The organism is Rhodococcus sp. WS1, assembly GCF_003797745.1.
Taxonomy (GTDB): Bacteria; Actinomycetota; Actinomycetes; order Mycobacteriales; family Mycobacteriaceae; genus Rhodococcus_F; species Rhodococcus_F erythropolis.
This window is the reverse complement of sequence record NZ_RKLZ01000002.1, coordinates 420,953-882,325: the sequence shown is the minus strand read 5'-3', so window position 1 is coordinate 882,325 and position 461,373 is coordinate 420,953. Positions and strand designations below refer to the sequence as shown.

The 461,373-nt window shown below is 62.3% G+C and carries 414 protein-coding genes, 3 tRNA genes and 3 pseudogenes (2 of these 420 only partly in view); 210 read left to right on the top strand and 210 right to left on the bottom strand.

The window, feature by feature from the left end; genetic code table 11:
- A protein-coding gene (locus EEB12_RS16600; RefSeq protein ID WP_181447548.1) for an SMI1/KNR4 family protein crosses the window boundary here: on the bottom strand, window positions 1-361 show its 5' end (the start). It extends 512 nt beyond the left edge of the window; 361 of the gene's 873 nt are visible here — the first part of the coding sequence; the start codon lies at window positions 359-361; the stop codon falls past the left edge of the window.
- 711 nt (window positions 362-1,072) lie between these two features.
- Between EEB12_RS16600 and EEB12_RS16590 the strand changes: the two genes are divergently transcribed.
- Complete coding sequence (locus tag EEB12_RS16590) at window positions 1,073-1,669, top strand: recombinase family protein (RefSeq protein WP_141488138.1); 597 nt, start codon at window positions 1,073-1,075, stop codon at window positions 1,667-1,669.
- A gap of 233 nt (window positions 1,670-1,902) precedes the next feature.
- Here EEB12_RS16590 and EEB12_RS16585 read toward each other — a convergent pair whose 3' ends face one another.
- Both EEB12_RS16585 and EEB12_RS16580 read right to left on the bottom strand, forming a co-directional pair.
- Window positions 1,903-2,346 (bottom strand): hypothetical protein, encoded by a 444-nt coding sequence (locus EEB12_RS16585; protein ID WP_141488137.1) that lies wholly within the window; start codon window positions 2,344-2,346, stop codon window positions 1,903-1,905.
- A gap of 53 nt (window positions 2,347-2,399) precedes the next feature.
- A complete protein-coding gene (locus EEB12_RS16580; RefSeq protein ID WP_141488136.1) occupies window positions 2,400-3,521 on the bottom strand; it encodes a transposase in 1,122 nt (373 codons plus the stop codon).
- A 631-nt stretch (window positions 3,522-4,152) separates the two neighbouring features.
- On the opposite strand from EEB12_RS16580, the gene EEB12_RS16575 reads away from it, so the two are divergent.
- Window positions 4,153-5,139 (top strand): hypothetical protein, encoded by a 987-nt coding sequence (locus tag EEB12_RS16575; RefSeq protein WP_141488135.1) that lies wholly within the window; start codon window positions 4,153-4,155, stop codon window positions 5,137-5,139.
- Here the strand turns inward: EEB12_RS16575 and EEB12_RS16570 are convergent.
- On the bottom strand, window positions 5,099-5,455 hold the full coding sequence (locus tag EEB12_RS16570; RefSeq protein ID WP_258537284.1) for a hypothetical protein: 357 nt from the start codon (window positions 5,453-5,455) through the stop codon (window positions 5,099-5,101). The genes EEB12_RS16575 and EEB12_RS16570 overlap by 41 nt on opposite strands.
- Window positions 5,456-5,602: 147 nt before the next feature.
- Here EEB12_RS16570 and EEB12_RS16565 point away from each other — a divergent pair, with 147 nt between their 5' ends.
- A complete protein-coding gene (locus EEB12_RS16565; protein WP_141488134.1) occupies window positions 5,603-5,974 on the top strand; it encodes an SdpI family protein in 372 nt (123 codons plus the stop codon).
- 44 nt (window positions 5,975-6,018) lie between these two features.
- On the opposite strand, the gene EEB12_RS16560 is transcribed toward EEB12_RS16565, so the two are convergent.
- The 4 genes from EEB12_RS16560 to EEB12_RS16545 all read right to left on the bottom strand — a co-directional run bounded on the left by EEB12_RS16560 (window position 6,019) and on the right by EEB12_RS16545 (window position 8,994).
- A complete protein-coding gene (locus tag EEB12_RS16560; RefSeq protein WP_020909655.1) occupies window positions 6,019-7,053 on the bottom strand; it encodes a MerR family transcriptional regulator in 1,035 nt (344 codons plus the stop codon).
- Between the two features lie 13 nt (window positions 7,054-7,066).
- Entirely contained in the window at window positions 7,067-7,732 is a 666-nt protein-coding gene (locus EEB12_RS16555) for a HEAT repeat domain-containing protein (protein WP_179154639.1), read from the bottom strand.
- 82 nt (window positions 7,733-7,814) lie between these two features.
- Window positions 7,815-8,285, bottom strand: a complete 471-nt coding sequence (locus EEB12_RS16550; RefSeq protein WP_020971298.1) for a DUF2269 family protein — start codon at window positions 8,283-8,285, stop codon at window positions 7,815-7,817.
- A gap of 34 nt (window positions 8,286-8,319) precedes the next feature.
- A complete protein-coding gene (locus EEB12_RS16545) occupies window positions 8,320-8,994 on the bottom strand; it encodes a DJ-1/PfpI family protein (RefSeq protein WP_020971299.1) in 675 nt (224 codons plus the stop codon).
- Window positions 8,995-9,199: 205 nt separating this feature from the next.
- Here EEB12_RS16545 and EEB12_RS16540 point away from each other — a divergent pair, with 205 nt between their 5' ends.
- Complete coding sequence (locus tag EEB12_RS16540; RefSeq protein ID WP_019745972.1) at window positions 9,200-10,144, top strand: GlxA family transcriptional regulator; 945 nt, start codon at window positions 9,200-9,202, stop codon at window positions 10,142-10,144.
- A 5-nt stretch (window positions 10,145-10,149) separates the two neighbouring features.
- Here the strand turns inward: EEB12_RS16540 and EEB12_RS16535 are convergent, their stop codons facing one another.
- Window positions 10,150-10,821, bottom strand: a complete 672-nt coding sequence (locus tag EEB12_RS16535) for a DNA alkylation repair protein (protein WP_141488133.1) — start codon at window positions 10,819-10,821, stop codon at window positions 10,150-10,152.
- A gap of 154 nt (window positions 10,822-10,975) precedes the next feature.
- On the opposite strand from EEB12_RS16535, the gene EEB12_RS16530 reads away from it, so the two are divergent.
- Both EEB12_RS16530 and EEB12_RS16525 read left to right on the top strand, forming a co-directional pair.
- On the top strand, window positions 10,976-12,346 hold the full coding sequence (locus EEB12_RS16530) for an APC family permease (RefSeq protein WP_371326911.1): 1,371 nt from the start codon (window positions 10,976-10,978) through the stop codon (window positions 12,344-12,346).
- Window positions 12,347-12,371: 25 nt separating this feature from the next.
- Complete coding sequence (locus EEB12_RS16525) at window positions 12,372-12,749, top strand: hypothetical protein (RefSeq protein WP_084324721.1); 378 nt, start codon at window positions 12,372-12,374, stop codon at window positions 12,747-12,749.
- Between the two features lie 49 nt (window positions 12,750-12,798).
- On the opposite strand, the gene EEB12_RS16520 is transcribed toward EEB12_RS16525, so the two are convergent.
- The 3 genes from EEB12_RS16520 to EEB12_RS16510 form a co-directional block, all read right to left on the bottom strand.
- Window positions 12,799-13,503, bottom strand: coding sequence for an SDR family NAD(P)-dependent oxidoreductase (locus EEB12_RS16520; protein WP_019745976.1), 705 nt, complete (start codon window positions 13,501-13,503; stop codon window positions 12,799-12,801).
- 52 nt (window positions 13,504-13,555) lie between these two features.
- Window positions 13,556-14,437, bottom strand: coding sequence for an MBL fold metallo-hydrolase (locus tag EEB12_RS16515; RefSeq protein ID WP_020909662.1), 882 nt, complete (start codon window positions 14,435-14,437; stop codon window positions 13,556-13,558).
- A gap of 128 nt (window positions 14,438-14,565) precedes the next feature.
- A complete protein-coding gene (locus EEB12_RS16510) occupies window positions 14,566-15,147 on the bottom strand; it encodes a TetR/AcrR family transcriptional regulator (protein ID WP_218775658.1) in 582 nt (193 codons plus the stop codon).
- A 77-nt stretch (window positions 15,148-15,224) separates the two neighbouring features.
- On the opposite strand from EEB12_RS16510, the gene EEB12_RS16505 reads away from it, so the two are divergent.
- On the top strand, window positions 15,225-15,908 hold the full coding sequence (locus EEB12_RS16505; protein ID WP_141488132.1) for an SDR family oxidoreductase: 684 nt from the start codon (window positions 15,225-15,227) through the stop codon (window positions 15,906-15,908).
- 25 nt (window positions 15,909-15,933) lie between these two features.
- Here the strand turns inward: EEB12_RS16505 and EEB12_RS16500 are convergent, their stop codons facing one another.
- Both EEB12_RS16500 and EEB12_RS16495 read right to left on the bottom strand, forming a co-directional pair.
- Window positions 15,934-16,338 carry a DUF4259 domain-containing protein gene (locus tag EEB12_RS16500; protein ID WP_029256654.1) on the bottom strand — a complete coding sequence of 135 codons (405 nt, stop codon included), beginning with the start codon at window positions 16,336-16,338 and terminating at the stop codon, window positions 15,934-15,936.
- A 109-nt stretch (window positions 16,339-16,447) separates the two neighbouring features.
- Window positions 16,448-17,533, bottom strand: coding sequence for a PQQ-dependent sugar dehydrogenase (locus tag EEB12_RS16495; protein ID WP_084324749.1), 1,086 nt, complete (start codon window positions 17,531-17,533; stop codon window positions 16,448-16,450).
- 178 nt (window positions 17,534-17,711) lie between these two features.
- Here EEB12_RS16495 and EEB12_RS16490 point away from each other — a divergent pair, with 178 nt between their 5' ends.
- Window positions 17,712-18,920, top strand: coding sequence for an MFS transporter (locus EEB12_RS16490; protein ID WP_179154637.1), 1,209 nt, complete (start codon window positions 17,712-17,714; stop codon window positions 18,918-18,920).
- Window positions 18,921-18,947: 27 nt separating this feature from the next.
- Here the strand turns inward: EEB12_RS16490 and EEB12_RS16485 are convergent, their stop codons facing one another.
- A complete protein-coding gene (locus EEB12_RS16485) occupies window positions 18,948-19,844 on the bottom strand; it encodes a helix-turn-helix transcriptional regulator (RefSeq protein ID WP_019745983.1) in 897 nt (298 codons plus the stop codon).
- Window positions 19,845-19,978: 134 nt separating this feature from the next.
- Between EEB12_RS16485 and EEB12_RS16480 the strand changes: the two genes are divergently transcribed.
- From EEB12_RS16480 to EEB12_RS16470, 3 genes are all read left to right on the top strand, one after another.
- Window positions 19,979-21,001 (top strand): zinc-dependent alcohol dehydrogenase family protein, encoded by a 1,023-nt coding sequence (locus EEB12_RS16480; RefSeq protein WP_141488131.1) that lies wholly within the window; start codon window positions 19,979-19,981, stop codon window positions 20,999-21,001.
- Between the two features lie 396 nt (window positions 21,002-21,397).
- Entirely contained in the window at window positions 21,398-23,233 is a 1,836-nt protein-coding gene (locus EEB12_RS16475; RefSeq protein ID WP_021333262.1) for an acyl-CoA dehydrogenase, read from the top strand.
- A gap of 35 nt (window positions 23,234-23,268) precedes the next feature.
- Window positions 23,269-23,544 (top strand): hypothetical protein, encoded by a 276-nt coding sequence (locus EEB12_RS16470; RefSeq protein WP_020909670.1) that lies wholly within the window; start codon window positions 23,269-23,271, stop codon window positions 23,542-23,544.
- 18 nt (window positions 23,545-23,562) lie between these two features.
- Here the strand turns inward: EEB12_RS16470 and EEB12_RS16465 are convergent, their stop codons facing one another.
- Genes EEB12_RS16465 through EEB12_RS16455 form a run of 3 tightly spaced genes read right to left on the bottom strand, consistent with a single transcriptional unit; the run spans window position 23,563 to window position 26,540 of the window.
- Window positions 23,563-24,267: a hypothetical protein gene (locus EEB12_RS16465; protein WP_092765683.1), complete on the bottom strand. Its 705-nt coding sequence runs from the start codon at window positions 24,265-24,267 to the stop codon at window positions 23,563-23,565.
- Window positions 24,264-25,292 carry an NAD(P)H-dependent flavin oxidoreductase gene (locus tag EEB12_RS16460; RefSeq protein ID WP_060939806.1) on the bottom strand — a complete coding sequence of 343 codons (1,029 nt, stop codon included), beginning with the start codon at window positions 25,290-25,292 and terminating at the stop codon, window positions 24,264-24,266. Before EEB12_RS16460 ends, EEB12_RS16465 begins: the two co-directional genes overlap by 4 nt.
- A gap of 45 nt (window positions 25,293-25,337) precedes the next feature.
- Complete coding sequence (locus tag EEB12_RS16455; RefSeq protein ID WP_141488130.1) at window positions 25,338-26,540, bottom strand: YbfB/YjiJ family MFS transporter; 1,203 nt, start codon at window positions 26,538-26,540, stop codon at window positions 25,338-25,340.
- A gap of 95 nt (window positions 26,541-26,635) precedes the next feature.
- Here EEB12_RS16455 and EEB12_RS16450 point away from each other — a divergent pair, with 95 nt between their 5' ends.
- The 5 genes from EEB12_RS16450 (at window position 26,636) to EEB12_RS16430 (ending at window position 30,622) form a co-directional block, all read left to right on the top strand.
- Window positions 26,636-27,556 (top strand): LysR family transcriptional regulator, encoded by a 921-nt coding sequence (locus EEB12_RS16450; RefSeq protein WP_024487721.1) that lies wholly within the window; start codon window positions 26,636-26,638, stop codon window positions 27,554-27,556.
- Entirely contained in the window at window positions 27,553-28,239 is a 687-nt protein-coding gene (locus EEB12_RS16445; RefSeq protein WP_141488129.1) for a hypothetical protein, read from the top strand. Before EEB12_RS16450 ends, EEB12_RS16445 begins: the two co-directional genes overlap by 4 nt.
- Window positions 28,240-28,335: 96 nt before the next feature.
- Window positions 28,336-28,773 (top strand): SRPBCC family protein, encoded by a 438-nt coding sequence (locus EEB12_RS16440; protein ID WP_007735601.1) that lies wholly within the window; start codon window positions 28,336-28,338, stop codon window positions 28,771-28,773.
- A 511-nt stretch (window positions 28,774-29,284) separates the two neighbouring features.
- On the top strand, window positions 29,285-29,755 hold the full coding sequence (gene sepF / locus EEB12_RS31150; protein WP_410055709.1) for a cell division protein SepF: 471 nt from the start codon (window positions 29,285-29,287) through the stop codon (window positions 29,753-29,755).
- 216 nt (window positions 29,756-29,971) lie between these two features.
- Window positions 29,972-30,622, top strand: a complete 651-nt coding sequence (locus EEB12_RS16430) for an SLATT domain-containing protein (protein ID WP_220095784.1) — start codon at window positions 29,972-29,974, stop codon at window positions 30,620-30,622.
- Window positions 30,623-30,791: 169 nt separating this feature from the next.
- Here EEB12_RS16430 and EEB12_RS16425 read toward each other — a convergent pair whose 3' ends face one another.
- Both EEB12_RS16425 and EEB12_RS16420 read right to left on the bottom strand, forming a co-directional pair.
- Window positions 30,792-31,271, bottom strand: coding sequence for a hypothetical protein (locus EEB12_RS16425; protein ID WP_141488127.1), 480 nt, complete (start codon window positions 31,269-31,271; stop codon window positions 30,792-30,794).
- Window positions 31,272-31,399: 128 nt separating this feature from the next.
- Entirely contained in the window at window positions 31,400-32,026 is a 627-nt protein-coding gene (locus tag EEB12_RS16420) for a class I SAM-dependent methyltransferase (RefSeq protein WP_172933127.1), read from the bottom strand.
- 108 nt (window positions 32,027-32,134) lie between these two features.
- Between EEB12_RS16420 and EEB12_RS16415 the strand changes: the two genes are divergently transcribed.
- Entirely contained in the window at window positions 32,135-32,380 is a 246-nt protein-coding gene (locus EEB12_RS16415) for a DUF3253 domain-containing protein (protein WP_021346052.1), read from the top strand.
- 42 nt (window positions 32,381-32,422) lie between these two features.
- Here EEB12_RS16415 and EEB12_RS16410 read toward each other — a convergent pair whose 3' ends face one another.
- The 8 genes from EEB12_RS16410 to EEB12_RS16370 all read right to left on the bottom strand — a co-directional run bounded on the left by EEB12_RS16410 (window position 32,423) and on the right by EEB12_RS16370 (window position 44,458).
- A complete protein-coding gene (locus EEB12_RS16410) occupies window positions 32,423-33,334 on the bottom strand; it encodes an NmrA family NAD(P)-binding protein (protein WP_258537285.1) in 912 nt (303 codons plus the stop codon).
- 10 nt (window positions 33,335-33,344) lie between these two features.
- Window positions 33,345-33,845, bottom strand: coding sequence for a hypothetical protein (locus tag EEB12_RS16405; protein WP_141488126.1), 501 nt, complete (start codon window positions 33,843-33,845; stop codon window positions 33,345-33,347).
- Between the two features lie 121 nt (window positions 33,846-33,966).
- Complete coding sequence (locus tag EEB12_RS16400; protein WP_003943230.1) at window positions 33,967-34,485, bottom strand: MarR family winged helix-turn-helix transcriptional regulator; 519 nt, start codon at window positions 34,483-34,485, stop codon at window positions 33,967-33,969.
- Window positions 34,486-34,691: 206 nt separating this feature from the next.
- Window positions 34,692-36,617, bottom strand: a complete 1,926-nt coding sequence (locus tag EEB12_RS16390) for a hypothetical protein (RefSeq protein WP_141488125.1) — start codon at window positions 36,615-36,617, stop codon at window positions 34,692-34,694.
- Complete coding sequence (locus EEB12_RS16385; protein WP_080910234.1) at window positions 36,614-37,831, bottom strand: VWA domain-containing protein; 1,218 nt, start codon at window positions 37,829-37,831, stop codon at window positions 36,614-36,616. Before EEB12_RS16385 ends, EEB12_RS16390 begins: the two co-directional genes overlap by 4 nt.
- Complete coding sequence (locus EEB12_RS16380; RefSeq protein ID WP_141488124.1) at window positions 37,828-40,080, bottom strand: DUF5682 family protein; 2,253 nt, start codon at window positions 40,078-40,080, stop codon at window positions 37,828-37,830. The genes EEB12_RS16385 and EEB12_RS16380 overlap by 4 nt, the downstream gene beginning before the upstream one ends.
- A complete protein-coding gene (locus tag EEB12_RS16375) occupies window positions 40,035-41,123 on the bottom strand; it encodes an ATP-binding protein (protein ID WP_003943024.1) in 1,089 nt (362 codons plus the stop codon). The genes EEB12_RS16380 and EEB12_RS16375 overlap by 46 nt, the downstream gene beginning before the upstream one ends.
- Window positions 41,120-44,458, bottom strand: coding sequence for a DUF4132 domain-containing protein (locus EEB12_RS16370; RefSeq protein ID WP_181447551.1), 3,339 nt, complete (start codon window positions 44,456-44,458; stop codon window positions 41,120-41,122). Before EEB12_RS16370 ends, EEB12_RS16375 begins: the two co-directional genes overlap by 4 nt.
- Before the next feature lie 323 nt (window positions 44,459-44,781).
- Here EEB12_RS16370 and EEB12_RS16365 point away from each other — a divergent pair, with 323 nt between their 5' ends.
- Complete coding sequence (locus EEB12_RS16365; RefSeq protein WP_141488122.1) at window positions 44,782-45,198, top strand: VOC family protein; 417 nt, start codon at window positions 44,782-44,784, stop codon at window positions 45,196-45,198.
- A 22-nt stretch (window positions 45,199-45,220) separates the two neighbouring features.
- Here the strand turns inward: EEB12_RS16365 and EEB12_RS16360 are convergent, their stop codons facing one another.
- Together EEB12_RS16360 and EEB12_RS16355 are read right to left on the bottom strand one after the other, a co-directional pair.
- The gene (locus EEB12_RS16360; protein WP_141488121.1) at window positions 45,221-46,663 is read right to left on the bottom strand and encodes an amidase; all 1,443 of its coding nucleotides are present in this window, start codon (window positions 46,661-46,663) and stop codon (window positions 45,221-45,223) included.
- A 38-nt stretch (window positions 46,664-46,701) separates the two neighbouring features.
- Entirely contained in the window at window positions 46,702-47,928 is a 1,227-nt protein-coding gene (locus tag EEB12_RS16355) for an MFS transporter (protein WP_141488120.1), read from the bottom strand.
- A 119-nt stretch (window positions 47,929-48,047) separates the two neighbouring features.
- Between EEB12_RS16355 and EEB12_RS16350 the strand changes: the two genes are divergently transcribed.
- Window positions 48,048-48,947 carry a LysR family transcriptional regulator gene (locus EEB12_RS16350; protein WP_141488119.1) on the top strand — a complete coding sequence of 300 codons (900 nt, stop codon included), beginning with the start codon at window positions 48,048-48,050 and terminating at the stop codon, window positions 48,945-48,947.
- A 68-nt stretch (window positions 48,948-49,015) separates the two neighbouring features.
- On the top strand, window positions 49,016-49,504 hold the full coding sequence (locus EEB12_RS16345; protein ID WP_141488118.1) for a hypothetical protein: 489 nt from the start codon (window positions 49,016-49,018) through the stop codon (window positions 49,502-49,504).
- Between the two features lie 63 nt (window positions 49,505-49,567).
- On the opposite strand, the gene EEB12_RS16340 is transcribed toward EEB12_RS16345, so the two are convergent.
- From EEB12_RS16340 to EEB12_RS16330, 3 genes are all read right to left on the bottom strand, one after another.
- A complete protein-coding gene (locus tag EEB12_RS16340) occupies window positions 49,568-50,428 on the bottom strand; it encodes an alpha/beta hydrolase family protein (RefSeq protein ID WP_020971333.1) in 861 nt (286 codons plus the stop codon).
- A 185-nt stretch (window positions 50,429-50,613) separates the two neighbouring features.
- Entirely contained in the window at window positions 50,614-51,540 is a 927-nt protein-coding gene (locus EEB12_RS16335) for a LysR family transcriptional regulator (protein WP_029256680.1), read from the bottom strand.
- Complete coding sequence (locus EEB12_RS16330) at window positions 51,537-52,427, bottom strand: LysR family transcriptional regulator (RefSeq protein ID WP_141488117.1); 891 nt, start codon at window positions 52,425-52,427, stop codon at window positions 51,537-51,539. Before EEB12_RS16330 ends, EEB12_RS16335 begins: the two co-directional genes overlap by 4 nt.
- 233 nt (window positions 52,428-52,660) lie before the next feature.
- Here EEB12_RS16330 and EEB12_RS16325 point away from each other — a divergent pair, with 233 nt between their 5' ends.
- From EEB12_RS16325 to EEB12_RS16290, 8 genes are all read left to right on the top strand, one after another.
- Entirely contained in the window at window positions 52,661-53,533 is an 873-nt protein-coding gene (locus EEB12_RS16325) for an ABC transporter permease (protein WP_021333244.1), read from the top strand.
- 11 nt (window positions 53,534-53,544) lie between these two features.
- Window positions 53,545-54,318, top strand: a complete 774-nt coding sequence (locus tag EEB12_RS16320) for an ABC transporter ATP-binding protein (RefSeq protein ID WP_020971337.1) — start codon at window positions 53,545-53,547, stop codon at window positions 54,316-54,318.
- 90 nt (window positions 54,319-54,408) lie between these two features.
- Window positions 54,409-55,365 (top strand): ABC transporter substrate-binding protein, encoded by a 957-nt coding sequence (locus tag EEB12_RS16315; RefSeq protein ID WP_080910228.1) that lies wholly within the window; start codon window positions 54,409-54,411, stop codon window positions 55,363-55,365.
- A gap of 50 nt (window positions 55,366-55,415) precedes the next feature.
- A complete protein-coding gene (locus tag EEB12_RS16310; protein WP_133727376.1) occupies window positions 55,416-56,513 on the top strand; it encodes a hypothetical protein in 1,098 nt (365 codons plus the stop codon).
- Window positions 56,510-57,646: a CaiB/BaiF CoA transferase family protein gene (locus EEB12_RS16305; RefSeq protein ID WP_021333240.1), complete on the top strand. Its 1,137-nt coding sequence runs from the start codon at window positions 56,510-56,512 to the stop codon at window positions 57,644-57,646. The genes EEB12_RS16310 and EEB12_RS16305 overlap by 4 nt, the downstream gene beginning before the upstream one ends.
- A gap of 80 nt (window positions 57,647-57,726) precedes the next feature.
- Window positions 57,727-58,710, top strand: a complete 984-nt coding sequence (locus EEB12_RS16300; RefSeq protein ID WP_021346084.1) for an NAD(P)H-dependent flavin oxidoreductase — start codon at window positions 57,727-57,729, stop codon at window positions 58,708-58,710.
- A gap of 843 nt (window positions 58,711-59,553) precedes the next feature.
- Entirely contained in the window at window positions 59,554-60,327 is a 774-nt protein-coding gene (locus EEB12_RS16295; protein ID WP_258537288.1) for a hypothetical protein, read from the top strand.
- A gap of 1,002 nt (window positions 60,328-61,329) precedes the next feature.
- Window positions 61,330-62,499: an iron-containing alcohol dehydrogenase gene (locus EEB12_RS16290; protein ID WP_141488116.1), complete on the top strand. Its 1,170-nt coding sequence runs from the start codon at window positions 61,330-61,332 to the stop codon at window positions 62,497-62,499.
- Window positions 62,500-62,572: 73 nt separating this feature from the next.
- Here EEB12_RS16290 and EEB12_RS16285 read toward each other — a convergent pair whose 3' ends face one another.
- Both EEB12_RS16285 and EEB12_RS16280 read right to left on the bottom strand, forming a co-directional pair.
- The gene (locus tag EEB12_RS16285) at window positions 62,573-63,259 is read right to left on the bottom strand and encodes a TetR/AcrR family transcriptional regulator (protein WP_037133561.1); all 687 of its coding nucleotides are present in this window, start codon (window positions 63,257-63,259) and stop codon (window positions 62,573-62,575) included.
- Entirely contained in the window at window positions 63,246-64,853 is a 1,608-nt protein-coding gene (locus tag EEB12_RS16280; protein WP_141488686.1) for a class I adenylate-forming enzyme family protein, read from the bottom strand. Before EEB12_RS16280 ends, EEB12_RS16285 begins: the two co-directional genes overlap by 14 nt.
- 192 nt (window positions 64,854-65,045) lie before the next feature.
- On the opposite strand from EEB12_RS16280, the gene EEB12_RS16275 reads away from it, so the two are divergent.
- From EEB12_RS16275 to EEB12_RS16230, 10 genes are all read left to right on the top strand, one after another.
- Window positions 65,046-66,995 (top strand): flavin-containing monooxygenase, encoded by a 1,950-nt coding sequence (locus EEB12_RS16275; RefSeq protein ID WP_181447553.1) that lies wholly within the window; start codon window positions 65,046-65,048, stop codon window positions 66,993-66,995.
- Window positions 66,996-66,997: 2 nt separating this feature from the next.
- Entirely contained in the window at window positions 66,998-68,188 is a 1,191-nt protein-coding gene (locus EEB12_RS16270; RefSeq protein WP_042922113.1) for a CaiB/BaiF CoA transferase family protein, read from the top strand.
- 40 nt (window positions 68,189-68,228) lie between these two features.
- Window positions 68,229-68,882, top strand: a complete 654-nt coding sequence (locus tag EEB12_RS16265) for a TetR/AcrR family transcriptional regulator (protein WP_019746026.1) — start codon at window positions 68,229-68,231, stop codon at window positions 68,880-68,882.
- A 78-nt stretch (window positions 68,883-68,960) separates the two neighbouring features.
- Window positions 68,961-69,866 carry a metal-dependent hydrolase gene (locus tag EEB12_RS16260; protein WP_141488115.1) on the top strand — a complete coding sequence of 302 codons (906 nt, stop codon included), beginning with the start codon at window positions 68,961-68,963 and terminating at the stop codon, window positions 69,864-69,866.
- On the top strand, window positions 69,863-70,999 hold the full coding sequence (locus EEB12_RS16255) for a PDR/VanB family oxidoreductase (protein ID WP_141488114.1): 1,137 nt from the start codon (window positions 69,863-69,865) through the stop codon (window positions 70,997-70,999). Before EEB12_RS16260 ends, EEB12_RS16255 begins: the two co-directional genes overlap by 4 nt.
- Window positions 71,000-71,043: 44 nt before the next feature.
- Window positions 71,044-71,436 carry a limonene-1,2-epoxide hydrolase family protein gene (locus EEB12_RS16250; RefSeq protein ID WP_223257862.1) on the top strand — a complete coding sequence of 131 codons (393 nt, stop codon included), beginning with the start codon at window positions 71,044-71,046 and terminating at the stop codon, window positions 71,434-71,436.
- A gap of 192 nt (window positions 71,437-71,628) precedes the next feature.
- Complete coding sequence (locus EEB12_RS16245) at window positions 71,629-71,808, top strand: hypothetical protein (RefSeq protein WP_029256695.1); 180 nt, start codon at window positions 71,629-71,631, stop codon at window positions 71,806-71,808.
- A 54-nt stretch (window positions 71,809-71,862) separates the two neighbouring features.
- Window positions 71,863-72,291: a hypothetical protein gene (locus EEB12_RS16240; protein WP_139148462.1), complete on the top strand. Its 429-nt coding sequence runs from the start codon at window positions 71,863-71,865 to the stop codon at window positions 72,289-72,291.
- A gap of 55 nt (window positions 72,292-72,346) precedes the next feature.
- Complete coding sequence (locus tag EEB12_RS16235) at window positions 72,347-72,859, top strand: helix-turn-helix domain-containing protein (protein WP_052741000.1); 513 nt, start codon at window positions 72,347-72,349, stop codon at window positions 72,857-72,859.
- Window positions 72,860-72,980: 121 nt separating this feature from the next.
- Window positions 72,981-73,253 carry a hypothetical protein gene (locus EEB12_RS16230; RefSeq protein ID WP_052741001.1) on the top strand — a complete coding sequence of 91 codons (273 nt, stop codon included), beginning with the start codon at window positions 72,981-72,983 and terminating at the stop codon, window positions 73,251-73,253.
- Here the strand turns inward: EEB12_RS16230 and EEB12_RS16225 are convergent.
- Window positions 73,241-73,528: a hypothetical protein gene (locus EEB12_RS16225; protein WP_181447554.1), complete on the bottom strand. Its 288-nt coding sequence runs from the start codon at window positions 73,526-73,528 to the stop codon at window positions 73,241-73,243. The two genes, EEB12_RS16230 and EEB12_RS16225, sit on opposite strands and share 13 nt — an antisense overlap.
- A gap of 435 nt (window positions 73,529-73,963) precedes the next feature.
- On the opposite strand from EEB12_RS16225, the pseudogene EEB12_RS16220 reads away from it, so the two are divergent.
- The 3 genes and pseudogenes from EEB12_RS16220 (at window position 73,964) to EEB12_RS16210 (ending at window position 76,536) form a co-directional block, all read left to right on the top strand.
- Window positions 73,964-74,929: pseudogene (locus EEB12_RS16220) on the top strand (ferritin-like domain-containing protein).
- A gap of 631 nt (window positions 74,930-75,560) precedes the next feature.
- On the top strand, window positions 75,561-76,022 hold the full coding sequence (locus EEB12_RS16215; protein WP_141488113.1) for an Hsp20/alpha crystallin family protein: 462 nt from the start codon (window positions 75,561-75,563) through the stop codon (window positions 76,020-76,022).
- Between the two features lie 163 nt (window positions 76,023-76,185).
- Window positions 76,186-76,536, top strand: a complete 351-nt coding sequence (locus EEB12_RS16210; protein ID WP_141488112.1) for a hypothetical protein — start codon at window positions 76,186-76,188, stop codon at window positions 76,534-76,536.
- 98 nt (window positions 76,537-76,634) lie between these two features.
- On the opposite strand, the gene dnaB is transcribed toward EEB12_RS16210, so the two are convergent.
- From dnaB to rpsF, 5 genes are all read right to left on the bottom strand, one after another.
- Entirely contained in the window at window positions 76,635-78,041 is a 1,407-nt protein-coding gene (dnaB, locus tag EEB12_RS16205; RefSeq protein ID WP_019746049.1) for a replicative DNA helicase, read from the bottom strand.
- A gap of 508 nt (window positions 78,042-78,549) precedes the next feature.
- A complete protein-coding gene (gene rplI, locus EEB12_RS16200; protein WP_003941243.1) occupies window positions 78,550-79,005 on the bottom strand; it encodes a 50S ribosomal protein L9 in 456 nt (151 codons plus the stop codon).
- A gap of 18 nt (window positions 79,006-79,023) precedes the next feature.
- Window positions 79,024-79,266 (bottom strand): 30S ribosomal protein S18, encoded by a 243-nt coding sequence (gene rpsR / locus EEB12_RS16195; RefSeq protein WP_003941245.1) that lies wholly within the window; start codon window positions 79,264-79,266, stop codon window positions 79,024-79,026.
- Between the two features lie 39 nt (window positions 79,267-79,305).
- Complete coding sequence (locus EEB12_RS16190) at window positions 79,306-79,830, bottom strand: single-stranded DNA-binding protein (RefSeq protein ID WP_003941248.1); 525 nt, start codon at window positions 79,828-79,830, stop codon at window positions 79,306-79,308.
- 64 nt (window positions 79,831-79,894) lie between these two features.
- Window positions 79,895-80,182: a 30S ribosomal protein S6 gene (rpsF, locus tag EEB12_RS16185; protein WP_003941237.1), complete on the bottom strand. Its 288-nt coding sequence runs from the start codon at window positions 80,180-80,182 to the stop codon at window positions 79,895-79,897.
- 210 nt (window positions 80,183-80,392) lie between these two features.
- On the opposite strand from rpsF, the gene EEB12_RS16175 reads away from it, so the two are divergent.
- From EEB12_RS16175 to EEB12_RS16165, 3 genes are read left to right on the top strand one after another with little or no spacing between them, the layout of a single operon-like run.
- On the top strand, window positions 80,393-81,748 hold the full coding sequence (locus EEB12_RS16175; RefSeq protein ID WP_141488111.1) for a glycosyltransferase family 87 protein: 1,356 nt from the start codon (window positions 80,393-80,395) through the stop codon (window positions 81,746-81,748).
- The gene (locus tag EEB12_RS16170; protein WP_029256728.1) at window positions 81,748-82,332 is read left to right on the top strand and encodes a GNAT family N-acetyltransferase; all 585 of its coding nucleotides are present in this window, start codon (window positions 81,748-81,750) and stop codon (window positions 82,330-82,332) included. The genes EEB12_RS16175 and EEB12_RS16170 overlap by 1 nt, the downstream gene beginning before the upstream one ends.
- Window positions 82,333-82,377: 45 nt before the next feature.
- Entirely contained in the window at window positions 82,378-83,157 is a 780-nt protein-coding gene (locus EEB12_RS16165; RefSeq protein ID WP_029256729.1) for a DUF4190 domain-containing protein, read from the top strand.
- A 6-nt stretch (window positions 83,158-83,163) separates the two neighbouring features.
- Here the strand turns inward: EEB12_RS16165 and EEB12_RS16160 are convergent, their stop codons facing one another.
- On the bottom strand, window positions 83,164-87,006 hold the full coding sequence (locus EEB12_RS16160) for a helix-turn-helix domain-containing protein (protein ID WP_141488110.1): 3,843 nt from the start codon (window positions 87,004-87,006) through the stop codon (window positions 83,164-83,166).
- Between the two features lie 187 nt (window positions 87,007-87,193).
- Between EEB12_RS16160 and EEB12_RS16155 the strand changes: the two genes are divergently transcribed.
- Window positions 87,194-87,493, top strand: a complete 300-nt coding sequence (locus EEB12_RS16155; RefSeq protein WP_019746055.1) for a helix-turn-helix transcriptional regulator — start codon at window positions 87,194-87,196, stop codon at window positions 87,491-87,493.
- A gap of 2 nt (window positions 87,494-87,495) precedes the next feature.
- Here EEB12_RS16155 and EEB12_RS16150 read toward each other — a convergent pair whose 3' ends face one another.
- The 3 genes from EEB12_RS16150 to EEB12_RS16140 form a co-directional block, all read right to left on the bottom strand.
- Complete coding sequence (locus EEB12_RS16150) at window positions 87,496-89,073, bottom strand: glycosyltransferase family 87 protein (protein ID WP_019746056.1); 1,578 nt, start codon at window positions 89,071-89,073, stop codon at window positions 87,496-87,498.
- 39 nt (window positions 89,074-89,112) lie between these two features.
- Window positions 89,113-91,260: a transglycosylase domain-containing protein gene (locus tag EEB12_RS16145; RefSeq protein WP_019746057.1), complete on the bottom strand. Its 2,148-nt coding sequence runs from the start codon at window positions 91,258-91,260 to the stop codon at window positions 89,113-89,115.
- Window positions 91,261-91,837: 577 nt separating this feature from the next.
- Window positions 91,838-92,257, bottom strand: a complete 420-nt coding sequence (locus tag EEB12_RS16140; protein WP_042448217.1) for a DUF5318 family protein — start codon at window positions 92,255-92,257, stop codon at window positions 91,838-91,840.
- 128 nt (window positions 92,258-92,385) lie between these two features.
- Between EEB12_RS16140 and EEB12_RS16135 the strand changes: the two genes are divergently transcribed.
- From EEB12_RS16135 to EEB12_RS16110, 6 genes are all read left to right on the top strand, one after another.
- Entirely contained in the window at window positions 92,386-93,225 is an 840-nt protein-coding gene (locus tag EEB12_RS16135) for a DUF1707 domain-containing protein (RefSeq protein ID WP_019746058.1), read from the top strand.
- Between the two features lie 20 nt (window positions 93,226-93,245).
- Window positions 93,246-94,055, top strand: a complete 810-nt coding sequence (locus tag EEB12_RS16130) for a DUF1707 domain-containing protein (protein WP_029537262.1) — start codon at window positions 93,246-93,248, stop codon at window positions 94,053-94,055.
- Window positions 94,056-94,064: 9 nt separating this feature from the next.
- Window positions 94,065-94,835: a DUF1707 domain-containing protein gene (locus tag EEB12_RS16125; RefSeq protein ID WP_021334675.1), complete on the top strand. Its 771-nt coding sequence runs from the start codon at window positions 94,065-94,067 to the stop codon at window positions 94,833-94,835.
- Window positions 94,836-94,951: 116 nt separating this feature from the next.
- A complete protein-coding gene (locus tag EEB12_RS16120; protein WP_003946014.1) occupies window positions 94,952-95,515 on the top strand; it encodes a PadR family transcriptional regulator in 564 nt (187 codons plus the stop codon).
- Window positions 95,508-96,611 carry an inositol-3-phosphate synthase gene (locus tag EEB12_RS16115; RefSeq protein WP_003945979.1) on the top strand — a complete coding sequence of 368 codons (1,104 nt, stop codon included), beginning with the start codon at window positions 95,508-95,510 and terminating at the stop codon, window positions 96,609-96,611. Before EEB12_RS16120 ends, EEB12_RS16115 begins: the two co-directional genes overlap by 8 nt.
- Before the next feature lie 144 nt (window positions 96,612-96,755).
- Window positions 96,756-97,814, top strand: a complete 1,059-nt coding sequence (locus EEB12_RS16110; protein ID WP_019746062.1) for an isopenicillin N synthase family dioxygenase — start codon at window positions 96,756-96,758, stop codon at window positions 97,812-97,814.
- Window positions 97,815-97,822: 8 nt separating this feature from the next.
- Here the strand turns inward: EEB12_RS16110 and EEB12_RS16105 are convergent, their stop codons facing one another.
- Window positions 97,823-99,940 carry an FAD-dependent oxidoreductase gene (locus EEB12_RS16105; protein ID WP_021334674.1) on the bottom strand — a complete coding sequence of 706 codons (2,118 nt, stop codon included), beginning with the start codon at window positions 99,938-99,940 and terminating at the stop codon, window positions 97,823-97,825.
- 59 nt (window positions 99,941-99,999) lie between these two features.
- On the bottom strand, window positions 100,000-101,385 hold the full coding sequence (locus EEB12_RS16100; RefSeq protein WP_084324690.1) for a PLP-dependent aminotransferase family protein: 1,386 nt from the start codon (window positions 101,383-101,385) through the stop codon (window positions 100,000-100,002).
- Between the two features lie 97 nt (window positions 101,386-101,482).
- Between EEB12_RS16100 and EEB12_RS16095 the strand changes: the two genes are divergently transcribed.
- The gene (locus EEB12_RS16095) at window positions 101,483-102,190 is read left to right on the top strand and encodes a pyridoxamine 5'-phosphate oxidase family protein (protein WP_021334672.1); all 708 of its coding nucleotides are present in this window, start codon (window positions 101,483-101,485) and stop codon (window positions 102,188-102,190) included.
- A gap of 80 nt (window positions 102,191-102,270) precedes the next feature.
- Here EEB12_RS16095 and EEB12_RS16090 read toward each other — a convergent pair.
- From EEB12_RS16090 to EEB12_RS16075, 4 genes and pseudogenes are all read right to left on the bottom strand, one after another.
- Window positions 102,271-103,507: pseudogene (locus EEB12_RS16090) on the bottom strand (DUF222 domain-containing protein).
- Window positions 103,508-103,567: 60 nt separating this feature from the next.
- Window positions 103,568-104,383: a slipin family protein gene (locus EEB12_RS16085; protein WP_020971385.1), complete on the bottom strand. Its 816-nt coding sequence runs from the start codon at window positions 104,381-104,383 to the stop codon at window positions 103,568-103,570.
- Window positions 104,380-104,850: an NfeD family protein gene (locus EEB12_RS16080; RefSeq protein WP_141488684.1), complete on the bottom strand. Its 471-nt coding sequence runs from the start codon at window positions 104,848-104,850 to the stop codon at window positions 104,380-104,382. Before EEB12_RS16080 ends, EEB12_RS16085 begins: the two co-directional genes overlap by 4 nt.
- A gap of 117 nt (window positions 104,851-104,967) precedes the next feature.
- Window positions 104,968-105,717, bottom strand: coding sequence for an IclR family transcriptional regulator (locus tag EEB12_RS16075; protein ID WP_020971387.1), 750 nt, complete (start codon window positions 105,715-105,717; stop codon window positions 104,968-104,970).
- Window positions 105,718-105,964: 247 nt separating this feature from the next.
- Here EEB12_RS16075 and EEB12_RS16070 point away from each other — a divergent pair, with 247 nt between their 5' ends.
- The 9 genes from EEB12_RS16070 to EEB12_RS16030 all read left to right on the top strand — a co-directional run bounded on the left by EEB12_RS16070 (window position 105,965) and on the right by EEB12_RS16030 (window position 115,181).
- Window positions 105,965-107,017: an NrtA/SsuA/CpmA family ABC transporter substrate-binding protein gene (locus EEB12_RS16070; RefSeq protein ID WP_021334440.1), complete on the top strand. Its 1,053-nt coding sequence runs from the start codon at window positions 105,965-105,967 to the stop codon at window positions 107,015-107,017.
- A 4-nt stretch (window positions 107,018-107,021) separates the two neighbouring features.
- Entirely contained in the window at window positions 107,022-107,879 is an 858-nt protein-coding gene (locus tag EEB12_RS16065; protein ID WP_019746071.1) for an ABC transporter permease, read from the top strand.
- Window positions 107,876-108,718, top strand: coding sequence for an ABC transporter ATP-binding protein (locus tag EEB12_RS16060; protein WP_029256741.1), 843 nt, complete (start codon window positions 107,876-107,878; stop codon window positions 108,716-108,718). The genes EEB12_RS16065 and EEB12_RS16060 overlap by 4 nt, the downstream gene beginning before the upstream one ends.
- A complete protein-coding gene (locus EEB12_RS16055; protein ID WP_141488109.1) occupies window positions 108,702-109,745 on the top strand; it encodes an ABC transporter substrate-binding protein in 1,044 nt (347 codons plus the stop codon). The genes EEB12_RS16060 and EEB12_RS16055 overlap by 17 nt, the downstream gene beginning before the upstream one ends.
- Window positions 109,742-110,851 (top strand): LLM class flavin-dependent oxidoreductase, encoded by a 1,110-nt coding sequence (locus EEB12_RS16050; protein ID WP_141488108.1) that lies wholly within the window; start codon window positions 109,742-109,744, stop codon window positions 110,849-110,851. The genes EEB12_RS16055 and EEB12_RS16050 overlap by 4 nt, the downstream gene beginning before the upstream one ends.
- A complete protein-coding gene (locus tag EEB12_RS16045; RefSeq protein ID WP_003946051.1) occupies window positions 110,848-112,002 on the top strand; it encodes an LLM class flavin-dependent oxidoreductase in 1,155 nt (384 codons plus the stop codon). Before EEB12_RS16050 ends, EEB12_RS16045 begins: the two co-directional genes overlap by 4 nt.
- The gene (locus EEB12_RS16040) at window positions 111,999-112,706 is read left to right on the top strand and encodes a class II aldolase/adducin family protein (RefSeq protein ID WP_029256743.1); all 708 of its coding nucleotides are present in this window, start codon (window positions 111,999-112,001) and stop codon (window positions 112,704-112,706) included. The genes EEB12_RS16045 and EEB12_RS16040 overlap by 4 nt, the downstream gene beginning before the upstream one ends.
- Window positions 112,707-112,748: 42 nt before the next feature.
- Complete coding sequence (locus tag EEB12_RS16035; RefSeq protein WP_141488107.1) at window positions 112,749-113,690, top strand: ABC transporter substrate-binding protein; 942 nt, start codon at window positions 112,749-112,751, stop codon at window positions 113,688-113,690.
- A 240-nt stretch (window positions 113,691-113,930) separates the two neighbouring features.
- On the top strand, window positions 113,931-115,181 hold the full coding sequence (locus EEB12_RS16030; RefSeq protein WP_141488106.1) for a reverse transcriptase family protein: 1,251 nt from the start codon (window positions 113,931-113,933) through the stop codon (window positions 115,179-115,181).
- 13 nt (window positions 115,182-115,194) lie between these two features.
- Here EEB12_RS16030 and EEB12_RS16025 read toward each other — a convergent pair whose 3' ends face one another.
- From EEB12_RS16025 to EEB12_RS16015, 3 genes are read right to left on the bottom strand one after another with little or no spacing between them, the layout of a single operon-like run.
- Window positions 115,195-115,581 carry a RidA family protein gene (locus tag EEB12_RS16025; RefSeq protein ID WP_003946047.1) on the bottom strand — a complete coding sequence of 129 codons (387 nt, stop codon included), beginning with the start codon at window positions 115,579-115,581 and terminating at the stop codon, window positions 115,195-115,197.
- A 42-nt stretch (window positions 115,582-115,623) separates the two neighbouring features.
- Window positions 115,624-116,436, bottom strand: a complete 813-nt coding sequence (locus tag EEB12_RS16020; protein WP_141488105.1) for an alpha/beta fold hydrolase — start codon at window positions 116,434-116,436, stop codon at window positions 115,624-115,626.
- Window positions 116,433-117,215: an IclR family transcriptional regulator gene (locus EEB12_RS16015; protein WP_019746079.1), complete on the bottom strand. Its 783-nt coding sequence runs from the start codon at window positions 117,213-117,215 to the stop codon at window positions 116,433-116,435. The genes EEB12_RS16020 and EEB12_RS16015 overlap by 4 nt, the downstream gene beginning before the upstream one ends.
- Before the next feature lie 195 nt (window positions 117,216-117,410).
- Here EEB12_RS16015 and EEB12_RS16010 point away from each other — a divergent pair, with 195 nt between their 5' ends.
- From EEB12_RS16010 to EEB12_RS15990, 5 genes are read left to right on the top strand one after another with little or no spacing between them, the layout of a single operon-like run.
- On the top strand, window positions 117,411-118,415 hold the full coding sequence (locus tag EEB12_RS16010; protein WP_029256745.1) for an ABC transporter substrate-binding protein: 1,005 nt from the start codon (window positions 117,411-117,413) through the stop codon (window positions 118,413-118,415).
- A 10-nt stretch (window positions 118,416-118,425) separates the two neighbouring features.
- A complete protein-coding gene (locus tag EEB12_RS16005; protein ID WP_020971398.1) occupies window positions 118,426-119,208 on the top strand; it encodes an ABC transporter permease in 783 nt (260 codons plus the stop codon).
- Window positions 119,209-119,210: 2 nt separating this feature from the next.
- The gene (locus EEB12_RS16000) at window positions 119,211-119,993 is read left to right on the top strand and encodes an ABC transporter permease (protein ID WP_258537307.1); all 783 of its coding nucleotides are present in this window, start codon (window positions 119,211-119,213) and stop codon (window positions 119,991-119,993) included.
- Window positions 119,993-120,799 (top strand): ABC transporter ATP-binding protein, encoded by an 807-nt coding sequence (locus EEB12_RS15995; protein ID WP_029256747.1) that lies wholly within the window; start codon window positions 119,993-119,995, stop codon window positions 120,797-120,799. Before EEB12_RS16000 ends, EEB12_RS15995 begins: the two co-directional genes overlap by 1 nt.
- A gap of 25 nt (window positions 120,800-120,824) precedes the next feature.
- A complete protein-coding gene (locus EEB12_RS15990) occupies window positions 120,825-121,835 on the top strand; it encodes a YdcF family protein (RefSeq protein WP_019746084.1) in 1,011 nt (336 codons plus the stop codon).
- 6 nt (window positions 121,836-121,841) lie between these two features.
- On the opposite strand, the gene EEB12_RS15985 is transcribed toward EEB12_RS15990, so the two are convergent.
- The 11 genes from EEB12_RS15985 to EEB12_RS15935 form a co-directional block, all read right to left on the bottom strand.
- Window positions 121,842-122,675: an NmrA family NAD(P)-binding protein gene (locus EEB12_RS15985; RefSeq protein ID WP_029256748.1), complete on the bottom strand. Its 834-nt coding sequence runs from the start codon at window positions 122,673-122,675 to the stop codon at window positions 121,842-121,844.
- Between the two features lie 14 nt (window positions 122,676-122,689).
- Window positions 122,690-124,630 (bottom strand): hydantoinase B/oxoprolinase family protein, encoded by a 1,941-nt coding sequence (locus EEB12_RS15980; protein WP_003946069.1) that lies wholly within the window; start codon window positions 124,628-124,630, stop codon window positions 122,690-122,692.
- Entirely contained in the window at window positions 124,630-126,729 is a 2,100-nt protein-coding gene (locus EEB12_RS15975) for a hydantoinase/oxoprolinase family protein (protein ID WP_019746087.1), read from the bottom strand. Before EEB12_RS15975 ends, EEB12_RS15980 begins: the two co-directional genes overlap by 1 nt.
- Window positions 126,730-127,010: 281 nt before the next feature.
- Window positions 127,011-127,682: an SRPBCC family protein gene (locus tag EEB12_RS15970; protein ID WP_003946004.1), complete on the bottom strand. Its 672-nt coding sequence runs from the start codon at window positions 127,680-127,682 to the stop codon at window positions 127,011-127,013.
- Window positions 127,679-130,201, bottom strand: coding sequence for an aerobic carbon-monoxide dehydrogenase large subunit (gene cutA, locus EEB12_RS15965; protein WP_060939376.1), 2,523 nt, complete (start codon window positions 130,199-130,201; stop codon window positions 127,679-127,681). The genes EEB12_RS15970 and cutA overlap by 4 nt, the downstream gene beginning before the upstream one ends.
- The gene (locus EEB12_RS15960; RefSeq protein WP_029256750.1) at window positions 130,198-130,842 is read right to left on the bottom strand and encodes a (2Fe-2S)-binding protein; all 645 of its coding nucleotides are present in this window, start codon (window positions 130,840-130,842) and stop codon (window positions 130,198-130,200) included. The genes cutA and EEB12_RS15960 overlap by 4 nt, the downstream gene beginning before the upstream one ends.
- Window positions 130,843-130,844: 2 nt before the next feature.
- A complete protein-coding gene (locus EEB12_RS15955; protein ID WP_019746091.1) occupies window positions 130,845-131,747 on the bottom strand; it encodes an FAD binding domain-containing protein in 903 nt (300 codons plus the stop codon).
- Between the two features lie 89 nt (window positions 131,748-131,836).
- Window positions 131,837-133,276: a uracil-xanthine permease family protein gene (locus EEB12_RS15950; RefSeq protein ID WP_141488103.1), complete on the bottom strand. Its 1,440-nt coding sequence runs from the start codon at window positions 133,274-133,276 to the stop codon at window positions 131,837-131,839.
- Between the two features lie 292 nt (window positions 133,277-133,568).
- A complete protein-coding gene (locus tag EEB12_RS15945; protein WP_141488102.1) occupies window positions 133,569-134,792 on the bottom strand; it encodes an aspartate aminotransferase family protein in 1,224 nt (407 codons plus the stop codon).
- Window positions 134,793-134,833: 41 nt separating this feature from the next.
- Window positions 134,834-136,312 (bottom strand): amidase, encoded by a 1,479-nt coding sequence (locus EEB12_RS15940; protein WP_020971405.1) that lies wholly within the window; start codon window positions 136,310-136,312, stop codon window positions 134,834-134,836.
- Window positions 136,313-136,449: 137 nt separating this feature from the next.
- Entirely contained in the window at window positions 136,450-137,559 is a 1,110-nt protein-coding gene (locus tag EEB12_RS15935; RefSeq protein ID WP_003946033.1) for a ring-opening amidohydrolase, read from the bottom strand.
- Between the two features lie 223 nt (window positions 137,560-137,782).
- Here EEB12_RS15935 and upp point away from each other — a divergent pair, with 223 nt between their 5' ends.
- The 4 genes from upp (at window position 137,783) to EEB12_RS15915 (ending at window position 143,200) form a co-directional block, all read left to right on the top strand.
- Window positions 137,783-138,406, top strand: coding sequence for a uracil phosphoribosyltransferase (gene upp / locus EEB12_RS15930; protein WP_019746096.1), 624 nt, complete (start codon window positions 137,783-137,785; stop codon window positions 138,404-138,406).
- A 92-nt stretch (window positions 138,407-138,498) separates the two neighbouring features.
- A complete protein-coding gene (locus tag EEB12_RS15925; RefSeq protein ID WP_141488101.1) occupies window positions 138,499-140,196 on the top strand; it encodes a PucR family transcriptional regulator in 1,698 nt (565 codons plus the stop codon).
- A 269-nt stretch (window positions 140,197-140,465) separates the two neighbouring features.
- The gene (locus EEB12_RS15920) at window positions 140,466-141,692 is read left to right on the top strand and encodes a CaiB/BaiF CoA transferase family protein (protein WP_141488100.1); all 1,227 of its coding nucleotides are present in this window, start codon (window positions 140,466-140,468) and stop codon (window positions 141,690-141,692) included.
- Window positions 141,689-143,200, top strand: coding sequence for a carboxyl transferase domain-containing protein (locus EEB12_RS15915; RefSeq protein WP_141488099.1), 1,512 nt, complete (start codon window positions 141,689-141,691; stop codon window positions 143,198-143,200). Before EEB12_RS15920 ends, EEB12_RS15915 begins: the two co-directional genes overlap by 4 nt.
- A 103-nt stretch (window positions 143,201-143,303) precedes the next feature.
- Here the strand turns inward: EEB12_RS15915 and EEB12_RS15910 are convergent, their stop codons facing one another.
- From EEB12_RS15910 to EEB12_RS15900, 3 genes are all read right to left on the bottom strand, one after another.
- A complete protein-coding gene (locus tag EEB12_RS15910; protein WP_020971407.1) occupies window positions 143,304-144,737 on the bottom strand; it encodes a uracil-xanthine permease family protein in 1,434 nt (477 codons plus the stop codon).
- Between the two features lie 148 nt (window positions 144,738-144,885).
- Window positions 144,886-146,529: a PucR family transcriptional regulator gene (locus EEB12_RS15905; RefSeq protein ID WP_019746100.1), complete on the bottom strand. Its 1,644-nt coding sequence runs from the start codon at window positions 146,527-146,529 to the stop codon at window positions 144,886-144,888.
- 102 nt (window positions 146,530-146,631) lie between these two features.
- Window positions 146,632-147,747, bottom strand: a complete 1,116-nt coding sequence (locus EEB12_RS15900; protein WP_141488098.1) for an XdhC family protein — start codon at window positions 147,745-147,747, stop codon at window positions 146,632-146,634.
- Between the two features lie 282 nt (window positions 147,748-148,029).
- Between EEB12_RS15900 and EEB12_RS15895 the strand changes: the two genes are divergently transcribed.
- The 3 genes from EEB12_RS15895 to EEB12_RS15885 are packed head-to-tail and all read left to right on the top strand — an operon-like array spanning window position 148,030 to window position 150,576.
- Window positions 148,030-149,217 (top strand): CaiB/BaiF CoA transferase family protein, encoded by a 1,188-nt coding sequence (locus tag EEB12_RS15895; RefSeq protein WP_020971408.1) that lies wholly within the window; start codon window positions 148,030-148,032, stop codon window positions 149,215-149,217.
- 43 nt (window positions 149,218-149,260) lie between these two features.
- A complete protein-coding gene (locus EEB12_RS15890; RefSeq protein ID WP_070797533.1) occupies window positions 149,261-149,920 on the top strand; it encodes a TetR/AcrR family transcriptional regulator in 660 nt (219 codons plus the stop codon).
- Window positions 149,917-150,576, top strand: a complete 660-nt coding sequence (locus EEB12_RS15885; RefSeq protein WP_046379672.1) for an enoyl-CoA hydratase-related protein — start codon at window positions 149,917-149,919, stop codon at window positions 150,574-150,576. Before EEB12_RS15890 ends, EEB12_RS15885 begins: the two co-directional genes overlap by 4 nt.
- Here the strand turns inward: EEB12_RS15885 and EEB12_RS15880 are convergent.
- The gene (locus EEB12_RS15880) at window positions 150,544-151,089 is read right to left on the bottom strand and encodes a hypothetical protein (RefSeq protein WP_258537563.1); all 546 of its coding nucleotides are present in this window, start codon (window positions 151,087-151,089) and stop codon (window positions 150,544-150,546) included. The genes EEB12_RS15885 and EEB12_RS15880 overlap by 33 nt on opposite strands.
- 97 nt (window positions 151,090-151,186) lie before the next feature.
- Here EEB12_RS15880 and EEB12_RS15875 point away from each other — a divergent pair, with 97 nt between their 5' ends.
- Window positions 151,187-151,918, top strand: coding sequence for an MBL fold metallo-hydrolase (locus EEB12_RS15875; protein WP_003946042.1), 732 nt, complete (start codon window positions 151,187-151,189; stop codon window positions 151,916-151,918).
- Here EEB12_RS15875 and EEB12_RS15870 read toward each other — a convergent pair.
- Together EEB12_RS15870 and EEB12_RS15865 are read right to left on the bottom strand one after the other, a co-directional pair.
- Window positions 151,910-153,301 carry an amidase gene (locus EEB12_RS15870; protein ID WP_141488096.1) on the bottom strand — a complete coding sequence of 464 codons (1,392 nt, stop codon included), beginning with the start codon at window positions 153,299-153,301 and terminating at the stop codon, window positions 151,910-151,912. The two genes, EEB12_RS15875 and EEB12_RS15870, sit on opposite strands and share 9 nt — an antisense overlap.
- 150 nt (window positions 153,302-153,451) lie before the next feature.
- Window positions 153,452-153,763 carry an ArsR/SmtB family transcription factor gene (locus EEB12_RS15865; RefSeq protein WP_007735219.1) on the bottom strand — a complete coding sequence of 104 codons (312 nt, stop codon included), beginning with the start codon at window positions 153,761-153,763 and terminating at the stop codon, window positions 153,452-153,454.
- A 91-nt stretch (window positions 153,764-153,854) separates the two neighbouring features.
- Here EEB12_RS15865 and EEB12_RS15860 point away from each other — a divergent pair, with 91 nt between their 5' ends.
- Together EEB12_RS15860 and EEB12_RS15855 are read left to right on the top strand one after the other, a co-directional pair.
- The gene (locus EEB12_RS15860) at window positions 153,855-154,913 is read left to right on the top strand and encodes an SDR family oxidoreductase (protein WP_042953436.1); all 1,059 of its coding nucleotides are present in this window, start codon (window positions 153,855-153,857) and stop codon (window positions 154,911-154,913) included.
- Between the two features lie 141 nt (window positions 154,914-155,054).
- Window positions 155,055-156,353: a T3SS (YopN, CesT) and YbjN peptide-binding chaperone 1 gene (locus EEB12_RS15855; RefSeq protein WP_020909759.1), complete on the top strand. Its 1,299-nt coding sequence runs from the start codon at window positions 155,055-155,057 to the stop codon at window positions 156,351-156,353.
- Between the two features lie 22 nt (window positions 156,354-156,375).
- On the opposite strand, the gene EEB12_RS15850 is transcribed toward EEB12_RS15855, so the two are convergent.
- From EEB12_RS15850 to EEB12_RS15825, 6 genes are all read right to left on the bottom strand, one after another.
- Complete coding sequence (locus EEB12_RS15850) at window positions 156,376-158,565, bottom strand: transglycosylase domain-containing protein (protein WP_019746111.1); 2,190 nt, start codon at window positions 158,563-158,565, stop codon at window positions 156,376-156,378.
- A 112-nt stretch (window positions 158,566-158,677) separates the two neighbouring features.
- Window positions 158,678-158,887: a hypothetical protein gene (locus EEB12_RS15845; protein WP_019746112.1), complete on the bottom strand. Its 210-nt coding sequence runs from the start codon at window positions 158,885-158,887 to the stop codon at window positions 158,678-158,680.
- A gap of 22 nt (window positions 158,888-158,909) precedes the next feature.
- On the bottom strand, window positions 158,910-159,746 hold the full coding sequence (locus tag EEB12_RS15840) for a carbohydrate ABC transporter permease (RefSeq protein WP_019746113.1): 837 nt from the start codon (window positions 159,744-159,746) through the stop codon (window positions 158,910-158,912).
- Entirely contained in the window at window positions 159,743-160,918 is a 1,176-nt protein-coding gene (locus EEB12_RS15835) for a carbohydrate ABC transporter permease (protein ID WP_020971415.1), read from the bottom strand. The genes EEB12_RS15840 and EEB12_RS15835 overlap by 4 nt, the downstream gene beginning before the upstream one ends.
- A 20-nt stretch (window positions 160,919-160,938) precedes the next feature.
- Window positions 160,939-162,228: an ABC transporter substrate-binding protein gene (locus EEB12_RS15830; protein WP_003946022.1), complete on the bottom strand. Its 1,290-nt coding sequence runs from the start codon at window positions 162,226-162,228 to the stop codon at window positions 160,939-160,941.
- Between the two features lie 170 nt (window positions 162,229-162,398).
- A complete protein-coding gene (locus EEB12_RS15825; RefSeq protein WP_021334409.1) occupies window positions 162,399-163,472 on the bottom strand; it encodes an ABC transporter ATP-binding protein in 1,074 nt (357 codons plus the stop codon).
- A 114-nt stretch (window positions 163,473-163,586) separates the two neighbouring features.
- Between EEB12_RS15825 and EEB12_RS15820 the strand changes: the two genes are divergently transcribed.
- From EEB12_RS15820 to EEB12_RS15810, 3 genes are read left to right on the top strand one after another with little or no spacing between them, the layout of a single operon-like run.
- The gene (locus EEB12_RS15820; protein WP_021346121.1) at window positions 163,587-164,411 is read left to right on the top strand and encodes a DUF2786 domain-containing protein; all 825 of its coding nucleotides are present in this window, start codon (window positions 163,587-163,589) and stop codon (window positions 164,409-164,411) included.
- Complete coding sequence (locus tag EEB12_RS15815; protein ID WP_141488095.1) at window positions 164,408-164,905, top strand: TIGR04338 family metallohydrolase; 498 nt, start codon at window positions 164,408-164,410, stop codon at window positions 164,903-164,905. The genes EEB12_RS15820 and EEB12_RS15815 overlap by 4 nt, the downstream gene beginning before the upstream one ends.
- A gap of 58 nt (window positions 164,906-164,963) precedes the next feature.
- The gene (locus EEB12_RS15810) at window positions 164,964-165,332 is read left to right on the top strand and encodes a helix-turn-helix domain-containing protein (RefSeq protein ID WP_003946041.1); all 369 of its coding nucleotides are present in this window, start codon (window positions 164,964-164,966) and stop codon (window positions 165,330-165,332) included.
- Here the strand turns inward: EEB12_RS15810 and EEB12_RS15805 are convergent, their stop codons facing one another.
- Both EEB12_RS15805 and EEB12_RS15800 read right to left on the bottom strand, forming a co-directional pair.
- Window positions 165,333-165,920, bottom strand: a complete 588-nt coding sequence (locus EEB12_RS15805) for an ATP-dependent Clp protease proteolytic subunit (protein WP_003945993.1) — start codon at window positions 165,918-165,920, stop codon at window positions 165,333-165,335.
- 4 nt (window positions 165,921-165,924) lie between these two features.
- On the bottom strand, window positions 165,925-166,533 hold the full coding sequence (locus EEB12_RS15800; RefSeq protein ID WP_020909763.1) for a ClpP family protease: 609 nt from the start codon (window positions 166,531-166,533) through the stop codon (window positions 165,925-165,927).
- Between the two features lie 320 nt (window positions 166,534-166,853).
- On the opposite strand from EEB12_RS15800, the gene EEB12_RS15795 reads away from it, so the two are divergent.
- On the top strand, window positions 166,854-167,648 hold the full coding sequence (locus EEB12_RS15795) for an LLM class F420-dependent oxidoreductase (protein ID WP_029537273.1): 795 nt from the start codon (window positions 166,854-166,856) through the stop codon (window positions 167,646-167,648).
- Here EEB12_RS15795 and EEB12_RS15790 read toward each other — a convergent pair.
- The 3 genes from EEB12_RS15790 to EEB12_RS15780 are packed head-to-tail and all read right to left on the bottom strand — an operon-like array spanning window position 167,570 to window position 171,881.
- The gene (locus EEB12_RS15790; RefSeq protein WP_141488094.1) at window positions 167,570-168,799 is read right to left on the bottom strand and encodes a CaiB/BaiF CoA transferase family protein; all 1,230 of its coding nucleotides are present in this window, start codon (window positions 168,797-168,799) and stop codon (window positions 167,570-167,572) included. The two genes, EEB12_RS15795 and EEB12_RS15790, sit on opposite strands and share 79 nt — an antisense overlap.
- Complete coding sequence (locus tag EEB12_RS15785; RefSeq protein ID WP_141488093.1) at window positions 168,796-170,511, bottom strand: acyl-CoA dehydrogenase family protein; 1,716 nt, start codon at window positions 170,509-170,511, stop codon at window positions 168,796-168,798. Before EEB12_RS15785 ends, EEB12_RS15790 begins: the two co-directional genes overlap by 4 nt.
- Window positions 170,511-171,881 (bottom strand): MFS transporter, encoded by a 1,371-nt coding sequence (locus EEB12_RS15780; protein WP_021346126.1) that lies wholly within the window; start codon window positions 171,879-171,881, stop codon window positions 170,511-170,513. The genes EEB12_RS15785 and EEB12_RS15780 overlap by 1 nt, the downstream gene beginning before the upstream one ends.
- 146 nt (window positions 171,882-172,027) lie before the next feature.
- Here EEB12_RS15780 and EEB12_RS15775 point away from each other — a divergent pair, with 146 nt between their 5' ends.
- Entirely contained in the window at window positions 172,028-172,906 is an 879-nt protein-coding gene (locus EEB12_RS15775; RefSeq protein ID WP_141488092.1) for a LysR family transcriptional regulator, read from the top strand.
- On the opposite strand, the gene EEB12_RS15770 is transcribed toward EEB12_RS15775, so the two are convergent.
- From EEB12_RS15770 to EEB12_RS15760, 3 genes are read right to left on the bottom strand one after another with little or no spacing between them, the layout of a single operon-like run.
- Complete coding sequence (locus EEB12_RS15770; RefSeq protein ID WP_141488091.1) at window positions 172,903-174,594, bottom strand: acyl-CoA dehydrogenase family protein; 1,692 nt, start codon at window positions 174,592-174,594, stop codon at window positions 172,903-172,905. The genes EEB12_RS15775 and EEB12_RS15770 overlap by 4 nt on opposite strands.
- 10 nt (window positions 174,595-174,604) lie before the next feature.
- Window positions 174,605-176,110: a class I adenylate-forming enzyme family protein gene (locus EEB12_RS15765; protein WP_141488090.1), complete on the bottom strand. Its 1,506-nt coding sequence runs from the start codon at window positions 176,108-176,110 to the stop codon at window positions 174,605-174,607.
- 36 nt (window positions 176,111-176,146) lie between these two features.
- The gene (locus tag EEB12_RS15760; RefSeq protein ID WP_007735239.1) at window positions 176,147-176,782 is read right to left on the bottom strand and encodes a TetR/AcrR family transcriptional regulator C-terminal domain-containing protein; all 636 of its coding nucleotides are present in this window, start codon (window positions 176,780-176,782) and stop codon (window positions 176,147-176,149) included.
- Between the two features lie 175 nt (window positions 176,783-176,957).
- Here EEB12_RS15760 and EEB12_RS15755 point away from each other — a divergent pair, with 175 nt between their 5' ends.
- The 11 genes from EEB12_RS15755 (at window position 176,958) to EEB12_RS15705 (ending at window position 189,146) form a co-directional block, all read left to right on the top strand.
- Window positions 176,958-177,938, top strand: coding sequence for a helix-turn-helix domain-containing protein (locus tag EEB12_RS15755; RefSeq protein WP_020909771.1), 981 nt, complete (start codon window positions 176,958-176,960; stop codon window positions 177,936-177,938).
- A gap of 204 nt (window positions 177,939-178,142) precedes the next feature.
- The gene (locus EEB12_RS15750; protein WP_141488089.1) at window positions 178,143-179,204 is read left to right on the top strand and encodes a phenylacetaldoxime dehydratase family protein; all 1,062 of its coding nucleotides are present in this window, start codon (window positions 178,143-178,145) and stop codon (window positions 179,202-179,204) included.
- Window positions 179,205-179,319: 115 nt separating this feature from the next.
- Window positions 179,320-179,688 carry an ArsR/SmtB family transcription factor gene (locus EEB12_RS15745; RefSeq protein ID WP_019746129.1) on the top strand — a complete coding sequence of 123 codons (369 nt, stop codon included), beginning with the start codon at window positions 179,320-179,322 and terminating at the stop codon, window positions 179,686-179,688.
- 45 nt (window positions 179,689-179,733) lie between these two features.
- Window positions 179,734-181,140 carry a substrate-binding protein gene (locus EEB12_RS15740; RefSeq protein WP_141488088.1) on the top strand — a complete coding sequence of 469 codons (1,407 nt, stop codon included), beginning with the start codon at window positions 179,734-179,736 and terminating at the stop codon, window positions 181,138-181,140.
- 114 nt (window positions 181,141-181,254) lie between these two features.
- Window positions 181,255-182,820, top strand: a complete 1,566-nt coding sequence (locus tag EEB12_RS15735; RefSeq protein WP_141488087.1) for an amidase — start codon at window positions 181,255-181,257, stop codon at window positions 182,818-182,820.
- A 73-nt stretch (window positions 182,821-182,893) separates the two neighbouring features.
- Window positions 182,894-183,517, top strand: coding sequence for a nitrile hydratase subunit alpha (gene nthA / locus EEB12_RS15730; protein WP_029256769.1), 624 nt, complete (start codon window positions 182,894-182,896; stop codon window positions 183,515-183,517).
- A 26-nt stretch (window positions 183,518-183,543) separates the two neighbouring features.
- A complete protein-coding gene (gene nthB / locus EEB12_RS15725; RefSeq protein ID WP_019746133.1) occupies window positions 183,544-184,182 on the top strand; it encodes a nitrile hydratase subunit beta in 639 nt (212 codons plus the stop codon).
- Between the two features lie 98 nt (window positions 184,183-184,280).
- A complete protein-coding gene (gene zigA, locus EEB12_RS15720; protein ID WP_141488086.1) occupies window positions 184,281-185,462 on the top strand; it encodes a zinc metallochaperone GTPase ZigA in 1,182 nt (393 codons plus the stop codon).
- Window positions 185,463-185,511: 49 nt separating this feature from the next.
- Window positions 185,512-186,426 (top strand): SMP-30/gluconolactonase/LRE family protein, encoded by a 915-nt coding sequence (locus tag EEB12_RS15715; RefSeq protein WP_141488085.1) that lies wholly within the window; start codon window positions 185,512-185,514, stop codon window positions 186,424-186,426.
- A 151-nt stretch (window positions 186,427-186,577) separates the two neighbouring features.
- Window positions 186,578-188,395, top strand: coding sequence for an ABC transporter substrate-binding protein/permease (locus EEB12_RS15710; protein ID WP_021346139.1), 1,818 nt, complete (start codon window positions 186,578-186,580; stop codon window positions 188,393-188,395).
- 4 nt (window positions 188,396-188,399) lie between these two features.
- A complete protein-coding gene (locus EEB12_RS15705; RefSeq protein WP_020909781.1) occupies window positions 188,400-189,146 on the top strand; it encodes an amino acid ABC transporter ATP-binding protein in 747 nt (248 codons plus the stop codon).
- Here the strand turns inward: EEB12_RS15705 and EEB12_RS15700 are convergent.
- The 7 genes from EEB12_RS15700 to EEB12_RS15670 form a co-directional block, all read right to left on the bottom strand.
- Window positions 189,132-190,313: an RNA polymerase sigma factor gene (locus tag EEB12_RS15700; RefSeq protein WP_141488683.1), complete on the bottom strand. Its 1,182-nt coding sequence runs from the start codon at window positions 190,311-190,313 to the stop codon at window positions 189,132-189,134. The genes EEB12_RS15705 and EEB12_RS15700 overlap by 15 nt on opposite strands.
- Before the next feature lie 8 nt (window positions 190,314-190,321).
- Window positions 190,322-190,729, bottom strand: coding sequence for a YciI family protein (locus tag EEB12_RS15695; RefSeq protein ID WP_021346141.1), 408 nt, complete (start codon window positions 190,727-190,729; stop codon window positions 190,322-190,324).
- Window positions 190,730-190,876: 147 nt separating this feature from the next.
- Window positions 190,877-191,491 carry a response regulator transcription factor gene (locus EEB12_RS15690; protein WP_019746140.1) on the bottom strand — a complete coding sequence of 205 codons (615 nt, stop codon included), beginning with the start codon at window positions 191,489-191,491 and terminating at the stop codon, window positions 190,877-190,879.
- A complete protein-coding gene (locus EEB12_RS15685; protein WP_029256773.1) occupies window positions 191,488-192,630 on the bottom strand; it encodes a sensor histidine kinase in 1,143 nt (380 codons plus the stop codon). The genes EEB12_RS15690 and EEB12_RS15685 overlap by 4 nt, the downstream gene beginning before the upstream one ends.
- Before the next feature lie 21 nt (window positions 192,631-192,651).
- Complete coding sequence (locus EEB12_RS15680; RefSeq protein WP_021334418.1) at window positions 192,652-193,443, bottom strand: ABC transporter permease; 792 nt, start codon at window positions 193,441-193,443, stop codon at window positions 192,652-192,654.
- Window positions 193,440-194,378 (bottom strand): ABC transporter ATP-binding protein, encoded by a 939-nt coding sequence (locus EEB12_RS15675; RefSeq protein WP_019746143.1) that lies wholly within the window; start codon window positions 194,376-194,378, stop codon window positions 193,440-193,442. Before EEB12_RS15675 ends, EEB12_RS15680 begins: the two co-directional genes overlap by 4 nt.
- Window positions 194,375-194,611, bottom strand: a complete 237-nt coding sequence (locus EEB12_RS15670; protein WP_019746144.1) for a hypothetical protein — start codon at window positions 194,609-194,611, stop codon at window positions 194,375-194,377. Before EEB12_RS15670 ends, EEB12_RS15675 begins: the two co-directional genes overlap by 4 nt.
- A 234-nt stretch (window positions 194,612-194,845) precedes the next feature.
- Between EEB12_RS15670 and EEB12_RS15665 the strand changes: the two genes are divergently transcribed.
- Entirely contained in the window at window positions 194,846-196,927 is a 2,082-nt protein-coding gene (locus EEB12_RS15665; RefSeq protein WP_141488084.1) for a PhoX family protein, read from the top strand.
- Window positions 196,928-197,006: 79 nt separating this feature from the next.
- Here EEB12_RS15665 and EEB12_RS15660 read toward each other — a convergent pair whose 3' ends face one another.
- From EEB12_RS15660 to EEB12_RS15650, 3 genes are all read right to left on the bottom strand, one after another.
- Window positions 197,007-203,513 carry an isopeptide-forming domain-containing fimbrial protein gene (locus tag EEB12_RS15660; protein ID WP_141488083.1) on the bottom strand — a complete coding sequence of 2,169 codons (6,507 nt, stop codon included), beginning with the start codon at window positions 203,511-203,513 and terminating at the stop codon, window positions 197,007-197,009.
- A 980-nt stretch (window positions 203,514-204,493) separates the two neighbouring features.
- The gene (locus EEB12_RS15655; RefSeq protein ID WP_370334015.1) at window positions 204,494-205,189 is read right to left on the bottom strand and encodes a glycoside hydrolase family 25 protein; all 696 of its coding nucleotides are present in this window, start codon (window positions 205,187-205,189) and stop codon (window positions 204,494-204,496) included.
- Between the two features lie 107 nt (window positions 205,190-205,296).
- Complete coding sequence (locus EEB12_RS15650; RefSeq protein ID WP_019746148.1) at window positions 205,297-206,634, bottom strand: amylo-alpha-1,6-glucosidase; 1,338 nt, start codon at window positions 206,632-206,634, stop codon at window positions 205,297-205,299.
- A 110-nt stretch (window positions 206,635-206,744) separates the two neighbouring features.
- Here EEB12_RS15650 and EEB12_RS15645 point away from each other — a divergent pair, with 110 nt between their 5' ends.
- The 3 genes from EEB12_RS15645 (at window position 206,745) to EEB12_RS15635 (ending at window position 209,925) form a co-directional block, all read left to right on the top strand.
- On the top strand, window positions 206,745-207,443 hold the full coding sequence (locus EEB12_RS15645; protein WP_046379692.1) for a haloacid dehalogenase type II: 699 nt from the start codon (window positions 206,745-206,747) through the stop codon (window positions 207,441-207,443).
- Window positions 207,444-207,515: 72 nt separating this feature from the next.
- Window positions 207,516-208,427: a cation transporter gene (locus tag EEB12_RS15640; RefSeq protein WP_084325601.1), complete on the top strand. Its 912-nt coding sequence runs from the start codon at window positions 207,516-207,518 to the stop codon at window positions 208,425-208,427.
- Window positions 208,428-208,548: 121 nt separating this feature from the next.
- Window positions 208,549-209,925, top strand: coding sequence for an HNH endonuclease signature motif containing protein (locus EEB12_RS15635; RefSeq protein WP_141488082.1), 1,377 nt, complete (start codon window positions 208,549-208,551; stop codon window positions 209,923-209,925).
- Window positions 209,926-209,974: 49 nt separating this feature from the next.
- Here the strand turns inward: EEB12_RS15635 and EEB12_RS15630 are convergent, their stop codons facing one another.
- Window positions 209,975-210,976 (bottom strand): PHP domain-containing protein, encoded by a 1,002-nt coding sequence (locus EEB12_RS15630; protein ID WP_141488081.1) that lies wholly within the window; start codon window positions 210,974-210,976, stop codon window positions 209,975-209,977.
- Window positions 210,977-211,036: 60 nt separating this feature from the next.
- Between EEB12_RS15630 and EEB12_RS15625 the strand changes: the two genes are divergently transcribed.
- Together EEB12_RS15625 and EEB12_RS15620 are read left to right on the top strand one after the other, a co-directional pair.
- Window positions 211,037-211,447 (top strand): TIGR03668 family PPOX class F420-dependent oxidoreductase, encoded by a 411-nt coding sequence (locus EEB12_RS15625; protein WP_031330968.1) that lies wholly within the window; start codon window positions 211,037-211,039, stop codon window positions 211,445-211,447.
- A gap of 144 nt (window positions 211,448-211,591) precedes the next feature.
- Window positions 211,592-212,344, top strand: a complete 753-nt coding sequence (locus EEB12_RS15620; protein WP_021332577.1) for a cyclase family protein — start codon at window positions 211,592-211,594, stop codon at window positions 212,342-212,344.
- Here the strand turns inward: EEB12_RS15620 and EEB12_RS15615 are convergent.
- The 4 genes from EEB12_RS15615 to EEB12_RS15600 form a co-directional block, all read right to left on the bottom strand.
- A complete protein-coding gene (locus EEB12_RS15615; protein ID WP_141488080.1) occupies window positions 212,341-213,873 on the bottom strand; it encodes a GGDEF domain-containing protein in 1,533 nt (510 codons plus the stop codon). The two genes, EEB12_RS15620 and EEB12_RS15615, sit on opposite strands and share 4 nt — an antisense overlap.
- A 149-nt stretch (window positions 213,874-214,022) precedes the next feature.
- Window positions 214,023-214,901 carry a metal ABC transporter permease gene (locus EEB12_RS15610; protein ID WP_141488079.1) on the bottom strand — a complete coding sequence of 293 codons (879 nt, stop codon included), beginning with the start codon at window positions 214,899-214,901 and terminating at the stop codon, window positions 214,023-214,025.
- A gap of 3 nt (window positions 214,902-214,904) precedes the next feature.
- Window positions 214,905-215,636 carry a metal ABC transporter ATP-binding protein gene (locus tag EEB12_RS15605; protein ID WP_046379695.1) on the bottom strand — a complete coding sequence of 244 codons (732 nt, stop codon included), beginning with the start codon at window positions 215,634-215,636 and terminating at the stop codon, window positions 214,905-214,907.
- Entirely contained in the window at window positions 215,633-216,559 is a 927-nt protein-coding gene (locus tag EEB12_RS15600) for a metal ABC transporter substrate-binding protein (protein ID WP_134998692.1), read from the bottom strand. The genes EEB12_RS15605 and EEB12_RS15600 overlap by 4 nt, the downstream gene beginning before the upstream one ends.
- 77 nt (window positions 216,560-216,636) lie before the next feature.
- On the opposite strand from EEB12_RS15600, the gene EEB12_RS15595 reads away from it, so the two are divergent.
- The 4 genes from EEB12_RS15595 to EEB12_RS15580 all read left to right on the top strand — a co-directional run bounded on the left by EEB12_RS15595 (window position 216,637) and on the right by EEB12_RS15580 (window position 220,058).
- The gene (locus EEB12_RS15595; protein ID WP_070796666.1) at window positions 216,637-217,314 is read left to right on the top strand and encodes an SDR family oxidoreductase; all 678 of its coding nucleotides are present in this window, start codon (window positions 216,637-216,639) and stop codon (window positions 217,312-217,314) included.
- 139 nt (window positions 217,315-217,453) lie between these two features.
- Window positions 217,454-218,233, top strand: coding sequence for a TIGR04222 domain-containing membrane protein (locus EEB12_RS15590; RefSeq protein WP_141488078.1), 780 nt, complete (start codon window positions 217,454-217,456; stop codon window positions 218,231-218,233).
- 5 nt (window positions 218,234-218,238) lie between these two features.
- On the top strand, window positions 218,239-219,153 hold the full coding sequence (locus EEB12_RS15585) for a TIGR04222 domain-containing membrane protein (RefSeq protein WP_020909824.1): 915 nt from the start codon (window positions 218,239-218,241) through the stop codon (window positions 219,151-219,153).
- Complete coding sequence (locus EEB12_RS15580) at window positions 219,150-220,058, top strand: TIGR04222 domain-containing membrane protein (protein WP_020909825.1); 909 nt, start codon at window positions 219,150-219,152, stop codon at window positions 220,056-220,058. Before EEB12_RS15585 ends, EEB12_RS15580 begins: the two co-directional genes overlap by 4 nt.
- Here the strand turns inward: EEB12_RS15580 and EEB12_RS15575 are convergent.
- From EEB12_RS15575 to pdhA, 5 genes are read right to left on the bottom strand one after another with little or no spacing between them, the layout of a single operon-like run.
- Entirely contained in the window at window positions 219,987-221,093 is a 1,107-nt protein-coding gene (locus tag EEB12_RS15575) for a Glu/Leu/Phe/Val dehydrogenase family protein (protein ID WP_019746163.1), read from the bottom strand. The two genes, EEB12_RS15580 and EEB12_RS15575, sit on opposite strands and share 72 nt — an antisense overlap.
- 24 nt (window positions 221,094-221,117) lie before the next feature.
- Window positions 221,118-222,527, bottom strand: coding sequence for a dihydrolipoyl dehydrogenase (gene lpdA, locus EEB12_RS15570; RefSeq protein WP_141488682.1), 1,410 nt, complete (start codon window positions 222,525-222,527; stop codon window positions 221,118-221,120).
- A gap of 14 nt (window positions 222,528-222,541) precedes the next feature.
- Window positions 222,542-223,765, bottom strand: a complete 1,224-nt coding sequence (locus tag EEB12_RS15565; protein WP_060938770.1) for a dihydrolipoamide acetyltransferase family protein — start codon at window positions 223,763-223,765, stop codon at window positions 222,542-222,544.
- Window positions 223,762-224,766, bottom strand: a complete 1,005-nt coding sequence (locus tag EEB12_RS15560; RefSeq protein ID WP_141488077.1) for an alpha-ketoacid dehydrogenase subunit beta — start codon at window positions 224,764-224,766, stop codon at window positions 223,762-223,764. The genes EEB12_RS15565 and EEB12_RS15560 overlap by 4 nt, the downstream gene beginning before the upstream one ends.
- A gap of 2 nt (window positions 224,767-224,768) precedes the next feature.
- Window positions 224,769-225,896 (bottom strand): pyruvate dehydrogenase (acetyl-transferring) E1 component subunit alpha, encoded by a 1,128-nt coding sequence (pdhA, locus tag EEB12_RS15555; RefSeq protein WP_097386605.1) that lies wholly within the window; start codon window positions 225,894-225,896, stop codon window positions 224,769-224,771.
- Window positions 225,897-226,050: 154 nt separating this feature from the next.
- Here pdhA and EEB12_RS15550 point away from each other — a divergent pair, with 154 nt between their 5' ends.
- Genes EEB12_RS15550 through EEB12_RS15540 form a run of 3 tightly spaced genes read left to right on the top strand, consistent with a single transcriptional unit; the run spans window position 226,051 to window position 227,715 of the window.
- Window positions 226,051-226,521: an Lrp/AsnC family transcriptional regulator gene (locus EEB12_RS15550; protein ID WP_020971454.1), complete on the top strand. Its 471-nt coding sequence runs from the start codon at window positions 226,051-226,053 to the stop codon at window positions 226,519-226,521.
- Window positions 226,522-226,567: 46 nt separating this feature from the next.
- Window positions 226,568-227,392 carry a DUF692 domain-containing protein gene (locus EEB12_RS15545; RefSeq protein ID WP_141488076.1) on the top strand — a complete coding sequence of 275 codons (825 nt, stop codon included), beginning with the start codon at window positions 226,568-226,570 and terminating at the stop codon, window positions 227,390-227,392.
- Window positions 227,389-227,715, top strand: coding sequence for a hypothetical protein (locus tag EEB12_RS15540; protein ID WP_019746170.1), 327 nt, complete (start codon window positions 227,389-227,391; stop codon window positions 227,713-227,715). Before EEB12_RS15545 ends, EEB12_RS15540 begins: the two co-directional genes overlap by 4 nt.
- Here the strand turns inward: EEB12_RS15540 and EEB12_RS15535 are convergent.
- The 11 genes from EEB12_RS15535 to EEB12_RS15480 form a co-directional block, all read right to left on the bottom strand.
- On the bottom strand, window positions 227,704-228,498 hold the full coding sequence (locus EEB12_RS15535) for a family 1 encapsulin nanocompartment shell protein (RefSeq protein ID WP_020909834.1): 795 nt from the start codon (window positions 228,496-228,498) through the stop codon (window positions 227,704-227,706). The genes EEB12_RS15540 and EEB12_RS15535 overlap by 12 nt on opposite strands.
- On the bottom strand, window positions 228,495-229,553 hold the full coding sequence (locus tag EEB12_RS15530; protein WP_141488075.1) for a Dyp-type peroxidase: 1,059 nt from the start codon (window positions 229,551-229,553) through the stop codon (window positions 228,495-228,497). Before EEB12_RS15530 ends, EEB12_RS15535 begins: the two co-directional genes overlap by 4 nt.
- Before the next feature lie 68 nt (window positions 229,554-229,621).
- Window positions 229,622-230,578 carry an SMP-30/gluconolactonase/LRE family protein gene (locus EEB12_RS15525; RefSeq protein ID WP_141488074.1) on the bottom strand — a complete coding sequence of 319 codons (957 nt, stop codon included), beginning with the start codon at window positions 230,576-230,578 and terminating at the stop codon, window positions 229,622-229,624.
- 33 nt (window positions 230,579-230,611) lie between these two features.
- Window positions 230,612-231,568: an alpha/beta fold hydrolase gene (locus EEB12_RS15520; protein ID WP_141488073.1), complete on the bottom strand. Its 957-nt coding sequence runs from the start codon at window positions 231,566-231,568 to the stop codon at window positions 230,612-230,614.
- Between the two features lies 1 nt (window position 231,569).
- Window positions 231,570-231,944 (bottom strand): nuclear transport factor 2 family protein, encoded by a 375-nt coding sequence (locus EEB12_RS15515; RefSeq protein WP_021332592.1) that lies wholly within the window; start codon window positions 231,942-231,944, stop codon window positions 231,570-231,572.
- 65 nt (window positions 231,945-232,009) lie between these two features.
- The gene (locus tag EEB12_RS15510) at window positions 232,010-232,690 is read right to left on the bottom strand and encodes a HEAT repeat domain-containing protein (protein WP_046379705.1); all 681 of its coding nucleotides are present in this window, start codon (window positions 232,688-232,690) and stop codon (window positions 232,010-232,012) included.
- A gap of 295 nt (window positions 232,691-232,985) precedes the next feature.
- Window positions 232,986-233,834, bottom strand: a complete 849-nt coding sequence (locus EEB12_RS30860) for a recombinase family protein (RefSeq protein WP_258537320.1) — start codon at window positions 233,832-233,834, stop codon at window positions 232,986-232,988.
- A 273-nt stretch (window positions 233,835-234,107) separates the two neighbouring features.
- Window positions 234,108-236,696, bottom strand: a complete 2,589-nt coding sequence (locus EEB12_RS15500) for an AAA family ATPase (protein ID WP_141488072.1) — start codon at window positions 236,694-236,696, stop codon at window positions 234,108-234,110.
- Window positions 236,696-236,878, bottom strand: a complete 183-nt coding sequence (locus EEB12_RS15495; RefSeq protein WP_141488071.1) for a hypothetical protein — start codon at window positions 236,876-236,878, stop codon at window positions 236,696-236,698. Before EEB12_RS15495 ends, EEB12_RS15500 begins: the two co-directional genes overlap by 1 nt.
- Window positions 236,879-237,567: 689 nt before the next feature.
- A complete protein-coding gene (locus tag EEB12_RS15485; RefSeq protein WP_141488070.1) occupies window positions 237,568-237,873 on the bottom strand; it encodes a hypothetical protein in 306 nt (101 codons plus the stop codon).
- A gap of 78 nt (window positions 237,874-237,951) precedes the next feature.
- Window positions 237,952-238,473, bottom strand: a complete 522-nt coding sequence (locus tag EEB12_RS15480) for a hypothetical protein (protein WP_141488069.1) — start codon at window positions 238,471-238,473, stop codon at window positions 237,952-237,954.
- Window positions 238,474-238,728: 255 nt separating this feature from the next.
- On the opposite strand from EEB12_RS15480, the pseudogene EEB12_RS30850 reads away from it, so the two are divergent.
- Window positions 238,729-239,216 (top strand): annotated as a pseudogene (locus EEB12_RS30850) (recombinase family protein).
- A 784-nt stretch (window positions 239,217-240,000) separates the two neighbouring features.
- Here the strand turns inward: EEB12_RS30850 and EEB12_RS15465 are convergent.
- Window positions 240,001-241,221 carry a hypothetical protein gene (locus EEB12_RS15465; RefSeq protein WP_141488067.1) on the bottom strand — a complete coding sequence of 407 codons (1,221 nt, stop codon included), beginning with the start codon at window positions 241,219-241,221 and terminating at the stop codon, window positions 240,001-240,003.
- A gap of 231 nt (window positions 241,222-241,452) precedes the next feature.
- On the opposite strand from EEB12_RS15465, the gene EEB12_RS15460 reads away from it, so the two are divergent.
- Together EEB12_RS15460 and EEB12_RS15455 are read left to right on the top strand one after the other, a co-directional pair.
- Complete coding sequence (locus EEB12_RS15460) at window positions 241,453-241,668, top strand: antitoxin VbhA family protein (protein WP_141488066.1); 216 nt, start codon at window positions 241,453-241,455, stop codon at window positions 241,666-241,668.
- Window positions 241,665-241,850, top strand: a complete 186-nt coding sequence (locus EEB12_RS15455) for a hypothetical protein (protein ID WP_141488065.1) — start codon at window positions 241,665-241,667, stop codon at window positions 241,848-241,850. Before EEB12_RS15460 ends, EEB12_RS15455 begins: the two co-directional genes overlap by 4 nt.
- Window positions 241,851-242,514: 664 nt before the next feature.
- Here EEB12_RS15455 and EEB12_RS15445 read toward each other — a convergent pair.
- Window positions 242,515-244,185, bottom strand: a complete 1,671-nt coding sequence (locus EEB12_RS15445; RefSeq protein ID WP_141488064.1) for a HEPN domain-containing protein — start codon at window positions 244,183-244,185, stop codon at window positions 242,515-242,517.
- Between the two features lie 234 nt (window positions 244,186-244,419).
- Between EEB12_RS15445 and EEB12_RS15440 the strand changes: the two genes are divergently transcribed.
- The 4 genes from EEB12_RS15440 (at window position 244,420) to EEB12_RS15425 (ending at window position 248,074) form a co-directional block, all read left to right on the top strand.
- On the top strand, window positions 244,420-244,791 hold the full coding sequence (locus tag EEB12_RS15440; protein ID WP_141488063.1) for a hypothetical protein: 372 nt from the start codon (window positions 244,420-244,422) through the stop codon (window positions 244,789-244,791).
- A gap of 545 nt (window positions 244,792-245,336) precedes the next feature.
- Complete coding sequence (locus EEB12_RS15435) at window positions 245,337-246,116, top strand: hypothetical protein (RefSeq protein WP_141488062.1); 780 nt, start codon at window positions 245,337-245,339, stop codon at window positions 246,114-246,116.
- A gap of 410 nt (window positions 246,117-246,526) precedes the next feature.
- A complete protein-coding gene (locus EEB12_RS15430; protein ID WP_141488061.1) occupies window positions 246,527-247,090 on the top strand; it encodes a hypothetical protein in 564 nt (187 codons plus the stop codon).
- Between the two features lie 183 nt (window positions 247,091-247,273).
- Entirely contained in the window at window positions 247,274-248,074 is an 801-nt protein-coding gene (locus EEB12_RS15425) for a hypothetical protein (protein WP_141488060.1), read from the top strand.
- A gap of 437 nt (window positions 248,075-248,511) precedes the next feature.
- Here the strand turns inward: EEB12_RS15425 and EEB12_RS15420 are convergent, their stop codons facing one another.
- The 3 genes from EEB12_RS15420 to leuS all read right to left on the bottom strand — a co-directional run bounded on the left by EEB12_RS15420 (window position 248,512) and on the right by leuS (window position 253,566).
- A complete protein-coding gene (locus EEB12_RS15420) occupies window positions 248,512-248,871 on the bottom strand; it encodes a hypothetical protein (protein WP_258537321.1) in 360 nt (119 codons plus the stop codon).
- Window positions 248,872-248,934: 63 nt separating this feature from the next.
- The gene (locus EEB12_RS15415) at window positions 248,935-250,440 is read right to left on the bottom strand and encodes an MFS transporter (RefSeq protein WP_029256798.1); all 1,506 of its coding nucleotides are present in this window, start codon (window positions 250,438-250,440) and stop codon (window positions 248,935-248,937) included.
- A 279-nt stretch (window positions 250,441-250,719) separates the two neighbouring features.
- Window positions 250,720-253,566, bottom strand: coding sequence for a leucine--tRNA ligase (leuS, locus tag EEB12_RS15410; RefSeq protein WP_113683369.1), 2,847 nt, complete (start codon window positions 253,564-253,566; stop codon window positions 250,720-250,722).
- A gap of 101 nt (window positions 253,567-253,667) precedes the next feature.
- On the opposite strand from leuS, the gene EEB12_RS15405 reads away from it, so the two are divergent.
- Window positions 253,668-254,162 (top strand): SdpI family protein, encoded by a 495-nt coding sequence (locus EEB12_RS15405; protein ID WP_029537295.1) that lies wholly within the window; start codon window positions 253,668-253,670, stop codon window positions 254,160-254,162.
- Window positions 254,163-254,167: 5 nt separating this feature from the next.
- A complete protein-coding gene (locus tag EEB12_RS15400) occupies window positions 254,168-255,127 on the top strand; it encodes a DUF1648 domain-containing protein (protein ID WP_258537322.1) in 960 nt (319 codons plus the stop codon).
- On the opposite strand, the gene EEB12_RS15395 is transcribed toward EEB12_RS15400, so the two are convergent.
- On the bottom strand, window positions 255,096-255,791 hold the full coding sequence (locus EEB12_RS15395) for a FadR/GntR family transcriptional regulator (protein ID WP_141488059.1): 696 nt from the start codon (window positions 255,789-255,791) through the stop codon (window positions 255,096-255,098). The genes EEB12_RS15400 and EEB12_RS15395 overlap by 32 nt on opposite strands.
- 162 nt (window positions 255,792-255,953) lie before the next feature.
- On the opposite strand from EEB12_RS15395, the gene EEB12_RS15390 reads away from it, so the two are divergent.
- Window positions 255,954-257,123 (top strand): MFS transporter, encoded by a 1,170-nt coding sequence (locus EEB12_RS15390; RefSeq protein ID WP_141488058.1) that lies wholly within the window; start codon window positions 255,954-255,956, stop codon window positions 257,121-257,123.
- Window positions 257,124-257,127: 4 nt separating this feature from the next.
- Window positions 257,128-258,108 (top strand): bile acid:sodium symporter family protein, encoded by a 981-nt coding sequence (locus tag EEB12_RS15385; protein ID WP_003942582.1) that lies wholly within the window; start codon window positions 257,128-257,130, stop codon window positions 258,106-258,108.
- On the opposite strand, the gene EEB12_RS15380 is transcribed toward EEB12_RS15385, so the two are convergent.
- From EEB12_RS15380 to EEB12_RS15370, 3 genes are read right to left on the bottom strand one after another with little or no spacing between them, the layout of a single operon-like run.
- Entirely contained in the window at window positions 258,101-258,319 is a 219-nt protein-coding gene (locus tag EEB12_RS15380; protein WP_141488057.1) for a hypothetical protein, read from the bottom strand. The genes EEB12_RS15385 and EEB12_RS15380 overlap by 8 nt on opposite strands.
- 55 nt (window positions 258,320-258,374) lie before the next feature.
- Window positions 258,375-258,980 carry a YqgE/AlgH family protein gene (locus EEB12_RS15375; protein WP_020909845.1) on the bottom strand — a complete coding sequence of 202 codons (606 nt, stop codon included), beginning with the start codon at window positions 258,978-258,980 and terminating at the stop codon, window positions 258,375-258,377.
- A gap of 53 nt (window positions 258,981-259,033) precedes the next feature.
- Window positions 259,034-259,729 (bottom strand): TetR/AcrR family transcriptional regulator, encoded by a 696-nt coding sequence (locus EEB12_RS15370; RefSeq protein WP_020971476.1) that lies wholly within the window; start codon window positions 259,727-259,729, stop codon window positions 259,034-259,036.
- 134 nt (window positions 259,730-259,863) lie between these two features.
- Here EEB12_RS15370 and EEB12_RS15365 point away from each other — a divergent pair, with 134 nt between their 5' ends.
- The 4 genes from EEB12_RS15365 to EEB12_RS15350 are packed head-to-tail and all read left to right on the top strand — an operon-like array spanning window position 259,864 to window position 264,435.
- Window positions 259,864-260,805, top strand: a complete 942-nt coding sequence (locus tag EEB12_RS15365; RefSeq protein ID WP_141488056.1) for an NAD-dependent epimerase/dehydratase family protein — start codon at window positions 259,864-259,866, stop codon at window positions 260,803-260,805.
- Between the two features lie 54 nt (window positions 260,806-260,859).
- Window positions 260,860-261,483 carry a TetR/AcrR family transcriptional regulator gene (locus EEB12_RS15360; RefSeq protein ID WP_021342287.1) on the top strand — a complete coding sequence of 208 codons (624 nt, stop codon included), beginning with the start codon at window positions 260,860-260,862 and terminating at the stop codon, window positions 261,481-261,483.
- On the top strand, window positions 261,467-263,104 hold the full coding sequence (locus tag EEB12_RS15355; protein ID WP_141488055.1) for an acyl-CoA dehydrogenase family protein: 1,638 nt from the start codon (window positions 261,467-261,469) through the stop codon (window positions 263,102-263,104). Before EEB12_RS15360 ends, EEB12_RS15355 begins: the two co-directional genes overlap by 17 nt.
- Before the next feature lie 23 nt (window positions 263,105-263,127).
- Entirely contained in the window at window positions 263,128-264,435 is a 1,308-nt protein-coding gene (locus EEB12_RS15350; RefSeq protein WP_136473374.1) for an MFS transporter, read from the top strand.
- Here the strand turns inward: EEB12_RS15350 and EEB12_RS15345 are convergent.
- On the bottom strand, window positions 264,419-265,870 hold the full coding sequence (locus tag EEB12_RS15345) for a CCA tRNA nucleotidyltransferase (protein WP_019746191.1): 1,452 nt from the start codon (window positions 265,868-265,870) through the stop codon (window positions 264,419-264,421). The genes EEB12_RS15350 and EEB12_RS15345 overlap by 17 nt on opposite strands.
- Before the next feature lie 111 nt (window positions 265,871-265,981).
- On the opposite strand from EEB12_RS15345, the gene EEB12_RS15340 reads away from it, so the two are divergent.
- The 5 genes from EEB12_RS15340 to EEB12_RS15320 are packed head-to-tail and all read left to right on the top strand — an operon-like array spanning window position 265,982 to window position 274,380.
- Window positions 265,982-266,569 (top strand): NUDIX hydrolase, encoded by a 588-nt coding sequence (locus EEB12_RS15340; RefSeq protein WP_019746192.1) that lies wholly within the window; start codon window positions 265,982-265,984, stop codon window positions 266,567-266,569.
- On the top strand, window positions 266,566-268,920 hold the full coding sequence (locus EEB12_RS15335) for a DUF6049 family protein (RefSeq protein ID WP_070384690.1): 2,355 nt from the start codon (window positions 266,566-266,568) through the stop codon (window positions 268,918-268,920). Before EEB12_RS15340 ends, EEB12_RS15335 begins: the two co-directional genes overlap by 4 nt.
- Window positions 268,917-272,936, top strand: coding sequence for a lipid II flippase MurJ (locus EEB12_RS15330; RefSeq protein WP_141488054.1), 4,020 nt, complete (start codon window positions 268,917-268,919; stop codon window positions 272,934-272,936). The genes EEB12_RS15335 and EEB12_RS15330 overlap by 4 nt, the downstream gene beginning before the upstream one ends.
- A gap of 47 nt (window positions 272,937-272,983) precedes the next feature.
- Window positions 272,984-273,610, top strand: a complete 627-nt coding sequence (sigM, locus tag EEB12_RS15325) for an RNA polymerase sigma factor SigM (RefSeq protein WP_141488053.1) — start codon at window positions 272,984-272,986, stop codon at window positions 273,608-273,610.
- 53 nt (window positions 273,611-273,663) lie between these two features.
- Entirely contained in the window at window positions 273,664-274,380 is a 717-nt protein-coding gene (locus EEB12_RS15320) for a hypothetical protein (RefSeq protein ID WP_141488052.1), read from the top strand.
- A 9-nt stretch (window positions 274,381-274,389) separates the two neighbouring features.
- On the opposite strand, the gene EEB12_RS15315 is transcribed toward EEB12_RS15320, so the two are convergent.
- Entirely contained in the window at window positions 274,390-274,956 is a 567-nt protein-coding gene (locus tag EEB12_RS15315; RefSeq protein WP_020971485.1) for a helix-turn-helix domain-containing protein, read from the bottom strand.
- Between the two features lie 98 nt (window positions 274,957-275,054).
- Here EEB12_RS15315 and nox point away from each other — a divergent pair, with 98 nt between their 5' ends.
- The 4 genes from nox (at window position 275,055) to EEB12_RS15295 (ending at window position 279,086) form a co-directional block, all read left to right on the top strand.
- Window positions 275,055-276,266 carry a 4,4'-dithiodibutanoate disulfide reductase gene (gene nox / locus EEB12_RS15310; RefSeq protein ID WP_141488051.1) on the top strand — a complete coding sequence of 404 codons (1,212 nt, stop codon included), beginning with the start codon at window positions 275,055-275,057 and terminating at the stop codon, window positions 276,264-276,266.
- A 131-nt stretch (window positions 276,267-276,397) separates the two neighbouring features.
- Complete coding sequence (gene trxB / locus EEB12_RS15305) at window positions 276,398-277,405, top strand: thioredoxin-disulfide reductase (protein WP_019746199.1); 1,008 nt, start codon at window positions 276,398-276,400, stop codon at window positions 277,403-277,405.
- 38 nt (window positions 277,406-277,443) lie between these two features.
- Window positions 277,444-277,767, top strand: a complete 324-nt coding sequence (gene trxA / locus EEB12_RS15300; protein ID WP_003942530.1) for a thioredoxin — start codon at window positions 277,444-277,446, stop codon at window positions 277,765-277,767.
- Between the two features lie 128 nt (window positions 277,768-277,895).
- Window positions 277,896-279,086, top strand: coding sequence for an N-acetylmuramoyl-L-alanine amidase (locus EEB12_RS15295; protein WP_020909860.1), 1,191 nt, complete (start codon window positions 277,896-277,898; stop codon window positions 279,084-279,086).
- A gap of 20 nt (window positions 279,087-279,106) precedes the next feature.
- On the opposite strand, the gene EEB12_RS15290 is transcribed toward EEB12_RS15295, so the two are convergent.
- The 4 genes from EEB12_RS15290 to rsmG all read right to left on the bottom strand — a co-directional run bounded on the left by EEB12_RS15290 (window position 279,107) and on the right by rsmG (window position 282,854).
- Window positions 279,107-279,790, bottom strand: a complete 684-nt coding sequence (locus EEB12_RS15290; protein WP_029256811.1) for a hypothetical protein — start codon at window positions 279,788-279,790, stop codon at window positions 279,107-279,109.
- Window positions 279,791-280,045: 255 nt separating this feature from the next.
- Window positions 280,046-281,086, bottom strand: coding sequence for a ParB/RepB/Spo0J family partition protein (locus EEB12_RS15285; protein WP_019746202.1), 1,041 nt, complete (start codon window positions 281,084-281,086; stop codon window positions 280,046-280,048).
- Window position 281,087: 1 nt separating this feature from the next.
- Window positions 281,088-282,092, bottom strand: coding sequence for a ParA family protein (locus tag EEB12_RS15280; protein WP_020909862.1), 1,005 nt, complete (start codon window positions 282,090-282,092; stop codon window positions 281,088-281,090).
- Window positions 282,093-282,173: 81 nt separating this feature from the next.
- On the bottom strand, window positions 282,174-282,854 hold the full coding sequence (gene rsmG / locus EEB12_RS15275; protein WP_019746204.1) for a 16S rRNA (guanine(527)-N(7))-methyltransferase RsmG: 681 nt from the start codon (window positions 282,852-282,854) through the stop codon (window positions 282,174-282,176).
- Window positions 282,855-283,567: 713 nt separating this feature from the next.
- Here rsmG and EEB12_RS15270 point away from each other — a divergent pair.
- Window positions 283,568-283,834: a hypothetical protein gene (locus tag EEB12_RS15270; RefSeq protein WP_133728209.1), complete on the top strand. Its 267-nt coding sequence runs from the start codon at window positions 283,568-283,570 to the stop codon at window positions 283,832-283,834.
- Between the two features lie 177 nt (window positions 283,835-284,011).
- On the opposite strand, the gene EEB12_RS15265 is transcribed toward EEB12_RS15270, so the two are convergent.
- The 7 genes from EEB12_RS15265 to rpmH form a co-directional block, all read right to left on the bottom strand.
- Complete coding sequence (locus tag EEB12_RS15265; protein ID WP_141488050.1) at window positions 284,012-284,497, bottom strand: DUF6301 family protein; 486 nt, start codon at window positions 284,495-284,497, stop codon at window positions 284,012-284,014.
- A gap of 257 nt (window positions 284,498-284,754) precedes the next feature.
- The gene (locus EEB12_RS15260) at window positions 284,755-285,081 is read right to left on the bottom strand and encodes a hypothetical protein (protein ID WP_141488049.1); all 327 of its coding nucleotides are present in this window, start codon (window positions 285,079-285,081) and stop codon (window positions 284,755-284,757) included.
- A 122-nt stretch (window positions 285,082-285,203) separates the two neighbouring features.
- Window positions 285,204-285,767 (bottom strand): protein jag, encoded by a 564-nt coding sequence (locus EEB12_RS15255; protein ID WP_003942504.1) that lies wholly within the window; start codon window positions 285,765-285,767, stop codon window positions 285,204-285,206.
- Between the two features lie 20 nt (window positions 285,768-285,787).
- Window positions 285,788-286,894, bottom strand: a complete 1,107-nt coding sequence (yidC, locus tag EEB12_RS15250) for a membrane protein insertase YidC (RefSeq protein WP_019746208.1) — start codon at window positions 286,892-286,894, stop codon at window positions 285,788-285,790.
- Window positions 286,895-286,898: 4 nt separating this feature from the next.
- Window positions 286,899-287,279 carry a membrane protein insertion efficiency factor YidD gene (yidD, locus tag EEB12_RS15245; protein WP_007729147.1) on the bottom strand — a complete coding sequence of 127 codons (381 nt, stop codon included), beginning with the start codon at window positions 287,277-287,279 and terminating at the stop codon, window positions 286,899-286,901.
- Window positions 287,276-287,656, bottom strand: coding sequence for a ribonuclease P protein component (rnpA, locus tag EEB12_RS15240; RefSeq protein WP_019746209.1), 381 nt, complete (start codon window positions 287,654-287,656; stop codon window positions 287,276-287,278). The genes yidD and rnpA overlap by 4 nt, the downstream gene beginning before the upstream one ends.
- 26 nt (window positions 287,657-287,682) lie before the next feature.
- On the bottom strand, window positions 287,683-287,826 hold the full coding sequence (gene rpmH, locus EEB12_RS15235; protein WP_003942540.1) for a 50S ribosomal protein L34: 144 nt from the start codon (window positions 287,824-287,826) through the stop codon (window positions 287,683-287,685).
- Between the two features lie 780 nt (window positions 287,827-288,606).
- Between rpmH and dnaA the strand changes: the two genes are divergently transcribed.
- From dnaA to EEB12_RS15155, 16 genes are all read left to right on the top strand, one after another.
- Window positions 288,607-290,169 carry a chromosomal replication initiator protein DnaA gene (dnaA, locus tag EEB12_RS15230; RefSeq protein WP_003942491.1) on the top strand — a complete coding sequence of 521 codons (1,563 nt, stop codon included), beginning with the start codon at window positions 288,607-288,609 and terminating at the stop codon, window positions 290,167-290,169.
- A 584-nt stretch (window positions 290,170-290,753) separates the two neighbouring features.
- On the top strand, window positions 290,754-291,938 hold the full coding sequence (gene dnaN, locus EEB12_RS15225) for a DNA polymerase III subunit beta (protein WP_007729165.1): 1,185 nt from the start codon (window positions 290,754-290,756) through the stop codon (window positions 291,936-291,938).
- 44 nt (window positions 291,939-291,982) lie between these two features.
- Complete coding sequence (gene gnd, locus EEB12_RS15220; protein WP_141488048.1) at window positions 291,983-292,891, top strand: phosphogluconate dehydrogenase (NAD(+)-dependent, decarboxylating); 909 nt, start codon at window positions 291,983-291,985, stop codon at window positions 292,889-292,891.
- Window positions 292,892-294,121, top strand: a complete 1,230-nt coding sequence (gene recF, locus EEB12_RS15215) for a DNA replication/repair protein RecF (RefSeq protein ID WP_141488047.1) — start codon at window positions 292,892-292,894, stop codon at window positions 294,119-294,121.
- Complete coding sequence (locus EEB12_RS15210) at window positions 294,114-294,659, top strand: DUF721 family protein (RefSeq protein WP_003942471.1); 546 nt, start codon at window positions 294,114-294,116, stop codon at window positions 294,657-294,659. The genes recF and EEB12_RS15210 overlap by 8 nt, the downstream gene beginning before the upstream one ends.
- A 124-nt stretch (window positions 294,660-294,783) precedes the next feature.
- Window positions 294,784-295,695 (top strand): metal-dependent hydrolase, encoded by a 912-nt coding sequence (locus EEB12_RS15205; protein WP_007729174.1) that lies wholly within the window; start codon window positions 294,784-294,786, stop codon window positions 295,693-295,695.
- Window positions 295,695-296,816 (top strand): PDR/VanB family oxidoreductase, encoded by a 1,122-nt coding sequence (locus tag EEB12_RS15200; RefSeq protein WP_024487650.1) that lies wholly within the window; start codon window positions 295,695-295,697, stop codon window positions 296,814-296,816. Before EEB12_RS15205 ends, EEB12_RS15200 begins: the two co-directional genes overlap by 1 nt.
- A 27-nt stretch (window positions 296,817-296,843) precedes the next feature.
- On the top strand, window positions 296,844-297,767 hold the full coding sequence (locus EEB12_RS15195) for an alpha/beta fold hydrolase (protein WP_020967979.1): 924 nt from the start codon (window positions 296,844-296,846) through the stop codon (window positions 297,765-297,767).
- A 197-nt stretch (window positions 297,768-297,964) separates the two neighbouring features.
- Window positions 297,965-300,001: a DNA topoisomerase (ATP-hydrolyzing) subunit B gene (gene gyrB / locus EEB12_RS15190; protein ID WP_003942515.1), complete on the top strand. Its 2,037-nt coding sequence runs from the start codon at window positions 297,965-297,967 to the stop codon at window positions 299,999-300,001.
- 86 nt (window positions 300,002-300,087) lie between these two features.
- Window positions 300,088-302,619, top strand: a complete 2,532-nt coding sequence (gene gyrA, locus EEB12_RS15185; RefSeq protein ID WP_019746215.1) for a DNA gyrase subunit A — start codon at window positions 300,088-300,090, stop codon at window positions 302,617-302,619.
- The gene (locus tag EEB12_RS15180) at window positions 302,619-304,037 is read left to right on the top strand and encodes a DUF3566 domain-containing protein (RefSeq protein ID WP_141488046.1); all 1,419 of its coding nucleotides are present in this window, start codon (window positions 302,619-302,621) and stop codon (window positions 304,035-304,037) included. Before gyrA ends, EEB12_RS15180 begins: the two co-directional genes overlap by 1 nt.
- Window positions 304,038-304,112: 75 nt before the next feature.
- Window positions 304,113-304,186, top strand: a tRNA-Ile gene (locus tag EEB12_RS15175).
- 176 nt (window positions 304,187-304,362) lie between these two features.
- Window positions 304,363-304,435 (top strand) — tRNA-Ala (locus EEB12_RS15170).
- Between the two features lie 270 nt (window positions 304,436-304,705).
- On the top strand, window positions 304,706-305,815 hold the full coding sequence (locus tag EEB12_RS15165) for a hypothetical protein (RefSeq protein WP_003942559.1): 1,110 nt from the start codon (window positions 304,706-304,708) through the stop codon (window positions 305,813-305,815).
- Between the two features lie 62 nt (window positions 305,816-305,877).
- Window positions 305,878-307,542: an alpha/beta hydrolase gene (locus EEB12_RS15160; RefSeq protein WP_020967982.1), complete on the top strand. Its 1,665-nt coding sequence runs from the start codon at window positions 305,878-305,880 to the stop codon at window positions 307,540-307,542.
- Between the two features lie 127 nt (window positions 307,543-307,669).
- Window positions 307,670-308,947, top strand: a complete 1,278-nt coding sequence (locus EEB12_RS15155) for a lipase family protein (protein ID WP_042950194.1) — start codon at window positions 307,670-307,672, stop codon at window positions 308,945-308,947.
- A 57-nt stretch (window positions 308,948-309,004) separates the two neighbouring features.
- Here the strand turns inward: EEB12_RS15155 and EEB12_RS15150 are convergent, their stop codons facing one another.
- A complete protein-coding gene (locus EEB12_RS15150) occupies window positions 309,005-309,457 on the bottom strand; it encodes a hypothetical protein (protein ID WP_241841061.1) in 453 nt (150 codons plus the stop codon).
- A gap of 90 nt (window positions 309,458-309,547) precedes the next feature.
- On the opposite strand from EEB12_RS15150, the gene EEB12_RS15145 reads away from it, so the two are divergent.
- Window positions 309,548-310,075: a peptidylprolyl isomerase gene (locus EEB12_RS15145; RefSeq protein ID WP_007729190.1), complete on the top strand. Its 528-nt coding sequence runs from the start codon at window positions 309,548-309,550 to the stop codon at window positions 310,073-310,075.
- 17 nt (window positions 310,076-310,092) lie between these two features.
- Window positions 310,093-311,037 carry a rhomboid family intramembrane serine protease gene (locus tag EEB12_RS15140; RefSeq protein WP_141488045.1) on the top strand — a complete coding sequence of 315 codons (945 nt, stop codon included), beginning with the start codon at window positions 310,093-310,095 and terminating at the stop codon, window positions 311,035-311,037.
- A 31-nt stretch (window positions 311,038-311,068) separates the two neighbouring features.
- Here EEB12_RS15140 and EEB12_RS15135 read toward each other — a convergent pair whose 3' ends face one another.
- Entirely contained in the window at window positions 311,069-311,596 is a 528-nt protein-coding gene (locus EEB12_RS15135) for a lipoprotein LpqH (RefSeq protein ID WP_021332617.1), read from the bottom strand.
- Window positions 311,597-311,900: 304 nt separating this feature from the next.
- On the opposite strand from EEB12_RS15135, the gene EEB12_RS15130 reads away from it, so the two are divergent.
- Complete coding sequence (locus tag EEB12_RS15130) at window positions 311,901-313,244, top strand: MFS transporter (RefSeq protein ID WP_003942551.1); 1,344 nt, start codon at window positions 311,901-311,903, stop codon at window positions 313,242-313,244.
- Here EEB12_RS15130 and EEB12_RS15125 read toward each other — a convergent pair.
- Complete coding sequence (locus tag EEB12_RS15125; protein WP_141488044.1) at window positions 313,235-315,100, bottom strand: helix-turn-helix domain-containing protein; 1,866 nt, start codon at window positions 315,098-315,100, stop codon at window positions 313,235-313,237. The two genes, EEB12_RS15130 and EEB12_RS15125, sit on opposite strands and share 10 nt — an antisense overlap.
- Before the next feature lie 113 nt (window positions 315,101-315,213).
- Here EEB12_RS15125 and EEB12_RS15120 point away from each other — a divergent pair, with 113 nt between their 5' ends.
- Together EEB12_RS15120 and EEB12_RS15115 are read left to right on the top strand one after the other, a co-directional pair.
- A complete protein-coding gene (locus EEB12_RS15120) occupies window positions 315,214-316,581 on the top strand; it encodes an FAD-binding oxidoreductase (RefSeq protein WP_024487653.1) in 1,368 nt (455 codons plus the stop codon).
- A gap of 106 nt (window positions 316,582-316,687) precedes the next feature.
- Window positions 316,688-317,536, top strand: a complete 849-nt coding sequence (locus tag EEB12_RS15115; RefSeq protein ID WP_141488043.1) for a TauD/TfdA family dioxygenase — start codon at window positions 316,688-316,690, stop codon at window positions 317,534-317,536.
- Between the two features lie 7 nt (window positions 317,537-317,543).
- On the opposite strand, the gene EEB12_RS15110 is transcribed toward EEB12_RS15115, so the two are convergent.
- Both EEB12_RS15110 and crgA read right to left on the bottom strand, forming a co-directional pair.
- Entirely contained in the window at window positions 317,544-318,035 is a 492-nt protein-coding gene (locus tag EEB12_RS15110; protein ID WP_020905623.1) for a PH domain-containing protein, read from the bottom strand.
- Window positions 318,036-318,142: 107 nt separating this feature from the next.
- Window positions 318,143-318,406, bottom strand: a complete 264-nt coding sequence (gene crgA, locus EEB12_RS15105) for a cell division protein CrgA (protein WP_019746229.1) — start codon at window positions 318,404-318,406, stop codon at window positions 318,143-318,145.
- 102 nt (window positions 318,407-318,508) lie between these two features.
- On the opposite strand from crgA, the gene EEB12_RS15100 reads away from it, so the two are divergent.
- Window positions 318,509-319,222 carry a DUF881 domain-containing protein gene (locus tag EEB12_RS15100; protein WP_020905624.1) on the top strand — a complete coding sequence of 238 codons (714 nt, stop codon included), beginning with the start codon at window positions 318,509-318,511 and terminating at the stop codon, window positions 319,220-319,222.
- Between the two features lie 22 nt (window positions 319,223-319,244).
- Window positions 319,245-319,910 (top strand): aminodeoxychorismate/anthranilate synthase component II, encoded by a 666-nt coding sequence (locus EEB12_RS15095; RefSeq protein ID WP_003942537.1) that lies wholly within the window; start codon window positions 319,245-319,247, stop codon window positions 319,908-319,910.
- A gap of 57 nt (window positions 319,911-319,967) precedes the next feature.
- Here the strand turns inward: EEB12_RS15095 and pknB are convergent, their stop codons facing one another.
- The 7 genes from pknB to EEB12_RS15060 form a co-directional block, all read right to left on the bottom strand.
- The gene (pknB, locus tag EEB12_RS15090; RefSeq protein ID WP_007729221.1) at window positions 319,968-321,893 is read right to left on the bottom strand and encodes a Stk1 family PASTA domain-containing Ser/Thr kinase; all 1,926 of its coding nucleotides are present in this window, start codon (window positions 321,891-321,893) and stop codon (window positions 319,968-319,970) included.
- The gene (locus EEB12_RS15085) at window positions 321,890-323,248 is read right to left on the bottom strand and encodes a protein kinase domain-containing protein (RefSeq protein ID WP_020905625.1); all 1,359 of its coding nucleotides are present in this window, start codon (window positions 323,246-323,248) and stop codon (window positions 321,890-321,892) included. The genes pknB and EEB12_RS15085 overlap by 4 nt, the downstream gene beginning before the upstream one ends.
- Window positions 323,249-323,251: 3 nt before the next feature.
- Window positions 323,252-324,718, bottom strand: coding sequence for a peptidoglycan D,D-transpeptidase FtsI family protein (locus EEB12_RS15080; RefSeq protein WP_007735774.1), 1,467 nt, complete (start codon window positions 324,716-324,718; stop codon window positions 323,252-323,254).
- Window positions 324,715-326,166, bottom strand: a complete 1,452-nt coding sequence (locus EEB12_RS15075) for an FtsW/RodA/SpoVE family cell cycle protein (protein ID WP_141488042.1) — start codon at window positions 326,164-326,166, stop codon at window positions 324,715-324,717. The genes EEB12_RS15080 and EEB12_RS15075 overlap by 4 nt, the downstream gene beginning before the upstream one ends.
- Window positions 326,166-327,590, bottom strand: coding sequence for a PP2C family protein-serine/threonine phosphatase (locus EEB12_RS15070; RefSeq protein WP_141488041.1), 1,425 nt, complete (start codon window positions 327,588-327,590; stop codon window positions 326,166-326,168). The genes EEB12_RS15075 and EEB12_RS15070 overlap by 1 nt, the downstream gene beginning before the upstream one ends.
- A complete protein-coding gene (locus EEB12_RS15065) occupies window positions 327,587-328,051 on the bottom strand; it encodes an FHA domain-containing protein FhaB (RefSeq protein WP_003943418.1) in 465 nt (154 codons plus the stop codon). The genes EEB12_RS15070 and EEB12_RS15065 overlap by 4 nt, the downstream gene beginning before the upstream one ends.
- Before the next feature lie 186 nt (window positions 328,052-328,237).
- Complete coding sequence (locus EEB12_RS15060; RefSeq protein ID WP_020905627.1) at window positions 328,238-329,656, bottom strand: DUF3662 and FHA domain-containing protein; 1,419 nt, start codon at window positions 329,654-329,656, stop codon at window positions 328,238-328,240.
- Window positions 329,657-329,910: 254 nt separating this feature from the next.
- On the opposite strand from EEB12_RS15060, the gene EEB12_RS15055 reads away from it, so the two are divergent.
- Window positions 329,911-329,996, top strand: a tRNA-Leu gene (locus EEB12_RS15055).
- 52 nt (window positions 329,997-330,048) lie between these two features.
- On the opposite strand, the gene EEB12_RS15050 is transcribed toward EEB12_RS15055, so the two are convergent.
- The gene (locus tag EEB12_RS15050) at window positions 330,049-330,390 is read right to left on the bottom strand and encodes a hypothetical protein (RefSeq protein ID WP_141488040.1); all 342 of its coding nucleotides are present in this window, start codon (window positions 330,388-330,390) and stop codon (window positions 330,049-330,051) included.
- 1,179 nt (window positions 330,391-331,569) lie between these two features.
- Between EEB12_RS15050 and EEB12_RS15045 the strand changes: the two genes are divergently transcribed.
- Window positions 331,570-332,466 (top strand): hypothetical protein, encoded by an 897-nt coding sequence (locus tag EEB12_RS15045; RefSeq protein ID WP_141488039.1) that lies wholly within the window; start codon window positions 331,570-331,572, stop codon window positions 332,464-332,466.
- Between the two features lie 287 nt (window positions 332,467-332,753).
- Here the strand turns inward: EEB12_RS15045 and EEB12_RS15040 are convergent, their stop codons facing one another.
- The 3 genes from EEB12_RS15040 to EEB12_RS15030 form a co-directional block, all read right to left on the bottom strand.
- The gene (locus tag EEB12_RS15040) at window positions 332,754-334,355 is read right to left on the bottom strand and encodes an AAA family ATPase (protein ID WP_181447562.1); all 1,602 of its coding nucleotides are present in this window, start codon (window positions 334,353-334,355) and stop codon (window positions 332,754-332,756) included.
- Window positions 334,356-334,503: 148 nt separating this feature from the next.
- On the bottom strand, window positions 334,504-336,612 hold the full coding sequence (locus EEB12_RS15035; RefSeq protein ID WP_181447563.1) for a DUF262 domain-containing protein: 2,109 nt from the start codon (window positions 336,610-336,612) through the stop codon (window positions 334,504-334,506).
- A 311-nt stretch (window positions 336,613-336,923) separates the two neighbouring features.
- Window positions 336,924-338,363, bottom strand: a complete 1,440-nt coding sequence (locus EEB12_RS15030) for a phytoene desaturase family protein (RefSeq protein WP_141488036.1) — start codon at window positions 338,361-338,363, stop codon at window positions 336,924-336,926.
- Between the two features lie 556 nt (window positions 338,364-338,919).
- On the opposite strand from EEB12_RS15030, the gene gltB reads away from it, so the two are divergent.
- From gltB to EEB12_RS15015, 3 genes are all read left to right on the top strand, one after another.
- On the top strand, window positions 338,920-343,518 hold the full coding sequence (gene gltB, locus EEB12_RS15025) for a glutamate synthase large subunit (RefSeq protein WP_080909352.1): 4,599 nt from the start codon (window positions 338,920-338,922) through the stop codon (window positions 343,516-343,518).
- Window positions 343,511-344,962 carry a glutamate synthase subunit beta gene (locus EEB12_RS15020; RefSeq protein WP_020968013.1) on the top strand — a complete coding sequence of 484 codons (1,452 nt, stop codon included), beginning with the start codon at window positions 343,511-343,513 and terminating at the stop codon, window positions 344,960-344,962. Before gltB ends, EEB12_RS15020 begins: the two co-directional genes overlap by 8 nt.
- Before the next feature lie 184 nt (window positions 344,963-345,146).
- Window positions 345,147-346,043 (top strand): cutinase family protein, encoded by an 897-nt coding sequence (locus EEB12_RS15015; protein ID WP_181447564.1) that lies wholly within the window; start codon window positions 345,147-345,149, stop codon window positions 346,041-346,043.
- Here the strand turns inward: EEB12_RS15015 and EEB12_RS15010 are convergent, their stop codons facing one another.
- Complete coding sequence (locus EEB12_RS15010; RefSeq protein ID WP_134998636.1) at window positions 346,044-346,604, bottom strand: DUF732 domain-containing protein; 561 nt, start codon at window positions 346,602-346,604, stop codon at window positions 346,044-346,046.
- A gap of 212 nt (window positions 346,605-346,816) precedes the next feature.
- On the opposite strand from EEB12_RS15010, the gene EEB12_RS15005 reads away from it, so the two are divergent.
- Both EEB12_RS15005 and EEB12_RS15000 read left to right on the top strand, forming a co-directional pair.
- A complete protein-coding gene (locus EEB12_RS15005) occupies window positions 346,817-347,689 on the top strand; it encodes a hypothetical protein (protein ID WP_141488034.1) in 873 nt (290 codons plus the stop codon).
- A 150-nt stretch (window positions 347,690-347,839) separates the two neighbouring features.
- Window positions 347,840-348,565 (top strand): hypothetical protein, encoded by a 726-nt coding sequence (locus tag EEB12_RS15000; RefSeq protein WP_046377663.1) that lies wholly within the window; start codon window positions 347,840-347,842, stop codon window positions 348,563-348,565.
- Window position 348,566: 1 nt separating this feature from the next.
- Here the strand turns inward: EEB12_RS15000 and EEB12_RS14995 are convergent, their stop codons facing one another.
- On the bottom strand, window positions 348,567-349,469 hold the full coding sequence (locus EEB12_RS14995; protein ID WP_020968018.1) for an SDR family NAD(P)-dependent oxidoreductase: 903 nt from the start codon (window positions 349,467-349,469) through the stop codon (window positions 348,567-348,569).
- A gap of 361 nt (window positions 349,470-349,830) precedes the next feature.
- Between EEB12_RS14995 and EEB12_RS14990 the strand changes: the two genes are divergently transcribed.
- Window positions 349,831-351,450, top strand: a complete 1,620-nt coding sequence (locus tag EEB12_RS14990; RefSeq protein ID WP_092765199.1) for an ABC transporter substrate-binding protein — start codon at window positions 349,831-349,833, stop codon at window positions 351,448-351,450.
- A gap of 83 nt (window positions 351,451-351,533) precedes the next feature.
- Here EEB12_RS14990 and EEB12_RS14985 read toward each other — a convergent pair whose 3' ends face one another.
- Together EEB12_RS14985 and EEB12_RS14980 are read right to left on the bottom strand one after the other, a co-directional pair.
- Window positions 351,534-353,846 carry a transketolase-like TK C-terminal-containing protein gene (locus EEB12_RS14985; RefSeq protein ID WP_141488033.1) on the bottom strand — a complete coding sequence of 771 codons (2,313 nt, stop codon included), beginning with the start codon at window positions 353,844-353,846 and terminating at the stop codon, window positions 351,534-351,536.
- A 292-nt stretch (window positions 353,847-354,138) separates the two neighbouring features.
- Window positions 354,139-354,459 (bottom strand): UBP-type zinc finger domain-containing protein, encoded by a 321-nt coding sequence (locus EEB12_RS14980; RefSeq protein ID WP_019746256.1) that lies wholly within the window; start codon window positions 354,457-354,459, stop codon window positions 354,139-354,141.
- Window positions 354,460-354,485: 26 nt separating this feature from the next.
- Between EEB12_RS14980 and EEB12_RS14975 the strand changes: the two genes are divergently transcribed.
- From EEB12_RS14975 to EEB12_RS14950, 6 genes are all read left to right on the top strand, one after another.
- Window positions 354,486-356,081, top strand: a complete 1,596-nt coding sequence (locus EEB12_RS14975; protein ID WP_020905652.1) for a Na+/H+ antiporter — start codon at window positions 354,486-354,488, stop codon at window positions 356,079-356,081.
- Window positions 356,082-356,263: 182 nt separating this feature from the next.
- Window positions 356,264-357,883, top strand: coding sequence for an ABC transporter substrate-binding protein (locus tag EEB12_RS14970; protein ID WP_020968021.1), 1,620 nt, complete (start codon window positions 356,264-356,266; stop codon window positions 357,881-357,883).
- A gap of 92 nt (window positions 357,884-357,975) precedes the next feature.
- On the top strand, window positions 357,976-358,932 hold the full coding sequence (locus EEB12_RS14965; protein WP_141488032.1) for an ABC transporter permease: 957 nt from the start codon (window positions 357,976-357,978) through the stop codon (window positions 358,930-358,932).
- Complete coding sequence (locus EEB12_RS14960) at window positions 358,925-360,019, top strand: ABC transporter permease (RefSeq protein ID WP_020968023.1); 1,095 nt, start codon at window positions 358,925-358,927, stop codon at window positions 360,017-360,019. Before EEB12_RS14965 ends, EEB12_RS14960 begins: the two co-directional genes overlap by 8 nt.
- A complete protein-coding gene (locus EEB12_RS14955) occupies window positions 360,016-361,113 on the top strand; it encodes an ABC transporter ATP-binding protein (RefSeq protein ID WP_141488031.1) in 1,098 nt (365 codons plus the stop codon). The genes EEB12_RS14960 and EEB12_RS14955 overlap by 4 nt, the downstream gene beginning before the upstream one ends.
- Window positions 361,113-362,102: an ABC transporter ATP-binding protein gene (locus EEB12_RS14950; RefSeq protein ID WP_141488030.1), complete on the top strand. Its 990-nt coding sequence runs from the start codon at window positions 361,113-361,115 to the stop codon at window positions 362,100-362,102. Before EEB12_RS14955 ends, EEB12_RS14950 begins: the two co-directional genes overlap by 1 nt.
- Here the strand turns inward: EEB12_RS14950 and EEB12_RS14945 are convergent, their stop codons facing one another.
- The 4 genes from EEB12_RS14945 to lysX form a co-directional block, all read right to left on the bottom strand.
- Entirely contained in the window at window positions 362,103-362,702 is a 600-nt protein-coding gene (locus EEB12_RS14945; RefSeq protein ID WP_141488029.1) for a histidine phosphatase family protein, read from the bottom strand.
- A 5-nt stretch (window positions 362,703-362,707) separates the two neighbouring features.
- Window positions 362,708-364,117, bottom strand: coding sequence for a GGDEF domain-containing protein (locus tag EEB12_RS14940; RefSeq protein ID WP_141488028.1), 1,410 nt, complete (start codon window positions 364,115-364,117; stop codon window positions 362,708-362,710).
- Window positions 364,118-364,195: 78 nt separating this feature from the next.
- The gene (locus tag EEB12_RS14935; protein WP_092765205.1) at window positions 364,196-365,086 is read right to left on the bottom strand and encodes an alpha/beta fold hydrolase; all 891 of its coding nucleotides are present in this window, start codon (window positions 365,084-365,086) and stop codon (window positions 364,196-364,198) included.
- A 13-nt stretch (window positions 365,087-365,099) separates the two neighbouring features.
- A complete protein-coding gene (lysX, locus tag EEB12_RS14930; protein WP_019746266.1) occupies window positions 365,100-368,456 on the bottom strand; it encodes a bifunctional lysylphosphatidylglycerol synthetase/lysine--tRNA ligase LysX in 3,357 nt (1,118 codons plus the stop codon).
- An 88-nt stretch (window positions 368,457-368,544) separates the two neighbouring features.
- Here lysX and EEB12_RS14925 point away from each other — a divergent pair, with 88 nt between their 5' ends.
- Window positions 368,545-368,772: an RNA-binding S4 domain-containing protein gene (locus EEB12_RS14925; RefSeq protein WP_003943569.1), complete on the top strand. Its 228-nt coding sequence runs from the start codon at window positions 368,545-368,547 to the stop codon at window positions 368,770-368,772.
- Between the two features lie 15 nt (window positions 368,773-368,787).
- On the opposite strand, the gene rraA is transcribed toward EEB12_RS14925, so the two are convergent.
- Both rraA and EEB12_RS14915 read right to left on the bottom strand, forming a co-directional pair.
- Window positions 368,788-369,264, bottom strand: a complete 477-nt coding sequence (gene rraA, locus EEB12_RS14920) for a ribonuclease E activity regulator RraA (protein ID WP_003943552.1) — start codon at window positions 369,262-369,264, stop codon at window positions 368,788-368,790.
- 30 nt (window positions 369,265-369,294) lie between these two features.
- Entirely contained in the window at window positions 369,295-369,918 is a 624-nt protein-coding gene (locus EEB12_RS14915) for a TetR/AcrR family transcriptional regulator (protein WP_020968028.1), read from the bottom strand.
- A gap of 124 nt (window positions 369,919-370,042) precedes the next feature.
- On the opposite strand from EEB12_RS14915, the gene EEB12_RS14910 reads away from it, so the two are divergent.
- From EEB12_RS14910 to EEB12_RS14900, 3 genes are read left to right on the top strand one after another with little or no spacing between them, the layout of a single operon-like run.
- Window positions 370,043-371,236: a phosphotransferase family protein gene (locus EEB12_RS14910; protein WP_141488027.1), complete on the top strand. Its 1,194-nt coding sequence runs from the start codon at window positions 370,043-370,045 to the stop codon at window positions 371,234-371,236.
- Complete coding sequence (locus EEB12_RS14905) at window positions 371,233-372,396, top strand: hypothetical protein (RefSeq protein ID WP_134998631.1); 1,164 nt, start codon at window positions 371,233-371,235, stop codon at window positions 372,394-372,396. The genes EEB12_RS14910 and EEB12_RS14905 overlap by 4 nt, the downstream gene beginning before the upstream one ends.
- A 51-nt stretch (window positions 372,397-372,447) precedes the next feature.
- Window positions 372,448-373,383, top strand: coding sequence for a tyrosine-protein phosphatase (locus tag EEB12_RS14900; RefSeq protein WP_141488026.1), 936 nt, complete (start codon window positions 372,448-372,450; stop codon window positions 373,381-373,383).
- Between the two features lie 10 nt (window positions 373,384-373,393).
- On the opposite strand, the gene EEB12_RS14895 is transcribed toward EEB12_RS14900, so the two are convergent.
- The gene (locus EEB12_RS14895) at window positions 373,394-373,969 is read right to left on the bottom strand and encodes a hypothetical protein (protein ID WP_047889517.1); all 576 of its coding nucleotides are present in this window, start codon (window positions 373,967-373,969) and stop codon (window positions 373,394-373,396) included.
- Window positions 373,970-374,119: 150 nt separating this feature from the next.
- Here EEB12_RS14895 and EEB12_RS14890 point away from each other — a divergent pair, with 150 nt between their 5' ends.
- Window positions 374,120-374,584 (top strand): GNAT family N-acetyltransferase, encoded by a 465-nt coding sequence (locus EEB12_RS14890; RefSeq protein WP_141488025.1) that lies wholly within the window; start codon window positions 374,120-374,122, stop codon window positions 374,582-374,584.
- Window positions 374,585-374,766: 182 nt separating this feature from the next.
- Here the strand turns inward: EEB12_RS14890 and EEB12_RS14885 are convergent, their stop codons facing one another.
- Complete coding sequence (locus EEB12_RS14885) at window positions 374,767-375,663, bottom strand: oxygenase MpaB family protein (RefSeq protein ID WP_141488024.1); 897 nt, start codon at window positions 375,661-375,663, stop codon at window positions 374,767-374,769.
- A gap of 170 nt (window positions 375,664-375,833) precedes the next feature.
- Between EEB12_RS14885 and EEB12_RS14880 the strand changes: the two genes are divergently transcribed.
- Window positions 375,834-376,292 (top strand): hypothetical protein, encoded by a 459-nt coding sequence (locus tag EEB12_RS14880; RefSeq protein WP_019746277.1) that lies wholly within the window; start codon window positions 375,834-375,836, stop codon window positions 376,290-376,292.
- 154 nt (window positions 376,293-376,446) lie between these two features.
- Window positions 376,447-376,830 carry a helix-turn-helix domain-containing protein gene (locus tag EEB12_RS14875; protein ID WP_141488023.1) on the top strand — a complete coding sequence of 128 codons (384 nt, stop codon included), beginning with the start codon at window positions 376,447-376,449 and terminating at the stop codon, window positions 376,828-376,830.
- Here the strand turns inward: EEB12_RS14875 and EEB12_RS14870 are convergent.
- The 3 genes from EEB12_RS14870 to EEB12_RS14860 form a co-directional block, all read right to left on the bottom strand.
- Window positions 376,776-378,224 carry a histidine-type phosphatase gene (locus EEB12_RS14870; RefSeq protein ID WP_141488022.1) on the bottom strand — a complete coding sequence of 483 codons (1,449 nt, stop codon included), beginning with the start codon at window positions 378,222-378,224 and terminating at the stop codon, window positions 376,776-376,778. The two genes, EEB12_RS14875 and EEB12_RS14870, sit on opposite strands and share 55 nt — an antisense overlap.
- Window positions 378,225-378,602: 378 nt before the next feature.
- Window positions 378,603-380,252, bottom strand: coding sequence for a class I adenylate-forming enzyme family protein (locus tag EEB12_RS14865; protein WP_070384746.1), 1,650 nt, complete (start codon window positions 380,250-380,252; stop codon window positions 378,603-378,605).
- Window positions 380,249-381,202, bottom strand: coding sequence for a cyclase family protein (locus EEB12_RS14860; RefSeq protein ID WP_070384747.1), 954 nt, complete (start codon window positions 381,200-381,202; stop codon window positions 380,249-380,251). Before EEB12_RS14860 ends, EEB12_RS14865 begins: the two co-directional genes overlap by 4 nt.
- A gap of 115 nt (window positions 381,203-381,317) precedes the next feature.
- Between EEB12_RS14860 and EEB12_RS14855 the strand changes: the two genes are divergently transcribed.
- Together EEB12_RS14855 and EEB12_RS14850 are read left to right on the top strand one after the other, a co-directional pair.
- Window positions 381,318-382,244: a TetR family transcriptional regulator gene (locus EEB12_RS14855; protein ID WP_029254130.1), complete on the top strand. Its 927-nt coding sequence runs from the start codon at window positions 381,318-381,320 to the stop codon at window positions 382,242-382,244.
- 22 nt (window positions 382,245-382,266) lie between these two features.
- The gene (locus EEB12_RS14850) at window positions 382,267-384,018 is read left to right on the top strand and encodes an oleate hydratase (RefSeq protein ID WP_306294060.1); all 1,752 of its coding nucleotides are present in this window, start codon (window positions 382,267-382,269) and stop codon (window positions 384,016-384,018) included.
- A gap of 7 nt (window positions 384,019-384,025) precedes the next feature.
- Here the strand turns inward: EEB12_RS14850 and EEB12_RS14845 are convergent, their stop codons facing one another.
- On the bottom strand, window positions 384,026-384,403 hold the full coding sequence (locus EEB12_RS14845; protein ID WP_003943558.1) for a DUF5313 family protein: 378 nt from the start codon (window positions 384,401-384,403) through the stop codon (window positions 384,026-384,028).
- A 30-nt stretch (window positions 384,404-384,433) separates the two neighbouring features.
- The gene (locus EEB12_RS14840; RefSeq protein ID WP_133728244.1) at window positions 384,434-385,405 is read right to left on the bottom strand and encodes a GlxA family transcriptional regulator; all 972 of its coding nucleotides are present in this window, start codon (window positions 385,403-385,405) and stop codon (window positions 384,434-384,436) included.
- A 71-nt stretch (window positions 385,406-385,476) separates the two neighbouring features.
- On the opposite strand from EEB12_RS14840, the gene EEB12_RS14835 reads away from it, so the two are divergent.
- The 3 genes from EEB12_RS14835 to EEB12_RS14825 all read left to right on the top strand — a co-directional run bounded on the left by EEB12_RS14835 (window position 385,477) and on the right by EEB12_RS14825 (window position 388,872).
- Window positions 385,477-386,793: an MFS transporter gene (locus EEB12_RS14835; protein WP_141488021.1), complete on the top strand. Its 1,317-nt coding sequence runs from the start codon at window positions 385,477-385,479 to the stop codon at window positions 386,791-386,793.
- A gap of 78 nt (window positions 386,794-386,871) precedes the next feature.
- Window positions 386,872-388,425, top strand: a complete 1,554-nt coding sequence (locus EEB12_RS14830) for a succinic semialdehyde dehydrogenase (RefSeq protein ID WP_141488020.1) — start codon at window positions 386,872-386,874, stop codon at window positions 388,423-388,425.
- A gap of 3 nt (window positions 388,426-388,428) precedes the next feature.
- Complete coding sequence (locus EEB12_RS14825; RefSeq protein ID WP_019746286.1) at window positions 388,429-388,872, top strand: SRPBCC family protein; 444 nt, start codon at window positions 388,429-388,431, stop codon at window positions 388,870-388,872.
- A 55-nt stretch (window positions 388,873-388,927) separates the two neighbouring features.
- Here the strand turns inward: EEB12_RS14825 and EEB12_RS14820 are convergent, their stop codons facing one another.
- From EEB12_RS14820 to EEB12_RS14810, 3 genes are read right to left on the bottom strand one after another with little or no spacing between them, the layout of a single operon-like run.
- Window positions 388,928-390,289: an MFS transporter gene (locus EEB12_RS14820; protein ID WP_019746287.1), complete on the bottom strand. Its 1,362-nt coding sequence runs from the start codon at window positions 390,287-390,289 to the stop codon at window positions 388,928-388,930.
- Window positions 390,290-390,349: 60 nt separating this feature from the next.
- Window positions 390,350-391,087 carry an SDR family NAD(P)-dependent oxidoreductase gene (locus EEB12_RS14815; RefSeq protein ID WP_019746288.1) on the bottom strand — a complete coding sequence of 246 codons (738 nt, stop codon included), beginning with the start codon at window positions 391,085-391,087 and terminating at the stop codon, window positions 390,350-390,352.
- Between the two features lie 15 nt (window positions 391,088-391,102).
- On the bottom strand, window positions 391,103-391,861 hold the full coding sequence (locus tag EEB12_RS14810; RefSeq protein WP_258537323.1) for a GntR family transcriptional regulator: 759 nt from the start codon (window positions 391,859-391,861) through the stop codon (window positions 391,103-391,105).
- Between the two features lie 396 nt (window positions 391,862-392,257).
- Between EEB12_RS14810 and EEB12_RS14805 the strand changes: the two genes are divergently transcribed.
- The 4 genes from EEB12_RS14805 (at window position 392,258) to EEB12_RS14790 (ending at window position 397,772) form a co-directional block, all read left to right on the top strand.
- Window positions 392,258-394,438, top strand: a complete 2,181-nt coding sequence (locus EEB12_RS14805) for a thiamine pyrophosphate-dependent enzyme (RefSeq protein WP_029537334.1) — start codon at window positions 392,258-392,260, stop codon at window positions 394,436-394,438.
- 62 nt (window positions 394,439-394,500) lie between these two features.
- Window positions 394,501-395,778 carry a dihydrolipoamide acetyltransferase family protein gene (locus EEB12_RS14800; protein WP_141488019.1) on the top strand — a complete coding sequence of 426 codons (1,278 nt, stop codon included), beginning with the start codon at window positions 394,501-394,503 and terminating at the stop codon, window positions 395,776-395,778.
- A gap of 32 nt (window positions 395,779-395,810) precedes the next feature.
- Window positions 395,811-397,211, top strand: coding sequence for a dihydrolipoyl dehydrogenase (gene lpdA / locus EEB12_RS14795; protein ID WP_141488018.1), 1,401 nt, complete (start codon window positions 395,811-395,813; stop codon window positions 397,209-397,211).
- A gap of 102 nt (window positions 397,212-397,313) precedes the next feature.
- Window positions 397,314-397,772: a VOC family protein gene (locus tag EEB12_RS14790; protein ID WP_256065320.1), complete on the top strand. Its 459-nt coding sequence runs from the start codon at window positions 397,314-397,316 to the stop codon at window positions 397,770-397,772.
- Here EEB12_RS14790 and EEB12_RS14785 read toward each other — a convergent pair.
- Complete coding sequence (locus EEB12_RS14785) at window positions 397,729-398,709, bottom strand: proline dehydrogenase family protein (RefSeq protein ID WP_141488017.1); 981 nt, start codon at window positions 398,707-398,709, stop codon at window positions 397,729-397,731. The two genes, EEB12_RS14790 and EEB12_RS14785, sit on opposite strands and share 44 nt — an antisense overlap.
- A gap of 115 nt (window positions 398,710-398,824) precedes the next feature.
- Between EEB12_RS14785 and EEB12_RS30845 the strand changes: the two genes are divergently transcribed.
- Window positions 398,825-399,229: a hypothetical protein gene (locus EEB12_RS30845; protein WP_242459737.1), complete on the top strand. Its 405-nt coding sequence runs from the start codon at window positions 398,825-398,827 to the stop codon at window positions 399,227-399,229.
- A 9-nt stretch (window positions 399,230-399,238) separates the two neighbouring features.
- Here EEB12_RS30845 and EEB12_RS14770 read toward each other — a convergent pair whose 3' ends face one another.
- From EEB12_RS14770 to EEB12_RS14755, 4 genes are all read right to left on the bottom strand, one after another.
- Window positions 399,239-400,054 (bottom strand): siderophore-interacting protein, encoded by an 816-nt coding sequence (locus tag EEB12_RS14770; RefSeq protein ID WP_141488016.1) that lies wholly within the window; start codon window positions 400,052-400,054, stop codon window positions 399,239-399,241.
- Window positions 400,055-400,198: 144 nt separating this feature from the next.
- On the bottom strand, window positions 400,199-401,437 hold the full coding sequence (locus EEB12_RS14765; RefSeq protein WP_141488015.1) for an HNH endonuclease signature motif containing protein: 1,239 nt from the start codon (window positions 401,435-401,437) through the stop codon (window positions 400,199-400,201).
- Window positions 401,438-401,529: 92 nt separating this feature from the next.
- Window positions 401,530-402,147: a response regulator gene (locus EEB12_RS14760; RefSeq protein WP_019746299.1), complete on the bottom strand. Its 618-nt coding sequence runs from the start codon at window positions 402,145-402,147 to the stop codon at window positions 401,530-401,532.
- The gene (locus tag EEB12_RS14755) at window positions 402,144-403,346 is read right to left on the bottom strand and encodes a sensor histidine kinase (RefSeq protein ID WP_141488014.1); all 1,203 of its coding nucleotides are present in this window, start codon (window positions 403,344-403,346) and stop codon (window positions 402,144-402,146) included. The genes EEB12_RS14760 and EEB12_RS14755 overlap by 4 nt, the downstream gene beginning before the upstream one ends.
- Window positions 403,347-403,460: 114 nt before the next feature.
- Between EEB12_RS14755 and EEB12_RS14750 the strand changes: the two genes are divergently transcribed.
- The 3 genes from EEB12_RS14750 (at window position 403,461) to EEB12_RS14740 (ending at window position 405,796) form a co-directional block, all read left to right on the top strand.
- Window positions 403,461-404,507 (top strand): ABC transporter permease, encoded by a 1,047-nt coding sequence (locus tag EEB12_RS14750; protein WP_181447565.1) that lies wholly within the window; start codon window positions 403,461-403,463, stop codon window positions 404,505-404,507.
- Window positions 404,504-405,244: an ABC transporter ATP-binding protein gene (locus tag EEB12_RS14745; protein WP_141488012.1), complete on the top strand. Its 741-nt coding sequence runs from the start codon at window positions 404,504-404,506 to the stop codon at window positions 405,242-405,244. Before EEB12_RS14750 ends, EEB12_RS14745 begins: the two co-directional genes overlap by 4 nt.
- Window positions 405,245-405,355: 111 nt before the next feature.
- Window positions 405,356-405,796, top strand: coding sequence for a PAS domain S-box protein (locus EEB12_RS14740; RefSeq protein ID WP_003943598.1), 441 nt, complete (start codon window positions 405,356-405,358; stop codon window positions 405,794-405,796).
- Window positions 405,797-405,802: 6 nt separating this feature from the next.
- Here EEB12_RS14740 and EEB12_RS14735 read toward each other — a convergent pair whose 3' ends face one another.
- Complete coding sequence (locus EEB12_RS14735) at window positions 405,803-406,429, bottom strand: TetR/AcrR family transcriptional regulator (RefSeq protein WP_019746303.1); 627 nt, start codon at window positions 406,427-406,429, stop codon at window positions 405,803-405,805.
- Between the two features lie 51 nt (window positions 406,430-406,480).
- On the opposite strand from EEB12_RS14735, the gene EEB12_RS14730 reads away from it, so the two are divergent.
- On the top strand, window positions 406,481-407,452 hold the full coding sequence (locus EEB12_RS14730; RefSeq protein WP_141488011.1) for a sugar nucleotide-binding protein: 972 nt from the start codon (window positions 406,481-406,483) through the stop codon (window positions 407,450-407,452).
- On the opposite strand, the gene EEB12_RS14725 is transcribed toward EEB12_RS14730, so the two are convergent.
- The 5 genes from EEB12_RS14725 to EEB12_RS14705 all read right to left on the bottom strand — a co-directional run bounded on the left by EEB12_RS14725 (window position 407,399) and on the right by EEB12_RS14705 (window position 412,543).
- Entirely contained in the window at window positions 407,399-408,691 is a 1,293-nt protein-coding gene (locus tag EEB12_RS14725) for a YcaO-like family protein (RefSeq protein WP_141488010.1), read from the bottom strand. The two genes, EEB12_RS14730 and EEB12_RS14725, sit on opposite strands and share 54 nt — an antisense overlap.
- Window positions 408,688-410,028: a YcaO-like family protein gene (locus tag EEB12_RS14720; protein ID WP_141488009.1), complete on the bottom strand. Its 1,341-nt coding sequence runs from the start codon at window positions 410,026-410,028 to the stop codon at window positions 408,688-408,690. The genes EEB12_RS14725 and EEB12_RS14720 overlap by 4 nt, the downstream gene beginning before the upstream one ends.
- Window positions 410,021-411,436, bottom strand: coding sequence for a CocE/NonD family hydrolase (locus tag EEB12_RS14715; protein WP_261989822.1), 1,416 nt, complete (start codon window positions 411,434-411,436; stop codon window positions 410,021-410,023). The genes EEB12_RS14720 and EEB12_RS14715 overlap by 8 nt, the downstream gene beginning before the upstream one ends.
- An 11-nt stretch (window positions 411,437-411,447) precedes the next feature.
- On the bottom strand, window positions 411,448-412,260 hold the full coding sequence (locus EEB12_RS14710) for a hypothetical protein (RefSeq protein ID WP_141488007.1): 813 nt from the start codon (window positions 412,258-412,260) through the stop codon (window positions 411,448-411,450).
- A gap of 94 nt (window positions 412,261-412,354) precedes the next feature.
- Complete coding sequence (locus EEB12_RS14705) at window positions 412,355-412,543, bottom strand: streptamidine-related RiPP repeat protein (RefSeq protein WP_181447566.1); 189 nt, start codon at window positions 412,541-412,543, stop codon at window positions 412,355-412,357.
- 92 nt (window positions 412,544-412,635) lie between these two features.
- Between EEB12_RS14705 and EEB12_RS14700 the strand changes: the two genes are divergently transcribed.
- The 5 genes from EEB12_RS14700 to EEB12_RS14680 all read left to right on the top strand — a co-directional run bounded on the left by EEB12_RS14700 (window position 412,636) and on the right by EEB12_RS14680 (window position 417,506).
- Complete coding sequence (locus EEB12_RS14700) at window positions 412,636-413,895, top strand: MFS transporter (RefSeq protein WP_141488005.1); 1,260 nt, start codon at window positions 412,636-412,638, stop codon at window positions 413,893-413,895.
- A gap of 84 nt (window positions 413,896-413,979) precedes the next feature.
- Window positions 413,980-415,047, top strand: coding sequence for a FecCD family ABC transporter permease (locus tag EEB12_RS14695; RefSeq protein WP_069146710.1), 1,068 nt, complete (start codon window positions 413,980-413,982; stop codon window positions 415,045-415,047).
- Window positions 415,044-415,838: an ABC transporter ATP-binding protein gene (locus EEB12_RS14690; protein ID WP_020968054.1), complete on the top strand. Its 795-nt coding sequence runs from the start codon at window positions 415,044-415,046 to the stop codon at window positions 415,836-415,838. Before EEB12_RS14695 ends, EEB12_RS14690 begins: the two co-directional genes overlap by 4 nt.
- A complete protein-coding gene (locus EEB12_RS14685) occupies window positions 415,835-416,815 on the top strand; it encodes an ABC transporter substrate-binding protein (protein ID WP_141488004.1) in 981 nt (326 codons plus the stop codon). Before EEB12_RS14690 ends, EEB12_RS14685 begins: the two co-directional genes overlap by 4 nt.
- Window positions 416,816-416,819: 4 nt before the next feature.
- On the top strand, window positions 416,820-417,506 hold the full coding sequence (locus EEB12_RS14680) for a SagB family peptide dehydrogenase (RefSeq protein WP_031332647.1): 687 nt from the start codon (window positions 416,820-416,822) through the stop codon (window positions 417,504-417,506).
- Between the two features lies 1 nt (window position 417,507).
- Here EEB12_RS14680 and EEB12_RS14675 read toward each other — a convergent pair whose 3' ends face one another.
- The 4 genes from EEB12_RS14675 to EEB12_RS14660 all read right to left on the bottom strand — a co-directional run bounded on the left by EEB12_RS14675 (window position 417,508) and on the right by EEB12_RS14660 (window position 421,216).
- A complete protein-coding gene (locus EEB12_RS14675; RefSeq protein WP_019746316.1) occupies window positions 417,508-417,801 on the bottom strand; it encodes an SHOCT domain-containing protein in 294 nt (97 codons plus the stop codon).
- The gene (locus tag EEB12_RS14670) at window positions 417,798-418,250 is read right to left on the bottom strand and encodes a DUF6325 family protein (RefSeq protein ID WP_020968058.1); all 453 of its coding nucleotides are present in this window, start codon (window positions 418,248-418,250) and stop codon (window positions 417,798-417,800) included. The genes EEB12_RS14675 and EEB12_RS14670 overlap by 4 nt, the downstream gene beginning before the upstream one ends.
- 3 nt (window positions 418,251-418,253) lie before the next feature.
- Complete coding sequence (locus EEB12_RS14665) at window positions 418,254-419,903, bottom strand: MFS transporter (RefSeq protein WP_020968059.1); 1,650 nt, start codon at window positions 419,901-419,903, stop codon at window positions 418,254-418,256.
- 65 nt (window positions 419,904-419,968) lie between these two features.
- The gene (locus EEB12_RS14660; protein ID WP_141488003.1) at window positions 419,969-421,216 is read right to left on the bottom strand and encodes a hypothetical protein; all 1,248 of its coding nucleotides are present in this window, start codon (window positions 421,214-421,216) and stop codon (window positions 419,969-419,971) included.
- 18 nt (window positions 421,217-421,234) lie between these two features.
- Between EEB12_RS14660 and EEB12_RS14655 the strand changes: the two genes are divergently transcribed.
- Window positions 421,235-421,822: a DinB family protein gene (locus EEB12_RS14655; RefSeq protein WP_141488002.1), complete on the top strand. Its 588-nt coding sequence runs from the start codon at window positions 421,235-421,237 to the stop codon at window positions 421,820-421,822.
- A gap of 1 nt (window position 421,823) precedes the next feature.
- On the opposite strand, the gene EEB12_RS14650 is transcribed toward EEB12_RS14655, so the two are convergent.
- Window positions 421,824-422,003, bottom strand: a complete 180-nt coding sequence (locus tag EEB12_RS14650; RefSeq protein ID WP_141488001.1) for a hypothetical protein — start codon at window positions 422,001-422,003, stop codon at window positions 421,824-421,826.
- 1 nt (window position 422,004) lies between these two features.
- On the opposite strand from EEB12_RS14650, the gene EEB12_RS14645 reads away from it, so the two are divergent.
- Genes EEB12_RS14645 through EEB12_RS14630 form a run of 4 tightly spaced genes read left to right on the top strand, consistent with a single transcriptional unit; the run spans window position 422,005 to window position 428,984 of the window.
- Window positions 422,005-422,640 carry a TetR/AcrR family transcriptional regulator gene (locus EEB12_RS14645; protein ID WP_141488000.1) on the top strand — a complete coding sequence of 212 codons (636 nt, stop codon included), beginning with the start codon at window positions 422,005-422,007 and terminating at the stop codon, window positions 422,638-422,640.
- A 25-nt stretch (window positions 422,641-422,665) separates the two neighbouring features.
- Window positions 422,666-424,363, top strand: coding sequence for an AMP-binding protein (locus EEB12_RS14640; RefSeq protein ID WP_141487999.1), 1,698 nt, complete (start codon window positions 422,666-422,668; stop codon window positions 424,361-424,363).
- Window positions 424,360-427,557, top strand: coding sequence for a carboxyl transferase domain-containing protein (locus EEB12_RS14635; RefSeq protein ID WP_141487998.1), 3,198 nt, complete (start codon window positions 424,360-424,362; stop codon window positions 427,555-427,557). Before EEB12_RS14640 ends, EEB12_RS14635 begins: the two co-directional genes overlap by 4 nt.
- A gap of 56 nt (window positions 427,558-427,613) precedes the next feature.
- Window positions 427,614-428,984, top strand: coding sequence for a sulfatase (locus EEB12_RS14630; protein ID WP_020905704.1), 1,371 nt, complete (start codon window positions 427,614-427,616; stop codon window positions 428,982-428,984).
- On the opposite strand, the gene cysC is transcribed toward EEB12_RS14630, so the two are convergent.
- From cysC to EEB12_RS14590, 8 genes are all read right to left on the bottom strand, one after another.
- Window positions 428,981-430,861 carry an adenylyl-sulfate kinase gene (gene cysC, locus EEB12_RS14625; protein ID WP_084325545.1) on the bottom strand — a complete coding sequence of 627 codons (1,881 nt, stop codon included), beginning with the start codon at window positions 430,859-430,861 and terminating at the stop codon, window positions 428,981-428,983. The two genes, EEB12_RS14630 and cysC, sit on opposite strands and share 4 nt — an antisense overlap.
- Entirely contained in the window at window positions 430,861-431,775 is a 915-nt protein-coding gene (gene cysD / locus EEB12_RS14620) for a sulfate adenylyltransferase subunit CysD (protein ID WP_019746328.1), read from the bottom strand. The genes cysC and cysD overlap by 1 nt, the downstream gene beginning before the upstream one ends.
- Window positions 431,772-432,581: a trehalose 2-sulfotransferase gene (gene stf0 / locus EEB12_RS14615; protein ID WP_019746329.1), complete on the bottom strand. Its 810-nt coding sequence runs from the start codon at window positions 432,579-432,581 to the stop codon at window positions 431,772-431,774. The genes cysD and stf0 overlap by 4 nt, the downstream gene beginning before the upstream one ends.
- Window positions 432,582-432,703: 122 nt before the next feature.
- Window positions 432,704-433,645 carry a copper resistance D family protein gene (locus EEB12_RS14610; protein WP_141487997.1) on the bottom strand — a complete coding sequence of 314 codons (942 nt, stop codon included), beginning with the start codon at window positions 433,643-433,645 and terminating at the stop codon, window positions 432,704-432,706.
- A 4-nt stretch (window positions 433,646-433,649) separates the two neighbouring features.
- Complete coding sequence (locus EEB12_RS14605) at window positions 433,650-434,168, bottom strand: copper resistance protein CopC (protein ID WP_029254160.1); 519 nt, start codon at window positions 434,166-434,168, stop codon at window positions 433,650-433,652.
- Complete coding sequence (locus EEB12_RS14600; RefSeq protein ID WP_020905708.1) at window positions 434,168-434,836, bottom strand: YcnI family protein; 669 nt, start codon at window positions 434,834-434,836, stop codon at window positions 434,168-434,170. The genes EEB12_RS14605 and EEB12_RS14600 overlap by 1 nt, the downstream gene beginning before the upstream one ends.
- A gap of 52 nt (window positions 434,837-434,888) precedes the next feature.
- Window positions 434,889-435,404, bottom strand: coding sequence for a hypothetical protein (locus tag EEB12_RS14595; protein WP_019746333.1), 516 nt, complete (start codon window positions 435,402-435,404; stop codon window positions 434,889-434,891).
- 14 nt (window positions 435,405-435,418) lie between these two features.
- Window positions 435,419-436,072, bottom strand: coding sequence for a DUF6474 family protein (locus EEB12_RS14590; protein ID WP_003944178.1), 654 nt, complete (start codon window positions 436,070-436,072; stop codon window positions 435,419-435,421).
- A 124-nt stretch (window positions 436,073-436,196) separates the two neighbouring features.
- Here EEB12_RS14590 and EEB12_RS14585 point away from each other — a divergent pair, with 124 nt between their 5' ends.
- Together EEB12_RS14585 and EEB12_RS14580 are read left to right on the top strand one after the other, a co-directional pair.
- Window positions 436,197-437,753: a TM0106 family RecB-like putative nuclease gene (locus tag EEB12_RS14585; protein WP_141488679.1), complete on the top strand. Its 1,557-nt coding sequence runs from the start codon at window positions 436,197-436,199 to the stop codon at window positions 437,751-437,753.
- A gap of 138 nt (window positions 437,754-437,891) precedes the next feature.
- Window positions 437,892-440,219: a putative bifunctional diguanylate cyclase/phosphodiesterase gene (locus EEB12_RS14580; protein WP_141487996.1), complete on the top strand. Its 2,328-nt coding sequence runs from the start codon at window positions 437,892-437,894 to the stop codon at window positions 440,217-440,219.
- A 55-nt stretch (window positions 440,220-440,274) separates the two neighbouring features.
- Here EEB12_RS14580 and EEB12_RS14575 read toward each other — a convergent pair whose 3' ends face one another.
- Window positions 440,275-441,042, bottom strand: a complete 768-nt coding sequence (locus EEB12_RS14575; RefSeq protein WP_020905712.1) for an SDR family NAD(P)-dependent oxidoreductase — start codon at window positions 441,040-441,042, stop codon at window positions 440,275-440,277.
- Window positions 441,043-441,200: 158 nt separating this feature from the next.
- On the opposite strand from EEB12_RS14575, the gene EEB12_RS14570 reads away from it, so the two are divergent.
- Genes EEB12_RS14570 through EEB12_RS14560 form a run of 3 tightly spaced genes read left to right on the top strand, consistent with a single transcriptional unit; the run spans window position 441,201 to window position 443,927 of the window.
- On the top strand, window positions 441,201-441,791 hold the full coding sequence (locus EEB12_RS14570; RefSeq protein ID WP_141487995.1) for a hypothetical protein: 591 nt from the start codon (window positions 441,201-441,203) through the stop codon (window positions 441,789-441,791).
- A complete protein-coding gene (locus EEB12_RS14565; protein ID WP_020968069.1) occupies window positions 441,784-442,434 on the top strand; it encodes a DUF6308 family protein in 651 nt (216 codons plus the stop codon). The genes EEB12_RS14570 and EEB12_RS14565 overlap by 8 nt, the downstream gene beginning before the upstream one ends.
- A gap of 35 nt (window positions 442,435-442,469) precedes the next feature.
- Window positions 442,470-443,927 carry an HNH endonuclease signature motif containing protein gene (locus EEB12_RS14560; protein ID WP_141487994.1) on the top strand — a complete coding sequence of 486 codons (1,458 nt, stop codon included), beginning with the start codon at window positions 442,470-442,472 and terminating at the stop codon, window positions 443,925-443,927.
- Here the strand turns inward: EEB12_RS14560 and EEB12_RS14555 are convergent.
- The gene (locus EEB12_RS14555) at window positions 443,905-444,456 is read right to left on the bottom strand and encodes a GNAT family N-acetyltransferase (RefSeq protein ID WP_141487993.1); all 552 of its coding nucleotides are present in this window, start codon (window positions 444,454-444,456) and stop codon (window positions 443,905-443,907) included. The two genes, EEB12_RS14560 and EEB12_RS14555, sit on opposite strands and share 23 nt — an antisense overlap.
- Window positions 444,453-445,136, bottom strand: coding sequence for a TetR/AcrR family transcriptional regulator (locus EEB12_RS14550; protein WP_141487992.1), 684 nt, complete (start codon window positions 445,134-445,136; stop codon window positions 444,453-444,455). Before EEB12_RS14550 ends, EEB12_RS14555 begins: the two co-directional genes overlap by 4 nt.
- Before the next feature lie 102 nt (window positions 445,137-445,238).
- On the opposite strand from EEB12_RS14550, the gene EEB12_RS14545 reads away from it, so the two are divergent.
- The 5 genes from EEB12_RS14545 to EEB12_RS14525 are packed head-to-tail and all read left to right on the top strand — an operon-like array spanning window position 445,239 to window position 450,897.
- Window positions 445,239-446,429: a lipid-transfer protein gene (locus tag EEB12_RS14545; protein WP_007735955.1), complete on the top strand. Its 1,191-nt coding sequence runs from the start codon at window positions 445,239-445,241 to the stop codon at window positions 446,427-446,429.
- 42 nt (window positions 446,430-446,471) lie between these two features.
- Window positions 446,472-446,903 carry an SRPBCC family protein gene (locus EEB12_RS14540; protein WP_019746343.1) on the top strand — a complete coding sequence of 144 codons (432 nt, stop codon included), beginning with the start codon at window positions 446,472-446,474 and terminating at the stop codon, window positions 446,901-446,903.
- A 7-nt stretch (window positions 446,904-446,910) separates the two neighbouring features.
- On the top strand, window positions 446,911-447,786 hold the full coding sequence (locus EEB12_RS14535) for a MaoC/PaaZ C-terminal domain-containing protein (protein ID WP_141487991.1): 876 nt from the start codon (window positions 446,911-446,913) through the stop codon (window positions 447,784-447,786).
- Between the two features lie 41 nt (window positions 447,787-447,827).
- Window positions 447,828-448,694, top strand: a complete 867-nt coding sequence (locus EEB12_RS14530; RefSeq protein WP_007735961.1) for an SDR family oxidoreductase — start codon at window positions 447,828-447,830, stop codon at window positions 448,692-448,694.
- Between the two features lie 4 nt (window positions 448,695-448,698).
- A complete protein-coding gene (locus EEB12_RS14525; protein ID WP_092765635.1) occupies window positions 448,699-450,897 on the top strand; it encodes an acyl-CoA dehydrogenase in 2,199 nt (732 codons plus the stop codon).
- Window positions 450,898-450,916: 19 nt separating this feature from the next.
- Here EEB12_RS14525 and EEB12_RS14520 read toward each other — a convergent pair whose 3' ends face one another.
- From EEB12_RS14520 to EEB12_RS14500, 6 genes are all read right to left on the bottom strand, one after another.
- A complete protein-coding gene (locus tag EEB12_RS14520; protein ID WP_141487990.1) occupies window positions 450,917-452,329 on the bottom strand; it encodes an amidase in 1,413 nt (470 codons plus the stop codon).
- Window positions 452,330-452,419: 90 nt separating this feature from the next.
- Entirely contained in the window at window positions 452,420-452,578 is a 159-nt protein-coding gene (locus tag EEB12_RS30510; RefSeq protein ID WP_181447567.1) for a hypothetical protein, read from the bottom strand.
- A gap of 144 nt (window positions 452,579-452,722) precedes the next feature.
- Window positions 452,723-453,373 (bottom strand): sterol desaturase family protein, encoded by a 651-nt coding sequence (locus tag EEB12_RS14515; RefSeq protein WP_141487989.1) that lies wholly within the window; start codon window positions 453,371-453,373, stop codon window positions 452,723-452,725.
- Window positions 453,370-454,092 carry a FadR/GntR family transcriptional regulator gene (locus tag EEB12_RS14510; RefSeq protein WP_019746349.1) on the bottom strand — a complete coding sequence of 241 codons (723 nt, stop codon included), beginning with the start codon at window positions 454,090-454,092 and terminating at the stop codon, window positions 453,370-453,372. Before EEB12_RS14510 ends, EEB12_RS14515 begins: the two co-directional genes overlap by 4 nt.
- 54 nt (window positions 454,093-454,146) lie before the next feature.
- Complete coding sequence (locus tag EEB12_RS14505) at window positions 454,147-455,118, bottom strand: ABC transporter substrate-binding protein (protein WP_141487988.1); 972 nt, start codon at window positions 455,116-455,118, stop codon at window positions 454,147-454,149.
- A 53-nt stretch (window positions 455,119-455,171) separates the two neighbouring features.
- The gene (locus EEB12_RS14500) at window positions 455,172-456,062 is read right to left on the bottom strand and encodes a helix-turn-helix domain-containing protein (protein ID WP_198538398.1); all 891 of its coding nucleotides are present in this window, start codon (window positions 456,060-456,062) and stop codon (window positions 455,172-455,174) included.
- A 152-nt stretch (window positions 456,063-456,214) separates the two neighbouring features.
- Between EEB12_RS14500 and EEB12_RS14495 the strand changes: the two genes are divergently transcribed.
- On the top strand, window positions 456,215-457,228 hold the full coding sequence (locus EEB12_RS14495) for an ABC transporter substrate-binding protein (RefSeq protein ID WP_141487987.1): 1,014 nt from the start codon (window positions 456,215-456,217) through the stop codon (window positions 457,226-457,228).
- 12 nt (window positions 457,229-457,240) lie between these two features.
- Here the strand turns inward: EEB12_RS14495 and EEB12_RS14490 are convergent, their stop codons facing one another.
- Genes EEB12_RS14490 through EEB12_RS14480 form a run of 3 tightly spaced genes read right to left on the bottom strand, consistent with a single transcriptional unit; the run spans window position 457,241 to window position 461,224 of the window.
- A complete protein-coding gene (locus EEB12_RS14490; protein ID WP_021332692.1) occupies window positions 457,241-458,692 on the bottom strand; it encodes an amidase in 1,452 nt (483 codons plus the stop codon).
- A 33-nt stretch (window positions 458,693-458,725) separates the two neighbouring features.
- Window positions 458,726-459,988 (bottom strand): amidohydrolase, encoded by a 1,263-nt coding sequence (locus tag EEB12_RS14485; protein ID WP_141487986.1) that lies wholly within the window; start codon window positions 459,986-459,988, stop codon window positions 458,726-458,728.
- Window positions 459,989-460,015: 27 nt separating this feature from the next.
- Window positions 460,016-461,224, bottom strand: coding sequence for an MFS transporter (locus EEB12_RS14480; RefSeq protein ID WP_020968083.1), 1,209 nt, complete (start codon window positions 461,222-461,224; stop codon window positions 460,016-460,018).
- Between the two features lie 99 nt (window positions 461,225-461,323).
- Here EEB12_RS14480 and EEB12_RS14475 point away from each other — a divergent pair, with 99 nt between their 5' ends.
- Window positions 461,324-461,373 carry the 5' end (the start) of an Lrp/AsnC family transcriptional regulator gene (locus EEB12_RS14475; RefSeq protein ID WP_019746357.1) on the top strand. 970 nt of this gene lie beyond the right edge of the window, so the window shows 50 of its 1,020 coding nt (coding positions 1-50); its start codon is at window positions 461,324-461,326; its stop codon lies off the right edge, out of view.

Genomic DNA, 461,373 nt, shown 5'->3' with positions numbered 1-461,373 from the left:
CACACCAGGCACTTATCCGAGCCCACGACTCTCCCACCGACGTCGGCAGTACCACCTCGGATGGCACCGACTTCTTCCGCGAGGCCCGCGACTCTTCCATGGTGCGGCGGTAGTTTTCATCGCGGTAGCGCTGGGTTTCCATCGCAGCGTTGATGAGTTCGATCAGTTCCTCGTCTGGGAGGAGCACTGAAGTTGCCGCAGTCGACAGCTTGTAGGGGACAAACCGATCCGCTGCAATACCCAAACTGCAGTGTCGCGCACGTACGTCTGGCCGTTCCCTGTAGACCCCTCGAGCAGTGGCAATCATGTCTTTGAAGGCGGAACTTTCGTCGGGCGCAGACCCTTTGTACACCTCAGTCATGTTGTGCTCATTGTCGAACGTCGCTATCCAGGAAAACATGTGCTCCACATTTCCGAAGGGGTGAGCGCGACTGAACCAACCCGTTTCGCGCTCGTGCCTTCTTATTTGGAAGACGGGAATTGAACAGAGTCATTTAGACAGAATCATGCGTGTTCTCGCCGCGCGAGATTCCAACCCGCCCCTGAAACGAGTGCTCCGCCTGCGGCCCCGAAAATGGGTCCACCAATGATCAGCCCCACTATGAATCGGTAAACCGAGACCTTGTCGATCCGTATCGATCGGAAGTCATTTGGCTGGTAACTGGCCGTATAGATCGTGAGCGGTTGGGAGTAGTACCACCACAACACCGCAGCACCTATTAGTCCACACGTTAGGCCGAAACCGGCAAAGACCAGCACTGTCACGGCCACCGGCCGGGGTGGCGCTTTCACAACTTCTCTTCCAGAGTCACATACGCACGCTACCCAACGAGAATCTCAACCATCACCTCCTCATCCAAATCCGCTGAGCGCCCTCCTGCGGGTTTGGGTGTGCGTTTTGACCATCCGTCATACCGGACGATCACAAACGAGCTTCTGTGTGAGATTGACGTGGCGAAATTCTCTCGATCTTGTCCGATATAGGTATCCGTTGGATCAGTCCGGTATGGCATAGTTTCTAGCGGACAGTTTGTGTCCGGGACGTCGTGAACGGCGAAGATCGGGAGCGGGAATGAAGATCGGCTACGCACGTGTGAGTACGGCGGCCCAGGATTCGTCGATTCAGGTCGAGCTTCTTGCCAAGGAAGGCGTCGATCGCGAACGGGTCTATGTCGATCACGGAATCAGTGGCAGGCAGACCCGGCGCCCCGGACTCGATAATGCGATCAACGCCGCCCGCGAAGGTGACGTCTTCTGCGTGACCAAACTCGACCGCCTCTCCCGATCGGCGAAAGATCTCCACGAGACGGTCGGGCGCCTTGCAGCCAAGGGCGTTGCGTTGTCGATCGACGGGAAGATCTACGACCCTGCCGATCCGATGGGCAAGATGTTCATCGGTGTCCTTGGGCTGATGGCCGAATTCGAGTCAGACCTGATCCGGAGCCGGACCAGGGACGCCGTGGCTGCGGCTGCTGCAGCCGGCAAAATGAAAGGTCGTCAGCACAAGCTCACCCCGGAAGAGCGTGCATACCTGCTGCAAACCTATGAAACCGGGCAGTTCAAGATCGAAACACTCTGCCGGAACACCGGTTTGAAGCGGTCGGCGCTATACGCGAATATCGAGTTGGCGCGCACCGAACGGGAAACCGAAATGCTTCCGGCGCTCTGAAAACTAGCCGGAAGTCAGTTCGTCACGTCAACGCTCGGCAGATCTCGTCGCGTTCCCCGTGCCAGGTAGCTCTGTGTAAACGTGTCAAAAAATCGACAAGGGCACAGTGATAGAGAACTCGGCAACAGTCGATGTAAAAGCAGTGGCACGGGGTTTTGCGAGACTCCCCTGGCTGGTCACCCTGTGGGACCAGCCGGCGACGTTCGTGTCCGAGACCGATTATGAGGTTGAGGTCAGGCGGGAGTGATCGTGTAGTTGCCGAGCACATCGCCAACGGTCACGAAATATGTCCGTTTGTGTTCATTGGTCGTGTAGATGTTGCAGGAGAACTTGATCCCAGGTTTCGCCGGAACGCGCGATTGAAGACACTGTGCCCTGTCGACGGGAGCTGGCGCTAAGTCTGCGACCGCTTGTGCATACACCGACCTCTCGACTTCGCGTAAGTCCAGTTCGAGCGTTGCGGTAGGAAGCGGGTAGTCGATTGCGTAAGGATTCGGAGTAGGAGGCGGTTCATTGGGATCGTCTTGAGCAGCTGGACCTTCGGATCCGATCACGACGATCTCGCCGGGCGAGGGGCTCTGCTCGCTCGATCTTTCGCTCAAGGCAACGATCCCCACTGCGACAAGAGGTGCGGCAACGTAGCCGGCGACAATCGCAAGCCTGACACGGGATGGCATGTTTCTTCCTTTTCGCTGCCAAGGTGTATTGCTTCTCTGAAACTGGTGCGCCTTTACAGGCTGTGACCGATCCAGCGCTCGTACTGGTCTGCTGGGGCCAACTTCGGAAAGAACTCACGGCGAAGGTCAGTGATGAGTTGCAGATAGTCGGATCCATCGGTGAGTGCAGCGGTCCGCAGACTGTGGAACACAGCCGAAAGCGGCTCTTCCATGGTTGCGTTGGTTAGCGCATTGAGGGCGATAAGCGCAGCACTAGCCGCTCTCTCTCCGCTCTCGTCCGTCGTCCATAATTCGATACGGGGCTCGGCCTGAAAGACTTCCCACACATGAGTGCTGGCCCGATCGTCGAACGGGTACGGCAATGGATCAGCGTTGTCCAACGCATCCAGCCCGGCGCGAATCCACTCAATGTGGTCGATGCCGGCGATCGTGTACGCACGACGCGCTGACCATGCCGCGATTCGCCGCAGTTTCGGTGCTCGACATCGGACAAGAGCGTCGACGAGCATCCTGTCGTGACCTGCGAATTCCTGGGCGTAGCCGTGCCTTCGGAGTGTCTCCGTGGGTGGACGTCCACCCCATCGGATCGCTTCTTCCTTCGCCCACGTCGCCATCTGCTCATAGCCGTACCTCAGATAGAGGGTCGCATCTCCCGCCGGATCGGGATCCCAGAAGTTCCGAACCGGGTGGGTCACGATCTCGTCGTTCCAGGCGGTGTCGGTCTTGTGAAGTCTGCGCATGGCAGCGGGCTGGGTCACCTTCCACACCTGCACCAAATATGATTCTGTTGGTTCAGTTACGGTGAGGTCCCATTTGAGGTCGCGGCCGCGTCCCGATACGCGGAACATGTTCATTCCCTTGGTGATTGGGACTTTCGCGAAGTCCGGCAGCAGGTCTCCATCCGTGGTGATGACCCGGAAAGGTCTGCTGATTTTGACCGTCGCTTCTTCCACCACCTCCCACTCCACGGAAGAAGGATCGAGCTCGCCAGGCTCGTCGTCCAATACCTCGATAGTCAATGAGACTGGGCCGTACGCGATCCCTGTCATGATGGTGACAAAGTTTGGTCCTACCTCGATCACGCTGCCAGTCTCCGACGGCTCGTACGTCTCGGCAGTCTGCGATCCGACGACGAATTGATGGTGATCGACAACAGCGGTCCCGGTCTGTTTCACCCTTGGAATCTATCGCAAAGTACACGATGCGACACCGGCCCTCCGTGGCGAAGTTCCGGGATGCGGCAAGCGCTGGGGAGTCTGGGGGTATACGAAAAAACGAACAATTCCGAGGTCGATAGGCCGACTGGGCGACCTTGGTGTTCCATGCCGCTGTTACTTCCTAGCCCGGATCGGCCTTGCCATAGATTTACCAAGTAGGCATGGTCTCCGCGATTTACAGCAAGTTTTGAAAGGAACCGGGTTGAACATAGTGAACGCTTTTCCGCCGCCGTGCGTGCTCGTCGGGGGTCGTGACGGGGGCGTCGAGGATCGGATCACAGCGGCGGTGTCGAAGTATACCGAGAGCATTACGCCTGTACGGAACACGCCTCGATGGAAAACTTGGGACTCGATCGTCGCAATTGGAAATTCGCCCTTTCTGCCTGCGCTTCCCGACTCGCGCGAGCTACGCGTGGTTCAAATCGGCGGGCGGGCGCTCGGAAGCTTCCGCGGGTCAGCTGGCAATAGGTCCGGCATCTCCGGTCCTGCTAGTTCTTTGTTCGAGTCCTACAGTGTGCTCCGAACTGAGCTCAAGCCCGGGCATGAGCTGCTACCTCCTCGAGGATTGGGCGAGGAGCGAGCGAATCTCGTGAAACGGCACATCATTCCGCTCCTGCCGCAGTACCCACACGAACGAGCAGTGTTGCATCGGTCTTACAGCATCGAGGACGTGGAATGGGAACCGCTTCTAGAGAACGCTGATGGCGAGGCGATCGCGGTCATCTATCGACCTCATCGTGGTGCCCGCGAGGTGTGGTACTTCCCCGAGGAAGCTGATCAGGCGTTGGACGCGATTCTTCGTGTGGCCTTTACCGAATGGAATGCACAAGACCCGAACCGTTTTCCCTCGTCGCCGAGCTGGACGTCCGACGCACGGTGGATGTCCGCGGACCAACAGCAGCGCGTGCTGACGTTACGGAACGAAATCGATTCTGCAAGAGAACAGATCGATCACTTGGCCTCTGCAATCCGAGAGTCCGAGGTCAAACTTGACGTACTGAGTGGTGATGTTGAGCAATCGCCTCAGCGAAAGCTGCTGATGGCCACAGGTGATGAACTCGTCGAAGCCGTGGCCTACGCGCTCAAGGCATTCGAATTCGATGTTGTCGATCTTGATGCACTCGTGAGCGAAGGAGTGGCGAAGACCGCCGACCTCTTGGTGTCCGAGGACGACTGGAGTGCGATCGTCGAAGTGAAGGGTTACGCAAAGGGCGCGAAGTCGAACGATCTCATGGATGTGATGAAACACCGCCGGGCTTACGAGCGTCGGCACGGGTGTGATGCAGGAAGTATGTGGTACGTAGCCAACATCTTCCGTACGCAAAGTCCCGAAAGCCGACCCGAAATCTTTGCTGGCGCGGACGACCAACTCGATTCATTCGCTGACCCTGATGGTTTGGTAATTGACACTCGAGAACTGTTTGATCTGGTCAAACAAGTCGAGTCGGGTGCCGTGTCGCCCGCGGCGGCACGAGCCGTATTGAAGAACTCAACCGGACGGTTCTCCTGTCACACGGAACTCCTGCAGGGCAATCTCATTCAGGATGGCGCCCCTCGCGTTGTCTCCGAGCTGTAGATTCCCGATCAAGATGGGTTGCAGCCTTTGTGTGGGCTGTGACGGTGTCTTCGATGCGGGTTGCGAAGTCGACGTCTTCTCTCAAGGTTGCTGATGCGTTGGCGGCTCCGATGGTGCCGGCGCACAGGTTCCATGCGAGTCGGTGTGTTGTGGAGGTGTCGGTGAATTCGCCTTCGGTGATGGCGGTATCGATGATGTCGCTGATGGCGTCGACCCAGTGTGCGAATGCTGCGCCGTTGTTGATGGTCGGTTCGAGGGTGAGTTTCATGCCGGCCCGCAGGTTGGTGTCTTCGCCGATGTGCTGTGCGAGCGACATGAAGATCGCTGTCAGCTTCTCCCCTGCCGTGCTGCTCGGACTGGCCGCCAGTACGTCGCTGATGGTTTCGGCGAGGGTGTGCTTCCCGGCGGCACCCCAGACTGGAATGTCCGCTGCGTCAACATCTGCCGATTGGGGGCTGGACGGATGGAATCGCCTGACTTACTGGGTCTGACGGTCTCACTGACGTCGTCGACGCTTATCCTCGCGTTCGTTGCTGGGCTCATGCCGCGACTCGTCGGTGATGAACCGAATCCCGTTGTCGGCATACGGACCAAGTCGACGATCGCGAGTCCAGAGGCGTGGCAGTTGGCACATCAGAGTGCGCAGCCGCTTCTGCGCCGGACGATGTGGACTGCCGTAGCGGGACTGTGCATGCAGGTCGCCATCGGCGTCGTGACAGGTTTCGGATCTGTGGTGTCGGCTGTCACCTCAACAGTCGTGTTTCTTGCGGTGCTCCTTCTCCTGCTCTTTGCAGGAGTGAAGGGCAACGCCGCGGCGAAGTCGTTGCAGCGTTGACCGCCTGACCCCGCCGCTGTCAGACGCGCCTTGGATCTCGGCTTTCAGTCCCCGATACGCGGTCGTTCGCGCCGACGTGGTCCTCGATCGCGCATCTCTAGAATCGCTGCTGCCGTGGACGCGACCGTCTTGTCGTCGTCGTGGGTGATCCGGGCGAGCGCTTCGCGTGCTGCCGCGCCGGGAATCTCGGCGAGCGCCTGCGTAATTCGCAACCTCGTCGGGGCGTCGTCAGTGCCGTCGAGCCTTGCCTGCACGGCATCGACGACCTCACCGCTTGTCGGTGAGTGCTCCGCGAGAAGACCGAGCACCTCGCCTGCCTCGACGTCGCGGCGCCCGTCGGCGACCATCTCGAGGAGAGCGGGCATCGAGACAGCCTCTCCGCGAGATCCGAGGGCGAGAGCGGCGTCGGCGCGGACTATCGCGTCCGAATCATCGAGAGCTCGCTTCAGAGACCGAGTTGCTTCCTCGGTGTTGATCCCGGATATGGCCGACGTCGCGCGACGTCGAACCTCGACGTCCTCCGATTCGAGCCCCTTCGTCAGACCTGCAAGGCCCGCACCTTCGGTCCTCGCCAACGCCCACTGCAATGCTCCCGCCACGTTGGCATCCCTCTCCGACAGGATGGCCTCGACGAGTGCGTCCACGGGCAATGCCGCATTCGCGTCCTGCGACAGAATCGCTTGCTGGCGGTGGGCGGCGAACTCGGATTCGAGTGCACGCAACAGCGAGACCATGCGCAGGACGTCGTCCCACTCCGAAGGGGCGGTGGCGTCGACCCTTTCGAGTTTGGTCAGCAATTCCTCCTCCGCCGCGATCCGTTGCCGAGTGTGTTGCATGAGTTCACCCACCAAATCGGCCGGTGCGAAGTCTGGTTCGTCCAGTGCACGCTTGGCCTCGTTCAACGAGAGCCCCAATGTCCTCAGGCTCTCGACGTGGAAGAGGCGACGGATGTCGTCAGCGGAGTACTCGCGGTAGCCGCCGGACGTGCGGCCCGTCGGCTTCACCAGCCCCAAAGTGTCGTAGTGACGCAGCATCCGTGTGCTGACACCACAACGCCGCGAGACCTCGCCGATCAACATCTGTCTCCCCTTCCTACGCGTCCGGGCCGATTGCCGCGACGCGCTTCGCCAACTCGTGTGAGAGAGCGAATCCACCGTCGGGGTCGTGCCAGAGTTGCTTTGTAGCATCAGCATGCGCTCGGACACGCGGATTCGGGCTCGTACCGGCCGCGTCGAGCACCGGGAGCACAGCCTCGCCGAGCCCGGTCAGGGCGCGGCTCAGACTGAGCTGCATCTGCAGTTCACCCCGACCGAGTTCTGTGGCCAGATCGGCCGCGAGTGCGCCCTCGTCTCCCGCCGGCACGAGAGCCACAGCCGCGCGCCACGCACTGCGCGCAACCTCGTCGTCCTGGTCGTGGACCAGCGCAGAGACCTCGGGCCACGCGATCGGATCGCCGATCTTGGACAAAGTGTGGAGCGCCTGACTGCGGGCTTGCGAGCCATCGGACCCGAGCTCACGGATCAGCCTCGGCACCGTGATTTCGGCCGGCAAGCGGCACAACGCCCAGGTCAGCATGTCGCGGACGAAGAAGTCCGGCTCGACGGCGCACCGATCGATCAGGGCATCCGTCAACTGAGGATCCGGGCGTGTGCCGACCGCAAGCGCGGCGCGCAGTCGAACCGAGGGATCTGCTGCGGCCACGGCGTCGACGAGGTGAGCATGCTGCCCACCGTGGTTGGTTGTGTTCACGACAACCACCTCCTTCACCGACCAGTGGAACCCTTGTCACTGTGTCAAGGTCAAGCGTCACTGCCTCCGACACGTGAAATGTCGCCTCGGATCACACGCCGGTTGTCGATCCTGGCCGAAAGATCATCAGCACGACGACAACGACCCAGAGCAGATTGAAGATTCCCGTCGCAGTGCCCAGCCGACGGGTGAGCCGCGTTGCGACATCCACAACGGACCCGGTTCCTTCGATCGCCGCCATTGTCAGCCGTTGGGCGGGAAGCACGACCGCGGTGAGTATCACGGCGGCAACGACGGTGAGTGCGATCGAGGTGAGGATCCACACGTCACCGAGCACTCCGAGATTGACGGCGGTGGCGACACCGAGCATCGGAACGACAATGCCGATCGTGGCATACACCCGAACGATGCGATGCAGCATGCCCGTCGTCGCAACACTGGCGCTGTCCGGATCGGCGAGCGCGGCGCGGCTCGCCACCGGGAACATACTCGCCGCCACAGCGACGGGGCCGATGGCAAGAATGGCCGCAATCACATGGAGGGACAGCAGGATTCCGGTCATGGGATTTCTCGCGTTTCGGTACGCACAAGCGTATTCACGCGGCGTCCGGGGCGAAGGTGACTACAGGCTCGGCGCCCTTGGCCGACCACACCGTTCCACGACGCTCGTAGTCAAAGAGCGCTTCGACCTCGAGACTTATCCGGGGCCCGAGGCATCGTTCCAGCAGATACAGGCCCAGGTCGAGACCGGATGTCACACCGCCGGCGGTGATCAGGTCACCGTCGTCGACGATTCGCGCCTGGATCGGAATTACACCGCCGGCCGCCAGTGCGTCCACGGCAAGATGGTGCGTCACGGCGCGGCGCCCTTCGAGAAGCCCCGCCATCGCCAGCGCCAATGATCCTCCACAGACGGTCGCAACGAGAACACCAGGATCGTCGAGTGCACGGCGCATCATGACAGGCAGTTCGGTTTCCGTTGTGGCCGCGAGCCTTTCCGGCAAGCTGGAACCCGGCTGGTCCGCATTGGGTTCGAAGAGACCCGATGCTCCGGGAACGACGATCAGATCCGCGTGTTCGACATCGAGGGTTGCAGTGGCGGTCATCTCGAGTTCACCACTTCCGCTCACGACGGTCCGAGGCCCCTCCGCGCTGACGAGTTCGACACTCAACGCCCCACCGCTGGCGAGACCCCCGGCGTAAAGCACCTCGTACGGACCCACGACATCCATGGGATCGAATCCGTCGAACAACACGATCTGCGCGTGCACTGCAACCTCCGATTTTGTGCGACGCGCTCCTGTGCACGTCGCTGTTCCCACGACAGTAGGAGGAAGTTGACCTCTATGGCGACGGCTGAAAGCCAACCTTCGACGGCTTTCAGCCAACCTCACACATTCTGTGAAATACCAGTTGAGAGGATATTTCAAGACACGAGATCACCGAATCTCGCGCCACATACGCTACGTTTCAGACATGCATGACGTTGCAGTTCTCGCGTTGCCCGGGGTGGTGCCGATGGACCTGGCGGCACCCCTCGAAGTCTTCGGACGATGCAGGCTCCCCTCGGGTGCACCGGCCTACCGGACCTCCGTGTGCGCGCTCACCGAGGAGGTGGAGACCGGAACGTTCACGATGCGAGTACCGCACGGACTCTCACGTCTCGCCCAGGCAAGCACGATCATCATCCCGGGCACCGCCGATCTCGACGTGCCGATCGACCCCGAGATCATCGACGCCCTCAGAACTGCCGCGGATCGCGGCACGCGCATCGCCTCACTGTGCGTCGGTGCATTCACACTCGCCGACACAGGCTTGCTCGACGGACTTCGCGCGACGACGCACTGGGCGGCTGCGTCGGAGTTGGCCCGCCGGCACCCGGCCATCGACGTCGATGCCGCTGTTCTCTACGTAGACAACGGGCACGTCCTGACTTCCGCCGGCGCCGCGGCCGCACTCGACCTGTGTCTGTACATGGTCCGTCAGGACTACGGGTCCGCGGTCGCCGCCGACACGGCGCGGCTGAGCGTGATGCCGCTCGAACGTGCCGGAGGGCAAGCACAATTCATCGTCCACGAACCTCCCGTGCCCAGCGGGACAACCCTTCGGCCGCTACTGAACTGGATGGAAGAGAACCTCGGGGAGCAACTCGACATCACGACAATCGCAGCCAAGGCAACGATGAGCACTCGCACGCTCAACCGCCGCTTCCAGGAACAAATCGGTACGACGCCGTTGCAGTGGCTCCATCACGCGCGGCTCCGTCAAGCGCAATTTCTGCTCGAGACCACCGACCACTCCATCGAACGTGTTGCGGGACAAGTCGGATTCAATGCCGTCACCACGTTCCGCGAACGCTTCCGAGACTTGGTCGGCACCAGTCCACAGCGATACCGGACGCAGTTTCGAACGTCGCGCTAGCTGACCTACTTCTCGCTCTGTCGACGCACCATCTCCGAGATCCAGATCGGCGCAAACGGCGAGGTGCAGTTCGGGGGAGTCGGGTAGTCCTCGAGCACTCGCAGACGCTCACCAATGCCGATTGCGCGGGCCCGGTACTCGGCATGTTCGATCCCGATCTGGGCCAAGCAGTGGTTCATCGCCCATTGCAGGCGATCAGGGGCATCCTTCATCTCTGCCTCGATGACGTCGAGCAATCCTGAAAGATCCAGGCCCTCGGGCTTCTTCGCTACGCGCTCGGTAGTCAGGGCCCAACCGGCGCTCGCAACCACGGGATCGGAGTCGGCGGTCCAGGCCACCCGCAAATCCTCCGCGTGCGGGTTCTTCTTCACCACGTAGTTGACGAGCCAGTCATGCACCTTGGGAGTACGAGCCTCACGCAACATGACGTCCAACTCGTCACGCTCGAACGCCTTCGGACGACAGATCAAGAGGGCAAGCAGCCTCGCTGCGGTATCGCCCGTCGCCCAAAGTTGTTGTGCAAGTTCCTGCTGAGTTTTCAGTCGCTTCGCGACTGCCCGCAGTTTTGTCAGGTTCACACCGTGATCGTCACCGTGCTTCTCGTTCACTGCGCGCACCTTCGGATCCTCGAGCGCAGCCAACTCGTCCAGCACCGCGGCAACCGTCGATTCAGCCACGCCGTCCTCCAGTCACTACTTCTGCGATTCACCTACTGCAAGTCACCTACAAGGAAAGCACGGGACGGCACGCGCCGACGCATCCACGTCCGACCCGTGTTTGAAACTTAGACCAATGGGTACATGTCTGCTCCTGAGGTGGCGGCACGTCACCATGAAGACAGGACGAACCTTGCATATGCGACGCGCCGCGGGTGCCGAGAACGTGGACGAAACCGCAGGCGGAGATGAAGGCGGCAGTAAGAACGTTCTCACTCGGGCTATAACCGGCCCACTCCTTTTCGTGTTCATCCTCGGAGACGTCCTGGGCGCCGGTATCTACGCATTGGTGGGCGTCATCGCCGGTGAAGTTGGTGGAGCCGTCTGGGTACCACTGCTCGTAGCGCTCGTCATGGCATTGCTGACAGCAACGTCGTATGCCGAACTGGTCACCAAATATCCGCGGGCGGGCGGTGCAGCAGTATTCGCCCAACGGGCGTATCGGAAACCGCTGATCTCATTCCTCGTCGGCTTCTCGATGCTGGCGGCCGGTGTCACGAGTGCAGCAGGACTCGCCCTCGCATTCTCGGGTGACTATCTCAAAGCCTTCATCGACGTCCCGACCGTTCCAGCCGCGCTCGTCTTCCTCCTCCTGGTGGGGCTTCTCAATGCCAGAGGCATCAAGGAGTCGATGCGCGCAAATGTCGTCATGACAGTCGTGGAGGTCACCGGCCTCGTCATGGTTGTCGTCCTCGCCTGCGTAGTTCTCGGGCACGGCGACGGAACCTTGAGCCGTGTCGTGGAGTTCGACGACAGTCGATCGCCTGCACTCGCCGTGTTGGCAGCGGCGCTCCTCGCGTACTACTCGTTCGTCGGCTTCGAAACCTCGGCGAACGTCGCCGAAGAAGTGAAGAACGTGAGCAAGGTCTACCCACGCGCACTGTTCGGAGCCCTGTTGACGGCGGGCGCCGCCTATGTCCTTGTCGGCCTGGCTGTCTCGGTGGTGCTGCCCGCCGACGAGCTCGCCGCGTCCTCCGGCCCCTTACTGGCAGTGGTGTCAGCCGCCGACGTCGGTGTTCCGCCTCGCCTGTTCAGCCTGATCGCTCTGGTAGCCGTCGCCAACGGCGCACTGCTGACAATGATCATGGCAAGCAGGCTGACGTACGGAATGGCGTCGGAAGGGTTGCTCCCCAGCGCATTCGCGCGCGTGCTGCCGCGGCGCCGGACCCCCTGGGTGGCGATCATCGCAACCACAGCCGTTGCCATGGCTCTCTGCGTCACCGGATCGTTGTCAGCCCTGGCAGAGACGGTGGTACTCCTGCTGCTTTTCGTATTCATCAGCACCAACATCGCGGTCCTGGTTCTGCGTCGTGACGCAGTGCAACACAGTCATTTCCGGACACCGATCATCTTTCCGATCCTCGCCCTCGGTACGTGCGTTGCGTTGCTCACCCAGCAGAGCGCCGCAACGTGGTTGCGCGCATCATTACTCTTGGCGGTCGGAGTAGTGCTGTACGCCCTCTCCCGCCGTCGATCCACGAAGTAAGGTGCGATGTTCGAAAGGGGGTGTGATGACCGACAGTTCTGACACACCAGATGTAATTCAGCGTCGAGAGCAGAAAATCAACAGGCGAACCCTGACGTACGGCCTGTCCGTCGTTCTGGCTACCGCGGCACTGGTTGTCGCGATCGTCTGGTTGGGCTCCCGGCGGGGCGAATGCTTCGGTACCGACACCTTGCTGTGCTCACAGAAAGATCGCCGACTGGCCGTCTTCGTCCCGAGCCTCATGCTGCTACTCGGCTCCGTAGGCGCGTTCTTGCGAGCCTCCCTGCGATTGCACCGTCTGCGGCGCCTCTACATCCGGCCGTACATGGCGTGGCTCCTGACGGGGCTCACCCTGGTGTACCTGGCGGGAGCCTTCATCTTCATCGAGGGCAATATTCTCTGAATACATCTGTTCGGCAATCGGATTCACAGACCGAAGCGGTAGCTGTCGTTCAGAATCGTGTGTCGTCGATGGCAGTAAGGACCACTTCTCGAACCGATGACGAAGACGACAGATTCGAGATGGAGCGCACGGTATCCACGACGTCGTGCACGGGAACCAGAGACCCATCTCCGCGGGCAGCAGCGATGTCTCGGGGCACATCGAGTCCATCTTCCGTGTTGAGATATCCGAGGTGAAGGACCGTCACTGCGAGTCGGTCCTTCCGGTAGCCCTCTCTCAACGCGTCGGCAATGCCGTTGATCGCGGACTTCGATGCGCCGAACGCAACTTCCGGCCTACCGCTTCGCGGGAGCCCCGAGGTAGAACCGGTCAAGAAAATCCGAGGCCGAGGACGCCCGATCATCCGTGGGATCAGGCGCTTCGACAAAAGGATCGTGCCGGTGATGTTGGCGTTGATCATTTCCAGCATTTCGACGTCGGATTGATCTGTGAACACATAATCGGAAGTGAAGGCGTCCCCTTCCCAGATTCCGACGTTGCAAATCAGGGTGTCTACACCTCCGACAAGCTCCTGGTCGATCGAGTTCGCTGCCGCAACAGGGTCGGTCAGATCTGCTTCGATCCACTCGGAGACGTCGAACCCGTCAGGGCGCCGACGAGAAATACCGACAACGTCGTGACCATCGCTCCTCAAGCCCTCGATCAATGCACGACCAAGTCCCCGGCTCGCGCCGACAACAACTACCCTCGCCACAATTGCACCCTTCTGCCCGCTCTGTTCACATCCAATGGATGACACGACACATTCATGCACGCCGAAATACGTTGCCCTCGAGCGTGACAACGGCACCGGCCGCAACGAGCCGCTGAAGGTGCAGCTGCGCAGTTCGTCGTTCGACTGCATCGACGTACGGCGCGTTGACGTGCGGACGGTAGACGAGGCGATGCGCGACGATGTCTTCCAACTGCCTTGGTTCACCGAGAAATTGGACGAGTCTTTCTTCGCGGCTGAGCAGTTTGTCGCGGTAGGCGGTCAGCCGGCGACGGAACTCGTCGCTGCCTTCGACGACGCCCTTTTGATGGAAGGTGCCGTACCACCGAGCGTCGATGCCCGCGGCGCGGTCGATGGAGGCGAGGAAGTCGTCGACGCTACTGCCCAGGTCGCCGTACATCGGGCCGAAGGAGGTGAGATCGATGTCGGCGACATAGAAGAAGCCGTCGGGCTCGATGAGGAGGCCACAATGTCCGGGAGTGTGACCAGGTAGGTGAATGACCGTCGCCGTGCGGTCTCCGAGGTCGAAGACGTGGCCGTCGGCGATCCCGGAAACGTCATCGTGCGTCGGGGGAATGCCGTACTGCGCTGCTATTGAATGTTCGACCTCCGCTCGCTCCTCGGGGCGGAGGCCGTAATTTGTGAGCATCGTGTCAAGGGAGGCGACCGACGGTGCGTCGAGGTTGTGCGCGTACGTCGGTGCTTGAAAATGCCGGAGACCGGCAACGTGGTCCTCGTGGCCGTGACTGATGAAGACGAGGTCTGCGCCCACGGGATCGCGGTCGAGGGAGAGGGACGGGTCGATCACCAGCGTGCGTTCGGATCCGTGCACGACCACGGTGTTTCCGAAGGGGACGGTCCCACCGTTCTCTGGTACCAGCACCGAGACTTTGCCAAATTCTGTGGGTGTGAACATCTCTCGCTTCTCCCTGCGGCCATCGGGTAGTGACGTTGCAGATCTCGAAGCAATCGAAGGTATCGCTGACAGAGACCTCAGTCAGTATGCATGGCCGGGTCAGCGGGCCGTACGCGGATCATCCTGGACTACCCGGTGAGCTCGTCACGAGCAGCGACAAGGACTTCCTCGGAGAGGGACGATCCCTTGGTGGCTCGCGAGAGGACCAGAGCGCCGATCATGGTCGAGAGACGCACCAGCCCGTCATGCTCCTCATCCGCGAGCGCCTCGGCAAAATCACCGACCCCCTCGACATACACCCGACGGGCCTCACTGTCTGCCGGCTCGCGTGCCATGTCGGCGGCGAGTGCAGCAGCGGGACATCCGTCTGCCGGATTGTCGCGATGCTCCACGGAGAGGTAGTTGTCGATCAGGGCTTGTCGAGCCTCGTCACGCTGGCCAGCGTGCCTTTCGAGACCTGCTGCGTGCAGCTGCGCCAGTTCAGCGAAGGCATGGGTGGTCGCTTCGTCGATGAGCGCGTCCTTGGACGCGAACTGCTTGTAGAAACCACCGTGGGTCAGCCCCGACGCCTTCATCAAGTCAGCGACGCTGAGGTGAGTGCCCTTCTCTCGGAACAGACGAGCTGCGGTTTCCACGACGCGCCGACGGTTCTCTTCCGCTTGTTGCTGCGATACGCGGCCCATCACAACGCCTTCCAGTTTGGATTTCACTTGACATCTATCCTAGCCCACACTTAGATTTGATTCATAATCTAAATGTCACCGACAGTCACAACCCTGGGAGAATCATGGACCTGAACAAGACGGTTGCGGTCGTCACCGGAGCCAATCGCGGACTCGGCCGCCATCTGGCAGCAGGGCTCGTCGAGCGCGGCGCGAAGGTGTACGCGGCTGCCCGCAATCCGGAAACTGTCGATCTGCCCGGCGTCATCCCCCTGAGGTTGGACGTGACGGACGCCGAATCGATCACCGCCGCAGCGCAAATCGCATCGGATGTGACCTTGGTGGTCAACAACGCCGGAATCTCTACCTCGGCACCCTTGATCGGGGGCGACATCGATGACGTTCGCCGCGAGATGGACGTCAATTTCTACGACCCGCTTGCCGTGACCCGGGCGTTTGCTCCGGTCGTCGAAAACAACGGAGGCGGAACAGTACTCAATGTTCTTTCGGTGCTGTCCTGGTTCCATCCGGCTGCGCTCGGGTCTTACGCGTCATCGAAGGCAGCGGCGTGGGCGATGACCGACGCCGTTCGAGAAGAACTGGCGCCGCGGGGAATCGCCGTCTCGGCACTGCACGTTGCATACATGGATACCGATATGGCTGCGGGCGTACCGGCCGAACAGAAGATCGATCCGGCCGATGTCGCCGCGCAGGCCCTGGACGGCATCGAACGTGGGCTGGCTGAGATCCTCGCCGACGACACCACCCGATACGTCAAGGGGAGTCTGTCGTCTTCGAACTCCGAGTAACCAAGGGACTGTTGACGAGTGACACTCATCCCACCGTTTTGAGACTCGCCAATCTGCCCAGGATCGGTGCCCGCCAAGCCGCGAGGTCTTCCGGACCGTTTTCTTCCCACAACTCGTACAACTCCGACGTGTCGCTGTCTGCGACGGCACGCTCGAGTGCGGTGAGGACCCATGCCTTCTGCTCCGGACTCAAGCTTCCGGCGTACCCGGCGGCATCAATCTCGGCCAGCTGCACAGGCGCCGGTGCAACCCCGTGCGCAACCGCAAGGATCTCGGCGACGGCAATAGCTGTTTGAGCATCATCGGCATCGAGGTAGCCGTCGTCGGGGTGGCGTGCGTAATCGTCGATATCGTAGTCACCCGCCTGTACCGCGCTGAGCAGGTCGCCCGCTACGTCGTTGTCGAAAGGTCCTGAACCCCAAGTCCCCATGCTGTCTCTCCGATCCGTACCCGCGTCATCTGTCGTAACGATATTAGTGAATCACCGGCTTCGGCGAGGATCCTCGGGCTGGAAGTACTGCGTTCGCCGGAAATCGACATCAGCGCAACGGCACGCGAATGATGCGGTCATCACCGGGGTTGGGGTCGCCGCGTCCGTCGGTGTTGTTCGTCAGTATCCACAGCGACCCGTCCGCTGCGACTACAACATCACGGAGGCGCCCGTATTCATCGACGAATTGCTCGTCGGCGGTCGCGGGATCGGTCAAGGGCACCGTGCGGAGTCGCTCACCACGAAGATTGGCGATGTAGATCGTGCCGTCGTGGATGGCGATTCCGCTGGGACTGGCATCGTCAGGTGACCATTGTTGGAGCGGGTCGATGAATCCGTCTTCACCCGCAATCCCTTCGACCTCGGGCCACCCGTAGTTTCCGCCTGCTTCGATCTTGTTGAGCTCGTCCCAGGTGTCCTGCCCGAACTCGCTGGCGTACATCGTGCCGTCCTCGGTCCAGGCAATGCCCTGGGAGTTGCGGTGGCCGTAGCTGTAGACAAACGAGTTCGGAAATGGATTATCTAGCGGCACATCGCCATCCGGAGTCATTCGAAGGATTTTCCCGGACATCGAGTCGAGGTCCTGAGCCCTGTCTCGACTACCGGCATCACCGACGGTCACGTACAGCATCCCGTCCGGGCCGAACGCGATGCGACCACCGTTGTGGTAGTTGGCCGAAGCGAGCCCGTCGAGAATCGTCTCGGCCGGCCCGAGCGCGAATTCCCCCGGAGCACCGATGATGTCGAAGCGTTCGATCCGGTTCTCCCCGTTCGCGGTGAAGTACGCGTACAGGCGGTTTTCACGTACTGCGATCCCTAATAAACCGCCCTCACCTCTGGGGCTGACGCCGTCGACGACTCCCACCTCGCGGCTGTTTCCGCCGGCGTCGAGTTCGAGGATTCGCGCGCTGTCGCGCTCACTGACAAGTGGTGTGTCGCCGTGGAATGCGATCGACCAGGGCGCGTCCAAGCCGTCGGCGACGGTCTCGGGTTCACCGAAGGCCGCGGCGGGCGCCGATCGTGTTGTCGTGCTTGCCTGCGGACGGGGCCCTTCAGGATCCTCGCTACCGCAAGCCGTCAGGAAGGCCGAGACGAGCACGGCGGCGCCCAGTCCTCGGATCTGTCGTCGTGTCATGGGCGCGTCTCCCGGGTTCAGGCAGTCTTTGCGCCGACGGTAGCGCGCAATCGGCCACACCGGGAGTCCCTTCGAGTACCCCCAACGACCGGGACTCCCTCGCAGGCGACAGGCGTGATGCCCTGGACGGGTGCGCCACGACATGCGCGTCGTCAACAGAAAGAGAACTGACCACCTCATGATTTCCGCCCCGACCGTCGAAGAAACCGGCCGCCTGCCGCTCGTGATCTACGTGCTGGCCGTCGGAGTTTTCTTGATGGGTACAACCGAATTCGTCGTCGCCGGCATTCTTCCCGAGATCGCGGGTGACCTCGGTACGTCGATCGCGAACGTCGGCCTGATGATCACCGTCTTCGCGATCGGAATGATCGTCGGCACGCCGGCGATGGCGATCTTGACACTCAGGGTTCCTCGACGCGTGACCTTGAGCTCGGCGCTGGTTGTTTTCGCGATCGGACACGTCATCGTCGCGCTCTCGTCCAACTTCGGACTCATTCTCGGCGCCCGCTTCCTCACAGCCGTGGCGACGGGCGCATTCTGGGCAGTCGCCGCAGTGGTCGGAGCAAAAGCGGCCGGCCCGGCGTCTTCCTCGCGGGCGCTCGGCATCGTCTTGGGCGGAGGCATGCTCGCGAACGTCATCGGTGTTCCGCTCGGCGCTCTGGCTGGTCAGAGCATCGGGTGGCGTGGTCCTTTCTGGGCCCTCGCCGCCCTCGCACTCGTTGCCGCGGCCGTCGTCCACCGATTGGTACCCGCCGACACCGACTCCGGTGCGGTGCCGTCCTGGCGAGCGGAGATCGCGAGCCTACGGGACGGACGCATCTGGCTCGTTCTGTCCGGTTGCGCCGTCGTGTGCGGGTCGTCGCTGGCGGCGTACAGCTTCATCTCTCCGCTGTTGACCGAGAACACGGGACTTGCTGCGTCGGCAGTGCCGCTAGTGCTTGTCGGCTACGGACTCGGTGCGTTCGTCGGCTCCAATCTCGGCGGTCGACTCGGTGCGAAGCATCAGTACGGGGTCTTGTTCGTCTCGGCAGCGATGACGTTTCTCGTACTCGGGGCGCTCTGCCTCTTCTCGCACAACGTGATCGTGACGGTGATTCTCGTAGTCATGCTGGGACTATTCGGCATGTCGACCAATCCCATCCTGATCGGGATGGCTGTGCGTTATGCCGATCAGGCGCCGACGATGGCTTCTGCTCTCAGCACCTCGTCGTTCAATCTGGGCACGGCGGTCGGCTCCTGGATCGCCGGGTTCGCGTTCGCCTCGAGTCTCGGTGCCACTGGGCCGGTGTTGGTAGGCACCGGCGTTGCCGCTCTCTACTTTCTGCCGCTGATGATCCTGTTGCGCAAGGAACGCACGAAGCGCACCGCCGCCGAAGTCGTCAACTGACGACCCGATCAACCGTCGCGCAGTTCGTCAGCCGTCCGTCAGCGACCGCTCCGACACGTGAGGCGCAGAGTCCGCATTCTCACTGGCTGCCAACGAGGCGAGTAACTGCATCCGTTCCGCGGACGGCGATCCCGGCTCTGCGGTGTAGATCGTGAGCGTCAACCCCGGCTCGGCGGCCATCTCCAAACCTTCGAAGGCAAGCGTCAGCTCCCCCACGGCGGAGTGGTGAAAAGTCTTGAATCCGGTGCCGTGATGGCGGACGTCGTGCGCGCCCCACCGACGCCGGAATTCCTCACTCCGAGTGCTGAGTTCACCGATCAGATCGTGCAATTCCTTGTTGTGAGGATCTCGCCCAGCCTCGGTTCGCAGAATCGAGACAGTCACCTCGGCAAACGCGTTCCAGTCCGGATAAAACTCGAAAGCCCTTTCGTCGAGGAACGTGAAGCGCGCGATGTTCGGGGGCTGCCCCGGCATGTCGTAGAGGTCCTTGTAAAACGCACGCGCGAGTGGGTTGACCGCAAGAAGATCCATGCGACCGTTCCGCACGAAAGCGGGTCCTGCGGTGACTGCGTCGAGCGCCCACTGCAGGCTCTGATGGGGCTTCCAGCCCTTCGTATTTCGCCGACGCGGGGGCCTGGCTACCGGGCTTGCCGCGTGCGCGAGATCAAAAAGGTGGGCGCGCTCGGCGTCGTCGAGTCGTAGGGCCTTCGCGATACTGTCGAGTACACCTGGCGATGCGCCGCTGATCGCTCCGCGCTCTAGCCTCGTGTAGTACTCGACGCTCACTCCGGCGAGGGTTGCCACTTCACTTCGACGCAGACCTTCCACGCGGCGGTTCGATCCGGCCGGAAGTCCAACTTGTTCGGGCGTGACTCGGGCGCGCCGCGAGGTCAGGAATTCGCGTACTTGCGCTCGATCGTCCATGCCATCGAGGGTAAGTCAGTGACCGGTAGCGAGGGAGTCCCTCGCAGTACCACTATCGCGCGGGACTCCCGCACGCCGCCAAATCGTGATCAGGTTGAAGTGACACGAAGAAACCGATGGTGAGGAGCCACGTCATGCGCGCTGTCGTCATGCATGCCCCCGGCGATGTCCGGGTCGAAGAGATCGAAGCGCCGGTGATCGTCGAACCGACCGACGCGATCATTCGCGTTACAGCCACCTGCGTCTGCGGTTCCGACCTCTGGCCTTATCGCGGCATCGAAGAGCTGAATGGCCCGACGCCGATGGGACACGAATACGTGGGCGTCGTCGAACAGGTCGGCCCCGAGGTCAACGACATCGAAGTTGGGGACTTCGTCGTGGGCTCGTTCGTCGCGTCGGACAACACCTGCGAAATCTGCGAGGCCGGCTTTCAGTCTCGCTGTATCCACCAGGTCATGATGGGCTCGGTCGGCACCCAATCCGAATACGCTCGCATCCCGCTCGCGGACGGCACCCTCGTCCCTGTCCACGGAGAGCCGACCGAGCGGCAGGCTCGCAGCCTCCTTGCAGCCTCCGACGTACTCGGCACCGGTTGGTTCGCCGCCGTAGCTGCGGAAGCCGGACCTGGCAAAACAGTCGCCGTCGTCGGCGACGGCGCAGTCGGACTCCTGGCGATCCTCGCTGCCAGACAACTCGGCGCCGAGCGGATCATCGCTATGTCACGTCACGCCGACCGGCAGGCACTCGCCACGCAATTCGGCGCCACCGACATCGTCGAAGAGCGGGGCGACGCGGGCATCGCGAAGATCAAGGAACTCACCGGCGGCTACGGCGCCCACTCGACCGTCGAAGCCGTAGGCACCCAAGAATCGATGATGCAGGCTATCGGAGCTACCCGCCCCGGCGGACATGTCGGCTACGTCGGGGTATCCCACGGCGTCGAACTCGACGGCATGAACCTGTTCTTCGCGACGGCGAGCCTGCTCGGCGGTCCCGCGCCGGTCAGGCGATTCCTACCCGAACTGATCGAGCTCATCATGACCGACCAGATCGACCCGGGCATCGTCTTCGACCTCACTCTCCCGTTGGAGGACGCCGCCGCCGGCTACCAGGCGATGGACGAGCGGCGCGCCACCAAAGTGCTACTCACCCTCTGACCGATACCAAAGGCTCACGAGACAGAACTGGGCTCTCCACGCCGATCGAGGAACGTCTCGGCTACCAACGAGAGGCGCTCGTGGTTTACCGAGCAGCATGTTCACTGATCACTGCGAATGCGTTTGACGCCGAAGGCGAGGATGGGCACTTCGATTGGTGCGCAGCTGCTTTGACCCAAGAGGATGCTACGCGACTGATATGCACCCCACCAGCGGAAACCGATTGTACGAGTGAATGTTTCAATGAGAGCGGCTCGGCGCTACTTTGTAGCAACGAAACTCGTCTCTACCTACGGTTGCGTACTGAATTCCTTGTGGGGCAGGCTTTCTTGTGTACTGCTGACGAGCCGTATCTGCTGACGAATCGTATTGCTGACGAACCAAGGTCGGAGAACAATGGGTCACTACAAAAGCAACGTGCGTGATATCGAGTTCAATCTGTTCGAGGTGCTCGGGATCGGCGAACTGTTGGATGCCGGCGCTTACGGAGACCTCGACACCGACACTGTGCGCAACATTCTTGCGGAAGTAGCGAGACTGGCAGAAGGCCCGGTCGCCGCGTCCTTCGCCGACGCGGATCGGAACCCTGTCGAATTCGACGCACCCAATCACGCAGTTGTGGTCCCGGAACCTCTACGCAAGACGGTCGAGGCGGTGAACGAGGCCGGTTGGTCGCGACTCGGCCTACCAGAAGGCATGGGTGGTGTTCCTGCTCCGGCACCGTTGGTCTGGGCGATCGGCGAAATGTTGGTCGCGGCAAACGGATCCGCAAGCTTTTTCAACATGGGTCCACTGATGGCGAGCGTGCTCTACACCATCGGAAACGAACAGCAAAAACACTGGGCCAAAGAAGGATTCGAGCGCGGATGGGCCGGAACGATGGTGCTCACCGAACCAGACGCCGGATCCGATGTAGGCGCAGGCCGAACAAAGGCGATCGCGCAGGACGACGGCACCTGGCACATCGAGGGCGTCAAGCGGTTCATCTCCGGCGGCGACGTCGGAGACACGGCCGAGAACCTCTTCCACTTGGTGCTTGCCCGGCCCGAGGGCGCCGGTCCAGGAACCAAAGGTTTGAGCCTGTTCTACGTTCCGAAGTCCCATTTCAACTCGGACACACTTGAACTGGGAGAGCGCAACGGTGTGTACGTCACCGGCGTCGAGCACAAGATGGGCCTCAAGTCTTCCCCAACTTGCGAGCTCACCTTCGGAGCGACGGACGTTCCTGCCGTCGGCTGGCTCGTGGGTGATGTCCACAACGGTATCGCCCAGATGTTCCAGGTCATCGAGAATGCTCGAATGATGGTGGGCACCAAGGCTACCGGAACACTGTCCACCGGCTATCTCAACGCCCTCGAGTACGCAAAAGAACGAATTCAAGGCGCAGACCTCACCGAGCTGACAAACAAGACCGCGCCCCGTGTGGCCATTACGCACCACCCCGACGTCCGACGCAGCCTGGCGATGCAGAAGGCCTACGCCGAAGGCCTCCGAGCGGTCTACCTCTACACCGCTGCACACCAGAATGCCGATGTCGCCGAGTTGGTTTCGGGTGCGGATGCCGAATTGGCGGCGCGGGTCAACGATCTGCTGCTGCCGATCGTCAAGGGCGTCGGCTCCGAGAAGGCCTACGAACTGCTCACCGAGAGCCTGCAGACCCTGGGCGGCTCCGGTTATCTTCAGGACTACCCCATCGAGCAGTACATCCGCGATGCCAAGATCGACACCCTGTACGAGGGCACCACGGCGATCCAGGCGCAGGACTTCTTCTTTCGAAAGATCGCACGCGACCGCGGCGTTGCACTCGCTCACGTAGCCGGTCGCATACGAGAGTTCATCGACAGTGAGGCCGGGAACGGTCGACTCAAGGCCGAGCGAGTCCTACTCGAGACCGCCTTGACCGACGTGCAGGAGATGGCCGGGACGCTCACCGGGTATCTGATGGCTTCCCAGGACCAACCCTCCGAGTTGTACAAGATAGGCCTCGGCTCGGTGCGCTTTCTGTACGCGGTAGGCGACCTGCTCATCGGATGGCGCCTGTTGGTGCAAGCGGAAGTCGCGTTGGCAGCCTTGGACCGTGACGCGTCGGCAAAGGACCGATCGTTCTACCGGGGCAAGGTGGTGATCGCGTCGTACTTCGCCAAGAACATCCTGCCTATCCTGGCGTCGACGAAAGAAATCCTGGGTTCCCTCGACAACGAGATCATGGAACTCGAGGAAGACGCATTCTGACAACGTGCCATAATGAAAGCAGCCCTGATACGTACATGCAGAACTGCGTGTGGACGGTCTCGTTGCTCGATGACGGTCAGTGCCACCTCGCGCTCGACGCTGGACCACGGCCAAAGGGCAAGAGTGCAGGAACCAGTCCCCTGATCGCCGGCGAAGTCCAGGACGAGCTGGCCGGCGGATTTCCCTTTGTGCACTGGCCCATCGAGAAGGACCGACTCTTGATGCCGACATTGCGTGGCGGACGCGCGGTATGGGTGGTTCGCAGCGCTGATCGCATTGTCTCCGAGATGGGCGAGCTCTGCCCGAGATGAAAATGCTTGCTGCGTGATTCAAACGTGGTCGTGAACCGGCGACGGAATCTTGTTGGAACGATACGAGTCTCCGCTCCGGTTCGGCCGCCAGAGACGCCAGTGTTTCGCGGACAACCGGAACGGGAGATGGTCTTGTAGGTGACGAGCACCGGACGACAACCGTTCGTCTGCAGGCAGGTTGAGCCACAGGGACAGTGAGGATGCGGCGTTGCCGAGGGTTGCGCGTATGCCTGACTCGCCGAGAATCCGGCCGTATCCATCCACGGCAAAACGGCCGAACGTGTCGGGGGTGATGTCGGGGTACGGCGCGCGGGTGTTGGGGTCGATCAGGCGTACGGGCGCGCTGCAGGTCAGCGCCGCCACAGAACGTCCGTGGGTTGTGACCGCATCGCAACCAACGAGGGCATCGAGCGCTTCGTTGACAGAACCAGGTGGGACGTTCCATTCGGTATGGGTTTGCGCTTTGTAGCGGGGCCCACCGAAGAGCTCGGTAGCGAACGATGACAACTGCGTGGTCGGCTCGGATGGCCCACTCTGGTAGATCTCGAACGTCCACGACGGCAACGACACAGGTTCGGTGCAGGATTCCAGGAACGTCTGCAGCCGCTGAAATGCAACATCGGGACGCTTGACTCGAAGCGAGTGTGCACCACCGGCGGACCCGGGCAACCCGTCGTATGTCACTACTTCCGGCAATCCGGCTTCCGGTGTCCGCGCCGTCACAGGTTAGCCAATCGCGAAAGCACTACCCCGGCTGGCTCCTCCGTCGCGTGGCGATAGCCAGTGCCGGCCCACAGGTGCATTCGCTCGGGATCTGCCTGCGCAACAGCGGCTTTACGCATCGGGTTGGTCAGGTGATGGATGGCCGGATACCCGATGGGCGCTTGTGCGTCGTAGCGATCGATGAACTCGTTCCGAAGTGCCCGTGCAGGACGTCCCGTGAAAGCTCTTGTGACGACCGTGTTCCCGCGTGACGTGTCGGCCAGAGCTGCCTTGTGCGGAGCCGAGGCACCACTCTCCTCGGTGCGCAGCAGTACGGTACCGACGACTGCCGCGTCCGCTCCGGCACGTAAGGCTGCAGCGACGTCGGCGGAGGTCGCCAGTCCACCGGCCGCCAATAGCGGAACAGAGGTGCGATGACGGATTTGTGCGATCAGTTCGGTGATCGGTGTTTCTGCCGGAACCTGCAGGGGAGTGAGCGTTCCGGAGTGGCCGCCGGCAGCCGACGATTGCACGACAAGCAGATCGGCACCGGCGTCGACGGCAAGGAGCGCCTCTGCCTCCGAAGTCACAGTGAGGACGACAAGTGAACCGGCAGCGCGCAGCGCCTTGATGACGCCGGGTGTGGGAAAGCCGAAGGTGAAGCTGACCACCGGAACCGGGCTGGCCAGGAGCAGATCGATCTTGTCCTCGAAGTAGTCGTCGTCTTCGACCGGCTCACCGTCAGCCAGTGTGATGCCGTAGCGATCCGCATCGACCTGGATCGCCCTGGTATAGGCACGGTAGGCATCGACGTCGACAGGCACCGGGTTGGGCGCAAAGACGTTGACACCGAACGACACTCCCTCGGCGCGCACGGCGTCGATCTGGTCGGACAGAGCCTGAGGCGTCTTGTACCCGGCGGCGAGGAAGCCGAGACCGCCTGCGCGAGAGGCAGCAGCAACAAGTGCCGGTGTGGAAGCGCCGCCGGCCATGGGGGCTGCGATGACAGGGACCTTCAGGTCGAGATCGGTTGTGAGTGCGCTCATTCGAACATCTCCAGTCCTACGTCGGGTAGTGCTCCGGCGGTTTCGTCATCTGACATCAAAAACTACCTCCTCAGTCGAGGTGGCCGTCCGAGGGTCCGCATCGAGATCGGAAGGGAATCGGAACCGCAAAACCGCGGCGGCCACTGCTGCGCCCAGAACGACGGCCGCACCCAACAGCAGAGCGTCGCGATACCCGTCTCGCAGCAACGGAGTGACAACGAGTGGGCCGAGAATCTGACCGACGCTGTATCCAGCGGTCAGCAACGCCACGGCGCGTGGGAACTGCAGGTGCGCGCCGATTGCCAACACAATTGACCCGATACCAAGGAAGGTGACACCGAACAGGAAAGCTGAAATCAGTGCGGGGCCGACGCCTCCGATCACAGCAGGAAGCGCTATGCCCACCGCCTGAATCAACAGGGCAACGAGAAGCAGAGTCGGCCTCGACCAACGCAGGCTGAGCCAAGCCCACAGGGCGCACGAGGGAAATGCGGCCAGACCGACCACTATCCAAGCGCCGCTGCCGACCCATTCTGGAGCGGCGAGATCGATTGCGGCAACAAGGAACGTGCCCGCGATGATGTAGCCGATGCCTTCCAGGAAATAACTGATGAACAAGGCAGTGAACCCGCGTTGGGAACTGGGAGTTCCCGGCGCGTCCGGTGTGATGGTCGGACGCGGTTCCGGCGTCAATCCCCAGGCTGCGACCGCACACACCACTGCAAGGGCCGCAGATGCCAGCCAGGCTGTACTCCAGGTACCGATGAAGCGGACGACCAACACGAGGACCCCGGACAGGGCGATACCCAACCCAACTCCACCGAATCCCCATCCGGCCAAGAATTGGGACTGCCCCCGAAGGTGCGCGTGCAAAGCGCTGACGGCGATCATGAATACGAGGGCACTGGCAATGCCTGCGACGAGCCGCAGGGCGAACCAGATGGATCCGTCGTGGGTAGTGGGCATGAGCGCCAAAGTCGCGATGAGGACCACCAACGACGTACGCATCACCGCTGCCGAGCGCACCACGCCGGGAATGAGGATTCCCGCGAGCGCGCCGATCAGGTACCCGACGTAGTTGGCCGTCGCCAGGGTGGCGCCGAGCGAGGCGGATAGACCGGCCTGCGTGTGCATCAACGGCAGGATCGGTGTGTAGACGAATCGACCGATTCCCATGCTCGCCGCCAGCGCAGCGGCAGCTTGGACAGCGTGCGCTCGCGGGGAGACGCCGTTGTGGATTGTGGTCATGGTCTTATCGTGTGCCCCCGCCGCGCCGGACCGCCACGACCGCTTTGCTCCTGACTGATAGGCACAACCTCCCACCGCACGTAGCATGAAGGATCGTGGAGCTGCGTCAGCTGAGATATTTCGAGGTCGTCGCCGAGGAACTGCACTTCGGCCGAGCCGCGGCGCGGCTACTGATAGCCGGGCCGTCATTGTCGCAGCAGATCATGGCACTCGAGCGCGACCTCGGCGTCAAGCTGTTCGTCCGCGACCGCCGTTCCGTCGCTCTGACGCCAGCCGGCGCGGCCTTGCTCCCTGATGTCCGTGCGCTACTCGAGAGTGCCGAGAATCTGCGACGCCGCGCGGAGCGTCTGTCCGGAGCGGAGCCCGTCCGGATCGGCTACGTCAATTGGCTCCCCACGGATCTGATCGCGCGCACTTCAGGGGTCGCGCAACTGCACGTCGACGCCTGGGTGGTGCCTTCGCACGCGCAGGCCGCGCGGGTAGCGGACGGCAGCCTCGACCTGGCGATCGCCTGGGTGCGGAAAACCGATGTCGCCCAACATGCTCTGAGCGCAAGACTGCTCGGTGCGGATCGGCTGTACGCGGTCTCCACCGGAGAGGACACCACACCGGTGCGGGCACGCGACGTCGTCGTACTCGTCGACGACGACACCACCTCCTGGTATTCGTGGAACGTCTACGCCGAAGAATTCGCTCGCGATACCGGCGCACAGATCCTGCGCATCAACGACGGTGGTATCACCGGTCCGGCATTCTTCGATCACGTCCGTGCCGTCGGCCGTCCGGTCGTCAACTCGCCCAAAGGGCAGACCATCACGTTGCCAAGCGATCTCACTGCACGTCCGGTGATCGACCCCGCGGCGATCTGGACGTGGTCACTCCTGTGCCGCGAGAACGAAACGCGCCCTGCAGTTCTCGCGGCCGTCGACGCTCTCACCCGCGGCGTCACTGATCTCGAAATCCACGAAGACGGGATATGGCTACCCATGGACGATCCTTACCGGAGGATTCGATGACACGACGCGCTATTCGAGTTTTCTGGGGACGACGGCCGGAATCGGTGCAGGCCGTGGCCTCCCGGTGGCGTCGGACGTTGGAGCAAGTCGAATCCCTCTTGCCCGAGGTGGTCGGCGGGTCGTGGCAACAGATCCATTCCGCTGGACCTGCTACTGCCGTGACCGTCGACCAGTTGGCACAGGTCCTCGAGAACGCGCAGGCCGCCGAAGACTGGTCGGATCGTCTGGGAATCGGATTGAGGCTCGCATCCAGTGGAGGGTCCGATTGGGGGCTCGAACTCTCCGGGTTGGCGGGCGGCGAACCTGAAATCGTCCTTCAGTCGATGATTATTGCCGTCAGCGCGCCGGACGCCGCCGAAGTTCCTGAGACAGAACTACTTCGGATGCTCGCCGCGGTGTGGGAACCGGATTTCGGAGACGTCACCGACGACAACGTCCTCGACGCTCTCGAAGACGAGTCCGACTATCGCGTCGGTGATCCCGTGATCGGCCGAGTCGGCTACCTCTCGTCCGCTCGCGCTGACGCGATCCCGGGTGACCTCGCAGCAGGCGTTGCCGCGTTACCGGGCGGCGTGTTGCTACAGATCGGGGCCATCGATGGGGTCGTTCGGGCGTACGAGCGCCTGCGCGAGACCGGCGCACTCGACCCGCTTCCGCGTCCACTGGACCGCGCAGTCTTCTGAAGGTGGTTACCGTTTGTCGAGTTTGGGTAGCCCGGGCGTCGGAACGAACTCTCACCGCGGCACTACCGCCGAAAAATGAACCGAAAGGCCCACCGCATGGTTGACGTCACCCGCAAATTCACCGCCGAGGTACCGATCGAAAAGGCTGCGGCGTTTCTTCGCGACTTCGCCAATGCGCCGACGTGGGATCCGGGCACCGAGAGCTGCACACAGATCTCCGACGGTCCTGTCGGCGTCGGAACCCAGTGGCACAACGTGTCCAAGCTGTTCGGCGTCACCACGGAACTGACGTACACGCTGGTGACCGACGAGCTGAATCACGTTGTTCTCGAAGGAAAGAACAAGACTGCCACCAGTACCGACGACATCACCTTGACTTCGGTGGGTCCGAACTCGACCGAGATCGAATATCACGCGAACGTCGAGTTCAACGGTGCCGCCAAGATTGCGTCGCCTCTCCTGAAGGCGGGATTCGAAGCCAAAGTGGCACCAGAGACGGTGAAGAAGATGACGGAAGCCCTCGAAGCGCTCTGAGCACCACTGCACAGAGTAGATACGCAGCAAATTGGCTTTACTAGGGCGTTTTGACTTGACGCAATCGAGCCCCGACTGCGTACCGCTGACGAGCCGAGGGATTTCGTTGTGGCAACGCCCCGGGGAGATCGCCGGGTTTCACTCAGCCAGGTCTGGGCAGCATCGCGACTGTGCGACGAATAGGGCGGTGCACCGCTGGCCGCTGCGCCGCGATCGATGACGAGAATTCAGATATTCAAGACAATTGGGGCACGTCTGAAATCCACCGCAAGGATGGCTTGGGAAATCCGATCCACGGACGATGGCGGCACACTGCGCAGGACCGATTCCGAAAAGCTGCTCGGCCATCGGTCCAGCCCTCGCCATACGTCCCCGGGGATCAGGCTCTGCGCACTTCCACTGACCTAGCAGGCTAATCGCATGTCAACACCGGCCGGATCATGCTCGCGCCTGAGAGGTGCGAAACGCAGGTCGCGGGGACGTCTGAAATGTAAGACGCTACAGTTTGTTGGTGTGTAGCGATAGTTCAACGGTGGCACTCCTGAATACGATAGGTGTGGCGCTACTTTTGTTGATCGCAGCGCTATTTATTGTCCTGACCGTGCATCACAGTTCGGGGATCCGCTGGCGCCGCAAACCCACACCCACGCTTGTCTCCGTTGACGGGGCAGGCGAATTACATTTTACACTGGAACGTGCCGTGGCGTTGAATGCATATAAAGTCAACGCACGGAATAATCCGAATATCCGTCTCAAATCTGCAGTACGATTGAGGCCACCAGACTTTCAAGCTGCGACTCACGCAATTTTGCATCACTTTCGGGGAGGACGCGTCATTTCCCTGGACGTTGGCGGAATGGACGCCTCACAAGCGGCTCAACTAGTCAACTTTTGCAGTGGGATGACCGCTGCGACTGACGGGTGGATATTTCAACTTTCCGCCGAAGTTCTTGTCCTGTCGCCATCCGGAAATCGGCAATAATCGAATTCCGAGAGAAGACATTGAGATCGCAAACAGAGGAATTTTGTGCACGGGGATAACGAACAACTACTGACCTTGAATCATCAGATTCGCCTCACAGAACATTCACTGAGAGTGGCGCAACAACGCCGATTCGGATCGACCTTCTCTATGATATTTGGACCAGTACTGGCGATACTGCTTTACGCAACACTCTGGATCCCATGGATTCCCAGGATGGTCCTTGTTGCAGTTTTTATACCAACCGTTCCGATAGTCGCTGCATTCTGTGTCGCTGCATACAGGCTCAAACGTAATCCCGGAGGTCTCGTCGAGCCCGGCACCCACGAACGCTTGACGGAAGGCGACCTCCAGCTTGAACTAGCTCGTCAGCGAGAAACTCGAAAGTTGCTGCTGGCAAGCATCGACGTTCCGACAAGGGTTCGCAGGATCACCTATAAAGAGGATGCTTACGCCGATATCGATCGACTTCGAGATGAGAGCAATCGATATAGAAAAGTCAACAACGGCCTGCAAGGAGTCCTAATTATCGGATCCCTCGCTGCAACTGCAACATCCGGAATCGCGGCAGAATCGATATCTGTGCGCTGGGTAACTCTCGCCTTGACCTTCACTGTCGGGATGTCCAGCGGTTTTATGGGATACTTCAAGTACAAGGAACGCAGTTTCTACCTTCAGCAAACTGCAGATGCAATCGAAAACGAATGGGAAGCATTCGAAATTGGAGTTGGCCGTTACAAGAGAGCAGGCAGCGAAGAGGAAGCTCTCTCAGAATTTGTCGAAGAAGTTCATCGCCTTAAGTCCGAACAAAAGAAGCGTCAACAGAATTTAGAGCAGCCACCAGAATCACGTAGCTCTAGCGAATAGGTCGTGCAACGCCCTTCTATGATAAATTTTAGAAATGACGCCGTCCAGGGCGTGGATACAGACCCCTAAAGATGCCGACGCTTCGCACTGCAGACGAATTATCGAAATAGCTGTATTTTCCTAATCGACAATCATGCGACAGCGATTTCGATTCGCGCTTCGGATCAGCTCACTTATCGCGCGGCTGCGTAGACCCTCCGCTCGCGCCACCGTTGCGAGCTTCGATGGCATCGATGGACTTCGTGAACGACTTTCCCAGCACTTGGGTGCCGACGAGTCCGAGTACCGACGCCAGGAGCTTTCCCTTGAGGTTCTTGCCGTCCCGGACCACGACGGCATCGACATCGGTCAGGCCCGTCGGCTGCCGGGTCAGCGTGTAGGTATGGCTCGACGCCCCGCCCCACAGGTTGGAGTCGGTGGTTGTCATCACGACGCGGTGCGGGTCGGTCCAGTCGTAGTGCAGGCGCTCCCAGATACCACTGGAGCCCTCGGTGACATCAGCATCGTGGGGTCCTTGTTGGTGCACTTTCAGGTAGCTGTCCGCACTGCGGCCGAAGATTTCCTCACGGCCCGGGCCGAAGTCGGTCAGGCCGGCAAGGACCTGTTCGGGCGTCGCAGTAGTCGTCTTGTGAAGATGGATCGTGGTCATGGCGCCTTCTTTCAACTGTGGATGATCCAGTGCTGAAAAAACGGGGGAGTGACTCATCCAGCACACCACTCACACGAAATGAATGAAAGAGAATTGCTCGCCCAGTCTCGATCCGCTGTCTCGATCCGCTATTCGACGCCGCGCCGGCTGGCAGTGATTGCGCCGTGCGGCCTGTAGCCGCTCCCCGTCCGGGTATGGGTCTCGATCACGTCGAAACCCGCTGTGACCAGCACCTCGGCAAGTTCGGTCACCGGCCATCGATAACCAGTCGTCGCGGCATGATCAAAAGGCTCTACGGTTGCGCCTTCGAAGAAGCCCACCAGCAACCCACCACCTGGGCGGATCACGCGCGCGAATTCAGCGAGCGGTGCCTCGATATCTTGCGGGTGATGGTGAATGAGCGAGTACCAGGACAGCACGCCGCCCAGTGAATTCGTTTTCGCGTCCAATGCCTCGAAGCCCCCGACCTCGAAGGAAAGATCCGGGTATCGGGTGCGGGCTCGTTCGACGAACTCGGGCACGAGATCGATCCCGCTCACAGCCAGCCCGCTCTGGGCCAGGAAGTCTGTCCACTGCCCCGGCCCGCACCCGGCGTCGAGTACGGGGCCGGTCAAAGTGGCGGCCCAGCTGGTCACCAGGTCCCGATCAGATACGTGCGTCGAATCCATCGAGCCGAAGAGGTCCGTGTACTCCTGGGATCTGGCCGAATACGACTTTCGGACTACGTCGCGGCGCGTTGCACTCGAATTCTCCACGCCGTCAATAATTATCGATGTGCACCATTCCTTCGCCACAACTCGCCGAACCGAAGGTTCATACTCTGTTGAAGGCCTACGGTCACGACCGGAAACTGAGGTCATACGGTGGAAGAGAAAGAACTGGCGGCGAAGATCCGCGAACTACTCAGTGCCCGATCGGCCGAGTCGAGCATCTGCCCCTCCGACGTGGCCCGCGCAGCGGCACCCGACAATTGGCGTCCGCTGATGGAACCCGTCCGAGAGGCTGCCCGCCACATGGTGGCCCACGGCGAAGTACAGATCACCCAGGGCGGCGAAGTCGTCGACCCGGAATCCGTACGAGGTCCGATCAGGATTCGGTGGGCTCGTTGATCAACCGCGTGACTTCTGGCGGCACTGCTCTCGCAGCGTGAATCAGCGGAAACGGTCCAGATGCTCACGCAGGAACGCATCCAGGCTTCGTGGCTCACGCCCCAGGACACGTGCCACCGTGTCGGTGGGTGACTCCGGGCGCGAGACGGCAAGTTGCTGGATCTCCAGAATGTGCTCGGCCAGCCACGGAGGCATGTGGGCATGATCGACGAGGTTTTGCCGCAGTTCGTGCGGTGGCAGGTCGATATATTGGACGGGGCGATCGAGCATGCGGGTCAGAGAATCGGCGATGCCGCCGTAGCCGACTGCCTCGCTACCCGTCAGGACGTAGGTACCGCCGGCGAGGTCGGCGCGTGTGAGCACGGCCGCGGCGACGTCACCGATATCTCGGCAGTCGATCCAGTTGCACGGCGCGTCCCGCATCGCGCCCAGAATCACCCCTTGCGCAGCCACCGCCGGAGCCAGGAGCAACAGATTCTGCATGAACGCATAGGGGCGGAGCAGAGTGTGGCGGATCCCGGATGCGCGCAGGTGTTCGCCGACGGCATGGTGGCCACGGGAGAGAGCGATGGGGGAGTCGGTCGCGGCGGCGGGATCGGAGATCTTGACGATGTGTTCGACGCCGCTCTCGGCGGCGATGTCGATCACACGCGTTTCGAGCTCGACCTGTTCGAGTCCGTTGGCCATGGCAAGGAAAAGTTGTTCAGCCCCTTCGAAAGCCGTGCGTAGCGAAGTTGAGTCTGCGGCATCGGCCCGCACTACTTCGACCAAACCGTCGGCCAAATCGCCGAGGTGGGCGCGCAGCCTGTCCGGGTCGCGGGACAGCGCTCGGCTCGGCACACCCGAGGATGCGAGACTGCGTAGCAACGCGCCGCCTGTGGTTCCGGACGCTCCCATGATGACGATCATCGTGTTCCTTTCGGTCTTCCCCGCGAAGCCGGGGATCTTTGACATGTGTTGTCTGTCAGGGATTCTGACGGCGCCATCGCCAGCTGACGATGACGGCAGCGACAGCGGCAGATATCGGTAGATCGAGTTGCAGGCGAGCAAGCCAAGCAGTGTCGACCACGCTCGTGTGAGCTGGTAGCCAACGGGAGGCGAACCACCCGACGAGGCCTGCAATTGCAGCGGCTCCGACGGCAAGAATTGCCGCCACCATGACGCGAGGCAGAGCCGTGGTCCACGGTCGTGACCTCCCGCGACGCTGCAGCCAGGAGCCGATCAGCAACGCCACCACTGCCGACGTGCCCGCAATGGACGTAAATGCCGCCATCGTGAGGCCCGATTGGCCGGATGCGACTCCGCCCGCACCCGCCATCAGCGCAGGGGCAAGGTAGGCGACCAGCACCTCTCTCCACAGGGTGAAAGGTCGTGCGGCGCGACGATCGGCAACCGGGTCGAGTCGATTGGAATCGGTTATCTCCCTTTTGTTTTCGCGACGGATCGGCGGGGTGTGTCCCGACATGAAGGAGACCAACTTTCCGTTTATAATTAGGTGGCTAACTATTTGGGCATGGAAGGAGAAGCCTCTGTCGAGAATTGACGACGATTCGAATCGCTACGCGACGGCTTGGAATCCCAGCCGACTACTCCGCAGTCAGCGCACCGATACCGCGAACGACCCGCGAGAGCAGGTCCAGAAAAACCGCACGCTCGTCGACAGTGAGCTCGTCGACCATTTCCTCGAGACGAGCAAAGTGTTCGGGCGCCATGTCACGTAAACGCTGAGCGCCGCGAGCAGTCAGGACGACCACCGCACCACGCCCGTCCTCGGCGGACGGACGCCGAGCGACCAAACCCTCCTGCTCGAGGCCGTCGACCAGCCCGGTCACCGTGGCTCGCGAGACGCCGAGATCAGCGGCCAGTCGCGAGGGAGATTTCTCCCCGTCGTGGTCTTCCAGATCCGCAAGCAATCGGTAACGGCCGGTCGACAGTCCATACCTCGCGAAGTGAACCTCGGTTGCTCGACCGAGCCGCGCGCCCGCCGAGATCAGCCGCACCGCAACCAGCACCGCCTGCGGATCGGACCCGAGGCCGTAATGCTCCAACTGCCGCCGCGCCTGATCCAACGTGGGTGAGTCGTGATCGGTTCCGTCCACTGCCATGCAACTAATATGGCACCTAACTACATTCTGGTCAACCCTTCACCAGAGCGAGTGTCAACGCTGCCGAAGCCGTGCGCGAGTTGCAACAGGTCCAGATCGGCATGACTGCGAGCCAGAACCTGTATACCCATTGGCAGCCCCTCAGAATTGAAGCCTGCAGGCAGGCTGATGGCCGGCAGGGTCGCAGCGAGGCAAAGCCGGGTGTCTCAACGTGATTCGATGGCCGTGACGATCCGGATCACAGCATGAACCCACGCATCTGCCGACGTCTCCAGCTCACCGAACGAAATCGCATCGGCTACGCACTCCAAGGCTCGCGCCGTTGAAGCCATACCGACCATGACTACCCCCGCTGCACAACGACGAAGCGCAGAAATAGTAGGCTCAGCCGCATTTCTCAGCCCGCGGTGAGCGATGTCCGCGAGTACGGATAGAGCTCCCTCCAGCGCACTGTCGATGGCGTCCACACCGCCCGTCGCAACTGCGCGAGTCATCGTCGCACTGCCGAGGCCTTCTTCGAGATCGGGAACGATGACGCCGAGGTCGCATGCAACAGCGAATGGTGTCATCCACAACGCACCGGCTCGGACAGTCAGCCGACCGCTCACGGCCCTCGGCCGGGCCGACATTGCCCGGACCATCGCGTCGATTGCACCGGGCGCATGCGCTCGATGTACGACGCTCACCTGCGCCAGGTTGCCACGCCCATCTCCGACCCGCATTGTCCACATCTGTTCTGCAGGAGCGTAATCGGTGCTGATTACAGAATCTATTCGCATCACACCGACGCCATCGGTAGTCAGCCGGGCTCGGGCAAACGACGGCGGGCGCTCGATGAACCGGCGATGCATCTCGGCGTAATCGTCCACCACGTCAATCGATTTTTCCCACGCGTCGACGCCGAGAGGGAGAATGGAAGTACGCCCGATCCCTTTACGCCCGAGGCGGATTCTGTGGTTGGCACGGCGAACCGCTGATTCTGTGAGCACTGTCGATGAAGCCAAAGCGGCGACCGTCGAACCGGCAATTCGGCGAGTCGAGATCGCATACCCGGAGAGTGCCTCGTCGGATTCACTCGACCAATCGTGACTCATGAGAAAAACTGCATCCGAATCTGGTTCGGCGAAGTAGATATCGGCGGTAGTCGAATCGCCAGTCGCCGTCACCCTCGCGCCGAGGCTGATCAGACGTGAACGACGCAGCGGAGTTTCACCGGGAGTCTCGGTCCCTAGTGCTGTCCCGGCAAGCGATGAATCGACCGATTCACCGAGTTCGACCCTCGCATGAATCTCGGCGATGATCATCGCCACTCGTGTGCGACTGTGCCCGGCATGCCGCATCGAATAGGCCTCGATCTGGTCAGTCAGTTCTATGCACGCATCGGCCAACCAGATTGCGGAACCTGCCTCAATGGCGCGCGTGTCTCTGACGGCAGTGGCGTGTTGCACCGCCGTTGTGGTGGACAGACCGTCCACGAGGATCGTCCGCGCCAAGGCCCTTGCCAGAGCACTTCGATCAGCATCTCGCACGACTGAACTCCGACCCACGTGCACATGGTCGGTTCCGGATTCGTCCGCCGCCCGAACCGCCCACACGGCAAGTGCTATCGCTTCTGCCGTCGTGTGCGCAGATGCCGAAGAATGGGCGTGACTCAGTTCGTGTGGGACCAAGAACCGGACCGTGCAATGCGGGAGTTCGACTCGCACAACAGGATCTGCACCTCGAGCTCGATGCACTGTTGCCTGGTAGCCCTCCCGCCTGGTCCGATTCGCCCGTGCCAGTACCGCCGCTCCGAGAAATGCCTCCAGCGCCTCGTCATCGAATTCCCCTGGTGTCCAGTCTATGTGATCGAAGCTCGACTCGTGATTCGCCCGATAAACGAGAACAAGACCGACACGGTGCCGGCACACCGAGCTTGCGCCACACGTGCACGACGCTTCCGAGAATGGAACGCCGGCAGGAAGACTGGTTTCGACACCGTCGCCGTACCGGACGAGGATCCGTTCGCTCGTCACCAAGAGTTCAGGCGTTTCCTCGGCGAACATACGCGCGGCTCGCTTGACGAGCCCGCGATTAGCGACCAGCGCAAGCGCATCGTCGGTGAGCGCAGCCAGATCAGGCCGGGACGTCATCGAATACAACCGGCCACGAATTCGGCCAGCCCTCCGGGAGTCATCGCACCGACGTGCACACCCAATCGCGTCAAGCGACGGGCAATTTCACGGTCGTAATCAGGGTCACCAGCATCGTCGAGCGCAGCAAGCGCCAGGACACGCACACCATTGTCAGTGAGACCGGCAACGCTCCGGACGAACCGATCCGGTGCACTTTCGTACAGATCGGAGATGATGACAACAATCGTTCGTTGCGGCGTATCCACCAGTTGCGCGGCATAATCGACGGCCTTTGCACCGTCATTCCCGCCTCCCAATTGGACGCCCATCAAGAGCTCGACCGGGTCGAGAACCTCGGACGTGAGATCGACGACATTGGTGTCGTATGCAATGAGGTGAGTCCTCAATCCGGGGACATTCCAGAAACATGCAGCGGTGATCGCCGAGTGGATGACAGAGTCGATCATCGATCCGGACTGGTCGACCAACAGAATCAACGTCCACGTATCCGTGTGCCGACGAGTTCGCGAAGTGAACAAAGGCTTTTCGATAGCAATCTTGCGTGTTTGCGGTGACCAATGCTGCAGATTAGCGCGAACCGTTGCCTCGAAGTCGAAATTGCGCGAATTACGAAACGCTGTTCTGTGTCGGCTACGTTTGCCGTGGAAGGTCCTGCGGACGTCCACCGAGAGCCTCTCGATCAACTCGCGTACGACATTGTCGACAGCCTTTTTTGCCATCGCCAGAACTCGGGGATCCATCAGGTGTTTGGTACGCAGCACTGCTCGAAGCAGAGTCACGCTGGGCTCGATACGCTGCAACGCTTCCAAATCTGTCACCACTTCGGTGATTTCGTATTTCTCCACGGCGTCGCGTTCGAGTCGATGAACTGTCTCGCGAGGAAAAAGACGATGGATGTCGTCGAGCCAGTCCACGGCCGTCACCGTCGTTTCGCCGAGCCCATTGGGGCGGTACCGCCCATCCTTGCGACTCGGCGGAACCGCACCCGGGGAACCGGGCGTATCTCCGCCACCCGGGTTGTCTCCAGTCGTTACGGAGTCGGTCCCCTGCAGTCGGGAAGTTCCAGCGCGAACGCCCTGCGCGCTGCGAGCCGGGTCACGGCCGTACAGCCACTCCAACGCGTCGTCGCGTTCAGCCGCATCGCCCGTTGGATCACCGAGTACTCCGGCCGACGCATCACCCAGAATCAGCCGCCATCGTTCGATGTTCATCGCATACCGATCTGGGCAAGCGCGTCGTCCACCCGGGCGTCGAGCTGCCTTCCGACATCCAGGGAGTTCACGACTGCAGCCTCTGGTGTCGACGTTGTCAGGCGGCGCGCGATGATGTCGCGTTCACGGGGAGGGAAGAATTCGAAGGACTGCCGTAGCGCGGGAAGTGCTGTCAGGAACTCGTGTTCGGACAGTCTGCTCACGATTTCATCGACGGCGGTCAACACTGTGTCGCTGGATTCCGCGTCCAGAAAACGCTCACGTGCTACTCCGAACAGTCCGCACAACCAATCACCGAGGTGTTCTGCAGGAATCGATCGAACGGCGTCGACTGCTGCATCGGGGGGAATTCGATCCCAGGACGTTCCCAGGGCCGATCCCCTGATGTCGACCGCGGCACCATTGTCACGAGCCAGAGCGGTCAGTTCGTCGGCCGGATCAGTCGAGAGGATCTCCGTCGCATACTCCATCGCATCGGATAACGCTGCGAGAGCAGATATCCGGAGGAGATCAGCGCCACCGGTCGTGACCCGAACTCGGTGCGCCAACGCAACGACCTGCGACGACGCCGAATCAATTATCGCCCCGAGCAGGGTGGACCCTCGGCTCCCGAAGAGTGAATCGTGCCGCCACAGGTCCAGAGCGGCTCGAAGCAGCAGGCCTGTGCCCCCGAGATCTCCTACGCCCTTCAATGATTCGGATGCGATCGACTCGGTTCGGTCAGCCACCGAGTCGAGTCCACAAAGAACTGCATCGAACAGAATGTGTGCAAGACGCTCGACATCAGCCGCAGCCGAAGTCAGCGAAGATTCCAGGGTGGCCCCAGCTGCCTCTACCAGAGTGTGGCCTTTGGCTGCAGCCTCGACCAGCACCGGGAGGCGGTCTGCGGAGTCGACAATCATCCACCGTTCTGTCGACACCACTGCAGAACCACTGCCTGGACCTGCAGTTCGCTCGAATCCTGGCACTCCCAGCACACGCAACTGATGTAGTGCACGACTACGCTGACGACTACGCTCGTCGGCCAAGTCGAGTACAACAGGGCCAGGCAAGAGGTCGAACTCCTCGAGGAGCATATCGACGTGATAAACCAATCCCGGTACCGGTGAATCAGGGTGTAGCGTGCCCCGCCGATCACCTCGCATCGTGCGCATACAGGCCGAGATGACGGGGTCGGGTTCGGGCCCCAGAGGTTCCCCTGCGAGTGTCCAAGGCAGCGGCGACGCCAACGCCTCACCCACCAATGTACTTGCTGCAGCATCTAATACATCTCGTCGCGTCGGCAGCGTGTGACCACGGATAGCGGCGAGTCCGAGGATCTGCGTACGGAATCCGATGAAATCCGTTGTCGAGACGCGTTGATTCCGGGATCGCAAATCACGGACGATCGCCGCGGCTGCAACCTCCCCGGCCGATGCCGTTTTCTGCCAGAGCTTCTCGTACCACCATGGTGATTCCAGGTCGAGACGACTGTAGGAATAGGGGACCAGGTAACTGCCGATGTCGACATCAGGGCCCGCGGTCGGAACGGCGGGCCAGGATCCGTCGGTCGGTCTACCGCGAGCCAGTTCGGACATGATCGCCGGCCGATGACGCCCGCCGCAGATGACAACGACAGCACCGCTTCCGGGGCGCTCGCGAGCGGCCCGTATCCACGATGCCATGTACTGTTCGCGCTCGGATACTGTGGCGTCACCTACCCGGATCGCATCGAAGTAGTCGTCGAGGACGGCAGTCAATTCCTCGACAGTGAGCGTATCGGCGCGCGACTCGACGACGTGATCCCACATCGCGTCGACCGTGTCCAGTCCCAGTCGGGCCGCCAATACTGTTGCAGCCACACTGTACTCGTCCGGCGGCCCGTCGAAAGCGGGGTGCCAGGCGGGAAGATCGATCAACCGAACCTCCGCCGACACCTTGGAGGCCGACCGAAGGGCGATCCATTCTGGAGACCAATCGGTGAAGGCAGCCCATGTCACACGTGTGTGCGCTCCTCGTCGCACGTGGGAGTACAGCGCGATCGGTAACTTGTGATCGAGTCTCAGTTCATCGATTCGATCGGTGAAGTCTGCGGGTCCCTCGATCAAGACATGCGTCGGCTGCAGGCGTTCAATGGTCTCCGCCACGATCCGAGCACACGCAGGGCTGTGGTGCCGAATCCCGATCACCACGACGTCGCGACCAGCGTCCACCACAGCGACGCTCACGGTCCGGTCAGACGTGCGTGCGCCCGGCGTAGCTCTTGCCATGCCGCACTCGTCCGCTGCGACCCTACTTTCTCGACGTAGCGGCGCAACCGGGCAGCATCCTCACTGTTGTCTTTCGTCGCCGTACCGGCCAGGGACTCGGCGAGGTCGGTGACGGTACCGGCGTCTCCTCGCAAGAACCACCCACGAATACCGGTGGCATGCGCAAGGGACACCGCTTCAGCCGTGCTCATCACCGATGACAGTCGCTCGACCGGCGATCCGTTCGCGGTGAATCCTGTACGTAGGTCACGAAACAGCGTGACCAACAACTCGGACACTGCCGGATCTTGTTCTGCGGCTACACCGGAAGCACGCAGCAAGGCCGCCGATTCTGTTCGCACGAGTTCGACTTCGGTGTCGAAATCGGCGATCGGGTGCACGGTCTCGAAGTTGAAGCGCCGTTTGAGTGCGGCGCTCATCTCGTTGACGCCACGGTCGCGGGTGTTTGCGGTGGCGATCACATTGAAACCCTCACGGGCATAGACCATTGCGTCGTCTCCGGAAAGTTCCGGGACTGCCAGCACCCGTTCGGACAGCAACGACAACAGAGTGTCCTGCACTTCGAGCGGACACCGCGTGACCTCCTCGAACCGCACGACGCGTCCCTCGGCCATTCCACGCATCATCGGCGCTGGAACCATCGATCGAGTCGAGGGGCCTTCCGCGACGAGCAGTGCATAGTTCCACGAATACCGGATCTGATCCTCGGTCGTGGCGGCACCGCCCTGGATCGTGAGGGTCGAATCCCCGCTCACGGCAGCGGCGATGAGCTCTGACAGTAGCGATTTGGCAGTACCAGGTTCTCCGACCAGCATCAATCCACGTGTCGTCGCCAAGGTGACGAGTGAGCGTTCGACGAGCGATGCGTTGCCTACGTATTTCGGCGCTATTCCCAGCTCGACGTCGCCCATGACGAACGTCCGCGCCGACGTGAGGGTTAGACGCCACCCCGGTGGTCGCGGCCCAGTGTCTTCTTCGGCCAAACGCGCAAGTTCCTCGGCAAACCGCTCCTCAGCCGGTGGGCGCTGGACTCGTGAAGTCACGAGGCGAACCCTGCCAAGTCTGCGATGAGTTCGGAGACCGTCGCACGATCGACATCGTTCAAAGTCCCCCCACGGAGTTCCACCGAAACGAGCTTCTGATCGGGGTACCCGTTGTAAGGGTCTCCCGTCCCCATCCCGGGCTCCAACCCCAGCAGAACAGACACGTCATCGCTGAGCTGGTACAGCAGGCCTTGTCCCCAGGAAGCTGGGTTCTCCCACACCGGTTCCCATCCTCTGTACGTCAACCGCAGTGCCTGACTGGGGCTGGCGGTTACTCCGGTGAATCGACTCAGACCACTCCCGTCGACGTCATCGGGTAGCGGATCGTGGACAGCACGACCCAACTGTGGGAAAGGCTGCAAGATTTCGTAGTCGGCGAACACGTCGGACCACGCGCCCACCGTATCGGGTATGTGCGCGGGGTGTACTAGCCCGATACGGCCCTCCGGTAGCTCGACGGTCTGGTCGTCGATGTCGGCCAAGGTACTGTCCTCCGCGACCCGGAACACGACTGTAGGCAGACCGCTGTCATCGAACGATGCCCACAGCAGTCGCCGTGCAAGGTGAATCAGCAGCGGATGGCCGAGCACGAAGTCGTCGAATTCTGTCCTAGTCCAGCGGCGCCCGGTAACCATCGAACGGTTCAGGCGTTTGATCTGCTCGGCAGCAACAGCTTTCGTTTCTCGCTTAAGCTCGGTGAATCGCTTCTTCGCACTCTCGGCGAGAACAACGTCGTCATTTCTGGTGGGTTTGGGCAGTCCTGACGTCTTCTTACCTCCTCCGTCGAGCACATAAGGCACGAGAGCCTCCGTGAAACCGACGGTGAACATCCGCGTCCCGTAGTCGAAGTTCATAGTGCCGTCCGGCGTCAGATCGAGATCAGGAACGATCCGGTCGGCCAGCTGTTCTCGATCGAGCCCGAGACTGTCGGCCAACTCTGCGACGCGTTGTGCCGCTCCGTTCTTCAACGACTTGAACTTCATTTTTCGGGAGATGTGATCGAGTTCTGTCAACGCGCGGGCTGACCCATGTGCAGCCAGTGCATCGAGACCGAGTTGTGCTCGTGCTGCACCATTCTCACCTGGCCACCGTCTGACGAGGGGTGCCAATCTTGCCACGGTCGAATCGTCGCCGAGCCAACCCAGCGCAAGAATCACCCAGTTGTCCTTCGACGGAGCGCCGGCACCCCACCATCGTTCGAATAGTTCCCACGCGGCCTCGGCGAGCGACGATCGGTCACAGTACGCAGTTACTACATCGAGTCCGGCGTAAGGAGCGTCCGCGGTTCCGATTGCGCACATCGTCAGGATCGTCGACACCGCCGACGTCGGCAGTGCGGCTGATCGATTCTCGTTCAGAATCAGCGGAAGTGAAGAGACATCCACCCAAACCGGAGTTTTCGGTATCCGCTTGGGCAACATCTCGAGCGGGTCGAGATCGACAATGCCGGCGACTACCTGCCCGGCTTCGGGGCCGTACCGGTTCGCTCCGTCCACCACTGTCTCGCGTGAGGTTGTTCTGGCGAGCGCACGCAGGGCGGCGGCAGCATGATCACGTTGAGCACCTGCCGGACCCACTGCGTCTGGAACGAGTAGTGCCACTGCATCTTCAGCGTGTCGAACCAGCCACGCCATCGCAGGTTTGCGGAGATTCTTCCTGGTGGCGAACATCGTCGCATGCACGCGCGCGACATCGATATCGACATATGGCATCAAGTATGGCGCCGCGGCACCTGGATGAGCGCGCGTGAAGCGAAGCATCAGCGGCAGCGCATCGAGTTCGTAGCGAGCGACAACCCGAAGTGGATCCTTGAGCGAGGTTCCGGGCCAGTCCGTCAGGAACGGGCGCGCGATTTCGTCTGGGGCCAGTAGAAAAATCACCCAGGTGTTCCAGTCATGGGTGGAACGCGGTGATACATCCTGCACATACTGTTTGTAATTTTCCCACGTGGTGTAGGAGTAGTCGCTCGGAGTGTTCTTGATTTGTTCGAGTTCACCTGGAAGCCAGACTATTCGGCTGATTTCAGGAGCAACGAGTTCACCGATCACCGCGACCTCGAGCGCTTTCTTTCTGTTCGACCATGGCGGCGCGACGAGAATGGGCGGAAGATCCGTGGCCTCGGGCGTCGGCGTCGACAATTCGGCGATCCTTCGCCTTGCAGGCTCGGGAAGTGTAGGCGACAGCTCGGCGGCGATGTCGGGATTCGCCCGCACGTGACGGTCCAACAGGTCGATATCCCTCTCTGCCAATATCTTCAATGCTCGACGTGGGTAATGTTGCATTGCGTGTAGGACCGCGGGCAACGCACTCTTCACGTGGCGACGTTCGACCAGAGCAGTGAAGGCTTCGTCGGTGGGTATCGCCGAGAGCGCCCAGAGGATTCGGAGCAGTGTCGCCTCGTCCCTCATGTGTCCGTACTGGTTTGGTTTGTCGAACGCATCGACCAACAGTCCGGTAAGACCTGCACCTATGCCGTCAACTACTGCGGCAACCATCGCGTCGTCCTCGAGCCAACTGCGCATTGCGTGTGAGTCGGCGACCCGTTCGAGCTGCTGTACCGTGTTCGACGAAACCGTCAGCTGAGTGTTCCAGTGATACCACCGAGCGCGCATTCCCATGATGAGTTCTTCCGACCATCCTTCCTCGGTCGGAAAGATGTACGACGCCGTCAAACGGCGGGTGCTGTTGGTGCGCATCGACGACGCCACCTCTCGGGCTGCGGCGTAGTCCTCGTCAGAGGCTGTCGCCAACAGACCGCGCATACGGTCGAGCATGTGCTCTCGGACCACTTGCGCATCAGGTTCGTCCGTCCGCCCGAGCTGCTCGCGCAGTACATACTCAGGCATCTTGTATCCCGCAGCTGGCGACTCACCGCCGATGTTCGCCACTACAATTACCGCGTCGGGTCCCAGCTCTGACACAGGCACCGAAACATGAACGAACCGCAGGTCGGCCCATTCCAAGAGTGCTTCGACCGCGAAGACCAACCCGTGCCGTGCCACCAACCCGTCCACGAGAAGTGTCGATTGTTGCCGGTCATTATCTGCGTAGCGGCCGAGTATGCAGTACAAAGCAGCTGCACCGACAGCGGAGATCTCACCGGCTTGATACTTCCGGGCGGCGAGGGTGAGCTCGTCAGGATCAGGATCATTGACCAAATACGCTGAACTGAATTCGCCAAACTGGTCGTCGCTGTCGAATTGTCGATCGAGTTCGGCACCGGCTGCGGGATCGACAGGTGCCACGTCGGCGGCAAAACCGCCGCGCCGAGGGTACTTCATCGGCAACCACGACGCGGGCGGCACGGCAGTAGATTCGGTCGTGGTGTGGTTCACGCGTCTCCTCGAGATCCCGGCCCGGTCGGCGGGCGTAGCCAGAATGATAGCGATCCGAACGATCGGCTTGTTCGACATTCCCGAACGCGGCCCCCGACAGCGGTTGCGGTGACGTCCTCCTGCACATTGGCACAGGGCCGAATACGGGATCGACGCTACAAGCGACTGGTCGAGTATCTGCTGCTGCTGACAATCGAGCCGCCGACGGACCGGTGGACTGCCCACGTCGCACGCGGAAATAGCGGCGAGTATCTTGGTTCCGAAGAATGCCGCAAGCTTCCTACCTCCCGACACTCGATTGTCTTGGGCGTTAACATCGACAGATGCGCACTCGAGTCGATCTGACGATGGATTGCACAGACCCCGACCGCTTGGCTACGTTTTGGAAGATAGCCGCTGGATACGTCGATGAGCCACCACCGCAGCCTTTTTCGACCCGGGAGGAGTGGCTGGCCACTTTCGACGACGAAGGCGACGGGATGGGCGGCGCTTGGTTGCACCACCCGCTCGGAGTGGCTCCCCGACTCTGTCTACTACAGGTTCCTGAATCCAAGGTCGCCAAGAACCGATTGCATCTCGATCTCCGGGTATCCGGAGACGGGACCCCAGTTGAGAAGTGGGCGACAATCCTTCGCGAGGTCGAACGACTACTACGCGCGGGCGCCTCAGAATTGGAAAGATTCGAAGGTCACCATGTGCGCATGGCCGACCCAGAGGGCAACGAATTCTGTGTGGCGTGATTCACCCGCCTGCCCGAGATTCTCACGAGAAGGCCTGGCAGTCCGGGTGATTGCCGGGATAGGGCAGAACCTCCTCGAGGGCGAGCCCTATGGCAAAGGCCGTGTGGTCGTCGTACGGCCGCGTAACTATCTGTGTACCGGTAGGGATTCCGTTCCGAGCGAAACCGGTGGGGATTGTCAGCACCGGGCAGTTGCTCAGGATGTTGAAGGTGATGGCCGGTACGGCCTCGAGATAGAATCCCAATTCTGTTCCAGCCACATTGATTCCGTGCCCGACGTAGTCATCGCCGGCAAGAAAGCCGTCGGTCACCACTGCCGGAGTGATCAACGCGTCATAGGTGTCGAACAGGGATCCGATCGACGAATACGGTTCGGCTTCGATCGCGAGTCCGTCGAGGAAAGTCGCGTCACCACGGGTGCGGCGTGCCCATCGGGCGAATTCCTTCGCGTACTCCGTGACCTTGTCGGGGTGCGCGGACGCTTCGGCGGAGATCGATGCACCGAACACGTGATCGTAGTGAATGGCGGCCGCACGCATGATTGCAGCGCGTGACAGGTCGACTTCGATGATCTCCGCGCGTGCGCCCAGCGCAGTGAGGGTGTCCACCAACTTGGCGGTGTTGGCGGCAACGTCCGGATCAACCGGCCAGTCACCCAACGCCGGGATCACGGCGATACGCATTCCTGTCAACGAATGCGTTGCGAGGCCGGGCAGCGGCGATGCCGGCACATGCGAGGCAATGTCAGTGGAAGTCGGTCCCGCGATGACCGACTGCATTGTGAGGCAATCACTTACGGTGCGAGCCATCGGACCGCAGTGGCAGTAGCGATCGAGATTGAAGGGCGGATCGACGGGGACACGGCCGTGCGGTGGCTTGAACCCGACAATTCCGTTGAGAGACGACGGAGTTCGGATCGATCCTGCAACATCGGAACCGGTAGCCAAGTGCGTCATACCGGTGGCAAGTGCGACTGCCGATCCACCGGAAGACCCGCCGGAGGAGTATTTCGTGTTCCACGGATTGCGAGTGACGCCCCACAACTCGGACTGTGTGAACGCGGCCGAGGAGAATTCGGGTGCCGTCGATCGCGCGTGGACGATGGCACCGGCGTCGACGATCCGCTGCACGAAAGTCGAAGTGTGGGTGGCGATCAAGTCCTCATAGACCTTGGACCCTTGAGTCCACGGTTGGCCTTGTACCGGTTCATCCTCTTTCACCACAACGGGAACACCGGCGAGCGGAAGGCTGACATCCGAACCGCGGGCGTAGTGGCGTTCCGCTGACTTCGCTTGTACCCGTGCAGTATCGAAGAAAGTGTGTCCCACTGCATTCAAGGTCGGGTTGAGCGCCTCGATACGTTCGATGGTGGACTCGAGCACCTCCACCGGCGACAGCGATTTGTCCCGGTAGCGTTCGAGCATCTCGGTCACATCCATGAAGGTTGAAACGGGTGTCTGGCGCATATCTGTGGTCCTGCCTCTATGAAGGTTTGTGTAGGCGGCTAGGTTGTCAGTTCGTGCTTTGCCGCGACGGGATTGCGGAATGTGGCGAGCAGCATTGCGAGAGTGGCGATTCCCGCGGCTATCCAGAAGACCGTTTCGGAACCGGAGTGGTCATGAATGCGTCCACCCGCGAACGCGCCGAGGGCGATGCTTGCATTGAAGACTGCAACCCACAGAGCCGCAGCGGCCTCTCGGTGAACGGGAGTGGCTTGTGCGATCCATGTTTGAGTACTCACCGATACACCACCGTAGAAGAGGCCCCAAGCCGCCATGAACAGAGCAGCTGTGATCAAGGTAGTAGCCGAGATCGGGAACAGGGCAAGGGTGATCGCTACTCCCGCACTGAGGATGACGACCACAGTCTTCGGCGACTTGGTGGCAGATGGCCCGGCTATGAAGTTGCCGACAACGCCCAGAGCCCCGTAGATCAAGAGCATCGTGCCGATCTGCGCAGGGTGCAATCCTGCGAAGAACTCCAGCCCCGGACGCACATAGGTGTACGCCGCGAAATGAGCGGTGACGATGAGCGCGGTAATCGCGATTCCGACCCGGACTCCCGGGTTCCGAAAAGCCACCGCGAGACTCCCGAGCGACAAAGCTTGATCAGCTGGCATCACGGGTAGGACAGCGAACATGGCGAGCGCGATCAGCGTCGCGGCGCAGCTGAGAGTCCAGAATGCCACGCTCCACCCGGCCGCTGCTCCGATATACGTCCCTGCAGGGACACCGAGAACTGAGGCAACCGCGATTCCGCTGAAGATGATCGTGGTCGCCAACCCGACGGATCTGGAACCCACCAATTTGGGTGCCAGGCTAGCGGCGAGTGCCCAGACTCCGCCCATGCTCACACCGAGTAGGACGCGAGCAACAGCGAGTACAGCGAAGCTTGGTGCGAGAGCCGTGAGGGCGTTCGCCGCGGCGACTACAAGCATCAGAACGATAAGCGTCGACCGACGATCGAAGCGCCGGGTCACGATGGGCACGAACGAGGCAGTGGCCGCTGCCACCAATCCGGTAATGGCCAGTGAGAGCCCGATGGTCCCTTCGCTTTCCACCAGGTCAGCACCGATCGGGGTGAGTAGCCCGACCGGCATCATCTCTGCCGCGACAACGATGAAGGTGGACGCTGCGATCAGGGCGACCGCAGCCCAGTGGTTCTCGATGGTGTGTTCGTGGGTTGAGGACGTGGGCGCGGGGCTGTTCTGCCCGGGCGCGGAATGTGGCATGTAACCAGAGAAGCTCCCGCACGCCCAAGGATCAACGGCGAATCGCTCATCCAACCATTAGCTCAATTCATCGATGAGCCATGATGGAGTGGTCGAATGAGTCGAAGGTCGGAGTGAAAATGTCGGAGCCTCCGATGCGTGAGATCGAGTGTTTCCTCGTTCTCGCTGAAGAACTGCACTTCGGTCGCACCGGCGAACGACTGTTCATCTCCCAGGGCCGAGTCAGTCAGCTGATCAGCGGGTTGGAGCGCCGTATCGGCACCAGCCTGGTAGCGCGCACCAGTCGCCGCGTACACCTGACTGAATTCGGTGCCGAGTTTCTTGCGTCGTTGGCTCCCGCGCATCGTGCGCTTGTCGGAGTAATCGAGGACGCTCAGTCACGAGCACGCAACATGCCGACGCCGCTTCGGGTGGGTTTCCAAGGAGCAATTTACGATTCGATCGCGGCTGCTGTCTCTCGCTTCGAGATACAACATCCGCAAACTTGCGTGACCATCAAAGAATTACCCCTGGGTGATCCGTTCAGTGATGTACTCGCCGGGCGAATCGATGCGGCAGTGGCACTTCTCCCCGTAGATGAGCCCGAGCTGACAACCGGGCTCGTCTTTTCTCGACAGCCCCAGACCCTGGCCGTCTCAGTCCATCACCCGTTCAGTGAACTGGGCGTGATCGACGCCGAGCAGTTGGCGCAGATCTGTCTCGTACCCATCACCGGCCCCGCCCCCGACTATTGGCAGCGTGTGAATTCCCCGAGCACGACGCCAGGCGGAGCCACGATTCCCGCGCAGGGTGGGGCGAGCACCGTTCAGGAAGGCCTGTCGCAGGTCGCATTCAGTCAGGTCGGCCTCATCCTCTGCGCAGCAACCGCTACATACAGCCAGCGCTCGGACATCACATTCGTACCGATCAACGGATTACCCGAATCTGCTTTGGGTCTCGTGTGGCGTACCGATCTCGAAAGCCCACGACTTCGCGCTTTCGCGAAGGCGATCGAGGAAGCACACTCCTGCCCCGCCTGACGGCGATCAGCCAAGTCGCGGAAGGACTCCGGGGCATTGGGATGCATCGTGTGTGAGATGATCGCGCCATGTCTGCGATCACCGACTACTTCACCGCGCGCACGGATGAGCATGCCACCTCTGCCCTCGAGGGACTCGTCGACTTGGAACCAGAGGCGATGGAGGCGAACGCAGCTTCTCGCCCGCGGATCCAGTTGGCTGCGAGTGGGACTCCAGTTCTGCAGGCGAAAGGCGTCGATCCAGTTGTCGCGCTCGGCCGACTGGAAGCAGCCCTCACCGCTCGCCCCTACGACGAAGTCGCAAAAGGTCCACGCTGCGGGAAACTCGTCGCAATGAGCGACGACGGCGACACCCTCGTGCTCACGGTTACCGACGAATTACGCGATGCCCTAGCGGAATTGAACGCTGAAGGTGTCGCCGCCACTGCGGCGGCCTGGGCGATCGACGAGACGAGTAAACCGTCGGAGGACTCAGTGCCGTTCCTGACCGCCTTCGCCGAACTAGCGACCAGAGCTGTGGCTCAGGGCGAACGGATGTACGGCTACGTCGTCATCTGAGCTTTGCGACTCCGCCGACCTGATTGGAAGGCTGTTCGTCTTCGACAACTCCAGATCTGACCGTCACCCCGGGATCTGCATGGCCAGATCGTTGCGGTCGAAGTCGGAGAACTGCTGGGTGTCAGTGCAGTATCCACAGCTCGCTCCGAAGAACTCGGTGCGGGCGTTCGGATCGTCGAGTAGCCAGTACCGCAGCCACGCCGTGCTCGGCCCGCGCATATCGCCGCCGTTGATCGCCGTACCGAAGTGCGTGGCGCCGCGCAGTTCCAGATACTCGGCAGGCACGTGGTCTGCGTCCTCGTACATCGCCCGCACGATCGCCGGCCAAACGATTGCGTCGGCCTGGCCGGCCAGATAGAGAACCGGCTCGTCGATGAGATCGACATCATTGAGCGGGCCAGGCTGGATCGCGACGGCGGTGTCGACGCGGTCGTCGATCGCCGCATTGATCGCCGCAGACCCACCCTGCGAGTGCCCCACCGCACCAATGTGTTCCAGGTCGACTTTGCCGTAGAAGACGCTCGACGGGCTGGCCGCCTTGTCCGCGATGAGGTCGATTCCCGACCGCATGGTGATGGCGAAGTTGCTTGCCGGTGTATTGGCGGCGACCACGATGAATCCGTGGCTGGCGTAGTGGCGCAACAAGGAGGTGTACGCACCGGGGAGCACACCGGTCCCGTTCCCCCAGATCACAACAGGGTGCTTCTCGCCGCGCGCGCCGAGCTGGCGCGGGTAGTACAGAGTGTGTACCAACCCGATCGAGACATTCGGCGTGTACGGCCCTGCACTCGCCCAGTCGTGCCCGACGCTCGGGATGCCGGGCGTATCGGCAGCCGCTGTTCCGGTTGCGCCCGTGAGTCCTAGCGTCGCGCACAACGCAACCGCCGCTGCAGCATTCACGAAATGTTTCAGAGACTTTCGCATGAAAGTCAACCTTTCGAAGTTGATCCGGAATGACGTGTATTACATATTCACGGGAAGGCAACCCGTCGGCTTTGTCCCAGGAAACGGACTATCCCAGAAGTGTTGTGTCTGTAGACAAAAATCATCGTTCTCGGCGTATGAGCAGCCGTCGCGAATACGCAAAGTCCCAGAGAGATCGACTCCGCCTACAGCTTCCGCGCCGATTGCTCGGCACACAGCCGTAGGAAATGTTCGACGACCTGCGTGTTCTGGCCGTCCTTTGCCACGGCTGCGATCGTCCGTGGCGGCAGTTCGAGTATCTCGCCCACAGTGCAGCCCCGTTCGGATGCTCGCTCAGCACTGGAGAGTTCGAGGATGACAGCACCGATCCCTTCGTATGCGAAATCCGCGAAGGCATCGCGATGCTGTGACCTCATCACGAAGGCGTGGTCGATTCGCGGTTCGATCGAACGCAGATGGCGATAGACATCGGAAGTTTCGAACCGCGGTGCGACGACCAAGCCGATGCGCATGAGGTCCTCGCCGATGAATACCCCGCCCACCGGTGGCGGGGTGCCGGGCGGGCAGACAAGGCGCAACTTGTGGTCCGGAAGGCGCACCATTCGAGTCCCGGGAACGCCGGTGGGCGGGGACTCCATTATTGCCACGTCAGCGGTGCCGGCCATGACCGGGTGAAGCGCATCGGCCACAGATGACCCCGGCGGAACCGAGATGGTGATTCTCAGGTTCGGCACCTCCGAGCGCAGCGCTCCGAGCAGCACCGCTGTCGGATCGTCCGCAAGGCTCGCTGTCGTGGCAACACTGAGGTGGGGGACTGCTGACAGTAAGAACTCGCGCTCGACCACTAATCGGTCGAGCGCGGCCAGCGCTTCGCGTGCTGGATCAATGAGATTCCGTCCGCGCGCAGTCAGCGTCGCGCCGGCCCGGCCCCGATTGAAAAGTCGTCCTCCGACGCGTCTTTCGAGTCGCGCAATTGATTGAGAGACGCTCGATGTTCCTGTGAACTGGTTTGCCGCTGCTGCCGTGATACTGCCGTGTTCGACGACCGCGAGGAAGTCTTGTAGCTGCCGCGGATCGATTCGCGGGGGCGCGGACTCTCCGAAGTTGCTCATCCGGCGTTCCCCATTCCACCTTCGTCACGTAATCGGCTGGTCGTCTCGATAAACGCTTGTGCCGCAGGCGATGGCGTCGAACCGTGGAACATCCAGATATCACGAGTGAGCGGGGGCCGAGTACGACACAGCACCACACCTTCTCCGACTGTATCGGCGACAGATTCGGGAAGGAAGGCGACGCCGACTCCCGCGCGTACAAGTGGGATCATCGAGGCCACAGAGATAGTCTCCGCAACCACCGCCCCGTCCACAGTGCCTTCGCCCAAGCGTTCCGCCAACAGGCGCCGAGTGACATCGTCACGCGGGCTGGCGATCAATCCGATTCGCAACAGATCCGTCAACGCCGCTACCCCCTCGCCTTCACTTCGTGCGGCGGGCACCAGCGCAACGATTCGTTGCCGGCCGAGAAGGATACGTTCAACACCCTCGTCGAACACCTCGTCCACCCCGAGGCCTATATCAGCCTGACCCGAGGCGACCACCGTTCCGATTCCGTCGGTGTCGTTGCTGAGCATCGTCACCGCAACATTGGGAAACTTGCTTTTGAACGCACCGAGGGCCGTGGCCGCCGGATCACGCGCCAATGTTCGTGGACATACGACCGTCAGCCGACCCCGCTGCACGACGTTCAATGGATGCAAAGCGTGATCCAAATCCCGGTATGCCCGAAGTACTTGGGCCGCCGGACCTGTCAGATCGCGTCCAGCGTCGGTCAGGGTGACTCCCCGCGAGCCACGGCGGACGAGCGTCAGGCCGCACTCTTTCTCCATTCTGGCGAGAGCCTCCGAGATTGTCGGCTGGCTGACCCCCAGTCCGCGAGCAGCAGCGGAAATGCTGCCCCGATCAGCAAGGGCGAGAAAGTATTCCAGATGACGCCGGTCCATTGGGATTCCCTTCTCATGGAAGTCCGCGTGCGCGCCCGATTCTGCGCCCGTCAGCCATAGGTAAACCCTATGGCATACCTCTCGAATGTGGCGTAGACGGGAAGAAGAATCCCGTGATCTGCTTCACATATGAACGCAGTGAGCAACAACCCGGGGAGCTTCGACCAGACGCACCCGTCTGCTTTTGTCGAGCACCTATCGCCGCCTGTGAGCACTACGGAGAAGGCGCCGAAATGACCGAAACCATCACCGCAAGTTCGCCATCCGGTGCTACGTCACCCCGTTCCGCGAGTCGGGCACGCTCTGAGCCGAAGCCCGCTCGACAGCGTCGATCCGGCACGCGACGCACCATCGGGGTACGACTGGCCCAGGCCGCACTGCTTTTGGTCCTACTCGGAGCGTGGCAGCTCGTCGCATCGCAAGGTTGGATCGAACCAGTTCTGGCCAAAACGCCAGGCGAAGCCTGGAACTACTTCACCGCAGCAGTGCAGTCGGGGGAGATTTCGACGAACTTGCGTGCCACGATGGCTGCCGTCGTGATCGCTTGGATCCTCGCTAGCGCGGTCGGGGTGGCGGTAGGGCTCTCTCTCGGACTACTTCCGACCCTCGAACGCATCATGAGTCCGTTTCTGGATGCGGCGAATGCCATGCCACGTCTTGCGCTGGCACCTCTGCTTATCGTCATCTTCGGGATCACGATGACGGCGAAGGTCGCTCTCGCGTTCACACTCGTCTTCTTCATCGTCTGCTCGAGTGCACGAGCCGGTGTGAAGTCAGTGGACGACGAATGGCTCCGACTTTCCACTGTCCTGAATGCCAGTAAGACACAGGTGTTCTGGCACATTCTCCTCCCCGTCGCGACACCTGGCATTTTTGCCGGTCTTCGGTTGGGGCTGATCTATTCACTGCTTGGCGTCGTGGGTTCTGAACTGATCTCGTCACGGGACGGGCTGGGCCAGCTTGTGTCGATCTACTCGGCCCAGTTCCGGATGGAAGCGGTCTACGCGATCCTCATACTTCTCGCAATCGTCGCAGTCGTCCTCAACCAGGCCATGAACTTCGCCGAGCGCTACCTCCTTCGGTGGCAGCCCCCGGCTCGACGATGACAGGAATCATCATGGATACCAACGTGATTACACCCGCAGTCCAACTCGACGGACTGACGATATCCTTCCCCTCGCCCGACGGGTCGGCGAAAACTGTGGTCGATAATCTCGACCTCACAATCCCTCGCGGACAGTTCGTGAGCCTGGTCGGCAGGAGTGGTTGCGGCAAGACCACCCTGCTCAACGCGCTCGCTGGATTGGTGGACGCAACAGAAGGGAAGACCGAGGTCCTCGGCACAACGCCATTCGACGCTCGTTCTCGGATGGGCTTCATGATGGCCCGAGATGCGCTGTTCCCGTGGCGAACAGCGCAGAAGAACGTGGAGTACGGTCTCGAATTGAGGGGAGTACCCAAGGCGGAGAGACGAACTCAATCCGCGCGCTGGCTTGCGGCCGTTCAAATGTCCGAGGCGTCACGGCTGTGGACTTGGCAACTCTCCCAAGGGATGCGCCAGCGTGTCGCGTTGGCCCGAACGTGGGCTCTGGATCCGGACATCTTGTTGATGGACGAACCGTTTGCCGCCCTCGATGCGCAGACCCGAGTCGAAGTACAGCGAGAATTCCTCGAGCTTTGGCAATCCCAGGTAGGCCGGACGGTCATCTTCGTAACCCACGACCTCGGCGAAGCCATCTGTCTCTCCGACCGCGTTCTGCTGCTCGGGGCCGGCCGGGTGATCGACGACGTCAGCATTGACATCGAGCGCCCCCGCGAACTCGAAACCCTCACCGCCGAACCTCGATACATCGAAATCTTCAACCGGCTGCGTGGTCAGCTCGACCACTGATGTGCCCCGCCAACTCAGCTTGATTACTGATGTGCCCAGCCAACTCAGCTTGATTTCTGATGCGCCCAGCCATCAAGGAACAGGAATCCCATGAAACTTCGACCTTTTGTCGGCACAGTCATTGCAGCGTCCCTACTGCTTTCCGCGTGTGGAGGGGGAGGGCGTCCGAACGACGGTAGCGTCGCCATCGGGGTCTACCCTGCGAGTGCTTTGTCCCTACCTGTCTACGTCGCCGTCCAACAAGGAATGTTCGACAAGGAAGGCCTCCACGTCGAGCTCATCGACGGAAAGAACGGGCCCGAACTCATCAGCGGTCTCATCGGCGGTACAACCGATCTCGCGGTCGGAGCACCCGGAACCGTCGTTCCGGCCATAGAGCAAGGGCAGAGTCTGCGGCCACTGTCCCCGTACGGGTCGATCGATCTTGCCATCGCCGTGACGAAAGACAGCGGCATCACCACCATCGAGGATTTGCCCGGCAAGCGGATCGCCATACCGTCACGTGGCGGCGCAGCCGAGCAATTCGTCAATCAGCTTCTCGCAGAACGAAACATCGACGCATCCACGGTGCAATTCATCGCAGCGGCACCCACCGCGAGTCAGATACCACTCGCACGAAAGGGCGACATAGATGCCGCCGTTCTCACCGCTGCCAGCCAGGCCGTATTCGATGCTCAAGGAATACCGATGACGGCGATTACAGAAGTAGACCCGGTGGCCTCTGACGGCGTGAGTTCATACGGCCTGGGCACGGTGCTCGTCACGACAGCCACATTCGCTGAATCCGATGCTGCTGCCCCCGTGTGTGCGGCGCTCGAGGCCGCAGCAGGGTGGATAGCCGATCCTGCAAACGAGCAAGCAGGAGCTCAACTTCTCACCGAGCGAATGAATGTTCCTGCTGACAAAGCCAACCAGGTGTGGGCTTCACAGAAGAGCCTCTGGCCTGTGCAGATTTCGGCCGACCGATGGACCCAGAACGTCAGATGGGTGAACAACCAGACCTCGGGCAAGTCCGACGCAGACGTTCCTTTCGACCCCCTCTGCTGACCAACGCCCCATACACAATCCAGTTCGTCTACTACGAAAGAGAAGAAACGATGACACAACTCGCTGACCAGTCAACACAATCCGAGTCCCAGCACGATCGCCGGCAGCTCACCGAGGCTTGGTCTGCAGTCACCGACAGCCTTGCGACATTCGGTTCGACAGCTGCCGCCACAGGATCGCCGCTGGACAGCGCCGAAGGCGTACGGCACGCACTTCGCCTGTTCGGATACCTCGCCGAGATGAATATCGAACGCCAAGACGTGCTCCGACCTGAACTCTTCACTCTGATGTCACCGATGCGAAAGTTCTGGGGAGACGGCATCGACGTCGACTACTGGACTGCGATGATCGACCCCAACGAGACATACCGTATTCACGGTAACCGTGGCACAGTGCCGTACGTCGCCGTCCTCGCCAATCGCGTCGGTGCGTCTGGGACCGACCGGGTCGCCGACAACATCGTCATCGACGACAAGGTGTGTGACGCGGACGGCAACTTCGAGATCTTCGTCGCACAAGAGCTGGAGGGGCGCAGCGGCATTCGGCTGGATGAGCGCTGCTTCGACGTTGTAGTGCGTGTGTATCACAAGACGCGTAACGCGGAGATCGATCCCGTTCTCCACATCGAGCGCCTCGGTCCGCCGCCTGGTGCACGCCCCGAACTCGACACGGCGTGGCTGGCCCAGCGCCTCACGAAACTTGCTCGTGGCATGGACGTGAGCCTTCGACGCAGTCTTCAGCTCATCGAAACACTCAGTCAGTCTCCCAACGAGATTCGCGTGACCTCGGAGCAACGAGGGTGGGGAGACTTCTACGGCACCAGCTCCAACCAATACATTGCCGGCTGGTGGTCACTGAAAGACGCTACTGCCGTGGATATTACATTTACTCTCCCGGACTGCACCTACTTCGGAGTGATGCTGTATAACCACTGGTTCGAGTCCTTCGAGTACCGCGACCACACCGTCAACCTCAACGACGCACACTTCGAGCGCAATGACGATGGAACCGTGACAATCCGCATCGGGGGAGCAGAAGGTGACAGAAATCGATTGAACCCCTGCAACCACACCGAAGGCATCCTGTTGGCGCGCTGCCTGGAACCTGCTGAGGATGTCACTTCGCCTCATGTGGAGATCATTCGATGACCCACGAAGTAGACCTGCCGTTGGCAGGTGTCCGAGTAGTGGAGATCGGTCAACTGATCGCAATACCCAGCGCCGGGCAGCAGTTGTCCGATCTCGGCGCCGAGGTCATCAAGCTCGAGCCCCCTGGCGGTGAACCGGCCCGACAAATCGACGCCGATTACGCACGCGGCATCTTCTACGGGTACAACCGTGGAAAGCGTTCAATCTGCCTCGACCTCAAAGACTCCGCCGATCTGCAGCGAGCTCGGGATTTGATCGCGTCGAGCGACATCTTGCTGCACAATCTGCGCCCGGGAACGCTTGATCGACTGGGATTCTCCTCTGCCGAACTCCAACGTCTGCGACCGGAAATCATCAGCGTATCGGTGAGCGGGTACGGGGCGGAGGGCCCGTCCGCCACCCGCGCCGGGCTCGACATCGCTGCGCAAGCAGAGAGCGGACTGATGTCGGTGACGGGTGAGGCGGAGGGCCCGCCACAGCGTGTGGGCGCACCGGTCATAGATCATGCAACGAGCTACGTCGTCGCCCAAGCGGTACTGGCAGCGCTACTGCGGCGCGATCGCACCGGCAAGGGCTCCTCTGTCCGAGTTTCCCTGCTCGACGTCGCAATCCACTTGCAGACCGCCAACTGGATCGAGTGGCAAGTATCAGGAAAGTCTATGAGCCGCAAAGGGAACGGACAACCAAGCGTCGCACCTGCCGCAGACGTCTTTCGTGCCGTCGATGGCGAGCTGGTGATCAGCGGCTACCAACCACGAGCCTGGATCGAACTGTGCAAGGCGATCGACTTACCAGAGTTGGCCGACGACCCGCGGTTCTCTACCAACACACTGCGCGTGGAAAACCGTGCAGTCCTCGTCGCCACGATCGAGAAGCAGCTGTGCCACCGCAGCGCCGCTGAGGCGGTAGAGCATCTCACCGCAGCCGGAGTGGTTGCAGCGCTTGTGCGTGACTACGACCAGGTAATCTGCGCCGACGATGTGATTGCGAACCGTACCTTCATCCCCGGCACCAACGAACGTGGCGAGCAATATTTGACGCCTGCCATGCCCTATCGCGCCGAACCTCCGATGGCACGAACTGATCCCTCGCAGGTCCCGGCCTTGAACGAGTGGGCGTCGTCGATGGGCTGAATGCGTCACTCTGGCCGAAAACCACTTGGCAACAACGTAACTGACAAACCGATATCCATGCATCATCGAGGAGATGTCCAGTGCTGACAACCGCATTTACCGAGACGTTCGGAGTTCGTCACCCCATCGTCCAGGGCGGCATGCAGTGGGTGGGGAGAGCAGAACTCGTAGCGGCAGTTGCAAACGCCGGCGCGCTCGGCATGCTCACTGCTCTGACACAGCCGACGCCTGACGATCTTGCCCGAGAAATTTCCCGCACGCGCGAGCTCACCGACCAACCGTTCGGAGTCAATCTCACAATCCTCCCGACGATCACACCTCCGCCTTACGATGAGTATCGCAACGTGATCATCGACTGCGGAGTGAAAGTCGTCGAGACAGCCGGATCTTCTCCCGCACCCCATCTGCCGCACTTTCACGCCGCCGGCATCAAGGTCCTCCACAAGTGCACCAGCGTCCGCCACGCGGTCAAAGCCCAGGCCCTCGGCGTCGACGGCATCAGCATCGACGGGTTCGAATGCGCCGGGCATCCAGGGGAAGACGACGTACCTGGTCTCGTTCTCATCGCTGCAGCAGCAGAGCGGATCAGCATTCCCATGATCGCGTCCGGTGGATTTGCCGATGCGCGGGGATTAGTGGCCGCCCTGGCGCTTGGCGCCGACGGCATCAACATGGGCACTCGGTTCATGTGTACCGAGGAGTCCCCGATTCACCGCAACATCAAAGAGGCGATAGTTGCTGCCTCCGAGGTGGACACCGAGCTGATTTTCAGGTCACTGCGCAATACCGCTCGCGTAGCACGCAACAGCATCAGCCAAGAAGTTGTCGAAATTCTCTCCAGTGGTGGCAAATTCGAAGACGTTCGACATCTTGTTGCCGGTGCGCGAGGCAGAGCGGTGTTCGACAGCGGCGACCCGGAGGCTGGCATCTGGACGGCGGGGACTGTGCAAGGACTGATTCACGACGTCCCCACTGTGGGTGAATTGGTGGAACGTATTGTCGCAGAGTCCGAAGCACTGATTGCCGGACGGCTTACCGGCCTCCTGGATCCTGTCAGCGCCTGACGCTGTCCGAACCCGCTGAGCGCTACAGTCGGCCAGTCCTGCGCGCATGATCGCTGCCGTTGCGCTCGCCGACCCGCATGCCGCCGATACCTCGTCCTCGATGCGTCGTGCGGTGACGGTGAGCTCTTCCGGATCGCCTCGCGGCTTGTCATCGCCGTTCGATCGTTTCGGGTGCATCCGGACGATCATTGACGTCAGGACGAGGAAAGGAGGTGTACTCCGAATTGCTTGCGGTCATCAGAGTGACAACCGCAAGGATTTCGATCGGCACCGAACACGATCTACTCGATGTTGTGGCCATGGGGCTACCAAAACATCACCGTCGGCCCACAGCAGCTCCCCCCCATTACGTCCCCCGACATTTCTTGGCTTCGACTGCATACAGCAAGGACGAGAGCCCGGCGCGCCCGTCCCGACTGTGCGATCGTCGAAGTCGTCTCACAACCCTTTCAAGGCACCTAGTCCCTATGGCGCCACGATCCCCGCAACAATCTTGCGCTTGACCGAACACTGAAGTCCCACGAGCCCGATAGCGTTCGCGATAGAATCCGATATTTCGCTCGCATCGTCCCGGGGCACACCGAAGGGGAATCAAGAGCATGCATGCGGTAGCGACCCGGAGGGCGAAATTCGTTGCAGCGGGATTGATCATCGCTGTGGCTACTGCTGGTGCTATCGGTGTATCGAAGATCTTCGCTGCACGCCCATCCTCTGCGAACGTCGAAGAGACCATCACGGAAGCGGAACGTGGACGGCACAATCCAGCGTGTGAACCCATCCCGTCGAGGCCCGATGTAGCTGCGTTGCGTCGCTCTTCTGACGCGTCGGTTCGTTTGAACGAACGTGGTACAGACTGCTGCGGAGCTCTTGCGAGTCAACGGAGCGGCTTGGGGGCCCCAAGTCGCTGTCGGTACTGAGCTATCCATTGATGAAGCTTTCGAGAACGCCGGTTCGATTCCCGGAGATGCGATAGTCGCAGAAGCGGAGTGGCTTCGTCAGGCGCAACGAGATGGACTCTACGACGACGCAGATCGTTCGCTCGATTCGCTTGTCCGACACATCGAGTCGACAACCATCACGGACGTCGACCTCGCCAGCCATCTGGGGCCGAATTGGCCCGCAGTAATCGATGTCGTCGGGACTGTCGCCGCGATCGGGTTCGAGGAGTACGCGAGCAAGGTGCGCGCGTCACCCCCGATGAGAGCAGCTGACGCGCTCGACCTTCGATCCGCGTTGCGGGGGAACACGGTAGCCCTCGGCCTGGAGGCGGAGTGGGACGGCGCTCAGGAGTTGGTCGCTCTCTACTTTCAAGGATGCACTTCGGCCGCGCTGAGCCGGCGAGAAGCGAACCTTTCGGTCGAGGATTACATCCATGATTGGGACCTGGCGGAGGCTCTGGCACGCGACGCCGTAGCTGCTGCTTTCGCAGCAGATCTCACGAGCAACGAGAACCGTGGACGAGTCGAGATCTTGGCACAAGGTCTTCAGATCATCCAGGCGCCAGACGAATTGGGTCCAAACGACCGGTTGACCCGATCCGTGGATCCGAACGAAAACTTGCATCCGGACGAGGTCGCGCTTCTCGAACTGGAAGATCCATTGATCGAGGGCGAGTGACACGACCAGGACCTCCGGCGAGTGTGGCGCGGCAAGCAGAAGGGCGGTTGCCGATGTGGCACCGCGCTCTTAGAACCGAAGTGACGCAACATCATCGTGCTCTGCTCTTCGGTGCCCCCTTGCTCACGCAGACAACGCAGCACCTCCTTTCGATACGCACGTAATCGAACCCCGAAAATCATGTCCTCTAGCTGACGGTCCATCCAGTCGAAGAAACAGTTCGCGTCGTGCGACAGCAGCGGATTTACCGTGGGTATGCCCAGTCTCGAAGCCCCAGCAGAAGCCGAGGGTCTCGACTAACTTTGCCGGACCGACTGCAATGGTCAGCTTCGGCGGAGTGAATCTCGGAAGAAGAAACCTTCGTCCCCGATATGCCAAGTCCCTTTGCAGCCGGATCGACCCGCGGCACGCCTCGCGATAATTGTTCACCTCAGTGCCGCTGTTCCGACCAAGGAAAGTTCGAGGCGCTTCTCCACGGCGAAGTCGATGCATGTCGCGCCGTCGACACCATGCACCTGAGTGTTGGGAAGGGTGCCGCACTGGATTCGGCGTCCGTCACCAGAGTGTCAGTGATGGCTACATCATCCCAGTACTCAACCCTCGCGCCATCACGCAATTGGTTCCAGAAACAGACAATCGGCCGTTAGGCAGTTCGATAATTTGCGGATCGAATCCACCGTAACCGATCCTTGTCTGGCGCTGGAGATGCAACAGCGCTCTTCATCTAAGCCGTGGGGATTGATAGATAGATGCAGATCAAGCCTGCAATGTCTCCCATGAACTCACCTCGCCCCATGGTTTCGCCAGCCAAGCACACAATCGATTGTGGCGTGCGCCACAAATCTCCTATAGGGTAACCACTGTTAGCCTGCGACGGGGTGCGAGACATTTCCCAGCGCCGGATCCACGCTCTATCCCACTCCCGAACAGACCGAGGGAGAGCTGAGCGCTCTTGACGACGTCGTGGTGGATTGAGGATCAAGAAAGAAAGATGGTATTGCCGTGCAGTCATCACTTGTCTCTCTGCCGTCCATGGAGAGAGTCCGCATTGGCGCTCCGGTCGCGGAGGCCGCAGCCCAGGAAGCAGAATTGCTCGGGGCGAACCGCGTCTTCGTCGTATGTAGCGGGACGCTCAACTCGCAGACAGACGAGATCGCTCGGGTGATCGAGGCACTGGGTGATCGATTCGTGGGACTGTTCGATGCGGTTCGACCCCACGTACCGCGCGAAGACGTCATTGCTGCCACCCGAGTTGCTGCCGACGCCGATCCGGACATGCTGTTGTGCGTGGGCGGCGGATCGGCGACGGACCTGGCGAAGATCCTTGCAATCACTCTGGAGCACGGAGTTCGCGAGGCATCGCAAATGGACGCCTACCACCTGCAGGTCAATCCCGACACATCGGTGACCGCCCCCACCTTCTCCGCCCCGAAGATCCCGGTAGTGGTGGCGCCCACGACCCTGGCGGGAGGTGAGTTCAACGCGTTGGCCGGGTCGACGGATGAGAAGAGCAACGTCAAAGAGGGTTACTTGCATCCGGCGATGACCCCGAAGGCTGTCATCCTCGATCCTGCACTCACGCTGCACACGCCGGAGTGGCTGTGGCTGTCGACCGGGGTTCGCGCACTGGACCACGCCTTCGAGACCTTGGGCTCGCTCGAATCGAACGGGTACTACGACGGGATGGCGATGAATGCCATACGACTGCTCTCCGAGGGACTCGTCCGAGTGAAGGAAGACACCGACGACGTGGATGCCCGTCTGATGTGCCAGGTCGGTGCGTGGTCGTCAATGGTCGCGATCGTCGCAGGCCTCGACATGGGCGTCAGCCATGCCGTCGGGCATGCACTCGGCGGTTCGTTCAACGTCCCACACGGGTACACCTCCTGCGTCATGGCGCCTTTCGCGCTCGAGTACAACCGCGAGGTCAACGAGCATCGCCAGGCGCTGATCAGTGCGTCCTTGGGTGCGCCGCAAACGCCGGCACACGAGTTGGCGGACTCGCTGATCCGGCGACTCGGCATGCCGAGATCGCTGGGAGAGGTCGGGCTGACCGACAACGACCTCCCCAGCCTGGCTACGTACACGTTCAAGGACATCTGGTGCGGGACCAACCCGAACCCCATCGCGAATCCTGACGCGTTGGTTCCTTTGTTGCGGCGGGCACTCTGATCGAGCCCGAAAACAGGTGATCCCCCTCCACGTCGGGTGGAGGGGGATCACCTGTTTTCGGGCTGAACGGGCGTCACCGTCGGCTGGACGTACCGCCGGTACCACTTTGCGTTCCGGGACGGTGACGGAGAATTCCGACGACGATGTAGTCCACGTAGGTTGCCACCAGCGCCTCGATATCGTGGTCGTCCCGGAGCCACCAGCTCACACCATTCATGAGGTCGAGCACCGCAACAGCCGCACGCTGTGGGTCGGCGATCTCGAACTCTCCGGCGCGGACCCCGGCAGCAATCACATCGCGCACACGCCTCTGGTAGTACTTGCGGTACTCGAGCACCCTCAGACGGTGTTCGTCGGTAAGCGCCGAGATCTCTCGAAGGCTGACCAGATGCTCGACCCTGTTCATCGCTAAATACCGTAGATGAACATCGATCAGCGAGGTGAGTCGCTCGGCCGGTGTTCCAGTCTCGTCGAGGACAAGTAGATGCTCCTCGACCGGGTCCCTGGTCATCTTGAGCGCGATCGCGTAGAGGATCTCCTCTTTCGAGCTGAAGTGGTTGTAGAGGCTCGCGCCCTTGATTCCTACCGAATCTGCGATGCCACGCATGCCTGCCGAGTGGTAGCCCTGATCAGCGAAGTATTCGGCCGCCGCGGCCAGTATGTCGTCACGTCTGCTTGGAAGACCTTCAAGCCGTGGTCGACCGGATCCGGGTGTCGCGCTGCTGGCAGGATCGATGTTCAGCGTTTCAGTCCTTTGCATACAGGCGGCGTAGTTCTCTCTTGAGCAGCTTCCCCTGAGGGTCTGTGGGCAGCTCATCCACAATCGTGATCGCCTTTGGAACCTTATAGCCTGCGAGCGCGGCCTTGCAGTGGTCTCGCAACTCCTGGCCGGTGAGATCGCTGCCGTCTACGACGATGACGAAGCCGGTGACCGCCTCGGACCAGTAGGCGTCCGGAAGTCCCACGACGGCGGCGCGCGACACCTCGGGGTGGGCTTGTAGTACGCGCTCGACCTCCTGCGAGGACACGTTGTAGCCGCCCGTCTTGATCATGTCCTTGCTGCGATCGAGGAAGAACATGTTGCCCTCCGAATCGCGACGTACGATGTCGCCGGTGTGGACCCAACCACCGTCGAGGACAGCTGCGGTTTTCTCGGGATCCTTGTAGTAACCCAGCATCACCGACGGCGTGCGACAGAGGAGTTCACCTCTCTCTGCTTCATTTCCGTCGACATCGACCACCTTGACCTCGAGATGGCCTACAGGCTTGCCGATCCAGGTCGGATCCTGATCGGGAATGTCCTCGAGTCGCTTGAACCAGCCGACGGAGCCCAACTGCGTCAACTCGGACTGACCCCAGTAGGTGCCCCACACCGATGCGGGCGCCGCGTGGTGCCATGCGTCCACCGTTCGCGGCGAGACCTGACCTCCGTAGGTCAGGCAGCGCTGGATGGTCCCGACAGTCTCAGGACCGAAGTCAGGATGATCTGCGAGCGAGATGAAGAAGGTCGGGGTTTGAGCCAGGACGGTGATCTGCTCCGTTTTGATCATGTGCAAAGCGTCGGCAGGCGCGAGGCTGGCCGGGAGCACGAGCGTCGCTCCCAATAGCAGGAGCGAGGTCAGGGAGCCGATTCCCGCAATAGTGTGGAATGGCATGACGTAGAGCCAGACGTCATCGTCCAGGCATCGCAGTCCCCATGTGTACGCGGGTGCGGTGGAGACCAGGTAGTTGCGATGCGGCAGCATGACGCCCTTCGGAGCCGCCTCGGTTCCACTGGTGTACACGATCATTGCGAGATCGTGCTCGTCCACATCACAATCCGGTTCTGTCGGCGACGAGGACTCGAGGAGTTGATCGAAGCAGTGGCCGCCGAACTCGTCCGTGCTGTCGAGAACAACGATTTCGGGGCGGGTACCGAGTCCAGCCAGCGCTTCTTCCAGTACCGGCAGGAATTCCGCGGCCACGACCACAACCGCGGGCTCGAGGTGCCCGATCTGTTGAGCCACTTCGTTCGGTCCGAAAAGGACATTGATGCCGGAGTACACCGCCCCTATTTTGAGAGCACCGTAGTAGGCGACTATCGACTCCACGCGATTGCGGGCCATCACGGCGACCCGGTCACCGCGGGAAACACCGAGTCCGAGGAACATGTGGGATGCCCGGTTGGCATCCTGATTGAGCGCACCGTAGGTGGTCACGGTGCGTCGACCACCTGGGGCATACGACACGATCGCCGGCTTCGAGTATCGACTCTGCGAGTGGCGGCGTAGCTGGTCGCCTAACGTCGCTCGCCCTAGCGGTGACGACTGGGTCGCTGTGAGGGATCGGACAAGCGGACCTGAACTCCGTCGCATATCAGTGGCATCCGATTCGACACTTGTCGACAGATCCATGGTTCCTCAACTTCCTGAATGCTTACCGCGGTTAGTATGATGTGGCTCATACTGTCATCGGCATCCTCGCGGGTCAAGCGAAGTTTTCAAGCAATAATCGGAATATTAAGATCGCACTTGGTTGTGTCGCTAACGACTGTTAGCCTGCATGGCATGACTATCGTCACTGACCTGGACCGTGACCACCTACGTTCGGCGGTGTTACGGGGCAATGTTCCGACCATGCTCGCCGTGTTGCTGGAGCTGACCGCCGATGAGCGGTGGGTGGCACCCCGCTATCAACCCACGCGCAGTCGGGGCATGGATGACAATTCCACGGGAGGACTTCCGGAGGAGGTTCAGTCCGAAATCCGGAGCGCGTTGATCGACGCAGTGGAACGCTGGTGGACGCTGGACGAGCCGTCCCGGCGGACGCTGGACAGCTCGGAAGTAGAGCGAATCCTCAACTTCACCTGCAGCGAGACCGTACCGCCGGACTTCGCGCCGATGATGGCGGAGATAGTCAATGGTCCGCAGATCAAGCCTGCCACCGCCAAGTGCGACGAGCGACTCCACGCCATCGTGATCGGCGCCGGCATCGCGGGGATGCTGGCCTCCGTCGAGCTCAGCCGCGCTGGGATCCCTCACGTGATCCTGGAGAAGAACGACGACGTCGGCGGATCATGGTGGGAGAACCGCTATCCGGGCGCAGGAGTTGATACACCGAGCCACCTTTACTCGATCTCGTCGTTCCCTCGTAACTGGTCGACCCACTTCGGCAAGCGCGACGAGGTTCAGGGATATCTCGAGGACTTTGCGGAGGCCAACGACATCCGGCGCAATGTCCGCTTCCGTCATGAGGTGACGCGCGCCGAGTTCGAGGAGTCGAAACAGAGTTGGCGTGTGTCCGTCCAGCGACCAGGTGAGGCGCCGGAGACCCTCGAGGCTCCCATCCTGATCAGCGCGGTCGGTCTGCTCAATCGTCCGAAGATCCCGCATCTACCGGGAATCGAGACCTTCCGTGGTCGCCTCTTCCACTCCGCCGAGTGGCCGAGCGAGCTCGACGATCCCGAGTCGCTCCGCGGAAAGCGAGTGGGCATCGTCGGTACCGGAGCCAGTGCTATGCAGATCGGGCCGGCCATCGCGGATCGTGTCGGATCGCTGACGATCTTCCAGCGCTCACCACAGTGGATCGCACCGAACGACGACTACTTCACGACCATCGACGACGGCGTCCATTGGCTGATGGACAACATCCCCGGCTATCGCGAGTGGTACCGGGCGCGTCTGTCGTGGATCTTCAACGACAAGGTGTACTCGTCCCTCCAGGTCGACCCCAACTGGCCAGAGCCGAGCGCCTCGATCAATGCAACCAACCATGGTCATCGCAAGTTCTACGAACGCTATCTCCGCGATCAGCTGGGTGATCGAACAGATCTGATCGAGGCATCTCTTCCGGACTATCCGCCCTTTGGTAAGCGGATGCTGCTGGACAATGGCTGGTTCACGATGCTTCGTAAGCCCGACGTCACACTGGTGCCCCACGGAGTCGACGCCCTGACACCTTCTGGACTCGTCGACACGAACGGCGTCGAGCACCAGCTGGACGTCATTGTCATGGCGACGGGTTTCCACAGTGTGCGCGTTCTTTACCCGATGGACATCGTCGGTCGATCCGGCCGGTCCACCGGAGAAATCTGGGGCGAGCACGACGCGCGCGCCTACCTGGGGATCACAGTTCCTGACTTCCCCAATTTCTTCGTCATGACCGGACCGAACACCGGCCTGGGACATGGGGGGAGCTTCATCACGATCCTGGAATGTCAGGTCCGCTACATCATGGATGCCTTGAAGTTGATGCAATCGGAAAACCTCGGCGCGATGGAGTGCCGGGCCGAGGTCAACGATCGATACAACGAGGCCGTCGACCGACAGCACGCACAGATGGTCTGGACCCATCCGGCAATGGAGAACTGGTACCGAAACCCGGACGGTCGCGTCGTGTCGGTCCTTCCGTGGCGGATCAACGACTACTGGGCCATGACCTACCGAGTCGACCCGGCAGATTTTCGTACCGAGCCGGCACGCTCCGAGTCGGTCCCGACTCCGACCGCGCGAGGGTGATCATGCAGGACGAAGCCACGGGCGGAGTGCACGGCGGGCCGCTGTCGGGTATCCGGGTCATTGAAATGGAGGCCATAGGGCCGCTACTGCACGCCGGTCTGATGTTGGCAGATCTTGGCGCCGATGTCGTGCGCATCGTGCGCCCCATCTCGATGGGAGCAGATGACGGAATCGACGATGCGAATGCGGGGATGCTCCGAGGGCGGACCGAACTCACTGCAGATCTGACCAAGACCGAAGATCTCGCCAAGGTGCGCAGGCTGATCGGCCGAGCGGACGTCCTGATGGAGGGCTCTCGGCCCGGCACGATGGAGAAGCTCGGCCTGGGCTCCGAGATCTGCCTGCAGGACAATCCGGGGCTGATCTACGGCCGAATGAGTGGCTGGGGCCAGAAGGGACCGATGGCCCGAGAAGCCGGGCACGACCTGAACTACCTTGCGCTTTCGGGCGCGCTCGAACAGCTCGGACCGGCTTCCGGGCCGCCGTCACCGCCGCTGAACTACGTCGGGAACTTCGGCGGCGGATCGATGTTCCTGCTCGTAGGAGTACTTGCCGCGCTGCACGAAAGAGAACGCACTGGCCGAGGCCAGGTGGTGGATACAGCGATGGTCGACGGCGCCAGTTCGTTGACTGCGCTCGTCCGATCGTGGCAGCATGCCGGCCGCTGGTCAGCCCGTCGTGGAACCAACCTCCTCGACGGATCTGCCCCGTTCTACCGCGCGTACGAGTGCGCAGACCACAGGTACATGGCGGTAGGGGCCCTCGAAGACGTGTACTACGACCGCTTCGTGTTCGGACTCGGATTGGATCCCGCCTCGTTGCCGAATCGCTGGGACCAATCGAACTGGGACGACTTGTCCGAACGCTTCGGCAGAACCTTCGCCACACACGATCGCGACGCCTGGGTCGAGGTCTTCGACGGCCTGAACGCTTGTGTCACACCCGTGCTCACACTCCACGAGGCAACACTCCACGACCATGCAATACAGCGGACGGCCTTCGTCGATGCAGGAGGCTTTTCGATGCCCTCCGCCGCACCACGGCTGGACTCGTCACAGGGAGCAGCCCCACCACGGAGAAACGACGAACTGGACGCAACCGTGTCGCGATGGGAGATCGCCTCAGAGCACCACGGGGGCAATTCCACTCGACATCGGTCCACTCGCATGGCTGTTGGTCCACAGACGTGGTGAGCGAGAGAACCGATGGCGCCAGGCGGGCTACGATTTCGGTATGCGCAGGCTGGCTGGATCGTTCGATCGTGACCTCCCCGGGTTGCCGCGTGGCCGCGGCCGACTGGCTGTGGACGAGGTCCAAGACGCGCAACGCGATCGCATTCTGCGTGCGGTGATCTCGTCGACTGCGGAGAAGGGGATCGCCTCGACCACGATCGCCGACGTCGTCGGGCGTGCCAGGGTATCTCGCCAAGCTTTCTACAAGCAGTTCGAGAGCAAAGAAGCGTGCTTGGTCGCAGCGATCGACGCAGGCATCGAGGTGATCGTCTCCAACATCACCTCGACACAAAGCTCGACCACCAATTTGTCTCTACACGAACAGCTTTCGGCTGTAATCGAGAAGTATCTCGAGACGTGTTCGTCCGAACCGGAGTTCGTGCGAGCTTGGGTGGTGGACCTACCTGTGGCCGGCCCGGCAGGGGTGGCGAAGCGCAACGAGTACGTGGAACTGCTCGCCGATGCATTGCTCGTCGGCTACTCGTCCAAGTCTTCAGAAGCCCCGGGGCGTGAAGTGTTTCTCGCGGCGATCGGCGGTTGCAACGAGTTGTTCTACCGCCAGGTGGTTGACGGGTCGAATTCGTACATGAATCTTCATGCGCCGATCATGTCCTTCCTTGAACGGGTACTGGATCTCTCGTCCGACCCTTCGTAGTCCGGTGTTGACAAGCCAAGGGTAGATCGCCATGCTCATTCATAAGTACTGCTGCGTACTTATGAGTGAGGAGTGGTCATGCGAATTACGAGTGGACTGACACAGCGTCCGATCGGACCGCCCGGCCGGGTAGCGCTCCGTCCGCGGCGAGTCGATTTCGACTGGGAGAAAGCGCCTTTGGTGTGGTTGCCGAACGAGCCGATCGCCTCATACCTCCTCGGCTCGATGAACCTCGTCATCCCGGAGGGCGAACGGATGATGATCCAGGCCTTCGAGCAGGCTCTCCCGGACGTGCACGACGAGAAGCTTCGCGAGGACATGCTCGGTTTCATGGGCCAAGAATTGCTGCACGCAGAGGCGCATGACGAGGTCATGAATCAGGTGTTCACACGGCACGGGATCGACCCGGCCCCGTTCAACCGCCAGATGCAGTATTTCTTCCGTAGAACTTTGGGCATCGGTGACGACTCCGATCCGCAGGCCATCCGGCAGCGTCTGATCGAGCGTCTCGGGATTTGCGCGTCTTCGGAGCATATGTTCGCGTTCGTGGGCGACTGGGCGTTGAACGCGGACTTGGAGAAATTCGGCGCGGATCCGCAGATGCTTGACCTCTATCGGTGGCATGGGGCCGAAGAGGTCGAGCATCGTGCCGTGGCACACGAGGTCGCCACGTACTTCGGAGTCGGCTACTTTCGCCGCTGTATCTCCATGATCATCACGTGGCCAATCTTTTTGGGGTGGTTGCTCCGTGCTGCGATGTATCTGAGTCGCAACGACCCCAACACGCCGAACATCGGTTATCCACGATTGCTACTGGAATTCGTCCGCGCCGGACGCCGCGGACTGGTGCCTGGTGTATCGAAATGGTTCTGGAGCGGTGTGTCGACGTTCGTGCCGGGATTTCACCCCGACAGTGTGGGGTCCACCGCCCAGGCCCTCGCCTACGTCGCGCAATCGCCAGCGGCCAAGCGGGTCAACACATGACACCCAACGCGCCCGAACTCACACAGCGGTGGCCGGCCCCCCGCGAGATCCCGGTCGACCTACGTCGCGGCAAGCGCCGCGACTCGATTCTGCGCATTCTGGACGTCCTGGTCTCCACGCAGGTCAAGTTGGCGGTCTTGATTCATCGCGACGAGCCACCGGAAAACCGGATCGACGAGTACAAGACAACGCTCACGGTGTCGGAGCGCACGACGGTGGCCACCGACAACGACGTGGTCAGTCTCGAACTGCGAGCACCTGACGGCAGCGACCTCGAACGGTGGTATCCCGGGGCACACCTCGACCTGTACCTGCCCTCGGGACGGATACGTCAGTACTCGCTGTGCGGCGATCCCGCCGATCGACGCTGCTACCGGATCGCGGTACGCCGGATTCCTGATGGTGGCGGCGGATCGAACGAGGTGCACGACGAGTTGCCAGTCGGTACCGTCGTCGGCGTTCGCGGTCCACGCAACGCGTTCGGGTTCGTCGAACCCGGGCGAATCGAGCGCGGGAAGCGCGTTCACTTCGTGGCGGGTGGCATCGGCATCACACCGATACTGCCGATGGTCCGCGAGGCGGAGCGCATGGGCCTGGATTGGTCGCTGATGTACGTCGGTCGCGAGCGCCGCACACTACCGTTCCTCGAGGAATTGTCGTCGTTTGGTGATCGGGTCACCATCCGCACCGACGACGAATACGGCCTACCCGCAGCGAACGATCTTCTCCCGCCGAATGTCCGCAGCGGCGACGCGATCTACTGTTGCGGTCCGGTCCCGATGATGGACCTGATCACAGCTTGTGTGCGCAACGAGCCCGGTGTGGAAGTGCACGCCGAACGCTTCTCCGCCGCACCGGTCGTCGATGGACGACCCTTCCGCATCCAACTGGCTCGCACCGGTCAGGTCATCGATGTCGCCGCCGACCAGACCGCACTGGACGCGGTCCTGCGTGTGAACCCGAAAGCCCCCTATTCATGTCGTCAGGGCTTCTGCGGCACCTGCATGGTCCACGTCAGCGACGGCGACGTCGATCATCGTGACAATTCGTTGAGCCCAGCCGAGCGCGCCGCCGGCAAGATGCTCCTGTGCGTTTCGCGGAGCAACAGTCCCTGCCTGACGGTCACCACATGAATCCACCGATGAGAAAACACAATTCCAGACGACCGGAGTACCTGTTGAACGACGATCAACTGACATCGCGGGTGGTGGACCTGCTGATCGCACTGGAGGAAATGGACGCCGATGCCGTGCGCGCACTCGTCGATCCCGACATCGAATGGCGCAACACCGGCCTGCCCAGCGTGCGTGGAAGCAAACGCGTCGAACGGGCGCTCACGATCGTCTCTCGCCTGATCACCAGGTACGAGGTCGTGGAAGTGCTCACGATGACCACCGACCACAACACCGTGTCCTCCCGGCGAAGAGAGATCATCCGCATCGGATGGTTTGCCATGCACCTCGACGTAGACGGCCACTACACATTCGCAAACGGCCTGCTTCGCATTTGGGACGACCGCTTCTCCTACCGCCGACTGCTCCGCGGATTGCGATTCGGCCCAACCACCTGAAGTAGCGACGTTTTGTGTCGCATTTTGCCGGGGAGTCCTCACCAGATGCTGAAATCTCCCCCCTGCGGCCTCTCGACTACATCCTCGGCTCAGGAGTTCGGCTGCTGGTGCGGGCAACTCTCACCGAGTTCACGGTCGCGTATGTGACCGGCTCGTTGTGCCGTTGGACCGCAACGGGATTGGATACCGCTGATGGATGCACGACAATTGTTCGCCCTCGGCGCGCTCGGTACCGGGATGTTGTCGCTGGCCTTGCAACTGACCGCGCTGTGTCTCGGCGCCGAGGACGCGGAGCGGTACGTCTTTGTTCGCGCCGCCAATGCCACCGCGGTCCTCAGCCTTGCTCTGCTGTCCGCCGCGTTTGTCTTCTGACCGACGGCTGGATGACTTTCCGGGCGCAACATGTTCACGAACGAAGGAGTTTCGGTGAATCCACCCATAAACCACTACCGCCGGCGATCGGTGAAATCGATCCTCTTCGGCGGAGTCGTTGCAGCACTGCTGCTCTCGGGATGCACGATCAGTTCAGCAGGCCCCACTACCGAAGGCAGGCAGTCGTCGAAGATGCCCACCGACTCCGAGCAGATCACCACGGTGATCCGATCTCACCTCGATGCACTCCGTACCGGCTCGACCGAGAGCGCTGCTGCCACCGTCTGCGCCGAGAAGCAGGTATCAACCACGACCACTGGAAAGGTGTTGCCGGCAATCACACTCGATGCAGTCGAGTACGTCACCCTCCAAGGATCGACAGCCACAGCGACCGTACGCGGACATCTCGATGACGCTCCGGAGACCTCGATCGGCAAGGTCGTGTCGTTGACCTCCACCAGTGGCCACTGGCTCATCTGCTAAGCCTGCACCGCTTCGGCAAGCACAGGATAGGAACGAGAGAATTGAGGTAGCGGTGATGGTAGGCCGTGCGACGGACGAGAACGTCTTTCAACTCCGGTTGAACGAGCTTTTCTCCGGCTCCGATCGGCGCCTGACGAACACCGCTGTGGCTAACGGCCTTCTCGCACGGGGCTACCGAATCTCGACACCGTATCTCTCACAGCTTCGACACGGCGTCCGCTCGAGCCCATCGGATGAGGTGGTGTCAGCGTTGGCCGACTACTTCGATGTCCCTCCCGGCTATTTCTTCACCATCCCCTGGTCCGGCGATCGCGCGCGCATTCACGACGAGGACGCGGAGATAGTCGCTCATCTCGCCGACCCGGAACTGAGACAGTTGCTCCGGGCCGCGAACGGACTCTCGGCGACCTCACTTGAACTGTTGTCGAATCTGGCTGCCGCACTACGTATCTCCGAAAGCCGTCGGAAGACGCCCACACGGACTCAACGTCCTACACCCGATCGACCGAAAACCGGCACCACGACCGCGGCGAATCAATCCCACCGATGTGATCTGACCCCCAAGTAAACCCATAGGGTTGCCGACTATTTGCCAAATGGCGCTCACTGGCACGCCCCCTCCACCTATTTTGGTTTCGAGACACCGGATTCGGCCCCTGACTAGATCCGAACGAAGAAAGGCCCTTTCGATGACACGTGCACTCAAGATCGTTGCCGCTCTGGCCATCCCAGCGGCTGCTGGAGCTGTGGCGGTTGCCGGCGCAGGATCTGCCTCGGCGTCGACTCCGGTATCGGGAGACGGTTACGTCGGAGTCATTCTCGATCACCACGAGACGGTCGTCGCGAGCCAGATCAAGGCGGGCAATCTGATCAACGCCGCATTCGGCGACGCCTGGACTGTCGGGTTTCCGCACGATTCCATCTGGCACACCGGAGCATGGACCCCGGGTCAGTCCTCATGATGCTTGTCGTCAACACGAGCCTGGAATTCCGAGAACTGTTCGTCGAGGTTTTCGACCTTCTCGTCCGACATCTCCGTGACGTGGTCGGCGAAAGCTGTCCCGGCGACTGCGCCGCCGGTCCCGGGCACCGTGACCGTCTCTCTTGATCCAGGCTCGTATCTTTTGTCCATCTCGTCCGCGAGTTCTTTCGCCCCGTCAGCGGTGTCGGGACTTGTTTCGGATCCAGTCGCACCCTCTTGGCCGGCATCAACGTGCCCGGAACTTTCCACGTTCACTGGTATCCCACTCTCTGCATCGACACCGACCGGTCGTCGCTTCAGGCAACCTGCCGACACTCGAACGGGTTGCTCGGCAGCCTGTTTCGTCGACATATCAGTTGCGGGGTCACGACGCATTAGAGGTACCCCGTCCGCCGCACGGCGAATCCGGAGTGTTGGTCCGCGGTATCCAACGACCTACACGCGCGGTGGTACAGGACTGCGAGATCCTCGCGGACGAATCAGGCCGCCCCACCATGAAATCGGCCCCCGCCACCCTTGGCCCAATTACTCGTCGATGCGGTTCGACATCCGCAGCGAAGTTGCGGTGGTTACTAGGAGGTAGGTCGGGGTAGCCCGCGTATCGGCGGTGGCTCCGCGGTCCGCGGAGCACTCGTCGAGCACAAGCTGAACATCATGTAAAGCACGCACCGACGAAGGGACGACCCCGATATGAGCAACTCCGAAACCACGTCCGCCTTGATCAACCAGCTGCGCATCATCCTCGGTCTGACACATGCCGAGATCCAGGTCGCCGAAACACGCGTCGCTCAGGCCAGAACCGAAGCGGTTCGACGCGAACTCACGGAAAACGCAGAGAACGGTCGAGAAAGGGCCAGTTCCATCGAGTCCACGATTCGCGATCTGGGTGGCGTTCCGGAATCGGTCGGTCCGTTCCTCGGACGAGCGACAGCAGGCGTGAAAGCGATGGTCGAATAGGCCCAGCCCTTCGACGAAGCTGTACTGGGAGACCTTGCGCTCGAACATCAACTCCTCGACCGCTCCCGCTACCTCAAGGCCCTGGCCACTGCCGGCGGCGATCAGACCGTCGCGGCGTTGGCCGACCGCCTCATCACTGCACACTCCGCGACTGTGGACTGGCTGACCACCGTCCTTGCCGAGGAGGCACTCGGGGGGCCGGCAGCTTTGCGTCGCACTCCCTTCCAAGCGGCCACCGGAGCAGCCATTCGACTGGTCAACGTTCCGGTCTCCTGGTCCACCCGCAGTCTCGACCGTGCCATCGACGCTGTTCGCACGTCGCCGCCGGTATTGGGTGAGCTGATCAGCTGGGGCGCATATGCCGGTGACGTGACTGTGAAAACACTGTCGGCCAGTAGGGATGCGGCCATCGCCACGGCTGAGAAAGTCACTCGCCGAGAAGGTGCTGACGGTGCCGCGGATGTCTTTCGTTCGGTACGGAAGTCGAGTGGGTTACTCGACCCCGCTGAACTTCCCATCGAAGACTTCGACGAACTCAACGTCGCCCAGGCCGTCTCCGCGGTCAAGGAACTGACCGACGCCGCACAGGTACGAGACATCGTTGCGTACGAGGAAGCGCACAAGAACCGACACGGCGTCGTATCCGCTGCACAGGCAAGACTTGCGGCGATCGCCCAGGAAGTCGTCGGAATTAACTGACCTTCGTATCCGCCTGAGGAGGGCGAGAGAAAACAGCCTCTGCATTGCTTCGTGTCCCGCGAAGAACCGAGCAGGGCCAGACCGCCCCGAACACAACTACAAAGCACTCCCGAAATCGGCGATACGCGTTCATCACGACAGGCTCCGGGCAAAACGGGGCGGTGGCTGACCACGCATCGAAGTCAGCCCCCGCCGCCGTTTCTGCAGTTTAGGGCTGTCAGCGCAAACTCACCATGGAAGAACGCGCCTGTGTGCTCGAAATCTACGAGACGCGGCAGTTTCAGAATCGAAACACATTGCAAGAATACGGGTTTGAAGCAATCGCCGTTGTACGCGAACCTCGAACTTGCTGGGCGCAGCGGCAGTCGTAAGCCCGCACGAACTCGACCGGCAGCTGACAGCATCTCGACACCGGCAATTCCCGTTTCGCCCCAACCACATGGGGTTGGCAACCGTCGTTGTTCCTGCCCCGATGCTGCGTTGTTCGCGACAGAGACACTCCTCGAAAAAATCTGGCACTCTCAGTTGCAGAGTGCTAATTCGTGTGGTTATCATGTTCTCGCACAGTAAGTTCGGTCGACCGCCACAGTGGCGGGGACCTTTCGTTTCACGACATGGGAGGTGTGTTGCTGTGCTTCGTTTCGATCCTTTCACCGACATCGACGCGATCACCAAGTCCGTCCTCGCCGCGGGAACCGGCAACGGACGCAGTCCACGGTTCATGCCGATGGACCTCTACAAGGTCGAGGACCAGTACGTCCTGCACGCCGATCTTCCCGGCGTCGATCCCGGCTCGGTGGACGTTCACATCGACGGCTCGACCCTGACGTTGACCGCGCATCGCACCGCCCTCGCCGAAGAGGGTGTGAGTTGGCTGGCGAGTGAGCGTTTCGCTGGAACATACAGACGGCAACTGTCCATCAGCGACGACATCGACGCCGAACAGATCGTCGCCTCGTACGACAACGGTGTGTTGACGGTGACGTTGCCGATCGCGGAGAAGGCGAAACCGCGGCGGATCGAGGTCTCCTCCGGACCGCCCTCACGTACCGAAACCATCGAAGCGACAAAGCAGGTGCAGGTCGAAGCCTGATCCGCCTGGCCCGAACACCGCTTGATGGTGGGGTGACTCCCGAGGACACGCGATGGGTTCTCGGGCCTCACCCACCATCGTTTCGATCTCCCACTGCACACCCGTGGCACACACCGGTACATCCACCACACGAAAGAATCAGCGCGAGAACCCTTTAGCCGTCATGACTGCATCAACCATCCCCCCGCACGAACAATCCGACAACACCGGCAACACCGAATCCCGCCCGCACACCTCGCCCGATTGGTGGGATCACCACCGTCCGATCACCAGCGACGAATACAGCGACATGGCGTTGATGCTCGGTGCCCTCTCGATCCTGACGTTCTGGATGTTCGGCCTCGGCATCCTCCTCGGTGCCGCCGCCATCGGAACCGCACTGGCAGCGCGCCGACCCGACACCCCCGGACACGGTCCGGGCGACAACACCGCCGGCGTGGTCGGGATCCTCACCGGCATTGCCGGAATCGCCTTCGGCATCGTCTTCCTCACTGCAGCACTACCCCACCTGTAGACAAACCGAATTTTGCACTAGTGGAATCGAATTGGTGCTTGTAGCAGGATCTCACAAGATCTGAAATCCGTCCCACCTTCAGGCGATGGCGGCAGCAGCTATCCCCGCGCCATATCGACGAACTTCGAGAGGTGAAGCTGGTGCGCCACAGTGATTGTCGCGGTCGGGCCGTTACGGTGCTTACCCAGAATCAGGTCGGCTTCACCGCCACGGGGATCGTCTCGCTCGGTCGCGTCGGGGCGGTACAGCAGAATCACCATGTCGGCGTCCTGCTCAAGTGAACCGGACTCACGAAGGTCGGCGACCTGGGGACGCTTGTCGGTTCGCTGCTCGGGACCACGGTTGAGCTGACAGATCGCGACAACCGGAACTTCGAGCTCCTTCGCCAAAAGCTTTAGGCTACGGGAGAATTCGGAGACTTCCTGCTGACGGGACTCGACCTTTTTACCCGAGCTCATCAGCTGGAGGTAGTCGATGACGATCAGGCGAATGTCGTGTTTCTGCTTGAGCCGCCGCGCTTTTGCGCGAATTTCCATCATGGTGAGGTTGGGGGAGTCGTCGATGAATAGCGGCGCCTCACTGATCTCACTCATGCGACGCGCGAGCTTGGTCCAGTCGTCGTCGGTCATCTTTCCGGAGCGCATGTCGCCGAGCTTGATCTTTGCCTCTGCGGACAGCAGACGCATGACGATCTCGGTTTTGCTCATTTCCAGGGAGAACATGACGCTGGCCATGCCGTGGGTAATGGAGCACGAACGCAAAAAATCCATTCCAAGCGTCGATTTGCCCACACCAGGTCTAGCCGCGACGATAATCATCTGACCAGCGTGAAGACCGTTGGTGATCTCGTCGAGATCCTTGAATCCGGTGGGCACACCGAGGGAAATTCCGCCGCGGCTGGCGATGGAGTCGATCTCGTCCATCGTGGGCTGGAGGAGCTCGGTGAGGGGTACGAAGTCCTCGGTGGTTCGACGCTCGGTGACCTCGAAGATCTCGGCCTGCGCGCGGTCGACAACCTCGGCCACGTCCTGGCCCTCGGTGCCGGCGTAGCCGTACTGGACGATGCGAGTACCGGCGTCGACCAGACGACGCAGCACGGACTTCTCGGCCACGATCTCGGCATAGAAGGCGGCGTTGGCGGCTGTGGGCACTGTCTGGGTCAGCGTCACCAGGTAGGCAGCACCACCGATACGGCGGAGCTCACCTCGACGGTCGAGCTCGGCGGAGACCGTCACCGGGTCGGCGGGCTCGCCACGGCTGTAGAGGTCCAGGATCACGTCGTAGACGGACTGGTGGGCGGGCCGGTAGAAGTCACCCGGACGCAGTACCTCGAGGACGTCAGCGATGGCGTCCTTGCTCAGCAGCATGCCGCCGAGCACCGACTGCTCGGCAGTCATGTCCTGAGGTGGCTGGCGTCCGAACTCCTGGTCGGGCTCGGCCTCGGGAGGGCCCGGGTAGTCCGGCCCCGAGAAGTCGGAAGGTCCTCGATCATCTACAACAGCCACAAGCGAGACCTTCCCGTAAAACACTCGACGACACTGCCAGAAACCGCAGCGCCCTCATCATTTGTACCTGCCCCCACCGACATCCCCTAGCCGCATTCGGCCGGGCTGTAGATAGACGCCGAGATGACGTTAGGGACTAGTAGGTCCGCATACAAACCGGACTGTGGATAAAGCTGTGGATGCTTTGTGGAAACTCCCGCCCCACGGTGTGCACCGCCTGTGGAGCATTTGGGGACTACTTTGCCTAGTAACTACAAAAGACCAGGTAGATGGCTATCCACAATTTCACAGGCCTGTTGATGAAAATAGTTTTTCCACAGTCGGCGCGTCGGCGTGTCGGGCGTGTTGCCTCGCCCGATTCGTCACTGATCACCAAGTCGAACATCACAGTGTGAGAGTTATCCCCAGGTCCGATTCGGGACGCTGCCAGGCGGCACACCGCACCCCGAAACAAAACGTCGGGCCCCGCACACCGAAGTGTGCGGGGCCCGACGAGACGAACAGTCGACTATGCGCCGACGACGTTCAGGTTGAACTTGGCAACCACATCGGGGTGCAGGTTCACGACCACGGCGTGCTTGCCCGTGTTCTTGATGTGAGCCTTCGGCAACACGATGGAGCGCTTGTCGACAATCGGTCCACCGGCAGCCTTGATCGCAGCAGCGACGTCAGCGACGGTAACCGAACCGAAGAGCTTGCCCGAGCCACCGGCGGTCTTGACCGTCAGCGTTACGGACTCGAGGCCCTCGATAGCTGCCTTGAGCTCCTTGGCGTGATCCAGGCCGCGCACAGCGCGCGCTTCCTGTGCACGACGGATGCCCTCGACCTGCTTCTCGGCGCCACGGGTGGCGACGATTGCCAGTCCGCGGGGGAGCAGGTAGTTACGGCCGTAGCCGTCCTTGACCTCCACGGTGTCGCCAGGCGCACCGAGGTTGTCCACGTCAGCGGTGAGGATGAGCTTCATGTTCTTTCCTCCCTTTCCTTAGCGAGCCACGGTGGCGTAAGGCAGCAGTGCTACCTCACGTGAGTTCTTGACGGCAATGGCAACGTCGCGCTGGTGCTGGACGCAATTGCCGGTGACACGGCGAGCACGGATCTTTCCGCGATCGCTGACGTACTTACGAAGCAACGTCGTGTCCTTGTAGTTGATCTGCGTGTTCTTCTCTTTGCAGAAGGTGCAGACCTTCTTCTTCATAACCTTGTCGCGCAAGGGCGGCTTCGGCATGTCTTTGCTCTTTTCTGGATGTTCCTGATCAGGTACGGATCAGAAGGGCGGTTCGTCGCTGCCCGCACCACCGAAGGAGCCCGAAGCCTGAGGCGCACTGCCCCAAGGATCGTCTCCACCCGAAGGTGCAGCGCTCGGACGTCCGCCACCCGATCCGCCGGAGGAACCGCCGAAGTTGCCGCCTCCACCGCCGCCACCACGGTTGGCCTTGTTGACCTTTGCCGTGGCGTACTTCAGTGAAGGACCGATTTCATCGACTTCGAGCTCGACGACAGTTCGCTTTTCGCCCTCGCGAGTTTCGTACGAACGCTGCTTGAGCCGGCCGCTCACGATTACTCGTGAACCACGGGTCAAGCTCTCCGCGACGTTCTCGGCTGCTTCGCGCCAGATGTTGCAACGCATGAACAGCGCATCGCCGTCTTTCCATTCATTGGAATTACGGTCGAAGGTGCGGGGCGTGGAAGCAACCGTGAAGTTTGCAACCGCGGCACCCGCCGGGGTGAAACGAAGTTCAGGATCAGCCGTCAGGTTTCCGATGACGGTGATGATGGTGTCGCCAGCCATGTGGTTCCTCCTGCATTGATGTAAGACCGTTGGGCGCGAGAGTAGAGCTCGCTACCGACAGTAATTACTTGTTGTGGCGCAGAACCTTCGTGCGCAGAACCGACTCGTTCAGACCGAGCTGACGATCGAGCTCAGCGACGGTGGCGGGAGTGGCGTTGATGTCGATCACCGCGTAGATACCTTCAGCATGCTTCAGGATCTCGTAGGCGAGACGACGCTTACCCCAGACATCGACCTTGTCGATCGTGCCGCCGTGCTGGCGCACAACATTGAGGAACGTATCCAGTGAAGGAGCGACAGTGCGCTCGTCCAGGCTGGGGTCAAGGATGACCATCAATTCGTAATGACGCATAAGACCTCATCACCTCCTGTGGACTAAGTGAAAACGGCCACGGACTATCCGTGGCAGGAGGGTCGTTGCGTCAGCAACCCTCGTAGGTTACACGAGGGGCCTTGACCAGGGAAATCGTCCCGGCCCTCCAGGAAGACCACCAGATCGATGCGCGACGCGTGGCGCAGACGCATCACCCCGCGAGCCACTGCGCCCCCTAGGGTGAGAATCATGCGAACAGACCGCAAGACCCCGGCGTCGATCCTGGCGTTGGTCGTCGGATTGTGCGGGCTGACGATGGCGCTGGGCTATTTCAACAAGGCCAGATGCGGCGGTGCACCGTTCGCGCCCGACGGCCGAAGCCTGAACTTCGACGTCAACAAGAACATCGACGTCTGCTACTCCGATATCCAGTTGCTCTGGCTCGGACGAGGAATCGATCAACATCTGTTCCCCTTTGTCACCGGAGGGATAACGCCCGAAGGATTCCTGACCGGCGGAACCGTCGAATACCCGGTGCTCAGCGGAATTCTGATGTGGCTGGGCGGTATCGGCTCACACACCGACACCGATTTCCTTCTGCACTCGGCACTGATCCTGGCTCCTTTCGGACTGCTCACGGCGTGGATGCTCGGCAAGATGAGCGGCGCGTACGCGCTCGTGTGGTCGGCGACTCCGCCCCTGGTTCTGTACGCATTCCACAACTGGGAGCTCCCGGTGGTGGCCACCAGCGTCGGCGCGATCTTCCTGATGACGTTCGAGCGGATTCCACTGCGAACTCGCGCGGTTCTGGCGGCCGTCATCCTGGCGATCGGTTTCTGTTTGAAGCTGTACCCGGGAATGTTCGTGCTGCCGCTCATGGCCTATGTGCTCCTACGCGGCACCGAAGGCAAGCGCTACGACGTTCGTGGGGCGCTGATGACGGCGGGCGCGGCGATCGTCACCGTCGTCCTCGTCAACCTGCCGTTCGCCCTCATTTCCTACGAAGGCTGGCGCGCGTCGTTCAGCTTCCAGGAGAAGCGAAGCGCCGACATCACCACCAACTCGGTGTGGTTCTGGGGGTTGCGCCCGTTCTACGGTTTCGGAGTTCGCGAACTCAACGCCGACTACGACGCACTGGTGAGCATCCTGTCTCCGGTCATGATCCTGTTGTCGTTCGCGCTCGCGATGTGTCTGGGTTGGCGACGATACGTCCGCGACGGCTACTTTCCGTGGATTGCAGTCAGTGCCGCGATGTTGTGCGGATTCGTGTTGCTGCACAAGGTCAATTCACCGCAGTACACACTGTGGATCCTGCCGTTCCTCGTACTGTTCAAGATCCGGTGGTTCTGGATCGTCGCCTATCTGATCGCCGACGCGGCGTTGGGTATCGGCATCTTCCGGTACTTCTACCAACTGGACATGAATCTCGATCCGAGCAAGTACGAAGCCGTCGTCCAGGCGAGTGTGTGGGGCCACGTCGTCCTGCTCGCCGTGTTCTTCTTCTTGTTCCTGCGAGTCCCACTGCGGTATCCGCTTGCCGGTGGGACCGATCAGATTGCGAACTCCGACAACAACCTTCCGACTCACTCACGGGAGCACGCCTGATGACTGCATCATGGTTCGAATCACCGACGCTGACCGGTGATCGTGTCCGACTCGAACCCCTGGGCGTCGCGCACACCGACGCTCTGCTCGCGGCGGCCGACGACCCGGCGATCTTTCGTTGGACCGCATCGCCCATCACCGATCGGGAACAGGCACAGACGTACATCGCTGCAGCAACCGACGACCCGAATCGGATCGCCTTCGCGCAGGTGAACATCGCGACGAACGCCGTGGTCGGCACTACGTCCATGTACCAGATCGACCCGGTAAACCGCAGTCTTGCAATCGGATACACGTGGTTGTCGCGATCTGTTCAGGGAACCGGGATCAATCCCGAATCGAAACTGCTCCTGCTTCGTCACGCCTTCGACCAGCTCGAAGCCGTACGCGTCGAGTGGCACACGGACGAGTTCAACGAACAGTCCAGGGCAGCGATCGCAAAGCTCGGCGCTCAGTTCGAGGGCCTGCTGCGCAAGCACCGACGCCGCGTCGACGGCAGTTGGCGTACAACAGCGCTGTTCGCGATGACCGACGACGACTGGCCGACCATCGCACCTCAGCTCGAGACACGTACCCGAAACTAGCGATCACCTGCACTCTTCGGCCAAGTCCATGCCAAGATTCACCTCATGAGCGATCAGGGTGGGTACGGGTACCAGGGCAATCAGAATTGGCAACCGGCTCCGTACGGGCAGCCCGATCCGTACGGCAGGCGCCCGACGAACACACTCGCGGTACTCGCCCTCGTCTTCGCGTTCCTCATCGCGCCGTTGGGGATCGTCTTCGGGCACATCGCTCGCGGCCAGATCAAACGGACCGGCGAAGAAGGCGACGGACTCGCCCTTGCCGGACTGATCATCGGCTACATCTTCACCGCACTCGGCATCCTGGCCGTGATCGTGTGGATCGCGTTCTTCGGGCTGCTCGCCGCCGCTTTCGGCAACGCCGCCGATGAAGCGAGTTCGCGGAGTTTCACCTACACGACGCCGTACTCGTACTCCACGACCACGACTCGGGCACCGAGTGCACCCACCACAGCGCCGAAAACGACGACGCCACCACGCGTCACAACCTCGATCGGTCCGGCGCCGACCGTCTCTGGCACCGACCGTCAGGGTTTCATCTCCGGCGGCCCCAGTTGCAACTCCACCAATCCTGCCGTCGCCATCGCCGTCACGACCGGATCACGAATCGTCATCTGCGAAACGGGAGTCGGCCGCTACTACTACAAGGGTCAACGGCTGAGCGACGGCGCCACCATCGAACTCGACGATCCGACGCCCACCGGCAACGGATTCACCGTCACCAACAAGGACGTGACATACAAGCTCACCTCCGCCGGACTGGTGATCACCGGCAGCGGAGGCGAGCTGGGTCGGGAACCGGCGCTCGAGTTCTGGATGAACTGACCCACGTCAGCCGGCACACGGATCCTGATAGGGAACACCGGGCAGGTAACGCTCCCATTCGGCTTCCGTGATGGGAGATCCTGCGGTGCGGCACAATCGATCAACGACGCTGTCGGGGTCGATTCCCCACAAGCGAACGGTCTTGTCCGACCCGCTGCCCGCGATCATGTCACTCGCGCCGGCGAACTGAGCGTCGTTGACGCGACCCGGGTAGGCGGACAGCGTCGCAAATCGTGTTGACCGCGAGGGCGTCTCGATATCCCAGAGCCAGACGGTTCCGTCGCCGACACCGGCAGCGAGCCGATCACCGGCGCGGTTGAACGAGATCGAATAGATTGCGCCCTCGGGACCGAGAAGACGAGCGAGCTCCTCGGGTGCCGACGGTGTGCGTACGTCCCACACGGCGACACTGTGATCCGCACTTCCGGCGGCCAACAACGTCCCGTCGGCACTGAAAGACACTGCTAGTGCGTAACTTTCGAATCCACCCACCGTCGCCGCTACCCGGGGCGACGCTGGGTTCGACACATCCCACAGATCCACTTCGTTCTTGGCGTTCGCGATCGCCAGTATGTCGGCGCCCGGTTGAAAGGCCATCATCTGCGGGTAAGAGCCGACATCGGTCGACGACAGCAGCTTCGGTTCCGATGGATCGGAAACGTCGACCAACGCAATGCTGTTGTCGTCCTGCGAGGACACCGCCAGCAGATCTCCGGCGGGATTCAACGCGACGACCGCCACGATGCCCTTCACGTACACTGCGGGTTCGCTGTAGATCCGTGGCGACGCCGGATCACTCAGGTCCCAAAGATATGCACCGCCGCCGCCGGTGCCGCTCACAGCCAGGTTCCCGTCTGCCGACACCGCCGATGCACCGCTGAAAGAGTCGGCCCCTTGCGGTTTCAACTCCGGCATCACCGCGGGGCGATCGAGATCCTCGGTGTTCCACGCCAACATCGCGCCACCCCTGGCGCCGACGCCGGCCACCAGACGCGAACCGTCCGCGGCAAAGGGACTGGTGAAAATCGTGTCCCGAGCTCCCGCCCAGACCGGACCCGGCAGAGCCCACACGCGAGTCACACCGTTGAGTCCTCCGGTGACCAGGTTGCGGCCGTCGTCGCTGTAGTCGACGGTGGTCACCGCCCCACTGTCCGGAAGTGTTTCGATCAATGCCCCGGTTCGTGGGTCCCACACGCGCACGGAGTTGTCGGAACTTCCTGCGGCAAGACGTGTTCCGTCTTTGCCGTAGTTGAGTTCGTTGACGTAGCTGGAAAATCCCGTCAGTGCTGGCAGGGGAGTGGGGCGCACCGGATCTCTCATGTCCCACCGAACCACCTCCCTGCCAGTGGTTCCCGCCGCAAGCTCGCGTCCGTCCGGACTGAAGGCGACGCCGAGGTAGTGGACGGTGGTGCCGTTCGGCTCGGTCGCGAAGATCGGCGCCGATTCCTCACCCCACTTTGCGACGTCCCACACACGAAGTGTCGATTGACGCCCGCCCGCCACGAGGAAACGTCCGTCAGGACTGAACGTCGCGGTGACGATGCCGTCAGCTGGGTGCGGAAGAGCAGGCAAAGCAACGGCATTCGTGGAAACGTCGATGTTCCATCGCAGGACGTCAGGCGTCGAGGTACCGGCGACCAGCTTGGTTCCGTCTGGACTGAACTCCATGTCCTGCACTACGCGTTCACCGTCGACGGGAAGAGTTCCACGGACCGGATTCTCGGGATCCGACACGTCCCACAGCGCAGCGCCGCCGGCGCCACCGGTCGCAAGCAGCCGTCCGTCCGGGCTGTAGGCGACGGCAAAGAGGGCCGTGCCCTCCGAGACTCCGAGGAACTCCGCCTGCGGAACAGCTGAGGCCACACCGTCCACCATCGGATAAAGTCTGACCTTCCCATCCGAACCACCCACCGCCACAACAGTTCCGGCTGGGTTTATCCGGGCCTTCATCGCGCCGGGCGGTCCGATGATGCGAGTAGCCGAATGAACGCCCGACGCATCCAGCAATGCCGAGCGGGCTTCGGTCGTTTCGTTGACCGCAAATGCCGCCAGAGCAAGCTGCGACGCCAGCGACGGATCCCGCTCGCGCATCCTGATCGACTCGGTGGCCACCTGACGCGACATCGCCTCGTCGCGCGCGGTATCTGCTTGGACGCGTTGACGATTGGCTCCGATACCGGCGACGGTCGCAACCACCGCCAACACCAGAGCGATCACCGACGCAGCCGCCAGCGCAGTCACGAGCCGTCGCAGCACGCGTGTACGTCGGCGATCGGCAAATTCCTGCTGATCACGATGCTCGATGCTCGCAGCGAGGTACTCCCGCTCGGTGGCGTTGAGGTCGGCGGCGCGGGTCCGACTCGGTTCCAGTGAGAGACCGAGTTCACCCGAGTTCAGCCATTCTTCCGTCAGGTGAAGACGTGCGGGTCCGAGCAGCGCGCCGGGGTCGCGTCCACTGTCTTCCCACACCTGCGCCGCGTAGGTGAACCGGCGATGCACCGCCAGGCCGGCGCGGTCCGAGTCGATCCAATCGCGAAGCCGACTCCACGCTGACAGTAAGACCTCGTGCGAAACCTCGACCGTCTCTTCGTCGACGGTGAGAAGGCGCCGTAAGGCGAACCGGTCGATGACGGTGTTCACGTCGTCGACGTCGTCACCGAGGAAGAGTTCGGTGCGCGGTGCACGCCGACGCGTCTGCGTCACTTCGTCGACGTTGACCAATCGGAGGAAGATCCTGCGCGCCAACTGCTGCTGCCGCTCTGTGAGCTCGCCGTAGACTTCCTCCGCGCTTTGCTGGACGGCTCCGGCAATCCCGTCGGTGGCGTAGTAATCCGAGACGGTCAGAGTTTTACGCGTCGACCGTTGCCAGGTCCCCAACAGTGCGTGTGACAGCAAGGGCAAAGCTCCGGGGTCGCTCGCCGTACGCGAGCCGCGTGGTGTCAGCTCGGAGACCAGAACCTGAACCAATTCGCTCTGCACGGTCATCCCGGCCTTGATCGCCGGCTCGACGATCACCTCGCGCAATTGTTCGTCGGTCAGTGGCCCGACCACCATCGGCGAATCGTCGAGCAGCGGCACCAAAAGCGGTTCCTCCGCCGCGAGCCCGTAGAAGTCGGCGCGCATTCCGATGACGGCGATGGTGTTCTCACCGAGTTCCGCGAGAGTCCGCAGTATTTCCTCGCGCCGATCACCGTCGCACTGCGTCCACAGTTCCTCGAACTGGTCGAGGATCAAGACGGTTGGTTCGTCGGAAATCGACGACGGAATTCCTCCCGTACCCGGCTGCAGGATTTCCACCCGCCAGCCGTCGAACCGCGAATCGCCCTCGGCAACCTTGGGGGCGAGCCCGGCCCGCAGCAACGACGACTTACCCGATCCGGAAGCACCGATCACCATGAACTGACGGCGGCCGACACCTCGTATCGCCGACGCCACCCGTTGGGCCAAGTTGGCAGTGAGTTCGTCTCGACCGAAGAACCACTCGGCGTCCTCTTGTCGGAAAGATTCGAGACCTCGATACGGAACGGTGGCGTCACCGCGTCGTCTGGCTGTCAGCTGCCTCACTCGTTGCACCGCACCGATCCAGCGCTGCCGCTCATCCTCGGAGTCGACACCGCAGGCCTCGAGGAGCGCAAAAAACATCGGGGTACTCGCCGGCGTCGGCAGGTGTTGGCCGGCGAACCATCCGCTGACGGTTCCGTGCAAACCACCCGAACGCTCGACGGCTTCGCGGACCGTCAGTCCGGCTGCCTTCCGCAACGCCGTGAGCGCCTCAGCAAACTGTCCACGCGACTCGATCTGGCCCGGATCGACCTGATTGTGCCTACCGGCTTCCGCCTTCGAGTTCATAGCGACGCACTCTATCGGAGCAGGTAGGGGATTTGTCCGTTGTATGGACTCTGTATCGAGAGAGTTGCGCCCGTTCCACTGAGTCGCCTCGATCGAAATACTCGTTCTCAGTCGCGCCCCATCTCAGCAGCCCTTCTGCAAATACGGCAGTCGACGTCCATTCCCTCCGTCGAAAGGCGCTACTCGCATGTCTTCAATCGGCATTTCTCCGAAGATCGAGGCAAACGTGTCCCGAGTCGGCAACCCCAAGCACGGCAAGCACAAGCCGAAGCTGAGCGTCCGCGAGATCGAAGTACTTCTCGCCTGGCTTCGTTCGGATTCCAAGTCCGAGGTCGCCGAGACACTCGGCCTACGCGTCTGCACCGTCAACACACACATCACTCGGGTACGCACGAAGTACAGCGACGTCGGGCGGCCGGCTCCCACGAAGGCAGCGTTGTTCGCCCGCGCGGTCCAGGACGGGTACACCACCCTCGACGAGTGGTGACCTCAGACCGCGACGGGTTCCGGTTCCTTCGCCTTGGACGGCTTCAACCAACCGGGTAGCCAGGCAGGTTGTTTGTCCGGAGCCTGATCGAGAACACCGCCCGCCGGATCGTCGATGAACCCGTACCGCACGAGATCCTCCGACGGCCGGTAGATCTGCCGAAGCACCAGCGCGCACAGAACGAGTACCGCGATGTCCCGGATCACGACGGTTCCGGTGAACCACTGCTCGGGCAGCCCCTTGTTGGACACCCCGAGGTAATACATCATTCGAGGAACCCAGACCAGGGCGTCGATGGTCATCCACGCGAGCAGGAGTCTGCGGTGCGGCAAGGCCAACACGGCCAGCGGCACCAGCCACAGAGAATACTGCGGGCTCCACACCTTGTTGGTGAGAAGGAAGCCCGCCACCAACAGGAAACACAACTGCGCAACGCGCGGACGACGCTGCGCCGTCAGGGCGACGTATCCGACACCGATGCAGACGGCCACGAACAAAAGCAGAGAGACGGCGTTGAGATTCGACGGTGACTCGCCCTGTGCGAGAGGACCGTCGAGGCCCTTCCACGACGTGAACGACGCGATCACGTTGTAGAGGGAATCGGGATCGGCCCCGCGCTCGGAGTTGAGCCGGAAGAACTCGTACCAACCATGCGGGTACAGCGCGGCGATGGGCAGGTTCACCGCAAGCCATGCCGCGACGGCACTGAGTGCGGTCACCAGCCAGTCCCTCGTCTTGCCCGCGCGCAGACACAGGACAAAAAGCGGTCCGAGTAGGAGCAGCGGGTAGAGCTTCGCGGCGCCGCCCAGGCCGAGCAGGATTCCCGCGAGCACTGGCCGCTTGCGTGCCCACGCCAACAACCCGCCGGCCGCGAACGCGGTCGCCAGAGGATCGAAGTTCGTGAACACGTGCACGATCACCAACGGGGAACACGCGATGAGCGCACCGTCCCACACTCGTCGTCCGGCCAGCAGGGTGCTCGCCCACACGGTGACCAGCCACGCCAACGCCAATCCGAACGCCACGACGTTGAAATAGAGCGCCACCTGAATCGCGCCCGGCAGCCAGGTGATCGAATCCCACGCCTTCGCGACTTTCATTGCGCCGTACTGATAGAGCCCCGAGATGACCGGATACTCCATGTACCGCATCTGGATCGAACCGTCGCCGCGTACTTCTTCCCACGACGTCTTGTACGGGAATGCTCCCTGATCGAGGCGTTCGGCCCCGTACAGCGGAACGGTGTCGGAGTAACACATCGCCACGTACTGACGGCTGCCACTCCAGTCGAGGCCGACCTGCCCGCTCTCGCCGACCGGCGCCTGCTGAATACAGCCGGCCTTCGCGAACCAGCCGAAAGCCAAGAACACCACGGCGAGCAGAAGGATCACTCGCATCGGGGTGAAGAAGCGAGTGCGTCCGATCAGTGCGTGACGACCTACCGGACCGCCGATGGTTCCCGACAGCGCAGACACCATCGCGTCGTTGCGACTGGGAACGTCCCGCCAATCCGCCGAACGAAGATCTTCGGCCAGCGGAGCGGGGGAGGTCGGTTCGGCATCATCAGCATTCGCGGCCACTCCGCGAGGTTACCGTCTTTCGAACCGACCACCCTCCAACTACTGGCCGGGGCTCACACCTGCCGGTTCTTCCTCGGTGGTCTCGCCTGCCCCTGGTACCTGCGGCGTGGTTGTCGTCGGCCGGGAGATGCCCGGAATCGGGATGGTGATGCCCGGCAGAACCTCGACCTGCGTCGTCGTCACCACGGGCGGCGGAGTGGTTTCCGTCGTCGTCGGTGCGGTGGTCGGCGGCGCCGACGTCTTGGGCGGTGCAGGTGCCGTGTACTCCGGAACACCACCGGCTTGGCCGTTGATCTTGCCCGGCGTCGGGAACTTCTCGTTGTCGGTGCCGTCGAGGGCGCCGTCCATCGTGTCCTTCCAGATGTCCGAAGGCAGACCCGAGCCGTAGATCATCGCGCCGCCCGAGTTGGTGATCGCTTCACCGTCGGGAGTTCCGACCCAGACCGCGGTCGAGAGTGACGGCGTGTAGCCGACCATCCATGCGTCCTTGTTGGCTCCGGTGTCACCGAGCTGCGCGGTACCTGTCTTCGACGCCGACAGACGTCCGCCGGCCAGGTTGTGACCGCGCGAGTACGCCGCGATCGGCTGCATCGCAGCCGTCACGTTGTCCGCCACGGCAGCGTCGATGCGGTCCTCACCGGCGGGTGCGCCGCGGTCCAGCAGCACGGTGCCGTCAGCCGCGACGACCTTCTGGACGAAGTGCGGTGCGTGATACGTGCCGGATGCGGCGAGCGTCGCGTACGACGACGCCATGTCGAGCACGCGGGCCTGGTACTGGCCGAGCACGATGCCGTTGTTGGGACCGGAACCGTCAGCCTCGGTGAGCGACGGGCCGACGCCCGGGATGTCCTTCGGGATGCCTGCTTGGTGTGCGATGTCCGCGATTGCCTGCGGGCCGTTGCCGTCGAGGCTGAGCATCTGGCGGTAGAAGCTGGTGTTCAGCGAACGCTTGAGCGCCTCTGCGATGGTGCAGGTGCCGCAGCTTTCACCTTCGACGTTGCCGATGGAGATGCCGTTGACGGTCAGCGGCGAGCTGTCGTACATCTGCGAAAGCGGGATCCCCTGATCCAGGGCGGCTGCGAGACCGAACACCTTGAACGAGGAACCGGTCTGAAGTCCGGCATTCGCGAAGTCGTATCCCGCGCCGTCCTCACCGCCGTAGTACGCCTTGACGGCTCCGGTCTTCGGGTCGACCGATACAACGGCGGTGCGCAGGTTCTCCGGCTCACCCTCCATGTTGGAACGGGCTGCCTCGACCGCTGCGGCCTGAGCCTGCGGGTCGATGGTCGTGGTGATCTGCAAGCCCTCGGTGTTGAGCAACTGCTCGCTGATTCCAGCGTCGCCGATCTCCTTGAGCACCTGACGCTTGATCAGGCCCTCGGGTCCGGTCGAGCCTTGGCTGCTGTTGTCGACCTGGGCGAGCGGGATGTAGGCGGGGTACTGCATCGGCGTGCGCGCGGCCTGATCCAGCGTGCCGGCGGACACCATGCCGTCGAGCACGTAATCCCAACGGGACTTCGCGCCGGTCGGGTTGGTCTCGGGATCGAGGAGCGACGGAAGCTGAATCGACGATGCCAGGACGGCGCCTTCTTCGATGGTCAGCTGGTCGACGGGCTTGCCGAAGTAAGCCTTGGATGCTGCGCCGATGCCGTATGCGCCGCGACCGAAGTAAATGGTGTTCAGATACGCGGCGAGGATGTCGTCCTTGGACCACTCGTTGGCCATCTTCGAGGAGATGACGAGCTCTTTCATCTTTCGCGTCAGCGAACGCTCCGAGCCGACGAGCGCCTTCTTCACGTACTGCTGCGTGATGGTCGAGCCACCACCGGCACTGTCGCGACCGAGGACGTTGTCTCGGGCTGCGCGTGCGAAACCGGAGATCGAGAAGCCCGGGTTCGAGTAGAAATCGCGGTCCTCTGCGGCCAGAACGGCGTTCCGAACGTGAAGCGGTACCTGATCGAGCGAAACCTCGACGCGGTTGCCGTCCGGCGGGACGACAGTACTGATCACCGTGGTGCCGTCGGCGGCGAAGACCGTCGCCACCTGATTGGTCTTGAGGTCACCTGGCTTGGGGACGTCCTGCACGATGTACGCCGCCATGAAGGCAAGGACGGGCAGAACAAGACCGAGCGCCACCAAGACGTAGGCCGAGCGGCGAACTGTGCGCCACTTGGACTTCTTCTTCACGGTGCTCTTTCTTCCCTTCGGGGGTTGTCCGTCGTTGCCACCGCCACCGGAGCCACCTGTCGGCGGCTTCGTCGGCGGAGGCCCTACCGGCGGGCGGGTGCCCGCGTTGGTACGGGTGGTCGCTGCTGCTGCCGCGACGCGCTGGGTCGGTTCGTTTGCCTGAGCGCCTGCGGCGCGATCTCGAGGCGGCGGGCCGGCAGATCGGCCTTGCGGCGGACGACCCTGAGGAGGGGGACCGGCGGGGCGGCCCTGAGGAGGCGGGCCCGAAGGTCGGGCTTGCGGCGGACGACCCTGGGGCGGGGGTCCCATCGGACGGCCTTGCGGCGGACGACCCTGAGGGGGCGGACCCATCGGAGGGCGTCCCTGCGGTGGTGGACCCTGCGGAGGTGGACCCATCGGACGTCCCTGCGGCGGACGACCCTGAGGAGGTCCGGCGGGACGGTTGGGACCGACGGGACGGCCACCCGGGTTGTTGCCTCCCGGGTTGTTGTTGCTGGGGGAACTCACGAATCAAATCTCCAGTGGTCACGGACCGATCACGTGCAGACTTCGATCGGGCCCTTCTTCGGGTGTGGCGTTACTCGCTGGCGGTGCGCCGGCTTGGTGGGCGTGCTCGCCGCGGTCGCGGCGGCGCAGGTACTGCGCCGAGCACATAGGACTGCACCAAGTGGTTCCAACTGCAGGTACGGCACACCTCTACAACGTGCACCGTGAACTCCTCTGCTGTTTCCGCAAGCCGAGCGAGCTCGTCCGAGGTTCGGGCCGATCCCGAAACCTGACCGAGCTTGTCGCCGAACACCCAGGACACGAGCGTCAACTGTTCCTTGCGGCAAATGGGGCAGACGACGTCGCTGCCCCGGCCGTGGAACTTCGCGGCTCTGAGTAGGTACGGATCGGCGTCACACACTTGCTTGACGTCGGTCCTACCCGCAGACACTTCGGCCAGCACAGACCGACGCGCGAGCGCGTAGTCCACAACTTGCCGCTGTATCCGCACCTGACCAGCGTACGTGCGTCCGTGCCGCCACGGACGGTTCGGGAGGGTCACGATGAACACATTTTGCGGTCCGGACGCATGGCGACCAGCCATTACGATCACTTCCTGTGAAGTCTTCCCGTTCCCCGATGACGCGTGCTCGTGATCTTGATCGCGTCGAAACGTGCAATGTGTTGGACGCCGCGTACGCCGAAGGGCAGTTAAGCGCGGAGGACTACTTCGAACGGACCGAAAAGGCGAGGTCCGCGAAAACCCTGCTCGAGCTCGCGCGCCTGGTCAACGATCTGCAGGTGCCGAAGATCGATACCACAACGGCGCCTCGGACGTCGGTGACGCGCAAGGCCGTGTACATCGGTGGCGCTGCTCTGATCGTCGTCGGCGCGGTCGCCGCGGTGGCCTGGAGTCGCTCACCATTGACGCCTTCGGAAGACATCACCGCCAGTTATGCCAGCACTACTTCCCTCGCGCCACCGTTGCCGACCACCACCCTGGTGCCGGAGCCGACCGTCGAACCGATCCTGATCGCACACATCGACACATTGACTCCCGAGGGTATCGGCGCATTTATCGAGAGGTATCGAGAAGAGTTCGGCGACATGTTCATCGATGACGCCAGCTTCCACGGCGACTACTCCGTGGTGAGCCGGGCGGTCCCCGACACTCCAGCCCTCACCGAGTCCATCAGTTTTCGCGACGGCTTCGAGCGGGAAGCGACATCCATTCCGCGGCGAACGGGCCAGCCGACCTTCGATCTCGGTTCCATCCAGATCGACAAGCTCGCGCCGTACATGGTGAACATCGGCGGCTACATCAATGTGCCGGACGCCGCGATCACGCACTTGATCGTGGACGTGAACTACGGCGTACCAAAGATCAGGATCTACGGCGATAACGGACTTGGCCACAAAGGCCGCATCGAGGTCACGCCATGGGGCGAGATCTCTCGTGTGTACCCGTACGAGAACTAGGGTGGGTGGGTGAGCGGGTCATGACTTCTAACTCTTCGCGTACGCGAGCGCGTGACGTCGATCGTTCCGATACCTGCGCTGTGCTCGATGCCGCCCTGTCCGACGGCCAGATCACGGTCGGCGAGCACGCGACGCGAACGGCGTCGGCCATGACCGCGACCACCCTCGGCCAGCTCGACCTATTGGTCCACGATTTACAGAAAGCGACGCTGCGGAACGCCGTCGCGAAAGTTCGTCGTATCGACAAGATCTGGTACGTCGCGGCCGCGTCGGTTGTCCTCGCGGGCCTGGTCGGCTTCCTCACCGTGTCCGCCGACGATTCGTCTCCGGCGCCGTTGCCGGTTGTAGCCCAGGGGGCCGAACCACTTGCCCCCATCGTGGGTTCGACGTTGAACACGGTCACCGCAAGCGGAATACGGGAGTTCATCACCCGGTACAACAACAAGTTCGGCACGACGGTGATCGATTCTGCGAGCTTCTTTGACGGCCATGCAAGCGTCACTCGCGCAGCCGCTATCTCGCCGAACGTAAAGGAGGACATCGACTTTCGAGGCGGTTTCACACCACGTGACAGCACGTCGACTCGAGCAGCCAGCACTGTCACCTTCGACCTCGCTGCCGTCGACATCGACAAACTCGCCGGATATCTGGCAGGAGCGTCCGCAAATCTCAACGTCCCCGACGCCGAGATCACACATATCAGCATGAGTTCGTCGAGCCAGGAACCACGCATTTCCATCTACGCCAGCAACAACCTCGGCGCGAGCGGCTCAATGGATTTGACCCCGGATGGACGCCCGATCCTCTTGTCTCCCTTCACTCCTCGATAGGCCCCGGACATGCCGAACGATCTGACCAGGACCACCCGTGCCCGCAATGCCGATCGCGAGGCCACCTGCGCAGTGCTGGACTCGGCCTTCGCCGACGGGCAACTCACGGCGACCGAGCACGACGAATTGACCGAACTCGCCGCGGTGGCTGTCACTCTCGGCGATCTCGAAGATTTGACGTCCGATCTGCAGACCGAAGCGTCTCTGCCTGTTCTCCGGAAAGAACCTTCGCTCGACACGCGTTTGATCGCCCTTGTGATCATCGCTCTGTCACTGGTGTCGGCAATCGGCTTCGGAATCAAATATGTGGCGTCGGACGTCACGATCTTCTCCAGCCCCGAGCCACAGTTGCACACCGTCGACGGCCTGGGTGCGATGTTCCGTGCCATCGAAACGGAGTACGGCAGCGGACTGGTCGACGAGATGACCATCTATCCCACTTACGCACGCGTAATTCGCGCCGATCCTGCCGCGCCTCGCAAGGCCCTCGACAGCTACTACCGAGGCGACCTCGAGGACCCGACTTCGGGAGGATCGCGCGAACCCGACGTGGCACAGATCGACGTCACGCAGCTCGATCCTCGCATCGTGATCGCCCTGCTCGACGGAGCCGGAACAACGACGTCGGTACAAAACCCGACCACGCGATACGCCTCTGTCGAGAGCACCGAAACCGTGCCGACCATCGAGATTCATGTCCGCAACGACCTCGACGAAAGCGGGTCCCTGACCGCTGCCCTCGACGGGGAAATCATGTCGATCAACCCGTTCACCCCCTGATCTAGCCGTGACACCTTGGTACACGTATCGGGCCGCAGTGTGGTTTTATATATCGGCGCGATATAGTTGGTTATCGCATCAAGCGGTTAGGTTCAACGACTCGGGAGGTTTGTCAGTTGCTCGAACTCGCAATCCTCGGGCTGCTCCTCGAGTCACCGATGCACGGATACGAGCTGCGTAAGCGGCTCACTGGTCTGCTCGGCGCATTCCGCGCGTTCTCGTACGGATCGCTGTACCCGGCACTGCGGCGCATGCAAGCCGACGGATTGATCTCGGAAGACGTCGACACTGCCACCGGCACGCTCAAGCGTCGGGCGCGTCGCGTCTACCAGCTCACTCCGGAAGGTCGGCAACGGTTCACTGAACTGGTCGCCGACACCGGGCCGCAGAACTACACCGACGACGGTTTCGGCGTTCACCTCGCCTTCTTCAGCCGCACCCCCGCAGAAGCGCGGATGCGGATCCTCGAAGGCAGGCGACGCCAGGTCGAGGAGCGCCGTGAGGGGCTCCGCGAGGCCGTCGGTCGGGCCAGCGGATCGCTGGACCGCTATACCCGTCAGCTCCATCAGCTCGGACTCGAATCGAGTGAACGCGAAGTGCGTTGGCTCAACGAATTGATCGCAGCCGAGCAATCGACAACAGGAACATCCCGGAAAGAAGGAGAACCCGACCATGGGTGAGAACAGCACCGCGGTGCGCGTAGCCATTGTGGGCGTGGGTAACTGCGCCTCGTCCCTGGTTCAGGGCGTCCACTACTACAAGGATGCCGACGAGACCCAGACGGTCCCCGGCCTCATGCACGTCAAGTTCGGTAAGTACCACGTCCGCGACGTGCAATTCGTCGCTGCGTTCGACGTCGACGCCAAGAAGGTCGGCTTCGACCTCTCCGAGGCGATCCTCGCGAGCGAGAACAACACCATCAAGATCGCCGACGTCCCGCCCCTGGACGTTCCCGTTCAGCGTGGCCCGACCCTCGACGGCATCGGCAAGTACTACGCCGAGACCATCGAGCTGTCCGACGCCGAGCCCGTCGACGTCGTCAAGGCACTCAAGGACGCTCAGGTCGACGTCCTCGTCTCCTACCTGCCCGTCGGTTCCGATGACGCTGACAAGTTCTACGCACAGTGCGCGATCGACGCAGGCGTTGCATTCGTCAACGCCCTGCCCGTCTTCATCGCTTCCGACCCGGAGTGGGCTGCCAAGTTCAAGGACGCCGGCGTCCCGATCGTCGGCGACGACATCAAGAGCCAGGTCGGCGCCACCATCACCCACCGCGTGATGGCGAAACTGTTCGAAGACCGCGGCGTCGTGCTGGACCGCACCTACCAGCTCAACGTCGGTGGAAACATGGACTTCAAGAACATGCTTGAGCGTGATCGCCTGGAGTCCAAGAAGGTTTCCAAGACCCAGGCCGTGACGTCCAACCTGACCGGCGCACTTGCCGGCAAGGTTCACGACCGCAACGTCCACATCGGTCCCTCGGACTACGTGGAGTGGCTCGACGACCGCAAGTGGGCATACGTCCGCCTCGAAGGCCGCGCCTTCGGTGACGCTCCCCTGAACCTGGAGTACAAGCTCGAGGTCTGGGATTCGCCCAACTCTGCCGGCATCATCATCGACGCCGTCCGCGCAGCCAAGATCGCCAAGGACCGCGGCATCGGTGGACCGGTTTACCCGGCTTCCGCTTACCTGATGAAGTCCCCGCCGGTCCAGATGGCCGACGACAAGGCTCGCATCGAGCTCGAAGCGTTCATCATCGGAGCCGACGAGGCCTGATTTAGGTTCACGCTGATTCGGGGTCTTGCGCCAACGGCGCAAGGCCCCGATTCTGTTATCCGCAGGGTGTTTCCGCATCCGCGCGGGTAATCACGCCTGCGGCTGCCGAATCGCCGCGCGGGTCCGGGTGCCGATCAGCGTGGAATGATGGACATCAGAACCATCACACGGATCGAGGACCCCATGTCGATTACGTCGCTGCCAGTGCTCGATCTGTCGCTTGCGCAGAACCCCGACACCGCCGAGCAGTTCCGCACTCAGCTCCGCGAGGCCACCCACGAGGTCGGATTCTTCTACCTGGTCGGCCACGGAATTCCCGACGAACTGCAGCGACGCCTCCTCGCCGTCGCCCGCGAGTTCTTCGCACTTCCGACTGCCGAGAAGCTCGCGATCGAGAACGTCCGCAGCCCGCACTTCCGTGGGTACACCAGGCTCGGCGGCGAACTGACCGAAGGCAAGCAGGACTGGCGCGAGCAGATCGACATCGGCGCCGAACAGCCCGCGGCCGAGCGCACCGACACCTCACCGGCCTGGGAGATCCTGCAGGGTCCCAACCAGTGGCCCGACGCCCTTCCCGAACTCCGCGACGTCATCACCGAGTGGAACGACACACTCACCTCGATCGCATTGAGCCTCTTACGCGAATGGGCGGTAGCCCTGGGCCAGGATGCGAACATCTTCGACGACGCGTTCGCTCACGATCCGTCGATCCTCATCAAGGTGGTGCGTTACCCGGGCCGCCCGAAAGGTGCCGGCTCCCAGGGCGTCGGCGGGCACAAGGACGCGGGTGTACTGACACTGCTCTATGTCGAACCGGGCAAGGGCGGTCTGCAGGTCGAGCACGACGGCGATTGGATCGACGCACCGCCGATCGACGGGGCGCTGGTGGTCAACATCGGCGAACTTCTCGAGGTCGCTACCGGCGGCTACTTGAAAGCGACTGTGCACCGGGTAGTTTCACCCGAGGGCGACGGTGAACGTATCTCGGTGCCGTTCTTCTTCAACCCGAACTACGCAGCGCAGATCCCGGAGTTCGACCTACCACCCGAGCTGGCGGCGCGCGCCACCGGCGTCACCGTGGACGCGAACAACCCGATCCACGATTCCTACGGGGCGAACGCCCTCAAGAGTCGACTACGCGCGCACCCCGATGTCGCGGCCCGATGGTGGCCGGACATCGTTGCGGCACAAAGCGCTACCTAGGGGATGGGTCAAAGATCCATCGCAACTTTCCACGCCGTGTGCATCGCACCTTCGATGTAGTCGACGTTCACCGCGTCACCGACCACGTGCACGTCGGAGACGACGCCGATCAGAGCGTCGGCCAGCGGCGCTTGCGCTGACACCCCCGATGCGACGACAACCATGTCGGCTGGAGCGGTCAGTGTCTTGTCACTGGAACGGAATTCGACGTGCTCCTTGGTGATTCGCTGCACCGTTGAATTGCGGTGAATGTCCACACCGACATGCTTGGCGTGGCGCACAGCCGTCCAGCGGCGCGGCATCGCCATCGGAATACCCAACTGCTGGCCTTCTTCGATCAGCGTCACATTGCGACCTCGCTCGGCCAGGAACTCCGCAAGCTCGAGTCCGACAAGCGAACCACCGATCACGACAACGTCCTTACCCATGGGCAGGAACTTGCGGGTCACAGCTCGGATCGCCGCGGGGCTCTTGGTGATACCGGACAGCTTGCCCAACTTGGCCATCGTCCGCAGGAACGGCGGCACCTGTGAGACGTCTCCCGCTCCGGTCATCAACGCGCGCAACGAATCACCGGTGTGCACGTGTGGGAGATCACCGCCCGGAACGCTAGGCCGCTCACGAACTGCACCGGTGGCCACGACTACGGCGTCGGGGTTCAATGCCCGGATCGAAGCAACCGAGGCTTCGGTCTTCAGTCGAACATCGACACCGAGACGCTCGATTTCCACTTTCAACCAGCTGAGCAGACGCCCGTTGTCCGGGGTAGTGAGGCTCGAGAACCACAGGGTGCCGCCGAGACGATCGGATTTGTCCAACACCGTGACTCGGTGCCCACGTTCAGCGGCCACGCGAGCCGTTTCGAGACCACCGGGGCCCGCTCCGACCACAACAACGTGTTTCGGGGTGCTGGTCCGAACGAAGGGGAGCAGCGCTTCGTTGCCCAGGGCAGGGTTCACCGCGCACAGCGGGGTCTCGTCCCAGAAGTTCTCCTGCACGCAGACGTAGCAATTGATGCAAGGCCGAACCCGCTCGGGTACACCGTCTTTGAGTTTGTTCACCAGCTGTGGATCGGCCAGGAGCTGGCGGCCCATCGCGGCGAAGTCCGTGCGACCTTCCGCGATCATCTTCTCGCCGACCTCGGGGAGCATACGTCCGACCGTGATCACGGGGATCGATATCGCCTGCTTGATTCGCGTTGCATTGTCCGTGTAGTAGCCAACCTTGTCGGGCAGGGGGCCGTCGGTGAAGTTGGCAAAAGCATTCAGCGCGGTACCGGTGACGTGAATGGCGTCAGCGCCGGCCTCTTCGAACATCTTGGCGGCCGCAGCAGCCTCGTCGACGGTCAGCCCGTCGGTTTCGCCGTACTCTTGACCGGCCAGACGCACGATGACGGCAAGCGCACCGCCGACCTCCTCCTTGACCGCCCGAATGACCTCACAAGCCAGGCGTGCACGGTTCTCCATGGAACCTCCGTACTCATCGCTGCGCTGATTCGTGTACCGACTCAGGAACGCTCCGAGGACGTAGTTGTGGGCACAGTGAATCTCGACGGCGTCGCCGCCCGCCGCCTTCACTCGTCCGGCAGCCTCGGCGAACATGCGGACGAGCCAATCAAGATCTTCCTTGGTGGCCTCGTGGTAGGTCGCCCTCTTGCCCTCGTTGATGGCAGCCATCTTGCCCAGTTCTTCGGGCGTGCAATCGGCCATCGCACTCATGTCACCCGGCGGCTTCGGTGTGGACGGGACCAGCTGCGGTCGGCCGTCGAGGGTATCGATGCGCGCCACCTTGCCGTGGTGTGTCATCTGCACACAGAGCTTGCTGCCTGCGTCGTGCACCGCGTCGGCCAGCGCTTTGAGTCCGGGGATGAACCGGTCTTCGGAGAGCCCCGGTTCCTTGCGGCTGGTGCAGCCCAGCGGGTACGCAACAGCGCAGCAACCGGTGATGATCAGACCCGTTCCACCGGCCGCACGAGCCACGAAGTGGTCGATGTCGCCCTTTTCGATTTCCCCGTCTTCACACAGGTTCATGTCCATCGCAGGGAGAACCACGCGATTGGGCACGGTCATCGGGCCGATGGTGCCTGGTGCGAGCAGGTGCGGAAAGGTCTGGCTTCGGATCGTCACGAGCAGACGCTAGAACTGGACCACGCCCATCCGTTGCCGCACTCCCGATCAACGAGACTTCACGCGCTGTGACGTGCGAGGCACTCGGCTATCACCTCGAGCGCATATTCGAGGTCCGCGGATTCCACTCGCCCGTAGCCGATGACCAATCCGCCGGGGTCTCCGTGCGTTCGGGTGGACTCGACCAGGGTGGGCACTTCGACGCCGAGTTCAAGTGCCTCGCGAGCGACGGTGGCTGCCAGATCCGCGTCGAGCATGAGCGTCGTGTGCATGCCGGCGCCGAGTCCGCGCAGTTCACCGAACGATGACAGTGCTTCCTCGACCGCCCGATCGCGCTCGCGGTACCTGCGCCGGGCGGTACGTACCGCTCGATCCCATTCGCCGTCACGGAGCAGGGACAAGAGTGCTTGCTGCAGCGGAACCGACGGGAAGTCGCCGATTCGCTTGCGGTGTACTGCTATGCGGTCGACCAGGTCGAGGGGAGCTACCAACCAGCCCAATCGAATTCCGGCGCCGAGCGTTTTGGCAACCGTTCCGAGATATACCACCCGATCAGGAGCCAACTGGGCGAGCGCAGGCAAAGGCGCTACGTCGTAACGGAATTCGGAGTCGTAATCGTCCTCGAACAGGACGACGTCGCGGGCGCGTGCGAACTCGATCAACTGGTTGCGCCGACCTACCGGAAGCAGCCCACCTGTCGGATACTGATGGGACGGTGTCACATACACACCGCGGACGCCCTCCGACGCCGTTTCGAGTTGGTCGACACAGAGACCATGAGCGTCGACGGGCACGTCGAGTAGCGACCATCCACAGGCTGTTGCGGCCGAGGACGCATACCGGTACCCGGGATCTTCCATCGCCAGAACAGCACCACGGGTACGCAGAGCCGACAGGGCGAGGCCGAGACCATGCGTGGCACCTGAGGTGATCAGGATTCTCTCGGGTTCAACCGACATTCCGCGGGCTCTTGCCAGCAATTCCGATAGTGCCGAACGCAATTCGTAGTCACCCGCAGGATCGGGATCCTCGAATGGTGGCGGTTTGGACCCGACGTCACGCCACGCCCGCCGCCACGCTGCCGATGCACGCGGCGGCGTCCACGGCACGCCTGGCCGGAGCTGCACCCTGGGCGACATCTTGTCGGCGGTCTTCTTCGGTGTAGTCGTGGGAGTGACCACGGGAGAGGGCGCCTCGGCAACGAAGGTGCCCGAGCCGTGCACAGCGACAAGCCAACCCTCGGCAATCAACTGCTCATACGCCCGTTCCACGACGCCCCGCGCCACCTCGAGCTCCGCCGCCAGCTTCCGGGAACTGGGCAACCTCAGTCCCACTGACGCCTTACCACTGCGGATATCAGCTCTGAGGTGGTCGGCAATCTGGATCGGGAGCGCCCGCCGATCTGTCCGGTCGAGGACGACGGCTACCGCCGAAGGAAGAAACATTCAGAACCCTCTCGGAAGTGAAAAATCGAAGTGGCCTATCGAAGTCTCCACTGATTGGACCATGACTTGAAGCCACTTTGCCACCAGCATTGTCTGCATGACAGATTCCGTTGTCTTTGCTGCCCCTGCTCCTGCCCCCACTGCACCTATTCCGCTGTCCCCGACAGCACGTACGACGCACAAGCGCGCCCGCCACCACGGCGTCGCAGAACGCGCGGCACTCGTCGACGTCTTGCAGTCCGCGAAGCTGTGCCACATGGGCGTGAACGTCGGCGGAGTTCCCATGGTGTTTCCCACCGCGTACGGGTTCGACCTCGACGGCCCTGACCGCGGCGGGTCTATTTATGTTCACGGCTCGGTGGCCTCGCGAAGCTTGGCTCCCGACAGCGAAATCTGCATCACCATCACGATCCTCGACGGGCTCGTGTTGGCGCGGTCGGGCTTCCACCACTCGATGAACTACCGCAGCGGCGTCATCATCGGATCACCTCGAGTCGTGACCGACGGCGACGAGCGAGTGAAGGCTTTGAATCTGATCGTCGACCAGGTGGTTCCCGGACGTTCCCAACACTTGCGGGATCACACGCGCAAGGAAATGGCGGCAACCATCGTTCTTGCACTGCCGTTGTACGAGGCTTCCGTCAAGGCCCGCACCGGCGGCCCCGGCGACGATGCCGCCGACATTGGTGTCGAAACCGTTTGGGCTGGAGTAGTTCCCGCAGCTACGCACTTCGGTGAACCGATCCCGTCCGAGGATCTCGACTCAGGTGTCGCGCTTCCGGACCATATCTCGACGATGCTCTGACCGCACACGCGAGTCCGACAAACGCAGCTCGCACCGGGGCATGGCTATGCCCCGGTGTGTACGTATTCAGTTGCGCCCGTTCAGGCTGCTGTGGGTGGGCTGTTCCCGCCGATCGGCTGCTGGAACGGATCGATCGACATCGGTGGATAGAACACTGTTTTTCGATCCGGTCCGATCTCCACCCGCCACTCCGTGTGGTGCATCGTCCGGTGGTGATGACCGCACAACAAGATCAGATTGTCGAGATCTGTTGGGCCACCATCGTTCCAGTGAACGATATGATGGGCATCGCACCACCCCGACGGAGTCCCGCATCCCGGGAACGCACACCGCCATCACGAACTGCCAACGCCCGCCGCTGCGGCACCGTTGCTGTTCTCGCTTCCTTACCGCAGTCGAGCGGAACACCATTTTCATCCAACAAAATTCGGGTGACGGTGCAGTCGCAGGCCAACATCCGGGCAGTGTCGATACTGATCGGCCCTCCCAATCCGTCCACGCAAACACCAACTCCTCAGTGGACGGCAACAGGTCTTTCAGAACTTTCAGGTCCGTCATGTCTTTCGCCGATGCGGTCACCGTGATGTGCGGTTTCACCCCGCCCTCGATCGGACCCAACCCCGCCCGCTCATACCGGCGCAACAATTCACAAAACCCGTCCGCACGCCGTAATGCCGGAGTACGCGTGTCCTTCACACCGTCCTTCTCCGGCGTCGGCGCCGACAAACTCGACAACAACGTGATCAGACGGGCCCCGTTCACAGCATCCAGATCGCCCTTCACAGTTACTCTGCCGTACAGGCCTTTCGAGGCGTAGAACTCGTTGCGCTCCGAATCTTCGCCGACCGGAACACCGTCCTCGCGTTTTCCGTACTGCTTCTCGATCCGCCGAATCGCTGCCCGCACCGCATCACAATCGGCAATGTTCTTCGACGCCAACCCCAACAGAATTCCGCGAGCCTTGTCCACATCTGCCAGGGTCATGTTCTTCGGTGGATGCTGACAAAACGACGCCACCTGACGGGCTTTCAACGCATCCACATCACCGCGGTGAAACGCATCCGCCACCACGGGTTCGAGCATCAACAACCGCGCCAACCCGACCAGCAGACTGCACTCACCGATCTCCAAATTCGTCGAACCATGCAACCACTGCGCGATCGCCCGAAAACCCTTCCCACCGAGAACCTCACGGGAAAACATCTCCACGATCAGCAACACCATCTGCGACTGCAACTCGTGCCGGGCGCGCACCAGATCGAGAACCTCACTCTTGAGGTCCTCGCCATCCAGCTGCCACGCATCCCGACTGTCCATGCAGCAATCATATTCGAACACAGTTTCGAATACAAGAGAATATCGAGATGAAACTAGCTGCTAATCAACAACTTTCGCATTCCAGACAGAACGGGCATGTTCTTGGGTGGCTGTGGAAACCTCCGCTTGGCCGCCCATGAAGGGCCGGACAAGATCCAGCGGCAAGGGGAAGACAACGGTGGAGTTGTTCTCGCTACCGATCTCGTGAAGTGTCTGCAGATATCGCAATTGCAGGGTGGTCGGATTGCGGCTGATCACCTCGGCCGCCTCGGCGAGCTTGGCCGAAGCCTGAAACTCGGCGTCGGCGTTGATGATCTTGGCTCGACGTTCACGTTCGGCCTCTGCTTGCCTGGCGATGGCGCGCTGCATGTTGGCTGGAATCTCGACGTCCTTGATCTCGACGGTCGTGACCTTGACGCCCCACGGTTCGGTCTGCTGGTCGATGACTTTCTGCAGATCCTCGTTGAGGCGTTCACGTTCGGATAGCAGCGAGTCCAGCTCAGCTTTACCGAGGATGGAGCGCAGTGTGGTCTGGGCGATCTGTGAGGTGGCGGCCAGAAAGTCCTCGACTTCGACTATCGAACGGTCAGCGTCGACGACCCGAAAGTACGTGACGGCGGTGACCTTCACAGGAACATTGTCGCGGGTAATCACTTCTTGGACCGGTATTTTCAGCGTGACGGTTCGCAGACTGACCCGTTCCATACGATCGATCGCCGGCACCAGAATCACCAGGCCTGGGCCTTTCAAGGTGATCAATCGGCCGAGGCGGAACACCACCGCGCGCTCGTACTCGCGCAGAACTCTCACCGACATTCCCACAAGGACTGCAATCAGCACGACAAACACGGACAACACGACAAGCACGGTGGTCATAGCGGCAGCTCCCACGGTTCACGACGGCGCACTCTCAGAGTCAGGCCTCGTACCTGCTCTACGACGACGGATTCGCCCACGGCAGGCACAGAGTCGTCGTACCCGAATTCCATTCGAGCACTCCATAATCCGCCGTCAAGCTCGACCTGCCCCTGCACGCCCGTCCAACTGCGAACGGTCGCGTCGGAACCGACAAGAGATTCCGTCCCGGTACGCACGGGAGCGCGGCGCGCGGTAAGCGCTTTTCGACTCGCTACCGCCACCACGCCCAGGCCGACTACCGCGACCCCCGCCGTCACCGGGATCGCGATCAATTGCCCGATACCGTCGGATGTGAAAAGCATCCAGACGCCGGCACCGATCATGAGTGCTCCAAGCACACCGAGCACCCCCGCGGTTGGGGCATGCGCCTCGACCACGATCAACAGGACGCCCAGCACCAGGGCAACGACACCGATCGTCGTCATCACTCGTCTCCACGCTCGCGAGGACGCGGTCACGTCGCGTAGCCATTGTGCGATCGCGCCCTCGGCTTCAACGGTAATCACGTTCGGCCGGATCTGCCACAAGCACTTCACGCCAGTTCAGAGAAGCACTTCACCGATCTGTCGCGCAGTCACCTTGGCAAGGTCGGCGAGGAACGGAATCCGTTCGTCGATCATCAGCTCGACCGGACCACGAAGCCCGAGAGCGTAACGCACAGTGCCGGATCCATCGATGATCGGAATTCCGATCGTTCGGTAATCCGGGGTCAACTCCTCGTCGTTGAATCCGTATCCTCGCTCACGAGTCAGTTCCAATTCCCGGCGGATACCGGCAACATCGGTGATCGCACGCTGAGTGGTCGCTTCACGTGGCAGCGCAGCGAGCTCGGAATCGTCGACATCGGACCACGCCAGAAACGCTTTCCCGAGTGCGCTCGCATGCAAGGGAAGGCGGACACCCTGGAGCACGTGCCCGTCGGCCTCGCGCCACCGACTGAATCCGAGCAACACCACCTCACTTCCACTTCGCACTGCCAGGGAGGCGGATGCTCCTGTCGTCGCGGCCAATTGCTCCAAATAGGGCTCGGACAGATAGATCCGATGCTGCCGGTAGGAGACCTGTCCGTAGGCCGCAAGCGCCGCGCCGATGCGATACCGACTGGTTGCGTCGTCCTTCTCGAGGAACCCCGCGTCGACGAGCGACTGCAGCAATCGATGCGTGGTGCTGACCGCAAGCTCTTGTCGCCGCGCAACTTCCGAGACTCCCAGTTCTTCGCCACTGCGAAAACATGTGAGCATGGTCAGGGCACGGGTTACCGTCTGAACTCCCGCGCCGCGTGCGTCCGTCACGAACGATCCTTTCGCTGTGGCCTGATCGACCTGAGAATCGGACGCTAACACGGACCCAGCAGTCCGGCCATCCTTTCCGTCAGGTGGAAAGGAAGCAGACGCGGACCCACAAAAGCCCAGATGAACAGACTTCCGATGTTGTCAAGATTTCCAATCTACAGAAAACAAACGGGGGTAAAACAGACACGCACCCAATAGCGTCATCGTCGTCAGTTCTGACGAATCAACGCCTGAAGGAGCCACATACATGTCCCGCTTCCGCCGACTGCCACGAGCTGCCGCTGCGCTCGCCATGATCCCGCTGGCCGGGTTGGCGGTGGCGTGTGGGTCTTCCGATTCCGACAGCGCCGCAGGCAATTCCAGCGCCGACTTCACGCTCAAAGTCTTCGATCCCGGAAACTCCGGTGCCATCGCCGTCGGCAAGCGTGACGGAACCTACGACGAGGCGCTGGCACCGCTGGGCGCAAAGATCGAATGGGTCAAGACCACACCGGGATTCAGCTCCAACCTCAAACTGTTCAACAGCGGAGAACTCGACATCCAAACCGGCGCATACAGTCCCGTCGTCGGCGCACTGTCCAAGGACGTGGGTGTCCGCATCTTCGCCACGTCCGACCCGTACAACAAGGACCAGGCCGGCATCATCGCCACTCCGGAATCCGGAATCAAGACCGTCGCAGATCTGGCCGGCAAGCGCATCGCCGTCAACCCTGCAGGTAAGGGCGAGTACATCACGCTCAAGGCCCTGACACAGGCCGGAGTGCCGATCGATTCCGTCGAACGCGTTCCGCTGCAACAGGCTGACGCGGCGTCGGCGTTCTCCACCGGGCAGGTCGACGCGTGGGCATCGTTCCTGATTCCGTATCAGGAGGCGAAGGCCAAGGGCGCGGTCGAGATCGCAACCGAGGCGAGCATCGACTCCGTGGACAGCACCATCATCGCCGGCCGCACCGCAGTACTCGAAGCCCATCCCGAGGTTGTCCAGAAGTTCCTCGAGGTCACCCAGGAACTCACCGCGAAGCAGCAGGCCGACCCAGCAGCCTTCGAGAACGTCTTCGAACAGACCGGTCCGCGTGCACTCTCCGGACAGCGACTCGACGACGCGATCACCCTCGGCGGCCAGATCACCAACTTCCGCTACCCGACTGCAGCCGACGCTACCGACCTCGAATCCATCTCCACGCTGTTCGCCGAGAACAAGGTGATCCAGCAGCCCCTCGAGGGCAGCGACGTGATCTTCGACCTCCAGGGTGCTGTGGCAGGTTCGGCAGCGGCAGCGCCCACCACCGAGGGGAAGTGACCCGATGGTGACGCTGACCCGGCCCGCACGAACGGCGTCGCCGTCGGTGGAGCATCCGCAACTCGAAACGCCCCGCTACCGGCGCAATCGCAGCAGGCCCAAGTGGGTCTCGATCCCCCTCCGCTTCCTCGTGCCCGCGCTGCTGGTTGCCGGATGGTGGATCGGATCCGCTACCGGACTGATCCGCGAAGAGATCCTGGCCGGACCTCCGGCGGTGTGGACGGCATTCGCCGAGCTGTACCAGTCGGGTCAGTTGGTCGACTTCGGTCTCGCGTCGCTTCAACGTGCTGCACTCGGTGTTTCGGTCGGTGTGATCGTCGGATTGGTGCTCGGGGTTCTCTCCGGTCTCTCCTCGCTCGGCGAAGAACTGATCGACTCGACCATGCAGATCAATCGCGCGGTCCCGTTCCTCGCGCTCGTTCCGTTGTTCATCGCCTGGTTCGGTATCGACGAAACTTTCAAGGTGGTCCTGATCGCGGTCGCGACCGTCGCCCCCATGTACGCGTACACCTACCTCGGTGTGCGCGGGGTCGATCGCAAGATGGTGGAAGCGGCACAGGGTTTCGGACTGACAGGTTGGCGACTGGTGTTCGGAGCGATTCTTCCGACCGCCCTCCCCGGCGTTCTGATGGGGCTTCGAATCTGCCTGTCGCTCAGCATCACCGGATTGATCGCAGCCGAGCAGGTCGGCACACGTGAGGGCATCGGATACCTCGTCACCCTGGCGCAGGAATACAACCGTACCGACTACATGGTTCTGTGCATCGTCATGTACGCGGCGCTGGGTCTCATCTTCGACGCCGTGGTCAGGCTGATCGAGCGGTACTCCATGCCGTGGCGGAGATTGTCGGTGGCGCGGTGACGAACACGACCGTCGGCTCGCTGCCTACCTCCGAAGCACCTCTGCCGCCGTTGGCAACGCGTGAGCGGACCGGCACCACTGCGGCCGAACGACGAGCCGGATCACCGGTGGCAGTCTCACTCACCGGAGTGCGGAAGTCGTTCGGTGACAAGACTGTTCTGGGAGGTATCGACCTCGAGATCACACGCGGAGAGTTCGTCGTTCTCCTCGGCCCCAGCGGCACCGGCAAGACGACCCTGTTGCGAGTGCTCTCCGGTTTGGAAGCACCGGACAGCGGCGAGGTGCTGGTTCCGCGCGACCGCACGGTCGTCTACCAGGAACCGCGATTGATCCCGTCGAAGCGAGTTCTGGCCAATGTCACAGTCGGACAGAAGCGGTCACGTCAGGTGACCGACAATGCACGCAACGCACTCTCCGAGGTCAACCTCGCGGACAAGCACCGTGCCTGGCCGGCCACCCTCTCCGGCGGCGAGGCCCAACGCGTCGCATTGGCTCGCGCTCTCGTTCGCGAACCTGAACTATTACTGCTCGACGAACCGTTCGCGGCCCTCGACGCTTTGACCAGGCTCCAAATGCAAGACTTGGTAGGCGATCTGGTCGCCCGCCACCGTCCGGCTGTACTACTCGTCACGCACGACGTCGACGAAGCCGTACGACTTGCCGACCGCGTGCTCATCCTCGACAAGGGCGGGTTTGCCGTGGACGTCGACATCGACCTGCCACGCCCCCGCGATCGGAACGATCCCGAATCTTTGCGCTACCGAGCGAGTTTCCTGAAGGAACTCGGTGTCGGCCGCACCTTCCCCGACGGACAGGACAGTCATGACATTGATCGCTGATTCCGCAATCGACACACTCTGGTACACCCGCTGCCCCGTTCCCACCGCCAGCGGTCTCGCCAACAGTCTCGGTTGGCTCGGCCGGACGGCAAACGAATCCGGAGTGCGTTTCGGCGTACTGCAAGATGCCGGACCGGAATTGGCAGTGCGCCATTTCGATCACCATCTCTCCGGACTCATTCGCGAAGGCGGCAACGTCCCCGCACTGGCTGCGCGTGCCAGTGGTTCTCCGACGAGGCTCATCGGGCTCACCTGGATCGACGAGGCCCAGGCAATCCTGGTGCGCGGAGACTCCGACATCCGCGAAGCAGGTCTTCTGGCCGGCGCTCGGATCGGTATCCCGGCCTGGGCTGCGGATCAGGCCAGGAGCTTTCCTCGCGCCATGGCCCTGCACGGCTTCGCCTCCGCACTTCGACTGGGCGAGTTGAGTTTTGCCGACGTCACCCTCGTCGAGGTTGCGACGACCGCAGCCCCCGAGGTCCGCACCGCCTCGTCCACCCGCAACACGACGTGGGGTGTCGAATCCCTGCTCCGCGGCGACGTCGATGCCATCTACGTCAAGGGTGCCCGCGCCCAGGAAGTTGCCCGCGAACACGGCCTCGCCGTTGCCGTCGATCTCGATTCCACTGCATCGCTACGTGATCGCGTGAACAACGGCACCCCACGACCAATCACGGTTCATGCCGACCTACTCGAACAGCGCCCGGACATCGTCGTCGGTTTCCTCGCCGAGAGCCTGAGAGCGGCGGACTGGGCCGCAGCCAATATCGACGAGGTCCGAGCCGTGCTGCAGACCGAAACACAGTCCGGGCCCGAAGGTGTGGTGGCAGCGTACGGCGAGAACTTCCACACCGGACTGCATTTGAGCCTGTCGGACGAGCGTGTGGACCTGCTCGGCGTGCAGAAGCAATTCTTGTATGCGCACGGCTTCCTTGCCGCCGACTTCGACCTGCAGTCCTGGGTGGCGCACGAACCACTGGAACAGGCACGCGCACTTGTCGCCGCGCAGAAGGGCACAGAAGAATGACGGACGTCTACTGGGAGCTGCCCTCGCGTGGTGACGGACGCCGGGCCGTGGCCGCGCTGAACAGTCGCGGCGGCTTTGGGCCACAGCGACCGACTACCGTCGCGACCGATGTTCGCCCCGGAAACTTCGGGCCCTTCGACGAATTGGCACAGATCGTTCTCGCAGTCGAACTGTCGGGCGTCGACGGCGTTGTCGCACCGTACGATCCGAATGGCGAAGAATCCTGGATCGTTGCTGCCGCCGCCCTACGTCAGACGCGTCATTCGCGAGTGGTCGTGGAGTTTCACCCCACTTTCGGCACCCCCGTCTACGCCGCCAAAATGTCGGCGACACTTCAGCGCCTGTCGGCAGGTCGTCTCGAATGGCGAGTGAAGGTAGAGACGGACCCCGAAGACGCCGCTGCTCGCGGAGACGTGGTTCGAGGAGCCGACCGCTACGCGCGCGCCGCGGAGTTCCTGACCGTCGCACGCGGTGTGTGGAACGAGGAACAGATTCTCCCCGGCGGATTCGGCGGCACGGGTTACGACTTCGACGGCGAGTACTACGACGTACTCGGCGGCGGATTCCGAGGCATCTTGTCGGGGCTCCGTTTTCCCCGAGTACATCTGACCGGAGACTCACCGGAAGCTCTGGAACTCTCGGCCCACCATGCCGATGTCCATCAGTTCACCCTTGCCGGTGACGAGTTGTCGACACGGATCACCACCCTCGATGACCGAGCATCCGAACTCGGCAGGACCGTCGAGAAGGTCCTGCTCATCCCGATCATCGCGAGGGAGACAGCCGACGAAGCCTGGGCTCGCGTCGAACGGCAACTGAGAGAATCCGATTCCGCTGCACTCGAGATCGATCGGGGCGGCATCCTGTGGTCCGGATTCGACCGCATCGGCTACGAGCACAGTATCGGCCTCGTCGGAAGCTACGAGGAAGTGGCGCAGCGATTGTCGTCGTATCGCGATCTCGGCGTGGACGGTTTCGTCCTGTCAGGTCGACCACACATCGAAGAGTTGCACCGGGCGGGCGAGCATCTCCTCCACCTGGTCGATCCCGAGGGTCGGATCCGCAAGGAAGAGAAGGCCACCAGAGAAGAGAAGGCCACCGCATGAGCATCGATTTCTATTGGCGGATCGGGATGGAAGGCGACCACGCGTCGCTGCGTACTCCGCGTCGCTACAACCGCGGCGATGCCGGTGGATACGGGCCGGGCAACATCGCTCCCGCGATCCGCGGCGGCGAGTTGGACGGATACAGCTACATCGACCACATGGCCGCGGTGGCAAAGGCTTCCGAGTCTGCGGGCTTCCTCGGTGGACTGCTGCCGTCCTTCCCGATGACCGAGGATCCGTGGGCGACCGCAGCAGCGTTGGCCGCCGAGACCACCACGTACCGTTTCATGGTCGCGTTCCAACCAGGGTTCCTTCACCCAGTGCAGGCCGCGCGGATGTCGGCGAGTCTGCAGCGAGCAACTGGCGGACGTCTGGTTTACAACATCATCAGTGGCGGAGGCGGAGCGCCTCAGCTGTGGTGGGGCGACAAGGTCGACCACGACGATCGCTACACCAGGACATCCGAGTTCCTCGATGTCCTCAAGGGTGTGTGGGACGGCGAACCTTTCGACTTCGACGGTCGCTTCTTCCAAACCCACGGTGCTGCACTGCCACCCGGACTTGCCGGCCAGCCGTTTCCCGAGGTGTACTTCTCCGGATCTTCGGCAGCAGCCGTCGCCGCCGCCGGACTGCACTCCGACTATTACCTTTCCTGGCTGGAACCGTACGCCGATCTGAGAGCCAAGATCGACGGCGTGCGGGAGAATTCGGCCAAGCTGGGCCGCACCCCGAAGTTCGCCGTACGCATCGACGTCGTTGCCCGGCACACCGAAGAAGCCGCCTGGGCCGAGATCGAGAAAGGCTGGGCCTTCGTCGACAAGGGGGCCGCCGACCGCGCAGCGCAGGGTGATTCGGTGGGCGCCGCCCGCATCAAGGGGTGGGTGCCCGAACACATCACCGGTTACCGAGATCTGGAAGTGCAGCCCAACGTGTGGTGTGGCTTCAGCCTCATCCGCGGCGGACCGGCGTTCGGACTGGTCGGCAGCTACGAACAGGTCGCCGAAAGACTCGACGAGCTCCGCGAACTGGGCGTCGACGCCTTCATCCTCGCGGGTAACCCGCATCTCGAAGAGGCATACCGCGTCGGCGAAGAAGTTCTTCCCCTCCTGCAGCGCACCCCGATCACACCTTCTGGACTGGAGACTCGATGACCACCACCGAAACTCGACTCGACGCCGATACCGCAGCATTCGTCGAAGAAGCGCGCAAAGCAGCAGACAAAGCATTCGACGTCTTCCGCAAGACCGGAACGGTTGCAGCCAACGGGACCGTGAACTTCGTCGAACGCGTACCCGGCACCGAAATCGCGGTCGCCCTGAACGACCCGGGACCGTGGGCGGACGATCCGTCGGTGTCACCGGTTGTTGCTACGTTCGATGGAGAGGTGCTGTCCGGCAACGGATCGGCCGGTTTTGTCACCGGCTACGCGTCAGTGTTCCGTGAGCATCCGGAAATCACCAGCGTTGTCCACATCCACACTCCGTGGCTCGGCGGTTGGGCCCAGACCCATCGGACGTTGCCCATCCGCTATGCGGCTTCGCAGAGGCTGACGCTCTCCCGAGAGATTCCGCCGCACATCGATCGATCCCGGTCTGCAGGCGAGTTCATTCTCGAGCGTCTCGAACACGATCCCGATCTGGTGGCGATCTTCGAAGCCAACGGCGGGGTCAACGTCATCGGCCGCAGCGGGTTGCTCGACCTCGCGAAGTTCGTCGTCCTCCTCGAGGAAGGCGCGCAGTTCCAGGCGATCGCCGAAACCCTCGGCGGTTCAGTCGAATTCGATCCGTCCAACCTCACGGTCCAGTGGGGCCGTAGCGGACTCGCCGACGAGGCGCGTCGACGCGGCCTCATCTAGCCACCCCCCATCACTGATTCAGAACAGGAAAGCGTAGATCTCATGACCGTTCGCGTCGGATACTTCCCACACAACAATTCACTGTTCGTTTTGCGCCACACCGGAATCCTCGAACGTCGTCTCCCGGACGTCGAGTGGGTGGACCTGCGTGAGCTTCCCGCCAAGCCTGCAGTGAACCCGGAAAACGCCTTGCCGACCCTGCACTCGGACTGGCTGTTCGAGGAGGGCGGATACGATGTGATCGGAACCGGATTCACGCCGCCGGTCACCGGATTGGCTCAGGGCCGCGATCTCGTCTACATCGGAATCTCCGGCCCCCGCGTGGAGAACGGGCGCCTGGTAGTCAAGGCAGAGTCCGAGATCAACACGGTAGAGGACCTGCGCGGCAAGCGCGTCGGCATCGCGCACGGATCATGGCAGACCACACTTTTGTTGTTCGCCTTGGATCAGGCGGGGCTGACCTGGTCCGACATCGTCCCTGTCGACACCGACGTGCGCGGTGGTGGAGCGGACCTCGTCGACGGCACCATCGATGCCTGGGTAGGGGCGTACCCGGGGCTGACCGACATCGAAGCGAACCACGAACTGCGCACGCTGATCGCCACCGACGGACTCTTCAGCCACCCCTCACTGTGGTTCACCCGGCGCGATTTCGCGGATACCAACCCGGAGGCCCTCCAGGCGATCATCGAGGCCCTGCAGGAATCCGACGCCTGGATCGAAGCCAACCCCCGCGAAGCCGCGCAGATCTTCGTCGACGACATCGAGAAGCGTGGCGGGTCCGCGAGCATCAATGCCTGGGAAGCTGCACTGCGCGGACGTCCTTTCGGTGTCAACCCGGTCACCGACGAGTTCCTCGACGAGCAGCAGCGCGCGGCCGATCTCCTGCTGAGCAACGGACTACTGCCGCAGGCGGTCACCGTCCGCGAAGCAGTCGTGCCGTGGATCAGCGAGTTCGTCGGTTCGGATCGTTCGTCGATCTGAGGGCCCACACCTGACAGATCCGCTTCACACGTGACAGATACCGAACGGTCTGCCATTGTGAAGAGATGCGGCGGCGCGTGGGTGAGAGTTGGTCCACGCGACCAGTCTCAGGGGTAACCCCTGGGTCGGCCAGAAGAATTGGATACTGCGTCCACCGGCGTTCGGCACGCTCCGCGTGCTTGCCGCCGCACCGGACAAAGGATTTGGTCACCCCGCCCCGTCGCATCCCGGAGTCGAATCATGCGTGACTTCGAGCTCGATCCCGAGTTGGCGCGTCGTCTGGCCGTTGCGGCTGCTGACGCTCCGTGGACCCTCAGCGGCCTCGAGGAGGCATTCGGAACCGTCTTCGGCGTTTCCCCGACGCTCCTGGCCGTGCGCGTTCTCGACCTCATGCCCGCCCCACCGTTCGAACCGCAAACGCTGTACCGATTGCTTCGCGAACTACCTCGCCTGCGGCCTGTTCCTCTCTCACTGGACACCAATGAATCTTCGGTGTGGCGGTTCGACGTTCCCCGCTACAACACCAGTGTGGACCTGGCTCGTTCACTGGATCTGACGATCTCCGAACTCGAGTGGTTTGCCGACCGAGGGGAATGGCTCCGCACGAAACCCCTACCGCTACGCCACTACCGGCCCATGCAGATCAGCAAGAAGACCGGCGCTCGCCTCCTCGAGGTACCGAAACCTCGATTGCGCGAAATTCAGCGCAAGATTCTGCGCCGCATACTCGACCTGGTGCCCCCACACGACGCGGCACACGGATTCGTCCGTGGTCGAAGCCCTCTGACTTTTGCAGCGCCGCACGCACAGTCGGAAATCGTGATCGGTGTGGACCTCGCGCAGTTCTTCCCCTCGATCAGCGGCAGCCGCGTCCACTCCGTCTTCACCGCCCTCGGCTATCCACCCGCAGTGGCGGGAGTTCTCACCGGATTGTGCACTGTTGCAACACCTGCCGATACCCTGCGCGGCCTACCGTATGCACAGGCATCACAGCTACGCACCGCGCATCTTCCGCAAGGCGCGCCAACTTCGCCTGCACTGGCGAATCTCGTCGCGCGCAAACTCGATATCCGCTTGAGTGGACTCGCACAAGCGAACTGGCTCACCTACACCCGATACGCCGACGACCTCGCCTTCTCCGGAATTGAAGTAGCCGACGTCGGAACCCTCCTCTGGAGCGTCGAGCAGATCGCCAGGGACGAAGGGTTTGCCATCCATCCACGAAAGACCAAGGTGATGCGCCCTCATCGACGCCAACACCTCACCGGGCTGGTGATCAACGACCAACCGTCGTATCCACGCGACGACTACGATCGCTTGCGTGCCCTGCTGCACAATGCCGCCAGTACTTCTGCGCAGGAACAGAATCGGGACGGTATCGAGAACTTCCGCGCCCACATCTACGGCCGGATCGCGCACATCGGCGAAACCAGCACTACGCGCCGACGCACATTGCTGCGCCTGGCTGAACGTGTGGATTGGGACGGCTAGTGCCCGCGAGCAGTCAGACCCGCGGTGTGTACGCCATGCATTCGACCTCCATGTGCGCACCCAGCGCCAGTCCGTCTGTTCCGAACGCACTGCGGGCCGGCAGTCTCGACGCCGGGAAGTACTCGAGGTAGACCTTGTTGAACTCCTGCCAACGAGACATGTCGTCAAGCATGACAGTGCATTTGAAGATTGCTTCGACGCCGGAACCGTAAGCGATCAGCGAAGCCACGATGTTCTCCATGGTCTGTCGAGCCTGCGCTTCGAAGCCGTCGGCCAAAGTCCCGTCCGGGAGCATGCCGATCTGACCCGACAGATACAGAACGTCTCCGACGCGCACTCCGGTGGAGAACGGCGTATCGAAAGCGGGTGGGATGAACTCGACGGTCTGAGATGAATCCATTAGATCTCCTCGGAGTTGGAATATGCGTGACGAGTTGGTGTTTCAGCGCACTGGGCGGGCACGAACATCGGCCAGGAAGTGCGCCACCAACTCGTTCCACGTGTGTGGGTCCTCGAAGTAGGGGGAGTGGCCGCGGTCGGCAAGTTCGACCACTTCGGCGTGGGGCAGGAACTCGGCGGCGCTGCGAATCCGCTCGGGTGTCATCAAATCGTCCAGCTCACCCGCGATCAGCAGAACCGGCGCCGTCACCGCGGCAAGATCGCTCGGCGAGTAGTTGTGGGCCTTGAGAATTCGGAAGAACTCGGTGTCAGGTGGGCGATGACCGAAGGTGCCGAGAGCTTGGTACAGGTATGCCCTCGCCATGTCCAAGCTCGGCAACCGTCCGCCCACAGCGGGGTGTTCCCCCAGTGGCCGCGCCGTGACGGGCGCCGCGGTGAGGGGAGGTGCGCCGTCCGGACCGAATCCGACGGGAATACCGCCGGTCGTGCAGGCCAGGACTACCGACTCCACCCGCTCCGGAACAGCGATCGCGGTCCCCAATGCGGCCCAACCGCCCATCGACTGGCCGACCACGTGCGCTCGATCGACCTCCAACAGGTTCATGATTTCGATCAGATCCGAGACTGCCGCTACCGGGTCGTGGTTGCCCTTTTCGTTGGTGGACCGGCCGAATCCTCGCTGATCCCAGCTGATTACCCGATAATGCTGAGCGAAGTACGGTAACTGTTGGTACCAGACCGCGGCGTTGCCGCCGAGACCGTGCGTGAGAATCAGATCCGGGCCTTCGCCGGCAGTCTCGTACCAGACCCGTTCGCCGTCTGCGACGGTGATGAAGCCCTCGGTCCGTGAAATCATCCTTCTTCTCCTGTGTCGGACGGGCGCTTGCCCGAAGTGTGGTCAGTGAGGAGTTGCTGCACTTCATCGGTGGCCCGAAGCAGGTGTTCTTCGACCATTCGCGTCGTTTTCGCATCGAAGTCGGTATCGAACCCGATCACCGTCAACGCGCAGAGCGGAGATCCCTTGCGGGAAGACACTGCACGCGAGACCGAACCGATGATGTCCTGAGATCGTTTGTGTACAACGGCGAATCCGGTTTTCTGCGTCTCGGCTATGTCGGCGAGAAAGCCGGTGGGGCCTTCCAGTGGATAGCCGCTCTTCTCCACCATCGCCAGGTAGGGCGCCCGGGTGTTGTCCTCGAGTGCCGCGACCAACGCGAGCGGACCCGCGAACCGGTGCGGCGGAAGCAGATCCCCGAGCATCCGAGTGATCATCTTGAGTCTCTCGGGACGCAGCGCCGCGATGATCCGCGTTCCGCCGCTCTCGAGAACCTGCAGATTCACCATCATGTCGGTGCTCTCGGACAGCACCCGCATGGTCGGATCGCACAAGGCCGCCAACGAGTGCGCTGCCGCTTCGTGGGAAACCTGCAGTGCAGCCGGGCCGGGGAGATAGCGACCGTCGTAGCGGAAGACCCAACCACGGTTCGCGAGTTCTCCGAGCACTCGGTGCGCAGTCGGGCGGAGCATCCCGACTTCTTCTGCCAGTTCGCTGAGCTTCATCGGCGTGGTCGAGCGCGCGATGGCCTCGAGTAGATCCAGCGCTTTGTCGACGGCGGACGCAGAACCCTTCGTCATCCGATCCCCTCCCGGTGCCGTGGATGTACCCGGCGATCCGAAATCTCGTGTTCTTGGAAAACCCTTGGCATTCGTCTTGGAAATTACTATAGTCACAACAATCGTTCCGGCGTACGGAATTCTTTGAGCGTCTTCACCTTCCCACCGGATTACCGGCAAGGAAGTCATATCTTTCCCAGCGAGAGGCTTTCGGACATGACGGTTGGACATACCCTTCGGTCGACACCACGGTTCAGAGTTGTTGCCCTAGCTGCGGTCGCGACCGCAGCATTGGCACTGACCGGCTGCTCGAGCGACGCCACGGCCTCCGACGACGGGGGCACCCAGACCACCACGATTCGAATCGCACCTCAGCCGATCGCAGACTTCGCACCGATCTGGCTCGGAATGGAGCAGGGATACTTCACCGACGAAGGACTCGACATCCAGCTCGTCGAGGGCGGCGCCAGTTCCTCGGCTCAAATTCCGTTGCTGCTCAGCGGAAATGCAGATATGGCAGCCACGACCGCCGCCGCCGCAATTCAGGCACGCAGCCAGAACATGCCCGTCACCATCGTCGGAGGGCTCACGAATTTTGCCGCGAGTGACGGCGTCGACCAGTCCGGCCTCGTTGTCGCCAAAGACAGTTCCATCAGCGGCTTCCGTGACCTCGAAGGCAAAACCGTTGCGATCAGCGGATTGAAGTCCGTCAGCGAGGCAGTCATCTCTGCTGCGGTGGAGAAGTCCGGTGGAGCAGCGGACAAGATCTCGTTCATTCAGGCGCCCATGCCCAACCTCGGTGACCTTGTTTCCACTGGCGGAGCCGATGCGGCATTCCTCATCGATCCGTTCCTGAGCAAAGCAACCGACTCGGGGCTGAAGATCCTCGGCCACCCCTTCCCCTTGGCCGCGCCCGGTGTGCCAGGGACCTCGCTGGTCGCTTCGGAATCGTTTGTCGACGCGAACCCGGACTCACTCGCCAAATTCCGTACGGCGCTTGCCAAATCCGTCGACTACGCCAATCAGAATCCGGGCGCCGTCAAGGCTGCACTCTCGACACAAGCCAAGATTCCGCTCGAAATGCTGGCCAACAGCAAGAATCCTCAGTTCGTCGCAGTAGTGGAACCGGGTGCTCTCGGCACGGAGATCGAACTGCTGGTCAAGTACGGGGTACTGACGGATTCGGTCGAGGCCGATTCCTTGCTGACCCCGGCCAACTGAGTTGTCCGCCTTGACAACCCTGCAGACTCGCCGCAGGCAGGTTCTGCTCGGTCGGCTGCTGACGCTCTTCGCGTTGGCAGCCGCCTGGCAGATCTTCGGAATGCTCGGCGACGAGGACGTCAAAGGTATTCCGAAGTTCAGCGACGTGGCAGTGGCACTTGTGAACGAACTCGGCACGTCCTCGTTGTGGACATCACTGGGACAAACGGTGACCACCACAGCGATCGGATTGGCGCTGTGCCTGGTCATCGGGATCCCGGCAGGACTGCTGCTCGCCGCGCACCCGTTCCTGACGGTCTCCTCCCGTTTCGTCATCGACTTCTGCCGAACCGTTCCGCCGCTCGCAATCATTCCGCTCTTTCTGCTGATCATGGGCCCGACGCAACGGATGGCGGTGGCACTGATCGTGGCAGTAAGTGTGTGGCCGATTCTGCTCCAGACGATTCACGGTGTGCGCAACGTCGACCCGGAACTGCTGGCGACCGCACGCTCCTTCCGACTTCCGCTGTGGCGCAGACTCGCTCTCGTCGTCGCACCGGCGTCGATGCCCTACATCTTCACCGGGATTCGCATCTCGGCAACACTGAGCTTGCTGCTGACCATCGGTGCAGAATTGATCGCGGGCGTGCCGGGACTCGGTAAGGAGATCTTGCTGAGCCAATCCGTCCCCGATCGAATGTTCGCACTGATCATCGTCGCCGGACTACTCGGAATGCTGCTCGCCTTCGCCGTGATGGCGATCGAGAATCGTTTACTTGCTTGGCATTACATCCCGAGGAGGATGACGACGTGAAGATGATGTCAGGACTTCGACTCCTCGCGTGGGAGTTGTGGCTGCCGATCTTGATCGTCGTCGTATGGTACTTCGGTTCGGAGTCGAGCAAGTCGCCCTACTTCCCGCCACTGTCGCGTATCTGGAAAGCGTTTGTGGACAACTGGTTCGGTCCGGGATTCGCCCACGACGTCGTACCGAGCTTGACCAACCTTGCCTTCGGTCTTGCCGTGGCACTGGTGGTCGGCATCGGCGCCGGTCTCCTGCTGGCACTGTTCCCGCTGACTGCCGATATTGCCGATCCGTTTCTCCAGTTCTTCCGCGCCATTCCGGCGCTGGCCGTATTGCCCGCCCTCTTCATCGTTTTCGGAACCGGTTCGACGGGTAACGTTGCCGCCATCGCCTTCGGTGCGGTCTGGCCGATACTCCTCAACACCCTCGACGGCATTCGCTCCATCGACCCGAGTATCCGATTGGTGGCGCGCAGCTACCGGATCCGTACACCCCTCCTGGTGACGCAGGTACTCCTCCCCGGAGCGATGCCACAGATAACGGTCGGTATCCGTACCAGTCTCGCGATCGGTGTCGTCATCATGGTCGGCAGCGAAATGTATGTCTCCACTGCAGGAGTCGGCCACTTCGTGATCGTCGCGCAACAGACATTCGCCATCGCGGACATGTGGTCCGGAATTCTCCTGTTGGGAATCATCGGATACGTGCTCAACCTCGGATACGGCGTGATCGAACGATGGTTGCTCAGATGGCAGCCGCGGACCCACGACGCTCTCGCAGTGAAAGGAAACTGATGTCATCCACAGAATCTGCGGCATCGATACCCGCAGTCGAACTGAGCGGCCTCGGGGTGACCTACGGCGGCCCCACCGGCCGCGAAGTGCTCCGCGGGATCGACCTTACGGTCGCACCGGGAGAAATCGTCTGCATCGTCGGCCATTCCGGCATCGGCAAAAGCACGCTGATTCGTTGCATCGCCGGTCTGCAGAAGCCGACCACCGGTGAGGTCCGCATCGCCGGGATCGCGATCGATGCACCGCCGGCCACTCTGGCTCTCGTGTCACAGGACTACGGACGCACACTGATGCCGTGGCTTCGAGTGGGCGAGAACGTTCGCCTGCCGCTGCGGGGCAACGGTCTGGCGCGGAAGGTTCAGAACGAGAGGGTTACCGATGCACTCGCCGTTGTCGGTCTAGGTGGTGCTGCGCGTTCCTACCCCTGGCAGTTGTCCGGCGGAATGCAGCAGAGGGTAGCGATAGCTCGCGCTCTCGCCTATCGGCCGCAGGTACTCCTCATGGATGAACCCTTCGCGTCGGTCGATGCGCAGACCCGCGCGGAACTCGAAGACCTGCTGCTGACGCTTCAACGTGATCTTGGTATCACCGTCCTCCTGGTCACCCACGACGTCGACGAGTCGGTGTACCTGTCCGATCGAGTGGTCGTACTCGGCGGAACGCCGGCATTGATGCAGGACATCGTCGACGTCCCGTTGACCGGAGCTCGAGATCAACTGACCACCAAGGCGGACCCACTGTTCATCGAGTGCCGTACCAGGGTGCTGTCCGCGATCCAGCAGTCCAAAACGGTGGCGCCCGTGTAGTGGGCACCTCGCCTAGTCTGGCTCCGTGATCCTTCTCCTCATCGGCCTCGCGCTGCTCGGATTCTGCGGCTACCGGTTCAGGCAGGATCGGCGGAGGCTGAGCAACGGCGTCTATCTACTTCTCGGAGTGATCTTCACCGGTCTGTGGATGCTGCAGTCGGGTGCACCGGGGACGGAGATCCCGTCGTTCGTCATCGCGACGATCGCTCTGCTCTCGCCGTTGCTGGTGCTCCTGCTTGCAGGATTCCTGATCGTCAACGGGGTCACGATGCTGCGGCGCGAGGGATTCAGCGTGGCGAACCTGCTCTCCCTCGTCGCCGGACTCGGACTGCTCGTTCCCTACGTACTGCTCGCATCAGCGTTGCTGACGCAGAGATATTGGCTCGCAGTCGTTCTCGGATCGTTCAGCCTGGTCGCGTCGTACCTGGGGTTTCTGTTCACGAGCTTTCTGCTCTACTCCTACGTGTACGGACGCCAGAAGTACCAGCCCGGGATGGACGCGATAGTGGTGCACGGCGCCGGGCTTTCGGGTGCCGACGTGACGCCCCTGCTGGCCAGCCGTCTGGACAAGGCCGCGGACGTCTTCCGCGCCGAGGTCCGCGAAGGACGTTCACCGCTGTTGGTCGTCAGCGGCGGGAAGGGATCGGACGAGGTGGTCAGCGAGGCTGAGGCAATGTGCGTCTACCTCGTCGATCACGGGATCCCGCGCGAGAACGTGATGCTAGAGGACCGTTCGACCACCACGCTCGAGAATCTCGAGTACACCAGGGACCTTCTCCGAGCCGACACCACGAAGCCTCGAATGGTTCTGGTCACCAGCAACTTCCACATACTCCGAACCGCAACGTTTGCCCGAAGCCTCGATCTGGACGCAGAAGTCATCGGTTCCCACACCGCCCGGTACTACCTGCCGAGCGCTATTCTGCGCGAGTTCGCCGCCGTCACGGTGGAACACAAGTGGCTCAACGGAACGGTCTGCCTGATACTCGCCGCCCTGCCCCCACTGGTTGTCTGGGCGGCAGGAGGCATTGCGTAGCAAGCCTCACCGAATCAGGCTCTCGACGCCCATCGGTCGGCGACCCAGAAGCAGTTCCACGGCAGCACTGCCTGCAAGGAAGTCGTGGTGGTTGTAGAACTCGAACATCGCCGCCAATCGTGAGCTGGCGTTGACGTCCAGGCCGCTGCCGATCTGTTCACGCCATTGATCCACGCTGATCTGTTCTATCGCGACGGTACGTGACGTCTGCTTCTCCACCATCTGTGCCACCTCCATGACGCTCAGAGCTTGCGGGCCGCCCACCTCGTACGTCGCTCCGTGATGCTCGCCCGGGCCCTCGCTCAGGACGACCGCGGCAACAGCTGCCACGTCCGCCAAACTCACGAACGAGAACCTCGTGTCCGCGCTGTACGGCACGACGATGGTCTCTGACCGACCCGTGAGTACTGCTTCGAAATTCTGCGCGTATGCACATGGCTGCAGCACAGTCCATTTCAAGGGCGAACGATGCAGTTCGTCCTCACACCTGGCTTTGTCCAGGTGATGCGGCATTGACGGGCTGAACGGCCACGCCACGGAGTGATAGACAAAGTGCTCCACCCCCGCCGAAGCCGCTGCCGTCAGCGCATTGCGAAGCAGCGCCGGCTCGTCGGGATGGACGTTCGGGGCAATGAAGTACACCCCTCGGCACCCGGCGAGCGCCTTGCGCAGCCCTCTTCCCGTTTCGAGTTCTACCTCGAAGTCCCCGTCGACACGCGCCTTTCGCACCAGTCGCCGAGCTGTCACGCTCTGCGGCAGTGCAGCGACGACTGCCTCACCGGTCTTACCCGCGGCGCCGATCACCGCGATGTCGGCGCCGCGAGCAATTCCGTTCTCCATGAGAGTTTTCCGTCCTAGACGTAGTCGTAGACCGCTGAGGTGGCGCCACCGGAAAGCTGCGCGTAGCCCGGACCCCGATCGAAGAAGGGTTCGTTCTCACCGCGCTCCGAGCGCAACTGATCCCGTAGCTCCGTGGTAGCAGCCTCGTCGACCGACGGCTCGTCACCCTCGATCACGACAACACCGTAGTCGTCGCGTGCACCCTCCACGGAAACCTTGCGCCACTGAATGTCTCGCAAGACCTCTTCGATCGGGCGCTCCAGTGGATCTCCCCAACCGCCACCACCGGTGGTGCGAATCCGTACGACCTCGCCGGCCTTGATCGGCTCGGCATCGGTCAGAGCGTCGAACTCACGCTCGTTCGGTCCACCCGGATCCAGGACCACGGAGAACGGCCGACCGGCCTTGCCGCCCTTGACTCCCCAGCAGGCGAGGATCGAACGATCCGCAATGGACATGAAGTGCGCATCCTTGAGCATCCGGATGTGCTTCTCATATCCCAGGCCGCCGCGGTAGCGTCCGGCTCCGCCGGAATCCATGGCCAGACCGAGCTTCTCGACGATGAAGGGGAAACGGCTCTCGGTGAATTCGGTCGGCAGGTTCCGTGAATCGGGAACGACGTGAATCGTGTCCTCACCGTCGGCGTAATAGCGTCCGCCCGAACCGCCGCCGAGCACCTCACGCATGAGGTACGAGTGACCCTCGAAGTCTTCACCGTAAACACCGGTGTACCTGATGGTCTCCTGGTCGGCGGGCATGTTGCCGTCCACAGCCTTGGCGACGACGCCGGCCAGCACTCCGAGCAGACGGAGGATGACAAAGGTGCGAGCGTTGGTGGGGGCAGGGAAGATCGGGGTGATCAATGTTCCCTTTTCGGGGAACTTCATCTCGATCAGCGGTACGACGCCCTCGTTGACATCCAGTTCGGCCATGCGCTCCGGGGTGTCCGCGAGGTTACGCAGAATCGGGGCCAACCACTTGATGAGGAAGTTTCCGTCCGCGTAGTCACCGCAGTGATTGATCGGGCCCTTTGCCTGCGGTCCGGTTCCGTTGAAGTCCAGGATGAGTCGCTCGCCGCCCTCGTCCTCCGGCCGCGTCTTCGTGAGCGTGATCCGCTGGATGTGGAGCATCGGCTCGTCGACGCCGTCGTGCTCGGCGTAGTCCTCCCACGTGTACTCACCGACCGGGATCTTGCTGAGGATCTCGCGGCGGTACGTCTCGGTGGTCGCGTCCATCATCGCGTCGAAGCACGACTCGACGGTGTCGACGCCGTAGCGCTCGAACAATTCGGTGAGTCGACGCGCCCCCATCAGGCACGCCGAGCACTCGGCGTCGAGGTCAGCTGCGAGAGCGTCCGGCATGCGGGAGTTACGCGTCATGATGCGCAGCGCCGCCTCGTTGGGAACTCCCTGGTCCCACAGTTTGATCGGCGGAACCATCAAACCCTCTTCGTACACCGTGGTGGCGCCGGACGGCATGGAGCCGGGGCAGCAACCGCCGATGTCGTCGTGGTGACCGAATGCCTGAACGAACGCAACAACCTTCGGCTCGGCATCGGGAGTGACGCGGGCGAAGACAGGCACCGTGACGCAGAGGTCGGGGAGATGGCCGATGCCACCTTCGGACAGGTAGACGTCGTTGTGGAAGTACACGTCTCCCGGCTTCATCGTCTCGAGTGGGAAGTCCCGGGCGATCGGATGAACCAGGGCGGAATACGAACGGCCCGTGAGCTTGCGGAGGTTCCGGTCGTGAATACCCGCGCGGAAGTCGTGAGCGTCACGGATCATCGGCGAACGCGAGGTGCGCGAAATGGAGGTCTCGACCTCCATTTCCACGCTGGCGAGGTAACCGGCGACGATCTCGACCAGAATCGGATCAGGTGACGCACCGTCGGTAGCGGTGAGTCGGTACGGCTTGGCCGCGGTGGCAGCAGCAGCATCGAGAATGGCGGTCATCACTTCACTCCGTTCGAGTCGGAAGACTTCGAGATACGAATGTTCCCGAAGGTGTCGATACGTGCCGAGAATCCGGGGTGGATCGGGACAGTCGAGCTGAACTCCTCGATCACGGCCGGTCCTTCGATGACGTCACCCGCACCGAGCAGCGTGCGGTCGTAGGTAGCAGTTTCGACCCAGCTGTCGAAATACGATTGCCGCGAACCGGTTCGGGCGGTGTCGGCGCCAGTGCCGGCGGGGATCTCCTTGAGCGTCGGACGCTTGATCGGGCCGATGCCACTCACGCGCAGGTTGACCCATTCCACGTGCTGCGACGGGTCTCCCCGGAAGTCGTAGCCGTACAGTTCGCGGTGCGCCTGATGGAACGCCTCGGCCGCGTCGTCCATGATCTGCGCCGTGACGGTACCTTCCGCCACCGGGACGCGTACCTCGAAGGCCTGACCGAGGTAACGCAGATCCGCAGTACGGGAGTACTTGCGCTGCGTCTCGTCGAAACCCTCTTCGGCGAGCGCGATCTCGGCTTCGCCGGCCAACGCGTCGAACTGGCTCTGCAGGTCTTCAGCCTTCAACCGGTCGTGACGACTGACATGCGTCTGGACGTAGTCGTTGCGGACATCGACCGTCAGCAGACCGAACGCGGAGACGTTACCCGGATTGAGCGGGACAAGAACGTCTTTCAGACCCAGGATGTCGACGAGACGGCAGGCGAGCAGGGAGCCGGAGCCGCCGAACGTCACGAGGGTGAAGTCGCGAACGTCGAGGCCACGCTTGACCGTGATCTGACGCAGGGCGTTGGCCTGGTTCCACGCCGAAACCTCGAGGACACCGACCGCACACTCCTCGAAGCCCAGACTGAGCTGTGTTGCAAGCTCTTCGAGGCCCTTGCGTGCCAGTTCTGTGTCGAGGGGAATTTCGCCGCCGAGCAGATGGGGTGGGATGCGCCCGAGCAGGACGTGCGCGTCGGTGATGGTCGGTTCGCTGCCGCCCTTGCCGTAGCACAACGGTCCGGGATCGGCGCCCGCCGACTGAGGGCCGACGCGGAGGGTGCGTTCCGGCGTCATCCACGCGATCGAGCCACCTCCGGCGCCGACGGTCACGACGTCGATCATCGGGATCTTCGAGGGGTAGTTGCCTACTCGCCCTTCGGTGGTCAGCGCGGGCTCGCCGCGAACCACGACGGTGACGTCCGTCGATGTTCCGCCGCCGTCACAGGTCAACACCTGCTCGACGCCGGCCGCATCGGCGATCAGCGCAGCACCGAGAGCTCCGGCAGCCGGTCCCGACAGGACTGTCGTAATAGGCTGGTGAACAACCTCTTTGGCTGACAGGACACCGCCGTTGGACTTCATGACGTAGAACGGTATGTCGCGGGGTTCGCCGTCGGTGGTCGAGAACTCACGCAGACGATTCGCGATGTTGTTCACGTAGTTTCGGATGTTCGGCTTGACCGCGGCGTCGACGAGAGTGGTGATGGACCGCTCGTATTCGCGGTACTCACGAAGCACCTGGCTCGAGATGCTCACCGTCGCATCGGGGAAGACCTCGAAGAGGATGTCGCGAACGCGCTCCTCGTGCGTCGGATCGGCGTACGAGTGCATGAGGCAGACGCCGATGGTCCGGATGCCGCGGTCCTTGAAGAACTGCGCTGCGCTGCGAACGCTCTCTTCGTCGAGCGGACGAATCTCGCTGCCGTCGAAGGAAAGCCGTCCACCGACGGTGCGTACACGATCGGCGGGAACGATGCGTTCGGGCTTGACCCAGAAGTACGAGTTGCCGTAGCCGTCCGGCACCGACTGACGAGCGATTTCGAGAACGTGCTCGTAGCCTTCGGTGGTGATGAAGCCGAGGTTCTCGACCTTGCCTTCGAGCAGCTTGTTGGTCGCAACGGTCGTGCCGTGGCTGACCGCACCGATCGAGTCGCCGCTCTCGCCGAGCTTGGCGAGTACCTTCTCGATACCGGCGAGAAAGCCCTCGGCGGGGTCCGCCGGGGTGGACGGGGTCTTGGTGGTGACGATGGCGCCGGTTTCGTCGTCCACTGCCACGATGTCGGTGAACGTTCCGCCGGTATCGATACCGACCCGAATCTTCCTGGGTTCCACGCTTCCTCCTGAGATCTTTGGCTCGTCTCGTCTGGTACCGATCGACGGTTGCGGCCTAGCCGGTGAGTGGCTCGTACCTGACGTGTAGTGCTATTCCACAGGTTCGGAAGGGCGGATTCTTTGTCACAATTCGCCGAATCGGGGGGCCAAGGTTCGGCGCACGATCACGAGCGGATCTTCGCCGGCGCCCCCGTGGGTTACGCGGACGTGAAAAACGCCCCGAACCTGGTCGGTTCGGGGCGTTTCCCTCATCGTGAATCAGCTGTTGACACCTGAGTGAACTACTCGCGACAACCAGAACGCGCCAGGAATCCGCCTATAGCAACACCTGACAAAGCAATGGCTGCGCCGACGACGGCGCTGACCATCACCGTGCGAGCATCTGTGCCGCCCGCTGTCGGTGCAGCGGCCGGAAGAACCGCCGGTGCCGCGACAGCTCCGGAGACTACCGGCGCGCCTTCGACCGCCACTGCCGGTATTGCCGCCGCCACGGCGGCAGTGACCTTCTCGGGGATGCCGTTGGCAATGACGCCGTCGATGCTCTTGAAGAACACCCCGGCCATCTTCTTGGCTACACCGGTGATCATGCGCTGCCCGACGCCGCCGACCATCCCGCCGACCACGGCATCGGCGTCATACGAAAGCAGCGTGCCACCCTCGTTCTCCGTCAAGGTGACCGTGACGTCCGCCTTCACCGTGCCGGGAGCACCAGCCCCCGAAGCCGTCATGACAAACGAATTGGGCCGATTCTGTTGCGACAGAACAACCTCGCCGTCGTAGACGCCCTTGATCGACGCAACTCCGGCCATGATGGAGAGCTTGTAATGATTGTCTGTGAGCTGCTCGAGCGACTGCACACCGGGAATGGTCGCGGCCAGTACACGACCGTCCTGGAGCTTGTCGTAGACCTCTTCGCGAGGTGCCGTCAACTGCGCGGTGCCGGCGATTCTCATGAATTCTCCTCTGATGACGAACCCGCATGTGCGAGTCGAAGTTCGAACAGTTCGGACGGTGAAATGGGCATGGACGTGATCGAGATTCCTTCGGCGTCCTCGATGGCGGCCGCGATGACGGCGCTGGTGGGGATCACACCGGCCTCACCGGCACCCTTCATTCCGAGTGGGTTGAGCCCTGACGGCGTGACGGTGTGATCCATCTCGAGCGAATCCGGCATCTCGGTGACGAACGGCATCAAGAAGTCCATGTACGACGCGTTGAGCATCTGCCCGTGCTCGTCGTAGACGATCCGCTCGTAGAGTGCGCCGCCGATACCTTGCGCAACTGCGCCCATGACCTGGCCTTCTACGATGCGGGGGTTGATCACGTTCCCGCAGTCGTGGATGACAACGTAACGACGGACCGTGATCTCGGCTGTCACGGGATCAGTTTCGACGATCGCCGCGTGCACTCCCGAAGCGAAGGTGGAACTGGGCGGCGAGTAGTAGCCTGTTGCTTCCAGACCGGGCTGCTCACCCTCGGGAATCGGCGGCTTCGACATGTCCGTGTCGGTCTTGGCGAAACCGGTGGCCAGCTTCGACTCACGGTCGAACGCATATCGTAGCGGGTTCGACAGCACGGCAACAACACTCAGCGGTACGGACGTACCTTCCACACCGGCTTCGGTGCCGATCTTGCACACGTGGCCTTCCCGGAGTTCCAGTTCGGTTTCCGGCAGATCCAAGATTCCGGAGGCGATCTTCTTCGCCTTCTCCGCGACCATCTGCGCCGCGACATGGAAGGCCGAACCCGACATGACCGCACCACGCGAGGCGAAAGTGCCTACGGCATAACCGAACCGGCGGGTATCACCCGTGACGATCTCGACGTCGGAGACCTTGACTCCGAGATCGTCCGCGACGATCTGGGCGAAGGCGGTCTGATGGCCTTGGCCTTGCGTCGTCAAGCCTGTTGCCGCCTTGACCTTTCCGGACGTCTCGACCACGACGTGTGCACCCTCGTAAGGCCCCGGGCCGGTTCCCTCGACGTACGCACCGATACCGATGCCGACCGACCGCCCTTCGGCGCGAGCCTTCCTCTGGTACTCGGGAAATCCGTCCCAGTCGATGAGCTTCTTGAGCTTGTCGATGCCTGCCTGGTAGTCGCCCGTGTCGTAGATCAACGGGCGTCCGTCCTGGAACATCAGGCCGAAGTCGTACGGCATGTCCTCGGGGCGAATGAAGTTCGCCTCCCGCACCGCGATCTTGTCCTTGTTCAGGTACTTGGCGATGGCGTCCATGGATCGCTCCATAGCGAACACGGCCTGCGGACGTCCGGCGCCGCGGTACGGGGTCACTATGACCGTGTTGGTGTACAGCGAATAGGCGTTGACCCGGAACGACTTCGGCTTGTACGGCCCGAGAACCTGCGTCGCGGTGTTGATCATGACGATGATCCCGTACGGCAGGTAGGCACCGTTGTCGTGCCAGAACGTGAAGTCGAACGCCAACAGACGACCCTCGTCGTCGAATCCGATGTCGACCTTCTGGATCTGCCCACGCTCGTGCGCGCTCGAGATGAAGTGCTCACGGCGATCCTCGACCCACTTCACCTCACAGGAGATGCCGGCCTGGCCGAGGCGTCGAGCGGCCCACGTGATCATCACTTCTTCGGGCCACGGGTGAACGATCTTGACGCCGAATCCACCGCCGACGTCAGGAGCGATGCAGTGAACCTTGTTCAGCGCCATCCCCAATCGCGCGGCGATTGCGGCGCGGGCGGACGTGGAGGTCTGGGTGGAGGTCCAGAACGTGAGGGTGTTCTCGTCGCCGTCCCAGCGCGCGTAGACACCCTTGCCCTCCATCGGCATGGAAGCCGAACGCTCGATTTCGAGATCCAGCGTCAGTCGGTGCGGCGCGGCGGCCAGTTCGGCATCCAGATCTCCGAACCCGTGCTGCAGGTGAGCGGCGACGTTGTCCGGAACGTCGGCGTGGACGGCGTTGGCGGCGGTGCGAGCGACGTCGATCCCCACTACAGGCTTCAGCGCCTCGTAGGTGACGTCGATCTTCGCGCAAGCGTCCTCGGCGATGTACCGGTTGTCGGCGACCACCATGGCGATGGCTTCGCCGACATGCTTCACCTCGTCCTTCGCGAGGGGATACCCGTTGCGCGGAGCGATGATTCCCGGATGCGGAATGAGCAGTGGCAGGTTCTCCGCCATTTCCGGCGTGTCGGCCAGGAGATCTTCGTAGGTGTAGATGGCATGCACACCAGGCACTTCCAGCGCCTGGTCGATGTCGATGTCGATGATTCGCGCATGAGCGTGCGGCGACCTGACGAATGCCGCGATCAGCGCGTTGTGGCCCAGATCGTCGAGGTATCGCCCCTGACCGCTGAGCAGACGCGTATCTTCCTCGCGCGGAATCGGTTTACCGAAGAACTTGCCGTCGTCGGCAACCGAATGATCGGCCGTCGAATGATCGGAAGCCGGGTGCTTCGCCCCGTTGCGCTTTGCTGGTTTGACCGGAGTACTCATGCCTTACCCGCCCGTCCTCCGACGGGATTCGTCGTTCCCCGCACCTTGCGATCCAACGCCTCCCGAGTGGACGCGTCGTCGATTCCGAGCGGGAACTGCCCGGCCCGTTCACGCTTGATCTCGGCTGCGCGCAGAACCGACGCCCTGATGTTCTGGTATCCCGTACAACGGCAGAGGTTTCCCGCGATCGCGTCGGTTGCTTCCTCACGTGTGGGATTGGGGTTCTCCTCGAGAAACGCCGCGATGGTCGTCACGAATCCCGGTGTGCAGAATCCGCACTGCAGACCGTGACAATCCTTGAACGCCTGCTGAACCGGATGCAAAGTACCGTCCGGCTCGACGAGGCCTTCGACGGTCGTGATCGATCGACCTTCGAGGCTGGCAGCGAGGACGAGGCAGGACCGAACCGGCTTTCCGTCGAGCAGCACGGTGCATGCACCACACACGCCGTGTTCACAACCGACGTGCGTGCCCGTCTTACGGAGGTGGTGACGAATGGCATCCGAAGCCAAGGTGCGGGAGGGAAGAACGACGGTGCTCGTCACCTCGTTGAGCGTGAACGTCACGGCCACATGGTGCTCACCGGTGTCTGCTGCCAACTCGGCAAGTTGATCATCGATGGAGCGATCGTTTTTGGACATTGTCACCACTTTCCTGCCAGTACTGCGTTCTCACTGAGAGCATCCGTTGCCGCCGCGAAGCCGACCCGCGCCGTGAGCGCGGACACCAACTGCGAGCGGTACGCCGCCGTCCCGTGAATGTCTGCCTCGGTATCTATCTGCGCGCGGGCGCATTCTCCGAGAGTGCGCCATCGCGGGTCTCGCTGATCCGTCGCGGACGCCCCCGCCAGCACGTCCGTGTAGTCCACGACCTGCCCCAGCTCTCCGGCGGACACGTACGTCATGTGCGCTTCGGCCACCAGACCGTCGACCACGCGAATCCGGGCGACGACGCCGACCAGTGCATAGTCACCGTGACGACGCGCGATCTCGTCGATGGCGGTCCCCACTCCGGGTTCGGCGCCGGGCACCGACACCGACACCGCGATCTCGTCCGATTCCAGGCTCGACTCGAGAGGACCGGCAAAGAGATCCGTCGACGCGATCTCGCGGGTGCCACGCACCGACTGGACGGTCACGCTGCCGCCGAGCAGTGTCAGGACTGCCGGCATCTCCGCCGACGGGTCGGCATGGACGATGGAACCGACGCTCGTCCCGCGGTTACGGATCGTGGGGTGCGCTACCAACTGCAGAGCACGGTTCAGTAGAGGCTGAACTCGACGAGCACCTTCGTCGGCCGCCAGCACCGAGTGCGTGGCCAGGGCCTGGAACCGCACTCCTTCGTCTTCGGACGAGGTCACCGAAGCGAGGTTCGGGATCGATCCGATGTCGACGATGTGGGCGGGCGCGGCGAGGCGCATGGACAGCAGCGGCACAAGCGATTGCCCACCGGCGAGCACCTTCCCCTCGTGAGAGACCTCGGAGAGGATTCGGCACGCGTCCTCGACCGAGGACGGTCGGTGATAAGTCAGCGGCGACGGTTTCATTACTCAATCCTGCCTCTATGAGTCACTTCACGTTTTGTGCAGATGTGACAACGGTCACGGGTCATACCTGGCATACATTCAACTTGGCATCACGTGAGCTGCGCCACGGGCTCTTCCCGTTCGTCATCTGACGTATCCGGACCCGTCGTGGAGCCCGGTCGCCTGCCGGGCTCCGGCCTGTTCAGTTCGGGGTTCCTGGACCCGACGAACTGGCAGAAGTGGTACATCACGATCAAGACGATGGTGCCGAGCGCGATGCCTCCGAGTGAGAACGTGTCACTGAACTTCAGAGCCGTGTCGCCGATACCGATGATCAGACCGGCGGCGATCGGCATCAGATTCAGCGGATTCCCGAAGTCGACACCGTTCTCTTTCCAGATCTTGGCGCCGAGCAGACCGATCATGCCGAACAGAACCACAAGAATTCCGCCGAGAACGCCGCCGGGAGTCGCCGCCATGACCGCCCCGAACTTGGGGGAGAAGCCGAGCAGGATCGCGATGACACCCGCGATCACGTACGCGGCGGTCGAGTACACCCGAGTGGCCGCCATGACACCGATGTTCTCGGCGTGTGTCGTCGTGGGAGAGCCGCCTACTGCGCTGGCGATGGCGGTGGCAAAACCGTCACCGGCAATTGCGCGTCCGATGTACGGGTCGAGATCGTCGCCCGTGATCTCGGCGACGGCCTTGACGTGACCGGCGTTTTCCGCGACCAGTGCGATGACACCGGGAAGGACCAGAACGATGAACGTGAGGCTGAACGAGGGAGCGTGGATACCGACGATTCCGTTGGCTTCGTCCGAGAACGGCGGCAACCCGAACCATGACGCCGAGTGCACCGAATCCCAGTTGACACGAAAGTGCTCGGTGGGTGCTCCACTACCGCCGGCGGACGTGATCGGACCGGAGACCCGGTCGAGGACCCACGAGAAGATGTAGCCGAAAACCAGCGCGACGAGAATGGCGATACGTCCCAGGAAGCCGCGTAGCGCAACGCTCATCACGATCAGGGCAACCATCACGATCAGTGCCACCCATTGGTCCTGCGGCCAGTACAACCCCGCGACAACGGGCGCCAGGTTGAAACCGATCAGCATCACCACAGCGCCGGTGACCACCGGCGGTAGCGCTTTACTGATGACGCCACCGCCGAGAAAGTGGATGGCGATGCCGACGAATCCCAGAACCAACCCCGACACCAGAATCGCACCGGTCACTTCCGCCGTCGTTCCACCCTGAGCACGAATAGCGGCAACGCCGCCGACGAAGGCCGCCGACGTACCGAGGTAACTGGGGACGCGTCCTTTGACCACCAGGAGGAAAAAGAGCGTACAAAAGCCCGACATCATCACGGCAAGTTGAGGATTGAGCCCCATGATGATCGGGAAGACGAACGTCGCGCCGAACATCGACACGACATGCTGGCCACCCAACCCGATGGTTCTTCCCCAACTGAGTCGCTCGCCGGGAGCGACCACTTCACCGGGTCCGATGTTCTTTCCGTCTCGGTGCAACGTCCAGATCGGCATGACGAGACCTTTCGCGAAGGAGGAAGGTGTTCGAAATGCTTTGTGCCCCAGCTCACAAACACCGTGTCTGGAGTGAAACGCTAATGCAGCAATCAGATTTGGACGTGATGACAATCTGCCAGAACCCACTCGCCGAGATTGGCAACAATGGTGGCAGATGACGCGGGCAGGGGTCATCGTCAGTGCTGGAGACAGTTTCGACCGAAATGAGGACCGCGCCGCGAAGGGTCCAAACATTTTCTTCGGCTCAATGATTCCGTAACACGATGTCTGTCAACGGAAAACGAGGCACCTAGCCCAGGGCTGCGAGGATCCCTGCTGCCATCTCCGCGACCTGATCGTCGGTCATGACGAACGTCGGCGAAATCTGCATCGCACCCTGACCCGCCGCGCGACCCGAAATACCGTGCTCACGCAACGTCTTCACGAACGGCAACGCCTCCGCCGGATCAGCCAACTGCACCGCAGCGACCGCACCGAGCCCACTACGAACCTCCGCCACTCGCGGATGCTCGGCCAACGGCTGCAGATGCGTATGCAACGACGCCTCCAGACGCTTCGACTCCCCAAGCAAATTCTCACGCTCGAGAATGTCGAGGTTCGCCATCGCCGCCGCAGCAGCACCGGCATGCCCGCCGTACGTGTAACCATGACGCCACCACGAACCCGCATAGAACGGCTCCGCCACCCGCGGCGCGATGAACACCGCACCCATCGGAACGTAACCGGACGTCAAACCCTTTGCCGTGGTCATCATGTCGGGCTGCAAATCGAAACGGGTGGACGCGAACCACTCGCCGCCGATACGACCGAAACCGGTCACGACCTCGTCGACGACAAACAAAATGTCGTGCTCGCGGCAGATGTCGCGCACCTCGGCCAGGTACCCCTCCGGCGGAAGATACACCCCACCGGCACCGATGATCGGCTCCGCGAAGAACGCGGCGATCTTGTTCGCACCGATCCTCTCGATCAACTCGAGCAGACTCTTCGCATCATCCCAGCCGACCGTGGCCGCATCCGCCATCAGCTCGCCGTAACCCTCACGGTTCACCGGAATACCCGCCAGAGCCGTTCCCGCAACATGCATTCCGTGGTACGCCTTCTGACGACCGACGATGATCACCTTCTCCGGCTGCCCCACCTCGTGCCAGTACCGGCGAGCGAGCTTCGCCGCAGTGTCCACCGAATCCGAACCACCCGAAGTGAAAAAGATCTTGCTCCCGGCAACCGGCGCGATCTTCGACAACCGCTCCGCCAACACCTGCGTGGTCTCGGGAACAAAATCACCGAAGTTGGAGAAATGAGCGATCTTCGACAACTGAGCCGCCACCGCATCCGCGATCTCCGTGCGCCCGTGCCCGACATTGGTGAACCACAGGCCCGCCGTCGCATCCAGATACCGAGTGCCCTCGCGGTCCCAGATGCACGCGCCCTCACCGCGAGAGACGACAAACGCGCCGTTCTTCTCCACAGCGCCCATGTCCGCGAACCCGTGCCACAATGCCGAAGCCATCGTCGTTCTCTCCCAACTGGATACGTTCGAAATAGATTAGGTCAGTTCACGCGGAGTGCGGGAGGAAGAACCCGCTCGACCCACTGGGTTGCCTGCTCGAATGCGTAGGCGAGTTGGAGTACGTCCACGTCGGCTCCGTGCCGACCGATGATCTGGATACCCATGGGAAGCGAACGATCGTCGAAGCCGACCGGCATCCCCGCAACCGGAACCCCGGCCATCGTCCAGGGAACAACCGTCTCCATCCACCGGTGATACGTGTCCATCGACCGCCCGTCGACGGTCTCGGGCCAGTGAGTGTTCTTGTCGAAAGGAAACACCTGAGCACTCGGCGCGAGAATGTAGTCGTAGGTTTCGAACATCTTGGTAATGGCCGACAGCCAGCCGTTGCGGGCCTCCGCAGCCTTGGTCACGTCGAGTGCCGAGAGGGTGACCGCATGCCCGAGTTCCCACAACAGTTCGGGCTTCATCAACTCACGCAAACTCGGATCGTTGTACTGATCGATCAAACCGAGCTGCGCCCACCAACGCCATCGCAGGAACAGTTGCCAGATGTCCTCGGGTTTGAAGTCAGGAAGCGCAGCCTCGACGCGGCACCCCAACTGTTCGAAGACCTCGAACGAGGATTCGCACAACTCGAGAACTCCAGGTTCGGTTGCCAGGTAGCCGTTCCAGTCACCGACCCATGCGATCCGAGAGCCCTTCAGATCCCGTGCGAGGCTTTCGGTGAACACAGCGGGATTCTCACGAATCCCCAACGGTGCATAGGCATCCGGTCCCGCCATCGTGGAGAGCAGGTGAGCCACGTCGGTGACGGTTCGGCCCATCGGACCCACAACAGCGCCCTGAGCGATGAATCCCGTCTCCGGTATCCGACCCCAGGAAGGTCGAAACCCAACAACGTTGTTGAACGCCGACGGGTTTCGGAGCGAACCCATGTAATCGCTTCCATCAGCCACCGGCAGCATGCGAAGCGCCAACGACGCTGCGGCGCCTCCGCTGCTACCGCCGGCAGTGCGCGAATTGTCGTACGGCGACACCGTCGTACCCCACACCGGGTTGTACGTCTGCGATCCGAGCCCGAACTCCGGTGTGTTCGTCTTGCCGATCACGATGGCACCGGCAGACTTGATCCGCTTGACGAACAGGTCGTCCTCTTCGGCGATTCGATCCGCGAACATCGGCGACCCGGACGTGAACGGCAGACCCTTGGCTGCCGAAAGATCCTTCACCGCATGCGGAAACCCGTGCATCCAACCGAGATACTGCCCACTCGCCAACTGCGAATCACGCTCGCGCGCCTCCGCCGTCAATGCTTCCCGATCCCGCAATGCGACGATCGCGTTCACCGCCGGGTTATGAACTTCGATCTGGTCGAGGTAGCTGTCCATCACCTCGACACACGACACTTCACGCCTGCGTATCAGACCACTGAGCGTGACCGCATCGGCCATGACGAGCTCGCGATTCTCGGGCGCACCGGAAACGCTCTCGTCGACAGGGTCAGCAGCATGAACCATCGTGAATCCTTTCAAGCAGTGAAGTGGGTTGCGCCGGCAGAATCTCGGTCGGATTCGCCGCCACCGGCAACTGATTCGAGGACGAATTACCGGTGGCGGCGCGCGACTGTCGAAGTTTCCAGCGAGGTTCTTACCGGCTACTGACCGAGATCGACGATGGCGGCGACAGGGCCGCCACCCTCGGGGCCCTGATGCGCTGCCGAGACCGAGACGAACACTGCCGGATCACCGGTGACAGCTGCCGTGACTCCACCTACGCACGACTTGATCTGGCGGTGCCAGTGCACATCGGAGTCGTCGAGCATCGCATTACGACGGCCGCGGACCGTTCCGTCCTGGCTGGCCTCGCACTTCAAGAACACGTTGACGAGTTGACCGTCCAGGTCGCTCGAGTGCGGCCGCTCCGGAAGTTCGAGTCCGGCGTCACGGATCGCCGCCCAGATGCCGTCCTGGTCGAGCGGATCCTTCATCACGCTGTGGCCGATCCGGTAGCGTCCGCCGACGCCACGTGCGTTACCGACGACAACGATCTGAGCACGGTCCAACTCGACGCCGGACGAGCAGGATGCAACAGAGGAGAAGAGCTCGCGGCTGTGCATGACATCCTCGTCGGTCGGCATGTCGATTTCGCCGAGTGCAACCGCGATTCCGAGCGCCGTACCGCCGTTGGACAGGTCCATCGACTCATGAGTCTGTTCGGTCCACACGGTCTTGCCGCGACTCTTGGCGTCACGGATGGTGTGGATTGTCAGCAACGGAGTCTTGGTCTGTACGTAGTGCACGTCGGCGGGATCGGTGATTCCGGCATCGGCCATCGCATCTTTCACTGCCGCAGCTACTTTGGTGATCATTGCGGTACGACCGATGTCCTCGGGCAGCAGCTGCTCACTCATGGCGACACCCACGGTCAGTCGCGGCTCGTCGGTCTTGGTGACCTTGTCTGCCGGTACCGTCGCGAAGATCGTCGCGTGCGGGCTGATCACACCGTCCGTGCCGCCTGACCAGACGATCGGCACCTCCGCCACCTCTTCGGGGCTGCGATTACCCTTGGCGGAGAGAACCTCTCGAAACGCTCGGTCCGCGATGATTCGCGTGTAGTCGTTGACGCCGCCGTTACCCTCGGTTTTGCCGATGACTGCAATGACGCGGTCGGCCTCGAGGACACCGTCGTCGATCAGCTTGGCGAGCTCACTGGCGTCGGAGACGCTGTGTAGCGGAACCTTACGGACCTCGATTGCTTCGGGCATTGGCATCTCCTTGTATAGGGAATCGTGGAGGCAAAATTGGGCCTTGACAGCTCCTGGCGCCCAGCCCAGCCGAGCGGTTCGGAACTGCCATGCCGACCACGCTATGACGACTCGAACCCTTCGGCATCGTCAATAGTTGCCCAAACGAAAACCGCGATTGGTTATTTCGACTCCAATTCACCGGTTGTGCGCCGCCCCATCGGTTCTCACTTACGATTCGACCATGGACACCACTGTTGTCGACCATCCGCTGGCGGCATCGCTGCTCACGACCATGCGCGACGCTCGCAGCGACAACGCAACTTTCCGGTCCGCCTTGCGCAGACTGACCCATATGTTGGTCTACGAGGCCATGCGCGGCGCAGAAGTGGAACAGTTCGACATCGAGACGCCAGTTGCTCCGACGCTGGGAGTGCGGCTGGCAAATCCACCGCTCCTGGTACCGGTCTTGCGAGCGGGCCTCGGCATGGTCGAGCAGGCGAGTGCCCTTATTCCGCAGGCAGGTGTCGGTTTCGTGGGAATGGCACGAGACGAGAAGACACACCAACCGGTTCCGTATCTGGAGTCCCTTCCCGCTGATCTGTCGGGCACCCCCGTCTACGTCCTCGATCCGATGTTGGCGACCGGTGGATCCATCATCCGCACAATCGATCTGCTCATTGCACGCGGAGCCACCGATGTGACTGCAATATGTGTCGTCGTGGCTCCGGAGGGGATCGAAGCACTGAGGAACTCCGGACATCCAGTCAGGCTCCTCACTGCGAGCATCGACGACGGCCTGAACGAAAATGCTTTCCTGGTACCTGGACTCGGAGACGCGGGCGATCGCCAATTCGGACCACGGTAGTTGGCAGACATACGGAGAACCACTCATTTCGAGAGGCTATTTTCGTCAACTGTTGACAATGTTCGTCGCGTGATCGAGCGTAGTCTCGCGACATGGATAGATCTGCCAAATATTCGAGCGAAGAGCTTCAACATTTGCCAGAAGGTGGCGACTACAGACTGACGGTTCGGGATGTCCTCGAGCTGCCCAGTCTGCGTGGAGCCGAAATCCTTGCCGGGCACGGGGGCTTGCGCCACCTCGTTCAATCGGTGAACGTGATGGAAGTACCGGACATCCTCGCTTGGGTGAAGCCGAACGAACTGTTGGTGACAACCGGGTTCCCGCTGCGTTACGGGCGAACCGGAGAGCTTCTCGACGATACAGATCTCAGCGACCTCGTCGACGGTCTCGCACGCCGAGGAGTCGCGGCACTTGCCGTTAAAACGGGCCGCTATCTCGACGAACTGCCGGAAGCCATGCTGCACATGGCAGAGCAGCGAGGGCTGCCGTTGTTGGTTCTTCCCGTCACCGCAGGATTCGACGAGGTGATCTCGGAGGTCTTCACCAAGTTGGTGGCGAAGCAGTCTGCGGCACTCGACATTGCCGATCGTCTTCACCGCTCGTTGACGTCGATCGTCTTGGAAGGTGGCGATCTACCCCAGATTGCCGCGGAATTCGCCGCGCTTTTCGACGTCAGCGTTCTCATCTGCTCGCCGGACGGAAGAGTGTTGACGGAGGCCGGAGATTCAGCCGCGCTGAACGCGCTTCCGTTGTTCGAAAGCACCGGTCGGTTCCTGACCGAACGGGTCGCTGTCGGTTTACAGAACGCGCCCAAAGGATTTCCTGGTCAGTTGGCGCTCACCCGGGTGGTGGCCGGCGGCACCGACCACGGCCGAATGGTCGCGTACGCCGGCACCCACGAACTCGGCGCGGTTGTCGTCCAAGCGCTGGAGCGAGCGGCCACCGTTGCTGCGCTGGCCGTCACCAAGCAGCTGGCAGTTGCGGCAGTGGAATCCAAATTCCGCGGCGACTTCCTCCGCGACGCACTGATAGGTGAAGCCGGCTCGCCGGCGGAAGTGAGCGCGCACTTCACCCAGTTGGGGTGGGATGTCACTCGTCCACTTGCCGTAGTGGTTGCAGAACTCGACGTCGATCACCCGGAATCCCAGCACGCGAATTCCACGCGCACGGACCAAGATCGACTCAGCGACGGCTGGCAACAAGTGGTACGCACCCACGAGCGGACGGCACCCTCCGTCGGGTTTCGACACGAGGTGGTCACGCTTTTCCCCACCAGCACCGACCGTGCGGTTCGGGACATCGAAGGGTTGGTGCGCAAGGTTGCCGGAGATCGCACCAGCGGCCGCCGCTCCTTCAGCACGGGGGTGAGCCGGGTGATCTACTCCCTGGCCGATCTACCTGCTGCCTACGACCAAGCCTGTACGGCCGTGGTCGTCGGCCGACGTATCAACGGGCCGGGCCAGATCGCGCACTTCGACGAACTCGGCGTACACCGACTCCTCTCGCTCCAGACGGACAAGAGCGAACTGCGTTCGTTCACCGATGACGTTCTGAAGTCCCTGTCGGCGGACAACGCCGAAGCCGCAGATTTGCGTCTGACACTCCAGACGTTGCTCGACTGCAATTGCAATGTCGCCGAGGCGTCCCGGGCACTGCATATGCACTACAACACTTTGCGATACAGAATCGGAAAGCTGGAGAGCGTCGTCGGATCGTTCACCGACGACCCCGTCCTTCGATTGAACGTCTCACTCGCCCTGCAGGTCATGAAGATGCACGAGATGAGCTGACAGAACGCCCCGATTACGGTTCGATACAACCGCAATCGCGCCATGCGTTGAGCGTTCGTCACTTCTTACCCACCACTGATACCCGTCATCGGCAAGGTTACCCATGTGCCGTTGACCGGTGCGCGCTTACGGTTCGAATGACGGGCCGCACATACCTCCTTCAGTGGCCCTGGCCGATTTCTCGGTCCAGCGGACCGGAGTCGACCGAACTACGGAGGCCTCAACCACCAACTGGCTCAGCCAATTACACCAGAACACGGCGGTGCGACATGAACTCGACTTCGAAGCCTCACAACACAAGTGCTCGTAGTGGTCCGTTACACAACGTGATTGTCGTCGACCTCACGCGCGCACTCGCGGGTCCTCACGCGGCAATGATGCTCGGCGATCTGGGTGCCGACGTGATCAAGGTCGAATCACCTCACGGTGGCGACGACACCCGTGGGTGGGGGCCGCCTTTTGTGGAGCCACCGCTGGAACCACCGAACACGCAACGGGAATCGACGTACTTCCTCTCCACGAACCGGAACAAGAAGTCGATCACGCTCGACCTCAAATCCGACAGCGGGCGCGCAACCCTCGAAGATCTTGTCTGCCGCGCCGACGTTCTCATGGAGAACTTCCGCACCGGAGTTCTCGATCGACTCGGATTCTCCACCGAGCGGCTGGCCGAACTCAATCCTCGACTGATCGTCCTGTCCATCAGCGGTTTCGGCCACGACGGCCCGGAAGGTGGCCGCGCCGGCTACGACCAGATCGCCCAGGGGGAAGCCGGACTCATGTCGCTGACCGGCTCGAGCCCGGACGACGTTCAACGAGTCGGAGTTCCGATCGCCGATCTTCTCGCCGGAATGTACGGGGCGTTCGGTGTCGTCGCGGCCTTGAAGGAACGCGAACAGACGGGGAGAGGCCGTGTCGTTCGAACGTCGCTCTTGGCCAGCGTGGTCGGCGTTCACGCGTTTCAAGGAACGAAGTGGACCGTCGCCGGCGAGGTAGGCACAGCGCAAGGCAACCACCATCCCTCCATCGCACCGTACGGACTCTTTCGTACCGGCGATGGCGCAGTACAGATCTCGGTCGGCAGCGAAAGCCTGTGGAGAAGATTCTGCGAAGGGTTCGAACTCGATCCCGACGCCCCCGGTATGGCAACAAACGCCGAACGCGTCGAGAATCATTTCCAGGTCGTCGAATTGATCGAACGTACCTTCAAACCGTATTCGCGTGACGAGCTTCTGACCGAACTCGACCGCATCGGAATACCGGCAGGACGGGTTCGGACGATCTCCGAAGTGTACGAATGGGAGCAGACCCGATCACAGGGATTGCTCGTCGACGTCGACCACAGCACGCTCGGAAACATCACACTGCCCGGTCCACCGCTACGATTTTTCGATCCGGACGGAACCGAAGTGACGGAGACCCGCCACACTGCACCTCCGGTTCTCGGTGAAGACACTGACGAAATCATGTCGTGGCTACAAGGATTCACCCGATGAACCGCCTGACGGCTCGCGACTTGCTCGACCTGGTGATCGATGCCGGCACCTGGGAATCGTGGGATACCCCTCCGATTCCCGTCGCGACCGACTCCGACTACGCCGAAGCACTTCTGCGGGCCCAGGAGAAGACCGGGCTCGACGAGTCCGTCCTGACCGGAAGCGCCTCCGTCCGAGGCCGCCGTGTGGCAATCATCGTCTGCGAGTTCGGTTTTCTCGGTGGTTCGATCGGCGTGGCGGCGGGAGAACGCCTCGTCGTCGCCATCCGTCGAGCCACCCAAGAGCAGCTGCCCCTTCTTGCGCTTCCCACGTCCGGGGGAACGCGTATGCAGGAGGGGACGACGGCGTTTTTGCAGATGGTCAAGATCACCGCGGCGCTCATCAAGCACAAAGAAGCGCACCTGCCCTACATCGTCTATCTCCGAAACCCCACCACCGGAGGCGTATTCGCGTCCTGGGGATCACTCGGTCACGTGACGATCGCGGAACCGGGGGCCCTCGTCGGATTCCTCGGCCCTCGAGTGTTCGAGGCCTTGTACAACTCACCTTTCCCCGCCGGTGTCCAGACAGCGGAGAACCTTCACGAGCACGGACTCATCGATGCAGTGAGGCCGCCAGACCAGCTCGCCGAAATCGTCGAACGCGCATTGCGCATCATCACCGGGGCGCATCGTGGGTACTTATTGCCCAGTGACCCGTGCTCGTACGATTGCCCACCCGATACGTCGGCGTGGGAATCCGTCGTCGCATCCCGACGCGAAGACCGACCGGGGATACGGGAAGTGTTGCTCAATTCCGCCTCGGACATGCTCCCGCTCAACGGAACCGGCCAGGGCGAGAACGATCCCGGCATCATGCTCGCGCTGGTTCGCTTCGGCGACATGCCCTGCGTCCTTCTCGGACAGGACCGGCGCGGACAGACTGCTCACTCCCCACTCGGCCCCGGCGCTCTGCGGGAGGCTCGGCGAGGTATGCGGCTGGCCGCAGAACTCGACCTGCCGCTGGTGACGATCATCGACACAGCGGGCGCGGCACTGTCGAAGGAGGCCGAAGAAGGCGGACTTGCGGGCGAGATCGCTCGGTGCATAGCCGACATGATTTCACTCGAGGTCCCCACCATTTCCCTCCTGCTCGGGCAGGGCACGGGCGGCGGCGCCCTGGCACTGATTCCGGCCGATCGAGTGCTGGCGGCCCGCCACGGTTGGCTCTCGCCCTTACCTCCCGAAGGTGCGAGCGCGATCATGTTCCACGACGTCACGCACGCGCCGGAGATGGCGGCCGGTCAAGGGATACGGTCCTTCGATCTGCTCACGGGCGGCATCGTCGATCGGGTCATCCCCGAATTTCCCGATGCCGCGGACGAATCCGCCGCCTTCTGCACTCGCGTCGGAGCGGTACTGCACTACGAGCTGAGCGTGCTCAGTGCTACCGATGCGACTGAACGGCTCATCACCCGCACCGAACGCATCGACCGTATCGGCCTGGTCGAAGCCAGCACTGCCGTCTGATCGATCAGCACACAGAACACAGAACACGCACACACCGCGAAAGGCCGGACATCCTCCAAGGAGGATGTCCGGCCTTCGGCAATCGAGCACACTCAGCCAAGTGTCACGTGAGCTGCGGGGCGGGTTCTTCCCGTTCGCCGCCGGGAGCCTTCGAATCCGGCTTGTTCGGTTCCGGATTCTTCGCATTCAGCTCCGGGTTCTTCGAACCGATGAACTGGCACAGGTGGTACATCCCGATCACGACGATGGTGCCGAGCGCGATGCCGCTGAGCGAGAACGTGTCACTGAACTTCAGAGCCGTGTCGCCGATACCGATGATGAGGCCGGCCGCGATCGGCATGAGGTTGAGCGGATTCCCGAAGTCGACGCCGTTCTCCTTCCAGATCTTGGCGCCGAGCAGACCGATCATGCCGTAGAGCACCACGGTGATTCCGCCGAGAACACCGCCGGGCGTCGCCGAGATGACGGCACCGAACTTGGGGGAGAAGCCGAGCATCATCGCGACGATGCCCGCGACCGCGTAGGCGGCGGTGGAGTACACACGGGTCGCTGCCATGACACCGATGTTCTCGGCGTACGTCGTGGTGGGCGAACCGCCGACGCTGCTGGCGATGGCGGTGGCGAAACCGTCACCGGCGAGCGCGCGTCCCATGTACGGGTCGAGATCGTCGCCGGTCATCTCTGCGACTGCCTTGACGTGGCCGGCATTCTCCGCGATCAACGCGATGACACCGGGAAGGACCAGGATGATGAACGTCAGGCTGAACGACGGAGCGTGGATGCCGACGATTCCGTTGGCCTCGTCCGAGAACGGGGGCAGGCCGAACCACGACGCCGACTGCACCGAATCCCAGTTGACGCGGAAGTGCTCGGTGATCTGACCGGTGCCTGCGTCGTACGAGGTGATCGTGCCCGAGACCCGGTCGAGGATCCAGGAGAGGACGTAGCCGAAGATCAGCGCCAGGAAGATGGCGATGCGCGCCATGAAGCCACGTAGCGCGATACTCATGACGATCAGGGCCACCATGACGATCAGAGCCACCCACTGGTCCTGCGGCCAGTACAGCCCCGCGACGACGGGTGCCAGGTTGAATCCGATCAGCATCACCACTGCGCCGGTCACCACCGGGGGAAGAACCTTGAATACGACCCGGCCACCGAGGAAGTGGATCGCGATACCGATGGCTGCGAGGACCAGTCCGGACACCAGGATCGCGCCGGTCACCTCTGCGGATGTTCCGCCTTGGGCACGAATGGCGGCGATACCACCGACAAAGGCCGCCGACGTACCGAGGTAGCTGGGAATGCGCCCCTTGACCACCAGCAGGAAGAAGAGCGTACAAAAGCCCGACATCATCACGGCAAGTTGAGGATTGAGCCCCATGATTATCGGGAAGACGAACGTCGCGCCGAACATCGACACCACGTGCTGGCTGCCCAGCCCGATGGTTCTTCCCCAGCTGAGCCGCTCGCCGGGAGCGACCACTTCACCCGGTCTGATGTTCTTTCCATCTCCGTGCAACGTCCAAATCGGCATGATGGGACCTTTCGTGCAGAGGAAGGTGTCCGAACGCTGAGTGTGCTCCAGCTCACAAAACACCGTGACTGGAGTGAAACGCTATTACAGCGCAGGGGTATCGACGTGATGACAATCTGCCAGAACCCACGGACCCGGATTGGCAATATTAGTGATTGATGCCGCGCATCGCGGTTATCTTCAGTGCTAGAGACAGATCCAGCCGGAGCTCGGGTTGCGCCGTGAAGGGTCCAAGCATTTTCTCCAGCTTAACGACCCTGTAACGCAGTGTGTTGTAATGGAAGTGGAGCTTGCGCGCTGTCTCGGCGATGTTGATGTTGGTCGCGAGCAAGACTTCCAATGTCTTGCGCATGTCCTGCGCTTCGGCAGTTTCCTCCGTCAGTTCCCGCAATGTCTCCCGCGCGAACGTCTCCAGCTCGTTTTCGTCCTCGACCAGACTGAGCAGTCTGTACACACCGAGATCGTCGAACTGAGTCACGGTCCACGGACCGGAGATCCGGCGTCCGACGGTCAGTGCGGTGCGCGCCTGACTGTAGAGCGCGGGGACTGCGTCGATCGCCGCTGTCGGCCGGGACACCCCGACACTGAACGGCCTTCTCCCGCCGCCACCTTCACCGCGAACGACCGTGACGAGGTCCCGCACCAATGCCATCGTGTCGGTGCCGACGCCCATGACGATCACCGTCTCGCCCGTCAGCGCGGTCACCGCCGCACCGGGATCGCGGTGGGCGATCGCCCCGGAGAACGCCATCGCCTGGCGATCGACGACAGGCAGCCGAGCGGGCGCCGCAGAGGCCGGTTCGTCGATCGGGTCCGGCTCGATCGAGACGATCACCAGCGGGCGATCGAAGTCCCAACCGAACGTCTTGGCGTGGGAGACAACGTGATCGTGGTCCCCGGCCCGGCCGAGGAGCAGGTCGTGAACGAAGTTGGCGCGATGGCGTTCTTCCACCGACGCAACGGCCTGCTCACGGGTGATGACCAACGCGCACACCGACGCCGCTCGCTCGACCAGGTACTGGTCGTAACTCGTCATCACGCGCTCACCGGTGAACAACGCGAGACGCCCGTGATCGATGTGATTGGCGGAAATCGCGGACACCGCGATGAATTGACCGTCGAACTCGTGCAGACCCAACCCGCCCTCGACGGTGTCGGTCCGCAGACGACCGGTGGAATCGACGGCGGGACAGGCAGACAGATGCTTGCGCTCCGCGGCATCCCCGGCGCGGCAGATCTCGCGTCCGTCCGAGGTGGTGATCAGGGCGGCGCCCTTCATCTCCCGTGCGATGACCTCGGTCAATTGTGGGAGGCCACCGCCGCCCATCACGACGTCGACCAGCAGCCGTCGCAAGCGCTCGGCCCCGAACATGGCGTCGATCTGGGCCGACTCCGTCTGCTCACGGTCTCTCGCCGCAGGGTGATCGCACGCACCGTGAAAAACCAGGAGCGGGAAGCCGGCGCTTTCGGCCGCGTCGACCAGTTCCGGCGCGAGAGTGTCCCCGTCTGCGCCGAATTGGACGGCGAGCGCTGCAACTCCGCGCGTCGACAACCGTCCGACAAATGCTTTGAAGGTTTCGGTGACCCGGGCGAGGGTTTCCGGCGTGGTGATCAGCAACTGTCCGTGTCGCAGCCACGGTCCGATGTCCGGAACCGCCATGAATCCCACCCGGGCTACCGTCGGGTCTTCGGAGCCGCCGGCGACCTTTCGAACACCAGGAAGGAGCGGGGTTCGAAGAAGTTCGGAGAGAACAGCATTCACCTCGGATGCCGGTACGGCCGGGTTTGCCACTTGGCAGGCACCTCGATTTCATTCGGATCACGGAAGATGGTTCACGAAAGAAACGATCCTATCCCCACCGAACACAAGATGTCCGAATTCAGCGCAGTCGACTCAGGCCGTTCGATGCAGGGCGGTCGGATTCTCCTGAGGTGGCGGGTGGATCGGCCCCTGCAGATCCCGCAGTTCCAAACCGGATGCATTGCGCAGGGTCTTGGTCATCTCGGCGAGGATCGACACTGCAGTCTCCTCCGGCGTCCTGGCGCCGAGATCCAACCCGATCGGTGAGTGCAGACGCCCCAACTCGGCGTCGGTAACGCCTCGCTCCTTCAACAGCGCCACCCGACGCTCATGCGTCGCACGACTTCCCATCGCGCCGACGTATGCAGCCGGCGAACGCAGAGCGATCTCGAGCAAGGGGATGTCGAACTTCTCGTCGTGCGTGAGCACGGCCAGGACGGTTTTGTTGTCGATCGGTGCGGTTTCGAGGAACTTGTGTGGCCACATGACGACCAGATCGTGGGCGTCGGGAAAGCGCGCCCGTGTCGCGAAGACCGGCCGTGCGTCCACGACGGTCACTCGGTAACCCACAAAGGCGCCCAAAGTACACATCGATGCCGCGAAGTCGATGGCCCCGAACACGTACATCCTCGGTAGTGGCGCGAAGATCTCGACCAGCAAGTCGTGCTGCGAATCGATGAGGGTTCCCGCCGGCGCGACAAAGGCTACGGACTCACCGGTGTCCATCGTGCGCAACAGGATGGAGACCTCGTCCTCCGTGGCATCCAGATCCCCGCTGCGTCGGCCGTGCTCGACGACGAGATGCCGCGCCGGCGCTCCCGGACGCACTTCGGTGACCACGACGACGGGCGTATCGGCCTCGATTCGTTCACAGACCTGACCGAACTCGGCGAAATCGGCTCCGACGGCCTGGACAAACACTTCGATGGTTCCGCCGCAGGTCAGCCCTACTCCGATGGCGTCGTCGTCGGAGACGCTGAAGACCTCGACGCGGCTGGTGCCGTCGGCGAGAACCTCCTGGGCGATCTCGTACAGCGCACTCTCGATGCACCCGCCCGAGACGCTGCCGACCACCTCGCCGGAGCGTGAGACGGCCATAGAAGCACCGGGCATGCGCGGTGAGGATCGCCAGGTACGGACAACCGTCGCCAGTGCAAAATCCTCGCCGCGGGCGTGCCACTGCGCCAGCTGAGTGGAAATGTCGCGCATCGCCTCGCCTCCCGCTTGCATCGCCGTCCGTAGAGAGTTCACGGTATCGGCCCACCGCAATCCTGCCTGTCACACAATGCGCCTAAATCCGGGCCCTGCAGTTGTGCAATGTCGCCGTCGCATCACCGTGCGCTCTCGACCAGTGTTGTCACCGAGCCCAGCCGAAAGCAGGCCTGACCTTCATTCTTCCCCTCTCCGACGATCACTGCAGCGGTAATTCACGCAGATGGTGCGACGGATCGAGTGGGCGACGTTGCACACCACAGAACCGAGGTTTCTCCCATGGACCAATTGCTCAGCGGTATCAAAGTTCTCGACCTCACCCGCGCTCTCGCGGGCCCTCTGTGCACGTCGCTGCTCTCGGACTTCGGCGCCGACGTGGTCAAGGTCGAAACCCGTGGCTCCGGCGACAGTTCGCGTCAGTGGCCGCCGTTCGACGGCGATCGAAGCCTCTACTTCGCTTCCGTGAACCGCGGCAAGAGGTCGATCGCCATCGACATGCGCAGTGACCGCGGGCGGAAACTGCTTCGCAGCCTGGCCCTCGACGCGGATGTGCTGGTCGAGAACTTCCGTCCGGGAGTGCTGGCCGACATGGGGCTCGATCCCGATTCGCTCGAGCAGGAGAATCCGGGTCTCGTCGTGATGAGCATCAGTGGTTTCGGCCCGGTGGGCCCGGACCAGTTCGCGCCCGGACTCGATCAGGTGGCCCAGGGCATGTCCGGGTTGATGTCGGTCACCGGCGCCGGGGAACAGACCCCGATGCGGGTCGGTATCCCCATCATCGACACGGTCTCGGGCATCTACGCGGCGCTGGGTATCACGGCGGCGTTGGCTTCGCGCGGACGCGACGGTCGTGGGCACCGCGTGCAGACCTCGTTGCTGGAATCCGCGATCTCGATCATGACCTTCCAGGCGCAGGACTACCTGAGCACCGGGCGGGTGTCGACGCCGAACGGCAATACGCACCCGACGATCACGCCGTACGGCGCTTTCGACACTGCCGACTTCCCGATCAACATTGCCACCGGCTCGGACAAGCACTGGATCGCGCTGTGCTCGGTTATCGGCGACCCCGATCTCGCCTTCCGTGCCGAATATGCCACGGGTAAAGAACGTTTGGCGCACCGAGACCAACTGACCAAAGAACTCGAGGACCTACTGACCACGAAGGGCGCCGCACAGTGGATCGCCGAGATCCGCGGTGCCGGAATCCCCTGCGGCCCGATTCATTCGATCGATCAGGTGTTCTCCGACCCGCAGGTCGAGGCATTGCAGATGGTCGAGCAGACCCAGAGCGCCGACGGAACATCGATTCCCGTTGTCCGCGGACCGTTCTGGGTGGACGGCAAGACCCTTCCCGTCAGGAATGCGCCACCCATGACTCTCGGCGGTGACGCCGACGGCGTACTCACCGACTTCGGCCTGCGCCCGGAGGAGATCGAGGATCTTCGCGCAAATTCGGTGATCTGACCGCACACTAGTAACAGAGCAGACGCTCTGTTACTGTGCGTTCATGCCTCGGCCACGCGTCCACGATCTCGACACGCTGCTCGACGCTGCCGAAAAACTTGCCGCCACTGCCGGGCCGAGCGCTGTCACGGTCAGGGCGGTCTCCGACGCCACCGGTGTATCCAACGGGGCGATCTATCACGCATTCGGCTCTCGCAGTGGACTGGTCGGTAGCGCGTGGCTGCGTGCCGCGCAACGATTTCTCGCGCTTCAGCAATCGAGAGTGGACGACGCTCTCGCGGACCCCGCGCCGACCTCCGCGGTTTCCGCCGTCGTCGCAGCCGCCGAAGTTCCGGCCGTCTTCGCGCTCGACTACCCACAATCCGCGTTGCTGCTGCTGACGATTCAGCGCGACGAACTGCTCGGCACCGACGTCCCCGCCGACATCGCCGAGAAACTCACACAACTCGACCGGTCTCTGGTCGAGTTGTTCATCCGGTTGTCGACCGCGCTCTGGGGCCGCAAGGACGGCCGAGCCGTCGAAGCAATCGAAGCCTGTGTTGTCGGCCTGCCTACCGGGCTGCTCATTCATCCCGCCAAACGCGCCGACGGTTGGCGAGTCCCCGACGCCGCAGCACGCGCGCGGTTGGATGCCGCCGTTCGAGCGGTTCTGCATCTCGACCCACCACTGCCCAAGCCCCGCAACAGGAAAGGCCAATCATGACCGCAACTCTGCGCTTCGAAGACAAGATCGCCGTTCTCGATCTCGGTGAGGACGAGAATCGATTCTCGCCGGATTGGCTCGATTCCGTCGACAAGCTACTCGACCAGGCTTTAAGCGAAGGCGCACATGCCCTGGTCACCACGGCGACGGGCAAGTTCTACTCCAACGGACTCGACCTCGACTGGCTGGGCGCGAACGGCGACAAGGCGAAGTGGTATGTGCAGCAAGTCCAGTCGCTGTTCGCTCGGATGCTGACGTTCCCCATGCCCACCGTCGCGGCGATCAACGGCCACGCCTTCGGAGCCGGCGCCATGCTCGGCATCGCGCACGATTACCGCGTCATGCGCGATGATCGCGGCTACTACTGCTTCCCGGAGGTGGACATCAACATCCCCTTCACCGAAGGAATGGCAGCTCTCATCCAGGCCAAGCTCAGCCCGGCGTCGGCAATCGTCGCCATGACCACGGGGCGGCGATACGGCGGAAGTGACGCATTCGCAGCCGGTTTGGTGGACTTCACCGCTTCCGTCGACGCTTTGACCGCCAAGGCCATCGAAATGGTTGCACCGATCGGCCCGAAGAATGCGGGCACGCTGGGGGCAATCAAGTCGACGATGTTCGCTTCAGTGGTCACCGCTCTGAACACCGACAGCTAAGAGCGCTGGACTGCGTTCTCGCAGAGCCGCTTCCAGATCATCGGCAACACTTTCGGGATCGCGGCCTTCTGTGCTCAGAACCACGTCGACCCCACTGAGCGTCGGCATCGAACCGGCCAGCAGTTGTGACGCTTCCACCAGACCGTCGAGCCCGGCCCAGCCGGTCGGTTCACGTTCGACGATTCTGGTGCGCAACGTATCCGGATCGGCCTCGAGGCGCGCCAGCAGGTGCCCCTCGGCGCCGGTCGCGGCCAGCAAGGCATGCCCGTAGTCGTCGTCTTCGACGGTCGCCGTGAGGAAGAGGAGTTCGTACCCCGCTTCCCGGAACGACGCGCACAACATCCCGACGTGTGCGATTGCCCGCTCGGTTCCCAGCGGCGGGTAGCACCGCTCGAGTTCGTCCACCTCGATCATCGCGTTGCTCACCCCGGCCTCGCCGAGTCGATCGTGAAGCGCGGTCAGCACGGAACTCTTCCCCGCGCCCGGCGGGCCTGTCAGCAGTAGTACGAACACGTCCTCCACTATTCCAGAGCCTTGTGCAGGCGCGGAGCGGCGAGAAGGCTGGAGAAGACAGATTGACGTGCACAACAGCCCTGATCGGAGCACAGCGATGACCACCACGATCACCGAAATCGCGCCGGACATCTACCGACTGTCGACCTTCGTGGACGAAGCGAACCTCACGATGAACCAGTTTCTCGTCGACGGCGAGGAACCCTTGCTCTTCCACACCGGGCAGCGAGCGTTGTTCACCTCAGCTTCCGACGCACTCTCCACGCTGATCGACATCGACCGTCTGAAATGGATCACGTTCGGTCACGTCGAGGCCGACGAGTGCGGGTCCATGAACTCCTGGCTTGCGGCGGCCCCCGAAGCACAAGTGGCGCACGGCGCGATGGGGTGCTTCGTTCAGGTCAACGATCTGGCCGATCGGGCGCCACTTCCCTTGCAGGACGGCGACGTACTCGAAACCGGCAGCCGCCGAGTCCGGCACATCGACACCCCACACGTCCCGCACGGTTGGGACGCGGGCCTGATGTTCGAGGAGACGACGTCCACGCTGTTCTGCGGAGACCTCTTCACAGCGTTCGGGCACCACCCCGCGACTACCGAGCACGAAATCGTCGGTCCCGCTTTAGAAGCCGAGGACTTGGGCCACGCCACCTGCCTCACCCCGGATCTCGAACCCACGATCCGCGCCCTGGCCGACCTCGAGCCGCGGATTCTGGCTACCATGCATGCACCGACGTACTACGGCGACTGCGTCACCACGCTTCACGACCTGGCCGACTCGTACGCAACACGTTTCGCAGCCGAAACCGAAAGATGGAAGTCAGACTAGAGCTTGCGCATTCGACGTGATTCGCGCCGCCACGGACAGCGCAACATGCTCGTGGAACGGCCGCGCCACCACCTGCACTCCGATCGGTAAACCGTTGCGGGAGAGTCCTACCGGAACCACGACCGACGGAAGGCCGAGCACACTGATCGCCCGGCAACTCGCGAGCGCGTCCATCCACGTGAGTTCGCGACCGCCCACCTCGAAGCTCTCCACACCGAGCGGCGGAGCGAGCACCGACGCAACCGGCAGAATCAGGACGTCGCCCATCTCGTCGAGGAAGTCGGCGATCAACATCGCACGATCCGCCCACAGCGCTTCCACCTCGGCGGAACTCCGATCATGGCCTGCGGCAAGCATGGCGGTGATGTCCGCGTCGAAAGAGTGCGCTGAACCTGCGGCGAGAGAGTGGATGTCCGCGTGGGTCTCGACCGATCGCAACGCGCCGAAAAGCGCGTTGGCCCGCGGCAGAGCCAGACCGTCGTACTCGCTCGCGTCCAGACTGTTCGCCGCCGAGCGAACCGCCGCCAGGATTTCTTCGTCGACAGGCATGGTTCCCTCGCCGGGTGCCCAGCGGATGTCGAGGTGTTCGACGTCGACCGAGTCCGGCTCGGTCCACGCGAGATACGGCTTCGACAGGACGCGCAGCGCAAGCGTCGCATCACCGAGGTTGCGGGCCAGTGGGCCGATGGTCTGGATCGTGCCGTGCATCGTCATCGGATTGGCGAGTACCCGTCCATCCGAAAGCACGCCGGGGTATTGCCCTTCCGGGTCGATACGGCCGAGCGTCGGGCGAACCGAAATGAGGCCGGTGCAGTGGGCGGGCCAACGCACCGAGCCACCAAAATCCGTACCGAGTCCGAGCACGCTCATTCCGGCAGCAACCGACGCGGACTCGCCGCCACTCGATCCGCCGGGGGACCGGACGACGCCGTCCGGTCGCACCGGGCTGGCCGTGGTTCCGAACAATTCGTTGCGCGTCAGGCCGCACGCGCCGAATTCCGGGGTGTTGGTCTTGCCGATCAGAATTGCGCCGGCAGCCTTGAACGCCGCAACGGCCGGGGCGTCGACGGCCGGGACGTTGTCCGCCAGAGTGCGAGAACCGGCGGTGGTACGCACGCCGGCAGTAGCGATCAAGTCCTTGACCGTGAACGGAACCCCGGCAAGGGGACCGAGTGTCTCGCCGAGAAGGCGACGTTCGTCCAGGCTGTCTGCGGCCGCACGCGCGTCCTCGGCGCACACGGCGACCAGTGCGTTGAGCTCGCCGTTGCATTCGTCGACCCGTGCGAGATGATCTTCGACGACGGTCCGCGCCGACGCCTGACCCGACCGCACGGCTTCGGCGATGGATCGGGCATCACGGCCCACCCAGCTCTCACGACTCATCGCATGCCTCTCCTCGCCGGACTCCTCTGCCGAGCGTAAGGACCGCGAGCAACCCGAGAAACGACCACAATGCACATACCGACAGCTCCGGCGATGTGAGGTTTTGCCACAACGTCCGCGGTTCCGGAGGGATCGGTCAGGTGCTGGTACCTACAAGCCCTGCCTGATGAATGCAGCAAGCTTCTCGATCTGTTGCTCGTTTCGTTTGTAATGCCTCCACTGGCCGATTCGTGTGGTGGTGACCAGATCCGCAGCCTGGAGTGCGGCCATGTACTGAGACGCAGTCGATTGCGACACCTTCGCCCTCGCTTGTATGTGCTTGAGGCACACTCCGACCTCCTCGGCAGGCTCGAGCTGAGGGGGAAAGCTCCCGGGGTCTTTCAACCACTGCAGGATTTGTACACGCATCGGGTTGGCCAGCGCCTTGAACGCCGTTTCCCACTCGGTTGTTGCGTCTTCCATGCTCGAGATCATACCGCTAGATCGCGAAATGCCGATATATATGGTTCACTCTCTATATCGCAACATCGCGATATTCCAATGGGAGGCTGAAATGGTGCATCACAATAAAGTCGCACTCGTGGTCGGAGCCCGAGGTGTGATCGGTGGGAACTTGATCGATCACCTCGAATCAACCGGCGAATGGAAGATCATCGGACTCTCGCGCCGAGGCGGCACGAACACCGACCGGGTCGAACACATCGCAGTCGACCTGCTCGATCCTTCCCGGACTGCAGCGGCACTGAGCGGACTGGACGACGTCACCCACGTCTTCTACGCCGCCTATCAAGACCGCCCGACATGGGCCGAGCTGGTTCCGCCCAACTTGGCGATGCTGGTCAACACTCTCGACGCCATCGAACCCGTTGCCGGCGGACTCGAGCACGTCAGCCTGATGCAGGGCTACAAGGTTTACGGGGCACATCTCGGACCGTTCAAAACTCCGGCCCGCGAGAGCGATCCACCGCACATGCCACCCGAGTTCAACGTCGACCAACAGCAGTTCCTCGAACGCAGGCAGCTCGGCAAGTCGTGGACGTGGTCGGCGATCAGACCCTCGGTCGTCTCCGGATTCGCGTTGGGCAACCCGATGAACCTCGCGATGGTCATCGCCGTCTACGCGACCATCTCGAAGAAACTGGGTGTCCCACTCCGATTCCCCGGCAAACCCGGCGCGTACACCAGCTTGATCGAGATGACCGACGCCGGACTCCTGGCCGAGGCAACGGTCTGGGCCGCGACCAATACCGAGTGCGCAAATCAGGCGTTCAACATCAACAACGGCGACCTGTTTCGCTGGCAGGAGATGTGGCCGAAGATCGCAGCCTTCTTCGACATGGACGTCGCACCTCCGCTCCCGATGTCCCTCGATGTCGCAATGGCGGACAAGGAGTCGGTGTGGGATGAACTCGTCGAGGAACACCAACTTGCTCGGACCCCGTATTCCGATGTCTCGTCCTGGGGGTTCGGCGACTTCGTATTCGGATGGGACTACGACTTTTTCGCTGACGGATCGAAAGCTCGGCGGTTCGGATTTCACCGCCACGTCGACACCGAAGCGATGTTCCTCGACATCTTCGCCAATCTGCAGGCTCGGAAGATAATCCCCTGACTACGAACATCGTCACTTCGGATCCTACGAACACTGTCACTGTCGGACCCCGGGACTACCGTCGTAGGCGGGGTTTGAAAAGCAGGGGTTTCGGCGAGTCGTCGGTAGGGCCCATGCGCCCCCCGGACCAGAGGAGCGACGATGTCGGACAATACTTTCGATCTGGAAATCCTGAGTGCCTGGACTACTTTCGAGACTCATCTCGCTCGCTACATCTCCGTGATGGAGGACGACGACACTCTCGTGGTGGAGTCGCATTACGACAGCATGGACGAACTGGCCGACGCACCCGCGTGCATCCAGTTCTTCGCGTGGAATCAGACCTCCGTGCGCTGTGAAGTCCCTTCCAACAGGTTTCTGCATCCACTGCGGATGCTCGAACCGGAAGACCATTCAGCGCTGCTCGACATGGGGTTCAGCGCTCCCGATCTGTGCGAGCACGAGCCCGAGGGCAACGGGTCCATGTCCTTCTACATCGACGTCGACCGCACTCGTCCCGAGGAACTGGTGACAAAGGTGTTGCGTGTCTTCCGCGAGATGTGGAGCATTGCGCACCCGTCGTTCCTGCGTGCCAGCACCAGTGGACGCGAGTCGACGCCGGCGTTCGCCACGACGCCGTCGCACGCTCCCTCGGGTTCGGGTGACATGCTGCGAATCCTGGTCGACGGGGCCGTCGAACGCCTTCTCGGCCATCCACCCAAGCGTGACGACGACGGCGACATCCCGCTCGTCCGCGGTGAGCAGGTCACCTATGTTCGTGTCCTCGAGGACGACGAGTACGTGGAGGTGTTCTCGCGGGTCGTGCATTCGGTGGAGAACGTCGATAACGCTGCTGTTGTTCTCGCCCAGCTCAATCGGCAGTGGCCGACCATCAAACTCATTCTCGTCGAGCAGAGTGTGCTGGGCGTGGTCCGCGTAGACGGCGCACCCTTCGTCGCCGAGCACCTCCTGCGGGCTCTGCGCTCGTTCGCCGAATTGGCCGAAGCATCCGACGAACTCGCCGAAGAACTGGGCGGGCAACCCATTCGCGCTACCGGAGACACCGCCTTCAACGACGGGATGGCCTCCGAGCACGAAGATCCCGGTGCCGAATACGAGTCACACGAGTGCCACGAATTTCCTCCGGCACTCATGGCGCTCCTCGAACTCGACGCCGACGGAACGGGCGAGCTCAGCGCCGAAGAGGTTGCCGTGATCTGTGAGCACGACCGCGACACCATTCTCGACTACCTGAGGATCAGCCAGGAGCAGGAGACGGCGTGGCACGAGGCGTTGACCGAGTCCATCCGGCGCAAGGACGACGACACCGACCTGTGTGCGGGCGAAAAGCGCGCGTGGACGCACGCGATCCGCAACCTCAGGCGCGGACTGCGCGTCGTTGTGCTTCCCGCCAAGGATGCAGCGCCGACCCAGCTCGGCCTCTTCGACGATCAGGCCTGAGAGCCGGAAATCGAGCGCTGTGTCAGCCCGGTAGCGGGATGACGATGCCAGGCAAGATCTCGATCTGACGCGGCAACTGGGGAAGCTGCGGCACTTCGATCGGCGGCAGGCCGGGCACCTCGATGGGTGCTGGGGGAGCGGCCGCGCCCGTCGTGGGCGTGCCCGTCCCGTCACCCGAGGTCACACCGGAGTTGGCGGGAACGCCGGCCTGCCCGCCGATGGGGTCGGGCCACGGGAAGCTCTCCCAGTCGGAGCCCTTCAGGGCGCCGTCCATCGTGCTCTTCCAAATGTCCGCAGGCACTCCGGAGCCGTAGATCAAACCGCCGTAGGAGTTGGTGATGGCCTGCGCGTCGGAAGTTCCGATCCACACCGCGGTGGACAGCGACGGCGTGTAACCGACCATCCACGCATCCTTGTTCTGGCCCGTGTCACCCAACTGCGCGGTACCGGTCTTGGCAGCAGACGGGCGTCCACCGGCGAGCGCGTGACCGTTCGAGTACGACGCGATCGGCAGCATTGCCTGCGTGATGTTGTCGGCAACGGCAGCATCGAGACGACGCTCACCGGGAGAGACCGGGCGATCGAGCAGGACTTCACCTTCGGCCGTCACGACCTTCTGGATGAAGTGCGGCTGCTGGTACACACCGGAGTTGGCGAGCGTCGCGTACGCGGATGCCATGTCGATAACACGAGACTGATACTGGCCGAGCACGATTCCGTTCTCCGGCGGGCCACCCTCCTGTGTGAGCGTCGGGTAGTCGAGTCCGGGAATCTGTTCGGGGATGCCGGCCAGATGGGCGGCGTCGGCGATCTTCTGGGCACCGTTCTCCATCGAGAGCATCAACCGGTAGAAGCTGGTGTTCAGCGAACGCTTGAGTGCCTCGGCGATGGTGCATCGACCACAGGATTCGCCGCCGACGTTTCCGATGGTCACACCGTTGATCGTGAGCGGTGAACTGTCGAACCGTGCGGACAGCGGAATGTCTTCCATCAATGCTGCGACCAGGCCGAAGACCTTGAACGCTGAACCGGTCTGCAGCGGCGCCTGGGCGTAGTCGAATCCCGCTCCGTCGTCACCGCCGTAATAGGCGTCGACGCCACCGGTCTTGGGGTCGATGGACACTACTGCGGTCCGCAGGTCTTCGGGCTCACCCTCGAGATTCCGCTTGACGGCGCCCAGCGCAGCTTCCTGCGCAACCGGGTCGATGGTTGTCGTGATTTGCAGACCAGCGGTGTTCAGCGTCTGGTCGCTGATACCGGCCTCGGCCAGTTCCTTGAGTACCTGAGTCTTGATGTGGCCTTCGGGTCCGGGCGCCTGGTTCAGATCGGTCGGCCGATTGGCGGGGGCGACAGCCGGGAACTGCATCGCGTCGCGATCCGTCTTGGTCAGGCTGCCCAGTTCCACCATGCCGTTGAGAACGTAGTCCCAGCGCGCTTGCAGCGCGGACAGATTGGTCTCGGGGTCCAGGAACGACGGGCTCTGGATGACGGAAGCGAGAACTGCGCCTTCCTCGACGCTCAGCTCACTGACCGGCTTGTCGAAGTACGCGTTCGACGCGGCGGCGATGCCGTAGGCACCGCGACCGAAGTAGATGGTGTTGAGATACGCGGCAAGAATGTCGTCCTTGGACCATTCGCGCGCCATCTTGGCGGAGATGACAAGCTCACGCAGCTTCCTGTCGATACTGCGCTTGTCACCGACCAAGACGTTCTTCACGTATTGCTGAGTGATCGTCGAGCCACCGCCGGCGCTTTCCTTGCCCATCACGTTGTCTCGGGCAGCGCGAGCAAATCCGGAGATCGAGAAGCCGGGGTTGGTGTAGAAGTTGCGATCCTCCGCCGAGAGCACCGAATCGCGGACGTGAATCGGGATGGCCGACAACGCGACCTCGGTGCGGTTTCCCTCCGCCGGCACCACCTTGCCGAGCACGGTCGTGCCGTCGGCCATGTAGATGGTGGACACCTGATTGGTCTGCATGTCCGAGGGGCGCGGGACATCGGTCCGGCTGTACGCGACAGCAAAAACCGACGCAGGCACGATGATCATCAGGAGCACGAGAACGTAGATGGTCCGCCGGACGTACCGCCACTTGGAGCGCTGCTTCTTCTCCGGCTTGGCCGACTTGCTCGACCGTGGGGAATTAGCCGACTTGCCCGATCGAGCCGACGACTGATCGCCACCCGTCGCACTCGATCTGTTCGATGGACTCACTCAACACTCCCGGTCGTGGATCCGGACTTACCGGCACCATTCCACCAGGGTGATATCTCGATCAGATAACTCCCGGCAACTGCGATACCGAAATGTCACCCTACCGGGCTGGCTACTCGCGACGTTCTGCTCGGACCGCGTTCCGATATCCGCGGAACGCCAGCCCGAGAGCGACGACGCAACCGAGCAGCACCAAAGACGGCATCACGCCGGGGTCGCCCTTGACGATCGCGACCACAGCGCCGATCAACGCCATGAGGGCGAAGACCGAGATGAAGCCGGCGATCAGCTCCATGCGCTGGGCGCGCGAAGCCCGCCTCATCGAAACCGCGCGCAGGCGCGCATCACGACTTGACGCCGCCTGCGGTCAGACCGGCGATGATGCGTCGCTGGAAGATGAGAACCATGATGACCAGCGGGATCATCACAAGGGTTCCGCCGGCCATGATCGAGGTGTACGGCGTGACGAATGGGTCGGTTCCGGAGAATTTGGCCATCGCCACCGTGACGGGCGCGGTTTTGTCACTAGAGAGTTGCAGCGAAAGCAGGTACTCGTTGACCGTTGCGATGAAAGCCAAAATCGCGGTGGTGAACAGGGCCGGCGCGGCGAGCGGCAGCATGATCAGACGGAACGCCTGGCCACGGGTGGCGCCGTCGATACGCGCCGCTTCTTCGAGCTCCCACGGAAGTTCGGAGAAGAACGACGTCAGCGTGTAGACCGTCAGCGGCAGCACGAACGAGATGTTCGGGATGATCAGCGCTTTGTAGCTGCCGATCCAGCCGATGTCGGTGAACAACTGGAACAGCGGGGTCACGAGAGCGACGACCGGAAACATGGACGCGCCGAGGATGATTCCGGTGACGAAGTATTTGCCACGAAAATCGAATCGCGAGAGCGCGTAGGCGGTGAACACACCGATGACCAAGGCGATCAGCGTGGTCGCACCCGCGATGATGAGGCTGTTCATCAGTGCCCGGGTGAAGTTCACCTTCGCGTCGGGATCGAGCGCCGCGGTGAAGTTCGACAGCGTGAGATTGGTGGGCCACAGCGACGTCGAGAACGTGTCAGCCGGGTCGCGCAACGCCGTCACGATCATCCAGTAGCAGGGAGCGAGTCCCCACACGATGATCAGTACGACGCCGATGTAGGTGCCGATCTTGCCGCGTAGTGCCTTGTTCATACCGGCTCCCCCTTCCGCTGCTTTTCCTGCGTGCTGACCGCATTGGCTCCGAGGAATCGGACCAGGATGAAGGCCACAGCGAAGATGATGAGGAACGTGATGGTGGACAGGGCCGACGCCGAATTGGCGCCGACGCGCATCTGATCGACCACCAGAACCGAGATGGTGGAGGTGGCGGGATTGGATCCCATCATGATCGCGGGCAGGTCGTACATGCGCAGCGCGTCCATCGTGCGGAAGAGCACCGCCACCATGAGTGCGGGCTTGACCAGCGGAAGCGTGATCATGCGGAATCGCTGCCAGGCCGTCGCGCCGTCGACCTTGGCGGCCTCGTAGACGTCGGCGGGAATCATCTGCAGACCCGCGAGAATCAGCAACGCCATGAACGGCGCGGTCTTCCAGACGTCGGCGACGACGATCGCGAATCGTGCCGGCCAGGGATCCGCCGTCCACAGGATGTTGGTGCCGAGGATCTTGTTGGCAATGCCGTCGTTGGCGAAGATGAAGAACCAGAGCTTCGCGGTGACGGCGGTGGGGATGGCCCAGGGAATCAGCACGGAAGCGCGGAGCAAACCGCGGCCGCGGAACGTCTTGGCCATGATCAGCGCCATCGACAGACCGATCACCGTCTCGAGCAGAACGGTGACGACGGTGAAGCCGAACGTATTTCCGATCGACTGCCAGAACTGCGATCCGAGCGTGCCGGGCGGGCAGGGAATCGAGCCGTTGGCGGTGTTGCAGGACTGGGTGATCCAGTTCTTGTAGTTCTCGAACCACGTGAACTGACCGGTGACGAACATGCCGGTCTCGGGGTCGAGCTTCTTGCCGTCGCTGTGCATCGACATCCAGATCGCTCGTCCGAGCGGATACAGAATGATGACGGCGAGAACGATCAGCGACGGTGCGACGAACGCCCACACCGGAACTCGTCGACGCTTCTTCGGCTTGTCGGCCGACGCAGGCGGGGGCGAGGTCGGTGGGGGTGGAGTAGCTGCAAGGTCAGGCAGAACCTTGGTCAGGGATGTCCCTGCTGCCTCGGATGCCGACGGCTCTTCTAGCGGTTCCGGTGCACGGTGTCTCCCACCAACGCCCGAACGGTCGGGACCGGTTGAACCGGCCCCGACCGTGGGGTTGGTAGGCACAGCCGCGGAAGGATCCTGCGGTTCTGCCATTGCTTATTGCTCCTGGTAGATCAGTTACCGGCGGTTTCGATGCCGGCCTTGGTGTCCGCCAAAGCCTGCTCGACGGTCTTCTCGCCGCGAATAGCAGCGTAGGTGTTGTCGGAGATCGACTTCGACACCTGCGTGTAGTACGGCGTGACGGGGCGCGGCTGAGCGGTAGCGAGTGCTTCCTTCAGGGTCGCGAAGTACGGGAACTGGGCGAGCACTGCCGGGTCGTCGTAGACAGCCGAGAGGACGGGTGCGCCGCCGACCTCGGTGAAGTACGTCTGCGACTTCTTGGTCTGCATGAACTCGAGGAAGTCACGAGCCGTTGCCGGCGCGTCGGAGTACGCGCTGATGCCGACGTTGTAGCCGCCGACGGTCGAAGCGCCCGGTCCGTCGACACCCGGAAGAACGGTGTAGCCGTACTTGCCGGCAACCGAGGTCTTCTCACCGTCGACCGAGAAGCCGGACCACGTGCGCATGAAGAGTGCCTTGCCGTCACCGAACGCGGTCTGCGACTCGCCCTCGGAGTAGGTCAGTGCTTCCTGCGGGATGGTGTTGTCGGCGAAGTTGTCGACGATCGACTGAACGCCTGCCTTCGTCTTGTCGTCGATGGCCGGGGTGAGTCCGTCCGGGCCGACCCACGGGCCGTCGAAAGCGTTGGTGATCTCGGTGGTGTTGACCGTCAGGCCCTCGTAGTTCTTGAACTGACCGATGTAGCAGGAGATGCCGGCTTCGACAGCCTTCGGGCAGTTTTCCTTGAGCTCGGCCCACGTGGTGGGAGCCTTCTCGACGAGGTCCTTGCGGTAGTACAGGAACGCGGCGTTGGTGTTCTTCGGCGCTGCGTAGAGCTTGCCGTTGTAGGTGCCCGAAGCGACGGTCGACGGCAGGAGGCCGGACTCGTCGATCGCGAGGTCACCCTCGAGCGGCAGCAGCCAGCCGTTTGCGGCGAACTGAGCGGTGTTGACGACGTCGACGCCGATGAGGTCGTACTCGTCGCTCTTGGCCTGCATGCGCTGGGTGATGTCGTCGACCTGCGCGTTGGCTTCCTTGGCCAGCGGCTTGAGCGTGACCTTCTCGTCCGGATGCTCCGCATTCCAGTCGGTGATGATGTTTTCGAGCGCCTCGTTCAGGGCATCCTGCCCCTCGACGATCGTGATGGGTCCGCGGCCTTCGCTCGAGGACGATCCCCCGGATGCGGCCGTGGTGCTGGTTCCGCTGTCCTTGTCCGAATCGGACGAGCAGCCTGCCAGTACCAGCATGGACGCTGCCGTGGCTGCAATTGCAGCGCGGCGCATCGCCTTCGAGTTCAGAACCATGGATTCGCTCCCCGTATGTGTATGACAAATAGACGGTCACCGAGAGCCGGCTCACGGCATGCGCCATGGGTGCCGGCTCCCGGCATCGGCCCCTACTGTGGCACGAGACACCCCTACTTGTGGGTATTACGCCGAACCTGAATCGGTCATGTGTCGTTTGACAGGTCCACCTAACCCAGGCGACGCCCGTCGGTGGTGGCAAAAATGTGCACCTTCTCAGGGTCGACGCGCAGGTTGACTCGCTCGCCCTTCTGCGGCGGGTTGCGCCAGTCACCACGCGAAACGATCTGCTGCAACCGTCCGCCGATCGTGGTGCGTCCGTAGACGTAGGCGTCGGAACCGAGTTCCTCGACGACGTCGACCTCCATCGGCAGGCCTTCGGCGGCGATCTCGAGGTGCTCGGGGCGAATACCCAGAACAACCTCGGTTTCGACGACACCGTTCATCGTCTCGCGCGGAACGGGAACGATCCCGCCACCGAATGCGACGCCGCCGTCGACGACGGGGAGGGTGAAGAGGTTCATCGCGGGTGAACCCATGAAGCCGGCAACGAAGACGTTCTTCGGCTTGTTGTAGAGCTCGCGCGGCGAGGCGCACTGCTGCAGGATTCCCTTTTCGAGGACTGCGACGCGGTCACCCATCGTCATGGCCTCGACCTGGTCGTGGGTCACGTAGACCATCGTCGTCGCGAGGCGTCGTTGCAGCTGAGCGATCTGCGTGCGCGTCTGAACACGGAGTTTCGCGTCGAGGTTCGAGAGGGGCTCGTCCATGAGGAAGACCTGCGGCTGGCGGACGATGGCGCGGCCCATCGCCACTCGCTGACGCTGGCCACCGGACAGCGCCTTGGGCTTGCGGTCGAGGTACGGCTCGAGATCGAGCATCTTCGCGACCTCTTCGACGCGGGCGCGGATCTCCGTCTTGTTGGTTCCGGCGAGCTTGAGCGCAAAACCCATGTTCTCGGCCACCGACATGTGCGGGTACAGCGCGTAGTTCTGGAAGACCATCGCGATGTCGCGCTCTTTCGGTTCCTGACCGGTGACGTCGCGGTCGCCGATGAGGATGCGCCCGCTGTGGACGTCTTCGAGCCCGGCGAGCATGCGCAGGGTGGTCGACTTTCCGCAGCCGGAGGGTCCGACGAGGACGAGGAACTCGCCGTCCTCGATCTCGAGGTCGAGCTTGTCCACTGCCGGGGTGTTCGATCCGGGGAACAGGCAGGTGGTGCTCTCGAAAGTCACTGAAGCCATGACGGGGTTGATCCCTTCTACCGGCAGGAACGTGCCGGACGATCCAAGTTGAGGGTGAGCGTGTGCGCTAGCAGCATAAACGTCCGTGTCGGCGCGCGAGCGTAGTCTTTCACGGTGAGTTCGGAGAAGATGCTGACCCGCATCGGTGCGCTGCTTCGCCAAGCGGAGTCCACCGACAATCCACACGAAGGTGAAGCCTTCATGGCCGCCGCGCAGCGGTTGGCCACCGGTTCCGCGATCGACCTGGCGGTCGCGCGGGCGCACACCGCGTCCTCGGAAAAACGTGCGACACCCACTCAGCGGCTCATCACCATCGGCGAACCGGGCAAGCGCGGGCTGCGAACGTACGCCCAGTTGTTCATCGCGATCGCCGCTGCCAACGACGTACAGTGCGACATCGCGCAGACGTCGGCCGTCATCTACGCCTACGGCTTCGCCGGTGACATCGACGTGTGCGAAGCGCTGTACTCGAGCCTGCTCTTCCAGATGGTCCGTGACTCCGACGCGTACGTGCGCTCCGGGGCGTACCGCGGCGAAACATCCGTGCGGACCGTCGTCGAAACTCGTGGACGACGACGCGTCAACACGCAGGTCCGCAAGCCGGTGGCCGGAGTGACGGCGCGCCTGAACTTCCAGATGGCGTACGCGTCCCGCATCGGCGCTCGGTTGGCCGAGACGAAGCAGGAGACGGAGAAGGCGGCGATCGCAGAATCTGCCACGTCGTCTTCGGAAACCGCACTCGTGCTGCGCAACAAGGAAATCGAGCTCAAGGACTACTACTCGTCCAACTCCCAGGCACGTGGGACGTGGCGGGGCGGTGGCCGCGCGAGTGCCGGACATTCCTCGCATGCTCGACGGGCGGGTGATCGGGCGGCGCGCTCCGCACGTCTGGGAAACCTTCCGGAGATCGGCGGGGTGCGCGGGCAGCTCGACTCGTGAGGGATACGCAGCGGAACGCCGTCTACGAGGCAGAGACGTTGGTGCGCACCATGTTCGATCGCGCCGACGAGCGCGGACTTCGGAGCGTCGAGGTCATGGGTTCCACCATCACGTTGCCGGTCGAGCGCAAATTCGGTTCCGTCGAGTCGGTCCAGGCGTACTGCGATCAGCTACTCGGGCTGAACTGGGTACTCGCGACCTGGCCTCGCGCAACCATTCCGGTGTCCGTACGCTCCCGCGCCGGCAATGCCGCCGCTCACTACTCGAACGACGTCATCGCCGTCCCGGACGACCGTGACGGCCGGTGGGCGCTACGCGAATTCGTTGTCTTGCACGAACTTGCGCACCACCTCGGCGACCCCGCTTCCGACGAGGCCTCCCACGGGCCCGAGTTCGTCGACCGCTATACGAGCCTGGTCGGTGAGATCATCGGACCCGAGGCGACCTTCGTTCTTCGAGCGATGTTTCTTGCTGGTGGTGTTCGAACGGACTAGATGTCAGCCCTCGGTGAACCGGGTGGTGTGCGAACCGGTCGGCTGGAATACTCGGCCTATGGATGCGCCGCGCAGACTGGTCCTGGTCAAGGGTGAGTCGGAACTCCCCGATCCAGCTGTCGCCGTGCGCAAACCCCCGCTGATTCGTGAAGCCTACGGACGAGTGCTGAGGGAGGTCCGACGCGATCAGGACCGAACTCTCGACGACGTAGCCGCAAAGGTCGGGATGTCGAAGCAGTACCTCTCCGAGATCGAACGGGGCAAGAAGGAACCGTCGTCGGAAATTCTGCGCGCCATCTGCGAAGCGCTCGGGATGCCGCTCGAGCACCTGCTGTTCCGAGCGGGCAACAGGATCGTTGCGCTCAACTCCCTCACCTTCGGACATTCTCCCGCCCCGATCTCCGGTCCCGTCCTGATGGCAGCCTGATCAGTTCCCTTCGATGAGGGTGTCAGCCAGTCCGTAGGAGATAGCGTCGTCGGCAGTGAAGATCCTGTCTCGATCGGTGTCCTTGCGGAGCCGCTCGACGCTCTGACCGGTGTGCTTACTCAGAATCGCCTCGGTCTGCTCCCGGATTCTCAGGATCTCGGCTGCTTGAAGCGCGAGGTCCGAGATGGTGCCGCTACCTTGCGTCGACGGTTGATGCAGCAGCACCCGCGAATGGGCAAGAACATGCCGATGGCCCGGAGTACCTGCGGCCAGAAGCACTGCAGCAGCCGAAGCCGCTTGACCCATGCAGTACGTCGAAATCGTCGGTTTCAAGAACTGCATGGTGTCGTAGATCGCGAGCATCGCCGTGGTGGAACCGCCGGGAGAGTTGATGTACAAACCGATTTCGCGATCCGGGTTGTCGGCTTGCAGATGCAGCATCTGAGCCATCACGACATTGGCGACGCCGTCGTCGATCTCTGTGCCGAGAAAGACGATGCGTTCGTTGAGCAGCCTGCTGAAGATGTCGAAAGATCGCTCACCCGTTGGTGTTCGCTCGATGACACTGGGAATCGTGTACTGGGACATGACGTCACAATCCGATCTTGGGGAAGGTGGCTTGCGGTGCGATCTCGGCGAAGGACGTCACGACGCGGTCGACGATTCCGTACTCGCGCGCCTGCTCGGCGGTGAACCAGCGATCCCGATCGCTGTCGGTCTCGATCTCTTCGACGGTCCGGCCCGTTTCGGCGGCGAGGATTTCCTGCGATTGGCGCTTCATCAGCTCGAGGCTCTCGGCCTGGATCGCAATGTCCACCGCAGTGCCACCGATACCCGCCGAAGGTTGGTGCATCATGATGCGGCTGTGCGCCAGGCTGATTCGCTTGCCGTGGGTGCCGGAGCAGAGAAGCACCTGGCCCATGCTGGCCGCGAAGCCCATCGCGACCGTCACGACGTCGTTGGGGATGAGCTTCATCGTGTCGTAGATGGCCAGCCCGGCAAACACCGATCCGCCAGGTGAATTGATGTAGAGCACGATGTCGCGCTTGGGGTCGGTGGTGGCGAGGAGCACCAGTTCCGAACACACACGTTCGGCCATGGCGTCGTTGACCTCGCCGGTGAGCAGAATGGTTCGCTGTCGGAAGAGCCTGTCTGTCAACAGGTCACGGTAGCCGGTATCGGTGGGCGCTTCAGTAGTCATGAATCCATTCCTACCGGCGCGGCGGTGCCGGGACCCCGCCTGTCTGCTGTGGGCAGACCACCCCTGTTTTTACCCGCCCCCCTTTTTTGCCCGCCCCCTGTTTCTGCCCGCCCCCTGTTTCTGCCCGCCCCCCTTTTTGCCTGCCCCCCTTTGTGAGCGAACGGCACGTTCAGTCGATCTAAGGCGCCGAAAGTACCGTTCGCTCGAAAAGGGGTGGGTACAAGAGCGGGCAAACCCGTCACCGACGGCGGCGGTAGCGGTACCGCGCACACCCGGCCATGATGGGAGAAGACAACCATTCCTCTCGTCAGGAGCGTGGCATGACTCGTCCGGTACGCATCGGTGTTCAACTCCAACCCCAGCACGCACCCGATTACGGGTTGATACGCGACGCCGTCTTGCGGTCCGAGGACGCCGGGGTGGACATCGTCTTCAACTGGGACCACTTCTACCCGTTGACCGGCGATCCCGACGGCGCCCACTTCGAATGCTGGACCATGCTCGGCGCCTGGGCCGAGCAGACCGAACGCGTCGAAATCGGCGCCCTGGTCACCGGTGGTGGCTACCGCAATCCGGATCTGCTCGCCGACATGGCGCGAACCGTCGACCACATCAGCGGTGGGCGCCTGATCCTCGGCATCGGTGCCGGCTGGTTCGAGAAGGACTACGACCAGTTCGGATACGACTTCGGCACTCCCGGTTCACGGCTGAAACTGCTGGGCGAATACCTCCCCCGCATCACGGGCCGCCTGGCGAAGGGCAACCCGCCGCCGACGCGCAACATCCCGGTCCTCATCGGCGGTGGCGGCGAGAAGAAGACCCTGCGCCTGGTCGCCGAGTACGCCGACGTCTGGCACAGCTTCGGTGACCGCGAGACACACCTGCGCAAGTCAGACATCCTCTCCGACCATTGCGCCGACGTAGGCCGGAACCCGCTGGAAGTAGAGCACTCGGTTCCGTGGCCTGGGCTCGAGAATGCTGCTGACCTGGTCGCCGACGGTGTCTCGCTCTTCACCGTCGGCGTCAGCGGACCGGACTACGACCTCACGACGCTTGCCGAGGCCATCGCTTGGCGCGACGACAACACACCGCCTGCGTTGAGCGGGCTGGCCTGAGCGGTACCAAGGACTTCGTCGTTGTCGGCGCCGAGAACGGGCGGCGCCGACGTCAGACGTGGCCTCTGGCCGGAGAAGTTGACCGGAAAGGCCACTTGCTTCAACGGTCCGAGCGTCGGATGGTCGACGGTTCCGACCATTCCGAGCGCGGCGGTGTGGGGATCGGAGTAGATCTCGTCGAGATGGCGGATCGGTGAGACCGGTACGGCGCGTTCGGCGAGAAGAGCGCACCAGTGTTCGACGGTCTCCGATGCGAAGGCGCTGGTGAGTTCTCGTTCCAGACTCTCGCGGTTCTCCACCCTGTCGCGGTTGTGGGCAAAACGCGGATCGGTGACCAGTTCACTCCTTCCGATGGCCTCGCACAGCGACGCCCACATCCCGTCGTTGCCGACAGCGACGACGAAGTACCCGTCGCTGGCAGGAAATGCTTGATACGGAGCAAGATTCGGATGACCGGAGCCCAACGCAGTCGGGCGCTCACCGGTGGCGAAGTAACTGGTCGCCCAGTTCACGTGCATCGCGAGTTGGCACTCGTACAGCGACGTGGTCACGTACTGTCCGCGTCCGGTCCGGCCTCGCTCGACCAATGCAGCCAGGACACCGACCAGTCCGAAAAGCGCTGCGCCCAAGTCTCCCAACGCAAACCCGGATTTCATCGGAGCACCACCCGGTTCACCGGTGAGCGACATGAGCCCACCCGCGGCCTGCGCGATCATGTCGTACCCCGGTTCGTCGCGCAGCGGTCCTTCTTCACCGAAGGCAGAGATGTGCAGGGTGATCAGATGCGGGTATCGCTCGGACAGTGCCTGGTAGTCGAAGATCTTCTGTAATCCGCTGCCCGGCTTGAAGTTCTCCACGACTACATCGGTCTCTTCGAGCATGCGGTGGATGATCTCCTGTCCGTCGGTGGACTTGAGGTCGATCGTGACCGACTTCTTACCGCGGTTGATGGCGAGATAGTAGGCGGCATCTACCCCGACGAAGGGAGGCCCCCACGAACGCGTGGGGTCGCCGCCTTCAGGGTGTTCGATCTTGGTGACGTCGGCACCGAGATCGGCAAGCGACATGGTTGCGTACGGCCCGGCAAGGATCTTCGACAGATCCAGAACACGGACACCGGCGAGGGGTGTGGGGCCTGTTGGAGAGTTCACCGATGACCACCTGCTACAGAGAGGAACTCGGCTACGACGTCACGTGCATCATCCAGCTCGACGTCACCGCCGTCGGTGATCACGTCGAGATTGCCGAGTGCAGCCGACGGCACCTTCCCCGCAAGACCGGCCAGGTAGGAATTAGCCACCAGCAGTGACCGGTACCCATTACCGTGTCGGATGCCGTGATCCGCAAGATCGAAAAGCAGGGTCGTCATGACGGCACGAGCGAGCTCGTCGGCATACTTTGCGCTGGCGGCCTGGGCGGCATCGTCAGATCCGGAGATCAGACGATCTCCTTCCTCTACCAGTTCCTCCCAGCGCCGCAACAGAACTCCGGCCCCGGCTTCGCAATCCGGTCCGACGGTGGACAGGATGTCCGTCATCGCTCCCGCGACCGAGCGGTGCGAGTTGAACTTGCGCAGGCACCGAAGTACGTCCAGCGCAATGACATTGCTCGAGCCCTCCCAGATCGAGCCCAAGTGGGCATCCCGCACGAGTCGCGCGTTGGCCCATTCCTCGATGTAGCCGTTTCCTCCGCGCACCTCCATGGCCTCGCCGGTGACCACCCGCGCGCGTTTGCAGACAAAGTGTTTGGCGATCGGTGTCAGTACCCTGATCAGTGCGCGCGCCTGTTCGTCGCCGCCGTCTGCTGCCTGAAGACACTGTGCGCTGTACGCGACCAGGGCTAGCGAAGCCTCGGCATCGAGTGCAAGGGGAAGAAGCGTCGCCCGCATCAGCGGCTGGTCGAAGAGCTTCTTACCGAACACGACTCGGCCCTTCGAATGTTCGACGGCTTCGCGGACTGCTCGGCGCATGAGAGCGCTCGAACGCATCGCATTGGAGAGGCGAGACGTGTTGACCATCTCCGCCATCTGGCGGAACCCTCGATCGAGTTCACCGACCTGGAGTGCGTGCGCGCGGTTCAGCGTCACCTCGCCGCTCGGCATCGAACGCGTACCCAGCTTGTCCTTGAGACGATCGATCGTGAGGTTGTTGCGCTCGCCGGATCCCACGGTCTTGGGCACCATGAACATTCCAACTCCACGCGTCGAACCATCTTGTCCGCCCGGGAATCTCGCGAGGGTGATGATCACATCGGCATCCGGGTTGGAGGCGAACCACTTCTTGCCCGTCAGAACCCATCCGTCACCGTCGCGCTCGGCGCGTGTTTCGGTGCAGGCGATGTCGGTGCCTGCCTGAATCTCGGTCATGAACATCGCACCCGTCTTCGCCTGCTCGGGGTCCGTCGACGTCAACGCGTCGATCCAGGGCGAGAACACGGCCGGATCACCGAACATACGCAGGGTCCGCGCGGCAGCATCTGTCATCGACACCGGGCAGGCCAGCCCGAACTCTGCCTGCACGAAGATGTACGACGCGAGATACTTCGCGAGTGGCGGATGCACGGAGTCCCATCCGTGCAACCCTTTTCGGTGCGACATGGCGGACAGGCCGTACTCGTTGTACGCCGCCCGGCACAGTTCCAGGTAGGCCGGGTGATAGGAAATCCGGTCGACGCGGTCACCGGCCTTGTCGAATTGCTGCAGCACCGGCGGGTTCTTGTCCGCGATGTCGGCAAGCTCGGACAAACGGCCGGCGGCATCTCGGCCCAGCCGGTCGAGCAATCCGTTCAACGTCTCTCGGTCCGCCCCGGCGGTCCATCTGTCCACTACCGCTGTCAGAGCGGGGTCGGTGTGTGCAAAGTTCATCAGTGGTCAACGCCTTTCAGGGTGGAAACATCGGTCATGTTCGAGGAGCTCGTCGAATCCGGCCCTTGCGCGTGCAGCGCACTCCTGCGCAACAAAGCCGTCATACAGACAAGGGAGAGAACGACATACACGAGCCCTAGAGCGACGACCGGCCAGATCGAGTTGGTTCGCGTCAGCAGATACTGGCTGACCATCGGGGCCGTTCCGGCAAATACGGCTGTCGACAATTGGTACGACAGAGAGATGCCGGTATACCGAACATTGGTGGGGAAAACCTGCGCCAGGATGCCGGCCAACGCGGCGTAATACATTGCGTGAGGCGCCGTCGCGAGGACCATACCCAGAATCGCCAAGGGCACGGAGCCCGTCTGAACCAGCACGAACATCAGTGGTAGGAGCACGATCTCCGGAAGCAGCATCCAACGGACCGCTTTCGACGGATCGATCCGCGTGGCCAGCACAGCACCGAAAGGCTGTACGAGCGCCTGGGCTACCAGTGCCACGGTGATCACGAGGAGAAAGTCACTGCGCTCGAAGCCGAGATCCGTTGTCGCCCAGGAGAGCGCAAAGGTTGTCTTGACGTACGTGATGGCAACACCGGCAACCACAGCGCCGACGCCGAGAGCAAGTTCGACGGGATGCGAACGCAACACTTCGACCAGCGGCATCCGTGTACGTTCCTGTGCCGCAACAGCCTTCTTCATCTCGGGTGTCTCGGAGATGTGCAACCTGATGTAGAGAGCGACGATCACCAAAGCTGCGGATCCGAGGAACGGCAGACGCCAACCCCACGACTCGAACACGGAATCCGACATCAACGTCAGGCCGAGGAAGGCCAGCGTCGCGAGCAGGTTGCCGACCGGTGAACCCTGCTGCGCAAACGCACCGTAGAGCACCTTTTTCTTCGGGGGAGCGAACTCGGTGGCGATCAATACGGCGCCACCCCATTCGCCGCCCATGGCAATGCCCTGGAGAACACGCAGTGCCACAAGCAGTATCGGTGCCCAGATCCCGATCTGGGAGTACGTAGGGAGGAGACCGACACCGACAGTTCCCAACCCCATGAGCGCGAGGGTGATGATCACGGCGTTCTTGCGACCGAACTTGTCTCCGAAATGACCGAACACCACTCCGCCGACAGGACGAGCCACGAATCCCACGGCAAAAGTCGCGAAGGCTGCGAGTGTTCCCACCGCCGGCGACGCATCCGGGAAGAACAGCGGGCCGAGCACCAAGGCAGATGCGGTTCCGTAGATGTAGAAGTCGAACCACTCGATAGTCGTTCCGACAAACGCCGTGATTCCGGCCTTGCGTGCCTGTTTGGTGTTGTATTCAGGCGGATTGGTGTCTTGACCTGGGTGTTGATCCACGGTTCTCCCTGATTCTCGCGTCGGGCATCACCAAGGGATGCAATGTGAGGCGTGAATCACTATCGTCCGAAATCCATGTAGAGTCCAAGACTTAGTTCGACACATTTTTGTGGAAGAACCACATAATGAAACCCGGGAGGAGCGACATGGAATTGCGTCAGCTGCGCGCGTTTCTCGCAGTCGCCGACGAACTTCATTTCGGCCGGGCCGCCGAGCGACTCCACATCGGGCAGTCCCCGCTCAGCCAGACCATTCGGGCGCTCGAGCGCGAACTCGGCACCGACCTGTTTGTCCGGACCACCAGATCAGTGCAATTGACCGCAGCCGGCGAAGCCTTGGTCACGCCCGCACGAATCACCGAAGCGCAGATCGCCGTCGTACGAGATATCGCATCAGCGGCGTCAACCGGGGAAACAGGCCGTGTCACGGTGGGTTTCGGCGGAACGGGCGGCTACACGGTGCTGTCGGCCCTCACACGATCGCTGGCCGACTCCCATCCGGGAATCGAACTGGACCTACGGCCGCAGATGTACTCGGGTGAGGTGCTCGACGCTCTCCGACGCGGAACACTCGACATGGGCATAGTCGGCCTGCCCATTCCGCGCGGATTCGAGACTCACACTGTGCGCGAGGAAACCTTGATGGTCGCGGTCCCGGCCAGGCATCACCTCAGTACCAGGGACTCGGTGTCACCGGAAGACCTGGCAACCGAGCGATTCGTGATGTATCCCGCCGAGCACGGCTCGGTGGTGCGCGATGCGACGTTGTCCGTCTGCGCCACAGCAGGTTTCACGCCCACCGTCGCGCACGAAGCCCCCGATCCGTACAGCCTGTTGGCCATGGTCGGAGCGGGGGTCGGGATCGCCGTCGTCGTGGAGTCGACGGCGCATCTGTCCATGGACGGGGTCGTGTACCTGCCGATCGCCGGGGCCACGCCCACGCTGAAAATCGCGATGGCATGGCGACCCAACAATCCGACACCAGCAGTACACACCGTCACCAGGGTACTGAGGGAGCAGCCTTAGGCTCTCGCGATAATTCCCGCGAAATCTGTTCCCACAGGCAGAGTTCCGTACTCGTGACCACGGTCGGCGCCGAGGCGAGCGGCAATGAACGCATCGGACGAGGCGGCCGGGGAGTGGCGCACCATGAGCGAAGCCTGCAGCGCCAACGCCATAGCCTCGACGACGGTCCGAGCGCGGAACTGAGCGTCGGCGGGTGCCATCGTGGCGAGCTCACCGAGTTGGCGTCGTACCCGATCGAGGTGCTGATCGAGGACCGGGTTGTTGCCGCGAGCGAGGTTGACCTCGTGGTCGAAGGCGGCAACGGAATCGGGTTCACGGGTCATGGCGCGCAAGACATCGAGTGCGATGACGTTGCCCGACCCCTCCCACACGGCCATGACGGGCTGCTCACGGTAGCGACGGGCAAGCGGGAAGTCCTCGGTGTAACCGTTACCGCCCAGGCATTCGAGTGCCTCGTAGGAGTGGTGCGGGCCGCGCTTGCAGATCCAGTACTTCGCAACAGCCGTCGCGAGTCGGCGGAACGCCTTTTCCTGCTCGTCCGCGTCCTCGTCCTGCGCGCGAGCCAATCGCAGTGCGGTGATGGTGGCGGCTTCGGATTCGAGAGCCAGATCGGCAAGCACCGAGGTCATCGCCGGCTGATCTGCCAGGACGGCACCGAAAGCGCTGCGGTGCCGTGCATGCCACACCGCTTCGGCGACCGACTGACGCATACCTGCCGTGCTGCCGAGGATGCAGTCGAGTCGCGTCTGGGACACCATTTCGATGATGGTCCGCACGCCACGACCCGGTTCGCCGATCATGGTGCCGACGGTGCCGTCGAGTTCGATCTCGGACGACGCGTTGGACTTGTTGCCCAGCTTGTTCTTCAGACGCTGGATGCGGAAGATGTTGCGTGTGCCGTCGGGCAGGATGCGGGGGAGAAGGAAGCAGGAAAGTCCCTCACCGGCTGCACCTTCGGCCTGAGCAAGAACCAGGAACGCGTCGGACATCGGCGCGGAGCAGAACCACTTGTGTCCGGTGAGCAGGTAGTCCGCACCCGGGCCGCCACGTCCGGCCGGCTTGGCGATGGTCGTGTTGGCTCGCACGTCGGAGCCGCCCTGCTTTTCCGTCATGGACATTCCGAATATCGCGGATGCCTTTCCGGGAGCATCCAACTCGGGGGTGTAACTCCGAGAAAGGGCTCGCGGCGTCCAGAGAGCGGCCACGTCCGGTTGCAGCTCGAGCGAGGGGATCACGGCGTGCGTCATGGAGATTGGGCACGCGTGGCCCGGTTCGACCTGGGAGAAGAGCATGAATGCCGCGGCCCGAGCCACGTTGGCACCCGGCTTGGGGTCAGCCCAGGCAGAGGTGTGCGCACCGTGCGCTACGGCAGCAGAGATGATCCGGTGATACGACGGATGGTATTCGACCTCGTCGATGCGGTTTCCCCAGCGATCGAAGGTCTTCAATTCGGGGATCACCGTGTTGGCCAGCTCGGCGTCGTGCTGGAATCCAGCACTGCCGACCAGTTCACCGATGTCGGTGAGTTCACTGGTGGCCCAATCCGCGTCGTGGCGCGCGACCCCTTCGGCCAGGACCGTATCGAGCAGGAACTCGTTGACGTCCGTGCGCGGTACCGACTGGTTGAGCACTGCATGGGTGCGATGCGGAGCCGGGTGGGTGACGGTCTTCTCGGAAATATCAGTCATGACAGGCCTTTCAGCTCGCTGCGCGGATGAGGTGCTTCTGGATCTTGCCGGTCGGTGTACGCGGAAGAATGGTCGCGAACACCACTTCACGCGGAATCTTGTAGCGCGCCAACTTGTCCGAGAGGTAGTCCTTGATGTCGTCGGCGCTGATGACATCCGGTTCACGCCAGACGACGTGTGCGACGACGGTCTCGCCCCATTCTTCGTTGGGTCTTCCGACAACGGCGACGTCGACGACGTCCGGGTGGCCGGAGATCACGTCCTCGACCTCCTTGGAGTAGACGTTCTCACCGCCCGTGATGATCATGTCCTTCGCGCGGTCGACGATGAAGAGGTAACCGTCCGCATCCTTGCGCGCCAGATCGCCGGTGCGATACCAACCTCCGTCGGCAAAAGCAGCCTTCGTGGCAGCGGGGTCGTCGAGGTACCCCTGCATGACGGTGTCGGCGCGCAGCCAGATCTCACCGATCTGATCGGGCTCCGCGTCGGTGCCGTCATCGGCAACCAGGCGCAGGTCGACGCCGGCCAGCGCGACGCGGCCGATCGAGCCCGCCTTGCTCAACTGCTCCTCGGGGTACAGCACAGTGCCCACCGGCCCGGTCTCGGTCATGCCGTAGACCTGCCGGAATTCGGTGGTGCCGTACGACTCCACCAGTCGCCGAGCGACATCCGCGCCGATCGGTCCGCCGCCGTACAACCACGCACGAACGCTACCGAGGTTGTAGTCGGCAAAGTTCGGCACGAGGTTGAGTGCAGTGGTGTAGATGACCGGCGGGCCGAAGCAGAGGGTAATACGTTGTTCCTGAACAGTTTCCAGGAATTTGACGGGATGGTACTCGCGCAGCAGCACGACGGTTCCGCCCATGTAGAGCGTGGACATGAACCAGTTGTTGAGCGGGGAAGCGTGCCAGATCGGGACGGCCATGAGCAGGCGCTCGTCCCGAGTCGTCGACACGGCGAGGGCCGCGGTGACGGCAACACCGACGACGTTGCGGTGGCTGTGGACGCATCCCTTGGGCGAGCCGGTAGTCCCCGAGGTGTAGAGGATTTCAGCCGGATCGTTCTCGTCGATGTCGATACCGTCAACGCCCTCTTGGCGGGTGATGGCGTCGTCGAAGAAGTCGAAACCGTCTGCGACAGAGTCCGTGCTGATCAGCTTGGCCGTTGTCTCCAGTCGACCGACAACCGGCGCCAACTCACCGTCGAAGACGCACACCGACACCTTCGCGTGTCCCAGCACGTAGGCAACTTCCGGAGTCTGCATCTTGTGGTTGATGGGGACCACGACGGCGCCCAAGCGCCAGGCACCGAGCATCGCGTACACGAATCCCGGAGTGTTGTAACACATCAGCGCGACGCGGTCGCCCGGCTGCACGCCCAGCGACTGCAAATAGCCTGCGGCGCGTCGACTTCCGTCCTGAACCTGGGAGTACGTGTGATCGTGACCGTCGAATATCAGGAAGGGTTTGTCCGGGGTCTTGGTGACGTTGCTGTCGAATACGCGAACGATGTTCATCGAAGTCCTTGTCGGAGAATCACGCTCGAAGAGAGTTCATTCCATCGAGCTGTTGAGTACGGCGTCGGGTATCTGGAGAGTGGCGAAGATGACGGCGACCGCCTCCTCGAGGGAGTAACCGAAGCTCTCGCCGGTGGCAGTTTTCTGAATGACGAGGCCGAAGATCGCAGACCAGAAGGCCTTGGATTCGACGTCGATGCCCGCGCGCAGCTGCCAGCCGGTGCGGATCAAGGTACGGAGGAGGGCTGTTTCACCCGAGGAATGCAGAGTGCGAAGCGTCTCGGAGATCAGATCGCGGAGTTCACCACGGCGACCCGTCATCATCATCGCTTCCACGAACAGTTCGACACTGGGAGCGCCCGAGCCGAGGAGTGATCCGACCAGCTTCTCGGTGTAGTCACCCACGGTGTCGGCGTCGGCGGCGTCGACCTCGGCACGCTTGCCTGCGCGCAGAACGGCTGCACACGCCACCTCGACGAAGAGCTTCTCTTTTGAGCCGTAGTAGTAGGTCACCTGGTTTGGATGGGCGCCGGCGGCGGTGCAGATCTGCGCGATGGACACGCTGTCGCCATGTTCGAGGAAGAGCTCGGTTGCAGCGTTGAACAGTGCCATGCGCGTCTGCTTGCCCGACTCACGCGTCGCGCGCGCTGCGGGAACTGACTCGGTGACCATCACGAACTCCTACTTGTTTGTATGACAAACAATAACTCGGCGTTGTTTGTATGGCAAACAATTTCTCCCGACGTGATGACATGTCGACTCCTATCGACATGTCCGATGTGCGGGATTACTCTCTGAACATCGAGCACCCGAGAACTTCGGCTTTTCTGCGAGGAGGCGCCCTGCAATGCTCGCGCGATCCGGCTTCTCCCTGCCCACACGCACGACTCTCACGGGCGACTGGGCAGATTTATTGCGTGAGCATTTTGTCGCGCTCGACGTATCCGATATCGAAGACGGCGATGGATTCAGCGGGGCCGTGCACTCGGCCCAACTCGCACACGTTCGGGTGTCCGCAGTTCAATCGATGGAACAACGAATAGTCCGTAGCAGCAGCCTGATCAAGAGTGACGGTGCGGACTATCTGCAAATTGGCATGATCCGCCGCGGTAGCGCGGTAGTGCGGCAAGACGACCGCGAATGCGTCCTGCGACGTGGCGACTACGTCCTGTACGACACCACGCGCCCCTTCGATTGGCAGATCGAGGGACACGCACACGACGGCATCTGGGGACTCGAGGTGTTCACCTGGCCACGGTCATACCTGTCCCTCAGCGACGCGGAGGTCACGAGCTTGACAGCCATTGCCTTCGACGGACACGCGGGCCTGAGTGGCCTGCTGGGTCGCTTTCTTCACGATCTTGCCTCCGTCCGCATGACGTCCGACGCGAGCGGAGACGAGGAGGAAGTCGTCAACGAGATCGGCAGCCTGGTCAAGTCGGTTCTTCACGCAACCGCGCGTCCGATCGTCTCCCGGCGAACTGGCCTGTACGAATCCGCTCTGTCGGCCATAGACGCCCGCCTCGCTGACCCGGCCCTGTCTCCGGTGGACATCGCGGGATCAGTCAAAGTCTCCATTCGCCAGTTGCACCGAGCCTTCGCCGAACACGGCACAACGGTGTCGCGTTCGATTCGCAGCCGTCGACTCGACGGTTGCCGTCGTGAGATCGTGCAACGCCACGGCGTAGAGCGGTCGCTGACCCAGATTTCTCACCGCTGGGGATTCACCGACCTGGCCGCCTTCAGTCGCGCATTCAAGGCGGAGTTCGGGATCAGCCCGCGGCAATACCGGTCGCAAGCAGTGGCCCCCACAAGCACTGCCCGCTGATCTGTAACATCCTCGGACACTTACCCATTCAACATGATGTTCAAAACGTTCTGTCGCCGACGCCTATCCACAATTCTCGGCGCGGTAGGCCAAGTATCGGGCGCTGACGGCCAAGTTTGCTCGGCCTCGCGGGCGTAGATTTTCGGCACGGCGTTGCCAAGTGCCAGGCACCCGATCCGACCACCTACATCACAGGGAGCACTCATGGAATCTGCAATCGGTGAACATCTTCAATGCCCGCGCACGCTGACCAGGCGCGTTCCGGATACCTATTCGCCACCATTTCCCATGTGGGTCGGGCGTGCGGACGACACATTGCACCAGGTCGCGATGGGCTATCTCGGCGTGCAGTTCCGCGGCGAGGATCAGCGCTCGGCTGCACTGCAGTCCATGCGGGATATTGTCGCCGGCTTCGACTTGCCGGACGGACCGGCACATCACGATCTCACTCACCATGTCGACAACCAGGGCTACGAGAATCTGATCGTGGTCGGGTACTGGAAAGATGTTTCATCCCAACATCGTTGGAGCACATCAGCTCCGGTGGCCTCCTGGTGGGAGTCCGAGGACCGCTTGTCCGACGGATTGGGGTTCTTCCGGGAGATCGTGGCACCGAGAGCCGAACAATTCGAGACGCTCTACGCGTTCCAGGACGATCTCCCCGGAGTGGGAGCCGTCATGGACGGTGTCAGCGGCGAGATCAACGAGCACGGCTACTGGGGTTCGATGCGCGAGCGCTTTCCGATCTCTCAGACCGACTGGATGCAGGCCTCGGGCGAACTACGGGTCGTCGCCGGTGACCCCGTCGCAGGTGGACGCGTAGTAGTGCGGGGGCACGACAACATCGCACTGATCAGATCCGGGCAGGACTGGGCCGACGCGGAAGCAGACGAGCGCAGCCTCTACCTCGACGAAATCCTGCCCACTCTTCAATCGGGCATGGACTTCCTCCGCGACAACGGCCCGGCCGTCGGGTGCTACAGCAACCGTTTCGTACGCAATATCGACATCGACGGAAACTTCCTCGACCTGAGCTACAACATCGGTCACTGGGCCTCACTCGACCAACTCGAGCGGTGGTCGGAATCCCACCCGACCCATCTGCGGATCTTCACGACGTTCTTCCGGGTCGCCGAGGGCCTGTCGAAATTACGTCTCTACCATGAGGTCTCGGTATTCGATGCCGCCGATCAGCTGTACGAGTACATCAACTGCCATCCCGGGACCGGGATGCTGCGCGACGCGGTGACCACCGCCGCGCACTGACCGAAGCCGCCGGAAAACTTCGGCCACGTTCTTTCCCTCGGAGGCAACTCGAGATATGTTGACGAGTGTCGACATATCTCAGTAGAGGCCATCGAGGAAGCGCGGACAGCACACAGTGACTACTCAACGAAACGAAGAGTTGGCGTTTGCTGTGCTGGCCGACCAGGTGCGCCGACAGATTCTCGACACTCTGGCTACCCACGGCGAATGCAACGCAGGCTTCATCAGCGATCAAATTTCGACGGTCGGTCGCACCACGGTATCCACACATCTCAAGGCGCTGCGGCTGTCCGGAGTTATCGTCGAACGCCGTCAAGGACGTCATCGCTTGTTTTCGATCGATCCGTCTGGGCCCGCCAACGATGCACTCCAGTTCCTGCGCGACGTCCTCGGGCGAGCGCTGGAAGCGGGTTCGAATACCTCCGAGTTGCCGACCACGGCGACTGAGGATTCCGACGCGGCTTCGGTGCGTCGCCGGGCTTGAGGCCCTGTTTGAGCCCCAGCATCTATTTCAGGCAGGAAGTAGAACGTGCCAGGTCTCTCCGTAACGGCACAGATCGTGACGACGGACCCACCAGGGTCAGCCTTCGAGCGCTTCGAAACGGGGCAACTGCTCGAACTCGAATGTGAGCAACTGACGGTCGGGGCCGCCGTCGCCATCTCCCTTCCCGTCGGCGACGGCGCACGCGCAGATGTAGCCGGAATGCCGATCACTCTGTTGGGGTACGTCGCCGGCGTGAAGCGGGGCCGATCGGTCGTAATCGTGCACCACCAACCGTGGCGCGGCCGTCTGACGATCCGGTTCTTTCCCGACGGCACCGGCACCCGACTCGTTCTCGAGTCCAGCCTCGATCAGGACGGCATTTCCTGGCTTGCCAACAAGCGCGGATTCGCTCCACCCGAACCTCCGCGCTCCGACCGACATCGGATCGGACTGCTGGTCAGCAAATCCGGCTCGGCGGCTGTATTCGCCCAGGCCACAGAAACACTCGCTGCCCTGGCGGTGGAAGAGATCAATGCCGACGGCGGTGTCGGCGGCGTTCTCGTCGACTTGGTGATCGGCGATGACGCTTCCGACTCGGCGGCCGGAGCGGCGACCGCACTGCGATTGGCGAAAAGCGGATGTCGCGCCATTTTTGCGTGCGTGACGTCGTCGACCTTCAATGCCGCCGCATCTGCGTTGCAAAACACCGGTGTGTTGTTGGTGCACACAGTTCTCAACGAAGGAGGTCGATCGCGTCCGGGGATCCTTCGATTGGGTGAGCGGCCACTAGACCAGACGCGAGCTGGCATACCCGCAATGATGTCCGAGACCGGTTCTCGCACTTGGTTCCTGGTCGGTCAGCAGTATTCGTGGTCGTTCGGAGCACATTGGGCGGCCCGGCGTGTGATCGCCGAATCCACAGGTTCGGTGGCCGGCGAAGTCTACGTACCGTTGGGAACAACCGACTTCTCACGGATCATCGAGTCGATAGTCGACTCCGGGGCCGAACTGATTCTTTCCACCCTGGTGGGCCATGACGAGGTCTTCTTCGAACGGCAATGCGCCCAGCACGGACTGCGGGCCACCACGCGGACGTTTGCGCTGGTCCTCGACGAGGCCACTCAGCAGCTCATCGGCAATTCCGATGCCGACGGAGTCTGGGCGGCATTCGGCTACTTTCAATCCGCAGCCGGCGAGCACGACCTCGAAAAGCGATACAGCGCAAGCTCGAACGAACTCCTGCCTCCGCTCAGTTCCCTGTCGGAGACAACGTACGAAGCGATCGTCGCTTACGCACGCGCAGTCGAACGAACGTCGGCGGGCGATCCGGAAACAGTACTTCGGCAGCTTGTCACAACGTCGAAAAGCTCGACGGACACCGGCGTTCCACTGCATCGGCCGATTCTGATCGCTGAATCACGCCATGGGCGTCTGTACCCCCGCTCTCTCTGAGCGCCCGTAACCCGAACTTAACGAGTCAATATGTCGATACCTATTGACGCAATTATGGATCTGGCCCTAGCCTGAAAGACAAGTGAAGCCGATCACATCAGGAGCACACTTCTCATGGCGACAATCCGACCTGACGACAATGCAATAGACACCGCTGCAAGGCATTACGGCATCACTCTCGACCAATCAGCCCGGCTCGAGTGGCCGGCACTGATCGACGGAGCACTGGGCTCCTACGACGTCGTCGACCAGTTGTACGCCGACGAGGCAACCCCGCCGACCACGTCACGCGAGCACGCCGTGCCAACTGCGAACGAAAACCCCTTGAGCGCTTGGTATGTGACCACAAGCATCCCGCCGACGTCGGACGGCGTCCTGACCGGCCGACGCGTGGCGATCAAGGACAACGTGACCGTGGCCGGAGTTCCGATGATGAACGGATCTCGGACGGTAGAGGGATTCACTCCGTCTCGCGACGCAACTGTGGTCACTCGACTACTGGCGGCCGGTGCAACCGTCGCAGGCAAAGCTGTGTGTGAGGACCTGTGTTTCTCCGGTTCGAGCTTCACACCGGCAAGCGGACCGGTCCGCAATCCATGGGACCCACAGCGTGAAGCAGGTGGATCATCCGGTGGCAGTGCAGCTCTCGTTGCAAACGGTGACGTCGATTTTGCCATCGGCGGGGATCAAGGCGGATCGATCCGGATCCCGGCGGCATTCTGCGGCGTCGTCGGACACAAGCCGACGTTCGGGCTCGTCCCGTATACCGGCGCATTTCCCATCGAGCGGACAATCGACCATCTCGGCCCGATCACACGCACGGTCCACGATGCCGCACTGATGCTCTCGGTCATCGCCGGTCGCGACGGTAACGACCCACGCCAAGCCGACAGCGTCGAAGCAGGTGACTATCTGTCCACCCTCGACTCCGATGTGGATGGTCTGCGAATCGGGATCGTTCGAGAAGGTTTCGGGCACGCGGTCTCACAGCCCGAGGTCGACGACGCAGTCCGCGCAGCGGCACACAGTCTGACCGAAATCGGTTGCACGGTAGAGGAAGTAAACATCCCGTGGCACCTGCATGCTTTCCACATCTGGAACGTGATCGCCACGGACGGTGGTGCCTACCAGATGTTGGACGGCAACGGATACGGCATGAACGCCGAAGGTTTGTACGATCCGGAACTGATGGCACACTTTGCTTCTCGACGCATTCAGCACGCCGACGCTCTGTCCGAAACCGTCAAACTAGTGGCCCTGACCGGCCACCACGGCATCACCACCCTCGGCGGCGCGAGCTACGGCAAAGCCCGGAACCTCGTACCGCTCGCCCGCGCCGCCTACGACACTGCCTTGAGACAATTCGACGTCCTGGTGATGCCCACACTGCCCTACGTCGCATCCGAATTGCCGGCGAAGGACGTGGATCGTGCAACCTTCATCACGAAGGCTCTCGGGATGATCGCCAACACGGCACCATTCGACGTGACCGGACATCCGTCCCTGTCCGTTCCGGCCGGCCTGGTAAACGGGCTTCCGGTCGGAATGATGATCACCGGCAAGACCTTCGACGATGCGACGGTCCTCCAGGTCGGGCGCGCATTCGAAATGCTTCGCGGCGCGTTTCCGGCTCCTGCCGACCACATCTCCGACTCCGCACCACAACTCAGCCTCACCTAGTCCTGTATCCGCACTTGCACAACAAATTCCACCGATTCACACATGATCAGCCCGCATAGAAAAGGTGAACCAGATGTCAGTAACGATCGACCACACAACGGAGAACGCCGCACCGGCCCAGGCGCCGGTCTCCGATCGCGCGTGGGCCCTGTTCCGCGCACTCGACGGTAAGGGATTGGTACCCGACGGTTACGTCGAGGGATGGAAGAAGACCTTCGAGGAAGACTTCAGTCCAAGGCGCGGAGCGGAATTGGTCGCGCGGGCTTGGACCGACCCCGATTTCCGGCAGCTGCTTCTCACCGACGGTACCGCCGCGGTTGCCCAGTACGGATATCTGGGCCCCCAGGGCGAATACATCGTGGCAGTCGAAGACACCCCGACCCTCAAGAACGTGATCGTGTGCTCGCTGTGTTCATGCACCGCGTGGCCCATCCTCGGTCTGCCGCCGACCTGGTACAAGAGTTTCGAATACCGTGCACGCGTGGTCCGCGAGCCACGGAAGGTTCTCTCCGAGATGGGAACCGAGATCGCGTCGGACGTCGAGATCCGCGTCTACGACACCACCGCCGAAACTCGGTACATGGTCCTACCGCAACGTCCCGCAGGCACCGAAGGCTGGAGCCAGGAACAACTGCAGGAAATCGTCACCAAGGACTGCCTGATCGGCGTCGCAGTCCCGCAGGTCACCACCGTCTGACCACCCCGACAAGAAAGAAGCACACCATGGATGGAGTACACGATCTTGCCGGAGTTCAAGGCTTCGGCAAAGTCCCGCATACCGTCAACGCCGACATCGGCCCCACCTTCCACGCCGAGTGGGAGCACCTGCCGTATAGCCTGATGTTCGCCGGTGTCGCCGAACTCGGGGCCTTCAGCGTCGACGAAGTTCGATACGTCGTCGAGCGGATGGAGCCCCGCCACTACATGATGACCCCGTACTACGAGCGGTACGTCATCGGCGTCGCGGCACTGATGGTCGAAAAGGGAATCCTGACGCAGGAGGAGCTCGAAAGCCTTGCAGGAGGACCGTTCCCACTCTCACGGCCCAGCGAATCCGAAGGCCGACCGGCTCGCATCGACACAACCACCTTCGAGGTCGGTCAGCGAGTACGTGTGCGAGACGAATACGTTCCCGGGCATATTCGAATGCCTGCTTACTGCCGAGGACGGGTGGGGACCATCGCTCACCGGACCACCGAGAAGTGGCCGTTCCCCGACGCAATCGGTCACGGCCGCAACGACGCCGGCGAAGAACCCACCTACCACGTGACGTTCGCTGCGGAGGAATTGTTCGGCAGCGACACCGACGGCGGAAGCGTCGTTGTCGACCTCTTCGAGGGTTACCTCGAGCCTGCGGCCTGATCTTCCAGCATTCCAGGCGGCGGTCACGCGATCGCAGCGGTTCGCGTGACCGCCGCCTGATCACAACGATTCACTCATTCGGAAGGACACTGGAAATCATGGTCGACACACGACTTCCGGTCACGGTGCTGTCAGGTTTCCTGGGCGCCGGGAAGACGACGCTACTCAACGAGATCCTGCGCAATCGGGAGGGCCGCCGGGTTGCGGTGATCGTCAACGACATGAGCGAAATCAACATCGACAGTGCAGAAGTCGAGCGTGAGATCTCGCTCAGTCGCTCCGAGGAGAAACTGGTCGAGATGACCAATGGCTGCATCTGCTGCACTCTGCGAGAGGATCTTCTTTCCGAGATAAGCGCCTTGGCCGCCGATGGCCGATTCGACTACCTTCTCATCGAATCTTCGGGCATCTCCGAACCGCTGCCCGTCGCGGAGACGTTCACCTTCATCGATACCGACGGCCATGCCCTGGCCGACGTCGCCCGACTCGACACCATGGTCACAGTCGTCGACGGCAACAGTTTTCTGCGCGACTACACGGCTGGGGGTCGCGTCGAAGCCGATGCCCCGGAAGATGAACGAGACATCGCGGATCTGCTTGTCGATCAGATCGAATTTGCCGATGTCATCCTGGTGAGCAAGGCCGATCTCGTCTCGCACCAGCACCTGATCGAATTGACCGCGGTCCTACGATCTTTGAACGCAACTGCTGCGATAGTTCCGATGGCTCTCGGCCGTATCCCACTCGACACGATTCTCGATACCGGCTTGTTCTCGCTCGAGAAAGCTGCTCAGGCCCCTGGATGGCTACAAGAACTCCAAGGTGAACACACCCCCGAAACCGAGGAGTACGGAATCGGTTCGGTGGTGTACCGCGAGCGCGCGCCCTTCCACCCACAACGCCTGCATGATTTCCTGAGCAGCGAGTGGACCAACGGAAAGTTACTTCGGGCCAAGGGCTACTACTGGAATGCCGGCCGGTTCACCGAGATCGGGAGTATTTCTCAGGCCGGTCATCTCATTCGCCACGGATACGTCGGCCGTTGGTGGAAGTTTCTACCCCGTGACGAGTGGCCGGCCGACGACTACCGTCGCGACGGAATCCTCGACAAGTGGGAAGAACCTGTCGGTGACTGCCGACAAGAACTCGTCTTCATCGGCCAATCCATCGACCCGTCTCGACTGCACCGAGAACTCGACGCGTGTCTACTCACCACAGCCGAGATCGAACTCGGGCCAGACGTGTGGACCACCTGGAGCGACCCCCTGGGCGTCGGCTAAACCGACCAGACCGTTTGATATTGGTCCGATTTGCCGTAAGTTGTGCGCAATGGGGCTATCACGCAACCGAACTCGGGCGTTGTTGATCGTCGCGGCAATCGCAGCCGGGACCGCTGCCGCGGCGACGCCGGCGAAGGCCACCTGGACAACCGCGCCGATGTGCGGCGATTGGCAGGTCGAGACCGTAGCCCAGGGGTTGGAACAGCTCGAAAACCTCGAGACCGATGACAACGGCGGGTTCTACCTCTCCGGCGAGTCGAAGATCTATCACGTCGACGCCGAAGGACAGGTACGAACCGTCCTCGACGGCATGGCTGCTCCTGGCGGTTTGCAGCTCGACGGTTCGAGGCTGTCCTTCCTCACCAGACAGGACGGCAAGCTGTGGCAACTGGACACCACGACGGATCAGCTGTCCGCGCCCGCCGACTTCGCGGGCAACGGCTTGCTCCGCCTACCTGACGGCGATCTTCTGACGACGTGGGTCGGAACGGAGGGCGGCCAGTCGAAGGGCGTGTCGCGCTATCAACATGACTCCCGAACCGTCGTACCCAATTGGGCCGCAGTGCCACGTTCGGAGGGGCTCGCGCTCAGTCCGGATCATCGAGCCGTGTACACCGATGATCTGTTCACAGGTCAGATCATTCGAGTCCCTGTGGATACCCCTGATGCGTGGGCCGTTGTCGCAACCGTCCCGAGCCCGGTACCCGGTCTCGACGATCTGACCATGTCGCGGGATGGGATGCTCTACGTCGCTGCTCACCTCGAGGGCGCGATCTATCGTGTAGATCCCGAGACCGGGAAGTCCTGCGTCGTCGCTTCGGGTCTGTCGGGTGGGTGGACCGGGCCGAGTTCAGTGCGTATCGGCCGGGACGGCGACGGCCGGGCGCTCTACGTCACCGGCTTCGACGGGACACTGCGCCGCCTGGTACCTCCGGCGGGCGTCGAACTCGCACCGGTTCGGTAACTCCGTTCTCTTCGAGACGGGATTCTCCGACCTGGCGATACTTAAAATCACGCTGATTTGAAGGCATGCCCGCAGCGCAGCGGCCGCTTGTCCGAAAACTGTCAACAGTTCTACACGGAGAAATGGCTACCCTTAGGTTTACGCTGCTCGCATGTTTTCTTCCGTCGCAGCGAAGATCCGCCTGGTGGTGGCACTGCTCCTCACTGCCCTCCTGGCGTTGACTCTGTCATCGTGCTCGAGTGGCTCGGATTCGTCGGCAGCCCCCACAGACCTGTGTGCACCTCCAGGAGTGGGAGCCGCAACCGCGGCGCCCACCAATCTGGATGCGGCAGCGGGTGCGGGCGCCGAAGACCGCTACACCACGGCCACCGTCACCCCGGTCGATCGGATCGACACCTCGAAGCTGAACTTGATCAAACCCGGGGTCATCACGGTCGGCACGCTCGGTGACGCGCCCCCGAGCATCTGCGTCAACTCCGAGAATCAGTACACCGGATACGACAACGAGCTGCTGAAGGCCGTCGCGGACAAGCTGGGCCTGAAGGTCGAGTTCGTCGGCACCGAGTTCGCCGGGCTTCTCGCCCAGGTTGCCGGTCGACGCTTCGACGTCGGCTCGTCGTCCATCACCACCACAGACGACCGTCGCAACACCGTCGGCTTCACCAACGGCTACGACTTCGGATACTTCTCCCTCGTCGTGCCTAACGGCAGCCCGATCACCGGCTTCGGAGACCTGGACGCATCAAAGCGCATCGGCGTCGTGCAGGGAACCGTGCAGGACGACTACGTCGTGAACACTCTCAAGCTCGATCCCGTGAAGTTTCCCGACTACGCCACGGCGTACGCGAACCTCAAATCCGGACAGATCGACGCCTGGGTAGCTCCGTCTCAGCAGGCCGAAGGCGCAATCGCTCCCGGTGACCCGACCTCGATCATCCAGAACACCTTCTCGGTCAACAACTTCGTCGGCTGGGCGGTGAACAAGGAAAACCAGCCGCTGATCGACGCCCTCAACTCCGGCCTCGACGCAGTCATCGACGACGGAACCTGGTCTCAGCTGTACGCCGACTGGGTACCGCGCCAACTCCCTGAAGGCTGGAAGCCCGGATCCAAGGCCGCGGCCACTCCGGAACTGCCCGACTTCGCAGCCATTGCCGCGGAAAACGCAGCAAACGGTGACGGTGGCGATACTGCGTCGTACCAACCGAAGTCGACGCTCGAACAGCTCAAGGACACGTTCTTCGACTGGGATCTGTACAAGAAGGCATTCCCCGATCTCCTCAAGACCGGTCTTCCCAACACCCTGATCCTTGCGCTCGCGTCTGGCATCATCGGCACGGTCCTCGGCATGCTGCTCGCTGTCGCCGGTATCTCGCGCACCCGTTGGCTGCGCTGGCCCGCCCGCGTCTACACCGACATCTTCCGTGGCCTGCCCGCCGTCGTCATCATCTTGATCATCGGGCTCGGCGTCGGACCGATCGTCAAGGGAATCACCGGCAGCAATCCGTACTGGCTCGGTGTCGCGGCGCTGTCACTGCTCGCGTCGGCGTACATCGGTGAGATCTTCAGATCCGGTATCCAGAGCGTCGAGTCCGGGCAGCTCGAGGCTTCACGCGCCCTCGGCTTCAGCTACCGCAAGTCCATGTCGCTTGTCGTCATCCCGCAGGGTGTACGACGCGTTCTGCCGGCGTTGATGAACCAGTTCATCTCGCTGATCAAGGACTCGTCGCTGATCTACTTCCTCGGTCTCCTCGTCACCCAGCGGGAACTCTTTGCCGTCGGACGTGATCTCAACGCCCAGACCGGCAGCCTGTCCCCGCTCGTTGCGGCAGGCTTGTTCTACCTTGCTCTGACCATCCCGCTGACGCACCTCGTCAACTACATCGACAACCGGCTCCGGACCGGACGCGCCGACACTTCAGGCACGTTGGATCCGCTCGAGCAGGCCATCGTCGTGGAAAGGGGCTGAGGACATGACCACCAGCTCTGAACTGAAGTCCGTATCGCTCACCGGCAAGGACCTGCATCTGTCCTTCGGCACAAACAAGGTGCTTCGCGGCGTCAACCTGCACGTCGACGCCGGAAACACCGTCACCGTCATCGGGCCCTCCGGTTCGGGCAAGTCGACGCTCCTGCGCGTGCTGAACCGTCTGCACGAGCCTGAGCAGGGTGACGTGCTGCTCGACGGGAAGTCCGTCCTGAAGGACAATCCCGACGAGCTTCGCCAGCGAATCGGCATGGTGTTCCAGCACTTCAACCTGTTCCCACACAAGACCGTCGCCGAGAACATCGCGCTCGGGCCGAACAAGCTCAAGGGGTTGTCCAAGGAACAAGCTCGGGCGCTCGCGCTCGAGCAGCTGGATCTGGTGGGGCTCAAGGAGAAGGCGGACTCGCGGCCCGGCAACCTTTCCGGTGGTCAGCAGCAGCGCGTCGCCATTGCCCGCGCCTTGGCGATGAAGCCCGAGGTCATGTTCTTCGACGAGGCGACGTCAGCTCTCGACCCCGAACTGGTCAAGGGCGTTCTGGCGTTGATGGCCGATCTCGCGAAGTCCGGTATGACCATGGTCGTCGTGACGCACGAAATGGGCTTCGCGCGTTCCGTTTCCGACAAGGTGCTCTTCATGGACCGCGGCGCCGTTGTCGAAACCGGTACTCCGGAACAGCTTTTCGACGATCCCGAGACCGATCGACTGCAGGCGTTCCTGTCACAGGTTCTCTGACCCAGGACGCTTCAGAGATCGACGGGCGTTGATCCTCGACGCCTGAAGCATCAGATGGTCACGTTCGGCGAGGTTGGATGCCTTGTGCGCTGCATCGGCATACAACCTCGCCGCCGTCTCCAGGTCTCCGTCGCGTTCACGGAGATAGGCCTCGACTGCGGCATGGCGCGGAAGTGAATCGTCCAGCGCTGCAAGAGCTGCCAAGCCGGCGCGTGGCCCGTCCGCCTCGCCGACCGCCACCGCTCGGTTGAGCCGGACGATCGGGCTGTCGGTCAGGGCTGCGAGTTCGTCGTACCACTCCACGATCTGCACCCAATCGGTCTCGTCTGCTGTGAGAGCGTCGGCATGAAGTGCCGCAATCGCGGCCTGGGCTTGGAACTCGCCCAGTCGGTCGCGAGCGAGGGCTCCCTGAAGGATCACGACCCCTTCCGCGATCGTCTCGGTGTCCCACCGTCCGCGGTCCTGCTCGGCAAGCGGAACCAGGCTGCCGTCTGCGGCAGTGCGCGCGGCGCGGCGAGCGTGATGAAGCAGCATCAGAGCGAGCAACCCCGCCACCTCGGGATGATCGATCGCAGCGGCGAGCTGCCGGGTGAGCCTGATGGCCTCGGCAGCCAGGTCGACGTCGCCGGAGTACCCCTCGTTGAAGACCAGATAAAGGACACGTAGAACGGTGGCGACATCGCCGGGTTGCTCGAACCGGACGCCGGAGACCGTGCGCTTGGCTCGGCTGATGCGCTGAGCCATCGTCGCCTCAGGCACCAGGTAGGCCTGCGCAATCTGGCGAGTGGTCAGCCCGCCGACAGCGCGCAGCGTGAGTGCAACGGCGGACGACGGCGTCAACGACGGGTGAGCGCACAGAAAGTAGAGCTGGAGTGTGTCGTCCACGCCCGGCACCGACCCGCTGACCGGCCGCTCGCCTGGCTGCTCGTCAACCAGAACCTCCCGCTTGCGACGAGCCGCATCCGACCGGATCCCGTCGAGGAACCGCCGCCAGGCCACTGTGACCAGCCAGCCCTTGGGGTCCCGCGGCGGGTTGTCCGGCCAGGCCCTCACCGCCTCGAGCAGAGCGTCTTGCACGGCGTCCTCGGCCGACGCGAAATCTGCTCCGCGGCGGACGAGGATGCCGAGCACGCTCGGAGTCAGACGTCGAAGCAGCGCGTCGTCCATGAGAGTCGTCAGTCCGTGATGGTCGGCGGCTCGGTCAGGAACGGGCGCAGTTCGAGCCATTCGTGAATCGGCTTCCCGCCTGCGCCGGGCGCGGCCGAGAGCTCCCCGGCCAATTCGACGGCTCGGTCGTAGTTGTCGACGTCGATCACCATCCAGCCGGCAATGAGGTCCTTGGTTTCCGCGAACGGGCCGTCGGTGACCGGCGGGCGACCCTCACCGTCGTACCGGACAAAGGTGCCCTCAGGAGCGAGAGCCTGACCGTCGACGAACTCGCCCGCCTTCTCGAGCCGATCCGCGAAGTCCTGCATGTACTTCACGTGGGCCGTGATCTCTTCCGGTGTCCACTGGTCCATCGGCACGTCGTTGACTGCAGCCGGAGCGCCGCGGTAGTGCTTGAGCAGCAAGTACTTGGCCATCGTGAATCTCCTCTGTGTCGGTGCCACCCATTCTGGTCGCACGTCACTACAGGGACGAAGCAAGTCGGGGATTCTCGACATCGCAGGGCCTTCGGCCCTGTGCGCCTTTTTGGTAGTGCCCGCAACCAGAAAGGCGCACGGGAGGCCCTAAATCCACCCCTGCCGGCGGGCGATCACTGCAGCTTCGTGCCGATTGGCCGCACCGAGTTTGGTGACAGCTGACGACAAATAGTTTCGGGTGGTACCCGCAGACAGGTGTGCCCGGGAAGCGATCTGCTCGATGGATGCCCCGTCGGCCGCGTATTCGAGTACGTCCGCCTCGCGCGGAGTAAGCGGTGAGTCGCCGGCGCCGATCGCCTCGGCAGCCAACGACGGGTCGACGTACCTCCCACCGGCATGGACGCTGCGGACCACCTCGGCGAGCGTCGCCGCAGGCGTCGTCTTCGGTAGAAATCCGCGGACACCTGCTGACAGTGCCTTCTTCAAGTACCCAGGACGCCCGTGGCTCGTCACGATGATCGAGACGCACCCCGAGACCGTCTGCGCAATCTGTTGCGCCGTCTCGATGCCGTCGATACCCGCCATCTGAAGGTCGAGCACGGCTACGTGAGGTTGATGCTTTGCAGCAGCGATCACGGCATCCTCGCCGGATTCGGCTTCTGCCACGACAACGATGTCGTCCTCGAGCGACAACATCATGGCCAGAGCCGAGCGGATCAGGTTCTCGTCGTCGGCCAGCAGTACCTTGATCGGCTCGGTCACCGAGACTCCTTCGTTCGGGACGGAAAGTGGGCGGTGAGGGTGAAGCGATCTTCGTCCTGCACGGTTTCGACAGTTCCTCCGACGGCGCCGACGCGCTCGCGTAAGCCGTTCAGGCCGGTTCCGTTGTTCGGCTCTGCGATCCGTGCGCCGTCGTTGGCAATCACGACGCCGTCCGCGGACACCTCGATGCTGCAATTCTCGGCACTGGAGTGCCGGAGAATGTTGGTCACGCCTTCACGGACGACCCACGCGGCGGCCTCGGCCAGTTCCACCGGCAGTTGATCTGCCGATCCACGTATCGCGGTGGAGATTCCGGCGGCCTCGAGCAGAGACTGCGCACCAGCCAACTCGGACGCCAAGGCGATGGACCGGTATCCCCGAACCAACTCGCGCGCTTCGTCGAGAGAATCTTGCGCAAGTTCGCGCACTTCGTCCATCTGCGCGGCTGCACGATCGTCGCCGCGTCGTGAAAGTGTCGCTGCTAGTTCGCTTTTCACCGCAATTGCAGACAGTGCCCGCCCGACGACGTCATGGAGATCGCGTGAAAATCGCAACCGCTCCTCGGCGACGGACAGGGCAGCGGCAGCTCCGCGAGCCTCGTCCAATTCGGTGACCATGCGAAGCAGCCACACCGACATGTAGACGGTCAGCCCCATGAAGGCGGCGACGATTCCGACGGACACGCCGCTTTCCGGACCCGCAAGCAGTCCCAATACGACCCCGGCAGCCACCGAGCCCACGATCAGCCAGCGCAACGACGTCAACCCTGCAAGGGGCACGACAAGGATTGCCGCGAGCCAGAAGTACGGGCCGTTCTCGGCATTGCTTCCCAAGGCGATTCCCGCCGAGCAGAACGCCGACAACGTCATCACGGCAAGAGGAATCTGGACGGGCTTGGCCACGACTCCACCCAGATCTGGCATCCGAGACACGGCGATGACGCACGCAACGGCACTGATCCCGAGGAAGACACCCGACAGGTACCGATCCGCAACGATCTCGGTGACCGCACCGAAGCCACCGAAAACCACTGCGACCATGATGAACGATTGCCGCGTGTAGAGGCGAACCTTGTCGACGTTCGACGCGGTTCGCCACGTCCGTCTCGGATTCCAGCGTCCGAAGTTCTGCGCGATCATGCCCACTACCTTCTCAGAGTTCTACGAACGCGGTTCCCAGCGGAAGTGGACGTTCGCGATCAGAACCGAACCGACGATCCACGCCAGCATGACCAACAGCGGTTGCCCAGCCGAACCGAAGGTGTCGACAAATCCGGCCGCCGCACCGGGCGCATCGCCCAGATCAGCCAGTTCGCCAGTGGTCCGCCCCAGCCATCCGAGATTGAGAAGGTCGACTACTGCGGCCAGCGGAGTGAAATCGAGAATGCGAGCAACGTTGTCCGGCACGACATTCCTGATCGAGGACATACCTGCCGTCGCCAGAATCAGAATCGGCATGCAGGTGATCTGCGCCGCCTCTGCATTTCGCGTGACAGCCGAAGTGATCAACGCCAGCGCCGTGAAGAGCGCGGCGCCGCCGATCACCGCGACCAGCACCAGCACCGGATTGACCGGAGCACTACCGCCCAGAACCATCACAGCGATTCCGATGACCACCGTCAACAGCGCGGTGAGAACCCACGACGGCACTGCCGGGCCCGCCAGGATCTCGGCGTCGCTGCATTCCCCGGTCCGTAGTCGCTTGAGAACCAACTCGTCACGGCGCGTCGCGTACACCGACAGCAGGTTGTAGAAGACCACGAAGACGAGAAGGAACAGTGCAAATACCTCGAGGCCTGCCGACACCGACTTGTCCGACAGCCCGCCGTCTCGCGACAGGTACAGCATTCCCACGGGAAAGATCAGCGGGAGGACGATTGCATTGAAGAGCAACAGTCGATTTCGTCCCAGGAGCGTGAACTCCGAACGAGACAGGGTTGCGATGCGGTTCATGCCGACGCTCCTTCGAGAGTTGCGTGATGATCGAATTGGTCTGCAATGGAGAGGAATACTGTCTCCAGGGACGCCGCCCGGGCATCCAAGCCGGTCAGCAAGACATCATTGTGCTGCGCCCACAGCAGCAGTTCCGTCAGCGTCTCCTGGACGGTGCGAGTGGTGATCAGCACCAGATCGTTTTCGACGCGCACCTCGGCGCCGGCCAGCGCTGGGAGCGGAAGGCCTGGGCGGTGCAGTTTGATCTGGGCGGGATGATCTGCGACGACGTCCGCCACGGTTCCGCTGCGCACGACCGATCCACGGTGCATGATCGCCAATTGGTCGCACAAGGATTCAGCTTCGTCGAGATAGTGCGTCGTCAACATGATGGTGACGCCCGACGCTTTCAAGTCAGCGATCAATTGCCAAGTGTTACGACGACTTTCGGGATCCAAACCAGTAGTCGGTTCGTCGAGGAACAGTACGAGTGGCCGGCCGATGATCGCGCACGCCAGATCCAGTCGGCGCGCTTCACCGCCCGAGAGGAACTTCACGCGGGTATCGCCACGGTCACGCATGTCCACGCGCTCGAGCACCTCGTCGACGGGAAGCGGATTCGAGCACGTTCCGGCCCACATCGCCAAACTCTCACGAGCAGTCAGGTCTTGGGGAAGCCCACCCTTCTGGAGCATGATGCCAAGCGACGGTCGAATCTGCTTGCGGTTGCGCACCGGATCCATTCCCAGAACGCGCACCGTACCGGCGCTGGCTCGTGAAAGGCCCTGAATCACTTCGAGAGTGGATGTCTTGCCGGCACCGTTTGTTCCGAGGAGGCCGAACAGCTCGCCTTCCTGAACACTCAGATCCAGATTGCGAACAGCATCGAACGCCTCCTTGCCGGAGCCGTAGCGCCGCGACATTCCGACTACGTCGATCACGGGATCGCCCTTCATCGCTGCGCCTCCTCTCGGTTCCAGCTGCGCAGTCCGATCGTGAATCGAATGCCCGCGTAGACCGCGAGAGCGGCAACAAGAATCCAGGACACCGGATTGGAGCCGATGATCGCGAATACCCCTCCGATGATCGCGATGTTCACCACGATCACAACAAGTTCGCGGCCCATCGTGGGTGCGGGTCCGATGTCCATCAGGTCCGTCAGGAGGCTTCCCTCATGTGGTTCTCTCATGCCTCCAAGCCTCGCGGGAAGTCCGCGACGAAAACAGTGCACCGCGTCATCACCTGCGGTGACACCGTCATGGATCGGCGATGACAAATGTCATGCGACGTCCCCGCGGGGACGCGTCGTAAATTGCAGGTAAGGGTCGCCTCGTTGTTTTGCCGTTCATTTTTACGTTCCTTTACCCTCGCTTAGAGCTTCTACGGTTCCCGAAGTCCGTACATCGAATCTCGGGAGTTCACGGTGGCTATCAAGCCTTTGGCCTTGTTCGTCAAACACGACGGCGTGTCTGCACGCGCGTCGATCACCTGCCAGTACAAGTGCGGAAACGCGTGCTCTCATGAGGTCCCCAACACCTCGGGCGGCGAATACTTCCGCGATATCGCACGCACGGCACTGACTCGTCGCGGCATGCTCCGGGGCAGCGGCATGGCAGTGCTCGCGGTGGGAGCGGGCAGCGCCCTCGTCGCGTGTTCGGACGAATCCGCAAGTGCCGAACCGGGAACCGGATCAGCGAGCGGCAGCAGCGGCGGAACCACACCAGCGGGGACGAACTTCGACGCCGTCGCGCCCAACAAGGAAGACAAGGTCACGGTCCCTGACGGATACGATCAGGCCGTCGTCATCCGTTGGGGTGACGCCGTTCTCGCCGGAGCCCCGGCATTCGACTTCGACAAGCAGACTGCGGCAGCACAGGAACTGCAGTTCGGATTCAACAACGACTTCGCCGGATTGCTCCCGGTCGACGGGCAGCCCAACACCTACCTCCTCGTGGTCAATCACGAATACTCCACCGAGCCGGCGATGTTCCGCGGCTACGATGCGGAGAACCCGACCGAGGAGCAGTTCAAGATCGGCCTGGCCAGCCACGGACTGTCGGTCGTCCAGGTCAAGGGCGAATCCGACAACGGCAAGCTGGTACCGGAGATCGGATCGAACAACCGCCGCATCACCGGAACCACGGAGTTTGTCGTGACCGGCCCCGCTGCAGGTAGCGACTTCCTCAAGACGAGTGCCGATCCCACGGGAACCAAAGTGCTCGGCACCCTCAACAATTGCGCTGGCGGCGTCACACCTTGGGGCACAGTGCTTTCCGGCGAAGAGAACTTCAACCAGTACTTCGCGAATGCCGAGGGTGTCACCGATCCCACGGTGGCAGCACGGCTGAAGCGCTACGGTCTGGCCGGAGCCGCTTCCGAGCGCAAGTGGGAACGCTTCGACAAGCGGTTCGATCTGGTCGCAGAACCCAACGAGGTCAACCGATTCGGATACGTCGTCGAGATCGATCCCTGGGATCCGTCGTCGACTCCGATCAAGCACACAGCGCTCGGACGTTTCAAGCACGAAGCCGCCACCATTTACATCACGTCGGACGGCACCGTCGTTGCATACAGCGGTGACGACGAGCGCTTCGACTACATGTACAAGTTCGTCTCGAGCCGAAAGATGCAGGACGGCAAGAGTCAGGCAGCCATGCGCCACAACATGACTCTGCTCGACGCCGGAACACTGTACGTTGCAAAGCTCAGCGGAAACTCCGCCGGCGAGATCGACGGAACCGGCAAGCTCCCGTCGGACGGCACGTTCGACGGAACCGGCGAGTGGGTAGCCATCCTGCGCACCGGCGAAGACGGCAAGGGCGAATCGCTGGTAGACGGTATGAGCGCCGAAGAGGTCGCCGTCTTCACCCGCCAGGCCGGTGACAAGGTCGGGGCAACGAAGATGGACCGCCCCGAGGACTTCGAGGCAAACCCGAAGAGCGGCAAGGTTTACGTCGCACTGACCAACAACACCAAGCGCGGAGTCGACGGTGGCGCCGTGGCCGACGAGGCGAACCCGAGGAACAACAACAAGAACGGCCAGGTCCTCGAAATCACCGATGACCACGCCGGCACCACCTTCGGCTGGAATCTTCTTCTCGTCTGCGGAGATCCGGCCACAGCCGATACTTACTTCGGCGGGTTCGACAAGAGCAAGGTCAGCCCCATCTCATGCCCGGACAACCTTGCCTTCGACCCGCACGGCAACCTGTGGATCTCCACCGACGGCAACGCACTCAAGTCCAACGACGGACTGTTCAGCGTTGTCCTCGAAGGCGAAAACCGCGGTGAAACAAAGCAGTTCCTCACCGTTCCCGTCGGCGCCGAAACCTGCGGCCCCATCGTGGACGAGAAGCGCGTCATCGTCTGCGTCCAGCACCCCGGCGAGACCGACGACGCCACCATCGAAAGCCCCGCATCCCATTGGCCCGACGGTGGCTCCTCCCAGCCTCGCCCGTCGGTAGTTGCAGCCTGGAAGAAGGACGGATCTCGGCTCGGCTCGTAACACACACGAAAACGACTGTGGGGCAGATCGCATAATCTGCGATCTGCCCCACGTCGTTTACCTCAGATTCTCAAGAGAATCAGTTGTCACCATCCTCGCGACGCTTACGCGTCAGGAGAACAACACCCGTTCCCAGCGCCAGCAGCAGAACCAAACCGCCTGCCGCGAGCAACCCGGTGTTCACGCCACTCTCACCAGCGCCACCACCCGAGTTGATCGTTCCACCCTGAGGAGCAGACGTCGGCGGCTTCGGCTGACCCGGCTGACCCGGGTTTGCTGTCGGCGGCTTCGGCTGTCCCGGAACCGTGCTCGGAACCGGCTGACCCGGAACCGTCGGCGGTACGACGATCGGAGGCACAACGACGATCGGGGGAATGATGATCGTCGGTGTAACCGGCACCGTCGTGTTCGGAACCGTCGTGGTCGGCGGAACTGTCGTGACCGGCGGCGTTGTCGTCGGCGGCGTCGTTGTCGTCACGCCACACGGATCCACAATCTCCTCCGCGACAACTTCTTCTGTCGTGGTCTCCTCTGTGGTGGCCTCCTCCGTGGTGGTGGATTCCTCCGTACCGGTCACATCAGCGTCACCGGCAGTGGTCGCGCTAGCCGTCGTCGTCGCAACCGTTGTGGTCGGAACCATCCGCGTGGTCGTCGTCGGAGGAACACAGGGCTCCGTCGTGACCGGCGGCGTCGTGGTGGTGGTCGTCGGAGGCACCGTGGTGGTGGTCTCCGGCGGGTCCACCGGGTGTTCGGTGCAGAGAGCGTCGCCCGGGACACAGTCCACCGGCGGGTTCTCGCCACCAACCACCAGGTAGTTGTTCAGGACGCCCGGAGTGAATCCGGGACCTGACAACGTTCCGATCTCAGGATTGACCTTGACGGTGTACGTCACCGTCGCGCTCTCACCCTTGGCCAGCTTTCCGGTGACCGTGAAGACGTTGTCGACGACACCCGAAACAACCAGCGTGGAAGTAGTAGCCGGATTCTTCGTCATTACTGCATCGTCGAGAACATCGGTCAGATCGTCGTAGAAGCTGATCTCACCATCCGCGGTGCCCACATTCTTGAACGTGAGCGTGTACGTGATCTCCTGGCCGCCAACCACACGGTTCGTGGTGGACGGGTCAGAGGACTTCAGTACCTCGATTGCGGGAGTGCCATCAACCGGGTGTTCGGTCGTGACCGGCGGAGGAGTGATCTCCGGACCGGTCGGCGGCTTCGCAGTACCGGTGACCTTGTTGTTGATCAGAACGCCGCCGGCAACACCGTCGTTGATCTTCACCTGATAGGTCAGAACAACCGACTTACCGGCCTCGAGTGCACCCGTCCAGGAGAGCGTGGTGCCCTCGAGGGTCGGCGCAGTCGCGTCGACACCGTCGACAGTTGCCTTGAGCGAACCGTCCACCAACGCCGCGTTGTCGAGAACCTTCGACAGATCATCGGTCAACACCACCGGATCAAGGGTCGTGTTACCCGTGTTCGCACCGGTCACCGTGTACGTGATCGTCTGACCAGCAGCAACATTGGTACCCGAGGCCGGATCCGCAGTCTTCGCGACCGTGAACCCCGGAACCTTCACCGGGTGCTCGGTCGTCACCGGCGGAGGAGTGATCTCCGGACCGATCGGCGGCTTCGCAGTACCGGTGACCTTGTTGTTGATCAGAACGCCGCCGGCAACACCGTCGTTGATCTTCACCTGATAGGTGAGAACAACCGACTTACCGGCCTCGAGTGCACCAGTCCACGAGAGCGTGGTGCCCTCGATGGTCGGAGCAGTCGCGTCGACACCGTCGACAGTTGCCTTGAGCGAACCGTCCACCAACGCGGCGTTGTCGAGAACCTTCGACAGATCATCGGTCAACACCACCGGATCAAGGGTCGTGTTACCCGTGTTCGCACCGGTCACCGTGTACGTGATCGTCTGACCAGCAGCAACATTGGTACCCGAGGCCGGATCCGCAGTCTTCGCGACCGTGAACCCCGGAACCTGAACCGGATGCGTCGTGCACAGCTGAGTCGCCGGATCACACACCTCCGGAGGATCAACCGGAGGAGTCGTACCCGGAACAACGAAGTTGAGCACCGTGTTGTCGGCATTCGCCGCAACGCGATCGGCATCAGCCTTGACCGTGACGGTGTACGTCACCGTCTTGCTCTCGCCGGCCGCCAAGGTCCCCGTCACCGAGAAACCATCCGTGCCGACCATCGCAGCAGTCAACGGAGCATCAGCACTCAAGCTGCCCGCAACCAGATCAGCATCGTCGAGCAGACCACGCAGATCGTCGAAGTGCGCGACCTCACCCGCACCGTTACCGGTGTTCGAGAACGTGAGCGTGTACTTGATGTCCTGACCGGCAACAACATTCGAACCCGACACCGGATCAGAGGACTTCACCACAGCGATCTTCGGAGACACCACCGGATGCTCGGTCGTCACCGGCGGAGGAGTGATCTCCGGACCGGTCGGCGGCTTCGCAGTACCGGTGACCTTGTTGTTGACCAGAACGCCGCCGGCAACACCGTCGTTGATCTTCACCTGATAGGTCAGAACAACCGACTTACCCGCCTCGAGTGCACCCGTCCAACTCAACGTCGTACCCGACAGGGTCGGAGCAGTCGCGTCGACACCGTCGACAGTCGCCTTGAGCGAACCGTCCACCAACGCCGCATTGTCGAGAACCTTCGACAGATCATCGGTCAACACCACCGGATCAAGAGTCGTGTTACCCGTGTTCGCACCCGTCACCGTGTACGTGATCGTCTGACCAGCAGCGACATTGGTACCCGAGGCCGGATCCGCAGTCTTCGCGACCGTGAACCCCGGAATCTGAACCGGATGCGTCGTGCACAGCTGAGTCGCCGGATCACACACCTCCGGAGGATCAACCGGAGGAGTCGTCCCCGGAACAACGAAGTTGTTCACGAACACCCCACCGACCACATCGGCATTGACCTTCACCGAATACGTCACCGTCTTCGTTTCGCCGGCCGCCAAGGTCCCCGTCACCGAGAAACCATCGCTGCCGACCATCGCAGCAGCCAACGGAGCATCAGCAGTCAAACCACTCAATGCACCCTTGTCCACAACCTGACGCAGATCGTCGAAGTACGCGACCTCACCCGCACCGTTACCGGTGTTCGTAAACGTGAGCGTGTACTTGATGTCCTGACCGGCAACAACATTCGAACCCGACACCGGATCAGAAGACTTCACCACAGCAATCTTCGGAGAGACCACCGGATGCGTCGTGCACAGCTGAGTCGCCGGATCACACACCTCCGGAGGATCAACCGGAGGAGTCGTCCCCGGAACAACGAAGTTGTTCACGAACACCCCACCGACCACATCGGCATTGACCTTCACCGAATACGTCACCGTCTTCGTTTCGCCGGCCGCCAAGGTCCCCGTCACCGAGAAACCATCGCTGCCGACCATCGCAGCAGCCAACGGAGCATCAGCAGTCAAACCACTCAATGCACCCTTGTCCACAACCTGACGCAGATCGTCGAAGTACGCGACCTCACCCGCACCGTTACCGGTGTTCGTAAACGTGAGCGTGTACTTGATGTCCTGACCGGCAACAACATTCGAACCCGACACCGGATCAGAAGACTTCACCACAGCAATCTTCGGAGAGACCACCGGGTGTTCGGTCGTGACCGGCGGAGGAGTGATCTCCGGACCGGTCGGCGGCTTCGCAGTACCCGTGACCTTGTTGTTGATCAGAACGCCGCCGGCAACACCGTCGTTGATCTTCACCTGGTAGGTCAGAACAACCGACTTACCCGCTTCGAGTGCACCCGTCCAACTCAACGTCGTACCCGACAGAGTCGGAACAGCGGCAGGAGCACCATCGACCGTCGCCTTCAGCGAACCGTCCACGAGCGTCGCGTTGTCGAGAACCTTCGACAGATCATCGGTCAACACAACCGGATTGAGCGTCGTCTTACCTGTGTTCGCACCCGTCACCGTGTACGTGATCGTCTGACCAGCATTGACGCCCGTACCCGGCGCTGGATCCGCAGTCTTCGCGACCGTGAACCCCGGAACCGAGTGATTCGTCTCCACCGAAGGAGGAGTGATCTCCGGACCGGTCGGCGGCTTCGCAGTACCGGTGACCTTGTTGTTCAAGACTGTGCCCGCGGCAACGCCGTCGTTGACCTTCACCTCATAGGTGAGAACGACGGACTTACCGGCTTCGAGAAAACCAGTCCACGAAAGGGTGGTGCCCGACAGAGTCGGATCAGCGGCAGGAGCACCGTCGACGGTCGCCTTCAGCGAACCGGGAACGACAGCGGCGTTATTGAGAACCGCACCCAGATCATCGTTGATCTTTACCGGATCGAGCTTCGTCTTACCGGTGTTGGTTCCGGTGACGGTGTACTTGATCGACTCGCCGGCCTGAACCGTCGAACCGGAAATCGGATCAGCAGTCTTCTCCAATTTGAAGCCGGGAACCGAGTGATTCGTCTCCACCGTAGGAGGAGTGATCTCCGGACCGGTCGGCGGCTTCGCGATACCCGTGACCTTGTTGTTCAGAACCGTGCCCGCGGCAACGCCGTCGTTGACCTTCACCTGATAGGTCAGAACAACAGACTTACCGGCCTGGAGATCGGCGGACCACGACAAAGTGCTGCCCGACAAAGTCGGAGCAGTCGCAGGAGCGCCGTCGACGGTCGCCTTCAGCGAACCCGGAACGACAGCAGCATTGTTGAGAACCGCACTCAGATCGTCTTTGATCGTCGCGGGAGTCAGGGCCGTCTTGCCGGTGTTAGCACCGGTGACCGTGTATGTAATGGTATCGCCGGCCTGAACCGTCGAACCTGTCGCGGGCACAGCGGTCTTCGCGACTGTGAACCCGGGCATGGGATGCGTCGTGCAGAGATTGGTTGCAGGATCACATGTTGCGGGAGGAGTTGTTGTACCCGGAACGAGGTAGTTGTTCAGGACTTTGTTACCACCGTCTTTGACCGTGACGGTGTATGTGACTGTCCCTTTGCCGCCGGCTGGCAATGTGCCGCCGACTTTGATTTTGTCGGCGCCATCCAATGCAGCGGTGAGTCCGCCTGTAGCAGCACCGACCGCAACCGTTCCGTCATCAATGACGTCGGCGAGGAAGTCCGTGTAGTCGATCGTTGCCGGCGCAGTGCCGGGATTCTCGAAATTCAGAGTGTAGGTGATTGTTTGGCCGATATTGACCGTCTCACCGGTAGGTGGTGACGACGACTTCTTCACAAGAACCGGGGTGTTGATGATCTTGCAGTACGCGTTGTCACCAGGTGCCAATGCTGTCTGCGCAACTCCACCAGCTTGAAGATTCTTGGCCACACCATTGACCTGGCAGTCCCACTTCGTCGCGTAGTTCGCGGTCTTGGTCGCCGAAGTAGTGGGCTTCTCCCAGAACGTGACGGGGGTAGGCGTCGTGTCAGCGAGGAGCATCCTCCAACCGGTGGAAGCGGTGGTTGCTGTAGCCCCCGTATCGGTGCTCTTGAGCACCTGTCCGCTCGCGGCATTTGCATCGGCGAAAGTACCGGTGCTTGTTCCGATGGTGAAGTCATCGCCGGGGCTGACCCGGGTGAGTTCCTTGTCGATCTTGACCCTCGGCAGCAAAATGCCGAACGCAACACCCTGCCGAGACGTGTCAGCTGTGGTGTTTCCGAAAGTGCCGGCGAAGGAAGTCGGCGCTGTCGCCGCCAGTACTACCGTTCCAGGTGAGTAATTCTTACTGAGGTCGTTGTCCCACCACGAGTTGCATCGAACCGAAGTCGTCCCCAGCCCGGTGAGACCATCGGCTCCACCGACAGTGCCGTTGCACGCCCGAATCGGCGGCCAACCTGGAGTGTTCACACCCATGGTGCGATCGATCAGGCGGAAGTTCTTGTCCGACTGGAACGACAGGAATTCTTTGTTGTTTGCGGCAACAGGGTCCGTCGATTCGGCATCCGCGACAACAAGTCCGTAGTTGTTAACAGCGCCGTTCGGCCCATTCATGACAATATTGTCGAGCTTGACGGTTCCGCCCGACTGGACCCGATTACCCCCACTCATTGTTGGAACCGTTTGGTACAAAGCAGGTTTGACCGCAGACGGCAATCCACTGTATGCGACGTCGCCGAGCGCGGAAAGGCCCTGTAACGCCGGAAGCGGGTACGCAGCTACACCCGTGTGCGGCTTTGTCGTGGATCCGTCGATCGAGTTGACCAGCTTGGCATTGAAGCTGATGGAGTAGATATCCGTCAGCTTGACTGTCATCGGCTGTCCCGCTGCTGAGGTTGCGGCAGCCTGGTTGAACGTCGACATATCGATCCAGCAGATGTTCTGCGAGAGATTGCCGGTGTTGGGCGCACTGAACGCACAGCCCGTGGGCGGTTGCTCGTCCGGCAGGACAGCAGCGCGAGCCGGCGTCTGAGCCTGAACGGGACCGCCGAGCGTTGCGGCCGGCTGCGCTGACGCAGCTACTGCCGTCGCGCCGGAGAGGCCGAGAATCATCGCGATGGCGGTCCACACCACCGTCCACGCTCGCACCCAGGGCGGGAGCCCTGCGGTGAATAGGGCCGACCTTGTCGGCGGTATGTCGTTAGGCATTTCTTACTCCCCAGGATGTGCCTGATCGATGTTCGGTGGACGGAGATGCGAGAGCGCTGGCGCGAACTCCCGATTGATCGGTTGGTTCGGGTCGATCCGCCTGTTTTCGGCTGATCGACCTCACACCGGACGCTGTTGCCGGTCCTGTCATTCGAGCTCCTCTTGGGAAACACCTGCGTGTTGGAAGAGCCGCCCTGAACAGGACCTTGGCCCTCGAAATCCGTGCAAATCGAGAGCAACCTTCCAGTTATCTCGATCAAGATAACAGATAACCGGGAGCTTGCCCATCGAAAGTCAGACAAAGCAGACCGATCGACGTTTTTGTTCGTAGATCGGACAAGCTTCGAGGAGCAGCGTTGTTCAAGCGGACAATTCAGCCCTCGGAGTACGGCACCGCTCCGAACGCGATGGCATTCGGCGTTTCCGCTGACCAGATCGGGTGACGACCAACTTCGAGGGCGACAAGGAATCTGGACAACTGCCCAATATGGATAAGGCCTGTTGGATGCGCCACAGCGCCTCGAACCATGAGCGGAAACTCCGTACTGAATGGAGTCCAATCGCCCGTGCAAGCACGTAGAAATTTATCGAATTGGTCCAGACCGCACCCGGCGACGGCTGCCGGTAACGAAGCACTCCGGCGCTCCGATAATTGGGTTGCGAGGCGCCATCTTCGACCGAAACCGGGTCGGCGCCTTCGATCCAGACCCAACTTCAAGTCCGTTTTGTAGCTTTTCGGTTGGAGCAGTCCTGCTCATTTTCTGCCATAGCTATTTTCTGATCCTGCTCAGCTAGTCGAAAGTTCAGCGACCGTGGCTACCACTCGGCAGAATTCTCGTAACTGACGAGCAACAACCGGACTAACCAGCCAAGCGTCACAAGAGTGCCAAAAAGGGCCCTTCCGCGTGCCTCGAGGCAAATGCATCGAGGGCGAAAGGGCCCGAACCGGGCACCACGGAGCCAAGGGCCCCCGCCGCAAACTAGCTGCTGCCGAACCCCACACTGTTGGCGTAGCGATCGAAATCGCCCTGCGCCCCGCTGTAAACGTTGATATCGGTGTTTCCGGTGATCCCGGGGATGCGTCCGGTGCTGGTGTACTGCCAGAAGGTCCAGTTGGACCAACCGCCGGGCAGCGGGCCCGGAGCGTTCTGCCCGTTGTAATCGGCGATCCACAGCGGGTAGTGGTTGAACTCGGTGGTGTTGGCCATCTGAGTGCGCCAGAAGTTGGGATACGTGTAAATGATGGGCTGCCGCCCGGTGAGTGCCTGGACTGTATTCAGGTAGCGATGAGTCCAGTCGATGACCTGACCGGCGGGAAGTCCCTTCGCATCCTCTAGATCCAGAACGGGCGGGAGGTCACCAGGTCCGTTGATACCCAGGACGATCGCCGAATAGAAGGCAGCCTGGGCTTCGGGGGACTGGCGAACATCTGCGTAGTGGTAGGCCCCGCGCGAGACGCCGGCAGCCCGCATGACCAGGCAATCCTGGATGAAGTACGGATTGACGTAGTTGAGCGACTCAGTGGCCTTGACCATCGCGAACTCGTGCCCTGACGCCTTGACCTGGAACCAGTCGATTCCGGTTCCGTCCACGTGCTGCCACGACGAGACGTCCGGGCCGCGGGGAGCGTCGGCAGCGGCGAGGCCAGGTGCCGTGATCGCGATGGCAGCTGCCATCGCGATCGGGGTGAGCTTGCCCAGTGTCCTGACGATCCGTCGCTCGACCATTTCCCGAGAGTAAGGTCGACTAGTCCGTTTTGTCCGCTAATTCAGGGAATGTTCACTCAACCGAGCCAATCGAGAACGGCCGCCGCGGTCCACGACTGTTGCATACTGCCCAGCGGCTCACCGGTGAAAGGCTCGTAGTACTCGGCAAAGCTGCCGTCACTGGCCTGCCGCAACCCCTCCGAACGCAAGACGTGCGATCGCTCGGCCCACCCCCGACGCGCGAACGCCCACGAGAACAACCACGTGATCACCGGCCACACTGGGCCACGCCAATACTCCCGAGGACGGAAATCGCCGGAAACCGGAGACGTCGACGGTGGGACGGCAAATCGCATGTCCGGGTGACCACAGAATTTGGGCCCCTCGAAAGTACGCAACAGAGCGCGCTCGGCATCGCGGCTCAGGCCGCCGCACAGCAACGGCGCAAACATCGCGATGGTCTCGGTATGAACCCATCGTCCGGTGCGAAGATCGAAATCCTTTGCTGCACCCGATCGTTCATCGGTGGTGGCAATTACGCCCTGCCGGAATCGATCTGCCCAACCGCGCAGATCACGGACGTCGGAGTTTGGTCGCGAATGCTCCTCACCGATAGTTGCCAAAACGTCACATGCCATCGAGAAAACCGCACTGACAAACACGTCCTCCACGGCAAAACTCATGGCAGTGGCGAGTTGAGAATCCTCGTACCTCACGGCCTTCATCTCTTCGAGAAGCCAAAGGTAGCGGTCGTATTCGTGATCCGTGGGTCGCTGAGACAAGTCGGTCACCACAGCGAGATCAGCGCGCTGATACGCAGGCACTTGTCCCGCAACAACATTCGCGTACGCCAGATCCCATCGCGGAGAATTGTCCATCCCCGATTCCCACCCGTGATAGAGCGCGATGCGGCCGTTGCCGTCGAGATCGCGGGCCTCCGCCAACCAGCGGTGCCACCGAACCAGATCGCTCCAGCGCCGGTCGAGGAACTCTTCCGCGACCGCACGCGTCGTACGTCCGTGCCGACGCGAATGATCGAGAATCCGCTGCACCGCAATCGCGTGAACGGGGGGTTGGGTGATTCCCGATGTAGCTGTACCCAAAGGAGCATGCGCTGCCAACGCATTGACATCCCACCGCGTCGGGCCGGGGAAGTAGCCGTCGACACCGTTCGCGAACACGATGTGCGGAATCATTCCGTTCTTCCACTGAGCCGAGAGCAAGGTATCGAGCTCTACTACCGCCCGTTCGACGCTGAGCGGCGCCAAACCTACCGCGACGAACGCGGCGTCCCAGCTCCACATGTGGGGATACAGCTTCGGGGCAGCGCTGGTCATCGTGCCCAGGTCGTTTCCGCGCAGCAGGTAGGCAGCTCGGGCGGCGAGCTGAGTCGGGGTAAATCCGCGGTCGGCCATAGATGTCTATTTTGCGACGCGCGGCGCCTTTGCGCTCATCGAGCACGAATCGGGCGCCGTAACCGCGATAATGTGGCAACACCGTCAGGCGATCTCGAAGTGGAGGGCTTGTGCGCGAGAAGATCAAAGCACTGCTGTTCGACGTCCAGGGCACAGCGACCGATTTTCACAGCACCCTGTGCCGAGAGGCCCGTCGGATCACCGACGCCGACGTCGACTGGCCAAGATTCGTCAATCTCTGGCGCGCTGAGTACTTCGCGAACACCTCCGAGGCCGGCGACGCCACAGGCGAATGGGTGACAGTACATTCGGTGTACCGCGAGGCTCTGCGCAAGCTGTTGGCCCGCGAGAGCATCGAACTTTCCGATGCCGAACAGGAAGAACTCACCACCGCCTGGAAATTCCTGGACCCGTGGCCGGACACCGTCGCCGGCCTGACAACCCTGCGCCAGCAGTACACAATCGCTGCCTTGTCCAACGCCGATGTGAATGCCGCAGTCAGCATCTCCCGGCACGGAAATCTGCCATGGCATGCCGTCTTCACCGCCGAAATGGCCGGTGTCTTCAAACCAGATCCGAAGATCTACCACCTGGCTGCTCGATACCTCGGGTTCGACCCGGCCGAGATCATGATGGTTGCCAGCCACAAATATGACATCCGGGCGGCCAAAGCTCTCGGGTTCCGCACAGCCTTCATAGCCCGACCACTCGAATTCGGAGCCAGGGGCAATCCCGATGTGTCATTCTCCGACGAGTTCGACATCAACGCCGAGGACTTTCTGGATCTGGCAGCACAATTGGTCCACTGATGCCGTGCCTGCGCGTCGTTGCTGGTATTCCTACGTGAAGGAATATCGAAACGGACAGGCGGTTTGGATTTCATGGGCACCAAGGAAGACAGCGCTACCCGCGAACGCAAGGCCCTGCGGTACTCCCTCGTGGTCGCAACGGCGTTGGCTGTGCTCGCCGCATTCTGGGGCTGGATCTCGCAGTCCCAGGTGATCCTGCTCGACGGTGTGTACGCCCTCATCGGAATGGTGTTGACGGCGCTGTCGCTGCGGGTCTCGCGGATAGCCGACTCGGGCCCCACCGCACGCTTCCCCTTCGGTAAGGAGGCATTGATCCCGGTAGTCATCGCTGTCCAGGGCATGGCGCTACTGGCGACGCTCGCCTACGCCGCAGTCGAGGCAGTTCGTGTCATCCTCGCGGGCGGGGCCGACGTCACCGCGGGGTCGCTGGTGGCATACGGCGCTGTCAGCGCAGTGGTGTCGATCATCATCTGGCGCTACGTCGGACAAGTCGACCGCACATCTGATCTGCTCGTCGCCGAAGCCAGGCAATGGGGAGCGTCGGCTGCCTTCAGCGCGCTGGTCGCAGTCGGTGCTGTCGTCGCAATGATCCTGGGCCGCACCGATTTCTCCGACGCCGACCGATATGTCGACTCCGTCTTGGTCCTCCTCGGCTGCGCGATGTTGGTCCCGCAACCGTACGCACTTCTGCGAACCGCACTGATCGAACTCCTCGAAGGTGCTCCCGGCGAAATCGTTCAGGCCCGCGTGCACGAAGCCATCACCGCCGTCCGCGACGAATTCGGTTTGGACGAACCGACTCTCACCATGAGCAAGGTGGGTCGCAAGCTGTATATCGAAGCGACGTTCATGGTCGCGCCACACAGCTGGGACATCGACGGTGAAGACGCAGTTCGACGCTCGTTCGCCAACAGCCTCGCCGATCTCCCCTACGAACCATGGCTCAACATCGAACTGACCACAGATCCGGCGCTGATGCTCTAGAGGCGGAATCTCCTCTCGAACAACAGAATCGCGACGGCAGGCTCAGCCTCACCTTCCCCCAAAAAACCCTTGACTCGAAAGTATGTTCGAGTACGATGGGAGATGGAACGGGGGGGTTCGCATGACGATCGACATCACCGACGACGCTGTCACTGCCGTGGTCAACAGCTCCGCTGTGGGTGTGCGCGGACGATTGTGGCGGCTGCACCCCAGCAACGTCCGCGAGATCGCCATCACCGCGTCAGCGGAAATCCTTCGCCTGGAAGCCATTCGAGTGGCCGCCGTCGACACCCTGACGTTGAACCCGGACGAACAAGTACTCTGCTACCGCGGCACCGGACAATGGCTCGCGAACCACACCATGCTGCAAATCTCCACCGGCAGAAGAATCGCAACCCTAGGCAAAGCCCTACGGTCATTCCCCGAGATCGAAGACCAATTCGACTCCGGCGAACTCACTTTCGAGCACGCAGCACTGATCGTGGCGTTCTGCGAATCCCCACCCAAAACAATGCCCGACGCCGCGCTACCGTACTGCCGCGACACACTCCTCGCCGCAGCATCCGGAACCGAAGCAACCACCGTCAAACTGCGCTACGCCATCAGCGTCCTCGAGCACATGTTCGAATCCGACGACATACCACCAAGCGAAGACACCGATCGCAACGAACTGCGCATCTCCCCAACCCTCAACGGAAGAGTCTCCGTCCGAGGCGATTTCGACGGAGTGACCGGCGAGATGCTTCTCTCCGCCCTCTCCAGCCTCTCCATGCCCACCCCCGCCAAGGACGGCACACCCGACAAACGACCCGCCGCCACACGCAACGCAGACGCCATGGCAGAGCTGATCCGGCGCTACCTCGACAACGCTGCCACCGGCATCGACGGAGGCCAACGCCCACACCTGAACGTGCACATCAACGCCAAAGACCTGGCCTACCACCGTGAATGCGCCGGGACAGCCGGTGCCACAACAGGTGATGGCTCAACACCTGGCCCGTCCGACAGTGACGACCTCGACACCCTGGACCTTGGCATGCCGGATCTCGACAAACAAGATCTCGATGTCGGCCACATGCCCTGGATGGGACCACTGAGCGTCGGCCGCACCCGCATGATCGCCTGCGACTGCATGCTCGGCGCCGTCCTCCTCGACGAAAACGGTGCCCCACTCGACGTCACCCCACTCAAAAGGCTTGTCACCGCGGCACAACGCACCGCCCTGATCGCCCGCGACAAAGGATGCGCCTTCCCCGGCTGCGACTGCGTCCCCGCCTGGACCGACGCCCACCACATCAAACACTGGGCCAAAGGAGGACCAACCGTCATGGACAACCTGGTCCTGCTCTGCCGAACCCACCACACCCTGATGCACCGAAAACCCGGATTCACCGGACAATGGGAAATCCAGGTAGGCGCTGATCACCTGCCCTGGTTCATCCCACCGCCAGGCATCGACCCCGACCAGAAACCCCGTCGCTCCACCACACGACGCTGAACCCGGAGGTCACCGAGCAAACGCCTCGGTGACCCATTCCGGCATGCTCTCAATTGCCCGCCCACTCCAAAAGATCTTCGGCGGTCCACGTATTGATCACCCGATCCGCTTCGACGCCGCACTTTTCGGCCCGGTCACAGCCGTAGCCCTGCCAAGCCAGCTGACCGGGGGCATGGGCGTCGGTATCGATGGAGAAAAGACAATCGAGATCGCGGGCCAACTCGATCAAACGCGAAGGCGGGTCACGACGCTCCGGTCGGGAGTTGATCTCGACGGCGGTCCCTGATTCTCGGCAGGCCTCGAACACTTCCTCCGCATCGAACTGCGACTCGGGCCGGGTTCCGCGAGCACCCTCGACAAGACGCCCAGTGCAATGCCCGAGAATATCGACACGCGGATTTCGCACTGCAGCAAGCATTCTGCGGGTCATCGCCTCGCGCTCGGACCGCAGCTTCGAGTGCACACTCGCCACCACGATGTCGAGTTCGTCGAGTAGATCGGGATCCTGATCGAGTGAACCGTCCTCGAGGATGTCCACCTCGATTCCCGTGAGGATGCGGAAGGGAGCCAGTTCGGCATTCAACCCGGCTATCACGTCGAGTTGAGAACGTAGGCGCTCCGCGGACAGCCCGTTGGCAACAGTGAGGCGAGGCGAATGATCGGTGAGGGCGCAGTAGTCGTGGCCGAGTGCTGCTGCGCGTCGCATCATCTCTTCGATGGGGCTTCCGCCGTCGGACCAGTCGGAGTGTGTGTGGAGATCGCCGCGCAGGGCTTGGCGCAATGGGCCGTCGCCGATGGGCTCGGCCTGCCCCCGCAGTTCCTCGAGATACTCGGGGACGCCGTCGTACGACTGGGCGATGATCATTGCCGTCTTGGGCCCGATGCCGGTGAGAGCCTTCCAACTGTCGGCCTTCCGGCGAGACTCCTTCTGCTCGTCGGACAATCCAGCAAAGACCTCCGCAGCTCGGCGATAGGCCTTGACGCGGTGCGTTTCAGCGCGTGATCGTTCGAGCCAGTAGGCGATCTCCCGAAGCGCTTCATCCGGTTCCATGAGACCACTGTTCCGTCAGCAGCGGCTCGCGGCAAGCCTTGATCCCCTTACGCTGTGAATATGGACGACCCGAGAGCACGATTCGAAGCCGCGCGGGTGGCTCACCTGGCAACGGCAGATGCGGCCGGCGTTCCGCACATCGTGCCGCTGGTATTCGTTTTGGTCGGCGACACCGTCTATTCCTGCGTCGACCACAAACCGAAGACCACCACCGCACTTCGCAGGCTCCGGAACATCACCGAGACGGGGCGTGCGAGCCTGCTCGTCGATCATTACGACGACAACTGGTCCGCGCTCTGGTGGGTCCGCGTCGACGGACGCGCGGAGGTCCTCGGCCCCGGCACCAAGGAGTCCGAGAGCGCAATCGATGCTTTGGCCGCAAAGTATCCGCAGTACGTAGATCACCGACCGCACGGACAGGTGATAGCCGTCCGCGATGTGGAGTGGTCGTCATGGTCCGCAGCAGCCTAAGGTTCTGTCCTAGTGTTCAAGGAGCGAAAGTGATTGCAACACTCTCAATTCGGGCAAATTGGCGGGGGATCGATGAAACGACGACAGTTACTTCAGCGCGCAGCCACAGGCCTGGCGCTGGTAGCGGGACCTCAGGTGATCGACATGGGTAGCAGTTCCGGAAGCAGCCAAGACGCAACAACCCCGTTGGATGAGCTGTTGCAAGTCGTTTCGCTCTCCCACGTGAACGACCCCGCGACCACGCCGATTTTTCCCGGCGATCCCGCGTTCACTCTCGACACAGCGGCAACCATCGCAGACGACGGCTACTACCTCCAGTACGTCAAGGAGGGTGAACACACGGGCACACATTGGGGCGCACCCGCGCACTTTCAGGAAGGTGGACTCACAGCCGACCAACTCGATCCGGCCGACCTCTTCCTTCCCGCAGTGAAGATCGACATCCGGGACAAGGCTGCCGCCGATTCGGACTATGCGCTCACGGTCGCGGACCTTCAGGAGTGGGAAACGCGCAACGGCAAGATCCCCGATGGAGCGGCCGTAGTTCTCTGGACCGGTTGGGAATCGCGCTGGGGTAGCGAAGAATATGCCAACGCCGATGCCGAGGGTGTCACCCACCAACCCGGATTCTCGGTGGACGCGGCGCAGTGGCTGATAGACACCGGACGCTTGGGCACCCGCGGAGCATTGGGAACCGACACCTTCGGTCCCGACCTCGGAAACGACGAGACCTACCCCGTCTCGACGCTCCTGTACGACAAGCATCGAATCAGCCTGGAGAACTTGAACAATCTTGCCGCCCTGCCAACCACCGGGGCGAGCATCCTTGTCGGTGGCGCGATCAACAAGGCCGGATCGGGTTCACCGGCAACGATCTTCGCACTCTTACGGCGCTAGTCTTCGCGGCGATCGCAGTAGACGACAACGGCGCCCTTCCCGCTTCTCTTCGCCTCGTACATCGCCGCATCGGCTCGGCGGAGAAGAGCGTGTGCACTCAGCGGCTCGTCCGCCAACTCGAACTGCGCGACACCAACGCTCGCACCCACCGACACCGATGTGTCTGCAGTCTGATCAGAACTGAGCGCGTCGACGATCCGGCGGGCTACGACGACGGCGTCGTCGATCGGGCCCTGCAGAAGCACCGTGAATTCGTCGCCGCCGAATCGAGCGACAAATGCACTCTCGGGAACCGCTTCGCGCAGACGCGCCGTGAGGGCAACCAGCAACCGGTCACCGGCCGGGTGCCCGTAACGATCGTTGACCTGTTTGAAGTCGTCCAGATCGACAAGCATCAGCACCCAATCGGAGTTCGTGAGGCGGTAGTTCTCGATGGCGCTCGCGAAGTGTTCGTCGAATGCGGCCCGGTTGGCGAGCTCGGTGAGTGGGTCGTGATGCGCTCGGTACCGGAGCTCGTCCTGCGCAGCGGAGATCTGTTGGAGGAGCGCGTCGTTCTCGAGGAGCGTGAGTATCTGGCGCACCAGCGCGAGAACCAGCACGCCGACGCCGAGTATCACGACCACGGCATCGAGGTTGCCGACGATCAGTGCCTGAACAGTCACGATCGTCGCGATCACCGCGATCAACAGATACGGCAGCAGCAACTGAGTCCGATCACTTCGCCACTGCTGTGGCGCGTCGCGGTTCCGAGGCTCGGTTCGCTTCGTCAGCGCCGCCAGGGCGATCAAAGGCGGCCCCGCGATGAACCCGGCATCGGCGATGGTCGGCATACTCTCGGCGCCGATCGCGACCAAGTACGCGTACAAACTGTCCGAAAGGGAGAGCATCACCAACCCGCACCCGAGGAACGTCAGCGGTTCGCGGATCTCGGCAACGGCCTTCGGCCCGATGACCATCAGCAAGACCATCGCGATCAGAACGAAGTCGGTGATCGGATACATCACCGCGACAAGAAACCCGAGAGATCCCGTCGGACCGGTATGAACGACGGCGCCCAGGGCGGTCGTCCACGTGAGGATGAACAATCCACCGACAACGACAAGACCGTCGAGCGTCAGCACGAGCCAGAGATGGATCGGGCCGATCGCCTCACGCCGGGGAGACTCACGTACCAGCGACAGAAGCGCCGGTACGGCAAACACCGGGAACATGAAGAAACCGATGTCCGCGATCGACGGCGACGGAAGTGGTACGTGGAGAACCGAGCGGTAGAACGCCCAGAAGAACATTCCGAGGGTCCAGCCGGCCATACCGAGAGCCATCAGAGTTCGCCAACGACGCTCGACTCCGTGATGGCGCCGCGACGTCCACCAACAGACCGCAGTCGCAGTGGCGCCGCCGACGAGCTGGGCGACATCGTCCACCAGAACCGAGGTTCGTGGGCTGAGCAGCCCGGATCCGGCGAGGACGATGACCGCAACAACGACGCCGAGAACCAGCCACGTGCGTCGTGCTCGGAACAGCGTCATCGAAGGGCCCATCGGTGTTCAAGGCGTCACCACCGATTGTCTTGCAGCCGGCATCGTTGCGGCCGGAATGTTTGTGGTGACGAATGCCCGTACGAACCTACCCGATTTGGTAGCGGATTGTTAACTGGACGAACGATCAAGACCGCCCGTCAAGCCGCGGCGCTGTATTCCGCTCGGGTCCTACGCCGCTGCGAAGTCCATTTCGCGATCACCCCCTGCGACGGGCTGAACAGGTACACCAGGGCGAATAGGATGCCCTGCGTCATCACAACCATGCCCCCGGAAGCTGTGTCGAGGTAGTAGCTGACGTAGATACCCGTAATCGCGCAGATTGCGGAAACCACCGGAGCTATCACCAGCATCCGCGAGAACTTGTCAGTGAGAAGGTAGGCCGTCGCGCCGGGGATGATCAGCATCGCCACCACCAGCACGACTCCGACAGCTTGCAGCGCCACAACGGACGTGAGTGCGAGGACGCCGAGTAGCAGCGATCCGAGACGCTTAGGCGAAAGACCTATCGCGTTGGCATGGATCGGGTCGAAGGCGAACAACGTCAGATCGCGACGCTTGATCAACAGAATGCTCAACGCCAACGCGCCGAGTATCGCGACCTGCAGAAGATCGGACGAGCTCACCCCCAGCAGGTTGCCGAAAATGATGTGGTTGAGATCGGTCTGGCTGGGGGTCACCGAGATGAGAACCAAACCGAACGCAAAGAGAGTCGTGAAGACGATACCGATCGCGGCGTCTTCCTTGACGCGGCTGGTGTTACGGATCAGTCCGATCAGTGCGACGGCGATCAGCCCGAAGATCAAGGCCCCGATGGCAAATGGAGCGCCGACGACGTAGGCGAGGACAACACCGGGCAGGACAGCGTGCGACACTGCATCACCCATCAGTGACCACCCGATGAGCACCAACCAACAACTGAGCACCGCGCAGACAACCGCCGCCACAACCGCAACGGCCAACGCGCGCACCATGAATCCGTACTGGAGAGGATCAAGTAGCAGTTCTACGAGGTTCATCGATCAGGTCCTGTCCATCACGTCGAGACCGAAAGCCAGGGCGAGGTTTTCCGGTTGAAGCACGGTGTCCGGGTCGGCGTGCACCAGGACCTTGCGCATGAGCAGTACCGCCTCGTCGCAGAGTTTCGGCACGGCGTGGAGGTCGTGAGTCGAGACCAAGATCGATCGGCCGTCGGAAGCCAACTCTCGTAGTAGCGTCGAAATCGTTGCCTCGGAACGCTTGTCGACGCCGGCAAACGGCTCGTCCAGCAAGAGTATCGACGCGTCCTGTGCGATACCGCGTGCGACGAAGGCGCGCTTCTTCTGACCACCCGAGAGCTGACCGATCTGGCGATCCGCAAATTCGGTGAGTTCTACTCGCTCGAGGGCCTCTGCCACCGCCTCGCGATCTACACGCCGCGGACGTCGCAAGAACCCGAGGTGGCCGTACCTGCCCATCATCACGACGTCACGGACACTGATCGGGAAGGTCCAGTCGACGTCTTCACTCTGCGGCACGTATCCGACGCGCCCGCTCTTGCGCGCAGCGGCTGCGTCGAGACCGGCGATTCTCACAGAACCGTTGTCCGGCTTGATCATTCCCATGATCACCTTGAACAGGGTCGACTTTCCTGAACCGTTCATACCGATCAATCCGCAGACGCTTCCGGAATTCAACGTCAGATCGACATGGTCCAGTGCGTGGACCTCGCCGTAGTGAACGCTGACGTTTTCGACGCGAATGGCTTCGTTCATGATTTACCGCCGGTCAGACCGCCGAGGATGACGTCGGTGTCGTGGCGAATCATGTCCAGGTAGGTGGGCACGGGACCGTCGGCTTCGGACAGCGAGTCGACGTACAGCGTCCCACCGAATTTCGCACCGGTCGCCCCGACAACCTGCTGCATGGGGGCATCCGAGACCGTCGACTCGCAGAAGACCGCGGGAACGGAATTGGCCCGGACGAAGTCGATCGCGGCGATGATCTGCTGCGGCGTCGCCTGCTGCTCGGCATTGACCGGCCAGATGTAGGCCTCGCTGAGTCCCGCGTCCCTGGCCAGATAGGAGAACGCACCCTCGCAACTGACGAGTGCGCGCTGACCTGCGGGCAATGCCGCCAGCCCACTGACCAGGCCGTCCTGCACTGCTTGCAGTTCCGCCTTGTACTTCGCGCCGTTCTCCGCAAATGCCGAGGCGTTGTCCGGGTCGAGGTCGCTGAAAGCATTCACCATGTTGTCGACGTAGATCTGCGTATTCAACGGAGACATCCATGCATGCGGATTGGGCTTGCCCGCATACGCGTCACCGGCGATCGGAATGCCTTCGACACCGTCGCTGACCACGACGTGTGGCACGTCCAGACCGTTGACGAATTTCGCGAACCACGCCTCGAGGTTCATGCCGTTGTCGAGGATCAGATCGGCTTCGCTCGCCCGCCGAATGTCTCCGGGCGTCGGCTCGTAGCCGTGAATTTCCGCCCCCGCCTTGGTGATCGACTCGACGCGAAGGTGATCGCCGGCAACGTTCTGGGCGATGTCCGACAGCACGGTGAACGTGGTGAGCACCACCGGGCGGTCGTCATCGGAGCCGGAATTCACCGCAGAACAGCTGGAGAGAAGCAGGGCGGCGAGGGCGGCAATTCCCAGGCGGCGGAAGTTCTTCGCGTCGCGAGTCGTCATGGTCGAACTCTAATATGTGGGTAAACAAATACACAAGTTCGTATAGCCGAACAATTCACACTCGATAGGCTCGGACCATGCGTCCTACTGCCTTGATCACCGGTTCCAGTCGCGGCCTCGGAGCTGCCATCGCACGCGAACTGGCGCCGACACACGACCTGCTGCTCGGTGCACGATCCGCGCAGGCCCTCGAACCGATCTGCGCGGAACTACCCGGATCGACGCCCCTACCCCTCGACCTCACGGACTACGACGCCGTCGCGGTCGCCGCCTCGTCCATCACGACGCTCGACGTGCTGGTACACAACGCCGGCGTGGCCGATATCGGAACCATCGAGGAATCCTCGGTCGATCAGTGGCGACGCACCCTCGAGGCAAACGTCATCGCCGTCGCCGAACTCACTCGTGTCCTCCTTCCTGCCCTCAGGGCAGCCGGTGGCCACGTCGTACTGATCAATTCCGGTGCCGGACTGCGCGCCAACGCCGGCTGGGGCTCGTACGCGGCCAGCAAGTTCGCCCTGCGCGCTTTCGGAGACGCACTGCGCCTGGAAGAGCCGTCCTTGCGGGTCACCTCCATTCACCCCGGTCGGATCGACACCGACATGCAGCGCGACATCGTCGCCGGCGAGGGCGACGAGTACGACCCGGAACGCTTCCTGAAGGCCTCCACTGTGGCGCGTGCCGTACTCACTGCCGTCGAAACACCGTCCGACGCACACCCCACGGAGATCGTGCTTCGACCTACCGGCCGGTAAATCCCCAGTTCGCCGGTAACGGAATGATGACGATGGCCACCCGGATATCGCTTTTCCCGGTACTGGCCCGATACTGACATCAGTTGTCGGACAAAGAGACTGGACTGGTTCTCAGGAGTTCATCGAGAGGTGGTGTGCGATGCATGATCATACGAATACGTGGGGAATTTCCACCGAGGCTTTCCTCGGGTGGTACGTCGCCGCTGCCACCGGAGCGGTGGTGATCGCACTTGTGATCAGAGGCGTCGCCATGCGCAAGCCCACACCTGCATTGCGCACACTCACACCACCGGAGATGGGTGTACTGACCAGCGACGAGCGTGCGGTACGCGCTGCCGTGGCAGAACTCGAGAGTGCTGCATATTCTGCCGGCCAGGGTCAGCATGACCGCTTCACCCGCATCGTCCGCCAGCGGATCGACGACGCCGGTGGAACTGCCGTGCCCTCCCGGCTCGTGCCGACACTTCCGCTGCCCCTGTTGGAGCTTCGTAGCGACCTGGTGCAGGCCGGCTACCTGAACGGCAATCGTGAACACACTTTGACGCGATTGTCCGTGGTACCGGTCGTTATCGTCGCCGTGGTCGGCACGATCAGGACCGGATTCACTGTCGTGAACGAGAACCCGGAGGGATACCTTCCGCTCGTTGTCGTCTGCCTCGCCCTGATTGTCGTAACCCTTCTCCGCCTGAGCCGACGCACTCGTTTCGGCCAGGTCGAATTGAGTCGCTTGAAGGACGAATACTCCTACCTCACACCGAATTTCCAACCGTCGTTTGCCACCTACGGGGCGACGTCGGCGGGTATTGCCGCGGCACTCTTCGGTCCGGGCCGCGACGGCGGTTGGGCACCCGGATGCGGCGGCGGGTCTTCACCGTCCAGTTGCTCGACCTTCTCGAGCACCGTGAGCTGTGGGGGGTGAGTGCGGTGAACAACTACTACTCAGCCGACACGTGGGGGATCCCCAGCCAGACTTTCCTTCAGTGGTACCTGGTGGCGGCTGCCGTCGCGATCGGACTCTCGCTGTACAGCCGAATGACTGCGCGCCGGTCGCCCGTGGTCGTCGACTCGGTCCGTCGGCCGCTCACTCCTCCCGAGATCGGTGCCTTGACCAGTGACTACCAAGCGGTGCTGGCGTCGATGGCTATTCTGCGCAGCGCCGAACTGATCAGCACCGAAGGAAAGACCAAGCTGGCACTCACTGCGGAGGACAAGAGTCGTCTCGACTGGTTCACCCGTACCGTGCACAAGCGGCTCGGCAACGGAAAGGTCCCGCTGCGGCAGGTGCGTCTGATGGGACGGCTGAACGTCGCACTCGCACAACTACGTACGACGCTGATCGACGAGGGATACTTGCAACGCCCGCAGGACGGGCTGACTGCTGCCTTTCGGACCGTTCCGATCCTGGCGGTAATTGGTCTCGGCGTAGTCCGTCTCGTCGCCGGCATCGCCGGCGGTAAGCCGGTCGGGTTTCTGCTCCTCACCATCATCGTTCTCGCGCTGATGATTCCACTTCTCCGCATCAAGCGTCGTCGGACAGCTTTGGGCGACAGCGAGCTTCGACGCCTCAAGCACGAAAACTCGTACCTCTCACCGAAACTGCGGCCCGCGTACACGAGCTACGGTCCCTCGCTCGCCGGGCTCTCGGCGGCGCTCTTCGGTTCGGGAGCTCTGGTTCTGATCGATCCCGCGCTGGCGGGAGCAGTGGCTGCGGGCGCCGCGTACAGCCCGGGCGGCGGGGGTTCGAGCTACTACAGTTGTGGCTCCTCATCCGGATCGTCCGGCTCGGACGGCGGTGGCGGCAGCGGTAGCAGTTGCGGCGGCGGGGGGTGTGGGGGATGAGCACGCATGCAGCCGACACGTGGGGGATCCCCAGCGAGGATTTCCTCTACGGCTACATAGCCGTATCGGCCACGCTCATGGTTCTCACTCTGGGGTGGCGTCTGATGATCCGGGCACGCCGGCACGGGTACTCAACCGAGCACGGGTATTCCGCCGAGCAACTGACGCCTCCGGAAGTCGGAATGCTCACCGGCGAGTCACGCGCCATCGCAGCATCGTTGGCAATCCTGCGTAGCGCTGATCTGATCACCACCGACGGCGCTGTCCTGCGCCCGTTGGGCCCTGGCGACGAAACCCTGGACTGGTACACCCTCACCGTGTACCAGCGCCTGGCCCAGCAGGCTCTACCCCATCGTCGGCGGCAACTCGCCGAGCGCATGACGGTGGAAACAGCTCGCCTACGAAACTCTTTGGCGGACCGGGGATACCTGACCTCCGACAGCACCAGGCGTTCAATCTTTCTCTCCACAGTTCCGTTGAAGATCCTGGTGGCCGTGGGTATCGTCCGCGTTGCTTTCGGACTGCACAACGACAAGCCCGTCGAGTTTCTGATTCTCGCCGTACTCGTCACCGGGTTCAGCATCCCGCTGCTCGGGCTCAACTTCGATCGCACCACCTCGGGCAGTGCGGCACGTTCGGAACTGACCACGGCACACGCCTACCTGTCCCCGCGCAACAAGCCTGCCTTCTCCGCCTACGGCCCACGCTTGGCGGGGATGTCCGCCGCTCTCTTCGCCGGTTCGGCGATGCTGATGATCAATCCCGCCTTGGCCTCCGCCGCCGGAATCGGTGCCGACGGCAGCGGAAGTAGCGGGGGTTCGGACGGTGGCGGTTCAGACGGGGGAGGCGGCAGCTGCAGCGGGGGTGGCGGATGTGGCGGCGGCGGTGGTGGATGCGGGGGATAGCCGCGTCCGGGCGAGCAGAAGCGCTGCGGCCTCGGTAGTGATGCCACGTTCCTCGCTCAACGAATACACCTCGTCCAGAGTTCGACCGATCCCTCGGGTTCGTTCGACGACATCGTCTTCGTTCCACCCCAGGACTTCTCGCCCCACCAGGTGAAAGGCTCCGCCTGCGTTCGCGACGAAATCAGGGGCACAGAGAACCCCGCGGCTCCGCAGAACCTCGCCCGCAGCGGCATCGGTCAAGATGTTGTTTGCTGCGCCCGCCACGGCCAGAGTCGGAATCGACGCAGCAGCAGCGGAATCGATGATGCCTCCCATCGCACAGGGAGCAAAGAGGTCACACGACGTTCGAAGTACCTCGTCCGCAGGAACGATCGTGTGCCCCGCAAGAGAAGCCGCCTCGAGGCGCTGCGGGTCCGTATCGGCAACAAGCAGGCGTGCCCCAGCCTGCGCCGCGAGACGCACAACATCTCCGCCGACGGCGCCGAGCCCCTGAACCAGCACCTTTCGGCCGTCGAGTGTTCCGAGTCCACGACGACGCGCCGTGGCCTTCATCGCTTCGAACACGCCCAGAGCCGTGGCGTGCGCGCTGGAACCGGCGCCACCATTGTCGACCGAACGCCCGAAGACGTACTTGGTGGTGCGACTGAGCTGATCCATGTCGGAAGAGTTGGTGTTGACGTCAGGACCGGTCCAGTAGTTTCCCTCGAGCTTGTCGATGTTCTCCGCGTGAATGTCGAGGATACGAGACCAAGTCGCCGAGTCGATCCGATTGCGCGGTGCGGGCAGTGCTATCACCGACTTCCCGCCACCCATCGGCAGGTCGGAGACCGCCATCTTCAAAGTCATTGCGCCGGCCAACTTCCCGGCGTCCGCCAGCGCGTGACCGATCGAGGGGTAATGCGCCGCCCGCGTGCCACCCGACGCCGGTCCCAGACGGGTGGAGTCGATTCGGATCACAAAGGTCGTGCCGGTCTCCCGATCATGTCGGGTGACGGTCAGTTCACCGTCCCAGCGCAGTTCGTCGTCGATGCTCATTGCAGATCCTCTTCTGGTCATGGTTCAGCTGTGCGCGTGCAGTGGTGTTCCCGCGAGTGCGAGCATGGCCTCGCCCAACGCCTCGTTCTGGCTGGGGTGCGCGTGGATGAAACGCCCCACTTCATCGGGAAGTGCTTCCCAGGCGACGGCCAACTGCGCCTCACCGATCAGTTCACCAACCCGGTCGCCTACCAGGTGGACGCCGACGACGGGACCTCTGGTTCCGCTGCGAATCACTTTGATTCCCCCGGTGGTTCGCAGGATCTGACTCTTGCCGTTACCCGACAGGTCGTAGACGACGGTGGAGACGTCACCGTACTGCTTGCGCGCCGCCTCTTCGCCGAGTCCGACTGATGCAACTTCGGGATGTGAGTACGTCACGCGAGGAATCAAGTGTTCGGCGACCGGTATCGGATCCTTCCCGGCGATCTGTTCAGCCACAAAGATCCCTTGTTGGAAACCTCGGTGCGCCAACGCAAGACCGGGCACGATGTCGCCGACCGCGTACACACCGTCCACGGACGTACGGAGGCGTTCGTCGGTAACGACAAAACCCTTGTCGAGGCTGATTCCGTTTTCTTCGAAACCGTTACCGCCCGTGCGGGGTCCGCGGCCGACGGCGACCAACAGTAGTTCGGTATCGGATATCGTTCCGTCGCCTAGTTCGACGCGGACCGAATCGGCTGCTTCTTTCGCGGAAACGATCTTTGTGTCTGTCTTACAGACGATTCCGCGTTTCCGGTAAGCCCGCTCCAGCTGCTTCGACGACCACGGGTCCTCCGCGGCGATCAGTCGCGGGAGTGCCTCGACGATCGTGACTTCGGCGCCGAACGAGCGCCAGAGGCTCGCGAACTCGACGCCGATGACACCGCCACCGAGCACTGTCGCGCTGGTGGGCACCCGGTCGAGTTCGAGCGCCTGGTCACTGGTGAGGATCCGGCGGCCGAGTTCGATGCCGGGCAGTTCCCGCGGATACGATCCGGTGGCCAGTACGAGTGATGTTCCGGTATAGCGGGTTCCGTCGACGTCGATGCTTCGCCCACCGACGTACGTTCCGTATCCGTTGACGATAGTGATCTTGTGTTGCGCCAACAAACCTTGCAGACCGCTGTACAGCCGCTCGACTGTCCCGTTTTTGTAGTCGTGCACCTGCGCGATGTCGATGCCGTCAAAAGATGCTCGGACTCCGAATTGCTCACTGGTGCGTGCCGAGTCGGCGACCTCGGCGGAATGCAGCAGCGCCTTGGTCGGGATGCATCCGCGGTGCAGGCACGTTCCGCCGACCTTGTCCGCCTCGATCAGCGTGACCGACAATCCGAGTTGGGCGGCGCGGATGGCGCAGGCATAGCCGCCCGATCCTCCACCGAGGATCACGACATCAATGTGCTGTTCTGCAGTTGTCATCGGAGCCTTGGTCATCGGAGGCTTGGTCATCGGAGGCTTGGTCATCAGAGCCTTCCCAGGACGCGGATCGGGTTCTCGATGTAGTCACCGAACAGCCTCAGGAATCCACCGGCTTCGCCTCCGTCACAGACGCGGTGGTCGAAGCTCAACGAGATCTGAGTGACCTTACGGACGGTCAACTCGCCGTTCACCACCCACGGCTTGTCGATGATGCGCCCGATCCCCAGAATTGCCGCCTCGGGGTGATTGATGATCGGAGTCGATCCGTCAACCCCGAATACCCCGTAGTTGTTGAGCGTGAACGTGCCGCCGGTCAGGCGGGCGGGTTCGAGTTTGCCGTCGCGCGCAAGGTCGGTGGTCACCCGAAGTGCTTGTGCGAGTTCGACGGTGCTCAGGGCGTCCGCATTTCGAATGACCGGTACCATCAATCCCTTCGGTGTCTGTGCGGCAATTCCCAGGTGGATGCGGGCGTGTCGAACGATCTCGCCTCGAGCAGTATCGACCGACGAGTTCAGTTCGGGGTACTGCGCCAACGCCGCGATGGTCAGCCGAGCCAGGAGCGCCATCAGGCTGATCTTGTCGGAATCGGGCAGTGACTTGTTGATCTCGGCTCGCGCCGCCAACAGTTCGGTGGCGTCGACGTCGACCCAGGTTGTCGCGTCAGGGATCTCACGGCGGCTGGTGGACAGCTTGTCGGCCACCACCTTGCGAAGCCCCTTGATCGGGATGCGTTGGTCGCTCACGTGCGACGTTTCCGTCTCCGGGCCGGTGTTCGACCCGGCCTCGACGTCAGCGCGCGTTATCACCCCGCCGGCACCGGATCCGGAGAGCAAGGAGAGGTCGATATCGTTGTCAAAGGCCAGTTTACGAACGATTGGTGAGATCACGCGTACCGCCGAAGGAGTCCGACGTCGGCGTCTCGGTGCATCCTCGCTGGTGCCGTAGCCGATCAGGACATTGCCCGAACCCGCGCGTTCCTCTTCACGGTAACGCTCGTGGTTGGCCGAAACGACCGCGTCGACACTCTCGCCACCACTCACAGTGATCAACGGCGTGCCCACCTTCAAGGTGTCGCCGTCCTTGCCATGTAATTCGACGACGGTCCCGGCGAACGGGATAGGCACGTCCACAGCAGCTTTCGCGGTCTCGACCTCGACGACGATCTGATCGATGGTGACCACGTCGCCAACCTTGACGTGCCACTCCGCAATATCGGCCTCGGCCAGACCTTCACCCAGGTCGGGGAGCATGAATACCTGATTGCTCATGCCGTCACCGCCCAACGGGTGTCCGGGGCGTCGTTCCACTGCAGACGGTCGACGGCGTCCAGGACCCGGTCGACGCTGGGCAGGTGGTGACGCTCGAGCTTCGGCGCGGGGTAGGGGATGTCGAATCCGCTGACCCTGAGCACCGGAGCGTGGAGATGGTGGAAGCATCGCTCCTGCACGCGAGCAGCAATTTCCGCACCAACACCGGCAAAGCCCTGCGCTTCCTGGATGACGATGCAGCGTCCGGTCTTTCGCACCGACGCGGTGACCGTCTCGTCGTCGAACGGCACTATCGACCGGATGTCGATCACCTCGATGTCGCGGCCCTCGGCCGCAGCAGCCTCGGCGGACTTCAGTGCAACCTCCACGGACGGACCGTAGGCAATGAGCGTCGCGTCACGACCGGGGCGCCGGACGACGGCGCGCCCGATCGGCTCCCGTGCGGTCAGTTCGACATCGGCTCGCGAGAAGTACAGCTTCTTGGGTTCGAGGAAGATCACCGGGTCGGGGTCCTCGATCGCCGAACGTAGCAGTGAGTACGCATCTTCCACCGTGGATGGCGCCACGACCTTCAGGCCGGGCGTGTGTGCGTAGTAGCCCTCGCTGGAATCACAGTGATGCTCCACCCCGCCGATACCGCCGGCAAAAGGAACACGGATGACTATCGGAATCGACAGTGCACCCTTGGTACGGTTGCGGATCTTTGCGACGTGGGAGGCGATCTGCTCGAATGCCGGATAGGCAAACGCGTCGAACTGCATTTCCACGACCGTACGAAAACCAGCCATGGCCATGCCGATTGCGAATCCGATGATGCCGGACTCGGCGAGGGGAGTGTCGAAGCATCGGTCGTCGCCGAAGTCGCGGGTGAGGCCGTCGGTGACGCGGAAAACGCCGCCCAGGGTGCCGACGTCCTCACCGAAGACGACAACGTTGTCATCCGCAGCCAGAGAGTCCCGTAGCGCGGTGTTGAGGGCCTGAGCCATCGTGAGCATGGGCATGGTCAGTGTCCCCCTGTGTCAGCGGCTTCGGCGGCAAGTTCGGTTTCGAGTTGGGCTTGTTGCTCACGCAATTGCGGTGTCTGCTCGGCGAAGACGTACCGGAACAGATCGAGCGGATCGTGCGGGCGGTCGACGTTCATGCCGGCGCGAAGTGTGGCGGCCTCGGTTTCTGCCTCTGCGGTCAGTGATTCCACGAACGCGTCGTCGATCAGATCGTGTGCGCGCAGATACTTTTCGAGACGCGGCAACGGGTCTCGCCCTAGCCAGCTTTCCACCTCGGCGCTGTCGCGGTAGCGGGTGGCGTCGTCGGCGTTGGTGTGTGCGTCGATGCGATAGGTGTGTGCCTCGACGATCACCGGCCCGTTTCCGCTGCGGACGAAGCGCGCCGCCTCGTCCATGACGGCCATCATCGCAACAGGATCGTTGCCGTCGACCTGCTCGCTGCCGATCCCGTAGCCGACACCCTTGTGCGCTAACGTCGGTGCTGCGCTTTGACGTGACAACGGCACGCTGATCGCAAATCCGTTGTTCTGCACCAGAAAGACGACCGGCGCCTTGAAGACGGCGGCGAAGTTCAGCGCTTCGTGGAAATCACCCTCACTGGTGGCCCCGTCGCCGCAGAGCGCCAGCGCGACGGTGTTCAGGCCCCGTCGGGACTCCCCGTAGGCCACCCCCGCTGCATGCAGCAATTGCGTTGCCAGCGGGGTGCACTGCGGCGCACTGCGCAGCGCTACCGGGTCGTACCCGCAGTGCCAGTCGCCGGCAAGCATGCTCAGAATCTGCACCGGATCGACACCCCGAGCAGCCAACGCCATCGAATCCCGATAGGTGGGGAAGAGCCAGTCACTCGGCTCCAGACTCATCGCTGCCGCGATCTGGCATGCCTCCTGCCCTCGCGAGGACGGATACACGGCCAAGCGCCCCTGTTTGGTCAGCGCCGTCGCCTGCTGGTCGAAACGTCTGCCCAGGAACATCTTTCGATACATCTCGATCAGGCGATCGTCGCTCGGTTTTGCGTAGCGGGCCTCGCTGCGCGTCAGTTCTCCAGCAGGGTCGAGGTACTGCACCGCGGAATCGGCCGGCAGGAACTTTTGATACCGCAGTTCCCCCAAGGGCTCGACAAGAGTCACTTCTACCTCCAGAAGACGTTGTGTCCATCAGTATTCGCACTTCGGCGACGTAATGGCAGAAGGCGTCGAAGATTCAAGACAAACGGCCTATCATGAGGATTCGGGCAGCGATATGTCCATCAACCGACTCGACTACCGAAGCAGGAATGGACAGATGGCCACCGAACCGCACGCTCTCGATGCGATCGACCGCCGCATCATCGCCGAACTGGTCGCAGACAGTCGCATCTCCATGCGTGCACTGGCCGAGAAGGCGCACATATCTCGCGCTCACGCCTACGTCCGCATCGAAAGGCTCGAGGACGCCGGAATCATCACCGGATTCACGACGCGGATCGCCCATGAGAAGGCCGGACTCGGCTCCTCGGCGTACGTGGCGCTCTCGATCAGGCAGCACTCGTGGCGAGGTCTGGCTGCGTCGTTGAAGGCACTGCCGTTTGTCGAGCACTTCTCCCTCCTCGGCGGCGACTTCGACGTTCTGGTGCTGGTTCGAGCCCCGGACAACCAGGAACTACGCCACACCGTTCTCGAAGAACTCCAGGGACTCGACGGGGTTCTCTCGACCAAAACGTGGCTGATCTTCGAAGAAGGCAACGGTCCGGGACCCAACTGGTTGCCCGGCTGATCCGTCTATAGTCGCCGTTAGCAGTTGCACATGGGAGGTGACTCGAATGACCCTGTACGGCCTGGGAATCGGTTGGCGTCCCGAGGTATCCGGAATCATCGCGCAGCTAGACGGCCTGGCATTCTGCGAAGTCATTGCCGAATCCATCGGAACCGAGATACCGCCGCACCTCGGTTCGCTGGGAGTTCCGGTGATCCCGCACGGAATCTCGCTCTCCCTTGGCGGGGCCGAGGCGGTAGATCAGGCTCGGGTCGATCACCTTGCGCATACAGCCCAGCTACTGGACGCCCCCTTGGCGAGCGAGCACATCGCATTCGTGCGGGCGGGCGGCATCGAGGCCGGGCACCTGCTCCCACTACCACGCACCTACGAAGCCGTCGACGCCTTGGTACGCAACATCACCCGGACTCAGGACGGTCTACCGGTGCCGTTTGCCGTCGAAAACGTTGCCGCCCTTTTCGACTGGCCCGACGACGAGTTGACCGAAGGGGAGTTTCTCTCGGAGATCGTCGACCGCACCGGGGCTCTGCTGGTTCTCGACATCGCGAACGTCTATGCCAATGCCCTCAACCGAGGGCGTGATCCCTGGGCCGAGCTGAGCCGGCTACCACTCGAGCGAATCGCATACTGCCACATCGCCGGTGGCAGCATCAGCGACCGCAAATACCACGACACGCATACCGATCCTGTGCCCGAAGCCGTGCTGGAACTCCTTGCGCAGTTCACCGCCGCCGGTCACCATCCCGCGATCATGCTCGAGCGCGACGGAAACTATCCGCCGGCACTGGAATTGCTCGACGAGCTCGATGCCATCGCCGACGCAGCGGGTCTGGATCGCATCACCGCGGGCACCGATTGGTCACGCACATGAGCACGCTCGGTGAGCGTCAAGAAGCGCTTATTCGCGCTCTGGTGGCGGGTGGCGAACTACCCGAAGGCTTCGACAAAGACGATGCTGCCGTTGTCTCGACGGCACTGCTCCGAAAGCGCGCAGGAGAAGTGGCGCACCACCTTCCGGTCGTGCGCCACACTCTCGGCGATCGCTATCTTCGGTTGTTCACAGCGTGGGCCGACGGACGGCCGAAGACGTCTTCGCACGCGGACGCCCAGGCTTTTGTCGCCCACCTCCAGGACATCGGCGAACTGCCTCGCTCGCCCTGGCATCAGAGGTTTCGAAGGCTCTTACGCAAGTGAGACAACGGCTTCGCTGGTGTACATGAGGAACGTCATCGATTCCTGGAAGTACAGCTCGACGGAGTTCGCATCGTGCGAGAGGTAACCGATGGACAGGTCCTGGCCCAGATGCAGTTCGTAGTCACCACCACGCGTCGACAGCAGGAAAGCGCCGTCGATGGCCGGGGCCCAGATGATCTCGCCGTCGAGAACGCGTCGCAGGTGCTCGCGGATGGGGTAGCCGTGATCGGAGGTCTCGTTGATCGCGGTGAACGCGTCAGCGTTCAGGAGCAATGAGTACGGTCCGTTGACACCGGCCAGGCGCAGCGACGTGATCGCCTGGCTGATGGCTTCCGGGTAGTCCTTGGCGTCGATGGGGAGCTTCAATTCCGGGTTGGAACCGCTCGCCCGCACGCCGGTAATGCTGGCTGCGGGGTATCCCTCGAAGATGGCGCGGTCCTCGGCGAACGCGATCTGCTTGGCGGCATCCTTGACCGGCTGCCAGTCGGAGTCCTTGGCGCCGCGTTCGACGTCGTCGATGGCCTGACGGCTGACGGTGAACGGGACCCGCAGTTCGATGACCGGCTGCGACTGACGAGCGTGTGCGATGACGCCGTCGGCCAAGGGATTGATCGGCACCTGATGTCCGAGCGGGATGGCCGCAAGATCGTCACCTGACGGGCCCTCCACGTCCACCACACGACGACCGGCGACGTGGCGCTTGAAGGTACGGCTCGCCTCTTCTTCGATCTCGGCCCAGGCTGCTGCCGAAATGGGTGCTAGGTCGCGGTGCAGGTTTGTCATTGCTGGGCACTCCTTTTGAGGCTGCCGATTCCGAGAGAACCGTCAGAGATGGGCGCTGTGAACGTCGCTTCGGGAACGAGCCTGGTCGGCAAGTCCGGGGGATCGTCGAGAAAGTCCGCCGTCGGAACGAAGAAATTGATTCCGGTGACGGCGGTGGAGAAATCGAGAATGCGGTCGTGATTGCCGACGGGATTCCCGATGAACATGTTGGTGAGCATCTGCTCGGTGACCGTCGGCGACGCCGAGTAACCGATGAAATAGGTACCCATCTCAGCGGAGCCGACGTGGCCGAACGGCATGTTGTCGCGCAGAATCTGGATCTGCTCACCGGATTCGTCTTCGATGACGGTGAGTGCGGTGTGGGAGTTGGCCGGCTTGGTGTCGTCGTCCATCTCGAGATCTTCGAGCTTGGAGCGTCCGATGACGTTCTCCTGCTCCTCGACGGGCAGGGAGTTCCACTCCGACATGTCGTGGAGGTACTTCTGGACGATGACGTAACTGCTGCCCGCGAAGTCCGGATCCTCGTCACCGACGGTGACCGCGACGTAGGCGGCCTGCCCGGACGGGTTCTCGGTGCCGTCGACAAAACCCATGAGGTCGCGTTGTTCGAAGTACTTGAACCCGTGGACCTCGTCGATCACCGACGCGGCGCCGGCCAACCTGTTGGTCACGACCGTGGCGAACTCGAAGCACAGGTCCATTTGACGGGCCCGGATGTGGAACAACAGATCGCCAGGTGTGCGGGGAGCGTGGTGTTTGTCACCGGTCAACTCGACAAAAGGATGCAATTCTGCCGGCCGTGGACCCTCGAACAGACGGTCCCACGCATCCGAACCGATGCCGACGACGGCGGCCAAGCCACCGGCGGGAACCCGGAATCCGATCGAGCGTTGCAGTCCGGAAATATCGGCCAGAACGTCGTGAACTGCCTGCTCACCACCCTCGTCGATGGTGAAAACCAGGAAGATCGCAGCTTCGGTGAGCGGGGTCAGCAACGGCTGCGGTATCGCGGGAAGGGCCACTTCGGCCTCGTCGATCTCACTCGTTTCCGCCATGCAGACCAGTATGGACGATTCCGGCAGTCCCGGCATCAGTAGTGGGTAAGACGAGTGAAGGTGTCGCGTTACGGTGTCGCGGCCTGGGCACCCGCATCGAAGCCAGCCGGAATCTCGAAGATCTTTCCGTCGAACCCAGCGCGGTAGAGATGCCCGGCCGCGAATCCGGAAGTGCCACGCCCGTAGGTCAACACACTCGACGCCTGCAGTCCGCTGGTGAGCGAGCAGTACTGGCCGGGTCCGTCGATCCGCCACACCTCACCACTGATGTCCGTGGGAACGATTGCGCGATCTCGCGAGTCCAGGGTCAAACCATCTGGGGCAGAGAAGGTTTCGAGACCGCCGAGATCGACCAACGATTCCGAATACCCTGGATTGTCGACGGAGATGCGGCTGACACCCGGGTTTGCGAACGTGCGCGAGACGTAGAGCCAGCGATTATCGGCGCTCAGGGCTGCGCCGTTTGCACTCGGGAAGGTCGCCCACGCCGGGTCGACGGCACCGCCTGGACTGACCTTACCGATCAACGAACCGAAATCGTTGGTGGCATAGATCGTTCCGTCGTGCGCGACGGCGAGGCCGTTTGCAGCGCTCAGACCACCGGCGATCGGCGTCACGGCACCCGAGTTTACGTCCACCCGCGCGACCGACGCAGCACGCGTCAGATCGCCAATCAGCACGCTGGCGTTTGCTCCGGTTCCCACCAGCAGTGAACCGTCCGGGCTCCACGCGAGTGCGCCCGCACCGCCGGGAACCGTCGCGATCGGAACTGCGGCCTGACCAGGCGCGTCGACGCGGAAGATTCGACCACTCACCAGGTCTGTCGTGTACAGGCGACCCTGCCCGTCCACGGTGACACCCTCGAGGGCCGCGCCCGGAATCTGGGCGCTGAGGATTGCGGGGGACGAGCCAGGGCAGGGCGGCGCGGCCGCGGCACCGGACACACCCAGAGCCAGAAGCGAACCGGCAACAAGAGCACCGGTGATACCTACCCGAATACCGCGATCGAAGATCCTGGTGCGCATCTGCGCAACGCTAGACCTTCGGCCCGATTTCGCCTAGAGCGACCGAAGGAAAGAGATCAAAAGTTCATTGACCTCGGTAGCACGTTCCTGCTGTACGCAGTGCCCCGCGCCGCCGAGAAGGTGCACACCCCGCAGGTCGGGGACGGTGTCCTTCATGCGGTCCAATGCCTTGGGGCCGCTCATCGCGATGACCGGATCCTCGGCGCCCGCGACGAAGAGCGTCGGGACGTTCACGTGCGCGCCGTCCAAATCCGCACTGCGTTCCCAATTGGCGTCGTACGCTCGGTACCAGTTCAAGCCGCCTGTGAAACCTGTTGCAGTAAAGGCCTTTACATAAACATCCAGATCGTCCTCGGTGAGCCACGACCACGGCAATGCAGGCGCCTCGGGCAGTACGTCGAGGTAGCCGTTTCCTTCGGCCGGGTTCTTCCAGACGTCGAGGTACCGGTAAGCCCCGGAGAGGGCATGGAAAAGCCGCTGAAGAAACTCACCTGGACGGGCGTCGAGTTCGCGCTCCGCGACACCCGGTTCCTGGAAATAGTGAATGTGCAGAAAATGTTTGCGCGCCATCGCGGCGTAGATGGTCGAGGGTTTTGCGGGAAACCGGTCGGGCGCATAGGGGACCGCCAACGAGACAAGCCCCGCAACACGATCGGGATGGCGCAGAGCGGTGGTCCACGCGACCGGCGCGCCGAAATCGTGGCCGACGAACACCGCTTTGTCGATTCCGAGAGCGTCGAGTAGATCGATCAGCCGGTTCGCGACGGCATCGTTGGTGTAGTCCTCGACCGCTTCGGGGCGGGTAGTGCCGCCGTAACCGGGCATGTCGAGTGCGATCGCCCGAAAACCCGCTTCCGTCAACGCTGCCGACTGATGCCGATAGCTGTACCCGAGGCCGGGAAAGCCGTGACACATAACCACAGCTGTCCCCGAACCGGAATCGTCAATCTGCCAACGGAATCCGTCGACATCGATCGTCTTGACCGTCATGTCAGGCGGTGATCATGTCTTCCTGGTTCCAGAATGCACGCATCGACAGGATCTTTCCCTCGTCGTCGAAGGTCATGACGTCGATGGGTGCGATGGTCAGGGTCTGCTCGCCGAGCTTGGTGATCAGCGAGAAGTGGAATGCCGCTTCGTTTCCGGCGATGCGGAGGGTCTGAAGGTGAGCTTCCTGGTCGAAATTCTCGATCACGGAGTAGAACTCGAGAATGGACTCGCGGGTGGTGCGCACGTCGGTACCAACCGGGTCTTCAACGGTTGCACCCTCGGCATACAGGGCCACAACCTGGGCGGCAGTGCCCGTGGCAACTGTCTCGATGTAGGCGTCGACGGTCTTGCGGATTACCTCTGCGGACGGTGCCATGGTCTACCCCTCGTAGTTAGAACAGGTTCTAATTCTGAGGATAACCTACGTCTCTGGTCCACGGGTCAGGTTTCGAGCACCTTGCGCAGGCGAGCCTTCTTCCGGTTCTCCCGGACGATCCAGACGACATCGGCGTCGTCCGACGCCTCCAGGGAGACGAATGCCGGCAGGGCATTCTCCGGATCAGCCGCGACCGCGACGCTCCAGCAGTATCCGAGCGCCTGCCGGAGAGTACGTGTGTCGGCGTCACGACGGGCATCAGCTGGTTGCGAGACGATCCACTCGGTAGCGTCTCGGCACACCTGGACGGCCAGCGCAGCGTTGGTCCTGTCCTTCAGCAACCGTGGCTCGCAGATCCCGGCAGCCGCTGCGCGCAGCGTCAATGGATGGGTGGAGCGTGCCCACTGCTCGATGATCGCCCGGAACAATTCCGGATCCGTGTCGCCTATCGCTTGAACGGCCATCGCGGCAGCTTCACGTGCACGCCACGAAGCACTGGTGGTCGCCTCCGTCAGACTGTCCAGAACAGCCTCGTCGCGTGAACGAACAAGGATGAATCCGAGCCCGACGATCCCACAGCAGCGGATGTATTCGTCTTCGGACTCCACCGCCTGCAGGATGTCGTCGTCATCGGCGCCGCGCGCGAACTCGAGCATGAGCGCGAGGTTCGCGCGCGGGCCGGGCAATCCTGAACGCTCCTGCAGATAACTCCACAGCTCATCGCCGTCCAGATCCGCGAACGTCATGGGAGTCCTTTCGTCAGTACACCCAATCCTGTCAGCCCGGATCTACACGCGCAGCATTTCCGATCAGTGAGCCGGGAGAAGGGACGTCTCCTGCTGCACACCGTCTTCTGCGCCGATCTGGACGATGTTTCGCGGCAGGAAAACGGCAGCGATCGCACCGAAACGCCGGTTCCAACGAAGTGTTCCGCGAAATGATCACTGAGCCAGGCGATCACATCCTCAAAGCGACAGTCGGCCGGCGCGAGCAGTTCGCTCGGGAATTCAGCCTCCCGATCGACAACGCAGCGAACACCGCCTACACCGATGCAGTAGACGAGCTTTTGGAAATCGGAACCGAGGATGCGGCATGAGTAACGCCAAGGACCGGATACGCGGAAGCGCTGAGCGCGCAAAACCCAGCCATCATTGGCATCGCCGAAAATGCCATCACCTCAGCCGAATTCAATGACACTCCCACTGTGCGCCGACTCGCCTGGACCCTGTGGCGAGCACCATCGGAGCCGCTCACGGCGCCGCTGCACTGCACATCGACATCACGTCCCGCATCGAGGACCTCGTCGCAGCGCACCTGCACGGCACACTCGGTTGACCGCATTTCATGCCAGAATGCGAAAACCACAATGGAATTCGAGAGACCGCGTTTCTGCAGAGTGTTTCGATTGAACTGTCCAGTCGCGTAAGTCTGCAACAGGTACGCGCGCTCTTCCGGCGTGAGCTTGTGCTGACGACCCTTCATCTTTCCGGCAGCCGCAGCCGCAGCATCCCGCGTTCTCGACTGGATCGGGTCTGACTCGAATTCGGCCATCAATCCGAGGACGCCGATGAACATCTTGCCCATCGGATCGGTGGGGTCGTAGATCTTCCCGTCGATCGACAGCGCAACACCCTTATCCGCCCGTCGCCCCACCGTTTCGTGAAGGCCCTTCGCTGATCGGCAGAGTCGGTCGAGTTTGGTCATGCAGAAGACGGCGCCTTCGCGGGCAGCGTTGATCGCGTTGTCGAGTTCGGGCCGCTGAGTCTGTCGGCCACTGATTCCGTGATCGGCGCAGACGCTGTCTCGATCGACTCCCTCCTTGGCGAGAAGCTCGACCTGAATCGACGAATCACGAGCCGCCGTACTGACCCGTGCGTAGCCGACCTTCATTGCACTCCCGATTGTTGCCGCTCACAACGTCCTGCACACGAATCGTCCGCTAGAAACGATGCCATACAGGATTCTTTCAACGGACAGTAGAAATGGACGGAACGCGCCGAAATTTCCCCGGGTGAATCGCACGCAGGAGTGTGTTTGCGATCGTCCGGTATGAACGATGGTCAAAACGCACACCCAGACCCGCAGGAAGCTGTTCAGCCGCTTTCGCTTGACTAGCTCAGTTCGGAGAGAGGCGGGCTGCCGCCGCGCATGAACAGCGGTCAATTACGAGATTTTTCCTTCGTTCAGTTGTTTCAGCTCCTGGAGCTCGACCCATCGCTGCTCTAATCCTGCAAGAGTCGGGCTGACACCCTGAGTGATGAGCGCTTGGGAGTGAGCGTCGATGTACCGGCAGGCTTCTTCGAACACTTCGCTGACCTTGGGGATGATTTGTCCGAGCTTGTCGATGTTGATGCTGCCGAGTGTTGTCATCTGAACATTGGCCTGATATCGCCGAGTCACTCCCTTGAGTAACTCCTCCTCCGTGAAGACCTCACACCAGGAACGAAGATGGCTGTACCCAGTGTGCACCAGCGCATCTCGCGCTTCACCATCCAACTGGTTGGCAGCCTGAATGGTGCTGTTGATCCTCTTCTTGATCGCGTTCAAGGTGTCAATGCGCGGTCCGGTGGCACGAAACACTTTGCCTTTGCCGATCTCGTCGGTGATCTGGAAGTATGCGCATCGCTTGGACTTCTCGAACAGTGCGAGGAGCGTCGTGGCGAACAGAATGTCATGAGTAAAGACGATGACCTGGTTTTTGTCGGCCAGACGAGCAATACGCTGGGCAACTTCTTTAATCCGTCGATGATCGAGGCTTGAGACTGGATCGTCGAATACAACTGGTGCCGTGATGCCCGCGAGACGTGCCTCGGCGAGGAAGTCTGCGAGCGCCAGCACTTTCTGCTCGCCCTCGGACAGCACCTTGGACGGCTTGTGCTTGCCACTGAGCACCTTGCGGCGATGCGCCTTACCATCTCGGCCGAGGAATTGAACCTTGAGCGAGGGTGCGCGGAGCGCTTCGCACTCCTCAAGGAACAGTGCATCGAAGCTCTGATTGATGAGTTGGCCGCTGGCGGTCTTGGCTAGCTCGGTCACGGATCGGCCGAGGCCCGGCAGTGGGCGTTTGAGTGTCTTGAGTCGATCGGCCTCCTTGGCGTTCTTGACCTGTGTCTCAATCTGCGACCAGGACGTACCCAGTTCGACAGCGTCTTTGAGTTCGAGCAGTTCAGCCTGCTTTTCGTTTAATGCCTCGGTTCGGCCCGCTTGCAGGGCTTCGAGTTCCGAGATGCTGTTGCCCACGGAAGTGAGCGCTGTGTCGACGTCGGCGCGGGGTTCGGCCACGAGGTCGTCAATCTGGATGCTGATCGACTGGCCTGCGGCGACTGCTGTGGCGACAGTGCTCCGTGCCGCTTCGATCGCTTCAATTTGAATGAAGTATGTCGGGCGCTCGCTTGGATCGGCGTCCTCGTACTGCTGGATGAACGTTGTCATCTCGTTGCCTTGGAGCGCGGCGGCGTCCCGCTTGTAGCCATGGAGCGTTGTTTCGGTGGCGCCGAGATCCGCCGAAATCTTGTCCTCCAGGTACGTCGAGTAGCGTGTGAGCAGATCACGCGCCGGATCGAGTAGTGGCTGGCGGCAGTAAAGGCAGCGGTCTGCATCGTGTGCCTGAACCTCGACGAGATGCTGGCGGTAGGTCTCGCCCGCGTTGATGAAGTCGTTCCACGTGTCGTCGGGATCAGCAGGCAGATCCGCAGCCGCGAAAAGTTCACGGCGGAAAGTCTCGTAGTCGACCGTGAGCTGAGCGCGCTTCGCCAGTGCCTCGTTGTACTTGGCCTGTTCGAAGCCATGCAGGGCTTTGGCTGTGGTCACGGCCTCCGACAGAACTCGCTGCTCGCTCTTGAGGCCAGCGATCTGGGCACCCATCGTGTTGGCGCGCAGGGCCGCAACACCTTGGGTCAGGGCATCGAGCTGTTGATCGACTTCATTACCGCTCTTGGCTTTGGTCTTGAGGTCGGCGAGATCGGTTGAAGCACCAAGGGTCTCGATCAGAGGGTAGATTGTCGACCCACGCTCGAACCTGGAAAACAGCCCCAATCCACTCGTACCGAGCTCGGAGATAGCCACGTCGATCTGCGCGGTTACCGCCTGAATTGCGGTCGTGACGTCGTTGAACAGCGCCAACGAGGCCGGCGTGTAGACGTAGTCGAGGTCTTCGTCGACGTGGGTACGCACAGCAGGGCTGTCGAAGATCGACATGCGCGTGAACGGCGACACGCCCAACTCGCCCGCCCAGGTCAGAGTTTGGTCGTCTTCGCCTAGTTTGAATTCGAGCTCGGCGGACTGCGCTTCCGAGGAGTCGGTATCGATGTTGCCTAAAATCGTGTCGGCGGTTCGACTGTTGGCCAGAGCCTTGAATATGCGCGAGTAGCCCGTCTTGCCGGTGCCGTTCTCGCCGTAGAGGATTGTCAATCCCTCATGGGGCTCGATCACTACGCCCGCCATCAGCGCGTTGACACCACGCACTTCGGAGAGCCGTGTCAGCGACAGGGGCGGAGCCAGTTCGTCCTGGCGAGCCTCAACCTTGAGCGGCGGAACGCTCGGAAGCTCGCGCTTGTCGAGCGTCTTCTCCTGCCGGAATAGCAGGTAAGCCTTCTCGACCACCGAGGTTCCGACCGGGCGTCCGGTAGCGATCACTTCGGCGACTAGCAAGCGCACCCATTCGTCATTGTTGTTCGCCCATTCGGCGAGTTGCGCCCGTGGGTCAATCAGCTCGGTCGGCTCATCGACTTCGGCTTCAGCTGGCCTGGCCATTAGGCCTCCCCATCTTGCGGTGCATAGTCGCGATTTCGTCCGATCAGTCGGCCCTCCGACGGTCCCAAGGATCCGATCAGCGGTGCGTGGAAGTCACTGTGAGATCGATGCATGACATTGCCCTGCCTCGCCGACGCAGCATGACGCCCCAACAGCTCGATCCAGGCCGGGATAACACGCATCCAACAACCCTACCGTGAGGTCTGTTAATTGCGCCGTGGCCAGTACACTTCGCCGATGGTCAAAACGCACACTCAAAGCCGCAGGAAGGCGCTCAGCCGTGATCGCTGGCGCGGCGCGAAACTCACCGACAAACGAGGGTTCGGGAAAAACTATTGAGCCGGAATCTGCGACGCTCTCTCCGTGGTCACGTCAACCCGTCGACGGGGGATCGGCGCACGCCGTACGCACATGCTTGACTTCTCTGCACTTGGATGATGTCGAGCTGAGATAGCTTGGGGGCGTAAGATGTCGAGGTTCGTGCGGTTACTCGACAATGAGGTCGTCCAGCGAATGAGCAGCTACAGTCGCCACTATCATGTTCCCCCTGATTGTTTCACCTTCCGCAGTCAATTGGGCTGTCGAAAACGCGTCGGCGTGGAACTGGGCAATCCTCATGATTCTCCTGGGTGGACTTATCCCCGTGGCGATCGATGCCATCACTAAGTAGCGCAAGCACTTCGCTCGCAAGAAACAAGCCTGCCCAAACCCGGTGGCGCTCGGCCTCGTCGGTGTCCCCCCAGATCACCGACAAGGCACGTGTTCGGCGCACTGCTTGTGCGTCTACGTTTTCGTTGTGTCGTGGGTGCACCGGCGGTTGATCGCTGATTCCTCGGTTAAATAGATTGCAGCTGAGGTCCTTTCAGCGGCTTTAGCTACCAAAGCCTGCGCTGCCCGCGGATGGAGGTTCGGTTGTCGTTTCGTCGCCTTCGATCGGGATGTTGACGATCGGACCGAGCGATGCATCCGCGTTCACATCGACGGCCAAACGTGCGGCCTCACTGCCGTCGCTCTCGCGGACCACGATATGGTGCCGGCCAGGTTCGGCGTCGCCGGGAATAGTGACGTCCGTCGTAACGGTGCCGGAGTTGGCAGCGGTGACGGCGGTGAGAAGGACGGGATCGGATTCGAAATAGATGGTGTAGCCGCGACCGTCCACAAGCCCTGTGATGTTCAATCGCAGCGCCTGTCCCCGGGCGTATCCAGGGGTTGCGTCGGGGGATCCGTTGGGGAGCAGCCGTAGTCGCAGTGGCGGTCAGTCCTGCCAGCTCTGCACCACTTCGTTGTTGTCGTTGACGATGCCGGCGAACCAGTTCGTTCCCGGTCCGGAGGCATCGAGCCCACCGCAGCGGCCCGACAGTACATGTTCGTAGGCCGCGTAGGCTTCGGTGCCGTCGAAGACATCGTTACCGTTGATGTCGAAGCGATCTTCGTCAGCGTAGAGCGGGCCGGGCTGGAATTTGGTCAGAGCTGCACTTTTCAGTGCGGCGTTGTTCAGTGTTATGCGCACCGACACCGACGTTGCACCCGGGGTGAGCGCAATCGGTTCGCGGTAGCCGAGCAGGCTCTCGATGCTGGTCAGCCGCTTCCCGCTGGCGGTGATCTGAATGATGTCGAGCGCATCAGGCGCCTGCGTTGCACTCCGGTTGGCCATATTCATCCCGACTTGGCATTGAACGAGCGTCAGAAACAGGTCGTACATCCTCAGTCGATCGCCCGATACTGCCGCCTGATCCAGGCTGTAGGTCGCGGTGACCGACTCGCCGACGCCGTACACGTCATTGACGGGCTCAATTTTCGGTTGTGGCCTGCAACGCCTTCGACATGTACTCGACCTCGCTCGTGGCATATCTGTCGGAAAACTGTAAATAGTGCAGTGCCCGACAGATGCCGTTCGGTTACGCAAGGGTGTCGAGCGCAGATCAGAACCCCGCCCACCAGATCGACGCCCTGACGCGGGTGGGGATCGACGCCCAACATTCACACCGGTCACGCGGGCGGCGCGAAAGCCTCACGTCCGCAACTTGATGCGGTGCTGACCCGACTATGTAGCGATGACACGTTGGTGATCACCCGACTGGATCGGTTGGGACGATCGGCGTTACATCTGATCACTCTCGGCGCCGAGTTACGCGAGCGCGGGATCGGATTGAAGGTCTCGAGCAGAGCATCGACACCGCCACAGCGGAAGGGCGAGCGATGTTCGGAATGCTGTCCGTCCTTGCGGAACTCCAACGTGAATTGATCGTGGCCAACACTCGGGACGGCTTGGCCGTTGCGCGGGTGCGCGGCAGATGGGGCGGCCGTCCGTCGAAGCTCGACGATGATCAAATCGCACTCGCCCAGCAGCTCTACGACGCGGGGGGAGAAGACGGTCGCGCAGATCGCGGCGATGTTGAATGTTCCCCGCACTACTGTCCCTTGGTATCACAGTGCAAACCAACGGATGGTTTGATTCATAAAATGTTCGACGTCGATAATTCGCCGGAGTTGATGGTGATTAAGCGAAGTCAGAACTGATTCCACCATGTGGCAAATGCGTTCCAGGCTGTGCTGGTCCACCCCCAGACGGGAGGCATGACAAACAGGTCAGGTAGGTATCCGATCGATGTTTCGTCTCCTCAGAGTGGATTCCACCAGGCGGCCAGTGGCAGCAAGAATGCGTACCAGAACAGAACTTCTTCGGGAAAATCAGGTAGGGGTCCGATCATGCATATTTCCTTCCCTGGCTTACTTCGTTCATCGCGCCTGATAGTGGCGCGTTACGGTGCAGGCGCTGCGCACAGGAGCGGTGCGCTTGAGAGGTGGGAAGCGGCTGGGGTCTGGGGTGGCCGATATATCGTCGAGGGGAAATCTCTACGCTTCCGGCGGGACACACCGCTACTCCGCGGGACGGCTCCGGTTCCGTGCCCCTTCGAAGGCGCCTTAGGGATCGCCCGGGCCAGCGGAAACGGCTTGTGAAACACCAAGTCTGGCTACTCCACCGAGCTGCCTCGGCGGCCGTGCCGAACGCGCTACTGAACAACGGGCCGGCCTGACAGGATCTCGTAAGGGCCCCGTTAATACCACGTCGATCGCGACAAGCAACGGCAGGTTGTGCTCCGAAGAGCAGCGCGACTCCGATTCCGGCGACGATCGATGTTCGTCGGTCGATGGCCAACTGGGCTGGAAGTACGTGCCTGAACATCGAGCGGGACGTTCATGGGCCTGCGATGAGACTGTCCCGGCGGACCCGCCGCACGGAACTCCTACGTAGCTAGATCGAGGAGCTGAGCTCTTCCCCGTACGTTTCGCATAGTCGCTGTCAGGAGTCCTTGGGTTCCTTGGGTTCGGGCTCGGCCCACGCGGCGACGTTGGCGGCACCTCGTGCCAACTGCCGTCGCCCGGACGTCAATACTTCAGACGTCCGGTCCTTTGCCGCGACGAATACATCGGCGATCCGCGCGTGTTCAGGGCTGTCCCACTGCGTAATCTGCAGGTTCCGAGCCTGGATGAACTGATCCAGAATTTCGCGCAACGCGTCGCGGTGCCGGCCAAGACCGCGGGCGGCAATCTTGTGATGCGCTTCGCTCAGGCGCAGCACGGCATTAATTTCCAAGACCTCTCGCATCCGCGCAACTACCTGTACGTCGGCCTCATGCTGCTCGCGGAGGGTTGTGCGCGCGCTGGTGATGGTTTGGTCCACGTGCTGCGGCTCAGTGTTTCGCACCTGTTCCAGCCTGAGCTTGTGCCACTGAAACAGTGATTTCTGGGCTACGACCAGCAGTTGCAGGGTCTCTCCGAGTCTGTTTTTGTTCAACAGCTGCTCAAGTTGCTCGGATCGCTTGCCTGGGCCAGCGCGTCCGTCCAGCGTTTCCAACTGTTTGACGGCATGGACCCGAAGTCTCTCAATCCCGACTTCCAAATCTGCCCCCAGCGAGGCGATCGATGACCAATCTGTGTTGGTCAATGCATGCCCCGACGCCAGGTCCCGCACTTTGGCCGAGAGGAGACGGTGCTGTCCGTACACGTCCCCGATCCGATGAGCCTCGGCCAATCGGAGTAGCTCGTCCACCTTGTCTTCGATCACGTCCAGGTGCTCATGGACCTGGTCGAACTGGGCGCTGATCGCCGCTTCTAACGCGGCGATCGCAACCATCTGCGGTCCTACCCCCGCCACCATCGCGCCGGGGTTCGCGATCCGCGCGTTGGAGATGATCTTGCCGCTTTGTGGATTACGTACCATCTTGTGATAAGTGACGGTTGCCCCGGATTTCGGCCGAGCGAACAGCTCGTGGTATCGCTTGCCAACCGCGTATGCGGCTCCGACCGCGCGGCCCCCGAATGCCTGACTGGCCATCTTCGGCAACATTGTGCCGGAGTCGATCGGGACAGGTGAGAGCGCTGTGTCCCACTCGAGCGCAAAGGCCGCAATGGCATCTTCGGTACCGACAAGCGCGGTACCGAGCTCGTCGTCGATGACCATCAGCTCCATCGAGTCCTCGATGCCCAGCCCGTCCGGCTCGATCGGCGACAGGTCACCCACGTGCGACTCCTTCCACCCGCCCATGCGAATGCATATTCACGTTCTTCTCATGGCATTCTGCCTTGCTCCACTGACATCGCCCGTACGAGCTCCGCCAGAACAGCCAGGGAACCGGTTCCGACTGCCTCCGTGGGGCCCGGATGCCGCAGGAAAATAGCAATGATCAGGTAAATAGTGAATAGATCCCTTCTGTGTGACCGCACTGTCCCCTGCGACGGTGAAGGAGCACCGATGAGCACCGCATCCAACCCGCAACCACGCCTGACGGAAGCCCAGATCGACCGCGCGATCGCCGCCGCCACAGCCGGTCACCGCATGGCGGGCATGGAGCCCACCGCCGCGGACATCGCCATCGGACGCCGACAACTACGCGGAGAAATCACCGGCGACGAAGCCGTCGAACTTGCCCTCGCCGCAGCATTGAACGAACGCAAGGGGCGCCCATGACCGCAGCACGCAAATCCGCCTCTCGCGACATCGAAGAATCCGTCAAGTTCGCCGCAGCGGGAATTCGCCTGGCCGGCGGAACTTTCACCCCGGCCGATGAAGCGGCCGCTCGCCGGGTCGCTTCCGGAACTCGCACTCAGGAAGGAGAAGTCGCCGCGCTTCGCCGCGAACTGGGGTACTGACTTCCCTTGCCGCGGAAAACTCCACGGTTTCGTTCCTGGAATGACTATTACATCGCCGGAACAACTGTTCTACGCAACAAACTGACCAGCGCAACCGAACCTTACGGAACCACAGATCCCGACAAGCTCCGGCTGTTCGAAGAGCGCGCCGCGTCTGTGCGCCTGGTCGCAGCCAACTCGACCCCATTCGCGGTTCATTCGACACAACCAACTCAAAGCCATCCACCGAGCACTCTTTCAGGACGTATACGACTGGGCCGGAGAAGAACGCACGGGCCCGCCCAGCGAGATGCGTAAAAGCGCGGCCCCGCCGTCGGCCATTACCCGCCAGGCGATCCTCGCGCCCATGGTGAACTACGGCTACTACCCAGCCCCGGCCATGCCTGATGCCGCCAACCTCCAATTTCGTCGACTCGCCAAACACGATCGCCTGCGCGGCCGAAACCGCGAAGAATTCCCACCGGTCTCGCCGAACACTGGGGAGAAATCAACACCATCCACAACGAAAATTATCTCTAGTCAGTTCATCGGTGATGCGGTCTGTACCCGCAGTTCCTGTCGTGGACAGTGTCGTCGACGTACCACGATGTCGCTGATCTTGGTTAGCGTCAGACGACCGTCAACTTGTCCGACTGGTGGATTGTGATCGAAACGTCATGTCCGGTCAGAATCCCAGGAGAACCCTGCGACTACGTAATCTGGATTCTGACTCGCTCGTTAGGTGTGGACTTTCGAGCACTGCGCGGAAAGCCGCGATTCCCAGAGCGACTGTTCGTTGCGCTTGATTGACAGCATCGGTGTGCGTGAACTTCTTCGCACCAACCTCGACTGAGCCGTGGACTACCTTGCTGCGGCTGTTATATATGTCGCGTAGTTCCTTGAAAAGAGCCTCGCGACTGGCCATGTCGCTAGGTTCGAGAAGCACGGACATCGCACCGGTCACCTGGAAACTAATCTCAGGGGTCGCTCCGAACAATCCCTCCCAGCACACGACCGCGTCAACCAAGGAATCGACAGGGTCATCGCGTTCCGCGGCGGCTCGCAGCAGCCTTCGCATGGGGAGGGATAGATTCTCAGGCATGGCCATGACTCTCGGCAACCAGATGCTCAACGCATCTGCTATCTTGCCGTCGAGTTCGTGTGCCGATGAATTGTGAGGCAGGTTGGTTTGCAAGGGCTCTGCCGTCCCGGTCATGGGATTCGCGATCATCGTGAACGTCGCGTTCGATGCGAGTGCGTCGTCGACACCCGATGACAGGAGAACCGAAAATCGAAGACGCTCAAGTTGGGACGCTAAAAATCTTCGGTGTGTTTCGACTATCTCGGTATGTTCGGCGGAACGCCCAACGAACGTGATATCGAGAGTGTCGTGGTGGTTGAAGGGCTGGACCTTGTTGTCAAGGTATCGCAGTTCGGTGTCGATCTCCGCAATCATCCAGATCTGTGTTGTCCCATTCAGGCATCCAGGGTCGAGAGGCGTCGATCGGCGAAGTCGGATACCTTCGAGTCCGATTGCCTCGACGCTGTCCTCCAGCCTGAGCCCTGCCAACCCGACGTAGGTGGCCGTTGAGACGGTTTCACCGGCGGACAGATTGCGAGCCAGTTCCAGCAACGCAACAGTGGAGTTCTGTACCGCCTCGACCGCATCGTTGGCTGCATACTTAGTCACTACTGCACTGTGGAGGATGTCGCCCGGGATGTCGTGAAACTTGAGCGTAGAGCGGTTTCCATCGGACCACAGAGGAAACAGAGCGGCCCAACGCGGGTTTTCCTTGTCCATCTGTGCTTCGGGCCCAGTCGCGGTGGAGCATGCGACGGCCTCCTCGAACATTCGCCCAAGTGGCTCGTCATCGGTGAATCGGCTGAAGAGTGAATCGGCGATGGGGTGCGCGTCGAGGACTGCGGCGATGTGCGTGGTTCCTAGGAGACGAAATCCCAGGAAGTCGCGTGCAAGAATCCGGAAGGCGGCCTCGACTGTGCCATCATCGGTAGTTTCCGGCACCCGGCCGCCGCAGCGCTGGTGCCAGTCGTTGGCCCGCGACGTTCCGAGGCCGGCGACATATCCAGCAAGCTGCCGGGCAGTGGTGATCCGTCGGTCATTACTGTCGGCGATCTCCTGCATCGAGATCATCAGTGCACGGGCTTCCGAAATCACGGACCGCTGCGCATCAGTGGGAATAGAGTGGTCTATTCCCCACTTGCCGTCGAACGCGCAGATGAAGTCGAGAAAGTCGGTTCCATAGGCCCGAGCGAGGTCAAAGTAGGCCAGACGAAAGTCGACCCCCTGGGCTTCGAGGAAGTGTCCCCAGTCGGGAAAGTCGGACGGGTGCGTCATGGCAATACAGTCTCACGCCCCGATTCTCTGCCGTCACGCGCGTGACGACGGCTGATGCTGGTAGGTCACAGTGACTTCCCCCGACCTTCGTGTGGGTCGGGCGGTTTCGTTCTCGATGAGAGCTTTCGCGCTTTGAGGGTCTTGCTTGATAGAGTAGCGAGTGACCCAAGTCCTTATTGTCGTGGCCGTGCACGCTATGTCACTGAGGCACCTACCTGAGTTCGGAGCAAGAACGTGGTCGACAACAGTCATATTCTTTCGGCTATGCATGCCCTTTTCGAGGCATTGGGGCCGCCAACGAGCCGCCCCCTATCGCCCAGTGAGCGCACCGATATGCATCCCGAGCGGTTTTACGAGGGCTTCCATCCGGTCTTCGAGCTGATGGAGACATTTGGACCAGGGGATGCCGGTTACACGCATCAATTTCCACGGCGAGGCGGCCACTCCTCCCTGCCAGTATTTGTGGAAAACGGCGGCATCGTTGTGATCGAAACCTACTTTCATAAGGGTGATATGACCATCGAACGGCTGGACTATGGAATAACGCCTGAGCCGGTATTCAAGGCCTTGTACGCCTTGCTCGAAGGCGCTGAAGTGCGCGACTAGCAAATCCTGCACGACACACGCCGTCCCGACGCATCGTTTGAGGGTCGGGGCGGCGTCGTTTGCAGGAACACTGAGGAGTGAGTGCTGTCTTCGTGAAGGCGTTTCGCGGGGGCGCAGTCACCAACTTGCCTTATCCCACTGCCAACTGTCACGTTGCAAGTTCGATAATCGACACTTCGTTAATGCCAATGCAGTTGACATCGCGTCCAGCAGCCCGAAGCCCTCGGTGAGCTATGGCCGAGCACATAACAGTATTTGAGGCACCGACAGTAGATGCATCAATGGACCCGTGCTCGGGGAACTCTTCACGCGAATAGCTCGTTAAGAGGTGGTTATGTGCGCAATCAATACTTAAGTAGTTCGACGTTCGGATGGCGAGTTTTCTCAATTTCCGCTGCGTGGGCAGTGGTTAATCCCGTCCCAGGCGCTGGAGGAGTAGAACGACGGAGGAGCTAGAGATGGTCCGACAAGCTAGGCGAGCTAAGGGCGAGTCCTGCGAGGAAATGTGGGCACGATCGGTGGTAGAGGCGCATGCTCACGTAACGTTGGATCTCAATGACGACGGGTCTGTAAACGAGATGGTCGACTACAAGGTGTTCGATCGCCCTTCTACTGACCCTACCCGACAACAGTTGGGAATCCTGGAAGTTGGCACGATCACTAATAGTGACTTCAAGGAAAGTGAGGCGACCTTCAAAAAGGAACTCGGCGATGGATTTGACGATTCATCGCTGGAAGGAACGTGGTTGGTCTTTCTCACCTATGGGGCGCGACTGAAGCCGGTTCGGGAACGATTGGTGCCGGCTCTCAGGGCTCTCGAGCAGCAGGACATTGAGACACTCAGGCCGGGATACCAGAGGGACCCCCACCTTCAACAGCTCGCGCTGCAGCTGGCGGAAGTGGGCGGTGTGATCAGTGTGGAGCGCCATCGCGACCCATGTCCAGCTCAGGTTTTGTGCAGCTTCCAGTGGGGCACTGTCGGGCCAACCGATCCTCTCGTTACGTTGGTGATGGTCGAAGAATGGCTCGCTCGTTCTGACAAGGATCAGAAGGGGATTCGTCGGAAGGTGGGCTTGCGGGACGGCCAACCCTATGGTGGTCTCTTCCTCCGGATCGAGAAGGTACCTTCACCAGTGGTTGGCACGGCGTTCTCAAATGACTACCAGCAGTACACCGAACCTTTACGGGCGCGTCAGCTCCCTCCACGCGAACCTACGTTGCCGGCGGAGATTACGCATCTGTGGTTGATGGCAGAGGACGGATTCGGATGGTACTGGGATTCCGTGCGATGGCACGTTGTCGAGCCTTCGGAGGGCGAGGCGTAGTCTGCGACGAACTGAGCACGGCGCGCTCGCAACCCTGTCCGCAGCTGGAGCCGGGCGCTCGTGGTGCAGTCACAATGCGCTCACTGTTAGCTGGGCCAGCCACACGACTTTTTTGCTTGTCACCGCCGCTTGCCGGAGTTAGCTCGCCACCAAGGCAGGGGTAGTTGGGGACCCGAGAGAGCGGAAACTGGGAACTGCGGCGGTGGCAGGCACACTGCTTACGCCTTCGCGGAACCGAATCGAATTGCTCGCAAAAAAGTCGTCGGACGATAATCCTGCGCACCGCACGTCTCGGCATCCAGATCGATGAAAATCACAAATCTCATTGATATTTTCACCAGGCGCTCAACTTGGGGTCCAATCAGCACCATTTCTCAACTTCGCTGGCTCGAAACTGATAAACCAACAACATGTCAGAGACAGCCGCCCGGCCGTGGTTCGCCTTCGGCGAGCCTGAGTTTCTACCGTTCGATTGGGTTCCCTCGATCACCGCAATTGAGAACATCGAGATTCGGTTCCCTGGCCTCGACGTCGTCGCCCAGTTTGATCCGTTTCACATGTACTACGGCAAAGGCGATCTAACTCGCGGCAACTGGGATTATGTCTGGATCAGGTGGATGGAACGTTGCGCCGAGCGGTCCGGGATGATCTCGCAAACGTCGGAATGGGAGGATCCCATCCTTCCCGACGATTGGCGCCCGTCCTATGGCGAATGGATGAGCTTGGCCTCGGCGTTCAAGGAGCTTGACCTTGAACAAGTGCACGAGGACTTCCAGCGTACGTTTTATCGGGTCGGACTCTCCGAACTGAGTTCTGCCTTGGGATCCAGCGAGGTTTTCCACTCTTGGTTCGCGGCTTGGTGCTCTTACCTGGTCCTGACCTACAGGAAGAGTATCGACTCGACCTACTGGTTGGACATCTTCACGCCTGAACTCCATACTGCACACGACCCTGACGCCACATCTGATTCATAGATTCAGTTATTTTGTTGAGCAAACTCAACGCCGCTAATCGCCACTCCGACGTACAGCAGGGTAACCGACAAAACCTGCCACTGAATAACGGTAAGTCGTTCTGGATGATCCACATCCTGTCAGGAAATTCAGCTTTCCAATGGTGTTTGCCGGCGAATCCTGCACTATCGCTACCATCCCAACGTGAACGAGAAACAACACAGGGCACCAGCAACTGAAAACCCACCGGGCGGGATTCGCGCGATCGAACTTGTCGTGCTCGGCACTTGCGTGCTTGTGCTGATCGCAGGATCGGCAGCGGTTGGAGTCCTTATTTGGCCCCAACTGAATCCCAAAAGTTGGACCGCCAGCGGTTGGGCCGCAAGCGGCGCTTGGTTTTCTGGCGTAGTGACAGCTACTTCAGTCTGGTTCGCCGTCAAGATGTCACGAGAAGCCCAGAGCTCAGCGATGCGGTCACTAGGCATCCAACTGGCCGAAGATAGTCGGCGAGAACAACTCGGTGCGGTGGGAAACGTCTGGTCGAGCCTGCGCGCGCAAAATGAACTCGTCAACGAGATCACAGACCGATGGTACGACTACGCACAGGCAGATGCGGCCGCCAACACAAACTCGCTTAACCCCGATTCAGATGCACCAGACGACAGTGTGAGCGCGATGCGCGCCGAGAAACTTGTCGAATTTCATGCAGTCCAACAGAATGCGCTGAAACTGGCAGCATCAGTGAAAGACATCTTTTTGGAAGCGATGTGGACGGTATCAGATCCGCAAGTACGTGCGGATCTCGACAAATTACACAAGTCATATCGACAGCTGAGCACATGGATCGAACGCACCTATATGAACTTCCCCAATTTTCATCCGATTCTCGATAGTTCAACCGGCGAGATACTGACACCTGTTGAGATTACCGAATCGATTCAAAGGAACAGCCATCAACTCGTGGTCAGCGCCCAACAGCGCCTCGGACGCTCCTCCCAGACGTAATCAACGCGGCGATCGCGTCAATCAACACGATTCAACCGGTTGACGGAAAAATGCTGTCTGGTCCGCTTTCTACGATTTCCCAAATGGCGCCGCATGTCGTTCCGGTTGGACAGACAAGATAATCGGTCCACCACAGTTTTTCAAGGAGTCAATGGTCTTGTGTCGCACATGATGTACACCTGAAACGAGGGTGCAAATAACTTCCGAGATGGAAACACCAGAACACAATTCGTGTTCTTCTCCGAACTCGCCCGCCGCGCCGGCTACGAACTCGACATCACGCAGTTCACCGAAAACGGTTGACTGCGAGCAAAATTCGTTCACGCTCGCTCCTACCACACGAGCAGACCGCCTGGACGTATTGCTGGACAAAGCGCTCATCGACACCCGGCCGCAGGTTTCGGCGGAGTCCGCCGAAGGCGGTGAACTCGGCGACTTTACGCGCACCGCCCGCCTGGCTTTCCCGGCACCGCCGACAATTCCGGATCCGTGTCGCCTATCGCTTGAACGGCCATCGCGGCAGCTTGACGTGCACGCCACGACGCACTGGTGGTCGCCTCCGTCAAGCTGCGGAGAACGGATCTCTCATGCGAACGAACGAAGATGAAACCAAGCCCGACGATCCCACAGCAGCGGATGTATTCGTCTTCGGACTCCACCGCCCGCAGGATGTCGTCGCTGTCGGCGCCGCGCGCGAACTCGAGCATGAGCGCGAGGTTCGCGCGCGGGCCGGGCAATCCTGAACGCTCCTGCAGATAACTCCACAGTTCATCGCCGTCCAGATCCGCGAACGTCATGGGCGTCCTTTCCTCAGTACACCCAATCCTGTCAGCCCGGATCTACACGCGCAGCATTTCCGATCAGTGAGCAGGGAGAAGGGACGTCTCCTGCGCCGCGCCGTCTTCTGCGCCGATCTGGACGATGTTTCGCGGCAGGAATACAGCTGCGATCGCACCGAGAACTGCTGCAGCAGCACCGATCAGGAACGCGATACGCATGCCCTCGTCGGTGTAGAACACAGCGCCCTCCATCGCCATCGCGATGTGCGAGTTCAAGACCGTGAAGGCGATGACGGGAAGCACTGCGGGGAAGATGCTCTGGAAGACCGCGACCATGCTCGCCGTGGTTGCCTGCAACTGCGGCGGCACTGCCTCGATGAGCAGGTTCGGAATGGAGGCGTAACCCATACCCATACCGACACCGAAGATTCCGGCAAAGATGATGAGCAGCGGCTTGTTGTCGTGAATGGTGGCCGTCAAGGTGAATCCGACTGCCATGAGTATCATTCCGATGATCATCAGCAGACGGGGTCGAATGTTGCGGCCGACCAGGAAGCCCACGATCAAGCCGCCGACCACCACCATGCCGCCAAGGGGCGCCTGGAAGATCGCGAATCCCTCTGCTGTCACGCCGAATCCGTATCCCAGGCCGAGAACTGCTGGCGTCATCACCATCATCGGCAGCAAAATCGTGAAGACTCCCGACGCGCCGTAGCAGAACCCGGCACCGACGGCGGTGAGCATCACCGAACGCTTGCCGAAGTAGCGCAGGTCGATCAAGGGCTCACGGATGGCTCGGGCAGAGGCAACCCACGCCGCCAGCAGTGCGACGCCACCGATCAGATAGGCCAGCGTCGAACCGTTCTTCCAGCCCCAGGTCGGTCCGAAGCTGACGCCGATCAGAATTCCGGCGATGCCCGATCCGAGTAGTACCGCACCGATCAGGTCCAGCGAAGAACGCAGTCGTACAGCTGATTCCGCCGTCGAAGCGAAGATCATGCCGCCGAGCAAAACCAAACCGATGACGAAGAACCAGAAGATGCTCCGGAACCCGTGGTTGTCGATCAACCAACCGGTGAGGAACGGCGCCGGAATAGCGATCAGGCCCATGCCGGAGGTTGCAATACTGACAGCCAGCGCAACGGTTTTCGGCGGAAAGACATCTCGAATGAGGGAGTAGCTCAGGAAGAGGCAGGGAACGAGCAGACCAGTCAGGGACCGGCCCAGAATCAAGACTGCATAGCTCGGCGCAATCGCCGAAATGAAGGAACCGACCGCCGCGCCGGCGACCGCAAAGAGCAGGACTTTTCGTTTGCCGTACATATCTGCGAGCTTGCCGAGCAGCGGAGACGCGACCGCCCCCAGCAGCAGGAACGACGTGAGCAGCCAAGCGCCCTGCGTTGTTTGATAATGCACCGAGATGGCGGGCAGCGCCGTGGAAATCATCATGTAGCTCACCGCGAGCATTTCGAGAAGAAGAACGATCGACGCCAGCGAGAACACCAGTCGCGGAGTCCACCGCTCCGGTATCGACGTCGATTCGGGCAGACTGGGAGAAGAACCGTCGCTGTGGACATGAGACGCCATGGCTGAAGAATCCTTTCGGGACACCTGCGAATTCGATTGACCCCCTGCCGAATACCGTCGGCCGGGGCCTTGCGGGGAAGTGCAGTGGAACGACAGCTACCGTTCTCGGCAACGTGTTACCTGCATCACAGCCCTCGCGTCGAACGCGCGCTACAGAATGTTCCGCGGAGCGGGACAATCAGGACAACGACTGATTGGCACCCCGGATACAGCCCCAGATACGACTGTGCGCCGTTTCGGTAGCGGTAACTACCAAAACGGCGCACGTGCGCGAAGCGCCTACAGAACTATGTTCACCATCTTGCCCGGCACAACGATCACCTTGCGCGGTGCGTTGCCCTCGAGCAGAGCGACGATCTTCTCGTCGGCCAGGGCGATCTCCTCGACAGCCTTGCGATCGGCATCCGCCGGCACGCTGATGCGGCTACGAACCTTGCCGTTGACCTGGATCGGGTACTCGACGGTGTCCTCGACGAGCCACTTCTCCTCGACAGCGGGGAAGGGGCCGTGTGCAAGAGATTCCGTGTGTCCAAGACGCGACCACAGCTCTTCCGCGAGGTGCGGCGCCAGGGGAGCGAGCATCAACACCAACGGCTCGACGGCAGCACGGGGCGCGCCACCCGGGAACGCCTTGGTGAGGTGGTTGTTGTACTCGATCAGCTTCGCAGCGGCCGTGTTGTCGCGCAGCGCGGTGTAATCCTCGATGACACCGGAAATCGCCTTGTTGAGCGCACGCAGCGTTTCCTCACCAGGAGCTTCGTCGGTGACACGGGGCTTGCCGGTCTCCTCGTCGATGACGACGCGCCACACTCGCTGCAGGAATCGAGCAGCACCGACGACGTCCTTGGTCGCCCACGGACGCGAGGTGTCCAGCGGACCCATCGACATCTCGTACACACGCAAGGTGTCTGCACCGAACTCGGCGCAGATCTCGTCCGGCGCAACGGCATTCTTCAGGCTCTTGCCCATCTTGCCGTACTCGCGGTTGACCTCGGCGCCCTCGTAGAAGAACTTGCCGTCACGCTCGACGACCTCTTCTGCCGGCACGTAGACGCCGCGGGCATCGGTGTACGCGAATGCCTGGATGTAGCCCTGGTTGTAGAGGCGACGGTACGGCTCGCTCGAGGACACGTAGCCCAGGTCGAACAGAACCTTGTGCCAGAAGCGCGAGTACAGCAGGTGCAGCACCGCATGCTCGACGCCGCCGACGTACAGGTCGACTCCACCGGGATCGTTGGGGCCGTGCAGTTCCGGACGCGGACCCGTCCAGTACGCCTCGTTCTGCGGATCGCAGAAGGCGTCCTGGTTGGTGGGATCGATGTAGCGCAGCTGGTACCACGAGCTACCTGCCCACTGCGGCATGACGTTGGTGTCGCGGTGGTAGGTCTGCAGACCGTCGCCGAGATCGAGCTCGACGTTGACCCAGTCGGTCGCCTTGTTCAGCGGGGGAGAGGGCTCGGAGTTGGCGTCGTCCGGATCGAAGGACACCGGTGCGTAGTCCTCGACCTCCGGAAGCACCACGGGCAGAGCCGAATCCGGCAGGGCGTGTGCGTTGCCGTCCGCGTCGTAGACGATCGGGAAAGGCTCGCCCCAGTAACGCTGACGCGCGAAAAGCCAGTCGCGCAGCTTGTACTGGATAGTGCCCTTGCCCTGGCCGCTCTCCTCGAGGCGGCTGATGACGGTCGCCTTGGCCTCGGCCACGTCCAAACCGTCGAGGTAGTCGGAGTTCACCAGCGGGCCGTCACCGGAGTACGCAGCCTCCGAAACATCGCCACCGGCAATAACTTCGAGAATTTCCAGTCCGAACGCGTTCGCGAACTCCCAGTCGCGGTGATCGTGTCCTGGAACTGCCATGATCGCGCCGGTGCCGTAGCCCGTCAGAACGTAATCGGCGATGAAGATCGGGACCTTGTGGCCGTTGACCGGATTGACGGCGTAGGAACCGAGGAAGACGCCCGTCTTCTCCTTGTTTTCCTGACGCTCCAAGTCGGTCTTGGCGGCAATCGACTTACGGTATGCAGCAACAGCTTCCGCCGGCGTCGTGGCACCGCCAGTCCAGCGTGCGTCGACACCGTCGGGCCACTCGTCCGCGACGAGCTTGTCCACCAAGTCGTGCTCAGGAGCCAGCGTCACATAGGTGGCGCCGAACAGCGTGTCGGGGCGCGTCGTGAACACATCGACGCCGTACTGGCCTGCGGCAAAGGTAACTTCGGCGCCATAGGAGCGTCCGATCCAGTTGCGCTGCATGGCCTTGACCTTGTCCGGCCAATCCAGGTACTCGAGATCGTCGACCAGGCGATCGGAGTACGCGGTGATGCGCATCATCCACTGCTGGAGGTGCTTACGGAACACGGGGAAGTTTCCGCGGTCACTACGACCGTCGGCGGTGACTTCCTCGTTGGCCAGCACGGTGCCCAAACCGGGGCACCAGTTGACCATCGAATCCGACTGGTAGACAAGGCGGTACGAGTCGACGACCTTTGCCTTCTCGGCGACTGTCAGCGACGCCCACTCGCGTCCGTCTTCCAGAGCACGCTCACCGGAATCGAACTCGGCTTCCAGCTCGGAGATACGACGGGCCTTGCCTGCAGCCTTGTCGTACCAGGCGCCGTGGATCTGCAGGAAGATCCACTGCGTCCAGTGGTAGAAGTCGACGTCCGTCGTCGCGAGGCTACGACGCTCGTCGTGCCCCAGACCCAGGCGTCGCAGCTGGCGCTTCATGTTGGCGATGTTGGACTCGGTGGTCGTCCGCGGGTGGGTACCCGTCTGCACGGCGTACTGCTCGGCCGGGAGACCGAACGCGTCGTAGCCGAGGGTGTGCAGGACATTGCGCCCCTGCATGCGATGGAAGCGTGCGAAGACGTCCGTAGCGATGTATCCGAGCGGGTGACCGACGTGCAGGCCCGAACCCGAGGGGTACGGGAACATGTCCTGAACGAAGAGCTTGTCGGCGGGAACACCGTCGGGCGAGGAGAGCGGACCGACCGGATTAGGCGCGTTGAACGTGCCGTCCTCACTCCAGCGGTCCTGCCAGTGCTGCTCGATCTGGCCGGCGAGCTCCGCGGTGTAGCGGTGCTGCGGAGTTGCGTCGGCTGGTGAATCGGGGGACTGCGGAGACTCGGTCACTGTGGTCGCTATCTACTTGGCTGACGGAAATACCGATAACCAGGGTAGAGCCTGTGCGACCCGGGCATACCATCAACTCCACTCGCGCCTATCCTGTATGGGTGATCGTTGTCGCTGTGGTGCTATTCGTGCTCGCTGTCGCCGTCGGTGGAGTTGGTGTCGCCGGTCTGATCGGCAAACTCCCGCGCAACCGCTGGGCCGGTGTCCGCACCGAGGATTCCCTGCGGAGCGAGGAGTCGTTCGCCCTCGCCAACAAGGTGGCAGGTCCGACCATGCTCGCGGCCGCTGGAATGTTGGTCATCGGCGGAGTCGCAGCTCTGACCATCGGCGGAGTCTTCGGCATTGCCGTCGCGATCATCGCCGTCGTCGTCGCCGTCCTCACTGCCGGTTTCGGTGGAGGCATCGGCACCCGCGCGGCCGCCGCGCTCCCACAGCAGAGCGGATGCGGTAACGACTGCAACTGCGGCGGCCACTCCGAGCCTGCCGCAGACGAGCCGGTGGCGGAGACCCCCGAGGCCAAGGCGAACGCTGCCGCTTGCGGTACCGCTTCCTGCGGTGCCTGCGCGCTCAAGGATGCTTGCCAGCCGGCTCATTGATTCACGTGAAACATCGCGTGGTCGACCCGGCCGGGGTCGTATTCGGGCTAGTGGTTCCGCTGCTGTGTGCGGTCTTCGACTTCGTCCTGACAAAACTTTGGGAGCCTCGCCTCCCGGAACAGATCGCGACTCACTGGACCACCACCTCGCCGGACGGCTTCTCCACCCCGTCGGCCAACGCATGGACCATTGCACTTTTGACACTGCTCTTCGGTGGCGGCCTGAGTGCGATTGCTGCTCTTGCTCCCGCGATGTTGATGATGCGTCGCTTCATGTTGGTTGTCGGGCTGAGCGTGGTCGGGCTCATCACGACAGTGAACTTCGCTTTGCTCTACACCCAACTCGATGTCGCCGATCCGTCCACGACGTCACTCCCGCTGTGGTCTATCGGTGTCGGCTTTGCAGTCGGCGGGGTGCTGGGGTGGATCGGCGCCTCGTTCCTGCGTGACTACCGCGTCCGCACTCTTGCCACGATCGAACCCTCGGCCGGGTTGCCGCGAAGCAGCTGCCCTCTCCCCATCTCCGACGACGTCGGATTCAGCACCAAAGGCTCGGTGATCCTCGCTGCGATCACTCTGGCGCCCGGAGTCATCATGGCGTTGGCGATGCGGTCACTCTGGCCGCTGTTCATCTTCGGGGCACTCGGACTGCTCGTCGTCAGCCTGGTTCGCTTCCGGGTGATCGTCGACGAACGGGAAATCCGGGTGATCAACATGGGGATGGCTGCGATGACCTACGGCATCGAGGAAGTTGTCGGAGCCGACGTCGCGGAGATCAAACCGTTCGCGGACTTCGGCGGCTGGGGACTCAAGACCAAGGGTCGTCGTAACTACGGCGTCGTCACCCGCACCGGGCCAGCGGTGGTCATCACGTTCGCCGGTGGCGACCGACTCACGATCACGACACCGAAGGCCGAAGACATCGCCGGGTCCCTCAATCGATTGGCCGACGCCCGGACTCGGTAACCGCCGAACCTGAACCGATCGCTTCCTGAGTCTTCTCGAGATACCCGCATGCCGCCGCCCTGGCTTTGATGACATCGCGCTCGGCGATGGCTTCGGCAACTCCCTGATGATGCGAAGACGTCAGCGACGGCGGATGAACGCCTTCGGTCACCTCGTAGGTGGCGCGGACCGTTTCGAGGATTCCGGCAAACAGATCGGTCAGAACCGGATTGTGAGCGGCATCGACGACGGCAATGTGAAACGCAAGATCGACGTCGACGAAGTTCTCGGCCGGCACGTCACGCTTGGCGGCCAGCTCACGAAGTATCCGAACGTCGTCGTCGCTACGACGCTCACACGCCAACCGGACCGCTTCCATCTCGAGCGCACGACGCACTTCGAAGACGTATTTCATCTCGTCCACGGACGCGTGTTTGCCGAGCAGTCCGCCGATGTCGGTCCGTGCCCGAACGAAGGTCCCTGATCCGCGACGGATCTCCAGGACTCCCGTCGACGTCAGTGTCTTGATCGCTTCGCGCACGGTGTTCCGGCCGACGCCGAGAACACTCATCAGTTCCGGCTCGGTGGGAACACGGTTCCCGACGGTCCAGGCGCCGTCGGAGATCTGCGCGCGCATCCAATCGAGGGATTGCTCGTACGCGGACTCCTTGCGAACAACGGTCATCTACTCATCCTCACAGCATTCGCGACGATCATTCCACTCACCTACGATACGTAGGACGACCCATGTATTTTCGAACTCTGTCATCAGGAGGGGCTTCCCACGTCCGCCACAGCTGTCGCCACCGAAGAACGCACACGCCGCACCAATCGACACTTCTACGGCGTGGGCTACGTCCTCACCGTGATCCTTCTGGGCGCGAACGTGCCCACCTCCGTCTACGGGCTGTACCGGACCGAGTTCGGATTCACGCCAACCATCCAGACGCTCATCTACGGCGTCTACGTCGCCGGCCTCGTTCCGGCGTTGCTGTTCTTCGGACCGCTGTCCGACGCCCTCGGCCGACGCACCGTGCTTCTGACTGCACTCGCGCTGAGCGTCGTCGGCACGCTCGTTCTGGCCTTCGCCGACGCGACGGTGTGGTTGTTCGTCGGACGCGTTGCTCAGGGAATCGCGGTGGGCGCGGCCAGTGCGGCGGGCAGCGCCGCATTGGTGGAGCAGGAACCGAAGTTCGATCACCGCCGGGCAGCGCTCGTATCGACGGTGACGGGCGCGTTGGGTGGTGCACTCGGACCGCTCGTGTCCGGTGCGATCGCCCAGTACCTTCCGCAACCGCTGCGGTTGCCGTATCTGATCTTCCTCGTCGCGTTCATCCCGGCACTGATCGTGTTGCTGCTGCTGCCGCGGATCGGGGACATCACACGCCCGAAGCGGTTCTTCCAGATGCCGCATGTTCCCGCCACCATTCGAGAAACATTCTGGCTCAGCTCACTCGCCGTCGCGCTGTCGTGGGGCGCAGTCGGACTCTTCCAGTCGGTGGTCCCGTCGTGGATGACCAGCCTGCTGAACATCGACAACCTCCTACTCGGCGGCGGGGCCGCTGCACTGGTCATGATCTGCTCGGTGATCGCGCAGCTCGGCGGGAGTCGTATGGACCCGCGGACGTCCGTCACCGTCGGCCTGGGAATCCTCGCTCTAGGAATGATCGGCCTACTCGTGGTCGACCTCGTCCCCAGCCTTGCGCTGCTGGGCGTCATCACCGTGGTGGTCGGCGCCGGGCACGGTCTGGCGTTTGCCGGCGGCATGAAACGCGTCAACGCCGCCGCCCGAATCCACGCCCGCGAGAGCCACGGCGGAGTCCTGGCGGCATTCTTCACCGTCAGCTACGCGGGACTGGCGATCCCGTCGATCATCGCGGGTATCGCCATCACCATCCAGGGAATGCAGACGGCCATCATCGAACTGTCGATCGTCGGGACGCTCCTGTGCCTGGCCGTGATGGGCTTCAACCTTCGTGGGGCTCGAGAGCCCGTCGACGCACGCCGTTATCCTTAGCCAGGTGAAGTTTCTCAGTAGGTTCTACATCGACGGGTTCATCCTCGGCATCATCATCGCCGGCGTGCTCGGAAGTGTGTTCCCGGTATCGGGTACCGCGGAGAGCATTCTGAACTGGGCCACCAAGATCGCCATCGGCTTCCTGTTCCTGCTCTACGGCGCACGGCTCTCGCCGCAGGAAGCGTGGAAGGGCGTCAAGCACTGGCGACTGCACACTGTCGTCCTTGCCGCGACGTTTGTGCTCTTCCCGCTGATCGGCCTTGCGCTGCGATTCCTGTCGCCGACCCTGATCAGCGACGAGCTCTACACCGGCATCCTCTACATGTGCCTCGTTCCGTCGACGGTTCAGTCGTCGATCGCGTTCACTTCGATCGCCAAGGGAAACGTCGCCGGCGCGATTGTCAGTGCGTCGTTCTCCAACCTGATCGGCGTCTTCGTCACCCCGTTGCTGGTGGTTCTGCTGATGAATACAACGGGCCAGGCGACGGTCGACTTCTCGTCGATCCTCGACATCGTCGTGCAGCTGCTGATCCCGTTCATCGTGGGCCAGCTGATCCGCCCGCTGGTGATCGGATGGCTGCAGAAGTATGCCGAGCCCACCAAGTACGTCGATCGCGGATCGATCCTCCTCGTTGTCTTCGCCGCCTTCAGCGAGAGCATGAAAGAGGGGATCTGGAGCACCATCACGATCTGGCAGATCGTGATCCTCACAATCGTGTGCTGCCTGATCCTCGCGCTGGTTCTCGGCGTGACCACTCTCGCGGGGCGCAAGCTCGGGTTCGACCTTCCCGATCAGATCGTCATCATCTTCTGCGGGTCGAAGAAGTCCTTGGCGACAGGCCTACCGATGGCGGCTGTACTGTTCGCGGGCCAGCCCGTCGGCCTGATCGTGTTGCCGCTGATGATCTTCCATCAGATCCAACTGATCGTCTGTGCTGCGATGGCGCAACGCTTCGCGAATCGTGATCCGGTGAGCGTCAGCTAGCGAGCAACTCGCCTCGGGTCGCGTCGACGCAGCCACAACCGCCCTGCAGTTCAGCACAATCGATGGACAACGCATGGCGACTCGATGCCAGGTCGACGCAGTTCACGCCGGTGCATTCGAGTGATCCGTCCGCATGTCGCAGCAAAGAATCGTGGCAGTGATCGACATCCGAAACACAATCCTCGCACTGGATCTGACGCTCAGCGATCATTGCTGTCACCTCTCTCGAAAACGATGACACAGGAATATCATCGACCTCCGACAGATCAGTTTCGTTCCACTTCGATGGGATGGCTGGCCAGCATTGCCACGGGGAGCGGTTGGCGTCGTAGCACCCGTGCCCAAACATCGACTCGGGGCGGCGTCAGCACATCGGACGGCAGTGAGCTGATCACCATCCAGTCTTCACGTTCAAGTTCCGAATCCAGCTGCCCCAGAGTCCAACCCGAGTAACCGGCAAAAATGCGAATCCCTTCGACCAGAGGAGCGATGACCTCCGGGTCCGAGTCCAGATCCACCATGACAACTTTGCCGTCCACCCGCCGCAGGCCGGCGACGCCGTCGATCCGTGCACCGTTGCGAGCGATACCCAGGCAGAGCGCGGAGTCACGCTTGACGGGTCCACCGATGTACAGGGCGGAAGGATGCGCGGTCAGCGGTGACCACTGCGGCAACACGTTCTGCACGGCCGTCTCACTCGGCCGATTGACGATGACGCCAAGGCTCCCGGCGTCGTTGTGCTCGATCATGTAGATGACGGTGCGGCGAAATGCAGGTTCCGTGAGATCGGTCGACGACACCAACAAACTGCCCGGACGAACCTCCGGTTCTATCCAGGCCATTCGATCCTCGGGTTCTTCTGCGTGCGCCACAAAGACATCATCTCACCGACAACTGCGTGCGGAGGAACGAGACACAGGCGTGTTCAGGTCAGACCCGCCACATCGGCAAGTAGTGCCAGATGCCGCTCGAAAATCTCACTCGCATCGGTGAAGGTATCGCTTCCGTACTGCCCGAACACCTCGAAGTTCACCGAACCGAACAGCGATACCCAGACGAGAGTTGCGCGCACCGCAGCATCCGGCGGCAGGTCGGTGCCCAGTTCTTTCCGCACTCCCTCGAGGTCCGTTGCCAGCGTGTCACTCAGGTCCGGGCCCTCTCGCACCGTGAGTGCACCCGCGCGATGGGCGGCGTCGATGATCCCGATCAGCCGGGTCACGACGAGGGTGCCAGGGCCGGTGGTCTGCTCGCCCGGAGCGTCGTAACCGGGGACGGGGCTGCCGAACAGCAGACCGTATCGAGCCGGCTCCCGGATCGCCCAACTCCGGACGGCACGCCCGAGAGCAATGAACTGTCCGCGAAAATCTTCTGCTGCAACGGCATTCACGGCGGAGTCCACTTCCGCGCCCAGTTCCGTGTACCCGTCCACCACCAGCAAGGTCAGCAGTTCGTCACGACTGGCGACGTAGCGGTACACCGCTGAGGACACGACTCCCAGATCACGCGCGACGGCCCTCAAGGACAACGCGGCGGCGCCGACGGCAGCAAGATGCTCGCGTCCGATCCGGGTGATGTCCTGCAGCGTCTGTTCGCGCGCCCGCTCACGGGGAGTCCCAACCATGAGTCCATCTTGCCCCATGACCGAGAGCACTATCAACAAAAGAGAGCACTGCTCTTGACAGCACTGAGGCGCGGGTGCATTCTTGAAAACGAGAGCAGTGCTCTCAGTTCACCCGAAACGAGAAGGAGCACACCATGTCGAACCTCGAAATCGTCACCGGAGCAGGACCCGTCGGATCCGCCGTCGCGCTACAGCTCGCCGAGCAGGGAATCAACGTCCGGCTCCTGACCAGGTCCGGCAGCGGGCCCGAGCACCCGCTGATCGACCGCCGACGCGTCGACGTCTCGGATTCCGAGGCCCTGCGCTCGGTCAGCGAGGGCGCCACGGCCATCTACCACTGCATCCACGCCGCCTACAACGCAGCCGATTGGGAGCGGGAACTCCCGGCGGCCGAGAAGGTTGTGCTCGACGCAGCCGCATCCATCGGAGCCGTCGTGGTCTTCCCCGAAAGCCTCTACGCCTACAACTCCGACACCCTGATGACCGAATCCGATCCACGCAACGCCACCGGCGGCAAGCGCGGAGTGCGCACCGCGCTGCTGCGTGCTCGCGAGGCCTCCGCAACACCCACCGTCAGCGTCGTGGCCTCGGACTTCTTCGGCCCCCGCGTCCGCACCGCCCACGCCGGCGAGCGCATGGTTCCGAAGGTCATGGCAGGTAGGAAGATTCGTGTCATCGGTTCCGCAGACCAGCCGCACTCCTTCACCTACATCCCCGATCTCGCGGCGGCGATGATCGCAGCAGCACACAACCCCGAACTCTGGAACTCCGTCATCCACGCACCCACCGGCCCCGCGCTCACTCAGCGCAAGATCGCCGAGGCCTTCGCTCGAGCCGCCGGGGCGTCCCCCGCCAAGGTGGGTGTCCTGCCCGCCTGGGTGCTCGACGCCGTCGGCAAGATCAACACCGACAGCCGCGAACTCGCGGAGATGAACTACCAGTTCACCAAGCCGTTTGTCATGGACTCGAGCGCCAGCGAAGTGCTGCTCGGACTCTCACCGACGCCGCTCGATCGGGCCGCCGAAGAGACCGTCGCGTGGTGGCGCGCGGAACAGGCTCGCACCGCTGCTGCCTGAACCTGCAGGTGGGGGCTCTTGACGCAAGAACGGAACGGGTGTTCACTTCTTCACATGGCCTATCGCCGCACTCCGGCAGTACAAGAAAGACTGGACGCCCAACGCGCCCGACTGCTCGACGCGGCCACGACGGCAGTGGCAACCCACGGTTATGCGGGCTGTTCCATCGCCGCGGTGGCCAAGAACGCCGGCGTCGGCACCGGGACGCTGTATCGACATTTCGACGGCAAGGGTGAATTGTTCGCCGAAGTGTTCCAATCTGTCTGCAGCCGTGAGGTATCCGCGGCCCGGAACGCCGGAGACAATGCCCGAAGTCTGGAAGGCAACCACCGCTCCGCGGTATCGGCGTCGGTTCGCACCTTCGCCGAACGTGCCATGCGTGCACCGGTTCTCGCCTATGCACTGCTGGTGGAGCCGGTGGATCCACTCGTCGACGAACAGCGACTCATGTTTCGCGAATCGTTCCGCGATTGCCTGGCCACCGCAATCCGCTCGGCCGTCGACACCGGTGAGATACCTTCGCAGGACGCCACTCTGACGGCAGCGTGCATCGTCGGGGCAATCGGCGAGGCCCTGATCCTTCCGCTGCGCGGCGGCACCACGGATCCCACTGCGATCGATGCCATCCTCGCCTTCACCCTTCGATCGTTAGGGAGTTTCGATGACACCCACGCATGAAGTCACCAATCAGGTACCGCCCCTGATCGATTACGACGCAGCCGAATACGCGCCGATCCTCGAGGCACTACACCGCGAGGGAGCTTCGGACGCAGCCGAAGAGGTTCATCGCGTCGGGGTCCGCGCCGGCAGCGCGCAAGCCCAGGAGTGGGGCGACCTGGCCGAGGAGCACCCACCTGTCCTGAGAACCCACGACCGCTACGGCAACCGCATCGACGAGGTCCGCTACAACCCCGCCTATCACCAACTCATGAGCACCGCAGTGGAATTGGGACTGCACGGCGCTCCGTGGGTTGACCCGAATCCACACGCACACCTCGTCCGCGCCGCGAAGATGGCCGTGTGGGGTCAAACCGACGCCGGCCACGGCTGCCCCATCTCCATGACGTACGCCGTGATCCCAGCGCTGCGGCACAACGCGGATCTTGCCGCTCAGTACGAACCCCTCCTGACCACCCGCCACTACGATTCGGCGCTGAAAGCTCCCCTCACCAAACCCGGATTGATCGCCGGAATGTCGATGACGGAAAAACAGGGCGGTTCGGACGTGCGTGCCGGAACCACAAGGGCAGTTCCACAATCCGACGGTAGCTATCTCCTGACAGGCCACAAGTGGTTCACCTCCGCACCGATGTCGGACGTGTTCCTCGTCCTCGCCCAGGCGCCGGGCGGTCTGTCGTGCTTCTTCCTTCCTCGGGTCCTGCCGGACGGCTCGCTCAACAACATGTACCTGCAGCGTCTGAAGGACAAGTTGGGAAATCATTCCAACGCGAGCAGCGAGGTCGAGTACCACGACGCTCTCGCGTGGATGGTGGGCGAGGAAGGCCGGGGCGTGCGCACCATCATCGAGATGGTCAACATGACCAGGTTGGACTGCACGATCGGCACGGCCACCGGCATGCGCGTCGGCACGCTGCAGGCAGTTCACCATGCGAATCATCGAAGTGCGTTCGGCGCCAACCTGATCGACCAACCTTTGATGCGCAATGTTCTCGCAGATCTGGCGGTGGAATCGGAAGCGTCCACTACCGTCGCGATGTGGCTGGCCGCTCTGACCGACCGCGCAACGTCGGGCGATGCCCACGCGAGCGCCCTACGACGCATTTCATTAGCCGTGAGCAAGTACTTCGTCTGCAAGCGCGGACCGATCCACGCTGCCGAAGCACTCGAGTGTCTGGGCGGAAACGGATACGTGGAGGAATCCCGGATGCCGCGCCTCTATCGCGAGGCTCCGCTGCTCTCGGTGTGGGAAGGGTCGGGCAACGTCGCGGCGCTCGACACTCTGCGGGCGATGGCGAAGCAACCCGAAACGCTGCAGGTGTTCTTCGACGAACTGAAACAAGCGAGTGGCGTGGACGCCCGCTTCGATCAGACCGTGCGGGATCTCGAGGTGGCATTCGGCGATTTCGACGACATCGAATACCGGGCGCGAAAGATCGTCGGTGACATGGCACTCGCACTGCAAGCCTCGCTGCTGCTCCGCTACGGGCACCCCGCGGTGGCCGACGCATTCTGCGCGAGTCGGCTCGGAAATAGCTGGGGGAGCGTGTTCGGAACCCTGCCGAGGGGGATCGACATCGCGCCGATCCTCGAGCGGGCCACCGTCAAGATCGGCGCCTGACCCACCCACTACAGTTTCCGCTTATGAACCGAGCCTCGAACCGCCGCGAGGCCTGGCAGCGCGTACTGCACACCCTGCGTGAATCACCCGGCCTGGGAAGGCTGGCGCTCGTCCGCTTTTCCAGCCAGTTCGGCGACGGAATGTTCCAGGCCGCGCTCGGCGGCGCAATCCTCTTCAACCCGGAACGTGAAACCGATCCGGTGGCGATAGCGGCCGGCTTTGCCGTACTGCTCCTTCCCTATTCGGTGATCGGCCCCTTTGCCGGCGCTCTGCTGGATCGTTGGGACCGCCGCCTGGTGCTCCTGTGGGCGAGCGTGCTCCGCGGGCTCTTCATCCTGACCACCGCGGTGCTGCTGGTCGCCGGCGGCGGTGACACTCTGTTGTTGACGTGTGCGCTTGCTGCGATCGGGGTCAGCCGCTTTGTCGGGGCAGGCGTATCCGCAGCCCTGCCGAAGGTCGTCCGACAATCGTGGCTGGTGGCAACCAATTCCGTTCTCACAACGGCTGGTTCGGTGGTAGCCGCTCTTGGTGCTTCGGCAGCGGTGGCGATCATCGGCGTGATCGGCGCGGGGGATCGAGCGTCAGGCGCCGCCGTGGCCATCGCAGCACTGGGATCGGTGATCGCAGCCCTCGCCGCGGCCAGGTTCACCGCCCGCTCACTTGGTCCAGTGGCCGACGAAGTGATTCGTGCCAGCGCCGTCCGTTCGGTAACGGCCGGACTGCGCACCGGGGCAACCGCTGTCTGGGAGGCGCCTGGCGTCACCACGGCAATGATCGGGATCGGAGCGCACCGCATCTGCTTCGGCATCAACACCCTCATCATGGTGCTGGTCCTACGCGACACCTCGAACGGCTCCCAATTACCTGGAGGGATGGCCGGATTCGGCGTCGCCGTCGGTGCAACGGCCATCGGAATGCTGATCGCGGCATTGATCACACCGTTCCTCATCCCGCGGATCGGTCGCTCACGGACGATCACGTACGCCCTGGTGTGCGCGGTGGCCGTCCAGCTCGTCTTCGTAACCACCCTGACGCAGGGATCGCTGCTGATCGCCGCCTTCCTGCTCGGCATCGCCGGGCAGTCCGTGAAACTCAGCGGCGACGCGGCCATGCAGATCGACATCGACGACGACCGTCGTGGCCAGGTATTCGCCTTGCAGGACACCGTGTTCAACGTCGCGTTCATCGGTGCGATCGCGGCAGCGTCGACGGTGATCGCACCCGACGGCAAGAGCGTCGGCCTGGCCCTTGCCGGCGCGGGTGTCTATGCCGCCGGATTGTCAGCGGTGCTGATCAACCGCAAGAAACGAGAAACTAGCCCTGCTGGGTAGCCCACCATTTCAGCAGTTCAGCTTCGGCCTCGTCACGCTCGAGCGGGCCGCGATCCAGACGTAGTTCCTTGAGGAACGTCCATGCCTTGCCCACCTGCGGGCCGGCCGGGATGTTGAGCAGTTCCATGATGGCGTTGCCGTCGAGGTCCGGACGCACGCGAGCGAGGTCTTCCTGCTCCGCGATGCGCGCAATCCGCTCTTCGATGTCGTCGTATGTGGCCTGCAACTGCGCGGCGCGGCGCTTGTTACGCGTGGTGCAGTCGGCCCGGACGAGCTTGTGCAGCCGGGGGAGCAGCTCGCCCGCGTCGGTGACGTACCGCCGCACCGCGGAGTCGGTCCACTGCCCCTTGCCGTAGCCGTGAAAACGCAAGTGCAGGAACACGAGCTGCGAAACGTCGTCGACCATCTGCTTCGAGAATTTCAAGGCACGCATGCGCTTGCGCACCAGCTTGGCGCCAACCACCTCGTGGTGGTGGAAGCTGACGCCGCCGCCCGGTTCGTTGCGCTTGGTGTCCGGCTTGCCGATGTCGTGAAGCAGTGCAGCCCAACGCAATACGAGGTCGGGATCGCCTTCTTCGAGATCGATCGCCTGCTGGAGCACGGTGAGGGAGTGCTGGTAGACGTCCTTGTGTTGGTGATGCTCGTCGATCTCGAGCTTCATCTGCGGAACCTCGGGCAGCACGTATGCAGCCAGTCCGGAGTCGACCATCATGTTGATGCCGTCCACCGGGTACATCCCCAGCATCATTTTGTTCAGCTCCACCTGCACACGCTCGGCGGTGATCCGCTCGATCTGCGACGCCATCTCCTTGATGGCCTCGAAAACGCGATTGTTCAACGTGAAACCAAGCTGCGAGACGAACCTGGCTGCGCGCAGCATCCGCAGCGGATCGTCGTTGAACGAGTTCTCCGGCGCCGACGGCGTATCGAGTTCCCCGGCCAGCAGGGCGTCCATGCCGTTCAGCGGATCGACAAACGTGTAGGAACCGTCCGCGCCGATCTTCATCGCCATCGCGTTGACGGTGAAATCGCGGCGCACCAGGTCGTCGGCCAACGTCGTTCCGTACTCGACTATCGGATTACGTGAGACACGGTCGTAAGCGTCGGCCCGGAAGGTCGTGATCTCGATCTCCTGGCCGTGCTTGATGGCGCTGATGGTCCCGAACTCGATGCCGGTGTCCCACTGCTTGTCCACCCAGCCCTTGAGCAGAGCCTGAACCTTCTCCGGCCTGGCGTCCGTCGTGAAGTCCAGATCGCCACTGAAGCGGCCCAGGATCGCGTCGCGAACACTGCCACCCACCAGGAACAGCTCGTGACCGGCCTCGGCAAAACGCTCACCGAGCGGGTTCAACACGTCGGACAACGTGCCGAGCGTTGCAGTGGCGTCGGCAAGCAGTCGTAGGCGGCGATCAGCGTCGGAGGTAGGGACAGTCACGTGAAAGGAGCTTACTTAAGGTGCGCAAATAGCAGAACGCGCATACGAACGCGATAGACCGCTTTGCGCGGGTTACCGGGCAACGCTGGAAGGCCAACTAGTATCGATGAGGTGTCTGGTGCCGAACGAACAAACAGGAGTCGCCGCAACCCGCGGCGTCGACCTGCCGTCGGCAACCCCGATAAACCTTTGATGCGAACCGTCCGTGAAACTTCTGCGGGCGGCTTGGTCGTCGACGGCTGGGGCGGACCTCCCGAACGCCTCTGCGCTGCACTGATCGGCCGAACCGACCGCCGCGGACGCCTGCTCTGGTCGCTACCCAAGGGCCATATCGAGCAGGGTGAGACGGCCGAACAGACCGCAATGCGTGAGGTCGAAGAAGAAACCGGTATCCAGGGAACCGTCCTGGCACCGCTGGGCAGCATCGACTACTGGTTCGTGACCGAAGGTCGGCGCGTCCACAAGACCGTGCACCACTATCTCCTCCGCTTTCTCGGCGGTGAACTCTCCGACGAGGACATCGAGGTCACCGAAGTCGCCTGGGTACCGCTGACGGAACTGCACAAGCGACTCGCATACGCCGACGAGCGCAAGCTGGCCGAACTTGCATCGCAGATGATCGCCGAAATGCCGCGACCTGAAATGCACCGACCTGAAATCCCGCGAGTACAGCACCCGAAGGAACCGGACGCCGGATGAGAATGGCTCTGCGGCGGGCCGGTGTGGCCGCTTTGGTGATGGCCGCTGTCGGTTTCGGGCCCGCGACGACGGCCGTCTCCTGGGCCGCTCCGTCCAGCCAGCCCAGTGAGCGCGCCCCGGCGCGAAACACCAACGATGCCAAATTTCTGCAGCTGACCATCGACTCCACCGCACCGACCACCGTGACGACAACCAGCGACCGCAACGTCGTGGTCAAGGGCACGGTGAAGAACGTCGGTGACCGTCCCGTCGAGGACGTCGGAGTGAGGCTGCAACGCGCTCCCGCGATCGACTCCAGTTCGGACGTGCGCGCAGCACTCGATTTCGACCAGGCTGTTTTCGACACGGTCGGCGAATTCGACACCGTTGCCACCACCCTCGACACCGGCCAGTCCAAGCAGTTCACACTCACCTTGCCGCTCCGGAGCACAACCGGGTTGTCTCTCGACATCACCGAACCGGGCGTCTACCCGATGCTCGTCAACGTGAACGGCACCCCGGAATACGGCGGGGCCGCCCGACTCGACGACGCACGCTTCCTGCTCCCAGTGCTCGGTGTGCCGGCCGCGGCCGAATCGAACGCCACATCCGGAACACCCAGTTCGTCGGCGACGGCCGTCGTTCCCCCCGACACGTCCGCCCCGATCGGCGTCACGCTCATGTGGCCGCTGGCCGACGCGCCACGACTCGTCGGCGGAATCCCGGGCGCGGTCAACGAGCCCGTGCGCCTGATCGACGACGAACTTGCCACCGAACTTTCCGACGGCGGGCGCCTGGACGCGTTGGTCGATGCGGTGGAGAACGCCACCAAGCCCGAGAGCGATACCGATCGCCGCGTCACGGATGCGCTCTGCCTGGCAATCGACCCCGACCTTCTGATCACCGTCGAGAACATGACTCGCGGATACCTCGTGGCCGACAACTCGTCAGATCCCACCGGACCGTCGCACGAAGGCCGTGGCAGCGACGCCGCCAACCAATGGCTCGGCCGGGTGAAGACCCTCGCGTCCTCGATGTGCACGACGGCGGTTCCGTTCGCCCAGGCCGATCTCGCCGCGGTCACCTCGGTGGCCAATCCGGAGTTGACGGCTACCGCGCTCGCACGCCCGGCAGACATCGTCGACAACATCCTCGGCGTGACGTCACTGCGAGATTTCGTCTGGCCGGATTCGGGTGTCCTCGACTCGGCCACCGCAGAGGTGCTGAGCGTGAATCCCACCACAGCGATGGTGGCTGACACCTCCGTCGACTCGGCAGCCCCGCAACTGTCGTCGCGGATAACCGGCTCACTCGACGCGCTTGCGTTCGACACCTCGGCAGCCGCAGCCTTGGCCGCCACCGGCTCGGAGCCGCAGGTCCCGTCGTACATCCCCGACGACACCGCGCCGACCATCGACATCGAATCGCGCAGCGCCCGGCGCCAGGACGCGCTGGGAGCGATGGCCTGGGCCGCGCTGACGCCGACTTCTCTGCCGCGCAATCAGATCTTCGCGCCGCCGCAACTGTGGACCGCGGACAGCAACGACGCCACCGCCGTGCTCTCGATGCTCGCGACCCTCATTCGCTCCGGTCTCGCCTCACCTCAGGCCCTGCCCGCACTACTCGGCAGACAACCGGGGGCCACTGACGCCGCCACGCTCGACTACCCGGACCGAGCCACCCAGGACGGTCCGCAGACGTCCGTCGTCGAGACCGCAACCACCCAACTTCCGCGTATCGACGGGCTCGAAGCATCGCTCGTGGACGATCCGGCGGCTTCGCTCACCCCCCGGGGATTCACGGCACCGCTCCGCGAAGATCTACTTCGCTCGATGACCTTGGCGGATCGCCGCAACGTCGCCTCCGCATCGGTCAATCGGGCGGAGCGCGCTGCGACCATCCGCGCCGACAACGTCACCGAAGCCGTCGACGGGATGTACCGGGCCGTCAGCGTGGTGTCTCCGGGCGGCGTCTACACCCTCGCGTCGGGGCAGAGCCCGCTCCTGCTGGTGGCGCGCAACGAGCTGCCCATCGCCATCAACGTCGACCTGCGTGTGGAAGCCCCTCCCGAGATGCAGATCAGTGACATCGGTCCCAAACAGCTGCCACCGCGAGGTAGCCGACAGTTGACTGTGCCCGCGGAAATGAACGATTCTCGCAAGCTGGAAGTCAACTTCTCGCTGACCACGACAGATGGCCGCCAATTGGGTACGCCGACCAGCGTGACCGTACGGTCGAATGCGTACGGTCGTCCCCTGGCCGCCGTGACGGCGACAGCGGGAGGGTTGCTGCTGTTCCTGGCAGGGCGACGGCTGTGGCATCGATTCAAGGGTCAGCCGGACCCAGCAGATGAAGGGTACGAACGCTCATGACCGGGAATCCACCCGAGGAGGGTCGCCGCTCGGCGATCACCCGCAAGAGTGCCACGACCCGTTCGCATCCTCGGATGCCACCGTGGGAGCGCGGCTACCCGATTCAGCCGGTCAACCCCGACGCACGTTTCGACGACGCACCCACCATGACCATCCCGGTGATCCGCGACTATCCCAGATATCGCGAAGCCGAGATGGAATTCGCCGATCGGCAGGCGACCAAGTCGGACGAGTTCGACACCGACGCGCACGCCCTGGTCGGTGATCGTAAGGAGACGAACTCCCGCCTCCTCGCGGCGACGGGTTCCATCGCGATCGCGACGCTGACGAGCCGCATCACGGGGTTCGCCAAGCAGTTGATGATCCTGATGGTCCTCGGCCCGGCCATCGCCAGTTCGTTCACCGTGGCCAGCCAGATCCCGAACATGATCGCGGAGCTCGTCTTGGGCGCCGTTCTGACCGCGATCGTCGTCCCCGTGCTGGTCCGCGCCGAGCGGGAGGACGCCGATCACGGCGAAGCGTTTGTCCGACGCCTCTTCACGGCGTCGCTCGTCCTACTGGGCATGGCCGCGCTGCTCGCGACCCTGGCAGCACCCGTACTCACCAAATACGTCTTCCTGTCCGAAGACGGCAAGGTCAGCACCGACCTGACCACGGCGCTGTCGTATCTACTTCTGCCGGCGATCCTGTTCTACGGGCTGTCGGCACTGTTCACAGCGTTTCTGAACACCAGGCAGATCTTCAAGCCCGGAGCCTGGGCTCCCGTACTCAACAACGTCGTCGTCCTCGTGGTGCTCGTGATCTACCGCCTGACTCCGGGCGAGATCTCGCTTGATCCGGTCTCGATGGGCGACGCAAAGCTGCTCACCCTCGGTATCGGCATCACCATCGGCGTCATCGTGCAGGCAGCCAGCCTGATCCCCGCGCTTCGCCGCGAGAAGATCTCGCTCAAGCCGCTGTGGGGTCTCGACGATCGCCTGCGCCAGTTCGGCGGCATGGCCGTCGCCATCGTCTTGTACGTCCTGATCAGCCAGATGGGCATGATCTTCGCGACCAAGATTTCCTCACATGCCGACGAAGCCGGCCCTGCCATCTACAGCCAGGCCTGGTTGCTCCTGCAGCTCCCGTACGGCGTGCTCGGAGTGACGGTTCTGACCGCGATCATGCCGCGCTTGAGCCGCAACGCTGCGGCCGACGACACCCCGGCCGTCGTGGACGATCTGTCGGTCGCGACACGTCTGACCATGATCACGCTGGTTCCGATCATCATGTTCCTGACCTTCATGGGTCCGCAGGTCGGTGAAGCGCTCTACGGTTACGGCCGCTTCGGACCCGAACAGGCCGAACGACTCGGCACTGCCGTGAGCTGGTCGGCATTCACGTTGATTCCGTACGCGCTGGTCCTGATCCAACTTCGTGTGTTCTACGCCCGCGAACAAGCCTGGACGCCGACGTGGATCGTTCTCGGCATCACTGCAGTGAAAATTGCATTCTCGGCGCTCGCTCCGGTCTTCGCCTCCAACAGCGATCAGGTCGTGATCCTCCTCGGTGCGGCCAACGGTCTCGGATACATCACCGGCGCCGTCATCGGCGGATACCTCCTGCACCGCAGCCTCGGAAACCTGCAGATGGCCAACGTGGGCAAGACAGTCTGGTCCGTCGTACTCGCCTCGCTGGCCGGTTCGCTGACCATGCTCGCGGTCGACCGCGTCCTCGGATTCGATCAACTCACCGAGCGTTTCGGCGGACCCGGCTCGATGGTTCGCGTCGCCGTCGGCGGCATCCTGATGCTCGCGATCACCTTCACGATTCTCTACTTCAAGAAGGTTCCGGAAGTCCTGTCGGTAACGGTTGCGGTCTCCCGCAAGATTCGTTCACTGACAGGTCGCGCCGAACCGGACACACGTAACAACACCGACGACGACGTCACCGAGCTGATTCCTGCAATCAGAACGGAATCAAACGAGCAAGAACGACCGGGTGCGCTCCCGTACCCTGGTCATGGGCGTACAGGATCGCAACCCGCGCGTATTCGGGGACGGGCTATCGATGGAGAAGGAGCGAGGGTGAGCGACGACAACGTTTCCGGCAACAAGAGTGCCGGGACTTCTGCCGTGAAAGCGTCCGAACAGAAGTCAACGGCATCGTCGGGCACACCTGCATCCACGAGTTCCTCCGCATCTGCCGGCCAGAAGCCACAGCAGGGTCAGAGGCCACAGCAGCCCGCGCAGCGGCCGGTCCAGAAGCCACAGCAGGGCCAGAAGCCACAGCCGCCGGTGCAGAAGGCCGCACCGCCGGTGCCTCCGGTCAGTGTGTCGAAGACACCTTCAGCACCTGTGTCGAAGACACCTTCAGCTCCCGTGTCGAAGACACCCGCGTCGAAGACGCCTGCTTCGGACAAGAAGGCACCCGAACCTCAGAAGACGGCTGCAGCTCAGACACCGCCGCCCGCTGCGCCTCGCACACCTGCCGCCGGATCCGCATCACGACCGGCCCAGCGACCGATGCCCCGTGGACCCAAGCTCATACCGGGCGCATCTGTCGCCGGCGGACGCTACCGTCTGCTCGCGCCGCACGGTGGAACCCGCGGACTGCAGTTCTGGGAAGCTCTCGACGTCAAGCTCGACCGTGAAGTAGCCCTGACGTTCGTCGACGCCGATCAACGCGGTGACGACGACAGCCAGTCCGGACCGCAGGCAGTTCTCTCGCGCACGCTGCGCCTGGGAAGGATCAACTCGCCCGGTCTGGCTCGCGTCCTCGACGTCGTCCGCGGAAGTTCGGGCGGCATCGTCGTCGCCGAATGGACTCCCGGTCGCTCGCTGCGTGAGATGGCCGAGACCACGCCGTCACCGATCGGTGCAGCCCGCGCCATCCGTGCCCTCGCGGCCGCTGCCGAAGCTGCTCACCGCACCGGCGGTGCGCTGTCCATCGATCACCCGGACCGCGTTCGCATCAGCATCAACGGTGACGCCGTACTGGCGTTCCCGGCGACGCTTGCCGACGCCGATTCCACCAGCGACGTCCGCGGTCTCGGCGCCATGCTGTACTCGCTCATCACGGCGCGCTGGCCGCTCGCCGATCCGTCCGCCGGTCCCGTCGGTGGTTTGCTTCCCGCCGGCCGCGGCGCCGACGGCAACATCGTCGAGCCTCGGGTCGTCCGTCCGGAGGTTCCGTTCGACATCTCGGCCGTGGCAGTTCGAGCGTTGCAGTCGGAGAGTGGAATCCGCACTGCTGCCACCGTGCAGCACATTCTCGATCAGGCGTCCGTCGTCAACGACAAGACGGAAATGATTCCGGCACTTCGTCTCGGCCACCGCGAACAGGGTGCGTCGGGTCACGCACTGAACGACCCTGAAGCCATCGAGGCCGAGAAGAAGAAGTCGACGCGGATGCTCGCGGCACTGACGGCGCTCGGTGTCTTCACCGTGATCGTCCTGATTCTCCTTGTGGTGTGGGTAGCGAGCTTCCTCTCGGGCGGCAGTAACGACACCCCGCTCAGCGAGCAGAGTTTCGGCTTGACCACCGAAGCTACTGCGCCCGAGAACAATTCACCTGCCCCCGCACCGGCGGCCGCAACCGTGCCGGTAGCCGCCTCGGCCGTAACGGTGTTCTCGCCCCAGGGCACACCTGATCAGCCCGCAACGGCGAAGAACGCCATCGACGGCAATCCGGCCACCGCATGGTCGTCGGACTCGTACTTCCAGCCCTTCCCGTCCCTGAAGAACGGCGTCGGCCTGATGGTGACGCTCGCCGATGCGGCCAACCTGAAGAACATTGCGATCACGTCCGATTCGCCCGGAACCGTCGTTGAAATCCGTTCTGCCCCTTCTGCGAATACTTCGCTGGATCAGACCAAGGAAATCGGATCCGGTGTACTGAAGAACGGTGTGACCGACATTCCGCTCTCGTCGGACGGCTCGGGTCAGTATGTCCTGGTTTGGATTACGCAGCTCAGCACCGAATCCGGACAAAACCAGACATCCATCTCGGAGATTGCATTCACTGCTGCAAAGTGATCGCCCTTGGCCCTTCTGAAACCTACCGACTGGGCTAATATCCGCCCGTGCACAGTTATCGGGGGGGCACCGGGGGCGGAGCCGGAAATTTCGAATCCAGAAGTTTCGAGAACAAAAATCTCGAGGCGACGGATTTCGAATTGTTGACCGCTCATGTCGCGGGCGATCCACACGCGTTCCGTGAACTACTGGTCCGGCATCAGGATCATCTGTGGCACGTTGCCCGGCGTACAAGTTACTCGGACGAGGACGCGGCAGACGCACTCCAGGAGGGTCTGTTGTCCGCGCACCGCAAGGCGGCGAAGTTCCGCGGCGATGCGGCGGTGCGTAGTTGGCTCCACACCATCGTGGTCAATGCCTGCCTTGACCGGATCCGACGCAACAAATCGCGGGCCGCGTTCTCTCTGTCTTCCGAGAATGCGGAGGAACCCCGTGATCACCGCGATTACGCGGCGGGAGTGGACATGAGCCTGACCGTCGAACAAGCGCTGGCATCGCTGCCTCCTGAGCAGCGCGCTGCCGTCGTCGCCGTCGATGTCGAGGGGTATCCGGTGGCCGAGGCCGCCGAGAGGTTGGGCGTGCCCGTAGGGACCGTGAAGAGTCGCTGCGCCCGCGCGCGCAAGCGCCTCGCCGCCCAGTTGGAGGACTTTCGCGAAGGCGGGAACCATTCGTGAACCGGCCGCGTCCTATCTTGTAAGCGTCCACACCGACTGCCGAGGGAGGGTTCATGACAGATCCGTCTGTTCGCGTTCCGTCGCCTCCGTTTTCGGAGGACCTCTTGGCGGATCTTCACGCCGGGGTTCTCGATCCCGAAACCAGTGCAGCTCTGTGGCCGCTGGTACACGCAGACGCCGACGCCCACGCATTTGTCACTACTCTCGACAGCGTCACAGCATCACTCGCGACACTGAACTCGCGCGAGGCCTCTCACGAACGGATTCCGAATTCGCTTGCCGAGCGAATCAATTCGGCACTGGATCTACAGTCCGGTCAGGTCGAGCCGTCAGCAGAGACAACCGTCGTGCCGTTCCGGCGACGCCCACAAGCGTGGCTGCTCGGTGCCGCAGCAGCCGTGTTGGCGGCCTTCGTGATCGTTGTGATCGGAACCCGAGATTCCGAACCTGCCGAAAGCGTTGTCGCTCAACCAAGCATACCGGTGACATCTGCTGTCGACGATCCGGATTCGGCGTCCCTGCTTTCACTCATCGGATCCAAAAACCTTGGACCACTGGATGATCCGTCCAAGCTTGCCGGCTGCCTGAGCGCCAATGGCATCGACGAGGGCAGGCCGGTGCTCGGCTCGGGTGAGGTTCGCATCGACGGTGCACCTGCGATAGTCCTCCTCTTCGCGGGATCGCAGCCGCGTCAGATCACTGCACTCACTGTTGGCATCAACTGCAACGACGGGAATCCGAATACGTTGTCGGTCAAGAACATCGGCTGACGTCGACGGTCAGCGCGGTGTTGCTGCGGGTAGCAGGAGCTCGAGAATCCTCCCACGCAATGCATCCGTATCGTCCTCGACCGCTATCAGACTCGAAAACATCGCTGCCCCGGCCGCCAATACCAGCACGGCCTTGGCATCGAGCAGTGCCGATTCGGGATCGTCAGCATTTTGAAGGAAGAGTTGTGTGCTCGGCCCACTGAAACCGCGCCACAATTCGTTGCGTAGGTCGTCATGGTCGCGCAGCGCAGCCAGCAGTCCCGGCGACGCAGCACGAACCTCGGGCCGCGAGAAGAGCTGAGCACTTCCCTCCACCACCCAACGGATCCAGCCGTCGCGATCGGTGCCCTCGAACGGTGTCAGGTCAGGTGTTGCACCCAGGATCGATCCGAGAACTAGATGTGCCTTCGACGGCCATCGTCGTGACATCGAGGCTCGGCTGACCCCTGCCCGTGCCGCGATCGCCCGGAGACTGAGTTGCTCCCATCCGACCTCGAGGAGCATCGCTCGGGTGACCTCGAGGACTGTGTCGTCGATGCGTGGGTCTCGTGGGCGACCTGATCCTGTGGCGTTCATCGTGTCGAATTGTCGGACAGATTGGGAGTAGGCGCTATATCGTCGTAGTTACGAGTCCACTGGCATCGTAAAGATCAGGCCGTCGCAGGAAGTTGAAAATGACCACAGCGCCCACACCGTCGATATTCGAACCCGCACGTCTCGGCCCTCTGACCTTGCGCAACCGCATCGTCAAAGCTGCAACGTTCGAGGGCGTCATGCCCCGGGGAGCGGTCTCGGACGATCTGATCAACTTCCACACCGAAGTGGCTCGGGGCGGGGCCGCGATGACCACCGTCGCCTACTGCGCCGTCTCACCAGGTGGACGAGTCCACCGCGACACCCTTGTCATGGACGAGCGCGCACTGCCGGGACTACGCAGACTGACCGACGCCGTCCACTCAGAAGGCGCGCTTGCCGCGGCGCAGATCGGCCACGCGGGACTGGTTGCCAACACGCTTTCCAACAAGACGAAGACCCTGGCGCCGTCGACCCGGCTGAGTCCGCCCGCAATGGGCCTCGTCAAAGGCGCGACACTTGCCGAACTCCACGGTGTTGTCTCCGACTTCGAACGGGCCGCCCGCGTCGCAGTGGACGCAGGATTCGACGCCATCGAGGTCCATCTCGGTCACAACTATCTACTCAGTTCGTTCATGAGCCCCAATCTGAACAAGCGCCACGACCGATACGGTGGCAGCGTCGCCAAGCGCGCCGAGTATCCGCGTCGAGTCATCGAAGCGGTGCGAGTGGCCGCTGGATCCAGCGTGGCGGTCACCGCGAAATTCAACATGTCCGATGGGGTGCCGAAAGGTCTGTGGCTCGACCAGAGCCTGCCGATCGCCCAGATCCTCGAAGCCGACGGCCACCTGGACGCGATGCAATTGACCGGTGGCAGTTCACTTCTCAACGGAATGTACTTCTTCCGCGGCGAGGTCCCACTGGCTGAGTTTGTCGCCTCCCAACCCAAACTCGTCGGGTACGGGCTGAAGTTCTACGGTCCCAAAATCTTTCCGACGTACCCGTTCGAGGAGGGTTTCTTCCTGCCCTTCGCCCGTCAGTTCCGACAGGCGCTGAGGATGCCACTGATCCTGCTCGGCGGCATCAACCGCGTCGACACCATCGAGCACGCACTGGATGAAGGATTCGAGTTCGTCGCCATGGCGCGCGCACTGCTCAGGGACCCACAACTGGTCAACAAATTTCAGGCCGAGAGCGTCGACCAGGGTCTGTGTATCCACTGCAACAAGTGCATGCCCACCATCTACACCGGCACGCGCTGTGTGGTTCGGGACGCGCTGGTGGTTCGGGAGGCACCGCGCCCCGCCCAGTGAGTCCCGCGCTGTGAGCTGCCGGCTGTGAGCCACTTTCCAGCGGAGTGCGGGAACAACACCCCTTATCCTGGTGTTGATCGGTACGGCTCTCCAAGAAGCGGAGGGTCTGCACTCACTATTGGAAGGCTCGCATGACCACCCAGCTGGAAACCACGCCCGCGGTCCATGACGTCATCATTGTCGGTTCCGGACCGGCCGGCTACACCGCTGGTGTCTACACCGCGCGCGCTGAGCTCCAGCCCCTGCTCTTCGAGGGAACCCAGTTCGGTGGCGCCCTCATGACCACCACCGAGGTCGAGAACTTCCCCGGATTCCGCGAAGGAATCATGGGCCCCGATCTGATGGAACAGATGCGCGAGCAGGCACTGCGCTTCGACACCGACATCCGCACCGAGGACGTCGAGGAGATCGACCTCAGCGGCCCGATCAAGACCGTCGTCGCGAACGGCGAAACCTACGCCGCGCACGCGATCATCCTCGCCATGGGCGCAGCAGCCCGCTACCTGGGCATTCCCGGTGAAGAACGCCTCCTCGGCCGCGGCGTCAGCGCCTGCGCCACCTGCGACGGCTTCTTCTTCCGTGACCAGGACATCGTCGTGGTCGGCGGCGGCGATTCCGCGATGGAAGAAGCAACCTTCCTCACCCGCTTCGCTCGCTCGGTCACCCTGGTGCACCGCCGCGAGGAGTTCCGCGCCTCACGGATCATGCTCGAGCGCGCCAAGGCCAACGAGAAGATCCGCTTCCTGACCAACGCCGAGCCCGTCGAGGTGCTCGGTGAGAACAGCGTCACCGGCCTCGTCGTGCGCGACACCGTCACCGGTGAAACTTCCACACTCGAGATCACCGGCATGTTCGTCGCCATCGGCCACGACCCGCGCAGTGAACTCGTCAAGGGCCAGGTCGATCTCGACGACGCCGGATACGTGCGCGTCGCTCCCGGTTCCACCGCGACCTCCGTCGACGGCGTCTTCGCCGCCGGTGACCTGGTCGATCACACGTACCGTCAGGCGATCACCGCTGCCGGCACCGGATGCTCCGCAGCAATCGACGCCGAACGCTGGCTGGCCGACCGCGGCGACATCACCGCCAACACGCTCGACGCAGCCGGCCACACGGTCGACGTCGTCGGCGCTCCCTGATTCACCAAGCTGTCGTACCCAACCCTCGAGGAGTAACAGTGTCGAATACCGTCACCATCACCGACGATTCCTTCAAGCAGGACGTCCTGGGCAGCGACAAGCCCGTTCTGGTCGATTTCTGGGCAACCTGGTGCGGCCCGTGCAAGATGGTCGCCCCGGTCCTCGAGGAGATCGCCGGCGAGAACAGCGAGAAGCTGACCGTCGCGAAGCTCGACATCGATGCCAACCCCGCGGCCGCGCGCGATTTCCAGGTCATGTCGATCCCGACGATGATCCTGTTCAAGGACGGCAAGCCGATCAAGACGATCGTCGGCGCCAAGGGCAAGGCCGCGCTGCTCAAGGACCTCGCAGACGTTCTCTGACGGCTGGGTGAGCATCGTGGATTCTCGCAATCCACAGAATTTCTGAGATAATCGATCGATGTGCCTGATCGGGTCTACGACCAGGCACATCGATCGAATTCGTTAACCGATCCGAGAGGCTTTCACGCATGCACAGACTCCGACACGGCGATCACGGCCCGGCCGTCGCCGAGATTCGGGGCACATTGACGAAGCTGGGATACCTCCATCACGGAACTTCCGGCATTCGACGTGAAAGCGCCGACGGTGCCCACTGGGTTGCACCCGACGCCATCTTCGATCATCAACTCGACAGCGCCGTTCGTGCCTTCCAGCAGCAGCGTGGGCTTCTTGTCGACGGCATTGTGGGCCCGGCAACCTATCGGTCACTTCGTGAGGCCTCGTACCGCCTGGGTGCCCGTACGTTGATCTACCAGTTGTCCGCGCCGCTGTACGGCGACGACGTCGCAGCGCTGCAGGCAAAACTGCAAGATCTGGGCTTCTACGCAGGCCGGGTCGACGGTTTCTTCGGTCCGCAGACCCACGAATCTCTCTCGTCTTTCCAGCGCGAAATCGGGATCGCTGCCGACGGTATCTGCGGACCACAGACACTCCGTTCGCTGGAACTTCTGGGAACCCGCGTCACCGGTGGTTCCCCACATGCGATCAGCGAAGAGGAGCTGGTGCGGCGCAAGGGCCCGCAGCTGGGCGGTAAGCGCATCGTCATCGATCCCGGCCTCGGCGGGCCGTCGACGGGCAACATCGTCAACGGCATCTCCGAAGCTGACATCCTCTGGGATCTGGCCATGCGCCTCGAGGGGCGGATGGCTGCAACCGGGATGGAAACTTTCCTCTCCCGCCCGCACAACGCCGATCCCACCGAGGCCGAGCGCGCACTGACATCCAATGCGTTCGACGCGGATCTGATGATCTCCCTGCGTTGCGACAGCAACTCGAGCCCGTCGGCAAACGGCGTCGCGAGCTTCCACTTCGGAAATTCGCACGGTTCGGTCTCGATGATCGGGCAGGTGTTGACCGGTTTCGTTCAGCGCGAGATCGTTGCGCGAACTCCGTTGCGGGACTGCAGAACTCACGGTCGGACGTGGGAGTTGTTGCGCCTCACCAACATGCCGACAGTGCAGATCGATCTGGGCTACCTGTCCAACGCGTCCGACGTTGCGGTACTGACGAATCCGCGAATGAGGGACACCATTGCCGAAGCCATCTTGATCTCGGTCAAGCGGCTGTACCTGCTGGGTCAAGACGATCAGCCGACCGGCACCTTCACCTTCGCCGAGCTTCTCGCAGAAGAACTTTCGGTAGCCGACCGCATTTCGTAGGTCCTGCGGTCGGCACCTGCTCACACTCTGGCGAGCTCGCTGATCTCCACCATTTCGAGAGCTGCGGCCTTCAGTAGACGGTCGAGGGCTTCTTCGACGTCGACTTTCCATTCGTGATCTCGATTGAGTTCGAGACGAAGCCGCGGATAGCGATGGTGCGGTGCCACGACCTCGAAACCGTAGTCCTCGAGGAACTCGGCACTGATCATGCATTCTGCGGGTGAACATTCCAGAGCGGCAGTTGCACTGGCCACGTCGGAAGCAGGTCCCAAGTCGTCGCTACGGATACCGAATGCCTCGAGCGCACGAACTCCTCGTCGAACCAGATCTGTCACGACAGCGGCCAGCAGGCTTGGCCCCAGTTCTTCCTCTACGCCCGAGGGCTCGAGGCGAAGGCTTGTCAGAAGCACTGCGTCCGAGCTGACCGGGCTGGTCGGAAACAGTTGCGCGCGCGGGATCATGCGGGGAGGGGCGTACAACGCACTTCCGAGCGGCTTTCCGTCGCGGACGGCGACCTGTCCGCACGAACCCCACTCGAGCATGACCATCGACAGCCAGGCTTCCTTCTCGAATTCCTGATCGCAGAATCCTCGGGCATCGTGAAGCGCGCCCGGGTCCATCTCCCAGAACACGCATCGACGCGCATGGGCGGAAAGCTGATCGAGGCTGTCGAGCGTGAGAGAGGTGATGACGTGAGTCGACACTGACTAACTCACTCTCCGTAGGTCCCCGAAGCGGTTTTGATGTTCGCCCGCCGCTTTTTTCTTCTCCAGGATAGGCCAGCTGTACCGAGTCGGCAGTGGCGCGAGAGTTGATCGCTCTAATGTATTGCTGTTCAACATCTTTCGTCCTGGTTCAAGATTTCGAGAAGCTCGGACCACCTATTTTCGTCACAGTGACGAAAATAGGTGGTGTGCCCGGTCATCGTCATTACGTCACCAAACGGGCATCCGAGTTCACTACGTCGATTTCTGCGCTTCCATCATTCCGACGATGCGTTGTAGGTCGTCGACCGAGCCGAATTCGACCACAATCTTTCCCTTCCGCTTGCCCAGACTGACAGTCACCCGGGTGTCGAACGAGTCCGACAACCGCTCGGCCACATCCTGCAGACCCGGCATCACGATGGGCTTGCGCTTCTGCGGGGGAGCGATCTCGTTGTCCGCCCGGTTGGCAAGAGTGACGGCTTCCTCCGTCGCGCGAACCGACATTCCTTCGGCGACGATGCGTGCCGCCATGACTTCCTGAGCGTCGGCACCCGCCTCGAGGGACAGCAGTGCGCGAGCATGGCCGGCCGAAAGTACTCCAGCCGCAACGCGGCGCTGAACCGCCACCGGCAGCTTCAGCAGACGAATCATGTTGGTCACGACGGGACGCGAACGTCCGATCCGATTGGCCAATTCTTCGTGGGTTACTTCGAACTCCTCGAGCAACTGCTGATACGCCGCTGCCTCCTCGAGGGGGTTCAACTGCACTCGATGGATGTTCTCGAGGAGCGCGTCGCGCAACATCGAGTCGTCATCAGTTTCACGAATGATCGCCGGAATCTTCTCCAGCCCGGCTTCCTGGCTCGCGCGCCAGCGACGCTCACCCATGACAAGTTGGTACTTGTCACCGTGACGACGGACCACGATCGGCTGCATCAAACCGAATTCACGGATCGAGTGAACCAACTCCGCGAGTGCTTCCTCGTCGAAAACGCTGCGAGGCTGCTTCGGGTTCGTCTCGATCAGGCTCGGTTCGATCTCGAGATAGACCGCGCCGGTCGGCTCGAGTTCGGTCTCCGGCTCAGCTTCCACCGGAGCCTTCGCAGCCGTCGCCTTGGTGGCTTTCGGCGTTTTCGGAGCTGCCTTCGTCGGTGGGGGAGGGGAGGGGTTGCGCTTGTCGACGCCGATTACGACGTCCGCTGCAGCCGATCCCAAACCCGGTGCCGTGGCCGGCCCAGTGGGGATGAGAGCAGCCAAGCCGCGGCCCAATCCACCTTTGCGTGCTTGACTCATCTCACTGCTCCTGGGTCGTCGTGGTGGCAGAGCGGGCGGCAAGTTCGCGTCCGGCGTCGAGGTAACTCATGGCGCCGCGTGAACCGGGGTCGTAATCGAGAACTGTCATTCCGTATCCGGGAGCCTCGGAAACCTTCACACTGCGGGGAATCACAGCGCGCAGTACGGCCTCGCCGAAGTGCTTGCGTACTTCTTCGGCGACCTGGTCGGCCAGCTTGGTGCGCCCGTCGTACATCGTCAGTAGGACCGTGGAGACATGCAGATCCGGGTTCAGATGAGCCTGGACGAGTTCGATGTTGCGGAGCAACTGACCGACCCCCTCGAGGGCGTAGTACTCGCACTGGATCGGGATCAGGACTTCCTTGGCAGCAACCATCGCGTTGACGGTCAGCAGCCCCAGCGAGGGCGGGCAGTCGATGAGGACGAAGTCGACGTCGAGCTCTGCGAGCACCTTGTCGTTGAGCGCGCCTTTGAGTCGATTCTCGCGGGCAACCATGGAGACCAATTCGATCTCGGCACCCGCCAGATCGATCGTCGCCGGGATGCAGAGAAGGCGCTCACTGTGCGGGCTGGTCTGGATCGCCTCCGGGGCCTTCACTTCGCCTATGAGCAACTCGTAACTGGAGGGGGTGCCCGAGGTATGGACGACTCCCAGAGCCGTGCTGGCGTTGCCCTGAGGGTCCAAATCGACCACGAGGACAGTGAGCCCTTGAAGAGCGAGCGCCGACGCAAGGTTCACCGTGGTCGTTGTCTTACCGACGCCGCCCTTCTGGTTCGCGATGGTGATCACGCGGCGGAACGCCGGCTTCGGCAGCGTCACCGAATGGGGGTGAAGCACCTGGCTCGCTCGATGCGCGGCCGCCCCGATGGGAGTCTCCTCCGAGGAGATCGCCGCGTAGGGGGCGGTGAAATTGTCGTCGTCGTCGTTGACGATCTGATCCGCACCCGCGCCCGTGTGCTGCTTCGGTGTTTCACGTGAAACGGCGGATTCAGATCGACCCGACATTGACTGCTCCTTCGATTGGGAATCGATCACTAGGTGCTCTCATCATCTGTACATTGCTCTCGATTGCATGCGTGTAAATCATCAACGCTGGCGACGCTTCGGGAGACGTTCGGCCTTCACCACCACGGTGGGGGTGCGGAGAATCTTGGCTCCACATTCGAGTATTTCCAACTTACCTGCGCCCAATTTAGTGAGCGCCGTTCGGTCCCGCTCGATCTCCTCGGCAGCGCTCGAACCCTTGAGTGCCAGCATCCGACCGTGCTCGTGAATGAGTGGGAGGGACCACCGTGCAAGCTTCTCGAGAGGCGCCACGGCCCGCGAAGTGACCACGTCCGCACCGCCCGCTTCCTTCACAACACCCGATTCCTCGGCTCGCCCTCGGACAACCAATACGTCCAATCCGTTGGACTCGATGAACTCCGCGAGGTACACAGAGCGTCGAAGCAACGGTTCGACGAGAGTCACCTTCAAGTCCGGGCGGGCGATCGCGAGAGGGATTCCGGGTAGGCCGGCACCGCTTCCTACGTCCACAACCGACTCACCTTCGGCGATCAGTTCACCGATCACTGCGCAATTGAGAAGGTGACGCTCCCACAGTCGGGGAACCTCACGGGGACCAATGAGCCCGCGCTCGACACCATCCGTTGCCAGGGATTGGTAGTACCGTTCCGCGATCTCATATCTGTCACCGAACACTGCGCGCGCAGTCTCTTGTTCGTCCCAGTCAACCGACGCCGCACCATTCTGTTCCACGTGAAACATCCTCCCGCGTAAACCGCGAAATCAGCAATCAAGACCGAAATCATTATCCGCTCTGGAGCCGACATGTGTTCGCTTCTGCACACCGACTCGCTGTGAGTCTGCCGACTCGTTCATTCTTTGGGAAGTATTCCGCCCAAAATTCAAGTGGGGGAGGGGAGGGGTTCACGTTCCACGTGAAACATTGCGCTGATAATTCGCCGAAATCTGACCCGTTTCACGTGAAACATAGCCGGAAGGTCGCATGGAGATAGTAGGTCGATTTTCAATATCATCACAGTGACGAAACTGCCGTAGGTAGTTGCATGGATGGAATTCGGGCCCAAAATGGGCAATTTTTTACGAAAAGTGGTTGTAGAGAATTGCTGCCGTCGGACAGCCGAACGGACTCGGTCGGTCTGACGCAATCTGTTGTTCGACGCGGATGAGCTTCGAGTCCAAGTCCCGGACAGCATCGTTATCTCACCGCCGGTTGTTGCGAGCCATACATCCGGCGGCTTGACACTCCTGTTGCGGGACACCGGAGACTTGGCATCACAAACCGCGAATCCAAGGAGCTTCGCATCACAGGATGCGCATGGCGAGTTCGCCTTCGATGTGGATACCGGTGTCGGCGGGAAGATCAAAGTCGAGCAGGGGACCTGCCCGATGCGCAGGATGAATTCCTGCGCCTGGACTCGAAAGCGCTGCAGGCTCTGCGCGATTAAGATCCGCGCTTGGTGCAGGAGTTGTTGGACGGCAAAGACTACGACTACCCGTTGGTGCATACCGAACCCGGAACCAACAAGATCATCGCTTACGAGTTCGATCCGGGCACCGCGAAGTCCTTCCACCTCTTACAGCCCGGATCCGCCCTCATGACGAGACCAGCAGCAGGTGTGGGCGCGACGCCGATCGCGCACACCCCGCGAGTCAACCGAACTCAGGGCGGTCCCGTGATTACCCCGACGCGGTCCGCAGTCTATGAACCGGAGCCCGTGTAGATGAGGTCGATTCCGGTTTCCTTGGCAAAGTAGTCGCCGCCGATCTCACCCCGAAGCCCGCAACAGCATCATCGACTTTGCGTGGCGACGAAGCCCATTCGATGTGAGTGGTCCGATTCGTGTGAGGAGTGCGCAAACCTGTTCCCACACCGGATGCGATCTCGCCGCCCTCGATCGCTAGTCCTCGTCCTCCGGTTCGGGCTCATCCATCCATGCCTGATACTTCGGACTCTTCAGAGCGAGGTGGATTGCACTGAAACCCCGGTGCAGTGTGATGACCGCTTTCGGCAGATCCCACCGGATAGTTGCCTCAGGTCCGGGATCGGCGCTCGTGGCTGTCCCCAGGAGTGCGGTAAATGCAACATCGAGGTTGATGAACCCCTCGACCAGCAACGGGCGAACTTCTGCCTTGGGAATACCTAGATCTGCCAGGTCCGAGACGAAGATTGAGATGTAGTGCATCGAACGGTTCCGCCTGAACATGTTCGCCTTCGGCCGACTGACATGAAGGTTCGTTCGTATCGAGCCGCCACCTTGCCTGAGTTCGACGAGTTCCCATCCAGCCTGTGCGCAGAAGGGTTCCAGGTCGTCGATGGCCCAGGTCCAGTCGAATTCTGCGGCGAGGCGGGCGATCCGGGTGGCGCCTTCGATGTCGACGTGCATGTGCGGATGCTGGTCCTTCTTGATCGTTGTTGATGACGCCCCAATCCGGGGGTCGTCGAAGTGAGGGCTGGCGGGTTGTCGGTCATCGGATGCCAGCGCCGAAGGTAAGGACCTTGCCAGCAGGCCTGACGACATCAGGTCGGTGATCCATTGTGGCGGGCAATCTGGGGCGGAGATCGAGGGCTCGGGGCAACAACCATCGATCCGGTTTCACGTGAAACGAAGGCCGGCTATTCGGTCTGGGGGAGGGGAGGGGCTCACATGTAGTACGGCATGTTGTCGATCGAATATCCGAACATGCACAGTGCACCCCCGACGAACAAGAAGGCAATCGCGAAGCTGAGCGTGACCGGTCGCCCGGATCGCCATGCCAGTGCAAGTGGAATGAATACGACGGCGACTACTCCCAGCGGCAACAACCAACAGAGCCAATACTTCAGACCGCCCGGCGGGAAAGACTGGACTTTCATTTTCTGCTGCAGTTCGAAGACCACGGGCCAATAACTCAGGCCACACACGAGCATCCCTATCAAGGCCCCAAGGGTCATCAATCCGAGAGGGAATCCGGAGCGCTCGTTGGACATGTCGACAACGATAGGCACCTGACCTTCACCGTGCCGCCGGATTCGGTTTCACGTGAAACACCTCTCGTACGCGAAAGCGGGCCCCGGAAAATCCGGGGCCCGCATTCGATCAAGGGGGAGTGTCAGTCCTTGAGGACAACCACTCGACGAGACGGCTCAGCGCCTTCGCTCTCGCTGGAAACACCGGCGACCTTGGCGACAGCGTCGTGCACGATCTTGCGTTCGAACGGCGTCATCGGAGCAAGCTCTTCGCGTTCGCCGGTCTCGAGAACACGCTGTGCGGCTTCCGCACCGAGAGCACTGAGTGCCTCGCGCCGGCCCGCACGCCAGCCGGCGATGTCGAGCATCAAGCGGCTGCGCTCGCCGGTCGACTGTTGAACAGCCAGACGAGTCAGCTCCTGGAGAGCATCCAGAACCTCACCCTTACGTCCCACAAGCTTGGTCAGGTCGTCGCCGCCGTCGATGCTGACGATCGCCCGATCGCCCTCGACGTCAAGGTCGATGTCTCCGTCGAAATCGAGCACGTCGAGCAACTGCTCGAGGTAGTCGCCGGCGATCTCGCCCTCTTCGATCAAATCGTCATCGGAATCGTCGATGTCTACATCCACATCGGTAACCGGCGCAGTGGTCTCGGTGCTCACGTCTGCGTTCTCTCCATCCACAACGATGTCAGCTTCACTGGACATTGGTCGTTCTCTTTCCTGGATCAGCGCCGTTTATTGCGCTTGGGGGAGTTGCCGCGGTTGCTCTGTGGCCGGTTCTGTTTCGGTTTCGAGGTAGAACCACCACTGGAACCCGAGGGCTTCGGCTGTGGCTTCTTGAGCGAAACTTCCGGGGCGTCACCGTCGTCGTCGGCTGAATCCGCGGTCTTCAGCGCAGCCGGGGATCCCTTCTTCTTACCGGGATCGGGACGGGCACCGGGCTTGGGCGCATTGTCGTTGCGGCGAGTGATCGCTTCCTGCTTCTTCGCTTCTTCTTCGGCATCGATCTTGCGGAAGACGAGGTGCTGCTGACCGTAGGTCCAGATGTTGTTCGACACCCAGTACAGGAGGATCGCGATCGGAAGGAACGGTCCACCGACCAGAACACCGAGCGGGAAGACGTACAGCGCGAGCTTGTTCATGATCGCGGACTGCGGGTTCGCGGCAGCTGCTTCGCTCTGACGGGCAACCGAAGCGCGTGAGTTGAAGTGGGTCGCGATGCTGGCAATGATCATCAACGGAGCGGCCACGAGAATGATGTTCAGGCGTGACGGAAGCTCGGGAACGTTCTCGGTGACATAAGCCTGAAGCTGCGCAACCGGCGTCGTGATCGCGGCCGAGATGGGCGCGCCGAACAGACGAGCATCCAGGAACGACTGGACGTCAGTGGCCGAGAAGACGTAGTTCGGGGTGTTGAGGTTGTCCTCGGCGCTCATGCCCAGCTGGCCCATGCCGGTGCCGGTGCGGTTGAACGAGCGCAGGACGTGGAACAGACCGATGAACACCGGAGCCTGAGCCAAGACCGGGAGACAGCCCATGATCGGGTTGAATCCGTGCTCCTTCTGGAGCTTCTGCATCTCGACGGCCTGGCGCTGACGGTCGCCCGAATACTTCTTCTGCAATGCCTTGATCTGCGGCTGCAGTTCCTGCATCTGGCGGGTCGTGCGGACCTGCTTCACGAACGGCTTGTACAGAACCGCACGCAAGGTGAACACCAGGAACACCACGGAGAGCGCCCAGGCTATTCCGTTGTCCGGGCCGAGAATGAACCCGAAGACCTTGTGCCAGACCCACAGAATCGCGGATACCGGATAGTAAATGAAATTGAGCACGGCTCTAAGTACTCCTCTGTTCGTCCGTCGGACTGTGACACGCTGCGCGTGCTTCCGGACAGCTATGGCGGCTACCCGCATCACGGTCACGACGGGCAGGGACAGGGTCCCACCCTCCAGAATGCCAGGGGGCACACTTCGCCAACCGCACCACAGTCAAGAAAAGGCCTTTGATCGCCCCGTGAGTGCGCAGCGCTTCGACCGCGTATTCACTGCAGGTAGGGGTGAACCGGCAGGTCGGCATCCTCAAGGGCGACACATACGTCCGGTACAACTCGATACAGAAGATGAGAACAGTGGCGGGAGCGCGACGCACAGCCTTCAACACCGTGATGACACGGGAGGCTCTGGGAGTCTCGATCTGCTCAGAGAGCGGAGTACTCATGGCTCTTCACTTACCGACACCAATAGGTTCATTTTGGTCAGGCCCCCACGCAACTGCTTGGCCAGTTCGGCTGAACTGGCGGTAGCTGCGCCCGGAAGTGCGCGGATAACCACGTCCGTCTCCGGCGAAACCTGCCCGACGAAATCTGCACAGATATGACGAAGCCGGCGTGCGACTCGATGTCGAATCACCGCCGGCCCGACAGCCTTGCTCACGATCAGCCCGAAACGGGGACCGTGATTTGTTACTACCAGCGCCTCTACTTGCTCGCGATCGAACGCGTGCACGACAAGGTCGCGTCTTCCCATACGACGCCCGCGTCGCACCGCCACGGAGAAATCCGCGTGACGACGCAACCGAGACGGCTCAGGCAACACCCCGAGCTCCTGAACTCGAAATCAGATCAGGCGGTGAGGGAATCGCGGCCCTTACGGCGACGCGCCGAAACGATTGCACGACCCGCACGGGTACGCATACGAAGACGGAAGCCGTGAACACGCGCGCGGCGGCGATTATTCGGCTGGAACGTCCGCTTGCCCTTGGCCACGGTCAACACTCCTCGAAGTTCATTGACGCCTCCCGGCGTCATTCAGTGATCGACGCCTTACGGCGCCTTTGGATCCAACAGGTACAGAACAATCAACTTCACTCGTTGTGGCTTGGAAGACCGATCCGACCTGACATATGTAGCCAGCACGAAGCGATCACCACCAGCGGGTGACCGTTCGAGGTTACTTACCACCGTTGCCAAGGTCAAACCAGCCCGATTCGGAGCCCTCCCGCGGCAACCACGGCGACACGCCGATACTTCCATAATTCCGCAGATTCCATTCGCGGTGTGCATACGGCCGTGACCTCGAGCGCGGCAGCAAGTGTGACCTTGGCAACAGTTCCGCTACGGACTGCAGGTGACCCGAAGGCAACCCGGACAGTTCCACCGGCGCATGCTCTCGACAAGGCCTCATCAGCACATACGGGCACGAGCGCCGGACGCGACCCCGAATCCCGAGTTTCCACATTCATCCACAGGGCTGTGAGTGTTGACGCATCCCCGACACCAAGTGGCGAACGCCTCGAGTTCCGACAAAGTTGCAGGTAGATCAATTTCTCGATCACTTTGACGAATTTGGTTGACGAAAAAACCGACTCAGTGCAGGTTTGTCCACATCTGTGGATAATTGTGTGGAAACACAGCCCAGGTGGCATATTCGTAGCCTGTTACGGGGTTCTCACCCCGGGTGGTAATCCACCGAATCATTCGACGCCGCAGCCATACGCTCGGCAGCTGCAGCACACCCACTGTCGGCGAAACACGGGAAGGAACCACGTGAACGACGATCCCAACGCGCTCGCACGGGTCTGGGTCGACGTGGTTGCAGAACTCACGAGTGATGACCCCGGAAGTAATCTTCCGGCTTTGAGCAGCAAGCAGAAGGCATTTGTCCGTCTGGTGAGGCCTCTCACACTTGCTCAGGGTTTTGCACTCCTCTCGGTTCCATCGCCATTTGCTCAAGAGACGATCGAGCGCGATCTACGCGAGCCGATCCTGCAGGCACTCGGACGCCACCTCGGCGGCCAGGTCGAGGGACTCGGTGTCCGCATCGCACTCGAAGACGATGCCGACGCACCCGCCGAACCGGTCGAGGAGCGCACGGGCAGCCGTCAGTTCGAGTCGGTCAACTCATCGGGCGCATACCGTCGGCGCAGATTCACCGAAGGCGACGGAGAACCTTCGGACTCCGAGACTGCCGAGACCGAAGAAGTCGACGACGACCGCGAAGCACTCGCGAGCGTTCACGAATCGTGGCCGTCGTACTTCACGAAGCCGCCCGCTACTCCTTCTGCTTCTGGGTCCGGCGCGAACAGTCTCAACGCGAAGTACACCTTCGACACTTTTGTGATCGGATCGTCCAACCGATTCGCTCATGCCGCTGCCGTCGCGATCGCGGAGGCGCCGGCGCGTGCGTACAACCCCTTGTTCATCTGGGGAGCTTCGGGCCTGGGCAAGACGCACCTTCTTCACGCCGCCGGCCACTACGCACAGCGACTGTTCCCCGGCATGCGGGTCAAGTACGTCTCGACCGAAGAATTCACCAACGACTTCATCAACAGTCTTCGTGACGACCGCAAGGTCGCGTTCAAGCGTCGATACCGGGAAACGGACGTCCTGCTGGTCGACGACATCCAGTTCATCGAAGGCAAGGAAGGTATCCAGGAGGAGTTCTTCCATACCTTCAACACCTTGCACAACGCGAACAAGCAGATCGTCGTCTCCTCGGACCGTCCGCCCAAGCAGTTGGCAACCCTCGAGGAGCGTCTGCGGACGCGCTTCGAATGGGGCCTGATCACCGACGTTCAGCCGCCTGAGCTCGAGACGCGTATCGCGATTCTGAGCAAGAAGGCGAGGATGGATCGCCTCGAGGTCCCGCACGACGTCCTCGAGCTGATCGCCAGCCGTATCGAGCGCAACATTCGTGAACTCGAGGGCGCGTTGATCCGCGTCACCGCTTTTGCCTCGCTCAACCGCCAGCCGTTGGATCTGACGTTGGCCGAGGTGGTCCTGCGCGATCTGATGCCCGATTCGTCGAGCCTCGAGATCAACGCGGCGACGATCATGGCGGTGACGGCCGAATACTTCAACATGTCGATCGACGACCTGTGTGGGCCGGGTAAGGCCCGGCCGCTCGCTCAGGCCCGCCAGATCTCGATGTATTTGTGCCGTGAGCTCACTGATTTGTCATTGCCGAAGATCGGTCAGACGTTCGGCCGTGACCACACGACGGTCATGTACGCCGACAAGAAGATCCGTAAGGAAATGACGGAACGCCGCAAGGTGTACGACCAGGTTCAGGAGTTGACCGCAAGGATCAAGCAGCGCTCCAAGCGCTGACCTGCACTTATTTCGATCGATGCCGCTCGAGGCAGAGGTTCCCTCGAGCGGCATCGGTGTATTCGAAGGGTTCCACGTGCGGTCCCCTCGAGGGCGGTTGTCCACCTCGAGGGACGACACGCCGGAGTCGGACACGCCGATGAGAACAAACTCTTCGTTTCTTGTGAAAAGTATTCACATCTGTGGATAACTGTGTTGATAACTCCGAAAGTCTGTGGAGTTCTCGAGGAGGAATCCGAAAACTTTCAGAGAGTGCACAGAGGGGGTCGATTGGTCCTCGAGTCTGTCCTCGAGAAGTGCACAGGCCCTCGAGGGGACCTACCAGCGTCGACAACCGTTGCTCCACAGATTGCACAGGACTTATTACTACTACTGAGAATTTCCTAGGAAAAGCTCTTTGAAAATAGTTCTGGGGACAACTCCTGTTGAGAACCTCGCCTCAGGCTGCGCTCGTCCCGGCTTCGGCTTTCCACTTGCGCCCTCGAGGGCATACGGTGGGCATCGCTTGGTCTGTGTCAGACTTCAAGTGAGCTGATGCAGATCCGCAGCAGACGAACATGCCTACCGAGAGGAATAACCCGGCGATGGAGCTTGGAAGCCTGAAGTTTCGCGTTTCCCGGGAAGAGTTCGCTGATTCAGTAGCGTGGGTTGCTCGTAGCCTGCCCTCGAGGCCGCCTGTGCCGGTTCTCGGCGGAGTTCTTCTCGACGCAACCGAAGCCGGCCTCACCGTTTCCGGGTTCGACTACGAGGTATCTGCGCAGGTCCGCGTCTCGGCAGATGTCACCACTGCAGGTCAGGCACTCGTCTCCGGACGCCTCCTTGCCGATATCACCAAATCGCTTCCCAACAAGCCGGTCGATGTGACCCTCGAGGGCACGCGCGTGCTCATCTCGTGCGGAAGCGCCAAGTTCTCCCTGCCCACGATGCCAGTCGAGGACTACCCCCAGCTTCCGACGCTTCCGCAGCAGTCCGGGTCCATTCCCGTCGACCTGTTCTCCGAAGCCATCAGCCAGGTAGCCGTTGCAGCGGGCAAGGACGACACCCTTCCGATGCTCACGGGTATCCGTGTCGAGATCGAACAGAATTCGATCGTCCTCGCCGCTACCGACCGCTTCCGTCTCGCCGTTCGTGAACTCGAGTGGACTCCGGCAAACCCTGACGTCCAGGCTGCTGTTCTCATCCCTGCGAAGACTCTGTCCGAGTCCGCGAAAACGCTTGCCGGCAATGCAAATTCGCCGGTCGAGTTGGCTCTCGGTTCCGGTACGACCATCGGAAACGACGGACTCCTCGGCATCGTCAACGACGGACGCCGCACCACGACGCGCCTCCTCGACGCCGAGTTCCCGAAGTTCCGTCAGTTGCTGCCTGCTCAGCACACCGCGATGGCAACGGTCGAGGTCACGCCTCTCATCGAGGCCATCAAGCGTGTAGCACTCGTCGCCGAGCGCGGCGCACAGGTTCGCATGCAGTTCTCCGCTGACGGTCTGCTCCTCTCTGCGGGTGGCGACGACGCCGGCCGCGCAGAAGAGACACTCAACGCGTCGTTCCAGGGCGAAGCACTCACCATTGCGTTCAACCCCGGTTACCTGATTGACGGGTTGAACTCGCTTCACAGCGAAAACGTTCTGTTCGGCTTCACCACTCCCAGCCGTCCGGCTGTTCTTCGCCCCGCGGCCGAGGAAGAGCCCACGGCAGACGAGTCCGGTAACTTCGCTGCGCCCTCGAGCGAGTACACGTACCTGCTGATGCCGGTTCGCCTCCCGGGCTGAGTGGTACCCCGCACTTCAGTTCGCGCCTGACCAGGGAGAACAGTATGAAGATCGGACTCGTAGGTCTCGGCAAGATGGGTTTCAACATGCGTGAGCGCTTGCGCGCGCATGGCCTCGAGGTGATCGGATACGACCCTCGACCGGAAGTCACCGATGTCGGGTCACTTGCCGAACTCGCTGCTTCCCTCGAGGGACCTCGAGTCGTCTGGGTGATGGTTCCGGCCGGTGAAATCACCCAGAGCACCATTGCCGATCTGGCGGATGCCCTCGAGGGTGGCGATCTGGTCATCGACGGTGGGAACTCGCGTTACACCGACGATGCTGTCCATGCCGAGCTTCTGGGCGCCCGTGGGATCGGTTTCCTCGACTGCGGTGTCTCCGGTGGCATCTGGGGCCGTGAGAACGGCTACGGCCTGATGGTTGGCGGATCCGAGCCCGACGTGGCGAAGGCAATGCCGATCTTCGACGCCCTTCGCCCCGACGGCGACGCTGCAGACGGCTTTGTCCACGCCGGTCCCGTCGGTGCTGGTCATTACGCGAAGATGGTGCACAACGGCATCGAATACGGCCTGATGCAGGCGTATGCCGAGGGGTACGAGCTCCTCGAGGCGGAAAGCCTGATCGCGGACGTTCCCGGTGTGCTTCGAGCCTGGTCGAAGGGAACCGTCGTACGTTCGTGGTTGCTCGATCTGCTTGTCGACGCCCTCGAGGAGGATCCGGAGCTTGCGCAGATCACGGGCTATACCGAGGATTCCGGTGAGGGCCGCTGGACGGTAGAGGAAGCTATCAAGCACGCTGTCCCTGCTCCCGTAATCTCCGCTGCTCTGTTCGCGAGATTTGCTTCACGACAGGATGATTCACCGGCCATGAAGGCGGTGTCAGCCTTGCGTAATCAGTTCGGTGGTCACGCGGTCAAGAGCGCTTCGCCCAAGAATTCGGCTTCTGGAAGCTAAGTGTTCGTTCGTAGATTTTCGCTGCGGGACTTCCGATCCTGGGATTCGCTGACGCTGGACCTCACGCCGGGAACAACTGTCTTCCTCGGTTCGAACGGGCACGGTAAAACCAACGTCCTCGAGTCACTGGGGTATCTGTCCACGCTGTCCTCTCATCGAGTGTCCACGGATGCACCGATGATCCGCAGCGGTTCCGCCAGTGCTTTTGCCGGTGCAACGGTGGTCAACAACGGGCGCGAACTGACCATCGACGTCGAACTGATCGAGGGAAAGTCCAACCGCGCCAGGATAAATCAGTCGCCGACGCGTCGTCCGCGGGAAGTACTGGGAATTCTGCAGTCGGTGATGTTCGCGCCGGAAGATCTGTCGTTGGTTCGCGGTGATCCTGGTGATCGTCGGCGCTATCTCGACGAGTTGTTGACGTCGCGGATTCCCCGAATGGCTGCCGTCCGTGCGGATTACGACAAAGTGCTGCGTCAGCGCTCAGCCCTACTCAAAACTGCTGGTGCGGCTTTGCGCCGCGGTTCTCGTGGTGGCGAGTCCGACAACGTCCTCTCAACCCTGGAGGTGTGGGACGGGCATCTGGCCGCTCACGGCGCACAATTGTTGGCCGGGCGCCTCGAGTTGGTCCATGATCTGGCGCCCCACCTGGCGGAGTCGTATCGTTCCATCGCACCCGAGTCCCGGCCGGCGTCGATCCGATACAAGAGCAGCCTGGGTTCGTCGTTGGATCCCGAATTCACCGATCCTGCAAGGATTTCCGGAATCGACGACGTTGCATACCTCGAGGAGAGATTCCATCTCGAGTTGGCACAGATGAGGTCGAAGGAAATCGATCGCGGAGTGTGTCTGGTCGGTCCGCATCGGGACGACCTGGAGCTGGTTCTCGGCGACAGTCCGGCGAAAGGTTTTGCCAGTCATGGTGAATCGTGGTCGTTCGCGCTTTCGCTGAGACTGGCAGGTTTTGCCCTGTTGCGTGCGGACGGCAGCGACCCGGTCCTGATGCTCGACGACGTATTCGCGGAATTGGACCGTCGTCGGCGTCGTGCGCTCGCCACCGTTGCGGCTACCGCAGAACAGGTGCTGATCACGGCCGCCGTTCCCGAGGACGTACCGGACGAACTCGAGGCGGCCAAGTTCGGCGTCGTAGCCTCCGATACCGGAGACGGTCGGATATCCCGGATAGTGCCCGTAGGCTCGACGGATCAGGAGGTCGAGTTCGATGACTGAAGACAGCAGCGCGGCCCCGGAGCCCGAGCTCAAGGGGATCGATCTGGCGCGCCGTGCCCTCGAGGAGGCACGCGCGACAGCCAAAGCCAACGGCAAGGCCGTCGGGCAGGGGCGCTCGTCGCCCAAATACGGAAGTGGCCGCCCGCGTCGACGCAGCGGTTGGTCCGGCCCCGGCCCGGATGCGCGGGACCCTCAGCCGTTCGGCGCTCTCACCAGCGCTATCTCCAAATCGCGTGGGTGGTCCCCCAAGGTGTCCGAGGGCACGGTCCTCGGTCGGTGGCCGCAGGTCGTCGGTGAAGACATCTCCGCGCACGCCGAGCCGATCTCTCTGAAAGAAGGTGTTCTCAGCATCTCCGCCGAGTCGACGGCGTGGGCTACCCAGTTGCGCATGATGCAGTCCCAGATTCTGGCCAAGATCGCTGCTGCCGTCGGTGACGGCGTCGTGAAGACACTGCGCATCACCGGTCCGAGTGCGCCTAGCTGGCGCAAGGGTGAAAGGCATGTGAAAGGCCGCGGACCTCGCGATACGTACGGCTGAGGAAAACTCAACCAGGACCTGGTTCTACCTATTACTTCGTGTTACAGTTAAAACTCGCTAGTGAGTGAACTGTGTCACAAGGCTGTCGTTCCCTACCGATCGGCAGGCATGAAGGAGTAGCTAGATGTCGCAGAAGATATCGACACCCGCTTCGTCGTTCGCCGAGCCGGATCACATCCTGTTGCAGGCTCGCAATGTCGAGTTCGACTGGTCCGATCTGCCCATGCACTGGATTCCGGGCGATCCGTTCAGCACACACGTTCTCAACGTGCTTCACCTTCTCCTCCCCGCCGGTGAGGAATGGTTTGTCGAGACTTTCAAGGAAGCTCTTCCTCTGATCGAGGACGAGAAACTCCGTGAAGACGTCGTCGGATTCATCGGCCAAGAGGCGATGCACTCCAACGCGCACTCGGGTGTCCTCGTCCATCTCAAGGAAAACGGCCTCGATCCGACGCCGTACACCCAGCAGATGGAGTGGGCATTCTCGAAACTGCTCGGACCGCGCCCGATGACAGGTCTGCGCGCCGAGAATCACCTGGTGGAGCGCTTGGCGATCATCGCGGCCATCGAACACATCACTGCTTTCCTCGGCGACTGGGTGCTCAACGCCAAGGGGCTCGACAAAGCCGGCATGCACCCGACCATGCTTGATCTTCTTCGCTGGCACGGCGCAGAAGAAGTCGAACACCGCGCCGTCGCGTACGACGTGATGCGCTACTTCGACAAGCGTGAGACCCGCCGGATCCGTACCCAGATCCTCGTCACGCCCGCAATCGTGTGGCTGTGGATTCGTGGAACCCGGTTCTTGATGCGCAACGATCCCGAGCTTGCCGCTCAGGCTCCCAGCCGTCGACGGCCCCACCTGTCCGATTTCATCGCGGCCGGAAAGCGTGGCACAGTTCCCACGTCGTTCGAGCTGGTCAAGCGGATGTCGACGTACTTCAGCAAGTCCTATCACCCCAGTAACGAGGGCTCGACCGCCCAGGCGGTGCAGTACCTGGCGTCGTCACCCGCAGCTCAGGCGGCTGCACGGTGATTTCACTCTCGAGGGTCAAGGACGTCATCTCCGGGCACGACGGGTTGCCGCGTTTTCCGGCGCCACCCGATTTGTCCGGAAAGAACCGTCCCGACCGTGCCATGCGCATCACGGAGTTATTGGCGGACAAGTACCTTCGGGTGTTGACGGCCTACGACTACAACCCCGAGATCGCTGGCCACAACCCCGACACGGCCATGAACATGGTGGTCAGTACGCGTGAGGTGGTGGCGACCGACGAGAACGTCGTTCGCCTGCGCTTCGAATCCGCCGACGGTTCACCGATTCCGCCGTGGCATCCGGGTTCGCACCTGGACTTCCATCTACCTTCGGGTCTGCGGCGTCAGTATTCGCTGTGCGGCGACCCTGCCGATCGCACGGGATACAGCGTCGCGGTTCGTCGGATCCCCGACGGCGGTGGCGGTTCCATCGAGATGCACGCTCTCCAGCCGGGTGAGCACGTCACGGTACGCGGCCCTCGGAACGGCTTCCCGTTTGTCGGAGAAGGCAGCGCGCTGTTTGTTGCCGGCGGCATCGGTATCACGCCGATCATCGCAATGGTCCGTGCGGCAAGAGAATTGGGAATGGATTGGTACTTCGTGTACTCGGGCCGCTCGCGTGAATCCATGCCGTTCCTCGACGAGATCGCGAGCTGGGAACCCGAGCGTGTCTTCGTGCGCCCGGACGACGAGTTCGGATTGCCCACCACCGCAGACCTTCTCGGACGAGCACCAGTCGGCGGCGCCGTGTACTGCTGCGGCCCGACGCCGATGCTCGACGCCGTTCGCCGCGGATTCCGCGATACACCCTCCACCGCTTTGCATTTCGAGCGGTTCGGGGCTCCGCCGGTGATCGACGGCAAGGAATTCGAAGTGCAGCTGGTCAATTCGGGTCAGGTGCTCACCGTGCCCGCCGACGAGTCCGCGCTCGACGTCATCAAGAAGACATTGCCCGGTGTCGGGTACTCGTGTCAGCAGGGTTTCTGCGGAACCTGTCGTGTGAAGGTACTCGCGGGCAAGCCCGATCACCGTGAAAGGCGTCTGACCGACACCGAACAGGAAACGGAGATGCTCATCTGCGTATCCCGTTCCGATGGTGGACGTCTCGTTCTCGATCTCTAGATATTCCCGACTCCGAAGGGTTCGACAATGTCGAAGCACTCTCCTGTCCATGCCGTGACCGCGCGTCGCGTGACCAACGGTTCCGTCAGCCTGGCAGTGTTCGAGCAGGGCAAGGCAGACGGCGAGACCATCGTCCTGGTGCATGGTTGGCCCGACACCCATGAATTGTGGAACCGCATCGTGCCTTTGCTGGCAGACGACTTCCGCGTCGTCAGCTACGACAGCCGCGGGGCCGGTGAGAGCACCATCCCCTCGAGGGTGCAGGACTACCAACTGAGCGCACTGGCCGGCGATCTTTTTGCCGTCATCGACGCGGTCAGCCCGGGCAAGCCGGTGCACGTCCTGGCACATGACTGGGGATCCGTGGAAACGTGGGAAGCGGTCTGCGAGCCGGGTGCCGAAGAGAAGATCGCGTCGTTCTCGTCCATCTCGGGCCCCAATCTCGATCATCTCGGCAAGTGGATCCGGGCGAGCGTGTCCAAGCGTCGTTTCCTCGGCCCGGCGGCGCAGGGAATTGCGTCGGCCTACACCGTTCTGTTCCAGATTCCCGGGCTGTGCACCCTCCCGTTGCGTCTGTGGTTCTCCAAGCACTGGCCGGCATTTCTGGGCTTCTTCGACGGTCTGGACCCTCGTGTGGTCAACACCGCGCCCACCATCGCCGACGACATGGTGAACGGACTCAAGCTTTATCGCGCGAACATCCGGCCGTCTCTCGGCAAGCCGCGGGATCGGTACACGGACGTGCCTGTTCAGCTCATTCTGAACAAGTACGACAAAGCCGTTCGTCCGGTGGGATACGAAGACACCGAAAAATGGGTCTCCGACCTGCAGCGACGTGAAATTGCCGCGGGACACTGGTCGCCGTTTTCACATCCGAGCGAGGTTGCCGAACATGCGCGGGCATTTATCGCGAGCCTGAGAGAGCGTCGCTCGGAGAAGCAAAGTTCCTAGCGTTTCACCTTCAGGGGATCGTAAAAATTCGTCTGCGGCGCAGCCAGGGGTGTCATTGGCCGCTTCTAGTCGGTGCTTACCAGTAAGATGGTCAACGGTAACTAGCGGCAACATTCTCGAACCCGCTCCGACGACACCCGCAAGGGCTTGCTGACGGCTGCGCTCGAGTATTGACGGAGAAGGAGAGCTACCCACCCGTGGCTGCCCAGAAGTCAGATACAAGCACTTCCAGCAAGGACTACAACGCGTCGTCCATCACCGTCCTCGAAGGACTCGAGGCGGTACGTAAGCGTCCAGGCATGTACATCGGTTCCACCGGTGAACGCGGCCTGCACCACCTCATTTGGGAGGTCGTCGACAACTCGGTCGACGAGGCGATGGCCGGACACGCCACCAAGGTCGAGGTCACCCTCCTCGAAGACGGCGGAATCCGCGTCATCGACGACGGCCGTGGCATCCCGGTCGGCATGCACGCCTCCGGAGTTCCCACCGTCGAGGTCGTGCTGACCCAGCTGCACGCCGGCGGCAAGTTCGACTCCGACTCCTACGCCGTCTCCGGTGGTCTGCACGGCGTCGGTATCTCGGTGGTCAACGCGCTCTCCACCCGGCTCGACGTCGACATCAAGGTCGACGGCTACCGGTGGCAGCAGACGTACACCGATTCCAAGCCGGGAGAGCTCGTACAGGGCGACCCGACGAAGGAGACCGGCACCACCGTCAGTTTCTGGGCTGATCCCGAGATCTTCGAGACCACCCGCTACAACTTCGAGACCGTTGCGCGTCGTCTGCAGGAAATGGCCTTCCTCAACAAGGGCCTGACCATCACGCTGACCGACGAGCGCGCCGAGGTCATCGACGACGAAGCCGCCGAGGTGGCCGAGGCTCCCAAGTCTGCTGCCGAAGAAGCCGAAGAAGCTGCTCAGGCAGCGCCGCGTAAGTCCAAGACCCGTATCTACCACTACCCCGGTGGACTCGAGGACTACGTCCGGCACATCAACAAGAGCAAGACCCCGATCCACAACTCGGTCGTGGGATTCACCGCCAAGGGCACCGGCCACGAGCTCGAGGTCGCAATGCAGTGGAACTCCGGCTACTCGGAGTCCGTGCACACCTTCGCCAACACGATCAACACCCACGAGGGTGGTACCCACGAAGAGGGCTTCCGCGCCGCACTGACCGCAACGGTCAACAAGTACGCGCTCGAAAAGAAGCTGCTCAAGGACAAGGATCCCAAGCTCACCGGTGACGACATCCGTGAAGGACTCGCGGCCATCATCTCGGTGAAGGTCGGTGAACCCCAGTTCGAGGGTCAGACCAAGACCAAGCTCGGCAACACCGAGGTCAAGTCCTTCGTACAGAAGGCGTGCAACGAGCACCTCGCGCACTGGTTCGAGGCGAACCCCGCCGACGCGAAAACCATTGTGAACAAGGCTGTTTCGTCGGCGCAGGCCCGCGTTGCCGCACGTAAGGCGCGTGAGCTGGTCCGTCGCAAGAGTGCGACCGACCTCGGTGGCCTGCCAGGCAAGCTCGCCGATTGCCGCTCCAACGATCCGGAGAAGTCCGAGATCTACATCGTGGAGGGCGACTCCGCAGGCGGCTCGGCCAAGTCCGGCCGAGACTCGATGTACCAGGCGATCCTCCCGCTTCGCGGAAAGATCATCAACGTGGAGAAGGCGCGTATCGATCGCGTCCTCAAGAACACCGAAGTCCAGTCGATCATCACCGCGTTCGGCACGGGCATCCACGACGAGTTCGACATCGCCAAGTTGCGCTATCACAAGATCGTGCTCATGGCCGACGCCGACGTCGACGGTCAGCACATCGCAACGCTGCTGCTCACGCTGCTGTTCCGCTTCATGCGGCCGCTCGTCGAGCACGGCAAGGTCTACCTCGCGCAGCCGCCGCTGTACAAGCTCAAGTGGCAGAAGGGTGCGCAGCCGGAATTCGCGTACTCCGACCGCGAGCGCGACGCGATGGTCAAGGCAGGCCTCGAGTCCGGCAAGAAGATCAACAAGGACGACGGCATCCAGCGCTACAAAGGCCTCGGCGAGATGAACGCCAAGGAGCTGTGGGAAACCACGATGGACCCGACGGTGCGCGTTCTGCGTCTCGTCACGCTCGACGACGCGGCTGCTGCCGACGAGCTGTTCAGCGTGCTGATGGGCGAAGACGTCGAAGCACGACGCAGCTTCATCACCCGCAATGCCCGGGACGTTCGTTTCCTCGACGTGTAGGCCTGCGGCCCTGTGAGCGGTTGCGGAGTCCCCGGACTCCTTTTCCGCGCACAGGGGCTTGCCCCCTCTTTTAAGAAAGTGAGCTCATGACCGACACCACGTTGCCACCGGACGGTCCGCAACACGACCGGATCGAACCGGTCGACATCCAGCAGGAAATGCAGAACAGCTACATCGACTACGCCATGAGCGTCATCGTCGGTCGCGCTCTGCCGGATGTCCGCGACGGACTCAAGCCGGTGCACCGCCGCGTGCTCTACGCGATGTACGACAACGGATATCGCCCAGACCGCGGATACGTGAAGTCTGCCCGACCGGTCGCCGAGACCATGGGTAACTACCACCCCCACGGCGACTCCTCGATCTACGACACGTTGGTCCGTATGGCCCAGCCGTGGTCACTGCGTTACCCGCTCGTCGACGGTCAGGGAAACTTCGGATCCCGCGGCAACGACGGCGCAGCCGCCATGCGTTACACCGAGTGCAGGCTCACGCCGCTCGCGATGGAAATGCTGCGCGAAATCGACCACGAGACAGTCGATTTCACCCCGAACTACGACGGCAAGACGCAGGAACCGACGGTTCTGCCCAGCCGTATCCCGAACCTTCTGATCAACGGTTCCAACGGCATCGCCGTCGGTATGGCCACCAACATTCCGCCGCACAACCTGCGTGAAGTTGCCGAGGCCATCTACTGGGCGCTCGAGAACTTCGAGGCGGACGAGGAAGCCACCCTCGCGGCCGTCATGGAGCGCATCAAGGGACCCGACTTCCCGACGCACGGGCTCATCGTCGGTGGACAGGGCATCCAGGATGCCTACACCACCGGCCGTGGCTCCGTCCGTATGCGCGGCGTCGTGGAGATCGAGGAAGATGCCAAGGGCCGCACCACGATCGTCATCACCGAGCTGCCCTACCAGGTCAACCCGGACAACCTGATCACCTCCATCGCGGAGCAGGTTCGTGACGCCAAGATCGGTGGCATCTCCGACATCCACGACGAGTCCTCGGACCGCGTCGGCATGCGCATCGTCGTCACCGTCAAGCGTGACGCCGTTGCCAAGGTCGTGCTGAACAACCTCTACAAGCACACCCAGCTGCAGACCAGCTTCGGCTGCAACATGCTCTCCATCGTCGACGGAGTGCCGCGCACGCTGCGCCTCGACCAGATGATCCGTCTGTACACGACGCATCAGCTCGAGGTCATCGTTCGTCGTACCAGGTACCTGCTTCGCAAGGCACAGGAGCGCGCCCACATCCTGCGCGGTCTGGTCAAGGCGCTCGACGCTCTGGACGAGGTCATCGCCTTGATCCGTGCGTCGCAGACCGTCGACATCGCTCGCGCCGGATTGATGGAACTCCTCGACGTCGACGAGATCCAGGCCGACGCCATCCTCGGCATGCAGCTGCGTCGTCTGGCCGCCCTCGAGCGTCAGAAGATCGTCGACGAATTGGCCGAGATCGAACTCGAAATCGCGGACCTCGAAGACATTCTGGCTCGCCCGGAGCGTCAGCGCGCGATCGTTCGTGACGAGCTCAAGGAAATCGTCGACAAGTACGGCGACGACCGTCGTACCCGCATCATCGCCGCCGACGGAGACGTCAACGACGAGGATTTGATCGCCCGCGAAGACGTCGTCGTCACGATCACCGAGACCGGTTACGCCAAGCGCACCAAGACCGATCTCTACCGATCACAGAAGCGCGGCGGCAAGGGTGTTCAGGGTGCCGGCCTCAAGCAGGACGACATCGTTTCGCACTTCTTCGTCACCTCGACGCACGACTGGCTGCTGTTCTTCACCACGAAGGGCCGCGTCTACCGCGCGAAGGCTTACGAGCTGCCCGAGGCGAGCCGTACCGCTCGCGGTCAGCACGTTGCCAACCTCCTGGCCTTCCAGCCGGACGAGCGCATCCAGTCCGTCATCCAGATCAAGACGTACGAAGACGCGCCATACCTGGTGCTCGCCACACGCAACGGTCTGGTCAAGAAGTCCAAGCTCACCGACTTCGACTCCAACCGCAGCGGTGGCATCGTCGCCATCAACCTGCGCGGTGAAGACGAACTGGTCGGCGCTGTTCTCTGCTCTGCCGACGACGACCTGCTTCTCGTCTCGGCACAGGGCCAGTCGATCCGCTTCTCGGCCACCGACGAGGCACTGCGTCCGATGGGCCGCGCCACTTCCGGTGTCCAGGGCATGCGTTTCAACGGTGACGACGAGCTGCTCTCGCTCAACGTCGTTCGTGAAGGAACGTTCCTCCTGGTCGCCACCTCGGGCGGTTACTCCAAGCGAACCGGCATGGAGGATTACCCGGTGCAGGGTCGCGGCGGCAAGGGCGTGCTCACGATTCAGTACGACAAGAAACGTGGCACTCTGGTCGGTGCGCTCATCGTCGACGACGACGACGAGCTGTACGCGATCACCTCGGGCGGCGGCGTCATCAGGACGGCTGCCAAGCAGGTTCGTAAGGCGGGACGCCAGACCAAGGGCGTGCGTCTGATGAACCTCGGCGAAGGCGACACATTGCTCGCGATTGCGCGCAACGCCGACGAGCCCGAAGAGCTCGCTGCAGAGACCACCGACAACGCAGACAATGCCGATGGAGCTAAGGAGTCCTAGTGAGCACTCCCAACCAGCCGGGCAGTGACCAGAAGAGTGAAAGCACTTCAGGTTCGACGCCACCGAAGCCGGAGCAGGCAACTGCTCCGGCGGGGCCGCAGACCTCGAAACCTGCAGCTCCAGCGGACGGCGGACCCAAAGCTTCCGAGGCAGCTCCGGCGCCCAAGGCACCGGAGCCGCCTCGCGGCCCGTCGGATTCGGCCCAGAAACCGGCGGCTGCGGCTCCCGACGCCGCGGGTGCGGCCAAGGGTCAGGCTCCTTCCGCTCCTTCTGTGGCTCCGGCTGCGCCGGTAACCCCGGCGAAGGGTGATGGTCAGGCTCCGCCGCAACCGGTCGCCAATCAGGCTCGTGGCAGCCAGGCACCGCCGTGGCAGCGGGGACCCCAGCCGTCAGGCCAGCCTCAGGGGCAGACATCTCAGGCGCCGAAGGCTCCTGCTCAGAACCCGAGTGCTCAGAACCCCGCTGTTCAGAACCCGGGCAAGGCTCCGGCACCGCAGAATCAGGCTCCGCAAAGTCAGCCGCAGACCAACATCACGCGCCCGGCCGGCGCTGGTGCTCCTGCAGGTCGACAGGCAGCTCCTGCTGGGGGTAAGCCGCCTGCGGGTCCGCAGCGTCCTGCTGCGGCCGGCCCGGCACAGGGTGGTCCGGCACAGGGTGGTCCGGCCAAAAACCCCGCGCAGGGTGGTGCGCCGAAGGGGCAGCCGCAGGCGGGTCGCCCCGCTGCCGGTGCACAGACAGGTCGTCCTGCCGGCAACCCGTCGGCGCGACCTGTCGTGACGGGCACGGCGGCTGCCGCAGCTACCGGTGGCGTCGCCGGCGCAGCGGCAGCCAAGGCTGTTGCACCCTCGGGCGCAAATCCCAAGGCTGCAAATGCCACGGTCGCCAATCCCACCGTCGCTAATCCGAAAGCAAAAGCCGCCGCGATCGACGGGCCGACTCGGCACATCGATCGCAAGGATCTGCCGAAGGACATGCCTGACCTCTCCGAGGCCAAGCATCCGTTGCCTGCTGCGGTGAAGGGTGAGAAAACTCACGCCGTATCGGCCTCGGTCGTGGACGGTGCGCCACTGCGCGCAACGGTCCAGATCCGTCGTATCGACCCGTGGTCCACGCTCAAGATCACGTCCGTGATCTCGGTATCGCTGTTCTTCGTGTGGATGGTGGCCGTCGGACTGCTCTACGTCGTTCTCGACGGCATGGGCGTCTGGGATCGCCTGAACAACGCGTTCACCGACATCGTTGCCGACGGCGGCTCCGACGGTCTGGTGACGGCCGGCCAGGTGTTCGGCTACGCCGCGCTGATCGGTATCGCGAACATGGTGCTTTTCACGGCACTCGTCACGATCGGATCGTTCATCTACAACCTCTGCAGCGACCTGGTTGGTGGCGTCGAGGTAACTCTCGCCGACCGCGACTGACCTGCGAAAACATTGCTCCGCCGGGCCCGTTTTGGTGTCAGCGGCCCGGTGGGGTAATCTTTGGAATCGGTTCAGGGGCCTATAGCTCAGGTGGTTAGAGCGCTTTACTGATAATGAAGAGGTCGGAGGTTCAAGTCCTCCTAGGCCCACTCCCATGTGCCGAAGAAGGGTTGCTGGAATGAAGGTTTTCCTGCTTGTCGGGGCCGGAATTCTGGTAGCTCTCGGGGTCACCAAGCTGATCAAAAGTCAGCGCGGAGACAAGGTTTGGCACGATTTGGAAACAGGATAGAACCTAGGTACTCTGACTCCGGTCAGAAAACCGAACGGGGCCTTAGCTCAGTTGGTAGAGCGCTGCCTTTGCAAGGCAGATGTCAGGAGTTCGAATCTCCTAGGCTCCACAGTAAGAAAACACCCTCCCGGGATCCGGGAGGGTGTTTTTGTATGCCGATGTGCCGATGTCCGGCCAGCCGGTGCCCGACTCGTGGCCCTCCCCTTTTGAGCGAACGGCACTTTCGGCGCACTGAAGGCGATGAACATGCCGTTCGCTCGGAGTGGGGTGGCCAGAACAGCGCCCACTATGGACCGTTCGTCCCGAATTCTCCGGAAAGTCTAGTGGTCATAACCAGCCGGGCGTAGCGTGAGGAGAACCCAATTTCAGGAGGTTCGTAGTGCTTCACAACGACATTCCCAGCCACGGTGAAATTGCCGCACTCGCGGAGGTGGAAGGGCCCACCTGCATCACCATCGTGACTCCGACTGAAGATGCGCCGCAGGATCATGACAAAGCGCGCATCGCCTTCAAGGACCAGGTCCGCTCGGCGCTCGCATCGGTGGAGGATCCGGCCGAGCGCAAGCTGTTCGAGGCCGAATACGCAGAGCTCGACGACGACGACGATTTCTGGCGCTTCCAGTCGCGCTCATTGGTCACGTACGCGACGCCGGAGCGTCTGGTGACCTTCCGCCTCCCCAACCGTCTGCAGGCGCTCGAAACGGTCAGCGATCGGTTTCATCTCAAGCCACTGCTCCGTTCGGTGACCTTCCCCCAGACGGCGTTTGTTCTCGCTCTCGCCGAAGGTTCGGTGCGATTGATCGAGATCGCCGCCGACCAACCGGCCGACGAGGTTCGTGTTCAGGGAATGCCGAAGAACGCTGCGGATCACGCGGGTAAGTCCTCGATCAACAGCCGAACGGAAGCCGGTCGGCTCTCGGGTTCGGACAGCCGAAAGCTGCGCGTCAATCAGTACGCCCGCGCAGTCGATCACGAGGTCCGTGGTGTCCTCGCCGGCCGCGACGTCCCCTTGATCCTGGCCGCTGCGGAACCCATCGCGTCGGTGTATCGCTCCGTGAATTCGTACCGTCACCTGGTCGACAAAACCGTCGAGGGAAATCCGGAAGCCTTGTCGACGCAGGAGGTGGCGGACGGATCGCGACCGGCGCTCGACGATTTCCACGCCGAGCAGTTGGCGGCGGTGCGGGACACCTTCAATGTGCGCACGGAACAAGGTCGCACTCAAACCGACGTCGCCGACGTGGCAACGGCCGCGACGTACGGACAGGTCGACACCGTTTTCATCGACATCGATTCCGTTGTACCCGGAAGTCTCGATCCCCAGACGGGCGCTCTCACGACCGGTGAGTCGACCAACGGAAGTACATACGGGGTCGTCGACGAGATCGCTCGTCGTGCGCTCCTGACGGGTGCTCGGGTCCTCGCTGTTCGCGCCGAGGACATTCCGGGCGGCGGCGCAGTTGCCGCGATTTTGCGCTTCGCCCCGTAAACAGACTGGACGCGTGTGCGCTTCGTGACCTGATTCGGGCACGGGGCGCATACGATTCCGGCATGAAACGTGTGTGGGAACGGCTGCGCCTCTACTGCAAGACGCTGCACCCGGTCGGGCTTGCCTTTGCTCTGGTCTTCTTCACCTGGTCGATGAGTCCTTCCCTGTTGCCGCGCGCGTGGTACTTGCAGGGCGTTGCGACGGGCATCTCGCTCGCGATGGGATACGGCGTCGGCGTGACGGTTGCCTGGATGATCCGCAAGTGCGGCGTCGAACCGCAGTGGTCGGATCGCACCAAGAAGATCGGCTGGCGAGTCTTGTTGGCCGCGGCCGTCATTCTGGTTCCGACGTTCTTGGTCCTCGGTTCGTGGTGGCAGCAGATCGTTCGCGATCTTGTCGAAGCTCCTCGCACCAATCAGGCGAATTACCTTCTGGTGCTGCTGATTTCGCTCGGAATCTGGTTCATCCTGCTCGAGGCAGGCCGTGGTCTTCGTTTCACCACCAACAAGCTCACCGCCGTCGCACTTCGGTTCGTTCCCCTCGAAGCGGCGAAGGTCGGCAGCTTGATCGTCATTTTCGCCCTCGGCATCTTCATTGTGAACGGTGCGCTGTACAACGGGTTGATTGCCTTCGCGAACTGGAGTTTCTCCGGTGCGGATCACGAAACACCGGACGGCATCGAACAACCCTTGATCGCTGAGCGCAGTGGTTCACCGATGTCCGCGGAGGCCTGGGATTCGCTCGGCCAGGAGGGGCGCACCTTCATGGGCAGCGGTCCCACCGCGGCCGAGATCACTGCATTGACCGGACGTGAAGCGAAGCAACCGATCCGGGTGTACGCCGGACGCGAATCCTCGGACTCGATCAACGGTGTCGCACAGCGGGTCGTCGACGAGTTGGAGCGCACCGGCGGATTCGACCGCGGAACCCTCGCGGTTGTCACGACCACCGGCCGCGGTTGGGTGAACGAGGACGTCGCGTCGGCGTTCGAGTACGTCGAGGGCGGGGACACGGCGATCGCGTCGATGCAGTACTCGTTCCTTCCGAGTCCGTTGGCCTTCATCGCCGACCGTGAGACGCCGATGATTGCCGGTCGCGCACTCTTCAACGCGGTGTACGCCAAGTGGATCGACCTGCCCGTGGAGACGCGGCCCGAGCTGGTTGTCTTCGGTGAGAGCCTCGGCTCCTACGGTGGCCAGGCCGCATTTGCCGGCGCTCAGGACATGATGACGCGCGTCGACGGCGCACTGTGGGTCGGAACCCCCAACTTCACTGCTCAGTGGCAGGAAATCACGGACAGCCGCGACTCGGGCTCACCGGAGATCCTGCCGGTGATCGACGGTGGCCAGGCAATTCGGTTTGCCGGTGATCCGGAAGATCTGGAGCTGAAGTCCGACTGGGACGACGATCGCATCGTGTACTGGCAGCACGCCAGCGACCCGATCACATGGTGGTCCTTCGACCTGCTGCTCAACAAGCCGGATTGGCTCAAGGAACCGCTGGGTCGCGACGTGGATCCGGGAATGACGTGGGTACCTCTCGTGACCTTCTGGCAGGTAACCCTCGACATGGTCTTCTCGGCTGACGTCCCGTCCGGGCACGGTCACAATTACGGCGAGGATGCAGCGGACATGTGGGCCAAGATCCTGCACCCCGAGGCGTGGACCTCGGCTGATACCGACAAGCTTCGTTCGCTGCTGACCTCCAATCTGGAGCCCACGAAGTAGTCGTAAAGGGTTGTAAGTCAGCCTGTTAAGGCGAAAACCTCACGAAAAAGTGTTACGTGAGGTATGTGTTACTCTGCGTTCGCTGTGTGCCAAGCCACAGCGCAAGCGAGCGTGGGGAGATCGAAACGTGAAGAGCAGAGCATGGTGGGCGGCCGGGGTTTCCGTCGCGGCACTGGTCATGGGTGCTGTGACGGCCCCTGCCGCAATGGCGGAGCCGGCGGATTTCTACACGCCGCCGTCGGAGCTTCCGGCAGGTGCCAACGGAGATCTCATCAAGAGTGAGCCGTCACCACTGCTGCTGAGCGTGCCCGGATCGAACGGTGCGTGGCCGGCAACCGCCACCAAGATCATGTACCGAAGCGAGGACGCCAAGGGTGCTCCCGTTGCCGTGACGGGGACCTACCTCGAACCGTCGAACCCGTGGACCGGGCAGGGGGCGCGTCCACTGGTTGCCGCAGCGGTAGGAACGCATGGGCAGGGCGATCAATGCGCTCCGTCCAAACTGTTCAACACCGGTATCGAGTACCAGTTCCCGACGGACGTCATGGTCGGCTACGAGTCCATCTGGGTGAACACGTTGCTGCTCAACGGCATCGCCGTCGTAGTCACCGATTACGAAGGCCTCGGAACTCCTGGCGATCACACCTACGTCAACCGCGAAGCCGAAGCGCATGCGGTTCTGGACTCGGTGCGTGCCGCTCAGCAGCTCCCGAACACGGGCATTCCCGCCGACGGCCCCGTCGGACTGTGGGGTTACTCGCAAGGTGGTGGAGCTGCCGCTGCCGCAACGGAATTGAAGCCGTCGTATGCTCCCGAGCTCGATCTCAAGGGCACGTACGCAGGTGCACCGCCCGCCGATCTGGCGGCGACGCTGCAGCAGGTCGACGGCACGTTCCTCACCGGAGTGATCGGCTACGCGCTCAACGGGATCCTTGCGCAGTACCCCGAGGTTCAGCCGCTGCTCGACGCCGAGATCAACGATCGCGGCCGACAGATGTTGGCCGCCACCAAGAACCAGTGCGTCGCCGAAAGTGGATTGCAGTTCGGCTTCCAGCAGTCGTCGAGTTTCACCAATTCCGGTGAATCACTCTCCGCAGTTCTGGCGCGTCTACCCATGGCGCAGGCAATCCTCGACGAGCAGAAGATCGGCAAGCTGACGCCGGAGTCGCCCGTACTCATTCAGCATGGCCGCTCCGATGACATCGTTCCGTTCGGCCAGGGACAGCAACTGGCGCGAGACTGGTGCGGCAAGGGCGCGACGGTGCAGTTCTCCGTCAACGAACTGCCCCCGATCATTCCGGGCATGGCAATCAATCATGCGACGCCGTACCTGGTGGGTACACCCGAATCCGTCGGGTACATGATCGATCGCTTCAACAACGTCCCGGCACCGTCCAACTGCTGAACGTGAACATCGAAAAGCCCCGGAACACAATCTGTTCCGGGGCTTTTCGTGTGTCGACTAAGCGGTCTTCTCGGTCGAGTTCTCTTCGAGCCGAGGGGGTGCGGAAGCGACCGGCGGATGCTCGCGTCGGCGGCTCTTGAAGAACACCGCGCCACCGATCACCGCGACACCGGCGATGACGAACACGGCGACGCGCTTGCGGCCGCGAGGCTTCTCGGTGCGTTCCGCGGACTTCGTGGGGATAGCCTTTGCGCGCTCTACGCCCTTCTTGGCGAGGACTTTGCCCTGACGACCCAGGAACAACCCGACCTGCCCGGCGCCGCGAGCGACCGATGTGGCGACCACCGCGGCGATGCGGCGAGCGTTGTCGGCTGCCTCGGACTCCTTGATACGAGCCGCTGTCTCTTCGAGGTAGGCGGCAGTCTCGTCGAAGGTGTCCTCGACGCGGGCGCGCGCGTGATCGAAGGTGTCGGGCAACTGCGTGCTGAGGGACTCGGTCACTCGTGTCATGACTTCACTGTGCCATAACAGTGAGGCGGGGACAGGGAGAGTTTTACGGGGCGGCATCCGCGAGAACGCCGGCAATGGCACGATGGTGGTGTGACTTCAACTCATCAGACCGCAACCGCAACGCTGCACACGAACCGCGGCGACATCAAGATCGCTCTGTTCGGCAACCATGCGCCGAAGACCGTCGAGAACTTCGTCGGCCTCGCCGACGGCTCGAAGGAGTACACCACCGCAAACGCCGCCGGCACCAAGACCGGCCCGTTCTACGACGGTGCCATCTTCCACCGCGTCATCGACGGCTTCATGATCCAGGGTGGCGACCCCACCGGAACCGGCACCGGCGGCCCGGGCTACAAGTTCGGTGACGAGTTCCACCCGGAACTGCAGTTCGACCGCTCCTACCTGCTGGCCATGGCCAACGCAGGCCCGGGAACCAACGGCTCGCAGTTCTTCATCACCACCGGCCCGACGCCGCACCTGAACCGTCGCCACACCATCTTCGGTGAGGTTCTCGACGACGATTCCAAGAAGGTTGTCGACGCTATCTCCTCCACCGCCGTCGATCGTGGCGATCGTCCGGTCGAGCCCGTCGTGATCAACAGCATCACCATCTCCTGAACAGGTAAAACAAGCAGATGACGAACCCCGGTTGGGGCGGCGGTGCGAGTGAGGGCATCCCGCCCCAACCGCGGTGCGTCCGCCATCCAGATCGACCTACCGCACTTTCCTGTAATCGTTGTGGACGTCCGGCGTGCCCGGACTGCCTCCGCGAGGCGGCGGTGGGATACCAATGTGTTGACTGTGTAGCTGCCGGCCAACGCGATGTCCGCCCCGTTCGGGGCGTCGCCGGAAACACCGTGAGCCCCGCCCGTGCGGTCCCGGTCGTGACGTACACCTTGATGGGGCTCAACGTCCTGGCGTTCCTCGCCACCTTCGCGCAGTCGCGAAGCATCATGAACAATCAGGTCGGCTCGTCGATCTTCGCGAACTGGGCACTCAATCCGGGTCTGGTCGCCAGCGGTGACTGGTTCCGGCTCATCGGCTCCGGGTTCTTGCACTTCGGCATCTTGCACCTCGCGGTCAACATGTACGCCCTCTACATCCTGGGGCGCGACACCGAAATCGTGATGGGCCGCTCCCGGTACGTCGGCATCTACCTGGTTTCGCTCCTCGGCGGTTCCGCCTCGGTGATGGCGTTCCAGCCGGTGTTCTCCTCGCTCACGGCCCTGTCCTGGACCGCTGGAGCGTCGGGTGCAATCTTCGGCATCATGGGCGCACAGGCCGTCCTTCTACTGCGTTTGCGTCGAAGCCCGGTCCCGATCATCTCGGTGATCGCGATCAATGTGATCATCAGCATTTCGCTGCCCGGGATCTCGTTCTGGGGTCACGCGGGAGGTCTGGTGGCAGGTGCCGCAACGGCCGCTGCCTTCCTGTACGCCCCACAATGGTTGGGCGCCGGTGAGAACCGCGTGAAAGCAGTGCGGATCGGCTGGATCGCTTTTGGTGCCGTCACTGTGGTGACGTTGGGAGTCATCGTGCTCCGCGTCGTCCAACTGCGCGAACAGCTGGGAATCAGCTAGCAAGAATCCTAGGGCCCAGCCGTTCTATGGATCAGCCGCCGATGATGGACTCGCAGGCGAACGTGATCTCGAAGCTCGACGTCTCCATCGGGTTGCCCTTGTCCCGGGCGCCGATTCCCTCGCCCGTCACCACGAAGGTATTGCCGTCCTGCTTGGCACTGGCAGATCCGCCAGGCAGTCCCGGCGCGAATCCGGCGGTGTACGGCAGACCGTTCGATCCACCCTCGCTTCCGGCGATTCCAGCAGTCTGAACCGTGCCGGATTCATCGATGATGGCTGAGACGGTCAACATGCCGTAGGTGGCATTTTCCGCGTCGAGCAGTGTCATAACTGTCGTGCCGCCGTCCTTTGCGCACTTCGTCTCGAATTTGGCGTCGAGCGTCTTCCCGCCGACGGTGGCCGAGGATGTAGCGGACGAGGCGCCGGCAGCGCTCTTGTCGGAGTCGGTCTTGTCGGAGTCGCTGCCGCAGGCGGAGGCGAATAGTGCGACCGCCGCGATGGTGGCAGCGACTGCGGTGGAGGACCGGCGGGTCATCGTGGTCCGAACCATCTTCGTCATGTTCTGTCCTTCAAGTCACGCGGTGCGTCCGCACTTGCTCTGGCTATTTCGCCGATAACACTAGCCAGTGACTCGGTGCTCATAGCGCTAAACCCCCAGCTCAGGCGGGTTTGTCGCCTTCGACTGTTCAGGGACGTTCGTCAGGCTGCTGCGGGTCATTCGCCGGATCGTTGGGAGTAAACGCACATGCAGGGACGGCTTCTGTAGAGATTGTCCACATAGGTTGAGGACATCGGTACTTCTACTGTGGCTTGAGTCACTTCGTAGATAGCAACGCTGACCTTTTCCGAGGAGTACCCCTGCCATGACCTCCACCGATAGCACCACCACTGACGGTGGGGTTGCGCCGAGCGAGATCGAATCTCGCGTGGTGAAGAAGGTAGCGCGCCGGCTGATTCCCTTCCTGATCCTGCTCTATTTCGTGAACTATCTGGATCGTACGAACATCGCCTTCGCGAAGCTCACCATGAGCGCCGACCTCGGGATGACCGAGACGATGTTCGGGCTCGCATCCGGTCTCTTCTTCGTCGGCTATCTGCTGTTCGAGGTGCCGAGCAACCTGGCCCTGCACCGCTTCGGCGCCCGGCTGTGGATCGCGCGGATCATGCTCACCTGGGGAATCCTCGCCGCTGCGCTGGCATTCGTGCCCAACGTGGGCAGCCTCTATTTCCTGCGCATTCTGCTGGGAATCGCCGAGGCCGGCTTCTTCCCCGGAGTTCTTCTCTACCTGACCTTCTGGTTCCCGAAGAAGTACCGCGTACGCCTGATGGGCTTGTTCCTGCTGACGCTTCCGCTCTCGTCGGCGCTCGGTGCCCCGCTCTCGGCTGCCATCATCCAGTACGGCGACGGCTTGTTCGGGTTGGCCGGCTGGCGCGTGATGTACCTGATCGAGGGTCTGCCCGCCGTGATCTTGGCGTTTGTCGTCTGGTTCTACCTCACCGACCGTCCCGCCGACGCGAAGTGGTTGACCCTCGAGGAGCGCACCTGGCTGATGAAGTCCATGGCCGACGAGGAGAAAGAACTCGGCGACGCCGGTCACCAGTCTGCCGGCAAGACCCTGCGCGATCCCCGCGTCATCGGTTTCGGTCTGGTCTACTTCGGAATCACCTACGGCCTTTACGCTTTGAGCTTCTTCCTACCCAGCATCGTCGCGGGATTCAAGCAGACGTTCAACACCGATTTCTCGCTCGTCGAGACAGGCCTGATCGTGGCCGTCCCCTACGCGATCGGCGCTGTCGCGATGGTGCTGTGGAGCCGCCATTCCGACAAGACCGGTGAACGGATGTGGCACGTTGCTGCCCCGACGCTCCTGGGTGCGGTATCCATTCCGATTGCGCTGTACCTGGATTCACCGTTCACCGTCATGATTGCGGTCTCGCTCACCGCCGTCGGCGTGCTCTGTGCGCTCCCCGTCTTCTGGTACCTGCCCACCACGTTCCTGACGGGTGCCAGCGCGGCCGCGGGTATCGCCATGATCAACTCGATCGGCAATGCGTCGGGCTTCGGTGCTCCGTACATCACCGGCTGGCTCACCGATGTGACCGGAAATGCCAAGGCAGGCCTGTGGGTGGTAGGCGCCGTGATGCTCTGTGCCGCAATTCTTGTGGTGGCACTGGCCAAGCGATCGAGCAAGCCCGCTCAGATCTGACCGAGTTTCCCCGCACTGGCACGCAGCCGGATCAGGAGCGCAAGATCGAGCGCCTGGTCCGGCTGACGCCACTGCGTACCGATCAATCGGTCGATCGATTCGAGGCGTTGGTACAGAGTGTTGGCGTGAATCGCGAGCGCGGTGGCGGTCGCAGAATGTTTGCAATTGTGCGACAGGTACGACGCGAGGGTGTCCAGAAGTGGAACGCCGCGTCGTTGCTCCTCATCGAGGAGAGGACCGAGGGACCGCTGCGTCAGCGATTCGAGTTCTTCGCGTCCGGTGCGGCTGAGGAGAATTCGGTAAATGCCGAGGGAACTTGCCGGTTCCACGTGGGAAGCCCGCCCGAGCGTCTCGAGGACGTCGACGGTGTGCTGTGCCTCGACATAGGCTCGCGCCAGACCTTCCGCTCCCACCGCGGGATCGGCGATTCCCACTGTCGGGTTCTCCGCCGGCTGCACCCACGCCGCCGCAACTTCTGACGGTGACATTCCCGGAATCAAAGCGATGACCCGTGAACCATGCTCGGCAACAACAGTTCCCGAGGGAAATGCAATTTCCTCGATACTGCGACGTGTACGGTCTACGGCGTCGGCCGGGCGGGCCACCACGACGGTGTACGAGCGGTCGGGGTTTAGTCCAGCCAGGCGGAACTGACCGGTGACTTCGGCCGGCGTCGGCGCAGGCCTGGTGATCAGATCGACCAGAAATGCATCGCGTGCCCGACGGGTAGCTTCCCTGGCCGCCCGTTCGCCCACCAGCGCAAGCGCAATGGCCGGGGCTGACCTTTCGAGTGCCAATCTCATGGCGGCGGTGGGTTCCTGGCGCGAGAGCAGGAACAGGACTCCGAGTTGGTCACCGGCACTGCGTACTTCGGTGGCGAACAGGAACTGCTCACCGACGATCAGCGTCACCTCCTGCTCGCGTCGGTCAGCGGCAAAGATGTCGAAGACCCGATTCACGCTCTCGCTCACCCGTTGCAGTCCCGGTGGGATCTCCGACGTTCCGGTCACGAAGAACACCGGTGAACCCGTCGACGCGGAGGTTTCTTCCACGAGTTCGCGAACACCGCCGCCGCGCAGGACAACTTGTGTGAGCGATCGGTCCCAGGTCAGGGTCTGTTCGAGAAGTGCTGTGCGCTCGGCAAGTTCGGTGTTCGCTGCATTCACTTCTGCAACCGTCGCGCGATAGCGTTCGAGAGAGCGGGCATTCTCGATGGCTACCGAGGCATGAGCTGCGAGGGCGGACAGCAACGCAACTTCCTCGTTGCCGAATCGACGCTCCTGACGCTTGCACGCGCACAGGGCACCCAGGATCTTGCCGTTCAATGTCAGCGGCACGGCCAACAGGCCGCGCATGTTCTCGGCTCGCGCTGCGTCGTCGGCGGGTCCGATATGTGCAAACGAGGGATCGTTGCGGTAGTCGGGAGACCAAGCAGGAGAGGAGTTCTCGACCACGCGACCGATGAGGCCTTCACGGAACGGAACCGTCAGGCCGAGCAGTTGCGAGGTGTACGCCCCGCTCGTGACTTCGATGATCAAGATGTCGTCGTGGATCAGTGCAAGGTACGAAAGGTCTACCCCGAGTAGCCGTTTGGCCTGATCTACGATCTCCTGCAGAAGGGCGTGATGATCGTGCATCGTGGTCAGCAGCGACGCGATGTCGTTGAGTGCGCCCAGCTCGGTGGCACGTTGTCGGCGCTGAGCCAGGAGACTACGCAGTTGAAGCGCCGATCGGGCTTCTCGCTCGATTTCCGCAGCGGCCTCGGGGCCTGAGCCTGCGGCCAACTGATCGCGATGTTCGATCAGTTCCTCAGTGGATGCCTCGGCCAGGAGAAGCTGTAGCCAGTTCTCGTGCATCCGCACTCCCTTGTCAGGCCAACGATGAGTATGGAGAGAATGTCCATACTGTTTCCGGTTTCTCGGAGTAAATCTACATGGGGTGGTGTAGCCGCCGTCACTATCGTGGAGGCATGACACTCCTCGAGGCGCTCGGCTCGCAGATCGATGCGGATCGACTGATCACCGACCCCGACATCATGGCGAGCTACATCCACGACGACGCCGAGTGGGCTCCCTACGAGATGCCCGTCGCCGTGGTCCGTCCGCGCACAGCCGAGCAGGTACAGACAGTTGTGCAGGCGTGCATCGCCCACGGTGCGCCCGTCGTCACGCGCGGCGCAGGCACCGGTCTGTCGGGTGGAGCCAACGCAGTCGCCGGCGGCGTCGTGATCGCCTTCGACGCGATGAACGCGATCAAGGAGATCAACACCCTCGAGCGTTTGGCCGTGGTCGAACCCGGGGTAGTCAACGATCACCTCCGCGACGCGTGCGCCGAGCACGGCCTCTGGTATCCGCCCGATCCGGCGAGCGCACCCTGGTCGACGATCGGCGGCAACGTCGCGACCAATGCCGGGGGCCTGTGTTGCGTCAAGTACGGCGTCACCAAGGACTACGTGCTGGGCATGCAGGTGGTTACCGGAACCGGTGAGCTGGTTCGGCTCGGGCGTCGAACTGCCAAGGGAGTGGCTGGGTTTGATCTCTCCGCGCTCATGGTCGGCTCCGAAGGCACTCTCGGGGTGATCACCGAGGTAACCGTCAAGCTACGTCCTCAGCGCGATCCCGAGCGCACCATCGTCGGATACTTCGACTCCATCGTTGCTGCGGGCAAGGCAGTCGAAGCCGTCGCGGCAGACGGGCTCACGCCGTCGGCCCTCGAGCTGATCGATCGACAGTGCCTGCTTGCCGTCGACGCCTGGAAGAACATGGGCCTCTCGGCCGACGCCGAGGTGGTTCTGCTCGGCCGCATCGACACACCGGGTGAGATCGGCGACGCCGAAGCCGAGCGAATGTTGGCCTGTTTCAACCGTTCCGGGGCAACCTGGAGCGCCAGATCCACCGACCAGGAGGAGGCTGACGCTCTGTTCTCCGCCCGGCGTCTGGCATACCCCGCCCTCGAGCGGCTCGGCCCGGTGCTCACCGAGGACATCTGCGTCCCCAAGGCAGCGGTCCCGGAGATGCTGGCACGGATCGAGGCCATCTCGGCCCGGCACGACACTCACATCGCGAACATCGCGCACGCGGGTGACGGCAACCTGCATCCGCTGCTGATCACGCCACACGACGACGAAGCGGCGCGGAGGCGTGCTCAGGCGGCTTTTGCCGAGATCATCGACAATGCCCTCGAGTTGGGCGGAACCGTCACCGGTGAACACGGCGTCGGCCTACTGAAGATGGGTGGCCTGGCACAGGAACTGTCACCGGCCGTCGTCGCGATGCATCATGCAATCAAGGGCGCACTCGACCCTCACGGAATCATGAACCCGGGCAAGGTGATTTGAAAGGCTGGCTCCGTAACCGAATCGGTTTCCGGAGTTACGCCGTCGAAATGACGAGTTCCTACGCTCGAGTTGAACCGTTTGGCGAACTCGACGTATGGAGTGATGAATGTTCTCTTCCGATTTGACGCTGGCAAGTGTTGTTCCGCGGCGCGTGGAGACGGTCGAGGCCGTCCGGGCGGCAATCGCACTGGACGGCGCCGCGGTCTTCGGTGGGCTGCACACCGAGGAAGATGCCATTGCGTTCGCGTCGAAGTTGCTCGGTGAGAAGTGCATTCGCGTCGGCCGCCAGTTCGAGGCGAGCGCCAAAAGTCAGGATGCCGAAGCCGCTGTCGTCGACACCCAACCGGTGGACGAACGCGGGCGCAAGCGCTCGTTCGGTATCTCCGGCGAGCGGATGACCGCCCACAACGATGGTTTTGCTTTCGGCGATTACGCTCCCGATTACCTGTTTCTGTGGTGCAAGCGCCCGGCGTACCCGAGTGGCGGCGACTCGTTTCTCATCGACGCGGTCAAACTGACGCGATTGCTCGCCTTCGATCCCGCAACAGCGGAGCTGGCCGAATTCTGTTGGAGCACAGACATCGACCATTCGGAACCGAACTTCCCGCAGAGCACATTTGCGCCGATCGCCCGGACGGTGCCGAGTGGACGCAACCAGGTTCGGTACCACCCGTACCTCGCGCCGATCGCCGGTGAATCGGAAGAAGCGCAGTGGCCGCTGGTGAAGCAGTGGAGTGAGGCCGTGATTCACGTGCGAGACAGCGGGCCGATGTTCCGTGCCGAAGCCGGCGAGATGATCTGCATCGACAACTACCGGGTGCTTCACGGCCGCGACGGGTACACCGACCCCGGCCGTGAGCTGTACTCGATCTGGGGATGGTCGAGCGACGCCGTCGCGGTGCCGCAGCAGGCACTCGACATCGTGCAGCCGGACCTCGCGGCACTGGCCATGTAACCCGCGCCTACTTCTCGGGCGGCACCAAACCGTGGACGGTAAGCACGTCCAGGACGTCCTCCGGCGTCGTACCGAGATCCCAGCGTCCGAAGATCAACAGCTTCTCCGTGTCGGTGGGCCGGTCGACGATGTCGATCTCGAGCATCGGCACGCGTCGACCCAGACGCGGGTAGCGGACGAGACGCACGCGGTCGATCTGTTCGCGGGTGAACGTGTGGCGGGCGCGCAATCGCTGCACCGCGATCGACTTGGTTCCTGCGTTGTCGATCACCGCCAGGCGGGGGCGCTGACGCAGGGCGAGGCCGCCCATCACGAACAGCCCGATCACCGCGAGGGCGAGCAGGAAGCGTCCGGCCGGCTCCGTGGGCGCGATTATCGAGGCGATCGCGAGGGCAATTCCGCCGCCGAACATCGCGTAGACAACACCCATCGGAGTGGCCCACGAGACGACCTCTGTGGCGTTGTCACGAGGCTGTGGATGAAATTCATCCTCGAGCATGTGGATAACTTCCTAGGTTGTCCACAGGAGTTATCCACAATGGGGATGAATGACACCCATGTAATTGAAAGACGGTCACGATCCGAGTCGAATCAGATAATCGCTGGTCAGCGCCATCTCATGGTCATCACAAGGCCCACAACCATGAAGCCGAAGCCGACGAGGAAGTTATAGTTTCCCAAGTCGTTCATCCACGTGATCGAATCCGCGGCCAAGTAGTACACAATCAGCCACGCCAGGCCGAGAAGCATGAATCCGAGCATCACCGAGACGTACAACGTGCTCGACGGACCCATCTTCACCTTCACCGGAGTGCGGTTTGCTGGGTTGACTGTGTAGTCGTTCTTCTTACGGACCTTCGACTTGGGCATGGCGTCCTCGCTCTACGGTGTGACCTGCATGTGTTACCTACACGCTAACGTAGCTGTGTCCAGTTGGTCACCGGCCGACCTGCACAATCCGGGAGGAGCCACGTGTCTTCGGGTGAATCTTCACGAACCGTCTGGCACATCGGTGTACTTGCCGTCTGCCTGGTAGCCGGTCTGATGGTTGCCACGGCGCAGAGATCCGCCGAGGAAAACCAGCTTCAGGTCACCGAAAGCACCAGGCTCTCCGATCTGGTCCGCAGTGCCCAGGCCAATGCCGAAAAGGTTTCGGCCGACCGGGACGAACTTGCCGCTCAGCTCGATTCGCTGCAGGAAGACGCCGCTCGGTCCGACGCCGGCGTGGCCGCCGCTCTCGGTGACATCAAGAACATCTCCGCCGACGCGGGACTGACGGAGATGACCGGCCCCGGCGTCGTGGTCACCATGACGGACGCCCCGCGCAACGCCGAAGGCAAGTATCCGGTCGACGCCACCCCGGACGACCTCGTCGTGCATCAGCAGGACGTCCAGAGCGTGCTGAACGCACTGTGGGCCGGCGGGGCCGAAGCGGTGGGCATGCAGGACCAACGGATCATCAGTACGTCGGCGCCGCGGTGCATCGGAAACACCCTCCTTCTTCACGGCCGTACCTACAGCCCGCCGTACGTGATGAGCGCGATCGGCGATGTTGCGCGCCTCGAGGCGGCACTCGCTGCCGAACCGGGCATTCGGATCTACAAGCAGTACGCGACCCGCTTCGGCCTCGGGTACACGCAGGCGACACCGTCGCAGATCACGGTCCCCGCCTATACCGGCGGATAGCACGGGCGTTTACCCTGCTCTCATGAGGATTCTCGTCGTCGACAACTACGACAGCTTTGTGTTCAACCTGGTGCAGTACCTCGGCCAGCTCGGAACCGAAGCCGTGGTCTGGCGCAACGACGATCCACAACTGACGGCAGACCTCGAGGGTGCAGTAGCGCAGTTCGACGGCATTCTCCTGAGTCCGGGCCCCGGAACTCCGCAGCGCGCGGGAGCGACGATGGATCTGGTGAAGGTCTGCGCCGACACCAAGACCCCGCTGCTTGGCGTCTGCCTCGGACATCAGGCGATCGGTGCGGCTTTCGGCGGAACCGTCGACCGCGCGCCCGAACTGCTTCACGGCAAGACGAGTCTGGTTCACCACAAGGACGTCGGCGTCCTGGCCGGACTGCCCGATCCGTTCACCGCTACCCGCTACCACTCGCTGACGGTTCTCGAGGACACCATTCCCGAGGAACTCGAGGTGACCGCCCACACCGAGAGCGGCGTCGTGATGGCGATGCGCCACCGCGAACTGCCGATTCACGGCGTCCAGTTCCACCCCGAGTCCGTACTCACCCAGGGTGGACACCGGATGCTCGCGAACTGGCTCGCAGTCTGCGGTGAGGCGCCGCCGGAAGGGCTCGTCGCAGCCCTCGAGGCCGAGGTCGCGTCGGCGCTCGGCGGCGCATTGCCCGCAATTCTCTGACACCTGTCCACAAAAAAGTGCCTCCCGGAAATCTCCGGGAGGCACTTTTTCACTTTGCTAGCGGCCGGGGATTCCGAGCGCTCCGACGCTGACGGTGATGACTGCGTCCTTGGAGATCTCCGAGCCCGGAGGCTGCGTCTGCGAGACGATCTTGCCCACCATTTCCGGGGTGAGCGTCGTGCTCTGGTTCTGCACCAGCTGCGATGCAGTTCCCGCCCAGCCGGCTGCGCGAAGCGTGCTCAACGCCTCCGACACCGTCTTGTTGGTCAGATCAGGCATCGCGACCTGGTTGCCGTTGGACACTCGTAGCGTCACGGTCGAACCCTTGGTGGCCGACGTGCCACCGGTCGGGTCGGTCGAAACAACCTGTCCCTTCGGCAGACCCGAATCGATCTCCGTGATCTGGACGACGAACCCGGCACCTTCGATGTTGGGCCTCGCCACCTCTTCACGCTGACCGGTGACATCCGGGACACGAACCTGCTCCGGTCCGGTGCCGACGGTGATCGAGACCGCGGAATCGAGAACAACCGACACTCCGACGGCCGGGTCCTGATTGACGATCTTGTCGACCTCGGCGACGGTCGATGCCGCCTTGCCGATGGTCGGATCAAGTCGGAGTCCGACGGAGTTGAGCTTCTTCTCGGCGTCGTCCTGGCTCAGGCCAGTCAGGCGCGGGATCGCGACCTGCTCGGGGCCGGTGGACACGTCGATGGTGACGGTGCTGCCCTTCTCGATACGCACCCCGGCAACCGGACGCGTCGTGATGACGTTTCCGGCGGCGATCACCTTGTCCGTCTTCTGCTGACGCTCCACCTGGAATCCGGCGTTGGTCAGCGTCGCCTCGGCGACGTCGGCGGGCTGGTTGGTCAGGTCACCCGGAACGGTCACCATCTCGACCTTCGGCGAGTTCACCCGAATGAGAAAGAACGTCACCAGACCGATCACCAGAAGCGCCGCGATGCCCATCAGGGCGTAGCGTCCGCCCTTCTTCTTGGCAGGCGGCTCGGCGGCGCGAGTTGTCCTCGCAGCAACCGGCTCGACCGGATCGGGAGCAGTGCGGTAGTTCCCGGTGTCGGAGCCGACGGCGCCGAGGATGGTGGTGCGGTCCTCGTCGTTCATCACCATCGGCGCACTCGGACGCTGACCGCCCAGGACACGCACCAAGTCGCTGCGCATGTCGCCGGCGCTCTGGTAGCGGTTGGCCGGGTTCTTGCTCATTGCCTTGAGAATGATCGAATCCAGCTCGCGTGGAATGTCGGGATTGATCTCCGACGGCGTCTGCGGATCTTCACGAACATGCTGGTACGCCACGGCGACCGGTGAATCACCCTTGAAGGGCGGCTCGCCCGTCAGAATCTCGAACAGCACACAACCGAGCGAGTACACGTCCGAACGCGCGTCCACCTGCTCACCTCGCGCCTGCTCCGGCGAGAGGTACTGAGCGGTGCCGATCACGGCGGCCGTCTGCGTCATCGGGCTCGACGCGTCGGAAATGGCACGGGCGATACCGAAGTCCATCACCTTCACGGCGCCGGCACGGTTGATCATGATGTTGGCGGGCTTGACGTCGCGGTGCACGATGCCGTTGCGGTGGCTGAAGTCCAAAGCGGCACAGACGTCCGCGATCACTTCCATCGCCTTGCGCGGAGCCATCGGCCCGGTGCTGCGCACGATGTCACGCAACGTGTCGCCGTCGACGTACTCCATGACGATGTACGGCAGCGGCCCGGCGTCGGTCTCGGCTTCACCGGTGTCGTAGACGGCCACGATCGCCGGATGGTTCAGCGCGGCAGCGTTCTGCGCCTCACGACGGAACCGCAAGTAGAACGTGGGATCGCGCGCGAGGTCTGCACGCAGCACCTTGATCGCGACGTCGCGGCTGAGTCGGAGGTCGCGCGCCAGGTGAACCTCGGACATTCCGCCGAAGCCGAGAATCTCACCCAGCTCGTAGCGGGAGGAGAGATTGCGGGGTGTCGTCATTGGTCTTGTCCTAGCGGTTCTTCAGCGTCTCCGGGATCCGCCAACGGCTCAGTGGTCGTTGTGGTCGTCGTTGTCGTCGTGGTGGTGGTTGTGGTCGTCGGAGTTGTTGTTGTCGTGGTCGGCGTTGTTGTGGTGGTTGTCGGCTCGGTCGTGGTTGTCGTCGGCCGAGTCGTCGTTGTTGTCGGCTCGGTGGTCGTCGTCGTCGGCCGAGTCGTCGTCGTGGTGGGCTTGGTCGTCGTGGTGGTCGGCAACGTCGTGGACGTGACGACGGGCGGCGTCGGGTCGCTCGGACCGTCGGTCGCGATCCAGACTCCGCCGATGATCAACGCCAACAAGATCAATCCGCCGCCGGCCCATGCCACGGCCTTCTGCCCACTGGTCATTCCGCCGGCTGCCGCGTCGTCCGCTACAGCTGCGCCCGTCACCGGGCCCGCGTACGTCGGCGGCATGACCTGCGTGGCACCCGTAGCCGGCAACGCGCTCGCGGCACCGGTGGCGAGCAGACCGGGCGGCGGTGGACGCCTCCCCGCCCGAACGGCTGCAACGGCGTCGGCGAACTCACCGCCACTGGCGTAGCGGCCGGCCGGATCCTTGGTCAACGTGATGTCGATGAGCTCGCGGATGTTCGCCGGCAGGTCGGCCGGCATCGGCGCCGGGGTTTCCTGCACGTGCTTCATCGCGACGGTCAGCGCGCCGTCACCGGTGAACGGGCGTCGACCCGAAAGTGCTTCGTATCCGACGATTCCCAACGAGTACACGTCACTCGCCGCGGTCGCGTCCTGACCGAGAGCCTGCTCGGGCGCGATGTACTGGGCGGTACCCATCACCATTCCCGTACGCGTGACAGGAGAATTCTCGACGGCCTTGGCGATGCCGAAGTCCGTGATCTTCACCTGGCCCGTCGGCGTGATGAGGATGTTGCCCGGCTTCACGTCGCGGTGCACGACACCGGCGTCGTGTGCGACCTGCAGGGCGCGGCCGGTCTGCTCGAGCATGTCGAGGGCATGCGGAACCGCCAGGCGGCCGACGCGTGCCAGGACGGCGTTGAGCGGTTCACCGTTGACGAGTTCCATGACCAGGTACGCCGTGGAATCGCCCGAGCTGTCGCGGGTCTCGCCGTAGTCGTAGATTCCGGCGATACCGGGATGGTTGAGCTGCGCGGTGGTGCGGGCCTCGAAGCGGAAGCGCTCCAAGAACTCCGGATCGGAAGAGAACTCGGACTTGAGTACCTTGACGGCGACGCGACGGTTGAGCCGGGAGTCCGTGGCTTCCCACACCTGACCCATCCCACCGGTGGCGATGAGACGGATCAATCGGTAACGATCGGCGATCAAAGCGCCGTTGTTCAACGCCACGGTTCAGCCCCCTTGGATTCCGGCTGCGATGACTGCACGACCGATCGGCGCAGCAACCGAGCCACCGGTAGCGGCAAGTCCGCGGTCACCACCGTTCTCGACGATGACGGCCACGGCGACCGTCGGATTCTGCGCCGGTGCAAAAGCGATGTACCAGGCGTGCGGCGGAGTTTCCCGCGGGTTCACGCCGTGCTCGGCGGTACCGGTCTTGGACGCGATCTGAACCCCGGGGATCTTGCCGTCGCCGCCTGTGAAGTTCTCCGAGCCGATCATCAGATCAGTCAGCGTTGCGGCCACTGCCGGCGAGATGGCCTGACCCATCGACACCGGTGACGGCGTACTGAGATCGGTCAGATCCGGTGCCTGCAACTGGGAGATCAGGTTGGGCTGCATCCGCACACCGCCGTTGGCGACGGTCGCGGCGATCACTGCATTCTCGAGCGGGGTCACCGCGACGTCGCGCTGGCCGATGCTGGTCTGGCCGAGAGCCGCGTCGTCGGAGATGTCGCCGACCGTGCTGTCAGCAACCGGCAGCGGGATCGCCGGAGTGTTGGGCCCGATGCCGAAAGCGCTGGCCTCGTCCTTGATGGCGTCCGCGCCGTCCTTGATGCCCAGTTCGACGAAAGCCGTGTTGCACGAGCGCGCAAACGCGTCGCGCAACGACGCCGTCGGGTTGGGGCCGCAGGTGCTGCCGTTGTAGTTCTCGAGGGTCGTGCTGGTGCCGGGCAGCGTGATCTGCGGAGCCGCGGTCAGCTGGTCGTCCGGCGTCGCACCGTTGCCAAGAGCTGCGGCCGTGGTGAGCACCTTGAACGTCGAGCCGGGCGGGTAAGTCTGCGAGATCGCGCGGTTGACCAACGGATCGTTGGGATCGGCGTTGAGCTCGTCCCACGCCTTCGTGGTTTCGGCGCCGTCGTGGCTGGCAAGCAGGTTCGGGTCGTAGCTCGGCGTGCTGACCATCGTCAGGATGCGTCCGGTGCTCGGCTCGATCGCGACGACGGAACCGGTGTAACCCTTGCTGGTCAGCTGGTCGTACGCCACCTGCTGCATGGCCGGATTGAGCGTCGTGACGACGTTGCCGCCGCGCGGATCGCGTCCGGACACCAGGTCGAAGAAGCGCTGACTGAACAACCGGTTGTCCGAGCCGTTGAGAATCGGGTCCTCGGTGCGCTCGAGGCCGGCGCTGCCGTACTGCATCGAGTAGAAGCCCGTGACCGGTGCGTACGGGTACGGATTCGGATACTCGCGCAGGTACTTGTACCGGTCGTCGGTGGCGCGGGAGGCGGCAAGCACCTGACCGGAAGCCGAGATCTGACCTCGCTGGCGTGAGTACTCGTCGAGCAGCACCCGCGAGTTGCGCGGGTCGGCTCGCAGGTCGTCAGCCTTGATGACCTGTACGTACGTGGCGTTGGCGAGGAGCGCGACGACCATCACCATGACGGCCATCGCGACGCGGCGCAGTGGAGTGTTCATACGCGCGGCATCATCTCGGTATTGGCGTCAGCGATTGGGGGCGGACCTTTCTTCTTCGTCACTACCGGCGCACGAGCCGCGTCCGAGATCCGGACGAGGATGGCCAGCAGTAGATAATTCGCGAGCAGCGACGAGCCGCCGTACGACATGAACGGTGTTGTCAGACCCGTCAGCGGGATCAGCTTGGTGACGCCGCCGACGACGACGAAGATCTGGATCGCAATGGTGAACGACAGACCGGCGGCGAGCAGTTTGCCGAAGCTGTCGCGCACTGCCAACGCCGTACGCAGGCCGCGCACGATGAGAAGCAGGAACAGCATCAGCACAGCGGCCAGGCCGATCAGGCCGAGCTCTTCGCCGATGGTCGCGATGATGAAGTCCGTCTTCGCGAACGGCACCTGGTTGGGGCGGCCGCTGCCCAGACCTGTTCCGGCGATACCACCGGTGGCGAGGCCGAACAGCGATTGCGAGATCTGATAACCGGTGTTGGCGTAGTCGCCGAGCGGATCCAGCCAGGTGTCGACGCGCACGCGGACGTGGCCGAACATCTTGTAGGCGAAGAAGAATCCGATGGCGAGCAGTCCGCCGCCGATCACCAGCCAGCCCACACGCTCGGTCGCGATGTAGAGCATCACCAGCACGGTGCTGAAGAGCAGCAACGACGTACCGAGGTCGGTTTCGAAGACGAGCACACCCACCGAGACGATCCAGGCGAGCAGGATCGGGCCCAGGTCGCGGGCACGCGGAAAGTCCATGCCCAGGAAGTGTTTACCGGCCGAGGTGAACAGGTCGCGCTTGGCGACGAGCACGGACGCGAAGAAGATGATGAGCAGGATCTTCGCGAACTCACCTGGCTGAATGCTGAATCCGGGCAGGCGAATCCAGATTTTTGCGCCGTTCACGCTCGAGAACTTCGCCGGCAGGATCGCGGGAATCGCCAGGAACACCAGGCCCGCGAGGCCAAGCGTGTAGCTGAACCGCGCCATCAGGCGGTAGTCCTTCAAGAACACGAGCAGCAACACGAAACCGGTGATCGCCAGTGCAGTCCACATGACCTGCTGGTTCGCATCCGGTGACGGTGCCTCGAGGCCGTTGTAGAGCGCTGTCTGTTCGTCGGCGAGGTCGAGTCGGTGGATGAGCACCAACCCGAGGCCGTTGAGCAGGGCGACGATCGGCAGCAGCAGCGGATCGGCGTACGGCGCATACCGCCGAATTGCCAAGTGCGCGATCAGGAACAAGCCCGTGTACGCGAGCGCGTACTTGGCGAGGTCCAGCGTGATCTTCTGTTCCTGGCTCGCCTCGACGAGCAGAAGCGAGACCGTCGTGATGATGACGGCAAAGCCCAGGAGCAGCAGCTCCACGTTTCGGCGGGTCGACTGGACCGGCGCCGGGGCAAAACCTCCGGGCGGACTCGGAAAAGCCGTCCCCGCAGCTGCGTTGGACGACATCAGTTGACCGTCCTGCAAGTCTGACCGGGAATGTCGGTCGGCGTAGGCGTAGTCGTGGGTGCTGCCGTCGTCGGCGTGGCCGGCTCAGCGGGCGGTGCGGGGGGCGGAGTGGTCTCCGGTGCCGGCGGGGGAGTGGGCGCGGCCGTCGTCGTCGGAACCGGCTCACAACGAGGAAGCAGATCGCCGCCGATGAGACGGATCATCTGGCTCTGCGCATCTTCACGCTTGCCGGACGGCAGCCCGGCGCGCACCTGCTCCTGCGCCGACGGCTGCAGATCGGTGACCTCGAGGATGTTGCAGTTGCTGGGAATCGCGTCGGGGGAGACGAGGGTGAGGACGTCGTCGTCGCCGACGCAACCCACCAGATCCGCGTCTTGCAGCGAGTAACCGAGCACCGAACCGGGGATTCCGCGCAGCACCGTCACGCGGCCGTTGTCTTCGCCGACGTAGTAGTTGTTGCGGATGACGGCGCGGCCGATCACGGCGCCGACGCCGACCAGCGCGATCAGCACCACGGCGAGGACCACCCACCACAACCGGTTCCGCTTCTTCTTCGGTTCCGGTTCGGGTTGGGAGACAACTCGCTTGGGCGTCGCGCGCGGCGGACGCATGGCAGCGGCGCGGCCGGCAGCGGTGTTGGGGGGAGGGGAGTCCTCTTCCTCTTCCGTCGACGCGGCACCCGCGACGATGGGATGAGACTGGCCGTAGTCGAGGTCGATGACATCGGCGACGACGACGGTGACGTTGTCGGGACCGCCGCTGCGCAGCGCCAATTCGATGAGACGATCGGCGCACTGCTCCTGCGAGCCCTCGCGCATCGTGTTCTCGATGGTCTCGTCGCTGACCACGTCGGAGAGGCCGTCGGAGCAGAGCAGGTAACGATCGCCGGCGCGGGCTTCGCGCACGGTGAGCGTCGGCTCGATCTCGTTGCCGGTCAACGCCCGCATGATCAGGGATCGCTGCGGGTGCGTGTGTGCCTGTTCGGCGGTGATCCTGCCCTCGTCAACCAGTGACTGAACGAACGTGTCGTCGCGGGTGATCTGTGTCAGGTGGTCGTCGCGCAGCAGGTAGGCGCGCGAGTCGCCGATGTGCACGAGGCCGAGCTTGCTGCCGGAGAAGAGGATCGCGGTGAGCGTGGTGCCCATGCCGTCGAGTTCGGGTTCTTCCTCGACGTGATCGGCGATGGAATCGTTGCCCTCGCGGGTGGCTGCCTCGAGCTTGCCGAGCAGATCCTCGCCGGGCTCGTCGTCGTCGAGATGCGCCAGAGCGGCAATCATCAACTGCGACGCGACCTCACCGGCCGCGTGTCCGCCCATACCGTCGGCCAAAGCCAACAGGCGTGCACCGGCGTACACGGAATCTTCGTTGTTGGAGCGCACGAGACCGCGGTCGCTGCGCGCCGCGTAGCGGAGAACAAGGGTCACGGGCGTAGCTCGATTACCGTCTTGCCGACGCGAACCGGGGTGCCCAGAGGCACGCGCACCGCAGTGGTGACCTTGGCGCGGTCCAGATAGGTGCCGTTGGTCGAACCGAGATCCTCGACGTACCAATCAGCTCCGCGCTGCGAGAGCCTCGCATGGCGCGTCGACGCGTAATCGTCGGTGAGAACGAGCGTCGAATCGTCGGCGCGGCCGATCATCACCGGCTGTGAGCCCAGCGTGATGCGGGTACCGGCGAGGGCGCCCTGCGTGACCACCAGGTACCGAGGCACCTTCGCCTTGCCCAGCGAGGGCAGGACCTTTCCGGCGCGGGTGTACCGCGGCGGAACCCTGACCCCGGAGCCGGCATAGATGTCGGAACGGAGAGTGCGGAGGACTGCCCAGACGAACAGCCACAGTAGGAGCAGGAAGCCCGCCCGTGTGAGTTGCAGAATCAGGCCCTGCACGGCTGTCCACCTCCTTCTATGGCTCGAGCCCCGCCGCAGCGGGGTTCGAGCATTGTCGACTGGCAGCATCATAGGGGGCTCTGGGCCCCGAAGATCACGATACTGACAGCCGCGTGACGGCGGCGCGCCGACGGACCGCCGAATGTTCGATTGTTATCGGAAAAATCCTGGCGTCCGTTTCTCAGCTCAGAGAATGCGAACCAGAATCTCCGAGTGACCTGCTCGAATGATGTCGCCGTCTGCCAGCTGCCAGTCCTGGACCGGTGCTCCGTTGACGGTGGTGCCGTTCGTGGATCCCAAATCGGACAGCATCGCGGTGCGGCCGTCCCAACGGATGTCGATGTGGCGACGTGAGACGCCCGTGTCCGGGAGGCGGAACTGGGCTTCCTGGCCGCGGCCGATGACATTGCTGCCGTCGCGAAGCTGGAAGTGGCGTCCGCTGCCGTCCTCGAGCTGCAGGGTTGCCGTCAGGCTCTGGGCCGTCGGTGCGTAACCGCCCTGCGGCTGGGCGTAGCCCTGCTGCGGGTAGGCCTGCGTCTGCTCGAAGTTGCCGCCCTGCTCGTAGCCGGCCTGCTCGTACGGCTGCTGTGTGTACGCCTGCTGGTCGTAGCCGCCCTGCTGGTAGCTCTGCTGGTCGTAGCCCGGCTGATCGTAGGACTGGCCGTTGTACGGCTGCTGGTAACCCTGCTGGTCGTAGCCGCCCTGCTGGTAACCCTGCTGGTCGTACCCACCCTGGTACGCCTGCTGGCCGTAGCCCTGCTGGTCGTACGGCTGCTGCTGGTAACCCTGCTGGTCGTAACCGCCGCCCTGCTGGTCATAGCCCTGCTGGTCGTAACCAGCCTGCTCGTACGGCTGCTGCTGGTTCGGGTACGCCTGCTGGTCGTAGCCACCCTGCTGCTGGTTGTAGCCCTGCTGGTCGTCGCCCGTGCGGTAACCGTCACCGCGGTCGTAACCGTTCTGGTACGGCGCTTCCTGGCCCTGCGGAGCGGCGTAACCGCCGTCGTCGTGGGAGTACCCGTTCCGTGCCGGCTGCTGCGGTTCGGGCTGGCGACCCGCCGGTTCGCGGCTTGGTTCGTAGCCTGAGTTCTGCGTCATGGGGCCGGCTCCTGGTTGTGACGGGACTGGATTGGAAACAGGGGGAACAATCGGTGCGGGTCGCTGAGGCGGCCGTTGTGGAGGCCGCGACGAAACCTGCGGAACATGCGACGGCGGTGATGCCTGCTCGGCGTCACCATCCGGGTCGACGGTTCCGCGGGTGCGGAACTGACCGGTGTGGAGCGTAGGCGAAGGCTCGAAAGTGACCGAGATGTCGCCGTACGTCTGCCAACCCTGATCGCGGATGAAATCCTGCAGGTGTCGGCTGAAAGCTTTTGTCGTCAGTTCGCGATCGGCGGCCAACTCTTCGTGATCGGAGTTGTTGATGGTGATCACGTAGTTGTTGGGGGCGAGAAGGATTCCGCCGCCGAGGTGCTCGACGCGGTCACGTGCCTCCTGCTGGAGCGCCGCCTCTACTTCCTGCGGCACAACACCACCACCGAAGACCCGCGCGAATGCGTCGCCGACAGCTCCTTGGAGCTTTCGTTCGAAACGCTGCACGATGCCCATCGGGCCCTCCTCTCGCCTCGCATCTACGACGGCAAAATGCTCGGCAAGTAGCGCCGGCACCGCCTTGTCGCGTGTCGTCCAAACTGCTGTACAGGTTCCACGGTACTGTCAAATGTCGCTTCGGCAGTACCTGGCCGCTGTTTCAGCATGGTATCGGTTCTGGGCTTTCGGGTGCTCGGTGTTCATCGATTCGTGCCCTGAACTGCACGAATAGAACTTTCAAAGTTTGTCGTGATAATGTTTCGGCGTTGCTCGGGCGAGTGGCGGAATGGCAGACGCGCTGGCTTCAGGTGCCAGTGTCCTTCGGGACGTGGGGGTTCAAGTCCCCCTTCGCCCACCACAAGACGAGGCCACGAACTCATAAGAGTTGGTGGCCTCGTTTTTGTTGTCGGCTAACTGGTCGCAGCCTGAATGAATCTCAGAACGAAGTCCAATGCGGTGCCTGCAAACGAGTCGTTGACTGTTTGAGGGGCCGCGGCGGGCGCAGTGATGTGAGGGTTCATCATCCCTGGCGGCAGTGTGCCGGGTGGGAGATTGATGATGGCGTTGATGTCGTAGATGGTGTTGTCGGGACCGTTGGTCACCGCGAAAGAGATACTGCCGAAGTCGGCGACCGGGCCATCGGCTGATGCAGTACCAACTGCGCTGCCGAAGGTGATCGCGGCAGCGAGCGCGCCGACCCCGAGGGCGGCGGTGGTCCGGGACAAACGAGTAGGCGGTTCGAGTCCATTCACAGATGTGCTCCCTTTCGTGGTGACAGCATCCGTGCATGGGATGCCAAGCAGCCAGGAGATTGCAACCACTATCGAGGAAGATAACGGACATTCACCCCATGTCGGGGTGGTTCGACACCGATTGCTTGGCCAACGGATCTGAGTCGATTCTCAAGTCGACCGAGGACTGCGCGCGATTTTTCGCGTGAACGAAGGCCCGGTATCGACCGGTGATCTCCGAATCATCCATCGCGGCAGGCTGATTGAACGACTCGTTGGCTCTGGGTACCACGCTCGGCGCGGCTACGTCAGGCCTGGCGCCGGCCACAATGTTCTCGTCATCGCGCGCTCCGATCTGTTGTCCACTTGCGAGAGGTGCCTTTCCCGAACCTTAACGGGAGGGGCCGACCGACTGTGGCCGGTCGCGAGCGCCCCACCGAAAAATACCGCGCGAATACTACGATAATCTCTACTTATAGTAGTATCCGGTGACAACAACGAAGGACAACCCAAATCCTGAAATTGCTTTCGCCTGATTTGTTGTCTTCGGGCGCTTATTTCTCGGTTCGCTTTTGTTGGAACCTTCGATTGCCAATCTTTTACTTGATATAGCGTGAACAATAATGTGAAAATGGAGGCTAAATAGAGAATATCGAGAGAATTCCGATGAGGATAGGAACGAGAGATCCGTTGTCGTCACCGAATTATCTTTCGCCAGAGTTTGCCGAATGATGGGGTAGTAGTTCGAAAATTGCCACTATGAATGCCATCAAAATATACAGCTAGCATCTCGACCAGATCGTTTACTTGCGAGGAGTCGCTCGCAGTCCTACTGGCACACCCAGCCTGCGTCTCCAAAGATTCTGCTCCGCCGGGGAAGTTGGTGCCGGCGAAGCAGATAGATGAGCCGGGGGAAACCGTGGAGGAGTTCATCGGCACCTCGAGGAACTGCACTGGATCGGGGTAATGAAGCGAGATCCGATCACTCGCATCCATTACATGACCTCGGATTTCGAATCTCAGATTCTCAGATCGAGAGCCGCAGTGGCTGCGCCCCGCGGGTGACTGTCATGTCGCCGCATCTCGACTTCGCCGAGTGCGTCGAGCGCGCGGCGCGTGATCTCCGAGTGGGTATGAAGCCGTGCAGCAGCTGCCTCGTCGCCGTCCGATTGTCGCCGTTACGTCAGGAGAACACAGCACATGGACTCGTACAGTTATAGCTTCACCGAATATGCCGACAGAGTCAGCGCATACAACCGCATCGATGCCGACTACGTTCGCGGCGAATATCCCTATATTCTTGAGCGTGGCCAACTCTGGCATCGCGCGCAAACCACGAGTGCGCTCAGTACGACTTTGTGCAGTTGCCGAGATGGGCACAGCGTTCTCGTAGAACTCGTCCCCGAACCCGCAAATCCCTTCGACCCAACGGCTGTCGCCGTCGACTTTCGTGATTCTTCCGTCGGCTACCTAGGCCCTACCTTTGCCGCCTACTGGCACCCGGTCATCCTGGCGCTCATTGTAATTGGACGCCATGCCCTCGCCCACGGTGTTGTCGGCCGCGACGGCGATAGACCAAGCGGACGGCCCTCGGTCATCCTGGACTTGCCGCAATGGGAGGGGTGGGAGTCGGTTGCCGCGGACGCGGACTACGACAACGGTTTCGACGCATTGTGGGCGAATCTTTCCGAAATCAGCCGCACAGTCCTGCTCGATACTTACGGGTCACACATCAATTCCGACGTTTACTATGAGCTTCGCAGCAACGCCCATCTGATGCCCGATTGCTGCTGGAATGGTGAACGCCATGCGGTTCCATTCCCGATCGTGCATGCGATACGTCAGGAAGCTAACCGGGAGAAAGTCTTCCGGCGGAAGCGGCGAGACCAAGCAAAGCAGGACAAGTTCGACGAACGGATCGCGCGTCGGCAACGTGCGTATGAGATGCGCACCGCGGGTGAGACATTCACGGCTATCGCCAAAGAGTTCGGCGTATCCAACCCGACGGCATCGGCCCTGTACCGCGAATACCTTGCAGATGCCGAGAATGCTTCGTGTGATCGATTGAGAACACCCGGATGTGAACCATCACCATAAGAAGCGAGTCAGCCGGAGGTCGTCAACGCTCGAGGTCAACGCTCGACTTAGCGGGTCGAGAAGTGCACAGCAAGCGACGCGCGCTTGAGTTCCTGGCGGAACGCCGCTTGCTCTTTGTTCCGTCGTGCTCATCCACGGTAAGCACTCGTCGGGCCCCGGCTTTATCCGCGTCGGTGGCGGTGCCGCCAAGTCCGAACTGAACACATAACCGATCCGTAGAACAAAGAAGCAGCGGGCGGCCTCCTGAAATTCACATCGAGTTTGGGAAACCATCCGGCACGCTTGGGTCAGCTGTGGATTGATCCGAAAATGTCCTCGTGCAGTTCGGAGTAGACAGTCAAGCCTGGTCGTAGGCGGGGCGCGAGATATTGTTCCGCGAATGCTCTTGCAGTGGTGCCGGCCCCCAGAATTCCAAGTTTCTTGCGGACATCTGTATAGATCAGTCCGGCGGCTGCCTTGATGTCATCGGCATCCTTGTTTCGATTTACTGTCTCGGTCAGGCGTGTTGCCCTGGACGCAGCTATGAATGGTTTCGCCTCTGGCTGGCCTAAATCATCACACAGAGCGTCGAGAACCTCCTGGTCGTAAAGATAGGATTCAATGTGTCTCCTTCGCAAGACCCGTACCCCCTGTGACTGCCATTCCTTGACTTCGATGTCACTGGCGAGATCACGGTCGCGGACACGGATGACCTCAGTCCCTTCTGCGATGGTCTGGAGGGCGGAGGTGAGTCCGATCTTGTCTGTCTGCGTGTCATGACTGTTGCCTACAGATATAAAGTCAGTGTCGGGATGCGCGTTGGCGAAGATCGCGCGGTAGCACTTGGCATCGAATCCGTCTGCGCTTCCTTCGCACAGCACTAACTTGTTAGGGGCCACTAGAGAGGCCATGTCGTCCAGTGCGACAACCAGTGTCCGCTTCCAGAATTCACGGGTCGGCTTGACAGGTTCCATGACGGCAGGTCCGTCAAGATTGTGAGGCCCAAAATCGAGAAAGACCACTTCGCCCGGTGCCTTCTGCGCAATCTTCACAGCCTCGCTCATCAAGCCGAGGCTGTGAGAGGCCAGATAGAGTTGCGATTGAGCGGGAATCAAGGCTAGCAACTCCTTGAGAAGTAGACCTTGTGCCCTGGTCCCGATGTGAACTTCTGGCTCGTCGATGCACCAGATCGCCTCTCGGTAGAACTCAGCCTTGATCACTGCATCGAGGAGAAGATCGAAGACTGCCTTTTCGCCAGCGGAAAGGTTCACATAGGGAAAGTCACGCGACGATCCCTTGGCGAACTCGAAAGAATGGCCTGGTCTCAGTCCGCCAACCCTCGTCAGCGTGAGGTCAGGGAACACTCGGAGTAGCGCATTCCTTAGACGTCCAGTCAATCGCTCTTGAATCTCTCCCTTTGTTGCAGAGTCCGGCGTGCTGTTGTCGTAGATAGCGGAGAACGTCTGCCAGAGGAGACGTTGGTAGTTCTCAGAGACGGACTGATCTGCGTCCACTGCGCGGCGAGCGTGCCCGCCATTTTCTGTAGGTGACGGCTGCTGAGTTACTTGCTGAACGTCGAATTCGACCTCGTGCCTGTAAGCGGTTCTAAAGTAGACGGAAGACTGCTGCAGCTGTGATTGATCTCGGGGGCCTCCATGCAGATTCACCGTTACCCTGTCGTACCAGATTGAGGTCTCGTTGGTACCTGATTTCGCGTTGTAGACATCACTTCCGTGAGCAGTGCCCCATGCATGCAGGCGATACCACGTCTGGATCCCATCAAAGAATGACGACTTTCCGACACCATTCGGTCCGGCGAGCACGATGAGGCGCGCCGCCTCGGGTAGTCCTTGAACGGTTAGGTCTGTAAACCTGCGGAAGTTACGAAAATGAATCGACTCGATTCGCACTCGACATCCTTTGTAGATCGCAATTCGGACTTATGTAACGTCTGACAACGTCCTGGCAGTCTAGGGCGTATCGGACGAGCCTCGTAGATACGCTTGCATGGTGACACGGTCAGTGTCAGGTTTTGTTCAACCGCGTCCTCATTGATTTCTATTTAACCGGCAGAACGATCCCGTTTTTACGTGCCCCGAGTCTGCCGTCGACGGTCGACCCGACGACGCCGGGAACCGTGGTGTCGCCGCCGTTGCTCGGAAACAGTCGTGCAGTGATAGCCCCCGACGAGGGGAGATCGTGGGCCGGGTATTGGAGGGATGGGATCTGACGTATTTCACGGATAGTCAGGAAGTCCCCGACTGGGAGGTCTTCGAAGGCATTCACGATGTGCTGTCCGATGTCGCGCCGCTTGCGAGTAGGGGTGGGGCGGGGAGAAATCGAGTTGTTTGTGGGTGTGGGTGTATTCGCGGGAGCCCGGTCGCGATCGGGGGTGAGATCGCGGTCCGCATCGGTGATGCGCCGAACCGTTCCTGCCGCTGCTGATGGGCGGGGCCACATGGCGGCGGCAGCTCGAGCCAAGCTCTCGGAGCGATATTGGATCTGCGGTGTGGTCCAGTCGAGAGGCAGCGCCCGGTTAAGGGTCAACGCCGAGTGCGCGAGCAGATGCTCGCGCTTCCTCGTCCAGGATCCGTTGGACAAGCTCGAGTTGAGTTTCCCGGTGATCAGGGTGAGGTTTCCGATCGTGTGGAGCACGTTACTGCGTTGGTCGTCCTCGGTCGCCGCTGTAGCCGAATCAGCCGGGAGCGGCCAATGTTCGCGCCAACTCTGTGGCATCAGATGCTCGATGGAGAGCTTCGAGTTGGCGGTCACAGGCTCCGTGCGGTCGGTGGTCAGGTGATTCTCGAACGCGAGCAGTAAGCGTTGGAGCCGGTCACGCTTGAACAGTCGGTACAGCGGAAGAGTCTGAAGTGCTTCCGCCAGTTCGCTGTCGCTAGGCCACAGCCCCGATTCCGAATTCTGTTCGACTAGGAAGCGCTTGACCACTTCGTGTGCCGGCTCGCTATGAGGAGAAAGTCGACGTAGAAGTTCCAGGAACAGTCTGTTGTAGTTTTTTGGAGTGAGGCGGCAGATAGCGCGGCGCACCAGATATGCCTCGAGTAAGACCAGTGACTGCATGCGGTCGTCCCCGTCCGTGTGGGCGAACAACCACAACAGGACGGAGGTGAGGGTCTGGGTGTCGACGATCTCGAGTCGAGTCAGGATCCGTTGTTCCGCGGAGGTGCCGATGGCCCCGGAATCGAGCTCGTCGTAGATCTGCGCGTACCGGGCGAGATCAGCCAAGAATTCCTCGGCTCGGTCGGCATCACCCCCGAAGTAGGTACGCGAGACTGCGAACAGTTGGTGGGATTGGACCTCACGGCGCAGCAGAACGGTGAGAAAAAATCCGACATAGATATCCAGCCGGGGGCGCATGAGCCGGCCGAGGCGCACATTCTTCTGCCACCGGGGACCTTCGAGCGGTTCCCAGAATTTCTCGTAAAGCGGCTCGATTGGGCGACCGCTATCCTGCAGTGTCCGGAACAGCGCATTCTTGATCAGGTCGGACGCGCGGAGTGCTGTTCCTCGCGCATTGAGGGTTTCGAAGATGACTTGCGCGTTGTCGTCGACTCCGAGATCGATCACCACCACTTCCAGATACTCGAGCATGACCTCGGCGAGGCCGTCAAGAACTGCTTCTACGTCGTTGCTCTCGGTGTTTGCGGTGAAGACATCGATTTGTTCGCGGAAGAATAGGTATGCCGAGGCGATCCGCGGTAGCGCTGGATCGTGGGTGCTTTCGCGATATGCGCCGCGCATGACGTCGGTGTAGGCACTGCGGTCGCGGTTGGTCGGCCACAGCTTGAACTCTTCGTCAGGGTTGTCGACGTAGTCTGCATCGTTGACCAGTGTTTTGGTCAGGCGGCTGAGTAGGCGCGTCTTGATGCCGGCCGCGGCGTAGCTGTCGCGGAGTGCTGCGATGAGAATTTGCAGTGTGGTCAGTCGTTGTTGGCCGTCGATAACCTCCCGAATTTCGAGGCTACCCAGCGCACCAGGTTTCTGCTCGAGCACGATGGCGCCGAGAAAATGCGGGTGAGTTTCTTCGTCTTCGCGTCGGTCGAACGTAGTTACGACGTCCTCCCACAACGGAAACCATTGTTCGTCTGCGTCCCAGACGTATGGGCGCTGGAATAGCGGCACGACCAACCGCACGTCGCTGCGAAACACTGTCTTCAGTCTGCGCGGATGTGCTTCCACTGGCCCTCCCTGTACACATTTCAGCCATCTATTGGAAGCAATCGTCACATGCCTTTAGGTGGTGACTGAATTCGGCTATCTGGGAGGAGTTCACGCGAGCTGGGATTCGAGACCTTTGATAGGACCAATGCTGATTTTGGTGGATCCCGAGTCCCGGCCCTGGATGTCGCTCTCTCGTTGCCACTGGGCGCCGTACTTCATTGTTTCGTCCGTGTTTGCCGGCTGGGTCAGGGACTCCTCCGAAGGCGTTTGTCTGAAATGTCGTCCCCATCGGGGACGCCTCAACCCCGCGCCTTCAGCGCCGCCCGCGCCGCATTGAACCCACCCATCCCGTGGACCCCGCCGCCCGGGGGAGTTGCGGACGAGCAGAGGTAGACGCCCGGGGCGCCGGTGGCATAGGGGTCCAGCCCGAACCGGGGGCGCGCGATGATCTGCCGCGCCGTGTTCGCGCCCGCGGAGATGTCGCCGCCCACGTAGTTGGGGTTGTACGCCTGCATCTGCGGCACATTGCGCACGTGGACGCCCACGATCCGGTCCCGGAATCCCGGCGCAAAGCGTTCGATCTGACGTGTGATCGCATCGGTTGCGTCGCCCGGATATCCATGCGGCACATGCGCATACGCCCACACGGGATGGATGTCTCCCACAGATCGGGAGGGGTCGGCCAAGAACTGCTGGCCCAACAGAATGAAGGGCTTGTCCGGCATCTGACCCCGAACGGTCTGGCGTTCCACGGCAGCAGTTTCCGAAATCGTGCCGGACAGATGCAGGGTGCCGGCCTTGCGGGCGTGCGGATTCGTCCACGGCACGACGCTTCCGTCGGAGTCACCACGCACGGCGTAGTCGACCTTGTAGGCGGCGGTGCCGTAGCGGAATTTGCGGTAGGCCCGGGCAATGCGGTCGGGCTGCCGGCCGTCGAGCAGACGACCGGCCGCGTCGGGGGCGATGTCGAGCATGACGATGTCGTAGTCGGCGATCTGGGAGTAGTTGGTGACCCAGTTCCCGGTTTCTATGGTGCCACCGAGGCTGCGCAGGATCGACGCGAGGGCGGCTGCAATTGAGCCCGAACCACCTTGCGCGACAGGCCAACCGTGAGCATGAGCGGCCGCAGTGAGCATTGACGCGACAGCGCTGGACAGGGGAAGGTCCAACCGCCCGAACATGTGCGCCGCGACGCCACCGAACAGCGCCCGCGCTTGTGGGGTCTTGAACATCCGAGCGAAACCCGTCGCGGGAAGCAGAGCGCCCGTCCCGAAACGGGCGAGCATCAGCGGGTGCTTCGGGACGTGGACGATCGGCTTGAAAACGTCCTGCACCAACTCGTCGAAGTTCTCGGATAGGTATCCGAAGACGTCGAGCCAGCGCTTACCGTCGACACCCAATCCCTCAGCGGTCCGGTTGATGTCACGCCACAGAACCCCGGCGGTGCCGTCGTCGAGTGGATGGACCAGATCGATCTCGGGCCACAGCCACGTCAGGCCATGTTTGGCGAGGCCGAATTCGCGGTCGAGGGCCTTGAAGTAGGGAGAAGCCAAAGCGGTGGGATGGAAGGCGGAGCAATCGTCGTGGACGAGTCCGTCGACTATGTATTCGCTACTGCGGGTACCGCCGCCGATCTTGTCCGCACCCTCGATGACATGGACGTCGATTCCGGCGCGGGCGAGTTCGATCGCCGCCGCGAGACCGTTGGGACCACTGCCCACCACTACTGCTGTTGTCATTTGCTCTTCGCCACCCGTCTTCTCAGGTGTGAGCCTACGGAAATTACAGCGATGGCATTCTGCGAGCAAACAATTCAGGCCTAGACCTTGGTTGATCGATCAACTTTTGTTACAGTTCGAGGCGCACTGGCCGCAGCTGATTCTTATCGCTGCGGCCAGTTGTTGCATTCATCGCCCATCGCGCCTGTTTCCTGCGGATTCGGTATCCTGTGAATCGGAACTTCTCTGCACAGACGCAGCTCCGAAATCTGTCGAGGGGCCTTCTGGCTCCCTGCATCGCCGCAGTTCAGAGCAATTATAGGGCTACCTTAGTTGCGCCCGTGCCGGGGTTCTGAATTATCGTTTTCGTTACACGGTTGACTCACAAAAGTTTCAACCGACCGAAGACTCACGTCGCCGGGTGCCAGAACGCACACCATCGCGTCTGCGCAGGGCGGCTACTTCGGTGGTACCGAACACATCGTCGTGTCGGTGCTTTGAAGGACTTGCATTGCAAGTTGATGGCCATCAGCGCTGCTGGTCGTCGGTGCATCTTTATGGCATACGAAGGCTGGGTATGAAGCAACTTCCAGGCCCCCAGGGCCTCTATCACCCGTCCAATGAGCACGACTCCTGTGGAGTCGCATTTGTTGTCGACATGCATGGTCGCCGCAGCAGGGACATCGTCGAAAAGGCGATCACCGCTCTGGTCAACCTCGAGCATCGCGGCGCTGCCGGATCAGAACCCAACACGGGTGACGGTGCGGGCATTCTGCTGCAGGTTCCCGACAAGTTCTTCCGAGCTGTCGTGGACTTCGCGCTGCCCGCCGAAGGCGCATACGCAACCGGTATCGCATTCCTCCCGCAGGGCGACGCCGATGCACACGAGGCTGCTGCTGCAGTCGAGAAGATCGTCGTCGAAGAGGGCCTGAAGGTTCTCGGCTGGCGCGAGGTCGGAACCGACGACTCCTCGCTGGGCGCACTGGCGCGCGACGCGATGCCGACGTTCCGTCAGATCTTCATCGGCTCCGAGGATGACAAGTACACCGGCATGGACCTCGAGCGTCGTGCATACGTGGTGCGTAAGCGCACCGAGCACGAACTCGGCTCAGAAGGCGCCGGCAAGGGTGGCCCGGGTAGCGAGACCGTGTACTTCCCCAGCCTGTCCGGCCAGACGTTCGTCTACAAGGGCATGCTCACCACCCCGCAGCTCAAGGGTTTCTACCTCGACCTGCAGGACGATCGTGTCGAGAGCGCACTCGGCCTGGTCCACTCGCGCTTCTCCACCAACACGTTCCCGTCGTGGCCGCTGGCGCACCCGTTCCGCCGGGTCGCTCACAACGGTGAGATCAACACCGTCACCGGCAACGAGAACTGGATGCGCGCTCGCGAGTCCCTCATCGACAGCGACGTCTTCGGCGGCCGCGAGAACCTGGACAAGATCTTCCCGATCTGCACCCAGGGCGCCAGTGACACCGCTCGTTTCGACGAGGTGCTCGAGATGCTGCACCTCGCCGGCCGCAGCCTGCCGCACGCAGTTCTCATGATGATCCCGGAAGCCTGGGAGAAGCACGAGAGCATGGACCCCGCTCGTCGGGCGTTCTACGAGTACCACTCGGCTCTCATGGAGCCCTGGGACGGACCGGCGTCGGTGTGCTTCACCGACGGCACCGTCATCGGCGCCGTGCTGGACCGCAACGGTCTGCGTCCGTCGCGTCTGTGGATCACCGAAGACGGCCTCGTCGTCATGGCGTCGGAGGTCGGCGTTCTGCCGATCGATCCGTCCACCGTGGTCCGCAAGGTCCGCCTCCAGCCCGGCCGCATGTTCCTCGTGGACACCGCGCAGGGCCGGGTCATCAGCGACGACGAACTCAAGTCCGAACTCGCTGCCGAGCACCCGTACCAGCAGTGGATCGACGAAGGTCTGATCCACATGGACGACCTGCCGGACCGCCCGTACACATACATGTCGCACGAGCGCGTCGTGCTGCGTCAGCAGCTCTTCGGTTTCACCAGCGAAGAGGTCAACCTGCTGGTCAAGCCGATGGCACTCTCCGGTGCCGAGGCACTGGGCTCGATGGGTACCGACACTCCGATCGCCGTGCTCTCGTCACGTCCGCGGATGCTGTTCGACTACTTCTCGCAGCTCTTCGCTCAGGTCACCAACCCACCTCTCGACGCGATTCGTGAAGAGGTTGTCACCAGCCTCGGCGCGACCATCGGCCCCGAGGGCGACCTGCTGCACCCGAATGCGGACTCCTGCAAGCAGATTGCGCTCCCGCAGCCGATCCTGCACAACGACGATCTGTCGAAGCTCGTTCACGTCAACGACGACGGCGAATTCCCGGGCTTCCGCAGCGTCGTGATCCGCGGCCTGTACCCCGTCAAGGAAGGCGGCGACGGTATCCGTCGTGCGCTCGAGGGCATCAAGTACCAGGTCTCGCAGGCAATCGAGGGTGGCGCACGCATCGTCGTGCTCTCGGACCGCGAGTCCACCGAGGACTACGCGCCGATCCCGTCGCTGCTCCTCACCTCAGCCGTGCACCACCACCTGGTTCGTGAGAAGTCGCGCACCAAGGTCGGCCTCATCGTCGAGGCCGGCGACGCCCGCGAGGTGCACCACATGGCGCTCCTCATCGGCTTCGGTGCCGCAGCGGTCAACCCGTACATGGCTTTCGAGACCATCGACGAGTTCCTGCAGAACAAGGAACTCGAGGGCCTGACCCTCGAGAAGGGCATCGCGAACTACATCAAGGCAGCCGGCAAGGGTGTCCTGAAGGTGATGTCCAAGATGGGCATCTCGACGCTCGCGTCGTACACCGGTGCTCAGCTGTTCCAGGTCATCGGCCTCTCGCAGGAGCTGACGGACGAGTACTTCACCGGTCTGCAGTCGCAGCTCGGTGGCATCGGCCTCGACCAGATCGCAGCCGACGTCGAAGCGCGTCACCGCATCGCGTACCTCGATCGCCCCGAAGAGCGCGCTCACCGCGAGCTCGAGGTCGGCGGCGAGTACCAGTGGCGTCGTGAAGGCGAGTACCACCTGTTCAACCCGGACACGGTCTTCAAGCTCCAGCACGCAACTCGCACAGGTCAGTACGAGGTGTTCAAGGAGTACACGACAATGGTCAACGACCAGTCGGAGCGCCTTGCCGCTCTGCGTGGTCTGTTCGACTTCAACATCGGCAAGCGGCCGTCGATCTCGATCGACGAGGTCGAGCCGGCCAGCGAGATCGTCAAGCGTTTCTCGACGGGTGCGATGAGCTACGGCTCCATCTCCGCCGAGGCTCACGAGACTCTCGCCATCGCGATGAACCGTCTGGGCGCCCGCTCCAATTCCGGTGAGGGCGGCGAACATCCGTCGCGCTTCACGCCGGACGAGAACGGCGATCTGCGTCGCAGTGCCATCAAGCAGGTCGCGTCGGGACGCTTCGGCGTCACCTCGCACTACCTGAGCAACTGCACCGACATCCAGATCAAGATGGCGCAGGGAGCCAAGCCCGGTGAGGGCGGCCAGCTTCCGGCTCACAAGGTGTACCCGTGGGTGGCCGAGGTTCGGCACTCCACGCCTGGCGTCGGGCTGATTTCGCCGCCGCCGCACCACGACATCTACTCGATCGAGGATCTCGCTCAGCTGATCCACGACCTGAAGAACGCCAACCCGCAGGCCCGCATCCACGTGAAGCTGGTCTCCGAGGTCGGCGTCGGAACCGTCGCGGCCGGTGTCTCCAAGGCACACGCCGACGTCGTTCTGATCTCCGGTCACGACGGTGGCACCGGTGCCACCCCGCTGACCTCCGTCAAGCACGCGGGCGCACCGTGGGAGCTCGGCCTCGCCGAGACCCAGCAGACGTTGCTGCTCAACGGTCTTCGTGACCGCATCGTCGTGCAGGTCGACGGCCAGCTCAAGACGGGTCGCGACGTCGTCGTCGCTGCCCTGCTCGGCGGCGAGGAGTTCGGTTTCGCCACCGCACCGCTGGTTGTCTCGGGCTGCATCATGATGCGCGTCTGCCACCTCGACACCTGCCCCGTCGGTGTCGCGACGCAGAACCCGTTGCTGCGTCAGCGTTTCAGTGGCAAGCCGGAATTCGTCGAGAACTTCTTCATGTTCATCGCCGAAGAGGTTCGCGAGCTTCTCGCCGAACTCGGTTTCCGCACGCTGCTCGAAGCAGTCGGCCAGGTCGACATGCTGGACACCACGCGCGCTCTCGATCACTGGAAGGGAAGCAAGGCAGGCAATCTCGACCTGTCGCCGATCCTGACCCAGGTCGAGTCCGCGTTCATGGACCAGGACGTCCACTGCACCGGCACACAGGATCACGGTCTCGACAAGGCACTCGATCAGCAGTTGATCGTCTCGGCCCGCAACGCACTCGACAAGGGTGAGGCGGTCTCCTTCGAGTCCGCAATCACCAACGTCAACCGCACGGTCGGCACCATGCTCGGCCACGAGGTCACCAAGGCGTTCGGTGGAGAGGGCTTGCCCGAGGGCACCATCGACATCACGTTCACCGGTTCCGCCGGTAACAGCTTCGGTGCTTTCGTGCCCAGCGGTATGACCCTGCGCCTGCACGGCGACGCCAACGATTTCGTCGGCAAGGGCCTCTCGGGTGGACGCATCGTCGTACGCCCGCCGCTCGATGCAGCGGAAGGCTTTGTCGCCGAGGACAACATCATCGGTGGCAACGTCATCCTGTTCGGCGCCACCAGCGGCGAGGCTCTGCTTCGCGGTGTCGTCGGCGAACGCTTCGCAGTCCGTAACTCCGGCGCCACTGCCGTCGTCGAGGGTGTGGGCGATCATGGTTGCGAGTACATGACGGGTGGAAAGGTGGTCATCCTCGGAGCCACCGGACGTAACTTCGGCGCCGGCATGTCCGGTGGCGTCGCGTACATCTACAACCCCGACAAGGCATTCGAGAAGAACCTCAACACCGAACTGGTGGACCTCGAGGATCTTTCGGGCGACGACTTCACCTGGTTGAAGAGCGTCATCGAACGTCATCGCGACGAAACCGGCTCCGAGGTTGCCACGCGCATCCTCGGCGACTGGTCGCAGCAGGTGGGTCACTTCGCAAAGGTGATGCCCCGCGACTACAAGAAGGTTCTTTTGGCCATCGCGGCCGCAGAGAAGGATGGCAAGAACGTGGACGAGGCAGTTATGGAGGCAGCTCGTGGGTGATCCAAGCGGCTTCCTGAAGCACACGTCGCGCGAACTTCCGGTTCGCCGGCCGGTGCCGTTGCGCCTGCTCGACTGGAAAGAGGTCTACGAGGAGTTCCCGAAGGAAACCCTCCAGACCCAGGCCAGCCGTTGCATGGACTGCGGAATTCCTTTCTGCCACAACGGTTGCCCTCTCGGAAACTTGATTCCCGAGTGGAACGACCTGGTCTTCAAGGACCACTGGCACGACGCCATCGAGCGTCTGCACGCGACCAACAACTTCCCGGAGTTCACCGGTCGTCTGTGCCCCGCACCCTGTGAGGCGTCCTGTGTCCTGGGCATCAACCAGGATCCGGTCACCATCAAGCAGGTCGAGGTCGAGATCATCGACAAGGCCTTCGACGAAGGGTGGGTCAAGCCGGTTCGCGCCGCGCATGCCACCAACAAGAGGGTCGCAGTTGTCGGCAGTGGTCCGGCCGGTCTGGCTGCAGCGCAGCAGCTGACCCGCGCCGGTCACGCAGTGACGGTCTTCGAGCGGGCAGACCGCATCGGCGGCCTGCTGCGCTACGGCATCCCCGAGTTCAAGATGGAGAAGCGGCACATCGACCGCCGTCTCGAGCAGATGGAAGCCGAAGGCACCGTCTTCAAGACCAACGTCAATGTCGGCGTGGACATCACCGCGGACGAGCTGCGCGAGCAGTTCGACGCAGTGGTTCTGGCCGGCGGCGCCACCGCAGCTCGCGATCTGCCGATCCCGGGCCGCGAACTGGACGGCATCCACCAGGCGATGGAGTTCCTGCCGATCGCCAACCGTGTGCAGTTGGGTGACCTCGACGCTCCCACCATCACCGCTGAGGGCAAGAAGGTTGTCATCATCGGCGGCGGCGACACCGGCGCGGACTGCCTCGGTACCTCGCACCGTCAGGGCGCAGCCAGCGTGCACCAGTTCGAGATCATGCCGCGTCCGCCGGAGACTCGCGCCGAGCAGACTCCGTGGCCGACGTACCCGCTCATGTTCCGCGTGGCTTCGGCTCACGAGGAAGGCGGCGAGCGTCTGTTCTCCGTCAACACCGAGAACTTCGTCGGTGAAAACGGCAAGGTCACCGGACTCAAGGCTCACGAGGTCGAGATGAAGTCGGGTCGTTTCGAGAAGGTCGAGGGCTCGGACTTCGAGCTCGAAGCCGATCTCGTGCTCCTGGCAATGGGCTTCGTCGGTCCCGAGAAGCCGGGTCTGCTCACCGATCTCGGTGTCGACTTGAACGAGCGCGGCAACGTCGCCCGCACGTCGAAGTGGAACACCAACGTCGACGGCGTGTTCGTGGCCGGCGACATGGGCCGCGGTCAGTCCCTGATCGTCTGGGCCATCGCCGAGGGACGTTCCGCAGCAGCCGCTGTGGACACCTACCTCGAGGGTGTCACCGCCCTTCCGTCACCGATCCACCCGACAGCGGCTCCGCAGCGCTAGAGGCTCTTACAAAGCCGCACCCCATCGCATTCGGTGGGGTGCGGCTTTGTTTCTGCAAGTAGTTCGCACGATCTGTAACAAACCTTCATCAATCGTGCATCGGACAGACACAACGCCCAGACAGTATGATTCCGGAGCATCGATAGTGGTGTATGGGTTGCTTAAGTTAAATCAGGGGAGTTTCATGCGTGCGAGGCGTCTCGTTTCGGTGTTGTCGGCACTAGCTGCGGCAGTAGTGGTACCGGTTGTCAGTTCTCCCGTGGCGTCGGCTGATCCCTGCCCCGGTCTGTACGTCGTGGCCATTCCGGGAACCTGGGAGCCTTCGGGTACTTCTCCCGGTGCCGGCATGCTTGCCCCGGTCACCAACGGCCTTCCCGGTTCCGTACGCACCGATTACGTCACGTACTCGGCAACGGCCTTCCCGTGGGAGTCCAACGTCTACGCCAAGTCGAAGCAGCAGGCTGTCGACAACGCCCGCGGCATGATCGCCGCGATGGCCGCCTCGTGCGGTGACACCCGCTTCGCGATCGTCGGATACAGCCAGGGCGCCGACGCGGCAGGCGATCTCGCAGCCGAGATCGGAACCGGCATCGGCGTTGTTCCCCCGGCTCGCGTCGAGGGCGTCGGCCTCCTGTCAGATCCCCGCCGCTCCGAGTCAGACGTCCTGATCGGACCCGCTGTCGGAGGCAACGGAGCCAGCGGCGCTCGCATCGGTGGATTCGGTTGGCTGTCAGGCAAAACGGTGACGCTGTGCGCCGTCGGTGATCTGTACTGCTCGACGCCCAAGGACGATTTCGTGATGCGTCTGGCCGGGTTCATGGCTCAGGTTTCCGACCCCACTCCGGCAAACGCTCTCTCGCTGCGCGACGAGGCCGCCGTGATCGTCAACGATCTGGTCACCGCTGGCGGACTCCCCGCACTGATGGCTCAGCTCGATCCAGGCGCGAACTCGCGGCGCGTCGATCAACTGGTCGCCTTCTACGGCTCGCAGGTTCACACCGACTACACGCGTTACGTCGTTGATGGCGCAGGCAATTCGGCTACATCCTGGCTGCACAACTGGTTGGCAGGAAAAGCCTGATCAGCAGTACGTCTGCTCCGCGGTGTCGACGTAGATCTCGGCGATCCGCTGCGAAGACATCGGCGTGATCTGTGAGTACACCTCGCCGACGGAGTTGAACTCCGCCAGCACCTCGGACCGCGGCATGCCGTCGGCCAGAGCCTTGCAGGTGCCGTCGGCGTAGAGGATCTCTGCGGAATCCATTCCGGCGGGCGGGATCCCGGCCAGACGTAGTGCAGCGATGTACCGCTGTCCCTTCTCGCCTGCGTTCGCAACGATCTCGTCCGGTGACCGGGCGTCGATCGGTGAGTTTGCCGGTGGCGCTACCTGTGGCGCTACCGGAAGCGACACCTGCGGGGGCGTCGATTCGACGACGCTCGGCGCTGCTTCCGCAGGTTCGGCGAGTGGGCTGGTCGGCAATTCGGGGAGCGAACTGGGAGCAGTCGAACTCGACGTTGCCGCCACCGTGGTGCTGGTGGCAGCAGAAGTGGATTCCGCTGCGTTGCTGTCGGATTGGCTGCTGCAGCCGCTGAGGAGTAGGCCCGCTGCCGCGACGCAGAGGACCAGTCTGTTCGTGTTCATCACCCGTGAGTGTTACACACCGTACCGCTTAGTTTGTCCGTTTTAAGGAAACTCCCTTTTGCCCTGTTTTTAAGTCGAAGTCCTGTGATATACATCTGTTCAGTTGTTACTTGTGAGTAGGAGCACACCGCAAGACCTTGTCGGCGGCGGTCGAAACACAAGCAATGACTGCGAGTTTCGTCCCCCATCACATAAACGGCAGGGAGAAATCAGTGCAGAAATCTCACAAGAACGGCAACAGACGTCTCGTCACGCGCGTGGCCGTTATTGCAGGTACCGCAGGTGCAGTGCTGGCTTTTGCAGCGCCGATGGCCTCGGCTCAGGACCCGGTCGACAATTCGGTACCGGGCGCCGCAGTGTGTCCGGCTACTGCCGAATCCTGTGTGTCGGTGGTGGTTCAGAGCGGAACCTTCGACAACAACGGCTTCAACCTCCCGATCGGAAAAGGCGACATGATCATCGCCGCCGAGGCCGGCTCCGGTGAAGGTGAGTCCACCGTTCTTCTCCCGCGCGACGACGGACACAACGGTGTCTACTCCAAGCCGCTGACGGTTCCCGGCGGCGTTCTGGGAATCGATCTTCCGTTCGGCAATCTCTTCGGCCTGGCCGCAGTAACGGCCGAAGTGGAGGCAACGGCTGCGCCGACTCTCAACGGAATCATCACCGACATGGATCTGAGCATCCCGGTGCGGATGAAGATCAACAACGCGTTCCTCGGTGACAACTGCTACCTGGGTTCCGCGGCGGCACCGGTGAATCTCCGTCTCGCGCCTGACCCGTCAGTGGTACCGACCTACACGGTGCTGCCGTCGACTGCGCTGAAGGTGAGCCCGGTCGGGAACGAGGCCACCGGCTTCGCGCTGCCCGCTGCCAGTGGTTGCGGACCGTTCGGAGTGCTGAATCCGATCGTCAACTGGCGAGCAAAGGTACCGGCTACGTCCGGAACCTCGCTCAGCACGATCTCCGACGCCTACCTGTATCCGGGAGGGCTCACCGGTAGCGATCCTCTCGACGATCTCGGTGGCGGAACAGGATCCAGCGGTTCCAGTGGCTCGAGCGGTTCGTCCGGAAGCTCCGGTTCCTGAAAAATCGGAAGCCTAGACGCAGCGGTGGTGACGGAATGTCACCACCGCTGCGGCGTCCGACCTGTAATAACCTGTGCCTCAGGGTGGGCGAAGGCGGCACTCCATCAGGAGGACCTGCGCGGCCACGAAATCACAGGGGAGTCCTCAAACATGTTTCGAGACAGCGTTCTTGCCGGTCCGGTCCTGCGTCGAGGTGTGACGGCGCTGGCAGTTGCAGCCGCGGCCACCATGTTTGTCGGCACCGCAGCAACGGCGGAGCCGGCAGCAGTTGTCGGTGAGGTGTCCGCGGACTCCATCGCGGCAGCCCGTGCGCAGGCCATCGGAACGACGGTCACCGTCGTGGGAACCGCGACTACGCCGTCCGGAGTGTTCGAATCCAGCTTCTACGACAAGGGCTTTGGTCTCCAGAGCGGCAATTCGGGCATTTACATCAGCGATCCGAACAACTCCGGGATTGCTCTCGGCGATCAGGTTCAGGTCACCGGAGTCCTCGCGGATCAGGAAGGCCTGCTCGTCGTCCGCCCGACTGCCATCGAGGTAATCGGCACGACCACTCAGATCAGCCCGGCGCGATTGCCCCTCAATGCAATCGGTGAGGGCAGCGAAGGTCGTCTCGTGACGGTGTCCGGGATCGTGAGCGGACCCGTCGTCGACGATCTGCCGTACGGTCACAAGATCCTGGTGTCCGGCGTCGACGGAAACACCGTCATCTTCGTCAACACCCAGACCGGAATCGACGTCGATGCCGTCGCCGTCGGACGACCGATCACCGTCACCGGTTTCAGTGGCCAATACGCCAGCACCTACGAGGTTCTTCCCCGTTCGGAAGCCGATGTGCAGCAGGGTTTCACGGGCAGCCTGAGCTTCGGCAGCTGACCTAGATCTCGAACCGAGCTCCGACGCGCATCGACCCGGGAGACAACCGGCTGATCGTGCGTCCGAGCTTGGCTTCGACGGTCACGGGCACCACGGCCTTGTTCGTGCGAACTGCTTTCACGATGGCACTGGCCACGCGGTCGGGGGTGAAGTTGCGCTTGCGGTAGAAGTTGTCGACCTTGGTCTGATTCTCGAGTTGTTCCTCGGCGGTGGTCCCGGCGAACTCGGTGGTCTTGAGGATGTTCGTGTGCACGAGGCCGGGGCAGATGGTGCTGACGCCGATGCCGTGTGGAAGCAGCTCTGCCCGTAGGCAATCCGAGAGCATGAATACCGCTGCCTTGCTTGTCGAATACGCGGTGAGGGCCTTCTGGGGTGTGTAGGCGGCAGCCGAGGACAGGTTGACCACGTGTCCGCCGGTTCCCCGGTCGATCATCATCGGGGTGAATGCCCGGCAGCCGTAGACAACTCCCCAGAAGTTGATGTCCATGACGCGCTCGAACTGGCGCTGCTCGGTGTCGGCGAATGTCCCGGAGAACCCGATTCCGGCGTTGTTGACGACGATGTCCGGCACGCCGTGATGCGCCGCGACTGTCTCCGCGAATCGGATCACGGCCTGTTCGTCGGACACGTCGACCTGGTAGGCGTGCGAACCGCCACCGAAAACCGCTTCGGCTCCGCTGGCCTGAGTGGGTGTGTTGATGAGCGCCGCAGTGTCCTGCGCGCTTTCGAGGTTGATGTCGGAGACGACGACGATAGCTCCCTGGGCCGCGAAGGCGAGGGCCGTTTCACGCCCGATGCCGCTGCCTGCACCGGTGACAACTACGAGCGTGCCGGTGAGGTCGCGTAGTCGACGCTGCAACTTCGTGCCGCGTCGCCAGCCGGTGACGTCCTTCAGTAGCCCCATTGGTTGCCCTTTTCGTGTGTACGTTTGCGGCGTGTGTCTCTAGCTGACTTCCCCTCTGCGAAAGGTATCCGATGAGGGAGCTTCGTGTCGTACGAGTCGTTAGAGTGCGCACATCTGCAGGCTGCACTGGCCGCGGCTGCCCACTCCTCGACGGTGCTCCGGCGGTTCACCCGTTGAGGACACTCGAATCGGAATGAATTCCTGACCTTCGCTAACGGCCTGACCTGCAAATGTCGCTCGAAAACTGAACAATCTTCTCGCTACATTCCACTGAGCGGGACCTGCAACTAATCGCTGTGCCTTACGTCACAAACTGTCTCGACAATGCTTCACATCACAGTTTCTGACCTGGAGGTTTTGAATGAGTCGCAGTTCTCGGCGCGGTCACCGCAAGGTTGCCGCCGTCGCGCTGGCTGTCTCCGCCGGCCTGTTCGTCTCGTCGTGCGCTGACAGCGGGAACGGGGGTGGGAGCGGCGACGCACCGGATTCCGGTTCAGGGTTGTCCATCGGCCCGGTCAACGAGCAGTCCGACGAGGGTGACGCGGTCAAGGGTGGCACGCTCACGTTCAGCGGGTATTCCGCTGTCACGAATCTCGACCCCGCGAAGACGCAGATCGCCGGTTCGGTCGCTGGTTCGGAGCTGGGCGCCATCTACGACACCTTGCTGCGCTACGACCCGGCGTCGAAGGAATTTGTTCCGAAACTCGCGGAGTCGATGGAACCGAGTTCCGATTTCAAGACGTGGACTCTCGAACTGCGCGACGGTGTGAAGTTCAGCGACGGGACTCCGGTGGATTCGGCGGCCGTTTCGGCGAGCCTCAATCGCTACGTCACCAACAAGGGGCCGCAGTCGAGCCTGTACGCGTCGAAGGTTGCGTCGGTCGACACCCCGGACGCGTCGACGGTCGTCTTCAATCTTGTCGACCCGTGGACCGGTATCGAGTCACTGCTCTCCACCGGACCCGGCATGATCGTCGCGCCGAGCGCCCAGCAGGGCGATCAGTTCACCCCGATCGGCGCGGGCGCGTTCACCCTCGAGAAGTTCGCTCCCAACGAGGAATTGATCCTCGACGCTCGGGAAGACTACTTCGACGGTGCCCCGAACGTGGACAAGCTGCGGTTGATCAGCATCGTCGGTTCACAGTCCACCACCGAATCCCTCAAGAGCGGCGGCACCGACGTCGCGTACATGCGTTCGCTTCCGAACGTCCTGGATCTGATCGACTCCGGCTACCCAGGCTTCGTCGACATCCCTTCGCTGTCGTACCTCTCGCTCGTCAACACGGCTCCCGGTCGTCCCGGTGCCGACGTGCGGGTGCGTCAGGCATTGGCGCTCGCGACCGATCCCGTCGCTCTCGACAACCGACTCAACGAAGGTAAGGGTCTACCCGGCCAGGTCATCTTCCAGGACACCTCTCGCTGGCACAACGACGTCGCTCCGATCGGCGTAGACACCGCCAAGGCGAAGCAGCTTCTCGACGAGGCCAAGGCCGACGGTTTCGACGGCAAGATCACATACCTGACGCTGCAGGAGAATTCGGCGCAGGCGATGGCTCTGGCGTTGCAGTCGATGGCCAACGCCGTCGGATTCGATTTCCAGATCGAGTACGTCAACTCGGTTGCCGACGTCGTCAAGCGTTTGTACGCCGACCGCGACTTCGACATGGCAACAGGTTCCGCCAACCTCGCGGAAGCCGATCCGTTCGAGCGTCTGTACTCGAACCTCAAGACCGGTGGGCGAAACAACGCCGCGAGTTTCTCCGACCCCGAGATGGATACGCTGCTCGACCAGCTGGGTGTAGCGACGTCGAACGACGCGAAGATCGAGGTGCTCGCCAAGATCCAGGAGCGCGCCAATGAGGTTGTGCCGTGGCAGGTTTACGGCAACACCCCGTGGCTCGGTGTGTGGGGGCAGAACGTCCACGGCATTCAGCAGAGCCTGGACGGAATCATGTTCTTCGACAAGGCCTGGAAGAACTGAAGGCCTCTGAAGAACTGAAGAACTGATCAGACCCGAGAAGCGTCCCCGCGGGGACGCTTCTCGGCATCAGAGAGTGTGGCCGATCAAGAAGTGAGATCGAGGGCGGCGCGAACGATGCTGTCGGAGTCGAGGCCGTGGTACCGGTAGACGTCTTCGAGTGAACCGACCTGACCGAACCGGCTCACTCCGAGCGCAGCCCCCGGAACGTTGTTGATTCCCGTCAGGAACGCGAGGGTGTGCGGGTGCCCGTCGAGAACGGTCACCATCGGCGCGGACCGGCTACTCGGAAAGACCTGATCCAGGATCCACGACGGACCGTCCGCGAGACCGCGCCGAGACTGGAGCGCTTCGAAGAGCAATCCGGGGCTGGTCACGCACACGACGTCGGCGGAAATGCCTTGCTCGCCCAGTCTTTCGGCTGCGACAAGCGTTTCGGTGACGGTGGCACCCATACCGACCAGGGTGATGGCCGGATCAGGGTTGTGCCGCAGCGTGTACGCGCCGGCCACCACCTGACGTCGACGGCGTTCTCGCGCAGCCGGATCGGTCGGCACCGCGGCCAAGGCCTGATCGACCGGACGGGTCGACAGACGCAGATACGACGAGCTGCCGTCTGGTCGGCCGAGGCGTCCAATGCTGTCGAGGAGCGTCCACTCCACGTCGACGGCGAATGCCGGTTCGAAACTGACGCATCCCGGCTGTTCGAGTCCGATGGACGGGGTCTTGATCGACTGGTGCGCACCACCTTCGGCTGCCAAGGTGACGCCCGACGGAGTGCCGACCATGATCGACTGTCCACCGGCGTAGATGCCGTACGACCACGGTTCGAGTGCCCGCTCGATGAAGGGGTCGTACATCACGCCGATGGGGAAGAGCGGCTGGCCCCAGCGGCTCCAGGTTGCACCGAGTTCGCCCATCAGCCCGACCAGGTTGGTCTCGGCGATACCGAGTTCCATGTGCTGACCGGTGGGCTTCTCACGCCAGTGCATGATCGTTTCGGCGTCGTCGGCAAACCAGTTGTGCCGCTCGTTGGGGGACCAGACCCCGACCTTGTTCAGCCACCCTGCCAGGTTGGTGGTGGAACTGACGTCCGGGCTCAGTGTGACAACACGTTTCGCGGCGTCCGGCGCCTCTCGGCTCAGGTCGAGTAGCACCCGACCGAGAGCTGCCTGAGTGGTGGATGTGCCGGAGGGGGTACGGCCGATGTCTTTCGGAACTGCCGGGGGCATCAGATGCTCCACCTTCGGGCGAGCCAGGCGCTCAGCGGTTTCGGCGCAGATGCGGCCAGACGGGCCGTCCGCCTCGAACCGTTCCCAGGGCTTCGACGGATCCATGCCGAGTTCCGCCGCCAGAATCTCGTACTGCTCGGTGGTGAGCAGCGACGAGTGGTTCTGCGGATGGCCCTGCGTCGGCAGGCCCCTGCCCTTGATCGTGTACGCGATGATCACGGTGGGACGGGTGTCGTCGATCTGCGCGTACGCCTCTCGCAGAGCGTCGAGGTCGTGTCCACCGAGATTGCGGATGGCCTCGAGCACCGTGGCGTCGTCGAGGTCGTTGATCAGCAACGTGATCGCGTCGGCGTCCGCCGCGTCGCCAGGCAGCCTCAGACGGACCTCGTCGGCCGTGCATCGCAGCAGACGCTGATACTCCGGATTCGGCATGTCCAGGATTCGTTCGCGCAACGCGGTGCCGCCCGGCCGGGTGAACAGTGATTCCAGGAGCGCGCCGAATTTCACGGTGATGACCTGCCAGCCGGCGCCCGAGAACATGCGCTCCAGGCGGGTTGCCGCGATGTTCGGCACCACCCGGTCGAGTGATTGGCGGTTGAGGTCGACGATCCACACGATCTCACCCAGTTCGGCAACCGAATGATCGAGAACTGCTTCCCACACCGCGCCCTCGTCGAGTTCGGCGTCACCGACAAGGGAGTACTGACGCCCGGTTCCGGCGCCGCCGAGGGAGGCGTCGACGTATCGGCGTGCGATGGCGCCCCAGATGGGAGCCGTCGCACCGATTCCCACAGATCCGGTCGAATAGTCCACCGGATCGGGATCTTTTGATCGACTCGGGTAGCTCTGCAGGCCCCCGAACTCGCGCAGCGTTGTCAGGTACGACTCGTCGAGTTCACCGAGCAGATAGTTGATGCCGTGGAGCACCGGAGCCGCGTGCGGCTTGACGGAAACCCGGTCGCCGGAACGAAGTTGGCCGAACCACAGCGACGTCATGATCGAGACCATCGACGCGCACGAGGCCTGGTGGCCGCCGACCTTGAGCCCACTGGGATTCGGACGGACACGGTTGGCGTGATGGATCATCGCGGTCGACAACCACAGAACGCGCTTCTCGATCTCCGCCAGTGGCTCGGGAGCGTTCTGGTTGATGCTGGGGCTGTTCACGGCCGGTCCTGCCTTCAATAGTTGACATCGATCGCCACACCGCCTGTACCCCAGATCATGGGGCGGACGATGTGGTTGTGATGTTTGGCAGGACTTCCTGAGGCCGAACCGTTCGGCGCGGCAAAGTCCAGCCGCACCTGTCGATCTGTTGTGCAGATTCTGCGTCAAAGTCCATCATCGGCATACAGATTGGGCAATAGCTACCCAGTGGATTGAGCAATGTGCGCAACACCGAGGCCTGTGCGCCGTGCGAGGTGGGCACTATGCGCAGTGCACTGCGAGTCGTGCGCGCTCAATCCATCAGATCGTGGACGTAGCACCAGCGCCAGGATTCGCCGGGCTCGTGCGAGCGCATGACCGGGTGCGCGGTGTCGCGGTAGTGGTTGGTCGCGTGCTGATGGGGGCTGGAATCGCAGCACCCGACGTGGCCGCAGGACAGGCACATGCGCAGGTGAGACCAGTTATCCTCGCCCAACTCGGCGCACTCCTGGCAGACGCCGGGTGTCAGCGCCGCCGGGTCCGTTTCGGGCGCATTGGTTAGTTCCTCGCAACCGGTCGGAGCGGGTGCGGGCTGCTGTGTGCGAGCTGCTGCTCGCTTCAGGATTTTCTTCATCGCCTTCCATACTGCATGCTGCCAGAGTGAACGGCATATTACTGGGGGTTGTAGTAGCGGCGTTGCTGGTGGCGGCGGTCGCGCGAAGGTTCGGATTGTCTTCGCCGCTGATCCTTGTCCTGGTCGGTTTGATCGCCTGCCAGATACCCGGTGTTCCGGAGTTGGAGCTCGATCCGGACCTCGTCCTGTTCGTCGTGTTGCCTCCACTTCTGTACTCGGCGGCGCTGGACAGTTCATACCTGGCACTGCGGTCCAATCTGCGTCCGATCGGATTTCTCGCAGTGGGGCTGCCCCTGGCGACGACGGCAGCGGTGGGCTTTGTTGCCTACCTGATCGTGCCGGAGTTCTCGATTGCGGCCGCACTGGTTCTCGGCGCCATCGTGGCGCCGCCGGACGCGGTGTCCGCGAGCGCAATCGGACGCAAGCTCGGTCTGCCGCGCCGAATCATGACCCTGCTGGGCGGGGAGAGCCTGCTCAACGACGCCACCGCTCTGACGGCCTACAAGGTTGCTCTCGCCGCGGCGGTGGGTACCGGTGCGACACTGATCGGCGGCTTCGAGACCTTCCTCGTCGCAGCGGTCGGTGGAACGGTGATCGGCCTCGCGGTGGGCTTTGTCATCTCGAAGGTTCGCGGCAAACTCCAGGATCCGGTGATGGAGAGTGGAATCGGATTGGTGGTGCCGTTCTTCACCTACCTGGCTGCGGAAGAGGTCCACGCGTCGGGCGTCATCGCGGTCGTCGTAGCCGGATTGTTCCTCGGCCAGCGCTCGACCCGCGCGAGTTATGCGACGCGCTTGCAGGACACGGCAGTGTGGAAGGCCGTCGACCTGATCCTGGAATCGTTCGTCTTCCTGTTGATCGGGCTCCAATTGCCCAGTGTTGTCAACGGATTGCAGGGGTACAGCACCTCGATCGTCGTCTGGGCGTCGATTGCCGTGCTCGTGACCGTCGTGGTGGTGCGGATCGCCTGGGTGTTCCCGTTCACGTACGTACCGCGTTGGCTGTCGCCCCGTATCCGAGCGAGGGAGCCGGAGATTTCGGCGCGGGCAGTGTTCGTCGTGTCGTGGGCAGGTATGCGAGGGGTCGTGTCGCTGGCTGCTGCCTTCGCCATTCCGTTGACGGTCAACAGTGGTGAAGACTTCCCGGGCCGTTCGCTGATCCTGTTCCTGACGTTTGTCGTCGTGGTCGGCACGCTGCTGCTGCACGGCCTGACGTTGCCGTGGGTCATCCGCGTCCTCGGTGTGCAAGGAGACGAGGAGCAGTCCGACGCACGCGCCGAGGCGGCGGCTCAGGACAAGGCTGCGCGCGCCGCTGCAGCGCGTCTGGACGAATTGGTCGGAGCCGACGCCGACGACGTCCCTCAGGTTCGGAATCGTGCCGCAGACATTTTGCGGAGCTGGAACACCCACCGCGCGAACTCGGCGTGGGAGCGACTGGGACGCAGCGACGAGGATCTGGGGGAGAGCCCGTCGAACGCCTTCCGCTCGCTGCGCCTCGAGATGATCGATGCCGAGCGAGGTGTGTTCATCGCCGAGCGCGATGCCGGCCGGATCGACGACGAGGTTCTTCGCAAGGTACTTCGAGAGCTCGATCTCGAGGAAGCCACGCTCGACCGGGACTAGACCGGCTGGTCTGATGTCGGTGAGGGTAATCGCTGGCCAGGGTCGGTTTACCTGGCCGTTGAGGCCTGCAACTTAACCGATTCCACTGAGCGAGACTCGATCCAATTTTCTGTGCCTCCCGTCACAGACTGTTTCGTGTTCAACATCACGTCACGGTCTTACCCCGCCTTGGAGGCATTCGAATGAGTCGTAGTTCCCGCCGCGGAAGTCGCAGATTGGCTGCGGCTGCGCTGGCGATCACCGCAAGTATGTTCCTGGCGTCGTGCGCCGACAACGGCTCGAGCAATGGCGGCGGCGAATCTGCTGATTCCGGTTCCTCGCTGAAGATCGGCATGGTCAACGAGCAGGCCGACCCCGGCACTCCCACCAAGGGCGGCACGCTGACGTTCAGCGGCTACTCGGCGGTCACGACTCTCGATCCCGCGAAGGCTCAGGTTGCCGGCGCCACCGGTGGCAGCGAGCTCAGCGCCATCTACGACGTGCTCATGCGCTACGACCCCATCGGGCAGAAGTTCGAGCCCAAGCTCGCCCAGTCGCTCGAAGCGAGTTCGGACAGCAAGACCTGGACGCTGAAGCTCCGCGACGGTGTGAAATTCAGCGACGGAACAGCTTTCGATTCCAAGGCAGTGGCGGACAGCATCAACCGCTACGTCACCAACAAGGGACCGCAGTCGAGCCTGTGGGCTTCCAAGGTTGCCTCGATCGACACCCCTGACGCGACGACCGTCGTCTTCAACCTCGTTGATCCGTGGACCGGCATCCAGTCGATGCTCGCTACCGGACCCGGCATGATCGTCGCCCCGAGCGCGCAGCAGGGTGACCAGTTCACCCCGATCGGTGCCGGCGCCTTCACCCTCGAGAAGTTCGCTCCCAACGAGGAACTGCTGTTGGCTGCTCGCCCCGACTACTACGACGGCGCGCCGAACATCGACAAGCTCAAGCTGATCAGCATCGTCGGCGCTCAGCCCACCGCTGAAGCCCTCAAGACGGGCGGCATCGACGCCGCGTACATGCGTACGCTCACCCCGATCCTGGATCTGATCGAGTCGGGTTACCCCGGCTTCGTCGACATCCCGTCGCTCGGTTACATCGCGAACGTGAACATGGCCCCGGGTCGCCCGGGCTCGGATGTTCGTGTCCGCCAGGCGATGGCGCTTGCCGTCGATCCGGAGACGCTCAACACCCGCGTCAACAACGGCAAGGGACTGCCCGGCCAGGAGATCTTCCAGGACACCTCGCGCTGGCACAACGACGTCGCACCGATCGGCGTCGATCCCGCCAAGGCGAAGGAACTGCTCGATCAGGCCAAGGCCGACGGCTACGACGGAAAGATCACCTTCCTCTCCATCCAGGAACCGTCCGCCCAGGCAACGGCTCTGGCCATCCAGGCAATGCTCAACGCTGTCGGATTCGACGCTCAGATCGAATACGTCACCGGTGCAGGTGATCTGGTCAAGCGGATGTATGCCGATCACGACTACGACATGAGCACCGCAGCACTGAGCCTCGCCGAGGCCGATCCCTACGAGCGCCTGTACACGGGCATCAAGTCCGGCGGCCGTAACAACGCCACCGGCTACTCCGACGCCGAAATGGACGCTCTCCTGGACAAGTTGGGCGTCGCAACCACCGACGACGACAAGAAGGCAGTCCTGGCACAGATTCAGGAACGCGCCAACGAGACCGTCCCGTGGCAGGTGTGGGGCAACGTCGCCGCACTCGACGTCTGGAACCAGAACGTTCACGGTCTCGAGCAGAGTCTCGACGGAATCGTGCTCTTCGACGGAGCTTGGAAGTCCTAGAGAGCCTGAAGTCCTGGAGAGCTTGAACCAAGACCTGAAATCAGAGGAACTGCTGTGTATTGCGAGCTCGCTGTCCGAAGGAGACGAAATCGATGAACATCGGCGCAATAGGTAAGAAATTGGGCCAGCTCGTCATTGTGATCCTGATCGTCAGCTTCGGAACCTTCGTGCTGGCATCACTGATCCCCGGCGATCCTGCTGTCTCCGTTCTAGGTGAAGGCCGAACGCCCGCCGAGTACGAGGAAGTTCGGCAGCAGCTCGGGCTCAACGATCCACTCCTGGTTCGCTATTGGGACTGGCTGACCAGCGCTCTCCAGGGCGACCTCGGTAATTCGCTTGTTCCCCCGCAGCAGGACGTTCTGACTTCGATCGGCTCGGCACTGCCCGTCAGCGTTCAGTTGGCCGTGATGGGTCTGGTCATCGCACTCGTCGTCGCCGTGCCGCTCGCACTCTGGTCGGCGCACCACGAAGGCGGCGTCATCGACCGCGTCATCAGCGCCGCGACGTTCGGTGTTCTTTCCGTCCCGAGCTTCCTCGCCGGTCTGTTGCTGATCATGGTCACCGTCAATTGGCTCGGCTGGTTCCCGCGATCACAGTGGGTGCGCATCGGGGACAGCCTCTCCGGAAACCTCTCACACGCAATACTCCCGGCTATCACCATCAGCCTCCTCGAGATGGCGATGTTCACTCGCGTTCTCCGATCCGATCTGGTGACGACGCTCCGTGAGGATTACATCCTCGCTTCGAAGGCGAAGGGAATGCCCACGCTGCGAGTGCTTTTCAGTGACGCGCTCCGACCGTCGTCGTTCTCGCTCATCACGATGATGGGTCTGGCTCTCGGCGGCATGATCGGCAGCACCGTGATCGTCGAGACGCTGTTCTCGTTGCCCGGAATGGGCACGCTCATCGTCCGCGCAGCGCAGCAAGGTGATTCGCCGATGCTGCTTGGCGCGGTGGTCGTGATCGCGGTCATCTACGTCCTCGTCAACAGTGCGATCGATGTTCTGTACACCTATCTTGACCCGAGGAGTCGTCGTGTCCATGTCTGAAGTGACGCCAGACGGAGCGGCCCCGTCGCCGGCCCCGTCCGAGGTGATGACATACCGGCAGCAGACAGTCCTGCTGGCTCCCGGTCCCGTCGAGACGTTGGAACAGCCCAAGAATCTGGTCCTGATCGGATCGATTCTCACGGTGATCGGCGTTGCGCTGCTCGGCACCGCACTCTTCGGTTCGGCCATCATGATGACCGTCCGCATCGTGCTCGCGCTCGTTGCCCTGGTTTTCCTCTTCAAGGGTCTCGGCAAGCTCGGTACGTCCAAGTGGGGCAGTCAGTTCGATCTCTCGTACTGGTTGGCATGCATCTGGCTGGCCGCGCTGATCCTGGCCGCGATCTTCGCACCGCTGCTGCCGCTCGGTGAGTACAAGGACACGGTCAAGACCTTGGCCGAGCCGGGCTTCGCCTCGCCGAGCTTGCTCTCCGATCACCCGTTGGGTACCAACAACTTCGGTCTCGACCTGCTTGCCCGCGCTTTGTTCGGTGCCAGGGCATCCTTGACCGTGGCCATCTGCGCCGTACTGATCGGCATGATCATCGGCGGCACCATCGGCGTCATGGCCGGTTACTTCCGCGGCAAGGTCGACGCAGTCGTCGGAATCCTGACCAACTCGCTGCTGGCCATTCCTTCTCTGGTGCTGTTGATCGCACTGGCCGCGGTGCTCACGTCGAACCTGCGCAACATCACCCTCGCACTCTCGATTCTCTGCATTCCCAGCATGGTTCGAATCGCCAGGGCCAACACCATCGTCGTCGCCCAACGGGAGTTCGTGCTTGCCGCGCGGGCCATGGGCGCCACCAAATGGCGCGTCATCTGGCGCGAGTTGGTTCCCAACGTCCTCGTTCCGGTCGCCGCGCTCGGCCTGGTGGCCGTCTCCGGCCTGATTGTCGCGGAAGCATCACTCAGCTTCCTCGGACTCGGTATCGCACAACCTGATCCGACCTGGGGCAACATGATTGCGGAAGGCCAGGGCGGGATCGTGGAGAAGCATCCGTTCATCGTTCTGGTTCCCGGCGTCTTCCTCTTCCTGACGGTGTTCTCCTTCAACCTCATCGGCGAGAAGTATCGGAGTAAGCTGTGACCACTTCAGTTCAGAACGGCGTTCCGCTACTGCAGGCGGACAACATCAGGACCGTATTCGCCACTCCGCGTGGCCAGTTGCGAGCAGTCGACGGTGTCTCGATCCACGTTTCCGCCGGTGAAACTCTCGGTATCGTGGGTGAATCCGGTTCCGGCAAGTCGGTTCTCGGACGCACCATCATGGGTCTGCTGCAGAAGGGTCCGGCTCTGGACATCAGCGGGACGGTGACGTTTGCCGGCCGCGACATGTCGACCATGAAGAAGTCGGAGATGAAGCACTTCTGGGGACCCGAGATCGCCATGGTCTTCCAGGATCCGATGACCTCGCTCAATCCGTTCAAGCGCATCGGTACCCACATCACCGAATCCTTGAAGTTCCACCTGGGTCTGAAGAAGGACGCGGCCCGCGATCGCGCTGCGGAACTCCTGTCGATGGTGGGTATCCCCGAGCCCAAGCGTCGGCTCGATCAGTACCCCCACGAACTTTCGGGCGGTATGCGTCAGCGTGTGGTCATCGCGATGGCCCTGGCCTGCGAGCCGAAACTGCTGATCGCGGACGAGCCGACCACAGCTCTCGACGTGACCGTGCAGAAGCAGATCCTCGACCTGCTCGCCTCGCTCAACGACAAGCTCAACATGGCCGTCATCCTGATCAGCCACGACCTCGGTGTGGTCTCGGGACGATCGGATCGCGTCGCCGTCATGTACGCCGGGTCCGTCGTGGAAACGTCGGCCACCGAAGAGTTGTTCACTCGTCCACGCCACCCGTACACCGAAGCGCTGATGGCCGCGATTCCGCGACTCGAATCGCCGACGCACACAGTGCTGCAGACAATTCCGGGTGGACTGCCGGACATGACGAAGCCGATCACCGGCTGCCGCTTCGCCGCTCGCTGCCGGTACGCCCAGGACGACTGCCTGACCGGCGAACCGGCTCTGGCTCCCGGTGGTCTGGGAGACAACACAACCGAAAGTCACACGTTCGCGTGCCACTACCCGGTCGACACCCCTGAAGGCACAACGGCATTGGTCGCCAACGAGAAGGGCGGCACTACCGCAGCGGGCCTGACGCTCGCGGTGAAGGAGATGGTCTGATGACTGCAGCAACCGAAACCAGAAAGCCCGAGACGGTGGACGCGGCCCTGACGGTCGAGGACCTGGTTGTCGAATTCAACGTCGGCAAGGGGCAGACCGTTCATGCCGTGTCCGGGATCAGCTTCACCGTCGCTCCGGGTGAAACATTGGGCGTTGTCGGTGAATCCGGCTGTGGCAAGTCCACAGCGGGCCGGGCGATCATGCAGTTGCCCTCACCGACGTCGGGCTCCATTCGCCTCGGAGAGACGGAAATGACGGCACTGGGCGCGGAAGAACTGCGTCGCAGTCGCACTCAGTTGCAGATGATCTTCCAGGACCCGATCTCCTCCCTGAACCCTCGTCGCAAGGTCAAGGCTCTCATCACCGAGGGTCCGTCGATCTGGGGCGGAAAAGACAAGGCCGCCATCGAAGCTCGGGCACGCGAGGTTCTTGCCGAGGTCGGGTTGGACGCGGACATGGTGTGGGACCGAACCCCGCGCGAACTCTCGGGCGGACAGTGCCAGCGTGTGTGCATCGCCCGTGCATTGATGCTCGACCCCAAGGTCCTGATCTGTGACGAGCCGGTCTCGAGCCTCGACGTCTCCGTGCAGGCGCAGATTCTGAACCTGCTCGAGGATGCGAAGAAGCGTCACGGGCTGTCTTTGCTGTTCATCGCGCACAACATGGCCGTCGTCAAGAACATCAGTGACCGCGTGATGATCATGTACTTGGGCCGCGTCTGCGAAATCGTTCCCGCAGAAGACATGCAGAACCGCGCGCTGCACCCGTACACGCAGCTACTGCTGTCGTCGATTCCCGATCCTGATGCCACCGTCACCGCAGCGCAGAACGTCGAGCAGAAGGTCATCGAACTGCCGTCGCCGCTCAATCCGCCCAGCGGCTGCCGGTTCCGTACTCGGTGCCCGCTGGCCACGGATCTCTGCGCCGAGGAAGTTCCCGAACTTCGTCTCGTCCAGGGCGGTCATCAGGTGGCGTGCCACAACGTGTGACTACACGCGAAGCATGTTGCGTACGTGACCGGTTTCGTTGATCGACCCGACCCTGCGGCTTCCGTCCCGGGAAACAAGAATTCGCGTGACGGACACGTACTCGATCGGGAAGGTCAACGGACGCTCCAGCCCGAGTAGTTCCTGCAGAACGATATTGATGACGCCGCCGTGGCAGAAGATCGCCACGGTGGCGTTGTTGTCGGTTGCGGCTACGACGTCGTCGATCGCACCGAGGACTCGCGCACGAAAAGTGTCGCCGTCCACCGACTCGGGTAGCCATCCGGCCTTGATACGCGCATACGTTTCCGGTGCGCGTTCCAAGACCTCGTGCATCGGGATGTAGTGGGGCTGCTCGTAGTCGTACTCCGCCAGACCCTCGAGCTGGTTGACCGGAAGATCCAATGCCTGCGCTACCGGGTCCGCGGTCTCGAGTGCGCGCTTCTGCGGGCTACTGAAGAGCCCAGTGATCCGGTAGGGGGCCAATGCCGCAGGCAGCCGAAGTGCCTGCACGCGACCGGCGTCGGTCAGTGAGGGATCGGCGAAGCCTTCGGTGACCTCGGCGAGTTCGGGGAGCGCGTGTCGGATCAGGAGTAGTTGCACCCACGTCACCTTGCCATGTACAGATCGACGGCCACCACGAGGTTTCGGCCTTCGCGTTTCGCCTGGTACATGGCGGTGTCGGCGATGTCGAGCAGAGCGTCCATCTCGGCCATGGCCTGATCTACCCAGGCGACTCCGATACTGACCGTTCCGGCGAAGCCGCGGATGGATCGGGAGTGCGCCTCCTGCCTCTGTCTGATGCGTTCTGCCAGGGCAATTGCTTCCTCGAATGTGCAGTCGGCCGCGGCGACGGCAAATTCCTCACCGCCAAGTCGACCGGACAGTCCCAGTCCTTCGGTAGTGGCGAGGAGGGTGTTTCCGAATTGTTCGAGGACCGAATCTCCGGTGAGGTGGCCGAGGTTGTCGTTGATCGATTTGAAGTGGTCGAGATCGAGCATCATGACGGCGATCGATTTTCGCGCTGTGTGTTGGGTGTCGAGGAGTTCCTGCGACTGGGTCCAGAACGCATGTCGGCTCAGCGTTCCGGTCAGGGCGTCGCATTCGGCGATGCGTTGGAGTTCACGTTCAGCGCGTCGTTGTGCGCCCGTGGCGACGGCTACGGCGATGGGGGAGAGCGCCATCAAGATGACGGAGATTCTGGTGGTCACACCTTCGCTGAGCAGATGAACCGGATCGGCCAGGGCCAACTGCCCCTGGCCCGCCATGATCAGCGCCCACGCGCTCCACCCAGCCGCGAGGAGCGAAGTGCTGAACAGCGAGACGCGCATCGCGCACCACAAGAGTGCCGGCATCGGAAGCAGCAATGCGAGGGCTCCCTGCACTTCGAGGGCCAGCGGGAGGCAGGCGAGGAGGGCTGCCAGCGGCAGAAGGATCTGGGCGACCCGTCGAAGTCGCAGATTCTGCCGCACGGACGGCCCGAACGTACGACGGACGTGGTCGAACGGAGGTGCGGAAAGAAGGATGGGCAGCACGATCAGATAGGTGCACAGGTCGGCGAAGAACCAACCCACCAATTCCGTTCCCGCACCGCTTCCTTCGTGGAGTTGAGTGCGCAGCGCGCTGGCGGACCCAGCCGTGAACGACGCCAGAACCGAGACGACGAAGATTCTGGTCGTGTACTTCGTCTCGGAGATCCGCCGCGGAAAACAGCCGAGCAAGTTCGCGGCGATCAATCCTGTCGTGACGCCGACCAGATTGATCGCATTCAGTTCGAAGGCCCTCTGCACGGGGCTTCCGGTCGCAAGATCCGCCGTCAGCAGCGCGGCGCCGCCGACAGCGAGTCCGATCGGCGCAAACGAGCGTGGGTTACGAAGGAGAATGCCCAGAAGGATCGCGTTGGCGGGCCAGAAGGTCGACAGAAACCCGGGCGGACGGGCGGCGATGCCGGCGAGTGCGACAACGAGTATGGCGACGAAGATCAGCGACGAGCGCACCCGGGTTGTCGAACGATCCATGGCCAGCCTGTCGTAGAAAGCAGAAGCTGTCCGAGCCTAGCAATGATCCGGCTACTGTCCGAGTTGTACGTTGAAGTGTCATTCCCGAGGGTTCGGCTGCGTGAGGCGCCGAATCAAGTTCGCCAACTCCTCGGGCTGATCGATCATCGCGTGGTGATGCGCCGGGCGCAGGACGTGAAAACTCCCGCCGAGGTAGGTGGCGAGTTTCTGCTGCTTTGCCATCCAGGCGATGGACCAGGGAGTGGTGTGGCCAGTGTGTGCAGCGACGACGCTGAGGTCGATGTCGGGCAGTGGGTGCTTGCTCGAGCGTCGTAAAGCGGTGAGCTCCAGCGCCATATCGGTGTACGCGACGTATTCGATCATCGCCGCCTCCAGATAATGAGGTTCGCGGTAGATCTTCCTGACCCATTCGAGGGTGGCTTCGGACGACCCGCTCGGCGGCACGGACTGGTTGAGGATCTTGCGCGTCGTGGTGCCGAGGAGTCGTTGGAGCCCGGTGGTGCTGAACGAAGCCGCGGCGGCCCGGGAGGCGATGAGCAGCAGGTCACGGGGGAAAAGACGTTTCGGTTCTTTCTCGGCACTGGAATCGAGGAGCAGCATCCCCGCCACCCGATCGGGGAACAGTCGCGCGAAGCCTTCGGCGTAGAAGCCGGCGATGGAGTGGCCGACGACGACGGCCGGACCAGTCAGTCCCAGAGTGTCGAGCACGTCGCGGATCCGCTGAGCTTCGCCGCGGACGGTCGGCACGTCGGAAGACGGCTCGCTGAGTCCGAAGCCCGGGCGATCGAAGCGGACGACGGTGTGGTCCGACTGGAGATGACGCGCGCAGTCATCCCAGTCGAACCAGTTGCCCGCCAGTCCGCCGCACAGGACGACGACGGGGCCGTCGCCCTCGGCAAGAACATGCAGTCGGCTCTCGCCGACCTGCAAGATCTCGCCCGGTGGTTTCACGTGGAACAATTCCGGCACGTGAGAATCCGGACTACTGACGCGGTTTCGCGAGGGGGAAGGCCAGCGTCTCGCGGATGCTGCCACCCGTGATCAGCATGACGATTCGGTCGACGCCCATCCCGAGACCACCCGTCGGCGGCATCGCGTGTTCGAGGGCTTGAAGGAAGTCCTCGTCCAATTCCATTGCTTCTGGATCACCGCCGGCCGCAAGCATCGACTGCTCGGTGAGCCGGTTGCGCTGATCCACGGGGTCGGTCAACTCGCTGTACGCGGTTCCCAGTTCGACACCCCATGCGACGAGGTCCCACTTCTCGGCAACGCCGGGGATGCTGCGATGCGGCCGGGTGAGCGGCGACATCGAGGTGGGGAAGTTCGTGTAGAACGTGGGGAACTCCGTGTAGTCCTCGACCAGGTGCTCGTACATCTCCTGCGCGATGGCGCCGGTATCCCAGCTGGACTGGTACGGGATCTCGTTGGCGTCGCACAGCTTCTGCAGGTCTTCGAGACTCGTCTCGGGGGAGACGTCGACACCAAGCTTTTCGGCGACGGCGCCGTGCATCGTCTTCACCGGCCACTCGCCGGAGATGTCGACCTCGACCAATTCGCCGTCCGGGCCGGGTCGCATGATGATTTCGCGCCCGAACGCTGCGACGGCCGCCGCCTGGATTAGCTCGCGGCACATCCGCATCATGCCCTCGTAGTCGCTGTGCGCCTCGTAGGCCTCGAGGATCGTGAATTCGGGATTGTGTTTGAAGTCGACGCCCTCGTTACGGAACACGCGGCCGATCTCGAACACCTTCTCCATACCCGCGACGCACAACCGCTTCAGGTACAGCTCGGGTGCGATGCGGAGATAGAGGTCGAGGTTGTACGCGTTGATGTGTGTCAGGAACGGAGCGGCGTTCGCGCCGCCGTGCACCTGCTGCAGGATCGGGGTCTCGACTTCGAGGTATCCGCGACCACCGAGTGAATCGCGCAGAGACTTCACGACGGCGCTTCGAGCCTCGAGCAGTTCGCGGGCCTTCGGGTTGAGGGCGATGTCGAGGTACCGCTGGCGGACTCGGGTCTCGGGATCCGAGAGGCCCTTCCACTTGTCCGGCAGCGGGTGCAGGCACTTGCCGTTCATGCGCCACTCGACGGCGATGAGCGACAGCTCGCCCTTGCGGCTACGCCCGATGGTTCCACTCACTTCGATCAGGTCACCGAGATCGAACTCGGCAGCGAACTCCGCCAACTTCTCCCGGCCGACGTTGTCCTGGTCGACCAGAACCTGGATGTCGCCGGACCAGTCGCGCACGTCCGTGAACACGACTCCGCCGTAGTCGCGAACCCTCAGCAGGCGTCCCGCGATGCGTACGCGGGTGCCCTCCGGCGACTTCGCTGCGGCGGCAATCGTATGCGTCGGCGGATAGGCGACGGGGTAGGCGGCGATCCCTTCGTCGGCGAGTTGCGCGAGCTTGTTCATGCGCACCCGAACCTGCTCGGGTCGACGCGGACCGTTGGTGGTGAACGACGGCGCCGAGTCCGGCGGACTGCCGTCGGCGTGCAGCCCTTCGGAAGTCACCAGAGCTGCCGGCACCGCCGCATGTGTTCCGGTGTGCTTGACGACCTGGCTCGACTTGCGTCCGAAACTGGGCAGAACCACAAAGCCTTCGGCGATGGCCGACGCGAATCCGACGCGCGGCAGCTCACGGTTGTCCTCGAAGCAGAGGAAGCGCGGCTCCCAATCCGGCTGGTACTTCACGTTGGAGCGGTACAGCGCTTCGAGCTGCCACCAGCGGGAGAAGAAGACGAGCACCGAGCGCCAGATACGGAGGATCGGCCCGGCGCCGATGCGCGAACCTTCCTCGAACACCGAGCGGAAGACGGCGAAGTTGAGCGAGACCCGCACGACGCCGATCTCGTCGGAACGTGTGGCCAACTCCGAGACCATCAGTTCGACGACTCCGTTGGGTGCCGTCGGCTTGCGACGCATCAGATCGAGCGAAACGCCGTTCGGTCCCCACGGCACGAGCGAAAGCATGCCGACGACGCTTTCGTCCTCCGTGCCTTCGCCCATGACGGCTTCGACGAGGAGGCAGTCGCCGTCGAGGTGATCGCCCAGTCGGCCGAGTGCCATGGAGAAGCCGCGCTCGGTGTCGGTGTCACGCCAGTCGTCCGCGCGGATGATGACGGCCGCCATGTCCTCGGGCGGGATGTCGCGATGGCGTCGCATCCGCACGGTGACGCCGTGGCGCCTGACGCGGGTGACGGCCTGGCGTACCGGGCGCATGTCGCGTCCGTTGAGGTTGAACTCGCGGGTGCGCAGGATCGCTTCGTCGCCGAGTTGCAGGACGCTCAAGCCTGCCTTCTTGTACGCCGTCGCCCCGGTTTCGCTGGCGCCCATGACGGCTGTCGCCCAGCCGTACTGCGAGGCCAGGTCCTGCCACGCTTCGATGGCGTGCGGCCACGCTTCGGGATCGCCGATGGGATCACCACTGGCGAGGCAGACGCCGATTTCGACGCGGTAGGTGATCGCGGCCTTGCCGCTCGGCGCGAAGATGACGGCCTTGTCGCGGCGGGTGGCGAAGTAAGCGAGGGAGTCGTCGGCGCCGAAGTTCTGGATCAACCCGCGGATCGCGGACTCGTCGTTGCCGGTGAGGGCGTTGTTGGAGCGTTGCGCGCGGAAGAGCGTCATAACTGCGGCGAGTAGTGCGATGGCGCCGAGGAGACCGAGGACCGTGTTGACGAAGACGCGTGGATGGCCGTCGAACACCTCGTTGTCGACCGAAGCCGCAGCGGTGACGCGGTTCAGGGCCCAGAGGAATCGCTGGTTCTGCGGCAGGTCGCCCGGGAAGAGTTCGACAAGGCCCCAACCGATCACGGTCGCGACAGCCATGCCGCCGATCAGTACGCCGAGCGCTTTCCAACCGGCGCCGCGTCGTACGCGTGTGTAGAACTCGGGCCTCGCGGCGATGAGGATTCCGATCACGACAAGCAAAACGACAGCGGCGACGGCGTTGTTCGGGTTCTTGTCGACGATCGTGGAGGCGATGTTGGTGAGTGTGATCAGCGCGAGGTAGATCGTCAGCAGCCACCAGGCGATGCGCTTGCGACTCGCGAGGGCTGCGGCGAGCAGGGCGACGACGAGCGCCCACGACAGGCTCGTATCCGGTGCGTCGAAGTAGTAGCTGTCGATGTATTCGCGTGGGACGCGGAGGATGTGCCGCAGAACCGGCGAGATGCTCCACAGGAACACCAGTACGGAGAAGACTCCGAGGATCAATCCCGAGATATGGGGAACCTGGCTGAACCGCCCTTTGCGGAATCGACGTGCCTGGCGCGGATTTTCGGGTGGCGATTCCACCAACTCTGCAGTGGTGTCCGATACCTCGGTCAATGGTGCCATCGAGCTTCCTCTCCTACCGGTCGATCAGATCCTCACGCTAAGTGTGGTCTGTCGTGTCCAGTTTTGTGGGAGGAGGAAGATGATTGACATGACCGACAACATTCCAGCAGTACCCATCCGCGACGAAATGATTCGGCTCGGTCAGTTTCTCAAGCTCGCGAACCTCATCGAATCGGGCGCGGAGGCCAAGGAAGTGATCGCCGACGGCATGGTTTCGGTCAACGGTGAGGTCGAAGATCGTCGGGGCCGCCAGCTTCGTGACGGCGATGTCGTCGAGATCGGCGGGATGGCCGCCAAAGTGGAAGCCCCCGCCTGATCCCGCGACTTCTGACTAGCTTTCGCGAACGACGACGCCGTCCTGGTCGCTGTAGACGATCTCGCCGGGGTTGAAGGTGACGCCGCCGATTTCGATCGGCACGTTCTTCTCGCCCGAACCAGTCTGAGTGCTCTTGCGCGGGTTGGTACCCAGTGCCTTGACGCCGATGTCGAGGGTGCGCAGGATCGCCGAGTCGCGGACAGCTCCGTTGACGATGACGCCGGCCCAGCCGTTGTCGACGCCGCGGCCGGCGATGATGTCGCCGACCAGGGCGGTGTGGATGCTCGCGTCACCGTCGACGACGAGGACTCCACCGTTGCCCGGTTCGCTGAGGGTCTGCTTCACGAGCAGGTTGTCCTGGAAGCACTTGATGGTCGTGATGGGGCCGGCAAACACTTCACGTCCACCGAACTGGGTGAACTGCGTGTCGCAGCTACGGATGTCGGGTCCGATCTCGTCGGCAAGGTCAGCGGTCGCTACAGGCTCGGTCATGCCCCACAGGATAGTCGGCAGGGTTCGGGCCTAGTTGTCGTCGGGGAGTATGCCGTTCAGCACTATGTCGGCAAGAGAATCGGCAAACGGTCCCGGGTCCGAGACGTCACGAACCGACAGCGCGAAGATAGCCGCGCCCGCCATGATGTCGAGGAGAGCGTCGGCGTCGACGCCACTTCGGATGTCGCCGCGCTCCCTCGCCGCTTCCAGTCGACGGTTCAGCTCGACGCGGACTCCGGCCAGTTGCCGCACCACGAGAACGTCGCGTAATTCCGCGTTTGTGCGCACTTCGCTCATCAGTCCGGGCGCCGCGGCCCGGGTGGCGGGAGCGGCGAACAGTGCCACCGCGCCCTGCACAAGCGCGCGAATCTGATCCGCGATCGTGCCCTCGGCGCCGAGTTCGGTGTCGATGTCCGCGCCTTGTTCGACGTCGAGCACGGGGTAGATCGCGTCGTTGACGATGTGTGCCTTCGACGGCCACCGACGGTAGATGGCTGGACGCCCGACTCCCGCGCGCGTCGCGATGGCGTCGATGGATGTGCCGGCGTACCCCTTTTCCTCCAACAGTTGCCTGGTCGCGTCCAGTACTGCGTCGTCGATTGCAGGGTTTCGCTGCGGGCCCAGGCGGTGCTGAGTTTCGGAATCTTTGGACATTTTGGGCAAATCCCTTGCGGTATCGCTGTGATGGCCGTTACATTCTGTCACGGCTTTAGTCGATACATATTGTATCGACTATCGGCACGTGCGCATCGGCGCCACCGAACCACGAGGAGTGGTGATGAACCTTCGAACCGAAACAGAAACCTCAGGCGGAGATCCCGACTACGCCGAATTCGCCAGGCCCGGCGAATCCCGCAACGACCCGGCAGAGATGCGACGCAGCCTCGAAGGCTGGCTCGCGAGCGTGCTGTGGCGAGGCTCGAAACCTTCCGTGACCTCGGTCGAGGTGCCCGCCGCGAACGGCATGTCCAACGAGACCGTGCTGTTCGATGCAACGTGGATCGAGGACGGGATTCGAGCCGAGCATCGCCTGGTCGCCCGTATCGCTCCGCGAGACAGTGCGGTGCCGATCTTCCCGTCGTACAACCTGGACCAGCAGTTTCGGGTCATGAGCGCCGTCGCAGCTCATACGTCGGTGCCGATCCCGCGCGTGTACTGGTCCGAGAGCAACCCGGACGCGCTCGGCGGCGAGTTCTTCGTGATGGAACGGCGCGAGGGCGAAATCCCGCCAGACGTCATGCCGTACACGTTCGGATCCTGGCTCTCGGAGGCTTCAGCGGACGACTGTTCTCGGCTCCAGCAGTCCTCGGTCCGAGTGCTGGCGGAGTTGCACACTATGGCCGATCCACACCTGGCTCTCCCCGAGTTGTGCCGCGATGGTACCGAACCGACTGGGGCAGAAGCACTTCGCGCGCACCTCGAGGACCAGCGACGCTATTACGAGTGGGCAACAGCCGACGGACCAGGATCTCCGTTGATCGAGCGCGGCTTCGACTGGATCGAAGCGAACTTTCCCGTCGATGCCGGTTCCGCAGTGCTCTGCTGGGGTGACTCGCGGATCGGAAATGTCATCTACCGCGACTTCGAACCAGCGGCGGTCCTCGACTGGGAGATGGCCACACTGGGGCCGCGTGAGCTGGACCTCGGCTGGATGATCTTCCAGCACAGGTTCTTCGAGGATCTCGCTGCCATGGCCGGCCTCCCCGGAATGCCGGACTTCCTTCGTCGCGAGGCCGTGGCAGAGGCCTACGGCTCGCTTTCCGGCCACCAGGTTGCGGATCTAGATTTCTACATCGTGTACGCCGCGCTGCGGCATGCGGTGATCATGTTCCGAGTCCAAAGTCGCGCAGTGGCTTTCGGTCAGGCCGAACTCCCCGACAACCCGGACGAGATGATCCTGCACCACAAGACACTCGAAGCCATGCTCGACGGCACCTATTGGGAATCGCTCGCTACAGGAGATGCACGATGACACTGTCCCCGCTCGACGACTACCCGGTACATCAGATCGCCGAGACTATCCGCCACGTGGGCACCTCGGATCGAAACTTCTACGACCGCTACTACTTCAACTGCCATGCTGGCGTCGACGGCGACAGCGAGCCGCTGTTTCTCATCATCGGTCTCGGTCAGTACCCCAATCTTGGTGTGTGCGACGGCTTTGCGGTTCTTCGGCGCGGCGACGACCATATCGTCTTCCGGGCATCCCGCGCCTTGGGTGACGATCGTATGGACCTGTCAGTAGGCCCGTTGAGGATCGAGATCATCGAGGGTCTGCACCGTCTGCGGGTGGTGTTGGACCCGAGTCCCGAAGCGCCGGACCTGAGCTTCGACCTCACCTTCGAGTCCGACGGCCCCGCCAATCTCGAGGCCAGACATTTCCATCGCCAGCTCGAACGAGTCACCTTCGACACGCAACGATTCGTGCAAACCGGAACATGGTCCGGATCCCTGACCGTCGACGGCGACGTCATCCCGGTCACCCCGGAGACGTGGCGGGGTAATCGCGATCGATCCTGGGGTGTTCGACCGGTCGGCGAGGCGGAACCTCCTGGACGCAAGGCGGATCCGCCGATCGCCGGTAGTCAGAACTTCTTCTGGATCTACTCGATCATGCAATTCGGGGACTTCACCGTCGTCACGGTCGTTCAAGAGGATCAGCAGGGACGCCGAATTCTGGAGGATGCGACACGCGTCTGGGCGGATCGTTCGCGCGAGCCGGAGTGGTTGGGTCGACCGGACCACCAGCTCACCTTCATTTCCGGCACCCGCGAAGTGAAGAGCGGAACTCTGTACTTCCGGCGTCCCGGTGCACCAGGCGAATCCGACCACATCCTGGAGATAACCTGCGAACCGATTCTGCCCAACTACATCGGTGTCGGTACGGGCTACGGACTCGAGCAGGATTGGCGCCACGGGATGTGGCAGGGAGAACTGGTGGTTCAGGGCCTGCGAGAGAAGGTTTCGGACATCGAACCGTGGAAGAAGATGCTGTGCCCGGTCGATAATTTGGCCCGGTTCACCCTTGTAGAAGACGGCGTAACTCGCACCGGGACAGGACTGTTCGAGGTAGCAGTCATCGGACCCCATCAGCGATACGGGTTCACCGGAATCGGTGACGTCGCACCGTAACTCCAGCTCACCAAACCGCAAATCCCAAACCACAGAGAGAGACACTGCCACATGTCCACACGCTCACGAATGTTGTTCGCTCGCACTGCGAAGGCCGCCGCACTTGTTGTCACCGGAGGCCTGTTGTTTGCCGCTCCCGCCACGGCCATCCCGCTCGACTTGGGCTCTCTCAACACGGGATCGGTCGATCTCGGCTCGCTCGATCCTGTGCTCGCGCCGACACCGAACTTGGCCTCCGTGGCCAACTTTCGCGACGTCGCCGGCAATGACGGTAGGGGATACGCCACCGTCGACGGCTCGCACCTCAAGCGCGGCGTCATCTACCGGTCCAATGCGCTGACCGCGACCAGCGATGCAGACAAGGCGACGCTCACCGGCCTCGGACTTGCCGACGCCTATGACCTCCGCGGTTCAACCGAGATCTCCAACCCGTTCATCGGTGGCGCGGACAAGCTCCCGGACGGTGTGACGTACACGAACATCCCCATCGAGTTCAAGGATCTCACTCAGCTCGCCACAACGATCAAGTCGCCGGAAGAGGCCAAGCAGTTCTTGGTCGACACCAACCGCAGTTTTGTCACCGACCCTGTGCGCCGCGCCGGCTTCAAGCAGGTTCTCTCGGACATCGCTGCTGGTGACGGGGTGCAGTTGTTCCATTGCACTTCAGGCAAGGACCGCACGGGTTGGACCGCGATGTTGTTGCAGTCCATCGCGGGTGTCCCCGCCCAGACGATCATGGACGACTATCTGTTGAGCAACACCTACCTTCAGGCGACCAACGAGAAGATCCTTGCGCAGATCTCTCAGGCTCTGAGCCCGCAGGTAGCGACCAATCTCGAGCCGGCCCTCGGTGTCGATGCGTCGTACCTGGAAGCTGGACTCGCGCAGATAGCCAGCGATTACGGAACCGTCGACGGTTATCTCACCGAAGGTCTCGGACTCACTGCGGACACGATCGCACTTCTGAAGGCCAGGCTCGTCGACTAGTTGCGCGCCGCTAAAACGCTTGAACGAACGAGTACCAGTCGCCGTCGAACTCCTGGTATCCGATCTCGCCGTCGCGGCGGGGCTTGCCGAGATATGGTGCGCCGTCGGGTAAGTACGCCAATCCGATCGAATCGATCAGACCGCCCTCGATGTGGAAGCGGCACCCGTTGCCGACGGGCCAGACCTGCAGGACCCGGTAGACGCCAATTGTTTGGTTGTCCAACGACTTCTGGCAATCCGCGGCCACTGCTTCGAGCGAATCTTTCGACAATGCAAACGCAACACGAGAAGGGACGGACAAGGTCACGAGCGCGCCGGTGACGAGGACTATCACCGGCGCGATCGTGCTCAACCGGAGCGTTTTGTACTTCATCCAACCAATCAGGCTGAGTATCAACCACACTCCACCCAAACCGAGTAATACCGAGGCGGCGAGCGCAAAGAATGGAAAGTACACAACCGGCGGCATGAAGGACCACACGATGACGCCGCATGTGAGAGCGACAAGTACTGCGGTGACAATCGCTGTCACCTTCCACCAGGATGCCGGACTTCCACGCTCAGTTGTCGGATCACCGTCAGTCATCGGATCACCCTTGCACAAGGCAGTAATTGTGGGGTGGCAACGAATGGAATTGTTGCCACTGGTTTACGTCGAGGCCGTCGTGCGTTGAACCGAGAATTGGTCACTTTCAGCGCCGGCTATCTCTCTGATGCCGGAGGGTATGGTCGGATTGTGAACCAGGATCTGATCATTCGCCGCTACCTACCCTCGGATGAGGATGTGGTCGTCGACCTGTGGTCGCGCGCTGCCCGTGAAGCCCATCCGTTCCTTACGGGTGAGGGAACGGGCGAACGGGAGCAGAAGATGCGAGAGGTCTATCTGATTCAGGCCGACAATTGGGTGGCTGAGCACAACTCCGAAGTTGTTGGCCTGTTGGGAATGATCGGCTCCGAGATCGGGGGACTGTTCGTCGCGCCGGCGTCGCAAGGGTTGGGCGTCGGTCGGGCGTTGGTCGAACACGCCGCAACCATGCACGGCGAGGTAACGCTCGAGGTGTACACCCTCAACGATCGCGCCCGCAGGTTCTATGCGCTGATGGACTTCGAAGAAGAGGGGCGCCGACACGACGCCGAGACAAACCATGAATTGATCACCCTGCGTCGTACTGGTCGCGACTCCTCCCAAGCGCCGGCATGAGAAATACGGATCAGCCCAGCGCAGGGTGCCAGGAGTTCCACCACTCCACGATGGGAACCAGCCAGGGAGTCCAGATCTTCCAACTGTCACCGAGTCCGTACGGCGGTATCGGAATCATGACCATCGCCTCCTGAACGTCCCGCAGACAAACTCGTCCGTGAATCTGATGTATCCCAACGCACCTACGCTTGGGCCTGCTGGTCTGCCTGCAGGTGCTTGACCGGGCATCCCGTGGGGAAGGTGCCGAGGTCTTCGACCTTGTAACCGTTCGGGTAGCTGCGGATGTTGGGCAGCTCGCGGGCGAATTTCCGCTTCGTGCGCACCGGGAAGAAGCGCAGCAGACGCGCACGGACCTTCAGCGCACCGCGCGAGACGACGCGCATCGCGGTGCTCGGGTGCTTGTAGTGGAAGGCGTCGAGTAGGTGGTCGTCCATGAGGGCGAACGCGAATCCCTTGACCAGAGCCTTCGGCGCCAGGTTGTTGGGCGGGAAGGTGCACATCAGGTCGAGGGTGGAATCAGCGACGGCCCGCGCTCCGGAGTCGAATGAAAAGTGTTCGCGCTCATAGTCGTCGAGAAGTTTGACGAACCCCTCGTAGGTGTCAGGAGTGTCCTTGATGTTCATGTACCGACCCAGGTGGCGGTAATAGTTCGTCGACCCGACGATCTCGTTGTCGGTCATCTTCCGCCAGCCGTACTCGTCGAGCCATCTGACCGGCGTGACGACAAAGGTGGCCAGAACGTAGAGCATGTTGTCGTTGGAGATGTCGTAAGAACCGTGCATCTGATTCATTCGACGCACGCTCTTGCGGCCTTCCGTACTGCTGAGGCCGTGCTCGAGGATGGCATCGAGGATCAGGCTGGTGTCGTCGTAGCGCTTTTGAACCTTGTCGGTGAACTCGCCCGTCGAGAAGAGGAGCTTGCCGATGGAAGGGACCGCGTACGTGCGAAAAAGGGCGAAGCTGAGCGCCTGATTGATGTCCCAGGGAAACTCTTGCGCCGCGAGAATGCGCGACATCTCTTCGTAATCGGTTTCGGGATCGAGTCGATCCGTGCGACTGCGGAGGTCGTAGCGCTTCATCTGAACACTCCCTGGGACTGGTCTGCGCGCTGCAGAGGTAGGTGTGAGCTGCACCACCGACTGTAGTTCTGACAACACGCGTTGTCTAGGGGTGTGAATAGTCGACTTTCCATCGTTTCGGGCGTTGTACCAGGGGTATCCGGAAAGTGTTGTCGACCCGAGGAGCAGCTATGAGCGTCACACGCACGGCCGGGGTTTTTGCGGCCATCGGATTACCGATTGCCGCGAGCGTCATGTTCGCCGGAGTCGCCTCGGCTGATCCGCCCCACCCTTTCGGCGGCGCAGCCGTCACCATCGGGTGCCCGAATCAGGGGTCACTGGCCTCGTTGACCGGGCTCACCGGCCAGTCCGGACCAGAGTCCAATCCGCCCATCGCCAAGGGCGATATTCGCTTCGATTCGTTCCCGGCAGCCGCGCCCATTCCGGCGGCGGGTCAGGTGACCGTTGCGTGGGTCAACACCGACACGGGTAAGTCCGGAATCGTCGACCTGGTAGGGGCGTACCCGTATCTCTCTGCGACGGTGAACACCGGCGTCGGCAATGTCGTTGCGACGGCGTTCGGTTCGATCAATTGGGGCAGTAGTCCCATCTGCCAGTCGAATCCGACGATCGGCAGGTTTATAGCCTGATCTTCGGCCCCTGATCGTCACAGCCTGAACGGGCACAGGGTTGGCGGTATCGCGTGATTATCTGTCATCTCGGAGATACCGCCGTGTCCGTCCCATCCCATATTCTGAAACGTGTTAGTTGAAAGCATATTTCAGGGATGGAAAAGGTGGCGACGTGAACGGGTCGAGCGCGCGTCAGTTGATGAGCCAGATGCTCGTCGAAAAACGAAACAGTCTTGCGCCCGAAAAGGTCGGCATGCGCTGCGAGGGTGCTCGCCGCATGCACGGCCTCAGTCGGCGTGATGTCGCGCAGATAGCCGACATCAGTTTCAATCACTATCAGCGGCTGGAACAGGGTACGTCCGTTGGTGTTTCGGCTCCGGTCATCGTACGTATCTGCGACGCCTTGTTGATGGAAGACGACGAGAAGGCGCGCATGCTGGCGTTGCACCAGGCATGGGCGCGCCCTCGTCGACCGCTGGCTGGATCCCGAGTTGTCGGCCCTCAGGCCGCCGGTGAAATCTCCGGTAGGCAGCGGGCGAGTTCGTCCGGCGTGTAGAAGAAACTCCCGGCGCTCACCGGAGCGCACGGGGCAGCAAATGCTGTCTCACGCTCGTTGTAGAGCATTCGGACCAGCCGCTCACCGTCCGGTCCGGCGTAGACGTCCCACTGCACGTTGGCGGCCATCGGGCTGACATTCGCTCCGCGCCAGGGGTTGTTCGCGTAGGTGTAGAGATCACCCTCGGCCTGCGAGACGGTGCTTCCCGGCAGTTTCAGGAGCGCAGCGAAGGGGATGATCGTTTCTGCGTGTGCAAATCGGAAGTCCGCTCCCGGCACGGCGGCGTCGCCGGTGTGTTCCTGCAACCCGCGCAGGAACTCGTGGCGCAGGACGGTTGCCATCCGGTAGGTGACGTCTTCACCGGTGAAGCCAGGACCCTTGGCGTAGAAGTCCTCGGCGTCGTTCGTGTACGCGAGCCACTGAGCGTCGTCGGAGTCGATGAACCGCTCGAAATTCCACTTGCCTTCTTCGGCCATGCCCGGAGTGATGATGTACGTGTTGTACAGCATGTACGCGGCGTCGACCTCGTTGTCGATCGTGCTGGAACCCTTACCGCGGTCGACGAGTGAGAACTCGCCCGCACTCAGCCGGTTCACGAAGTCCTCCGAGTAGAGCCTGAGCATCATGTGCCGCGAGACCTCGCGGGTGCGGGGAAGATCGGCGATCTGGTCGTCGACGGCTTTCAGTCGAGGATCGGACTCTTCGTAGTCCTTGTAGTCGGCGTTTGCATCCGAGTCGTGGAAGTAGAGAAGGTCGGCATCCGTGGTCACCGGCGCAACATCGCCGGCGACGGCCGGAAACGCACCGGTCAGGCCCTGAGCGAAGTTCTCGGCGCTGTCCACGGCACGGTCGACGCCCGACGAAGTCAAAGTGATGGTGCCCTGTTGCGCTGCGATGGCGTCGAACAATTGCGGGAGGCGCTCGGTGACGCGCGCTCCGAGCTGCCGATGTTCGGCCACCCCGAGTCCGCTGAGGTTGCCGTACCCCAGCTTCTTGTTGGCGGCCATGAGATCACGAAGCGCCGGGCCGAACTCCTTGCCGACGGGAGTCAATGCGTTCTCGGCTTCGGCGATTTCCCACAGCTGCAGGCTCAGGTCGTCGTACTTCAGGCTCGACAGTGCTCTGGAGCCATGGCGCGCAACGCTTTCCGTGTACACCGGGATATATCCGGTCGGCGGCGCCTGATAGTCGGCGATGCGCTGGCCGGGAGTGTAGGGCGTCTTGGACGTGAAGCCGCCGTCGCTGACGGTCGGTATCTCTGTCGAACCGGAACTCGAACCGGCGTCGAGCGAACCGAACGGTGACGCCGTGGCGATGGACTGAACGCTGCTGGTGACAAGCACGAGTCCGACAGCGCCGGCAGCGGCCAGCACGCCGAAGCGTGAGCTTCGCATGGTGAGTTGATCCTCTCCGTCGGTGCCGAGGTGACACGACGGAAGGAAAGTTAGAACAGCTAAGCGTCCGAATTGCACCTATTTGCCCATGTGCAGATGGACGCGGGGTTACAAGTTTCGGATTCGCGGAGCTCAGGAGGGTTTGGCGGCAATCCCGATCGACACGGAGAGCGACAACGCGATGAGGGTCATGGCCAGCCACTGGTAGCTCTTGGGCGTGGGCTGCTTCTTACGTCCGAACTTGCTCACTGATGTCTCCCGTTTGTCCGTGGGTACTCAGCACATATTACTGTTCCATTACCCCGATTGCGTGGTCGACCTAAAACTGTGCGCGATCAGACAGCAGGCGGACCGTGAAGTCCGCCCGCTGCCCTGTGATCAGGAGGTCGTGCGCAGCTCCCGTCGCAAGATCTTGCCCGTGACGGTCTTGGGCAGTTCCTCCACCAGCACCACGGAGCGTGGGTACTTGTACGCCGCCATCCGCTGCTTGCAGTGATCGATCAGATCTTCCGGGGTGACGGACGCCCCCGCGACGAGGCTGACAAACGCCTTCACCGTCTCACCGCGGTATTCGTCGGCGATCCCGACGACTGCTGCCTCACGGACTGCGGGGTGCTCGGCAAGAACGTCCTCGACCTCGCGTGGCCACACCTTGTAGCCGGACGCGATGATCATGTCCTTCTTACGGTCTACGACGTAGAACCAGCCGGCTTCGTCCATGAAACCGACGTCGCCGGTGTGGAACCACCCGTCGCGAATGGCCGACGCACTCTCCTCCGGCTTGTTCCAGTAACCGCGCACCACCTGTGGACCACGGACGACCAATTCGCCGATCTCTCCGATCGGCAGGACCGCACCGCCCTCGTCTTCGATGCGGACCACGGTGTTGGGTACTGGAACGCCGACGGACAGTGCCCCGGACGTGGGGTCGACGGGGGTATCTGCCCCGACGGGAACGGCGTGAGTGGGCGACGTGGTCTCGGTCAGCCCGTAGATGTTGTGCAGCGCAGCACCGGTCATGGCGCGGACTGCCTCGGCGGCTGTCGGCGAGATGGGTGCGCCGCCGGAATACAGCAACCGCATGGAGGTGAAGTCTTCGGGCGCGCAACCCGGAGTGTTGAGCAGTGCGGTGAACGCAGTGATGGCGCCGACTGTGAATGTCGGGCGGTGCTCACGAATCGCGTCGAGCATCACCTCGGGCTGGAAGCGATAGGCCAGCACCAGCGGCATTCTCGCCAGGACGGACACCGCGATGTGACCGATCAACCCCGTGATGTGGAAGAGCGGTGCTACGCCGAGAACCGTGTCTTTCGGGGTGAGCCCCAGCCAGTCACGGTAGACCTGGGCGTTGAAGGTCATGTTCGCGTGAGAGGTCATCGCTCCCTTCGGCGGACCTGTGGTTCCCGACGTATAGGTCAGTACCGCAATGTCTTCCGGTGCAGCGTCGGTAGTGATCGGATCGCCGAGACGATGCTGGTCGATCAGCGTCGCGAGATCGTCGGTACCGAGGTCCTTCTTCACGATTCCGTCGAAAATCCTCGGATCGTTGCGGCTTTGGTACTCGAGTTCCGAGGTGGTGATGACACGCCTGACCGGCGAGTCGGAGACGACGTTGCGGCCGACGGACTCGTAGAGCCCCTCGAGAGCGATCAGAACCGCTGCTCCGGAATCTTCGAGTTGGTATCCCAGTTCTCGTTCACGGCTCATCGGATTGATTGAGACTGCGACGCCGCCGGCTTTCCAGATTCCGGCGAGGGCGAGCACGAATTGCGGAACGTTCTGCAGGAAGAGTGCAACACGGTCTCCCTTCGCCAGACCACCTGCTCGTAGTGCGCGGGCCAGGGCGTCACTCTGCTGATCCAGTTCAGCGAAACTGAGTTGACCGTCGAAGTACTTCACAGCCGTGGCGTCCGGATCAGAGCGGACCGCCGCTGCCAACATTTCGAGCATTGTGGGCTGTTCGACGTCGATGTCGGGGGGAACGTCGTTGCGGTACAACGCCAACCAAGGGCGATCCTCGTATGTCATTTGATGGCAACCGGATTCACGGGAGAGCCGCTGGCCTTGGCAACCTTGAGCGGTGCGGCGACGTACAAGAACGTGTACTGGCCGTCGGACGCGCAGTCCGCGGCCAGCTTCTCCAGATCGCAGATCTCGGTGAACACCACACCGAGATTGCGCATCAATGCGTTGTGGAGAACCAGTGCCACACCGTTTTCGGGGTCGGTGGTGACCTCGTTTGCAATGGTGTCGGTGACGAGGTTCGGAATCTCCATGTCCTGGAACCACTGGACGAGTTCGGGGCTGTAGATCAAGCCGGGCTCGCAGAAGCCCTCGTAGAAGGCTTCGCCCTGGTCGAAGAACAGCTTGAGGAAGTTGGTGCGGATGACGAGAATGTCACGCTTCTCGATGGTGACGCCCTGCGCTTCGGCACAGGCCAAAAGATCATGGTGCGTGAAGGTTTCGGCCTTGTCGAGGTTGTCCTTGCCGCGGAACTTCGCCATGTCGAGAAGTACTGCGCGTCCGACGACGCCGCGGTCGGCAATCGGTTCGACGCTGGCCTTCTCCAGGCCGCCGACAGTGGTATCAGCCGAGTATCCGTTCCACAGGGCGCCGTCGTACCAGACGTGGCCGAGTGCGTCGTACTGCGTCGAGCCCTGCAGGAACGCGTCGATCTTGTCGTCCGCGTAATGCAGGCCACCGGGGAAGTTGGGGGCGTCGTCGCCGTCCCAGCTGCTCTCGTCGAAGATCTGTGTGCGCTCGGCGGGGCTCCGTCCCGGCCAGACCGGATCCCCCTTGGGATCGCCGATAAGACGTTGGAGTGTGAACACGGAACCCTGCTTGATGGTTCCGACGCCACGAAGCACCTGTCCGGCGTCGAGGTAGTTCAGTGAACCGACCTCGTCGGACTCTCCCCACTTGCCCCAGTTGCTGGGTGCGTCGCGCAGGAGTTCTCCAAGATATGGCGCCTCGGTCATGGTGATTCGATCCTCTCGCTACCGACACCGAACGATCGCTCGGGCGGAGCTGGGTCTTTGTGATCCACATCATGTTCAGGCCGATAACTAGTAGTCAACACGTTCATAGATTTCCGTGGTCATCGCATTGTTGGAAATCCTATGTTCGGCAATACTGAACACTGTGACCGAATTTGAGAATGCTGTCCTGATCGGGGCGTCGATCCGGCAAGCGCGGCGTCACAGCGGGCTCTCGCTGCGTGAATTGGCCAGGCGTCTCGATGTCAGCCCGGCGACACTCAGCGCTGTCGAGACCGGAAAGACCAGAGTCAGCGTCGACAGGTTGGCGGCAATCGGCGGGATTCTCGGAGTGCGTTTCGACGCTCTGCTCCCGGCTGCGATAGTGCGTCCGCCGGAACAGCCGCGATGGGGAGGCGACGACGCCGACCCGGACGCACATTTTCGCCCGAACGAGTGGCGAAGGTTCGGTCCGAGTTCGTTCGATCCGGTGTTGGCTGCCGCGCTCGCGGAGATGGTGAAGACCGGATATCACGGCGCTGCGATGCGTGAAATCGCCAAACGTGCGCAGATGAGTGTTCCGGGTCTGTATCACCACTATTCCAGTAAGCAACAGATGTTGGCCGAAATTCTCGACCTCACCATGGCTGAACTGAACACGAGATCGTTGGCGGCTATCGAAGAGGGCGAAAGTCCCGACGAAAGATTGGCTTTCCTTGTCGAATGTGTGACCTTGTTCCATATCTATCGGCGTGATCAAGGATTCCTCGGCGCCAGCGAAATGCGCAGTCTCACAGCCGAAAACAGGTTGCGCATCACGGAATCACGCAACTACCAGCAATGGTTGATGACGAAGCAAGTGGACGACGGAATCGCCGCCGGTGTGTTCGAGACGGATCGGCCGCGACAGGCCGCGCGTGCGATTGTCGTGATGTGTGTCTCTGTCGCGCAATGGTATCGGCCGAGTGGGCCGCAAACGCCCGAGGAAATTGCACGTGACTACGTGCGTTTTGCGCTCGATCTGGTGCGCCTTCAGCGACCGTGACGGACGTCATCCGGTTCGGGTGATGCGCCTGCGGGCAAACGGGTCCATGCTTGGAAGGTATCCGTACCGCGACTCGAGTAAGGAACGAAACCCAATGTCTTCCAATCTGTCTCACAAGGCCTACATGATCGGTGCCGGCATCGGAAACCTCTCGGCTGCCGTCTATCTGATTCGAGACGGTGAGTGGAACGGTGAGGACATCACCATCATGGGCCTGGACATGCACGGAGCGAACGACGGCGAATCCGCCGCTACGTTTCAGCACCAGTACGGCCATCGCGAACTCGGTAACGACGCGGGTTTCATCAACCGCGGCGGCCGCATGCTCAACGAGGAAACCTACGAGAACCTCTGGGACATATTGAGTGCGGTTCCGTCGCTGGACAACCCGGGAAAGTCGGTGACGGATGACATTCTCGACTTCGACCACGCGCACCCCACGCATGACGTCGCACGGTTGATCGACCGAGACGGTATTCGCAACAAGGGCGAGAACGATTACAAGCACATGCAATTCGACAACAAGGACCGGTACTTGTTGACGAAGCTGATGACGATGCCGGAGTCGGACGAGGCAAAACTCGACGACATCAGCATCGAGCAGTGGTTCGAGGACACTCCGCACTTCTTCACCACCAACTTCTGGTACATGTGGGAGACCACTTTCGCTTTCAAGCGGGTGAGTTCGGCGATGGAGCTTCGCCGGTACATGAACCGAATGATTCTCGAGTTCAGCCGCATTCAGACGCTTGCGGGTGTCACCAGGTCCCCGTACAACCAGTACGAGAGCATCATCTTGCCGATGCGGACCTTCCTCGAAGGTAAGGGCGTGAAGTTCGTCAACGAACTGAAGATCACGGAGTTCGTGTTCAAGGACACCCCGCTTCGAGACGAGATCATCGTGACGGGACTCGATTACGAGAACGTCCGCACCGGCGAGAAGGGCCGAATCGACGTGGCGGAAGGCGATTTCGTCTTCGACACCAACGGCAGCATCACCGACAGTTCGTCGATCGGCGATCTCGACACCCCGATCGTCGAAGACATGAGATACGCACCGAGTGCGCTGCTGTGGAAGCAGGCCACCGAGCATTTCTACGATCTCGGGAATCCCGACAAGTTCTTCGGGGACCGGGCGCAGAGTGAGTGGACCAGCTTCACCGTCACCACTTCGTCACACGAGCTCATCAACGAGATTTCCCGAATCACCAAGCAGCTCCCCGGAAATGCACTCAACACGTTCGTGGACTCGAACGTGCTTCTGTCGATCGTGGTTCACCATCAGCCGCACTACCACGCGCAGAAGGAGAACGAAGGAGTCTTCTGGGGTTACTGTTTGTTCCCGCGCAAGGACGGCGACTACGTGAAGAAGCCGTTCATCGAGATGACCGGCCGGGAAATGCTGGAAGAGACTCTCGGGCATCTCGAGGCACTCGACGAGAGCGGTGCGCTCGCCGCGCGCCGACAAGAGATTATGGACAGCGTCGTGAATTCGATTCCCAGCCACATGCCTTACGCCAGTGCGCTGTTCAATCGGCGAGCCGTCGGCGACCGGCCGCTGGTGGTGCCGAAGCACTCCAAGAACCTGGCCTTCATCAGTCAGTTCGCGGAGTTGCCGTTCGACATGGTGTTCACCGAGCAGTACTCGGTGCGCTGCGCTCAGGTGGCCGTCTACAAGTTCCTGGGGATTCCGGAAGACAAGCTCACCAAGATGCATCACTACGAGAAGGATCCGAAGGTCCTCGCCAAGGCCGCAGTGACGATGTTCCGCTGAGGGGTGCTCAGCGACCGTGCCGCTTCTCGTAGTCCTCGCGAGTGCGATCGGCACGGCGCTGGGCCTTCTCGTCGAGCAATTCGGGATCGAGTCCGTGGCTCAGCAGGCGGTGACGGCGGTAGATGGTCCCGAGCGCCACGACGAAGTACGCGAGCGGGATGAGCAACAAGGCCATCATGGCCAAGGGAATCCAGATCGGTCCCGGAATCAACAGGAACAGCAGAAGAATCAGCGTCGCCGGCACGGTGAAACGAATGATGTAGCGAGCCTGTGCACCCGGTCCGACCAGATCGTTCCGCACCCAGTCCTGGTACCGGTCGGGGAGCGTCTTCCCCAGGAGGTATCCGCAGTACTGGGGAAAGTTCGGGCGAGTCTGTTCGGCCATGGCCTCCAGGATAGTGCCTGGTACTGCCGCTTACGCCGGTGCCTTGAACGTGCGTCGGTAGGCGCTCGGTGAAACGCCGAGCGCTTCGTTCATGTGTTGACGCATCGATGTCGCAGTCCCGAAGCCGGTTCGAGCTGCAATTGCATCGATCGACAGATCGGATTCCTCCAGCAGCTCGCGTGCCCGATCGACGCGTCTGCTGGTCAGCCAGCGGTTCGGTGTGGTTCCGACTTCGTCGCGGAATCGACGGCTGAAGGTGCGGACGCTCATGTTGGCACGCGTCGCCAGGTCTGCCAGCGTGATCGGATCGCCGAGATGTTCGAGGGCCCAGTGCCGAGCGTCGGCAGTCGATTCCGAAGGCTTGTCGGCCAGTGGGCGGCGGATGTACTGCGCTTGGCCACCGTCGCGCCACGGCGGTACGACGCAACGCCTCGCGACGGTGTTCGCCACTTCCATGCCGTGGTCGCGCCTGACGATGTGCAGACAGAGATCGACGCCTGACGCCACGCCGGCCGAGGTCAGGATGTGGCCTTCGTCGACGAACAGCACGTCGGGATCCACGTTCACCTTGGGATAGACACGCTGGAAATGGTCGGTGTTGCGCCAATGCGTCGTGGCGCGGAGTCCGTCGAGCAAACCGGCCGCGGCGAGGATGTACGAACCGGTGCAGATCGAGACCAGCCGGGTCCCCGGGCGGATGCGGTCGAATGCTGCGGCCAATTCGGGGGAGAGATAACCCTCGTCGAAGGCCGGGCCCAATTCGTACGACGCGGGGATGACGACGGTGTCGGCGGTGGCGAGCAACTCGCTCCCATGGTCGACCGAAATGCTGAAGTCAGCGTCGGTCTGCACGGGATTGCCGTCGACGGTGCACGTCAGGATCTCGTACAGCGGCCGATCCTCGACGTCGAGGGCACGCCCGAAGATGCGCGCGGGGATCCCGAGTTCGAAGGGAATGACTCCGTTCAGAGCCAGTACGACGACGCGATGCGGACCAGACATGGCTCGATCCTTTCATATATTGGCAATCTGGCCACTGTTCTCGATCGAATCCGAACTGCAGAATTCTCTCTGTGACTTCTGAGACCGCTCTCCCCGAATCGGGCCCGCAGCAGGTGAGCCCCCCGCGCTTTCACCGCGCATGGTCCGTCGCGATCGTGGCATTCCTGGCATTGGTCGGTGCGGCGAGCTTCCGCTCTGCCCCATCGGTGCTGATCGATCCGCTGCACGAGGATTTCGGGTGGTCGCGCGCCAGCATCTCGGCCGCCGTCTCGGTCAACCTGATCCTGTACGGGCTGACCTCGCCGTTCGCCGCCGCCCTGATGGAAAGGTTCGGTATCCGGGCGGTCGTCACCTCGGCGTTGGCGCTCATCTCGCTCGGCAGTGGTCTCACGATCTTCATGACCTCGAGTTGGCAGCTCATTCTGCTGTGGGGTGTGTTCGTCGGCCTCGGTACGGGTTCGATGGCGCTGGCGTTTGTCGCCACCGTCGTCGATCGCTGGTTCGTCGAAAAGCGTGGTCTCGTGACCGGCATCCTGACGGCCGGTGGTGCTGCCGGTCAGCTGGTGTTCCTGCCCGTCCTGGCGAAGCTCGCGGAAACGTACGACTGGAAGAGCGTCGCCTTCACAGTTTCGTTTGCCGCACTGGCCGTCGTGCCGTTCGTTCTGCTGTTCCTGCGTAACTATCCGTCAGACGTGGGAACGACGCCGTACGGCGCGCCCGCCGATTACGCCCCACCCGCCAAGCCTGTCTACCAGCGCGGCGGCGCCGGAGGCCGGGCGATCTCGGTGCTGGTGATGGCGTCGAAGACCAAGGTGTTCTGGCTTCTCGCCGGTACCTTCGCGATCTGCGGCGCGAGCACCAACGGCCTGATCGGAACGCACTTCGTCCCGGCGTCGCACGATCACGGAATGCCGATCACGACGGCCGCGTCCCTGTTGGCGTTGATCGGAATCCTCGACATGGTCGGCACCATTGCTTCGGGTTGGTTCACCGACCGGATGGACTCGCGAAAACTTCTCGGCATCTACTACCTCTTCCGCGGAATCTCGCTGCTCTTCCTGCCGCTGCTGCTCGCCAACACCGTGAATCCGCCGATGATCGCGTTTGTCATCTTCTACGGGCTCGATTGGGTGGCGACGGTTCCGCCGACGGTCGCGCTGTGCCGTCAACACTTCGGCGCCGATGCCCCCATCGTGTTCGGTTGGGTGCTGGCATCGCACCAGATCGGTGCAGGTCTGGTGGCCTTCTTGGCTGGCCTCGTTCGTGATCAGATCGGCTCGTACGACGCTGCATTCTTGGTGGCCGGCGCGCTCTGCGCGATCGCTGCAGTCATGTCGTTGTTGATCGCAAAACGTCCGAAAGAGGCAGTATTGGTTGACTCTGTCTGATTCGGCACTGTGATCGGTACCACCGACGGGGTAAGTTGTGTGTAACTCCAAGAACTACTCACCAGTAGGGGTACTGAAATGCCTGCTCCGTCCGCTGCGACCTTCTCGCGGCTCGCCGATCTGATCGCCATCGACAATGTTGCCGATCGCCCGACGAAGTCCATCACCGAGGTGTTCACCGGCAAGGAGCTGGCGACCATCCCCGTTGGCACCGCCGACGACGCACTTGCGGCCATCGCCCGTGCGCGCGTCGCCCAGAAGGAATGGGCCAAGCGTTGCGTCCTCGACCGCGCTGCCGTCTTCCACCGCTACCGCGATCTCATCCTGGAGAACCGCGACGCCCTCATGGACATGGCTCAGGCCGAGACCGGAAAGTCGCGTACCGCAGCTCAGGAAGAAGTCCTCGACATCTCGATGACGTCGCGTCACTACGCACGTGTGGCTCCGAAGCTGCTGCGTCCGCGTCGCGTCTCCGGCATGCTTCCGGGTCTGACGAAGACCGTCGTCCGCTACCAGCCGAAGGGTGTCGTCGGCGTCATCTCGCCGTGGAACTACCCGATGACGCTGGCCGTGTCCGACGCCATCGCCGCGCTGCTCGCGGGCAATGCCGTTGTCCTCAAGCCGGACAGCCAGACGCCGTACTGCGCGCTCGCCTGCGTCGAACTGCTCTACAAGGCGGGACTGCCCCGCGACCTCTTCGCCGTGGTTCCCGGACCGGGCTCCGTCGTGGGCACCGCGTTGGTCGAGAACACCGACTACCTCATGTTCACCGGTTCCACCGCGACCGGTCAGCTCCTCGCCGAGCAGGCCGGCCGCCGACTGATCGGCTTCTCCGCCGAACTCGGTGGCAAGAACCCGATGATCGTCGCGGCCGGCGCAGACCTGCGCGAGGTCACCGACGCCGCTGTGCGTGCGTGCTTCTCCAACTCCGGTCAGCTGTGCATCTCCATCGAGCGCATCTACGTCGAAGAGTCCATCGCACCCGAGTTCATCCGTATGTTCGGTGACCGCGTCAAGAAGATGAACCTCGCCGCTGGTTACGAATTCGGAATCGAGATGGGCAGCCTCGTCTCCGAGGCCCAGGTCAAGGCAATCTCCGCGCATGTCGACGACGCAGTGGTCAAGGGCGCCACCGTCATTGCCGGTGGCAAGGCCCGCCCGGACATCGGACCGCTGTTCTACGAGCCCACCCTGCTCACCGGGGTTCCCGAAGACGCAGAGTGCTACCGCGACGAGACCTTCGGGCCGCTCGTCTCGATCTACCCCGTCAAGGACGTCGAAGAGGCCATCGCTGCGGCCAACGACACCGAGTACGGCCTCAACGCCAGTGTGTGGGCGGGAAGCAAGGCTGCCGGCGAAGCTATCGCAGCGCGCATCCACGCCGGCACCGTCAACGTCGACGAGGGTTACGCACCCACCTGGGGCAGCACCGCAGCACCGATGGGCGGCATGGGTGTCTCGGGCGTCGGTCGTCGTCACGGCGCCGAGGGGCTGATCAAGTACACCGAGCCGCAGACCGTTGCCACCACCCGCGTCATGAATCTCGGTGGACCGCGCGGACTTCCGGCCAAGGTGTGGGCAAAGCTCATGCCTCACGCCATCAAGATCATGTCCTGGGTTCCGGGCCGGTAACGGGTGGAAACCGCCAGCGCGTACATCGAGGCAACTCCGGTATCGGTGTGGAAGGTTGTCAGCGACATCGAAGGTATGGGTCGCTTCAGCCCTGAAAACACCGGCGGAACATGGACTTCCGGAACCCCGGGCACCGTGGGCGCAAAGTTCAAGGGCACCAACAAGCACGGCCTGATTCGGTGGAGCACGCACTGCACGGTGGTCGACGTGGTCGACTGCCGGAAGTTCTCCTTCGAATCGGACGAGCCGAAGGCTCGGTGGACGTACGTGCTCGAGCCTTCGGGAACGGGCACCGTGCTTACCGAGACTCGTGAAATCTATGCGACGCCTGCGCTTTACGTCCGCATGATGTCGGGTAGCGGCCTACTCGGTCGGGGTCGAGATCAGCTGATGCAGACCGGAATGGAAACCACTCTGGCGCGCATCAAGGCGTTTCTGGAGAGCTAGAAACATACACAAGTGGGGCTGCACTCGATTCGAGTGCAGCCCCACTGTTTTGTCTCTATCTGTTCGACAGCTCGCCGATGTCGGAAGTCGACACCCGATTCTCGTTCTTGCCGGCATTGCGGAAAGGCATGCCGACCGTACGGAGGTCGATTCCCTTGGTCTCCTTCATGATCAAGGCGGCAATAAGGGAGAGCAGGCACAGTGCTCCGACGTACACAGAGAACACCCATCCGAGATCTCGCGAGGTCAACCAGGTGTTCAGGTATGGCGCAGTACCGCCGAAGATCGCAACGGACAGCGAGGTAGCGAAGCCGACTCCCATCGCGCGTGCACGGGTCGGGACGAGTTCGGACATGAGCGCCGGATACATCGCGGACGCGCAGCACCATACCGCCAATCCCATCGCCTGCGTCACGAACAAGGTCCACGGCTGGGCGGTAAGGATAGCCGCGATCGGCAGTACGAGGACAGCGCCGGAAATGCCGAAGGCTGCCGCCATGGTACGCCGACCGTACTTGTCCGAGAGGTGACCCGAGAGTGGAAGTAGTGCCAGCACAACGAGTTGGGCAAGCAAGCTTGCAATGAAGGCTCCGTTGGGATCCATTCCCTTCGCTGAAATTGCATACGCTGACGCGAAGGTGGCCCAAGTGTAGTAGGCCGCGTTCTGCCCCGCAGACAGCATGAGAATCAGCACACCGATCTTGACAATGTCCTTTCGTGCGATCGGAGGTGCCGTAGCTGCAGAATCCGAATTCTCTTCGAAGTGAGGCGATTCGGATGCTGCACGACGCAAGAACAATGCGTAGAGACCGAGTACGGCCCCGATGGCGAAAGCAATTCGCCATCCGTATCTGCTCATGTCGTCTTTTCCGAGGATCCCCGTCAACAATGCTGCGACGAGAGTCGCCAGCATTACTCCGAAGGTGACAGCCGTGAATACCGAACTGCCCCAGAGCCCTCGGCGATCTCGAGGCGAGATCTCACCGACGTAGGTGTAGGACACGCCGGCCTCCCCTCCATGCGCGAGGCCCTGCGTCAGACGTGCAATCAAGAGCGCGAGCGACGCCCACACCCCAATGCTCTCGTAGCTCGGGATCAATGCAATTGCCAGGCTTGCAACGGCCATCAGGCACATCGTGAGCACCATCGTGAATTTTCGACCCTTGCGGTCCGCCAGGCGCCCGAAGACAAGGCCACCGAACGGCCGCGCCACGAATCCGACTGCGAACACCGCAAGTGTCGACAGCAGGGCAGAAGTGGGATCGCTGTCATCGAAGAAGTTCGAGGCCAGGTATGTGGAGAAGATTGCGTACAGAGTCCAATCGAACCATTCGAGGATGTTTCCGGACACGGCTGCCCGGAGCGAACGGGCGCGATCTAGTGCGGGGGTTTGTTCCGGAGGTGCAGAGCTGTTCATGTGAGCCTTCTCGAGATGTCAGTATGTTTGTCGTTCAACAAGTTCGCTGGATATGGGCGTTCAGCCCATATGGAGTCCGCCGTTCACATGAATCACTTCGCCGTGCACGAAACTCGCGGCTGGACTGCACAAGAACCCGACCACGGAAGCAACCTCGGCGGCGCGGCCGAATCGGCCCATCGGCGTCGAACGGATGAGGTGGTCGTTTTGGCTGTTGACCAAATTTGCAGTCATCGGTGTTTCGATGATGCCGGGCGATACTGCATTGACTCGGATCGATCCGCCCAGTTCCCAAGCGAGACTGCGAGTGAAAGCGAGTAGTCCACCTTTTGACGCCGCGTAGTGAGCGTGATTTCGACTGCCGCGATGGCCTGCCATGGATGTCAGATTGACGATCGAGCTGCCGTCACGCATCACCGGAATGGCGGCGCGTGTCAAATACATTGCCCCGTCGAGGTTGACGGACATGACCGTTCGCCATTGCTGGTCGGTCATCAACTCCACTGACTGTTCGGGATAGATCCCCGCAGCGACGATCAGATGGTCGATCCCCCCGAAATGCCTTTGCGCAACCGCAACGAAGTGATCATTGCTTTCAGGTGAAGCAGCATCGAGTTCGGTTGTCGCTATACGATTTCCGTCAGGATCCAGGGAAGCTCTGATCGCGGAGAGTGCTTGTGTATCCAGGTCGCCGAGTACCAGATTCGCCCCTGCTGCGTACATCTGCTCGGATACCTGCCTGGCAATTCCTCCTGCGGCTCCGGATATTGCAATGGTGCGATCGGTGAAGTCGTACAAGTCGCTTTCCTTTGATCAGCGCACTTTCGACGAACCTCCCGGCGAAGAATCAGGATGGGTGCTGTCGAAAAGTTCGGGATGCTTGGTTAATTCGGTTCTGGTTCTTCGTATGTGGCCGGTCAGGCACCGTTCGGCATCGATCTCGTCTTTGCGCACGATGGCTTCGATCAGTAAGCGATGCTCGTAGTTGATGACCCAGGTTCGTTCGGGACCCGTCAGCCGGGCATATGCCCGACGGTAATGCTGAGTGGTATTCCAAAACCGCGTCACCATAGTTATCAACTGAGGAATCTCGCAACCGCTGTAAGTGAGTAGATGCAACTCCCGGTCCAGTACCAGGAATCGGTCTACGTCCTCGTTGGCTTCGATCTCTTCCTGGATACTCCAGAGTCGATCATGCACACTGCTGTTCAGATGCGGGATGCTCTCCGCCAGCGCCATGGGCTCGATACGTTCGCGAATGCGATACACGAAATCGCATTCCTGCATATCCATCGAGGACACCCACGCGCCGCTGTTCGCCTTCAGTTCGACCAGGCCTTCGGATTCGAGCATGCGCAGCGCTTCTCGCACCGGTAGTCGACTCGCGCCGAGTCGTTCGGCTATCTCCTCCTGGCGGATTCGAACTCCAGGGAGTAGGCGTCCGGAAAGTATGTCTTCGCGGATATGGGCAGCGATGCGGTGGCTCGCGACCGTGGTGGGGCCGTTCGCAGAATCGGCTTCGGACAACGGTGCTCCTCGAGATGGGGGACGGGCGCAGTTCTGCTCGGCCACGGATCGAGCGGGTGCCGGAGTTCATTGTTCACTGCGGACATGCGTGATGGTGTTCGGGATGATCCGTGTCGCGGATTGGATCCAATTGTGCCTGTTTGCATGTTTGACCGCGGTCGCGATCTGGCTTGAATGCTTCACCGCTTTGGATCCAATCGTTTAAGTTTGCATGCCGGACAAAACTCACAGCTCGTATGTTGCGCGGTGTTGCACCAGTTCGTCAAGTGGGGCAGGCCACATTTGCTTCCGATAGAGACCTGGTCGGGTTTGCGAATGGATCCATTCGATGGCAATGTGAGGCCCAACACGGAAAGTGGACCGCCCCGCGCGAGTCCCTCCGCGCTGTCCAGACGCGCTGCCAAAGCTTGGCCGTCCAAAGGCCTGATCCGGAGACTGACTATGACCACGCACAAGAAACTCACCGCAGCATCACCATGGGTGGAACTGGCAACATCGAACAAGGACTGGGATGCGGCCGCCCCGTCGCTTCTCGCCACAATGCTGGCTCAGACGATCTTGATCCGATCCTTCGAGGAATACGTCCTGGAGTTGGCGGGGAAGGGACTGATCCACGGTCCGGCCCACTCCAGCATCGGACAAGAGGGTGGGGCTGTGGGGTCGATCGTCGGCCTCACATCCGCTGACTCCATCAACGGTTCCCACCGCGGACATCATCAGTTCCTTGCCAAGGCGCTGGCCCATGTGGCTGTCGACGGTTTGGATCCGACCGCTGAACTCTCGCCAGAGGTCCGTACCGTACTGACCCGCAGCCTCGCAGAGATCTGTGGTCTGTCGCGCGGCTACTGCCGTGGTCGTGGCGGGTCCATGCACCTGCAGTGGAAAGAAGCCGGCGCGATGGGTACGAATGCGATCGTCGGAGGCGGGGTACCGCAAGCTGCAGGGTTTGCCTGGGCGCACCGTCAGGCAGGAACCGATGCCGTCGCAGTTACCTATTTCGGTGATGGCGCGGTCAACATCGGTTCGGTACTCGAATCGTTCAATCTGGCAGCAGCCTGGGATCTTCCGATCTGCTTCTTCATCGAGAACAACCAATATGCGGTTTCCACACATGTCGCGGAAGCGACCGGTGAACCGCGATTGTCGGCACGCGGGCTCGGGTTCAACATTCCTAGTTGGAAGGTTGACGGTATGGACCCGCTTGCGGTCCACCTCGCGATGCAGGAGGCCCTCACCCATATGCGTTCGGGTAAGGGCCCGACGATCATCGAAGCTGATGTCTACCGCTTCTTTCACCAGAACGGTCCATTCCCGGGCAGCGCTTTCGGCTATCGCACGAAGGACGAAGAAAAGGCCTGGAAAAAGCGCGATCCGCTTCGTCTGCTCACCGATCAAGTAGTCCGTCGGAAGCTGCTGACGGAAGCCGACGTAGCCAAGGCGGTCGCGCAAGCCTCCCGAGTAATGCAGGAGATCGGTGGCGAGCTGCTGGAAACAGTGCCAGGGGGCAAGCCTGGTGAGGCCAGAATCAAGGCATCGGAATGGCCGGATGTGAACTTCGTCGATGTCGGGATACGTGGTGATCTCAGTGAGTTCGGGGGTGCCCGATTCGTCGAGCCAGAGGAGTTCGCCGGTGAGATGGTCGATCGGAAGTTCATCGACGTCGTGGCGGAGGTGATGGACCGTCGCATGGACGCCGACAACTCCATCGTCGTGATGGGTGAGGATATTCATCGCTTGAAGGGCGGAACGAACGGCGCTACAAAAGGATTGGCTGATCGATACCCGGGCAGAGTGCTCGGCACTCCGATCAGTGAGAATGCGTTCGCAGGCCTCGGTGGCGGAATCGCCTTGGACGGACGGTACAAACCAGTCGTCGAATTCATGTACGCCGATTTCATGTGGGTGGCAGCCGACCAGATCTTCAATCAGATCGGAAAGGCGCGACATATGTTCGGAGGGGACAGCAACGTTCCATTCGTATTGCGCAGCAAGGTCGCTATGGGGACCGGCTACGGCTCGCAACATTCCATGGACCCTGCCGGCGTGTTTGCAACTGCCCCGGGATGGCGCATCGTCGCACCGTCCACGCCGTACGACTACATCGGCTTGATGAACAGCGCTTTGCAATGCAACGACCCGGTGGTGGTCATCGAGCACGTAGACCTATATGGCACGAGCGGCCAGGCGCCGACCGATGACTACGACTACTTCCTGCCGGTCGGGAAGGCCGCAGTGCGTCGGCGCGGAAGCGATCTCACGATCATTTCCTACCTGTCGATGGTGGGGCATTGCCTCGAGGCAGTGGATGAAATCGGGACAGTCGATGCCGAGGTCATCGATCTCCGTTGGCTCGACCAAGCGAGTATCGACTGGGACACCATTGGCGAAAGCATCAGAAAGACCAACAACGTGGTCATCGCTGAGCAAGGAGCATACGGAACGTCATACGGCGGCTGGCTCAGTGATGAAATCCAGCGCCGATTCTTCGATTGGCTTGATCAGCCCATCCAGCGAGTGACGGGGTCTGAGGCATCGCCGAGCATCAGCAAAGTGCTCGAACGTGCGGCAATTGCACAGACGGATGAAGTGGTCGAAGCGTTGAAGAGGATCACTCGATCGTGAAGCGACCGAACCGAACCCACTTACCCTCATCGGCAGAAATTCTCTAGGAGCAATCAACCGCCATGGCGACATTACTGCGCATGCCAGAGGTGGCAGCCGGAGCTACCACCGTAATCCTCTCCGAGTGGCCGCTTGCTGTCGATTCGGAATTCGATGTCGACGAACCGTTGGCCGTTCTCGAAACGGACAAAGCGACGGTTGAGATCGAGGCCGAGTCCGCGGGTGTACTTGTACACACATTCGTCGAACCAGGGACATCCGTCGAGGTCGGTGCACCGATCGCCGTCCTCGCTGATCGGGGCGAAGTCGTGAAGGATATTGCGGCATTGCTGGCCGAGCTCGGGGTCCGTGATGCCCATGGGTGCTCTGCCAAGCCTGAAACATCCAATGCTGTAGACGAACCCGACGGTACGTCGTCTCCGACCGTGCCGGGCGAGAAAGTGGCCGATGAGAGGGCGCCGCGAATTTTCGCGAGTCCCTTGGCGCGACGCCTAGCGGAATCGGCAGGGCTGAACCTCGGTGACATCGTGGGATCGGGCCCGAACGGACGCGTCGTACGTAACGATGTCGATGCCGCAATAGCAGTAAAGGGCGCTTCGGCACAGGCCGTCGCAGTGAAAGATGTTGGTGTCAAGGACGCTGGTGTCAAGGGCCATGGCTCTGCCTTCACGGACACACCGCACACGAGACTTCGGCGTGCAATTGCTGCTCGGCTGACATCGAGTAAGCAGACACAGCCCCATTTCTACATCTCTGGTTCTGCTCGGGTCGATGCGTTGCTGGAGGCGCGCATGCAGCTCAACGAAGTCAGCGCTTCCAAGGTGTCGGTCAACGATCTGTTGATCAAAGCGATGGCGAAGGCGCATACGCTGGTGCCGGAGATGAACTCGATCTGGGTCGAAGACGCAGTGAGAACCTTTGCCAAGGTGGATATTTCGATCGCGATAGATTCCGATCGCGGGTTGCTTACTCCCGTTCTGCGCGGGGTCGACGCCATGTCCATTTCCGAAATTGCTAGCGCTACAAAAGATTTAGTAGCGAGAGCAGGTGCAGGGAAGATTCGGCAGGACGAACTCGAAGGTGGGTCGACGACGATCTCGAACCTCGGGATGTTCGGGGTCGAGGAATTTTCGGCCATAATCAACCCTCCTCAATCGTCGATTCTTGCAATTGGAGCAGCGACCGAGCAGCCCGTTGTCGTGGCGGGACGGCTGGAGGTCGGGACGGTCCTACGAGTGATTCTCTCGGTTGATCATCGTCCGATCGACGGGGCGATCGCCGCGAAGTGGATGAAGCATTTCACCACAGTTCTCGAGAACCCGATCCAGATCTTCGGCTGAGCAGACATCGCGAGAAAGTGGGAGGCACAGGTATGAATTCACACTACGACGTGGTCGTACTCGGAGCTGGGCCCGGTGGCTACGTTGCGGCCATCAGGGCCGCGCAGTTGGGGCTCTCCACTGCTGTGGTCGAGGAAAAGTACTGGGGTGGCGTATGTCTGAACGTCGGATGCATTCCGTCGAAGGCACTGCTACGGCACGCGGAGATTGCGCACCTGGTGACCGACGGAGCCTCGATGTTCGGAATCGAAGGTGTCACTTCGGTTGACTTCGGGGTTGCGTTCGACCGCAGTCGATCTGTTGCGGACGGCCGAACCAAGGGCGTCAATTACCTGATGAAGAAGAACGGTATTCGGCAGTACAACGGTCGCGGCGTATTTCGTGGACCGAATACCCTCGAGGTATCGGGGGTTGATTCCGCGACGATAACTTTCAACAACGTGATTATCGCCAGTGGAGCAGAGCCACGGCTACTTCCAGGCACGACTCGCAGCGACAATGTAGTCACGTATGAGGAGCAGATTCTCACTCGCGAGCTGCCGAAGAGCGTGGTCATCGCCGGTGCAGGAGCGATCGGTGTGGAATTCGCCTATGTCCTGAACAGTTTCGGAGTTGACGTCACGCTGGTCGAGTACGCAGAGCGGATCCTTCCGCTGGAAGATGCGGATGTATCTGCCGAACTGTCGAAGCGATACAAGAAATCCGGGATCACGATTCTGGTTTCCACTGGGGTGGAGGAGATCGTCGGTTCGGGTGGCCAGGTCAAGGTAGTAGTGAGGCAGGGTGGCGAGGCGCGAACGCTGCTCACGGACAAGGTGATCCAAGCGATCGGATTTGTTCCGCGGACCGACGGCTACGGCCTCGAGACGACAGGCGTCGAACTGACCGAGCGAGGAGCCGTGATGGTCGACGAGTACATGCGTACTTCAGTGCCCGGAATCTTCGCAATCGGCGACGTCACCGCACAGTTGATGCTCGCTCACGTCGCAGAGGCCCAGGGCGTGGTCGCGGCTGAGACGATTGCCTGCGTAGACACCGTCCCTGTCGACTACCCAATGATTCCCCGCGCAACTTTCTGCCAACCCCAAGTTGCCAGCTTCGGATGGACGGAGCAGCAAGCGAGGGACAAGGCCGACACCATGGGCTGGGATGTCAAGGTGGCTACCTTTCCGTTCAGTGCCAACGGCAAGGCGCATGGTCTAGGGGATGCTGTCGGGTTCGTGAAGCTGATCAGCGACGATACGTACGGTGAGTTGCTCGGTGGACATCTGATCGGACCGGAAGTGACCGAGTTATTGCCAGAGCTGACGCTCGCTCAGAAATTCGAACTGACAGTTGAAGACCTCGTACGCAACGTTCACGCTCACCCGACACTGAGTGAGGCGCTGCAGGAGGCTTTCCACGGGCTTGCCGGACACATGGTCAATCTGTGAACGGACTGCTGTTGAATTGGTCCGATAACCGAACCGAACGAGGAGTGGCAAGTGATAGGCGTCAAGGCAGACTCGCTCCCTGAGCCTCTGCGGGGAAACGCCGTGGCACAGATCGCCATGATTGTGCCTGATCTGGAATCGGCCGTTGCGCTGTGGAGCGGCATTCTCGGCCGAGACGATTGGTCGATCTACACGTATGGGCCCGACAACGTTCCGGAGTTGAGCTACCGAGGTGAGGAAGGACGGTTCGGCATGCGCTTGGCTTTTGTCGGTGTCGGTCCCCAAATCGAGCTGATCGAACTCCTCGAAGGCCCCAGCTCGTACCACGAATGGCAATCGCGTCACGGTTTCGGATTGCACCATCTGGGTTTTGTCGTCCCGTCGATCAAGGACGCGATGATCGAAATGGCGGAACACGACGTCGATTTGATTCAGTCGGGGTACGGCTATGGGGCGAACGGGGACGGAGGTTTTGCGTACTACGACACTCAGGATTCGGTCGGCGCGATTGTCGAGCTCATCGAGGTTCCATCGATCCGACGACCATCCGAGGTTCTGTAGAAGCCGCGTCGATGAGCGCGGTGTAGACACGCTCCGGCTCTTCGGCGATGCGATTGAGTACGTACAGCCACCACTGTGTTCCGAAGATGACGTATTCGCGTGTGGTGAAGCCCGCGGCTCGGAGTGCGTCCAGTTGCTCGGTACCGAGACCGAGCAGCATCTCGAACTCGACGTGCTCGCCTCTGAGCTTCGAATCATGCTCGGCACGTAATGCTTCGAGGATGTCGCGGTCATGCGTCGCGATGGAAACCTGGTGACCCGATTCGACGATTCGGGCAGCGTAGTCGAGATACGCGCTGCGCAGTTCGGCACTACCGCTCGGGTAGGCGACGGATTCGGCTTCGAGGAAGGCGCCCTTCACGAGACGGATGCGGCCGGGTCGGTCCAGCAGAGCGGCGAGATCCTTTGCGGTCCGGTGCAGTCGGGCCTGAACAGTGATCCCCACGTGAGTGAAGCGCTCGGCCAGCCGCGCGTGCATGTCGAGGACCAGGTCGGTGCGATCGGACGCTTCGGCGGAGATGATCAGCTCGGCACCTGCGCGTTCCGTGGCCTCGGCCAGGCGCACGACATTGCGAAAGCACTGCTCCGGATCGATTACCAAGCCGATGTGCGAGAGGTCGAACGACACGGTGCTCTCGACACCCGACGTGCCGATTCGTTCCGCGAGTTCCACGAAAACATCGGTTTCGGCGTTCGCGAGCTCGGGATCCCGGACGCTTTCCCCGGTGTATTCGATGCTCGCCTTGTGTCCTCGCGCGAAGATCGAGGGGAGGCGGTCGAAAGCGTCGTCGATGGTTTCGCCGCCGATGTAGCGAGCGGCGACTTTCCGTGCGAGTGCTGCAGTCGCAGCGTCCGCCATGGTGCGTTCTTTCAGGGATTCGTCGAGTGCGAGGCGGCGTAGGACGTCTGCGGCCTGGGCTTGTAGATCCGTGTTCACGGCTTCAGCGTATCCGGACGAGGGTGCGGGAATTATTCTCCGGACCCTTGCGTTCGATCTATTGTCGATATATCGTCGATACGTCAAACAAACACAGACAGTCCAGGAGGACAACATGTACGCCCCACACAACAACCCAGAAATGCAAGAACGTCGCGAGCATGGCCGCCGAGGCCCGCATCGTGGACACGGTTTCCGTCGAGGATTCGATGGAGAGCGCCCCGAGGGTCGCTTCGAAGACCGAGCAGAAGGACGCCCCGAAGGCCGACGCGGTCGCGAAGGTCAGCGCGGACACGGCCGCCCTCACTTCGGTGAAGCCGGCGCAGCGCTCCGTCCCGCGATGGGTCTACTCCGAGGTGCCGCTGTCGCGGTAGCCGCAGGTGGGACCGCTGAGCAGGTCGCCAAGGCAGAGGCAATTCTTGCCGAGGCACGCCGTGCACTGTTCGAGATGCTCGCGGAAAAGCCGGCTGACGTGCAGCAGGCTCACGCAGAATCTACCGACACACTGCCGGCAGAGTGATCACGGCGCTCAGGCGCCGACGGTGACTTCCTCGCTGTTCATGCCGGAAACGTGGCCGTCGGCGCCCTCTCGCCAGTACCCGACAACATTGTGCTTGTCGCGAGCAATTCCTCGAACTTCCCTCAGATGCTTACGAATACGACGGCTGGTTGCGCTTTCGCACGCCACCCACGCGTAGATGTCGGCCGATTCGGATTCGGGAAACTCGATCTTCTCCACAGCCTCGAACAGCGCGCTCGGCGCCTTTCCGAGGCCACTCCCCACGAGCCACGTGTACGTGACGTCGCCGCGAGTGACAAATTCCTGTCGATCCTCTTCGGTTTCGACCTCGATGATCGCCTGTGCGACATCGCTCTCTCGAAGTTCTTCGACAATCCTGCCCAGTCCGGGGAGACCCGTGGCGTCTGCGACCAGCAGCTGCCAGCGAGGACCCGCCGGTGCTTGGTAGTGGGACCGCGAACTGTCCGACCAGAAGACGCCTAGTAGGTGACCTGGTTCGGCCCGCAGGGCCCAATCCGCTGCAATACCGCCAGGGTGCACGACGAAGTCGATGTCCAGACGTCGGCCGCCGTCGTGCACCTTGCGCACGGTGTAGTGCCGCCACGGTGGCTCGGTTCCGAGATCGGCCTTGCCGTAGTCGGGATTGTTGAAGTAGTCGTAATCTGCTTCTGTTTCACCGGGTTTCGGGAACGCGATATCGATGCGCTCGTCGCCTTGTCCGCCGGTCGGCCAGTGCCAGTCGCCTTCTGCCTCGATGCTGATTCGCCGCATGTGCGGGGTCAGGGACGTGACGGTGACAACGCGGGCGGGTTCGCAGAAAGACATTCCTCGACCCTATTGGTCCTGCGTGTCGAAGTGGAGACAGATGCTGTCGCAAGACGGACATCGAGCGCAACCGAAAATGCCAGCGTATGCCCCGAGGCATGGTTCTTCCCCGGTGCATACGCTGGCATTTTCAGTTATGCCCGTTCAGGCGGCTGTCGGTGGGCTGTTCCCGCCGATCGGCTGCTGATACGGATCGATCGACATCGGCGGATAGAACACCGTCTTCCGATCCGGGCCGATCTCGACCCGCCATTCGGTGTGGTGCAGCGTCCGATGATGATGACCACACAACAAGATCAGATTGTCGAGATCTGTTGGGCCACCATCGTTCCAGTGAACGATATGGTGAGCATCGCACCACCCCGACGGAGTCCCGCACCCCGGAAACGCACACCCACCATCCCGAACCGCCAACGCCCGCCGCTGCGGCACCGTTGCTGTTCTCGCTTCCTTGCCGCAGTCGAGCGGAACACCATTCTCGTCCAACAAGATCCGCGTCACGGTGCAGTCGCACGCCAGCATCCGGGCAGTGTCGATACTGATCGGACCTACCCAGTCCGTCCATGCGAACCCGAGTTCCTCCGTCGACGGCAGGAGGTCTTTCAACGCCTGCAGGTCCGTCATGTCTTTCGCCGATGCGGTGACCGTGATGTGTGGTTTCACGCCGCCCTCGATCGGACCCAACCCCGCCCGCTCATACCGGCGCAACAACTCGCAAAACCCGTCCGCCCGCCGTAATGCAGGAGTACGGGTGTCCTTCACGCCGTCCTTCTCCGGCGTCGGAGCCGACAGACTCGACAACAACGTGATCAGACGGGCCCCGTTCACAGCATCCAAGTCACCCTTCACAGACACACGCCCGTACAAGCCTTTCGAGGCGTAGAACTCGTTGCGCTCCGAATCTTCCCCGACCGGAACACCGTCCTCACGCTTGCCGTACTGCTTCTCGATCCGCCGGATCGCCGCCCGCACCGCATCACAATCGGCAATGTTCTTCGACGCCAACCCCAACAGAATCCCGCGGGCCTTGTCCACATCCGCCAGGGTCATGTTCTTCGGCGGATGCTGACAGAACGACGCCACCTGACGGGCTTTCAACGCATCCACATCCCCACGATGAAACGCATCGCCCACAACGGGTTCGAGCATCAACAACCGCGCCAACCCGACCAGCAGACTGCACTCACCGATCTCCAGATTCGTCGAACCATGCAACCACTGCGCGATCGACCGAAAACCCTTCCCACCGAGAACCTCACGGGAAAACATCTCCACGATCAGCAACACCATCCGCGACTGCAACTCGTGCCGGACACGCACCAGATCCAGAACCTCACTCTTGAGGTCCTCGCCATCCAGCTGCCACGCATCCCGACTGTCCATGCCGAAAGCTTAATCGAACAAAGTTTCGAACACAAGAGAATTGCAAGCGAAAATTACTGCTGTCCAGCTACTTTCGACAATTCGGACAAACGTCAGATCGAACCCAGCTCCCGCGCTCGAGCTACCGCCGACGTCCGCGACTTCACGCCCAACTTGCCGAAGATGTGGACCAGATGCGATTTGACCGTGGTCTCGCTCAGGAACAGTTCTTTACCGATCTCGCGGTTGGATCGACCCGCCGCCACCAGCTTCAGCACCTCGATTTCCCTTGGGCTGAGGCTGGTTTCGGGCTTACGGACGCGAGTCATGAGCTTCGACGCGATGGCAGGTGAGAGAACGCTGTCCCCGCTCGCAGCGGCGCGGACGGCCGACAGCAACTCGACCGGGGGTGTGTCCTTGAGTAGATAGCCGCTGGCTCCGGCTTCGACGGCGCTCAAGATATCCGCGTCCGTGTCGTAGTTGGTCACAACGAGTACGTGCGGCGGATTCGGCAGCGCGCATACCGCGCGGGTGGCGTCGACCCCCGTCTTGCCTGGCCCGAACCGCAGGTCCATGAGCACGAGGTCGACCGGCGTGGTGGCGCAGAAGGCTATGGCTTCCTCGGCGGTCCCTGCTTCGCCGACCACCTCGATGTCGGATTCGCTTTCGAGCAGCGCTCGCAGCCCGGCGCGCACGATCGCGTGATCGTCGGCGAGCAGCAGGCGGATCACTGTTCACCGACATCGAGGGGAAACGTCACCGCGACGGCCGTGTGTCCCGGCTCCGACTCGATGGAGAACGTTCCGCCCTGCAGTTCGACGCGTCGTCGAATTGCGTTGAGGCCAAACGATTCCGCCGGTCCACGTTCGAGAACTTCCACGTCGAAGCCGCGGCCGTTGTCGACCACGTCGAGGCTGACGGTGTTGTCGGAATACGTCAGTGTCACAGCCATTCTGGTTGCATCCGCGTGGCGGAGAACATTGGATACCGCGCCCTGGGCGATGCGCACCAGTGTTGCTTCGAGGGGCATCGGCAGCCGTAGTGCCTCACCTTCGACCACGGATCGTGCTTCCAGTTCAGGACTGCTCGCGCGTTCACAGATTCGACGAAGCGCATCGGCGAGCGACTGACCGTCCAGGGCCGCCGGTGTCAATTCGGCGATGAGTTGGCGGGTTTCGGCAAGACTGTCCGCTGCAGTTTCCCGTGCGAGGCTGATCTGCCGGATGGCCGGGCTCTCCGGATCGGCGCGTTCGGCAGCGTGAAGGAGCATCTGGATGCTCGAAAGTCCTTGGGCCACGGTGTCGTGGATCTCGGCTGCCAGCCTTTCACGTTCGGCGAATTTTCCGGCATCGCGAGACGTCGACGCCAATTCTTCACGGGTGTTCATCAATTCGTCGATGAGACGTCCGCGCTCGGCTGCCTCGCGGTACAGCGCTTGATATCCGAGACCGATAGCAACGGCTACGGCGGCGCCGATGATCGGGCCGACGGCGCCGGCCACCGTCCACCCGCGATGCAATCCGGTGCCGATCACGGCGACAGCCGTTGCCGCGGTGACGGCCAGCAGGCTCCACGGGCGCCGCAGAATATGGAGATAGAGGAAGAAGAGTCCGAACGCGAGGTAGGCGGCGTCGGCGGATACCGCCATCGTCGCGATCCAGACGAGGGTCAGCACGGCCAGCCACCAGCGGGCAGCGTTGCCGCGCAGCCTTTTGGCAACCCCGAAAAGATAGACGGCAACAAAGATCACGGCCAACGCGATGATTGTTGCGGTCAGGTCGGATTCGTCGATCAGCGCTCGAAGAAACACCACACCGGCCAGCGCCATGACAAGGACATGCAGGCCCAGTTGTAGGCCGGCGAAGACAGGCGTGAGCGGAGATCGGTGCATCTCGCCCAGCTTAGCGAGGTTCGGGCCTGGTTCATCCATCAAAAGTTGTAAACCGGGATGGTTCTTTCGAGCGCTGGAATGTCGATCCGAGGTGCGATGGAAAGAGTCTGCATCCGCGAGAGCGTAGAGGCAAGCACAGGAAAGGAATTCACAGTGTTTGTCGCAATGAGGGACTTACGGGCAGCGCGAGGTCGTTTCGCGCTGATCTCCGTCGTGGTTCTGTTGGTTGCACTTCTGGTCAGTTTTCTCAGCGGGTTGACTGCAGGACTTCGCCATCAGAACGTGTCGGCCATCGAGGCCATGAATGCCGACACGGTGGTGTTTGCAGACACCGGAGCTGGGGCGTCGTTCGACGAGTCGGCGCTCACACAGGACCAGGTCAACGCCTGGGCCGGGGCCGCGAAGGATGTCGATCCCATCGGAATCGGCCGCGGGAAGGCAGGATTGGCCGACGGAAATCAGAAGTCGGTGGCCCTGTTCGGTGCTGACGGCGGTTTCGGTGACGTGACGCCGTCGGCGTCAGGCACGGTGGTGTTGAGCGAAGGTGCCGCCCGCGATCTGGGGGCGGGCGCCGGCGATCAGGTGAGCGTCGGTACGCAGCAGTTCACCGTCAGCGACGTTCGCGGTGACGACTGGTACAGCCATTCGCCCGTCGTCTGGATGACGCTCGGTGACTGGCAGGCGGCCAATCCACGCGGCGGAGTTGCGACAGTACTGGCTGTCACCGGAGCCTCCGACGCTTCCGCAACGGACAAGTCAGCCGCGACGACGTCGACGACGGTCAGCGGTTCGCTCGACGCGATCGGTTCGTACAAGTCGGAAAACGGGTCGTTGACGCTGATGACGCTCATGTTGTTCGCGATCTCGGCCCTGGTGATCGGTGCGTTCTTCACGGTGTGGACGATCCAGCGAACCCCGGACATCGCGACGTTGAAAGCGCTCGGCGCGACCACCGGTTCTCTCGTGCGCGACGCACTGGGCCAGGCGCTCATCGTCCTGATTGCCGGCGTCACCGCCGGAATCGGGCTGACGGCCGTGGCCGGCTCGTTGATCGGAGACGCCATGCCGTTTGTCCTGGACGCATCGACCACCGTCGTACCTGCCGTGGCATTGATCGGGCTCGGTCTGCTCGGCGCGGCCTTTGCACTTCGATTCCTCTCGACCACCGATCCACTCACAGCATTGGGGAGCGCACGATGACCGTCACAACCGGCACCACAGTTCTCGACATCCAGAACGTCGATCTGACATTTCCCGACGGGCAATCGCGGGTGACGGCGCTGGACGACGTGTCTCTGCGACTGCACCGCGGCGAGATCGCCGCGATCACCGGACCTTCGGGTTCAGGCAAGTCCAGCCTGTTGGCGGTGGCGTCGACCCTGATCCGTCCGGATTCCGGGCACGTCTATCTCCGCACGCCGGAAGGCAGCACCGACATCGCGGCGCTGAGTCGGCGGGCGGCGTCGGAGCTGCGACGCTCGTCGATCGGGATCGTCTTCCAACAGTCGAACCTCGTGTCGTCGTTGACGGCTCTGGAGCAGCTCGAGGTGATGGCGCATCTGGGGCAGTCCGTTTTCACGTCACGGACCCGTCGCAAGGCCGTGAAATCAAAAGCGATGGATTTGCTGGACGCTGTCGGGCTCGCGGATCAGAGCGGAAAACGACCGTCTCAGCTGTCGGGTGGGCAGCGACAGCGCGTCAATCTCGCGCGAGCATTGATGAACGATCCGCAGCTTCTGGTGGTCGACGAGCCCACCAGCGCGCTCGATCAGGAGCGCGGTGCCGCTGTCATGGATCTGATCATCGGGGTGGTGCGGGAACGCGAGGCGGCAACCCTTCTCGTGACACACGACCGAAGTCACCTGTCTCGGATGGATACTGTCTATCGTGTTGTTGACGGTTCCTTGGCGGAGGACCAGGAGGCGCTCGCGGCGTAACTCAGGCGGGCACGATTCGGGCATTCGTCACTGCATCCGGGCGGGAAGTCAACCCGCGATTTGCTGGGCAGTTAGACTGTTGTCGACTCGGGCAACTTGAGAGGACGTGTTATGGAACGCCGCCGCAATGTTGCGCAGCCGCCACAATCGCCGATTGCGGATCTGGAGCAGATGCCTGCTCTGATTCTCCTCGACAGGCTTCCGGTGCCGGTCATGGCCGTTCACCGCGACGGCAGCATCGTTTTTGCCAACCCGTCCTTCGCTGACATGCTGGGATATCCCAAGAAGGCCGTCTCGGCTTTGCGTTTGCAGGACATTCTCTACGACAAGGATGCCGACGACGTCAGTGCCGAGCAGGCTCATCGTGAACTGAGTTCCGAGCCGGGCTCGGTCAAGGAGTTCGTGCACTCCGACTCCACGTTGGTGCGCGCGACGGTCAGTCAGTCTCTGCTCCGACGGGACGACGACACGATCACCCTCGCCGTCCTTCACGATCTGACGGAACGCCTGTGGAACAACCCACGGCACATCGACGACAAGCCCACCAAGTAGTCCCAGCTACTTCCGGGATTTGACGGTTCGGTCCAGGCCCAGGGTGGCGGCAAGGGTGTTGACCACCCATTCTTCGTACTTTTGGCCGGTCCAACCCGCGCCGACCACGAGGTCTGTGTACGTCTCGGGACTGAGCAGCGTGAGTGCGACGTTCACGGCTGTCTCGAGGTCGACGGTTGGCGCTTTTTCGACTATGCCGACCATCAGATGTTCCTGCACCGTGCGTCGCTGAGTGCGGTTGATTTGCCACAGGCGGGCGGCGTCCTCGTCGGCGGAAGCGGCAGCCCGCAGTGCCAACAGGATGTCTGCGGTGCGCTCCAGAATGAGCCGTCCGTGGTGAACCTGAATCCGGAGTTGCCCGAGTGGATGTGGGGCGCCTAGTGCTGCCGCCACCCACGGACGGTCGAGAGTTGCCGTCTTTTCCTCGTCGCCCGCAACGGCCACGTCGAGCAGTGCTGACAGCACGCTCGGCTTGTTGCCGAACACAAAATAGACACTCTGCACCGACACGCCCGCCGCCGCGGCAAGCTGTTTGATCGTGGCGGCCGCGTAGCCGGGATCGACAAAAACTTCCCGCGCTGCCTCGATGATCTTGCGCCGCGCCGACGTGTCTTCCCGAAGAACCTCAGTCATGATTAGAGTTTAACTCTAGAGTCGAACTCTAGCGACTCGGGAGGCGAAATAATGACGAAGGTTCTTGTACTCGGTGGCTACGGTGCCGTCGGGATTCCCCTGATGAAACAACTCGCGAAGGTCCCCGAAATCTCCGCGTACTCCGCCGGGCGCGATCGTGCCCGCGCGGACGTCGTCGTTGATCTTAAAGAACCAGGCGCGTACGCGGCTGTGGTTCGAGACTTCGATGTCGTGGTGAATGCGTCGGGTTTCGAGGACGTTCGCCTGGCAGAAGAAGCGGTACGCGGTGGGGCGGCATTCGTCGACATCACGGCAACCTCGAGCTACTGCGAAGAACTGGAAGCGGTCGACGGCCCAGTTCTGATGGGCGTCGGATTGGCACCGGGATTGACCAGTGTCCTTGCCGCCGAAGCGCATCGACTCGGCGACGGACCCGTGGACATCGTGATCGGCCTCGGCGGCGGAGAACTACACGGACCGGCCGCGACGGCGTGGACGTACGGGATGTTGGGAACGAGGTTTCCCGATCCCGACGGGCGATCGATCCGGAACTACACCGGGATGAAGACGTTTCGGATGCCGGCGGACGCGACCGGGTACCGATCCGGTCCTGCTGTGCGGGCAGACTTTTCGGACCAACATGCGTTGACGCGCGACCTTGGTGTTCCGGTCAGAACGTACCTGCGATTGGACACGTCCACCGCGACGCTCGGGCTTGCGGCCATGACGTGGGCGCAAGCCCTCCAGAAGGTAGTGCCGAAGAAGCTGTGGGGCTCGGATCGTTGGGTTGCGATGGCACGAACGGATACCGGCCCGGCGCTGTGGGTTTCGGGGCGTAGCCAGTCGGCCGCGACGGCAACCATCGCCGCGCGTGCCGTGCAGGTGATTCGAGACAGTGCAATCTCGAAGCCGACTTGGTTTCACGCGGTGGAGACCGCAGAGTCGTTACAACTGGCAGTTCCGGAACTGTCAGTGCGGCAATGGGATGGTACGAGGCGGACGTCCGGCAAGACCGTCGACTAGTCGGGGCGAGCCGAGAAACGGCAATCCGGCGGCCGCATTGGTGAGACAACCGGGAACGACGACGCGGACGACGCGCAGGCCGGCGCGGAGAACATCAGTTGTGGTCAGATCGACCCATGCCGGCCTGAAACCCGAACCTGTCAGTGCGCTTTCGGTGTCGATGGGTGACGTCAGAGAGTCGAGGTCCACCTCGCCGACGACGGCATCTGCCAGCTCACTCTCGAATCGTGCTTGGATCTCCGGGTCCAGGTGGAGCTGCAAGTGGCATCCGTAGTCCATGACGTCGGCAAAGTCCGATCGGTAGACGTCCGCGTAGTGTCGGTCGGCTCGCCACGGCGCAAGCGGGCTGGTCGGGGAGGCAGCGGCTAAACCGATGCCGCTCTCCGGGTCGTCGTAGTCGGCGGAAAGCAGTTGCAGCTGAAGCGCTTCGCCGAGCGACTTGAAAGCAGCCGTCTGCGCTTCTTCGTGGCAGGCGGTACCCATGGTCGAGTATCCGGTGAGTCGGTCGTGGACGAGGGCGCCGAGCACCGGGATGCCGAAATCGCTGTCGAATGACAACCACCTGGTCGAGAGGCTGCCGTGATTGCCCAGGCGCCGAAGCACCTCGGGGATGCCGGTGACGATCCGAACGCCGCGTCTTCCGGTCCAGGAAAGCGTCATCGCGTCGCGCTCGACTATCTCGCGCAATGCATTCCGTATCGCGAATTCCGTCGTGGGACCGGCGGCGAGACCCGCCTGAGCTACTGGAGAGATCGCCGGACCCGTCCGGGCGACGAAATGAGGATACGAACCCCAGACGAGTTCGGCCGGTACCCAGATATCCGAACCCGTGATCAGGTCGACTCCGAGAGTCCAGTCCAACTCGAGATCGTCGGTTGGTTCGACGAACGGGAACTGTGGCTGCGCGTACTGGGCGGCGTCGAAACGCGCGAGTTGTGACAGGTCGATGCTTGCTCGGATCAATGCATCGGCCGACCCGCGGACGATCGGTTTGGCGACGATGTTCCCGCAATATCGTTCCACCGCTTCGCCTATCGCAGCTGCGGTAGGCCGCGCACGGTCACCTAGATCGAAGCAGTATCCGGCACCCGCCGAGTCGCTGGACCAGGGTGAAAAGCGTGCCGAATCGCAGACATACGAGTGAATCAGCTTGAACTCCGGCGGAAAGTGCTGGGGAACAACGGCGTCGACCAACTCTCGAATGATCCCAGTTCGGCGGTCGACGAGCAAAGACCTCATGCGAGAGGGACCGGCAGATGCAGATGGGTGGTCGATGCGCTGGTCAATCTGCTACCTCCAAGAAGGGGAAAAGCTGCCGGCGCATTGTTGTAGAGGCCGGGAGACAGGACGCGGACGACGTGCAACCCGGCAATCGAGATGTCGCGAGTGGTGAGATCGACGGAAAGCGGCTGGTGTCCTCGGGACGTCAGGAGAGCAATCAGAGAAGTCAGATTCAGCGGCGCCTCGTCGGGAATCTCTGATACCGAGCGTGTTTCGGTGTAGTCGAAGAGATGCTCTTCCGCTGCCCCAGCCATCACGGGGTCGAGATACAGCTGGGCGACGGTCGGCAGATCGACGACGTCCTTCCACTGCGCATCGAATTCGTCTCGGTAACGACGGTCGGCCCGAAAGGGTTTGTACAGGTGCGCCGGCAGCGTTCCGTCCGCCACGCTGCGCCAGGTCGGCCCGTCGGGGTCGGCGAGGTCGATCGTGATGGCAAGTACGGCGTACGCCTCGACAAGCGCCTTCGAGACTGCCGCCTCCACCGTTGGTCGACAAGCTGTGCCCAGCGCGACCAATCCACGTCGGTCATCCCGGATCCACACTGCGGCGACGGGAATGCCGAAGGGGGAGGGAAGCAGAAGCACTCGAACGCTCCGAGTGTCGCTCTCCAGATCCCCGAGTTGGCGGTGCACAGGTAACCGCTCCCAATCGGCGAGCTCGATTGCCGGCTGTGACCGGTCCCCGCACCACCACAGTGCGGTGGCATCGCGTTCGAGAAGTTCCAGCAGAGCTGACATCTCGGCCTCGTCGCGTGAGCGTCCCGCGGCGATTCCGGCGTACTGCAACGACGCGATCGGTGGTTCGCCGCGACGGGTGCCGGTGTAGTACCCGAGATAGGTCAGGGCGGCTGGCACATAGGTGGGCACTTTTTCGTCCATGGTGTGACCCAGCGCCCAGCGGATTTCCAGAGCCGATGTGAAGGGAACAAAGGGGAATCCGGGAAGGCGGTACTGATCCTCGCTGTACAACGCAAATTTCGCCGGATCGACGACCCGTGAGCCTGCCAGTTCCAGCGCTGACGCACTGCTGCGGATCAGATCTTCGGGGACCACGTTGCCGCAATATCTTTCGACAGCCTCACCGGTTGCCGCCCCGCGGGCCGCTGCGTCGTTGCGTATCGAAGCCCCGAATCCGTAAGGGTCCGCGCGAAACAGTGAACCGCTGCCGCCGAAGTTTCTGGTGTCGGCCACCCTCGCGGCCCAACCGACCCAGCCCGTCGGCATGTCCGAGCGAATGTGTGGTTCCAGTGAGGTCAGCACGCCGCTTCGGGCGTCGACCAGCAAGTCATCCACCGGCAGTTCCTCCGAGTATCGGCAGGGTCAACGACCCGGAAAATGATTGGTGCAGTGCGGTACTGCGTGTTCCTCGATAGCGATCACCGTCTCCGAGATTGCGTGCGAGTCGTGGGAAGTCCGAGCCGGCGATCCGCAGCGTCAAGACATCACCCGCGCGCACAGTGTGCAACACGGGATCGAGATCTATGGTCAACGTGCCGGAGCAAAGGCTGACGCCGGCCCCACGAGCGATCGACCTGGTGACTCCGGCGCTATCGACGACGCTCAGCTCGACGATCCAGTCAGCTTCGCCCTCGGGCGAATGCACTGTCAACTCCACCGAAGGCATTCCCGACAGCACACACTCGACCTCCATTTCGAAAGTCCAGACAACACAGTCGTTTCGGCCCTCGTCTGCGTGGTGCGTGAAGTTGAAAGGCGCCGTCCTCGGGTCTGGTTCGAGACGAACGCGATTCGCACCCGTGACATACGGTTCGCTCGACCAATCGCCGGCACCCCGGTCGAATACCCGATTGATGGTCACGGGCCGCGCCGAGAATATCGATTCCATCCACTCGACCTGAAGGCGGCCGAAACTCGTCTCGCCGACCATTCCAGGGCGGAGGTCGTGCGCCCAGGGGCCCACGATCAAACTCTGCGGCCCGCGCCCCAGGGACGTGAAGTGTCGCAGTGTCTCCCGAATCATCGCATCGTCCCAACCGCCGATGTGCAGCCCGGCGACGTCGAGTTCGGAGAGTTCGTCCGCGGACACCAGATCATCGCCACCGAAGTCTTCGCGCTCACGAGCGCGACGGATCGGCGTCAACCAGCCCGGTGAATCGGAGGTCAGACCAACCTCCTCGATCATCGACTGCACCGGGAGATGTTCCAGCAAAGATGAATCCGAGCGCATCAGGGCAGGGATGAAACCCTCACGAGAGGAAGACGAATCTCCGTGCTCGCCCCACCACGCCAGATGCTCGGCGAGGAGAAGTATCCCCGAGGGATCACGTTTGACGCGGTCGCTTCCGATGGTCGGCACTTTGGAGACGACGCCGCGAGCACGAAATGCCCGATCGGCGCCGTTGGTCTCGGCAGTAAACGCCCACGCAGTTCCGGCCGCATACGAAGCCCCGCTTGCGATGACGCACTCCGGTGTCCACGGCTGATCCTGCAGCCACTCGGCAAGGGCGGCGGCGTCCTCGCGCTCGTGGACGTAGGGTTCCCAAGATCCGGTGGAATCGTGCCGTCCACGTACGTCCTGACAGATGAATGCAATTCCTCGCGATCGCCATTCGAGCCCCTCGGCCAGATGCCACCCGCGTCCGTACGGGGTGCGGATCACGATCAGTCCCCGAGGTGAAGAATCTGGTGGGAGAAGCACATCCGTAGCCAGCGAAGAGCCGTCTGCCGCTGGGATCTTCACTCCGAGTGAGATCACCGGAGCGTCGGCGAAGGTTCGAGAACGCCGCCTGGCAGTGGTAGCACGGGATGGCGAGTCATCATGAGGGTTCGTGGATTCATCCGGATCTGGTGGTGAAGGTGTGATTGCGGTGCGCCATGGGCACCAGCCACGACGTCCGAACATGCAAGTGCACTGACCATTGCGGCTGCGGTGGGTGAAAGTCCAAGCGGACGACGTTCGCTGTCGGCGAGGTGGTTCCACAGAGCCAGCAGGTGATCCGGTACACGTGACGCGGCTAGCCGTCGACCGCAGACGTCCCGGTAGCTCGCGCTGTCGATGCCGTCGAAGAAGGGACCGATGCAGATCTCACCCAGCTCCGTGTGGACGCGTTGCCACGGAGTTCGGCTGTGGCGGCACCAGGTATCGAGTTCCGACCACGCGTCATGAGGAGGAGCGTCGGCAACCGACAGTACGAGGTCCGAAGACGCAACGTCGTCTTCGATTGGCGCAGTCGTGGATACGACTTCGAGATCCGGAAGAGCCTTGGAGAGCAGAGCGATGCAGGCATCGGCAACGGGCCCGACCCCGTCCATCAGCACACGCTGTGGGCGCGGAATCTCTGGCACTTGACTTGGAACAACCAGTACGCCGCGAGTGACGAGAGCGTCGGCGATCTCGATCGCTCCCGCGCCGAGCACCGAACCAGGCCGCCGGAGAAAGTTGTCGAGTTCTGCGAGATCTTCGGCCGGCGCACCGATCGTGACTGCGTTCTCGTCCGGTGTCAGGTAATGCCAAACACCGTCCGGTGTCGGATACAGGTGGTGTCCGTCGGCGAGGGCGTACACGGATCTCCTTGTCGGTGCCCGCACCCGACGAGTCGGATGCGGGCGGGGTCATCGGCAGATCAGACCGTCGAAACGGTCTGGATCAGGGAAGGTTTCAGCTCTGGAAGCTGAACGGGTTGTCGACGAGGGCGTTGGTGCCCACACCCTGCAGAGCGTGTGCGGACGTCGCCTCGGCAACCGGCTCGAAGGTGAACGGGTTGTCGACGAGGGCGTTGGTGCCGACGCCCTGGAGTGCATTGGCCTGAGCCGAGTTGGAGACGCTGTCGAACGAAATGTTGCTCATTGTCATCCCTTCCGTAATGGAAACCATTTCCATTACGATGCCACCGTACGAAAGATCGCCACGGAGAGCAACAGGTACAAGAGAGTGCATACATGAGCGAGACCTCGACGACGGGATCCGCCGAAGCGCAACCACATGTGTTTCGGGACAGATCGTTTCGATTGTTCTTCACGGCTCGCACGATTGCCGTGGCCGGTGCGGCCGTCACCGGAGTGGCAATGCCGATTCTGGTGTTCGACATCAGTCGGTCTCCGTTTCTCACCTCGCTCGCGGCTGCGGGGACGGTTCTGCCGTACCTCGTGTTCGGCTTGTTCGCGGGCGCCGTGGCAGACCGAGTCAACCGGCGGACAGTCATCCTGTGTGCGCAGGCCGTTGCTGCTCTTGCCTTGGCGAGCATTCCGGCGGCGCAGGCGCTCGGTGTGTTGACGGCATGGCACGCGGTCGGCGTATCGATGTGCATCGGAACGTGTTTCGTGTGGTTCGATGCCGCAGCTTTCGGAGCCTTGCCTGCCCTGGTCGGTCGGCAGAGAATACCGGCCGCCAACAGTGCGTTGTGGACTTCCAGCACGCTCGTCGATGTTGCCTTCCCGGCTATTGCCGGAGTGCTCGTGGCGTCGATCGGCCCGGCCTACGCATTGGGTGCTGATGCACTGGCCTACGTATTGGCCGGGCTGGCCATGGCGTCGATCGGAGCCTCGTTCTCGAGTACTCCTGCGGTGCCGAAGAAGTCGGAACCCGGAATTGCGCGTGACATACGCGAAGGCCTCAGCTTCCTCTGGCAGTCTCCGCTCCTGCGAGCCTTGACCGGCGTCGGCTTCGTCAATTCGCTGACGCAGGGTGCTGTCACGGCGCTCCTGGTGGTGTACGCGACCGAGAGGCTGGGGATTTCGACGTCGAGTCCGATGATCGGGGCCGTGTGGACAGCAGTCTCCGTGGGTGGCGTGGTCGGCGCAGTCTTGCTCCCACGCCTACCGGCGCAATGGCCGGTCGGCGCGATCACTGTCGGTGCGTTGACCATCGCCCCGGTGGTGCTGCTCGTCGTTGCGACAACCAGCAACACCGCCGCAGCGATCACCGCTCTGACCGTCTACTCCGGCTGTGCGACTGTCACCATCCTCAACGGCATCGGTGCACGTCAGCGTCTGACTCCGGATCGTCTACAGGGGCGCGTGAACACCACGGCGAGGATGGTCGCCTGGGGTGGTTCGCCGGTGGGTGCCTTGATTGCCGGGGCAATTGCAGGACGTTGGGATATCGGCACCGCCTACCTCGTTGCGTGCAGCTTTGCGCTGGTCGGGGCACTCTTCGCGTGGGTGAGCGCCCTGCGGACCGATCCTTGTCCGCACAGATGAGCATGTCACTATTAATGAAAACGACTGTCGTTATGGTTAGATCCACCTGTTCATCCCTGTGAACCCCACCTATTCAGGAGTGCGATGACGCTGACCAGCGAAGCAGTACCTGATGCCCCGTCGCGTGCGCATCCCGTCGGCGACCGCGGATACGTCCCGTTTCTGTTGGCCACGGCCGTGGTCCTTGCCACCGTCTCTACCGTCGCGGTGTGGTCGGGCGCTGCGTCGCTGTCCTTCGCCGACGTATTTGCGGTGTTGTACGCGCACGTCGGTGGGCCGCCGGTCGACCCGCTGCTCGACCGGATCGTGTGGGGACTGCGGGTCCCGCGCATTCTGATCGCGGCACTGGCAGGTGCCGGGTTATCACTGGCCGGCGCGGTACTGCAAGCGTTGGTGCGCAATCCGATTGCCGATCCGTACATCTTGGGTGTCGGGTCGGGAGCGTCCTTCGGCGCAGTGCTGATCATGACGACGGGCATCGGAACCGGCCTGTCGATCGGTGTTCCGGTGGCAGCCTTCCTGGGGGCCATGGTTTCCCTGATCGCGGTTCTCGTACTGGGTCGGCGCGAGGGAATGCTTGTCCCGCTGCGCATGGTCTTGGCCGGAGTTGCCATCGGCTATCTGCTCTCGGCTGCAACGAGTTTCGTGCAGTTGCGCGCCGATCCGAGTCAGCTTTCGGGAGTGCTCTTCTGGTTACTCGGTTCGGTGAGCGGGGCAGGTTGGTCGGATCTCGGTGTGCCCGCCGCGGTGATCACCGTCTGTGCGGCAGTGCTGTTGACGCAGTCTCGCCAACTCAACGCGCTGGCGATGGGAGACGAGAGCGCGCAATCGGTGGGCGTCGACGTGCGCCGTACCAGGTTGCTACTACTGGTGATCGCGTCGTTGCTGACCGCGGTTGTTGTATCCGTTGCCGGCGGAATCGGTTTCGTGGGGCTACTCGTGCCGCACGCCGTAAGACTCCTCGTCGGATCCGACCACCGCAAGCTGCTGCCGGCAACCGCGCTGGTCGGTGCAACCTTCCTGGTGATCGTCGATCTTGCGTCTCGGATGTTGGATGCGCCCAACGAATTACCGCTCGGAATCATCACCGCCGGATTGGGTGCTCCGTTCTTCCTCTGGTTACTTCGACGCGACGGAGGTGCGCAGTCATGAGATTGTCGGCCAGCGGGATTCACGTCGTTCGAGGTGGGCGTCTGGTGGTTTCCGGCGTAGATCTCGAAGCGCCCGAGGGGAGCGTGGTCGGACTCGTCGGGCCGAACGGCAGTGGAAAGTCCTCCCTCCTGCGCGCGTTGTACCGCTCGATGAAGCCGCGAAGCGGAATCGTGAAGGTCGACGAAGTGAACGTGTGGGACGATCTCTCGCCCCGATCCGCAGCACGCATCATCGGTGTTGTGGGGCAGGAGCATTCATCCGACTTCTCGTTCAGCGTCCGCGAGGTGGTGGCGACGGGCCGGACGCCGCATCACAGCGCATTCTCTCGACTCGGTGAAATCGACCGGGACATCGTCAGTGCCGCACTGGCACGAACCGGTATGCACGGCTTCGGATCACGACTCTTCGCCGAACTGTCCGGCGGAGAAAAGCAGCGTGTGATGTTGGCCCGGGCGATCGCTCAACAACCGTCGGTGCTGGTCTTGGACGAGCCCACCAACCACCTCGACATCCGAGCTCAACTCGAACTGATGGAATTGGTCGCCGAACTCGGTACTACGACGATTGTCGCGATCCATGAACTCGCCTTGGCCGCAGCGTATTGCGACTACGTCTGTCTGCTCTCCGGCGGGGTAGTTGTCGCGACAGGACCAACGGCCGAGGTCCTCACCGAGGACCTGCTGTCCGAAGTATTCGGGGTTCAGGTGCATCTCGGCACTCACCCCTTGACCGGGCGTCCCTTGCTCTCGTTCGCCCCTCCGCTACTACACACGAAAGAAGCAGTGTCTTGAAATCCTCGATACGTACTGCCGCGCTGTTGTGCTCGGCCGTTACCGCCACTGCAGTACTGACCGCATGCGGAAACTCCACGGCGGATTCGGCGACGTCGTCGTCCGAGAAGATTTCCGTCACCAATTGTGACCGCGAGGTCACGTTGCCCAAGACGGCGGAGCGGATTGTCTCGCTGTATCCGTCGATGACAGAGCTTCTGATTCAACTCGGTGCCGCCGACCGCATTGTCGGACAATCGAATACCGATCTCTCTCCTCCCAGCCCCGAACTCGCGGATCAGTTCGCGGCCGTGCCGGTACTGAGCACCGGAGTTCCCGCGAAAGAAGCATTGCTCGACGCCCGTCCGGATCTGATCGTCTCCGACGGGGAATACTGGTTCGACGGTGACCGACTGCAGAGCATGGACGAATTGCGTGACCTCGGCATCCCGATCTTCGTGAACAGCGGCTACTGCCACAAGGCGGTCACCGAGGGGCGGATCGACGACGTCTGGTCCGACATCGACGGTCTCGGTGCCCTGACCGGAACAAGTGACGAAGCAGCAACTCTCCTGGCAGATGGCAAGAAGTCGCTCGCAGAAACCGAGGCATCCGTGGCCGGGAAGGAGCCGGTTCCCACTGTGATGGTTCAGGTTTCGGAGGGGCAGTCCTACGCTCTGGCGAGGGGCCTCTACAGCAGCGTGCTCGAGGCGGCCGGGGGAAAGAACCTCTACGAGAGCGACCTTCCGGATGGGAAGTACTTCGGCCAGGTAGCCACCGAATCAATACTCGCGAAGTCGCCGCAGGCAATTCTTGTCGTTTACTCCACCGAGTCGGCTCGGGAATCCACACTCGAGGCTGCCCGCACGGCATTTGCCGGGACGCCTGCCGCGACGTCGAATGCGATCTTTGCCGTTCCGGAGGCGTGGTTCGCCGGTGAATTGGTGTCGATCGACGGAGCTGCCGAGGTATCTCGCCTGCTGCACCCGGGTTCGTGAGGTCTTGACCGCCCTCGAGCGGGTCGAGGCCGTCGTATCGCTGCATGCTGCGCTTGACCGGACGGTGGCTCCGTCGGAGCTACCGTTCGACGAGGGCGCACTGCCCCCGGTGACGTCTGAGTTCGTTGAATTACCGGCGCCGACGCCACTGCCGGCCCGGGACTTTCCGGATATCTTGCAGGCACGACGGAGCCACTACAACCCAGCGCAAGATGCTTTGGGAATCGATGAACTTTCAAATGTGCTGCACCACAGTCTGGTCAGCAGCCCGACGGCCGGTGGGATGCGCGAACTGACGCTGTCGTTTGTTGTCCGCCAACCCGGACACTCGCTTGGAGCCGGGGTGTACCGGTACATCCAGGAAGGCCGTGCTGAGGCCGTCCGGCCGGGTGACGTACAAGGAAACCTTCGAGCGAGCCTTCTCCAGCCCGAGTTCGTCGACGTGTTCCCGGTTCTTCTGTTTGTCGTCGCGAACGTGGAAGCGCCGCTCGAGAAGTACGCGATGCGGCACTACCGCACGATGCACGTGGATGCCGGTGTGCTGGTTCAGAATCTGTACCTTGTGACCGAGGCGATGGGACTTGTGGGCTGCGCCATCGCAGGATTCACGGATGCGCGAGTGGCGTCTCTGTTGAATCTCGCGACGACGCAGCTTCCCGTAATGGCTTTTGCACTCGGGCGGCCCAGCTAGTTCAGCCGAGGATGCGGGCCTTCTGGGTCTCGAACTCGGCCTCCGTCAATACGCCGGCATTCTTGAGTTCGCCCAGCTTGGTGAGCTGTTCGAGCTTAGCGTCCATCGACATTTCCGATTCTGCCGGAGCTGCCTGCGGCGGGAGGGGCGGTAGATCGGGAATCGGCGGCACCGGCTGGACCTGCGCTGCGCGGGCCTGATCTTCGGCGGCCCAACGGGTCCGCTGACGGCGCTGAACATTGCCGTGAATGGAGCTTGCGACGGCTACCCGGCCGGCTCGCCTCAAGAAACTCATGCGTCCTTCTCCGTGGTATCCGGTGCGGTGTTGTCCAGTGCAGCAGCCAGTTCGTCCACGCTCAGGTGACCTTCGGTGACAACCTTTGCGCCGCTGCGGGTCCAGGCCTCGATGACCGGCAGTATTGCCAGTTCCTCGTAGACGAGTACGGCGGCAACGCTTCCGGCAGCCAACTCTTCACCAACGGCAGCGATGTCGCCGGCGTCGAGCAGTCCGGAGGCAGCGCCGTCGAACTGCGCCAGATCGAAATCTGCGAGTTCGAAGGTGGACGCGGGTACGACGGATACCGTTCCGTCGGCGGCTTTGGTGACGAACTCGAGGTCGAGGATGCGGATCACTCCGGAGTCGACGAGAGTGAGCAGCTTCTCGAATCCCGCGGAGGTCGGTGCACCGCTGGGAAACTCGACGGCAACGTATTCGATCGGACCGAATTGGTCTTGGTTGGACATCGGTTACTTCTTGCCCTTCGTGGGTTGCGGTTCGTCCAGAGCAGGTACTTCGTTGGGCATGCGCCCGGCCGGAATGATGGCGAGCAGAGAGAGCCCGGCGAGTACGAGCAGCGAGGTTCGCAGTGCGCGCAGGCGCGCTTCGGTGTTGATCCGGATGGCTTCGTCGATCTGTGCCTGTGTCGCGGAGGTGTTTTCGAGCGTCACGACGAGTTGATCGTTGGGGACGAAGTTGACCTGGTCGAGATTGATCCCTGACTCGACCTTGAGCGATGCCGGGATGGTGGGGTTGTCGATCAGCTGCGAGCTGACGAGGCTACCCAGGATTCCGACGGCGAACACGCTGGCCACCGCGATGCCGACGCTGCCGGACATGTTGTGTACCAGTCCTCGCCAGGCGCCGACGTCACCGGCCAGTTCCTTGGGAGCTGCGGTGAGGAGGGTGTTGAACACCAGCGCAACGATGGCGCCCTGCCCGAGGCCGAGGGTGATAAGGCCGATGACAACGAAGATCTGATGCCAGTCACCACGAATGGTGAAGGCCAACAGTATGAGTCCAGCGGCAACAACGACGAACCCGGCTCGTGCGATCAGACGCGGGGAGTACGTCTTGTACAGGCGCGCGACGACGGTGCTCGCGATGAAGATCGAGAGTGTGTACGGGATGATCGAGAACGACGTCTGCAAGCTGCTGCGGCCCTGGATGATCTGCATGTACAGCGGAATGAGGAAGTTGGCCGCGGTTCCCACGAACATCATCGTCGCCATGCAGATCGTGGTGGCGCGCTCGGCGCCGGTCTTGAGGACGTCGAGGTTGAAGAGCTGAGGCTTGTTCTGCGCCTTGCGGCTTCGCGTCCACTGGAAGAATCCCTGCGCGCAGATGGTGCCGAGGACTATCAGGATGGCCGCGGGTGAAACACCGATGACCGAGAACGGCGCAGCGTCGGTGGCCAGGATGACGCCCCACGAGTTCAGGCCGCTGAAACCGAAGCTGAGCAGGATGACGGCAACGGCAGCCAGTGCGGCGCCGGCCCAATCGATGGTGATGTCCTTCTGCGGGGGAACAGGTTTGACACGGAAACTCAGGACCAGGTTGACCACGGCGAGCGCCACGACGAGGGCGAAGGAGTAACGCCACCCGATGGTCGTCGCGAAGGAACCGGCGATGAGTAGTGCCAGCACACCGGCTGCGGGGATTGCTGCTGCCAGGTAACCGATGGCCTTTGCCTGCTGATCGCCATTGAAGTTCGTGGCGATGAAAACCGTCAACGCGGGGGCGATGAGAGCGATCACGGCGCCGGACGCGGCTTGCGCCACGAACAGCATTGCCGGGCTCTGGCTCAGAGCGACCGCAGCCATCGCGAGACCGTGAATCGCGACGGCAATCTGGAAGACCAAACGCGTCCCGTAGCGGGCGCCGATCTTGGCGCCCAGCAGAATGAAGGCAGCCATGGCAAAGGTGCCTGCGGTGATCGCGGTGCCGACACTTGTTGCAGGAGTGTCGAGATCGGTGGTGATTCCGGCCATCGAGACGGTAAGCGCATTGACGGCGAACGACGCCTGAATCTGCGTGAGGACCACCACGATCAGTGGTAGCCAGGAGGCGGTGGTTACGGCGGCCGACGTATCGGCTGCGCCAGGCTTTACGGACATCATGGGTCACGCCTTCCTCGACACTGCGTGTACTCGCGGCGTGCCCGGATCAGCCACGCACGGTTACATTAGCCGGAATTGTGCTGAATGGTCGCCTGCAAGTGGTTGGTTTCTTCGCGGTAGACCACCATCTCCCGTTGCAAGGCGCGCCGGAAGCGTGGTTGCTCGGCCAGGAGTACGGCCAGGACGGTCAGCAACAGCCACGTCGCGGCCGCGCTCGCGAGGAGCAACAGGACCGGAATCCACGGCCCACCCATTTGTTCGAGCATCGTCGTCTTGGCCCAGACTCGCCAGTAGAGCATCAGATTGACGATCAGTCCGACACCGTACGAGATGACGAAGGACAGCAGGAACTGCTTCCATGTGCCGTCGTGGCGCCTCGCCGTCATCGGTTCGGCCCGCAGCGGCAAGGCCACGGACATCACGTTGGCGACACCGAGCCACAGCAGGATCATGGTCAGTACCTGACCGCACGCCTTCACCAGATCAGCACTGCTTCCGGAGCGCCACGCGAGGATGGCACTGAGCAGGAACCCGGCGCTGCCGACGAGAAGCAGCATCATCGTATTCTTCGCGACGAGGACGTGCCAGAGCCTGGTTCCGCCGGACAAAGCAGCACGGACGCGGCCGGCGTCGAAGCTGAGCGCATTGGTGCACACGACGCTTCCGACCACACCCGAGAGTGCGTACAGCGCAAGGTAAGGCAGTCGATCTTCCTTGGCGTCCCACTGGAAGAGGCGAATGAATGCCAGGTACGCCAAGCCCATTCCGAGGCTCAGCCCCAGTCGAAAAGCGATCGACCGAGGCTTGCCACTCACGACGTGCCGTGCTTCCTCACGGATCCGGGAGCCGAGATCCTGCACGTGCCGGACGACGGGGTTGCCCGAGTTCAGCGGGACGTAACCGCGGATCGCGGCGGCGACGGTATCGGTATCTCCGGCATCGAGCGCGGCGACGCGTGCTTCGAGAACCGCAAGGTGGGCGGCGCGCAAGGCTATCCGCGCGGTGGTCACCGCGGCGACGGCGTCGGCCTCGGCCTGCGCGGCGGTGCTGATGCCGGCGTCGGCGGGCAGTGGCGGCTGCAACGTCGTGATCAGTTCGAGTTGGCGAGCCATGTGCGGCGACGGCGACAACCCGCTGTACGACGGTCGGCTCAGCGCTGATCGTTCGTCGTCGAGCGAATCACGGACGGACGCGGCGGCCTTGCGGACGGCTGCCGGGTTGTGCCAGCGCACCGACCGGGCATCACGCTCGGCGGCGACGGCCCGGGATGCAACCTCGGTCAGATCCTCCACCGCTGTCAATGTCTGCTCCACTCGGTTTAGGTTGGTTTCATGACCACCAACTCGGAAAAGGAAGATCTTCAGCGGTACCTGCAGGCAGCACGTGACGCGCTCGTCTGGAAGCTCGACGGGCTGTCGGAGTATGACATTCGGCGTCCGATGACCCGGACAGGGACCAACTTGTTGGGACTGGTCAAACACATGATCGGCGTCGAGCTCGGGTATTTCGGTCCGACGTTCGGCCGTCGGGTTCCCGATCTACCGGCGTGGTTGCGTTCGGAGGAACTCAACGTCGACATGTGGGCCCGCGCCGATGAGTCCAGTGCCGACATCGTCGAAACCTATCGCCGCACCTGGGCTTTCGCCGATGTCACGATCGAAGAGAACGATCTGGATGCCCCCGGCTTCGTGAAGCCCTGGCCGGAGAATCGGCGGGACGTCACGTTGCATCAGATACTCGTTCACGTTGTCGCCGAGATTCATCGGCACGCCGGCCACGCGGACATCGTGCGGGAGCTGATCGACGGCGCCGCGGGGATGAAAGCGGGCGCCAACAATCTGGCTCCCGGTGATGAGGCGTGGTGGGCCGAGTACAACGACCGTCTGGAGACGGCGGCACGCGAGGCCCACCACGCCTGAACTACTCGAATACCGGCGCCGCACCGATCACCACGACAACGATCGCGGGGCCGACCATGTCGCCGGCCCCACGGGTGATCCGGGAGACGATTTTCTTCTCGCCCATCTTCGCGACTGAGCCGAGGAGAACGGCGGCGAGGATGCCGCAATTCTTGACATTGACGTCAACGTCAACACACACTGTGACGGTGACCACCAGCGAAACGCAGGAGCGAGCGCGGACAGCCCGCAAGCTCGGGGACGGTCCACGTCGGGCCGGCCTGCTCGACACCGCTGCCCTCTGTTTCGGCGAACTCGGATACGACGCCGTGACCGTCGAGACCATCACCACCAGGGCCGATGTGTCCCGAGCGACCTTCTATGCGTACTTCTCGTCGAAGGACGAGGTCTTCCGTGCCGTCGCCGAAATGATGTGCCGACGCTTTCTCGACGCGCAGCACATGGAGGGGCCAGCGGCCGACGATCTACGCGAAGTTCTCAGAACGACCACGTCGGCGTTCATCACGGCCGTGTACACCTACGGGGACCTGCTCGCGGTGATCGAGCACCGGGCGCGGGTGGATTCCGAGGTCGAGCGCAGTTGGTCAGCAGTTCGCGAAAAGCTCGTGAGCCGCTACGTACGCTTCGTCGAACGTATTCGACAGGTTCACGATGTAGATCCCTGCGTTTCGCCCCCGGTGCTCGTTCAGATGATCTCGGACGCACAGATGGCCGGTGGAGCACGACTGAGTAAGGCGAGTGTCGAAGAGCAGAACCAGTTCATTGCAGATATGACGACGATGTCCGAACGGTTGATCGGGTTCGAAGAGTCGAAATAGATTTCTTTTACGAATGGAGTGATTGGTGGCAGAACAAGACGTGCTCGAAGCGGCTCTGGCGGAAATCACTGCGCTGCAGCAGGCGCATTGGCCCGCCGGGATTCCCCGCGCCGTCGAGTATCCGCTCGAAGGCGGGGGACTTGTCGACTACTTGCGGCATTGGGCGCTCGAGCGGCCGGATACTCCCGCAATCGTCTTCTACGGCCGCGTCATCACGTACGCCGAGTACGACGAGCTTTCGGATCGTTTTGCCGGATGGCTGCTTTCACTCGGAGTCGAACGAGGTGATCGTGTCGGCGTTCACCTGGTCAATTGCCCGCAGTTCCACATCGCGATGCTCGGCATTCTCAAGGTCGGTGCGGTTCACGTGCCTATCAATCCGCTCTTCCGTGAACACGAATTGATTCACGAACTCAACGATGCCGGCGTCAAGGTCCTACTGACGCAGAACACTTTCTCGAAGCTGGTGAAGAAGGTTCGCTCACAGACTTCACTCGAACACGTCGCGAAGACCGCAGTATCGGACATGCTGACTGCGATCCCCACCGTCGAACTGCCCTTCGAGGTCGACGATCCGCGCCTGAGCGACTGGCAGTCGATCATCACCAGTGAGCGGGCGACTCCCGTTGCCACCGAACTCGATTCCCTCGCCGCCCTGAACTACACGGGCGGAACGACGGGAATGCCCAAGGGTTGTGAGCACACTCAGCGTCACATGGTTTACACCGCGGCCACCGCGACGATTGCCGGTGGTGACCAGGTGGGTGCCAATCCGCCGGTATCTCTGGTGTTTCTGCCGATCTTCTGGATCGCGGGTGAGGACTTCGGCATTCTGGTTCCGCTCGTCAACGGCGGAACCGTTGTCCTGCTGAATCGTTGGGATGCGGAGACCACGCTCGACGCGGTCGAGACCTACGGTGTGACCTCGCTGGTCGGAACCGTCGACAATTACGTCGAACTGATGGACACATCAGGGTTCTCGGAGCGAAATCTCTCGACACTCCAGAACGCCATGGCAGTCTCGTTTGTTCTCAAACTCGATCCGGCCACGCGCCAGCGGTGGCGCGAGGCTACCGGCGGTGTTCTGCGCGAAGCGAGCTACGGCATGACCGAAACCCACACCGCGGACACGATCACTCTCGGTTTCCAGGACGGCGACTACGACCTGAAAAGCGAGCCGGTGTTCTGCGGAATTCCGGTGCCCGGTACCGACGTTCTGATCGTCGATCACGACGGCAGGCCGGTTCCCGTCGGCGAGCACGGACAGATCATCGTGCGCAGTCCGTCGATCCTTTCCGCGTACTACCGCAACGAGGTTGCCACCGCCGATGCCATCCGTGACGGCTGGTTGCAGACCGGCGATGTCGGAAAGTTCAGTGAGCGTGGTGGTTTGCACTACCTGGCGCGAAACAAGGAAATGATCAAGACCAACGGCATGAGTGTTTTCCCCTCCGAGGTCGAAGCGCTGCTGATGCTGCACCCGGCGATCGAAAAGGCTGCGGTGGTACCGAAACCGGACCAGGACAAGGGGCAGGTGGCTTTTGCGTTTGTCCAGCTGGTCGAGGGTTCCGACACCGCGGCCGATGAGATCGTCTCGTGGGCCAAGGAGAACATGGCTACGTACAAGGTGCCCGAAGTGGAAGTGCTCGAGGCGCTTCCGATGACTGCAACAGGAAAGGTGCGCAAGGGCGATCTGTTCGAGCGCACTCAGGGGGACAAGTGAGACTGCTGATTGCGAACCGCGGCGAGATTGCGCTGCGGATCATTCGAACTGCCCGCGAACTCGGGATCGAGACGGTGTCGGTTTACGCCGAGGACGACGCGTCCAGTCCGCACGTCGCGGCGGCCACGGAGTCGTTGCCGCTCGGAGCTTCGGGCGCATCCGCGTATCTCGATCAGAGCGCACTGCTGAAGATCGCGGCCGAAACGGGCGCCACGCACGTGCACCCGGGTTACGGATTCCTCAGTGAGAATGCCGAATTCGCGCAGGCGTGTACCGAGGCGGGCATCGTCTTCGTCGGCCCGGACGCCCAGGTTCTCCGGACTTTCGGCGACAAGGCCAGCGCCCGCACTGCGGCGGTCGACTCCGGCGTACCGGTCCTGCCGTCGACATCGGCGAACGCCGACCTCGACGAGGTGCGTGAATTCTTCGAGCGCAACTCCCGCGGCATCATGATCAAGGCGCTCAGCGGCGGCGGTGGCCGCGGCATGCGCGCGGTGCGCGACCTGAAAGCGCTCGACGACGCGTACCGTGTGTGTGCGGCCGAAGCCCAGTCGGGATTCGGCAGTTCGGCACTGTTCGCCGAGGTACTCAGTGAGCACGCTCGGCACATCGAAGTGCAGATCGTGGCGGCGCCGGGGCAAGGCGGAACCCACGCGATCGCTCTGGGTGACCGTGATTGCAGCGTCCAACGTCGGCATCAGAAGTTGATCGAGGTTGCGCCCGCGCAGGGGCTGTCGGGGGCCCTGCGCGAGCGTCTTCACGCTGCGGCCGCAAGGCTGTGCGCCGAGGTCGGCTATCGAGGCATCGCGACGGTCGAGTTCCTGGTCGAGGAACGCGGATTCGTCTTCCTCGAGGTCAATCCCCGAATTCAGGTGGAGCACACGGTGACCGAGGAGGTCACCGGAGTCGACCTCGTCTCCGTGCAGCTCGCGATCGCGGACGGAGTTCCGTTCGAGGACCTGGACTTGCCAACAGGGATCATCGCTGTCGAGAAGGGCTCGGAGACAGTCGGATCCGTGGCAAACGCTTCGGGAATCGCGATCCAGACCCGCGTCAACATGGAAACCATGACGCCGGACGGCAATGCGCTGCCGTCGTCCGGCACGCTCGACAACTTCAGTCCTCCGGGCGGGCCCGGCGTGCGAGTGGACACCTTCGGTACGGTCGGACTCTCGCCGAGTGCGCGTTACGATTCGCTGCTGGCGAAGGTCGTCACCCACACGCGTCGATCGGATTTTCCTGCCGCTGTGCGTAAGTCGATTGCTGCTCTGAGTGAGTTCACCATCGACGGCGTGGCGACCAACCTCGAATTCCTGCAGGCAATACTGTCGGACAAGGACTTCCGCGACGGCCTGGTCGACGTCGACTGGTTGGGTTCTCGATTGGCGGACCTCGTTCCCGAAGCGGGCCCACAAACACCCTCCGCGAGTGTGGACATCGCGCCGGACGAGGACGTGGTCCGTGCACAGATGGCGGGAATCGTCGTCGAACTTGCCGCAGTCGGTGACGGCGTCCATGCGGGTGGCCAGGTTGCCGTCCTCGAAGCGATGAAAATGCAGCATGTTCTCTCGGCGCCCGGTGACCTCGAAGTGGTCCGGGTCCTGTCGTCACCGGGGAGATCGGTGAGTGCGGGCGAACCGTTGCTCGTCGTCCGTAGCGCAAGCGCGGCGTCGAAGCTCGCCGAGGTCGACGAGGTGGACCTCGACGACGTACGTCCGGACCTCGCCGAAATCATCGCTCGCCACGAGGTGACTCTCGACGCGGCACGGCCCGCGGCAGTGGCGAAACGCCACAAGCTGGGGCGGCGGACTGCTCGCGAGAACGTCTACGACCTGGTCGACGACGACAGCCTGGTCGAGTACGGCGCTCTCGCACTGGCTGCGCAGCGCAGTCGGCGCAGCGAGGAAGACCTGATCGCCAACACACCCGCCGACGGACTGATCGGCGGAGTGGCGACCATCAGCGGCGGCGAGAGCGTCGTGATCTCGTACGACTACTCGGTGCTGGCCGGTACCCAGGGCATGCGCAATCACGCCAAGACCGACCGCCTGCTCGAGATCGCCGATCGCAAGCGAGTTCCGGTAGTGCTGTTCGCGGAAGGTGGCGGCGGTCGCCCCGGTGACACCGACGCCGGCGCCGGGGCGGGCCTCGAGCTGGGGACCTTCCGCGCGATGGCGGCGCTGAGCGGCCGCGTACCCATGGTCGCTGTCGTGTCCGGCCGCTGCTTCGCGGGCAACGCGGCCCTGGCCGGTGCCTGCGATGTACTGATCGCGACGCCCGACGCCAACATCGGCATGGGCGGCCCTGCCATGGTCGAGGGCGGCGGGCTCGGAAACTTCCGCCCCGAGGACATCGGCCCCATCGACGTGCAGCGCCGTAACGGCGTCGTACACCTGGTGGCTGACGACGACGCTCATGCGGTGGCGCTGGCCAAGCAGTACCTCGGCTACTTCCAGGGCGCGAGCCAGGCGTGGACGGCTCCGGATCCGCGGCTCTCCCGGCACGTGGTCCCGGAGAATCGCCTGCGCTCGTACGACGTTCGTGGAGCGATCGAGGCGATCGCGGACGTCGACAGCGTCCTGGAACTGCGTCGAGATTACGGTCGCGGTGTAGTGACGGCACTCGTTCGTGTCGAAGGAGTTCCGTACGGTGTGCTGGCGAACAGCAGCGAGCATCTCGGCGGAGCGATAGACGCGGAAGCCTCGGACAAGGCTTCGGATTTCCTGGAACTGCTCGAAGCGCACCGCATCCCTCTGGTGACCCTTTGTGACACACCGGGATTCATGGTGGGTCCGGACTCGGAGGAGGAGGCGACGGTCCGAAGGTTCGGCCGGTTCTTCGTAGCCGGTGCTCGCCTCACGGTGCCGTTCGGAACGATCATCCTGCGCAAGGGTTACGGGTTGGGCGCCATGGCGATGGCCGGTGGTTCCTTCCACGCACCCGAGTTCACGGTGGCGTGGCCGACCGGCGAGATCGGGCCGATGGGTCTGGAAGGTGCCGTGCGCCTCGGTTTCCGTAAGGAACTCGAATCCGTCGAAGACCCGGAGGCTCGGGAAACTCTGTTCGGTCAGTTCGTGGAACTGGCCTACGCACAGGGCAAGGCATTGATGGCGGCCACCACGTTCGAACTGGACGATGTCATCGATCCCGCCGACACCCGCGCCTGGATCAGGCAGCTCGGCAGAAACAGTTGAGATCCTGCTGATTCGAGCTGTTGCCGCACGTGGGCAGGGCAACTAGCCTTGCCCACGTGTCGGCTGCGCGAGATAACGTCCTGATCATTCATTGGCACGACCTGGGCCGACACCTCGCGAGTTACGGTGTCGCCGGGGTCAACAGCCCCAACCTGGACCGGCTGGCGGCAGAGGGCATACGGTTCACCGACGCACACGCGACGGCGCCGCTGTGCTCACCTTCGCGCGGTTCTCTCTTCTCGGGCAGGTATCCGCACAACAACGGTCTGATCGGGTTGGCGCACCACGGCTGGGAGTACCACGCTGAGGTGCAGACGCTTCCGCAGATCCTCTCCGACAACGGTTGGTACACCTCGCTCTTCGGCATGCAGCACGAGACTGCGTACCCGAAGCGGCTTGGCTATCACGAGTACGACGTCACGAACTCGTTCTGCGACTACGTGGTTCCGCGTGCCCAGAACTGGCTACGACGCTTCCCGCCCGAGCCTTTCCTTCTCACCACGGGGTTCTTCGAAACGCATCGGCCGTACCCGGCCGATCGCTATACCCCGGCGGACACCGCAGCGCTGGAGGTTCCCGGATATCTTCCCGACGTGCCGCAGGTACGCGAGGACCTGGCCGAATTCCACGGCAGCGTAGAGGTAGCGGACGCCGCGGTGGGTGATCTGCTCGGGACGCTCGAGGAAGAGGGGCTCGACGAGAACACGTGGGTCTTCTTCCTCACCGATCACGGCGCCGCGTTCCCACGTGCCAAGTCGACGCTCTACGCCCCCGGCACCGGCATTGCGTTGATCGCTCGGCCTCCGGCTCGGTATCGCAGTGGCGGAAAGGAATACGAGACACTGTTCAGCGGTGTGGATCTTGTTCCGACCATTCTCGATCTCCTCGGTATCGATGTCCCCACCGAGGTGGAAGGGCGCTCGCACGCCGATGCCCTCGTCGATCGTGGAACCGAGCCGTCCGAACCCGTCCGGACCTCCTTGTTCACGGAGAAGACCTTTCACGACAGTTTCGATCCCATTCGCGCGGTGCGCACCAAGGACTACAGCTACATCGAGAACTACGCCGTCCGCCCCGCTCTGGATCTACCGCTCGACATCGAGGACAGTCTTTCCGGAAAGGCGCTCGGCACCGAGCATCTGGCGGTACGCGCACCCCGGGAGCTGTACGACCTCCGTGCCGACCCCGATGAGAAGATCAATCTGATCGATCGACCGGAAGTCTCGGCAATACAGGCGGAATTGTCCTCGCAGCTTCACACGTGGCGCGCCGAAACGGATGATCGTCTCCCGGACGAGGCATTGGGAAGCGCGATGGCGGTGCATCGCATGGCGGCGTACCTCGAGAAGATCGGTGTCCGACCCAACGTGCGGTCCGCCTACAGTGCGGACCGCGGTTACCTCGAGTCGGACACCGAAAACCCCTAAGGCCTGGCGGCTTCGCGCTCCTCCAACAATGCGATGACCCGCCCGACCAGTTCGTTGATGTCAGCGCCTGTCGTGTCGAAAGCCAGGTCCGGGTCCTCCGGAGTCTCGTACGGTGCGTCGATTCCGGTGAGCCCCTTCAGTTCACCGGCCCGCGCACGCGCGTACAGGCCCTTGGGATCTCGGCGTTCGCATTCTTCGACGGGAGTGGTGACGGCAACTTCGAGGAAGGTGAGCCCGGCAGCTTCGTTGAGAGCACGCGCAATTGCTCGATCCGAACGCAGCGGTGAGACCATCGACGCGATGGCCACGACGCCGGCGTCGGCGAACAGTCGAGTGAGATGTCCGACGCGCCGGATGTTCTCGGCCCGGTCTCCCGGCGAGAACCCGAGATCGTCGGAGATACCGTGGCGGACGTTGTCACCGTCCAGGAGATACGCGGTTCGTCCCGCGTCGACCAGCGCACGTTCGACAGCCACAGCGACGGTGGATTTTCCGGAGGCAGGCAGGCCGGTCAACCAGATCGTCGCGCCCTTCTGGGTCGTCGACGCCCACCGCCGCTGACGTTCGAGTGAAGACGGATGCCACTTGATGTCGTTGCGGGTCTGCTCACCGGGAACGACAACGCGTGGTTCGAGAATGGTGCCGGCGCCGACGGTGTCGTTGCTCTGCTCGTCGATCAGAATGAAAGCGCCGGAGTCCCGATTGTGGTCGTAGGTATCGGCGACCACCACGGAACTGGTTCGGAGCGTGACCGTTCCGATGTCGTTGAGCCCCAGTTCGACTGGGCTGTCCTGCTCGTCGAGCGTCTCGGGGTCGAGTCGGGTGTGCAGTTCTTGAACGGTCGCGCGCACGGTCCGGGAAGTATGTTTGAGCGCTATCCGATCGCCGGCTCGCAGTGGAGTGTTCGACAACCAGCAGATCGTGGCTTCGAGTTCTCGGGCCAGAACCGGCAAATGGGCCTGCGCACCGCCGCTGACCAGAACGTCGCCACGTCCGACGTCGATGTCGTCGGCCAGTTCCACCGAAACCGACAGTGGTGCAACGGCAGTACTGCGGTTGTCGTCGAGGGTGTCCAGGCTGATCACGGTGCTCTTCGATCCGGACGGCAGTACCACTACCTCGTCTCCGACGCTCAGTGTGCCCGCCGAGATTCGGCCGGTGTACCGGCGCCGATTCTGCGGATCGGGGCGCGAAACCCACTGCACGGGAAGCCGAAGTTCCTCGATGTGGGTCGCGGGCGCATGGAGTTCGACGCCTTCGAGATATTCGAGAAGTGTCGGCCCGTTGTACCACTCGGTGTTCTCCGAGCGGGTCACGACATTGTCGCCGGCTTTCGCGGAGACGGGGATGGCAAGTACGTCGCCTCGCCCGAGCTGGCGTGCCAATACCCGCAATTCTTCCTGTACCTGCGCGAATCTCGCTTCGTCGAAGCCCACCAGATCGATCTTGTTCACCACGGCCACAAGGTTCGGAACACCCAGTAGCGCTGCGATTCTGGCATGCCGACGCGTCTGACGCAGCACGCCGGTTCTCGCGTCGACCAGCAGGACCGCTACGTGAGCGTTGGACGCGCCGGTGAACATGTTGCGCGTGTAGCGCTCGTGTCCCGGGGTGTCGGCAAGTACGTAACTTCTGGTCGGAGTGGAGAAGAATCGGTACGCGACGTCGATTGTGATGCCCTGTTCACGCTCGGCGCGCAATCCGTCGGAGAGTGCAGCCAGGTCGGCGACACCGTGCTCGTCGGTCACGGAATCGAGGTGATCGGTTGGCAGACTGTCGGTGTCGTGCAACAGTCGGCCGATCAGCGTGCTCTTGCCGTCGTCGACGCTACCCGCCGTGGCCAGCCGCAGGAGTTGGCGAGTGATGGTGGTGGTCATCAGAAGTAGCCCTCACGCTTTCGGTCTTCCATCGCGGCGACCGAGGTTCGGTCGTCTGCGCGAGTCTCGCCTCGTTCGGAAACCGTCGCGGCCGAGATCTCGGTGACGACGTCGTCGATGGTGGTGGCGTGCGATCGAACGGCGCCGGTGATGGTCAGATCGCCGACGGTTCGATATCGCACCCACTCGGTCGTTGCCGCGGCGTTCTCGGCGTCGGTGCTGAATTCCGAAGCAGCGAGGAGCATTCCGTCGCGCTCGAATACCCGCCGTTCGTGCGCGAAATAGATGGGCGGCAGTTCCAGTTCCTCCTGGGCTATGTAGCGCCAGATGTCGAGTTCTGTCCAGTTGCTCAGCGGGAAGACACGAACGGACTCTCCGCGTCTGATCCGACCGTTGTAGAGCGACCACGGTTCGGCCCGTTGCGCCCGAGGGTCCCACTGGCCGAACTCGTCACGGAAGCTGAGGACTCGTTCCTTGGCTCGCGCGCGTTCCTCGTCCCGGCGGGCGCCGCCGAATGCGGCGTCGAATCGCCCGCCTTCGAGAGCGTCGAGCAGAGTTCTGGTCTGCAGGCGGTTTCGCGATCCGCTGGTCTCGGTCGACTCCTGCACTCGACCCTGGTCGATCGAATCCTGAACGGAAGCAACCAGAAGTGTGTGCCCGCCCTCCTTGATTCGGCGGTCGCGAAATTCGATGACTTCCTCGAAATTGTGACCGGTGTCGACGTGTAGGACCGGGAAAGGGAGTGGGGAGGGTCGAAACGCCTTCTCGGCGAGTCGAAGCAGGACTATCGAGTCCTTGCCGGCCGAGAAGAGCAGTACCGGTCTTTCGAGTTCTGCCACCACCTCTCGAATGATGTGAACCGCTTCGGATTCGAGAACTCGGAGTTCGTCGACGACATCGGTGACGGTGCTCATGTGACGGGGTATCCGTTCTGTTCTGCGTCGATGCGATAACGCTGCACCCATTCGCGGGAGCGTCCGTCGCTCTGACGACGCAGCGGCGGTGGTGGGGCCAGTTGTCCGTCGAGACCGAGGGAAATGAGGGTTTTTGCGACCACGGACTGCGGGTCTTCGGTGAGATCGCGGAACCCGATCTCGATGGGGGAGATGTCCTCTTCCTCGAACCAGCGCTTCCACTGTCGTTCCTGCTCACCGAGAATCGTCACCAGGTGTGCGATTCCGAGCGCGTTGTACTGCGCACCGTCCGAGAGATTCGGTGGGGTCGCGTCGTCGCGCCAGACCTGCGTCTGCACGGCTCGCCACATCGATACAGCCTGAGCGACAACATCTTCTCGATAGACGTGGATGAACTGCAGGTCGTGATCGAGAGTGTCGTGGAGTGCGGAACGTAGATCTGTCCCACTGCGCCACGGCAATCCGGCTGCGCGATCGAGCAGGAGCGGTGTCTGATTCCACATCAGCTTGCCGCCCCAGACTCCGTTGGGTGTTCGGCCGAGTTCGAGAAGTTGTGTGCGCCACTGCTCGGAGGTGCGGGTGTCCGGCGTACCCGGGTGGAACGGGGCGAGCAGCCCCAAGACGGACTCGTCCGTGACGTCTTCGAACCACTGCCTCGGTTGCGGCGAACGCGAGGTCTCGGGGAGGTACTGGAAGAACTCTTCCGGCTCACCCGCGACCCCTGTTGCTCGCAGGGATTCGACCAGCAAAGTACTGCCACTGCGCTGCGAAGCGCAGACGAGAAACGAGCGTTGGGCCTCCGTCATGCGAGCAACGCTAAGGGTGGCCGGAAACCGCCGCAAGCTGGGAAAATAAACTCACGTAGAGGTTAAATCTCGACGTGAAACGTTAAATGTGCGGGTCACGGAATCTTGTGCTGAGGCACGTCTTACGCAGTTGTCGCAAGGGCCGCGGCGAGCCCGAATGCGATGGCCATGAAGACAACTTCACCGATGGCGCGGCGCAGGGATCCGTCCGAACTCATGCGGTGTGCAGCACTTGCGACCACCCATGTCCGGCGCCACCACCATCCCAGCGCGACGAGCATTGCGATCGCCACGATCTTGGCGAGGATCACCCGGCCGTAAGCGGTGTCGTAGAAGGCGGAGAGCGAGTCGAGTCGCACGACGGCGTTGACGATACCGGTGACGACCAACGCGAGGACGCATCGCCAGGCGAGGGCGGAGTACCTGGGCAACCAGATCGCCCAGGCACCGCGCGACGGTACGGCAAGCGCGAGTGCGGCGAGCACGCCGAACCACAAGGCCGCAGCGAGGACGTGAACGGCGTCGAGGATCGATCCGAAGCTCTGCTGCGCCATGTGCCCGGTGATCGGGCGGGCGGCGAGCGCCAACGCGGAGACGACCAATGCCGGTGCGACGGGCACCGCCTCGGGATTGGTGAACCCGTAGATGCCGTAACAGACCACGGCAAACGCGCACGCGATGATCGCGACACCGACGCGGCCGACGTTGACCTCGGAGACGAATGCGCCGAAGTGCCCGATGGTCAGTGAGGTGACCGGGACGCCGTCTGCCGCTGCGGCATTGAGCACGAGGAGCGTGATCTCGGCGACGAGCCAAACCGCTGCCGCCGCGGTGAGCTGAGTCCACATGATCGCGGGGGTTGTTGCCGGGCGGCGTTCACTGCGGCCCATCCAGGCAAGCGTCGCGATGCCGAGCGTCAACGAGCCGCATCCGATCGCGAGAACGCGGACAGTGCTCGACGATTCGGGTCCCGACGGGCTCGCGAGGCCCCAGGCGATGAGGACTCCCAGCAGAGCTGTGGGTACGGCAAACAGCAACCACCACCTGTTTGCCGTACCCGTCACGCGATCAGCTCGACTTCGGCTTACGCAGCACGAAGAACAGCGCACCGCCGAACACGACGACGCCGGCGACGATGAAGATCCACACCGGCATGCTGCCGGACTCCGACTCACCCGTACTCGACGCAGCGGCAGCGCCGGGAGTGCCCGACCCCGCCTCGGTGAGGGTGAAGGTCAGAGTTCCGTTGACGGGGTGACCGTCGGCGGAAGTGACTCGGTACGCGATGGTGTAGACGCCGGTCGGCCCGAGATCGCCGAGGTCTGCACTGACAGTGGGTCCTTCGACGGACGGATCGCTCTTGGTCCAGAGGTTGCCGTCCGGGCCGGTGACCGTCAGTGCCGCGAACTGCGCCTGCAGAGCCTCGTTGAACGTGACCGAAACCTTGTCAGGCGCAACCTGAATGGACGCGCCGTTTTCCGGGTTGGAGCCGACAACCGCGGAGTGCGCACTGGCCGTGCCCATTCCGAGCATCGTGGCCAGCATCGCGAGCATGCCGACGGTGATGACCTTGATCCGGGTACTCATCAGCGCTTGCTCCTGACCAGTGCGCCGAGGCCGAGTGCAGCGCCCAAGGCGCCGAGCACCAGGCCGACGCCGCCGAGCCAGCGCGCGGTGTTGTCTGACGAAGAAGATTCGGAAGCAGCGGACGTCTCGGCAGTGTTGTCGGCAGCAGGCGCTCCGTGAGCATCGCCGGTGGATGCGGCGAGAGTCAGCGTCGGCGCGGGCTTGTCCGGCTCGCTGCCGTCGGCAAGTTCTTCCTGATCCCAGTTGACGACGTTGCCGTCGCTGTACGTCTGCACGGCCTTGAACTCGACCTCTTCCTGCTCCGGCAGCGGGCCGGCGGAAAGGACGAACTGCTGGAACTGGCCGGGGGCGATTCCGACGCCGGGGTCGGCCGTCCAGGTCACGGACTTCGCGACCAGCGAGGTGGGGTCCTTCTCGACGACGGCGGTCCAACCGGGCATCGGTTCGGTGCGTGCCGACTTGAGGTCGGGGAGGGCCACCGTCAGCTTGGTGGTCGAAGCGGTGTCGGATTCGGTGGGCACGCGGAACGTGAGAACGGAGTATCCGCCCTGCGTAGCTCCTGGTGCGACGACGCTGACGTGTGCTGAAGCAATTCCGGCGGCCAGCAGCACAGCGCTGCCGGTAGCGACGGTCGTGACAACCGCACGCGAAATCAGGGTGTTCTTCATGTCGGGAAGTGTCCTCTTGGTCTGGTGAAGGGGTGGGGAGTTCTACGAATCTTCAGACCAGGGCAGGAGGACCGCGCCGCGAGATGCTGGCGCGAAGAAGGGCGTCGACGGGTCCGTGATGGATTCCGGTCGAGACGGTGTGGCCGCGGGAAGTGACGGCGGCGGGAGCCAGGGACGCCAGGACGACGTGAAGAGCGTGGGTGACAACGCGGTAGAGGCGCTCGGCGGCCAGGACCGCCACCGCACAGGCGACGGTGGCACCGGCGTGAGCACCGAGCATCACCAATCCCGGAGCGGGCGAATGAGCGTGCTCGGAGAGCGTCATGGTGGTGTGGGCGGCAAGCTGACCCAGGCCAAGCGCCACGATCAGGGCAGCGGGCCCCCGGGAGAGGGCGGGAAGGGTGGCCGTCACGGCGCCGACGGTTGCGCAGACGGCGAGCAGCAGGGTCAGCGACGACGACTGTGGCAGCTCGCCTCCGCCGATTCCATGCGCGGCGACAGCGAGAGCAGCCGAAGCGGAACCGACAGATATCCCCCGGAGGGTCGCGGTCTGCTCGGCTGCTCTCACTGGCGTTCTCAGGTCTAGCGCACGCCGAGACGTGCGAGCAGATCTGCTTCGACGCCGTCGAGTTCGGAAGAAATTGCCTGGTGAGCTGCCTTACGGCGAGCCTGCGGCATCTGCTCGGCAGCGCGAACTGCCGTGCTGAGATCGCCGAGGCGCTCACGGATGGCGGCGGCAAAACGCTGCGTCTCCGCATCGTCGGGCTTGCGGCTGAGGATCTCGGTGACCGAGCTCTCGGCGCCGGCGATACGAGCGCTCAACTTCGCGCCGTGACCGGTGTAGTCACCGAGCTGGTCGACGGCGATGCCCATCTTCTGCGCGCGCGTGGTGTCGAGCTGGGCGCGCACAGCCGTTGCAGCGCGGTAGGCGATCGGCAGGAGAACGGGGGCAAGCAGACGTGCCACACCCAGGTACTTACGCACCTTGGCGACAGTCAGGCCCTGATTCGCAGCGGCTTTCTCCTGCGCCTTCAGGGTCGCGATCTGCGCCTTTTCGATCTTGTGCTGTGACTCGATCTCGGCTTTCTCCAGCTTCTTGAGCGACTTGGTCTCGACCTTGTCGCGCTTACGCTGGCTCTTGGCGTTGAGCTTCGCCTCGACCTCAGCCTTGTGCTTGAGAGCCTTTGCCTCCGCCTTGCGGGTGGCACGAGACTTTCGCTTCTTGAACAACCCCATCGAAAAGGACCCCGTTTCCAGGTGTTTGTGTGTTGCCAGGTACCTGCGCTTCGGCTTCAGCCTAGGGGAGCACATAATCTTCGTCATCGTGTGTTCCGTTAACAACCCCGCGCCCCAGCTCCCGATCATCGATTCGGGGGCGTTGACCCGATGCCGTCATCGGGTGCGTCTGGACGGGTTGTTTCCCGGGAAATCGGCTTCGGAACCCGTCGACACCGGCGTCAAGCAGCGCCAGGATGCCGCGATCGCGAAGCGCGCGGAGATCGCCGAACTGGTGATCGGTGCTGCTCCCGAGCGTTGGGTGAAGATCAACCCCGATCAATCGGCGTCGGCTCAGGCTCGCGACACACTTGCTGCCTGTGAGGCCGGCGCGGACCGGATCTGGGGCGCGGTCTTGCCGGTCGAGCGCGACACCGGACGCAAGGGCCGCTGCGAAATGCTCATCCGTGACGACGAGGGCGGCGGGTACATCCCCGTCATTGTCGTCAATCACAAGGTGACCGATCCCGGCCAGGGCGCGATCACCTCGGGGCTCTTCGAATGGGAGCCCGCGGTCGATCCCAAGCGCAAGGTCCGCAGTCAGGTCCGCGATCAGATGCGCGTCGCGCAGGTCTATCGGATGCTCGAGCGTCGTGGGCTGGCGAGCCCGTCGCTCACGGCAGGCGCGATCGGATACAACGGAGACTGCGTCCTCGTCCACGACCTCAGTGCGATTCTCGACGACTACGACGAGCGTTTCGCCGACCGTATCGCTGTTGCCCGCGGTGAGGTGCTGACGTCTCCGTCACAGGTGAGCGAGTGCAAGTCGTGCCCGTGGTGGACCGAATGCAAGCAGGAGTTGGTTCGCAACCGCGATGTCAGCCTGGTGGCTGTCGGATCGCGAGCGGAGCTTCTGCGCGACGTCGGCTGTAACACGATCGATCAGCTGGCCGCCTGGGACGGTGAGCCGCTCGAGGATTGGCCGCACGGAAATTTCGACGACGCAGTCGTGATCGCCAAGGCGTGGTTGGCAGATGCTCCGTTGGTCCGGCGGTTCGAGAAGATCTCGGTGACTCGGGCGGACATCGAGATCGACGTCGACATGGAGAGCTATCAGGAGCACGGCGCCTACCTGTGGGGGACGTTGCTCAATGTCGGTGGCTTCTCGATGTATCGAGGATTTGCGACGTGGGATCCGCTGCCGACGCGTGACGAGGCGCGGTCTTTCGCGGAGTTCTGGGGCTGGCTGATGGCGGAACGTGCCGCATCCGCTGCTTCGGGTAAAACCTTTGCTGCATACTGCTATTCGCGTTCGGCCGAGGACAAGTGGTTGTTGGACTCGGCGCGCAGGTTTGCCGGTGAGCCCGGGATTCCGAGCAAGGACGAGATTCGTGAGTTCATCGACAGTCCGCAGTGGGTCGACATCTATCAAGCGGTGAGTGATCAGTTCATCTGCCCGAACGGCAAGGGACTCAAGAAGATTGCCCCCGTCGCCGGGTTCAACTGGCGTGACGCCGAAGCCGGTGGTGAAGCGTCGATGGCGTGGTACCGCGAGGCGGTCGGCTACGACGGTGAGCCGGACGAGACGCAACGGACACGCATCCTGCAGTACAACGAGGACGACGTCATTGCCACCAAGGTCCTACGTGAGTGGATGACGGACCGTGCGGAGAAGGAAATTCCGCTGGCTTCCGAGTTGTAGCGCTGATCCGTTCTGTCGCTATTGTCTGAAACATCCTATTTAACAGTGTGTTTCAATTCGTAGTTTCTCGTCATCGTGTGCCCCGAACCCGCATCCGCGCTACCTTCATCTGGTCGGCTCCACGATGGAGGGTGTTGCATGCTGAGCAGGCTGACTTCGAGTGCGAGCGACGCCGATCTGTCTGACGTCGAGCGGCGCGACCTCTTCTCTCGCCAGGTCCGTCAAGTGACAACGGTAGCTCCGCTGGCCAACGTCGCGAATTTCTTCAGTGCGTGCGCTTTGTTGGCCTATGTCGTGCCGCCGGCACACGAAGAGTTCCGCCTGATCTGGGGAGCGGCAGCGCTCGCAGTCATCCTCAATTCGGTGCGTGTGTGGCTGCCGAGGGCCATTCAGGGAGAGAGGTATTCGCCCAAGCACACGACCCGGTACGACTACTGGGCACTCATGCTCGAAGTGGTACTGCTGGGTGTTTTGTACACGATCCTCGCGGCCGAGATGCTTCCGGTGATAGACGGTTCACGAAAGCTGGTTCTGATCGCGACCATCGCCGGTGTGGTGGGTGCCGGTGCAGTTGCGCTGTCGACTGTTCGGTCGCTGGGTTTGGCCTGGATTCTGGTGCACGGCCTGGGATTGTTATTCGTCATGCTTGCCGGGGCGACGGCCGAGTACTTCGTCCTTTCGTTTCAACTCGTTGTCTACATCAGTATTCTGTGCGTCGGCGTCGTGTACCTCTGGGCGTCGTTCCGAAGTCGTTGTCTTGCCGAGTTCGAGGCTGCTGCCGAGCGCCAGACGGTCAGTTTGCTTCTCGACGATTTCGAGGGCGGGTCACGCGACTGGCTGTGGGAAGTCGACACCACCGGGACGTTGTCGCACGCCTCCGCTCGGCTGTCGCAGATCTCGGGAGTCTCCGTCTCCGACCTGCGAACCCTGTCGCTGCGCGGATTGTTGGATCGGCTCGACGTCGGTTCGACGAAGAGTGGTCGAGCCGCGGTCCACGTCATCGGAGATCACCTCGACCGCCTCATGCCGTTTCGAGAGGTCGTCATTCCGGTTCGTGTCGGCGGCGTCGACCGATGGTGGTCTCTGTCGGGTCATCCCAGGCTTTCCGAGGCCATGGAGTTCGTGGGTTGGCGAGGCGTGGGCTCGGACATCACCGAGAAGTACAACTACGAGCGGCGAATTCTGTGGCTTGCTGCAACCGACGGACTGACCGGGCTCCCGAATCGCCGGACGTTCGGCACGGAGCTGTCCGACGCGCTCGGCGGTGTCCGGACCGGTGAGCAGGTTCTTGTCGGCATCCTCGACCTGGACAATTTCAAGTCGGTGAACGACACGTTAGGGCACCCCGTCGGCGACAAATTGTTGATTTCCGTTGCCGCACGGCTCAATCGGGTGGTCGACGGTGCCATGTGTGCCCGAATCGGTGGCGACGAATTCGGCGTCGTCTTGCGGGGAACAGGGGACGGCGGCGAGGTGTTTGCCCGCTATCTGGGCGCATTGCGTGAGCCGTTTTTCGTGCGGGGGAATCGCATCGAGGTACGTGCATCGATCGGGTATGCCAGCGCGCCGGCAGATTCCGAAGACGCGGACACGCTTGTCATGTGCGCGGACCTGGCGCTGTATGCGGCAAAATCTGCCGGCAAGAACCGGGTCGGAAAGTACTCACCGGCGCTGCGGGCGCGGGCCAGGGAGCGAGCATCGGCCCTGCAAGAGCTTGGGCTTGCGATCGAGGCTCGGCAGTTCGAGCTGTACTACCAACCGCAGGTTCGTGCGGACACCGGCCGCGTCGAGGGATTCGAGGCACTGCTTCGCTGGAACCATCCGGTGCGGGGAGTGCTTGCGCCGCGCATTTTCATCGATGTCGCGGAGGAGACAGGCTTGATAGTCCCGCTGGGGCTCCAGGTACTGCACATGGCGTGCGCCGAGGCGATGACGTGGCCTGATGACACCTACGTGACCGTGAACGTCTCTCCGGTGCAACTGATGTCGTCCGGCTTCGGATCAGCAGTCAACGCTGCGCTGGAGGCATCCGGTCTGTCCAGCAAACGGCTTCAGCTGGAAATCACAGAGACGGGAGCGGTAGAGGAGCTTGCCGTCGCCGAGCTGGATCGTCTGCGTGCCACCGGAATTGCGATTGCCCTGGACGACTTCGGAACCGGCTATTCGTCTTTCGAGAGTTTGAAGAAACTGCCGTTGGACATTCTCAAGATCGACCGGTCGTTCATCACCGAACTGAGCGAGGGTGATTCGGCAGTTGTCACTTCGGTGGTCGAGGTGGCGAAGGCGCTCGGTATGCAGTCATTGGCGGAAGGCGTGGAGACGGCCGACCAGCTGAGGCTCTTGCTCACCGCGGGTTGCGAATTGGTTCAGGGTTACTACGTCAGCCGACCGATGCCGGCGACGGAAGTGGCCGAGTACCTCAGCGCAACTGCCCAATCCAGCGGTGGGTATTTTCATTCGTTCTGACAACCGTGCGCCTTTATTAACCGCGGGCGGTTAATAAAGGCGCACAGCAGGGAGGTTAGCGCGGCGCCATGCGGAGAGCGCCGTCCATGCGGATGGTCTCGCCGTTGAGGTAGTCGTGCTCGACGATCATCTGCGCGAGCTGCGCGTACTCGGAGGGCTGGCCCAGGCGGGACGGGAACGGAACGCCGGCCTCGAGGCCCTTGCGGTACTCGTCGGTGACGCCTGCGAGCATCGGGGTGTCGATGATGCCGGGGGCGATCGTGTTGACGCGGATGCCGAACTGCGCGAGGTCACGGGCAGCCGGAACAGTCATGCCGTGCACTCCGCCCTTGGAAGCGGAGTACGCGATCTGGCCGATCTGTCCTTCGAAGGCAGCAACGGAAGCGGTGTTGATGACGACGCCACGCTGGCCGGACTCGTCGACGGCCTCGGTCTTGGAGATGGCGTCGGCGGCCAGGCGCATGACGTTGAAGGTGCCGAGCAGGTTGACGGTGATGACCGTGCGGAACAGCTCGAGGTCGTGCGGACCCTTCTTGGACAGGATGCGTCCGGCCCAGCCGACACCGGCACAGTTGACGACGATACGCAGCGGGGAGCCCGACTCGACGATCTGGTTGATCGCTGCTTCGACGTCTTCGCCGCTGGTCACGTCGGTGGGGATGAGGGTGACGCCGGCGGGGACGTTGTCGCCTGCGCGCTCGATCGACGCGGGCAGATCCAGGCCGAAGACGGTAGCGCCGGCGTCGGCGAGGCGCTTGGCTGTTGCGGCGCCGAGGCCTGATGCCGCTCCGGTGACCAGTGCTGCGGTTCCCTTGATTTCCACTTCGTGTGCTCCTCGAGTTAGCGATCGGTAAGGCGGTGGTGCGTGTCGAGAACCATAACGCGAGGGTGTATGTGAGGGCGAACGCGCGAGACCCGCGTAGGGCTGGGTACCTTGGACGCGAGGTCTGAGAGCAAAGCACCGGACGAGAGGGGACCTGCGTGAGCAAGGCGCCTGTGCGTCCCGCCGCTTCTGTCGAGAATTTCGATCGGTTGCAGCGCGACCCGCTCTTCGAAGATCTTGCCGAGCTGATTGCAGAGGTTCTCTCCTACGCGTTCGACGCTCCGGCCGCCGTCGAGATCGAACAGTGGACGATCAGTTGCCTGCCGTCGACAAATCGATCGGCGGAGCGCCATCGCTTGTTCACACTCAACATCGGTCCGATGGAGATTCTGAGCGTCGAGTGCCATCTGGTCGGCGGTAAGCCGATCGAGCACGTCATGTCCGTATACGTATCCAGTTCGGCACTGGAATCGCGAACCGGCTGCAGCATCGAAGAACTCGATGACAAGCACGATCTGGTCGCCATCAGACGCACCGAGTTGGCGTCCGCCGACGGCGACGGGACCGTGATCGACTGCAGTCTCGAGGACTCGGATGCGTTGGAACAGTTTGCTCAACTGCCCGTCGACATGACGACGGTTCGTCCACTCGCGGAGCATCTTGTTGCCAAGGGCAAGGGCCCATTTCGGCAATATCACAACTCCGGGTTCGCCAAATATGTACTGGAAAGGTCGCTCGACCATGGTTGATCAGTTGCCCATCCGCCTCCCGCGTGTGCTGCGAGACGGGGACGATGCCGGCGCGGTCGACGTGCTGCAGGAATACTTCACGAGGCCGCTCCGAAAGACGGGCTATCTCCGTACCGGTGCGCTGTGGGATTCCTGGGATCCCAGTGGCAACCGCGATCGTGATGCGAACATCTTTACCGCGGAAGATCTTGTTGCGGTGACGCTTCTGTCGGTTCAGGTTCCGGCGCAAGGGGCCTTCTTCCTACTCGGGGAGAACAATGCCGAACTGAACCGACTCCTGGCCGACGTGGGCCCCGATCGCGATCTGTCGAACGAACCCGATCCCTTCACTCCGGAATCTCCGGTGTGGCGGTTGGAGACGGCGCTTCGAGAGATTCACGGCGTCGGGCGAACCATGGCGTCCAAACTGATCGCACGCAAGCGTCCGCGGCTCTACCCGATCTACGACGACGTCATCGGGCGGGAGTTGGGAACGAAGGCTGCCCATCTGGAACCGGTACGAGAGGCCTTGCACGACGGAGAATTACACGTGCGATTGCTCGACTTGCGAGTTCGGGCCGGACTGGACGATGCCATTCCGGCGATCCGGGTGCTGGATGTGCTCGCCTGGATGCAGGGTAAGGGATACAAACCGGCACTCTAGCTTTCTTGTCGGTGGGCAGGTCTAGTGTCGAATGTATGTTCGATAATGGATCGACGGGCGGTGTGGGGGCAGTCGTAGATGACGACCGTCCTGTCGTCGATCCACTCGTGCTGCCGGACATGCTCTTTGCAACGGCGCAGAGCGAGAACATGCTGGCCGCACAGAAGGTGCTCGGTGCGTCCATGTTGTCGGAGTCGAGATTCAATGCGGAACTCGACGTGTCCGGTGATGTCGACAAGGCGTGGCGGATCGCGTGCAACGAGATCGCGGTCATGCTCACGTGTTCGCGGCGCACAGCCGAAGTTCACATCGAGATCGGTGACGCCTTGCGCGAGTTCCTTCCGCTCACCAAGGCTGCATTTGCTGCCGGCGAGCTGGACTATGCGCGTGTGCGCAAGATTGTCGACGGACTCACCGGGGCCGCCCCCGAGGCGATCGCAGCACTCGAGCGCCGGGTACTTGCCTCCGCGCACCGTCTTCCGCCCGGGCAACTGGAGCGCGACATTGAACGTCAGCTCTTTGCCTACGATCCGGACGCTGCTGCCGAACGTCGCCGGAAAATGCTGGAACACCGCGATGTTCGCACGCGTGCAGACCGTCACGGACTCGCCCAGTTGCAGGCAACACTCAGCGCGAACGAGGCTGTCGAAGCGCTTGGCCTGATCAACGAGGCCGCCGGAAGCGTCTGCAACCACGATCCACGAAATGCCTCGACGCGCCGGGCCGACGCGCTGGTTGCTCTCCTGCACGGTGAGAACGGGCTGACTTGCCAGTGTGGCAGCGAAACGTGCGAGGCAGTATCCCCAGCAAGTCGATCAACTGCGCCCTCACGTCGGAAGCCGTTGCTGCACATCGTGTGCGATCTGGCGACGCTCCTCGGGTTGACGTCAGATCCCGCGAGCATCGACGGGTACGGGCCAATCGATCCCGACTTTGCTCGCGAGCTTGCCGCCGATTCCACTTGGCAGGCACTGTTTGTCGACTTCCGCTCTCAGGCCGCCGGGAATCGACCGCGTCGGCAACATGCTCCGACTGTCCTGCCGCTTGTCACCCGACGTGATCGCCTGAGTCGCGAACCGAAAGGCTGCGGAGATCGGATTCGGGCGATGCAACGGTTGGTCGCGCGAGCCCCGGACATAGTTCGAAGATCGGATGGGCATGGCGCCCAGCCCGATCCACCTCCCGGCGCGCTGACCTATGCTCCGGGAGCGGCTCTGGCCGCATTGGTGCGGGCCGTCGACGGTCACTGCCGGTTCCCTGGTTGTTCGGTGCCCGCGAGCAGGTGCCAACTCGACCACATCACCGAATTCGATCCTTCCGATCCGAGACGCGGTGGGTGGACCATTGCGAGCAACCTCCAATGCCTGTGTCGTCATCACCATCAGGTGAAGACCTACAGGTTGTGGACGCCGGTGATGCTCGTGGATCGTGCCATTCACTGGACCGACAGCACCAGCGGGTTGACGGCTGTCACGGTTCCGGAGAGGCGCTGACTTCGAAGATGGTCTCCAGACCGTCTTCTTCGTCCCACTGCTCACCGACTTCGTTGAAACCGTACTGGCTGATCAGATTTCGCGATGCGATGTTGTCCGGGCTGATGGTCGCTCGAACGATATGCACTTCGGATTGGCGACTCGCGACGTCGAGAAGTATCTCGAGGGCAGTTCGTGCGTAGCCCAGTCGCCGGAATGCCGGGTCGATGCGATATCCGATCTCCACCATCCCGCGCGCATCGGGGCGACCGTGGAATCCGGCCAACCCCACCGGCGTCGAGGTGCGGGCATCGACGGCGATGCGGGTGATCCACGCGCTGTCGAGTGGGTTCCCGGTTATCTGCGTGCTCCGGTAGCGCCACAAGCCCTGGCATTCTTCGCCGAGGAGATACGGGGTCAGGAGGTTGGGTTCGAGTTCCATTGCGAGAGTAGCGTTGTCTTCACCCAGTGCGTGGAGGGCGAGTGGTGGAACCCGGATCAGTTGAAGTCCACGTCCGTCGAGTGCCCAGGGTAGTTCGGCAACTGTCACAGGTCGGCGATCGGAGTCGACAGAGTTATGTCGACGCCGATGCTCCGAAGATTACCGTCCAGAACCTGCCAGATGGAGCGCCCGAGGAACTCGGCCAATTCCGCACTGGTCACATCGGAACCCGGCTGGCTGAGCCAACGGTTGACGCTGACGTCGACCAATCCGATAACGCCGAAAGCCAAGGGCTCCGCCATCTTCGACGATTTGCCGCGGCTGGCGAGGATCGCACCCAACAGGTTCCCCAATTGCACGGCGATGGCCGTCTTGGTTCCGGTCACCACTTTCGAACCGGTGGCCCGCGTGCTCGGCGAGCCCTTGCCTAAAAAGTGGTGCAGTCGTGGGTATTTCACAATCCACCGGAGGTAGGTCTCGACTGCCCGTGAGATAGCCTCGCCGACCGTACCCTGCGGCGTGAGGGTGGGTGTCAGGTCGGTCATCATCATCTCGAGGATGCGAACTCGCAGCTGCTCGTCGAGGTCGGCTCGATCCTTGAAGATCCGGTAGACAACGGAACGTGGGACGTCGGCGCGCTCGGCGATCTGCTGGACGCCGACGTCGGCGCCACCTTCGTTGACTGCATCGAGTGCTGCGTCGAGGATCCGCGCTTTGCGCTGCTCCTTGTGATCGTTCCAGCGAGTGCTGCGCCCGTCGGGCTGCGCCGACTCGGCTGTTTTTGTCATAAATCGAACGATACTCACCCCGCCATTGACTGGACAAGATGTCTCACATACTTTGGTGGGACAGCGTGTCACACACAGATACCGTTCTCTTCAGGAGTGGCAATGAGTAACAGGGTTTTTGTCGTCGGCGTCGGCATGACGAAGTTCGAGAAGCCGGGAGCCCGCGAGTGGGACTACCCCGACATGGCACGCGAGTCGGGTACCAAGGCGCTCGAAGACGCGGGTATCGACTACACCGAGGTCGAGCAGGCATACGTCGGCTACGTCTACGGCGAGTCCACCGCAGGTCAGCGGGCTGTCTACGAGCTGGGTCTGACGGGCATCCCCATCGTCAACGTCAACAACAACTGTTCGACGGGATCGACCGCGCTCTACCTCGCCACGCAGGCAGTCAAGAGTGGTCAGGCCGACTGCGCACTGGCGCTGGGCTTCGAGAAGATGCAGTCCGGGTCCCTCGGATCCACCTACGACGACCGTGAACAGCCACTCATGCGGCACCTCCTCGCTCTCGCCGAGCTGCAGGAGTTCGCGATGCCGCCCGCTCCGTACATGTTCGGCGCGGCCGGCGTCGAGCACATGGAACGCTTCGGAACCACTGCAGAGCAGTTCGCGAAGATCGCCGTCAAGAACCACAAGCACTCACTGAACAACCCGTACGCGCAGTTCCAGGACGAGTACACCCTCGAGCAGATCCTCGAAGCACGCCAGATCCACGGGCCGCTCACCAAGCTCCAGTGCTCGCCTACCTCGGACGGATCCGGCGCGGCGATCATCGCCAGTGAAGCATTCGTCGAGAAGCACGGGCTTGCCGCTCAGGCGATCGAGATCGTCGGGCAGGCCATGGTCACCGACATGAACAGCACCTTCGAGGACAAGAGCGCCATCAGCCTCGTCGGCGCCGACATGACTCGTAAGGCCGCTGAGAAGGTATACGCGCAGGCCGGGATCACCGCCGACGACGTCGACGTCATCGAACTCCACGACTGCTTCTCCACCAACGAGTTGCTGACCTACGAGGCACTCGGACTGTGCGCCGAAGGTGACGGCGGCAAGCTCGTCGACGCCGACGACACCACCTACGGCGGACGCTGGGTGGTCAACCCGTCCGGCGGCCTCATCTCCAAGGGTCACCCCCTCGGCGCAACCGGCCTTGCCCAGTGCGCCGAACTCACCTGGCAGCTCCGCGGAACCGCCGACAAGCGTCAGGTCGACGGCGCGAAGGTCGCTCTCCAGCACAACATCGGACTCGGCGGCGCAGTTGTCGTGACCGCATACAAGCCCTACGCACGCTGAATCACACCCACAACCCGCTAGCTACCCACTAGGAGTTTCATCATGGCTTCCGTTTCCGTCTCCGCTGTACTGCCCGCATCCCCCGAGAAGACCTGGGATGCGCTCTCCGACCTGTCTCGCTGGGAAGAGTGGCTCACCATTCACCAGGGCTGGAAGAGTGAACTCCCCACCCAGGTTGCGTTGGGCGCCAAGTTCACCGAGGTCGTCTCCGTGATGGGTATGGCAAACAAGATCGAGTGGACCGTCGAAGAGGTCGAGGTTCCGAAGATGGTCAAGATTGCCGGTACCGGAATGGCCGGCGTCACCGTCGAATTCGTTCTCTCGGTCGAGGCCGACGGTGCCGGTTCGAAGGCAACCGTCGACGCCAGCTTCAAGGGCACCATGATCGTCGGGCCGATCGGCAAGGCAGTAGCCAAGAACGCCAAGGCTGATCTCGAGGCCTCGCTGGCCAAGTTCGCCGAGCTGGTCGGGTAACGGCTCAATGACGACACCGAAGACCAACGCGGTCGAATTCGATACGTCCGGGCTGGACGTATGGACCGACCCGGAGCACTTCGAGGTGACAGCCGAGCGCATCGCCGAATATGCCGCTGCCACCAACGATCCCATCGAGCGACATCTGAAGGGCGAGATCGCTCCGCCGGTCTTCGCTGTGGTACCCGTCTTCATGTCGATGGCACCCGCTGCGCTGTCGGTGGCGCCGGTCGAACTGCTGATGAAGCTCGTTCACGGTGAGCAGGACTTCCTGTTCCACCGTCCGATCTACCCCGGTGACCACCTTGTCGCTCGTGCCAAGCCCGTCGGATTCGAGGGCCGGGACAACGGATCCACCGTCGTCATCTACGTCGAAACCAAAACCGACAAGGGTGAATTGGTCAACGAGCAGTGGATGACGGCCTTCTTTCGCAAGGTCGACGCGGGCCCCGGACTTGGCGAGAAGGCTCCCGAACACCGATTCGACGACGCTCTTCGCGCTGGTAGTCCCGCAGCGGTGGTGAACCAGCACATCGACGAGGACCAGACGTTCCGGTACTCACCGGCTTCCGGCGATCCGATGCCGATTCACCTCGACGAGGAGATCGCTCGGATGTCCGGTCTCCCCGGAATCATCAATCACGGGCTGTGCACGATGGCGTTCACGTCGTGGGGAGCCCTGACCGAACTGGCAGGCGGCGAGACCGAGCGGTTGCGCCGTCTCGCAGTGCGATTCGCGAAACCCGTACTCCCGACACAGGACATCGAGACGGTGTTCTACAAGTCGGGTTCGGCAGACGGAGCCACGTCGTACTCGTACGAAACCAGCGCGGTCGGCGACCTCGTGATCAAGGACGGCCTGGCGGTCATCGCCGACAAATGAGTCTTCATGTCCGACAACTGAACTGATGGGAATCTGAACTGATGGGAAGTCTCGACGGTCGCGTAGCGATCATCACCGGAGCAGGACGCGGCATCGGCCGTGAGCATGCGCTGCTCTTCGCTCGTGAGGGTGCGAGCGTCGTGGTCAACGATCTCGGCGGCGCAAACGACGGTTCCGGCGCAGATGCCGGCCCCGCGCAGCAGGTAGTCGACGAGATCGTCGCTGCAGGCGGTAAGGCTGTTGCCAACACCGACAACATCGCCACCTGGGACGGCGCCGAGGGCCTCGTCAAGCAGGCCGTCAGCGAGTTCGGCCGACTCGACGTACTGGTCAACAACGCCGGCATTCTTCGTGACGCCTTCATCGCCGGTATGGACGAGAGCCAGTGGGATGCAGTCATTGCCGTGCACCTCAAGGGTCACGCAGCGACGCTGCACCACGCTGCCGCGTACTGGAAGGACCAGAGCAAGGCAGGCGAGACCGTCAACGCTTCGGTCATCAACACCGCTTCGGCTTCGGGTACCTTCATGCCCAACGCGGGCCAGGGCAACTACGGCGCCGCCAAGGCGGGCATCGCAGCCCTGACTCTGGTGGCCGCTGACGAGCTCGATCGATACGGCGTGCGTGTCAACGCTATTGCGCCGATCGCGCGTACTCGGCTGACGCTGGCGACACCCGGTATGGGCGCGTTGTTCGCCGCCGAGGTCCCCGAGGGTGAGTTCGACGCGTTTGCGCCGTCCAACATCTCCCCGCTGGTGGCCTATCTAGCGGCAGCGGATTGCAAGCTGACCGGCAAGGTGTATGCCGTTCAGGGTGGGGCCATCACGGAACTCGCCGGCTGGCACGGTGTGAACACCATCGAGAGCGAGGGTCCCTGGACCACCGCCGACCTCGCAGAACGTCTGTAAGCGCATGGCACGCAACGCATACGAACTCGGCCTCGGGCTGAGTGAGGAGCACACCGCACTCGCAGATTCGGTGCGGTCATTCGCCGAGCGCACCATCACCACCGAGCAGGTGCGCGCGGCGGTGGAGTCGAGGACCGAGGACAAGTTCCCCGAGTTCTGGACGGCACTGGTCGGGCAAGACCTTCTCGGGCTCGCGGTTCCGGAAGAACAGGGTGGTCACGGCGCCGGTCTGCTGACCTTGGCGGTGGCACTGGAAGCATTGGGCCGCACTGTCTCTCCCGGCCCGTTTGTTCCGACGGTATTGGCAAGCGCCGTTCTCGGTGCCGCCGATTCCAAGGCGGGACCCGAGTTCCTGCCGGGTCTGATCGACGGAAGTCGTACGGCAGCAGTCGCCTTGGGTGCACCGTTGACGGCCGAGTCGTCGGACGGCGGATACAAGATCACGGGCGCACTCGACGGTGTGCTCGGTGGTGAACACGCCGACGTGTTGCTGGTCCCGATCCAGTTGCCCGAGGGTGTCCGCTACGCGGTGCTCGAGAGCAGCGCAGTCGCGATCACCGTGCAGGACAGCATCGACGTGCTGCGCGGCAGTGCGCGGATCGAAGCTGACAATGTTCAGATCAGCGCCGAACGGATACTCGACGGTCTCACCGAGGCGCGGGTACGGTCCATTGCCGCAGTCGTTCTCGGTGCCGAAGACGTCGGCGTCATGTCCTGGTGTGTTTCCACTGCGTCGGAGTACGCCAAGACACGCGTGCAGTTCGGGCGACCCATCGGCCAGTTCCAGGGCGTCAAGCACAAGTGTGCGCAGATGGGCATTGCACTCGAGCAGGCACGCGCCGTTGTGTGGGATGCGGCAAGCGCATTGGACAAGGGCGACGACACGGCAGATTTTGCCGCCGATATCGCCGCAGTCATCGTGCCGGACGCCGCAGTGCAGGTAGCGCAGGATTGTGTGCAGGTCCACGGCGGCATCGGATTCACGTGGGAGCACGACGCCCACCTGTACTACCGGCGCGCGCTCTCGATCCGCGGCATTCTCGGTACCCGCGAGGATCGTGCCAACCGTGTTGCGCAGCAGGCACTTGACGGTGTCAGCCGGGCTTCGGTTCTCGAACTGCCGCCCGAGGCAGAGGAGATCCGCGGCGGCATCGCGGCCGAGCTTGCCAAGTTGGTCGAGCTCGACGAGGACGACCAGCTGATCGCGCTCGGCGACGGTGGCTGGGTTCAGCCTCACCTGCCGAAGCCGTACGGGCGCAGCGCCGCTCCGCTCGAGCAGATCGTCATCTCCCAGGAGATCAAGGCTGCGGGTATCTCGATGCCACAGCTCCTGATGGGCACCTGGGCCGTGCAGGCCGTCGTAGCGCATGGTTCGGACAAGCAGAAGCAGGAATTGGCAATACCGACCCTGCAGGGTGAGCTGGTGTGGTGCCAGCTCTTCAGTGAGCCCGGTGCTGGTTCCGACCTCGCGTCATTGTCCACGAAGGCCGAAAAGGTCGACGGCGGTTGGAAGATCACCGGTCAGAAGATCTGGACCACGGTTGCGCAGTTCTCCGACTGGGCAATGCTGATCGCCCGTACGGACGCCACCAAGCCGAAGCATCAGGGCATCACCTACTTCGTGCTCGATATGTCGACACCGGGCATCACCGTCCGCCCGCTGCGTGAGATGACGGGTTCGGCGTTGTTCAACGAGGTGTTCCTCGACGACGTGTTCATCCCCGACGAGAACGTGGTCGGCGAGGTCAACGACGGCTGGAACGTCGCACGTACGACGCTGGCCGGCGAGCGCGTCGCCCTGAGCCAGAAGATGGAGGCGTACGCCTCGGACTCCGATCTACTGAAGTTCGCGAAGTCAGCAGACCTGAGCCCGATCGGGCGCTACCGCGTCGGCGAGCTGGTTGCCGAGAGTCAGGCGATCGACCTCATCGGCTCCCGCGTTGTGCTCAAGCAACTTTCGGGAATCGACGTGAGTACGACGTCGAGCGTCGGCAAGCTGTTGGCGATGAAGATCAGCCAGTCGATCGCCGAGTTCGTCGTCGCCGAACTGGGTGCTGCCGGAGCGGTCAGCATCCCAGGTCAGCCGAGCGACAAGGCGATGGAGCAGCTCATTTCGGGCCGTGCCACCACCATTTACGGCGGCACAACCGAGGTGCAGCTCAACGTGATCGGTGAGCGCATGCTCGGATTGCCGCGAGACTGAGGGTATTTACCGGTGAGGCTCAGTCCTGGATTCTTCTCCAGGGCTGAGCCTCTTCCAGTTCGAAGGCCAATTCGAGGAGTGTGCGCTCGTCGCCGAGATCGGCGGAGAAATGCGAAGCCAACGGCAAACCGTTGCTGGTCTGGTGCATCGGTAGCGAAATCGCGGGACCACCGGAGATGTTGTTGAGCGGTGTGAACGACGTGTACGCGATCAACTTGTCGAAAAGCTCCTCGAAAGGCTGAGCGGGAGAGAGGTGTCCGAGCTCGGGGGTGGTGTGCCCAAGAGCCGGCGAGAGCACGACGTCGTACTTCAAGAACATGGCGCTGTACTGCTGCTGGAGGCGTCGCAGGCGGTAGAGCACGCGCGGCGTCTTCACCAGGTTCTTCCGGTACAGCGTGTAGAGGCCCTTGGTGAGATTGTCGGTGCCGGACTTGTCGAAGTCGGGCCCGAGCATCTGTTTGCCACCGGTGGAGATGGCAAACGACAAAAAGCCCCAGTAGATGCTGAAGTCGTCGATGAATTCCGGTCCGACTGGCAATGCCGCGTCCTCGACGTGATGGCCAAGGCCGGCAAGGAGTTCAGCCGTAGCTTCGACGGACTTGCGTGTCTCGTCGTCGGTCTTGGTGACCGTCACGGAATCGGTGATCACGCCGACGCGCAGGCGGGTTGAGCTGGGTCCTTCGATCAGGCGAACCGGTGCGAGTCGTGGATTGCGGTAGTAACTTTCGGCCGCTGACATCCATCGTGCGGTGTCACGCACCGTGCGGGTGACGGCGCCCTGAGAGATCAGCCGGATCGGCATCGACTTGTCGGCCGGATCGGCGATGGTACGGCCGCGAGTGGGTTTGAGTCCGACCAGTCCGCAGGCAGCGGCGGGAATGCGAATCGATCCACCACCGTCGTTGGCGTGCGCGATCGGGAGGACTCCGGCAGCAACCAGTGCGGCAGCGCCACCCGAGGAAGCGCCCGACGAGTAGGCCGGGTTCCACGGGTTGTGCACGGGTTCTTCCGTCATGTACTCGGTGGACGCACTGAATCCGAACTCGGGCAGTCGGGTCTTGCCGATCGAAATGGCCCCGGTGGAGAGGAACTGCTTCGCGAAATCGCTGTCAGCCTTGGCGGGGACTGCTGTGAAGGCGGTGCTGCCCTGCTGGGTGGGAAGGCCGGCGCTGTCGGTGTTGTCCTTGATCGCGGTGGGGACGCCGGCGAAGATGCCCGCGGCCGGCCGGTTGCTCCTGGCAAGGGCGCGATCGAAGTCTGTGCAGGCCAAACCGTTCAATTGCCCCTGCACTACCTCGGCGCGCGCGATCGACGCCTCCATGACCTCCCGTCCGGTCACCTCGCCTGATTCGATCCGGGCGGCGACGCCGGTGGCGTCGAGATCGCCCAGGGCGTCATCGGTGAATGCGTGGACGGGGGTGTTGGGGCTCATGGGGATCCTTGTCAGGCGGAGGCACTCAGGTCGTCCGTCCAGCATATTGGACGGACGACCCCTGAGTGGCGCTATCTGTGGATTGCGGTATCAGCTACCGAAGATCGTCACAGCCTGCTCTGCTGCCGTCGGTGCCTGCTGGAACAGGCCCTGAGGGATGAACTGCTGAGGAATGAACTGCTGGGGACCCAACTGCTGGAAGTTCGTGACCATCGGGTGGATGACGTTGTTGAATACATCGTTGAACATGTGTTGTGTCCTTCGGTTACAGCGTTTTTCGAACTTCTGACTCCATCGACACTAAGCACGGTTCGGGTGGGTTTCAACGAAAATCACTGATACACAGTCAAGTTCAAGTTCATTGCCAGCTAGGGGCCAGGAATCGGCGTTTCTTCACAGCTTCGACGCGGTGCCGTGCAGATTCTTGGCTGTCGGGGACGTCTCGACGGATTTTGGATCGGGGTACGTGCCCAGTACGCGATCGGCCGTTCCCGCGGTGGTGACGGTGAACCAGTAGTGCTCGTTCTTGAAGTGATGGTTGCGATGGTTGCGCCAAACCGACCGGTAGAGAGCAGTTTTCGGCTTGTAGTCACTGTGGATGAGGAAATGAGTCCACTCGTAGCCGAGGCCGAGTACGGAAATACAGGTCAGGAAGGTCAGACCGAGTTCGACGCGGGGAAACGCCAGGAGTGCGACGGCAGTCAGGACGGGAATCACGATCAGGAGCGTCTGCCACGGAATGAAGATGAGTGAGATGGTTCGCGGGGCGAAATGGTGCTCCCGATGGCTGCGCGCCAGGCGTGAATCGAGGGTGACGCCGGCAATGGTCCGCGGCTTCCAATGGAGAACGAAGACGTGAATAATCCACTCCACGAAGGGGAATGCGGCAAGCATCACGAGCGGAACAAGGGCGTCGGTGATCTGCCAGTTGCCCAGCGTGAAGCGCGCTGCCGCAGCGACCACCAACATGGTGCCGATCATCCACGGCGTCGGTGACTTGCGGAACGTCCGTGCTGCGTCGGACAGAGTGAGAGGCTTGCTCATGGTTTGAGTCCTTCCAGGAAGGTGAGAGCATCGCCGATTGCCGTCGTACCGGTGTGAAGGAGCTGTGCGGCTGACGCCTCGGCAGTTGACTCGTCGTGTGAAGTGATGGCGGAGGCCAGTTTTCGATACAGGTCGGTCTGGCCGACTTCGGCGACCATGACGGAGGCAAGTGCAGTCATGGCCGGTTCGTATGCAGCGCGCAGGCTGTTGAAGATCAAACGGAAGGCAATGGAATCCGCGCTGTCGACGACGACGTCCCAGAACGCCAGAGCGCGGTCTTGCAGCTCTACCGGATCTTCGGTGGCGCCTAGTTGATCCACGGCCGTGTCGAGTTCTCGGGCAGATTCCGCGGAGATGCGACGGGCGGCCAGCACCGCGATCTGCGGTCCCATCAACTCGCGAGTTTCCAGGACGCTGCGCACCACGGTCAGGTCGGGGACGCCGTCTCGAACCAACAACTGGGGGAGAAGTTCGGGTCCGGCCTGGCGTCGAAAATCTCGCACGGACGTGGACTCGCCCTGGCGGACCTCGACGAGCCCGGCCTGGGCGAGCTTCTGAATTGCCTCGCGGACTGCGGGCCGCGAGACACCGAATGCCTCGGCGAGCTTGCGCTCGCTGGGTAGCGCCTCACCCGCGGCCAACTCTCCGGCCAGCACTTTCACTGAAATCTGGTCGAACACTGCGCCGGAAGCGGAGGTACGTGCAACGGGTTGGAACATGTACCGACCGTAAACGCTAACTGGTGAGAGGTCAAGTGGTATGACCAGTTAGCGTCACTGCAGGTTGCGAGTGGTGTCCGCCAACTTGTTCAGGAAGTCCGTGTAGGTGAGTGCGAATCCCACCTTGTCGTCGTAGTCGAGCGGTGCAACATTGCCGGCGGCCACGGCTGGAACACGATCCCACGCCGGGTTGCCCGGCCAGGAGTCGAGATTCTGGGCGACGACGACATCGGCGTCGGCGAGCACATCCGCATTCTCCCAACCGAATTCGGCGCTGTAGCCGCCGATCGCGGCCGACTGGGCGGCGGTGATCGCGTCGTTGGACAAGATCGTGTAACCGAGTGACGACGCTACGTCGACGGTCAGGTTGTTCGGGGTGTTGAACACGAAGAACTTGTCCTCGATCAGCGATACGAAGGCGATCGTCTTGGTCTGCGCGACGGAACCGACGTCGTCGCGGGCAGTGGCGAGAGCGTCTTCGTACCGCGCCTGTGCTGCCGAGGCGGCGTCGGTCTTGCCCAGTAGTGCCAGTTGCTCGCCCATGAATCCCAGAGGCCCGCCGAGTGATTCGGTCTCCTTGTCGGGCGAGCTGCCGTCCTGGATCACCAGAACCGGTGCGATGTCCTCGAAAGTGAGGTTCTGTGACTTGTAGCTCTCGTACCAGCCGACGGAGATGAGGATCAGGTCCGGGTTGTAGCTCAGCACGTCCTCCTTACTGAGATTGCCGCCCAGATGCCCCGCATCGGCAGGGACCTTGGATGCGAGATGGCTGGACTCGTCGTAATCGAGGGCGACGATCGGGTAATCGGCGAGAAGTGCGAACTCGAGGGACGTCCGGGAGTCGATGACAACCACTCGCTGCGGGTCGGCAGGTATCTGGGCGGAGTACCCCGCGAAGCTGTAGTCGATGGTCTCGGCCGAAGGCGAGGGCTGGTCGTCGGACGAGCTGCACGAGGCGAGCGTGCCGATCAGGATCGCGCCGACCGCGAGCGCGATAGACCTGGCAAAACGGCGGCGGTGGTGCATCTGTGGTGTTCTCCAACGTGTTCGGGCAACATGGTTTGCCTTGCCTAACAAAGCTAACGTGTCACCCGTGCGGGTTTGGTGCCATTCTGATGCGGTTTCATGACAGGTGAGAACGAGCGGAAGTACGCGGCGGGGGTGTGGCCGATGACCTGCCTGAACAGGTCGATGAACGTTCCAGGGTTGGCATACCCGAGGCCGCGGGCCACGGCGACGACAGGTTTGCCTGCGGCAATCTCGATCAATGCAACGCGGACGCGCACCAGAATTCGCCATTGAGTGAGCGTCGTGCCGGTGTCTGCCTGGAAGCGACGCATCAAGGTCCGGCCACTCACGCCGATGGTGCGAGCCCAGTCGGAAGTGGTGCGGTCGTCCGCCGGATCGGCGATGATCTGCTGGGCAATCGAAAGAAGGTCAGGCGTTCTCGGCAACGGAATGTCGAGACTCGCGGCCTGAACGGGATGGATGAGGTCGATTGCCACCTGCTGTAGCCGTAGTCGCTTCAGGTCGGGCATGGCGTTGTTCTCGTTGTGTAACAACACCTCCCGAAGTGCACCGGTCATGGGTATGCCGACTATCGAGTCCCAATCGGTGTCGATTCGATCCGGCGTCAGGTACGTCGCGAAGATGACGGCGCCGTCGTCGGAGCGGACGCGGTGCGCAGTGCCGGCAGGAATCCAGATGCCGAGCATCGGCGGAACCATCCAGAGGTGTTCGGACGCTTCGAGGGTGACGGTCCCACCTGCCGACCAGAGCAGTTCATGTTCGCGGTGGGTATGGAAATCCCAGACGCCAGTTGCCGTGCTCTTGAACCGGATGGTGCTGACGGACCACGGCTCCGCGACGATCCGGTTCGGGGTGGACACCGGCTCGTTCCACGTCGACGGTTCCAGGGTCGGCGCTCCCCACAACATGATGCCGGGGAAGTCCTGTCGCGAAGGCGTCACGAACCAAGAACGTACCGGCTTCCGGCCGTCGACCGAGGGGGTGCGCGTATCGATGGCTCGATCGAAACAGTGGTTGGCCATGACGCTTCACCGTAACGGTGCAGGTGAGAGTAATTTTAGGTAGCCCTAATTCGGATACCGTCAGGAAACCCATGACATCACTTCTCTTGCCTACCGCTGATACCGATGCCGAGTTCGCTCGCATCACCGCAGCACTTACCCGACGCGGTTTCTTCGGGGCTGGTGCCTTGGCGGGGATCGGATTGCTCACGGCCTGTGGAACCAGCTCCAGTGAATCGGCCGAGGGCTCGATGCGCACCATCAACACGGCACTGGGGCAGGTGGAGGTTCCCACCAACCCGCAGCGAGTGGTCAGCGCCGATTACTACACGGGCCCCGCGATGTTCGACGCCGGATTCACGCCCGTCGGATTGCCGGTGGACTACGAGAACGCCGACGGTGTCCCGGAACCGTATGCGTCTGCCCTGCGGTCTCTTCCGAAGGTGGGACGCTGGTACGAGCCCAACGCCGAGGCGATAGCGGCTTTGTCTCCCGACTTGATCGTGATGACCAACCTCCTTTCGGAGAACAACCCGGATCTTTACGAGCAGATCCGGTCGATTGCACCGACCGCAGTTTTTGCCGAAGACGGCCAGTACGCGTGGAAGGAGCGCGCCCTCGGGGTCGCGGACGCACTCAACCAGAGTGCGAAGGTTCAAGAGTTGGCAGACCGGTACGAGGCGCGGATCGCGAAGTTCCGCAGCGACAATGCTGACGTGTTGAGCAAGGTGAAGGTCGTCTACACCACGTACTTCGAGGAGAGTGGTTTCTCGCTGTACTCGCCGACCAAGTATCAGACGACGGTCATCAGCGAGGCCGGGTTCCAGTTCAACGACCGCTCACTCGCAATTCCTGCCGGCAGCAACGAGTGGTTCCCGAAGGAGCAGTTGGAGCTACTCGACGAAGCCGACGTCATCATCACCAACAGTGGCAAGGGCCCCATCAACGAGAAGTTGGCGAACGACACCATCTTCCAGCGTCTGCGCGCCGTCAAGAACGATCAGGTGTACTCGTTCGACTACGAGGGCGTCGCGTCGTTCGGTTGGGCCCTGACGTTCCTCGAGCAGTTCCAGCCGATTGCTGAGGAGATCAGAGCCAAGCTCTGATCTCCTCAGCAATCAAGAGGAAGCCGGCGCCACCACGTCCAGCCTCGGTTGATGCTGGTCGGTGTATGCCCACGGGCGGATCTTCTCCAGTGCTTTGCCGATCCGGAACACGGTCGGTTCGTCGTACGTATGGCCGACGATCTGGACGCCCGTGGGAACGCCGTTGTGTGCGTGTCCACTGGGCACCGCTAGTACGGGGCACCGATTGGCGACGTTGAACGGCAACGTGAGAAGTGCTTCGGCGGTGGTGTTCACGTGCTGGCCCGCAACCGTGAGGCCGTCGAGCAAAGACTCGCCTGCCGGGAAGGCGATGGTGCCCGAAGTCGGGCAGATCAGCGCATCGAATGGAGCCATCGCCTCGGCGAGCTCTCGTTGCATCTGGGTTTCTTTGCGAAGGCCGTCCAGAAATGACATTTCTGCAGCGCCCTTCGACGTGATCGCGACGTTGTCGAGCGTGTAGTCGGCAAGAAGATCACCGTGGACGCGAGCAACTTCCGCGACGGATGCACCCATGATCGTTCCGAAATGGACTTTCACCGCTGCTGCCATCGAATCACGAGTCCACGGCAACTCGATCTCCTCGACGATCGCGCCGGCATCGACCAACGACTGTGCGAGAGCCCGGGTGTTCGCCTCGATGTCAGGCTCGATCGGGAAGTCGCCGAGCCGCACGCACAGGGCAATGCGCATTCCCTCGACCGACGGGTACTCGTGTGGCAGCGTGATCGCCGGCCTGAGGGAAGAATGGTCACGCGGATCCGGCCCGATCAGAACGTTGGCCAAAAGAATTGCGTCGTCGACAGTTCGGGCCATCGGACCGTCGCCACGGTAGGAATCCATGGACAGCGGGGCGACCCCGGGAATGCGGCCGTACGACGCTTTGAGCCCGACGGTGCCGGTGAAGCCTGCCGGGCCCCGCGTCGACCCGCCGATATCGGATGCTGTTGCCAGAGTAGTAGTTCCGGCAGCGAGGGCGGCGCCCGCGCCTCCGGATGAACCGCCGGGACTGTAATCGAGGTTCCAGGGATTGCGAGTCACGCCCCACAGTGGAGAGTGCGTGAACGCCGCAACACAGAACTCCGGCGTCGTGGTGCGTGCGTGAATCAAGCCGCCTGCTGCCAGAACTCGATCGATCACCGGTGCGTTCTCGCGGGCGATGTTTCCGCGTGCCGCCAGCGAACCTTCGGTCAGAGACTTTCCGGCAATAGCGTGTTTTTCCTTGGCAGCTACCGGAATTCCCTCGAGCGGCCGCGGATCGGGTCCGTGGCCGAGATATCGGCTCTCAGCTTCCCGAGCGCCGGTCAGTGCCTCCTCGAACATCTCTTCGGTGAAGGCATTGATGTGAGGTTCGAACTTCTGGGTTCGGTCGACGACTGCTTGTAGCAGCTCGACCGGAGACAATTCTCGCGTGCGAAAGTGTGCAATAGCTTCGGTGGCGCTGAGGTAATGCAGGTCGTCTGACATGGCGTTATCTCCCTGGAGAAGTATGTGTAGGAATCACGCGCTTCGCGCAAGGGCGCCCAGTGCGGCCGCAGTCATAGCCGTGACACCTTCGGGTAGTGCCGCGGCCGGATCCGGCGCGAAGCGCGGTGAGTGATTCGAGGGTGTGCCGGGAGGAATCCGTCCCTCGGCGAGTGCGGCGAGAGCCCTTTCGTCGAAACTCCGAAGCGTCGTCCCGCCGAAATGCCAGAATACGGAGGGGCATTGGGCAGCAGTGCCGAAGACTCCGAAGTCCTCACTGCCTGAAAGCGGTTGCGGCAGGGTGTGCATTCCCAATCCTGCCCGGCGTAGGTCGGTCATCACCGTGGACGTTGCGTCCGGAGTGTTGACCGTGGCCGGAAAGCCGTTGTACGCATGAACGTCCGGCGCTTCGGTGGCGCCTGCTCCGTCCGCTTCTGCGCGAGCGATCCGGCCTACAGATTCGAGCATGTGTTCTCGCGACGATGCACTGAAAGTTCGCAGACTGAGTAGTAGTTCGGCGTCGTCGGCAATGATGTTCGCAGCTGTGCCGGCGTGCAATGCTCCCACCGTGAGCACAGGTGCTGTCGGGGTTGCCGCTTCATGAGCGACCAGACTTTGAATGCGCAGCGCGAAAGATGCTGCCATCAACAAGGGGTCGATGCACGCGTACGGCGAGGACGCATGTCCACCACGGCCGTGAAAAACCACTCGAATCGTGTCGGATGCTGCCATCAAGATGTCGGGTTTGCTGACCAGCATCCCAGCCGGAGTCGGGCCCACGTGTTGTCCCAGGCAGAGGTCCGGTCGCGGGAAGCGGTCGAAGATTCCGTCGTCGACCATCGCACGTGCGCCGGACCCGGTCTCCTCGGCAGGCTGGAAGACCGCGACAACAGTGCCGGTGATCGACGTCGGATCCGCGGAAAGTGCTGCGCACGTGGCAAGTAGCGCGGTTACGTGGACGTCGTGGCCACACGCATGCATGACGCCATCCGTCTTGGAGGCGTATGACAGCCCGGTGTCTTCTGCGACCGGCAACGCGTCCATGTCGGCGCGTAGCAGGATCACCGGCCCGCTGCTTCCTTGGAGAACACCGACGACACCCGTGCCGCCGACTCCGATCGTGACGTCCCAGCCGCCGATCCGCCGAAGCTCTTCGGCAACAAGTGCGGCAGTGCGAGTTTCGTTGCCGGACAACTCGGGGTGTGCGTGCAGGTCCCGGTACAGATCGAACCAGTGCGGCTCGACGGTTCGCAACCGCGACGGGTCTCCGAATTCAAGATTCGAAAGCAGTTGGTTCATGGTCGATCTTCTTTCGGTTGGTGATGATCAGTTGGCGGTTTTCAGTTGCACCAGGTTCAGCATCTTTTCTCGGGTCTGCGGCGCTGCCATTACCGCGATGATCGCCACGACGGGCCCGAGCGCGAGCGATACGAACGCCGCTGACCAGGAGAGATGGTCCACGATGAATCCGAACACCAGCGGCGCGACAATCCCGGCGACCATGCCGCCGAAAATGATCATCGACGAGGCGGCTCCGACCACCGAAGAAGGCAGGCTACGAAGTGGGAGTGCAAAACACGGCATGAAAGCGAAAGAGGCAGCGGCAGATCCGAGGGTGACGAGAACGACGAACAAGGCCGTGTTGGAGGCGAAAGGAACTGAAACGAGCATCACGATGCACGCGAGCATGGACGGCACTACGACGATGCGGCTGTTGCCTGCCAGTCGATCCGAGATTCGGCCGCCGATGACGGTGGTCACGGCGGCCACCACGGTTGCCGGGATGAGAAGGAGGCTCGCACTCGAGAGGGCGATTCCACGTTCGTCATGGAGGTAGGACGGAACCCAGGACGACATCCCCCAGATCACGAAGTCGTAGCCGAAGAACATCAAGGCGAAGAGCCACATCGCGCGGGAGCGAAGTACGGTGCGCATGTTGTCCCAGGAGGAATCCGGACCGTGGTCGATCTCCGCCGGAAGTGCGGGCGGGAGCCACAACTTGATGCTGACGAGCGAGAGTACGCCGAGCGCCGCGACGGCCAGAAACATCCCACGCCAGCCGATCAACGGGAGAAGCGCTGCCGCAACGACAATGGCGAGAAGCGTACCGACGGCGTTGGAACTGTTCATCCATCCGGTTGCGGTGGCACGTTGCTCCGGGATGCTGCGTTCGGCAACCAGCTTTACTGCGGCTGCCGGAAACACGCCCTGTGCGAGACCGAAGAGAAAGCGAACAACCAGAAGCGTCCCGAACGACCACGCAAGGGCGGTGAGGCCGGTGAAGACACTCCACGCCACCAACCCGATCAGAGCCATCCGGACTGCGCCGTATCGATCGGCGAGCAGTCCACCAGGCAGTTGGGCCAGTGTGTATGCAATGAAGAACGTGGAGATGATCAATCCACGCTGGGAGTAGTCGAGATCGAACTCCTCACCGAGCAAAGGGAGGGCGAGGTTGATCGCCAGCCGGTCTATGTAGTCGATCGCGTAGGCGACGAACAGCAGCGCGACCGTGACTTTGGTGGAGCGAAGCACTGGGCCTCCAAGTGGTGAACCTGTGAAGTGATTCACATATCTTTGGCAAACAGGCAGGGATCACCGGTCAGAATGCAGTAATCCAGCAATACTTGGCAGATGAAGCCGGAATCCGACGCATTTGTGATCGCGGAATCTGATCTGGAGAT

What these genes read in the sequence shown, in the direction of transcription:
- EEB12_RS15545 (WP_141488076.1), top strand. Translation starts at nt 226,568, where the DNA reads ATGACCCTGTACGGCCTGGGAATCGGTTGGCGTCCCGAGGTATCCGGA.
- EEB12_RS15590 (WP_141488078.1), top strand. Translation starts at nt 217,454, where the DNA reads ATGCATGATCATACGAATACGTGGGGAATTTCCACCGAGGCTTTCCTC.
- EEB12_RS15695 (WP_021346141.1), bottom strand. Translation starts at nt 190,729, where the DNA reads ATGGCCAAGTACTTGCTGCTCAAGCACTACCGCGGCGCTCCGGCTGCA.
- EEB12_RS14665 (WP_020968059.1), bottom strand. Translation starts at nt 419,903, where the DNA reads ATGATGTCCGTAAAGCCTGGCGCAGCCGATACGTCGGCCGCCGTAACC.
- crgA (WP_019746229.1), bottom strand. Translation starts at nt 318,406, where the DNA reads ATGCCCAAGTCGAAGGTCCGTAAGAAGAACGACTACACAGTCAACCCA.
- EEB12_RS15365 (WP_141488056.1), top strand. Translation starts at nt 259,864, where the DNA reads ATGTCGAACCTCGAAATCGTCACCGGAGCAGGACCCGTCGGATCCGCC.
- nthA (WP_029256769.1), top strand. Translation starts at nt 182,894, where the DNA reads ATGTCAGTAACGATCGACCACACAACGGAGAACGCCGCACCGGCCCAG.
- EEB12_RS15765 (WP_141488090.1), bottom strand. Translation starts at nt 176,110, where the DNA reads ATGAACATCGTTCGCGTATTCGACAGCAACGTCACCAAGACCCCGGAC.
- EEB12_RS15710 (WP_021346139.1), top strand. Translation starts at nt 186,578, where the DNA reads ATGTTTTCTTCCGTCGCAGCGAAGATCCGCCTGGTGGTGGCACTGCTC.
- EEB12_RS14765 (WP_141488015.1), bottom strand. Translation starts at nt 401,437, where the DNA reads ATGGACAGTCGGGATGCGTGGCAGCTGGATGGCGAGGACCTCAAGAGT.
- EEB12_RS16315 (WP_080910228.1), top strand. Translation starts at nt 54,409, where the DNA reads ATGAAACTTCGACCTTTTGTCGGCACAGTCATTGCAGCGTCCCTACTG.
- EEB12_RS15980 (WP_003946069.1), bottom strand. Translation starts at nt 124,630, where the DNA reads ATGACCGCCATTCTCGATGCTGCTGCTGCCACCGCGGCCAAGCCGTAC.
- EEB12_RS14915 (WP_020968028.1), bottom strand. Translation starts at nt 369,918, where the DNA reads ATGTCCAAAGATTCCGAAACTCAGCACCGCCTGGGCCCGCAGCGAAAC.
- EEB12_RS15455 (WP_141488065.1), top strand. Translation starts at nt 241,665, where the DNA reads ATGACCGCAGCACGCAAATCCGCCTCTCGCGACATCGAAGAATCCGTC.
- EEB12_RS14730 (WP_141488011.1), top strand. Translation starts at nt 406,481, where the DNA reads ATGACGAAGGTTCTTGTACTCGGTGGCTACGGTGCCGTCGGGATTCCC.
- EEB12_RS15810 (WP_003946041.1), top strand. Translation starts at nt 164,964, where the DNA reads ATGGATGCGCCGCGCAGACTGGTCCTGGTCAAGGGTGAGTCGGAACTC.
- EEB12_RS15255 (WP_003942504.1), bottom strand. Translation starts at nt 285,767, where the DNA reads ATGTCCAGTGAAGCTGACATCGTTGTGGATGGAGAGAACGCAGACGTG.
- EEB12_RS16400 (WP_003943230.1), bottom strand. Translation starts at nt 34,485, where the DNA reads ATGGCAGTGGACGGAACCGATCACGACTCACCCACGTTGGATCAGGCG.
- EEB12_RS14740 (WP_003943598.1), top strand. Translation starts at nt 405,356, where the DNA reads ATGGAACGCCGCCGCAATGTTGCGCAGCCGCCACAATCGCCGATTGCG.
- EEB12_RS16280 (WP_141488686.1), bottom strand. Translation starts at nt 64,853, where the DNA reads ATGCGACGGAGTTCAGGTCCGCTTGTCCGATCCCTCACAGCGACCCAG.
- EEB12_RS16065 (WP_019746071.1), top strand. Translation starts at nt 107,022, where the DNA reads ATGGTGACGCTGACCCGGCCCGCACGAACGGCGTCGCCGTCGGTGGAG.
- EEB12_RS14860 (WP_070384747.1), bottom strand. Translation starts at nt 381,202, where the DNA reads ATGACCGAGGCGCCATATCTTGGAGAACTCCTGCGCGACGCACCCAGC.
- EEB12_RS14485 (WP_141487986.1), bottom strand. Translation starts at nt 459,988, where the DNA reads ATGAACCAACTGCTTTCGAATCTTGAATTCGGAGACCCGTCGCGGTTG.
- rraA (WP_003943552.1), bottom strand. Translation starts at nt 369,264, where the DNA reads ATGACCGAGCCTGTAGCGACCGCTGACCTTGCCGACGAGATCGGACCC.
- EEB12_RS14940 (WP_141488028.1), bottom strand. Translation starts at nt 364,117, where the DNA reads ATGGATCGTTCGACAACCCGGGTGCGCTCGTCGCTGATCTTCGTCGCC.
- EEB12_RS16130 (WP_029537262.1), top strand. Translation starts at nt 93,246, where the DNA reads ATGACTTCTAACTCTTCGCGTACGCGAGCGCGTGACGTCGATCGTTCC.
- EEB12_RS14490 (WP_021332692.1), bottom strand. Translation starts at nt 458,692, where the DNA reads ATGTCAGACGACCTGCATTACCTCAGCGCCACCGAAGCTATTGCACAC.
- EEB12_RS15955 (WP_019746091.1), bottom strand. Translation starts at nt 131,747, where the DNA reads ATGAAACCGTCGCCGCTGACTTATCACCGACCGTCCTCGGTCGAGGAC.
- EEB12_RS16505 (WP_141488132.1), top strand. Translation starts at nt 15,225, where the DNA reads ATGGACCTGAACAAGACGGTTGCGGTCGTCACCGGAGCCAATCGCGGA.
- EEB12_RS14675 (WP_019746316.1), bottom strand. Translation starts at nt 417,801, where the DNA reads ATGAGTTTCTTGAGGCGAGCCGGCCGGGTAGCCGTCGCAAGCTCCATT.
- EEB12_RS14960 (WP_020968023.1), top strand. Translation starts at nt 358,925, where the DNA reads ATGTCTGAAGTGACGCCAGACGGAGCGGCCCCGTCGCCGGCCCCGTCC.
- EEB12_RS16085 (WP_020971385.1), bottom strand. Translation starts at nt 104,383, where the DNA reads ATGACCACCGTGCTTGTCGTGTTGTCCGTGTTTGTCGTGCTGATTGCA.
- EEB12_RS14840 (WP_133728244.1), bottom strand. Translation starts at nt 385,405, where the DNA reads ATGTCTGGTCCGCATCGCGTCGTCGTACTGGCTCTGAACGGAGTCATT.
- EEB12_RS15910 (WP_020971407.1), bottom strand. Translation starts at nt 144,737, where the DNA reads ATGCCGATTTGGACGTTGCACGGAGATGGAAAGAACATCAGACCGGGT.
- EEB12_RS16025 (WP_003946047.1), bottom strand. Translation starts at nt 115,581, where the DNA reads ATGGATTCATCTCAGACCGTCGAGTTCATCCCACCCGCTTTCGATACG.
- EEB12_RS15285 (WP_019746202.1), bottom strand. Translation starts at nt 281,086, where the DNA reads ATGAGTCAAGCACGCAAAGGTGGATTGGGCCGCGGCTTGGCTGCTCTC.
- EEB12_RS16050 (WP_141488108.1), top strand. Translation starts at nt 109,742, where the DNA reads ATGACGGACGTCTACTGGGAGCTGCCCTCGCGTGGTGACGGACGCCGG.
- EEB12_RS14735 (WP_019746303.1), bottom strand. Translation starts at nt 406,429, where the DNA reads ATGACTGAGGTTCTTCGGGAAGACACGTCGGCGCGGCGCAAGATCATC.
- EEB12_RS15875 (WP_003946042.1), top strand. Translation starts at nt 151,187, where the DNA reads ATGACCACCACGATCACCGAAATCGCGCCGGACATCTACCGACTGTCG.
- trxB (WP_019746199.1), top strand. Translation starts at nt 276,398, where the DNA reads ATGACCACCCAGCTGGAAACCACGCCCGCGGTCCATGACGTCATCATT.
- EEB12_RS15620 (WP_021332577.1), top strand. Translation starts at nt 211,592, where the DNA reads ATGGGTAGCAGTTCCGGAAGCAGCCAAGACGCAACAACCCCGTTGGAT.
- EEB12_RS16560 (WP_020909655.1), bottom strand. Translation starts at nt 7,053, where the DNA reads ATGTTGATCGGCGAGGTCTCGCGGCGTTGTGGTGTCAGCACACGGATG.
- EEB12_RS14590 (WP_003944178.1), bottom strand. Translation starts at nt 436,072, where the DNA reads ATGGGGTTGTTCAAGAAGCGAAAGTCTCGTGCCACCCGCAAGGCGGAG.
- EEB12_RS16030 (WP_141488106.1), top strand. Translation starts at nt 113,931, where the DNA reads ATGCGTGACTTCGAGCTCGATCCCGAGTTGGCGCGTCGTCTGGCCGTT.
- EEB12_RS16350 (WP_141488119.1), top strand. Translation starts at nt 48,048, where the DNA reads ATGTCGGAGCCTCCGATGCGTGAGATCGAGTGTTTCCTCGTTCTCGCT.
- EEB12_RS16160 (WP_141488110.1), bottom strand. Translation starts at nt 87,006, where the DNA reads ATGAACTCGAAGGCGGAAGCCGGTAGGCACAATCAGGTCGATCCGGGC.
- EEB12_RS15660 (WP_141488083.1), bottom strand. Translation starts at nt 203,513, where the DNA reads ATGCCTAACGACATACCGCCGACAAGGTCGGCCCTATTCACCGCAGGG.
- EEB12_RS15120 (WP_024487653.1), top strand. Translation starts at nt 315,214, where the DNA reads ATGACACTCCTCGAGGCGCTCGGCTCGCAGATCGATGCGGATCGACTG.
- EEB12_RS15920 (WP_141488100.1), top strand. Translation starts at nt 140,466, where the DNA reads ATGAACTCGACTTCGAAGCCTCACAACACAAGTGCTCGTAGTGGTCCG.
- EEB12_RS15680 (WP_021334418.1), bottom strand. Translation starts at nt 193,443, where the DNA reads ATGAACCGCATCGCAACCCTGTCTCGTTCGGAGTTCACGCTCCTGGGA.
- EEB12_RS15625 (WP_031330968.1), top strand. Translation starts at nt 211,037, where the DNA reads ATGGACGACCCGAGAGCACGATTCGAAGCCGCGCGGGTGGCTCACCTG.
- EEB12_RS14865 (WP_070384746.1), bottom strand. Translation starts at nt 380,252, where the DNA reads ATGACATACGAGGATCGCCCTTGGTTGGCGTTGTACCGCAACGACGTT.
- EEB12_RS15855 (WP_020909759.1), top strand. Translation starts at nt 155,055, where the DNA reads ATGTCGGACAATACTTTCGATCTGGAAATCCTGAGTGCCTGGACTACT.
- EEB12_RS16325 (WP_021333244.1), top strand. Translation starts at nt 52,661, where the DNA reads ATGACCGAAACCATCACCGCAAGTTCGCCATCCGGTGCTACGTCACCC.
- EEB12_RS15110 (WP_020905623.1), bottom strand. Translation starts at nt 318,035, where the DNA reads ATGCTCGAGGATGAATTTCATCCACAGCCTCGTGACAACGCCACAGAG.
- yidD (WP_007729147.1), bottom strand. Translation starts at nt 287,279, where the DNA reads ATGAGTACTCCGCTCTCTGAGCAGATCGAGACTCCCAGAGCCTCCCGT.
- EEB12_RS14980 (WP_019746256.1), bottom strand. Translation starts at nt 354,459, where the DNA reads ATGAAGAAAATCCTGAAGCGAGCAGCAGCTCGCACACAGCAGCCCGCA.
- EEB12_RS14770 (WP_141488016.1), bottom strand. Translation starts at nt 400,054, where the DNA reads ATGTCTTTCTGCGAACCCGCCCGCGTTGTCACCGTCACGTCCCTGACC.
- EEB12_RS14495 (WP_141487987.1), top strand. Translation starts at nt 456,215, where the DNA reads ATGACATCACTTCTCTTGCCTACCGCTGATACCGATGCCGAGTTCGCT.
- EEB12_RS16360 (WP_141488121.1), bottom strand. Translation starts at nt 46,663, where the DNA reads ATGCGCCAGACACCCGTTTCAACCTTCATGGATGTGACCGAGATGCTC.
- EEB12_RS15840 (WP_019746113.1), bottom strand. Translation starts at nt 159,746, where the DNA reads ATGAACAAGGCACTACGCGGCAAGATCGGCACCTACATCGGCGTCGTA.
- EEB12_RS14820 (WP_019746287.1), bottom strand. Translation starts at nt 390,289, where the DNA reads ATGAACAGCTCTGCACCTCCGGAACAAACCCCCGCACTAGATCGCGCC.
- EEB12_RS16265 (WP_019746026.1), top strand. Translation starts at nt 68,229, where the DNA reads ATGCGCAGGCTGGCTGGATCGTTCGATCGTGACCTCCCCGGGTTGCCG.
- EEB12_RS16245 (WP_029256695.1), top strand. Translation starts at nt 71,629, where the DNA reads ATGGATGCACGACAATTGTTCGCCCTCGGCGCGCTCGGTACCGGGATG.
- EEB12_RS15970 (WP_003946004.1), bottom strand. Translation starts at nt 127,682, where the DNA reads ATGAGAATCGCCGGCACCGCGCAGTTGACGGCACCTCGCGAAGAGGTC.
- EEB12_RS16495 (WP_084324749.1), bottom strand. Translation starts at nt 17,533, where the DNA reads ATGACACGACGACAGATCCGAGGACTGGGCGCCGCCGTGCTCGTCTCG.
- rplI (WP_003941243.1), bottom strand. Translation starts at nt 79,005, where the DNA reads ATGAAGCTCATCCTCACCGCTGACGTGGACAACCTCGGTGCGCCTGGC.
- EEB12_RS15735 (WP_141488087.1), top strand. Translation starts at nt 181,255, where the DNA reads ATGGCGACAATCCGACCTGACGACAATGCAATAGACACCGCTGCAAGG.
- EEB12_RS16470 (WP_020909670.1), top strand. Translation starts at nt 23,269, where the DNA reads ATGCAGAACTGCGTGTGGACGGTCTCGTTGCTCGATGACGGTCAGTGC.
- EEB12_RS16445 (WP_141488129.1), top strand. Translation starts at nt 27,553, where the DNA reads ATGACACGACGCGCTATTCGAGTTTTCTGGGGACGACGGCCGGAATCG.
- EEB12_RS15715 (WP_141488085.1), top strand. Translation starts at nt 185,512, where the DNA reads ATGGGGCTATCACGCAACCGAACTCGGGCGTTGTTGATCGTCGCGGCA.
- EEB12_RS16330 (WP_141488117.1), bottom strand. Translation starts at nt 52,427, where the DNA reads ATGGACCGGCGTCATCTGGAATACTTTCTCGCCCTTGCTGATCGGGGC.
- EEB12_RS15295 (WP_020909860.1), top strand. Translation starts at nt 277,896, where the DNA reads ATGCACAGACTCCGACACGGCGATCACGGCCCGGCCGTCGCCGAGATT.
- EEB12_RS15565 (WP_060938770.1), bottom strand. Translation starts at nt 223,765, where the DNA reads ATGAGCAATCAGGTATTCATGCTCCCCGACCTGGGTGAAGGTCTGGCC.
- EEB12_RS15595 (WP_070796666.1), top strand. Translation starts at nt 216,637, where the DNA reads ATGCGTCCTACTGCCTTGATCACCGGTTCCAGTCGCGGCCTCGGAGCT.
- EEB12_RS16490 (WP_179154637.1), top strand. Translation starts at nt 17,712, where the DNA reads ATGATTTCCGCCCCGACCGTCGAAGAAACCGGCCGCCTGCCGCTCGTG.
- EEB12_RS16425 (WP_141488127.1), bottom strand. Translation starts at nt 31,271, where the DNA reads ATGACCACGATCCATCTTCACAAGACGACTACTGCGACGCCCGAACAG.
- EEB12_RS15860 (WP_042953436.1), top strand. Translation starts at nt 153,855, where the DNA reads ATGGTGCATCACAATAAAGTCGCACTCGTGGTCGGAGCCCGAGGTGTG.
- rpsF (WP_003941237.1), bottom strand. Translation starts at nt 80,182, where the DNA reads ATGCGTCATTACGAATTGATGGTCATCCTTGACCCCAGCCTGGACGAG.
- EEB12_RS15060 (WP_020905627.1), bottom strand. Translation starts at nt 329,656, where the DNA reads ATGGGCATCGTGCAGCGTTTCGAACGAAAGCTCCAAGGAGCTGTCGGC.
- EEB12_RS16410 (WP_258537285.1), bottom strand. Translation starts at nt 33,334, where the DNA reads ATGTCAAAGATCCCCGGCTTCGCGGGGAAGACCGAAAGGAACACGATG.
- EEB12_RS14910 (WP_141488027.1), top strand. Translation starts at nt 370,043, where the DNA reads ATGAACCTTCGAACCGAAACAGAAACCTCAGGCGGAGATCCCGACTAC.
- EEB12_RS16585 (WP_141488137.1), bottom strand. Translation starts at nt 2,346, where the DNA reads ATGCCATCCCGTGTCAGGCTTGCGATTGTCGCCGGCTACGTTGCCGCA.
- EEB12_RS16000 (WP_258537307.1), top strand. Translation starts at nt 119,211, where the DNA reads ATGATGTCAGGACTTCGACTCCTCGCGTGGGAGTTGTGGCTGCCGATC.
- EEB12_RS16365 (WP_141488122.1), top strand. Translation starts at nt 44,782, where the DNA reads ATGCGCACTCGAGTCGATCTGACGATGGATTGCACAGACCCCGACCGC.
- EEB12_RS14870 (WP_141488022.1), bottom strand. Translation starts at nt 378,224, where the DNA reads ATGCGAAGCTCACGCTTCGGCGTGCTGGCCGCTGCCGGCGCTGTCGGA.
- EEB12_RS15000 (WP_046377663.1), top strand. Translation starts at nt 347,840, where the DNA reads ATGTTTCGAGACAGCGTTCTTGCCGGTCCGGTCCTGCGTCGAGGTGTG.
- dnaN (WP_007729165.1), top strand. Translation starts at nt 290,754, where the DNA reads ATGGAGCTTGGAAGCCTGAAGTTTCGCGTTTCCCGGGAAGAGTTCGCT.
- EEB12_RS15355 (WP_141488055.1), top strand. Translation starts at nt 261,467, where the DNA reads ATGACACCCACGCATGAAGTCACCAATCAGGTACCGCCCCTGATCGAT.
- EEB12_RS16110 (WP_019746062.1), top strand. Translation starts at nt 96,756, where the DNA reads ATGATGGACATCAGAACCATCACACGGATCGAGGACCCCATGTCGATT.
- EEB12_RS15830 (WP_003946022.1), bottom strand. Translation starts at nt 162,228, where the DNA reads ATGGTTCTGAACTCGAAGGCGATGCGCCGCGCTGCAATTGCAGCCACG.
- EEB12_RS15760 (WP_007735239.1), bottom strand. Translation starts at nt 176,782, where the DNA reads ATGGTCACCGAGTCAGTTCCCGCAGCGCGCGCGACGCGTGAGTCGGGC.
- EEB12_RS15045 (WP_141488039.1), top strand. Translation starts at nt 331,570, where the DNA reads ATGGACTCGTACAGTTATAGCTTCACCGAATATGCCGACAGAGTCAGC.
- EEB12_RS14530 (WP_007735961.1), top strand. Translation starts at nt 447,828, where the DNA reads ATGGGAAGTCTCGACGGTCGCGTAGCGATCATCACCGGAGCAGGACGC.
- EEB12_RS14725 (WP_141488010.1), bottom strand. Translation starts at nt 408,691, where the DNA reads ATGAGGTCTTTGCTCGTCGACCGCCGAACTGGGATCATTCGAGAGTTG.
- EEB12_RS14950 (WP_141488030.1), top strand. Translation starts at nt 361,113, where the DNA reads ATGACTGCAGCAACCGAAACCAGAAAGCCCGAGACGGTGGACGCGGCC.
- EEB12_RS14970 (WP_020968021.1), top strand. Translation starts at nt 356,264, where the DNA reads ATGAGTCGTAGTTCCCGCCGCGGAAGTCGCAGATTGGCTGCGGCTGCG.
- EEB12_RS14700 (WP_141488005.1), top strand. Translation starts at nt 412,636, where the DNA reads ATGAGCGAGACCTCGACGACGGGATCCGCCGAAGCGCAACCACATGTG.
- EEB12_RS14565 (WP_020968069.1), top strand. Translation starts at nt 441,784, where the DNA reads ATGGTTGATCAGTTGCCCATCCGCCTCCCGCGTGTGCTGCGAGACGGG.
- EEB12_RS16115 (WP_003945979.1), top strand. Translation starts at nt 95,508, where the DNA reads ATGGGTGAGAACAGCACCGCGGTGCGCGTAGCCATTGTGGGCGTGGGT.
- EEB12_RS15885 (WP_046379672.1), top strand. Translation starts at nt 149,917, where the DNA reads ATGACCGCAACTCTGCGCTTCGAAGACAAGATCGCCGTTCTCGATCTC.
- EEB12_RS15380 (WP_141488057.1), bottom strand. Translation starts at nt 258,319, where the DNA reads ATGATCGCTGAGCGTCAGATCCAGTGCGAGGATTGTGTTTCGGATGTC.
- EEB12_RS15265 (WP_141488050.1), bottom strand. Translation starts at nt 284,497, where the DNA reads ATGCACGTCGACATCGAAGGCGCCACCCGGATCGCCCGCCTCGCCGCA.
- EEB12_RS15960 (WP_029256750.1), bottom strand. Translation starts at nt 130,842, where the DNA reads ATGTCCAAAAACGATCGCTCCATCGATGATCAACTTGCCGAGTTGGCA.
- lpdA (WP_141488682.1), bottom strand. Translation starts at nt 222,527, where the DNA reads ATGACCAAGCCTCCGATGACCAAGGCTCCGATGACAACTGCAGAACAG.
- EEB12_RS15535 (WP_020909834.1), bottom strand. Translation starts at nt 228,498, where the DNA reads ATGACAAACCTGCACCGCGACCTAGCACCCATTTCGGCAGCAGCCTGG.
- EEB12_RS15315 (WP_020971485.1), bottom strand. Translation starts at nt 274,956, where the DNA reads ATGAACGCCACAGGATCAGGTCGCCCACGAGACCCACGCATCGACGAC.
- EEB12_RS15550 (WP_020971454.1), top strand. Translation starts at nt 226,051, where the DNA reads ATGGCCACCGAACCGCACGCTCTCGATGCGATCGACCGCCGCATCATC.
- EEB12_RS15420 (WP_258537321.1), bottom strand. Translation starts at nt 248,871, where the DNA reads ATGACGTTCGCGGATCTGGACGGCGATGAACTGTGGAGTTATCTGCAG.
- EEB12_RS15940 (WP_020971405.1), bottom strand. Translation starts at nt 136,312, where the DNA reads ATGGTTCATGCTGCTGACCCTGTCGACGAGAGCGTTTCCGGTGCGCCC.
- EEB12_RS14515 (WP_141487989.1), bottom strand. Translation starts at nt 453,373, where the DNA reads ATGAGCAAGCCTCTCACTCTGTCCGACGCAGCACGGACGTTCCGCAAG.
- EEB12_RS15130 (WP_003942551.1), top strand. Translation starts at nt 311,901, where the DNA reads ATGACCTCCACCGATAGCACCACCACTGACGGTGGGGTTGCGCCGAGC.
- EEB12_RS15845 (WP_019746112.1), bottom strand. Translation starts at nt 158,887, where the DNA reads ATGAGGCGGGCTTCGCGCGCCCAGCGCATGGAGCTGATCGCCGGCTTC.
- EEB12_RS14880 (WP_019746277.1), top strand. Translation starts at nt 375,834, where the DNA reads ATGAGCGTCACACGCACGGCCGGGGTTTTTGCGGCCATCGGATTACCG.
- EEB12_RS16040 (WP_029256743.1), top strand. Translation starts at nt 111,999, where the DNA reads ATGACCACCACCGAAACTCGACTCGACGCCGATACCGCAGCATTCGTC.
- EEB12_RS15835 (WP_020971415.1), bottom strand. Translation starts at nt 160,918, where the DNA reads ATGGCAGAACCGCAGGATCCTTCCGCGGCTGTGCCTACCAACCCCACG.
- cysD (WP_019746328.1), bottom strand. Translation starts at nt 431,775, where the DNA reads ATGAGCACCGTCACCGATGTCGTCGACGAACTCCGAGTTCTCGAATCC.
- EEB12_RS14550 (WP_141487992.1), bottom strand. Translation starts at nt 445,136, where the DNA reads ATGACAAAAACAGCCGAGTCGGCGCAGCCCGACGGGCGCAGCACTCGC.
- EEB12_RS15995 (WP_029256747.1), top strand. Translation starts at nt 119,993, where the DNA reads ATGTCATCCACAGAATCTGCGGCATCGATACCCGCAGTCGAACTGAGC.
- EEB12_RS15525 (WP_141488074.1), bottom strand. Translation starts at nt 230,578, where the DNA reads ATGCGCACCAGGATCTTCGATCGCGGTATTCGGGTAGGTATCACCGGT.
- EEB12_RS14995 (WP_020968018.1), bottom strand. Translation starts at nt 349,469, where the DNA reads ATGGGGCTACTGAAGGACGTCACCGGCTGGCGACGCGGCACGAAGTTG.
- rsmG (WP_019746204.1), bottom strand. Translation starts at nt 282,854, where the DNA reads ATGTTTCACGTGGAACAGAATGGTGCGGCGTCGGTTGACTGGGACGAA.
- zigA (WP_141488086.1), top strand. Translation starts at nt 184,281, where the DNA reads ATGGTCGACACACGACTTCCGGTCACGGTGCTGTCAGGTTTCCTGGGC.
- EEB12_RS16285 (WP_037133561.1), bottom strand. Translation starts at nt 63,259, where the DNA reads ATGCAAAGGACTGAAACGCTGAACATCGATCCTGCCAGCAGCGCGACA.
- EEB12_RS15350 (WP_136473374.1), top strand. Translation starts at nt 263,128, where the DNA reads ATGAACCGAGCCTCGAACCGCCGCGAGGCCTGGCAGCGCGTACTGCAC.
- EEB12_RS15675 (WP_019746143.1), bottom strand. Translation starts at nt 194,378, where the DNA reads ATGAAGGGCGATCCCGTGATCGACGTAGTCGGAATGTCGCGGCGCTAC.
- EEB12_RS16165 (WP_029256729.1), top strand. Translation starts at nt 82,378, where the DNA reads ATGAGCGATCAGGGTGGGTACGGGTACCAGGGCAATCAGAATTGGCAA.
- EEB12_RS14745 (WP_141488012.1), top strand. Translation starts at nt 404,504, where the DNA reads ATGACCGTCACAACCGGCACCACAGTTCTCGACATCCAGAACGTCGAT.
- EEB12_RS15985 (WP_029256748.1), bottom strand. Translation starts at nt 122,675, where the DNA reads ATGGAGAACGGAATTGCTCGCGGCGCCGACATCGCGGTGATCGGCGCC.
- EEB12_RS14690 (WP_020968054.1), top strand. Translation starts at nt 415,044, where the DNA reads ATGAGATTGTCGGCCAGCGGGATTCACGTCGTTCGAGGTGGGCGTCTG.
- EEB12_RS16015 (WP_019746079.1), bottom strand. Translation starts at nt 117,215, where the DNA reads ATGACGAAGGGTTCTGCGTCCGCCGTCGACAAAGCGCTGGATCTACTC.
- EEB12_RS15140 (WP_141488045.1), top strand. Translation starts at nt 310,093, where the DNA reads ATGACGAACCCCGGTTGGGGCGGCGGTGCGAGTGAGGGCATCCCGCCC.
- EEB12_RS15945 (WP_141488102.1), bottom strand. Translation starts at nt 134,792, where the DNA reads ATGGCTTCGGCATTGTGGCACGGGTTCGCGGACATGGGCGCTGTGGAG.
- EEB12_RS15430 (WP_141488061.1), top strand. Translation starts at nt 246,527, where the DNA reads ATGTCAGAGACAGCCGCCCGGCCGTGGTTCGCCTTCGGCGAGCCTGAG.
- EEB12_RS16190 (WP_003941248.1), bottom strand. Translation starts at nt 79,830, where the DNA reads ATGGCTGGCGACACCATCATCACCGTCATCGGAAACCTGACGGCTGAT.
- EEB12_RS15750 (WP_141488089.1), top strand. Translation starts at nt 178,143, where the DNA reads ATGGAATCTGCAATCGGTGAACATCTTCAATGCCCGCGCACGCTGACC.
- EEB12_RS15600 (WP_134998692.1), bottom strand. Translation starts at nt 216,559, where the DNA reads ATGACGACTCGCGACGCGAAGAACTTCCGCCGCCTGGGAATTGCCGCC.
- EEB12_RS14800 (WP_141488019.1), top strand. Translation starts at nt 394,501, where the DNA reads ATGGCGACATTACTGCGCATGCCAGAGGTGGCAGCCGGAGCTACCACC.
- pknB (WP_007729221.1), bottom strand. Translation starts at nt 321,893, where the DNA reads ATGACGACACCCCGCAATCTCTCCTCCCGCTACGAGCTGGGTGAGATT.
- EEB12_RS16405 (WP_141488126.1), bottom strand. Translation starts at nt 33,845, where the DNA reads ATGTCGGGACACACCCCGCCGATCCGTCGCGAAAACAAAAGGGAGATA.
- EEB12_RS14520 (WP_141487990.1), bottom strand. Translation starts at nt 452,329, where the DNA reads ATGAGCCCCAACACCCCCGTCCACGCATTCACCGATGACGCCCTGGGC.
- EEB12_RS15935 (WP_003946033.1), bottom strand. Translation starts at nt 137,559, where the DNA reads ATGCCCGAAGCAATCGAGGTCCGTAAGGTTCCGCTACACAGCGTCTCC.
- EEB12_RS16460 (WP_060939806.1), bottom strand. Translation starts at nt 25,292, where the DNA reads ATGAGCGCACTCACAACCGATCTCGACCTGAAGGTCCCTGTCATCGCA.
- EEB12_RS30845 (WP_242459737.1), top strand. Translation starts at nt 398,825, where the DNA reads ATGTACGCCCCACACAACAACCCAGAAATGCAAGAACGTCGCGAGCAT.
- EEB12_RS14525 (WP_092765635.1), top strand. Translation starts at nt 448,699, where the DNA reads ATGGCACGCAACGCATACGAACTCGGCCTCGGGCTGAGTGAGGAGCAC.
- EEB12_RS15950 (WP_141488103.1), bottom strand. Translation starts at nt 133,276, where the DNA reads ATGCCGATCTGGACGTTGCACCGAGACGGAAAGAACATCGGACCCGGT.
- lysX (WP_019746266.1), bottom strand. Translation starts at nt 368,456, where the DNA reads ATGGCACCATTGACCGAGGTATCGGACACCACTGCAGAGTTGGTGGAA.
- EEB12_RS15015 (WP_181447564.1), top strand. Translation starts at nt 345,147, where the DNA reads ATGCGTGCGAGGCGTCTCGTTTCGGTGTTGTCGGCACTAGCTGCGGCA.
- EEB12_RS16440 (WP_007735601.1), top strand. Translation starts at nt 28,336, where the DNA reads ATGGTTGACGTCACCCGCAAATTCACCGCCGAGGTACCGATCGAAAAG.
- EEB12_RS16010 (WP_029256745.1), top strand. Translation starts at nt 117,411, where the DNA reads ATGACGGTTGGACATACCCTTCGGTCGACACCACGGTTCAGAGTTGTT.
- EEB12_RS16255 (WP_141488114.1), top strand. Translation starts at nt 69,863, where the DNA reads ATGACACCCAACGCGCCCGAACTCACACAGCGGTGGCCGGCCCCCCGC.
- EEB12_RS16385 (WP_080910234.1), bottom strand. Translation starts at nt 37,831, where the DNA reads ATGAACATCGAACGATGGCGGCTGATTCTGGGTGATGCGTCGGCCGGA.
- EEB12_RS15670 (WP_019746144.1), bottom strand. Translation starts at nt 194,611, where the DNA reads ATGAGAGAACCACATGAGGGAAGCCTCCTGACGGACCTGATGGACATC.
- EEB12_RS15150 (WP_241841061.1), bottom strand. Translation starts at nt 309,457, where the DNA reads ATGACACGAGTGACCGAGTCCCTCAGCACGCAGTTGCCCGACACCTTC.
- EEB12_RS16080 (WP_141488684.1), bottom strand. Translation starts at nt 104,850, where the DNA reads ATGACGACGATCGGTGTCGTTGCCCTGGTGCTGGGCGTCCTGTTGATC.
- EEB12_RS16455 (WP_141488130.1), bottom strand. Translation starts at nt 26,540, where the DNA reads ATGACCACAATCCACAACGGCGTCTCCCCGCGAGCGCACGCTGTCCAA.
- EEB12_RS14885 (WP_141488024.1), bottom strand. Translation starts at nt 375,663, where the DNA reads ATGAAGCGCTACGACCTCCGCAGTCGCACGGATCGACTCGATCCCGAA.
- EEB12_RS15775 (WP_141488092.1), top strand. Translation starts at nt 172,028, where the DNA reads ATGGAATTGCGTCAGCTGCGCGCGTTTCTCGCAGTCGCCGACGAACTT.
- EEB12_RS15335 (WP_070384690.1), top strand. Translation starts at nt 266,566, where the DNA reads ATGAGAATGGCTCTGCGGCGGGCCGGTGTGGCCGCTTTGGTGATGGCC.
- EEB12_RS15825 (WP_021334409.1), bottom strand. Translation starts at nt 163,472, where the DNA reads ATGGCTTCAGTGACTTTCGAGAGCACCACCTGCCTGTTCCCCGGATCG.
- EEB12_RS15900 (WP_141488098.1), bottom strand. Translation starts at nt 147,747, where the DNA reads ATGCGCGACATTTCCACTCAGCTGGCGCAGTGGCACGCCCGCGGCGAG.
- EEB12_RS14505 (WP_141487988.1), bottom strand. Translation starts at nt 455,118, where the DNA reads ATGCACCACCGCCGCCGTTTTGCCAGGTCTATCGCGCTCGCGGTCGGC.
- EEB12_RS15075 (WP_141488042.1), bottom strand. Translation starts at nt 326,166, where the DNA reads ATGTCGTCCAACGCAGCTGCGGGGACGGCTTTTCCGAGTCCGCCCGGA.
- EEB12_RS16235 (WP_052741000.1), top strand. Translation starts at nt 72,347, where the DNA reads ATGGTAGGCCGTGCGACGGACGAGAACGTCTTTCAACTCCGGTTGAAC.
- EEB12_RS16170 (WP_029256728.1), top strand. Translation starts at nt 81,748, where the DNA reads ATGACTGCATCATGGTTCGAATCACCGACGCTGACCGGTGATCGTGTC.
- EEB12_RS15080 (WP_007735774.1), bottom strand. Translation starts at nt 324,718, where the DNA reads ATGAACACTCCACTGCGCCGCGTCGCGATGGCCGTCATGGTGATGGTC.
- gltB (WP_080909352.1), top strand. Translation starts at nt 338,920, where the DNA reads ATGAAGCAACTTCCAGGCCCCCAGGGCCTCTATCACCCGTCCAATGAG.
- EEB12_RS15205 (WP_007729174.1), top strand. Translation starts at nt 294,784, where the DNA reads ATGTCGCAGAAGATATCGACACCCGCTTCGTCGTTCGCCGAGCCGGAT.
- EEB12_RS16100 (WP_084324690.1), bottom strand. Translation starts at nt 101,385, where the DNA reads ATGTTTCTTCCTTCGGCGGTAGCCGTCGTCCTCGACCGGACAGATCGG.
- EEB12_RS15495 (WP_141488071.1), bottom strand. Translation starts at nt 236,878, where the DNA reads ATGCGTGTTATCCCGGCCTGGATCGAGCTGTTGGGGCGTCATGCTGCG.
- EEB12_RS15395 (WP_141488059.1), bottom strand. Translation starts at nt 255,791, where the DNA reads ATGACCGTTGTTCGCAAGGAGTCCGCGTACGAGCAATCCCTCGATTGG.
- EEB12_RS15520 (WP_141488073.1), bottom strand. Translation starts at nt 231,568, where the DNA reads ATGACGGTCAAGACGATCGATGTCGACGGATTCCGTTGGCAGATTGAC.
- EEB12_RS16570 (WP_258537284.1), bottom strand. Translation starts at nt 5,455, where the DNA reads ATGTCGCTCGCACAGCACATCGGCGAAGACACCAACCTGCGGGCCGGC.
- EEB12_RS16565 (WP_141488134.1), top strand. Translation starts at nt 5,603, where the DNA reads ATGGAATCGCCTGACTTACTGGGTCTGACGGTCTCACTGACGTCGTCG.
- EEB12_RS30860 (WP_258537320.1), bottom strand. Translation starts at nt 233,834, where the DNA reads ATGAAGGTCGGCTACGCACGGGTCAGTACGGCGGCTCGTGATTCGTCG.
- EEB12_RS15030 (WP_141488036.1), bottom strand. Translation starts at nt 338,363, where the DNA reads ATGACAACAGCAGTAGTGGTGGGCAGTGGTCCCAACGGTCTCGCGGCG.
- EEB12_RS16485 (WP_019745983.1), bottom strand. Translation starts at nt 19,844, where the DNA reads ATGGACGATCGAGCGCAAGTACGCGAATTCCTGACCTCGCGGCGCGCC.
- EEB12_RS16210 (WP_141488112.1), top strand. Translation starts at nt 76,186, where the DNA reads ATGACTGCATCAACCATCCCCCCGCACGAACAATCCGACAACACCGGC.
- EEB12_RS14830 (WP_141488020.1), top strand. Translation starts at nt 386,872, where the DNA reads ATGCCTGCTCCGTCCGCTGCGACCTTCTCGCGGCTCGCCGATCTGATC.
- gyrA (WP_019746215.1), top strand. Translation starts at nt 300,088, where the DNA reads ATGACCGACACCACGTTGCCACCGGACGGTCCGCAACACGACCGGATC.
- EEB12_RS15630 (WP_141488081.1), bottom strand. Translation starts at nt 210,976, where the DNA reads ATGGAACCGGATGAAGCGCTTCGGGAGATCGCCTACTGGCTCGAACGA.
- nox (WP_141488051.1), top strand. Translation starts at nt 275,055, where the DNA reads ATGACCACAGCGCCCACACCGTCGATATTCGAACCCGCACGTCTCGGC.
- EEB12_RS15195 (WP_020967979.1), top strand. Translation starts at nt 296,844, where the DNA reads ATGTCGAAGCACTCTCCTGTCCATGCCGTGACCGCGCGTCGCGTGACC.
- EEB12_RS16430 (WP_220095784.1), top strand. Translation starts at nt 29,972, where the DNA reads ATGGTCCTTGTTGCAGTTTTTATACCAACCGTTCCGATAGTCGCTGCA.
- EEB12_RS15915 (WP_141488099.1), top strand. Translation starts at nt 141,689, where the DNA reads ATGAACCGCCTGACGGCTCGCGACTTGCTCGACCTGGTGATCGATGCC.
- EEB12_RS15260 (WP_141488049.1), bottom strand. Translation starts at nt 285,081, where the DNA reads ATGTCCAACGAGCGCTCCGGATTCCCTCTCGGATTGATGACCCTTGGG.
- EEB12_RS14655 (WP_141488002.1), top strand. Translation starts at nt 421,235, where the DNA reads ATGACCACCAACTCGGAAAAGGAAGATCTTCAGCGGTACCTGCAGGCA.
- EEB12_RS16035 (WP_141488107.1), top strand. Translation starts at nt 112,749, where the DNA reads ATGACCGTTCGCGTCGGATACTTCCCACACAACAATTCACTGTTCGTT.
- EEB12_RS14695 (WP_069146710.1), top strand. Translation starts at nt 413,980, where the DNA reads ATGACGCTGACCAGCGAAGCAGTACCTGATGCCCCGTCGCGTGCGCAT.
- EEB12_RS14580 (WP_141487996.1), top strand. Translation starts at nt 437,892, where the DNA reads ATGCTGAGCAGGCTGACTTCGAGTGCGAGCGACGCCGATCTGTCTGAC.
- EEB12_RS15615 (WP_141488080.1), bottom strand. Translation starts at nt 213,873, where the DNA reads ATGACGCTGTTCCGAGCACGACGCACGTGGCTGGTTCTCGGCGTCGTT.
- EEB12_RS16055 (WP_141488109.1), top strand. Translation starts at nt 108,702, where the DNA reads ATGACATTGATCGCTGATTCCGCAATCGACACACTCTGGTACACCCGC.
- EEB12_RS15135 (WP_021332617.1), bottom strand. Translation starts at nt 311,596, where the DNA reads ATGACGAAGATGGTTCGGACCACGATGACCCGCCGGTCCTCCACCGCA.
- EEB12_RS15685 (WP_029256773.1), bottom strand. Translation starts at nt 192,630, where the DNA reads ATGATCGCGCAGAACTTCGGACGCTGGAATCCGAGACGGACGTGGCGA.
- EEB12_RS16320 (WP_020971337.1), top strand. Translation starts at nt 53,545, where the DNA reads ATGGATACCAACGTGATTACACCCGCAGTCCAACTCGACGGACTGACG.
- EEB12_RS16260 (WP_141488115.1), top strand. Translation starts at nt 68,961, where the DNA reads ATGCGAATTACGAGTGGACTGACACAGCGTCCGATCGGACCGCCCGGC.
- EEB12_RS15330 (WP_141488054.1), top strand. Translation starts at nt 268,917, where the DNA reads ATGACCGGGAATCCACCCGAGGAGGGTCGCCGCTCGGCGATCACCCGC.
- EEB12_RS16020 (WP_141488105.1), bottom strand. Translation starts at nt 116,436, where the DNA reads ATGATTTCACGGACCGAGGGCTTCATCACCGTCGCAGACGGCGAACGG.
- EEB12_RS14540 (WP_019746343.1), top strand. Translation starts at nt 446,472, where the DNA reads ATGGCTTCCGTTTCCGTCTCCGCTGTACTGCCCGCATCCCCCGAGAAG.
- EEB12_RS15890 (WP_070797533.1), top strand. Translation starts at nt 149,261, where the DNA reads ATGCCTCGGCCACGCGTCCACGATCTCGACACGCTGCTCGACGCTGCC.
- EEB12_RS14990 (WP_092765199.1), top strand. Translation starts at nt 349,831, where the DNA reads ATGAGTCGCAGTTCTCGGCGCGGTCACCGCAAGGTTGCCGCCGTCGCG.
- EEB12_RS15370 (WP_020971476.1), bottom strand. Translation starts at nt 259,729, where the DNA reads ATGGTTGGGACTCCCCGTGAGCGGGCGCGCGAACAGACGCTGCAGGAC.
- cysC (WP_084325545.1), bottom strand. Translation starts at nt 430,861, where the DNA reads ATGACCACCACCATCACTCGCCAACTCCTGCGGCTGGCCACGGCGGGT.
- EEB12_RS15115 (WP_141488043.1), top strand. Translation starts at nt 316,688, where the DNA reads ATGTTCTCTTCCGATTTGACGCTGGCAAGTGTTGTTCCGCGGCGCGTG.
- EEB12_RS16230 (WP_052741001.1), top strand. Translation starts at nt 72,981, where the DNA reads ATGACACGTGCACTCAAGATCGTTGCCGCTCTGGCCATCCCAGCGGCT.
- EEB12_RS16125 (WP_021334675.1), top strand. Translation starts at nt 94,065, where the DNA reads ATGCCGAACGATCTGACCAGGACCACCCGTGCCCGCAATGCCGATCGC.
- EEB12_RS14670 (WP_020968058.1), bottom strand. Translation starts at nt 418,250, where the DNA reads ATGTCCAACCAAGACCAATTCGGTCCGATCGAATACGTTGCCGTCGAG.
- EEB12_RS16340 (WP_020971333.1), bottom strand. Translation starts at nt 50,428, where the DNA reads ATGCGAAAGTCTCTGAAACATTTCGTGAATGCTGCAGCGGCGGTTGCG.
- EEB12_RS14845 (WP_003943558.1), bottom strand. Translation starts at nt 384,403, where the DNA reads ATGGCCGAACAGACTCGCCCGAACTTTCCCCAGTACTGCGGATACCTC.
- EEB12_RS16590 (WP_141488138.1), top strand. Translation starts at nt 1,073, where the DNA reads ATGAAGATCGGCTACGCACGTGTGAGTACGGCGGCCCAGGATTCGTCG.
- EEB12_RS14965 (WP_141488032.1), top strand. Translation starts at nt 357,976, where the DNA reads ATGAACATCGGCGCAATAGGTAAGAAATTGGGCCAGCTCGTCATTGTG.
- EEB12_RS15210 (WP_003942471.1), top strand. Translation starts at nt 294,114, where the DNA reads ATGACTGAAGACAGCAGCGCGGCCCCGGAGCCCGAGCTCAAGGGGATC.
- EEB12_RS15895 (WP_020971408.1), top strand. Translation starts at nt 148,030, where the DNA reads ATGGACCAATTGCTCAGCGGTATCAAAGTTCTCGACCTCACCCGCGCT.
- EEB12_RS15095 (WP_003942537.1), top strand. Translation starts at nt 319,245, where the DNA reads ATGAGGATTCTCGTCGTCGACAACTACGACAGCTTTGTGTTCAACCTG.
- EEB12_RS15755 (WP_020909771.1), top strand. Translation starts at nt 176,958, where the DNA reads ATGCTCGCGCGATCCGGCTTCTCCCTGCCCACACGCACGACTCTCACG.
- EEB12_RS14905 (WP_134998631.1), top strand. Translation starts at nt 371,233, where the DNA reads ATGACACTGTCCCCGCTCGACGACTACCCGGTACATCAGATCGCCGAG.
- EEB12_RS15415 (WP_029256798.1), bottom strand. Translation starts at nt 250,440, where the DNA reads ATGGCGTCTCATGTCCACAGCGACGGTTCTTCTCCCAGTCTGCCCGAA.
- EEB12_RS15515 (WP_021332592.1), bottom strand. Translation starts at nt 231,944, where the DNA reads ATGGCACCGTCCGCAGAGGTAATCCGCAAGACCGTCGACGCCTACATC.
- EEB12_RS15320 (WP_141488052.1), top strand. Translation starts at nt 273,664, where the DNA reads ATGACAGATCCGTCTGTTCGCGTTCCGTCGCCTCCGTTTTCGGAGGAC.
- EEB12_RS16380 (WP_141488124.1), bottom strand. Translation starts at nt 40,080, where the DNA reads ATGGCAAGAGCTACGCCGGGCGCACGCACGTCTGACCGGACCGTGAGC.
- EEB12_RS15770 (WP_141488091.1), bottom strand. Translation starts at nt 174,594, where the DNA reads ATGACTGATATTTCCGAGAAGACCGTCACCCACCCGGCTCCGCATCGC.
- EEB12_RS15805 (WP_003945993.1), bottom strand. Translation starts at nt 165,920, where the DNA reads ATGTCCCAGTACACGATTCCCAGTGTCATCGAGCGAACACCAACGGGT.
- EEB12_RS16045 (WP_003946051.1), top strand. Translation starts at nt 110,848, where the DNA reads ATGAGCATCGATTTCTATTGGCGGATCGGGATGGAAGGCGACCACGCG.
- gnd (WP_141488048.1), top strand. Translation starts at nt 291,983, where the DNA reads ATGAAGATCGGACTCGTAGGTCTCGGCAAGATGGGTTTCAACATGCGT.
- EEB12_RS15925 (WP_141488101.1), top strand. Translation starts at nt 138,499, where the DNA reads ATGGATAGATCTGCCAAATATTCGAGCGAAGAGCTTCAACATTTGCCA.
- EEB12_RS14805 (WP_029537334.1), top strand. Translation starts at nt 392,258, where the DNA reads ATGACCACGCACAAGAAACTCACCGCAGCATCACCATGGGTGGAACTG.
- rpsR (WP_003941245.1), bottom strand. Translation starts at nt 79,266, where the DNA reads ATGCCGAAGCCGCCCTTGCGCGACAAGGTTATGAAGAAGAAGGTCTGC.
- EEB12_RS15650 (WP_019746148.1), bottom strand. Translation starts at nt 206,634, where the DNA reads ATGGCCGACCGCGGATTTACCCCGACTCAGCTCGCCGCCCGAGCTGCC.
- EEB12_RS16345 (WP_141488118.1), top strand. Translation starts at nt 49,016, where the DNA reads ATGTCTGCGATCACCGACTACTTCACCGCGCGCACGGATGAGCATGCC.
- EEB12_RS16135 (WP_019746058.1), top strand. Translation starts at nt 92,386, where the DNA reads ATGACGCGTGCTCGTGATCTTGATCGCGTCGAAACGTGCAATGTGTTG.
- EEB12_RS15800 (WP_020909763.1), bottom strand. Translation starts at nt 166,533, where the DNA reads ATGACTACTGAAGCGCCCACCGATACCGGCTACCGTGACCTGTTGACA.
- EEB12_RS15795 (WP_029537273.1), top strand. Translation starts at nt 166,854, where the DNA reads ATGACTCGTCCGGTACGCATCGGTGTTCAACTCCAACCCCAGCACGCA.
- EEB12_RS16475 (WP_021333262.1), top strand. Translation starts at nt 21,398, where the DNA reads ATGGGTCACTACAAAAGCAACGTGCGTGATATCGAGTTCAATCTGTTC.
- EEB12_RS16310 (WP_133727376.1), top strand. Translation starts at nt 55,416, where the DNA reads ATGACACAACTCGCTGACCAGTCAACACAATCCGAGTCCCAGCACGAT.
- EEB12_RS30510 (WP_181447567.1), bottom strand. Translation starts at nt 452,578, where the DNA reads ATGTTCAACGATGTATTCAACAACGTCATCCACCCGATGGTCACGAAC.
- EEB12_RS14925 (WP_003943569.1), top strand. Translation starts at nt 368,545, where the DNA reads ATGACCGACAACATTCCAGCAGTACCCATCCGCGACGAAATGATTCGG.
- EEB12_RS15580 (WP_020909825.1), top strand. Translation starts at nt 219,150, where the DNA reads ATGAGCACGCATGCAGCCGACACGTGGGGGATCCCCAGCGAGGATTTC.
- EEB12_RS16525 (WP_084324721.1), top strand. Translation starts at nt 12,372, where the DNA reads ATGACCGACAGTTCTGACACACCAGATGTAATTCAGCGTCGAGAGCAG.
- EEB12_RS16275 (WP_181447553.1), top strand. Translation starts at nt 65,046, where the DNA reads ATGACTATCGTCACTGACCTGGACCGTGACCACCTACGTTCGGCGGTG.
- EEB12_RS15610 (WP_141488079.1), bottom strand. Translation starts at nt 214,901, where the DNA reads ATGAACCTCGTAGAACTGCTACTTGATCCTCTCCAGTACGGATTCATG.
- EEB12_RS15700 (WP_141488683.1), bottom strand. Translation starts at nt 190,313, where the DNA reads ATGGACGACGCGCTGCTTCGACGTCTGACTCCGAGCGTGCTCGGCATC.
- EEB12_RS16095 (WP_021334672.1), top strand. Translation starts at nt 101,483, where the DNA reads ATGACAGATTCCGTTGTCTTTGCTGCCCCTGCTCCTGCCCCCACTGCA.
- EEB12_RS14510 (WP_019746349.1), bottom strand. Translation starts at nt 454,092, where the DNA reads ATGTTCCAACCCGTTGCACGTACCTCCGCTTCCGGCGCAGTGTTCGAC.
- EEB12_RS16500 (WP_029256654.1), bottom strand. Translation starts at nt 16,338, where the DNA reads ATGGGGACTTGGGGTTCAGGACCTTTCGACAACGACGTAGCGGGCGAC.
- EEB12_RS16305 (WP_021333240.1), top strand. Translation starts at nt 56,510, where the DNA reads ATGACCCACGAAGTAGACCTGCCGTTGGCAGGTGTCCGAGTAGTGGAG.
- EEB12_RS16530 (WP_371326911.1), top strand. Translation starts at nt 10,976, where the DNA reads ATGAAGACAGGACGAACCTTGCATATGCGACGCGCCGCGGGTGCCGAG.
- EEB12_RS16480 (WP_141488131.1), top strand. Translation starts at nt 19,979, where the DNA reads ATGCGCGCTGTCGTCATGCATGCCCCCGGCGATGTCCGGGTCGAAGAG.
- EEB12_RS14545 (WP_007735955.1), top strand. Translation starts at nt 445,239, where the DNA reads ATGAGTAACAGGGTTTTTGTCGTCGGCGTCGGCATGACGAAGTTCGAG.
- EEB12_RS15605 (WP_046379695.1), bottom strand. Translation starts at nt 215,636, where the DNA reads ATGAACGAAGCCATTCGCGTCGAAAACGTCAGCGTTCACTACGGCGAG.
- EEB12_RS16355 (WP_141488120.1), bottom strand. Translation starts at nt 47,928, where the DNA reads ATGCCACATTCCGCGCCCGGGCAGAACAGCCCCGCGCCCACGTCCTCA.
- EEB12_RS15530 (WP_141488075.1), bottom strand. Translation starts at nt 229,553, where the DNA reads ATGGCGGAAACGAGTGAGATCGACGAGGCCGAAGTGGCCCTTCCCGCG.
- EEB12_RS15540 (WP_019746170.1), top strand. Translation starts at nt 227,389, where the DNA reads ATGAGCACGCTCGGTGAGCGTCAAGAAGCGCTTATTCGCGCTCTGGTG.
- EEB12_RS14895 (WP_047889517.1), bottom strand. Translation starts at nt 373,969, where the DNA reads ATGACTGACGGTGATCCGACAACTGAGCGTGGAAGTCCGGCATCCTGG.
- EEB12_RS15445 (WP_141488064.1), bottom strand. Translation starts at nt 244,185, where the DNA reads ATGACGCACCCGTCCGACTTTCCCGACTGGGGACACTTCCTCGAAGCC.
- EEB12_RS15635 (WP_141488082.1), top strand. Translation starts at nt 208,549, where the DNA reads ATGACGATCGACATCACCGACGACGCTGTCACTGCCGTGGTCAACAGC.
- EEB12_RS14605 (WP_029254160.1), bottom strand. Translation starts at nt 434,168, where the DNA reads ATGAGTACCCGGATCAAGGTCATCACCGTCGGCATGCTCGCGATGCTG.
- stf0 (WP_019746329.1), bottom strand. Translation starts at nt 432,581, where the DNA reads ATGACGGAGGCCCAACGCTCGTTTCTCGTCTGCGCTTCGCAGCGCAGT.
- EEB12_RS15160 (WP_020967982.1), top strand. Translation starts at nt 305,878, where the DNA reads ATGAAACGTGTGTGGGAACGGCTGCGCCTCTACTGCAAGACGCTGCAC.
- EEB12_RS15865 (WP_007735219.1), bottom strand. Translation starts at nt 153,763, where the DNA reads ATGGAAGACGCAACAACCGAGTGGGAAACGGCGTTCAAGGCGCTGGCC.
- EEB12_RS15500 (WP_141488072.1), bottom strand. Translation starts at nt 236,696, where the DNA reads ATGGCCAGGCCAGCTGAAGCCGAAGTCGATGAGCCGACCGAGCTGATT.
- EEB12_RS15510 (WP_046379705.1), bottom strand. Translation starts at nt 232,690, where the DNA reads ATGACGTTCGCGGATCTGGACGGCGATGAGCTGTGGAGTTATCTGCAG.
- EEB12_RS15870 (WP_141488096.1), bottom strand. Translation starts at nt 153,301, where the DNA reads ATGAGTCGTGAGAGCTGGGTGGGCCGTGATGCCCGATCCATCGCCGAA.
- cutA (WP_060939376.1), bottom strand. Translation starts at nt 130,201, where the DNA reads ATGAGTACTCCGGTCAAACCAGCAAAGCGCAACGGGGCGAAGCACCCG.
- EEB12_RS16390 (WP_141488125.1), bottom strand. Translation starts at nt 36,617, where the DNA reads ATGACGTCCCGGCCTGATCTGGCTGCGCTCACCGACGATGCGCTTGCG.
- nthB (WP_019746133.1), top strand. Translation starts at nt 183,544, where the DNA reads ATGGATGGAGTACACGATCTTGCCGGAGTTCAAGGCTTCGGCAAAGTC.
- EEB12_RS16335 (WP_029256680.1), bottom strand. Translation starts at nt 51,540, where the DNA reads ATGAGCAACTTCGGAGAGTCCGCGCCCCCGCGAATCGATCCGCGGCAG.
- EEB12_RS16270 (WP_042922113.1), top strand. Translation starts at nt 66,998, where the DNA reads ATGCAGGACGAAGCCACGGGCGGAGTGCACGGCGGGCCGCTGTCGGGT.
- EEB12_RS16540 (WP_019745972.1), top strand. Translation starts at nt 9,200, where the DNA reads ATGCATGACGTTGCAGTTCTCGCGTTGCCCGGGGTGGTGCCGATGGAC.
- EEB12_RS15460 (WP_141488066.1), top strand. Translation starts at nt 241,453, where the DNA reads ATGAGCACCGCATCCAACCCGCAACCACGCCTGACGGAAGCCCAGATC.
- EEB12_RS15785 (WP_141488093.1), bottom strand. Translation starts at nt 170,511, where the DNA reads ATGAACTTTGCACACACCGACCCCGCTCTGACAGCGGTAGTGGACAGA.
- EEB12_RS14755 (WP_141488014.1), bottom strand. Translation starts at nt 403,346, where the DNA reads ATGGATGAACCAGGCCCGAACCTCGCTAAGCTGGGCGAGATGCACCGA.
- EEB12_RS15280 (WP_020909862.1), bottom strand. Translation starts at nt 282,092, where the DNA reads ATGTCGGGTCGATCTGAATCCGCCGTTTCACGTGAAACACCGAAGCAG.
- EEB12_RS16070 (WP_021334440.1), top strand. Translation starts at nt 105,965, where the DNA reads ATGTCCCGCTTCCGCCGACTGCCACGAGCTGCCGCTGCGCTCGCCATG.
- EEB12_RS14535 (WP_141487991.1), top strand. Translation starts at nt 446,911, where the DNA reads ATGACGACACCGAAGACCAACGCGGTCGAATTCGATACGTCCGGGCTG.
- EEB12_RS14900 (WP_141488026.1), top strand. Translation starts at nt 372,448, where the DNA reads ATGTCCACACGCTCACGAATGTTGTTCGCTCGCACTGCGAAGGCCGCC.
- EEB12_RS16550 (WP_020971298.1), bottom strand. Translation starts at nt 8,285, where the DNA reads ATGACCGGAATCCTGCTGTCCCTCCATGTGATTGCGGCCATTCTTGCC.
- EEB12_RS15705 (WP_020909781.1), top strand. Translation starts at nt 188,400, where the DNA reads ATGACCACCAGCTCTGAACTGAAGTCCGTATCGCTCACCGGCAAGGAC.
- EEB12_RS15125 (WP_141488044.1), bottom strand. Translation starts at nt 315,100, where the DNA reads ATGCACGAGAACTGGCTACAGCTTCTCCTGGCCGAGGCATCCACTGAG.
- EEB12_RS14705 (WP_181447566.1), bottom strand. Translation starts at nt 412,543, where the DNA reads ATGAGCAACATTTCGTTCGACAGCGTCTCCAACTCGGCTCAGGCCAAT.
- EEB12_RS14850 (WP_306294060.1), top strand. Translation starts at nt 382,267, where the DNA reads ATGCGCCTGCGGGCAAACGGGTCCATGCTTGGAAGGTATCCGTACCGC.
- EEB12_RS16175 (WP_141488111.1), top strand. Translation starts at nt 80,393, where the DNA reads ATGCGAACAGACCGCAAGACCCCGGCGTCGATCCTGGCGTTGGTCGTC.
- EEB12_RS15575 (WP_019746163.1), bottom strand. Translation starts at nt 221,093, where the DNA reads ATGAGCATCGACGACGAACTGCGCTGGGACGGTGAACTGACCGTCACC.
- lpdA (WP_141488018.1), top strand. Translation starts at nt 395,811, where the DNA reads ATGAATTCACACTACGACGTGGTCGTACTCGGAGCTGGGCCCGGTGGC.
- EEB12_RS16155 (WP_019746055.1), top strand. Translation starts at nt 87,194, where the DNA reads ATGTCTTCAATCGGCATTTCTCCGAAGATCGAGGCAAACGTGTCCCGA.
- EEB12_RS15655 (WP_370334015.1), bottom strand. Translation starts at nt 205,189, where the DNA reads ATGGCAGCTGCCATCGCGATCACGGCACCTGGCCTCGCCGCTGCCGAC.
- EEB12_RS16515 (WP_020909662.1), bottom strand. Translation starts at nt 14,437, where the DNA reads ATGTTCACACCCACAGAATTTGGCAAAGTCTCGGTGCTGGTACCAGAG.
- EEB12_RS15010 (WP_134998636.1), bottom strand. Translation starts at nt 346,604, where the DNA reads ATGAACACGAACAGACTGGTCCTCTGCGTCGCGGCAGCGGGCCTACTC.
- EEB12_RS14560 (WP_141487994.1), top strand. Translation starts at nt 442,470, where the DNA reads ATGTTCGATAATGGATCGACGGGCGGTGTGGGGGCAGTCGTAGATGAC.
- upp (WP_019746096.1), top strand. Translation starts at nt 137,783, where the DNA reads ATGGACACCACTGTTGTCGACCATCCGCTGGCGGCATCGCTGCTCACG.
- EEB12_RS14600 (WP_020905708.1), bottom strand. Translation starts at nt 434,836, where the DNA reads ATGAAGAACACCCTGATTTCGCGTGCGGTTGTCACGACCGTCGCTACC.
- EEB12_RS15360 (WP_021342287.1), top strand. Translation starts at nt 260,860, where the DNA reads ATGGCCTATCGCCGCACTCCGGCAGTACAAGAAAGACTGGACGCCCAA.
- EEB12_RS15560 (WP_141488077.1), bottom strand. Translation starts at nt 224,766, where the DNA reads ATGCCCATGCTCACGATGGCTCAGGCCCTCAACACCGCGCTACGGGAC.
- EEB12_RS15640 (WP_084325601.1), top strand. Translation starts at nt 207,516, where the DNA reads ATGGGCACCAAGGAAGACAGCGCTACCCGCGAACGCAAGGCCCTGCGG.